General features: G+C 69.9%; 428 protein-coding genes, 3 pseudogenes and 1 riboswitch (2 of these 432 only partly in view). Of the genes and pseudogenes, 186 read left to right on the top strand and 245 right to left on the bottom strand.

Annotated features, from left to right (window positions below; translation table 11 throughout):
• The 4 genes from Q7X29_RS17155 to Q7X29_RS17170 all read right to left on the bottom strand — a co-directional run.
• Positions 1-461, bottom strand: partial view of a glycosyltransferase gene (locus Q7X29_RS17155; RefSeq protein WP_316574703.1) — the start only. 796 nt of this gene lie to the left of the window's left edge; the window shows 461 of its 1,257 coding nt (coding positions 1-461); its start codon is at positions 459-461; the stop codon falls past the left edge of the window.
• Between the two features lie 2 nt (positions 462-463).
• Entirely contained in the window at positions 464-1,891 is a 1,428-nt protein-coding gene (locus tag Q7X29_RS17160; RefSeq protein ID WP_316574704.1) for a condensation domain-containing protein, read from the bottom strand.
• A gap of 302 nt (positions 1,892-2,193) precedes the next feature.
• A complete protein-coding gene (locus Q7X29_RS17165) occupies positions 2,194-3,138 on the bottom strand; it encodes a glycoside hydrolase family protein (protein WP_316574705.1) in 945 nt (314 codons plus the stop codon).
• A gap of 56 nt (positions 3,139-3,194) precedes the next feature.
• Positions 3,195-3,881, bottom strand: a complete 687-nt coding sequence (locus Q7X29_RS17170) for a TVP38/TMEM64 family protein (protein WP_316574706.1) — start codon at positions 3,879-3,881, stop codon at positions 3,195-3,197.
• A gap of 178 nt (positions 3,882-4,059) precedes the next feature.
• Here Q7X29_RS17170 and Q7X29_RS17175 point away from each other — a divergent pair, with 178 nt between their 5' ends.
• From Q7X29_RS17175 to Q7X29_RS17195, 5 genes are all read left to right on the top strand, one after another.
• A complete protein-coding gene (locus Q7X29_RS17175; protein WP_316574707.1) occupies positions 4,060-5,931 on the top strand; it encodes a methylmalonyl-CoA mutase family protein in 1,872 nt (623 codons plus the stop codon).
• Positions 5,931-8,195: a methylmalonyl-CoA mutase gene (gene scpA, locus Q7X29_RS17180; protein ID WP_316574708.1), complete on the top strand. Its 2,265-nt coding sequence runs from the start codon at positions 5,931-5,933 to the stop codon at positions 8,193-8,195. Before Q7X29_RS17175 ends, scpA begins: the two co-directional genes overlap by 1 nt.
• Before the next feature lie 70 nt (positions 8,196-8,265).
• Complete coding sequence (gene meaB, locus Q7X29_RS17185) at positions 8,266-9,360, top strand: methylmalonyl Co-A mutase-associated GTPase MeaB (RefSeq protein WP_255588247.1); 1,095 nt, start codon at positions 8,266-8,268, stop codon at positions 9,358-9,360.
• Between the two features lie 164 nt (positions 9,361-9,524).
• Positions 9,525-9,890: an ArsR/SmtB family transcription factor gene (locus tag Q7X29_RS17190; RefSeq protein ID WP_218720010.1), complete on the top strand. Its 366-nt coding sequence runs from the start codon at positions 9,525-9,527 to the stop codon at positions 9,888-9,890.
• On the top strand, positions 9,887-10,360 hold the full coding sequence (locus Q7X29_RS17195) for an SRPBCC domain-containing protein (protein WP_218720011.1): 474 nt from the start codon (positions 9,887-9,889) through the stop codon (positions 10,358-10,360). The genes Q7X29_RS17190 and Q7X29_RS17195 overlap by 4 nt, the downstream gene beginning before the upstream one ends.
• On the opposite strand, the gene Q7X29_RS17200 is transcribed toward Q7X29_RS17195, so the two are convergent.
• Positions 10,361-11,839: a multicopper oxidase family protein gene (locus tag Q7X29_RS17200; protein WP_316574709.1), complete on the bottom strand. Its 1,479-nt coding sequence runs from the start codon at positions 11,837-11,839 to the stop codon at positions 10,361-10,363.
• A gap of 160 nt (positions 11,840-11,999) precedes the next feature.
• On the opposite strand from Q7X29_RS17200, the gene Q7X29_RS17205 reads away from it, so the two are divergent.
• From Q7X29_RS17205 to Q7X29_RS17215, 3 genes are all read left to right on the top strand, one after another.
• The gene (locus Q7X29_RS17205) at positions 12,000-13,148 is read left to right on the top strand and encodes a sensor histidine kinase (protein WP_316574710.1); all 1,149 of its coding nucleotides are present in this window, start codon (positions 12,000-12,002) and stop codon (positions 13,146-13,148) included.
• Positions 13,145-13,780 (top strand): response regulator transcription factor, encoded by a 636-nt coding sequence (locus Q7X29_RS17210; RefSeq protein WP_316574711.1) that lies wholly within the window; start codon positions 13,145-13,147, stop codon positions 13,778-13,780. Before Q7X29_RS17205 ends, Q7X29_RS17210 begins: the two co-directional genes overlap by 4 nt.
• 182 nt (positions 13,781-13,962) lie before the next feature.
• The gene (locus Q7X29_RS17215; RefSeq protein ID WP_316574712.1) at positions 13,963-15,009 is read left to right on the top strand and encodes an alpha/beta hydrolase; all 1,047 of its coding nucleotides are present in this window, start codon (positions 13,963-13,965) and stop codon (positions 15,007-15,009) included.
• Here the strand turns inward: Q7X29_RS17215 and Q7X29_RS17220 are convergent, their stop codons facing one another.
• Both Q7X29_RS17220 and Q7X29_RS17225 read right to left on the bottom strand, forming a co-directional pair.
• A complete protein-coding gene (locus Q7X29_RS17220) occupies positions 15,010-15,891 on the bottom strand; it encodes an amidohydrolase family protein (protein ID WP_316574713.1) in 882 nt (293 codons plus the stop codon).
• The gene (locus Q7X29_RS17225; protein ID WP_316574714.1) at positions 15,888-16,931 is read right to left on the bottom strand and encodes a nucleoside hydrolase; all 1,044 of its coding nucleotides are present in this window, start codon (positions 16,929-16,931) and stop codon (positions 15,888-15,890) included. The genes Q7X29_RS17220 and Q7X29_RS17225 overlap by 4 nt, the downstream gene beginning before the upstream one ends.
• A 219-nt stretch (positions 16,932-17,150) precedes the next feature.
• On the opposite strand from Q7X29_RS17225, the gene Q7X29_RS17230 reads away from it, so the two are divergent.
• Positions 17,151-18,698 (top strand): acyl-CoA carboxylase subunit beta, encoded by a 1,548-nt coding sequence (locus tag Q7X29_RS17230; protein WP_218720018.1) that lies wholly within the window; start codon positions 17,151-17,153, stop codon positions 18,696-18,698.
• Positions 18,699-18,735: 37 nt separating this feature from the next.
• Here the strand turns inward: Q7X29_RS17230 and Q7X29_RS17235 are convergent, their stop codons facing one another.
• Positions 18,736-19,950, bottom strand: coding sequence for an FAD-dependent monooxygenase (locus Q7X29_RS17235; RefSeq protein WP_316574715.1), 1,215 nt, complete (start codon positions 19,948-19,950; stop codon positions 18,736-18,738).
• 107 nt (positions 19,951-20,057) lie between these two features.
• Between Q7X29_RS17235 and Q7X29_RS33090 the strand changes: the two are divergent.
• A pseudogene (locus Q7X29_RS33090) lies at positions 20,058-20,201 on the top strand (TetR family transcriptional regulator); the annotation flags it as partial.
• Positions 20,202-20,285: 84 nt separating this feature from the next.
• Here the strand turns inward: Q7X29_RS33090 and Q7X29_RS17245 are convergent.
• Positions 20,286-22,019: a CoA transferase gene (locus Q7X29_RS17245; protein WP_394358693.1), complete on the bottom strand. Its 1,734-nt coding sequence runs from the start codon at positions 22,017-22,019 to the stop codon at positions 20,286-20,288.
• Positions 22,020-22,062: 43 nt separating this feature from the next.
• Here Q7X29_RS17245 and Q7X29_RS17250 point away from each other — a divergent pair, with 43 nt between their 5' ends.
• Positions 22,063-22,815, top strand: coding sequence for a thioesterase II family protein (locus Q7X29_RS17250; RefSeq protein ID WP_308248582.1), 753 nt, complete (start codon positions 22,063-22,065; stop codon positions 22,813-22,815).
• Here Q7X29_RS17250 and Q7X29_RS17255 read toward each other — a convergent pair.
• Positions 22,796-23,176 carry a DUF2784 domain-containing protein gene (locus Q7X29_RS17255; RefSeq protein ID WP_218720022.1) on the bottom strand — a complete coding sequence of 127 codons (381 nt, stop codon included), beginning with the start codon at positions 23,174-23,176 and terminating at the stop codon, positions 22,796-22,798. The genes Q7X29_RS17250 and Q7X29_RS17255 overlap by 20 nt on opposite strands.
• Before the next feature lie 74 nt (positions 23,177-23,250).
• The gene (locus Q7X29_RS17260; protein ID WP_316574717.1) at positions 23,251-24,681 is read right to left on the bottom strand and encodes an SDR family NAD(P)-dependent oxidoreductase; all 1,431 of its coding nucleotides are present in this window, start codon (positions 24,679-24,681) and stop codon (positions 23,251-23,253) included.
• Positions 24,682-24,820: 139 nt separating this feature from the next.
• Between Q7X29_RS17260 and Q7X29_RS17265 the strand changes: the two genes are divergently transcribed.
• Complete coding sequence (locus Q7X29_RS17265; RefSeq protein WP_316575377.1) at positions 24,821-25,468, top strand: TetR/AcrR family transcriptional regulator; 648 nt, start codon at positions 24,821-24,823, stop codon at positions 25,466-25,468.
• On the opposite strand, the gene Q7X29_RS17270 is transcribed toward Q7X29_RS17265, so the two are convergent.
• Positions 25,465-25,824: a hypothetical protein gene (locus Q7X29_RS17270; RefSeq protein WP_218720025.1), complete on the bottom strand. Its 360-nt coding sequence runs from the start codon at positions 25,822-25,824 to the stop codon at positions 25,465-25,467. The two genes, Q7X29_RS17265 and Q7X29_RS17270, sit on opposite strands and share 4 nt — an antisense overlap.
• 257 nt (positions 25,825-26,081) lie before the next feature.
• On the opposite strand from Q7X29_RS17270, the gene Q7X29_RS17275 reads away from it, so the two are divergent.
• A complete protein-coding gene (locus Q7X29_RS17275) occupies positions 26,082-26,783 on the top strand; it encodes a hypothetical protein (protein WP_316574718.1) in 702 nt (233 codons plus the stop codon).
• A 4-nt stretch (positions 26,784-26,787) separates the two neighbouring features.
• On the opposite strand, the gene ligD is transcribed toward Q7X29_RS17275, so the two are convergent.
• From ligD to Q7X29_RS17290, 3 genes are all read right to left on the bottom strand, one after another.
• Positions 26,788-27,789 (bottom strand): non-homologous end-joining DNA ligase, encoded by a 1,002-nt coding sequence (gene ligD, locus Q7X29_RS17280; protein WP_316574719.1) that lies wholly within the window; start codon positions 27,787-27,789, stop codon positions 26,788-26,790.
• On the bottom strand, positions 27,786-28,865 hold the full coding sequence (locus tag Q7X29_RS17285; RefSeq protein ID WP_218720028.1) for an ATP-dependent DNA ligase: 1,080 nt from the start codon (positions 28,863-28,865) through the stop codon (positions 27,786-27,788). The genes ligD and Q7X29_RS17285 overlap by 4 nt, the downstream gene beginning before the upstream one ends.
• A gap of 259 nt (positions 28,866-29,124) precedes the next feature.
• Positions 29,125-29,514 (bottom strand): cold-shock protein, encoded by a 390-nt coding sequence (locus tag Q7X29_RS17290; protein ID WP_308248583.1) that lies wholly within the window; start codon positions 29,512-29,514, stop codon positions 29,125-29,127.
• Positions 29,515-29,768: 254 nt separating this feature from the next.
• Between Q7X29_RS17290 and Q7X29_RS17295 the strand changes: the two genes are divergently transcribed.
• A complete protein-coding gene (locus tag Q7X29_RS17295; RefSeq protein WP_308248584.1) occupies positions 29,769-31,256 on the top strand; it encodes a condensation domain-containing protein in 1,488 nt (495 codons plus the stop codon).
• Here Q7X29_RS17295 and Q7X29_RS17300 read toward each other — a convergent pair whose 3' ends face one another.
• The 6 genes from Q7X29_RS17300 to Q7X29_RS17325 all read right to left on the bottom strand — a co-directional run bounded on the left by Q7X29_RS17300 (position 31,257) and on the right by Q7X29_RS17325 (position 37,363).
• Positions 31,257-32,576 carry a pyridoxal-phosphate dependent enzyme gene (locus Q7X29_RS17300; RefSeq protein ID WP_218720031.1) on the bottom strand — a complete coding sequence of 440 codons (1,320 nt, stop codon included), beginning with the start codon at positions 32,574-32,576 and terminating at the stop codon, positions 31,257-31,259.
• The gene (locus Q7X29_RS17305; protein WP_316575378.1) at positions 32,576-33,937 is read right to left on the bottom strand and encodes a type III PLP-dependent enzyme domain-containing protein; all 1,362 of its coding nucleotides are present in this window, start codon (positions 33,935-33,937) and stop codon (positions 32,576-32,578) included. Before Q7X29_RS17305 ends, Q7X29_RS17300 begins: the two co-directional genes overlap by 1 nt.
• Complete coding sequence (locus tag Q7X29_RS17310; RefSeq protein WP_316574720.1) at positions 33,838-35,223, bottom strand: heavy-metal-associated domain-containing protein; 1,386 nt, start codon at positions 35,221-35,223, stop codon at positions 33,838-33,840. Before Q7X29_RS17310 ends, Q7X29_RS17305 begins: the two co-directional genes overlap by 100 nt.
• A gap of 31 nt (positions 35,224-35,254) precedes the next feature.
• Positions 35,255-36,532 carry an aminotransferase class V-fold PLP-dependent enzyme gene (locus tag Q7X29_RS17315; RefSeq protein WP_316574721.1) on the bottom strand — a complete coding sequence of 426 codons (1,278 nt, stop codon included), beginning with the start codon at positions 36,530-36,532 and terminating at the stop codon, positions 35,255-35,257.
• Between the two features lie 73 nt (positions 36,533-36,605).
• Positions 36,606-37,040, bottom strand: a complete 435-nt coding sequence (locus Q7X29_RS17320; protein ID WP_316574722.1) for a CBS domain-containing protein — start codon at positions 37,038-37,040, stop codon at positions 36,606-36,608.
• Positions 37,041-37,129: 89 nt separating this feature from the next.
• Positions 37,130-37,363, bottom strand: a complete 234-nt coding sequence (locus Q7X29_RS17325) for a hypothetical protein (protein WP_218720035.1) — start codon at positions 37,361-37,363, stop codon at positions 37,130-37,132.
• Between the two features lie 324 nt (positions 37,364-37,687).
• Between Q7X29_RS17325 and Q7X29_RS17330 the strand changes: the two genes are divergently transcribed.
• Positions 37,688-37,951, top strand: coding sequence for a DUF397 domain-containing protein (locus tag Q7X29_RS17330; protein ID WP_387161932.1), 264 nt, complete (start codon positions 37,688-37,690; stop codon positions 37,949-37,951).
• Positions 37,952-37,969: 18 nt separating this feature from the next.
• On the top strand, positions 37,970-38,854 hold the full coding sequence (locus Q7X29_RS17335; protein ID WP_218720036.1) for a helix-turn-helix domain-containing protein: 885 nt from the start codon (positions 37,970-37,972) through the stop codon (positions 38,852-38,854).
• Between the two features lie 53 nt (positions 38,855-38,907).
• Here the strand turns inward: Q7X29_RS17335 and Q7X29_RS17340 are convergent, their stop codons facing one another.
• The 4 genes from Q7X29_RS17340 to Q7X29_RS17355 all read right to left on the bottom strand — a co-directional run bounded on the left by Q7X29_RS17340 (position 38,908) and on the right by Q7X29_RS17355 (position 41,035).
• Positions 38,908-39,162, bottom strand: a complete 255-nt coding sequence (locus tag Q7X29_RS17340) for a hypothetical protein (RefSeq protein WP_218720037.1) — start codon at positions 39,160-39,162, stop codon at positions 38,908-38,910.
• Positions 39,163-39,511: 349 nt separating this feature from the next.
• Positions 39,512-40,168: an SDR family oxidoreductase gene (locus Q7X29_RS17345; protein ID WP_316574723.1), complete on the bottom strand. Its 657-nt coding sequence runs from the start codon at positions 40,166-40,168 to the stop codon at positions 39,512-39,514.
• Positions 40,169-40,200: 32 nt separating this feature from the next.
• On the bottom strand, positions 40,201-40,695 hold the full coding sequence (locus tag Q7X29_RS17350; protein WP_316574724.1) for a DUF2599 domain-containing protein: 495 nt from the start codon (positions 40,693-40,695) through the stop codon (positions 40,201-40,203).
• Positions 40,696-40,783: 88 nt separating this feature from the next.
• On the bottom strand, positions 40,784-41,035 hold the full coding sequence (locus Q7X29_RS17355) for a hypothetical protein (protein WP_218720039.1): 252 nt from the start codon (positions 41,033-41,035) through the stop codon (positions 40,784-40,786).
• Positions 41,036-41,315: 280 nt separating this feature from the next.
• On the opposite strand from Q7X29_RS17355, the gene Q7X29_RS17360 reads away from it, so the two are divergent.
• From Q7X29_RS17360 to Q7X29_RS17370, 3 genes are all read left to right on the top strand, one after another.
• The gene (locus Q7X29_RS17360) at positions 41,316-42,545 is read left to right on the top strand and encodes a lipase family protein (RefSeq protein ID WP_218720040.1); all 1,230 of its coding nucleotides are present in this window, start codon (positions 41,316-41,318) and stop codon (positions 42,543-42,545) included.
• Positions 42,546-42,781: 236 nt separating this feature from the next.
• On the top strand, positions 42,782-44,143 hold the full coding sequence (locus tag Q7X29_RS17365; protein ID WP_316574725.1) for a lipase family protein: 1,362 nt from the start codon (positions 42,782-42,784) through the stop codon (positions 44,141-44,143).
• Between the two features lie 318 nt (positions 44,144-44,461).
• Positions 44,462-45,649: an esterase/lipase family protein gene (locus Q7X29_RS17370; RefSeq protein WP_316574726.1), complete on the top strand. Its 1,188-nt coding sequence runs from the start codon at positions 44,462-44,464 to the stop codon at positions 45,647-45,649.
• A gap of 60 nt (positions 45,650-45,709) precedes the next feature.
• Here Q7X29_RS17370 and Q7X29_RS17375 read toward each other — a convergent pair whose 3' ends face one another.
• Positions 45,710-46,933, bottom strand: a complete 1,224-nt coding sequence (locus Q7X29_RS17375) for a PucR family transcriptional regulator (RefSeq protein WP_218720043.1) — start codon at positions 46,931-46,933, stop codon at positions 45,710-45,712.
• A gap of 207 nt (positions 46,934-47,140) precedes the next feature.
• On the opposite strand from Q7X29_RS17375, the gene Q7X29_RS17380 reads away from it, so the two are divergent.
• Entirely contained in the window at positions 47,141-47,617 is a 477-nt protein-coding gene (locus tag Q7X29_RS17380) for an HAD-IIIC family phosphatase (protein WP_218720044.1), read from the top strand.
• Positions 47,618-47,719: 102 nt separating this feature from the next.
• Here Q7X29_RS17380 and Q7X29_RS17385 read toward each other — a convergent pair whose 3' ends face one another.
• Complete coding sequence (locus Q7X29_RS17385; protein ID WP_218720045.1) at positions 47,720-48,601, bottom strand: sigma-70 family RNA polymerase sigma factor; 882 nt, start codon at positions 48,599-48,601, stop codon at positions 47,720-47,722.
• Positions 48,602-48,681: 80 nt separating this feature from the next.
• On the opposite strand from Q7X29_RS17385, the gene Q7X29_RS17390 reads away from it, so the two are divergent.
• Positions 48,682-49,026 carry a DoxX family protein gene (locus Q7X29_RS17390; RefSeq protein WP_218720046.1) on the top strand — a complete coding sequence of 115 codons (345 nt, stop codon included), beginning with the start codon at positions 48,682-48,684 and terminating at the stop codon, positions 49,024-49,026.
• A 43-nt stretch (positions 49,027-49,069) separates the two neighbouring features.
• Here the strand turns inward: Q7X29_RS17390 and Q7X29_RS17395 are convergent, their stop codons facing one another.
• Complete coding sequence (locus Q7X29_RS17395) at positions 49,070-50,659, bottom strand: GMC family oxidoreductase (protein ID WP_316574727.1); 1,590 nt, start codon at positions 50,657-50,659, stop codon at positions 49,070-49,072.
• A 154-nt stretch (positions 50,660-50,813) separates the two neighbouring features.
• Entirely contained in the window at positions 50,814-52,304 is a 1,491-nt protein-coding gene (locus tag Q7X29_RS17400; RefSeq protein WP_218720048.1) for an FAD-dependent oxidoreductase, read from the bottom strand.
• 161 nt (positions 52,305-52,465) lie between these two features.
• Here Q7X29_RS17400 and Q7X29_RS17405 point away from each other — a divergent pair, with 161 nt between their 5' ends.
• From Q7X29_RS17405 to Q7X29_RS17420, 4 genes are all read left to right on the top strand, one after another.
• Positions 52,466-52,960, top strand: a complete 495-nt coding sequence (locus Q7X29_RS17405; protein WP_308248586.1) for a glutathione peroxidase — start codon at positions 52,466-52,468, stop codon at positions 52,958-52,960.
• Between the two features lie 544 nt (positions 52,961-53,504).
• Positions 53,505-54,245, top strand: a complete 741-nt coding sequence (locus Q7X29_RS17410; protein ID WP_316574728.1) for an SDR family oxidoreductase — start codon at positions 53,505-53,507, stop codon at positions 54,243-54,245.
• Positions 54,246-54,333: 88 nt separating this feature from the next.
• On the top strand, positions 54,334-55,164 hold the full coding sequence (locus Q7X29_RS17415; protein WP_316574729.1) for an SAM-dependent methyltransferase: 831 nt from the start codon (positions 54,334-54,336) through the stop codon (positions 55,162-55,164).
• Between the two features lie 38 nt (positions 55,165-55,202).
• Positions 55,203-56,024 (top strand): class II glutamine amidotransferase, encoded by an 822-nt coding sequence (locus tag Q7X29_RS17420; protein ID WP_316574730.1) that lies wholly within the window; start codon positions 55,203-55,205, stop codon positions 56,022-56,024.
• 3 nt (positions 56,025-56,027) lie between these two features.
• Here Q7X29_RS17420 and Q7X29_RS17425 read toward each other — a convergent pair whose 3' ends face one another.
• Together Q7X29_RS17425 and Q7X29_RS17430 are read right to left on the bottom strand one after the other, a co-directional pair.
• Positions 56,028-56,351, bottom strand: a complete 324-nt coding sequence (locus tag Q7X29_RS17425; RefSeq protein ID WP_316574731.1) for an amphi-Trp domain-containing protein — start codon at positions 56,349-56,351, stop codon at positions 56,028-56,030.
• A gap of 36 nt (positions 56,352-56,387) precedes the next feature.
• Positions 56,388-57,329, bottom strand: coding sequence for an SDR family oxidoreductase (locus Q7X29_RS17430; RefSeq protein ID WP_218720053.1), 942 nt, complete (start codon positions 57,327-57,329; stop codon positions 56,388-56,390).
• A gap of 142 nt (positions 57,330-57,471) precedes the next feature.
• Between Q7X29_RS17430 and Q7X29_RS17435 the strand changes: the two genes are divergently transcribed.
• Positions 57,472-58,323 carry a helix-turn-helix transcriptional regulator gene (locus tag Q7X29_RS17435; protein ID WP_316574732.1) on the top strand — a complete coding sequence of 284 codons (852 nt, stop codon included), beginning with the start codon at positions 57,472-57,474 and terminating at the stop codon, positions 58,321-58,323.
• A 632-nt stretch (positions 58,324-58,955) separates the two neighbouring features.
• On the opposite strand, the gene proS is transcribed toward Q7X29_RS17435, so the two are convergent.
• Complete coding sequence (gene proS, locus Q7X29_RS17440; RefSeq protein ID WP_316574733.1) at positions 58,956-60,395, bottom strand: proline--tRNA ligase; 1,440 nt, start codon at positions 60,393-60,395, stop codon at positions 58,956-58,958.
• 366 nt (positions 60,396-60,761) lie between these two features.
• Positions 60,762-61,430: an alpha/beta hydrolase gene (locus Q7X29_RS17445; RefSeq protein WP_316574734.1), complete on the bottom strand. Its 669-nt coding sequence runs from the start codon at positions 61,428-61,430 to the stop codon at positions 60,762-60,764.
• Between the two features lie 383 nt (positions 61,431-61,813).
• Here Q7X29_RS17445 and Q7X29_RS17450 point away from each other — a divergent pair, with 383 nt between their 5' ends.
• The 4 genes from Q7X29_RS17450 to Q7X29_RS17465 all read left to right on the top strand — a co-directional run bounded on the left by Q7X29_RS17450 (position 61,814) and on the right by Q7X29_RS17465 (position 67,430).
• On the top strand, positions 61,814-62,626 hold the full coding sequence (locus Q7X29_RS17450) for an LppX_LprAFG lipoprotein (protein WP_255588254.1): 813 nt from the start codon (positions 61,814-61,816) through the stop codon (positions 62,624-62,626).
• A gap of 251 nt (positions 62,627-62,877) precedes the next feature.
• Positions 62,878-64,344: a fatty acid desaturase gene (locus tag Q7X29_RS17455; protein WP_218720058.1), complete on the top strand. Its 1,467-nt coding sequence runs from the start codon at positions 62,878-62,880 to the stop codon at positions 64,342-64,344.
• Between the two features lie 48 nt (positions 64,345-64,392).
• Positions 64,393-65,562, top strand: a complete 1,170-nt coding sequence (locus Q7X29_RS17460) for a type III polyketide synthase (protein WP_218720059.1) — start codon at positions 64,393-64,395, stop codon at positions 65,560-65,562.
• 11 nt (positions 65,563-65,573) lie between these two features.
• Complete coding sequence (locus Q7X29_RS17465) at positions 65,574-67,430, top strand: ATP-binding cassette domain-containing protein (protein ID WP_316574735.1); 1,857 nt, start codon at positions 65,574-65,576, stop codon at positions 67,428-67,430.
• Between the two features lie 54 nt (positions 67,431-67,484).
• Here the strand turns inward: Q7X29_RS17465 and Q7X29_RS17470 are convergent, their stop codons facing one another.
• On the bottom strand, positions 67,485-68,366 hold the full coding sequence (locus Q7X29_RS17470) for a glucosyl-3-phosphoglycerate synthase (protein ID WP_218720061.1): 882 nt from the start codon (positions 68,364-68,366) through the stop codon (positions 67,485-67,487).
• A gap of 204 nt (positions 68,367-68,570) precedes the next feature.
• Here Q7X29_RS17470 and Q7X29_RS17475 point away from each other — a divergent pair, with 204 nt between their 5' ends.
• A complete protein-coding gene (locus Q7X29_RS17475; protein WP_316574736.1) occupies positions 68,571-69,926 on the top strand; it encodes a TerD family protein in 1,356 nt (451 codons plus the stop codon).
• On the opposite strand, the gene Q7X29_RS17480 is transcribed toward Q7X29_RS17475, so the two are convergent.
• Complete coding sequence (locus tag Q7X29_RS17480) at positions 69,896-70,840, bottom strand: LysR family transcriptional regulator (RefSeq protein ID WP_449411943.1); 945 nt, start codon at positions 70,838-70,840, stop codon at positions 69,896-69,898. The genes Q7X29_RS17475 and Q7X29_RS17480 overlap by 31 nt on opposite strands.
• Before the next feature lie 135 nt (positions 70,841-70,975).
• On the opposite strand from Q7X29_RS17480, the gene Q7X29_RS17485 reads away from it, so the two are divergent.
• From Q7X29_RS17485 to Q7X29_RS17505, 5 genes are all read left to right on the top strand, one after another.
• Positions 70,976-72,370, top strand: coding sequence for an MFS transporter (locus tag Q7X29_RS17485; RefSeq protein ID WP_316574737.1), 1,395 nt, complete (start codon positions 70,976-70,978; stop codon positions 72,368-72,370).
• Complete coding sequence (locus Q7X29_RS17490) at positions 72,367-73,113, top strand: 3-hydroxybutyrate dehydrogenase (RefSeq protein WP_218720065.1); 747 nt, start codon at positions 72,367-72,369, stop codon at positions 73,111-73,113. The genes Q7X29_RS17485 and Q7X29_RS17490 overlap by 4 nt, the downstream gene beginning before the upstream one ends.
• Positions 73,110-75,092, top strand: coding sequence for an acetoacetate--CoA ligase (locus Q7X29_RS17495; protein WP_316574738.1), 1,983 nt, complete (start codon positions 73,110-73,112; stop codon positions 75,090-75,092). Before Q7X29_RS17490 ends, Q7X29_RS17495 begins: the two co-directional genes overlap by 4 nt.
• A 201-nt stretch (positions 75,093-75,293) precedes the next feature.
• Complete coding sequence (locus Q7X29_RS17500) at positions 75,294-76,268, top strand: hypothetical protein (protein WP_316574739.1); 975 nt, start codon at positions 75,294-75,296, stop codon at positions 76,266-76,268.
• 131 nt (positions 76,269-76,399) lie between these two features.
• The gene (locus Q7X29_RS17505; protein WP_316574740.1) at positions 76,400-78,181 is read left to right on the top strand and encodes an exonuclease domain-containing protein; all 1,782 of its coding nucleotides are present in this window, start codon (positions 76,400-76,402) and stop codon (positions 78,179-78,181) included.
• Positions 78,182-78,189: 8 nt separating this feature from the next.
• Here the strand turns inward: Q7X29_RS17505 and Q7X29_RS17510 are convergent, their stop codons facing one another.
• From Q7X29_RS17510 to cysD, 5 genes are read right to left on the bottom strand one after another with little or no spacing between them, the layout of a single operon-like run.
• Complete coding sequence (locus Q7X29_RS17510) at positions 78,190-79,323, bottom strand: sulfotransferase family protein (RefSeq protein ID WP_218720069.1); 1,134 nt, start codon at positions 79,321-79,323, stop codon at positions 78,190-78,192.
• A 17-nt stretch (positions 79,324-79,340) separates the two neighbouring features.
• The gene (locus Q7X29_RS17515) at positions 79,341-80,126 is read right to left on the bottom strand and encodes an SDR family oxidoreductase (protein ID WP_316574741.1); all 786 of its coding nucleotides are present in this window, start codon (positions 80,124-80,126) and stop codon (positions 79,341-79,343) included.
• The gene (locus tag Q7X29_RS17520; protein ID WP_316574742.1) at positions 80,123-81,340 is read right to left on the bottom strand and encodes a hypothetical protein; all 1,218 of its coding nucleotides are present in this window, start codon (positions 81,338-81,340) and stop codon (positions 80,123-80,125) included. Before Q7X29_RS17520 ends, Q7X29_RS17515 begins: the two co-directional genes overlap by 4 nt.
• A complete protein-coding gene (gene cysC / locus Q7X29_RS17525) occupies positions 81,337-83,190 on the bottom strand; it encodes an adenylyl-sulfate kinase (protein WP_218720072.1) in 1,854 nt (617 codons plus the stop codon). The genes Q7X29_RS17520 and cysC overlap by 4 nt, the downstream gene beginning before the upstream one ends.
• Positions 83,190-84,095, bottom strand: coding sequence for a sulfate adenylyltransferase subunit CysD (gene cysD / locus Q7X29_RS17530; protein ID WP_218720073.1), 906 nt, complete (start codon positions 84,093-84,095; stop codon positions 83,190-83,192). The genes cysC and cysD overlap by 1 nt, the downstream gene beginning before the upstream one ends.
• Before the next feature lie 87 nt (positions 84,096-84,182).
• On the opposite strand from cysD, the gene Q7X29_RS17535 reads away from it, so the two are divergent.
• The 6 genes and pseudogenes from Q7X29_RS17535 to Q7X29_RS17560 all read left to right on the top strand — a co-directional run bounded on the left by Q7X29_RS17535 (position 84,183) and on the right by Q7X29_RS17560 (position 90,603).
• Positions 84,183-85,115, top strand: coding sequence for an IclR family transcriptional regulator (locus Q7X29_RS17535; RefSeq protein ID WP_316574743.1), 933 nt, complete (start codon positions 84,183-84,185; stop codon positions 85,113-85,115).
• Positions 85,116-85,215: 100 nt separating this feature from the next.
• Positions 85,216-86,166: a chromosomal replication initiator protein DnaA gene (locus Q7X29_RS17540; RefSeq protein ID WP_316574744.1), complete on the top strand. Its 951-nt coding sequence runs from the start codon at positions 85,216-85,218 to the stop codon at positions 86,164-86,166.
• A gap of 41 nt (positions 86,167-86,207) precedes the next feature.
• A complete protein-coding gene (locus Q7X29_RS17545) occupies positions 86,208-86,879 on the top strand; it encodes a GntR family transcriptional regulator (RefSeq protein ID WP_218720076.1) in 672 nt (223 codons plus the stop codon).
• Positions 86,880-86,936: 57 nt separating this feature from the next.
• Positions 86,937-88,322 carry an allophanate hydrolase gene (locus Q7X29_RS17550; protein WP_316574745.1) on the top strand — a complete coding sequence of 462 codons (1,386 nt, stop codon included), beginning with the start codon at positions 86,937-86,939 and terminating at the stop codon, positions 88,320-88,322.
• Positions 88,319-89,009 (top strand): annotated as a pseudogene (locus tag Q7X29_RS17555) (cysteine hydrolase family protein). Before Q7X29_RS17550 ends, Q7X29_RS17555 begins: the two are co-directional and overlap by 4 nt.
• Before the next feature lie 16 nt (positions 89,010-89,025).
• Positions 89,026-90,603, top strand: coding sequence for a regulator (locus Q7X29_RS17560; RefSeq protein ID WP_316574746.1), 1,578 nt, complete (start codon positions 89,026-89,028; stop codon positions 90,601-90,603).
• A 7-nt stretch (positions 90,604-90,610) separates the two neighbouring features.
• On the opposite strand, the gene Q7X29_RS17565 is transcribed toward Q7X29_RS17560, so the two are convergent.
• The gene (locus tag Q7X29_RS17565; RefSeq protein ID WP_308248587.1) at positions 90,611-91,141 is read right to left on the bottom strand and encodes a MarR family winged helix-turn-helix transcriptional regulator; all 531 of its coding nucleotides are present in this window, start codon (positions 91,139-91,141) and stop codon (positions 90,611-90,613) included.
• Positions 91,142-91,339: 198 nt separating this feature from the next.
• Between Q7X29_RS17565 and Q7X29_RS17570 the strand changes: the two genes are divergently transcribed.
• A complete protein-coding gene (locus Q7X29_RS17570; RefSeq protein WP_316575379.1) occupies positions 91,340-93,331 on the top strand; it encodes an MMPL family transporter in 1,992 nt (663 codons plus the stop codon).
• Between the two features lie 16 nt (positions 93,332-93,347).
• On the opposite strand, the gene Q7X29_RS17575 is transcribed toward Q7X29_RS17570, so the two are convergent.
• Positions 93,348-94,196 carry an NAD(P)H-binding protein gene (locus Q7X29_RS17575; RefSeq protein ID WP_218720081.1) on the bottom strand — a complete coding sequence of 283 codons (849 nt, stop codon included), beginning with the start codon at positions 94,194-94,196 and terminating at the stop codon, positions 93,348-93,350.
• 96 nt (positions 94,197-94,292) lie between these two features.
• On the opposite strand from Q7X29_RS17575, the gene Q7X29_RS17580 reads away from it, so the two are divergent.
• Positions 94,293-95,183 carry a DUF5995 family protein gene (locus tag Q7X29_RS17580; protein ID WP_316574747.1) on the top strand — a complete coding sequence of 297 codons (891 nt, stop codon included), beginning with the start codon at positions 94,293-94,295 and terminating at the stop codon, positions 95,181-95,183.
• 118 nt (positions 95,184-95,301) lie between these two features.
• On the opposite strand, the gene Q7X29_RS17585 is transcribed toward Q7X29_RS17580, so the two are convergent.
• Positions 95,302-96,198 carry an NAD-dependent epimerase/dehydratase family protein gene (locus tag Q7X29_RS17585; protein WP_316574748.1) on the bottom strand — a complete coding sequence of 299 codons (897 nt, stop codon included), beginning with the start codon at positions 96,196-96,198 and terminating at the stop codon, positions 95,302-95,304.
• Positions 96,195-96,872: a TetR/AcrR family transcriptional regulator gene (locus Q7X29_RS17590; RefSeq protein WP_316574749.1), complete on the bottom strand. Its 678-nt coding sequence runs from the start codon at positions 96,870-96,872 to the stop codon at positions 96,195-96,197. The genes Q7X29_RS17585 and Q7X29_RS17590 overlap by 4 nt, the downstream gene beginning before the upstream one ends.
• Positions 96,873-96,950: 78 nt before the next feature.
• On the opposite strand from Q7X29_RS17590, the gene Q7X29_RS17595 reads away from it, so the two are divergent.
• Together Q7X29_RS17595 and Q7X29_RS17600 are read left to right on the top strand one after the other, a co-directional pair.
• Positions 96,951-98,393 carry an MFS transporter gene (locus Q7X29_RS17595; protein ID WP_316574750.1) on the top strand — a complete coding sequence of 481 codons (1,443 nt, stop codon included), beginning with the start codon at positions 96,951-96,953 and terminating at the stop codon, positions 98,391-98,393.
• 13 nt (positions 98,394-98,406) lie between these two features.
• Positions 98,407-99,318, top strand: coding sequence for an oxygenase MpaB family protein (locus Q7X29_RS17600; RefSeq protein ID WP_316574751.1), 912 nt, complete (start codon positions 98,407-98,409; stop codon positions 99,316-99,318).
• A gap of 105 nt (positions 99,319-99,423) precedes the next feature.
• On the opposite strand, the gene Q7X29_RS17605 is transcribed toward Q7X29_RS17600, so the two are convergent.
• From Q7X29_RS17605 to Q7X29_RS17615, 3 genes are all read right to left on the bottom strand, one after another.
• The gene (locus Q7X29_RS17605; RefSeq protein WP_316574752.1) at positions 99,424-99,966 is read right to left on the bottom strand and encodes a hypothetical protein; all 543 of its coding nucleotides are present in this window, start codon (positions 99,964-99,966) and stop codon (positions 99,424-99,426) included.
• Positions 99,956-100,408 (bottom strand): MarR family winged helix-turn-helix transcriptional regulator, encoded by a 453-nt coding sequence (locus tag Q7X29_RS17610; protein WP_316574753.1) that lies wholly within the window; start codon positions 100,406-100,408, stop codon positions 99,956-99,958. The genes Q7X29_RS17605 and Q7X29_RS17610 overlap by 11 nt, the downstream gene beginning before the upstream one ends.
• Before the next feature lie 175 nt (positions 100,409-100,583).
• On the bottom strand, positions 100,584-102,311 hold the full coding sequence (locus Q7X29_RS17615; protein WP_316574754.1) for a GMC family oxidoreductase: 1,728 nt from the start codon (positions 102,309-102,311) through the stop codon (positions 100,584-100,586).
• 99 nt (positions 102,312-102,410) lie between these two features.
• On the opposite strand from Q7X29_RS17615, the gene Q7X29_RS17620 reads away from it, so the two are divergent.
• From Q7X29_RS17620 to Q7X29_RS17635, 4 genes are all read left to right on the top strand, one after another.
• Complete coding sequence (locus tag Q7X29_RS17620; protein ID WP_218720090.1) at positions 102,411-103,142, top strand: MerR family transcriptional regulator; 732 nt, start codon at positions 102,411-102,413, stop codon at positions 103,140-103,142.
• 7 nt (positions 103,143-103,149) lie between these two features.
• Positions 103,150-103,869, top strand: a complete 720-nt coding sequence (locus Q7X29_RS17625) for a TetR/AcrR family transcriptional regulator (RefSeq protein ID WP_218720091.1) — start codon at positions 103,150-103,152, stop codon at positions 103,867-103,869.
• 139 nt (positions 103,870-104,008) lie between these two features.
• Entirely contained in the window at positions 104,009-104,602 is a 594-nt protein-coding gene (locus tag Q7X29_RS17630; protein ID WP_316574755.1) for a hypothetical protein, read from the top strand.
• A 129-nt stretch (positions 104,603-104,731) separates the two neighbouring features.
• A complete protein-coding gene (locus tag Q7X29_RS17635; protein WP_218720093.1) occupies positions 104,732-105,730 on the top strand; it encodes an AurF N-oxygenase family protein in 999 nt (332 codons plus the stop codon).
• A 7-nt stretch (positions 105,731-105,737) separates the two neighbouring features.
• Here the strand turns inward: Q7X29_RS17635 and Q7X29_RS17640 are convergent, their stop codons facing one another.
• Both Q7X29_RS17640 and Q7X29_RS17645 read right to left on the bottom strand, forming a co-directional pair.
• Positions 105,738-106,457: a TetR/AcrR family transcriptional regulator gene (locus tag Q7X29_RS17640; protein ID WP_316574756.1), complete on the bottom strand. Its 720-nt coding sequence runs from the start codon at positions 106,455-106,457 to the stop codon at positions 105,738-105,740.
• Between the two features lie 38 nt (positions 106,458-106,495).
• On the bottom strand, positions 106,496-107,818 hold the full coding sequence (locus tag Q7X29_RS17645) for a family 1 glycosylhydrolase (protein ID WP_316574757.1): 1,323 nt from the start codon (positions 107,816-107,818) through the stop codon (positions 106,496-106,498).
• A gap of 345 nt (positions 107,819-108,163) precedes the next feature.
• Here Q7X29_RS17645 and Q7X29_RS17650 point away from each other — a divergent pair, with 345 nt between their 5' ends.
• A complete protein-coding gene (locus Q7X29_RS17650) occupies positions 108,164-108,649 on the top strand; it encodes a nitroreductase family deazaflavin-dependent oxidoreductase (RefSeq protein WP_218720095.1) in 486 nt (161 codons plus the stop codon).
• A gap of 30 nt (positions 108,650-108,679) precedes the next feature.
• Here Q7X29_RS17650 and Q7X29_RS17655 read toward each other — a convergent pair whose 3' ends face one another.
• From Q7X29_RS17655 to Q7X29_RS17665, 3 genes are all read right to left on the bottom strand, one after another.
• Positions 108,680-109,888: a site-specific integrase gene (locus Q7X29_RS17655; RefSeq protein WP_316574758.1), complete on the bottom strand. Its 1,209-nt coding sequence runs from the start codon at positions 109,886-109,888 to the stop codon at positions 108,680-108,682.
• Positions 109,889-109,961: 73 nt separating this feature from the next.
• Positions 109,962-110,153, bottom strand: coding sequence for a hypothetical protein (locus Q7X29_RS17660; protein WP_218720097.1), 192 nt, complete (start codon positions 110,151-110,153; stop codon positions 109,962-109,964).
• Positions 110,154-110,260: 107 nt separating this feature from the next.
• Positions 110,261-111,319 carry an FAD-dependent monooxygenase gene (locus tag Q7X29_RS17665; protein WP_316574759.1) on the bottom strand — a complete coding sequence of 353 codons (1,059 nt, stop codon included), beginning with the start codon at positions 111,317-111,319 and terminating at the stop codon, positions 110,261-110,263.
• Between the two features lie 201 nt (positions 111,320-111,520).
• Between Q7X29_RS17665 and Q7X29_RS17670 the strand changes: the two genes are divergently transcribed.
• Entirely contained in the window at positions 111,521-112,159 is a 639-nt protein-coding gene (locus tag Q7X29_RS17670) for a pyridoxine/pyridoxamine 5'-phosphate oxidase (protein WP_218720099.1), read from the top strand.
• Positions 112,160-112,171: 12 nt separating this feature from the next.
• Here Q7X29_RS17670 and Q7X29_RS17675 read toward each other — a convergent pair whose 3' ends face one another.
• Entirely contained in the window at positions 112,172-112,873 is a 702-nt protein-coding gene (locus Q7X29_RS17675; protein ID WP_218720100.1) for a winged helix-turn-helix transcriptional regulator, read from the bottom strand.
• Positions 112,874-112,963: 90 nt separating this feature from the next.
• On the opposite strand from Q7X29_RS17675, the gene Q7X29_RS17680 reads away from it, so the two are divergent.
• On the top strand, positions 112,964-114,085 hold the full coding sequence (locus tag Q7X29_RS17680) for an acyl-CoA dehydrogenase family protein (protein WP_316574760.1): 1,122 nt from the start codon (positions 112,964-112,966) through the stop codon (positions 114,083-114,085).
• A 227-nt stretch (positions 114,086-114,312) separates the two neighbouring features.
• On the opposite strand, the gene Q7X29_RS17685 is transcribed toward Q7X29_RS17680, so the two are convergent.
• Both Q7X29_RS17685 and Q7X29_RS17690 read right to left on the bottom strand, forming a co-directional pair.
• On the bottom strand, positions 114,313-115,440 hold the full coding sequence (locus Q7X29_RS17685; protein WP_218720102.1) for an acyl-CoA dehydrogenase family protein: 1,128 nt from the start codon (positions 115,438-115,440) through the stop codon (positions 114,313-114,315).
• Between the two features lie 9 nt (positions 115,441-115,449).
• A complete protein-coding gene (locus Q7X29_RS17690; protein WP_316574761.1) occupies positions 115,450-116,613 on the bottom strand; it encodes an acyl-CoA dehydrogenase family protein in 1,164 nt (387 codons plus the stop codon).
• A 71-nt stretch (positions 116,614-116,684) separates the two neighbouring features.
• Between Q7X29_RS17690 and Q7X29_RS17695 the strand changes: the two genes are divergently transcribed.
• The 4 genes from Q7X29_RS17695 (at position 116,685) to Q7X29_RS17710 (ending at position 119,575) form a co-directional block, all read left to right on the top strand.
• Positions 116,685-117,269 carry a QsdR family transcriptional regulator gene (locus Q7X29_RS17695; RefSeq protein WP_316574762.1) on the top strand — a complete coding sequence of 195 codons (585 nt, stop codon included), beginning with the start codon at positions 116,685-116,687 and terminating at the stop codon, positions 117,267-117,269.
• A gap of 142 nt (positions 117,270-117,411) precedes the next feature.
• Positions 117,412-118,167 carry a sigma 54 modulation/S30EA ribosomal C-terminal domain-containing protein gene (locus tag Q7X29_RS17700; RefSeq protein WP_218720105.1) on the top strand — a complete coding sequence of 252 codons (756 nt, stop codon included), beginning with the start codon at positions 117,412-117,414 and terminating at the stop codon, positions 118,165-118,167.
• Positions 118,164-118,619, top strand: a complete 456-nt coding sequence (locus Q7X29_RS17705) for a pyridoxamine 5'-phosphate oxidase family protein (protein ID WP_308248590.1) — start codon at positions 118,164-118,166, stop codon at positions 118,617-118,619. The genes Q7X29_RS17700 and Q7X29_RS17705 overlap by 4 nt, the downstream gene beginning before the upstream one ends.
• Positions 118,616-119,575 (top strand): acyl-ACP desaturase, encoded by a 960-nt coding sequence (locus Q7X29_RS17710; protein WP_218720106.1) that lies wholly within the window; start codon positions 118,616-118,618, stop codon positions 119,573-119,575. Before Q7X29_RS17705 ends, Q7X29_RS17710 begins: the two co-directional genes overlap by 4 nt.
• 10 nt (positions 119,576-119,585) lie before the next feature.
• On the opposite strand, the gene Q7X29_RS17715 is transcribed toward Q7X29_RS17710, so the two are convergent.
• The gene (locus Q7X29_RS17715) at positions 119,586-120,440 is read right to left on the bottom strand and encodes a universal stress protein (protein ID WP_218720107.1); all 855 of its coding nucleotides are present in this window, start codon (positions 120,438-120,440) and stop codon (positions 119,586-119,588) included.
• Between the two features lie 193 nt (positions 120,441-120,633).
• On the opposite strand from Q7X29_RS17715, the gene Q7X29_RS17720 reads away from it, so the two are divergent.
• On the top strand, positions 120,634-121,632 hold the full coding sequence (locus Q7X29_RS17720) for a zinc-binding alcohol dehydrogenase family protein (RefSeq protein ID WP_316575380.1): 999 nt from the start codon (positions 120,634-120,636) through the stop codon (positions 121,630-121,632).
• A 25-nt stretch (positions 121,633-121,657) separates the two neighbouring features.
• Here the strand turns inward: Q7X29_RS17720 and Q7X29_RS17725 are convergent, their stop codons facing one another.
• Positions 121,658-122,533 (bottom strand): universal stress protein, encoded by an 876-nt coding sequence (locus Q7X29_RS17725; protein WP_218720108.1) that lies wholly within the window; start codon positions 122,531-122,533, stop codon positions 121,658-121,660.
• Between the two features lie 203 nt (positions 122,534-122,736).
• On the opposite strand from Q7X29_RS17725, the gene Q7X29_RS17730 reads away from it, so the two are divergent.
• Positions 122,737-123,687 (top strand): CHAD domain-containing protein, encoded by a 951-nt coding sequence (locus tag Q7X29_RS17730; protein ID WP_218720109.1) that lies wholly within the window; start codon positions 122,737-122,739, stop codon positions 123,685-123,687.
• 4 nt (positions 123,688-123,691) lie between these two features.
• Here the strand turns inward: Q7X29_RS17730 and Q7X29_RS17735 are convergent, their stop codons facing one another.
• The 3 genes from Q7X29_RS17735 to Q7X29_RS17745 form a co-directional block, all read right to left on the bottom strand.
• A complete protein-coding gene (locus Q7X29_RS17735; RefSeq protein WP_316574763.1) occupies positions 123,692-125,428 on the bottom strand; it encodes a GAF domain-containing sensor histidine kinase in 1,737 nt (578 codons plus the stop codon).
• A 40-nt stretch (positions 125,429-125,468) separates the two neighbouring features.
• Positions 125,469-126,113: a response regulator gene (locus Q7X29_RS17740; protein WP_218720111.1), complete on the bottom strand. Its 645-nt coding sequence runs from the start codon at positions 126,111-126,113 to the stop codon at positions 125,469-125,471.
• A 102-nt stretch (positions 126,114-126,215) separates the two neighbouring features.
• Positions 126,216-126,635, bottom strand: a complete 420-nt coding sequence (locus tag Q7X29_RS17745) for a hypothetical protein (protein WP_316574764.1) — start codon at positions 126,633-126,635, stop codon at positions 126,216-126,218.
• Positions 126,636-126,871: 236 nt separating this feature from the next.
• On the opposite strand from Q7X29_RS17745, the gene Q7X29_RS17750 reads away from it, so the two are divergent.
• Positions 126,872-127,777: a universal stress protein gene (locus Q7X29_RS17750; protein WP_218720113.1), complete on the top strand. Its 906-nt coding sequence runs from the start codon at positions 126,872-126,874 to the stop codon at positions 127,775-127,777.
• 70 nt (positions 127,778-127,847) lie between these two features.
• On the opposite strand, the gene Q7X29_RS17755 is transcribed toward Q7X29_RS17750, so the two are convergent.
• The 7 genes from Q7X29_RS17755 to Q7X29_RS17785 form a co-directional block, all read right to left on the bottom strand.
• A complete protein-coding gene (locus Q7X29_RS17755) occupies positions 127,848-128,837 on the bottom strand; it encodes an Acg family FMN-binding oxidoreductase (protein WP_316574765.1) in 990 nt (329 codons plus the stop codon).
• A gap of 82 nt (positions 128,838-128,919) precedes the next feature.
• Positions 128,920-129,828 (bottom strand): universal stress protein, encoded by a 909-nt coding sequence (locus tag Q7X29_RS17760; protein WP_316574766.1) that lies wholly within the window; start codon positions 129,826-129,828, stop codon positions 128,920-128,922.
• Positions 129,829-129,855: 27 nt separating this feature from the next.
• Positions 129,856-131,346: a bifunctional aminoglycoside phosphotransferase/ATP-binding protein gene (locus Q7X29_RS17765; RefSeq protein WP_316574767.1), complete on the bottom strand. Its 1,491-nt coding sequence runs from the start codon at positions 131,344-131,346 to the stop codon at positions 129,856-129,858.
• Between the two features lie 9 nt (positions 131,347-131,355).
• Positions 131,356-132,099, bottom strand: a complete 744-nt coding sequence (locus tag Q7X29_RS17770; RefSeq protein ID WP_218720117.1) for an SDR family NAD(P)-dependent oxidoreductase — start codon at positions 132,097-132,099, stop codon at positions 131,356-131,358.
• A gap of 41 nt (positions 132,100-132,140) precedes the next feature.
• On the bottom strand, positions 132,141-134,417 hold the full coding sequence (gene ppsA / locus Q7X29_RS17775; RefSeq protein ID WP_316574768.1) for a phosphoenolpyruvate synthase: 2,277 nt from the start codon (positions 134,415-134,417) through the stop codon (positions 132,141-132,143).
• Positions 134,418-134,773: 356 nt separating this feature from the next.
• On the bottom strand, positions 134,774-137,320 hold the full coding sequence (locus tag Q7X29_RS17780) for a cation-translocating P-type ATPase (protein ID WP_316574769.1): 2,547 nt from the start codon (positions 137,318-137,320) through the stop codon (positions 134,774-134,776).
• 209 nt (positions 137,321-137,529) lie between these two features.
• Positions 137,530-140,763, bottom strand: a complete 3,234-nt coding sequence (locus tag Q7X29_RS17785; RefSeq protein WP_316575381.1) for a beta-phosphoglucomutase family hydrolase — start codon at positions 140,761-140,763, stop codon at positions 137,530-137,532.
• Between the two features lie 210 nt (positions 140,764-140,973).
• On the opposite strand from Q7X29_RS17785, the gene Q7X29_RS17790 reads away from it, so the two are divergent.
• Positions 140,974-141,954: an Acg family FMN-binding oxidoreductase gene (locus Q7X29_RS17790; protein ID WP_316574770.1), complete on the top strand. Its 981-nt coding sequence runs from the start codon at positions 140,974-140,976 to the stop codon at positions 141,952-141,954.
• Positions 141,951-142,919 (top strand): Acg family FMN-binding oxidoreductase, encoded by a 969-nt coding sequence (locus Q7X29_RS17795; RefSeq protein ID WP_218720121.1) that lies wholly within the window; start codon positions 141,951-141,953, stop codon positions 142,917-142,919. Before Q7X29_RS17790 ends, Q7X29_RS17795 begins: the two co-directional genes overlap by 4 nt.
• 30 nt (positions 142,920-142,949) lie before the next feature.
• Here the strand turns inward: Q7X29_RS17795 and Q7X29_RS17800 are convergent, their stop codons facing one another.
• Positions 142,950-143,222: a hypothetical protein gene (locus Q7X29_RS17800; RefSeq protein WP_218720122.1), complete on the bottom strand. Its 273-nt coding sequence runs from the start codon at positions 143,220-143,222 to the stop codon at positions 142,950-142,952.
• 251 nt (positions 143,223-143,473) lie between these two features.
• Entirely contained in the window at positions 143,474-144,031 is a 558-nt protein-coding gene (locus Q7X29_RS17805) for a flavodoxin domain-containing protein (protein ID WP_218720123.1), read from the bottom strand.
• A gap of 155 nt (positions 144,032-144,186) precedes the next feature.
• Between Q7X29_RS17805 and Q7X29_RS17810 the strand changes: the two genes are divergently transcribed.
• The 3 genes from Q7X29_RS17810 to Q7X29_RS17820 all read left to right on the top strand — a co-directional run bounded on the left by Q7X29_RS17810 (position 144,187) and on the right by Q7X29_RS17820 (position 147,358).
• On the top strand, positions 144,187-145,107 hold the full coding sequence (locus Q7X29_RS17810) for an ABC transporter ATP-binding protein (protein ID WP_218720124.1): 921 nt from the start codon (positions 144,187-144,189) through the stop codon (positions 145,105-145,107).
• The gene (locus Q7X29_RS17815) at positions 145,104-146,717 is read left to right on the top strand and encodes an ABC transporter permease (protein ID WP_218720125.1); all 1,614 of its coding nucleotides are present in this window, start codon (positions 145,104-145,106) and stop codon (positions 146,715-146,717) included. The genes Q7X29_RS17810 and Q7X29_RS17815 overlap by 4 nt, the downstream gene beginning before the upstream one ends.
• A 62-nt stretch (positions 146,718-146,779) precedes the next feature.
• Positions 146,780-147,358, top strand: coding sequence for an Rv1733c family protein (locus Q7X29_RS17820; RefSeq protein ID WP_218720126.1), 579 nt, complete (start codon positions 146,780-146,782; stop codon positions 147,356-147,358).
• Between the two features lie 25 nt (positions 147,359-147,383).
• Here Q7X29_RS17820 and Q7X29_RS17825 read toward each other — a convergent pair whose 3' ends face one another.
• The 4 genes from Q7X29_RS17825 to Q7X29_RS17840 form a co-directional block, all read right to left on the bottom strand.
• Positions 147,384-148,115, bottom strand: coding sequence for a dienelactone hydrolase family protein (locus tag Q7X29_RS17825; protein ID WP_316574771.1), 732 nt, complete (start codon positions 148,113-148,115; stop codon positions 147,384-147,386).
• 194 nt (positions 148,116-148,309) lie between these two features.
• A complete protein-coding gene (locus tag Q7X29_RS17830) occupies positions 148,310-148,849 on the bottom strand; it encodes a TerD family protein (RefSeq protein WP_316574772.1) in 540 nt (179 codons plus the stop codon).
• A gap of 155 nt (positions 148,850-149,004) precedes the next feature.
• On the bottom strand, positions 149,005-149,346 hold the full coding sequence (locus Q7X29_RS17835; protein ID WP_316574773.1) for a hypothetical protein: 342 nt from the start codon (positions 149,344-149,346) through the stop codon (positions 149,005-149,007).
• 57 nt (positions 149,347-149,403) lie between these two features.
• Positions 149,404-150,198: a CPBP family glutamic-type intramembrane protease gene (locus Q7X29_RS17840; protein WP_316574774.1), complete on the bottom strand. Its 795-nt coding sequence runs from the start codon at positions 150,196-150,198 to the stop codon at positions 149,404-149,406.
• An 842-nt stretch (positions 150,199-151,040) separates the two neighbouring features.
• Between Q7X29_RS17840 and Q7X29_RS17845 the strand changes: the two genes are divergently transcribed.
• Together Q7X29_RS17845 and Q7X29_RS17850 are read left to right on the top strand one after the other, a co-directional pair.
• Positions 151,041-152,000: a coiled-coil domain-containing protein gene (locus Q7X29_RS17845; RefSeq protein WP_316574775.1), complete on the top strand. Its 960-nt coding sequence runs from the start codon at positions 151,041-151,043 to the stop codon at positions 151,998-152,000.
• A gap of 10 nt (positions 152,001-152,010) precedes the next feature.
• On the top strand, positions 152,011-152,199 hold the full coding sequence (locus tag Q7X29_RS17850) for a hypothetical protein (protein WP_316574776.1): 189 nt from the start codon (positions 152,011-152,013) through the stop codon (positions 152,197-152,199).
• Between the two features lie 2 nt (positions 152,200-152,201).
• Here Q7X29_RS17850 and Q7X29_RS17855 read toward each other — a convergent pair whose 3' ends face one another.
• Entirely contained in the window at positions 152,202-153,911 is a 1,710-nt protein-coding gene (locus Q7X29_RS17855; protein WP_316574777.1) for a glycoside hydrolase domain-containing protein, read from the bottom strand.
• 365 nt (positions 153,912-154,276) lie between these two features.
• Between Q7X29_RS17855 and Q7X29_RS17860 the strand changes: the two genes are divergently transcribed.
• The 8 genes from Q7X29_RS17860 (at position 154,277) to Q7X29_RS17895 (ending at position 164,970) form a co-directional block, all read left to right on the top strand.
• The gene (locus tag Q7X29_RS17860) at positions 154,277-155,728 is read left to right on the top strand and encodes a S8 family serine peptidase (protein WP_316574778.1); all 1,452 of its coding nucleotides are present in this window, start codon (positions 154,277-154,279) and stop codon (positions 155,726-155,728) included.
• 8 nt (positions 155,729-155,736) lie between these two features.
• On the top strand, positions 155,737-156,363 hold the full coding sequence (locus Q7X29_RS17865; RefSeq protein ID WP_316574779.1) for a maltokinase N-terminal cap-like domain-containing protein: 627 nt from the start codon (positions 155,737-155,739) through the stop codon (positions 156,361-156,363).
• Positions 156,364-156,413: 50 nt separating this feature from the next.
• A complete protein-coding gene (locus Q7X29_RS17870) occupies positions 156,414-157,619 on the top strand; it encodes a GNAT family N-acetyltransferase (RefSeq protein WP_218720134.1) in 1,206 nt (401 codons plus the stop codon).
• A gap of 43 nt (positions 157,620-157,662) precedes the next feature.
• Positions 157,663-160,050 (top strand): excinuclease ABC subunit UvrA, encoded by a 2,388-nt coding sequence (locus tag Q7X29_RS17875; RefSeq protein ID WP_316574780.1) that lies wholly within the window; start codon positions 157,663-157,665, stop codon positions 160,048-160,050.
• Between the two features lie 73 nt (positions 160,051-160,123).
• Positions 160,124-160,732: an HdeD family acid-resistance protein gene (locus Q7X29_RS17880; RefSeq protein ID WP_316574781.1), complete on the top strand. Its 609-nt coding sequence runs from the start codon at positions 160,124-160,126 to the stop codon at positions 160,730-160,732.
• A gap of 223 nt (positions 160,733-160,955) precedes the next feature.
• Positions 160,956-162,392, top strand: coding sequence for a three-helix bundle dimerization domain-containing protein (locus Q7X29_RS17885; protein ID WP_316574782.1), 1,437 nt, complete (start codon positions 160,956-160,958; stop codon positions 162,390-162,392).
• A 275-nt stretch (positions 162,393-162,667) separates the two neighbouring features.
• A complete protein-coding gene (locus tag Q7X29_RS17890) occupies positions 162,668-164,035 on the top strand; it encodes an MFS transporter (RefSeq protein ID WP_316574783.1) in 1,368 nt (455 codons plus the stop codon).
• 107 nt (positions 164,036-164,142) lie between these two features.
• Positions 164,143-164,970, top strand: coding sequence for an alpha/beta fold hydrolase (locus Q7X29_RS17895; protein WP_316574784.1), 828 nt, complete (start codon positions 164,143-164,145; stop codon positions 164,968-164,970).
• 30 nt (positions 164,971-165,000) lie between these two features.
• Here Q7X29_RS17895 and Q7X29_RS17900 read toward each other — a convergent pair whose 3' ends face one another.
• Complete coding sequence (locus Q7X29_RS17900) at positions 165,001-165,966, bottom strand: helix-turn-helix transcriptional regulator (RefSeq protein WP_218720138.1); 966 nt, start codon at positions 165,964-165,966, stop codon at positions 165,001-165,003.
• Positions 165,967-166,028: 62 nt separating this feature from the next.
• On the opposite strand from Q7X29_RS17900, the gene Q7X29_RS17905 reads away from it, so the two are divergent.
• Positions 166,029-167,165, top strand: coding sequence for an epoxide hydrolase family protein (locus Q7X29_RS17905; RefSeq protein WP_218720139.1), 1,137 nt, complete (start codon positions 166,029-166,031; stop codon positions 167,163-167,165).
• A 23-nt stretch (positions 167,166-167,188) separates the two neighbouring features.
• Positions 167,189-167,389 (top strand): hotdog family protein, encoded by a 201-nt coding sequence (locus Q7X29_RS17910; protein ID WP_316574785.1) that lies wholly within the window; start codon positions 167,189-167,191, stop codon positions 167,387-167,389.
• Positions 167,390-167,395: 6 nt separating this feature from the next.
• On the opposite strand, the gene Q7X29_RS17915 is transcribed toward Q7X29_RS17910, so the two are convergent.
• Complete coding sequence (locus Q7X29_RS17915) at positions 167,396-168,397, bottom strand: Rossmann-fold NAD(P)-binding domain-containing protein (RefSeq protein WP_316574786.1); 1,002 nt, start codon at positions 168,395-168,397, stop codon at positions 167,396-167,398.
• Positions 168,398-168,460: 63 nt separating this feature from the next.
• On the opposite strand from Q7X29_RS17915, the gene Q7X29_RS17920 reads away from it, so the two are divergent.
• Positions 168,461-169,054, top strand: coding sequence for a TetR/AcrR family transcriptional regulator (locus tag Q7X29_RS17920; RefSeq protein ID WP_255588258.1), 594 nt, complete (start codon positions 168,461-168,463; stop codon positions 169,052-169,054).
• 46 nt (positions 169,055-169,100) lie between these two features.
• On the top strand, positions 169,101-169,436 hold the full coding sequence (locus Q7X29_RS17925; RefSeq protein WP_316574787.1) for a hypothetical protein: 336 nt from the start codon (positions 169,101-169,103) through the stop codon (positions 169,434-169,436).
• 363 nt (positions 169,437-169,799) lie between these two features.
• Here the strand turns inward: Q7X29_RS17925 and Q7X29_RS17930 are convergent, their stop codons facing one another.
• The 6 genes from Q7X29_RS17930 to Q7X29_RS17955 form a co-directional block, all read right to left on the bottom strand.
• Positions 169,800-170,210 carry an arsenate reductase ArsC gene (locus tag Q7X29_RS17930; protein ID WP_218720142.1) on the bottom strand — a complete coding sequence of 137 codons (411 nt, stop codon included), beginning with the start codon at positions 170,208-170,210 and terminating at the stop codon, positions 169,800-169,802.
• Positions 170,211-170,225: 15 nt separating this feature from the next.
• Positions 170,226-170,894, bottom strand: coding sequence for an arsenate reductase ArsC (locus Q7X29_RS17935; RefSeq protein ID WP_316574788.1), 669 nt, complete (start codon positions 170,892-170,894; stop codon positions 170,226-170,228).
• A complete protein-coding gene (locus Q7X29_RS17940; protein WP_316574789.1) occupies positions 170,891-171,325 on the bottom strand; it encodes an arsenate-mycothiol transferase ArsC in 435 nt (144 codons plus the stop codon). The genes Q7X29_RS17935 and Q7X29_RS17940 overlap by 4 nt, the downstream gene beginning before the upstream one ends.
• Positions 171,322-172,410, bottom strand: a complete 1,089-nt coding sequence (gene arsB, locus Q7X29_RS17945; protein WP_316574790.1) for an ACR3 family arsenite efflux transporter — start codon at positions 172,408-172,410, stop codon at positions 171,322-171,324. The genes Q7X29_RS17940 and arsB overlap by 4 nt, the downstream gene beginning before the upstream one ends.
• A complete protein-coding gene (locus tag Q7X29_RS17950; protein WP_218720145.1) occupies positions 172,407-172,781 on the bottom strand; it encodes an ArsR/SmtB family transcription factor in 375 nt (124 codons plus the stop codon). Before Q7X29_RS17950 ends, arsB begins: the two co-directional genes overlap by 4 nt.
• Positions 172,782-172,859: 78 nt before the next feature.
• Positions 172,860-173,378, bottom strand: coding sequence for an ArsI/CadI family heavy metal resistance metalloenzyme (locus tag Q7X29_RS17955; RefSeq protein WP_316574791.1), 519 nt, complete (start codon positions 173,376-173,378; stop codon positions 172,860-172,862).
• Positions 173,379-173,476: 98 nt separating this feature from the next.
• On the opposite strand from Q7X29_RS17955, the gene Q7X29_RS17960 reads away from it, so the two are divergent.
• Positions 173,477-173,836: an Rv2640c family ArsR-like transcriptional regulator gene (locus tag Q7X29_RS17960; protein ID WP_218720147.1), complete on the top strand. Its 360-nt coding sequence runs from the start codon at positions 173,477-173,479 to the stop codon at positions 173,834-173,836.
• A 273-nt stretch (positions 173,837-174,109) separates the two neighbouring features.
• Here the strand turns inward: Q7X29_RS17960 and Q7X29_RS17965 are convergent, their stop codons facing one another.
• From Q7X29_RS17965 to Q7X29_RS18050, 18 genes and pseudogenes are all read right to left on the bottom strand, one after another.
• The gene (locus tag Q7X29_RS17965; protein WP_316574792.1) at positions 174,110-174,748 is read right to left on the bottom strand and encodes a class I SAM-dependent methyltransferase; all 639 of its coding nucleotides are present in this window, start codon (positions 174,746-174,748) and stop codon (positions 174,110-174,112) included.
• 2 nt (positions 174,749-174,750) lie between these two features.
• A complete protein-coding gene (nuoN, locus tag Q7X29_RS17970; protein WP_218720148.1) occupies positions 174,751-176,373 on the bottom strand; it encodes an NADH-quinone oxidoreductase subunit NuoN in 1,623 nt (540 codons plus the stop codon).
• Positions 176,370-177,992, bottom strand: coding sequence for an NADH-quinone oxidoreductase subunit M (locus Q7X29_RS17975; RefSeq protein ID WP_218720149.1), 1,623 nt, complete (start codon positions 177,990-177,992; stop codon positions 176,370-176,372). The genes nuoN and Q7X29_RS17975 overlap by 4 nt, the downstream gene beginning before the upstream one ends.
• The gene (nuoL, locus tag Q7X29_RS17980; protein ID WP_218720150.1) at positions 177,989-179,875 is read right to left on the bottom strand and encodes an NADH-quinone oxidoreductase subunit L; all 1,887 of its coding nucleotides are present in this window, start codon (positions 179,873-179,875) and stop codon (positions 177,989-177,991) included. Before nuoL ends, Q7X29_RS17975 begins: the two co-directional genes overlap by 4 nt.
• A 1-nt stretch (position 179,876) precedes the next feature.
• A complete protein-coding gene (nuoK, locus tag Q7X29_RS17985) occupies positions 179,877-180,176 on the bottom strand; it encodes an NADH-quinone oxidoreductase subunit NuoK (RefSeq protein WP_218720151.1) in 300 nt (99 codons plus the stop codon).
• The gene (locus Q7X29_RS17990) at positions 180,173-180,991 is read right to left on the bottom strand and encodes an NADH-quinone oxidoreductase subunit J (RefSeq protein WP_218720152.1); all 819 of its coding nucleotides are present in this window, start codon (positions 180,989-180,991) and stop codon (positions 180,173-180,175) included. Before Q7X29_RS17990 ends, nuoK begins: the two co-directional genes overlap by 4 nt.
• On the bottom strand, positions 180,988-181,548 hold the full coding sequence (gene nuoI / locus Q7X29_RS33180; protein WP_316575382.1) for an NADH-quinone oxidoreductase subunit NuoI: 561 nt from the start codon (positions 181,546-181,548) through the stop codon (positions 180,988-180,990). The genes Q7X29_RS17990 and nuoI overlap by 4 nt, the downstream gene beginning before the upstream one ends.
• Positions 181,543-182,772: pseudogene (gene nuoH / locus Q7X29_RS18000) on the bottom strand (NADH-quinone oxidoreductase subunit NuoH); the annotation flags it as partial. The pseudogene nuoH and the gene nuoI, both read right to left, overlap by 6 nt.
• Positions 182,765-185,224 (bottom strand): NADH-quinone oxidoreductase subunit G, encoded by a 2,460-nt coding sequence (locus Q7X29_RS18005; RefSeq protein ID WP_316574793.1) that lies wholly within the window; start codon positions 185,222-185,224, stop codon positions 182,765-182,767. The pseudogene nuoH and the gene Q7X29_RS18005, both read right to left, overlap by 8 nt.
• Positions 185,221-186,546, bottom strand: coding sequence for an NADH-quinone oxidoreductase subunit NuoF (gene nuoF / locus Q7X29_RS18010; protein WP_218720155.1), 1,326 nt, complete (start codon positions 186,544-186,546; stop codon positions 185,221-185,223). The genes Q7X29_RS18005 and nuoF overlap by 4 nt, the downstream gene beginning before the upstream one ends.
• 1 nt (position 186,547) lies before the next feature.
• Positions 186,548-187,249, bottom strand: coding sequence for an NADH-quinone oxidoreductase subunit NuoE (gene nuoE / locus Q7X29_RS18015; RefSeq protein WP_316574794.1), 702 nt, complete (start codon positions 187,247-187,249; stop codon positions 186,548-186,550).
• A complete protein-coding gene (nuoD, locus tag Q7X29_RS18020; protein ID WP_316574795.1) occupies positions 187,246-188,559 on the bottom strand; it encodes an NADH dehydrogenase (quinone) subunit D in 1,314 nt (437 codons plus the stop codon). Before nuoD ends, nuoE begins: the two co-directional genes overlap by 4 nt.
• The gene (locus Q7X29_RS18025) at positions 188,559-189,314 is read right to left on the bottom strand and encodes an NADH-quinone oxidoreductase subunit C (RefSeq protein WP_316574796.1); all 756 of its coding nucleotides are present in this window, start codon (positions 189,312-189,314) and stop codon (positions 188,559-188,561) included. Before Q7X29_RS18025 ends, nuoD begins: the two co-directional genes overlap by 1 nt.
• The gene (locus Q7X29_RS18030; RefSeq protein WP_218720158.1) at positions 189,311-189,865 is read right to left on the bottom strand and encodes a NuoB/complex I 20 kDa subunit family protein; all 555 of its coding nucleotides are present in this window, start codon (positions 189,863-189,865) and stop codon (positions 189,311-189,313) included. Before Q7X29_RS18030 ends, Q7X29_RS18025 begins: the two co-directional genes overlap by 4 nt.
• Before the next feature lie 10 nt (positions 189,866-189,875).
• Positions 189,876-190,256 carry an NADH-quinone oxidoreductase subunit A gene (locus Q7X29_RS18035; protein ID WP_189028737.1) on the bottom strand — a complete coding sequence of 127 codons (381 nt, stop codon included), beginning with the start codon at positions 190,254-190,256 and terminating at the stop codon, positions 189,876-189,878.
• Between the two features lie 370 nt (positions 190,257-190,626).
• Positions 190,627-191,028 (bottom strand): Rv3143 family two-component system response regulator, encoded by a 402-nt coding sequence (locus Q7X29_RS18040; RefSeq protein WP_218720160.1) that lies wholly within the window; start codon positions 191,026-191,028, stop codon positions 190,627-190,629.
• Between the two features lie 88 nt (positions 191,029-191,116).
• The gene (locus tag Q7X29_RS18045) at positions 191,117-192,202 is read right to left on the bottom strand and encodes a hypothetical protein (protein ID WP_316574797.1); all 1,086 of its coding nucleotides are present in this window, start codon (positions 192,200-192,202) and stop codon (positions 191,117-191,119) included.
• Positions 192,203-192,381: 179 nt separating this feature from the next.
• Positions 192,382-192,690: a hypothetical protein gene (locus Q7X29_RS18050; RefSeq protein ID WP_316574798.1), complete on the bottom strand. Its 309-nt coding sequence runs from the start codon at positions 192,688-192,690 to the stop codon at positions 192,382-192,384.
• A 34-nt stretch (positions 192,691-192,724) separates the two neighbouring features.
• Between Q7X29_RS18050 and Q7X29_RS18055 the strand changes: the two genes are divergently transcribed.
• Positions 192,725-192,901, top strand: coding sequence for a hypothetical protein (locus Q7X29_RS18055; RefSeq protein WP_316574799.1), 177 nt, complete (start codon positions 192,725-192,727; stop codon positions 192,899-192,901).
• A 17-nt stretch (positions 192,902-192,918) separates the two neighbouring features.
• On the opposite strand, the gene Q7X29_RS18060 is transcribed toward Q7X29_RS18055, so the two are convergent.
• Positions 192,919-193,800 (bottom strand): LysR family transcriptional regulator, encoded by an 882-nt coding sequence (locus Q7X29_RS18060; RefSeq protein WP_255588260.1) that lies wholly within the window; start codon positions 193,798-193,800, stop codon positions 192,919-192,921.
• Positions 193,801-193,924: 124 nt separating this feature from the next.
• Here Q7X29_RS18060 and Q7X29_RS18065 point away from each other — a divergent pair, with 124 nt between their 5' ends.
• From Q7X29_RS18065 to Q7X29_RS18085, 5 genes are read left to right on the top strand one after another with little or no spacing between them, the layout of a single operon-like run.
• Positions 193,925-195,367: a form I ribulose bisphosphate carboxylase large subunit gene (locus Q7X29_RS18065; RefSeq protein ID WP_218720165.1), complete on the top strand. Its 1,443-nt coding sequence runs from the start codon at positions 193,925-193,927 to the stop codon at positions 195,365-195,367.
• Positions 195,368-195,375: 8 nt separating this feature from the next.
• The gene (locus tag Q7X29_RS18070) at positions 195,376-195,798 is read left to right on the top strand and encodes a ribulose bisphosphate carboxylase small subunit (RefSeq protein WP_218720166.1); all 423 of its coding nucleotides are present in this window, start codon (positions 195,376-195,378) and stop codon (positions 195,796-195,798) included.
• On the top strand, positions 195,788-196,807 hold the full coding sequence (locus tag Q7X29_RS18075) for an AAA family ATPase (RefSeq protein ID WP_316574800.1): 1,020 nt from the start codon (positions 195,788-195,790) through the stop codon (positions 196,805-196,807). Before Q7X29_RS18070 ends, Q7X29_RS18075 begins: the two co-directional genes overlap by 11 nt.
• Positions 196,792-197,880, top strand: a complete 1,089-nt coding sequence (locus tag Q7X29_RS18080) for a class 1 fructose-bisphosphatase (protein WP_218720168.1) — start codon at positions 196,792-196,794, stop codon at positions 197,878-197,880. Before Q7X29_RS18075 ends, Q7X29_RS18080 begins: the two co-directional genes overlap by 16 nt.
• A 9-nt stretch (positions 197,881-197,889) precedes the next feature.
• On the top strand, positions 197,890-198,768 hold the full coding sequence (locus tag Q7X29_RS18085; protein WP_218720169.1) for a phosphoribulokinase: 879 nt from the start codon (positions 197,890-197,892) through the stop codon (positions 198,766-198,768).
• Positions 198,769-198,780: 12 nt separating this feature from the next.
• Here Q7X29_RS18085 and Q7X29_RS18090 read toward each other — a convergent pair whose 3' ends face one another.
• Positions 198,781-199,809, bottom strand: coding sequence for a hypothetical protein (locus Q7X29_RS18090; RefSeq protein WP_316574801.1), 1,029 nt, complete (start codon positions 199,807-199,809; stop codon positions 198,781-198,783).
• Positions 199,810-199,920: 111 nt separating this feature from the next.
• On the opposite strand from Q7X29_RS18090, the gene Q7X29_RS18095 reads away from it, so the two are divergent.
• Positions 199,921-200,511, top strand: coding sequence for a TetR/AcrR family transcriptional regulator (locus Q7X29_RS18095; RefSeq protein ID WP_316574802.1), 591 nt, complete (start codon positions 199,921-199,923; stop codon positions 200,509-200,511).
• A gap of 6 nt (positions 200,512-200,517) precedes the next feature.
• Here the strand turns inward: Q7X29_RS18095 and dinB are convergent, their stop codons facing one another.
• Positions 200,518-201,753 carry a DNA polymerase IV gene (gene dinB / locus Q7X29_RS18100; RefSeq protein WP_316574803.1) on the bottom strand — a complete coding sequence of 412 codons (1,236 nt, stop codon included), beginning with the start codon at positions 201,751-201,753 and terminating at the stop codon, positions 200,518-200,520.
• A 118-nt stretch (positions 201,754-201,871) separates the two neighbouring features.
• Here dinB and Q7X29_RS18105 point away from each other — a divergent pair, with 118 nt between their 5' ends.
• From Q7X29_RS18105 to Q7X29_RS18130, 6 genes are read left to right on the top strand one after another with little or no spacing between them, the layout of a single operon-like run.
• Positions 201,872-202,249 (top strand): BlaI/MecI/CopY family transcriptional regulator, encoded by a 378-nt coding sequence (locus Q7X29_RS18105; protein ID WP_308248596.1) that lies wholly within the window; start codon positions 201,872-201,874, stop codon positions 202,247-202,249.
• Positions 202,249-203,328 carry a winged helix DNA-binding domain-containing protein gene (locus Q7X29_RS18110; protein ID WP_316574804.1) on the top strand — a complete coding sequence of 360 codons (1,080 nt, stop codon included), beginning with the start codon at positions 202,249-202,251 and terminating at the stop codon, positions 203,326-203,328. Before Q7X29_RS18105 ends, Q7X29_RS18110 begins: the two co-directional genes overlap by 1 nt.
• Positions 203,329-203,387: 59 nt before the next feature.
• The gene (locus Q7X29_RS18115) at positions 203,388-204,467 is read left to right on the top strand and encodes an NAD(P)H-dependent amine dehydrogenase family protein (RefSeq protein ID WP_316574805.1); all 1,080 of its coding nucleotides are present in this window, start codon (positions 203,388-203,390) and stop codon (positions 204,465-204,467) included.
• A complete protein-coding gene (locus Q7X29_RS18120) occupies positions 204,464-204,943 on the top strand; it encodes a carboxymuconolactone decarboxylase family protein (protein ID WP_218720174.1) in 480 nt (159 codons plus the stop codon). The genes Q7X29_RS18115 and Q7X29_RS18120 overlap by 4 nt, the downstream gene beginning before the upstream one ends.
• A 24-nt stretch (positions 204,944-204,967) precedes the next feature.
• Positions 204,968-205,381 carry an NUDIX hydrolase gene (locus Q7X29_RS18125; protein ID WP_218720175.1) on the top strand — a complete coding sequence of 138 codons (414 nt, stop codon included), beginning with the start codon at positions 204,968-204,970 and terminating at the stop codon, positions 205,379-205,381.
• Complete coding sequence (locus Q7X29_RS18130) at positions 205,378-205,866, top strand: hypothetical protein (RefSeq protein WP_218720176.1); 489 nt, start codon at positions 205,378-205,380, stop codon at positions 205,864-205,866. The genes Q7X29_RS18125 and Q7X29_RS18130 overlap by 4 nt, the downstream gene beginning before the upstream one ends.
• A 6-nt stretch (positions 205,867-205,872) precedes the next feature.
• On the opposite strand, the gene Q7X29_RS18135 is transcribed toward Q7X29_RS18130, so the two are convergent.
• From Q7X29_RS18135 to Q7X29_RS18145, 3 genes are all read right to left on the bottom strand, one after another.
• Positions 205,873-206,055 carry a hypothetical protein gene (locus Q7X29_RS18135; protein ID WP_316574806.1) on the bottom strand — a complete coding sequence of 61 codons (183 nt, stop codon included), beginning with the start codon at positions 206,053-206,055 and terminating at the stop codon, positions 205,873-205,875.
• Positions 206,056-206,130: 75 nt separating this feature from the next.
• Positions 206,131-207,555, bottom strand: a complete 1,425-nt coding sequence (locus Q7X29_RS18140) for an MFS transporter (RefSeq protein ID WP_316574807.1) — start codon at positions 207,553-207,555, stop codon at positions 206,131-206,133.
• Positions 207,556-207,569: 14 nt separating this feature from the next.
• Complete coding sequence (locus Q7X29_RS18145; RefSeq protein WP_316574808.1) at positions 207,570-208,373, bottom strand: acyl-CoA thioesterase; 804 nt, start codon at positions 208,371-208,373, stop codon at positions 207,570-207,572.
• A gap of 53 nt (positions 208,374-208,426) precedes the next feature.
• Here Q7X29_RS18145 and Q7X29_RS18150 point away from each other — a divergent pair, with 53 nt between their 5' ends.
• Positions 208,427-208,900 carry a winged helix-turn-helix transcriptional regulator gene (locus tag Q7X29_RS18150; RefSeq protein ID WP_218720180.1) on the top strand — a complete coding sequence of 158 codons (474 nt, stop codon included), beginning with the start codon at positions 208,427-208,429 and terminating at the stop codon, positions 208,898-208,900.
• A 145-nt stretch (positions 208,901-209,045) separates the two neighbouring features.
• Positions 209,046-210,086 carry a fused (3R)-hydroxyacyl-ACP dehydratase subunits HadA/HadB gene (locus Q7X29_RS18155; RefSeq protein WP_316574809.1) on the top strand — a complete coding sequence of 347 codons (1,041 nt, stop codon included), beginning with the start codon at positions 209,046-209,048 and terminating at the stop codon, positions 210,084-210,086.
• A 47-nt stretch (positions 210,087-210,133) separates the two neighbouring features.
• Here Q7X29_RS18155 and Q7X29_RS18160 read toward each other — a convergent pair whose 3' ends face one another.
• A complete protein-coding gene (locus Q7X29_RS18160; protein ID WP_316574810.1) occupies positions 210,134-212,329 on the bottom strand; it encodes a molybdopterin oxidoreductase family protein in 2,196 nt (731 codons plus the stop codon).
• A gap of 188 nt (positions 212,330-212,517) precedes the next feature.
• Between Q7X29_RS18160 and Q7X29_RS18165 the strand changes: the two genes are divergently transcribed.
• Positions 212,518-213,408 carry a ribonuclease Z gene (locus Q7X29_RS18165; RefSeq protein ID WP_218720183.1) on the top strand — a complete coding sequence of 297 codons (891 nt, stop codon included), beginning with the start codon at positions 212,518-212,520 and terminating at the stop codon, positions 213,406-213,408.
• A gap of 4 nt (positions 213,409-213,412) precedes the next feature.
• Here the strand turns inward: Q7X29_RS18165 and fdxA are convergent, their stop codons facing one another.
• Both fdxA and Q7X29_RS18175 read right to left on the bottom strand, forming a co-directional pair.
• Complete coding sequence (fdxA, locus tag Q7X29_RS18170) at positions 213,413-213,748, bottom strand: ferredoxin (protein WP_316574811.1); 336 nt, start codon at positions 213,746-213,748, stop codon at positions 213,413-213,415.
• Positions 213,749-213,870: 122 nt separating this feature from the next.
• Entirely contained in the window at positions 213,871-230,070 is a 16,200-nt protein-coding gene (locus tag Q7X29_RS18175) for a non-ribosomal peptide synthetase (RefSeq protein ID WP_316574812.1), read from the bottom strand.
• Positions 230,071-230,338: 268 nt separating this feature from the next.
• Here Q7X29_RS18175 and Q7X29_RS18180 point away from each other — a divergent pair, with 268 nt between their 5' ends.
• Together Q7X29_RS18180 and Q7X29_RS18185 are read left to right on the top strand one after the other, a co-directional pair.
• Positions 230,339-231,577, top strand: a complete 1,239-nt coding sequence (locus Q7X29_RS18180) for a PucR family transcriptional regulator (RefSeq protein ID WP_316574813.1) — start codon at positions 230,339-230,341, stop codon at positions 231,575-231,577.
• 170 nt (positions 231,578-231,747) lie between these two features.
• A complete protein-coding gene (locus tag Q7X29_RS18185; protein ID WP_218720186.1) occupies positions 231,748-232,101 on the top strand; it encodes a hypothetical protein in 354 nt (117 codons plus the stop codon).
• A 426-nt stretch (positions 232,102-232,527) separates the two neighbouring features.
• Here the strand turns inward: Q7X29_RS18185 and Q7X29_RS18190 are convergent, their stop codons facing one another.
• Together Q7X29_RS18190 and Q7X29_RS18195 are read right to left on the bottom strand one after the other, a co-directional pair.
• Positions 232,528-234,321, bottom strand: a complete 1,794-nt coding sequence (locus tag Q7X29_RS18190; protein ID WP_218720187.1) for an AMP-dependent synthetase/ligase — start codon at positions 234,319-234,321, stop codon at positions 232,528-232,530.
• Positions 234,322-234,361: 40 nt separating this feature from the next.
• On the bottom strand, positions 234,362-235,669 hold the full coding sequence (locus Q7X29_RS18195; RefSeq protein WP_316574814.1) for a YhgE/Pip domain-containing protein: 1,308 nt from the start codon (positions 235,667-235,669) through the stop codon (positions 234,362-234,364).
• A gap of 78 nt (positions 235,670-235,747) precedes the next feature.
• Here Q7X29_RS18195 and Q7X29_RS18200 point away from each other — a divergent pair, with 78 nt between their 5' ends.
• Positions 235,748-236,338: a TetR/AcrR family transcriptional regulator gene (locus Q7X29_RS18200; protein WP_316574815.1), complete on the top strand. Its 591-nt coding sequence runs from the start codon at positions 235,748-235,750 to the stop codon at positions 236,336-236,338.
• A 9-nt stretch (positions 236,339-236,347) separates the two neighbouring features.
• On the opposite strand, the gene Q7X29_RS18205 is transcribed toward Q7X29_RS18200, so the two are convergent.
• The 9 genes from Q7X29_RS18205 to Q7X29_RS18245 form a co-directional block, all read right to left on the bottom strand.
• Positions 236,348-237,130, bottom strand: a complete 783-nt coding sequence (locus Q7X29_RS18205; protein WP_218720189.1) for a carbonic anhydrase — start codon at positions 237,128-237,130, stop codon at positions 236,348-236,350.
• A 303-nt stretch (positions 237,131-237,433) separates the two neighbouring features.
• A complete protein-coding gene (locus Q7X29_RS18210) occupies positions 237,434-239,818 on the bottom strand; it encodes an excinuclease ABC subunit UvrA (protein ID WP_316574816.1) in 2,385 nt (794 codons plus the stop codon).
• Positions 239,819-239,875: 57 nt separating this feature from the next.
• Positions 239,876-240,286, bottom strand: a complete 411-nt coding sequence (locus Q7X29_RS18215) for a VOC family protein (RefSeq protein ID WP_218720191.1) — start codon at positions 240,284-240,286, stop codon at positions 239,876-239,878.
• 10 nt (positions 240,287-240,296) lie between these two features.
• A complete protein-coding gene (locus Q7X29_RS18220) occupies positions 240,297-240,737 on the bottom strand; it encodes a helix-turn-helix transcriptional regulator (protein ID WP_218720192.1) in 441 nt (146 codons plus the stop codon).
• A gap of 13 nt (positions 240,738-240,750) precedes the next feature.
• The gene (locus tag Q7X29_RS18225) at positions 240,751-241,191 is read right to left on the bottom strand and encodes a MerR family transcriptional regulator (RefSeq protein WP_218720193.1); all 441 of its coding nucleotides are present in this window, start codon (positions 241,189-241,191) and stop codon (positions 240,751-240,753) included.
• A gap of 9 nt (positions 241,192-241,200) precedes the next feature.
• Positions 241,201-241,746, bottom strand: a complete 546-nt coding sequence (locus Q7X29_RS18230) for a class I SAM-dependent methyltransferase (RefSeq protein ID WP_316574817.1) — start codon at positions 241,744-241,746, stop codon at positions 241,201-241,203.
• A 17-nt stretch (positions 241,747-241,763) separates the two neighbouring features.
• Positions 241,764-242,321, bottom strand: coding sequence for a cysteine hydrolase family protein (locus Q7X29_RS18235; protein ID WP_316574818.1), 558 nt, complete (start codon positions 242,319-242,321; stop codon positions 241,764-241,766).
• A 28-nt stretch (positions 242,322-242,349) separates the two neighbouring features.
• Complete coding sequence (locus Q7X29_RS18240) at positions 242,350-243,135, bottom strand: N-acetylmuramoyl-L-alanine amidase-like domain-containing protein (RefSeq protein ID WP_218720196.1); 786 nt, start codon at positions 243,133-243,135, stop codon at positions 242,350-242,352.
• Between the two features lie 71 nt (positions 243,136-243,206).
• Positions 243,207-244,247, bottom strand: coding sequence for an NAD(P)-dependent alcohol dehydrogenase (locus Q7X29_RS18245; protein ID WP_316574819.1), 1,041 nt, complete (start codon positions 244,245-244,247; stop codon positions 243,207-243,209).
• A gap of 213 nt (positions 244,248-244,460) precedes the next feature.
• Here Q7X29_RS18245 and Q7X29_RS18250 point away from each other — a divergent pair, with 213 nt between their 5' ends.
• Positions 244,461-245,510: a glucose 1-dehydrogenase gene (locus Q7X29_RS18250; protein WP_316574820.1), complete on the top strand. Its 1,050-nt coding sequence runs from the start codon at positions 244,461-244,463 to the stop codon at positions 245,508-245,510.
• 4 nt (positions 245,511-245,514) lie between these two features.
• On the opposite strand, the gene Q7X29_RS18255 is transcribed toward Q7X29_RS18250, so the two are convergent.
• A complete protein-coding gene (locus Q7X29_RS18255; protein ID WP_218720199.1) occupies positions 245,515-246,228 on the bottom strand; it encodes a DsbA family oxidoreductase in 714 nt (237 codons plus the stop codon).
• Positions 246,229-246,425: 197 nt separating this feature from the next.
• Here Q7X29_RS18255 and Q7X29_RS18260 point away from each other — a divergent pair, with 197 nt between their 5' ends.
• Positions 246,426-247,130, top strand: coding sequence for a histidine phosphatase family protein (locus Q7X29_RS18260; RefSeq protein ID WP_316574821.1), 705 nt, complete (start codon positions 246,426-246,428; stop codon positions 247,128-247,130).
• Positions 247,131-247,178: 48 nt separating this feature from the next.
• On the top strand, positions 247,179-249,044 hold the full coding sequence (locus Q7X29_RS18265; protein WP_316574822.1) for a Na+/H+ antiporter: 1,866 nt from the start codon (positions 247,179-247,181) through the stop codon (positions 249,042-249,044).
• Here Q7X29_RS18265 and Q7X29_RS18270 read toward each other — a convergent pair.
• Entirely contained in the window at positions 249,020-249,586 is a 567-nt protein-coding gene (locus Q7X29_RS18270) for a TetR/AcrR family transcriptional regulator (RefSeq protein ID WP_218720202.1), read from the bottom strand. The genes Q7X29_RS18265 and Q7X29_RS18270 overlap by 25 nt on opposite strands.
• Before the next feature lie 214 nt (positions 249,587-249,800).
• On the opposite strand from Q7X29_RS18270, the gene Q7X29_RS18275 reads away from it, so the two are divergent.
• The gene (locus tag Q7X29_RS18275) at positions 249,801-250,409 is read left to right on the top strand and encodes a TetR family transcriptional regulator (RefSeq protein ID WP_316574823.1); all 609 of its coding nucleotides are present in this window, start codon (positions 249,801-249,803) and stop codon (positions 250,407-250,409) included.
• Positions 250,410-250,423: 14 nt separating this feature from the next.
• A complete protein-coding gene (locus Q7X29_RS18280; protein ID WP_218720204.1) occupies positions 250,424-251,080 on the top strand; it encodes an enoyl-CoA hydratase-related protein in 657 nt (218 codons plus the stop codon).
• A 6-nt stretch (positions 251,081-251,086) separates the two neighbouring features.
• Here Q7X29_RS18280 and Q7X29_RS18285 read toward each other — a convergent pair whose 3' ends face one another.
• The 6 genes from Q7X29_RS18285 to mshC all read right to left on the bottom strand — a co-directional run bounded on the left by Q7X29_RS18285 (position 251,087) and on the right by mshC (position 258,815).
• Complete coding sequence (locus Q7X29_RS18285; protein WP_218720205.1) at positions 251,087-251,929, bottom strand: Abi-alpha family protein; 843 nt, start codon at positions 251,927-251,929, stop codon at positions 251,087-251,089.
• Between the two features lies 1 nt (position 251,930).
• Positions 251,931-253,349, bottom strand: a complete 1,419-nt coding sequence (locus tag Q7X29_RS18290) for a hypothetical protein (protein WP_218720206.1) — start codon at positions 253,347-253,349, stop codon at positions 251,931-251,933.
• A 115-nt stretch (positions 253,350-253,464) separates the two neighbouring features.
• Positions 253,465-254,250 carry a universal stress protein gene (locus Q7X29_RS18295; protein WP_316574824.1) on the bottom strand — a complete coding sequence of 262 codons (786 nt, stop codon included), beginning with the start codon at positions 254,248-254,250 and terminating at the stop codon, positions 253,465-253,467.
• Between the two features lie 84 nt (positions 254,251-254,334).
• A complete protein-coding gene (locus Q7X29_RS18300; RefSeq protein ID WP_218720208.1) occupies positions 254,335-255,033 on the bottom strand; it encodes a dienelactone hydrolase family protein in 699 nt (232 codons plus the stop codon).
• Positions 255,034-255,080: 47 nt separating this feature from the next.
• Positions 255,081-257,459 (bottom strand): heavy metal translocating P-type ATPase, encoded by a 2,379-nt coding sequence (locus tag Q7X29_RS18305; RefSeq protein ID WP_316574825.1) that lies wholly within the window; start codon positions 257,457-257,459, stop codon positions 255,081-255,083.
• A 117-nt stretch (positions 257,460-257,576) separates the two neighbouring features.
• Positions 257,577-258,815, bottom strand: a complete 1,239-nt coding sequence (gene mshC, locus Q7X29_RS18310) for a cysteine--1-D-myo-inosityl 2-amino-2-deoxy-alpha-D-glucopyranoside ligase (RefSeq protein WP_218720210.1) — start codon at positions 258,813-258,815, stop codon at positions 257,577-257,579.
• Between the two features lie 268 nt (positions 258,816-259,083).
• Between mshC and Q7X29_RS18315 the strand changes: the two genes are divergently transcribed.
• On the top strand, positions 259,084-259,416 hold the full coding sequence (locus tag Q7X29_RS18315) for a hypothetical protein (protein WP_316574826.1): 333 nt from the start codon (positions 259,084-259,086) through the stop codon (positions 259,414-259,416).
• Here Q7X29_RS18315 and Q7X29_RS18320 read toward each other — a convergent pair.
• The 6 genes from Q7X29_RS18320 to Q7X29_RS18345 all read right to left on the bottom strand — a co-directional run bounded on the left by Q7X29_RS18320 (position 259,401) and on the right by Q7X29_RS18345 (position 263,924).
• Positions 259,401-259,670, bottom strand: coding sequence for a hypothetical protein (locus Q7X29_RS18320; RefSeq protein WP_218720212.1), 270 nt, complete (start codon positions 259,668-259,670; stop codon positions 259,401-259,403). The genes Q7X29_RS18315 and Q7X29_RS18320 overlap by 16 nt on opposite strands.
• A gap of 93 nt (positions 259,671-259,763) precedes the next feature.
• Positions 259,764-260,741 carry an aldo/keto reductase gene (locus Q7X29_RS18325; RefSeq protein WP_218720214.1) on the bottom strand — a complete coding sequence of 326 codons (978 nt, stop codon included), beginning with the start codon at positions 260,739-260,741 and terminating at the stop codon, positions 259,764-259,766.
• Between the two features lie 59 nt (positions 260,742-260,800).
• A complete protein-coding gene (locus tag Q7X29_RS18330) occupies positions 260,801-261,598 on the bottom strand; it encodes an SCO1664 family protein (protein ID WP_218720216.1) in 798 nt (265 codons plus the stop codon).
• 4 nt (positions 261,599-261,602) lie between these two features.
• Entirely contained in the window at positions 261,603-262,190 is a 588-nt protein-coding gene (locus tag Q7X29_RS18335; protein ID WP_218720218.1) for a DUF3090 domain-containing protein, read from the bottom strand.
• Between the two features lie 50 nt (positions 262,191-262,240).
• The gene (locus Q7X29_RS18340; protein ID WP_218720219.1) at positions 262,241-262,951 is read right to left on the bottom strand and encodes a histidine phosphatase family protein; all 711 of its coding nucleotides are present in this window, start codon (positions 262,949-262,951) and stop codon (positions 262,241-262,243) included.
• 31 nt (positions 262,952-262,982) lie between these two features.
• Positions 262,983-263,924 (bottom strand): undecaprenyl-diphosphate phosphatase, encoded by a 942-nt coding sequence (locus Q7X29_RS18345; protein ID WP_218720221.1) that lies wholly within the window; start codon positions 263,922-263,924, stop codon positions 262,983-262,985.
• 229 nt (positions 263,925-264,153) lie between these two features.
• Between Q7X29_RS18345 and Q7X29_RS18350 the strand changes: the two genes are divergently transcribed.
• The 6 genes from Q7X29_RS18350 (at position 264,154) to Q7X29_RS18375 (ending at position 269,668) form a co-directional block, all read left to right on the top strand.
• Positions 264,154-265,131: an aldo/keto reductase gene (locus Q7X29_RS18350; RefSeq protein ID WP_218720222.1), complete on the top strand. Its 978-nt coding sequence runs from the start codon at positions 264,154-264,156 to the stop codon at positions 265,129-265,131.
• Between the two features lie 17 nt (positions 265,132-265,148).
• Positions 265,149-266,162 carry a heme/hemin ABC transporter substrate-binding protein gene (locus Q7X29_RS18355; RefSeq protein WP_316574827.1) on the top strand — a complete coding sequence of 338 codons (1,014 nt, stop codon included), beginning with the start codon at positions 265,149-265,151 and terminating at the stop codon, positions 266,160-266,162.
• Positions 266,159-267,280 (top strand): FecCD family ABC transporter permease, encoded by a 1,122-nt coding sequence (locus tag Q7X29_RS18360; RefSeq protein WP_218720225.1) that lies wholly within the window; start codon positions 266,159-266,161, stop codon positions 267,278-267,280. Before Q7X29_RS18355 ends, Q7X29_RS18360 begins: the two co-directional genes overlap by 4 nt.
• Positions 267,277-268,176 (top strand): heme ABC transporter ATP-binding protein, encoded by a 900-nt coding sequence (locus Q7X29_RS18365; protein ID WP_218720227.1) that lies wholly within the window; start codon positions 267,277-267,279, stop codon positions 268,174-268,176. Before Q7X29_RS18360 ends, Q7X29_RS18365 begins: the two co-directional genes overlap by 4 nt.
• Positions 268,177-268,232: 56 nt before the next feature.
• Entirely contained in the window at positions 268,233-268,808 is a 576-nt protein-coding gene (locus Q7X29_RS18370) for a TetR/AcrR family transcriptional regulator (protein ID WP_218720228.1), read from the top strand.
• A gap of 71 nt (positions 268,809-268,879) precedes the next feature.
• The gene (locus tag Q7X29_RS18375) at positions 268,880-269,668 is read left to right on the top strand and encodes an oxidoreductase (RefSeq protein ID WP_316574828.1); all 789 of its coding nucleotides are present in this window, start codon (positions 268,880-268,882) and stop codon (positions 269,666-269,668) included.
• 52 nt (positions 269,669-269,720) lie between these two features.
• Here the strand turns inward: Q7X29_RS18375 and Q7X29_RS18380 are convergent, their stop codons facing one another.
• Positions 269,721-270,341 carry an alpha/beta hydrolase gene (locus Q7X29_RS18380; RefSeq protein WP_316574829.1) on the bottom strand — a complete coding sequence of 207 codons (621 nt, stop codon included), beginning with the start codon at positions 270,339-270,341 and terminating at the stop codon, positions 269,721-269,723.
• Positions 270,342-270,523: 182 nt separating this feature from the next.
• Between Q7X29_RS18380 and Q7X29_RS18385 the strand changes: the two genes are divergently transcribed.
• A complete protein-coding gene (locus Q7X29_RS18385; RefSeq protein WP_316574830.1) occupies positions 270,524-271,102 on the top strand; it encodes a hypothetical protein in 579 nt (192 codons plus the stop codon).
• 209 nt (positions 271,103-271,311) lie between these two features.
• On the opposite strand, the gene Q7X29_RS18390 is transcribed toward Q7X29_RS18385, so the two are convergent.
• Genes Q7X29_RS18390 through Q7X29_RS18400 form a run of 3 tightly spaced genes read right to left on the bottom strand, consistent with a single transcriptional unit; the run spans position 271,312 to position 274,307 of the window.
• The gene (locus Q7X29_RS18390; protein ID WP_316574831.1) at positions 271,312-273,408 is read right to left on the bottom strand and encodes an MMPL family transporter; all 2,097 of its coding nucleotides are present in this window, start codon (positions 273,406-273,408) and stop codon (positions 271,312-271,314) included.
• Positions 273,409-273,410: 2 nt separating this feature from the next.
• On the bottom strand, positions 273,411-273,944 hold the full coding sequence (locus Q7X29_RS18395) for a hypothetical protein (RefSeq protein ID WP_316574832.1): 534 nt from the start codon (positions 273,942-273,944) through the stop codon (positions 273,411-273,413).
• Positions 273,945-273,950: 6 nt separating this feature from the next.
• A complete protein-coding gene (locus Q7X29_RS18400; RefSeq protein ID WP_218720236.1) occupies positions 273,951-274,307 on the bottom strand; it encodes a hypothetical protein in 357 nt (118 codons plus the stop codon).
• Positions 274,308-274,469: 162 nt separating this feature from the next.
• Between Q7X29_RS18400 and Q7X29_RS18405 the strand changes: the two genes are divergently transcribed.
• The 3 genes from Q7X29_RS18405 to Q7X29_RS18415 are packed head-to-tail and all read left to right on the top strand — an operon-like array spanning position 274,470 to position 276,822.
• Positions 274,470-275,480, top strand: coding sequence for a YncE family protein (locus Q7X29_RS18405; protein ID WP_218720238.1), 1,011 nt, complete (start codon positions 274,470-274,472; stop codon positions 275,478-275,480).
• A complete protein-coding gene (locus Q7X29_RS18410; RefSeq protein ID WP_218720240.1) occupies positions 275,480-275,734 on the top strand; it encodes a DUF5703 family protein in 255 nt (84 codons plus the stop codon). Before Q7X29_RS18405 ends, Q7X29_RS18410 begins: the two co-directional genes overlap by 1 nt.
• A gap of 8 nt (positions 275,735-275,742) precedes the next feature.
• Positions 275,743-276,822, top strand: coding sequence for a quinone-dependent dihydroorotate dehydrogenase (locus tag Q7X29_RS18415; RefSeq protein ID WP_218720242.1), 1,080 nt, complete (start codon positions 275,743-275,745; stop codon positions 276,820-276,822).
• Between the two features lie 4 nt (positions 276,823-276,826).
• Here Q7X29_RS18415 and Q7X29_RS18420 read toward each other — a convergent pair whose 3' ends face one another.
• Positions 276,827-277,222 carry a hypothetical protein gene (locus Q7X29_RS18420; protein ID WP_218720244.1) on the bottom strand — a complete coding sequence of 132 codons (396 nt, stop codon included), beginning with the start codon at positions 277,220-277,222 and terminating at the stop codon, positions 276,827-276,829.
• A 225-nt stretch (positions 277,223-277,447) separates the two neighbouring features.
• On the opposite strand from Q7X29_RS18420, the gene Q7X29_RS18425 reads away from it, so the two are divergent.
• From Q7X29_RS18425 to Q7X29_RS18435, 3 genes are all read left to right on the top strand, one after another.
• On the top strand, positions 277,448-278,941 hold the full coding sequence (locus tag Q7X29_RS18425; protein ID WP_218720246.1) for a PfkB family carbohydrate kinase: 1,494 nt from the start codon (positions 277,448-277,450) through the stop codon (positions 278,939-278,941).
• Between the two features lie 73 nt (positions 278,942-279,014).
• Positions 279,015-279,701: a GTP cyclohydrolase II RibA gene (gene ribA / locus Q7X29_RS18430; protein ID WP_218720248.1), complete on the top strand. Its 687-nt coding sequence runs from the start codon at positions 279,015-279,017 to the stop codon at positions 279,699-279,701.
• Positions 279,702-279,833: 132 nt separating this feature from the next.
• Positions 279,834-281,660 carry an AMP-dependent synthetase/ligase gene (locus Q7X29_RS18435; RefSeq protein ID WP_218720249.1) on the top strand — a complete coding sequence of 609 codons (1,827 nt, stop codon included), beginning with the start codon at positions 279,834-279,836 and terminating at the stop codon, positions 281,658-281,660.
• Positions 281,661-281,717: 57 nt separating this feature from the next.
• Here the strand turns inward: Q7X29_RS18435 and Q7X29_RS18440 are convergent, their stop codons facing one another.
• Entirely contained in the window at positions 281,718-282,245 is a 528-nt protein-coding gene (locus Q7X29_RS18440; RefSeq protein ID WP_316574833.1) for a YbhB/YbcL family Raf kinase inhibitor-like protein, read from the bottom strand.
• Between the two features lie 27 nt (positions 282,246-282,272).
• Positions 282,273-283,634: a M20/M25/M40 family metallo-hydrolase gene (locus Q7X29_RS18445; protein WP_218720252.1), complete on the bottom strand. Its 1,362-nt coding sequence runs from the start codon at positions 283,632-283,634 to the stop codon at positions 282,273-282,275.
• A gap of 145 nt (positions 283,635-283,779) precedes the next feature.
• On the opposite strand from Q7X29_RS18445, the gene Q7X29_RS18450 reads away from it, so the two are divergent.
• Complete coding sequence (locus Q7X29_RS18450) at positions 283,780-284,730, top strand: endonuclease/exonuclease/phosphatase family protein (protein ID WP_218720254.1); 951 nt, start codon at positions 283,780-283,782, stop codon at positions 284,728-284,730.
• A gap of 9 nt (positions 284,731-284,739) precedes the next feature.
• On the opposite strand, the gene Q7X29_RS18455 is transcribed toward Q7X29_RS18450, so the two are convergent.
• The gene (locus Q7X29_RS18455) at positions 284,740-285,345 is read right to left on the bottom strand and encodes a TetR/AcrR family transcriptional regulator (RefSeq protein ID WP_316574834.1); all 606 of its coding nucleotides are present in this window, start codon (positions 285,343-285,345) and stop codon (positions 284,740-284,742) included.
• A gap of 55 nt (positions 285,346-285,400) precedes the next feature.
• Here Q7X29_RS18455 and Q7X29_RS18460 point away from each other — a divergent pair, with 55 nt between their 5' ends.
• On the top strand, positions 285,401-286,255 hold the full coding sequence (locus Q7X29_RS18460) for an alpha/beta fold hydrolase (RefSeq protein WP_316574835.1): 855 nt from the start codon (positions 285,401-285,403) through the stop codon (positions 286,253-286,255).
• Between the two features lie 6 nt (positions 286,256-286,261).
• Here Q7X29_RS18460 and Q7X29_RS18465 read toward each other — a convergent pair whose 3' ends face one another.
• Positions 286,262-287,281 (bottom strand): DUF6745 domain-containing protein, encoded by a 1,020-nt coding sequence (locus tag Q7X29_RS18465; RefSeq protein ID WP_316574836.1) that lies wholly within the window; start codon positions 287,279-287,281, stop codon positions 286,262-286,264.
• A complete protein-coding gene (locus Q7X29_RS18470) occupies positions 287,281-287,607 on the bottom strand; it encodes a hypothetical protein (protein WP_218720261.1) in 327 nt (108 codons plus the stop codon). Before Q7X29_RS18470 ends, Q7X29_RS18465 begins: the two co-directional genes overlap by 1 nt.
• A 155-nt stretch (positions 287,608-287,762) precedes the next feature.
• Here Q7X29_RS18470 and Q7X29_RS18475 point away from each other — a divergent pair, with 155 nt between their 5' ends.
• The 5 genes from Q7X29_RS18475 to Q7X29_RS18495 are packed head-to-tail and all read left to right on the top strand — an operon-like array spanning position 287,763 to position 292,916.
• On the top strand, positions 287,763-288,743 hold the full coding sequence (locus tag Q7X29_RS18475) for an STM4015 family protein (protein ID WP_218720262.1): 981 nt from the start codon (positions 287,763-287,765) through the stop codon (positions 288,741-288,743).
• 6 nt (positions 288,744-288,749) lie between these two features.
• Positions 288,750-289,814, top strand: coding sequence for an STM4014 family protein (locus Q7X29_RS18480; RefSeq protein ID WP_316574837.1), 1,065 nt, complete (start codon positions 288,750-288,752; stop codon positions 289,812-289,814).
• Positions 289,811-290,647 carry an STM4013/SEN3800 family hydrolase gene (locus Q7X29_RS18485; protein WP_255588264.1) on the top strand — a complete coding sequence of 279 codons (837 nt, stop codon included), beginning with the start codon at positions 289,811-289,813 and terminating at the stop codon, positions 290,645-290,647. Before Q7X29_RS18480 ends, Q7X29_RS18485 begins: the two co-directional genes overlap by 4 nt.
• Entirely contained in the window at positions 290,644-291,981 is a 1,338-nt protein-coding gene (locus Q7X29_RS18490) for an STM4012 family radical SAM protein (protein ID WP_316574838.1), read from the top strand. Before Q7X29_RS18485 ends, Q7X29_RS18490 begins: the two co-directional genes overlap by 4 nt.
• A 2-nt stretch (positions 291,982-291,983) precedes the next feature.
• A complete protein-coding gene (locus tag Q7X29_RS18495; RefSeq protein WP_316574839.1) occupies positions 291,984-292,916 on the top strand; it encodes an STM4011 family radical SAM protein in 933 nt (310 codons plus the stop codon).
• On the opposite strand, the gene Q7X29_RS18500 is transcribed toward Q7X29_RS18495, so the two are convergent.
• From Q7X29_RS18500 to Q7X29_RS18550, 11 genes are all read right to left on the bottom strand, one after another.
• A complete protein-coding gene (locus Q7X29_RS18500; RefSeq protein ID WP_218720269.1) occupies positions 292,820-293,332 on the bottom strand; it encodes an OsmC family protein in 513 nt (170 codons plus the stop codon). The two genes, Q7X29_RS18495 and Q7X29_RS18500, sit on opposite strands and share 97 nt — an antisense overlap.
• Before the next feature lie 55 nt (positions 293,333-293,387).
• Complete coding sequence (locus Q7X29_RS18505; RefSeq protein ID WP_316574840.1) at positions 293,388-294,140, bottom strand: hypothetical protein; 753 nt, start codon at positions 294,138-294,140, stop codon at positions 293,388-293,390.
• A 43-nt stretch (positions 294,141-294,183) separates the two neighbouring features.
• The gene (locus Q7X29_RS18510) at positions 294,184-294,795 is read right to left on the bottom strand and encodes a class I SAM-dependent methyltransferase (protein ID WP_316574841.1); all 612 of its coding nucleotides are present in this window, start codon (positions 294,793-294,795) and stop codon (positions 294,184-294,186) included.
• A gap of 77 nt (positions 294,796-294,872) precedes the next feature.
• Positions 294,873-295,556 (bottom strand): hypothetical protein, encoded by a 684-nt coding sequence (locus Q7X29_RS18515; protein ID WP_394358702.1) that lies wholly within the window; start codon positions 295,554-295,556, stop codon positions 294,873-294,875.
• Positions 295,557-295,574: 18 nt separating this feature from the next.
• The gene (locus Q7X29_RS18520; RefSeq protein ID WP_308248597.1) at positions 295,575-296,219 is read right to left on the bottom strand and encodes a 3-oxoacid CoA-transferase subunit B; all 645 of its coding nucleotides are present in this window, start codon (positions 296,217-296,219) and stop codon (positions 295,575-295,577) included.
• Positions 296,216-296,959, bottom strand: coding sequence for a CoA transferase subunit A (locus Q7X29_RS18525; protein ID WP_316574843.1), 744 nt, complete (start codon positions 296,957-296,959; stop codon positions 296,216-296,218). Before Q7X29_RS18525 ends, Q7X29_RS18520 begins: the two co-directional genes overlap by 4 nt.
• Positions 296,956-297,546 (bottom strand): RBBP9/YdeN family alpha/beta hydrolase, encoded by a 591-nt coding sequence (locus tag Q7X29_RS18530; protein WP_394358703.1) that lies wholly within the window; start codon positions 297,544-297,546, stop codon positions 296,956-296,958. The genes Q7X29_RS18525 and Q7X29_RS18530 overlap by 4 nt, the downstream gene beginning before the upstream one ends.
• Before the next feature lie 27 nt (positions 297,547-297,573).
• Positions 297,574-298,866 (bottom strand): MFS transporter, encoded by a 1,293-nt coding sequence (locus Q7X29_RS18535; RefSeq protein WP_316574845.1) that lies wholly within the window; start codon positions 298,864-298,866, stop codon positions 297,574-297,576.
• Positions 298,867-298,949: 83 nt separating this feature from the next.
• Entirely contained in the window at positions 298,950-300,002 is a 1,053-nt protein-coding gene (locus Q7X29_RS18540) for a BKACE family enzyme (RefSeq protein WP_218720279.1), read from the bottom strand.
• Between the two features lie 52 nt (positions 300,003-300,054).
• Positions 300,055-300,921 (bottom strand): TauD/TfdA dioxygenase family protein, encoded by an 867-nt coding sequence (locus tag Q7X29_RS18545; protein WP_316574846.1) that lies wholly within the window; start codon positions 300,919-300,921, stop codon positions 300,055-300,057.
• 25 nt (positions 300,922-300,946) lie between these two features.
• Positions 300,947-301,921, bottom strand: a complete 975-nt coding sequence (locus Q7X29_RS18550) for a quinone oxidoreductase family protein (RefSeq protein WP_218720282.1) — start codon at positions 301,919-301,921, stop codon at positions 300,947-300,949.
• 108 nt (positions 301,922-302,029) lie between these two features.
• Here Q7X29_RS18550 and Q7X29_RS18555 point away from each other — a divergent pair, with 108 nt between their 5' ends.
• Positions 302,030-303,034 carry an AraC family transcriptional regulator gene (locus Q7X29_RS18555; RefSeq protein WP_316574847.1) on the top strand — a complete coding sequence of 335 codons (1,005 nt, stop codon included), beginning with the start codon at positions 302,030-302,032 and terminating at the stop codon, positions 303,032-303,034.
• Positions 303,035-303,044: 10 nt separating this feature from the next.
• Here Q7X29_RS18555 and Q7X29_RS18560 read toward each other — a convergent pair whose 3' ends face one another.
• Entirely contained in the window at positions 303,045-304,136 is a 1,092-nt protein-coding gene (locus Q7X29_RS18560) for a metallophosphoesterase (RefSeq protein ID WP_316574848.1), read from the bottom strand.
• A gap of 37 nt (positions 304,137-304,173) precedes the next feature.
• Positions 304,174-305,400 carry a hypothetical protein gene (locus tag Q7X29_RS18565; RefSeq protein WP_255588266.1) on the bottom strand — a complete coding sequence of 409 codons (1,227 nt, stop codon included), beginning with the start codon at positions 305,398-305,400 and terminating at the stop codon, positions 304,174-304,176.
• A 335-nt stretch (positions 305,401-305,735) separates the two neighbouring features.
• Here Q7X29_RS18565 and Q7X29_RS18570 point away from each other — a divergent pair, with 335 nt between their 5' ends.
• Positions 305,736-306,680: an AraC family transcriptional regulator gene (locus Q7X29_RS18570; RefSeq protein WP_316574849.1), complete on the top strand. Its 945-nt coding sequence runs from the start codon at positions 305,736-305,738 to the stop codon at positions 306,678-306,680.
• A 3-nt stretch (positions 306,681-306,683) separates the two neighbouring features.
• Here the strand turns inward: Q7X29_RS18570 and Q7X29_RS18575 are convergent, their stop codons facing one another.
• Complete coding sequence (locus Q7X29_RS18575) at positions 306,684-308,162, bottom strand: sugar porter family MFS transporter (protein WP_218720288.1); 1,479 nt, start codon at positions 308,160-308,162, stop codon at positions 306,684-306,686.
• A 204-nt stretch (positions 308,163-308,366) separates the two neighbouring features.
• Between Q7X29_RS18575 and ppk2 the strand changes: the two genes are divergently transcribed.
• Positions 308,367-309,302 (top strand): polyphosphate kinase 2, encoded by a 936-nt coding sequence (gene ppk2, locus Q7X29_RS18580; protein ID WP_218720290.1) that lies wholly within the window; start codon positions 308,367-308,369, stop codon positions 309,300-309,302.
• Here the strand turns inward: ppk2 and Q7X29_RS18585 are convergent.
• The gene (locus Q7X29_RS18585; RefSeq protein WP_218720292.1) at positions 309,299-310,036 is read right to left on the bottom strand and encodes an SCO6745 family protein; all 738 of its coding nucleotides are present in this window, start codon (positions 310,034-310,036) and stop codon (positions 309,299-309,301) included. The genes ppk2 and Q7X29_RS18585 overlap by 4 nt on opposite strands.
• 126 nt (positions 310,037-310,162) lie before the next feature.
• Between Q7X29_RS18585 and Q7X29_RS18590 the strand changes: the two genes are divergently transcribed.
• Together Q7X29_RS18590 and Q7X29_RS18595 are read left to right on the top strand one after the other, a co-directional pair.
• Entirely contained in the window at positions 310,163-310,888 is a 726-nt protein-coding gene (locus Q7X29_RS18590; protein ID WP_255588267.1) for an SIR2 family NAD-dependent protein deacylase, read from the top strand.
• A gap of 138 nt (positions 310,889-311,026) precedes the next feature.
• Positions 311,027-312,130, top strand: coding sequence for a glycosyltransferase (locus Q7X29_RS18595; protein WP_316574850.1), 1,104 nt, complete (start codon positions 311,027-311,029; stop codon positions 312,128-312,130).
• 4 nt (positions 312,131-312,134) lie between these two features.
• On the opposite strand, the gene Q7X29_RS18600 is transcribed toward Q7X29_RS18595, so the two are convergent.
• On the bottom strand, positions 312,135-313,010 hold the full coding sequence (locus Q7X29_RS18600; RefSeq protein WP_316574851.1) for an NAD(P)-dependent oxidoreductase: 876 nt from the start codon (positions 313,008-313,010) through the stop codon (positions 312,135-312,137).
• Between the two features lie 50 nt (positions 313,011-313,060).
• Here Q7X29_RS18600 and Q7X29_RS18605 point away from each other — a divergent pair, with 50 nt between their 5' ends.
• On the top strand, positions 313,061-313,450 hold the full coding sequence (locus Q7X29_RS18605) for a MerR family transcriptional regulator (protein ID WP_218720296.1): 390 nt from the start codon (positions 313,061-313,063) through the stop codon (positions 313,448-313,450).
• Between the two features lie 124 nt (positions 313,451-313,574).
• Here Q7X29_RS18605 and Q7X29_RS18610 read toward each other — a convergent pair whose 3' ends face one another.
• From Q7X29_RS18610 to Q7X29_RS18625, 4 genes are all read right to left on the bottom strand, one after another.
• Complete coding sequence (locus Q7X29_RS18610) at positions 313,575-315,044, bottom strand: hypothetical protein (RefSeq protein ID WP_316574852.1); 1,470 nt, start codon at positions 315,042-315,044, stop codon at positions 313,575-313,577.
• An 84-nt stretch (positions 315,045-315,128) separates the two neighbouring features.
• The gene (locus Q7X29_RS18615) at positions 315,129-315,311 is read right to left on the bottom strand and encodes a hypothetical protein (protein WP_316574853.1); all 183 of its coding nucleotides are present in this window, start codon (positions 315,309-315,311) and stop codon (positions 315,129-315,131) included.
• A gap of 25 nt (positions 315,312-315,336) precedes the next feature.
• Positions 315,337-316,593 (bottom strand): MFS transporter, encoded by a 1,257-nt coding sequence (locus Q7X29_RS18620; RefSeq protein ID WP_218720300.1) that lies wholly within the window; start codon positions 316,591-316,593, stop codon positions 315,337-315,339.
• A gap of 94 nt (positions 316,594-316,687) precedes the next feature.
• Positions 316,688-317,059 (bottom strand): nitroreductase family deazaflavin-dependent oxidoreductase, encoded by a 372-nt coding sequence (locus tag Q7X29_RS18625; protein ID WP_316574854.1) that lies wholly within the window; start codon positions 317,057-317,059, stop codon positions 316,688-316,690.
• 97 nt (positions 317,060-317,156) lie between these two features.
• Between Q7X29_RS18625 and Q7X29_RS18630 the strand changes: the two genes are divergently transcribed.
• Entirely contained in the window at positions 317,157-317,801 is a 645-nt protein-coding gene (locus Q7X29_RS18630; RefSeq protein WP_316574855.1) for a TetR/AcrR family transcriptional regulator, read from the top strand.
• A gap of 57 nt (positions 317,802-317,858) precedes the next feature.
• On the opposite strand, the gene Q7X29_RS18635 is transcribed toward Q7X29_RS18630, so the two are convergent.
• The 5 genes from Q7X29_RS18635 to Q7X29_RS18655 all read right to left on the bottom strand — a co-directional run bounded on the left by Q7X29_RS18635 (position 317,859) and on the right by Q7X29_RS18655 (position 322,721).
• Positions 317,859-318,182 (bottom strand): NfeD family protein, encoded by a 324-nt coding sequence (locus Q7X29_RS18635; protein WP_218720304.1) that lies wholly within the window; start codon positions 318,180-318,182, stop codon positions 317,859-317,861.
• Positions 318,183-318,260: 78 nt separating this feature from the next.
• Positions 318,261-318,794: a DUF4334 domain-containing protein gene (locus tag Q7X29_RS18640; RefSeq protein ID WP_218720555.1), complete on the bottom strand. Its 534-nt coding sequence runs from the start codon at positions 318,792-318,794 to the stop codon at positions 318,261-318,263.
• 20 nt (positions 318,795-318,814) lie between these two features.
• Complete coding sequence (locus Q7X29_RS18645) at positions 318,815-320,479, bottom strand: GMC family oxidoreductase (RefSeq protein ID WP_316574856.1); 1,665 nt, start codon at positions 320,477-320,479, stop codon at positions 318,815-318,817.
• Positions 320,476-321,924: a flavin-containing monooxygenase gene (locus tag Q7X29_RS18650; protein WP_218720307.1), complete on the bottom strand. Its 1,449-nt coding sequence runs from the start codon at positions 321,922-321,924 to the stop codon at positions 320,476-320,478. The genes Q7X29_RS18645 and Q7X29_RS18650 overlap by 4 nt, the downstream gene beginning before the upstream one ends.
• Positions 321,921-322,721: an alpha/beta fold hydrolase gene (locus Q7X29_RS18655; RefSeq protein WP_316574857.1), complete on the bottom strand. Its 801-nt coding sequence runs from the start codon at positions 322,719-322,721 to the stop codon at positions 321,921-321,923. The genes Q7X29_RS18650 and Q7X29_RS18655 overlap by 4 nt, the downstream gene beginning before the upstream one ends.
• A gap of 142 nt (positions 322,722-322,863) precedes the next feature.
• Between Q7X29_RS18655 and Q7X29_RS18660 the strand changes: the two genes are divergently transcribed.
• On the top strand, positions 322,864-323,523 hold the full coding sequence (locus tag Q7X29_RS18660; RefSeq protein WP_218720310.1) for a TetR/AcrR family transcriptional regulator: 660 nt from the start codon (positions 322,864-322,866) through the stop codon (positions 323,521-323,523).
• Positions 323,524-323,536: 13 nt separating this feature from the next.
• On the opposite strand, the gene Q7X29_RS18665 is transcribed toward Q7X29_RS18660, so the two are convergent.
• Genes Q7X29_RS18665 through Q7X29_RS18675 form a run of 3 tightly spaced genes read right to left on the bottom strand, consistent with a single transcriptional unit; the run spans position 323,537 to position 325,762 of the window.
• The gene (locus Q7X29_RS18665) at positions 323,537-324,175 is read right to left on the bottom strand and encodes a TetR/AcrR family transcriptional regulator (protein ID WP_218720312.1); all 639 of its coding nucleotides are present in this window, start codon (positions 324,173-324,175) and stop codon (positions 323,537-323,539) included.
• 28 nt (positions 324,176-324,203) lie between these two features.
• Positions 324,204-325,292 (bottom strand): NAD(P)-dependent alcohol dehydrogenase, encoded by a 1,089-nt coding sequence (locus Q7X29_RS18670; protein ID WP_218720313.1) that lies wholly within the window; start codon positions 325,290-325,292, stop codon positions 324,204-324,206.
• On the bottom strand, positions 325,292-325,762 hold the full coding sequence (locus Q7X29_RS18675; RefSeq protein ID WP_218720315.1) for a DUF4334 domain-containing protein: 471 nt from the start codon (positions 325,760-325,762) through the stop codon (positions 325,292-325,294). Before Q7X29_RS18675 ends, Q7X29_RS18670 begins: the two co-directional genes overlap by 1 nt.
• Before the next feature lie 94 nt (positions 325,763-325,856).
• Here Q7X29_RS18675 and Q7X29_RS18680 point away from each other — a divergent pair, with 94 nt between their 5' ends.
• From Q7X29_RS18680 to Q7X29_RS18690, 3 genes are read left to right on the top strand one after another with little or no spacing between them, the layout of a single operon-like run.
• Positions 325,857-326,420 carry a TetR/AcrR family transcriptional regulator gene (locus Q7X29_RS18680; RefSeq protein ID WP_218720317.1) on the top strand — a complete coding sequence of 188 codons (564 nt, stop codon included), beginning with the start codon at positions 325,857-325,859 and terminating at the stop codon, positions 326,418-326,420.
• Positions 326,421-326,442: 22 nt separating this feature from the next.
• On the top strand, positions 326,443-327,021 hold the full coding sequence (locus Q7X29_RS18685; protein ID WP_218720318.1) for a VanZ family protein: 579 nt from the start codon (positions 326,443-326,445) through the stop codon (positions 327,019-327,021).
• Positions 327,022-327,065: 44 nt separating this feature from the next.
• A complete protein-coding gene (locus Q7X29_RS18690) occupies positions 327,066-327,674 on the top strand; it encodes a GDSL-type esterase/lipase family protein (RefSeq protein ID WP_316574858.1) in 609 nt (202 codons plus the stop codon).
• 2 nt (positions 327,675-327,676) lie between these two features.
• Here Q7X29_RS18690 and Q7X29_RS18695 read toward each other — a convergent pair whose 3' ends face one another.
• Positions 327,677-328,348, bottom strand: coding sequence for a TetR/AcrR family transcriptional regulator (locus Q7X29_RS18695; protein ID WP_218720322.1), 672 nt, complete (start codon positions 328,346-328,348; stop codon positions 327,677-327,679).
• Positions 328,349-328,468: 120 nt separating this feature from the next.
• Here Q7X29_RS18695 and Q7X29_RS18700 point away from each other — a divergent pair, with 120 nt between their 5' ends.
• Complete coding sequence (locus Q7X29_RS18700; protein ID WP_316574859.1) at positions 328,469-329,392, top strand: oxygenase MpaB family protein; 924 nt, start codon at positions 328,469-328,471, stop codon at positions 329,390-329,392.
• Between the two features lie 13 nt (positions 329,393-329,405).
• Here the strand turns inward: Q7X29_RS18700 and Q7X29_RS18705 are convergent, their stop codons facing one another.
• Positions 329,406-330,044 carry a TetR/AcrR family transcriptional regulator gene (locus Q7X29_RS18705; RefSeq protein ID WP_218720326.1) on the bottom strand — a complete coding sequence of 213 codons (639 nt, stop codon included), beginning with the start codon at positions 330,042-330,044 and terminating at the stop codon, positions 329,406-329,408.
• Between the two features lie 199 nt (positions 330,045-330,243).
• Between Q7X29_RS18705 and Q7X29_RS18710 the strand changes: the two genes are divergently transcribed.
• Complete coding sequence (locus tag Q7X29_RS18710) at positions 330,244-331,662, top strand: NAD(P)/FAD-dependent oxidoreductase (protein WP_316574860.1); 1,419 nt, start codon at positions 330,244-330,246, stop codon at positions 331,660-331,662.
• A 14-nt stretch (positions 331,663-331,676) separates the two neighbouring features.
• On the opposite strand, the gene car is transcribed toward Q7X29_RS18710, so the two are convergent.
• Both car and Q7X29_RS18720 read right to left on the bottom strand, forming a co-directional pair.
• The gene (gene car, locus Q7X29_RS18715; RefSeq protein ID WP_316574861.1) at positions 331,677-335,177 is read right to left on the bottom strand and encodes a carboxylic acid reductase; all 3,501 of its coding nucleotides are present in this window, start codon (positions 335,175-335,177) and stop codon (positions 331,677-331,679) included.
• A complete protein-coding gene (locus Q7X29_RS18720) occupies positions 335,174-336,700 on the bottom strand; it encodes a carboxylesterase/lipase family protein (protein ID WP_316574862.1) in 1,527 nt (508 codons plus the stop codon). Before Q7X29_RS18720 ends, car begins: the two co-directional genes overlap by 4 nt.
• An 80-nt stretch (positions 336,701-336,780) precedes the next feature.
• On the opposite strand from Q7X29_RS18720, the gene Q7X29_RS18725 reads away from it, so the two are divergent.
• Positions 336,781-337,554: a uracil-DNA glycosylase gene (locus Q7X29_RS18725; protein WP_316574863.1), complete on the top strand. Its 774-nt coding sequence runs from the start codon at positions 336,781-336,783 to the stop codon at positions 337,552-337,554.
• A 254-nt stretch (positions 337,555-337,808) separates the two neighbouring features.
• Here Q7X29_RS18725 and Q7X29_RS18730 read toward each other — a convergent pair whose 3' ends face one another.
• The 10 genes from Q7X29_RS18730 to Q7X29_RS18775 all read right to left on the bottom strand — a co-directional run bounded on the left by Q7X29_RS18730 (position 337,809) and on the right by Q7X29_RS18775 (position 348,670).
• Positions 337,809-338,540 carry a hypothetical protein gene (locus Q7X29_RS18730; RefSeq protein WP_316574864.1) on the bottom strand — a complete coding sequence of 244 codons (732 nt, stop codon included), beginning with the start codon at positions 338,538-338,540 and terminating at the stop codon, positions 337,809-337,811.
• A 105-nt stretch (positions 338,541-338,645) separates the two neighbouring features.
• Positions 338,646-339,143 carry an SRPBCC family protein gene (locus tag Q7X29_RS18735; protein ID WP_218720337.1) on the bottom strand — a complete coding sequence of 166 codons (498 nt, stop codon included), beginning with the start codon at positions 339,141-339,143 and terminating at the stop codon, positions 338,646-338,648.
• 39 nt (positions 339,144-339,182) lie between these two features.
• On the bottom strand, positions 339,183-339,875 hold the full coding sequence (locus Q7X29_RS18740; protein WP_218720339.1) for a TetR/AcrR family transcriptional regulator: 693 nt from the start codon (positions 339,873-339,875) through the stop codon (positions 339,183-339,185).
• A 5-nt stretch (positions 339,876-339,880) separates the two neighbouring features.
• Complete coding sequence (locus Q7X29_RS18745) at positions 339,881-342,046, bottom strand: 3-hydroxyacyl-CoA dehydrogenase NAD-binding domain-containing protein (protein ID WP_316574865.1); 2,166 nt, start codon at positions 342,044-342,046, stop codon at positions 339,881-339,883.
• Positions 342,047-342,048: 2 nt separating this feature from the next.
• Positions 342,049-343,260: an acetyl-CoA C-acetyltransferase gene (locus Q7X29_RS18750; protein ID WP_218720342.1), complete on the bottom strand. Its 1,212-nt coding sequence runs from the start codon at positions 343,258-343,260 to the stop codon at positions 342,049-342,051.
• Positions 343,261-343,291: 31 nt separating this feature from the next.
• A complete protein-coding gene (locus Q7X29_RS18755; protein ID WP_316574866.1) occupies positions 343,292-344,068 on the bottom strand; it encodes an enoyl-CoA hydratase in 777 nt (258 codons plus the stop codon).
• Entirely contained in the window at positions 344,065-344,961 is an 897-nt protein-coding gene (gene mmsB / locus Q7X29_RS18760; RefSeq protein WP_316574867.1) for a 3-hydroxyisobutyrate dehydrogenase, read from the bottom strand. Before mmsB ends, Q7X29_RS18755 begins: the two co-directional genes overlap by 4 nt.
• On the bottom strand, positions 344,958-346,028 hold the full coding sequence (locus Q7X29_RS18765; RefSeq protein WP_316574868.1) for an enoyl-CoA hydratase/isomerase family protein: 1,071 nt from the start codon (positions 346,026-346,028) through the stop codon (positions 344,958-344,960). The genes mmsB and Q7X29_RS18765 overlap by 4 nt, the downstream gene beginning before the upstream one ends.
• Positions 346,025-347,164 (bottom strand): acyl-CoA dehydrogenase family protein, encoded by a 1,140-nt coding sequence (locus tag Q7X29_RS18770; protein ID WP_218720348.1) that lies wholly within the window; start codon positions 347,162-347,164, stop codon positions 346,025-346,027. The genes Q7X29_RS18765 and Q7X29_RS18770 overlap by 4 nt, the downstream gene beginning before the upstream one ends.
• A 6-nt stretch (positions 347,165-347,170) precedes the next feature.
• The gene (locus Q7X29_RS18775) at positions 347,171-348,670 is read right to left on the bottom strand and encodes a CoA-acylating methylmalonate-semialdehyde dehydrogenase (RefSeq protein WP_218720349.1); all 1,500 of its coding nucleotides are present in this window, start codon (positions 348,668-348,670) and stop codon (positions 347,171-347,173) included.
• Positions 348,671-348,857: 187 nt separating this feature from the next.
• On the opposite strand from Q7X29_RS18775, the gene Q7X29_RS18780 reads away from it, so the two are divergent.
• The 4 genes from Q7X29_RS18780 (at position 348,858) to Q7X29_RS18795 (ending at position 353,572) form a co-directional block, all read left to right on the top strand.
• Positions 348,858-350,015: an acyl-CoA dehydrogenase family protein gene (locus tag Q7X29_RS18780; protein ID WP_316574869.1), complete on the top strand. Its 1,158-nt coding sequence runs from the start codon at positions 348,858-348,860 to the stop codon at positions 350,013-350,015.
• A gap of 70 nt (positions 350,016-350,085) precedes the next feature.
• Positions 350,086-352,563 (top strand): aminopeptidase N, encoded by a 2,478-nt coding sequence (gene pepN / locus Q7X29_RS18785; RefSeq protein ID WP_316574870.1) that lies wholly within the window; start codon positions 350,086-350,088, stop codon positions 352,561-352,563.
• 93 nt (positions 352,564-352,656) lie between these two features.
• Positions 352,657-353,343, top strand: a complete 687-nt coding sequence (locus Q7X29_RS18790) for a DNA alkylation repair protein (RefSeq protein WP_316574871.1) — start codon at positions 352,657-352,659, stop codon at positions 353,341-353,343.
• 49 nt (positions 353,344-353,392) lie between these two features.
• Positions 353,393-353,572, top strand: a complete 180-nt coding sequence (locus Q7X29_RS18795; protein WP_316574872.1) for a hypothetical protein — start codon at positions 353,393-353,395, stop codon at positions 353,570-353,572.
• A 22-nt stretch (positions 353,573-353,594) separates the two neighbouring features.
• On the opposite strand, the gene Q7X29_RS18800 is transcribed toward Q7X29_RS18795, so the two are convergent.
• On the bottom strand, positions 353,595-354,221 hold the full coding sequence (locus Q7X29_RS18800; RefSeq protein WP_218720356.1) for a TetR/AcrR family transcriptional regulator: 627 nt from the start codon (positions 354,219-354,221) through the stop codon (positions 353,595-353,597).
• Between the two features lie 84 nt (positions 354,222-354,305).
• On the opposite strand from Q7X29_RS18800, the gene Q7X29_RS18805 reads away from it, so the two are divergent.
• On the top strand, positions 354,306-355,973 hold the full coding sequence (locus Q7X29_RS18805) for an FAD-binding dehydrogenase (RefSeq protein ID WP_218720358.1): 1,668 nt from the start codon (positions 354,306-354,308) through the stop codon (positions 355,971-355,973).
• Positions 355,974-356,035: 62 nt separating this feature from the next.
• On the opposite strand, the gene Q7X29_RS18810 is transcribed toward Q7X29_RS18805, so the two are convergent.
• Positions 356,036-356,482: a hypothetical protein gene (locus Q7X29_RS18810; RefSeq protein WP_218720359.1), complete on the bottom strand. Its 447-nt coding sequence runs from the start codon at positions 356,480-356,482 to the stop codon at positions 356,036-356,038.
• Positions 356,483-356,669: 187 nt separating this feature from the next.
• A complete protein-coding gene (locus tag Q7X29_RS18815; RefSeq protein WP_316574873.1) occupies positions 356,670-357,296 on the bottom strand; it encodes a TetR/AcrR family transcriptional regulator in 627 nt (208 codons plus the stop codon).
• A 155-nt stretch (positions 357,297-357,451) separates the two neighbouring features.
• On the opposite strand from Q7X29_RS18815, the gene Q7X29_RS18820 reads away from it, so the two are divergent.
• Genes Q7X29_RS18820 through Q7X29_RS18830 form a run of 3 tightly spaced genes read left to right on the top strand, consistent with a single transcriptional unit; the run spans position 357,452 to position 359,353 of the window.
• Positions 357,452-358,123: a HemK2/MTQ2 family protein methyltransferase gene (locus Q7X29_RS18820; RefSeq protein ID WP_316574874.1), complete on the top strand. Its 672-nt coding sequence runs from the start codon at positions 357,452-357,454 to the stop codon at positions 358,121-358,123.
• A complete protein-coding gene (locus tag Q7X29_RS18825; RefSeq protein ID WP_218720364.1) occupies positions 358,110-358,322 on the top strand; it encodes a CDGSH iron-sulfur domain-containing protein in 213 nt (70 codons plus the stop codon). The genes Q7X29_RS18820 and Q7X29_RS18825 overlap by 14 nt, the downstream gene beginning before the upstream one ends.
• Positions 358,319-359,353, top strand: a complete 1,035-nt coding sequence (locus tag Q7X29_RS18830; protein ID WP_316574875.1) for an iron-containing redox enzyme family protein — start codon at positions 358,319-358,321, stop codon at positions 359,351-359,353. Before Q7X29_RS18825 ends, Q7X29_RS18830 begins: the two co-directional genes overlap by 4 nt.
• On the opposite strand, the gene Q7X29_RS18835 is transcribed toward Q7X29_RS18830, so the two are convergent.
• The 3 genes from Q7X29_RS18835 to Q7X29_RS18845 form a co-directional block, all read right to left on the bottom strand.
• The gene (locus Q7X29_RS18835) at positions 359,311-359,724 is read right to left on the bottom strand and encodes an STAS domain-containing protein (RefSeq protein WP_316574876.1); all 414 of its coding nucleotides are present in this window, start codon (positions 359,722-359,724) and stop codon (positions 359,311-359,313) included. The two genes, Q7X29_RS18830 and Q7X29_RS18835, sit on opposite strands and share 43 nt — an antisense overlap.
• 109 nt (positions 359,725-359,833) lie before the next feature.
• Entirely contained in the window at positions 359,834-360,670 is an 837-nt protein-coding gene (locus Q7X29_RS18840) for an RNA polymerase sigma factor SigF (RefSeq protein ID WP_255588271.1), read from the bottom strand.
• A 76-nt stretch (positions 360,671-360,746) separates the two neighbouring features.
• Positions 360,747-361,184 (bottom strand): anti-sigma factor, encoded by a 438-nt coding sequence (locus Q7X29_RS18845; RefSeq protein ID WP_218720369.1) that lies wholly within the window; start codon positions 361,182-361,184, stop codon positions 360,747-360,749.
• Between the two features lie 397 nt (positions 361,185-361,581).
• Between Q7X29_RS18845 and Q7X29_RS18850 the strand changes: the two genes are divergently transcribed.
• A complete protein-coding gene (locus tag Q7X29_RS18850; RefSeq protein WP_218720370.1) occupies positions 361,582-361,914 on the top strand; it encodes a plasmid stabilization protein in 333 nt (110 codons plus the stop codon).
• Between the two features lie 9 nt (positions 361,915-361,923).
• Here Q7X29_RS18850 and Q7X29_RS18855 read toward each other — a convergent pair whose 3' ends face one another.
• Together Q7X29_RS18855 and Q7X29_RS18860 are read right to left on the bottom strand one after the other, a co-directional pair.
• The gene (locus Q7X29_RS18855) at positions 361,924-363,525 is read right to left on the bottom strand and encodes an FAD-binding protein (RefSeq protein ID WP_316574877.1); all 1,602 of its coding nucleotides are present in this window, start codon (positions 363,523-363,525) and stop codon (positions 361,924-361,926) included.
• Positions 363,526-363,618: 93 nt separating this feature from the next.
• A complete protein-coding gene (locus Q7X29_RS18860) occupies positions 363,619-364,221 on the bottom strand; it encodes a hypothetical protein (protein ID WP_316574878.1) in 603 nt (200 codons plus the stop codon).
• Between the two features lie 224 nt (positions 364,222-364,445).
• Between Q7X29_RS18860 and Q7X29_RS18865 the strand changes: the two genes are divergently transcribed.
• Positions 364,446-365,990: an acyl-CoA carboxylase subunit beta gene (locus Q7X29_RS18865; protein WP_218720374.1), complete on the top strand. Its 1,545-nt coding sequence runs from the start codon at positions 364,446-364,448 to the stop codon at positions 365,988-365,990.
• Positions 365,991-366,019: 29 nt separating this feature from the next.
• Here the strand turns inward: Q7X29_RS18865 and Q7X29_RS18870 are convergent, their stop codons facing one another.
• Positions 366,020-367,648 carry an alpha/beta hydrolase gene (locus Q7X29_RS18870; protein ID WP_316574879.1) on the bottom strand — a complete coding sequence of 543 codons (1,629 nt, stop codon included), beginning with the start codon at positions 367,646-367,648 and terminating at the stop codon, positions 366,020-366,022.
• 250 nt (positions 367,649-367,898) lie between these two features.
• Between Q7X29_RS18870 and Q7X29_RS18875 the strand changes: the two genes are divergently transcribed.
• On the top strand, positions 367,899-368,225 hold the full coding sequence (locus Q7X29_RS18875) for a hypothetical protein (protein ID WP_316574880.1): 327 nt from the start codon (positions 367,899-367,901) through the stop codon (positions 368,223-368,225).
• A 104-nt stretch (positions 368,226-368,329) separates the two neighbouring features.
• On the opposite strand, the gene Q7X29_RS18880 is transcribed toward Q7X29_RS18875, so the two are convergent.
• Positions 368,330-368,974 (bottom strand): hypothetical protein, encoded by a 645-nt coding sequence (locus Q7X29_RS18880; RefSeq protein WP_316574881.1) that lies wholly within the window; start codon positions 368,972-368,974, stop codon positions 368,330-368,332.
• Positions 368,975-369,118: 144 nt separating this feature from the next.
• Here Q7X29_RS18880 and Q7X29_RS18885 point away from each other — a divergent pair, with 144 nt between their 5' ends.
• The 6 genes from Q7X29_RS18885 to Q7X29_RS18910 all read left to right on the top strand — a co-directional run bounded on the left by Q7X29_RS18885 (position 369,119) and on the right by Q7X29_RS18910 (position 373,445).
• A complete protein-coding gene (locus tag Q7X29_RS18885; RefSeq protein WP_316574882.1) occupies positions 369,119-370,285 on the top strand; it encodes an AI-2E family transporter in 1,167 nt (388 codons plus the stop codon).
• A gap of 22 nt (positions 370,286-370,307) precedes the next feature.
• Positions 370,308-370,649 carry a hypothetical protein gene (locus tag Q7X29_RS18890; RefSeq protein ID WP_316574883.1) on the top strand — a complete coding sequence of 114 codons (342 nt, stop codon included), beginning with the start codon at positions 370,308-370,310 and terminating at the stop codon, positions 370,647-370,649.
• 43 nt (positions 370,650-370,692) lie between these two features.
• Positions 370,693-371,097 (top strand): 2Fe-2S iron-sulfur cluster-binding protein, encoded by a 405-nt coding sequence (locus Q7X29_RS18895; RefSeq protein WP_316574884.1) that lies wholly within the window; start codon positions 370,693-370,695, stop codon positions 371,095-371,097.
• Between the two features lie 128 nt (positions 371,098-371,225).
• Positions 371,226-372,023 (top strand): SAM-dependent methyltransferase, encoded by a 798-nt coding sequence (locus tag Q7X29_RS18900; RefSeq protein WP_218720382.1) that lies wholly within the window; start codon positions 371,226-371,228, stop codon positions 372,021-372,023.
• 82 nt (positions 372,024-372,105) lie between these two features.
• A complete protein-coding gene (locus tag Q7X29_RS18905) occupies positions 372,106-372,360 on the top strand; it encodes a TetR-like C-terminal domain-containing protein (protein WP_316574885.1) in 255 nt (84 codons plus the stop codon).
• Between the two features lie 230 nt (positions 372,361-372,590).
• Positions 372,591-373,445 (top strand): acyl-CoA thioesterase domain-containing protein, encoded by an 855-nt coding sequence (locus Q7X29_RS18910; protein WP_218720386.1) that lies wholly within the window; start codon positions 372,591-372,593, stop codon positions 373,443-373,445.
• Positions 373,446-373,454: 9 nt separating this feature from the next.
• Here Q7X29_RS18910 and Q7X29_RS18915 read toward each other — a convergent pair whose 3' ends face one another.
• From Q7X29_RS18915 to Q7X29_RS33095, 3 genes are all read right to left on the bottom strand, one after another.
• Positions 373,455-374,990 carry an AMP-binding protein gene (locus Q7X29_RS18915; protein ID WP_218720388.1) on the bottom strand — a complete coding sequence of 512 codons (1,536 nt, stop codon included), beginning with the start codon at positions 374,988-374,990 and terminating at the stop codon, positions 373,455-373,457.
• 66 nt (positions 374,991-375,056) lie between these two features.
• Positions 375,057-375,602 carry a nitroreductase/quinone reductase family protein gene (locus Q7X29_RS18920; RefSeq protein WP_316574886.1) on the bottom strand — a complete coding sequence of 182 codons (546 nt, stop codon included), beginning with the start codon at positions 375,600-375,602 and terminating at the stop codon, positions 375,057-375,059.
• Between the two features lie 47 nt (positions 375,603-375,649).
• Entirely contained in the window at positions 375,650-375,985 is a 336-nt protein-coding gene (locus tag Q7X29_RS33095) for a helix-turn-helix domain-containing protein (protein ID WP_394358722.1), read from the bottom strand.
• Positions 375,986-376,643: 658 nt separating this feature from the next.
• On the opposite strand from Q7X29_RS33095, the gene Q7X29_RS18930 reads away from it, so the two are divergent.
• The 5 genes from Q7X29_RS18930 (at position 376,644) to Q7X29_RS18950 (ending at position 380,308) form a co-directional block, all read left to right on the top strand.
• Entirely contained in the window at positions 376,644-377,630 is a 987-nt protein-coding gene (locus tag Q7X29_RS18930) for an SMP-30/gluconolactonase/LRE family protein (RefSeq protein ID WP_316574888.1), read from the top strand.
• A 47-nt stretch (positions 377,631-377,677) separates the two neighbouring features.
• Positions 377,678-378,001: a hypothetical protein gene (locus tag Q7X29_RS18935; RefSeq protein ID WP_316574889.1), complete on the top strand. Its 324-nt coding sequence runs from the start codon at positions 377,678-377,680 to the stop codon at positions 377,999-378,001.
• An 81-nt stretch (positions 378,002-378,082) separates the two neighbouring features.
• The gene (locus Q7X29_RS18940; RefSeq protein WP_255588274.1) at positions 378,083-378,265 is read left to right on the top strand and encodes a phosphotransferase; all 183 of its coding nucleotides are present in this window, start codon (positions 378,083-378,085) and stop codon (positions 378,263-378,265) included.
• Positions 378,266-378,328: 63 nt separating this feature from the next.
• Positions 378,329-378,565: a hypothetical protein gene (locus tag Q7X29_RS18945; RefSeq protein WP_255588275.1), complete on the top strand. Its 237-nt coding sequence runs from the start codon at positions 378,329-378,331 to the stop codon at positions 378,563-378,565.
• A 99-nt stretch (positions 378,566-378,664) separates the two neighbouring features.
• Complete coding sequence (locus tag Q7X29_RS18950) at positions 378,665-380,308, top strand: FAD-dependent monooxygenase (protein WP_316574890.1); 1,644 nt, start codon at positions 378,665-378,667, stop codon at positions 380,306-380,308.
• Between the two features lie 7 nt (positions 380,309-380,315).
• On the opposite strand, the gene Q7X29_RS18955 is transcribed toward Q7X29_RS18950, so the two are convergent.
• The gene (locus Q7X29_RS18955) at positions 380,316-380,702 is read right to left on the bottom strand and encodes a VOC family protein (protein ID WP_218720392.1); all 387 of its coding nucleotides are present in this window, start codon (positions 380,700-380,702) and stop codon (positions 380,316-380,318) included.
• Positions 380,703-380,805: 103 nt separating this feature from the next.
• Here Q7X29_RS18955 and Q7X29_RS18960 point away from each other — a divergent pair, with 103 nt between their 5' ends.
• Positions 380,806-381,432, top strand: a complete 627-nt coding sequence (locus Q7X29_RS18960) for a TetR/AcrR family transcriptional regulator (RefSeq protein WP_316574891.1) — start codon at positions 380,806-380,808, stop codon at positions 381,430-381,432.
• A gap of 7 nt (positions 381,433-381,439) precedes the next feature.
• Here Q7X29_RS18960 and Q7X29_RS18965 read toward each other — a convergent pair whose 3' ends face one another.
• From Q7X29_RS18965 to Q7X29_RS19000, 8 genes are all read right to left on the bottom strand, one after another.
• Positions 381,440-382,501 (bottom strand): lipocalin-like domain-containing protein, encoded by a 1,062-nt coding sequence (locus tag Q7X29_RS18965; protein WP_316574892.1) that lies wholly within the window; start codon positions 382,499-382,501, stop codon positions 381,440-381,442.
• Between the two features lie 17 nt (positions 382,502-382,518).
• The gene (locus Q7X29_RS18970; protein WP_218720561.1) at positions 382,519-383,757 is read right to left on the bottom strand and encodes an oxygenase MpaB family protein; all 1,239 of its coding nucleotides are present in this window, start codon (positions 383,755-383,757) and stop codon (positions 382,519-382,521) included.
• A gap of 164 nt (positions 383,758-383,921) precedes the next feature.
• Positions 383,922-385,724 (bottom strand): multicopper oxidase family protein, encoded by a 1,803-nt coding sequence (locus tag Q7X29_RS18975; protein ID WP_316574893.1) that lies wholly within the window; start codon positions 385,722-385,724, stop codon positions 383,922-383,924.
• 284 nt (positions 385,725-386,008) lie between these two features.
• Entirely contained in the window at positions 386,009-386,986 is a 978-nt protein-coding gene (locus Q7X29_RS18980; RefSeq protein ID WP_316574894.1) for a glycine betaine ABC transporter substrate-binding protein, read from the bottom strand.
• Positions 386,983-387,720: an ABC transporter permease gene (locus tag Q7X29_RS18985; RefSeq protein WP_316574895.1), complete on the bottom strand. Its 738-nt coding sequence runs from the start codon at positions 387,718-387,720 to the stop codon at positions 386,983-386,985. The genes Q7X29_RS18980 and Q7X29_RS18985 overlap by 4 nt, the downstream gene beginning before the upstream one ends.
• A complete protein-coding gene (locus Q7X29_RS18990; RefSeq protein WP_218720401.1) occupies positions 387,717-388,997 on the bottom strand; it encodes an ABC transporter ATP-binding protein in 1,281 nt (426 codons plus the stop codon). The genes Q7X29_RS18985 and Q7X29_RS18990 overlap by 4 nt, the downstream gene beginning before the upstream one ends.
• Positions 388,994-389,638, bottom strand: a complete 645-nt coding sequence (locus Q7X29_RS18995; protein WP_316574896.1) for an ABC transporter permease — start codon at positions 389,636-389,638, stop codon at positions 388,994-388,996. Before Q7X29_RS18995 ends, Q7X29_RS18990 begins: the two co-directional genes overlap by 4 nt.
• Before the next feature lie 140 nt (positions 389,639-389,778).
• Complete coding sequence (locus Q7X29_RS19000; RefSeq protein WP_316574897.1) at positions 389,779-390,714, bottom strand: TauD/TfdA dioxygenase family protein; 936 nt, start codon at positions 390,712-390,714, stop codon at positions 389,779-389,781.
• 190 nt (positions 390,715-390,904) lie between these two features.
• Between Q7X29_RS19000 and Q7X29_RS19005 the strand changes: the two genes are divergently transcribed.
• Positions 390,905-392,407: an aldehyde dehydrogenase family protein gene (locus Q7X29_RS19005; protein ID WP_316574898.1), complete on the top strand. Its 1,503-nt coding sequence runs from the start codon at positions 390,905-390,907 to the stop codon at positions 392,405-392,407.
• A 12-nt stretch (positions 392,408-392,419) separates the two neighbouring features.
• Here the strand turns inward: Q7X29_RS19005 and Q7X29_RS19010 are convergent, their stop codons facing one another.
• The 3 genes from Q7X29_RS19010 to Q7X29_RS19020 all read right to left on the bottom strand — a co-directional run bounded on the left by Q7X29_RS19010 (position 392,420) and on the right by Q7X29_RS19020 (position 397,318).
• Complete coding sequence (locus Q7X29_RS19010) at positions 392,420-394,081, bottom strand: bifunctional 3'-5' exonuclease/DNA polymerase (protein WP_316574899.1); 1,662 nt, start codon at positions 394,079-394,081, stop codon at positions 392,420-392,422.
• A gap of 36 nt (positions 394,082-394,117) precedes the next feature.
• Entirely contained in the window at positions 394,118-395,323 is a 1,206-nt protein-coding gene (locus Q7X29_RS19015) for a glycoside hydrolase family 76 protein (protein ID WP_218720410.1), read from the bottom strand.
• Positions 395,324-395,491: 168 nt separating this feature from the next.
• Entirely contained in the window at positions 395,492-397,318 is a 1,827-nt protein-coding gene (locus tag Q7X29_RS19020; protein ID WP_316574900.1) for an NAD(P)/FAD-dependent oxidoreductase, read from the bottom strand.
• 109 nt (positions 397,319-397,427) lie between these two features.
• Between Q7X29_RS19020 and Q7X29_RS19025 the strand changes: the two genes are divergently transcribed.
• Positions 397,428-398,711, top strand: coding sequence for a sigma-54-dependent transcriptional regulator family protein (locus Q7X29_RS19025; RefSeq protein ID WP_316574901.1), 1,284 nt, complete (start codon positions 397,428-397,430; stop codon positions 398,709-398,711).
• On the opposite strand, the gene Q7X29_RS19030 is transcribed toward Q7X29_RS19025, so the two are convergent.
• From Q7X29_RS19030 to Q7X29_RS19050, 5 genes are all read right to left on the bottom strand, one after another.
• A complete protein-coding gene (locus Q7X29_RS19030; RefSeq protein ID WP_316574902.1) occupies positions 398,702-399,727 on the bottom strand; it encodes a crotonase/enoyl-CoA hydratase family protein in 1,026 nt (341 codons plus the stop codon). The genes Q7X29_RS19025 and Q7X29_RS19030 overlap by 10 nt on opposite strands.
• Before the next feature lie 77 nt (positions 399,728-399,804).
• Positions 399,805-400,854, bottom strand: a complete 1,050-nt coding sequence (locus tag Q7X29_RS19035; protein WP_316574903.1) for an ABC transporter ATP-binding protein — start codon at positions 400,852-400,854, stop codon at positions 399,805-399,807.
• Positions 400,851-401,660, bottom strand: a complete 810-nt coding sequence (gene modB, locus Q7X29_RS19040) for a molybdate ABC transporter permease subunit (RefSeq protein WP_218720562.1) — start codon at positions 401,658-401,660, stop codon at positions 400,851-400,853. The genes Q7X29_RS19035 and modB overlap by 4 nt, the downstream gene beginning before the upstream one ends.
• On the bottom strand, positions 401,660-402,427 hold the full coding sequence (modA, locus tag Q7X29_RS19045) for a molybdate ABC transporter substrate-binding protein (RefSeq protein ID WP_316574904.1): 768 nt from the start codon (positions 402,425-402,427) through the stop codon (positions 401,660-401,662). The genes modB and modA overlap by 1 nt, the downstream gene beginning before the upstream one ends.
• Before the next feature lie 11 nt (positions 402,428-402,438).
• Positions 402,439-402,837, bottom strand: a complete 399-nt coding sequence (locus Q7X29_RS19050) for a TOBE domain-containing protein (RefSeq protein ID WP_218720419.1) — start codon at positions 402,835-402,837, stop codon at positions 402,439-402,441.
• Between the two features lie 153 nt (positions 402,838-402,990).
• Here Q7X29_RS19050 and Q7X29_RS19055 point away from each other — a divergent pair, with 153 nt between their 5' ends.
• Positions 402,991-403,407: a hypothetical protein gene (locus Q7X29_RS19055; RefSeq protein ID WP_218720420.1), complete on the top strand. Its 417-nt coding sequence runs from the start codon at positions 402,991-402,993 to the stop codon at positions 403,405-403,407.
• Positions 403,408-403,456: 49 nt separating this feature from the next.
• Here the strand turns inward: Q7X29_RS19055 and Q7X29_RS19060 are convergent, their stop codons facing one another.
• The 3 genes from Q7X29_RS19060 to Q7X29_RS19070 are packed head-to-tail and all read right to left on the bottom strand — an operon-like array spanning position 403,457 to position 407,547.
• Complete coding sequence (locus Q7X29_RS19060) at positions 403,457-404,842, bottom strand: styrene monooxygenase/indole monooxygenase family protein (RefSeq protein ID WP_316574905.1); 1,386 nt, start codon at positions 404,840-404,842, stop codon at positions 403,457-403,459.
• A 45-nt stretch (positions 404,843-404,887) separates the two neighbouring features.
• Positions 404,888-406,327: an LLM class flavin-dependent oxidoreductase gene (locus tag Q7X29_RS19065; RefSeq protein WP_218720424.1), complete on the bottom strand. Its 1,440-nt coding sequence runs from the start codon at positions 406,325-406,327 to the stop codon at positions 404,888-404,890.
• Positions 406,324-407,547, bottom strand: a complete 1,224-nt coding sequence (locus Q7X29_RS19070; protein WP_218720426.1) for an acyl-CoA dehydrogenase family protein — start codon at positions 407,545-407,547, stop codon at positions 406,324-406,326. Before Q7X29_RS19070 ends, Q7X29_RS19065 begins: the two co-directional genes overlap by 4 nt.
• 134 nt (positions 407,548-407,681) lie before the next feature.
• Here Q7X29_RS19070 and Q7X29_RS19075 point away from each other — a divergent pair, with 134 nt between their 5' ends.
• The 4 genes from Q7X29_RS19075 (at position 407,682) to rph (ending at position 413,406) form a co-directional block, all read left to right on the top strand.
• Positions 407,682-408,977, top strand: coding sequence for an MFS transporter (locus tag Q7X29_RS19075; protein ID WP_218720427.1), 1,296 nt, complete (start codon positions 407,682-407,684; stop codon positions 408,975-408,977).
• Positions 408,974-409,984: a glutathione S-transferase family protein gene (locus Q7X29_RS19080; RefSeq protein ID WP_316574906.1), complete on the top strand. Its 1,011-nt coding sequence runs from the start codon at positions 408,974-408,976 to the stop codon at positions 409,982-409,984. The genes Q7X29_RS19075 and Q7X29_RS19080 overlap by 4 nt, the downstream gene beginning before the upstream one ends.
• Before the next feature lie 46 nt (positions 409,985-410,030).
• Positions 410,031-410,618 (top strand): GNAT family N-acetyltransferase, encoded by a 588-nt coding sequence (locus Q7X29_RS19085; protein ID WP_316574907.1) that lies wholly within the window; start codon positions 410,031-410,033, stop codon positions 410,616-410,618.
• A 157-nt stretch (positions 410,619-410,775) separates the two neighbouring features.
• Complete coding sequence (gene rph, locus Q7X29_RS19090) at positions 410,776-413,406, top strand: rifamycin-inactivating phosphotransferase (protein WP_316574908.1); 2,631 nt, start codon at positions 410,776-410,778, stop codon at positions 413,404-413,406.
• 58 nt (positions 413,407-413,464) lie between these two features.
• Here rph and ligA read toward each other — a convergent pair whose 3' ends face one another.
• Entirely contained in the window at positions 413,465-415,456 is a 1,992-nt protein-coding gene (ligA, locus tag Q7X29_RS19095; protein WP_316574909.1) for an NAD-dependent DNA ligase LigA, read from the bottom strand.
• A 299-nt stretch (positions 415,457-415,755) separates the two neighbouring features.
• Complete coding sequence (locus Q7X29_RS19100) at positions 415,756-416,643, bottom strand: M48 family metalloprotease (protein WP_218720435.1); 888 nt, start codon at positions 416,641-416,643, stop codon at positions 415,756-415,758.
• Positions 416,644-416,733: 90 nt separating this feature from the next.
• A riboswitch (guanidine-III (ykkC-III) riboswitch) is annotated at positions 416,734-416,800 on the top strand.
• A 10-nt stretch (positions 416,801-416,810) separates the two neighbouring features.
• Between Q7X29_RS19100 and Q7X29_RS19105 the strand changes: the two genes are divergently transcribed.
• From Q7X29_RS19105 to Q7X29_RS19120, 4 genes are all read left to right on the top strand, one after another.
• Complete coding sequence (locus tag Q7X29_RS19105; RefSeq protein ID WP_218720436.1) at positions 416,811-417,125, top strand: DMT family transporter; 315 nt, start codon at positions 416,811-416,813, stop codon at positions 417,123-417,125.
• 347 nt (positions 417,126-417,472) lie between these two features.
• The gene (locus tag Q7X29_RS19110) at positions 417,473-418,723 is read left to right on the top strand and encodes a PE-PPE domain-containing protein (RefSeq protein WP_316574910.1); all 1,251 of its coding nucleotides are present in this window, start codon (positions 417,473-417,475) and stop codon (positions 418,721-418,723) included.
• Positions 418,724-418,817: 94 nt separating this feature from the next.
• On the top strand, positions 418,818-419,603 hold the full coding sequence (locus Q7X29_RS19115) for a methyltransferase domain-containing protein (RefSeq protein WP_316574911.1): 786 nt from the start codon (positions 418,818-418,820) through the stop codon (positions 419,601-419,603).
• Positions 419,604-419,812: 209 nt separating this feature from the next.
• Positions 419,813-420,859: an alpha/beta fold hydrolase gene (locus Q7X29_RS19120; protein WP_316574912.1), complete on the top strand. Its 1,047-nt coding sequence runs from the start codon at positions 419,813-419,815 to the stop codon at positions 420,857-420,859.
• 29 nt (positions 420,860-420,888) lie between these two features.
• On the opposite strand, the gene Q7X29_RS19125 is transcribed toward Q7X29_RS19120, so the two are convergent.
• Positions 420,889-421,500, bottom strand: coding sequence for a hypothetical protein (locus tag Q7X29_RS19125; protein ID WP_218720444.1), 612 nt, complete (start codon positions 421,498-421,500; stop codon positions 420,889-420,891).
• A gap of 128 nt (positions 421,501-421,628) precedes the next feature.
• Positions 421,629-422,390 (bottom strand): 3-hydroxyacyl-CoA dehydrogenase, encoded by a 762-nt coding sequence (locus Q7X29_RS19130; protein ID WP_218720446.1) that lies wholly within the window; start codon positions 422,388-422,390, stop codon positions 421,629-421,631.
• A gap of 81 nt (positions 422,391-422,471) precedes the next feature.
• Between Q7X29_RS19130 and Q7X29_RS19135 the strand changes: the two genes are divergently transcribed.
• Complete coding sequence (locus Q7X29_RS19135; RefSeq protein ID WP_316574913.1) at positions 422,472-423,116, top strand: TetR/AcrR family transcriptional regulator; 645 nt, start codon at positions 422,472-422,474, stop codon at positions 423,114-423,116.
• On the opposite strand, the gene Q7X29_RS19140 is transcribed toward Q7X29_RS19135, so the two are convergent.
• The 6 genes from Q7X29_RS19140 to Q7X29_RS19165 all read right to left on the bottom strand — a co-directional run bounded on the left by Q7X29_RS19140 (position 423,050) and on the right by Q7X29_RS19165 (position 427,302).
• On the bottom strand, positions 423,050-423,928 hold the full coding sequence (locus Q7X29_RS19140; protein ID WP_316574914.1) for a TIGR03619 family F420-dependent LLM class oxidoreductase: 879 nt from the start codon (positions 423,926-423,928) through the stop codon (positions 423,050-423,052). The two genes, Q7X29_RS19135 and Q7X29_RS19140, sit on opposite strands and share 67 nt — an antisense overlap.
• Positions 423,925-424,734 (bottom strand): SDR family NAD(P)-dependent oxidoreductase, encoded by an 810-nt coding sequence (locus Q7X29_RS19145; protein WP_316574915.1) that lies wholly within the window; start codon positions 424,732-424,734, stop codon positions 423,925-423,927. The genes Q7X29_RS19140 and Q7X29_RS19145 overlap by 4 nt, the downstream gene beginning before the upstream one ends.
• A gap of 5 nt (positions 424,735-424,739) precedes the next feature.
• The gene (locus Q7X29_RS19150) at positions 424,740-425,246 is read right to left on the bottom strand and encodes a nuclear transport factor 2 family protein (RefSeq protein ID WP_218720454.1); all 507 of its coding nucleotides are present in this window, start codon (positions 425,244-425,246) and stop codon (positions 424,740-424,742) included.
• On the bottom strand, positions 425,243-425,794 hold the full coding sequence (locus Q7X29_RS19155) for a VOC family protein (protein WP_218720456.1): 552 nt from the start codon (positions 425,792-425,794) through the stop codon (positions 425,243-425,245). The genes Q7X29_RS19150 and Q7X29_RS19155 overlap by 4 nt, the downstream gene beginning before the upstream one ends.
• Before the next feature lie 188 nt (positions 425,795-425,982).
• Positions 425,983-426,300, bottom strand: a complete 318-nt coding sequence (locus Q7X29_RS19160) for a hypothetical protein (protein WP_218720458.1) — start codon at positions 426,298-426,300, stop codon at positions 425,983-425,985.
• Between the two features lie 123 nt (positions 426,301-426,423).
• Positions 426,424-427,302, bottom strand: coding sequence for a helix-turn-helix domain-containing protein (locus Q7X29_RS19165; RefSeq protein ID WP_316574916.1), 879 nt, complete (start codon positions 427,300-427,302; stop codon positions 426,424-426,426).
• Positions 427,303-427,393: 91 nt separating this feature from the next.
• Here Q7X29_RS19165 and Q7X29_RS19170 point away from each other — a divergent pair, with 91 nt between their 5' ends.
• On the top strand, positions 427,394-428,185 hold the full coding sequence (locus Q7X29_RS19170) for an SDR family oxidoreductase (RefSeq protein WP_316574917.1): 792 nt from the start codon (positions 427,394-427,396) through the stop codon (positions 428,183-428,185).
• A gap of 10 nt (positions 428,186-428,195) precedes the next feature.
• Positions 428,196-429,281, top strand: coding sequence for an NAD(P)H-dependent amine dehydrogenase family protein (locus Q7X29_RS19175; RefSeq protein ID WP_316574918.1), 1,086 nt, complete (start codon positions 428,196-428,198; stop codon positions 429,279-429,281).
• Between the two features lie 36 nt (positions 429,282-429,317).
• Here the strand turns inward: Q7X29_RS19175 and Q7X29_RS19180 are convergent, their stop codons facing one another.
• Complete coding sequence (locus Q7X29_RS19180) at positions 429,318-429,464, bottom strand: hypothetical protein (RefSeq protein ID WP_316574919.1); 147 nt, start codon at positions 429,462-429,464, stop codon at positions 429,318-429,320.
• Positions 429,465-429,593: 129 nt separating this feature from the next.
• Here Q7X29_RS19180 and Q7X29_RS19185 point away from each other — a divergent pair, with 129 nt between their 5' ends.
• Positions 429,594-430,250, top strand: coding sequence for a cyclase family protein (locus tag Q7X29_RS19185; RefSeq protein ID WP_218720467.1), 657 nt, complete (start codon positions 429,594-429,596; stop codon positions 430,248-430,250).
• A 43-nt stretch (positions 430,251-430,293) separates the two neighbouring features.
• On the opposite strand, the gene Q7X29_RS19190 is transcribed toward Q7X29_RS19185, so the two are convergent.
• From Q7X29_RS19190 to Q7X29_RS19210, 5 genes are all read right to left on the bottom strand, one after another.
• Positions 430,294-430,785 (bottom strand): DinB family protein, encoded by a 492-nt coding sequence (locus Q7X29_RS19190; RefSeq protein WP_218720469.1) that lies wholly within the window; start codon positions 430,783-430,785, stop codon positions 430,294-430,296.
• A 173-nt stretch (positions 430,786-430,958) separates the two neighbouring features.
• A complete protein-coding gene (locus tag Q7X29_RS19195; protein WP_218720471.1) occupies positions 430,959-431,132 on the bottom strand; it encodes a CsbD family protein in 174 nt (57 codons plus the stop codon).
• 117 nt (positions 431,133-431,249) lie between these two features.
• On the bottom strand, positions 431,250-432,356 hold the full coding sequence (locus Q7X29_RS19200) for a glutamate--cysteine ligase (RefSeq protein ID WP_316574920.1): 1,107 nt from the start codon (positions 432,354-432,356) through the stop codon (positions 431,250-431,252).
• A gap of 196 nt (positions 432,357-432,552) precedes the next feature.
• Complete coding sequence (locus Q7X29_RS19205; RefSeq protein ID WP_316574921.1) at positions 432,553-433,728, bottom strand: AI-2E family transporter; 1,176 nt, start codon at positions 433,726-433,728, stop codon at positions 432,553-432,555.
• A gap of 437 nt (positions 433,729-434,165) precedes the next feature.
• The gene (locus tag Q7X29_RS19210; RefSeq protein WP_316574922.1) at positions 434,166-435,650 is read right to left on the bottom strand and encodes a flavin-containing monooxygenase; all 1,485 of its coding nucleotides are present in this window, start codon (positions 435,648-435,650) and stop codon (positions 434,166-434,168) included.
• 108 nt (positions 435,651-435,758) lie between these two features.
• On the opposite strand from Q7X29_RS19210, the gene Q7X29_RS19215 reads away from it, so the two are divergent.
• The gene (locus Q7X29_RS19215; RefSeq protein ID WP_316574923.1) at positions 435,759-436,814 is read left to right on the top strand and encodes an AraC family transcriptional regulator; all 1,056 of its coding nucleotides are present in this window, start codon (positions 435,759-435,761) and stop codon (positions 436,812-436,814) included.
• Between the two features lie 62 nt (positions 436,815-436,876).
• Here the strand turns inward: Q7X29_RS19215 and Q7X29_RS19220 are convergent, their stop codons facing one another.
• A complete protein-coding gene (locus Q7X29_RS19220; protein ID WP_316574924.1) occupies positions 436,877-437,500 on the bottom strand; it encodes a TetR/AcrR family transcriptional regulator in 624 nt (207 codons plus the stop codon).
• 75 nt (positions 437,501-437,575) lie between these two features.
• Between Q7X29_RS19220 and Q7X29_RS19225 the strand changes: the two genes are divergently transcribed.
• Positions 437,576-438,787 (top strand): oxygenase MpaB family protein, encoded by a 1,212-nt coding sequence (locus Q7X29_RS19225; RefSeq protein WP_316574925.1) that lies wholly within the window; start codon positions 437,576-437,578, stop codon positions 438,785-438,787.
• A gap of 21 nt (positions 438,788-438,808) precedes the next feature.
• Here Q7X29_RS19225 and Q7X29_RS19230 read toward each other — a convergent pair whose 3' ends face one another.
• From Q7X29_RS19230 to Q7X29_RS19260, 7 genes are all read right to left on the bottom strand, one after another.
• Complete coding sequence (locus Q7X29_RS19230) at positions 438,809-440,080, bottom strand: PucR family transcriptional regulator (protein WP_316574926.1); 1,272 nt, start codon at positions 440,078-440,080, stop codon at positions 438,809-438,811.
• Between the two features lie 233 nt (positions 440,081-440,313).
• Positions 440,314-440,481, bottom strand: coding sequence for a hypothetical protein (locus Q7X29_RS19235; protein ID WP_218720483.1), 168 nt, complete (start codon positions 440,479-440,481; stop codon positions 440,314-440,316).
• 163 nt (positions 440,482-440,644) lie between these two features.
• Positions 440,645-441,229, bottom strand: coding sequence for a TetR/AcrR family transcriptional regulator (locus Q7X29_RS19240; RefSeq protein ID WP_218720484.1), 585 nt, complete (start codon positions 441,227-441,229; stop codon positions 440,645-440,647).
• Positions 441,230-441,293: 64 nt separating this feature from the next.
• Positions 441,294-441,665: a carboxymuconolactone decarboxylase family protein gene (locus Q7X29_RS19245; protein WP_218720485.1), complete on the bottom strand. Its 372-nt coding sequence runs from the start codon at positions 441,663-441,665 to the stop codon at positions 441,294-441,296.
• Positions 441,662-442,549, bottom strand: coding sequence for an NAD(P)-dependent oxidoreductase (locus tag Q7X29_RS19250; RefSeq protein ID WP_316574927.1), 888 nt, complete (start codon positions 442,547-442,549; stop codon positions 441,662-441,664). Before Q7X29_RS19250 ends, Q7X29_RS19245 begins: the two co-directional genes overlap by 4 nt.
• Positions 442,546-443,295, bottom strand: a complete 750-nt coding sequence (locus Q7X29_RS19255) for an SDR family oxidoreductase (RefSeq protein ID WP_316574928.1) — start codon at positions 443,293-443,295, stop codon at positions 442,546-442,548. The genes Q7X29_RS19250 and Q7X29_RS19255 overlap by 4 nt, the downstream gene beginning before the upstream one ends.
• A 33-nt stretch (positions 443,296-443,328) precedes the next feature.
• Positions 443,329-444,798, bottom strand: a complete 1,470-nt coding sequence (locus tag Q7X29_RS19260) for an aldehyde dehydrogenase (protein WP_218720488.1) — start codon at positions 444,796-444,798, stop codon at positions 443,329-443,331.
• Between the two features lie 117 nt (positions 444,799-444,915).
• On the opposite strand from Q7X29_RS19260, the gene Q7X29_RS19265 reads away from it, so the two are divergent.
• From Q7X29_RS19265 to Q7X29_RS19290, 6 genes are all read left to right on the top strand, one after another.
• Complete coding sequence (locus tag Q7X29_RS19265; RefSeq protein WP_218720489.1) at positions 444,916-445,509, top strand: TetR/AcrR family transcriptional regulator; 594 nt, start codon at positions 444,916-444,918, stop codon at positions 445,507-445,509.
• 90 nt (positions 445,510-445,599) lie between these two features.
• Complete coding sequence (locus Q7X29_RS19270) at positions 445,600-446,952, top strand: cytochrome P450 (RefSeq protein WP_316574929.1); 1,353 nt, start codon at positions 445,600-445,602, stop codon at positions 446,950-446,952.
• Between the two features lie 41 nt (positions 446,953-446,993).
• A complete protein-coding gene (locus tag Q7X29_RS19275; RefSeq protein ID WP_316574930.1) occupies positions 446,994-448,250 on the top strand; it encodes a cytochrome P450 in 1,257 nt (418 codons plus the stop codon).
• Entirely contained in the window at positions 448,250-449,506 is a 1,257-nt protein-coding gene (locus tag Q7X29_RS19280) for a glycosyltransferase family 4 protein (protein WP_316574931.1), read from the top strand. Before Q7X29_RS19275 ends, Q7X29_RS19280 begins: the two co-directional genes overlap by 1 nt.
• Positions 449,500-450,222: a class I SAM-dependent methyltransferase gene (locus tag Q7X29_RS19285; RefSeq protein ID WP_218720493.1), complete on the top strand. Its 723-nt coding sequence runs from the start codon at positions 449,500-449,502 to the stop codon at positions 450,220-450,222. The genes Q7X29_RS19280 and Q7X29_RS19285 overlap by 7 nt, the downstream gene beginning before the upstream one ends.
• On the top strand, positions 450,219-451,241 hold the full coding sequence (locus Q7X29_RS19290) for a prenyltransferase/squalene oxidase repeat-containing protein (RefSeq protein WP_316574932.1): 1,023 nt from the start codon (positions 450,219-450,221) through the stop codon (positions 451,239-451,241). The genes Q7X29_RS19285 and Q7X29_RS19290 overlap by 4 nt, the downstream gene beginning before the upstream one ends.
• Before the next feature lie 7 nt (positions 451,242-451,248).
• Here the strand turns inward: Q7X29_RS19290 and Q7X29_RS19295 are convergent, their stop codons facing one another.
• Positions 451,249-451,905, bottom strand: a complete 657-nt coding sequence (locus Q7X29_RS19295) for a class I SAM-dependent methyltransferase (RefSeq protein ID WP_316574933.1) — start codon at positions 451,903-451,905, stop codon at positions 451,249-451,251.
• A gap of 86 nt (positions 451,906-451,991) precedes the next feature.
• On the opposite strand from Q7X29_RS19295, the gene Q7X29_RS19300 reads away from it, so the two are divergent.
• On the top strand, positions 451,992-452,138 hold the full coding sequence (locus Q7X29_RS19300; protein ID WP_218720563.1) for a DUF1059 domain-containing protein: 147 nt from the start codon (positions 451,992-451,994) through the stop codon (positions 452,136-452,138).
• A gap of 5 nt (positions 452,139-452,143) precedes the next feature.
• Here Q7X29_RS19300 and Q7X29_RS19305 read toward each other — a convergent pair whose 3' ends face one another.
• Positions 452,144-452,462: the 3' portion of a hypothetical protein gene (locus Q7X29_RS19305; RefSeq protein WP_316574934.1), read on the bottom strand. 257 nt of this gene lie beyond the right edge of the window; the window shows 319 of its 576 coding nt (coding positions 258-576); the start codon falls outside the window, past its right edge; the stop codon is at positions 452,144-452,146.

Here is a 452,462-nt window from a genome sequence, read left to right on the forward strand (position 1 = left end):
GGAATCCTGGCTCCCCACGCGGTGGGTACCACGGGCACCGAGCGATTCGGGTGGATGGGGAAGAAGTGCACCGCGGCCAGCGGCAAGCCGACCCGCCGGGCGGCCTTCTCGGCCGCCTCCTCGCCCGCCATGCCCGTCACCAGCACGTCGTGGCCCGGCGCGAGCGCGAGCAGGTCACGGACCGCTTCGGCCACGCCGCGGCGCTGCAGATCCAGCACGGCCCGCAGCCGCTGACGCGGGCTGGGGCTGCGGAAACGCCGGTCGGCGTGCTGGGTGCGCAGCAGTTCGGCGCTGTCGCGACCGAAGCCGACCGCGGGAATGCCGTGCGCGGTGGCGAAGTCGACGAGGTTGGGGGACAGGGCGAGCGTCACCGAGTGCCCGCGAGCCTGGAGCTCGCGGGCCAGCAGGATGCCCGGTTGGGCATCGCCGCGGCTGCCGGTGAAGGCCAGCAGTGCGCGCATCGTCAGCCCGCGCTCAGCGCTGCCGACGCGGAGTCGGCGATCGGGGCGTTCGTGACGGGCGCCGCGAGAGTGGTGACCGCGTAGATGGCCCTGGCGAATTCGGTGAGGAACCGGTCCATCACCTCGGCGGGCAGCCCGGCCGGGTAGCGGGTGGACACGTAGAGCCCCTCCGGACCGCGCACGACCCAGAAGTACACCTCGTCGGTGGAGTACGACACCGCCCGCAGCGTGCGTCCGCGCAGGTCGGCGACCAGCTCGTAGTCCGGCAGCATCCGGATGTCGAGGAATGACGCGCCGAAGGTCGGGCCCTCGAGCGCACCCGCCATCGCCAGCGACCGGCCCCAGGAGGCGTCATTGCAGATGTGGGCGCGCTTGAGGGCGGCCCGGGTGATCTCGAGCGCGGCGCCCATGTCGGCGCCGGCGGGCAGGGTGATGTCGACCGGGACGACATTGACGAACCAGCCCATCGACTCGAGCCAGGTCAGGTCCGGGCGGGTCGCGATCGGCATGATGGTGCGGAAACGGTCGTCGCCGAACACTTCTCGCGAAGCGGCGGCGAGCGCGGCGAACACTGTGACCGAGAGCCGGTGCTTGAGCCGGTCGAGCGCCCCTTCGACCTCCTCGAGCTGGTCGAGGGTCAGCAGCGTGCGCGAGACACTGGGCTGGGCGTGCTCGCCGTCGAGCGCGGCCACCATGCCCTCGGCGAAGCGGGGCATCGGCGAGCCGGGGGTGCCGACGAAGTCGCGCCACACGGCGACGGCGGGGGAGTCGAGGGTCAGTTCCTCGGCGGCGGCGCGTTCGACGGCGGCGAAGTCGGCCGCACTGCCGAAGGTGGCCGAATCACGGATCTCCCCGCCGTCGCGCACCGCGGTGTAGAGGGTGCGCAGCTCGAGGATCAGCACGGCCTGGGAATAGGCGTCGAGCACCGAGTGATCGGCGGCGACCAGGACCGTGAAGTCGTCGGTGTCGTGGGCGACGGTGGCCACCAGCAGATGCGGCCAGACCAGCGGCGAGAGGCGCAGTTCCAGCTCGTCGCACAGGAATTCGTTGATCAGCTCGCCGTCGGTGAGCTCGGGCACCGGTGCCGAGGTGACCCGCACGGTGCCGGGAGCGGTGGTGACCCGGTGGTAGTCGCCGTCGCCGGTGGGGGCGACGGTGGTGCGGAAACCCTCGTGGCGGTCGTGCCACAGTTCCAGGGTCCTGGCCCACACCTGCGCGTCCAGCGGCGCGTCCATCTCGAAGATGGTGCCGATCCAGCGGCCGCGACCGGGGGTGGGATCCTCCGGATCGAGGAAGCCGAGGTACTGGGAGTGAACGCTGGCGAGGGGGCGTTCGTCGTCATACCACGAGTCGGCGGTGGCCAGTTCCGGTGTCCAGATGGACAGGGCGCCGGAGCGAATCGTGAATTCGGACAGATGGGTGTATTCCATGCGGGGTCACCTCGAGGTGCAGTGCATGCCGAAGACGGCGCGAACGGGGATATCGGTGACCGCGGTCGCGTCACCGGATGTTGCTCTGGATCCCGCACCGGATGTAGCTGGCGAACCCTGGGCTATCCCGAGTCTATAACTCTGAGAGTTTTCTGAAATACGCGTTAGTCACAACTGGTCTATGTGAAGAAGCTCACTTTCAAATTGTCCCGGATCCCCAGCGTAACCCGGTGCCCCTGAAGTAAGGGGGTTTCAGTTCAGAAAGTCCACGACCGAACCGGTGAATCGGCTATGACCTGCGCTTATGTCGTGAAAGTCGGGCCGAACTCGGCGAGCACGGTGCCGTGCCGGACCACGCCGGAGAGTCCGGGGAGCTCGATCGGGGGCGTCCAGGAGCGGAATCCGTCATAGCTGTCGCTGACGACATAGCGGCCGTCGGTGTAGGCATCGAGGTAGATCCGGTGCCCGCCGTCGGGCAGCCGGACCACCGACTGACCCTCGCTCGGACCACCCCAGCCGGCCCAGTCGCCGGTCGCCACGAAGGTATAGGGCCCGACCGGACGGTCGGCCACGGCCAGTTCGATCAGTTTGGTGTCCTCGTTCTTGACGAAGGCGAACAACCGTCCGTCCCACCGGACCAGGGTGGTGTCGATATGGCCGAGGGAACCCGGTCGGGCGGGGCCGAGCCCGAGCAGCGGCACCGGCGGCGCCCAGGTCGTGAGGCCGGCGTCGAGCGGGATCAGCAGATGCGGGGTGAACCCGTGGCCCCAGGTGAGCGAGACGATGATGGCGACGCGGCCGGCGGCGTCGGCGTACCACTCCGGCGCCCACGCGCCTTCGAGCCTGCCCGGCACCAGCATCGGCGCGGGCGCCATGGGCGTCCAGGTGATGCGGTCGAGGCTGTGGGCCAGGCCGATCGCGGTGGCGTCACCGGCCATCGTGTAGGTGAGGTAATAGCGGCCGTCGGTGTGACGCAGGATGCTCGGATCGCGGACCAGTCCGGTGGGCGGGGTATACGCGTGCTCGCTGACCGGGGTGAACTCGGTGCCGTCGACCGACTCGTACACCGCCAGCGTCGTATCGCTGTCGGCGCGGAACGCGGTCATCGTGTAACGGGTGGGGGTGCGCTCGGGGTCGATCCCGACACCGGGCCCCAGCGCCGATTGCGCCCGCGCGGTTCCCATTGCGAGCAGCGGCACCCCGGCCAGCAGCGCGAGTGCGGATCGTCGGCCCACTGTCATCGCCATGACCTGGGATTATCCGAGGGGAAACCGCCCCGGCGACGCAGACGCGCCGCACGGGTTCAGCCGCGCGCCGCCACCGGCTCGGTCTCCGAGGCCGTCGGCGGAGCCGTGACCGGCATCTTCGCGTCGAGGGCCAGCCCGAGCAGGCCCAGCGACAGGCAGACCGCCGAGACGGTGACCGCGATCGGATCGGTAGGGCCGGCCAGGGATCCGGCGAGCACGACCGTCGAGATCGTGCCCGGCGCCGACCCGACGAGCGTGGCCGCCAGATAGGGCAGCACCCGCACCGAGGACAAGCCGCAGCAGTAGTTGACGATCGAGAACGGCGCGAGCGGGATCATCCGCAGCGCTGCCACCGCGAGCCACCCGCGCTGGGCCAGCCGGTCATCGATCGCGCGGACCGCCGGATGGTGCAGATGCTCGGCGACCCGGTCGCGGCCGACCGCGCGCACGCCCAGCAGCGCCAGCGTCGCGCTGATCGCGGTGGCGCCCAGCGCGACGGTCGACCCCAGTACGGGACCGAACAGGACACCGCTGGTCACCGTCAGCACCGTGCGCGGCACCGGCGCCACCGCGACGAGCGCGTAGAAGAGGAAGAACAGCAGCGGCAGCAGCGGACCCGCGCCGCCTGCCCACTCCCTGATCTGCTGCGGGCCGGGCAGCGGAACCATCATCGCCACCACGAACAGCACGGCGATCCCGGCCAGAGCCATGAGCAGGCGCGGGGAGCGGATCAGTCGGGACACCGGATAAGCGTACCGGCCGGTAGGGGATGGCCGGAGCGAGTGGACAGGGTGTCACAGTTAGCATCATGTAAGAACCGGACACATCCTGGTTCGCCGCAGTATTCCGCTGCTGGGCTGATGCTGCCGGATCGGCAGTACACCGGGATGCGGTCGTCGAATGGAAGAGAGAACAGCAGCTATGCCGATTGGTTCAGAGTCCGGGGCGGGACTCGCACCGGATCCGGTGCCCGAGTACGCCGCGTGGCGCAAGGGTGTGGCGGGCGTGCTGGCGAAAGCGCGACGGGTCGAGGCTGCCGAGCTCCCGGCGGAGCCCGAGCATCTGCTCGACGAGACCACCTATGACGGGCTGACCATCGCCCCGCTCTACACCCGCCGCGACGAACTGCCCGAGCAGCCGCTGCCGGGCGCTTTCCCGTTCGTCCGCGGTGGCAGCGCCACCCGCGACCCGCAGCGCGGCTGGTTCGTCGCCGCCTTCGCCGGCTCGGCCGATGCCGCGGCCACCAACCGGACGATTCTCAGCTGGCTGGAGAACGGCGTGAGCGCCGTGTCGCTCGGCGTGGGCGCCGAGGGCATCGCGACCGCCGACATTCCCACCGCCCTGACCGGCCTGCTCTTCGAGCTGGCCCCGCTGACCCTGGTGGCGGGCGCCGACGTCGACGCCGCCGCCGCGCAGGTCTTCACGGTGCTCGACGGCTACCAGCTCGCCGAGCGGGCGCAGATCCAGGTCGGCCTGGGCGCCGCGCCGCTGACGAGTGCTTTCGCCGGCGCCGCCGACATCGACATCGATCAGGCCGTCGCCCTGGCCACCCGCGCGATCGCCCGTCCGGAGACCGTGCGCGCGATCACCGTGGACGGCACCGCCTTCCACAACGCCGGCGCCGCCGACGCTCAGGAACTGGGCGCGTCCGTCGCGGCCGGTCTGGCGTACCTACGCGCGCTGACCGCCGCCGGCGTCGACATCGCCGACGCGTTCGGTCAGCTCGAGTTCCGCTTCGCGGCCACCGACGACCAGTTCGCCACGATCGCGAAGTTCCGCGCGGCCCGGCGTCTCTGGGCCCGCGTCGCGCAGGTGTGCGGCGCGCCCGCTTTCGGTGCCGCCCCGCAGCACGCGGTGACCTCGGCCGCCATGATGACCCAGCGCGACCCCTGGGTGAACCTGCTGCGCACGACCCTGGCCGCCTTCGGCGCCGGTGTCGGTGGTGCCGACTCGGTCACCGTGGCCCCGTTCGACTCCGCTCTGCCCCCGGGCGAACTCGGCGTCTCGCAGTCGTTCTCGGAGCGCATGGCCCGCAATATCCAGCTGCTGCTGCTCGAGGAGTCGCGTCTCGGGCACGTCCAGGACCCGGCCGCCGGTTCCTGGTACGTCGACTCGCTGACCGACGAACTCGCCGCCAAGGCCTGGGAGTTCATGCAGGAGATCGAGGCCGCCGGTGGCTATCCCGCCGCGCTGGCCGCGGGCTTGGTCGCCGAGCGCATCGCCGAGACGGCCGCCACCCGCGCCGCCGACATCGCGCACCGCAAGGCCGCGGTCACCGGCGTCAACGAATTCCCCAACCTGGCCGAGACCCCGCTCTCGGAGCAGGCCCGCACCGCGGACTCGGTCGCGCGCTACGGCGCGGCGTTCGAGTCGCTGCGCAACCGTTCCGACGCCTACCTCGCGGCCAACGGTGCCCGGCCGCAGGCGCTGATCGTGCCGCTCGGCCCGGTCGCCGAACACAACGCCCGCACGATCTTCACCGCGAACGTGCTGGCCTCCGGCGGTATCGAGTCGGTCAACCCCGGCCCGCTGACCGTCGACGGAATCGCCGCGGCCGCCACCGCGTCCGGTGCGCCGATCGCGGTGCTGTGCGGTGCCGACAAGCGCTACGGCGAGGAAGCCGGCGCCGCGGTCGAGGCCCTGCGTGCCGCGGGCATCGACACGGTCCTGCTGGCCGGACCGGAGAAGTCGGTCGCGCAGTACAGCGGTACACAGCGTCCCGACGGGTACCTGACCCTGCGCATCGACGCGGTCGCGGTCCTGTCGCAGCTGCTGGAGAAGGTGGGAGCCTGATGACGACATCCGATATCGAGCACCTGGTCGGTAGTTTCGCCGAGGTGCCGCTGACCGAGCACGCGCCGACGGCCGCCGAGGTCGACGACGCGCAGGTCAAGGAGTTCGTGGCCGAGGCCGCCGCGGCCAACCACACCACCGCCGACCAGCTCACCTGGGCCACGCCCGAGGGCATCGACGTGCCGCCGGTGTTCACCAAGGCCGACCGCGATGCCGTTGTCGCGCAGGGTTATCCGCTCGACACGGTGCCCGGCGTGGCGCCGTTCCTGCGCGGTCCCTACCCGACCATGTACGTCAACCAGCCGTGGACCATTCGCCAGTACGCGGGCTTCTCCACCGCCGCCGACTCCAACGCCTTCTACCGCCGCAACCTGCAGGCCGGTCAGAAGGGCCTGTCGGTCGCCTTCGACCTCGCCACCCACCGCGGCTACGACTCCGACCACCCGCGCGTGCAGGGCGACGTGGGCATGGCCGGCGTCGCGATCGACTCGATCCTGGACATGCGCCAGCTCTTCGACCAGATCCCGCTGGACCAGGTGTCGGTGTCGATGACCATGAACGGCGCGGTGCTGCCGATCCTGGCGCTCTACGTCGTCGCCGCCGAAGAGCAGGGAGTCGGGCCCGAGCAGCTGGCCGGAACCATTCAGAACGACATTCTGAAAGAGTTCATGGTCCGCAACACCTACATCTACCCGCCCAAGCCCTCGATGCGGATCATCTCCGACATCTTCGCCTTCACCAGCGCCAAGATGCCGAAGTTCAACTCGATCTCCATCTCGGGCTATCACATCCAAGAGGCGGGTGCCACAGCCGATCTGGAGTTGGCCTACACCCTGGCCGACGGCGTGGAGTACATCCGGGCCGGAATCGCGGCGGGCATGGACGTCGACAAGTTCGCTCCGCGCCTGTCGTTCTTCTGGGCCATCGGCATGAACTTCTTCATGGAGGTCGCCAAGCTGCGCGCGGGTCGCCTGCTGTGGAGTGAGCTGGTCTCGAAGTTCGAGCCCAAGAGTGCGAAATCGCTGTCGCTGCGGACGCATTCGCAGACTTCCGGTTGGTCGCTCACCGCCCAGGACGCCTACAACAATGTGGCGCGCACCTGCATCGAGGCGATGGCCGCGACCCAGGGCCACACCCAGTCGCTGCACACCAACGCCCTCGACGAGGCGCTCGCGCTGCCGACGGACTTCTCCGCCCGCATCGCCCGCAATACCCAGCTGCTGATCCAGCAGGAGTCCAACACCACCCGTCCGATCGACCCGTGGGGTGGCTCGTACTACGTGGAGTGGCTCACCCACCAGCTCGCCGAGCGCGCCCGCGCGCACATCGCCGAGGTGGAGGCGCACGGCGGTATGGCGCAGGCGATCTCGGAAGGCATTCCGAAGCTGCGCATCGAAGAGGCCGCTGCCCGCACCCAGGCGCGCATCGACACCGGCCAGCAGCCGGTGATCGGCGTCAACAAGTACCAGGTCGAAGAGGATCAGCAGGTCGAGGTCCTCAAGGTCGAGAACTCGCGCGTGCGCGCCGAGCAGATCGAGAAGCTGGAACGGCTGCGCGCCGAACGTGATTCGGACGCCGTCGAGGCCGCGCTGGCCAACCTCACCCGCGCCGCGGCCTCCGCCGAGGGCGGCATGGACAACAACCTGCTGGCCCTGGCCATCGACGCCGCGCGCGCCAAGGCCACCGTCGGTGAGATCTCCGACGCACTGGAGAAGGTCTACGGCCGCCATCAGGCCGAGATCCGTACGCTCTCCGGTGTGTACCGTGACGAAGCAGGCAAGGCCTCCAACATCGGCGCGGCCATCGCGCTCGTCGAGGAGTTCGCCGAGGCCGAGGGTCGCCGCCCGCGCATCCTGGTCGCCAAGATGGGCCAGGACGGCCACGACCGCGGCCAGAAGGTGATCGCGACCGCGTTCGCCGACCTGGGCATGGACGTCGACGTGGGCCCGCTGTTCCAGACCCCCGAAGAGGTGGCGCGCCAGGCGGCCGACAACGACGTGCACATCGTCGGTGTCTCCTCGCTGGCCGCGGGTCACCTCACGCTGGTGCCCGCCCTGCGGCAGGCGCTGGCCGATGTCGGTCGCCCCGACATCATGGTCATCGTCGGCGGTGTCATCCCGCCCGGTGACTTCGACGAGCTGTACGAGGCGGGCGCCGCGGCGATCTTCCCGCCCGGCACGGTCATCGCCGACGCGGCCATCGACCTGCTGAAGAAGCTGGGTGCCTCGCTCGGGCACGAGATCGGTGGCGGCGCACCGGCATGATCGGTCAGCGTCCGGACGCGATAGCCGGCGTCATCACAGTGGGTGCGCGAGCGTGCTGTGGGGGAGCCGTATGAGCGACGCCGTAGAGCGGGCCGGGGGTACGGCAGCGCACCCCCGGCTCGGCACCACCGCGGGCGTCGGGGCTCCACGCAACGAAGGCCGGTCGGTCGCTCGGGCCGCGCGCACGATCGACATCGACGAGCTGGCCGACGGGATCCGGGCGGGTCAGCGTGCCCCGCTGGCGCGGGCGATCACGCTGGTCGAATCGACCCGTGCCGATCACCGGGAGCTGGCGCAGCAGTTGCTGCTGCGGCTGGGCACCGAGCCGGGCACGGTCGTGTCGAACCGGGTCGGCATCACCGGCGTTCCCGGCGTGGGCAAGTCGACGTTCATCGACGCCCTCGGCATGTACCTGCTGGGCAAGGGCCATCGCGTGGCGGTGCTGGCGGTGGACCCGTCCTCGACCCGCACCGGCGGCTCGATCCTCGGGGACAAGACCCGGATGGCGCGGCTGTCGCTGGAAGCCGACGCGTTCATCCGGCCCTCGCCGACCGCGGGCACTCTCGGCGGCGTGGCCAAGGCCACCCGCGAGACCATCGTGCTGCTCGAAGCCGCCGGCTACGACGTGATCCTGGTGGAGACCGTCGGTGTCGGTCAATCCGAGGTGACCGTCGCCAATATGGTCGACGTGTTCTGCTTCCTCACCCTGGCCCGCACCGGTGACCAGCTCCAGGGCATCAAGAAGGGCGTGCTGGAACTGGCCGAGCTGGTCGCGGTCAACAAGGCCGACGGCAAGCACGAGATCGAGGCCAAAGCCGCGGCGCGCGAGCTGTCCGGGGCCCTGCGCCTGATCCACCCGCACGACGCGCTCTGGCGTCCGCCCGTGCTCACCATGAGCGGGCTCGAAGGCGTCGGCCTCGACAAGTTCTGGGACACCGTCCTGGAACACCGTCGCGTCCTCACCGAGGCGGGCGAATTCGCCGAGAAGCGCCGTCGTCAGCAGGTCGACTGGACCTGGACCATGGTGCACGACCAGATCCTGCGCCGTCTCGCCGACAACCCCGCCGTGAAATCCGCACGCCCCCAGATCGAATCCGCCGTCCGCGACGGCACTCTCACCCCGGCCCTGGCCGCCGAACAGATCCTGCGCGCCTTCGACGCCTGAGCCGGATTCCGGGGCTGTCACGAATCGCGGCTCGGCGATTCGACGGGATTCACCAGGGCGACACCGAGGGTGATCACGGTCAGTCGCTGTCATTTTCCTCGTCGCTGGACGTCGTTTGCCCGCAGGGGTTGCGCGGAGGACCGCCGATGTGAATACTTAGGCATGTGCCTAAGTATTCGGGTGGTGAGTCGGACGGGGGACTGGACAGTGTCTTCCGGGCGCTGGCCGATCCGACGCGGCGGGCGATCGTCGAGCGGCTCGCTCGGGGACCTGCCTCGGTGTCGGATCTCGCGGCGCCGTTCGAGGTCGCGTTGCCGACGATCGTGCAGCACCTGAAGGCGCTCGAGGCCGGGCGGATCGTCAGCTCGGCCAAGATCGGGCGCGTGCGGACCTATCAGCTGGCTCCGGGGGCCTTCGGGTCCGCGATCGACTGGCTGCGGCAGCAACGACCACCGGCCGAGCGGCAACTCGACCGGCTCACGGCACTACTCATGGAATCAGTGAACAACGCAGAGGGAGAACAACAATGAACGACACCGCGACCCGCACCATCAACCACGCCCAGTTCACCATCGAGCGCGAGGTGCCCGTGACGCCCGCGGTCGCGTTCCAGGCGTTCGCCGATCCCGCCGTCAAGAGCAAGTGGTTCGGCGGCGAGGAGGGCTGGGAGCTGACCGAGGCCTCCGTCGACTTCCGCGTCGGCGGCATCGAGATCAACGAGGGCATCTTCCAGGAGTCGGTGACCTCGCGCTTCGTCGCCACCTACACCGACATCATCGACAACGAACGCCTCGTCTACACCTACGACATGTGGCTCGACGGCGCCCACATCTCCACCTCGGTCGCGACCTGGGAATTCGAACCGACCAGCACCGGCACCAAGCTCACCCTCGTCGAATTCGGCGCCCACCTCGACGGCCACGACACCGGCGCCCAGCGCGAGGAAGGCACCCGCGAGCTGGTCGACACGCTGGCGAAGTACCTCGAATCCGTCGCCTGATCACCCGTGGTCCATGTCCATCCGCATCGGGGCCGGCTGCTGCCCCGGCGCGAGGACCAGGAACTGGCCCATCATGCCCTGGTCCTCGTGATGGAGCAGGTGACAGTGGTACATGTACGGGAAGGTCGGGTCGGTGTGATCGGCGAAGTGCATGGCCAGGGTGTAGGTGACGCCCGGCGCCGTGTACACCGTGTCCTTCCAGCCGGAAAGTGCTGGGGGAGGCGGGTTTCCGTCGACCGCGAGGATCTGGAACTGGACGTCGTGGATGTGGAAGTTGTGTGGCCAGTTGTCCTCGTTGCGAACCGACCAGACCTCGGTGGTGTCGACCGGGATGGTCATGTCGATGCGGTTCATGTCCATCCGCCGGTTGTTGATCATGAACCAGCGCAGCTCGACGCTGCGGGTCGGCGCGGTGGTCGCCGCGGCGAGGGGTCGGAGGGGCACCAGCGCCGCGGGCACGGCCGCCGCGGGGCGCAGGGTGTCGGCGGCCCGCAGGTCCAGGATGGCGAAGGTGTCGTCGAAACCGAACTCGCCGGCGCGATCGATCCCGGCGCGGTCGCCGATCGGCAGCGACCGTAACGTGACGTTCTCGCCCGCGCGAACGGTGACCACGATCTCCGCCCGTTCCCCGGGGCTGAGCTGGATTCGCGACAGTGCCACGGGTTCCGGGAGCAGGCCGCCATCGGTGGCGATCAGCTGGAACGACCGGCCGTCGCCGAGCGCCAGGTGGTACAGGCGGCCCGCGGATCCGTTGAGCACGCGCAGCCGCACCCGCTCGGTGGTGACGTCGAGATGGGCGCCCGCGATGCCGTTGGTGACGATGGTGTCGCCCAGCAGGCCCACATCGGTGGCGTCGGATTCGTCGATGGCGCCGTCGGCGGTGAACCGGCGGTCCTGGATCACCAGCGGAATATCGTCCACGCCATAGTCTTTCGGTAGATCCAGCGCGTCGGCGGGATCGTCGTCGACGAGGAAGAACCCGGCCAGCCCGCGCTGGACGTGCCGTTCGGTAGCGCCGTGGGGGTGCGGGTGGTACCAGAGTGTCGCGGCCTGCTGCGCCACCGTCCAGCTCGGCGTCCACACCGCACCGGGAGTGATCATCTGATGCGGTCCGCCGTCGGCGGCGGCGGGCACGTGCATGCCGTGCCAGTGCACCGACGTCGGTTCGGGCAGGTCGTTGGTCACCGTGACCGCGACCCGCTCACCGCGCCGGGCCCGCAGGGTCGGGCCGAGCACCGACCCGTCGTAGCCCCAGGTCGCGGTGCGGACACCACGCAGCATCTCGGTGTAGCCCGCCTGCGCGCGCAAGGTGAACCGGCGGACACCGTCGACGCCCACCGTCGACGGCGCCGGTGGCGGGATCGGGAGCGGGCGCGTGGCCGACGACGGCATGGGCGCGGCGGTGCGGAACGAACAACCGGCGGCATAGGCGACCGGAGCGAGGGCGAGTCCGGTGAGGAATCCTCGGCGCGAGACCACGTGGCGTACTCCTTGTCTGTGCGGAGTCTCCAGCTTCGATCGGTTCGGGCCCCGGCCACTCCACCCCGGAGCCGGAGAGCGGGCCGCTGATTCCGGCCGCGCGGCTGTTGCGGACGCGCCGATCGCGTGCTACCCCCGGTGCGTCGCCTACCGTGGGTGCGTGATCGACACCAGCGCACGCCGCGACCCGCGGCCGCTCCTGCGGTGGCTGCCGCTGGCGCTGATCCCGGTCCTGCTGCTGGCCAGCACCTACCCGGGCCAGTACCGGGTGCCGCCGCACTACTGGCTGCTCGCGATGACGGCCGGCCTGGTCTTCCTCGCCGGGGCGCGGTGGCCGCTGGCGGTGTCGCTGATCTTGTCGGCGCTGGCCGTGCCGCTGCTGCGGACACCGGCGTGGGGCGTGTCCGGCCTGGTGCCCTACCTCGGCGCGGTGGCGCTGGTCGACGTGATCGCGCGCACCCGTCGGCGTTCGACGGTGTGGGTGGCGACCGCGGCCTGGGCCGCCGCGGTGGTGCTCGGGCGCGTCGGCCTGCACGACACCTCCATCGGGCGGGCCTCGACCGTGGTCGAGGCGGTCGCCTATGTCGGGCTGCCACTGCTGCTCGGGCTGTACCTGCGTGGCCAGCGCGAGCTCGCCGACAGTCTCCGGATGCGCGCGGCCGACGCCGAAGCGCGCACCCGCCTCGACGAGCGCGCGGCGATGGCCAGGGAACTGCACGATGTGGTCGCCCACCACATGGCCTCGATCATCCTGCGCGTGTCCGTCGCCGGACGGGTGGTGCGCGACGCCGATCCCCGGGTGGTCGCGGTCCTCGACGACGTCCGCGCGACCGCGACCGACGCGCTGTCCGACATCCGCCGATTCCTCGCCGCGCTGCGTGATCCCGCCCTGGGCGCCGTGTCCCTGGTCGAAGCGGACGCGGTCGGCACCGAGATCGCCGCCGCCCTCACCCGCGCGCGGGCCGCCGGCTTCACCATCGACGCCGAGCTCGAGGCCGACCTCGGCGCGCTGGACGCGATGAGCAGGCTGACCCTGCTGCGGTTGGTCCAGGAATCGCTGACCAATGTCATGAAGCACGCGGATCGCGATGCGCCCGTGCGGATCCGGATCGCCCGGCGCGACAGCGGCATCGACCTCGAGGTGCGCAGTGGCCGTGCCGGAACCGCCGCGCCGCCGGGTCACGGTCTCGTCGGGATGCGGGAACGCGCCGCCGTGGCGGGCGGCACGCTCACCGCCGCGGCCGACGGTGGGCACTGGGTCGTCCGGGCCCGGCTGCCCGATGTCGCGAAGGGAACCGATCCGGCATGATCACGGTATTGCTGGCCGACGATCAGCGCCTGGTGCGCGCGGGCCTGCGCATGCTCATCGAGGACACCACCGATCTCGCCGTCGTCGGCGAAGCGGCCGACGGGATGGCGGCTGTCCGCCAGTTCGCCGAGCTCGCGCCCGATCTGGTGGTGATGGATCTGCGGATGCCCGGTCTGGACGGTGTCGCGGCCACCCGGCAGATCCTCGCGTCGGCGCCCCGGGCGAAAGTGCTGGTGCTCACGACCTTCGACGACGACGAACACCTGTTCCCGGCGCTGGCCGCCGGCGCGTCCGGCTATTTCGTCAAGGACACCGATCCCGAGGTCCTGCTCGACGCCATCCGCCGGACGGTGGACGGCGACCTGCTTTTCTCGCCCGCGCTCCTGCGCCGACTGGTCGACCGGGCGCTCGCCGCTCAGCCCGCGCCCACGGTCGCCGGGCCGGAGCTGAGTCCTCGTGAACGCGAGGTGCTGCTTCTGGTCGGGCAGGGGTACGGCAACCAGGAGATCGCCGATCGGCTGCACCTGGGGGTGAGCACCGTGAAGACCCACCTCGCGAACCTGTTCGAGAAGACCGGCACCGACAACCGTGTCCGCCTGGCGGTGTACGCCTCCAAGCTGTCTCAACGGTGAGAGCCGTCATGGCAATGCCCGACGCCTCGGCGACGTCGCTGCACGGTTGCTGCTTCATCATTCGCGAGTGCTCCCATTGTCTTTGGTGACGAATCGGTAAGAAGCCGGTAACGGTGCCGTGATCGAGCCCGATACTGAACCGACCGCACTGAGCGGTCTGTTTTCGGTAGGAGGTTCGATCGATGCGATGCCGCAGCGCCCTCTCGGCGGTGGCGGCGGTGTTCCTCGCCGCCGGTTCGATGGTCGGCGGTGGTGCTCCCGCCCTGGCGGAGGTTCCGGAAGCCGGTGTGGCGGTGGCGAATCGGGCCGTGGCGATCGACGGCTCGCGTGCCGAGGTGACCTCGATCGACGGTCGGCAGGTGACCGTCCGGATCTACTCGGCGGCGATGGCGCGCGAGGTCTCGGTGAAGGTGCAGCGACCGGCCGACACCTCGGTCCCGCGCCCCTCGCTGTATCTGGTCAACGGCGCGGGCGGCGGCGAGGACACCGCCACCTGGGAGCAGAACACCGATGTGGTGGACTTCCTGGCGGCCAAGGACGTCAACGTCGTGATGCCGGTGGGTGGCGCGTGGAGCTACTACACCGACTGGCGCAGTACGGATCCGCGACTCGGCGTGAACAAGTGGCGCACCTTCTTCCTCGACGAACTCCCCGCCCTCGTCGACACGATGTTCGATACGACCGGCCGCAACGCCATCGCCGCGAACTCGATGACCGTCACCTCGGTACTGCAACTCGCGATCGCCAAGCCGGGCCTGTTCCGTTCGGTCGCGGCCTACAGCGGCTGCGCGCAGATCAGCGATCCGGTGGGCAGGCAGTTCGTCAACGTCGTGGTCGGCACCGGCGGCGGGGACGCCTCGAACATGTACGGACCGCCTGGTGACCCCGAGTGGGTCGCCAACGATCCGGTCGTCAATGCCGAAGGATTGCGCGGCACCAAGCTCTACATCTCCAACGGCAACGGCCTGCCGGGCGAACACGACCAGCTCGGCGACCCGCACCTGATCACCTGGGGTCCGGTGGGGCTCGCCAACCAGATCGTCGTCGGCGGCGTGATCGAGGCCGCGACCAGCTGGTGCACCGAGAACCTGCGGGAACGGCTCGCCGAGCTCGACATTCCCGCCACCTTCGACGTGGACACCCAGGGCACCCACTCGTGGGGCTACTGGCAGAAGGCGTTCAAGAACTCCTGGCCGCTGCTGGCCGAGGGGATGGAGATCCCCGCCTGATCAGCGCAGCTCGAACAGCGCGACCGCGTTGTCGTGACACACCTTGCGCAGCCAGTCCGGCCCGAGCTCGAGGCGCTCGAGCGCCTGGACGGCCTCGGCGTACGGGTACGGGATGTTGGGGAAGTCGCTACCGAACAGGATCCGATTCCCGAAGCGGCGCAGGCGGTCCCGCTCGGCAGGCGGGAACGGCGCGCCTGCCTCGCTGAAATCGGTCCACACCATGGTGGTGTCGAGGTACAGGCGCGGGTACTGCTCGGCCAGGTCGAGGAACTCGCTGTACTCGGGGGTGCCCATGTGCGCGATGATCAGGCACAGATCCGGAAACCGCCGCAGCAGTTCGGCGATCGGCGCCGGCCCGGTGAATTCGCCCGGGGCCGGACCGGATCCGCAGTGGATGAGCACGGGCACTCCCGCCTCGGCGAGGATCGCCCACACCGGGTCGAGCTGCGGATCGAGCGGGGAGAACGCGCCGACCTGGATGTGCACCTTGAAGACCCGGGCGCCGCTGTCGATCGCCGCGCGGACGTAGTCGGGCGCCGACGGTTCCGGGTAGAAGGTGGCGGTGTGCAGGCAGTCGGGGGTGCGGGCCGCGAACTCGGCGGTCCAGTCGTTGAGCCAGGCCGCCATCTGCGGCTTGTGCGGGTACACCAGCGAGGTGAACGCGCGGACGCCGAAGTCGCGCAGCGTCTTCAGTCGCACCTGCTCGTCGTCGCGGTAGGTGATCGGCCACGTCCGCCCGGTCAGCGGGCCGACCTGGTCGAAGTACGCCCACACCTTGCGCATCACCTGGTCGGGCATGAAATGGGTGTGCACGTCGACGATCGCGGGCAGCCCGAGGCGGGCGCGGAAGTCGGCGAGATAGGCGGCGGTATCGACGGTCACGAGGGCGGCTCCGGGTACAGGCGACGGGCCAGCGCGCCGACGCGGGTGACGAGACGTTCGAAGAAGACGGCGGGATCGGTGCCGACCACGATGTCGGCGTTGGGTTCGCGGCCCCACATGCCCGCCCAGTCGGCGACGGTGGTGGCCCGGGTGAGGGTGCCGGTCAGCTCGACGTCGACGGTCGCGGGCCTGGTCCGCGCCAGCGCGGGGTCCAGCGCCACGGCGGCGGCGAAGGGATCGTGCATGTGCGCGAGATAGCCCAGGTCGTAGCCGTCGTGGAAATCGAAGTAGAAGCGCACCGCGTCGACCAGGTACCGGATGACCGGATTGCCGGCCGCCGAGCGCCAGTCGGCCGCATCGCCTGCGGCCACCCGCTCGAGCGGCGCGCTGTGCGCGACCTCGGCCAGCCGGACCAGGTGCTCGGGCCGCATCTCGATGGACTCGGTGATGTCGAGGGCACACACCAGGGGCCTGCGGTCCGGCGGGGCGGCCGAGAAGGCGTCGAAGACCTCCTTGGCGGCCTCGGGGTCGACGTGGATGTTCCACTCGTTCGTCGGCGTCGTGTTCCCGGGGTGGTTGAACGCGCCACCCATGACGACCAGGCGGTCCAGCAACAGGGGCAGCTCGGGTTCCATCCGCAGGGCCAGTGCCAGGTTGGTCAGCGGGCCGGTGCACAGGCCGATCGCGGAGCCGGGGTGCGCGCGGGCCAGCTCCACCCACATCCGCGCGGCGGACCGATCGGAGAGTGGCCGGGGCGAGGCGGGGAGTTCGGCGTAGCCGAGGCCCTGCGAGCCGTGGGTGTCCTCGGTGGTACGCAGCGGCACCACCAGCGGGCCGTGCGCGCCCGCCGCCACCTCGACGCTGCCCGCCCGCGCGAGATCCAGCAGGGCGAGGGTGTTCGCGGCGACCTGGGCGGTCGGCACATTGCCCGCGGTCGCGGCGATCCCGAGGAGCTCGGCCTCGGGAGAGGCCAGCAGATACAGCAGCGCCAGCGAATCGTCGATTCCGGTATCGACATCGAGGATGATCTTGCGCGCCACAGGTCGAGGGTAACCGCGGGCGTTTCGCGCGCCGCCGCCGACCGTGCCGTAGCCGGACCGTTCGCCGCTGGTCATGGCGTTTTCGCCGCGTGACGGGCCGATCCCGGGTCGGCGAATGTCGCGCCGACGACGACGAAAGAGCTGTGACGGCGGCGTTTTCGGCTACTCTGCCTCAAGATTGCGGACCGATAGCTCCTGACTGGCGAGGGTAGGTGCATCTTGAAGGCGACGACCGCTGCGAAACTGGAAGAGTTGCGGAAGAATCTGGCAGCCGCGCAGGAGCCTGCGGGGGACGTGGGGGTCGCCAAACGGGCCGCCAAGGGGATTCCGAGTCCGCGGGAACGGATCGGCATGCTGCTGGATCCGGGGAGTTTCGTCGAGATCGGGGCGCTGGTGAAGCAACCCGGCGTCGCCAACAGTCTCTACGGCGACGGCGTGGTGACCGGCCACGGCACGGTCGACGGCCGCCCGGTGGTGGTGATCGCCCACGATCAGACGGTGTTCGGCGGCTCGGTCGGGGAGATGTTCGGGCGCAAGGTCGCCAAGGCGATGGACCTCGCGGCCGAGATCGGCTGCCCGTTCGTGGCGATCAACGACTCCGGCGGGGCGCGCGTGCAGGACGCGGTCACCTCGCTGGCCTGGTACGCGGCCATGAGCAGACGGCAGCTGAATCTGTCGGGCGTAGTGCCCCAGGTGTCGATCATGCTGGGCAAGTGCGCGGCGGGCGCGGTCTACGCCCCGATCAACACCGACGTGCTGATCGCGACCGAGAACGCCTACATGTTCGTCACCGGACCGGAGATCATCCGCGAGACCACCGGTGAGGAAGTGACGCTCGAGGAACTCGGCGGCGCGTACAACCAGGCGCAGAACGGGACGATCCATCACGTGGCCGTCGACGAGCGGGCCGCGTTCGATTGGGCCCGAACATATTTGAGCTTCATGCCGTCGAACTGCTTCGACAGCGCCCCGGTGGTCAACCCGGGACTGGAACCCGAGATCACCGCGACCGACCGGGAACTCGACACGCTGATCCCCGATTCCGACCGCGCCGGCTACGACATGTACGACGTGCTGCTGCGGATCTTCGACGACGGCGAGTTCCACGAGGTCGGAGGCAGCGCCGCGCGCAACATGATCACCGGATTCGCGCGAGTCGACGGCCGCAGTGTCGGTGTCGTCGCCAATCAGCCGCAGGTGTTCAGCGGGGCGATCGATGCCCGCTGCTCGGACAAGGCGGCGCATTTCATCCGGCTCTGCGACGCGTTCGGGCTGCCGCTGATCTTCGTGGTCGACACTCCGGGGGTGCTGCCCGGCGTCGAGGAGGAGAAGATCGGCGTCATCAAGCGGGGCGGGCGGTTCTTCTACGCCGTGGTCGAGGCGACCGTGCCGATCGTGACCGTGGTCGTGCGCAAGGCCTACGGCGGCGGCTACGCGGTGATGGGCTGCAAGCAGCTCGGCGCCGATGTGAATCTGGCCTGGCCGACCGCGCGCATCGCGGTCATGGGCGCCGAGGCCGCGATCGGGCTCACCCAGCGCAGGCAACTCGCCGCGGTGCCCGAGGCCGAGCGGGCGGGAGTCCGTCAACAGATGGTCGACTACTACAACACCGCGGTCGCCACGCCGTGGATCGCGGCCGAGCGCGGCTACATCGACGCGGTGATCGAGCCGTCCACCACCCGGCTGGAGATCCGCAAGGCCCTGCATCTGCTGCGGGACAAGCGCGTCGAGCAGCGGCCGCGCAAGCATCTGCTGATTCCGCTGTGAGCCCGGCGCCCGTGTCGCGGCGGCCGGGCCGGGCGGATCAGTAGCTCGGCAGGGCGAACTCCTCGGTGTGGCCGAAGAAGATCTTCTTGGTGATCGGCCGCATCGGACGCGACATCATGACGCGCACATTGGTCTTGGCCAGTCGTGTCATCAGCGGGGTCTTGGGGATCATCATCGCGATGCCGCCGCCGGGGATCTCCTTGGCCTTGGCCAGGAACGGCGTGATCTTGTCCTGGTAGCGCTGCTGCGCGCCGGCCGGATCGTCCGGGGTGGCGGCGATCTCGGCGGCCAGCACGTAGGCGCCGACGATCGCCATCGCGGTGCCCATGCCGGTCATGGGGGAGCCGCAGTAGCCCGCATCGCCGACGAGGGTGACCCGGCCGACCGACAGCTCGGGCACGTCCACCCGGGCGAGTTCGTCGAAGTAGAAGTCGGTCGTGGTCTCCATCGCCGCCAGGACCTCGGGGGCGTGCCAGCCCGCGTCGGCGATCCTCCGGCGGATGAGCGCGCGCTGGGCGTCGCCGTCGCGGCGCAGGGCCGGGTCGACCTCGGTGCGCAGGGTGATGATCGCCTTCGCGGTAGCCGGGTCGCCGTCGGGGCGGATCCCGAGCATGGCGCCGGGCACCAGGCGCATGCCGAACCAGCCGGGCTCGATATCGGCGGGCGAGGGCATGGTGAAGAACGCGCCGTAGCCGCCGAGGTTGGTGCTGAACTGCTCCTCGGGGCCGAAGACCAGCCGCCGGGTCGCCGAGTGCACGCCGTCGGCGCCGATCACCAGGTCGAAGCGCTCGGTGGTACCGGAGGCGAAGGTGACCTCGACGCCGGTGGCGTCCTGCTCGATCCGGTCGATCCACTCGCCGTAGCGGTAGTCCAGCTCGCCGGTCTCGACGGTGGCGATCGCGTCGAGCAGGACCTGGTTCAGATCGCCACGGGTGATCTCGATTTCGGCGACGGCGCCCTGGCCGTCGAAATCCTCCATCGCCATGCGGGCGTAGATCTTGCCGTCGCCGTCGACGTAGGACATGCCGCGCTCGTCGAGCTGGTACTGCGCGATGCCCGCCATCAGCCCCATCCGCTCGGCGGCTTCCTTGCTCGGTCCGCGCAGGTCGACCGCCTGGCCGCCCGGGCGGGGGACCTCGGCCCGCTCGACCACCGTCGTGCGAATGCCGTTGCGCAGCAACTGGAGTGCGACCGCGTTGCCCGCGATCCCGCCGCCGGAGACCAGAACGTGCAGGGGGTTGGTGGTGGTCATAGTGTGTCCCGTCTGGAGAAGAACGAATGTCTTAGACATATGTCTAACACAGGGCTGGTACGAATGTCTAGAACAAATGTCTAAGACAGTCCGGTAGGGTGGTGACCATGGGAAACAGAGAAGACCTGCTCGCGGGAGCGCGGAAGGTGATCCTGGAGCGCGGCGTCGCGAAGGCGACCGCGCGCGACATCGCCGCCGCGGCCGGGGTGAGCCTGGCCGCGATCGGCTATCACTTCGGATCGAAGGACCGGCTGGTCACCGAGGCGCTGGCCGAGGCGCTCGGCAACGCGATCGGCGATGCGATGGAGGCGCTCATCGCCGACGGTGCCGGCTCGTCACCGCTGGCCGGGTTCACCGGTCTGTGGAACGCGATGCCCGCGGTGTTCGCCGACAACCACGAGGCCATGCTGGCCAGCCTGGAGAACATCGTGCGCATCGTGCGCTCCGACGACGCGCGCGCTCAGCTCGGTGACCAGCTCTCCCACGCGTTCGCCGACCTCGCGGCCACCGTCCGGGCGGCGCACCCCGAACTCGACGCGGCACAGGCCGACGCCATCGGGCGGCTGTATTTCGCGCTGGTGCAGGGATTGGGCGTGCTGTGGCTGCTGAACCCGGGCGGGGCGGTGGCCGACGGTGACCAGCTGGCGACCGCGATCCGGGCGCTGGCGGGGAAGTGACCGCGAGCCGCCCCGCGGTCGATCAGTCGCGGTGGAAGTGGTCGGGTGCTTCGATCCAGAACGGCTGGGCCGAGCCGTACGGCGGGGCGGGCCAGCGTAGTCGTCGTAGTCGGCGAAAGCCGGTGCGGCCGTGACGATATCGCCGTGGCGGTTCGTCGCCGCCGGGTCGGGCGGCAGCGGCGCGGGGTGGTCGGGGTGGCGGTCGGCCGCGCGGAGCCAGGAGCCGGTGCGGGCCAGCGAGACCCGGACGTCGCGGCCTGCGCCGTCCTCGGCCCGGGCACGCAGCGCGTCCATGACGCCCGCGGCGAGGAGATAGCCCGAGCCGTGGTCGAGGGCCTGGGCGGGCAGCGCGCCGGGGCTGTCGGCGTCGCCTTCGAGCAGGGCGATGCCGGAGGCGGCCTGGACGATGCTGTCGAAGCCGCGCCGACCGCCCCATGGCCCGGTCGTTCCCCACGCCGAGACCGACGCCTCGATCAGACCCGGCCGGGCCGCGGCGCGCACCCCGGCCGCGGCGAGCGCGCCCGGGCGATAGCCCGTCACCAGGACATCGGCGGCGGCCAGCAGGTCCTCGAAGGTCGCGAGGTCGGAGCGCAGATCGAGCAGCGTCGAGCGCTTGCCCTGGCAGGTGTCGCTGAACTGCCAGTCGATCTCGGGCAGGTGCGGCGGGTCGACGCGCAGCACATCGGCGCCGAGCAGCGCCAGGGTCCTGGTGGCGACCGGACCCGCGAGGACCCGGGTGAGGTCGAGCACGCGGACATCGGCCAGCGGACGATCGATCGTCGGCGCGGCCGCGCCGGGGCGTGTGGATTCCGTGGGTGGACGGTCCGTGCGTGAGTCGACGGCCACCAGCGGTCCGGCCGCGGCGGCCCGGCCCATCGGGGAGGCCGACCACTCGGCCTCGGTGCGGACCCGCACCGCGATCGCGCCCACCACGGCGGCGACGTCCTCGATCTCGGCACCCTTCCTCGTGGCGACCGCGGCGGCGAGCCGGGTGCGGTCGGTGTCGGCGGGCAGGTCGAGCGCCCGCAGCAGCCGCGCACGGTGGTGCGGGTAGTTGGCGTGGGTGCGCACCCAGCCGTCGGCGCTGCGGAAGAACCCGGACAGCTCGGCGAAGGCCGACGGTGCCGACTCGCCCTGCCGGAACAGTCGCTCGCTCGCGAAGGCCGCGGCGATGCGGGCCGGGTCCAGGCGCGTCGGCCGGGTGGCCAGCCCGAGCGCGGCGCGGTACCGATTCGCCGATCCGGCCGCCGCGGCCACCGATCCCGCGGCCAGCGCCCACACCGGTAGCGTGGCTGCCAGCCGAGCACCGGGCGCCGGCTCGTCGTCGAGTGCCGACGGCTCGAGTCCCAGCCCGGTCTCATAGGCGTGCACGAGGTGCTGCGCGGTGGTCACGCCGCTCAGCCTAGCCACGACGAGGACAGGTGAGGAGCGTGATGTGGCCGTGAATACAGCGGCGACGGAATGGATTCGGGTGCTGCGGGCGGACCCGGCGGCCCGGCGGCGACTGGTGTGTTTCCCGCCCGGCGGGGGATCGGCCTCCGCCTACCGTGAACTCGCCGAGCACCTCGGTCCCGGCACGGAGGTGACGGCCGTGCAGTATCCCGGCCGCCAGGATCGCCTCGCGGACGCCGTGATCACCGAGATGCGTGCGCTCGCCGACCGCATCGCCGAGGACGTCCTGCGCCGCCCCGGACCGCCGCGCGTGCTGTTCGGGCACAGCATGGGCGCGACAGTGGCCTACGAGACCGCGCGCAGGCTGGCCGCCGCGGGCGAACCACCGGCGGCGTTGATCGTGTCCGGCCGTCCCGCACCGGCTTTCGTCGAGACCGGTCGCCTGCATCTCGGCTCCGACGCGGCCCTGATCGACGATCTGGAGCGCCTCGCCGCCGACCCCGTCCCGGTGCGGCTGCTGCGCACCGAACCCGGCCTGGCCGAGCTGGTCCTGCCCGCTGTCCGGGCCGACTACCAGGCCGTCGAGACCTACCGTCACGAGCCGGGACCCGCGCTGAGCTGCCCGGTCGTGGCCTTGGTCAGCACCGAGGACCCGACCACCACGGTGGAGCAGGCCGAGCAGTGGCGCACCGTCACCGATGGGGTGTTCGCGTTGCGGACCTTCCCCGGCGGGCACTTCTACCTCGACGAGGACCCGGCCGCGGTGGCGCGGGAGATCACGCGGCACCTGAGCTGAGTCCGCGGTGGCGCAGCTGCAGGCGCACGTACCCGGCCCACGACACCAGCACCGCCACCGCGGCCACCAGCCGCACCGACCCGAGCGCGCTGTCGGGGTAGATCACGCCGGTCAGGTAGTGGTCGATGAACCCGGCCTGCGGCAGTTCGGCCACCCCGGCGTGCCTGCGCGCCCAGTTCTCGGCGTAGGTCAGCGGGCAGTCGAAGCCGATCAGGATGGTGCCGAATCCCCACGAGGCCGCCAGCAGGTGCAGCCCGATGGTGCGGGGCCATCGCCACGCGAGGAAACCACCGGCGACCACGTACGCGATGAACGCGACGTGGGTGACGGCGATCAGATCGGCCAACACCCGGAACGGCACGTATTCAGATTAGGCGGCGACCGGCCGATACGGAATCATGATCAACATTCCGGTTCGGCATCGCTTGGATGCCGTCACCAGGGCGAGGGCTGGTAGTCCTTGAGGAAGCAGCCGTAGAGGTCGACGCCGTTCTCGCCCTGCACGATCGGGTCGTAGACGCGGGCGGCGCCGTCGACCAGGTCGAGCGGCGCGTGGAAGCCTTCCTCGGCCAGGCGCACCTTCGTGTAGTGCGGACGCTCGTCGGTGATCCAGCCGGTGTCGACCGCGGTCATCAGGATCGAGTCGGCCTCGAACATCTCCAGCGCGCTGGTGCGGGTCAGCATGTTCAGCGCGGCCTTGGCCATGTTCGTGTGCGGATGGCCCGGACCCTTGTAGCCGCGGCTGAACTGGCCCTCCATCGCCGAGACGTTGACGACGTACTTGCGCCGCCCCGCCGACGCGGCCATCGCCGGGCGCAGGCGCGAGACCAGGATGAACGGCGCGACGGAGTTGCACAGCTGCACCTCGAGCAGCTCGGTGGCGTCCACCTCGGCGACCGTTTGCACCCAGCTGTTGGTGTGCGCGAGATCGGGCACCAGCCCGCCGGCGTCGATCGCCACGCCCGCCGCGATCCGCTCCGGGGTCGCCGATCCCGCGACCAGCGCCAGCTCGGCGACATCGGTGGCCGACAGCGACGGCGTCAGCGAGGCGGTGAGCGCGGTCGGATGCGCCTGCATGGTCTTGCCGAAGGTGACCATCTCGGGCAGCACACCCGCGGGCAGCGGCGCGGTCTCGGCGTCGACCAGGGCACTGTAGGCGCCCGCCGAACGGCGCACGGTCTGGGCGGCGTTGTTGATCAGGATGTCGAGTGGACCCTGGGCGGCGACGTCGTCGGCCAGGGCCACCACCTGTGCCGGGTCACGCAGGTCGATGCCGACGATGCGCAGGCGGTGCAGCCAGTCGGCGCTGTCCTCCATCGCGGCGAAGCGGCGGATCGCGTCGTTGGGGAAGCGGGTGGTGATGGTGGTGTGCGCGCCATCGCGCAGCAGCCGCAGCGCGATGTACATGCCGATCTTGGCGCGGCCACCGGTCAGCAGGGCGCGCTTGCCGGTCAGGTCGGTGCGGGCGTCGCGCTTGCTGTGGCTGGCGGCGGCGCACTCGGGGCAGAGCTGGTGGTAGAACGCGTCGACCTGGGTGTAGCGCTGCTTGCAGATGTAGCAGGGCCGCGGCCGCAGCAGGGTGCCCGCGCTCGCGCCGGTCGTGGCCGAGCTGATCGGAATGCCCGCGGTCTCGTCGTCGATGCGCTGCGGCGAGCCGGTGGCCGTCGCCGCGATGACCGCGCGGTCGGCCGAGGCGACCTGCTCCCTGGCCTCGATGCGCCTGCGCTGCTTGAGCTTCTTGAACATGTGCCCCACCGCGCGCTGGACCGCGATCGAATCGGGGTGTTCCTTCTCCAGTTGCCCGGCCTGTTCGAGCACCCGCAGACAGGTCGCCAACTCGTCCGGATCGATCATGTTCGCGGTCATCGGGGAGTGCGGCATTCCTTCGTGCGGGAGCGGGGGACGACACTCATTGTCGCATTGGCCGCTCGACGGACCCGCTGGGTATCGTGGTGCACCGTCGCCGCAACAGCGCGGCGACCCTCGAACCCGACGGAGCAGCCCGATTTCCCCGCTCGACACCGATACCGCAGACGCGCCGCGCAGGCGCAGGCTCGAACCCGACGAGCGACGCGCGCAGATCCTGGCCTGTGCCATCGACATGTTCGGTGAGCGGCCCTACGCGGCGGTGTCCACCGCGGAACTCGCGCAGCGCGCCGGTGTCGCCCGTGGGCTGATCAACCACTATTTCGGCAACAAGCGCGACCTGTATCTGGCCGTCGTGCGCCGGATGGTGACGCTGCCGCGGCCGGACAAGGTGTCGATTCCCGACGGTACCCCGGTCGAGCGGGTCGACGCGATCGTCACCTGGCTGCTCGACACCATCGCCGAGCACGGCACCACCTGGGTGAAGGTGACCAGCCACGAGGGCGTCGGCGACGACCCCGAGGTGCAGCAGATCCTCGACCAGGCCGACGACGCCGCCGCCGAACGCATGCTGGTGATGATCGGCCGGTCCGATCTGGCAGACAATGCAACATTGCGCGCGCTGGTCCTGGCCTACGCGGGTCTGGTGAAGGTGGCGGGCCGGGAGTGGATCACCCGCGGCACGCTCACCCGCGAGCAGGTGCACCGGCTGCTCGCCGACACCCTGATCACGGTGATCACCGAGACCATCCCGAGCGTGGAACCCCAGCCGGGCGTGCTCGGCTAGGACCTCAGCCCGCGCCGGGTGGGGTTCGGCAGCGGAATGTCGCGGGCGCTGTAGCGCTGCGGGCCGACATGGCCGGGCGCGTGTCCGCTGCGCCCGTAGACGTGTTCGATCCGTTCTTCGCGGTGATGCTCGAACAGCAGCGCGCCCGCGCCGCCGAGAAGGAAGATCGCGGTGACGACCCCGGCGACCGCTGCCCACCCGTAGTACTCCGACCCCGCGGCCACCAGCGTGCAGGCCAAGCCGACGACGCCGATCGCGCACGCGATGATGCCGGGCACGTTGTAATCGTCGGCGAGCAGATCGCCGGCCTGGGCGTGCCAGCGTTGCTCGTCTGCCGGAGTGGTGCTGCCTGGCATGGGGTCCTCCTCGCGGACCGGGGCTGCGCGCTGTCGTTCACCTGATGACCAGCATGGACCCGTCGATGGTGGGGAGGCAAAGGTGTTTGCCGGTTCGTTACCCGTGTCGATGCCCCTGGATTCGGGGGCGAACCGCAGGTACGCGCATTTGTCGTTTGCGCTGACCGACCGCGTCGGAGTCCCTATTCTCGTCGCGTAACCCGGCGCCGCAAGTGGTTCGATTCCGCGCCGGGGGGATCGAGAGGGACCCGGGGTTGATGGCACGGTACGACGAATGGGACGACGACCCCGAGGAGGACGTGAACGATCGGCGCTGGAACGGCCAGCGCTGGCCGCACGCGACACCGGAGGACGGTGGGGCGGGCGCGGGCCGCGCCGACCAGCCACGGGTGAATCCGTACGCGATGATCGCGCTCGCCGCCGCGCTGGTCTTGCTGTTCCCGATCGCGATCGTGTTCGGGCTGCTGTCGTTCGGGCATCCACGGGGGCGCGGAATGGCGGTGTTCGCGCTGCTGCTCGGCATCACCGAGGTCGCGGCCCTGGCGACGGTGGGACTGGTGCTGTTCGGTGGGCTGGATCTCGACGTGCCCACGCTCGCCCAGGAGACGACGGTGACCTCGGTGTCGACGACGGTGCCCTCGCACGGCGCGCCGAGCGCCACCCCGACCGGGACCGTGCCCGTGCTGAGCCCGGCGGGCACCGTCGTCGAGAAGGGCACACCCTGTTCGGCGGATCGGGCCGGGCTGTTGGGCGTCGCGGCGGACGGTGCGACCCTGCTGTGCCTGCGCGCTGATGGCGCCTACACCTGGTCGGGCCCGTTCCGGGTGTCCGGGTCGTACTACACCGAGGGCACGCGCTGCGACCCCACGGTGGACAAGTCGGGGCGCACCTCCGACAACCACGCCCTGGTGTGCGAGGGCAAGGCGGGGGCGGGCAGCTGGGTGCCCTGGACCGAATAGGTCCTCAGTCGGCTTTCTTGGCCCGGCTCGGCTGCACCCGCGGCGGTTCGTTCGGCATCTTCGGGTACTGCGGCGGCCACGGCGCGTCCATCAGACCCGCTGCCATATCGCGTTCCGACATCTCCAGCAGCGGTGCGATGGACTGCGGCACGCGGGCGGCCCACGGGTCACCGAGTTCGGCCAGCCGGGCGGGGACGGTGGCGAGGGTGAGGTCGTCGGGCACGACGGTGTCGAGGTCGGCCCACGCGATCGGCGTGGACACCTGACCGCCGACCTTCGGCCGCACCGACCACGCGCCGAACACCGTCTTGTGCGGTGCGTTCTGGTTGAAATCGACGAAGACCCGCGACCCGCGCTCCTCCTTCCACCAGTGCGCGGTGATCTCCTCGGGGTGGCGGCGCTCCAGTTCCCTGGCCAGCGCCACGGCGGCGGCGCGCACCTGGTAGCCGTCCCAGCGCGGTTCCAGCAGGGCGTAGATATGCAGCCCCCGCGAGCCGGAGGTCTTGATCCAGCTCTCGATGCCGAGCTCGGTCAGCAGTTCCCTGGTGCGCACCGCCGCCCGGCGCAGATCGTCGAAGCCGATCCCGGGCGAGGGGTCGAGGTCGATTCGCAGCTCGTCGGCGATCCGCAGGTCGGGCACATGATTGGGCCATACGTGGAAGCCGAGGCACCCCTGGTTCACTGCCCACAGCAGGTGGGCGAGGTCGTGGGCGACGAGCGCGTCGCTGGTCGTACCGTTCGGTGTCGACACCTCGACGGTCCGCAACCAGTCCGGCGCCGACTTGGGCACCCGCTTCTGGAACCACGACTTGCCCGACGCGCCGTCGGGATAGCGCTCCAGCAACACCGGCCGGTCACCGATGACGCCCAGCAGCGGTTCGGCGACGGCCTGGTAATAGCGGACCAGGTCGAGTTTGGTGTCGCCGCGCTTGCTGAAGTAGATCTTGTCCGGGTTGCTGATCGCCAGGACGCGCCCGTCGACCTCGATCTCCACGGCCGCGCTCATCGCGCACCGCCGAAGATCGCGTCGAGCTCGGCCGGGGCGACCTCGTCGAGCTGGGCGTAGGTGCACGACTCCGGGGTGCGGTCGGCCCGGAAGCGCACCAGCCGCCCGCCGTGGCGGAACCTCCCCGACTGCACGTGCTCGTAGCGGACCTCGGCGACCAGTTCCGGGCGCAGTGGTTCCCAGGACAGGTCCTTGCCGCCGGTCCACCGGCTCACCCCGCCGGGCATCTTGCCGTCGGCGTCGGCTTGGGCGACCGCGTCGGCCCAGTTGCGCCACGGATGGTTGTCGAGCGCGTTCTCGCGCAACGGCGCCAGCTCACCGAGCAGTTCGCGGCGCCGGGCCGCGGTGAAACTCGACGCGACACCGACGTGATGCAGGTTGCCGTCGTCGTCGAACAGGCCGAGCAGCAGCGAGCCGACACCTACGCCGTCCTTGTGCATCCGGTAGCCGGCCACCACGCAGTCGGCGGTGCGTTCGTGCTTGATCTTGAGCATCACGCGTTTGTCCTGCAGATAGGGCAGATCGTCGGCTTTGGCCATCACCCCGTCGAAGCCCGCGCCCTCGAACCGGGTGAACCAGTCCAGGGCGACGTCGGGGTCCTGGGTGATCGGGGTCAGATGGATCCGGCCCGGTGCGGCCTCGAGCAGCGATTCCAGCGCGCGCCTGCGCTCGGTGAACGGTTCGGCGGTCAGATCACGATCACCCAGGGCGAGCAGATCGAAGGCGACGAAACTGGCCGGGGTCTCGGCGGCCAGCTTGTTCACCCGCGAGGCCGCCGGATGCAGCCGCTGCTGGAGCGTGTCGAAGTCCAGGCCCTGATCGGTGACGACGACGATCTCTCCGTCGACGACACAGCGGTCCGGCAGTGCGGCCGCGAGCAGCTCGGCCAGTTCGGGGAAGTACCGGGTGAGCGGGCGGTCGTTGCGGGAGCCGAGCTCGATCTCGTCGCCGTCGCGGAACACGATGCACCGGAACCCGTCCCATTTGGGTTCGTAGCTGAGCCCGGGCTCCCGGGGCAACGACGGGGTCGACTTGGCCAGCATGGGGCGCACTGGCGGCATCACCGGTAGATCCATCCGATCCTCCTCGCGGGTGGGTTCACCCGTGTCGACGGCGCGAGCGTGCCCGATTCATCGGTGCGGCTTCGATCGTAGGGCCGTCCACCGACACCGGCGCGGACATCGCCCGGCCCGGTGTCGCGCTCAGCTGTCGACGCGGCCCGCGCGGCGGTGGCCGCGATACACGCTGGTAGTCGAGGGGGAGTAGCGGTCGTCGCGGCACCGCAGCGACCGGATCAGCCGGGCGTCCGGGCGCCGCGACCGCGCGGGCGCGAGGTCAGCTGTCGAGCCAGCCGTGATCGTCGGCGAACGTGGTGAACCGCTCACGAATGGTGAGGATCTCGGCCGCGGTCAGCGCGGGGGAGGCGTCCAGCAGCAGCTCGGTGATCTGGCGGCGCAGCTCGTCGGGACCGAGCCGGTCACCGCCGGTGCGCTCCTTGCGCGACTTCGGCGCGGGCGCGGTGTGACCCGCGGCGGTCAGGTTGATCGCCTTGGGGCCGCGATCACCTTCGGTGACATCGAATTCGAACAGCCTGCCCTGGCGCAACTCGTCCTCGTCGAGGCCGATGTCGTTGACGTGGACGAAGACATCGGGCCCGCCGTCGTCGGGCCGGATGAACCCGAAACCCCGTGACCCGTCGAACGACACCAATTTCCCGATGGACACCGACCAGCTCCTCGCTCCGCTTCCCGACGCCACTGTAACGCGGCTTTTGGGCGTTTTTCCGGGAAAGTGGACAGACAGCGACATCGCGGAGACGCCGCACCGCCGGGCCGACCGGACGTGGTCACAATCCGGTAACTGTTCGTTCACATCCTCTCGTTAGCGTTCCGAATCTGTTGGTACGGGTGTGGAGGTTGTGACGAGTGTTCGACCCCGGTCGGGGGATGAGGTCGGGGGGATACGACGCCGGTCGCGGGGTGCTGACAGCACCTCGGGCGGGATCGGAGACGGTGTGTTTCCGGCCGCCGGCGCCGCCGGTCGTCCTGCTCGGGCCACGCCCGCGCCCGGCGCATGTGCCGTTGGCGCCCGCGCAGGAGCGCATGTGGCATGCCGCTCGGCTCGGCCGCTCGGCGGACTGGAATGTCGCGCGGGCGCTGCGGCTGCGCGGCGCCGAGGTGGACCCGGCCGCGCTGCGGTCGGCGCTGGAATGCGTTGTCGCCCGGCACGAACCGCTGCGCACGATCTACCCGGCGACCGAGCACGGTCCCGCCCAGCACGTCGTCGACGCGGCGGAGACCGCTCTCGATATCGCCGAATGTGCCGTCACCGAGAGTGAACTCGCGGTCGCGGTCGCCGCGCTGTCGGCGCGGGCCTTCGATCTCACGCGAGAGCTGCCGGTGCGGGCCCGACTGTTCGTCGTCGGCCCCGGCGACGTGGTGCTCGCCCTGGTCGTGCACCACATCTCGGTCGACGGGCGCTCGCTGGGCCCGCTGATCCGGGATCTGGTCACCGCCTATCTCGCCTGCCGCGCCGGGAGCGCCCCCGAGTGGGCGCCGCTGCCGGTGAGTTACACCGACTACACCCTGTGGAAGCACGCCCAGCTCGGCGAGTTCACCGACGAATGGAGCCGCGCGACCCACCAACTGCGCTACTGGGCCAACGCGCTGGCCGGTCGGCCCGCCCTGCTGGATCTGCCCGCCCGTGAACCCCTGTCACCGCCGGTCGACCCGGCCGCCGGTGCGCTGCTACCGATCTCGTTCGACGCGCGGACCCACGCCGGGCTGCTGCGGCTGGCACAGGACGGACGGGCGAGCCTGTTCATGGTCCTGCAGGCCGCGTTTGCGGTGGCCGTCGGCGCGTTCGCCCGCAGCGCCGACGTCACTGTGGCGACCGCGGTCTCGGGGCGCGACCACCGCCTCCTCGACGACCTGGTCGGCAACTTCTCCGACGACGTCCTCCTGCGCGTGCGCCTGGACCGCGCCGCCGACGTCGACGAGCTCATCGACCAGGTGCGCCGGGTCGCGCTGGCCGCCTACGCCCATCCCGACACCCCCAATCCCCGGCTCAAGCGCTGCCTGCTCCAGGACGCGGCGCTGCCGCTGTTCCAGGCCACACTGATCCTGCAGCGAGCCGACGCGCGCCGCAGCGCCACCGAACTCGGTGCGGCTCCGGGTTTCTCGATCACCGAGGTGCCGACCGGGGTGGTGCGGGCCAAACACGATCTCGAGTTCGGGCTGACCGATCACTACGATCCGTTCGGCGCGCCCGTCGGCATCGACGGCTCGTTCCTGTATCCGCTCGCCCGGTTCGACGAGGAGACCGCCGAGCGATTCGTCGCCCGGTTCCGGGCGGTCGTCGGACTGCTGGCCGACGGCTACCGTGGCCCACTGGGCGCCCTGCTGGCGGCCACGGGCAGCCGCCGCTCCCTCGCGGGGGTCCGCCGGGCGGCGCGGGTGCTGGTCTGATCACCCGCCGCGTTCGAGCGGATGACCGGCGTCGCGCCAGGCGACGATGCCCCCGGCCAGGCTGTAGGCGTCATAGCCCGCGCGGTGGGCGAGGGCGGCGAAGCGCAGCGAGGTCTCGCCGACGGGGCATACGAACACGACCGGGCGCGAGCGCGGGAACGGCATGCCCTGGGCGAGCATCTCGTCGAGCTGATCGTCACGGATGTTGAGCGCGCCGGGCACGTGCCCCACCCGGTAGGCCATCGCGCCCCGGGTGTCGACGACGGTCGGTCTGCCGGTGCGGTCCAACTCGGCCAGCGTGGCGGGCGTGAGCGTCGGTGCGGCGGCGGTGTCCTCGGGGCCGGGCGCGCCCGCGCCCGCGGCCTTGCCGAACAGCTCGGGCCTGCGCTTGGCGATATAGGACAGGTACGGCTCGAGCCGGTCGCACACGATGAGCACCGCGACCAGCGGCCGATCCTCGGGGCGCGGCGCCGTGGCCAGGGCACGCAGGGCCGCCGCGTAGCCCGCGCCGCTGGTGGGTCCGGCGAGCACTCCGTAGCCGTGGATCAGGGCCAGGGTGGCGTCGATGGCGGCGGCCGAGTCGACGGTGACGATGTCGTCGTAGAAGTCGGGCCGGAACAGTCCGACATCCCACATCTCGCGTTCGGAGCGGATGCCGGGGATGAAGTCGAACCGGTCCGAGACCACGCCGATGGTGCGCAGCGCCGGATGCCGGGCCAGCAGCGCGGTCGCGGTGCCGCGCGTGGAACCGGTGGTGCCGAGTCCGCCGATCAGATAGTCGAGATGATCGATGCCCGCCTCGGCGAGGTCGGTGGCGATCTCGGTGCCGGTGCCGTCGTGATGGGCGTCGATATTGCGCTCGTTGGTGTACTGCGAGGGATGGAACCACCGTTCGGGCGCCTGACCGGTGGTCTGGGCGATCACCGCCGAGACATCGTCGGCCGCCTGCGGATCCGGGCATTCGGACAGGCCTGGCAGTTCCACGATCTCGGTGCCGAGCAGTTGTAGCAGCTGCCGTACCTCGCCCACCCTGATCCGGTTGGTCACCGCCCGCAGCGGGATGCCGTGCAGCGCGCCGAGCACCCGCAGCGCCTTGGCGGTGTTGCCGCTGGAGGCCTCGATGAACGACTGCCCGCCCGCGGCGACGCGGTCCACCTCCGCGCGGATCATCGCCCAGGCGACCCGGTCCTTGACCGAGCCGAACGGATTGTGCGACTCCAGTTTCGCGTACAGCTCGACTCCGGCCAGCCCGTGCACCGCGGGATCGAGGCGAAGCAGGGGAGTGTTGCCGATGAGCTCGGTGATGTGGTTGTAGACCATCACGGCACCCGGTAATCCGCGTCGGGGCAGAGCGTGAATCCGCTGTCACTTTGTCGCACAGCGACTTTCGGCACCACCGGGTGCATGCTGGCCTGCGCGGCGGACAGATCCATGTGATACGCGCCGGTATTGGCGAACAGCACCGGATCGCCCGGCGCGGGCACCCCGGCCACCCGCACCTGCCGCTGGGTCACCAGATCCCGCTCCAGACACAGATGTCCCGCGAAGAAGACCCCGACGGGTTCGGCGACGGCGGGTTCGGCGAGCACCACGGGGTCGATGAGCACCTCCTGGTCGGCGGCGGTGACCGTATCGCGACTCAGGTCCAGATGCACCAGGGTCGCGCCGTTGCCCGCGGTTTTGACGAATTCCACACTGGCGAGGGTGACCCCGGCCTGATCGACGAGCGCCTTGCCGGGCTCGAGCCACAGTTCGAGCAGATTGTCGGCCAGCACCTGCCCCAGCGCGCGGCCGCTGTGCCCGGGCAGCGGGGTGGCGAGCAGATCGGCGAGGATGGCGGCGGCCGGTTCGATGTTGGCGTACTTGTGGAACACCGGTCCACCGTGGACCGCGCCGCCGGCGACGTGATAGCCGAAGGTGCTACTGCCCCAGTGCAGCGCCTCGCCCCGCCCGAGCAGACCCGCGCGCAGCGCGTCGTCGTAGGCGTCGTAGCGCGCGGCGTCGGCGGTGAAGACCTGGCGCAACCCGCCGCCGATGTCGAGCACGGTCGGCGTCAGATCGTGTCCGTAGGCGCGCTCGACGAGCTCCAGGCACGCCGCGACCGCCCGGACGCGTTCGGCGGTGGCGGCGGTGTCGAGGTGGAAGGCGAAACCCAGCAACCGCAGCCGATCCCGGTGCCGGGTGAGCACGTCGAACGCGGTATCGGCGGCCGCGAGGTCGATGCCGAAGCGGCTCGGGGCGCTGCCGGGAAATCCCGAGATGCGCAGCAGGACCGGCACCGGCGCGTCCGCCAGCTCGGCCAGCGTGGACAGTTCCCACAGATTGTCGACATTGACCGTCACCCCCGCCGCGAGCGCCGCGCGCAGCAGAGACACCCCTTTGGGGCCGGTCGCCTCGATCCGGTCGCCCGGAAATCCCGCGGCCAGCGCGGCCGACAATTCCCCCGCCGAGGCCACGTCGACGGAGATCCCCGCCGCCGCGGCGGTCCTGGCGAAGGCCGCCGAGCGGTTCACCTTGTGCGCGTAGCAGATCCGGTACGGGCCGGCTCCCGCGTCGAGGACCGCGCGCACGGTGGCCAGGTTCACCGCGTACACCTGCGGGAACAGCAGGTGCAGCGGCGAGCCGTAATGGTCCAGCGCCGCGCGCACGGCCGCCCCGTCGGCGAGGAAGTCGGCGACCAGCGGGGGGAGCGCGGCGGGAACGGCGGGCGGGGKCATCCCACCGCCGCGCCGGGCGCCGGGGCGGGCACGTCGTCGACCGGGTTGTAGCCGCCGTCACGCAGCGCCTCGAACACCCGGAACCGGTGGCGCGGGCTGCGGATCCGGGCGATGACCCGCTTGGACTCCAGGTCGACCTCGGCCACCGGGATCTCCATCGATTCGAGCAGCGCGGTGATGGTGCGGACGCAATGCTTGCAGCTCATATCGGGGACGTAGAAGACGCCGTCGTCGCCGGGCGGCGCACCGTCGAACACCTGCTCGGCGGTGTCTCGCACGACGACGACGCTGTCCGCCAGCGCGGCGAAGGTCTCGACGAACCGGTCGACCACGGTGGCCAGCACGTGCACCGCCGCGCCGTCGACCGCCTGCGGTGCCGCCGCCAGGCAGGCGGGCCTGGCGCCGGCGGGCAGCAGGGCGTACTGGCGGGAGATCAGGTCCAGCTCGTCGTGATATCTGGCGACCGCGGCCTCGGTGTCGAGCCCCTCCTCGGTGACCGCACGCCGCATCACCGCGTGCGCGTCGGCGATGGTGGCGTCCTTCATGGCGCGCAGCAGCGCGAGGGAATCGGCGGTGTAGCGCACGCTCCCGTCGGGCTGGACGGCCAGGCGCACCGGGATCATCCCGCGCCGGAACGTCGAGGCCTGCAGCTCCCAGAACCAGCGGGTCGCGACGGCGGCGAAGATCCCGGAATCGCGCATGCCCCTGGCGAAGCCGACGATATCCCGATAGGGGGTATCGGCCGCGATGAGCCCGTGCTGGACGAGTGCGCGCCCGGTGGCCTCCACCCCGACGCGGAAGATCTCGTGCGGGTCGTGATCGGTGGTGGTGCCCGTGAGCACCGCGAGATCGGGCTCGCTCAGCGCCGCCGAGCGCGCCACCAGACCGGACCCGGCCAGCTCGCGCCACAGCGTCAGCACGGTCTCCCTGGCCACCACGGCCAGGTCGGGACCGGCGCCCCCGGTGTGGAAGTAGCCGGTATTGGGCACACCCGCGCTGTCGGTCCAGGTGATGCGGTGGGTCGCGCTCGTGACCTGGTCGGGGCGGCACGGCCGCATGAACCGCTCCAGATACATCCGCTGCGACTGCGTCAGCGCGCTGCCGGGCTCGGGGCGTAACTCGGTGGCGCGGAAGGTGATCCGGGTCGGCGACGGTGGCTCGGCGGCCGCGAACAGACCGGGCGCGGCCAGCTCGGCCAGTACCCGGGACGCGGACCGTCGATCGTAGTGCTGCGCGGGGTGCGTGCCCATGGGTTCCTCCTCGGCTCGGGACAGGAAAGGGTCAGCGCCCGTGCCCGGCGAGGCCGGCCACGCAGGCGACGAAACGATCGATCTCGTCCAGGATGTTGTAGAGGTGGGTGCTCACTCGCACCGAACCCGCGCCGGGCTCGGTGCCCGGCACGCAGTGCGCACCGGTGCGGACCAGGAAACCGGCCTCGGCCAGCACGAAACCGAGATCGGTCGCGCTGATCCCGTCGAGGGTGAACGAGACGATCCCGTACCCCACCGCGCAGCCCGCGTACGCGGGCCCCGGCAGGAACTCCAGGCCGGGCACCGGCCGCAACCCCTCGATCAGCCGCAGCGTGAGTTGCCGGTTGTGCGCGGCGATCGCGATCGGGTCCAGCTCGTCGAGCAGATCGAACGCCGGTGCGAGGGAGAGGATTCCGGGAATATTGTAGGTTCCCCCCTCGAGCAGCTCCGGCATCCCGGAGCCGGTCAGCCCGGATTCGCCGATCGTCACCCCGGTGTGGCCGCCGGGCAGGAACGGCCGCAGCCGCTCGTGGACCCGCCGTCGGCAGTACAGCAGTCCGATCCCGGGCGCGCCGAACATCTTGTGCCCGGCGAACACCGCGAAGTCGGCGCCGAGGTCGAGCACGTCGACCGGCAGGTGCCCGCCACTCTGCGAGCAGTCGAAGCACAGCAGGATCTCCGGATCGATCCGGCCGCGCAATTCCTCGAGCGTGGTCAGCCCGCCGTAGACGTGGTGCAGGTGGCTGGTGGTGATCAGCCGGGTGCGCGGGCCCACCTTAGCCAGGATGTCGTCGATGTCGGCCTCGCCCGCCGCGGTGCTGCGGTAGGGCCGCAGGACGATCCGGCGCCCGAACCGGGCCAAGGTGTCGCGCAGGTGGTGCCAGGGCAGCACATTGGACGCGTGATCGGCGGGGTTGTAGAGGATCTCGTCCCCGTCGTCGAGGACGGCCAGCCCCCAGCTGTAGGCGACGGCGCCCAGTGCGGCGGTCGCGCCAGCGGTGAACACGATCTCGTCGGGGTGCTCGGCGCCGACGAACGCCGCGGCCCGGGAACGGACGGCCGCGATCCGCGCGGACAGCGACGTCGCCCAGCCGTAGGTGCCGCGCCCGGCGTTGGCCGTGTGCTCGGCGTGATAACCGGTGACCGCGGCGATCACGGTGTCCGGCTTCTGGGTCGTGGCGGCGCTGTCGAGATACACCACGGCCGGATCGGCCAGTGCGGGAAAGCGGCCGCGGATCGTGGCGGGCACCGGGGTGGGCGCGTGCCGCAGCACCGGAACGGCGGTGAGCTCGGGCCGGAGGGGGTGCACGAGATCAACGATACGCACTTTTCTGGTACGGCTGACGAAGAATTCTCGCGGGCAACGCTTTTCGGGCGCGGGCTCAGTACTTGCCCTGCAGGTAGTCGACCAGGTGTCCGCGTTCGGCGGCCAGTTCGGTGATCTCGCTCTTCACCACGTCGCCGATGCTGACGATGCCGATCAGCCGGTCCGCCTCGACGACGGGCATGTGCCGGACGCGATGCTCGGTCATGACCTCACGCAACGAGGAGACGTGGTCGTCTGGTCCGCAGGTGCGCACCCGGTCGGTCATGATCTCGGCGACCGGCCGGTCGAGCAGGGCGGCGCCGTGGCGGTCCAGGTGGCGGACCACGTCGCGCTCGGAGACGATTCCGCTGATGGTCGCGCCGTCGGGGGAGACCACCACCGCGCCGATATTGTGCTCGGCCAGCACAGTGAGCAGGGCGCGCACCGTGGTCTGCGGCCCCACCGTGGCCACCGTCGTGCCCTTGTTGCGCAGAATCTCCGCTATCCGCATATGCCGCTCACCCGTGTCGAGCCCGATCGTTCCCCTTCAGGATGCCTCGGGTGACACGGCTGTGACCAGCACGAAGACGTTACAACCGGCTATTCGTCGTCCAAGCCGGCGGAGAGATAGGCCGCGGCGGCCAGCCATTGCCTGCACTGCGGACCGTGCACGTCGTGCTGGCGCAGCATCTCGCGGGCCTGGCGGTAGGTGAGCCCGAGCGGCTCGTCGCTACACGATCCGGAGGACGCGCCCGCCGTGCCGAGGTATCGCGGGATCTCGAGGCCGGTGCTTCCGGCCGAGACCCGGCGGGGTGTTCGAAACGGCGTACTCATCCGAGTCCCCTCGCATCCGGCAGCGGAGGGCCCATCCGGCTGGTGCTGCCGACGTCCCTTCCGGTGATCTTGAGGCCTGAGTCTACGGGGGTGTTGTTTGCAGATGCAAGAACATCTGCACTGTCGATTCGGACGTGTCGGGCAGCTGATCGGGTTGTCGCGCTTGCGAATTCAGGGGACTGGACGTCACCGATCGAGCGTGCGCCCAGGTCGTGTCGTCGGGTAAGTACCGACCGGTGCGGCCGCATGTGAACCGTGTTAGTGTCCCGATCGCAATGTGCAGATGCAAGAACGTTTGCACGTGCATCTGCAACTTTCGCACTGATGGCATCAATCGAGAACGAGGAGTGTGACGTGTCCGGTATGCACCATGATCAGCGGGAACGCCCGGGCGTCGGCGACTGGCGCAAGAGCACGTTCAGCAACCCCAGCGGCAACTGTGTCGAGGTGGCCGAGGCGACGGACGGTTCGGTCGCCGTGCGCAACTCGCGCGACCCGCACGGCTCGGTGATCTTCTACACTCGGCCGGAAATCGACGCTTTCATCCGCGGCGCGAAGGCCGGAGAGTTCGACTACTTGACCCGGTGATCGGTAATATCGGCAGCCATGACGGCTGAACCCGACGAGATCGGTCGCGTGCAACCCGTTGTCGATCGCGGCCCCACCGTGCTGCGCATCGCCCTCGGTGGCCAGTTGCGCAAACTGCGCGAGAGCAAAGGCATCACCCGCGAGGCGGCTGGTGACGCGATCCGTGGCTCACACGCCAAGATCAGCCGGCTCGAACTGGGACGCACCGGATTCAAAGAACGCGACATCAGGGACCTGCTCACGCTCTACGGTGTCCACGACACCCGCGAGCGTGAGTCCTTCTTCGAACTGGCCAGGCAGGCAAGTGAACCCGGCTGGTGGCATCGCTACAGCGATCTGCTGCCTTCCTGGTTCAGTACCTACCTCGGGCTCGAGCAGGCGGCCAGTCAGATCCGCACCTACGAGGCCCAGCTGGTGCCCGGCCTGCTGCAGACGCCGGAGTACACGCGCGCCATCGTGACTCTCGGGTTCGACGACGCCGATACCGAGCGACGGGTGCAGGTCCGTCAGCTCCGCCAGGACGTGCTGCGCCGGGTCGACCCACCGGTGGTGTGGGCGGTCATCGACGAGGCCGTCCTGCACCGCCCGATCGGCGGGCACGAGGTGCATCGCGCGCAGCTGCGCTACCTGGCCGAGCTGTCCGCGCTGCCGAACGTGACCGTGCAGGTGCTGCCGTACTCCGCGGGCGGGCACGCCGCGGCGGGCAGTTCCTTCAGTATTCTGCGGTTCGCCGAGCCCGAGCTGCCCGACATCGTCTACCTCGAGCAGCTCACCAGTGCGCTGTACCTCGAGCGGCGGCAGGACCTGGCGCTGTATCTGTCGGTGATGGACCAGCTCAGCGTGCAGGCCGCCCGGCCCGATCGCTCGCGCCAGATCCTGCTCGACTACGCCGATCGCGCCTGAGGCCGGACACCGCTACCGGGCGCCGCTGACGGCGCCCGGTCCGGGTCGGTGATTCAGTAGCGGATGCAGCCCGCGGCGATCCGCCAGAAGGTGTCGGGGGTCAGCGTCTGCAGATCCCAGTCGTCGGCCAATTCGTGCGCGGTGGTCACGATCCGGTCGATATCGAAATCATTGCGTGTCGCCGCGCCGGTGGATTCCACGGCATCGATGACATAGGCGACCGCTGTTTCCCTGGAGCACCCTGCGGTGACGGGGTGGGTCGTCGCTGCGCGATCAGCGAGGCCGAATCGGCCGTTGGTGTTGTTCATGGTGAACGCCCCTGTGTTTAGGCAGTGGCAAACCCAAGGCAAACATAGCCCCAGGTGTGCCGCTCGCGGCCTCCCCTGACTATCCCCTGAATTGTGTTGCGGCCCTGAGTTTAGGACGGGGCAAGTTTCGAATGCAAGCACATCTGCACGATCGATTCCGTCTCGATGCAGCGCATTTCTCGGCTTCTGAGCGGCGAATCCGCGGGTGCGCCACCGTGTTCACGACAAACGACGGGTGGATAACGGCGTGACCGGCGGCTGGTCCCTCCCGCGGCGTGATGCGGGGACTGCCGCCGGTCGGCGAGAATCGACCCTACGGCCGAATATTGTTGCGATAGTTAATTTTCGGCTACCGAATTGCCGACACGGCCGCCGCGATCGGCGCCGTTCCGGAGACCACTTCCAGCGTGCGCCCAAAAGTGTTGTCCGCGACCAAGATCGACGCGAGCGTCGCGGCGACGTCGGCGCGGGGGATCGGACCCCGCGAAATCGGCGGTGGTCCGAGCGTGACCAGACCGTTGCCTGCCGTGTCGGTGAGCATGCCGGGGCGCAGGATGGTCCAGTCCAGGGCGCGCGACCGCAGATCGTCCTCCGCGCGGGTCTTGGCGTCGACGTAGGCGGCCCAGACCTCGTCGGTGCCCGGTGCGGGCGGCGCGCCGGCGCCCATAGTCGAGATCTGCACGAAGCGCCGGACGCCGGTCCGCTCGGCGGCGTCGGCGAGCTGCACCGAGCCGTTGAGATCGACGGTGTATTTGCGCGCGGCACCGCTGCCCGGGCCCGCGCCGGCGGCGAAGACCACCGCGTCCGAGCCGGCGACCGCGGCGGCCAAATCGTCGGGGGTATCGCGTTCCATATCGAAGATGACCGGAACGCCGCCGGTCGCGACGATATCGGCGGCCTGGTCGGGGCGGCGGATGAGCGCGTGGACCTGGTCACCGCGGCGGGTGAGCAGCGAGGCCAGCAGCAGGGCGATCTTGCCGTGCCCACCGGCGACGACGATACGCATGCGAGTGCTCCTTTCGAGCGGAGAGCGGACAGTCAGCGTTCCGGGCCGCCGGGATTGCAGTTCGCCGACACCGTGGCCGAATAGCCGACGGCCGGTCGCCACGGTTCGAGGTTCCAGCTCGGTTTGTCGGGCGCCACCATCCTCGCCCACACCCAGTGGCAGAGGAACTGGTCCCGCATCCCCGGCGCGTCGGCGTCGGCGTCCAGGGCGAGGACCTCCTGCCAGGCGAGTTCGTCGGTGCCCGGCGCGGCGGTGCGTCGGCCCGCGACGGTCGGCACGACGAGCAGGCGAGGGCCGTCGGCGGTGTCGGTCCAGGTGAGGTGGTCGATCAGCGGCAGTCCGGCATACGGATCGACCGTCGGTGTCGGCGCGGCGAGGGTGACCGGAGGCTTGCTGGTCGAGCGGGGCGGCGTGGTGGTCGTCGACGGAGTCGCCGTCGCCGGCTCCTCGGCGGCGGTCGAGCCGCAGCCGGTGAGGCCGAGCATCGCGACGGCGGCGAGTGCGGCCGACAACTGCCACCGAATCACGCGTCGCCCCTCCTTGTCGTCCAGGCGCGCGGCCGGGACGCGGCCGCCCGGCCAGCCTAGTGCGGTCGGCCCGGCGGTGCCGGTGGGCTCAGTGCCAGAGCGAGCGGCAGGGGAGTCGGCGCAGGTCGGGACCCACCTGCCCGTCGACGGTGACCAGCAATCCGGCGTGCACCGCCGCGGTGGTGAACTCCCACGCCTCGGCAGGGGTCGCCGCGTACTCGAGAATCAGCGCGTCCTGCGGTGTCGCGCCGTCGAAGTAGACCGTGATCCGCCGGGTCGGTATCTCGGTGCGGTCGGCGCGGTGGGAGGTGGCGGCGATGTTCTCGTCGATGGGAATCATGGCGTGCTCCTTATGCCCCGGCGCTGGTGGGCGCCTTCCTACTCGACGGTAGGGCCCGGGCCGTCGAGTGGAACATGTTCTGGAATTCACTGGAGATCTCACAGCCCTCCGGCGCCGCGGCGTGACGGTGGCAGACGAGAATCGCCGTCGACTTGCATCCGGTCACAACCCGCATTCCTGCCGGTTGTGAGCTCCGCCGATCTCGGTCCGAAAGGGTACCGACGAGCCACGCTACCGGCAAGTATCGGTCTCGACGGCAGCGACACGGGAGGACGGCCGGATGATCTGGGTTGCCGCGGCACAACGGGCTCGGCCCCGCCGCGCCCTGCTGGCCGTGGCGGCGGCGCTCGTGCTGGCCGTGGTCTGCGCCGCCCCCACACACAGTTCACCGCTCTATCCGAGCGCCGATCCCGACCCCTTCTACGCCCAGCCCGCCGACCTGTCGGCGTCGCGGCCGGGCGACGTACTGGACGTGCGGCCGATGCCGCCCCTGGCGATGTTCCCCGACACCAGGATCACCCTGGTCAAGTTCCGCTCGACCAACTCGGCGGGCGAACCGATCGCGGCGACCACGACCGTGCTGCAACCGGCGGGCCACCGCCGGGACGCGCCGGTGCTGTCCTACCAGCACATCATCAACGGACTCGGCGTGCGCTGTTCGGTCTCCAAGGTGCTCTACACCGACGACCCGAACCTGATGGTTCGCGAGGCGGTGTTCTGGAATCTCGCCCTGCGGCGCGGCTGGACGATGGCGCTGCCCGACCATCTCGGGCCCAACTTCGCCTACGGCGCCGCCAAATTGGGCGGGCAGGTGACCCTGGACGGCATCCGGGCGATCCGGAAGGTCGCCGACCTGCAGGTCGGGGGGAGCCGGGTCGCGATGGCGGGCTACTCCGGCGGTGGCATGGCGACGGCCTGGGCAGCGGCGCTGCAACCCAGCTACGCGCCCGACGTCGCGGTCGCCGGCGCGGCGCTGGGCGGGGTGCCGATGAACCTGGTGTCGATGCTCGAGGGTCTCGGCTTCGGCTCGCACCCGGTGTTCGGCCTGGCACTGGCGGCGGGGATCGGGCTGGAACGGGAGTATCCGCAACGGTTTCCGATCAGCGAGCAGATGAACGCGCGCGGCCTGGCCGCCCGCGCCGCGATCGCCGACGCGTGCACCAACGACATCCTCGGCGCGGGCGCGGGCCGCGGCATCCTCGACTTCGCCGCGACGACTTCGATGGTCGACGACCCGCACGCCCGCGCCGTCGTGGAGGAGAACAGCCTCGAGCTCTACCCAGGAACGCCGACGATGCCTGTCTTCGAATGGCATTCGCCCATCGACGGCCTGATCCCGGTCGAGGCGATCACCGCCACCACACACCGCTGGTGCGCGGCGGGCACCCCGCTGGTCACCGAATCGACCCCGACCCCGGACCACCTGACCGCAGCTGTGCTCGGACTGCCTTCCGCGCTGAGATGGCTCGACGCGCGGCTGCAGGGGGAACCGGCGCCCAGCACCTGCTGAGCCCGGTTTCGATCGGCCCGGATCCGCACGCCCCGAAGCGGATTCGGGCCGATTGTTGTTGCGATCGTGCCGCATTGCGTCACGACTCGGGCACGACGCCGATCCGGCGGGGTGGTTCCGGCGTACCTTCAGTGGACTGACGAGGGTGCGCTGGGGGAAGTTCGACGGGAGACGAAGCACCGCATCGCCGCACGTCAGCGACGAATCCGACGTTGCCACCCGAAGGCGTGTGTGCCATGCGATCTGTGCGTGTGTTGGTCTGCTCGATCCTGCTGCTGTGTTCGTTGTCCGTCGGCAGTGCCGCCGCCGAACCCACCCCGGAATTCCCGGTGCCGCAACCGGGTACGCCGGGGTTCCTGCCCGACCTGCAACGCTGGATCGATCAGGTACTGCCGTCACCGATCCAACCGGCGGCCGGTGCCGATCCCGATGCCGAGCTCGCCGCGCTGCGGGCCGCGGTCCTGCCGTCGGCCGTGGGCGACGCGATGTTCGACCATTGGCCCGACGGGCTGGCCGATTACACGCCGGGACAGATCATCGCCACCCGCGACATCCTCGCCACCGCGGGTCCGCTGACCCTGGTGCCGCTGCGCTCGGCCACCCTGCTCAAATACCGCACCGATGATTCGCAAGGTCGCCCGTCCTTCGCCACGGCGACGCTGCTCGTGCCCGCCACCGACTGGACCGGACCCGGCGATCGGCCGGTCCTGGTCAACAACCTGCCGATCGACGCGCTGGGGCGCGACTGCACGCCGGGATACACCCTCGCGCACGGCCTCACGCTGCACTCGAGCTCGACCGAATTCATCCCGCCGACCACGCAATTGGCGGCACTGCGTGGATACGCCGTGCTGGTGCCCGATCACGAGGGCCCGTGGATGGCCTACGCGGAGCCGTATGTCGCCGGGCACGCGGTGCTCGACGGAATCCGGGCCGTGCGCGGCCTCGACCCGGCGGTGTTCGGCGCGAGCCGGTTCGCGATGACCGGCTACTCCGGCGGTGCCATCGCCACCCACGGCGCGGCCAAGCTGATCGACTCCTACGCGCCGGAACTCGCCGACGTGATCGTCGGGGCGGTGCTGGGCGGTGTGCCCGCCGATTTCGAGATCCTCTCGCGCAGTATGAACGCCAATCTCGCCTCCGGGATCTTCATGGCGGCCACCTTCGCGATCGGCCGGGAACGTCCCGAGATCCTGGCCGCGATGAACAACCTCGCGCGCTGGGTCGCCACCTCGGTGATGAAGGACCAGTGCGTGAGCGTGTTCGCCGTCCCCGGCGTCCTGCACCTGCCGATCGATGTCGGCGCGAACATCCCCGACCCGCTGCGCTCGGACCTGGCCACCCGGATCTACGAGATCACCCGGATGGCCGGAATGCGCTCGGCCACACCGCTCTACATCTACAACGGCGAGCAGGAGTTCTGGATCCCCGCCGCCGGCGCGCGGAATCTGTACAACGAGCAATGCTCGCTCGGCGCGAACGCGGTGTACCGCAGCGTGTTCGGTGAGCACGTGATCGGTGCGGTCACCGGATATCCGGAGGCGATGCTCTGGCTCGACGAGCGATTGCAGGGTGTCGCGGCACGCAGTGAATGCTGACCGGCGGAAGTGGGAATTCTCTTCGATCTTCGCGGGCGGCTGCTGTGAAAGGTCAGCGGGCCGCGGAATTCCCGGGTGGTGTGGGCGATGACGGCCGGTCAGTGCTGGTGAGACGGCGATGAAGGGGATCCGGTCCGCGGTGCGGTCCGGATTGCCGAAGAATTCCTGTGCCCCCTCATGGGGGTTTTCGATGAGCCGTGGTGACCTGTCCAGAAACCCGGAAACGGCCGAATTGCGGGGATTTTCGGGACTTATGTTCGGTGCGGTTTCGACAAAGCCATTCGTATTTCTCGAATCGCACAGGAAGATACGCCAACGATGAAATCTCCCAGTCGCAGACGGACGCTACACACGGCGGTGCTCACCGGCGTCGGCGCGCTCGCCGTCGCGCTCACCGGTCCGGGGGCCGCCGCGTCTCCCGACCCCGCGCCCTCCGAGCAGGCCCTCGCCGACATCATCACCTCCGGCCGCGAAGTGGCCGGGCCGGGTAGCGGTTCGGCCTGCACCTCCGGCAGCGGCGCCGGATCGGGGAACGGCTCGGGCAACTGCTACGGCGGTTCGGGCTCCAGTTCGGGCTCCTCCGGTGGAAAGTCCACCGACACCATCGGTTACGGTCCCGCGCAGACCGCTTTCCTGGCCGCGTTCGCCTACGGCCTCGGCAACGGCGACGCCGCCCCGCCCGGCGCCAACGACTGGAACTGCAAGCCGACCGCCGAACATCCGCGTCCGGTGGTGCTGTTGCACGGCACCTGGATGAACGCCTACAACGGCTACGCCTTCATGGGTCAGCCGATCAAGGACGCGGGGTACTGCACCTTCACCTTCAACTACGGCCGCTCGGGCCTGGTCGAAGGCGGCGGCCTCGGCTCGCTGCTGCCCGGCGTCATGGGCACCGGCTACATCCAGGACTCGTCCAAGCAGGTCGCCACCTTCGTCGACCGTGTGCTGGCGGCCACCGGCACCGACGAGGTCGACATCATCGCTCACTCCCAGGGCGGCGCGCTGGCCAACTGGTACACCAAGTACGACGGCGGCGCGGCCAAGGTGAAGAACCTCGTCACCTACGGTGCCACCCACCACGGCACCAGCCTCGACGGCATCGGTGCCCTGGGCCGGATGATCAACAACGCCGGTATCGACATCCTGGGTCTGATCGAGATCTTCGTCGGGCATGCCGGCATCCAGCAGACGATCGGTTCGGACTTCGTCAACCAGCTCAACGCCAACGGTGACACCGTCCCCGGCGTCGACTACACCGTCGTCGGCACCCGCTACGACGAGGTCACCAACCCCTACGACCTGACCTTCCTGAAGCCCGGTCCCGGCGCCACGGTCGACAACATCACCCTGCAGGAGGGCTGCGAACAGGACGTTTCCGACCACCTGACGATGATGTACTCCCCGCGCGCGCTGTCGATCGCGCTGCGGGCCCTCGATCCGGCGAGCAGCCCGAACCTGGTCTGCGAGTTCAACCCCTGGCTGGTCGGGGGTGGTGGCTCCCTGTGAGACGAGGCGAAGGCGCTGTCCGCGATCGCGGACAGCGCCTTCGGCGTCGCGGGGGTGGGATCAGGCCGCGGAACGGTAGCTGCGGGCGACCAGCGCCGAGCGCAGATACCACAGACCCGAGGGCTGGGTCGGGTCGAAACCGGTGAGCTGGCCGATCCGCTTGAGCCGGTAGTCGACGGTGTTGGTGTGCACGTGCAGCACCCGGGCGGTGCGCTGGCGGTTGAGATTGTTCGCGATGTGGCGCTGCAGGGTCTCGAGCAGTTCGGGGTACTGATCCAGCGGATCGAGCAGCGAACCGAGGAACTCCCGGCCGGGGCCAGGGCGGGTCAGCTGGTACTCGAGAGCCAACTCGTCGAAGCGGTACAGCCCGGAGGTGACCTCGAGCCGCTGCACCATGTCGAGCAACTCGTGGGCCTGGTCGGCGGCATCGGGCACGCCGGTCGTGCTGGTCTCCACCAGCGCCGCGGTGATACCGACCTGGGCCGCCTGCGAGAGCTGGGCCACGAGGGCGGCGAGGCCGTCGCGATCGAAGGTGCCCGCGGGGATGAGCACCGTGCCGCCGTCGACACTGAGTAGCGACAGCGCCGAATCGCCGCAGCGCTTGGCCAGCTCGGCCTGCACCCGGCGCAGCTTGCGGCGCGCGACCACCTGGGCGTCGAGGGCCGGGTTGGCCTCCTCGCGGTGCGGCGGGATCGCCAGGGCCAGAACGGCATAGGTCTCGGCGATGGCGATGCCGCACTCGCGGGCCATCGTCGAGGTGCTGTGGCCGCCGAGCAGCGCCGAGGTGAGGGTGTGCACGGCGGTGTGGTGCTCGCTGACCACGCCGCGCAACTCCCGCACGTAGGCCAGCGACACCTGGGCGGTGATGGTGTCGAGCATCTCCATCACCATCTTGACGCCGTCGACGAGATTGTCGTAGTCCTTCACCGACGCGTTCGCGACCACCAGGTCGAGGCCGATCTTGAACCCTTCGGCGATCGAGTGGTGGATGGTGTCGATCGGCACGCCCTCGCGGGCCCAGCCGCTGGCCGCGTCCTGCAGGCGCTGCAGCTTGTTCGGGATGTCGCGGCCGTCGAGCATGCTGACGGCGAATTCGAGGCAGATCCGGGTGATGGTGGTGACGTCGCCGGTGATCGCGTCGCCCGGCAGCGTGCCGCAGGGGACGACATTGGCGACGAAGTGGCCGACCATCTGCCGAGACAGGGCGCGCACGTCCTTCAACGGCGACGACATCGGCTGACCGGAGATGGTCAGCGATTGCCGGGGTGGATTCTCAACGGACATCTGTGTTCCCTTCGCCCATCTTGCGGCTCTGCCCCCGCTGTCCAGCGTGTTCACCCTAGCCAACCCGCGGCGATGCCGGAATGGAACGTCAGGTTATGGGTCGTGGACCCATGCTTGCTTGCCTGCTTGGTGAGCGGTCACAAGTCTGGTCCATCGCTATGAGTGGTTGTAGAGTTCTCCGCGCCGGAACGAACCGATAGGGGCACCATGCGACCTGCCGTCCGTTGTCTGGTCTGGGAACTGGACGAAACCCTGTGGGACGGCGTGGTCCACGACTCGACCAGCACCACGCTGCGCCCGCAGGCACTGCGTACGCTCACCAAGCTGAGCGAACGGGGAGTGCTGCATGCCGTCGCGGCACGTGGTGATCGTTCGCGCACCCTGCGCACGCTCTATCGGCACGGCCTCTACGAGATGTTCTCGGCGGTCGAGGTGGGCTGGGGCCGCAAGTCGGCCTCGATCGTGCGGATCGCCGACACCCTGGGCCTCGGGCTGGACGGGATGGCGTTCCTCGACGCCGAGCCGGTCGAGCGCGCCGAGGTCTCGCGTGCGCTGCCGATGGTGCGCTGCTATGCCGCCCGCAACGTGGACATGCTGCCGCTGTTGCCGGACTTCCGGCACGACCTGCGTTCGGGCCCGGTCCCGACGCCGCCGCTGGGGTTCGCGCGCGTCCCGGCCCTGTGACGGCCCGGATTCGGCTGCGCGCGCTGCCTTCTCGCACGCGATGCGGCACCGCATCGCGTGCGATCTTGCACAGCGTGCCGAAATCGACCGGGTGGCAGCGTCTCAGGACTGATCCGGCAGCAGCGACAAGGTGAGACCGGCCAGCCTGACCGGGTCGGCGACCACGTCGTAGGCCGCGATCCGCGTTGCCCGGATGGTGAAGGTGAGCACGAACAGCGGCCTGCCCGCCCGGACAACGACGAGCCCCGGCCGACCGTCGACGAGGACCAGGACCGCTTCCCGCGAGCGCTGCCGCAGCACGACCGCGCCTTCGGCGACGGCGGCCGCGCCCCGGACCAGGGCGGCCATGCCGGGCGGGAGCGCCGCCGGATCGGCCGAGCGCACGACATCGGGGGCGAGCACCGCCAGCAATTCGTCCAGGTCGCCCTCGCGCGCGGCCTTCAGGAACGCCGCCACCGCGGTCCGCTGCGCGGTCAGTTCCGCGGGCTCGATCCGGGCCGGCGCGTGGACGCGCTGCCTGGCCCGGCTGGCCAGCTTCTTGGTGGTGGCCGGTGTCCGCCCGAGCATCGGGGCGATCTCGGCGAACGGCACGGCGAACAGGTCGTGCAGCACGAACGCGACCCGCTCCTGCGGGCCGAGCACATCGAGCACGACCAGCAGCGCGCGGCCGACCGCGTCGGCGAGCAGCGCGTCGTCCTCGGGGTCGGCGCCCGGACCGGTGGCCCGCGTATCGGCGAGGTCCGGCGCCGTGGTCTCGGCGCGCTGGGCGCGGGCGCGCAGCAGATCCAGGCAGATCCGGGAGACGACCGTGGTCAGCCAGCCGTCGAGATTGCCGATCTCGGCCACGGCGACGCGATCCAGACGCAGCCAGGCCTCCTGCACGACGTCGTCGGCCTCGGCGGCGGTGCCCAGCATCCGGTAGGCGATTCCGCGCAGCCGGTCACGGCGCTGTTCGAAGGCGAGCGCGAGCGCATCCGTCTGCATCGGTCACCTTTCGGCCGGCCCGTTCGTCATCGGATCGACGGCGGTCGCCGTCGCTCACCGTAGACCGGAGGAACCCACTCATGCACACGAGCTTCGTCGTCGTCACCGTGCTCGCCGCCTCGGCCGCGCTGATCGCCGCGGCGATCGACGTCGTCCGCGCCGACTGGATCCGCGCGAACATGCGCCGCTACGGGGTCGCACCGTGGACGCTCACGCCGCTGGCGGTGATCAAGGCGGTGGGCGGTCTCGCGCTGCTGGCCGGGCTGGCCTGGCGGCCGCTGGCGATCGCCGCCGCGGCCGGGCTCGTGGTGTATTTCCTGTGCGCGGAGCTGACCGTCCTGCGTGCCCGCGCCTACGCCGACCTCGGCTACCCGTTGCCGTATCTGCTGCTCGCGGGCGCCTCGCTGACGCTGGCCGCGGTGTGAGGCGGTGGTGGCGCGCCCGGTCGGACGCGCCACCACGCCCGGGTCAGGACTCGGCCAGGATGAAGTCCGCCGCCTGTTCACCGATGAAGATGGCCGGGGCGTTGGTGTGCCCGCGGATGATCAGCGGCATCACCGAGGTGTCGGCGACGCGCAGGCCCTCGACACCGCGCACCTTCAGGTCCGGGGTGACCACGCTGGCCGCGTCGGTACCCATTCGGCAGGTGCCGACCGGGTGGTACAGGGTGTGCGAGAACTTCTCGAGCGTCAGCGCCATGGTCGCCTCGAGATCGTCGGGCGCCTCCGGCGGGTAGATCAGCTCGCCCAGCGCGCTCTTGAGCGCGGGCTGCTGGACCAGGCTCGCGCACACCCGCAGTCCGGCGATCAGCGCCGCGCGGTCGGCGCCGTCGGGATCGGACAGGTACCGCGGGTCGATGACCGGCTTGGCGGTCGGATCGGCCGACGCGAGACCGATCCGGCCCCGGCTGCGCGGGCGCAGCAGGATCGCGCCGAGGACGACGCCGTGCTCGGTCGCCTCGACCAGGCCCTCGTGATAGAACGGCGCCGGCGCGTAGATCAGTTCCAGATCGGGGTGCTCGAGATCGGGCTCGCTGCGCACGAACCCGTACGCCTCACCGACATTGGAGGTGAGCATGCCGCGATGGCGGACCAGGTAGTTGATCAGCTCCAGCGGTTTCTCCGCCGCGAACAGCGAGTCGCCCTCGACGCTGTAGCCCAGGGCCGCGATCAGATGGTCCTGCAGGTTCGCACCGACCTCGGGGGAGTGCGCGACCACCTCGATGCCGTGCTGCTTCAGCTCGTCCTGGTCGCCGATGCCCGAGAGCTGCAGCAGCTGCGGGCTGTTCACCGCGCCACCGCACAGGATGACCTCGCGATTCGCGGTCACGGTGTGGGTCTGCCCGGCGTGCAGGTACTCCACGCCGGTGGCCTTGGTACCGTCGAAGAGCACCCGGGTGGCCAGCGCTTCGGCGCGCACGGTCAGGTTGGCGCGCTTCATCGCCGGGCGCAGGTACGCGTCGGCGGTGCTCCAGCGCCTGCCGTCGCGCTGGGTCACCATCGTCTGCGAGAAGCCCTGCGGCGCGGGCCGGTTCGGCGACTCGAGCTCGTGGCCCGCCTGACGCACGGCCTCGAGGAAGGCGTGCGTCGAAGCGCGCGGGCTGCGCTGGCGCTGCACGTGCAGTGGGCCGCGCGACCCCTCGTCCGGGTACTGCGCGTCCTGGACGTTCTCGATCTTGCGGAACTGCTCGACCGCCGCCGCGAAGTTCCACTCCTTGCCGGCCAGGAGCCCCCACTCCTCGTAGTCGGCGCGGAAACCACGCACCCACATCATCGCGTTCATCGACGACGAGCCGCCGAAGGTCTTGCCGCGCGGCCAATAGATCTGCCGGTCGCCGAGGCCGGGCTGCGGCTCGGTCAGGTAGTCCCAGTCACGCTCGGTGCGGAACAGCTTCGAGAACGCCGCCGGAATATGGGCGAACTTGTCGTCGTCGGCCGGACCGGCCTCCAACAGCACGACCGTGGTGCCCGGGTCGGCGCTGAGCCGATTCGCGAGCACCGCCCCCGCCGACCCCGAGCCGACGATCACGTAATCCGCGGACGTCCCACCTGCTTGCACTGTCCAACTCCGATCCTGCACTGCATCTGTCGTAGCCAACTGGACGCGCCCGCTCGCGGGTCCGAAAAGCCCGCGAGCGCAGCCGGACTCGTCGTCCGGCGGCGGCGCTGCAAGCAGCGTACTGACAGTGGCGGTCCGGTGGGTGCCGCCTGACTCAGTCCGAGCCTGCCGCTGCCGCGGCCTTGCCCGCGCGACGGCCGTAGAAGCTGCCGTCACCGAGTGACGCACCGCTGACATAACCGTACGCGCACAGCCCTGACGTGCAACGACCCGCGGCGTAGAGCCCGGCGATCGGTTCGCCGCTGACGTGCAGCACCCGTGAGTCGAGGTCGGTGCGCAGGCCGCCCAGGGTGAATCCGGCGGTGAAACCGCGCAGATCGAAACCGGCCAGCGGGGTCGAGATCGGGCGCACCCACTCGGGCTTCTTGCCCAGCAGCGGGTCGTTGCCGTTCTCGGCGTGACGGTTGTAGGTGGCGATCGTGGTCTGCAGCGTCTGCTCCGGCAGCCCCATGTCCGCTTCGAGCTCGGCCACCGTCTCGGCGACCCACTTGGGCGGGAACCGGAAGAACGGGGTGGCCGACTCGGTCGTCAGCGCTTCCTCGAGCGAGGCCTCGTCGATGACGAGGAAGGCCTGGTTGTCGTTCTGCAGCAGGGTCGCCTGTCCGATGCGGCCCGGGTAGGTGTCCTCGGTGACGTAGCGCTGGCCGCGCCCGTTGACGAGGATGCCACGCGCCATCATCTGCGGATCGCCGAAGATGGCGACCTCGCTGGCGTCCATGTGCGCGAGCTCGGCGCCCAGCGCCTGGGCGAGCCGGATGCCGATGCCGTCGTGCTCCTCGATCGCCGCGCCGGGCCTGCCGCTCAAGCGCGGGGTGTAGCGGTCGATCATCTCGGTGTCGTAGGCGAAGCTGCCCGTCGCCAGGACGACGCCGCGCGCGGCCCGCACGGTGACCGGCTTGCCGTAGGTGGTCGCCAGGACGCCGACCACGCGATCGTCGTCGTCGACGATCAGCCGGCGGATGCGGGTGTCGTACTCGACGTCGATGTCGAGCGTGGCGACGGTGTCGGCCAGCGGCTTCATCAGCATGTAGCCGCCGCTGCGCTCACCGATCTTCTTGCCCGCCAGCTCGGGAACGTGACCGCGCGGCGCGGGCTCGGCGATGTCGAGGAAGGGCGCGGAGTTCTCGCCGCCGGAGTACATCAGGCCCTCGTCGTGCGGCGGCTCCCAGCCGGGCTCGCCCCAGAACGACTCCTTGAACGGCACACCGCAGTCGACGAGCCAGTTGTAGTGCTCGACGCTGCCCGCGCAGTAGTCGTCGATCTTGGCCTCGTCGACGCCGGGACCGAGCGCCGCCTTGAGGAAGGCGGCCATGTTCTCCGGGGTGTCGTCGAAGCCGAGCGCCCGCTGCAGCGGGGTGCCGCCGCCGAGGTAGACGAACCCGCCCGCCAGCGCCGCCGCGCCGCCCCAGCCGCCGGTCCGTTCCAGGATGAGCACCTTCGCGCCCGCTCTGGCGGCCTCGATCGCGGCGCACACACCGGCGATGCCGTATCCGGCCACCACCACGTCGGCCTCGAAATCCCAGTGCTCCACGGCGTTCGCGCGCAGCGGGCGGACGGTGTCGATCCGATGGGGCTGTTCGGTCACGGGCTTCCTCCGCTGCTCGGGTACGTACCGAAATGGTGCCGCCAACCGCGCGACAAAACAAGAACGTGTTACAAAACCTCCCGCCCAGCGGGACGCTTGCGCCCCGGTCGGGCTCCGGTACGGTGGCGATCGAACCGACGTAGACGAGATCTGGTGGTGTTGTGGTGAGCGCGAACATTCGAGACATTGCGGTGCAGACCCTGACCGGGACCGACACGACGCTGGGCGAGCTGGCGGGGGACCGGGCGGTGTTGCTGGTGAACGTGGCCTCCAAGTGTGGCCTGACCCCGCAGTACACCGGCCTGGTCGAGTTGCAGAAGACCTATGGTGAGCGGGGCTTCACGGTGATCGGCTTCCCCTGCAACCAGTTCATGGGGCAGGAGCCCGGCACCGCCGAGGAGATCCAGGAGTTCTGCTCGGTCACCTACGGCGTCGACTTCCCGCTGCTGGCCAAGGCCGACGTCAACGGCGAGGACCGGCACCCGCTCTACACCGCTCTGGTCGAGACCCCCGCCGCCGACGGCAGCGCGGGCGATATCCAGTGGAACTTCGAGAAGTTCCTGATCGGCCGCGACGGCACTGTCGCGGGCCGCTTCCGCCCGACCGTCACCCCGGACGCCGGCGAGGTCGTCGCCGCGATCGAAGCGCAGCTCTGATCGCGGGCTCGGCAGCATCGCTGTCGAGCCCCTGCGCCGACAGCGGGCAGGCTGTCGGCGCGCCAGTAGTGCCGCGGGTCAGCGTCGCGCGCACCAGCCCGCACGCGTCCTGAACGGCCGCACCGATGCCTGCGTCCTCGCGCGACAGCGGGGCCGGCCAACCCGGCGCCGCCGCCCCGAGGCCGAGCGGGGTCGATGCCCGCATGCCATCGCTGCGGGATCCGCTCAGTGCAGTTCGGCGGCCGCGAACGTGATGCCCCTCGGCAGGCAGTGCATGCCTGGCATGCACTGCACTGTCACCGAGTTCGCTCCGCAGATGAATCGCGAACAACCGGCCACCGGAACTCGCCATGATCGGCAGCAGCGTGGCGGCGGTGAACAACAGGCCTGGCGTCGCCTGCACACGCGGTGAGAGCAGCGGCTCCCCGTCGCACGCGGCCAGCCGTCCGTCGACCCGGGTATCGCCGCTGCCCGGCTGATGTCACACTGCGCGACCGCATGTCGTCATCTCGTCGACAGGTTCACCGGCGAAGGAGAAACCCCCATGCGGATCGCAGTGATCGGCGCGAGCGGACGGATCGGCCGTGAGGTCGTCGACGTGCTGAACAACCAGGGGGAGGAGGTCGTCGAGATCACCCGCTCGGCCGGGATCGACGTGGTGACCGGGCACGGGCTGGCCGAGGCGCTGGCCGGAGCCGATCTGGTTGTCGACGCGATCAACGCCGAGACCACCGACACCGCCGCGGTCACCACCTTCTTCGACACGGTCGCGCGGACCGTCGGCAGGGCCGCGGCGGCAGCGGGGGTGCGGCGGATCGCGGTGGTCTCGATCATCGGCATCGACGACTTCACCAACGGACACTACGCGGGAAAACTGGCCCAGGAGCGCGCCTACCAGGCGGGCCCGGTCCCGGTGCGCATCCTGCGCGCCGCCCAGTTCCACGAGTTCACCGAGATGATGCTCGACTGGACCACCGTCGGTGATCGCGCCGAGGTGCCCGAGTACCGGGCGCGTCTGGTCGCCGCGCGCACGGTCGCCGAGCATCTGGCCGATCTCGTCCGTACCGACGGCCCGATGATGGTCGAGATCGCCGGGCCCGAGGAATGGCGCCTGGCCGACGCCGTCGCCCGGGTCGCGGCCCGCCGCGGCGCACCGGCGCAGGTTGTCGAAGTGCGGAACACCGCCGACCCGGACCGCCGGTTGCAGGCCGAGGGGGCCCTGTTGCCCGGACCCACGGCGATCATCGCGGGCCCGACGTTCGCGCAGTGGCTCGACCGGCGGTGACATCGGCCTCGGGATAGCTTCCGTGCCAACGGAACCGATGCTCTAGGCTGAATTCGTACAGTCGGTCCGATGCCCACGGAGGCGCCCGATGTCGCACTCTCCTGCCGCCTACCCCAGCGCCGTTCCGGTCGGGGTGGACACGACCCGCGCGAGCATCGCGCGGGTCTACGATGCCGCGCTCAACGGCAAGGACAACTACGAGGTGGACCGGGCGGTGCTCGAGCAGGTCCGCACCGTCGCGCCGCAGGTCAACGATTTGGCGTGGGCCAACCGCGATTTCCTGATCCGCGCGTGCCGATTCCTGGCCAAGGCCGGGATCGATCAGTTCCTCGATCTCGGCTCCGGCCTGCCTACCGCGGAGAACACCCACCAGGTGGTCCAGCGCGTCGACCCGCAGTCGCGGGTGGTCTATGTCGACAACGACCCGTCGGTCCTCGTGCACGCCCAGGCGCTGCTGGCCAGCAACAGCCGCACCCGCATCGCCGAAGCCGACATCTTCCGTCCGCTCGAGGTGCTCGGCAACGAGACGGTTCGCGGCACGCTCGACTTCACCCGGCCGCTGGCGCTGTTCCACATCGGCACCCTGCACCACTACCTCGGTGAGGACGGGCCCGCGCTGATGCAGACCTATATCGACGCCCTGCCCTCGGGATCGTTCGTCGCGATCGCCCACTTCCACGACCCGCAGACACCGGAATACAGCGAGCTGGCCCGCAAGATGGAAGAGAAGTTCATCCACAGCCCGATGGGCAGCGGCCGCTTCCGGACCAGGGACGAGATCCAGGCCATGTTCGGCGACCTGGAGATGGTCGAGCCCGGCCTCGTCCGGTGCGACGACTGGTGGCCCGACGGTCCCCACCTCACCCCGCTCAACGCGGTCCGCCATTGCATCGTCGGTGGTATCGGCCGCAAACGGTAGGCCGACATTTCTGCTTGAATGGAAGTATGTGCCGGTGGATGGCGTACTCGGGTGAGCCGATCCTCGCCGAGGATCTGCTGTTCCGCCCTGAGCACTCCCTGATCGACCAGAGCCTGCACTCGCGCCTCGGCGTGACCACCACCAACGGGGACGGCTTCGGCATCGGCTGGTACGGCCTCGGCGCCGAGCCCGCGGTGTACAAGAGCATCGAGCCCGCCTGGAACGACCGCAATCTGCGCGAGATCGCGAGTCAGGTGCGCACGCCGATGATGCTCGCGCACGTGCGGGCCTCGACCGGGACGCCGGTGCAACGCAGCAACTGCCATCCGTTCCGGCACGGGCGATGGCTGTGGGTGCACAACGGCGCCCTGCGCGGCTTCCACGAGACCCGGCGCGATCTGCTCACCGCCGTCGAACCAGCGCTCTTCGCCGACATCGAGGGGTCGACGGACAGCGAAACCCTGTTCTACCTGGCTTTGACCTTCGGTCTCGCCGACGATCCGTTCGGTGCGGTCGCCCGCGCGGTCGGTTTCGTCGAAGACGTCGGGCACGCGCACGGCGTCGAGTATCCGGTGCAGATGACCGTCGCGACCACGGACGGAGAATTCCTCTGGGTGTTCCGCTATTCGAGCGAGCGAGAATCACGGTCGCTGTTCTTCTCGACCGAACTGGCCGCGTTGCGGGCACTGCACCCGGAGGTCGAGATCCTGCGCGAACTCGGCTCCGAGACGCGATTCGTGGTCTCGGAGCCGCTGCGCGACCTGTCGGGGGCGTGGAACGAAGTGCCGGAATCCTCGGCGGGGGTGGTGGGTGCCGGCGCCGATTCGATCCGGTCCTTCGAGCCGATCGCACCCGGCTGAGGATCAGCCGGCGGGATGCTTCCGGGCACGCGCGCGGCGCGGCGTCTTGGCCGGCGCGGCCGCTCTGGACGGTGGCGGTGCGGCGGGCGCCGATTCGACCGGCTCGTCACGCCATTTGATTTCGATTTCGATTTCGGTCTCGGTACCGTCGACCTCGATTTCGAATTCCCAACTGACCCGGTCGGCGACTTCGACCTCGATGGAATCGCCGTCCGAACCGAATTCCACCTCCGATTCGCCCGCCAGAGCCTTGCCAATCGCGATCAGGCGCTCGGACGCCTCTTTACGAGAGAGTTCGGACTTCCTCTTGATCTCCAACTTCGGCATATCGACTCCAGCTGTCGGGTCTCGTGAATTGGATAACTACACCGTAGCCGACAGGTGGGTGAGGTCCTCGGAGATCTGCCAGAGGCGTGCGGCGTCGTCCGCGCTGCGCAGCCGGGAGTAGACGGCCTGCTCGGCGGGTGCGCCGGACAGGTGCCCGAGACCACTCGGACCGTACAGTCGGGCGCCGCGGGCGTCGGGCGAGGTGGCGGCCAGCAGCGCGGGCAGCAGCGCTGTCTCGACCGTCCCGACGAGGATGCCGCGCCGCGACAGCGCGTGAATGAGGCGCCTGCCGAGCGTGTCTCGTGTTCGGCCGAGTTCGGGCCGCGCCGCCAGGAGACTGGTGGGTGCGACCCCGGGGTGGGCGAGATTGCTGGTGATGCCCCAGCCCGCCGCCCGGCTGCGCCGATCCAGTTCGAGCCCGAACAGGCCGAGAGCGATCTTCGACTGGCTGTACGCGCGTTGGCCGTCGTAGGACCGTTCCCAGTTCAGGTCGTCCCAGTGCATGGCGTGCCGATTCGCGGCGATGCTGATCTGCGAGGTCACCCGCGCCCGCCCGGCGCGCAGCAGCGGCAGCAGCTGGGCGACGAGCGCGAAGTGCCCCAGATGGTTGGTGCCGAACTGCAACTCGAACCCGTCGGCGGTGGTCTGCCGCTGTGGCGGGGTCATCACGCCGGCGTTGTTGACGAGCAGGTGGATCGGCCGGTTCTCCTCGCGCAAGGCCGCACCGAGTGCGGCGACCGAGTCCAGCGACGACAGATCCAGCTCGCGCACCGACAGCACCGCCCGAGGGTGCTGGTGCCTGATCTTCGCGACCGCCGCCTCGCCCTTGCGCCGGTTGCGCACGGGCAGGACGACCTCCGCGCCGGCGGCGGCCAGCCGGGTCGCCAGGCCCAGCCCGACGCCGTCACTGGCGCCGGTGACGACGGCGAGTTTCCCGGTGAGGTCGGCCACGATGAGGTCCGGCCGTGTGTGTGCCATGCGTTGCTCCTGGGTCGCTGGACGGGGGACGTGGTTTCAGGCTGCGCCCCGGACGCGCGGATATCCACGGTCTGTCGATCCCAGGCAACCCCACGCCGCCGAGGGCAGACTGGGGACAGAACCGTGAGGGAGGATGCAGCCGATGATCGACCGAGCGGGGCTCGCCGAATTCCTGCGACGCCGCCGAGAAGCACTGCAACCCGAAGACGTCGGGCTCCCGCGCGGGGAACGCCGCCGAACGGCCGGACTGCGTCGCGAAGAGGTCGCCACGCTGTGTCACCTCTCCGCCGACTACTACAGCCGGCTCGAACGCGAGCGGGGCCCGCACCCGTCCGAGCAGATGATCGCCTCGATCGCGCAGGGGCTGCACCTGACGCTCGACGAACGCGACCACCTGTTCCGCCTGGCCGGACACAACCCACCCGCGCGTGGCTCGACCAGCGAGCACGTCAGCCCGGGCCTGCTGCGCATCTTCGATCGCCTGACCGATACCCCCGCCGAGATCGTCACCGAACTCGGCGAGACCTTGCGCCAGACCCCACTGGGTGTCGCCCTCACCGGCGACACCACCCGCTACACCGGCCCGGCCCGCTCCCTCGGCTATCGGTGGTTCACCGACCCTGCCACCCGGTCGATGTACCACCCCGACGACCACGCTCTGCACTCGCGCGTGTTCGCCTCGGGATTGCGCGCGATGGTCACGCTGCGCGGCCCCGATTCACGCGCGGCGCACCTGCTGGAGCTGCTGCTCGACCGCAGCGAAGAATTCCGCACCCGCTGGAAAGAGCACGAAATCGGCGTTCACTACACCGGCGTGAAACGCTATGTGCACCCCGAGGTCGGTGCTTTGGACCTGACCTGTCAGACACTTCTCGACCCCGACCAATCGCATCTCCTGCTGGTCTACACCGCCGTCCCCGGCAGCGAGAGCTACGACAAACTCCAGCTCCTGTCCGTCATCGGAGCACTCCCACCGGCATCTCCGACCGCGTGAATCAACAGCGCGCCCGTGGAGTTCGTCACCGCACCGGGAACGAGTTGTCCCCCGCAACAATGGGCCTCCGGCTGTCGCCATCGCGTCGGCCTGCCCAGTGACGTCGCTGCGCACGCGCAGACGCCGATGACCGGACCGGGATTCGACTGCCTGAACATGTGGGGGGAGCCCGCGAGGGGCATGTTGATACTCACATATGCGCATCAGAGCATGTAAATCCTGGCGGCACGCAGCCGACGTCACCCACCGCGTCGGTAGCAAGGAGCGGAACCGACACGGGTAAGTGCGCATCTCGGTACCAGCAGCGGAATCCACGACGCTGGTCCGATGAGTGAAGTCGTCGGTGTCGGTACGGCTCGCGGGACCATGCGCCAGTGCTGGAAGCGGTTTCGCGGACATTGCGGCTCGATCCGGCGAAGAAGGCCATGTCCAACGGCTGGCCGATGTGCCGACGGTGACGCGCGTGGCGGTCGCCGAGGCCACAATGCCGCCGGGCGTGCCGGTTGCGATGAGCGACGAACAGCGTCGCGCCCCCTGGGTCACACTGCGCGGTGGCACGGCGTCCGCTGACAGCGATGGGGAAGGGCGCTCGTCGTGTGGGTCGGCCTGCCGCACGGCCGACCCGCACGCGGTCAGTAGGCGCGGGAGAAGATCACGCGCTTGCCGTAGGCGCTCGGCACGGCACAGCGAACGCAGGGGCTGCTGGTCGCTTCGCCTGCCAAGGGAACGCAGCGCGGCGTCGCGGTGGTGATCGCTGCGATCTCGTTCTCGCAGCTGGGCCGCCCACAGTGGTGCGCGAGCGCCCACCCGGTCGATACCGCGACCTCGAAGGCCGCCCAGTCGTCGACGGTGCTGGTGTTCTCGTCGCGGAACGCGGTGGCGCGCGCCAGCAGGTACGCCTGGAAGTCGTCGAGGATGCCGGGCATCGTGTCGGGCAGGCTCGCCAGCTCCACGACCTGTTTGCCGTCGTCGCCGAGACGGCGGACCAGCACCGCGGTGCCCGCGGCGAGGTCGCGCGGGCCGAGTTCCAGCCGGACCGGCGCACCCCGCATCTCCCACTCGTTGAATTTCCAGCCCGGCGTGTGGTCACGGTCGTCGACGTGGACTCGGACACCGGCCGCGCGGAGCCTTCCGGCGAGTTCGCCGGCCGCGGCCAGGACAGCGGTCGCGGTGTCGCCGCGCAGGATCGGCACGATCACCACCTGGTGGGGTGCCAGCCGGGGCGGGAGTACCAGGCCGCGGTCGTCGCCGTGGGTCATGACGATGCCACCGAGCATGCGGGTGCTCATGCCCCATGAGGTCGTGTGGCACAGCGTGTCCCGACCGTCCGCGGCCGCGTAGCTGATGCCGAAGGCTTGCGCGAAGTTGGTGCCCAGGTAGTGGGACGTGCCTGCTTGCAGGGCTTTGCCGTCCCGCATCATGGACTCGATGGTGATCGTCTCGACCGCTCCGGCGAACCGCTCACCGGGAGTCTTCTCGCCGGGGACGACAGGCATCGCCGCCAGGTCCCTGGCGACGGTGGCGTAGATATCCAGGGCCAGCGCGGTCTCCGCGCGCGCCTCGGCCTCGTCGGCGTGGGCGGTGTGGCCCTCCTGCCACAGGAATTCGGTGGTCCGCAGCAACATGCGCGGGCGCATCTCCCAGCGCACGACATTGGCCCACTGATTGAGCAACAGGGGCAGATCACGGTGCGAGTCGATCCATTCGGCCATCATCTCGCCGATGATCGTCTCGCTGGTGGGTCGCACGACGAGGGGTTCTTCGAGCTCTTTCCCGCCCGCGTGGGTGACAACGGCGACTTCGGGGGCGAACCCCTCGACGTGTTCGGCTTCGCGTGCGAGATGGGACCGGGGGATCAGGAGGGGGAAGTAGGCGTTCTCGTGACCGGTGTCCTTGATGCGGCGATCGAGCTCGGCCTGCAAGAGTTCCCAGATCCGGTACCCGTACGGTCGGATGACCATGGTGCCCTTGGCCGGTCCGCGGTCGACGAGCGCCGCCCGCAGGACGACCTCGTTGTACCAGGTGGAGAAGTCGGCGCTCTGGGCGGTGATTCCGCGCTCATCCCGTGCCATGGCACGAGGGTATCGCCGTGGTCTACCGATTTTTCGGGCCAGGATGTGTGGTCCAGGAGGTGCCCGAGGCCTGCTGTTTCGGCACTCGGAGACCGGGGTAGTACCCGGTCGGGTCGGTGATCCATACGGGGTCGGGACCCATACCGCGGGAGACGGGATGACGGCTCTCCCGGACCAGCGGTCCGGCGGTTGCCGGGCGACGAAGGTGGCCCCCGGTGGTCAGGGCGCCGAGGGACTCGCTCGGCAACCGTCGATCCATGGTCGAATCCGCTCGACCCGACGACCCGAATCCGACCTCGCCGCCACCGAGGGGCCGGTGCGGGCCACCGGTGTCCCGGTGGCCCGCACTGGGTCTGTCGATTCTGATCAGCTCAGGTGCTTCCCGAAGAACGGCACCAGGTTCTCCAGCGCTTCCCCGGTCGGGCCGGGCTGGTCGTAGAGGTCGTAGTGCGAGGCGCCCTCGACCACCACGAGCTGCTTGTCCTTCGACGCGGCACGACCATAGAGCTCCATGCTCAACCGCTGCGAGGCGAACGCGCCCGGCTTGTCACCGATCACCACGCACAGCGGCTGGGTCAGGAAGACCTCGACACGGTCGTAGGCGTCCCAATCGGCCAGCGCGGCCTGACGAGCGAAGTTGAAGCTCGTCTTGCCGCCGGGGGCCTGACCGCGATCGGTCTTGTAGTAGTCGGTGGCCTCGAGGACATCGATATCGGTGACCCCGGCCTGCTTGGCCGCCTCCACCGACGGCGGCAGCAAATCGTTGATCACCTGGGCCTGGCCACGGGCCTCGGCGGTGCGCTGCGCGGCGATCGCCTCGAGCATGCCCATCGGGTTGTACTCGGAGAAACCCTCCCGCATCAACCGGCCGACATTGCTGCCGACCACGGTGCCCAGTGCCTTGATCCGCCGGTCGATCTTGGTGGCCGCCACGGCGTAACCCGCGCCACCGCAGATCGCGAGCACCCCGATGGTGTCGGAGGTCTGCGCTTTGCGGCTGCCGGTGGGGTGGGCCGAGACGATGGTGGGATTCACCTTCGACTGTCGATGCCCGGCGGGAAGTAGATGTCGGTCGCGATGTCCCAGGCCCAGCCCTTGACGGCCACTGTTTCGATGTTGTCTGCCGTGACCTTCTTCTCTCTCGTCGGCTAGCTATTCATCGGCTACGACACCAAGCTATGCCGATTTCGGCAGAACGAGAAGGTCAGAAGGGTTCCTGGGAACGATCCTTCCCAGGCAGGGCGGAAACCAGCATCCGAAAACTCCACTGCGCGCTTGCAAGTCGCAATCTGCGAAGCTCGGGTACTATCGCCGTCGGGGGAGCGCGAGATGTCCGATGGTCTGCTTAGTATGTCGCAGGCACCGGCAGCTTCGGCTGCCTCATCAACGCCATACACGACATCTCCAGGGGATGAAACTTGATCGACACGACACCGCACCCCACCCCCCGGAGCCGCTTCGCGCGGCGCTCCGGCATCACTTCGATCGTCGCGGCCGCTGCTCTCTGCGCCGCGCTCGTCACCGGCTGCACCAAGGACGACGCCACCACCACGGCGGCGCCGCCGACCGGTCAGCTGCCCGACGGCGCGCAGATCGTGAAGGAGTCGGCGAAGACCACGCAGACCCTGCACACCGTGCACCTGAAGATCGACGTGAAGAACCTGCCGAACCTGCCCGTGGAGACCGTCTCGGCCGACGTCACCAACGAGACCCAGGGTTCCGGCGCCGCGATGGGCGAGGCGAAGGTCAAGCTCAAGCCGGAGGCCGACTTCACCGAGTCGAAGTTCCTCGTGGTGGACAAGGTCCTCTACACCCAGGCCGGCGGCCGCTACGTGCCCGCAGGCCCGGCGGAGAAGGTCTACGATCCGGGCGTCATCCTGGACAAGGACAAGGGCATCGCGAACGTGATCGCCAACGTCCAGAACCCGAAGACCGAGGGCCGCGAAGTCATCGACGGCATCAACACCGTCAAGGTCACCGGCACCATCGATGCCGCCGTGATCGACCCGATCGTGCCTCGCGTCGGCGAGAACGCCGGCACCATGCCGATCACCCTGTGGATCCAGGACACCGCTCCGCCTGCCTCGGATTCGACCAAGCCGTCGGACGCCGCGTCCACCGGTGAGGGCCCGAATCTCGTTCGCGCCGTAGTGAAGAAGGACCAGGGCGAGGTCACCGTCGGCCTGTCCAACTGGGCCAAGCCGGTCAACATCGTCAAGCCGGCCGGCTGATCCGAGCCGACCGAACCGGATAGTCACCCACCGGTCCGGGGACCGCGGAGCCTGGCACGCAGTGCCGTCCGCAGCCCCGGGCCGGTGTGTCGTCTGGGTGTCGCCTGCGGCAACCGGCGCTTCGAGCCGCGGACGCGGCACCAATAAGAGAATGTTCAGCGAGATGCAAGGCGCCACAAGGACTATACGTGTCGGGACGCTGGTCGGCAGGCAACACGCATCGAACGCCGATCGACACGGAGGAAGAACAAATGACGATCGATGATCGACCTGATGAAGAGGAGCGCGAGCTCCCGCCACCGCCCGGCCCTGGGGGTCGGCCTCCCGTCAACAACGTATGGGTCTTTAACGGCAGAGCCTACGACCTGAGTGACTGGATCTCCAAGCATCCAGGCGGTGAATTCTTCATCGGCCGGACGAAGAACCGCGATATCACCTCGATCATCGGTTCCTACCACCGTGATCCGGAAAAAATCGCGCGGATGATCGAGCGTTACAGCCTCGGTCGCGATGCCACCCCTGAAGACATCCACCCGAAGAACAACGCGCCCGACTTCCTGTTCAAGGAAGGCTTCAACAGCTGGGACGACACGCCGAAATACAAGTTCGACAACAAGAGCGACCTCCTGCATCAGGTCAAGGCCCGGATCAAGGAACCCGAGCTGGCGGCCCGCCTGAAGCGGATGGACCGCGCGTTCGACATCGTCGTCGCCGTGTTGATCTTCCTGTATTTCGCCGTGCAGGGCCTGCGCCTGTGGGACACCAGCTGGATGCCGTTGCCGGTCTTCGTGATCGCGATGGTGCTGCTGCGCAGCTCGCTGGCCGGATTCGGCCACTACGCGATCCACCGGGCGCAGAAGGGGCTCAACAAGTACGCGGTGAACGCGTTCGACATGAACTATGTCGCACTGTCTTTCGTCACCGCCGACGGCCACGCCCTGCTGCACCACCCGCACACGCAGAGTGAAGTCGACATCAAGAAGAACGTCTTCACGATGATGATGCAGGTGCCGCGCCTGTACCGGGTGCCCGTGCACACCGTGCACAAGTTCGGACATCTGCTGACGGGCATGATCATTCGCCTGCTCGATGTCTGCCGGCTCACCCGCAAGGTGGGCATCAAGGACATGTACGGCACCTGGCGCGGCGCGCTGCCGCACTTCATCGGTTCGTTCGGCGTGCGGTTCCTGCTGGTGGCCGAGGTCGTCGTCTTCACCCTCGCGGGTGACTTCTGGGCCTGGGCGCTGCAATTCGTGATCACTCTGTGGATCAGCACGTTCATGGTGGTGGCCAGCCACGACTTCGAGGTGCCGACCGAGGAACTGCACACCGAGACCGAGGACTGGGCGGTCAACCAGCTCGAGCAGGCCTACGACCTGACCGTGGTCGGCAACAAGTACGTCGACTGCTTCCTCTCCGCCGGTCTGAGCTCGCACCGGGTGCATCACGTACTTCCGTTCCAGCGCAGCGGCTTCGCCAATATCGCCACCGAGGACGTGGTGCGCGAGGAGGCCGCGAAGTTCGGCGTGGAGTGGCTGCCCGCGAAGAGCTTCTTCGGAGATCGTTTCCCCAAGCTGTGCCGGACCTACCTGCTCGCGCCCTCGCGTGAGGCCGAGGAGAACCGGTGGGGATTCGTGCGCGAGCACTGCGCACCCACAGCGCTGAAGACCTGTGTGACCTACACGGTGCAGGGCTTCACCGGCATCGGAACCGTCTGAACCGATTCCGCTGCCACGTTCAATTCTGTTTCGAAAGGATTTGTGCCCGTGTCTGTTTCCTTTGACCTGCTCCGCACGGCCGACGTCGAGCGCGGGCACGACCTGCTACCGCCCGCCCCGCCGACCACCGTCGGCGTGATCGAAGCGGTCGCCACCGGATCGCCCGAACTCGTGGTCGACCAGACCGTGAATGCGGGCCGGGTCGCCGAGCTGTTCTCCGATCCCGCACAGCGCCAGCGTATTCCGCGGATCTACCAGAAGACCCGGATCGACACCCGGCACCTGGCGATCGACCCGCTCGATCCGGAGTTCCTCGCGTTCAGCCGTCGCCCCGGCACTATCCGGGACCGGATGAACCTGTTCTTCGAGCACGCGGTGCCGCTCGCGGTCGACGTGGCCAGGCGGGCCGTCGCCGGCCTGGAGAACCCCGCCGACGACATCGGTCAGCTGATCTTCGTGACCAGCACCGGCTTCATCGCCCCCGGCGTCGACGTCGCGGTGGTCAAGCAGCTGGGGCTGTCGCCGACGGTGGGCCGCATGGTCATCAACTTCATGGGCTGTGCCGCCGCGATGAACGGCATCCGCGCCGCCACCGACTATGTCCGGGCGCACCCGGACAAGAAGGCGATGGTGCTGTGCATCGAGCTGAGCTCGGTGAACGCGGTGTTCGACGACGACGTCAACGACGTCATCACCCACAGCCTCTTCGGTGACGGGTGCGGCGCGGTGGTGATCGGCGCCAACCAGGTGCACCAGCCGCTGGCGGCGGGCAGCATCGTGATCCGCGACAGCTTCAGCCACCTGTTCGACGACGCGGAGGACGGCATCGTGCTCGGCGTGAAGGACGCGGGCATCACCTGCGAGCTGGCGACCAGCCTGCCCGACTACATCTACCGCGGGGTGGATCCGGTGGTGACCGAGGTGCTCGCGCGCAACGGCCTGGGCAAGGACGACATCGATCTGTGGGCGATCCACCCCGGCGGGCCCCGCATCATCGAGGAGTCGGCGCACTCGCTGGGGATCCCGGCCGAGGCGGCGGCGCCGAGCTGGGAGGTGCTCGCCGAGCACGGCAACATGCTGAGTGTCTCGCTGATCTTCGTGTTGGAGCGGATGATCCGCGACGCGCGTTCGGCGGCACCGATTTCCACCGGGGTGGCGTTCTCGTTCGCGCCCGGTGTCACCCTCGAGGGCATCGTGTTCGATGTCATCCGCAGCTGAGAGCACCCGCTATGCATCTTCTCCGTTTTCTCGCCGCGCTCTCGCCGGCCAGGATCGCGGCCGTGGTGGCCGCGGGCCTGATCTGCGGTGTGGCCAACACCTACCTGGTGACGCTGATCAACGCGGTCGTCTCACCGAAGCCACAGCCCGACCATCTGCTGCTGCGTTTCGGGCTGACCGGCTTGGTGATCCTGGTCAGCGGGGTGGCGTCGCAGGTGCTGCTGATCCGGCTGTCGCAGGACGCGATCTTCCGGCTGCGCAGTGACCTGAGCTCCGGGATCGTCTCGGCGCCACTGGAACACCTGGAACGGCTCGGTATGCACCGCCTGATGGCGACACTCACCGAGGACGTGCGGTCGCTGTCGCAGGCCGTGACCGCCATTCCGTCGATCTGCGTCGACGTGGCGACCATCATCGGCTGCTTCGTGTTCCTGGCCATCGTGTCGGGGCCGATCTTCGCGGTGACGGTGGCGGGCACCTTGGTCGGCATCGCGTGTGTCGAACTGGTACTCAAGCGGGTGCGCGGGATCTACCGCGAGGCCCGCGAGAACGAGGACGCGCTGCTGCGTTCGTTCCAGGCCGTCACGCTCGGCATCAAGGAACTGAAGCTGCACCGTGGCCGGCGCCGGGACTTCATGGATCGGCATCTGCTCGGATCGGCGGGCACGCTGCGTGATCAGAACACCGACGCGGGCTCGAAGTTCTCCTACGCGCAGGGTTTCGGCCAGGCGCTGCAGCTGGCGACGATGGCGCTGATCCTGTTCGTCGTCGCGGCGGCCCTGGAGCTGCCACGTGACACGATGGTCGGCTACGTGCTGGTCACCACGTTCCTGGCGATGCCGATGCAGAACTTCATGCACCGCATCCCGGACCTGCTGCGTGGCGATGTCGCGCTGGCCAAGATCCGGGCGATGAACCTGTCGATGGAGACCCTGCACGACGAGGAGCTCCTGCCGTACACCGAGCGTCCAGTGGCAGGGGAGGCCAAACTGGAACTGACCAATGTCAGCTACGTGTACCGCGCCGAGGCTCCGTCGCCCGTGCCACCGCCGCCGGGAGCGCATCCGGCCGGACCGCCCGAGCGTGGGGGACATCCGCCGCGTCCGGGAATGCCGCCGCGCGACGGCAACGGCAGGCCGGGCCACGGCGGGCCGCATCCCGCCCATCCCGGTGCGCATCCGGGTGCCGGGCAGCCGGATGTCAACGGTAAGAACTGGATCGACCACGGTGGCACCGATGTGCGACCGCTGGCGCCGCCGCCCGGACTCGACGAGTCCGAGGACGCCGGCTTCCGGCTCGGTCCGATCGATCTGGTTTTCGAACCGGGGCAGATCACGTTCATCGTCGGTGGCAACGGCAGCGGGAAGTCGACGCTGGCCAAGCTCATCACCGGTCTGTACGTGCCACGCTCGGGGTCGTTGTCGCTCAACGGGGAGAGGATCGACCACGACAACATCGAGTGGTACCGGCAGAATTCGTCGGCGGTGTTCACCGATTTCCATCTGTTCGAGGACTACCTGGGCTTCGACCGTCCCGGTATCGACGCCGAGGTCCAGCGGTATCTCGAGGAGCTGCAGATCGCGCACAAGGTGAAGGTGCGCGACGGTCGGCTCTCGACCGTCGACCTGTCGCAAGGGCAGCGCAAGCGGCTGGCATTGCTCACCGCGCTGCTCGAGGACCGGCAGATCTACGTCTTCGACGAATGGGCCGCCGATCAGGAGCCGCGCTTCCGCGAGGTCTTCTATCGCGAGATCCTCACGGATCTGAAGCGGCGCGGCAAGACGGTCATCGTGATCACCCACGACGACCGCTACTTCGACTGCGCCGACCAGTTGGTGAAGCTGGACTTCGGTCTGGTCGCGGCGTAGGCAGGGTCGTCGGACGCCGGTCCGGTCCTTGGGACCGGGCCGGCGTTCGTCGTGTCAGGCGATCTCGCGCTGGGCCGCGATCAGCTCGGTCATCGGTGGGCGGTCGGTCAGGCTGACCTCGGACGGCAGGCGCTGCCAGCCTGTTTCGCCCGGCAGGAATTGCACGAGCCCGATGCCGGAGTCGCGGATACCGAGGCGATCGAGCAGGGTCGCCACCACCTGCCTACTCATCACGGCCAATTCGTGCGTGGGCCGGTTGCGGTGGCGCCGGACGCCGAGATCGACCTGGGCGATCGACGACAGCCCGTGCCGCTGCCAGCAGTCGATGAGGATCCCGATCTCCGCGCCGTATCCGCTGGCGACGGAGATCCCGCCGAGAAATGCTCGGGTGGAGGCGTATTCGCCACCCAGCGGTTGCACGATCTCGGCCAGTGCCGGCGCGAGCGCGGTGAGCAGCGGGCGGGCGACGAGCTGGGTCACCCGGCCGCCGCCGTCGGCGTCCACGCTCGGGCCGCTCGGCATCGGCCTGCGGTAGTAGCCCTTCACCAGGGCGAGCCCGGGATCGTCGAGCAACGGCGCGACCAGGATCGGGACGAAATCCGGATCCGGTGCGACCAGATCGGCGTCGAGGAAGACCAGCAGATCACCGGTGCTCACCGCCAGCGACCGCCACAGCACCTCGCCCTTGCCCGGCCGGGGCGCCACCTCGGGCAGCGCCTCCTCGCGGGTGTAGACCGTGGCGCCTGCCGCGCGTGCCCGCGCGATGGTGCGATCGGTCGAGCCCGCGTCGATGACGAGCAGTTCGTCGACCAGCCCGCCGAGCCAGGGCCGGACGGCGGCGATCACCCCGGCGACGGTGTCCTCGTCGTCGAGCGCGGGCAGCACCACCGAGACCCGGCGACCCAGCTTGCGGTCGATCAGTGCACGGACGTCCATGGCGACCAGTGAACGACACCGGCCGCCGCGGGCGCCACCGATCCGGGCGAATCCTGTGAACGACGCCAACGGTCCGCCCGACCCGCTATCGAGACCGACAGTCCGGGTACCCGCTGCGCGAGCTCGCGCGATGCCGGGCCGCACGCACGGGGCGCGGGTACCGTGGGGTCGCGATGAGGGCAACGACCGGTGGAGGGCGGCGTCATGACAGGGAACGCAACGGTGGTCGAGGTTTCGAAGGGGTCCAAGACCGATCTGGTCGACGGGCGCTACACGGTGCGCATCGACCTGGACGGTCCGGCCGGCGCGGTCGACGTGTCGGCCGTGCTGGTGACCGCGGACGGCCGGGTCCGCTCCGACGCCGATTTCGTGTTCTTCAACAATCCGTCGGCCCCGGGCGTGCGGCTGGAATCCGACGCCGTGGTGTCGGTGGACCTGGCCGCCGTCCCCGCCGAGATCGAGCGGGTGGTGATCGCGGCAAGCACCGAGGCGCAGGGTATCCGGTTCGGGCAGGTCAGCGGGCTTCGGGTAGCGGTGGCCGGACCCGGGCAAGTGCTGACTTTCGTTCCGCCGGGCCTGGATTCGGAGACGGTGCTGCAAGCGGTCGCGCTGTATCGGCGGGGCAGCGGGTGGCGGCTGGACGCGATCGGGCAGGGTTACAGCGCGGGACTGGCGGCCTTCGCGACCGAGTACGGGATCGTGGTCGACGAGGAGGAGCCTGCCGGGATCGTCGCGCCTGCCGGTGCGCCGTCGCATCCCGCCGAATCCGTCGGCGTGCTGCCGCAGCCCGTCGCGCTGCGACCACATCCGGCTGCGGCGATCGACCTCCGCAAGGTCGACGTCGTCCTCACCAAGGACTCGCCCGACCGGCGCGCCAGCATCGACCTGCGCAAGGGCGACCCGGGCTACGTCCTGACCGTCGGCCTCGAATGGGACGGCCGCGGCGCGCACTACGACACCGACGGGCGCGTGAGGAAGTACGGCAAGGGCGATCTGGACGTGTACTTCTTCTGCCGCAACGAGATCACCGGCGACTACGTCGTGATCAGCGGCGAGAAGGGGCACCAGGGCGACCTGGCCGAGTGGCCGTTCCTGCACCACCAGGGCGACAGTCGCGGCCCCGGGGCGAAGAACCTGCCCGCTACCGAGCAGGTGATCGTGCGCCCGACCGAGAACGGCGACCTGCTGCTCAACGTGTATCAATCCGTCGACAACGGCGCGGGCGCGATCGATACCTTCGGCAGACCTCGCGTGCGAGTCCGCTACGGCCGTGCCGGTCGCGACGGGCTCCCCGGTCCCGACGCCGATCAGATCACCGTCATGATCGGCAACGGCAAGAACTCGTTCTGGGCTACCGTCGCCCACATCGATGTCCGCGACGGCATCCTCACCGTCGACGGCACCACCCGCTACAGCCGTGCGTTCAGCGAACGGATGCCCGTCCTCGACACCAGGGGCACCTGGCTGCGATCGGCCAAGAACGGTCCGGTCGGGCGCAGCAAGAGCAGCAACGGCCTCGGCTTGAGCCACTACGCCGGACGCTGCCCCGACCCACGCTGAGTTCCGAGGAGTTCCGCACGCCGTTCCTCGACCGTGGCACGCAGGGCGTCGACGACTGCGGCGACCTCGGGCCGCCGCAGCGTTTCGCGACGGGTCACGAGCCAGTAGGTGAGCTGTACGCGCACCTGTGGTCCGAGCACCCGGACGAGATCGTCGTGCCGGTCGGCCATGAAGCACGGCAGCAGGCCGATCCCGGCCGCGGCGCGGGTGGCCTCGACATGGACGAAAACATTGGTGGACGAGACGGATCGGCGCATGTCGGGCGCGAATCTGGTGGCCAGGTCGAGATCGTCGACCTGCAGGATGGATTCGATGAAGTAGATCAGCGGATAGTGGCGCAAATCCTCGACGGCGGCCGGTGTGCCGTGCTCGGCGAGGTAGTCACGCGCGGCGTAGAGGCCGAGGCTGTAGTCGCCGAGCCGGATCGCCTCGGCGCGATGGACCTGGGGTTGTCCGACCACCACTTCGATATCGAGCCCGCTGCGCTGGGTGGACGCGCGCCGGGTGGTGGCGATGATGTCCACCGCCACCCGAGGATGCGTGCGCTGCACCCGCGCGGCGGCGGGTGCGGCCAGGTAGGCGCTGAATCCGTCGGTGGCCGAAAGCCGCACCACTCCTTCGAGTTCCCGCGCCCCGCCGGCGGAGCCGAGTGAGCGCACCGCGGTCTCGATGGTCTCGGCGGCGGCCAGGGCCGATCGTCCGAGATCGGTCAGTTCCCAGCCGCCGGTGACGCGGGTCAGCACCCGGCCACCGACCGCGCGTTCGAGCGCGGCGATCCGCCGCGAGATCGTCGTGTGGTTGATGCCCAGTTCCTCGGCGGCGGTGACATAGCGGCCCGATCGGCCGACCGCCAGCAGCACCAGCAGGTCGTCGGCGCTGGGCCGCCGCCCTGGATCAGTCGAGGTCCCGCTCATATCTGCATCTTTGCAGATCCTCGGTGCGAACTTGGCCATTGCGACGGAATTCGATCTGCACGAATACTCTTCGCATTGCTAGTGGGCCACATCACACTGTCGGCGTGATGTGGCCCCGATCACCAAGGAGCAGTGATGAGCGTCCGCAATGCGACCCCGGCGGCCGGCGAGGACCGCGCCCCGAGCGGTCTGCGCCGAGTGGTAGCCGCCTCGATGGCAGGCACCGTCGTCGAATGGTACGAGTTCTTCCTCTACGGCACCGCCGCCACCCTCGTCTTCAGCAAGGTGTTCTTCGCCAAAGGCACCAGCGATCTGGACGCGATCCTGGCCGCGTTCGTCACCTACGCCGTCGGCTTCGCCGCGCGCCCGCTCGGCGGCATCGTCTTCGGCTACTTCGGTGACCGCTACGGCCGCAAGAAGCTGCTGCAGTTGAGCCTGGTCCTGGTCGGTGGCGCGACCTTCCTGATGGGCTGTCTGCCCACCTTCGCCCAGATCGGTTACTGGGCCCCGGCGCTGCTGGTGACCTTGCGCTTCATCCAGGGCTTCGCGATCGGCGGCGAATGGGGCGGCGCCGTCTTGCTGGTGGCCGAACACAGTCCCAGCCGCAGTCGCGCGTTCTGGTCGAGCTGGCCGCAGGCCGGTGTGCCCGCGGGCAATCTGCTCGCCACGGTGGTGCTGCTCGTGCTCACCTCGACGCTGTCCGATGCCGCGTTCCTGAGCTGGGGCTGGCGCGTCGCCTTCTGGCTGTCGGCGGTGGTGGTGCTGGTCGGCTACTACGTGCGGACGAAGGTCACCGACGCCCCGATCTTCGTCGAGGCGCAGCAGCAGATGGAGCACGCCAAGGCGACGTCGTTCAGCGTGTTCGAGGTGCTGCGCCGGTACCCGCGCGGCGTCTTCACCGCCATGGGGCTGCGTTTCGGCGAGAACATCATGTACTACCTGGTCGTCACCTTCTCGATCACCTACCTGAAGGTGCACGTGCACGCCGACACCACGACGATCCTGTGGTGGTTGCTGGCCGCGCACGCCGTGCACATGGCGGTGATCCCGCTGGCGGGTCATCTCGGTGACCGGTTCGGCCGCAGGCCCGTCTATCTCGCCGGCGCGCTGGCCGCGGCGACGTGGGGCTTCTTCGCCTTCCCGCTGATGGACTCCGGCCACAGCCTGCTGATCCTGACCGCGATCATCATCGGCCTGGTCTTCCACGGCCTCATGTACGCCGGTCAGCCCGCCATCATGGCCGAGATGTTCCCGACCCGGATGCGGTATTCCGGTGTGTCCCTGGGGTATCAGGTCACCTCGATCGTGGCGGGCTCGCTCGCCCCGATCATCGCGGTCAAGCTGCTCGATTCCTACGGCTCCTCGGTCCCGATCGCGGTGTACCTCGCGGTGGCGGCGGCGATCACGGTGATCGCGGTGCTGTGCGCGAAAGAGACCAAGGGCATCGACCTGGAATCGCTGGATGCCGCGGACGTGGCCGAGACGGCGAGCGCCCCGGCGGTCGTGTCGACGAAGGTCGTCGCGGCATGAGCGACCTGATCGGACGCACGGCGCTGGTCACCGGCGCGGCCGGCGGCATCGGCGCGGCCTGCGCCCACGAGCTGGCCGCGCGGGGCGCGGAGGTGACGGTCGCCGACGTGAACGAGCTGGGCGCCAAGACCGTGGCCGCCGAGATCGGCGGGCACGCCTGGGCCGTCGACCTGCTCGACGTCGACGCGCTCACCGAACTGAGCCTGTCGGTGGACATCCTGGTCAACAACGCGGGCGTGCAGACCGTCAGCCCGCTCGAGGACTTCCCGCCCGCCCGGTTCCGCCTGATCCAGACGCTCATGGTGGAAGCGCCGTTCCTGCTGATCCGCGCGGCGCTGCCACATATGTACGCCCAGGGGTTCGGCCGCATCGTGAACGTGTCCTCGGTGCACGGCCTGCGCGCCTCGCCCTACAAGGTCGCCTACGTCACGGCCAAGCATGCGCTGGAAGGACTGTCGAAGGTGACCGCGCTCGAGGGCGGCCCGCGCGGCGTCACCAGCAATTGCGTCAATCCCGGGTATGTGCGCACTCCGCTGGTGGACAAGCAGATCGCCGAACAGGCCGCCGCGCACGGCATTCCCGCGCGGGAAGTGGTGGAGAAGGTGTTGCTCACCGAGAGTGCGATCAAGCGGCTGATCGAGCCCGAGGAGGTGGCGGCGCTGGTCGGATGGCTGGCCTCCGACCAGGCGGGCATGGTCACCGGATCCTCGTATGTCATGGACGGTGGGTGGAGCGCGCGATGACCAGCGTGACAGCGGCGCCGCAGTGGGTGCCGGGAGAGCAGGACATCGCGCGGGCGCGGATCACCGATTTCGCGCGGTTCGTGGCCGCTCGGCACGGGGTCGAGGTCCCGGATTACCGGGCACTGTGGCAGTGGTCGATCGACGACCTGGCCGGGTTCTGGGGGGCGGTCTGGGACTACTTCGAGCTGGGCGAGCGGTCCGCGCAAGTCCTGGCCGACACCGGAATGCCCGGCGCGCGCTGGTTTCCGGGCACGCGGGTGAACTACGTCGATCAGGTGATCCGGCAGGCGCGCACGGATCGGCCCGCGATCGTCACCGTCGACGAGGACGATGCGATGTCGGAACTGTCGTGGGCCGAGATGCTCAGCCGCGCCGCCGGATTCGCCGCTACTCTCCGCGGGATCGGAGTCGGGCCCGGGGACCGAGTAGTCGGCTACCTGCCGAACATCGCCGAGGCGGTGATCGCGTTCCTGGCGACGGCGAGTATCGGCGCGATCTGGAGTGCGTGCGGGCAGGACTACACGGCGAAGGCCGCACTGGACCGGCTGGGCCAGCTCGCGCCGAAGGTGCTCGTGACCTGCGATGGATATCGCTTCGGCGGCAAGGAACACCGCAAACTCGCCGAGATCGCGGCACTGCGTGCCGCACTGCCCGAGCTGCGCGCGACCGTGCTGGTGTCCCGGCTCGGCGACGCGGTCGAGGGCACGCTCGGCTGGGACGAGGCGACCGGATCGGCGGGCACGGCACCGGAGACCGCGCAGGTCGGCTTCGATCATCCCCTGTGGGTCCTGTACTCCTCCGGCACCACGGGGTTGCCCAAAGGCATCGTGCACGGCCACGGCGGTGTCCTGCTCGAACATCTCAAAGCGCTGGCCCTGCAGTCCGATCTCGGCCGCGACGACACCTACTTCTGGTACACCAGCCCGAGCTGGATGATGTGGAACTACCAGGTCGCCGGGCTGTTGGTCGGCGCGACCATCGTCTGCTATCCGGGGAGCCCGACCGCGCCCGCCCCGGATGCGCTGTGGAACATCGCCGCTCGGGTGCGCGCGACCGTGGTCGGGACCAGCCCCGGCTACGTCCTCGCGTGCGCGAAGGCGCAAGCCGTGCCGCGACGCGACCACGACCTGGCCGCGTTGCGTCTGATCGGGGTCACCGGCTCGGCGCTGCCCGCGTCGTCGTCGCTGTGGTTGCGCGACAATGTGGGCGACCACATCCCGGTGTCCTCGATCAGTGGCGGCACCGACATCGTGTCGGCCTTCGCGGGTGGGGTGCGCACCGTCCCGGTGTGGCCCGGGGAGTTGTCCGCCCCCTACCTCGGTGTCGCGTTGGCGGCATGGGACGACGCGGGCCGACCCGTGCACGACGCCGTCGGCGAGTTGGTCGTCACCGCGGCGATGCCGTCCATGCCGCTGCGCTTCTGGCACGACCCCGACGGATCGCGGTACCGCGCCGCCTATTTCGAGACCTACCCGGGCGTCTGGCGGCACGGCGACTGGATCACCGTCACCGAGCATCACAGTGTCGTCGTCCACGGCCGCTCCGACTCCACCCTCAACCGGCACGGCATCCGGATGGGCAGCGCCGATATCTACCAGGCCGTCGAACAGCTTCCCGAGATCGTCGACTCCCTGGTCATCGGCGCCGAACAGCCCGACGGCGGCTACTGGATGCCCCTGTTCGTCGTCCTCCCGGCCGGTGCCACCCTCACCGAGGCGCTGCGGACCCGGATCGCCGCCACCATCCGCACCGACGTCTCGCCCCGCCACGTCCCCGACGACATCCTGGCAGCGCCGGGCGTGCCCCGCACCCGCACCGGCAAGAAGCTGGAGGTCCCCGTCAAGCGAATCCTGCAGGGCGCGGATCCCTCGGACGTTCTCGACCCGACCACCGTCGATCACCCGGCTCTGCTCGACTGGTACGCCCAGATCCGCCGTCGACGTCTGCGCCCGGCCGGCGACCCTGCCGGGCGGCCATGACACGATCGCTGGGAACCCGCGACCTGCCCGAACGGCAGCCCGCGGGATCCGAGGCGGATCAGGGCTGGTCCGCGGGCGTGCGCGACGGTCGTCCGGCGCGGCGGACGGCACGAGACGTAACGTGCCGGCCGTCGGCGGCGACCGCAATGGTGTGGGCTGGACCAGTGAGGACGGGAGGGCGGGCGCGTGACGGTCGGTCGGATGAGACGAACAGTCGTGGTGGCCGGGACCGCCGGTGTCCTCGGTCTGCTCGGATACGGCGGGGTCGCGGGCGCCGAGCCGGGTCTGGTCGCCAGTGCGGCGATCGGCATCGCGGGAGCACCCGCCGGGAACGGTTTCACGACGAGTGCGGATCCCTGGTTGGTTGCCGGCCCGGGCGACCACGGCAACGGGGGCGGCAATCACGGCAATGGCAACCAGGGTAACGGCGGCGGCAACAGCGGCAACCAGAACCCCGGCAGCGGAAACGGCAACCAGGGAAAGGGGAAAGGCAACCAGGGCAACAACGGGAATTCCGGCAACAACGGGAATCAGAACCCGGGCAGCGGCAACGGGAATCAGGGCAACGGCGGCGGCAACCAGGGCAACAACGGGAATTCCGGCAGCAACGGGAATCAGAACCCGGGCAGCGGCAACGGGAATCAGGGCAGCGGCGGCGGCAACCAGGGCGGCAACCCGAATCCGGGCAACGATCCCGAGCCGCAAGCGCCGGCCCAGCAAGCCGCTCCCGAAGGCCCGGCTCCCGAAGCTCCGTCGGCACCAGCCCAGCCCGACCCCGAGCCCGCCGCACCCGGGGACGCCGAACCGGATGCCGCCGAACCGGGCGGGTCGGCACCGGCGAGTCCACCCGGCGGAGGTGCCCCGCCCGCGGGATCGGGGCCGGGTGGTGCGGCTGCCGGAGCACCGGCGCCCGGGGGAGCGGCAGCGCCCGGGGCAGTAGGAAATCCCCCCGCGGCGCAGAGCCCAGGCGGCGGCGGGGCGGCTCCCGCGCATGATGTGCGGCCGACCAGCGACACCGGCCTCCTGCCCGAACCGGACCTGCTCTCGGTGATCGGCGGACTTCTCGCGCTGGGGCTGGCCGGCGGCGGATCGGCCGCGGTGAGCTTTCAAGGCGCCGCCCAAGCACAGGCACGCATCGACGCCGCCCGCGCCGAGTTCTTCGGCCCGCGGACGTGATGCGAGTGCTGTCCGCGGCCACCCGCTGACAGGTGTCGACCGGCGCTCGTGCAGCGGGCGACAACCTTTGTCGCACGATCGTTCTCGAGTTCGAGTGCAACATTTCCGAACTCGTCTACGATGCGATGCTCATGCAGGGGATGACACGGGTCGACGTGCAGCAGCAGGCCTCCGGATTCGGTGAGTTCACCGTGGTCGATGTCGAAACCTCCGGACTCCGACCGCACCGGCACCGGGTCCTGTCGGTCGCCGCGCTGACCTTGGACAGCACCGGACAGGTGACGCGCGAGTTCCACACCTTGCTCGACCCCGAATGCGACCCGGGCCCGGTGCATGTGCACGGGCTCACCGCCGAAGTGCTGCGTGGCTCACCGCGATTCGCGCATGTGCACGAGCAGCTGGCCGCGATGCTGGCCGGGCGGGTCCTGGTCGCGCACAACGCGATGTTCGACTTCGGGTTTCTGGCCAGTGAGTTCGAACGGGCAGGTGGAGTGCTTCCGGTCCGTCGTCGGCTGTGCACGCTGGCGCTCGCTCGCCGCGTCGCGCTACCGACCCCGGACTACAAGCTGGCGACCCTGGCCACCTATTACGGTGTGCCACAGCGGAAAGCGCACGATGCGCTCGACGACACCCGGGTTCTCGTGAACGTGCTGCGCGCACTGGTGGCCGACGCGGCTCGCCTGGGCATCGCGCCGCCGTTGCTCTCCTGCGAGCCGACAGCGGACAGGCGCGCGGATTCTGTGTGGCCTGTCGAGCGAAGCGGCCCCAAGCCGCCGTGCGCGTACGCCTACCCGGGACGCTGGGAGCCGTCGGCGCCACTGCGTCAAGGGATGAAGGTCGCGTTCACCGGCGAAACCCGGATCGACCGCGAAGAGCTGGTGTCGCGCGCCGAGACTGCCGGGCTCGACGTGACCAGCGTGGTGAGCGGTCGCACGAGTGTGCTCGTCACCAACGCGCCGGATTCCGGGACCGGCAAGGCACGCAGGGCGATCCAGCACCGGACTCCGGTCATCGACGAGCCGCGCTTCATCGAACTGCTCGCGACGATCGAACCAGGGCAGCCCAGGACTGCCCGGACCGCGGCGCCGGTCTCGCGTCGTCGGGTCGCCGTGCCGTCGGGGCCGCTGTCCGGGCACCGCGTTCTGGTGCTCGGCGGTACGCACGAGGAAGCCGCGCGGACCAGGACCCGGGTCGTGGAGCTCGGGGGATCCGCGGCCGTCAACTTGTCGGCCACCGTGACGGATCTGCTGCTCCTGCCCGGCGGCGACGCGGATCGCCGGGTGCGGAAGGCGACCGACCTCGGGCTCGCGCTGCACGGGCTGGAACTGCTCACCCGGTCGCCGGCGGCGGAATCCGAGCCGGCGGCGGGAGTCCCGGAACCGACGGCCCCCGAGCCGACCGTGTTGGCGCGCGGCCAGGTGATCGATCTGCCGATCGACTCGGACTCCTGGACCCTGCGCGCCACCTGGAACCAGCTCGGCGCCGCCGCCGTCGACCTGGTCGCCTTCCTCGTCGATACCGAGGAAAAGGTCGCCGGTCCGGCCGATTTCGTGTTCTACAACCAGCCGATCGCCGCGGGAGCCAGGCTCGCCGAGGAAGGGCCGACCGAGCAGTCGATCGCGGTCCTCCTCGACGAGCTTCCCGAGCATTGCTCTCGCGTGGTCTTCGCGGCGGCCCTCGATGCGCCCGGCGTGACCTTCGGCGACGTCGGCGCCGTCGAGGTCGATGTCGCGACCGGCCCAGAATCGAGCGCGGTGATCCGCTCGACGATGGACGCGGCCACGGTCGAACGGACCCTACTGCTCGCCGAACTGTATCTGCGGGGCGAGACCTGGCGGTTCCGCGCCGTCGGACAGGGCTACGAGTCCGACCTCGCCGCGTTGGCCCGTGGGTACGGGGTCGAGGTCGAATAGCGCGTCCCTCAGCCGCCGAAGCGTTCGGCGACCATCTCCTCGGTCAGGCCGTAGTCGGCGAGGGAGTAGTGGTGGGTGGGTTTGCGGTCGCCGGTGCGGCTCTCGTTGTCGAGGGCGGTGATGGCGGTGCGGGCCTCCTCGGTGAAGTCGGTGCCGATGCGGGTGTAGATCCGTTCGACCACGCCGAACGGATCGGCGCGCAGGTCGTCGAAGTCGACGTCGATGAAGGTGGCGTCGGTGTGCCGGGCGCGCGCGGCGGTGAATGCGGCGAGACCGCGGGCCCACAGGTCGAGCTGGGTGCGGCCGATGGTCTCGCCGGTGAAGGTGGTCGACCAGCCGCGCGTGGCGTGTTCGTTGAGGCTGCACACCGACGGGATGATGGTGGCCGGATCGCGGTGGGTCTGGATGACGATCGCGTCCGGGTAGACCGCCAGCAGCGCATCCAGACAGAACAGGTGACTGGGGTTCTTGAGCACCCAGCGCCTGCTGTCGTTCATGCCGATCAGCTGCAGATTGCGACGATGCCGCGTGTAGGCGGGCGTCCAGTCCTGGGCGGCCAGCCACCGCGAGTAGCTCGGCACATAGGCCAGGCATTCGTAGGAATGCGAGGTGCCCGACTGCCGCAGCAGCTGCCAGCATTCCTCCACATCGGAGGCGCTCATGTAGTGCAGACCCATGAACTCCGGATTCTGCACCTGGTGCTGACGCAGACCGGCGTCGATCTGCTGGTAGGCCGGATTCTCCGACCAGGTCTCGCGCGGCGGACGCGGCTGCGGGAAATCGGTCAGCCACATCTCCAGCCCCTGGTTGGCCGGATCGGCCGCCAGCAGCCGGTGCAGCGCGGTGGTGCCGGTGCGGGGCAGACCCGTGACGAAGATCGGCCGGGTGACCGGGGTGTCGACATAGCCGGGGTTGGCCGCCCACGCGGCCTCGCTGAGCGCGCGGGCCACGAGCGTGCCGCGCAGGAAGAACCGCGACATCTTGCTGCCGAGCTCGGTGAGCCCGGCCTCGTCACGGTAGGAGTCGAGCAGCACCTGCAGCGCCTCGGTGTAGTCGTCGGCCCCGAAATCGGTGAGACCGGTGAGTTTGGTGGCGGAGGCGTGCAGGTCGGCCACGGTGCCGACATCGGTGCGCACGGTCATCGAAGGGAGCTCCTTGCTCAGTTGTGGTATTCGCCGCAGTTGACGTCGAGGGTCTGGCCGGTGATCGCCGAGGACCAGTCGGATGCGAGAAACACCACGGCGCGGGCGATCTCGTCGGGTTCGGGCAGCCGCTTCAGGTCGGACTTCGAGGCGGTCTGCTCGTACACCTGCTCGACGGTGATGCCGTACTTCTCGGCGACCTGCCCGAAATACCACTTCAGCTGGTCGGTCCAGATGTAGCCGGGCAGCACGCTGTTGACCCGCACACCCTTGCCGCCGAGTTCGGTGGCCAGCGTCTGCGACATGGCCAGCAGTGCCGCCTTGGTCAGTTTGTAGCTGCCGTAGCGCGGTTCGGAATGCCGCACGACCATCGAGTTGATCATCACCACGGCGCCCTTGGCCTCGGCGAGGGCGGGCGTGAACGCCTGCGTCATGCGCAGGCCGCCCAGCACCGTCATGTCCAGGCTGGAGCGGATGTGGTCGAAATCGGTGCGGTCCAGCGGCTTCATCGACGGCACCGAGAACGCGTTGTTGACCAGCGCGTCGACCCGGCCGAACGTCTCGACGGTCCGCGACACCAGGTTCCGCACCGCGGCGTCGTCGGTGATGTCGGTGGGCACGCTCAGGGTCGCGCCCCCGGCGGCCTCGATCTCGGCGGCTACCTCGAGCAGCCGCGATTCGGTCCGTGCCGCCAGCACCACCGTGGCACCCGCGGCGGCCGCCTCCAGGCAGATCGATCGTCCGAGTCCGGGACCGACCCCGGACACGACGACGACCTTGCCATCCAACAGTGCCCCGCTCATCCGAGCATCCTCTCTGCGAAAGCCCGCTGCCGGGCGGCGATCCGGTCGCGCCAGCCGGCGGCGTCGATCCGGTTGTCTGTGTAATGGGGAAGGTGCTGGGCGACCTCGGCGACCGGGACCACCGTGACCGTCGGGCCGTCGGCTTCGGTCATCGGCCGGTCGGTGCGCTGCCAGCGGAACTGCAGAATGCCCCGGGTGCGGCCGGTGGTCTCGATCCAGTTCGCGATGCCGGGATCCTGCTTGCTCACCACCATTCGAATCAGGCCGTCCGGATCCACTTGGGCCTGGGCGTGATTGAGGCTGGTCTGGTGGTTGACGTAGTCGAGCGAGATGTACCAGAGGCTGCCGAGCTGGAAACCCTGATACGGTGCGTCGGATTTCGGCACGGTGATCACCAGCGCCTGATCGTCGGCCAGGTCGAAATGGCCCACCGAGGAGTACTGGGTACTCAGGCCACCCGGGGTGAGCCGGGGCGCGGTGAGCGTGTTCGCCGGCAGGTCGAGGTAGAACCATTTCGGGAAGTTGAACCAGGTGTGCACCCTGGTCAGCAGCATCTTCGCCGCCGCGCCGTAGCGCTTGCGCATCCGGGCGAGATCCGGCTCCACCGGGGCGGTACCGATCGTGTCGACGCGCTCGATCCGGATCGAGCCCTTGCGCTCGGTCCAGTCGCTGTAGACCTCGCGCACCGCCAGCATCGACGCGCCCTCACCGAGGGCGAAGTAGCCCGGACCGGCGTCCGGCTTGGCGGGGCCGAACCGGATCGAGAAGCTGCCGTCGGCGGCGATGGGGATCCGCCGGTCGTCGAAGGCGTCCGCACCGCCGGGGACGTCGGTCGCGGTGTAATCGCCTTTGAGTACTTGGAAACTGAGGTCGACGGTGCTGCCGCGCACACCGCTCACCACGTACTCGGCGTCGGGTTCGATGTTCGCGTGGTAGTAGAGGGTGTCCGGATTGTCCAGGCCCATCTTGGCGTAGGGCCCGGTCGAGGACACGAAGTACGGATGACTGGTGCCGTGCGCACCGGACAGGCGCAGGCAGGCGGCGACGCTCGCGGCGAGGTAGTCGTAGCCCTCGGCCAGGTCGGCGTCACTGCGCACGAATTCGGCGCCGGCGATGAGCTTTTCGGCCTGGGCGACCGCGGCGGTGAACGGCGCGGTCAGCGGCTCCGGTGGCGCGGTGCTCCCGGCTTCGGTGGCGGTGCTGGAGTGGGTCAACGGTCTGCGATTCCTAGCTCTCGGAGGATATGGGCGGCGATCTCGGCGGGGGAGCCGAGATCGGGGGTGATGACGAGATCGGCGTCGGTGGGTCGCTCGTAGGGCGAACCGACACCGGTGAAGCCGGGCAGCTCGCCCGCGCGGGCCTTGGCGTAGAGGCCCTTGGGGTCGCGGCGTTCGCATTCGGGCAGCGGCGTATCGACGAACACCTCGTGGAACGGCAGCTCGCGCTCGGCGTGGGTGGTGCGCGCCTTGGCCCGCTGCGCGGCGAACGGGCTGATCACCGACACGATCGCGATCGCGCCGGAATCGGCGAACAGCGCGGCGACCTCGGCGACCCGGCGCACGTTCTCGTCCCGGTCGGCCGCGGAGAAGCCCAGGCCGGCGTTGAGTCCGTGCCGCAGGTTGTCACCGTCGAGCAGGTAGGCGGCCCGGCCCGCCGTGACCAGCTGACGCTCCACCTCCACGGCGATGGTCGACTTCCCGGAGCCGGACAGGCCGGTCAGCCAGATCGTGGCCCCGGCATGGGCGCGATCGTCGCGTCCGACCGCCGAGCGATGCCAGACCACCGTCGCCGGTGCGGCGTGCGCGCCGGTGTCGCGTCCGGTGACCATGCCCGCGGCGACGGTCTGGTCGGTGACCGGGTCGATCAGGATGAAACTGCCGGTGCGGCGGTTCTCCCGGTACGGGTCGAACAGCAGCGGCTGGCGGCTGCGCAGGCGCACCCGGGCGATGTCGTTGAGCGACAACGCTTCCACGTCCTCGAGCCGGTGCAGGGTGTTGACGTCGAGCTGGTAGTCGATGGCGGTCACCTCGGCGGGCGAGGTCTGCGCCGCGGTGCGCACCAGATACCGTCCGCCCGCGCGCAACTGGGCGGTCTCGGAGAACCAGCACACCATCGCGTCCAGATCGGCGCCCTGCTGGGGGCGATTGCCCGGCCGGGCCAGCAGATCGCCACGGCCGATGTCGATCTCGTCGTCGAGGGTCAGCGAGATCGCCATGCCGGTGAACGCCTCGTCGACCTTGCCGCCGCCGGGCCCCCAGATCTCGCGCACCCGGGAGGTGTGCCCGGCGGGCAGCACCACCACTTCGTCGCCGGGCTTGAAGATGCCGCCCGCGACGGTACCGGCGTAGCTGCGGTGATCGAGGCCCTGCTGAGCCCGGATGACGTACTGGATCGGCAACCGCGCGTCGATGAGATTGCGGTCCGAGGCGATGTGCACGTCCTCGAGGTGGCGCAGCAGCGGCGGCCCCGGATACCAGTCCATGTGCTCGGAACCCTCGACGACATTGTCGCCGAGCAGCGCCGAGACCGGCACGAAGCTGAGGTCGCCGACGGTCAACTTCGCGGCGAACGCGGCGAATTCGGCCCTGATCTCCTCGAATCGCTCCTGCGACCAGTCGACCAGGTCCATCTTGTTCACGCACACCACCAGGTGCGGTACGCCCAGCAGGGTGGCCAGGAAGGCGTGCCTGCGGGTCTGCTCGGACACCCCGGCGCGGGCGTCGACCAGGATCAGCGCCAGATCGGCGGTGGACGCGCCGGTGACCATGTTGCGGGTGTACTGCACGTGACCCGGCGTGTCGGCGATGACGAACTTGCGGCGCGGTGTCGTCACATACCGGTAGGCGACATCGATGGTGATGCCCTGCTCGCGCTCGGCGCGCAGCCCGTCGGTCACCAGCGCGAGGTCGGCCGCGTCGCCGCCGCGTTCGGTGCTGACCCGTTCGATCGCGGCCAGCTGGTCGTCGAACAGCGACTTGGAGTCGTAGAGCAGTCTGCCGATGAGGGTCGACTTGCCGTCGTCGACGCTGCCGGCGGTCGCCAGGCGTAACAGGTTGCGGCTCATCAGAAGTAGCCCTCTCGCTTGCGGTCTTCCATGCCGGTCTCGGAGATCCGGTCGTCGGCGCGGGTGGCGCCGCGCTCGGTGAGCCGGGTGGCGGCGGTCTCGGCGATCACCTTCGCCGCGGTGTCGGCCTCGCTCTCGACACAGCCGGTGCAGGTGGCGTCGCCGACGGTCCGGAAACGGACGGTGGCGTCGAAGGTGCGCTCGCCCGGTTGCGGGGTGATGAATCGGCCCGCCGACAACAGCATGCCGTCGCGTTCGACGACGCGGCGCCGGTGCGCGTAGTACAGCGTCGGGAGCTCGACCGCTTCGCGATCGATGTACTCCCAGATATCGAGCTCGGTCCAGTTCGACAGCGGGAACACGCGGATGTGCTCGCCCTGCTGGTGCCGTCCGTTGTAGAGGTTCCATACCTCGGGACGCTGTGCGCGCGGATCCCATTCGCCGAACCTGTTGCGGAAGCTGAACACCCGCTCCTTGGCCCGCGCTTTCTCCTCGTCGCGGCGTGCCCCGCCGAACACGGCGTCGAAGCGATGTTCGCCGATCGCCCGCAGCAAGGTGGTGGTCTGGAGCGGGTTGCGGGTGCCGCCGGGGCGTTCCACCGCGCGGCCGGCGTCGATGTCGTCCTGCACCGAGGCGACCAGCAGGCGCGCGCCGGTGCGGTCGGCGGTCCGATCACGGAACTCGATGACCTCGTCGAAATTGTGCCCCGTGTCCACATGCAACAGCGGGAACGGCAGGGGCGCCGGCCAGAACGCCCGCCGTGCCAGATGCAACAGCACCGCCGAGTCCTTGCCACCCGAGAACAGCAGTCCCGGTCGCTCGAAGGTGGCCGCCACCTCCCGGAAGATATGCACCGACTCGGCCTCCAAGGCCGCCAGGTGCGACAGCTCGTACCCCGTCTGCACTCGTTCACCCACTTCGCTGTGTGCGCCGCCGGCGGATCCGATCCGCCGAGTTGCGTTGTCGAATATTCGACGCTATTGTTCGATATTGTGACACCGACGATAAGCCGGGCCGAGCGCGCCGGTCAAGAGGTGACCCCTGACCCGGTGCCTGCGATGAGCGCGGCCGAGGTGGCGTCGCCGCCGACCCAGCGGGTCGTGAAGGTGCTCGAGCTGCTGTCGCGGCATCCGCGGGACCGGCTGTCGCTGGCGCGCATCGTGCGGGAGGCTGGGCTGTCCAGGGCGACCGCGCACGCGGTGCTCACCCAGCTCACCGCCGACGGCTGGACCGTCCGCGACGACGACGGGTGCTACGGCATCGGCCTGCGCCTGCTCACCGTCGCACGGCGCGCCGAAGCGGCGTTTCCGCTGCGCCGCACCGCGGCGCCCCACCTGCGCGCACTGTGCGAACGCACCGGCGATCCGGTGTTCCTCGCCGAACGCGACGGCGACAGCATCGTGGTCACCGAGGTGGTCGGCGACCCGTCCGCGGACTGGATCCGCGCGGGACGCAGGCTCCCGATCGCGCCGCCGGTCTGCCGGGAGTTCGTCGCCTGGGCGCCCGAACCTGTCCGGGCCGCGTGGCTGGCAGCCGCCGACCCGGCCCACCGCGATCGCCTGACCCGCGTACTCGCCGAGATCCGGGAGCGCGGCTACTCCGTCGAACGGCTCGTCGACGACTCCACGCCCATGCTCGAGGTACTCGCCGGACTGCGCGATACGCCGATCACCGCCGCGCTGCGCGCCCAACTCGGCTCGGTCATCACCGAGCTGATCACCATCGACTACCTGCCCGACGAACTGGGTCAGGAGAACGCGGTCGTGACCCTCGCCGCGCCCGTGCGCGACGCGAGCGGCGCGGTGGTGGCGGCGGTGGTCAGTTGCCCCGACACCCGCCTGTCGGCCGCCGCGCTGAACGAGCTCGGCGCGGCGACTGTCGCTGCCGCGGAACGGATCGGCGCGCACGCGATCCATCCGGCCTGACCCACCGGCCGGACCACCCGAGCCCGGCCGTTCGCCGTTACGCTGACGGGGAGAGCCTGACCGCCGGATGGTCGCGGCAGGTGGCAGGAGAGGACTCGACGTGGCGGACGACAGCGATCGCTGGTGGGAGGCGCCGGGCCTGGCGGGGCAGCAGCCGCAGACCGGTCCGGAACCGTACGCGCAGCCCGCGCCCCAGCAGCCCTACGGATACCCCCAGCCGCACCAGGGTCAATATCCGCCACCCCAGTACGGTGCGCCGCCGCAGGGCTACGGGCAGCCACCGTACGGTCAGCAGCCGTACGGTTATGTGCCACAGCCCTCTCCGGGTCCGCCGCGCCGTGGTGGTGGCGGTGCGGGCGTGATCATCGCCGTGGTGGTCGTGGCGGTGCTGGTCGTCGTCGTGGGCATCGTGGCCGTCGTGCTCGGAACGCGCTCGTCCGACGACACCACCGCGTCCCCGACATCGGTCACCTCCGCGGCGGTGCCGACCGGGTCGCTGTCGGGCACCACCACGGCCCCGGTGACCCCCGGTGCGAAGGGCGTGCTCATTCCCACCTATCGGGTCGCCTACGACGTGCCGTCGACCTGGTCGGTCGCCCCCTCCTACGACACGATGAGCTTCACCACCGCGAGCGGTTCCATCGACGGCCGCGGCCAGTCGACCGAGGGCGAGAAGTACTGCCCCGGCTCCGCCTATCGGGCGATGGCCGCGGTCACCACGAGCACGGAGTCCGATCCGGCCGCCGCGGCGAAGACGGTCGCGAAAATCGCTGCCGAGGGCGGGTATTCGGATCCCAGTGGCGGCAAGCTCACCACGCCGAGGTCGTTGACCACCCGGAGCGGCGTCGCCGGACAGTTCGTGGAGAGCACGGGACCGTGGAAGCCCCAGCTGTCCGGCTGCACGGCCGATGCCTACTCGGTCTACACCTTCGCCTTCCGCAATGCCGCAGGCACCCTGCTCGTGCTGACCCTCCTCGTCGACCGCAACACGAGCGGGGAATTGAGCGCCGAGGAGGCCGAGAAGCTGGTCACCAGTCTGCGCCTGGTCTAGCGGCGGAGGCCGCGCGGCCGCGGTGTTCGTAGACTCGACCTATGACGGCAGCGGCATCCGATTCGACTGTGCTACCGGCGAGTCTGGTGGAGATGACGGCGCGGCACGTGCGGGCCGAGGTGCTCAGCGGCGCACTGGCCCCGGGCGCGCGGGTGGGGGAGGAGGCGCTGTGCGCGCGGTTGGGGATCAGCCGGGCGCCGGTCCGCGAGGCGCTGCGTCGCCTCGCCGAACAGGGCTTGATCGAGCACCTGCCGCGACGGGGCTACCGGGTGGTGGTGTGGTCGGCGTCCGACATCGTCGAATTGTTCGAAGTACGCCGGGCGTTGGAGCGCCATGCCTTGACCACCGCGCTGCCCCACGCCGACCTGGACCGTGGGCTCGGGGGAGTGCGCGCGGCTCTCGACGAGCTGACCGAGGCCGACCGGCGCGGCGACTGGGTCGCCCGAGACGACGCGCACCGCCGTTTCCACGCGGAGATTGTGGCGCTGGCGGGTAATCGGCAGCTCGACCAGGTGTACGGCCAGATCCTGGTGAAGCTGCAATTGGCGATGGCCCGCAATCTGCGACAGGAGACCGAGGTGGCCGCGCGCCGCGAGGGTGTGCGCCGCCACCAGGAGTTGCTGGCCGCGGTGGCCTCGAACGACCCGGCGACCGCGGAGGCCGCGCTGAGACAGCACGGCGAGCAAACATACCTGAAACTCGGTATCTGCTAACACATCCGATACAGACGGCGCCTTCGGTCGTCACACATTTTGTCGACAATCGACAACATGATCGGTTCGGCAGGCCCCACGGTCACGGAAATCCTCGCCCAGCACCAGGACGGCAACGGTTCGCCGACCAGAACGGCCGCGCGGGTCGCCGACGCCGTCGCGGCGCGCGGCGACGACGGCACCTGGATCACCCCGGTGCCGCGCGCCGCGTTGCTCGCCGCCGCGGCGGAGATCGAGCGTAGGCCGGGGGCGCGGGCGCTGCCGTTGTACGGCGTCCCGTTCGGGGTGAAGGACAGCATCGATGTCGCCGGCTACCCGACCACGCTGGCCTGCCCGGACTACGGCTACACCGCGACCCGCACCGCGCCCGCGGTTCAGCGGCTGCTCGACGCGGGCGCGTTGTTCGTCGGCAAGACCAACCTCGATCAATTCGCGACCGGGCTCAACGGCACCAGGACGCCGTATCCGGTGCCGCGCAGCGTGTTCGGTGGCGATCTCATCTCCGGTGGCTCGAGCTCCGGGTCGGCGCTGGCGGTCGCGCTCGGGCAGGTGCCGTTCTGCGTCGCCACCGACACCGCGGGCTCGGGCCGAGTGCCCGCCGCGCTCAACGGGATCGTCGGCTGGAAGCCGTCGCGCGGGTTGATCAGCACCGTCGGGCTGGTGCCCGCCTGTCGATCGCTGGACTGCCTGACCTTGATGGCCACCACGGTCGAGGACCTCGACCTGGTCTTCGACATCATCGCCGGGATCGACCACGACGATCCGTGGACGCGGGCGCGCGGGCCGCGCTATCGCGGCGCACCGATCCGGGTCGGCCTGCCCGCCGCGACCGAGCTCGAGTTCTTCGGCGACGAGGCGATGCGCGTCGCCCACCTGGCGGCCCGGGATCGCCTGCCGCGCTCCGGCTTCGACTGCGTGCAGACCACGTTGACGCCGTTCCTGGACGCCGGCGCCCTGCTCTACCAGGGCCCGTGGGTCGCCGAGCGACTCGTCGAGTTCGAGACCTTCCTCGCCGAGCGGCCCGACTCGATGCTGCCGGTGATCCGCGAGATCCTCACCGGCGGGCAGCGATTCACCGCGGTCGAGGTGTTCCGCGCGCAGCAGCGGTTGCAGGAGCTGCGGGCCGGGGTCGGCCGGCTGTGGGCGGACTTCGACGTGGTGATCGTCCCGACGATCGGCACCACCTTCACCGTCGAGCAGGTCCTGGCCGACCCGATCGCGACCAACACCGTCCTCGGGCACTACACCCACTTCGGCAACCTGCTCGACCTCACCGCGGTCGCCGTGCCCGCGGGCACCACCCGCGACGGCAGGCCGGTCTCGCTCATGGTGTTCGGGCCCGCCCTGGCCGACGATGTCGTCCTCGCGGCCGCCGCCCGCCTGCTCGACGAACCCCGCGCTGTCACTCCGTCACCCGCCACCGTCCTCGAGGACCACCGATGACCGAGATCCCCGCCACCCCGGCACCGTTCCCCTTCGACCCGGCCACGACCGCGCTGCTCGTGATCGACATGCAGCGCGACTTCCTGCTCCCCGGCGGCTTCGGCGAGAGTCTCGGCAACGATGTCGCGCTGCTGCGGACGGTCATCGACCCCGCTGGCCGGGCTGCTCGCCGCCGCGCGCGCCACCGGCATACCGGTGATCCACACCAGGGAGGGGCACCTGCCCGATCTCTCGGACTGCCCGCCCGCGAAATTGCGGCGCGGCACCCCGTCCCAGCGGATCGGCGACCCGGGCGCGTTCGGCCGGATCCTGATCCGCGGCGAGTACGGACACGACATCGTCGACGAACTCGCGCCCATCGAGGGCGAGGTGGTGATCGACAAACCGGGCAAAGGCGCGTTCTACGCGACCGAGCTCGGCGAGGTACTGCACCGGCTGGCGATCACCTCGCTGCTCGTCACCGGCGTCACCACCGAGGTATGCGTGCACACGACCGTCCGCGAGGCCAACGATCGCGGCTACGAGTGCCTGGTCGTCGCCGACTGCGTCGGCTCCTACTTCCCCGAGTTCCAGCGCGTCGGGCTGGCGATGATCGCCGCCCAGGGCGGGATCTTCGGGTGGGTCGCCGACTCGACCGCTGTCGTCACCGCGCTGACGGCCACCACCGCTTCACCAGTCACGGCCTAGCGAACAGGAACAGCCCATGTCCGTCGACACGACCACCACCAGCAAAGCCCCCGAACCTCCTGCGCCCCTGGTGCTTCCGTGGTGGACACGCGGTGACACCAATGCCTTCTTCGGTCTGGCGTTCAACATCCTGGTCAACGTCTTGACCCTCACCACGCTCACCATCGCCGTGGTGCGGATCCCCAGCGGTGATGTCCTGGGCACCGTGCTGCCCGCGCTCGGGGTCGCGCTGGTGCTAGGCAATCTCTACTACATGGTCCTCGCGCGGCGGCTGGCCCGGCGGGAGAATCGCGGCGACGTCACCGCACTGCCGTACGGACCGAGTGTGCCGCACATGTTCATCGTCGTGTTCGTGGTGATGCTGCCGATCTACCTGACGACCGGAGATCCGTTGCGGGCGTGGGCGGCCGGGCTGGCCTGGGCGTTCATGATCGGGGTGATCGTGATGATCGGCGCCTTCGTCGGGCCCGCCATCCGCCGGGTCACCCCGCGCGCCGCGATGCTGGGCACCCTCGCCGGCATCTCGATCACCTTCATCGCGATGCGGCCCGCCGCGCAGATGTGGGAGGTGGCCTGGATCGGTCTGCCCGTGCTGGCCATCATCCTGATCGGCTTCTTCACCGATGTGAAGCTGCCGGGCAATATCCCGGTCGGGCTGGTGGCGCTGCTGGTGGGCACGGCGATCGGCTGGATCGGCGGCTACATGTCCGCACCCGATGTGGCGCAGGCGGCGAGCGATATCGCGCTGGGCCTGCCGGATCTGCGCCTGGATCTGCTGTTCGACGGATTGAGCAACCTCGCGCCGCTGCTGGCCACCGCCATTCCGCTCGGCATCTACAACTTCACCGAGGCGATGAGCAATGTCGAGAGCGCCGCGGCGGCCGGGGACAACTACAACCTGCGCAGCGTCCTGCTGGCCGACGGCTTCGGCGCGATCATCGGGGCAGGCTTCGGCTCCCCGTTCCCGCCCGCGGTCTACATCGGCCACCCGGGCTGGAAGGACGCCGGCGGGCGCACCGGATACTCGCTGGCCAGCGGCCTGACCATCGGCGTCATGTGCCTGCTCGGCCTGTTCGGAGTGCTGGCGACGCTGCTGCCGATTCCGGCGATCGTGCCGATCCTGCTCTACATCGGCCTGCTGATCGGCGCCCAAGCCTTCCAAGCGGTGCCACGACTGCACGCGGTGGCCGTCGTCGCCGCCCTGCTGCCCAATCTCGCGGAGTGGGCGGTGACCCAGATCGACAACGCGTTGTCGGCGGCGGGCACCTCGGCCGACAAGGTCGGGTCGGCGGCGCTGGGCCAGGCCGGTGTGGTGTACGACGGGCTGAAGACATTCGGCTCCGGGGCGGTGCTGGCCGGTCTCGTGCTCGGCGCGATCGTCACCTTCGTTCTCGACAAGCGTTTCCGCGCAGCGGGACTGGCCGCGCTCATCGGCGCGGTACTGAGCTGGATCGGTCTCATCCACGCCCACGCGGTCGAGTGGGCGGCCGCGCCGCAAGTGGCCCTCGGGTACGCGTTCTTCGCGATCGTCTGCCTGGCCTACTCACTGGTGCCCTCGGCCGCGACCGAACCGGCGGCGGTCGACGAGACCTGATCGCCGCTCAGCCGGTGCCGTGCTGGTCCGCGGACTGTCCGGGCTCCGGGAGTTCGGTGTAGAACTCGCGCAGCGCCGCCGTCACTCCGACCAGCACGCGGTGGGCCGCCGCCAGATCGCTGTCCGGCAGATCCGCCAGCGCCGCCCGGACGCGCGCGCTGAGCGGGCCGAAGAATCCGGCCGCCACGGCCATGCCGTCCTCGGTATAGCCGAGATGGACGCGCCGCCGATCGGTGGCATCGGGTACTCGCGCGAGATGGCCGGATTCGATCATCCGCTCGACCAGATAGGTCACCGCGGGCGCGGACACGCCCATGAGTTTGCTCAGCTGGCCTGCGGTGACCGGCGCGCCCTCGGCGTCGGCGGTCGCCACGTGCATCAGGGCGCGGAAGTCGTTCGGGCGCAGATTGTTCGACCGTGCGAAGACGTGGCCGATCTGTTCCGAGATCGCGGTCAGCGCGCGCAGATCCCGGGCGATCTCGGTCTGCAGCTCCGTCCGGTCGACGGCCGGATCGGGCTCCGCGATGTCCTCGCCCACGCACTGTCTCCTCTCACTGTCCGGCTGCGAGCTTAGCGTCCGGATCCTGCGACATTGCCTATTAGTTAAGTTTCTGAAATAGTCTCCCTCGTGACGGGAGACAGCGACGGAAATGGCTGGGACCGGTTCGCCCGACTGGTCACCGGAAGGCGATCGTGGGCGGTGCTGCTGGTAGTGCTCGCTGCCGCGGTCGCCGTGATGGCGCTGGCCGGCGGCAACGACAGTGCGGGTCAGGCGCCGGTGTCGCTGCCCGGGTCGGCGGAATCGGCACGGGCGGCCGAAGCCGTCGAGCAGTTTCCCGACGCGGGGACCGCCACCGCGATCATGGTGGCCACGCGCGTCGACGACGGCGTGCTGACCCCGCCGGACCTCGCGGCGGTGGACGCCGCGCTCACCCGGGCCGGGGTGCCCGCGCCCGAGGGACCGCGGGTCGTTCCCGCGCCCGACGGCCGCGCCGTCCTCGCGCAGATCCCGGTGTCGGCGGAGCTGAACGGTTTCGCGCTCACCGATCGGATCGCCGAGTTGCGCGTCGGGCTCACCGCCGAGCTGCCGGATTCGTTGCGCGTGCAGGTGACCGGCGGTCCCGCCTTCGGCGCGGATATCGCCGACTCGTTCTCCGGCGCGAACACCCTGCTGTTGCTGGTCACCGCGCTCGTGGTGATGGTGCTGCTGATCGTCACCTATCGCTCGCCGGTGCTGTGGTTGGTCCCGTTGACCGTCGTCGGCCTGGCCGACCGCGTCGCCACGAGCGTGGGCACCGCGCTGGCCCAGGTCACCGGGCTGACCTTCGACGGGTCGACCTCCGGGATCACCAGCGTGCTGGTCTTCGGCGCCGGAACCAACTACGCCCTGCTGCTGGTGTCGCGCTACCGCGACGAACTGCACCGGCACGACGATCATCGGATGGCCCTGCGCGCGGCGGTGCGGCATGCCGCACCCGCCATCGTCGCCAGCAACGTCACGGTGGTGCTGGCGCTGCTGACGCTGTTGCTGGCCCTGCTGCCCAACACCCGCAGCCTGGGCGCGTTCGCCGCGGCGGGCCTCGTCGTCGCCCTGATCTTCGTCCTCGCGGCCCTGCCGCCCGCACTGGCGCTGTGCGGACGAAGGGTGTTCTGGCCGTTCGTGCCACCCGCGGACGGTCGCGATACCGCCGCGCACGGCGTCTGGTCGGCCGTGGCCACGCGCGTGGTGCGGCGGCCCGCGATGGTGGCCGGTGTCGCGTCGGCGGTCCTGGTGGTGCTCGCCACCGGGCTGGCCACCACCGACATCGGACTCTCGCGCACCGAACAGTTCCGGGTCGACGCCGAATCGGTCGACGGGCTCGAGACCATGGCCGAGCACTTCCCGTCCGGCTCCTCGGACCCCGCCGTGGTGATCGCCCGGACGAGCGCCGATGCCGCCGTGCGCCCTGCACTCGAAGGCGTGCGGGGTGTTTCGCGGGCCACGGTGTCCGGTGTCTCCGAGGTCGGCACCACCCGCTGGTCGGTCGTGCTGGACGCGGCACCCGGCTCGGCGGAGGCATTCACCACCATCGAAGCGGTCCGCTCGGCCGTCGGCGCGGTTTCGGGCGCCGAGGCGCTCGTCGGCGGATCCGATGCCGAGGCGCTCGACATCCGCGATGCCGCCCGCCGGGATCAGGCGCTGGTCATCCCGCTGATCCTGGCCGTCGTGCTGCTGGTGCTGCTGGCGCTGTTGCGGGCCGTTCCGGCGGCGGTGCTGCTCGTCGGAGTGACCGTGCTCAGCGCGCTGGCGGCGCTCGGCGCGGGCAGCTGGATCAGCGGCACGGTGTTCGGGTTCCCGGCCCTGGACACCAATGTGCCGCTGTTCGGCTTCCTGTTCCTGGTGGCCCTGGGCGTGGACTACACGATCTTCCTGGTGACCAGGGCCCGCGAGGAGGCCGGAACGTACGGCACCACACAGGGAATGGTGCGTGCCGTCGCCTCGACGGGGGCGGTGATCACCAGCGCGGGTGTCGTTCTCGCCGCGGTGTTCTGTGTGCTGGGCGTTCTGCCGTTGATCACGCTGACCCAGCTGGGCATCGTCGTCGGTATCGGCATCCTGCTCGACACCTTCGTGGTGCGGACCCTGGTCGTCCCGGCGCTGTTCGCGTTGCTGGGCGACCGGGTCTGGTGGCCGTCGTCGCCCGCGAGCACCGAGGACGCGGGCGCCGAGCCGGTCCACGCGTCGTGAGGACGGGGCCTGGCGATCAGGCGTCGTGCGGCAAGGACGCCAGGTAGTCCCGGAAGTCGGTGGCCTGGTGTCCGGTGAGGGCGGGCACCGCGTCGGAGACCTGGGCGAGATCGCCCTGGGCGATGGCGGTGTAGGTGCTCACCCAGCCGTCGACCTCCCACTGCGGCGCGTGGTAGCCGGCGCGCGTGGCGTAGGCCTCCTCGACGGTCTGATCGACGAAACGGTAGGGGCGGCCGAGGATTTCGGTCATGTCGGCCGCGGCGGTCGGCAACGTGAAGGCGCGCGGGCCGGTGAGATCGAAGGTCTCGCCGGTGTAGGTGGTCGAGGCCAGTACGGCGGCGGCGCAGTCGGCGACGTCGGCGCGGGTCACCGCGGCCACCTTGCCGTCACCGGCCGGGCCCGCGATGACGCCGTCGGCATCGGCGAAGTGCGGGATGATGTCCTGATACTGGTTGTCGCGCAGGAACGTGAAGTCCAGACCGGACTGGCGGATGGCCTGCTCGGTGTACCAGTGGTCGCGGCCGAAGGTGAAGGTGCAGTCCGGTGCCGCGCCGACGAACGACAGATACACGATGCGCCGGACACCCGCGCTCCGAGCGGCGTGCACCACTGTGGCCTGCTGCGCGGCGCGGTCGGCGCTCTCCGTGGCCGAGACGAAGAAGAAGGTCTGCACACCTTCCAGCGCGGGTGCCACCGTCGCCGGATCGGCGAAATCGAGGACCGCCCGGCTCGCGCCCGCGATGGCCGGCAGGCGGTCGAGGCGCCGGCCGAGCAACCGCAACGGTGCGCTCGAGTCCGCGAGCAGCCGGGCGACCCGCCCGCCGATCTGTCCACTGGCCCCTGAAATCGCAATGGTTTCCGGCATCCGCCCAGGCTATTGCACGCGAGGTGCGTGGCAGTGGACGCGCCGGTCGCCGTGTCGCGCGCTGCGGTTCGGCCGTGCGAATGATGAAATCTGCGGGTGCATGTTTCGAGCGGGATCGCCGCCTTCGCCGCGGCCGTGATCATGACCTTGCCCGCGCTAGTCGCGGCACCGGCGAGCGCGGCGGTGCGTGACACCGCCTGCGGGTCGACACTGTCCGCCGCCGACATCGCCGAGATCGTGCGGCTTTCCGACACCTCGACGATCACCGGCGCCGACGGTCTCGCCCGCCTCGAGGACGCCGTCGCCCGGCATCATCGGATCACCGAGATCCTCGTCGACCACCGAGATCTGCGCGGCTTGTTCGCAATCGGGCTCGACGGCGTCGAATACGCCGCCGTCATGCCGTTGCAGCGCGACCCCGGCGCGTTCGTCGACCGCGAGTACGCGCACGCGATCAGTACCGAACTGCTGCGACGCTTCCTCGACAACCTGTACGCCGAGTTCACCGGCGGCGTCGCCGAGCCGCAGTGGGCCCACTACTTCGCGCTCGCGCAGGACTGCGGCGCTTCGCGCGCCCGCACCGCGATGGCGGGCTACAACGCCCACCTGACCGTGGACCTGACGTATTCGGTTGCGGCCGTGGGCAGCCGGCCGGAGAACGCGCCGGACTATTTCGAGATCGTCGCCGGTATCGCCGCCGCCGGCGATCTGATCGTCGAGCGCACCAAGGCCGTCTACGGGGCCGACCTCGGCCCGCTGTGGCGGTTCTACTTCGTCGGCGAAGGACTCGACCAGCTCTTCGGCGCGGGAGTAGCGACCGAACAGCTGCTCATCGCCGCTGATCTCGGCGCCAACGTCGTCATCTTCACCAACGGCCTAGCCCTCCAGGACCCCGCCCTCGCTCCCACCGTCCGAACCGAGATCACCGCCCTGTGGCAGGCCGCGGACCTGGCATTCGAGGCGCTGGCCCGGATCAACGCCCTCTGAGATCGGGAGGACGAAGCTACCGGCGAGGACAGTCTCCGAGTCGGCGGGCGAGCTGATCCGCGCCGCGGGGAGGACAAGGCGAAGCGATTGTCAGAACCTGACACCGATCGCTGATAGATCATGCCGAAGCAGCTCGATCTCGAGAAGTTCGTGAATCCATGTCGGCGCGGTTATGCGGTGGCGCGCCATCTCCCGGACTGTGGTGGCGGCGACCACGGCAGTGGCCAGCGATTGTCCACGGCCGCTGGCCCAGCGTGAGGACCCATCGAAGGCTCGCACGAGCACAACCCATCTGTCGCCGCCGGGCATTCGATGCGGAACCACCGCCCGTAGTGCGGGTGCCCAGGTGAGTGCTGCCAGCCCGGCGGTGGCGAGGCGGGAGTCCAGTCTCAGGTAGCTGCGGACTGGTACTGCGAATTCGCGGGTGAGTCGGTGCTGGTCGACGAAGTCGGCGCGCAGCGCGGGAAACGGCCGGTATCCCCGTGTATTCGGGAATGGTGAATTGCGCGGGTTCGGTGAAGTTGCGGACGCTGGTGCCGTCGGGGTCGGGGAAGTGTTGTCCCATCAGCCGGTCGTTCCAGGCGGTGGCGGCGGCGCCGTGGTGTTCCCCGGAACCGAGACCGACCATGATGTCGACGGGGCCGGGGTCGCGTGAGAGCACGTCGACGGCGAGCAGGGTCGTCAGGCCGGGCGCCAATCCGACCCCCAGCACGACAGGCCCCTCGACGCGCTCCAATGCCTGCACGTAGCCGGAGGTCGCGGAAATCTCGAGGAAGGCGATCCCGCGGCAGGCGCACGCCTCCGCGAGCCCAATGTCCTCGACGCCTGCGCAATTCACCACGATCGAGACTCCGTCGAGAGCGGAGACGACACTGTCTACCAGGGCGACGTCGAGCACGCGGTCCGCGCGTGCCGCATCGCGTCCGGCCGCGAGCACCGGTACACCTCGTGCGCGCAGTAGCCGTACCAGATGGCCTCCGACGGCTCCGTATCCGCCCAGGACCAGCACACTCACCGGGTCTCCTCGGGCGCGAGCGCTTCGACGGAGTCGCCGCGGAGTCGTGCTGAGGGGAGCAGTTGCCGTGTGAGCGCGTCGGTGGCCCACGACGCCCACTCGGCATCCGTCCAGCCGCGTTGGTGGACGAGTAGGCGGTAGGTCTCGGGGGCCAGTGTGGCAAGAGCGATGTCGGCGGCGCGGGCAGCGGTGATGCCACCACGCAGCGTCGTCTTGCCGGCGAGGGCCTCGGCCAGACGAAGTTGGACCAGGTGACGTTGGGCGACGTTGGTTTCCCAGATCTCGGCGAGTTCCGGGTCGGTCGCCGCGGCCGACCGAATCACCTCGAGCAACGGGCTGACCCGAGCGAAAATCGTTGCCGCCGCGGCGACTTGAAGCCGGATCTGCTCGGCGGGCGCCGCTGCGAGGGCCTCGGTGAACCAGAGACGGTCCATGGTGGCGACCGGTTCGGTGTCGCCGGCGATCTCGACGTCGAGTAGTTCGGACAGGATCGCGCGCTTGGTGGCGAAGGTGAAGTACAGCGTCTGCACCGCCATGCCGGCCTGATCGGCGATGGCCTTCATCGTGGTCGGTGTGTAGCCGCGGGTGGTGAACAGTTCCCGTGCCGCTGCCAGCATCTTTTCTCGGTTGGCCGTTGTCCTGGCTGCTCGCACACCGGTGTTCTTGCCTGTCATGCCTCGCATACTACTTGACTAGAGCATGACTCTAGTGAAATCTGACTAGAGTTACGCTCTAGCGAAAGGGTTGTGCTCATGCCGAGCAAGGTTGTACTCGCGCCGAAGGACCGGCTGGTCCTGCTGTTGATCACGATGGTCGAGCTGGTGGTCTTCCTGGACACGACCGTGCTGAATGTGGCGCTGCCCAGCATCGGCGCGGACCTCGGGCTCGACGAAGCGGGATTGGGCTGGGTGACCAACGCCTACCTCCTCGCCTTCGGCGGATTCATGCTGCTCGGCGGGCGCGCCGCCGATCTGCTCGGACCACGCCGGGTGTTCGCGGGCGGGCTCGCCGTCTTCACGGTGGCGTCCGCGCTGGCCGGATTCGCGCCGACCCCGGCGGTCCTCATCGCGGCCCGGGCATTGCAGGGCCTCGGCGCGGCCGTGGTCATCCCCGCGCAACTGGCACTGCTCACCCTGACGTTCACCGAACCCGCGGCACGCAACCGCGCCTTCGGCGTGTGGAGTGCGATGGGGGCGGCGGGCGCGGCCATCGGCACCGCGGTCGGCGGACCACTCACCGATCTGTTCGGCTGGCCGTCGATCTTCCTGATCAACCTGCCCGTGGGTGTGCTGGCGCTGGCCTACGTCCGAGTGCTCCCGCCGGATCCGGCGCCATCCGTCCGGGCGCTGCGTCGGCTCGACGTGCCGGGTGCGATCACCGGCACGGTGGGGCTGTTGATCACCGGATATGCCCTCGGCGCCCTCGGCGACGAGTCGACGCGCACCGCGGCGTCGGGTCTGCTGGTGACCGGGCTCGCGCTGCTCGCGGGCTTCGTACTCCTCGAGGCGCGGAGCGCGCATCCGCTGATGCCGTTGCGGCTGTTCGCCGTTCGCCAGGTGAGCGGGTCGGCCGTAGTCAACGCGCTGGTCGGTGCGGCGCACGTGCCCACCTTCGCCCTGCTGGCGCTGTACCTGCAGAACACTCAGCACTACAGTCCGACCGTCTCCGGCCTCGCGGTGCTACCGGTGGCCGTGGTGAACGTGGTGGTCTCCCGGACGCTGATCCCGTACGCGCTGGATCGGCTGGGTGCCTGGCGGGTGCTGGCTGCGGGCCTCGGGCTACAGGCGCTGGCCATGGCCTGGTTCGCTCGTCTGCCCGAGCATGGCAACTACCTGATCGACGTGCTGCCCGGTGCGGTACTGCTCGGCGTCGGCCTGCCCGCCGCGTTCGTCGGCGTCACCGTCCCCGCGGTCACCTCCGTTTCCAAGAGCGACGCCGGGATCGCGGCGGGCATCGTCAACACCGCACAGCGTGTCGGATCGGGGGTCGGAGTCACGGCTGTTCTGCTGCTCGCCGATGTGGTGGCTCGGCAGTCCCCGGCAGTCGACGCCTACCGGACGGGCCTGAACGTCGCCTTCGCGGGCGCCGCCGCGCTGGCCGCGATCGGCGCCGTGCTGACCATCGCCTTGCTGCGCACGAGTCCGGCCACGGACGCGGAGCCGAAGTCCGAAACCCCCGCCGTAGTGAACGATTGACAGGAGTACCCCGATGGCAAACGACAAGCGTGGCTTCCACTGGATTCGCACCGAGATCGAACGACTCGATCCGGAGGTGGACAGCGAACGGATCGTGAGATTGACCAGCTGCCAGCTCCTCCCGAAGAGCCTGCTCGCGGTGCACCTGTTCTATACCGTCGGATTCGTCCGTTTCGCCGGTCCGCCGGTCTCGGCGGAATCGGTGGACCGCAACGGCACCGGGATGCTCTACGGCCACGGAATCCGGCGCGCCGACGAAACCATGTTCCACCTCTTCTCCTGGGTCGACGACGGCGTATCCAGCCCCACCAGCGTCGAAAGCCTCGGCTACGTACGGAACTGGCACTCCGGCGTTGCCCGCAACTGGCCGATGCCCATGCATACCTTCCAGCACAGCGCCGCCGTCTTCACCCTCATCTACGAGCGCCTGCTGCGACAGGTCGTCGGAGCTCCCGGACTGAGCGAGAACGAGCGCCGCGCCCAGCTGATCCACTGGCGCGGCGTGTCCGAACACCTCGGTGTGACCGATATCCCGGGTACCTGGCGGGACATGGAACAGTTCCTCGAATCCTACGAATACGGTGCAGAGTTCGCGTATTCGCCGGCCGGCCGACGACTGGCGGAAGCACTCGTCGACCAGTTCGCGACCCGTTGGTTCCCGCGGCCACTGCGCTGGTTCGGGCGCTGGCTGGTGTTGGCGTTCTCCGAAGAACACGTCCTCGACACCCTCCGAATCCCGCGCCCGCCCGCCGCGTTCAGTTGCGCGGTACGCCGCCTGGCCCGATTTGCCGTGTTCGCGAAACGCCACCTGCTGCCGGATCCGCGTGCGGTGTTCCGGCTCAGCGACATCATCGCCGAGCACAAGTACTCGGCACTGGTCACACCATCCATCCCGGCGTCGGGAACCACACAGAGCGAACGCTGAGGCGGTGTCGGTTTCCGGCGCGATACGCGGGTGCCGCCGATGTCGAACCTCTGGTTGAGCGTCCGCCCGTTTGCTGGTCGGCCGGAGGGAAACGAACAGGCCGGCTCAACGGAGACCGACATCGGTGCTGTGGTGATCGGTACCGTGATCGCTGGATTGGGCTTCGAACCATCGGTGCAGTGCGTCGACCAGTGTGGGGTCGGCCGAGGAGTAGTGCAGGGCCGCACCGGCGGTCAGTTCCTCGTAGCGAACGGTGATGCGACCCGCGCCTGCCCGGAGTTCGGCCAGTCCGGGCATCTGGTCGCCGTGAATTCTTGCGGGATCGGTGAAATCGCCCGCGGCGAACTTCGCTGCCTCTGCGGTGAGGTGTTCGCGGATCAGCCGGGTCTGCTCTGTCCCGGCGAGGTCGTTGGCGGTGACGGTTTGCTGTCCGCCGTCGGGGGTGGGCACGAAGGAGTGGGTGGTCTCGGTCAGATCGAACGGCATGACGGCGGCGCCTCGGTCGGCGACCTCGGCCCGCCGTTCCACCAGGCCTGACGGGGAGACTTCCCGTGTCGACGCCCACCACAGTCCGCCGGCGGCGACGATGAGCGCGAGGAAGACCGATACCACGGCACGGGTACGGCCGGACATGTTGTCAATGTTCATCTGCTGCCTCTGTCAGGGTCGAAAGTGCTTGCAGCACAGCGTCTCGCTGCGCTGTCGGGATGCGGCCGAGGAAGGTCTCCATTCGCGTGCGCCGGGCGGCCGAGATGTCCGCGGCCACCCGCTCACCGCTGTCGGTGAGCCGCAGTAGGACCATGCGTCCATCGGCCGCGCCGCCGCGGACTCGCTCGATCCAGCCGCGCCCTTCCATCAGCCCGACCATCCGGCTGACCGTGCTTTTGGTCAGTCGCAGGATCATGCCGAGTTCGGACTGGTTGATCGGTTGCCGTGCGGCGAGTTCGGTCAGTGCATGCGCTTGGGATATCGGGATCGTCTGCCCGCACGGCGTCGTGTCGGGTTGGTGCAACCCGAACGCTCGCACGAAGGCGACAACGCCGCTTTGCAGACGATCGACGTCCGGGTTCGCGGCAGGTTCGTTCGACATAGTTCGACCGTACAACCAATTAGTTCGATCGCACAACTACATGTCGGCAGGAGACTCGTCTGCGCTGGCGTCACCCGCCCGGGTCGCAATCCCGGGCCGAGCTGCCGTGACCAGAAACAAAACAGCCCCGGGCAACGGGTGAACCGTTGTCCGGGGCCGATTTTCGGGACGGGGGTCAGCCCGCGGTCTGCTCCTTGCTGCGGATCTCGATGATCGGCAGGACCAGGGCGGCGGGGGCGCCTGCCGGGACGGCGGGCTGGTGCGGGGCGACCGGGTCGATGCGGGTGTAGCCGGCGCTCTGGTCGGGGCGGGTGTCGACCTCGCCCTTGTTCGGCCAGTAGGCGGCCGCGCGCTCGGCCTGGGCGGTGATGGTCAGCGACGGGTTCACGCCCAGGTTGGCCGAGACGGCGGCGCCGTCGACGACGCTGAGGGTGGGGTAGCCGAAGACGCGGTGGTAGGCGTCGATCACGCCGTGGTCGCGGTCGGCGCCGATCGCGGCACCGCCGAGGAAGTGCGCGGTGAGCGGGACGTTGAAGACCTCACCCCAGGTGCCGCCCGCGACGCCGCCGATCTTCTCCGCGACGCGACGGGTGACATCGTTGCCCGCCGGGATCCAGGTCGGATTCGGTTCGCCGTGGCCCTGCTTGGAGGTCAGCTTGCGTCCACCGAACAGCCCGCGCTTGGTGTAGGTGGTGATCGAGTTGTCCAGGTGCTGCATCACCAGCGAGATGATGGTGCGCTCGCTCCAGTTCTTCACGCTCAGGAAGCGCAGCAGCAGTAACGGATGCAGGAGTGCGACACCGAGGAAGCGCAGCCAGCGCGGGACCTTGCCGCCGCCGTCGACCATCAGGGTCTGCAGCAGGCCCATCGAGTTGGAGCCCTTGCCGTAGCGCACCGGCTCCACGTGGGTGTCGGGCGTCGGGTGGATCGAGGACGTGATCGCGACGCCCTTGGTGAAATCCTGACCGGGCGCGAGCGTCTTGGTCGCCGCGCCGACGATGGACTCGGAGTTGGTGCGGGTCAGCAGGCCGAGCTTGTCCGACAGGTTCGGCAGCACGCCCTGATCGCGCATCGAGTGCAGCAGCTTCTGCGTGCCGAGCGTGCCCGCGGCCAGCACGACGTGCTCGGCGGTGAAGGTCTTGGGGTCCTTGCGGACCCAGGCGCCGGTGCGCTCGGTCGCGACGTCCCAGGTGCCGTCGGGCAGCGGACGCAGGGCAGTCACGGTCGTCATCGGAATGATCTGCGCCCCGGCCTTTTCCGCGAGGTACAGGTAGTTCTTGACGAGGGTGTTCTTGGCCCCGAACTTGCAGCCGACCATGCAGTCGCCGCATTCCACGCACCCGGTGCGCTCGGGGCCCGCGCCACCGAAGTACGGGTCGGCCACGGTCTTGCCCGGCTCACCGAAGAAGACGCCGACGGGGGTCTGCACGAAGGTGTCGCCGACGCCCATGTCCTCGGCGACGGCCTTGAAGATCTCGTCGGCGGGGGTCATGTGCGGGTTGCGCACCACACCGAGCATCTTCTGGGCCCGCTCGTAGTACGGGGTGAGCTCGGCGCGCCAGTCGGTGATGTCGCGCCACTGGGCGTCCTGGAAGAACGGCTCCGGCGGCACGTAGAGGGTGTTGGCGTAGTTCAGCGAACCACCGCCGACTCCGGCGCCACCGAGGATCAGGACGTCGCGCAGGGGGTGGATGCGCTGGATGCCGAAGCAGCCGAGCTTGGGTGCCCACAGGAATTTGCGCAGGTCCCAGCTGGTCTTGGGCAGTTCGTCATCGGCGAACCGGCGACCCGCCTCGAGAATGCCGACCTTGTAGCCCTTCTCGACCAGGCGCAGCGCGGTGACACTGCCACCGAAGCCGGAGCCGACGATCAAGACGTCGAAGTCGGTGGTGCGATCGGACATACGAGGGCTCCTCGATCGGTGTCGACAGTGACCTCGGTAACGCTAACGTCGACAGCCAGAGCTGTCAAAGTCCGGCGCGGGCGGCCCTATGCTGGTCGGGTGCCCCGATATACCCGAGCGGAACTCGCCGACGTCAGCGGCGTCGCGGCGCGCACCATCCGCTACTACCACTCGCTCGGCGTGCTGCCGAAACCCGGCCGCGCGGGCAAGGAGGTCGTCTACTCCGACGCGCACCTGGACCGGTTGCGCGACATCGTCGCGATGCAGGCCCGCGGGCTGCGCCTGGACGCCATCCGCGAGGTGTTCGACGCCGAGCCGTCGCCCGGTGCGGGCGATTGGCGCACGCTGTTCGATCCGCGCGCCGTGCAGGCGGGGGAACGGGCGGTGATCGTCGACGACGCCGAGCTGATCGAGCTGCTCGGTGACCGCGGCACCGACGTCCTCGCCGAGCTCATCGGAGCGGGCTATCTCGAACGTCGCGACGACGCCTGGTTCGTGCCCGACCGTCCGATGCTCAAGGGCGCGCTCGTGCTCTACGACGTCGGCACCGACATCACGCTCAGCGGCGTCCTGCGCACGCTGATCCGGGAGCGGATCGCCGATCTGGCCGACGACGTGGTGCGCACGGTGCGCGCCGCCGCGGGCACCGGCTACGGCGGCGAGGACATCGGTGTCGACCTGAGCCGGTTCCGCGAGCAGTTCCTGGCCATGGCCTGGGAGGTCGGCGGCGCGACCTTCGCCGCGGAGATCGAACGCGCGGCCGGGGTCGTCGAGCCGGCCGACGACACAGCCCAGCGGCGGCGACTGGACCGGGCCGCGGGTGCGCGATGATCGGGGGATGAGTACCGATCGACCGGGGCCGCGGGCACTGGCGCGCGCCCAGACCCTCGCCGACATCAAGCGGATCGGCCGCGAGCACCTGGCGTCGCAGGGTGCGGCCGCGCTGTCGCTGCGCGCCGTCGCCCGTGATCTGGGGGTCGTGTCGTCGGCGGTGTACCGGTACGTGCGCAGCCGCGACGAATTGCTGACGATGCTCGTCGTCGACGGCTACAACGCGCTCGGCGACGCGGTCGACGCGGCACTGGCCGACGCGCCCGACGACCCGGCGACGCGGTTCCGGGTGGTCGCCCGGACGGTGCGGACCTGGGCGCTGGCCGAGCCCGCCTGGTACGGATTGCTGTTCGGCACGCCGGTGCCGGGCTACGCCGCCCCCGCCGAGGACACCGAGACCCCCGGAATCCGGGTGATCGCGACGCTGCTCGGCATCATCGACAGCGCCTTCCGCGCCGGACAGCTCGGCGCTCCCGCCGTCGAGCCGGTCGTGTCGACCGCCACGTCGGCCGACTTCACCGCAATCCGGGAGCAATTCGGCATGACCGCCCCGGACTGGTTGATCGTGGGCGGCCTCACCGCCTGGACGACCCTGTTCGGCGCCGTGAACTTCGATGTCTTCGACATGTACGGCCGCGACACCTTCGCCGATCGGGCCGAGGTGTTCGACCTCCAGATCGACCAGATGCTGCGAATGCTCGGGTTCGGTCGAGTAGCCGTGAACTAGCCATTCGGTCCGGTGTGGCGGACCGCCTACTGTGGACCGGTCGGTACCGTAGCGAACGAGGTGATTCCCACGGTATGTGGAAAGAGAGATGTGTGTACGGCGATGTCCACCGGCGTCGCCAACGAACGGGAGTGCCCGAGTGAATTCTCGCGAGGAGATGTTGCGTCGCGTCCGTGACGGGCTGCTGGACCTACCCGACGACGAGCGCCGAGTCCCTCTGCGCCGGACCTCACGGCACGGCGACGATGTCGATCCCGCCGAGCGTGCCGCGGTCCTGGCCGAGTTCGCCGAACGGTTGCGCGACCACGGCTCGCTCGTTCGTACCGTCGACCTCGCCGGCCTCCCGGCCGCGGTCGCCGACGTCCTGTACGGCATGAGCGTGCGCTCGGTCCAGGCCGCGGTCGAACCGGGCCCGGCCTGGCTCGATCACTGGGCGAGCGCGCCCGGGCACGAGGTCGTGCACCGCGGCTCGGGTGCGGCGGACTCCGGCGACGCCGTCGTCCGCGACGCGGTGGCGGGCGACGCCTCGACCGGCTCTCTCGCTCTCGACGTCGACGGCGGTCCCGACGTCTCCGAAGTGGTTCCTCAGGTCTGTGTCCTGCGCGCCGAGCGTGTCTTCGGCTCCCTGCCCGACGCCCTCGACCGCCTCGACCCCCGCCGCCCCCTGGTCTGGCTGGGCGGTCCCGGCGATGCCGATCTCGCGCGCCGGCTGGTCGTGCTTCTCGTCGAATAGCGGTTCGCGGTCGGCGGTCACAAGTCGGTGTGGCGGGTTGTGTGGGACTGTGGGTCTCAGTTATTCTCGGATCAACCGGTGTGACGACGCTTACAGCGCCGACGCCGGACGCGAACCGAGGAGGCACCGATGACGCTGACCGAATCGAGCCGTGGCGGACTCATCACCGAGGAGTACCGAGATGCGCTGGCGACCCTCTCGCAGGGGTCGGTCGACCGGCATTTCGATCCCTACCTCGATATCGACTGGGATTCGCCGGAGCTCGCCCTTGACCCGGACGACGTGCGCTGGGTTCTCTCGCCCGACGTCGACCCGCTGGGTGCCACGCAGTGGTATCGCGACCAGCCGCTGGATCGGCAGATCGCGATCGGGAAATGGCGAATCGCGAACACGATCAAGGTGGGCGCGGCCTTCGAGAGCATCCTGATCCGCGGAATGATGCAGTACATCATGAAGCTGCCGAACGGCTCGCCCGAGTTCCGGTACTGCTTGCACGAGATGACCGAAGAGTGCAACCACATCCAGATGTTCCAGGAGCTGGTGAATCGCATCGGGGTGGACGTGCCCGGTATGCGCCCGATGTTCAAGGCGCTGTCGCCGCTGATCGGTGTCGCGGGCGGCTACGCCCACACGATCCTGTTCATCGGCATCCTCGGCGGCGAGGAACCGATCGATCACTATCAGAAGGCGGTCATCCGCGAGGGTGCGTCCATGCCGCCGATGGTGTTGCGCACCATGGAGATCCACATCGCGGAGGAAGCGCGGCACATCTCCTTCGCCGGTGAGTTCCTGGCCGCGCACATCAGCCGGATGGGCAAATTCAACCGGGGCGCGTGTTCGGTGGCGTTCCCGATCGCCATGCGCTGGCTGGCCGGAGAGATCATGGCGCCACCGCGGTCGTTCGAGCGCGAATTCGGCATTCCCCACGAGGTGATCGAGCAGGCGTTCTGGAAGTCGGAGCACTCGCGCAAGATCCTGTCGGGCTACTTCGGTGACATGCGCAAGCTCGCCGACGACCTCGGCCTGATGAATCCGATCGCCCGGCGGTTGTGGCGCACGCTCGGTGTCGACGGCCCGGCCTCGCGCTACCGCAGCGAGCCCGAGCGCGGACATCGCCGGGTCGCCTGACGGCGGATCATCTCGTGGCGAGTCGGGTGATGATCTCGACCAGCTGCTGATCGGGATCAAGGGTCAGGCCGTGGCGGCGGGCGACACCGTCGACCACGTGCCAGGCGTAGGAGGCGACCTCCTCGATCAACTGGTCCCTGGTCAGCACCGGCTGCGGGTCGTTGGCCCAGCGGGTGACGGTGGCCTCGGTCATCGACACGATGGCGAAGGTCATCGTGTCGGCCGAGCCGTCGTCGCTCACGCCGACGACACCGGCGAGGCCGGTGACCAGCGCCCGGGTCGACGCCGCGATGGTGCCGATCAGCGCGCTCATCGCGTCGATCTCGGAGTCGTCGTCCGACGGACCCGTCCGCAGGAACTCGTGCAGCCGGGGGTGGTCCTCGATCCAGGTGACCACGGCACCGACCGTGCGCACGAGAATGCTGTTGATGGATCCGTCCGCGATGTCGAGCGCGTCTTCGATGTCGGCGACGAAGCGGTCGGCGATCTCGCTCCTGATCCGCCGGTCGAGTTCGTCGCGGCCCGCGAACTGCCGGTACACCACCGATTTCGCGAGGCCGGCGTGCTCGGCGATCTGGACGATCGGCACCTCGACCCCGGCGGGCGCCTGCTCGAGCAATTCGACCGCCGACAGCACGATCCGCTCCCGGCGGCTGTCGTTGTGCGGTTGCCATCGGGCTTGTCTGCCGCTCACGGCGCTGGAGGGGCGTGACGTTGCGCTCGACACCCGCCCGAGTGTAGAGCACCCGGCACGCGCGGAAACCGCTACCGAGGGACCGACACGGGATCGGTGCAGCTCGTCGCCGCGTCGACCAGCGAGCACGGGACCGGTGCGCGGGTCGGGCGGTAGTCGGCGGGGACGCCGCCGCCCGCGGTGATCGCGCGGTAGGCCGCGACAGCGTCGGTCGGGGTACGGGTCAGCGTCGGGTCGGTCAGCACATCGACCGTGTACAGCCCGAAACGTGGTGTGTAGGAACCCCATTCGTAGTTGTCGGTCAGGCTCCAGTAGTTGTAGCCAATCAGCGGGATCCCGTCGGCGACCGCGCGCTGCAGCCAGTAGACGGTGTCGCGCAGGGAGTCGGCGCGGGTGTAGCCGTCCGCGCGTGGGAGGCCGTTCTCCGTGGGGATGCCGTTCTCGACGATGTAGAGCGGCTTGCCGGGGAATCGGCGGGCGTAGTGGTCGAGGGCGTAGTAGATGCCTTCGGATTGCAGGGGCAGTGTCCAGAGTCGGTCGAAGTCGGGGACGGTGAGCTGGGTGGGGGAGACGCCGTAGTAGTAGTCGATGCCGATGTAGTCGAGACGGGCCGCGATGCGGTCGAGCAGTGGCCCGCTGACCGCGTCGTCGACGCCGGGAATGAAGGCGATATTGCTGGTGACCCGCGCTCCGGGCTGCACGGAGTGGATGTAGTCGTAGATGTTGTTGTGCGCCTGGGCGATTCGGTCGGTCATGGCAGGGGCGTCGGCCACGCCGATCCCGCCCTTGCGCACTTCGTTGACCAGGTAGAACGTCGGCTCGTTGAAGGTCACCCACAGGGGGTCGACGCCGGCGAAACGGTCGACCACCGCCCGCGCGTTGGCGAGCCAGTTCGACACGATCTCGGGATCGCGCCAGCCACCACGGTCGGCGGTCCAACCCGGGTACACCCAGTGGTCGAGGGTGAGCATCGGGCGCATCCCCGCGTCGGTGATCGCGCGCACGACGTCGTCGTAGAAGGCGAGTGCGCTCTCGTCCCAGACGCCGGGTTGTGGTTGCACCCGCGCCCACTCGATGCCGATGCGGTACACGCGCACACCGAGATCCGCGGCGAGGGCGATGTCGGAGCGGTACCGGGTGCGGAAGTCCGCCGAGTTCAGATAGGGGTCCTGGGTGGCGCCCGAGGCCGCGTAACGGCGCCAATTGCTGTCCGGCGCATCGCCTTCGGCCTGGAATCCGGAAGCGGCTACGCCCCAAAGGAATTCGGGGCCGAGTGACGCGAGGTGAGTCGGCGCCGGTGGACGGGCGATGGCAGGGGAGGGGCTGGCTGCCAGGAGTGCCGTGGCGGCCATGGCGACGGCGGCGAGGAATCGGCGACCGCTGGGGGAGGGCATGGCACTCGCTCCTGAGAGGAAAGGTGGGGGAGTGGTCCAGTGTGCGTCATCGGGACCACGGATTCCGGGAATCGCGTCGGTGCGGCGCCCGAAGAGCGGCGAACTCGCTTTTGAGACATGATGTTACGTAGATATGCGCATCTATCTATTAAAGCCCACCTACCCCATTCAACCCACTCACGTTCTCGACATGTCCTCATGCCATCACCGCTCACTCGCATGGACGAGGGAGCGGGCGGCAGCGCTCCGCATGTCGCCCCCGGCACTCCGGGAAGGTGAGTGAGTTGCCTCTCAGCGGCCGGTCCCGAGTCGAGGTATCCGTTCCGCTCGAGACAGGATTCGAGGATGGCGTGGAATCCCTTACCTGCCCTCGCACGTGAATTCGCGGCACAGCCCTGGGTGATGCGCGGCGCGGGCATCGTGCTGCCGACCGAACGACTGCTCCGCAAGCTCAGTGGCGGCCGGTGGGGAGTTCTGGATCTGGCCGGCCTGCCGTCGATCGAGGTCACCGTGGTCGGGCGCAAGTCCGGGCAGCCGCGCACGACCTCGCTACTGTGCGTCCCCGACGGCGACGGCTTCTATCTGGTCGGGTCCAACTGGGGTAAGCCCGAGCACCCGGCGTGGTCGGCGAACCTGCGTGCGGCGCGCACGGCCTCGGTCCGTTACAACAGCAGCTCCGCGTTCCCGGTGACGGTCGCCGAGATCACCGGCGTCGAGCGCAAGCGTGTATGGGACCAGGCCGTCGAGTTCTGGCCCGGCTACGAGATGGAGTTCGAACGCTCCGGTGGTCGCGAGTTCCGCATCTTCCGCCTGGACCGCATCGCTGACTGACACGACGCTACCCACCGTGCCAGCGGGGTGTCAGAGGCCGAGTTTGGTGACGGCGTTGTCCTCGAGGGGGTTCGCGGTGCGGATGTAGCCGTGGACGGTACGGGGGTTGGACCAGCGGCCCTGGCGCATGATCTCGCGGTCACTGGCGCCGCCGAGGGCGGCCTGGGTGGCGAATCCGGCGCGGAGGGAGTGACCGGAGAACAGGTCCGGGTCGAGGCCGGCGCGGGCGGCGTAGCGTTTGACGAGTTCAGCGACGGCTCGGCCGGACAAGGGGGACGCGCCGATGGAGCCGTGGCGGTTGATGGTCGGAAACAGTGGTCGCTCGGTGTCGGTCGCCAGGGGCGTGCCGGTGAAGCCGTGGCAGCGGTGAATCGTGGTATCGGGGACGGGGTGATCGGCGGTCCAGGAACGGGTGCCGAGGTCGCCCGCTGCCGCGTGCACTTCCAGGAGGCGCACCCAGTCGGCGAAGGCGCAGATCGGGCAGGTGCGGGGATGCTTGCCGCGCGGCAGGGCGATGCGCTGTTCGGCGACGCCGGTCGGGTCGGTCTTCGTGGTCGGCAGATGGACGACGAGCAGTGGTTCGCCGGTGGAGTGGTCGGTGCGCACATGGACGTCGCTGACGCGCAGGCCCGCGAGTTCGCTGCGGCGCAGAGCGCCGGCGAAACCGACCAGCAGGGCGAGGGCGTCGCGGCGGCGGGCGGGTTCGGTGGGCCAGCCGGCGTCGGGGAGTTCGGCGAGCAGCTGGTCGAGGGTGTGCAGCAGGACGGGTCGTTTGCGAGTCGGTGGGGTGCGGCGGGTGCGCCGGATGCCGCGCAGGGTCAGCCGGACGACGTCGGAGCGGGTCGGCGAGGGTAATCCGTTGGCGGCGTGCACGGCGGCGATGGCGGCCGACTTGCGGTCCAGCGTCGCGGGGCTGAAGGCCCAGGAGCCGTTGTCGCGCCGGGCGTCGGCGGCCGCGGCCAGGTATACCGCGACGTCGAGGGGGTCGGCGGGCAGCGCCTGCCGGTGCTCGGCCGCGCACCAGCCCGCCCAGGCGATCCAGTCGGTACGGTAGGCGCGCAGGGTGTTCGCGGACTGGGAGGCTTCGAGGTAGCGGCGCAGGGCGGCGGCTTGGCCGTCGTCGAATCGTTCGCGGACCAGGCGCAGCGCGGCCGTGTCGACCAGGACGCTGCGCACGCCGCGCCGCAGTTCGGTCCGGACCTGTTCGGGAAGGACGACCGCTGCGTCGCTGCCGCTCACCTCGCCACTCCTCGCGTGAATCAGTCCGCCGCCGATGACTCCTGGCGTTCGAGCCTAGGTCATCGGCGGGCGTTCACGGCATTTCGGCGAGCTCGGCGAGCTTGGTGTGGATGAAGGCGGCGAGGCGGTGCCGGGCCGCGGTGGTGAGGAAACTGGTGTCGCCGAGTCGTGGGAAATGGTCGTCAGCGGGGTCCGACGGGGTTTCGGGGGTGTCGACGAGTTCGAGGCGTGCCGGATGTTGCTGGGGGAGAGGAACATTCGGCACGTCCGAGTCGGTGTGTGCTGCTCCGTGACGTACCATGCCTGAACCCTAACGTTTTGATTACGACCGTTGCCAACACGGTGGGGCCGGTAGTGATAACCGCCACGTTTTCAGAGTACGTGGATGATCGGCGCCCGCCAGCGGAACAGCCGCGACGTCGCGGAGAGGGCCACGACATCGGGCACGACCCGGGCGGTGGCGTCGCGGATGGCCGCGCTTCGCGGGGAATCGGGCATGTTGTTGCCGGTGGCCTGGCGCGACAGCCACGACACCGTCCGTACCCGCCGCCGTCGCGCCTTCGAATACGCGCGCAGGTCGGGTGCGTGGGCGGCGAGGGTCACCGCGTCTTCGAGTGCCATGGCCGCGCCCTGCCCGAGTTCCGGGCGCATCGCGTGCGCCGAGTCGCCCACCAACGCGACCTTGCCGAGGGTGAGGGTGCGCGGCACCGGCACCTCCAGGAACTCGTCGCGCAGGATGCGCGCCGGGTCGGCCGCGGCGAGGATGTCGGGCACAGGCGCGGCCCAGTCGGCGAAGTGGTCGAGGCTGTCGATGCCGGGCTGGGCGGCGGCGAAGAAGTAGGTGCGGGCTCCCGGCATCGGCAGTACGCCGAACTCCGCGCGCACGCCGACCATGCCGCCGACGAAGTCGGGAGCGGGAGTGTCGAGGACTCCTCGCCACGCGGTGATTCCGGTGTGCCGGACGGCGGTGTCGCCGGGCCACAGGCGCTGCCGGATCGCGCTGTGCACTCCGTCGGCCGCCACGATCAGGTCGTGGCGCACGGTCTCTCCGTCGACGCGCAGTGTTCCGTCCGGGTCGACGTCGTCGATCGTGCTCCCCGGCCGCAGGCTTTCGTCCGGCAGTGCGCGCAGGAGCAGTGCGATGAGTTCCGCGCGGTGCGGCACGGCGAAACCGCCCGGCAGTGGTTTCGCCCAGCGGGTGAACAGGGCGCGGCCTGCGGAATTGCGGATCGCGCCGGGAACGGCACCGACTCCTGCGGCGCGGATCTCGGCGCCGATGCCGAGTGCGTCGAGTGCGGTGAGCGCGTTGGGGAACAGTGAGATTCCCGCGCCCGCTTCGGTGAACCCGGGCGACCGCTCGTAGACGGTCACCTGCCAGCCCGCCTTGCGCAGTGCGATCGCGGCGGCGAGGCCGCCGATGCCACCTCCCACGATTCCGGCACTGCGTCCCTGTGCTGTGGAATTCGGCATGCTCAACCCCCGTCGGCGTTTCGGTGCGACCACCCCGCACCCAAGTTACTCGAAAGTAACAACGGGTCGATTGTGTTGTCCAGAGCTGAAATCGGAGCTCGTCCACGCGAATCCCCGCGGTGGCGGTATCGGTCGAACGGTCGATGGCCGTACGGTCGGGGCATGGTTTCCTTGCGTGGCTGGGCGTCCTTTCCCGACGACCTGCCGGACTTCGACCCGGACTCGGCACCGTCGACACCGCAGGAGCTGTTCCTCGACTGGCTGCACGAGGCCGGCGAACACGTGCTGGCCCCACACGCGGTGACGCTGTCGACCGTGGACGCCGAGGGCGCTCCGGACGCGCGCGTGGTGATCCTGAAGGACGTCGGCCGCGCGGGATGGGCGATCGCTACCAGCTCGGAAAGCCCGAAGGGCCTGCAGCTGAGCAAGACTCCGCAGGCGGCGCTGACGTTCTTCTGGCCCGGTCGCGGCCGTCAGGTCCGGCTGCGCGGCCCGGTCACACCCGCGGCGCCGGACGTCTCCGCCGAGGACTTCCTCGCCCGACCGCCGGCCTCGCGGGTCGAGGCGTTCATCGGACGACAGTCGCAGGTGCTCGACGATCCGGCGCAGCTGTCGCGGGCCGCCCGCGACGCCGAGCGCTGGGTCGCCGAGAATCCCGACGTGGCGCCGGAGACCTGGACGCGGTACCTGGTCGCGCCGGTCGAGGTCGAGTTCTGGCAGGCGAGTCACGACCGTCGACACCTGCGCTTGCGCTACCGCGACACAGGCGAGGCCTGGGTGCGGGAACGTCTGTGGCCGTGAGGTCGGCCGAGCTCAGGACGCGCGGGCGGTGGCGTTCTCGGTGAGGGTCGCTTCGCTGACATAGCCCGCGACCGGGCTCAGCTGGAGCACGGTGGGCATGCGGCGGGTCAGAGCGGCGGGACCGGCGAAACTGACGCGGCCGGTGCGCTGGGCGTGGGTCAACGGCATCCGGCCGAGCCAGACCTCGTAGAGGGCGGCCACATCGGCGATGATGGCGACGTCGACGGGGTAGCCGGGGTCGGTCTCGCAGACCGAGGGCGTGGAACCCTCGACGACGATCCAGAATCGGCGGACGTCGTCGGTGAACCGGACCTGCAGGACATGGCGTCTGCCCGGGAATCCGGACGTGTCGACGCGGGTGTGCATCCACCACACCAACAGTGCGGCGTCGAGTTCCTCGTGCTGGGGGGCACCGAAGGTCCATCGGGCGCCCCATTCGCCCAGGCCGAACAGGATCGGTTCGAGCTGGGTGCCCGCTTCGGTGAGCAGGTGGTCGGCGCCGATCTTGTCGAGCAGCCCGGCGCGTTCGAACTGGCGCAGCCGTTTGGCGAGCAGGCTGCGCGACAGTCCGGGCAGGCCGCGGGCCAGGTCGTTGAAGCGGGTCGTGCCCAGGTAGAGGTCGCGCAGGATGAGCAGCGACCAGCGCTCGCCGAGCACGTCGAGCGCACGGGAGATCGGGCAGTACTGGCCGTAGCCTGCGGTCGTATCAGTCATGGTCACCTCGCCGACGGGGTCCAGTTTCTGGACCGGGGGAGTCCACTTTCTGGACTATCCGGTTATCGCGGTGGTTCCTACCTTCGAAACATGACTTCCACATTTCCCGACACCACGTCCCGCACCGACCGCGTCGCTCTGGCTCGCCTGCTCGGTGAATCCCTGCGTTCGGAGGTCCCCGAGCGGGACCGCACCGGCGAGATCTCCGTCGCCGCCTTCGACCGGCTCCGTGCCGACGGCCTCTCGGCCGCGCTCGTTCCCGTCGAGTTCGGCGGTGGCGGTGCCACCCATCAGGAGATGGGGGAGGTCCTGCGTGAACTCGGTCGCCATGATCCGTCGACCGCGGTCGCGTTCGCCATGCATTCGCATCTGGTGGCCGCGCAGGTGTGGCGGCACAAGCACGGTGTCGACGCCTCCGCGGTCTTCGCGAAGGTCGCGGCGGGCGCGATCCTGGTCAGCACGGGGGCGTCGGACTGGGTCGACTCCAACGGCACGGCCGTGCGCGTCGAGGGCGGCTATCTGGTCAGTGCCAGGAAGGCGCCCGCGAGTGGGTGCGAGGTCGGGGACGTGCTGGTGACCAGCGTCCGTTTCGAGGATCAGGTCGTGCACTGCGCGGTGCCGATGACCGCGCCCGGCGTGAGCATCGACAAGACCTGGGACGCGTTCGGGCTGCGCGCCAGTGGATCGCACACGGTCGTTCTCGACGAGGTGTTCGTGCCCGACGCCGCGGTCTCGCTGATCCGTCCGGCCGGTGCCTGGCCGCCGGTGCTGAATGTGGTGATCGGCGCGGCGCTGCCATTGGTGTTGGCGGCCTACCTCGGTGTCGCCGATACCGCCGTCGAGCTGACCGCCCGTATGCTCGAGGGCCGCACCGAGTTCCACACGGTGCAGTCGGCGGGGGAGATGCTCAACGCCTACACGACCGCGGCGGATCTGATCACCGCCATGTTCGCCGACTCCGAGGACCTGACCTTCGCCAACACCGACGCCTACGCGGCCCGCGCCCTGAGCCGTAAGACCGTCGCCGCCGACGCGCTCATCACCACGGTCCGCCTGGCCATCGAAACCACCGGCGGCGCGGGCTATTCCCGCGCCTGCGACCTCGAACGCCTCTACCGCGACATCCACGGCTGCCAGTTCCATCCCCTGCCCCGCGCCAAGCAGACCCGCTTCAGTGGCCGGGTCCTGTTGGGCCACAGCCCGATCGACTGACCGCCGCCGTTCTCGCATGGCCCGCTCAGATGGTCGCGCGACAGCTCGAGCGGTGCCGGACGTTGTAGTCGGCGCCGCGGCATTCGGTCCCGACCGCTGCGGCGTGGTGGCGTCACGGTCTGCGTGGTGACAGTTGTCGGCGAGGTAGGTCACGCGGGGTCGTCGGTCACCGGTCGTTGCTCGACATCGCCGCACGTGTTGACCTGCGGCGATGTCGAGCAGGGTGTTCAGATTTCGGCGAGTTGGTGGTCGGCGACGTGACCGGCCAGGTAGCGCAGGTGGTCGCCGGAGTCACCGAGGGTGTGCTCGATGGCGGTCAGGCGCGCGGTGTAGTGGCCGACCGGGTATTCGGCGGTCATCCCGATGCCGCCGTGCATCTGGATCGCTTCCTGTCCGATGTGCCTGCCGGAGCGTCCGATGCGCAGTTTGGCGCGGGCCGCGACGACGGGGTCGGCGACGCCGTCGGCCAGTGACATCGACGCGTACAGGCTCATGCTCCGGGCCAGTTCCAGTGATACGTACATGTCGGCGGCGCGCTGGGTGAGCGTCTGGAAGCTGCGCAGCGGGACACCGAATTGCTTGCGGGTCGAGAGGTATTCGGTGGTGAGTCGCAACGCTTGCGACATCGCGCCGATCGCCTCGGCGCCGAGCGCGGCCTGGGCGGTGACGATGATGTCGGCGATGGCGTCGCCGGCGTCGACCGCGGCGCCGAGGGGAACCGCGGTGGCGCGGTCGAAGGTGAGGTCGGCGCCGCGTCTGCCGTCGTGGGTGCGGTAGCCGGCGACGGTCACCCCGGAATCGGTGGGCTCGATCAGGAACAGTCCGGTGCCGCCGTCGGGCAGCGCCGCGCTGACGATGAGCTGGTCGGCGCAATCACCCCAGGCCACGGGATGTTTGCGTCCGCTGACCTGCCAGCCGTCGCCCACCAGCGTCGCCTGGGTCGTGACCTGGGCCGTCACCGGGCGCAGACCGGGCTCACCGTGCGCGAACACGATGCGGCGTTCGCCCGAGGCGACCTCGGGCAGGATCTGCTTGCGCTGGAGCTGTGACCCGGCCCTGGAGATGAGCGCGCCCGGCAGCAGCGCGCAATCCAGCACCGGTTCGGGTGCCAGGACGCGGCCGAGTTCCTCGAGCACGAGCATCGTTTCGATGGGGCCGGCGCCCATCCCGCCGTCCTCGGCGGAGATGGTGAGCCCGAGCAAGCCGATCTCGGCGAAGGTCGACCAGACCTGCGGGTCCCAGCCCGGATCGGTGCCGATGACCTGGGCGCGATGTTCGTGGGTGTAGTGGCGGGCCAGCACGCTGCGCACGGTGTCACGCAGCATGGTCTGTTCGGTGGTGAGTTCGAAATCCATGACGGTGTCTCACAATCCGAGGATCGTCGAAGCGATGATGCTGCGCTGCACCTCGTTGGATCCTCCGTAGATCGATGTCTTGCGGTAGTTGAGGTAGGTGGCGGTGCTGCGGCGAGCCCAGTCGCCGGTATCGCCTTCGCGGGCCAGGGAGTCGGGTCCGGCGATGTCGACGAGCAGTTCGGTGACCGCCTGCTGGAGTTCGGTACCGCGCAGCTTGAGAATCGACGACACCGGGTTCGGGGCGCCGTCGGCCGAGCCGGCCACGACCCGCATCTGTACGAGTTCCAGTGCGAGCAGCTCGTTTTCGAGCTCGGCGATGCGGGCGGCGAAGACCGGGTCGTCGAGCAGGGTGCCGGTGTCGAGTGGGGTCTGCTTGGCGTATTCCTTGGCGAGCCACAGCCGCACCTTGGTCTGGCCGACGGCGGCGATGCCGGTGCGTTCGTTGCCGAGCAGGAACTTCGCGTAGGTCCAGCCGTGGTTCTCCGTGCCGACGAGCTGGTCGGCGGGGACGCGCACGTTCTCCAGGAATACCTCGTTGACCTCGAATCCGCCGTCGATGAGCTCGATCGGGCGGACCGTCACGCCAGGGGTGTCGAGGGGGAACAGCAGCATCGAGATGCCTGCCTGCTTCTTGGGCGCGTCCGGGTCGGTGCGGGCCAGGCAGAACATCCAGTCCGCGCTCTGGGCGGCGGTGGTCCAGGTCTTCTGGCCGTTGATCACGTAGTGGTCGCTGTCGCGGACGGCCACGGTGCGCAGCGAGGCCAGGTCCGAACCGGCATCGGGTTCGGAGAAGCCCTGGCACCACCAGATGTCGAGGTTGGCGGTGGCGGGCAGGAAGCGCTGCTTCATCTCCGGTGACCCGAAGTGGGCGATCACCGGACCGATCATGTTGGTGTTGAAGGTCAGTGGCTCGGGCACCGAGGCGAGCTGCATCTCGTCGTGCCAGAGATGGCGCTGGATGGGGGTCCAGTCGCGCCCGCCCCACTCGACCGGCCAGTGCGGCACCGCGAGTCCGTGCGCGTGCAGGATGCGCTGGGTCGTGACGATGTCGTCCTTGCTCAGTTCGGCCATGTGCCTGGCCCGATTGCGGATGTCGGCGGGGATTTCGCGCCGGAAGAAGGCCCGGAGCTCGTCGCGGAAGGCGAGCTCGTCCTCGGTCAGTGCCAATTGCATGGTCGAGTATGTTACACAGCATGTCGTATGTTTCAAATGGTGGTCACGGGGGAGCCCTTATGCTGTGCGATGTGACGCGAGCCGACGGGACACGAGCACCGGGACGCCCCGCCGCGGCCAGCCGTGAGGACGTGCTGCGCACTGCGATCGAGGTGTTCCTGTCCGGCAACCGCATCGACGTCAACGCCATCGCCGCCCACCTCGGCCTCGGCCGGACCAGCATCTACCGCTGGTTCGGCTCCCGCGACGGCCTGCTCGGCGCCGCCATCGCCGGCCAGCTCGAGCGGATGGTCGCCTACGCCGACCGCACCAGCGAGGCGACCGGCGCCGAACGCCTCAACGAGATCCTCGATCGCTGCATCCACTGGCTGGTCCAGGACGATTCGCTGCGCACCTACTTCGACAACGAGTCCACCGCCGCCCTGCGCCTGATCACGCGCAGCGACGGGCCCGTCCACCAGGCCGCGGTCGCCGTCGTCGAAGGACTCATCGCCCGCGCCGAAGACGAGGGCTACCGCCCCCCGATCGAGCGCGCCACCCTGGCCTACGCGCTGGTGCGGCTCTGGGAAGCCTTCCTCTACAACGACGCCGTCGCCGGTTTCCGCGGCGACGTCGAGCGTCTGCGCCAAGTCCAGGCCGCCCTCCTGCGCGCCTGATCCGAACGGGTCACTCGCCTTTCGGGCCGATGGTCACCCGGCGGCGGGACCTTGGCCCCTAAACGCCGGACCGCGCGGGTGGTGCTATTGCCCGGAGCCTCTTGCGGGACGGGATCAAGCAGCGGAAAGCAGGTCGGATTACGTGAGTTCTCCCCGACTACGGTGGACCGGTTCAGAGATCGCGGTGGTGACCGCCGGTGCGGTCGACGCGGTCGATGTCGCGCGAACGGCGCGTGCGGTCGAGGCGGTGCTGCGCAGCCGCCGGGTCGACGGACCGGTCCGGATCCGGTTGTCCGCCGTGCCTGCTGGATCGGTGCTGGCGCAGGTGAACGCGGGGCAGGGGCCCGCCATGCTGCGGGTGCAGGTAGCGGGTCCCGCCGGATTCGTCGCGCGGATCGTCTCCGAGCGGCTCGACCGGGAGATCTCGCGGTCGGCACCGGCGGGGCCGCCGAGAATCTGGCCCGACCCGGCGCGGCCGCCGCTGGCTTCGGTGAGCGAGGTCCGGCCGATCGTGCGCCGTAAGCGTTGCGCGCTGCTGCGCACCGACCCGGCTTCGGCCACCCGGGTGATGGACGGGCTGGACTACGACGCGCACCTGTTCATCGACGGCGAGACCGGTGAGGACGCGCTCGTCTACTGGGCGGGACCGCTGGGCGCGCGACTGGCACGACAACACCACACCCGCCCGCCCGGCGTCGGGACAACGATGGCGCTGACAGTGAACCCGCATCCGGCGCCACAGCTCACCGAGTCCGAAGCCGCGAGCCGGCTGTGCCGATTCGGGCTGCCGCACGTGTTCTTCACCGATCCGGGCAGTGGACGTGGCCGACTCGTGTACCGCCGCTACGACGGCGACTTGGCGCTGGTGTGTGCGGCGGACCACGAGGCGCGGTCGTGATCGAACTGGCCGGTGACGGCCGGGAACCGTGCGATGTCGTCGAACTCGAACGGGCCGAGGCGATGCGGCTGGTGGCAGCGGCGCCGTTCGGCCGGGTGCTGTTCACCCGCGACGCGCTGCCGGCGATCCGCCCGGTCAACCACCTCGTCGACGAGGACGACGTGATCGTCGTCCGCACCCGGCTCACCTCGCGGTTGACCGGTGCGGTGCAAGCCAACGCGCCCGTGGTGGTGGCCTACCAGGTCGACGACATCGACGCGGTGCGGCGCACCGGGTGGTCGGTCATGGTCACCGGATTGGCGCGCACCGTCACCGATCCGGCGCGGGTGGCGCGTTACGAACAGCTGTTGCGGCCGTGGGTCGGCCGGGTGATGGACACCGTCGTGGCCATCGAACCCGAGATCGTCACCGGCATCCGACTCCTCGAACAGAAGGGCAGGCACCCCCGTTGACCCGCGATCTGACACAGCGCGAGATTCTCACCGAACTCGAGCCGACGGCCGAGGACTGCGTGCACCGCCACCTGGCGCTGGCCAAGGACTGGCATCCGCACGACTACGTCCCGTGGGACGAAGGGCGAAACTTCGCGGCGTTGGGTGGAACCGACTGGGAGAGTGATCAATCCAAGCTCGGCGAGGTCGCCAGGGCGGCGATGATCACCAACCTGCTCACCGAGGACAACCTGCCCTCCTATCACCGTGAGATCGCCGAGAACTTCTCCCGCGACGGTGCGTGGGGCACGTGGGTGGGCCGATGGACCGCGGAGGAGATGCGGCACAGCATCGTGCTGCGCGACTATCTGGTGGTGACCCGCGGGGTCGATCCGGTGGCGCTCGAGAACGCCAGGATGGTCCACATGACCAATGGCTTCGCCTCCGGGGCCACGGCAGCCGACATCGACAGTGGCTCGGCGTTCCTGCACTCGGTGGCCTATGTCAGCTTTCAGGAACTGGCGACCCGCGTCACCCACCGCAACACCGGGCGGGTGTGTGACGACGAGATCGCCGACCGGATGCTGCAACGCATCGCCGCCGACGAGAACCTGCACATGATCTTCTATCGCACCGTGTGCGCGGCGGCGCTGGATCTGGTGCCGGATCAGGCGATCGAGGCGATCGCCGACATCGTGGAGAACTTCCGCATGCCCGGCGCGGGAATGCCGAACTTCCGTCGTCACGGCGTGCTGATGGCCAAGCACGGTGTCTACGACCTGCGACAGCACCTCGAGGAGGTCCTGCAGCCGGTGCTGCGGCAGTGGAACATCTTCGGCCGCAACGATTTCGGTGCGCGCGGCGAGCAGGTGCGCGAGCGGCTGGCCGGATTCCTCGACGACCTGGCCCAGGTGCGGATTCCGCGTTTCGAAGAACAACGCGACCGCGCCCTGGCCAGGGAACGCGCCAGGGCGTAGGGCGCCGGTGTCAACGGTGCCCGGCCAGCACGAGCGGGATCTCGGTGGCGTACGCGACGGTTCGGCTCACCGACCCGAAACCGTCGTGGGCGCCGCGCCGATGACTGCCGAGCACGAGCAGTTGGGCACCGGCCGACTCGCGCAGCAATCGGCGCGCCGGATCGTCGTCGGTGACGATCCGGGTGATCGGCACATCGGGATACTTCTCGCCGTAGCCGACCAGGCTGTCGGCCAGCAGGCGATGGGTGTGCTCGGTCATCCGGGAGTCGTGTACGCCGGGGGCCGGTGTCGTCCACGCGCGCAGCGCGACGAGGCCGACACCGCGCAGCGACGCCTCCTCGATCGCGAAGTCGAGGGCGCGGTCGCTGCCCGGGGAACCGTCGAGACCGACCAGTACGGGTCGACGGTCGGGCGCGGGATCGAACGAGGCGGGGACGATCGCGAGCGGACACACGGGGCGGCGCGCCAGCGCGCTGCTGACGGAACCGAGCAGTGCCCGTTCGAAGGCACCGAGGCCGCGGGTGCCGACCGCGAGGAGCTGGGCATGGCGGGCGCTACGGCGCAGCGCCGACACCGGGGCCGGGCTCACCACCGATGTTCGCATCTCGAGGTGATCGGGTGCGGTCTCGGCCAGGGCGACCGTGGTCGCGCTCGCCAGCGCGGCCCGGCCGTCGTCGTGGAAGTGCTGATTGTGTATCGACACCGTGCCGACGCGGCCCAGATCCCAGCCCGAGCTCATCGCGTGCACCGCGTGCAGCGATGTGTCGCGCAGGACCGCGGCCCTGGCGGCCCAGCGAACGGCGGTGAGGGCGGAATCGGAGCCGTCGACGCCGACGACGACGGGGCGGGTGGTCGGTGTTGACATCGGTACTGCCTCACTGCTCGGACAGGGAACGTGCGCAGCCGATTCTCGCCCGACGCGGCGGCGGTGGAAGAGGGCCGAAGTGCTCTGCTGTCGAGGACTTCGGTGGACTGGCCCTCGGCCTCCGGCCCTACACCGGGCGGGCGTGTCAGGGTGGCATCGGCACAGCGGGGGCGAACAGAGGAGCGATGACATGATGCGCGCGTGGCGAGTGGAACATCCCGGTCCGGTCGGCTCGGCGCCGCTGCGGCTCGGACACGAACCGGTCCCGGAACCCGGCCCCGGCGAGCTCCTGGTGCGGGTACTGGCGTGCGGAGTGTGCCGGACCGATCTGCACGTCGTCGAAGGCGATCTGCCCGTGCACCGCAAGCATGTGACTCCGGGCCACGAGGTGGTCGCCGAGGTCGTGTCGGTTCCGGACGGCTGCGTGAGCGTGACGGTCGGCGATCGGGTCGGCATCCCGTGGCTGCGGTACACGTGTGGACAGTGCCGGTACTGTCTGCGCGGGGCGGAGAACCTGTGTCCGCGCTCGCGCTACACGGGCTGGGACACCGACGGTGGGTATGCCGAGTTCACCACTGTGCCGGTCGATTTCGCGGTGGCATTGCCGAGCGGCTACCGCGACGACGAGCTGGCACCGCTGCTGTGCGCCGGCATCATCGGCTATCACGCGCTCGTGCGGGCCGAGGTGCCCGACGGTGGGGTGCTCGGCATCTACGGCTTCGGCGGCAGTGCTCATCTCACCGCGCAGGTCGCTCTCGCCCGGGGCGCGCGCGTGCACGTGATGACCAGGGACGCGGCGGCCAGGGAGCTGGCCCTGGCCTTGGGCGCGGATTCGGTGCAGGGCGCCGCCGACGCGCCGCCGGAACCGCTGGATTCGGCGATCCTGTTCGCTCCCGTCGGCGCCCTGGTCCTGCCGGCGATGGCGGCGCTGGACGCCGGGGGGACGCTGGCGGTGGCCGGTATCCACCTCACCGACGTGCCGCCACTGAACTATCAACGACATCTGTTCCGGGAGCGCCAGATCCGCAGCGTCACCTCGAACACGCGGGCGCAGGCCAAGGAGTTCCTCGAACTCGCGCAGCAGCGTCGGCTCACGGTCTCGACCCACCGCTACCCGCTCGATCACGCGGATCGCGCGTTGAGCGATCTGTCCCTCGGCCGCTTCGACGGTGCGGCGGTCCTGGTGCCGTGACCGGCCGCACCGTCGATCGTGGCGATCAGCGGCTCGTGGTCGGCCGGGCGATGATCAGCGGAGCCTCGGCGCCGTGCAGGACGGTCTGAGCGACCGAACCCAAGGTCATGCCGGCGAACCCGCCGCGCCCGTGACTGCCGACGACGATCAGCTGGGCATCGGACGCGGCCGCGAGGACCGCTCTGGCCGGGCGGTCTTCGACGACGACCCGTTCGACGGTGACCTCGGGATACTTCTCGGCGTAGCCGGCGAGGCTTTCCGCGAGCACCGCCTCGGCTTCGGTCTGCATCGTCGAGCGGGCCTCGTAGCGGTAGAACTCCGACCAGGCGTGGATCGCGATCAGGCGGGTATCGCGGCGGGCGGCTTCGTCGAAGGCGATGGCGACCGCCTCGACGCTGCACGGTGAACCGTCGACCCCGACCACCACCGGGCCGTCGGCCGGTGCCTCCGACTCCGGGATCACAGCGACCGGGCACGCGGCATGTCGGGCGATCGCGGTGCTGACCGAGCCGAGCAGGGTGCGGCGGAAAGCCCCGAGCCCCCGGCTGCCGACGACCAGCAGGCGCGCCGATTCGCTGCGTTGACGCAGTACCGCGACCGCGGAGCCGAGGACGGCGTCGGTCGAGACGGTGATATCGGCGATCGGCGTGGTGAGCTCGGTTGCCACCACGGCGGCGGCGGCGACCACGGACTCGCCGTGTTTGCGCAGCGCTTCGAGGTCGTAGAGGGGACCAGCCAGGCCCGGCCCGTAGTCGACCGGGACGTCGGCGGCGTAGACGAGCTGCAGCGGTACCCGGTGGTGCGCGGCGAAGTCCGCGGCCCAGCGCAGCGCTCGGCGCGACTGGTCCGATCCGTCGACACCGACGACGACCGGCTGCTTCGGGTTTCCGGGTGTGGTCATGATGTCTTCCTTTCCGTTTCTGTCACTGTGCGCCGGTTCCCGGGACGAGCGGCAGGGTCTCAGGGCCCGCACCGGTGGGCCCTTCGTCGTGGGCGTCGGTGGCCGCGATCGAGGACTCGGCGGGGCCAACGGCACTGGGGAGCCGGAGCGGGACGGAGCAGGGTGAAGGGACAGACACACCCCCTACCGAGGCAGGTTCGGCGATGAGCATCCAGATCCAGACGACCGGCGACGCGTCGACCGCGTCGGAGCCGCAGCGGGTGAGTGTCCTGCTGGCTCGTTATCTGCACACCCAACGAGAAACGATCATGGACGGTCAGATCGCGGCCGGCCACGATGACCCGGATGCGGTCGTCGAGATGGTGATCGCCGCGCGCCGTGCTCGCAGCGCGCTGTCTGCGCACCGGCCCGCGATCGGCAGGCAGACCGAGATCCGACGGCTGATCGAGGAACTGCGCTGGTTCGGTATCAGTCTGGGCGCGGCCCAGGAACTGCGTACGCAGTCCGCGCGCCTGCACGCCGCGATGGATGTGCTGCGCCCGCGCTACCTACGGGGTCCGGTGCGGGCCCGGACGTCGAAGTACTTCGACGCGCGGGTGCGACCGGCCTGGACCGCCGCGCGTGATCTGCTGGCCTCGCCGCGGTTTCCGGCCATGATCGAGGATCTGATGGCCGAGGAACGGTTGTTGCGCAGCGGTGTGGTGCCCGGGATCGATGAGCCGGACAACGCCGTGGTGCTCGATGCGTTGCTGGCGCGGGTGCGGCGGCGGATGCGCGCGATCGAGTCGGCCAGGGACGAGGACGCCACCGACGCGGCGATGCACGCGCTGCGCAAGGCGATCCGGCGCACCCGCTACTACCTGGAGTCGGTGCACGACCTGGATCCCGCGCGCAGCGATCAGGCCGCCGAGGGCCTGATCGCCCTGCAGGACCTGCTCGGTGATCACCAGGACGCGGTGGTGGCCAAGCATCACCTGATCCAGCTGACCAGAGAAGCGGAGAACGCGGGGGAGTCGACGTTCACCTACGGGCTGTTGCTGCAGCGCGAGATCGATCGCACCGCCGAATGCGCGGCGGCACTGCCCGCGATGTACTGGCGGTCGTTGCGCACGGTGCGCGTGATGGCCGACGTCCACCCCTCGACCACCGGCTGACGGGCTAAGGCAGCGGGGCCGACCAGCGCAGGACGGTGCCGCCGCCGTCACGGGGGCGGACGGTGAAAGTGCCGCCTGACTCTTCGGCGCGGGCGGCCAGATTCGCCAGGCCGCTGCGCCGGGTGATGTCGGGGTCGAGGCCGGTGCCGTCGTCGGCGACCTCGATGGTCACCTCGTCGCGCACCACCAGTTCGATCGAGATGGTCGTGGCTTTCGCGTGTCGTACGGCGTTGCTGAGCGCTTCTCGCAACACGGCTTCGACGTGGTCGGACAGCGGAGGTTCCAGCACCGTGACAGGTCCGGCGAGGCGCACCGTGGTGCGCAGCCCGGTATCGGTGGTCATCTCGGTGATGATGTTGTGCAGACGCTTGCGATAGGACGAGGAATCGGTGGCGGTATTGGACTGCAGGTCGAAGATCGAATGCCGGATGTCCTGCACGATCGCCTGGACATCGTCGATGGTCTCGTCGAGCCGGGTGCGCACTTCGGCGGTTTTGGTCCGCTGCATCGTGCTCTGCAGCGACAAGCCGACCGCGAACAGCCGCTGGATGACGTGGTCGTGCAGGCCGCGGGCGATCCGGTCGCGGTCGGCGTACACATCGAGCTCACGCATCCGGCGCTGGGTCGCGGCCAGCTGCAAGGCCACCGCCGCTTGATCGGCGTACGCGGCCATCAGCGTTTGATCCGTGGCGCCGAGTTGCTGCGAGCCGGCGGGAAACACGGTGGTGAGTACGCCGGTGACGGTGCCGTTCGCGCGCAGCGGCAAGGTGAGGACCGGCCCGAACTTGTCGACGGAATCGAAGATCGGGTTGTGCGCCGGGGAGTCGGCGGTGACCTTGTGTCCGGTGCGGAACGCCTCGGCCGAATGCGAATCGGTGACCGGGATGTGCTTGCCGACCAGCACACCGGCGTCGGCGCCGGCCGCCGCGACCACCACCAGCTCGGTGACCTCGTCGTGTGGGATGTCGGGGTCCTCGGGCAGCGCCAGGAACGTACACGCCGCATTCGTCAGCAGCAGGCCACGTTCGGCGACCAGCCCGAGTACCTCCTCGGACGGACTGCCCGCCAGCAGCTCGGTGGCCACGTCCCGCATCGCCTCTAGCCACTGCTGGCGCACCCGCGACTGCTCGTACAACCGGGCGTTCTCGATCGCGATGCCCGCGGCGGCGGCCAGCGCCAGTACCACCACCTCGTCGTCCTCGGTGAACTCGAAGCCACCGGCCTTCTCTGTGAGATAGAGGTTGCCGAACACCTCGCCGCGCACCTGCACCGGAACACCCAGGAACGTCCGCATCGGCGGATGATTGTCCGGAAACCCGACCGACGACGGATGATCGGAAAGGTTGGTCAGCCGAATCGGTTTCGGCTCGGCGATCAACAACCCGAGAACCCCGTGCCCGCGCGGCAGATCACCGATCAGCACCCGCGTGCGGTCGTCGATGCCCTCGTAGACGAACTCGGCGAGCTGATTGCTGGTCTTGTCGGTCTCGCGCACCCCCAACGCGCCGTAACGGGCATCGACCAGTTCGATCGCGGTATGCACGATCGTGCGCAACGTGTTGTCCAGATCCAGGCCCGCCGTCACAACGAGCATGGCCTCCATCAACCGATCCATCCGGTCGCGGACATCGACGATCTGGGCGATCCGGTCCTGCACCTCGGCCAGCAGCTCACGCAACCGCAACTGAGACAGGGTCTCGGTCACCGGCGGCCGCGCGCCACCTACCGACTCGTCGTCCATGACCTGCATTCTTCCACGCCACGACGGGGAGGCCGGGACATCATCGTCGCTGCGGCCGGTCCAGATCGGCGGCCATCACCGCGGCCTGCGTGCGCCGTTCGACACCCAGTTTGGTCAGCAACCGGGACACGTAGTTCTTGACGGTCTTCTCGGCCAGGAACATGCGCGCCGCGATCTGACGGTTGGTCAGGCCTTCTCCCAGCAGCGACAGCAGCGTGCGCTCCTGCTCGGTCAGTGTCGCCAGCGGGCCGGTGTCCTCCTGCGCCTCCGAGCGCAGCTTGGCCATCAGGGCGGCCGCGGCCCGGTTGTCCAGCAGCGACTTGCCCTCGCCGACCTCACGGACGGCATGGATGAGCTCCAGGCTGCGGATGTCCTTGACGACATATCCGCTGGCACCGGCCAGGATCGCGTCGAGCATGGCCTGCTCGTCGGTGAACGAGGTCAGGATCAGACAGCGTAGGCCCAGGTCGGCCGAGAGCAGCTCGCGGCACAGCTCGATGCCGTTGCCATCGGGCAGGCGGACGTCGAGCACGACGACATCGGGACGCAAAGCGGGAATCCGGGCCAGCGCCTGGGCGACAGTGCCCGCCTCACCGATGACCTCGAGGTCCGGTTCCAGGGCGATCAGATCGCCCACCCCGCGCCGGACGATCTCGTGGTCGTCGACCAGAAATACCGTGGTCATGGAAGGCTCTCTCTCGCGTGGGGGAACGTCGCCCTTCATTGTCCGCCAACTCGGCGGCACAGGGAGCGAGGTGATGCTCTCGGTACTCGGCGATGATCACGTTCAGCGCCGGAGAGTGGGCTGGTGCCCGAGTGGGGGTGCGCCGAGGGCGGCCACGGTCACCGCCAGGATCACGCAGACCGGCTGCGACCAGCTGAACTCACGCAGGATCAGCAATTGTGCCAGGACCCAGCCGATCAGCAGGTACGCCGCGGCCAGGGTCGTCTGAGCGGTCGCCGGATCATCGTCGTGGGTGACGGTGAGGGCGACGACGGTCATCGGCAGGCCGACGACCAGCGCGAGCAGCACGCCGGCGAGGATGGGGCTGTGCCACGGCAGGCGGGACTCGGTGACGGGACCGAGGGACAGTGCGCCGGTGATGAGGCCGAGGGATCCGGCGAAGGCCCAGATCGCCAGCAGCCCGGAGAACACGCACAGCGTGGCCCTTCGGGGATCGAGCCGCCGGAAGTACGTGGTGATCATCTGCACAGCCTCGCGCGCCGGAGGTGTGGACAGGCAGGGCCGAAGGTCCCGGAAGCCGGGGACCGGTGGCCTGACCTGCCGCAAGCGCGGCCGCCGGGCACGGACCACGGCGAATTCGAGGTCGATCGGCCCGCCCCCGCGATGACTTTGTCCCCTGCCGAGGGTCCATCGGCCGCGACGATGCTCGAAGGTGAACCGGCGTTGGTCTGGTTGACCCGACGAGGAAAGGTACCCCGATGACCGACAAGAAGGCACGGCCCACCGAACATCGTCCCCGGCCGGTGCTGGCCGCGGTCGACGGGTCGGCGAACTCCTACCAGGCCGCCGCATGGGCCGCGGCTGAGGCGGCGCTGCACCACCTGCCCCTGCACATCCTGACCTCGGGGGCGTTGCAGACCGGGTTCGGTCCCGGCATGTCCCTGGGGGAGGCGGACCTGGAATGGCTGCGCGTCGATGCCGAGCGGGTGGTGGGCGAGGCCGAACGGGTCGCCCGCGCCGCGGTACCGGACGAGGACCTCACGATCACGACCGAGGTCGCGTTCGAAATGGCGGCGCCGCTGCTGATCGAGCGCTCGACGACGGCGGAGATCCTCGTCGTGGGCAGTCGTGGCCTCGGCGCCTTCCAGCGTGGCCTGCTCGGGTCGGTCAGCCGTGCGGCGGCTCAGCACGCGCACTGCCCGGTGGCCGTGATCCACGGCATCGCGGCGATCGACCCGGTCTCGGCGGCCCTGCCGGTGCTGGTCGGTGTCGACGGCACCGCCAACAGTGTGCCCGCGGTCGAGCTCGCGTTCGACGAGGCATCGCGGCGCAAGGTCGAACTGGTCGCGCTGCACGCGTTCAGCGACTCCAGCGCACTGGATCTGCCCGCGTTCGGGTGGGAGATGGGCAGGCAGTCGGCCGAGGCCGACCTCGCCGAAACCCTCGCCGGCTACGCCGAGCGCTACCCGGATGTGCCGGTGCGCCGGATCGTGGTCGCCGACCGGCCCGTGCGCTCGCTGGTCGACGAAGCGGCCTCGGCGCAGCTGGTCGTGGTGGGCAGCCACGGCCGCGGTGGCTTCTCGAGCATGCTGCTCGGCTCGACCAGCAACGCGCTGCTGCATTCGGTGGAGATCCCGACGATCGTCGTCCGCAGCAGAAAGTAGTGACGCTGCTCGAACAGAGCGAGGCGGCCACCGGATTCCGGTGGCCGCCTCGCTGTGGTGCCTGGCGCGCTCATGTCGTCGTGGTGAGGACATCGCTCAGCGGCCTGCGCGGGGTGGGCGGCGGTCGCCGATCGTCGGGCGCGACACCGATCCGCAGCACGACCTGAGGGACGCCGGGGTGGCCGATGAGGCTGCTCAATAGTCGCCGCCCCGCGGCCAGTTCGGTGATGTGGGTCAGCGCGCAGGTCGACAAGCCGGACGCGGTGCATTCGAGCAGGGCCGCCGACAGCGCCTCGCCGGTATGCAGCCAGGACAGTGGTGTCTCGCTCGTGGCGGTGAGGACGGCCAGGCGCGCGTGGTCGCGCAGCTCACCGCGGCGGGCGCCGGGTCCCGGCGACGGGAACGTGCGGGCGACGCCGACGCGGGCGGCTTCGGACTCCGAGACCAGCGACGCGGGCGGCACTCCCTCGGGCATATCGGGATGACCTGCCCACCAATGGATTTCGGATTGGTACTCCATGTCGTAGCGGCGCAGCGCGCCGGATTGTTCCGAAGCCACCGACAGTCGGGCGCGCGCGTCTTCGTCGAGCACGTCGAGGGTGAGTTCGTGTGCGCTGACCAGGTCCTCGAGCTCCGCCCTGACCGACGCCCAGCCGCTGGGCTCCGCCATCGGCAGTCGGTCGGTGTAGCGGTATTCGATCGCCTCGGCCCGCCGGAACACCGCGGTGGGCGGATCGGGCCACGGCCGGAACTCGAGGGTGGCCAGCAGGTCGGGCCGACCGAGGTCGGGCAGGCGGGCGACATCGGTACGCCAGCAGAAGGAGGCGAAGGCGGTGCGGACGTGGTGCAGCGCCGCGCCGCAGCTCATCACGGCTTGGCGACCGTGCGGGTCGGCCGCGGTGAGTTGCCGGTCGGCGTCGCGGAACAGGTGCAGTCGGGTGCCGTCGAAGACCCACCGCCACGGCTGGGTGTTGTGGACCGACGGCGCCCGGCATCCGAGACCGACAGCGGCTCGGAGGGTCGGAGGGTCAGGGACTCGGGGAACTGGTTGTTCGCTCATACCTCGAGTCTGGTCGGTAAGGGGGTTCGCCGAGACGGCCATTGCGCCTGTTCAGCGGGGACCAAATGCCTTCGTCGCCGGCTCAGTCGGGGTGCACGACCAGCACGGGGCAGTCGGCGTGCTGCACCAGCCAGTTGCTGGTCGAGCCGAGGAGCAGGCCGCGGAACCCACCGCGGCCGCGACTGCCGACGACGATCAGGCTCGCGGTCCGCGACCACCGCGCCAGCCGTTCGCGCGGATCGTAGAGCTCGATCTCACGGCGGACGACGACCTCGGGGTATTGCTCGGTCCAGCCGGCCAGCCGTTCGGCCAACAGCGCCTCTTCGGCGGTGTCGAAGTCGGGGATCGGCAGCTCGAGATAGCTCGAGCCCGCGAATCCGCCGCGGGACAGATCGCTCCAGGCATGGACGGCGACCAGGTCGCTGCCGCGTTCGGCGGCTTCGGCGAACGCGGCGGCGATGGCGGGCTCGCCGACGGTGCTGCCGTCGACACCGACGACGACCGGTCCGGTCCGGGTGTCCGGGTCGGACCCGCGCACCACCACGACGCAGCCGCGGGCATGGGAGGTCACCGCGAGCAGAGTGGAGCCGAGATGGGCCATCGAGCCCGTCGAGGCGGTCGCGCCGAGCACCACCAGATGTGCCTGTGCGGACCGTTCCACGAGGGCCCGCGCGGCGTTGCCGTCGGTGAGTTCGGTGCTGACCGCCAGCTCGGGTGCGACGACCAGAGCGTCGTCGAGTGCACCGGCGAGGACCCGTTCGGCGCGGAGCCGGATGTCCTGCATCGTGAAGGCGACGAACGCGTCGTAGAGGCCCCGAGGTGTGGCCGTGGTGACGGGGTCGATGCTGTGCACGATCCGCAGCCTGCGGTTGCGGGCGACGGCGACGCGGGCCGCCCAGCGCACCGCGATTGCCGAGCCGGTCGATCCGTCGGCGCCGACGACGACCTCGGCGCCGACGGATCGGTGGGGATTGTCGGGGTGGTCGGTCATCGTCGGGCCTTTCCGAGGGACTCCGGTTCAGGACGAGGTCGTGACGGGAACGGGCGGGGTGCGGGTGCGCCAGGCGTGCAGGGCGGTGGCGACGGAGTCGGCGAGCGCTGTGCTGGTGTCGACGGTGACCGCGTCGGGCCATGGCGCCGCGGTCACGGCCATCGCGTCGGCGATCGCGGTCGTCGCGTCGGATTCGTGGCCGTGGCGGCCCTCGATGCGGCGATGCGCGAGGTCGGTCGGGCAGACACAGTGCAGGAGAACGAGATCGGTGCAGGCTTCGGCGGCGGTGGCCGTGGCGCGCTGTCGATCCTCGGCGGAGGTCCAGCTGGCGTCGAGGATCACCGAGACGCCGCCGGCGAGCAGCACTCTGGCCCGCCACAGGAGTTCGTCGTAGACGCGGGCCCGGTTGGCGTCGGAGTAGCGGCCCGCGCCGAACTGCCCGAGGTGCCCCGGCACTGCGTCGACTCGGGCCAGTTCTTTGCGGATGTGGTCGCTGGCGAGCACGACCGCGCCGGTCTCGGCGGCGAGTTCGGCGGCCACAGTGGACTTCCCGGTGCCCGGAAGACCGCCGACCAGGGTGAGCCGCACCGCGCCGCGGGTCAGACGGTCCGCGGCGATGCGCAGGTGGGCGCGCAGTCGCTCGCCCGCGGCCGGGTCGCCCTGGTCGGCGCGCAGGGCATCCACTTTCGCGCGCACGGTCGCCCGGTAGGCGATGTAGTGGTCGCGCAGTGACGTGGGCGCGGTGTCCCCGCTCATCCGCTGGTAGTCCGCGACGAGCCGGTCACCGAGCGCGCCGTGACCGAGGAACTCGAAGTCCATCGCCAGGAACGCGATGTCGTCGAGCCGGTCGACATAGCGCAGACGGTCGTCGAAATCGAGGCAGTCGAGGACCCGGAACCCGTCCGGGAGTTCGAAGATGTCCTCGGCCAGTAGATCGCCGTGACCGTCGACGAGGTAGCCGTCGGCGATCCGGCTGTCGAACAGGGCGGCCCGGCCGTCGAGGAAGCGCATCGCGGCTCGGTCGACGCGGGCACACAGGTCGGGGTCGACGAGGTCGGCGGGCGCGGCACGCAGCGGGTCGAGCAGGGACCGCCACCGGGCGCGCACGGCGGTGACGGTGCCTTCGTGGTCGATCTCGGGGCCGCGTGCGGCCGCGTCGTGGAATCGCACCAGCAAACGGACCAGGGCAGCCGAGGCCGCCGGGGTCAGGCCCTGACTGTCGGTGAGCAGTTCGGACAACCGGCGCGACTCGGGCATCCGGCGCATGATCAGCACCGGCTCGGCCGGACCGCCCGCCGGGTCGCTGAGGTGGGCGACCCCGACGTAGACGTCCGGCGCCAGCCTGCGGTTGAGTTCGAGTTCGCGCGCGCACGCGCGTTCGCGCAGGGCCGGGGTGCTGAAGTCGAGGAAGTCGGTGCGCAGCGACTTCTTGACCTTGTACGCGCGGTCGCCGTAGAGCAGGACGACTCCGGTGTGCGTTTCGTGCACCTGTGCCGGTGCCGAAGCCGAGGTGAACATCGGGTCTCCTCAGGAGGGGGTGAGCAGCGCCGCGCCCGCGGTGGCGCCGCCGTCGAGCACGAACTCCGAACCGGTGGAGAAAGTCGCGTCGGTGACGATGAAGCCGACCATGGCGGCGACCTCTTCCGGTTCGCCGAAGCGTGGCAGCGGCTGCGCCGCGGCGATACCCGGATCCATGCCGGCGGTCATCGCGGTGTGGATCGGTCCCGGATGCACCGAACAGACGCGGATTCCGGCACCGCCGAGCTCGATCGCGGCCGCTTTGGTCAGGCCGCGCAGGCCCCACTTGGCGGCGACGTAGCCAGAGATGCCCGAGTAGCCGATCAAGCCCGCGGTCGAGGAGACGTTGACGATGACGCCGTCGCCCGCGGCCCGCAGCCGGGGCGCGGCCAGATGCATACCCAGCCAGGAGCCGACGAGATCGACGTCGAGCACATGGCGGAACTGGGTGGGCGATTCGGCTTCGACGCCGCCGAAGTCGACGATGCCCGCGTTGTTCACCAGGACCGCGAGCGGCCCGAACGTCGCTTCGGCGTCGTCGAGCACCCGCCGCCACTCGTCCTCGTCGGTGACGTCGAGATGCCGGAAGATCGCCTGGGAGCCCAGGGATTCGGCGACGGCTTTGCCGTCGTGCTCGAGCAGGTCGGCGACGACGATCCCGGCGCCGGACTTGGCGAGGGTGCGCACGACGGCCGCGCCGATGCCGCGGGCGGCGCCGGTGACGACGACGCTGCGGCCATGAAGATCGGACATGATCGAACCTTTCGTTGCGGATGGACGGAAGTTGTAGGAGGTCACTGTGTTTCCGTGCTGGCTGCGGTGAGCGCGTGATCGAGCAGCACTCGCCGTTCGGCGGCGGCGACGGCGTTGCGGGTGGCGGTGACGGCGTCCGGCGTCACCGAGACCGACGTGATGCCCATCCGGACGAGGTGTTCGGCGAAGGCGGGACGATTCGACGGCGCCTGTCCGCACAGCGAGGAGGTGATGCCGAGCCGGCGCGCGGTACCGATGATCCGGGAGATCGCGTCCAGTACGGCGGGATCGGATTCGTCGAACAGTTCCGCGCACTGTTCGGAGTCGCGGTCGACACCGAGCATGAGCTGGGTGAGGTCGTTGCTGCCGATCGAGACGCCGTCGACTCCCAGACCCACGTATTCGGGCAGCCAGTAGGCCACCGACGGCACTTCGGCCATCACCCACCGGTGCAGCCCGCGTTGGCGGCCCAGCGGGCTCGCGTCGATCAGTTCGAGGCAGGCCTCGAGCTCCCAGCGGGTGCGCACGAACGGGACCATCACGTGCAGATTGGGGTGACGTTCGCGGGCCGCGGCCAGGGCGGCCAGCTCGGCGGCGAACAGGTCGGGTTCGCGGATATAGCGGTAGCAGCCGCGGTAGCCGATCATCGGATTGTGCTCGACGGGCTCGTACTGCTCGCCGCCGCGCAGTGCGCGGAACTCGTTGGTCCGGAAGTCGGTGGTGCGATAGACGACCGGTCGCGTCCCGAATGGTTCGGCGATGCGGTGCAGCGATTCACTCATGCGATCGAGGAAGAGCCGCTGCTCACCGGCGGCGATGACCTCGCGGGGGTGGCGGCCGTCCAGGGCGGCGGTCAGCAGGGTCTCGGCGCGGAGCAGCCCGACACCGTCGACGTCGCCCGCGGCGACCTGGGCAGCGCGCTCCGGGGTCGCGAGGTTGACATAGATCTTGGTGGCGGTGGGTGCGGCCGCCGACGGCGGCGGTGCGGCCGCGACGGTGATCCGATCGGCGACGCTGCGGCCTGCGGTGACCTCGCCGGTCGATCCGTCGACGGTGACCAGGGTGGCGTCGGCGAGGGCGGTCGTGGCGGTGCGTGCGCCAACGATGCACGGAATGCCCAGTTCACGGGCCACGATCGCGGCATGACAGGTCATGCCGCCGCTGTCGGTGACCACCGCGGCGGCGCGGCTCAGCGTCGGCAGCCAATCCGGGTTGGTCATCGGCGCGACCAGCACCTCACCGTCGCGCAGCTGGGCGCCTTCGTCGGGACCGGCCAGTACCCGGGTGCGGCCGGTGGCGGTGCCGGGCGCGGCGCCGACCCCGCGGATGAGTACGTTGTGGCCCGGCCCGGCGGCATCGGATCCGGTCGGTGTGGTGATGGGCCGGGCCTGCACGATCCACAGGCCGGCGTGGTCGAATGCCCACTCGATGTCCTGTGGGATGCCGTGGTGATGGGCCTGGACCGCCAGGGCCAGTTCGGCGACCGCGCGTGCCCGGTCCTCGGTGAGCACCGGGGTGGCGGCCTCGTCGTCGGTGACCGCGACCCGCCGGTCGCCGTCGGGTCCGGCCACGACGGCCCATCGCTGCCGGCCGACCCGGGTGTGCAGCAGGGTGGGGCCCGCGGCGTCGAACAGGTAGGTGTCGGGCTCGGCCTCGCCGGACACCACGACTTCGCCTTGGCCGCGGGCCGCTTCGACGACCACCCGGTCGCGGCGCCCGGTCGTCGGGTCGGCGGTGAACGCGACACCGGAGCATTCGGCGGCCACCATCGTCTGCACCACGACAGCCATCACCGGTCGCCCGCGCATGCCGCGCCGCGCCCGGTAGGTCACCACCCGAGGGGTGAACAGCGAGGCCCAGCAGTCGACGACGGCGTGTAGCAGCGCTGTGTCGCCACGGACGTTGGTGCGCGTGACGTTCATCCCGGCGAAGGAGGCGCTCGCGCTGTCCTCGCCGATCGCCGAGGAGCGCACCGCCACGGCCACGTCGTCGCCGAGGGCGCGGTAGGCCGCCAGCACCGGCGCGCGCACCACATCGTCGAGCTCCGCGGACCGGACCAGCGCCGCCATCCGGTCGCAGAGGGCGCCCACCGCGGCGGGTTCGGTGCTCGCGGCCACGGCCCGGCTGTGCAGTCGATCGAGTTCGGCGCCCGCGGCCCCCTCGGTGAGGACGTGTTCGTAGGACGCGGCCAGGATGACGAAACCGGACGGGACAGGCGACCCGGCCGCGACGAGTTCGCCGAGGTTGGCGCCCTTGCCGCCGGCACGATCGGCGTCGGTCAGCCGCAGGTCGTTGAACTCGGTGACGAATTCGCCCATATCGATTCCCTCGTTTTCCGGGTGGTCGTCGGTGTGTCTCCAGCGTCGCCGGTGGCCGGGTCCGGTCGATACGGCCGAAGGTCCCGGCCGAGCGCTGGCATTGGTCCCCGATGGTCCCCGCCGGTGGCGCCTCGGCGTCGGCGCGAATGTCGTTGTCGCGGGCCACGGAGTCCTCCCGAACGAGGCACCATGGCCACGTCGACCGTGTCGTTCGGATCTGCCGACGAGTGGGAGCCGGGCCGATGATGGAGACATGAGCACGACCTCCACGTGGTCGACAACGACGTCGGACACGTAGCTCGCACCGACACAACGAGGTGACGTTGCGGCTCGTGCGGTAGCTCCACCCCGGACGGTCAGGGGCGCCGACCGACCCGGCGCCGGTGCCGACGACCGCGCCACGACTTGTGCGCGGTGTCGGACGCCAGCAACGCGGGTATCGCGCAGGCCGCCAGTCCCCAGCCCAAGGCGCTCGGCGGCGCGCCCCCGAGCAGGCGGGGCAGCGGCGGCACCCACAGGAACACGACGAGCAAACCGATCTCGACCCCGACCGTGGCCAGCAGCAGCGGATTCCCGCGCCAGCCCACCGCTCCCACCCACCGTGACTCGCTGCGGCAGGCGAACGCGTTCGACAGTTGTCCGAACACGATCGCGACGAACAGCGCCCCCGACGCCGAGGCCAGCACCCTTGCATCCACCTGCTCGCCGGGCCGCCAGCCCGCGACGGCGAGCACGGTCAGGAACGTGATCATGCCGACGGTCGCCTCGGTGGCGCCGAGCACGCCGAAGACCCGGCGCAGCAGCGTTCGATCGATGAGGGTGCCGACCGCGGGCCGTCCCGCCATGGTCCGGGGATTCGGTGGTTCGGCGCCGAGCGCGAGGGCGGGCAGCATGTCGGTGCCGATGTCGAGCGCGAGCACCTGCAAGACCGTGAAGCCCAGCGGGATGGTGCCGCCGCTGGCTGCCCAGAGCGCGAACGGCGCGAGCTCGGCGACGTTGTCGGTGAGGTGGTAGGTCAGGAACCTGCGGATGTTGGCGAAGGTCGCGCGGCCGAGCCGGATCGCGGCGACGATGGTGCCGAAGTGGTCGTCGAGCAGGACCAGATCGGCGGCCTCCCGCGCGACATCGGTGCCGGAGGCCCCCATGGCGATGCCGATATCGGCCGTGCGCAGAGCCGGGCCGTCGTTCACGCCGTCGCCGGTCATCGCGACGACATGCCCGCGCTGTTGCAGCGCGGCCGCGATCCGCAGCTTCTGTTCGGGCGCGACCCGCGCGATCACGACCCCGCCGCGTTCGAGCAGGGTCGCCAGTTCCGCGTCGTCGGCGGGGAGGTCGGCGCCCGAGACGACGACACGGTCCGGACCGAACAGGCCGACCTGGTCGGCGATGGCCGTGGCCGTTCCGGGGTGGTCACCGGTCACCATGGCGACCTCGATGCCCGCGCCGCGACAGGCCGCGATCGCCGCGGCGACATCGGGTCGGGGCGGATCCTCGAGTCCGATGACGCCGAGCAGACGCGGGGCGGTGCCCGGCTCGCGGGCCCTGGCCACGGCGATGACGCGAAGTCCACGCGCGGTCATGTCGACGACCCGCTCCGTCGCGTCCGCCGGTGCGGAATCGCAGAGCGCGACAACGGCTTCCGGTGCGCCGGTGATGTGTTCGCCGTCGGCGTCGACCACCGACGCGAGACGGGTGTGGGTGTCGAACGGGGTACGGTGCCGGGGTGCCGGTGGGGCCGTGGCGCCGGTGCGCGCGGCGAGGACGTGCACGGCCACTTCCATCGGGTCACCGATCGGCACCCACTTGTCGTGCACCAGCTGGGCGCGCGCGTCCGGTGAACAGCGGGCGGCGGAGTCGGCGACCGCGCGCGTGGCCGCGAGCGCGCCCTCGCCGCCGCGCAGAGTCGCGGCGGGACCGTAGCCGGTGCCGTCGACGTCGACTTGTCCGTCCGGGGTCCACACCTCGACGACCTGCATCTCGTTGCGGGTCAGGGTGCCGGTCTTGTCCGTGCAGATGAAGGTGGTCGCGCCGAGCGTCTCGACCGCTTCGAGCCTGCGGACCAGGGCGTTCTCGGCGGCCATGCGCTGTCCGGCGCGAGCGAGCGACAGGGTGACGGTGGGCAGCAGTCCTTCGGGGACGAGGGCGACGGTGACGCCGATCGAGAACAGCAGGCTCTCGGTGAGGTCGCGGCCGAGCACGGCGAAGGCGCCGAAGGACGTCACGCCGACCAGCAGCGCGATCAGCGCGACCAGTCGCACGACGCGGTGCAGCTGGCGGGTCAGCGGGCTGGGCGGTCTGGTCGCACCGGCGGTGACGGCGGCCAGGGTGGCCAGGCGGGTGTCCGCTGCGATGGCGCTCACCTCGGCCTCGCCCTGTCCGGCGACGACGTAGGTGCCTGCCAGGACCGGCTCGTTCGCGCCACGCGGCACCGGTTCCGCCTCGCCGGTGAGCATCGACTCGTCGACGGCGAGGTGTCGCGCGTCGCGCATCGTCGCGTCGGCGCAGACCCGATCGCCGGCTTCGAGTACGAGCAGGTCGCCGACCACGAGCATGCTCGACTCGACGGTGACGACACGTCCGTCGCGCCGGACCCGGGCCCGGACCGGCAGCAGGTCGCGCAGGCGCTGCGCCGCCCGGTCGGCGCGGAACTCCTGCACGAACGCGAACACGCCGTTGAGGATCACGACGCAGGCGATGGCCAGGGCGAGCGCGGGCATTCCGGCGACGAGCGCCAGCGCGGCGGCGATCCACAACATCGCGGCGAAGAAGTGGGACAACTGCGCGGCGAACTGCGCGATCCGATTCGGTGGGGGCGGTTCGGGCAAGGTGTTGGCCCCGTCGCGGCGGTGGCGCAGGACGGCTTCGGCGTCGGTGAGTCCCCGGTGCTCGACCGTCGTCTCCATGGCGGCCCCTTTCCGCTGCTCCGATGGCTACCTGATCCAGTCTTTCGAGTCAGCGCAGGCCCGGATACGGCCGAAGTGCCTCACGGAGGGGACGGAATGGCACCATCCCGCCCAGGGATTCGGCATCCTCGCCGATATCGACATGCGCGACCATGAAGGCCGAACCGGGCCAGGAGATGGATGACTGCCGCGTGCCGCCGGCGACGACTTCAGCGCGCGCTGATCGCGACGGTACCGGTGCTCGACGTGAGCGGGACCTCCCAGCACCCGCCCGCGTCGAGGACGCGTTCGATGCCCTCGACACTGACCCGGATCGGATCGGCGGTGCTCGGTGGCAGATCGAGTCGCACCCGGGCGTGGGTCACGTTCACGATGACCGGCTGCCCGCGATAGGAGATGGTGAACTCGGCCTCCCGCAACTCGGCGGGCAGAACCGGGTGCAGCCGGAGCAGATCGTGCCGTGTCTCGATACCGCAATAGCAGCGCAGCACCATGTCGGCCGTGCCCGCCATGGCTCCGATATGAACGCCCTCTCTGGTCGTCCCGCCCTGGGTGTCGGCCAGATCGGCATCGAGGGCCCGGGTGAACAGCGACCACGACGCCTTGCGATCGGTGCGGGCCAGCACCCAGGCATGGGCGAGGCGGCTCAGCGTCGACCCGTGACTGGTGCGGGCCAGGTAGTACTCGACGGTGCGGGGGATGATCTGTGGCGGTAGCGAATAGCCGAGCCGTTCGAGGATGTGACGCAGCTCCTCGGCGGAGAAGAGGTAGAACAGCATCAACACATCGGCCTGTTTGGACAGCTTGTAGCGATTGGTCGTGTCGCCCTCGGCGTGCAGGATCAGATCGAGCCGCTCGATGTTCCCGTAGCGCGCACGGTAGGCCTCCCAATCGAATTCGGCCAGATCCTCGTACCCCTCGAACTGGCTGATGATGCCGTCACGATGGAACGGCACGCGCAACCGCCTGCTGACCCGGTCCCAGCGGATCGGTTCGTCGGCGCGCAGCCGCAGCCGTTCCCACAGCGGCGCGCAGTCGCGGCCGTCGAGCAGCCGGACCACATCGCGGGCGCGCGCCAGCGTCCAGGCGGCGAGCACGTTGGTGTAGGCGTTGTTGCGCAACCCGCATCCGGGTGACTCCGGTCCGCCGTCGTGGTATTCGTCGGGTCCCATCACGCCCTCGATGTCGTATCGGTCGTCGGCCGCGTCGTAGGCGGCCATCGTGGCGAAGGAGCGAGCCACCTCGACCACGATCTCGGCGCCCACGTCGACGAGGAACCGTTCGTCGCCGGTGGCCTGGTAGTACTGCCAGATGCTGTAGGCCACGGCCAGGCCCACGTGGCGCTGCCGAGACGAATGGTCCGGCATCCACTGACCGTTTCGCACATTGAACAGCTCCGCCGGAGCCTCCTCCCGGCCGTCGCTGCCGCTCTGCCAGGGGAACAGCGCGCCGTCGAGCCCGGCCGCGCGGGCAGCGGCCCTGGCCCGGGGCAGGCGCTCGTAGCGGTAGTGCAGCAGCGCCCTGGTCAGCTCGGGCTGTCGCAGCGTGAGCATCGGGTAGACGAACAACTCGTCCCAGAAGACGTGCCCGCGGTAGCCCTCACCGTGCAGGCCACGCGCTGGTACACCGATGTCGAGGTCGGTGCCGGTCACGTGCACCGCCTGCAGGACATGGAATACGTGCAGGTTCAGCGCCAGGTTGTGCTCGTGGCGATCGCCCAGCCGGATCGCGAACCGATCCCACAACCGCGCCCACGCCGCGACATGGGCGTCGCGCAGGCCGGCGGCGTCGGCGAGTATCCCGATGCGATCGGCGGCGGCGAGCGCGGCGGTGGAGATGCCGCGGTCGCGCGAGGTGCTGACCACGGCGACCTTCTCGATGTGGACCGGGGTTCGACGACCGATCCGGATCGTGGCGACCACACCCGGCCGCGAGCGTTCGTCGAGGAACGCGCGGTCGGCGAGCGCGCCGTCGACGCGCGTACGCACCGCGGTGGCGATCGTGAGCCCGGACTGGCGGGTGGTGGTCTCGTACAGCACGGTGTCGTCGTCGACCCGGTGGTGGGTGCCCGGATCGAGGTGCTCGGCGGTCAGTGCCCGGTCCGCGGCGACATTGCGGTTGCGCACCCGGCCCTCGATCACGGACTCGACGATGATCTCGCCGTCCCAGTTGTGGGCGAGCACGGACATTTCCAGAACGGCGACATGAGGATCGGCCATCGAATGGAACCGCCGGGTCGTCACCGTCGTCTGCCTGCCCGCGGCGTCCTCGTATCGGTCGAGGCAGGTGAGCACGCCCGCGCGTAGATTCAGATCCTGGTGATGGCCGACCATCTCGGGGGCGCCGGGCCGGAGGACCGTCCCGTCGGTGTGCCGGACCACGACCGACGTCCAGTCGGGGGCGTTCACCAGGTGTTCGGTCTCGACGACGCGCTCGCCGACGGACGAGACGCACCGGTCGTAGATGCCGGCCAGGTAGGTGCCGGGGTAGTGGATGCCGTCGGGCACGGTGCCCGGGGCGGCGGCGCGGCTGGCCCAGTACCCGTTGCCGGTGGCGCACAGTGCTTCCCGCGTGCCCTCCTGGGCCGGATCGACATCGTCGTAGATCAGATTCCAGCCACCCGAACTCGCGGTGACAGCGCCACCGCACCACCGAGCCGCCGCGGGGATCGGGTCCTCCTCGGCGGATGTCAGCGCCAGGTCCGACAGGTCGGTGACGATGTTGTCGGCGCCCACGGCCGCGAGGCGGGCGCCGGAACCGGTGCGATCGACACCGACGACGAGTCCGAACCTGCCCTCGACGGCCGCCTGCACCCCCGACGTGGCGTCTTCGAGGACGACGGCATCGATCGGCTCGATTCGCAGCCTGCGGGCTGCCTCGAGGAACATCGCCGGATCGGGTTTGCCCGGCAATCCGTAGCGGCGGGCGTCGTTTCCGTCGACACGGGCCGTGAACGCCTCGGTCAGCCCAGCCGCGGTCAGCACCGCGGCGCTGTTGGCGCTGGCGGTCACCAGTGCGGTCGGCACCCGGGCGGCGCGCAGTCGGCGCAGCAGCGCGGCGGCGTCGGGGAATACGCGCACTCCGGATGCGGCGAGTTCGGCGGTGAACAGCTGTTGTTTGCGAGCGCTGATCCCCGCCACAGTCAGCCGATCCGGTGTGTCGTCGGGACAACCCTCGTCGAGGGTGATGCCCCGGGCGGCCAGGAAGGTCCGGACGCCATCGGCGCGGTCACGGCCGTCGACGAAACGCCGGTAGTCCTCGTCGCTGTCGAATGGGGTCACGGTGGGGTCTGCCAGCCGGGGCAGGACCTCGTCGAAGAGCTGTTTCCACGCGATGGCATGGACGGCCGCGGTGTCGGTGACGACGCCGTCCATGTCGAACAGCACCGCGCCGAAGCCGTTCGCGGTGCGGCCCGCCGCGACCGGGAGGTTCGCCAGGCGCATCACCACCATGCCCTCCACACGGGCGGAGCCGGGAGAAGCCGTTCACTGTCCACGAACTTCATCCTGCCGAGCGCGGACCGGCGGGGGAAGGGCGCGGGGGTACGCCGACGGATACCCGAAGTCCTTCCGAATGGGGACGTCGGGCCCTTATCCCGGCCGCCGGGCTGCTGGGACGGTGAACACAACCCACTGCGACGAAGGACGGACATCATGAGACACGGACTGCCCGACGACACCACCGTCAAGGCGGCACTCACCCTCGCCGGCCGCGCGCCGTCCGTGCACAACGTGCAGCCGTGGCGCTGGCGCATCGCCGACCGCAGCATCCACCTCTACCTCGACACGCGACGCGCGCTACCCGCCACCGACCCCGATCATCGCGACATCGTGCTCAGCTGTGGAGCGGCCCTGCATCACCTCACGGTGGCGTTGACGGCGATGGGCTGGGCGCCGGTGATCCACCGCATCCCCGACCCGGCCGAACCGGACCATCTGGCCGCGCTGACCCTGGTACCGCATCGGCCAACCGCGCTCGATGTCTCGCTCAGCGCTGCCATCACCCAGCGACGTACCGACCGTCGCCACTACACCTCCTGGCCCGTACCACCGGGCTATCTCGGCCTGCTCACCGAGCGCGCCGCCGTGCTCGGCGCGGTGGTGCGCCGGATCGACGACCGGGAACGGGTCAAGGCCGCGGCCCGGACCGCGAGCCGGGTACACGCCGACGACGAAACCTACCGGTTCGAGCTCGCGATGTGGTCGGGCAGGCATGGCAGCGCCGACGGCGTACCCGCACGCAACACGCCTGCGCCGCGACCGGACGACGACTTCCCGCCCCGGGAGTTCGCGGCGCCGGAATTCCTCGACCCGGCGAGTCGCCCCGACCATGCCGAACTCCTGGTGGTCGGCACCTCGGCCGACGATCGCGCCTCGCGACTCCGCGCCGGCGAGGCGATCAGCAGCGTGCTGCTGACCGCGACCGGGATCGGCCTCGCGACCTGCCTGCTCACCGAACCACTCGAGATCGCGCACGAACGCGCGCGGCTGCGGGAGCGGCTGCTGCACGATTCCGCCTATCCGCAGGCGATCGTGCGGGTCGGCTGGGCGCCGACGAGCGCCGACGCCCCGCCGCCGACGCCGCGTCGGACCCTCGAGGAACTGCTGATCACCGAGAACGAGGGACTTCCATGAGCGGGGCAGTCGGTCCCGATCTCGGCACCGTCCGTGCGGTTCTCGGGCGTGCTTCGCGGGCACCCTCGCTGCACAACGCGCAGCCGTGGCGGTGGCGCTGGGACGGCGCCACCGCGGCACTGTCGATGGACCCGCAGCGGCTCCTGCCCGCCACCGACATGTTCAACCGGGAAGGAGTGCTCGGCTGCGGGGTGATGCTGCACCACGCCGAGACCGCCTGGTCCGCCGCGGGCTGGGAGACCGCCGTGGACCGGTTCCCCGAGCCGTCCGTGCGCGCGCATGTCGCCTCGCTGCGGCCGAGGCGGCAGAGCGAGCCCACCGAGTCGCAACGGTTGCTCGGCGAGGCGATCGACGTGCGCTACAGCGACCGGATGCCGATGGATCCGCCCCCGGACTGGCCGGTGACGCGCGAGATCCTGGAGTTCCTCTGCGCTCGCACCGGCACCACGGTGAGCTTCCTTGATCCGACTGAATCCGTTGCACTGCAACATATCTCGGCGGTAGCCGCACGACTGCGCCACTACGATCCGAAGTACCAGGCCGAACTCACCTGGTGGACCGCGGGTCCGGACACGGACGGTACCGGTGTGCCCGCGACCACGCTGCCGTCGATCTCCGATCGCCCTCGCGTTCCGGTCGGTCGTGAGTTCCCTTCGGGCAGTGCCGAAGGCGCGGGCGAGGCAGACGACGAAGCGATGGTCGCGGTGCTGTCCACCGATGGTGATGCGGCGGCCGACCTGCTCGACGGCGGTAGCGCGCTCTCGGCGGTGCTGCTCGAGTGTACGGTCCACGGCCTGTCCACCTGCACCGTCTCCCACGTCGTCGAGATCCCGGCGGCCCGCGCCGCCGTCGCCGACCTCGTGGCCCACCGGCACCCCCAGGTCCTGATCCGGATCGGTGCCGCCAGGTGCGAACCACCGCCACGGACGCCCCGGCGTCCGGTCGACAGCTTCCTGGAGATCTGAATTCCTTTGATTTCCCTATTCGGGGAATTCTCAGACCGGACGGTGCCGGAAACGGAGTGCCAGCACGCAGACAGAGATCCCGAGGACGCCGAAAATCGGCTGTAGCCAGTGGAACCGTCCGATGATCAACGGCTGGATCGTGACCCAGCCGACCAAGAGCACACCGGCGGCGAACGCGAGGTCGGCGGCATACCGGTCCGTCCGCAGGGTCGCGGCCGCCGTGGCCGCCATCGGCAGACCGACGACGAGAGCGAGCAGGCAACCTGCCAACAGCGGACTGTCGAACGGCAGCCGGCTCGTCACGTCGGCGCCCAGAGCGAATTCGCGCTCGGGACTTGCCTTTCGGCCGCAGGCGCGCGACCTCGAGGCGCACGTCGATGGTGAAGGTGGTGGCGACGGAAATCGTCTGCGGCGCGGGAAGCGCAGCAGCTACCGATCGTTCCTGCGCGCCGCGACATAGGCGGCGACGACAGCGGCCAGCACGACGATCTCCGCGCCGAGCACCAGGGTGAGCGGCCAGTTCATGATGTCCTTCCGGCGTGGGAACCCGTCGGTCAGGGATGGATGGTGCTGGCGGGCGCCCGTGGCAGGTCGAGCACGCGCGCGATCCTGCTCGACCAGGCGCGCACGGCCTGCCAGTCGCGCAGATCGCCATAGCGGGCGCCCCCGAGGAGCCGGTACATGGCGCGGGCCTGCCACGAGACGCCGGCACGTTCGTACTTCCCGGCGAAGGCGGTGTAGTTGCGGGGGCGCACGGCGTGGACGATGTCGGCGATCTTGCGGGGGATCCGGCGCCCGATCCTGCGACCGATCGGCCCGCGCAGCGCGGGGCCCAAGCCCACACTGAACAGCCAGACATCCTTGTCCGTCAGTGTGTTCAGGTTGTGGCGGATATACGCCGAGGCTTCGGGCAGCAGATCCATGTCGTGGATCGCGCTGCCGAGGACGACGGTGTCGAAACCGGTCAGCTCGGGTGCGTGTGCGATGTCGTGGAGTTCGGTGTGGGCGCCACGGGCGAGCAGGTCGTCGGCGATGAACTCGGCGATGTCGCGGGTCGAGCCCTGCGCGGTGGCGTACAGAACGGCGATGCGGTGGGAAGGGTTCGAAGTCATGGTCTCAGCGTCGCTCGAGCCGTGGCGGGTGGAGCAGAGCCGAGATACCCGCACCTCGGGGACCAAAGACACCGCAGCCGCGCAGGTGACCATCGCTGGTCGCGCCGGGACTTTCGGCTCTGCATTCCACATCCGCCACGATCGACGATTGAGCTATGACCAGTGATAACGTCTCCGCCATCGTCGTCGCGGGCCTGACGAAACGTTTCGGCCGCACCATCGCGCTGGACCAGCTGGACCTGACCGTGCGGACGGGCGAAGTCCATGGCTTCCTCGGCCCCAACGGCGCGGGCAAGACCACGGCGATCCGCGTCCTGCTCGGGCTGTTGCGCGCCGACGCGGGCACGGTGCGCCTGCTGGGCGCGGACCCGTGGTCGGATGCGGTCGCGGTGCACGCCAGGCTGGCCTATGTTCCGGGCGAGGTCACCCTCTGGCCTGGCCTGACCGGGGGCGAGACGATCGATCTGCTCGGCACGCTGCGCGGCGGCATCGACCGGCGTCGCCGCGCCGAGCTGCTGGAGCGGTTCGATCTCGACCCGACGGTGAAGGGTCGCGCCTACTCCAAGGGCAACCGGCAAAAGGTGGCGCTGGTCGCCGCGCTGGCCTCCGACGCCGAACTGTTCCTGTTCGACGAGCCGACCGTCGGCCTCGATCCGCTCAAGGAGGTCGAATTCCAGCGGTGTGTGCGTGAGCTCGTCGACGACGGCCGCACCGTGCTGTTGTCGAGCCATATCCTCGCCGAAGTGGAGGCCCTGTGTGACCGGGTGAGCATCATCCGGCACGGCCGCGCGGTGGACAGCGGCACGCTCGCCGAACTGCGACAGTTGCGCGCAACCACGATCAGTGTCGAAACCGCGCGCCCGGCCGACGGGCTCGCCGCGGTACCCGGCGTACACAATCTGACCATCGAAGGTCGTCGGGCCAGGTTCGACATCGAGACCGACCGCTTCGACGAGGTACTGCGTGCGATGTCGGGCCTGGGTGTGGTCGAGATGACCAGTACCAGACCGACCTTGGAAGACATCTTCCTGCGTCACTATGCGAGCGGGCCGGTGTCGGTGGCGGTGGGATCATGACCACCGGGACCGACACTCCGACCGACACCGGCGTAGCGGGTGCCGCGACGCTGGTGCGCTTCGCGATCCGCCGCGAACGCTGGACCGTGCCGTGGTGGCTGCTCGGCATCGGCACCCTGATGGCGGTGCAGTCGGTCAGCAGCCAGGGTTTCTACGACTCGCCCGCGAAGCTGGCCCAGCTGCGTGCCACCATGAGTGCCAATGCCGCGGCGGTCGCGATGGGCGGACCCACCAGGCTGCTCGATACGATCGGCGGCGAGATCGTCTTCGAGATCTTCGCCTATCTCGCGATCGTCGCCGCGCTGATGAACATGTTCCTGATCGGCCGCAATACCCGGTCCGACGAGGAATCCGGGCGCGCGGAGCTGATCAGGTCCGCCCGCGTCGGACGGCGCGCGCCGCTGGCCGCCGCGCTGGGCACCGCGCTGATCGCCGATGTCGTCGTCGCGGTCGTCGCCGGCGGCGCGGCGGCGGTCACCGGCCTTCCGGTCGGGGGGTCGATCCTGCTCGGCGTCGCGATCGGCGGCGTCGGGTTCACCTTCGCCGCCGTGACGGCGGTCGCCGCGCAGGTGTTCGAGAATCCGCGCACGGTCTACGGTTCGGTCACCGCGCTCGTCGCGCTGGCTTACATCCTGCGCGCTGTCGGCGATGTCGGACCCGAGTACGTGTCGTGGCTGTCGCCCATCGGGTGGGGGCAGCGGACCTTTCCCTATGTCGACGATCGGTGGTGGCCGATCGTGCTGTACGTGGCAGCGGCGGCGTCGCTGATCGCGGTGGCGTTCGTGCTCGCCGAACACCGAGACTTCGGGGCAGGCCTGCTGCGGTACCGCGCCGGGCGGGCCACGGCGTCGCGGCTGCTCGCCTCACCCCTCGGACTCATCTGGCGGCTGCAACGAGCCTCCGTGCTGGCTTGGTGCGTCGGGGTTTTCGTGCTCGGCGTCGCCTACGGCTCCTTCGCCGACAGCATCGAGCAATACCTTCGCGACAATCCCGAGATCGCGGCGTACCTGGCCGGGAACGCGCAGGACGCGGTGAATTCCTATCTGGCACTGACTCTGTCGATCCTGGCGCTGCCGACCGCGGCCTACGGGACCGCCGCGGTACTGCGGGCCAGGGCCGAGGAATCGGCGGGCCGGACTTCGGTGATCCTGGCCCAACCCGTCGGCCGGGCGCGATGGCTGCTCGGCTATCTGGTGGTGGCGATGACCGGCAGCGCGCTGGTGCTGATCGCCGGAGGGTTCGGCGAAGGCCTGGCTTACGGGGTGACCGTGCACGATCTGGCCCAAGCGCCGCGGATGGCGCTCGCCGCCGCCGCGTACGTGCCCGCCGTCTGGGTGATGGTGGCGGTCGGGGCCGCCGCCGTCGGTTGGTGGCCGGGGGTGGCCACGACGGTGGCCTGGGTCTACTTCGGCTACGTCGTGGTGGCGACGATCTTCGCCGACGCGTTCGACCTGCCCGACTGGTTCGGTGCGGCGTCGCCGTTGCGCCACAGCCCGTTGGTGCCGCTCGACGCGGTCGATCCGCGTGCCCTGGCCGCCACCCTGGCCGCCGCCGCGGTGATCGCGACGATCGGCGTCGCCGGATTCCGCCGCCGCGACATCGGGGGCTGACCATGCGTTCCGCCCCGCCTGACGAAACGCCCCCAGCCGGTGCACCGAGGAGAGTGATCACCATGACCGCGACCACGTTTCATATCGACGCCGTGGCGACGCGCACGGCGCGGCTGTGGCGATGCCGGCCGTGGAACACCAACCCGCTCATGCGCTGGCCCGACCGGCTGCTGGCGGTGGCCCGAGTGTGCGCGGTCGCGCTGCTGCTGGCGGCTGTGCCGGTAGCCGGCGCGGTCGGGACCATCACCTATTCCGATGACGTCGCCGACATCCAGGCCGAACGTGCCGGCGTCGACGTCGTGCAGGGGCTGGTACTGGACCGTCCAGAACGGACCTCGGGCCACCTCTATCAGGCACGGGTGAGCTGGCCCGGCACCTCCGGGCCGGTCGTCGCGACGGTGACCGTCTCCCGCAAAACCACCGAGGGCCAGGTGATTCCGGTATGGCTGAACGACGCCGGTGTCCCGGTCCGCGAACCCAGGACCACCGACGCGGCCGTGGTGAACGGTATCGGTGCCGCGGTGGTGATCCTGGTGACCGCCGGGCTCGTCGCCTGGGCCATGACCTACGGCACCGCGTTCGTCGTCGCCCGCCGTCGTTCCGCGGCGTGGGATCACCACCTCTCGGCCCTGAACGGCTGACGAGCCCGGTCGGACTACGACCAGCTCACGTCAGGTGACGGGCGAAGAAATGATTCCCGGCGTCTGCCTCGAATCGCGGTACTCCGGTGTGCCCACCCATGTTCGCGTGCAGCGTCTTCTGTTCGGACCCGAACGCGTCGAACAGGTCGAGGGCCTGCTGCCGGTCGTTGCCCTCGTCGTCCCATTGCAGCAGGACCTGCAGCGGAATGGTGAGCTGTCGGGCTTCCTCGAACATGGTGCGGGGCACGAAACTACCGGCGAACAGCAGCGCGGCGGCGATGCGGGGCTCGACGAGCGCCAGCCGGATGCCGAGGGAGATCACCCCGCCCGAATAGCCGACCGGGCCGCCGAGTTCGGGCAGCGCGAGGAGAGCGTCCAGGGCGGTCCGCCATTCCGGGACCGCCTTGTCGACCAGCGGGAGGACGAGCCGGTCGACGATGTCGTCATCGACCGGCTCACCGGCATCCAGTGCCCTGCGCAGGTCGACGCGTGCTTGCTCGGTGACAGCGCAGCGGGGACGTTCACCGCCGCCGGGGAGTTCGATGGTGGCCGAGGCGAAGCCCGCCGCCGCGGCGTGCTGGGCACGGGCCGCCAATCGGGGGTACATCCCGGGCAGTCCGCCCGGGTGGCCGACCAGGATCAACGGTGCCGGTGCGGATACGGATGCGGGTGTCCACAGGATGCCGGGGATCTCGTCGAGGGTGAAGTGTCGTTCGAGGACGCCGTCGTCGAGGCGGCGTGCGGAGGTGACGTGCATGGTCGTGCCTTTCGGGAGTGCTCGTGCGGCGCTCCCGGACGACCTATCGCCCGACCGTGACCCCGAAGGGGAGCACCCGTATCGATACTGCGTTCACAGGTACCACCTCCTCGTTGTCTCACACGGTCTCCGGAAAGGTAGCAGCGGCCGCCATGGTCCGCCAACAGGTTTTCTCGCGAGGGCTGCCGCGCGGTTCAGCGCAGGTAGGCCGTGAGGTGGGGGACCGCGTCGGCGACGTGCTGGGCAGTGAGCGGTTCGGCGATGTAGGTGAAGGTCCATTCGTGGTCGATCCGGCGGAGGACGCCCAGGACGAGGCCGGTGTGGGAGTGCGCGGAGGCCAGGTCGATGCGGGCGATCTCGGTGCCGGTGACGCTGTCGAGGAGTCGGCAGAAGCCGTTCTCGATCCGGTCGAAGGGCTGACCGGTATAGCAGGTGATGAGGAAGACGACGGTGGTGACGGCGGGGTTCAGCCGGGTCAGGTCGGTGACGATGAGTTCGTCGTCACCGTCACCGACGCCGTCGACACTGTCGCCGAGGTGCCGGATGGCGCCGTCGCGCGAGGTCAGCTGTTCGTGATAGGCGATGTCGACGAAGTCGGTTCCGCTGAACGCCAACGCGGCCGCGTTCAGGTCGATGTCCTTGGCGCGCCGCCGGAACTTGCCCGAGCGCGCAGGATCCCAGCCCAGTCCCAGGGTGACGTGAGTGAGGGTGGTGCGGGGGACTGCTCCGGGCATAAGACGCTCCTGGTCGATTGGCTTCGGCCGGTTGCCGTTCGGATCCCCCGGCGCGATTCCCCGCAAACATGCCCCACGGATCCGGCCCCCGCAATCCAGGCGACGGATGCGGTGGCCGGGAGGCGATGCGCGACAGAGCGACTCGTCCCGCCCGGTCACCTCGACCGGGAACTGCGCCTCGGTGGCCGGGCGACCAGCGCGCAGACGGGTGACCTCCGAGCGGGCGAACTCGACCCGCGGCGTCTCGGCGCCGCGCTCCGCGGCCAGCGCGTCGGCCAGGTCGAAGATCGCTTCGAGGACACGGTGGTCGCGGGCGCGTCCGGCCCGGCCGGTGCCGGTCTTGCGGAATGCCCCACGCCGCCGTGCAACGCGATCACATCACCCGCGACGGTGACGTCCTTCTCCGGGATCGCCGCATTGACCTGCGGCAGCAGTACCCCTTGCACGAAGGCCAGGGCGAACACGATCAGCGCGGGCACGATGGTGCGCGTGTCCATGCCGAGCCACCGGCGGTCCACCGGGACACAGCGGTCGCTCGGTCTGCGGCGAGAGGGTCAGGCAGCGGGAGCGGTCGCGGGCTCGATGCTGTGCCGCTTGACGAGCAGCACGATCGCCAGCACCGGGTAGACCAGGATCGGCAGCAGGGTGCCCGGGTAGATGGCCTGATCGGCCAGGATGACGGTGCCGGTGAGCAGGGTGAAGTCGAACAGCCCATGCAGGACGGAGTTGACCGTGTTGCCGCGGCTGACCCGGCGGGTCAGGTAGAAGAAGTAGCCGGCCAGGCTGACGACGACGGCCTGCGGCAGCGCGCTGACGCCGTGCGTTATTCCGTTGGTCAAGTGCACAGCGCCGAACACGATGCTCGACCACAACGCGACCCGGCCCTCGGTCAGCCCATGATCCCGCAACACCAGCACACCGATGCCGCGGAACATGCCCTCCTCACCCCAGCCCACGAACTGGGTGGCGATCAACAGCACCAGCACATAGAGCAGGCCCTTGTCGGCCAACGCGCTGTAGTTGATACCGAAGACGATCGCGACGACGAAAACGATCGGCACGATCCGGACCCAGGACCGGGTGGGCCGGTCGTCGTGCAGGACCGGCCGCAACCAGCCCAGGTAGGTGATCACGCCGTAGGTGAAGGCCAAGGCCACACCCAGCGGGATGATCATGCCGAAGAACACCGCGCGCGTGGACAGGAAGTCGTCGGAGTCGGTGAGGGCCGCCATCAGCAGACCGCCGAGCTGGATGATCGCCAGGTAGACGATCACGATCAGCGCGAACATCGGATAGCTCAGGCGGCGACCGGGCCGCGTGACCGGCAACGCGGATTCTGGCGTGCTCATGTCGGTCAAGATATCGGTTCGGGTCCGGGCATGGTGCCGCTGGAAGGATTCCCGGCACGCCGGTGTCGATCGCCGTGGCGATCAGCCAGCTAATCGGGGGACAGCGGGCGCCTTCGGCGGGCCGAGTCCGATGTCGGCGACCGGTGCGGTGATGAAAGTTCCCGCTCGACAGCATTGTTCGCCAGCACGTACCGATTCGCATCATGTCCGTGAGGCTTCGCGACGAAGTGATCGAGCCAGTGCCTTTCCGGGGTGGGCAACATCTGGCGCTTCCGGCCGATACCCAACCGCAACCCAGCCCGGGTGAGCGACTCCCTAGGGGAGCGGACCCACCGGCTCCGGCGACGAGCCCCATCAGCACGGGCACGGCTACGGCCAACAATTCCGGCCAGGCAGCACGAACGGTACGGATGTACCACTGCCCCTAGTTTTCGAGAGGTTCTGTCGCAGTTACGTTACGTTGGCTGCGACCAAACGGAAACGGAAATACTCCGAGGTGTTCAGCCGAGAGGAGCGGCACTGACCCCCGATAATGTTCACTTATCGGCGGTCAGATGTGCGGTAAGCGGATCTGAGCCCTGAAGGGGCGACACGGTTTTCGTTTCGTCTAATTCGTAAAGAATTGACGAAACCAACGTTACGATTCTCCCGTGTCGAGCGTCTGCAACTATCCCGGCTGTGCCCGTCCCATCACCCGCGGCGGCGGTCCGGGTCGTCCCTCCGAATACTGCGACCACCCGGACCACACCCGATGGCGGGCATGGCGGGAAAGGCAACGCCTACAGCAGGAGTCGGAGGGTGAGGTCGAAAACGTCACTGTGACGACTCAAGGTCCGGTGACCGTGGCGAGGCTGCGTGCGGATGAGCTGCTCGGCCAGTTTCGGGGACTGGCCGAGCAATTGGGCACGACGCTGAACGCCGCCGTCGCGGAGTTGTCGACGCTGGGCGACCCCTCGGTGGCCGAGGCCCAGGTCCAGGCCGTGCAGGCCGATGCCGCCCGACGGATCGCGGAAGCAGACATGAAGGCGGTCGCCGCCGAACAGGCCCGCCGGGAGGCGGAGGAAGCCCGGGCCAACGCCGAATCGGCGGCCGAGGACGCCGCAGGCGCTGCCGAGGACGCCGAGCAGCTGATCGCTGCCGCGCACGCGGCGCGCGACGAGGCCTTGGCCGAGGTCGAGCGCCTGACGAAACAGGCCGCCGACGAGGTGTTCGCGGCGCGCAGCGCGGCCGAGGCCGAAGTCCGTGCCGCGCAACGAGACGCTGCCGAGGAGATCGAACGGATCCGGCAGGAAGCCGCCGACCAGACCGCGCGCGCCGAACAGCGCGCCGACACCGAGATCGCCCAGGTCCGTCGCGAGGCCGAAGCCAGGGTCAACGCGGCACAGGCCGAACGTGACCTGGCGGTGCAGCGGGCCGCCGACGCCGACCGGGCGACCGAACGAGCCGAGGCCGCGGCCGCCGAACGAGTGGAAGCCGCCAGCGAAGCGCGCGAGGAATGGCGCAGGGCCCGAAGCGAACTGGAGGCGACCCGGACCGAACTCGATCGCACGCGCGCCGAACTCGCCGACCTGCGCCGCACCGCCATCACCGACGCCGAAACCTGGCGCACCGAATCGGCCGCCGCGCTGGAACGGGTCAGGGCCGAGACCTCCGAACGGCTCGCCGCGCTCGACGATGCCCGCACCCAGACCCTCGCCCGTGCCGAACGCGCCGAACGCCAACTCGACGAACTGCTGGCCGCGACCCGATCACCCGCCGAGGCGAACGCGCTAACCGGCGCGGCGCGCGGCGCACTGGACTAGCGTCAGCGCCATGACCGACCAGCCCGGACCACTGGAGTCCACACGCGAGTTCGCCGCCGTCGACCTCGCCGCGATGCTGCACGAGGACGAGGACACCTACACGGGTCCCTCGCCGAAGGTCCGGCTGATCGCGATCCTGGTGGTGGCGGCGCTGGTCCTCGGTGCGGGCGCCACCACCCTCGCGATCCTGCTGTCCTGACCCTAGGCCGGGCGGGCGAGCGGCGTGTCGGGGTCGCCGGAGTTGCGCAGCGCGACGATCTGGTCGGGAACCCAGTAGATGCGGCCGAACTCGAACTCCTGGTACCTGCCGTCGTCGTGGGTGATCTCGTCGGAGGCCGGCCAGCCCAGCTGACCGTTCTCGAATCCGGACGCCGACCAGCGCGCGCCTATCGCGCCGTGCACGCGATAGGCGGGCTGACCGGCCCGCCGATAGACGGTGCCGCCCTGGAAGGCCTGGGCGAGGCCGGGGCCCGTGCCGCGCGGGTCGGGCAACTCGGCGTGCTCGGCGATCGGGTAGCCCAGGGGACCTGCCTCCCAGCCGAGTTCGGCGTACTTGGTCATGATCGCGGTGGGGATGGCGTGGGCGTCGGTGGCCGGGTGCCAGTAGACATAGCCGTGCTCGAACTCGGCGAAGCGGCCCACTCCATCCGGGGTGGCGATCTCGCCGATGGTGCGGCGCGCGCCCAGCCACGGCGACGCCGCGGCGCGGTCGTCGATGGCGTTCGGCGCGGTGCCGGCGAATTCGGCGACCTGCGCGGCGAAGACGTCCCACGGAAAGTTCGGGCCGACATCGGTGTGACTGCCGATGCCGAGCGCCCTGGTCACGTAGTTGTGGTCGGTGATGCCGTCGGCGACGTGATAGTCGGGGGCGATGACCTCGGTCGGGTACCCGTGTCGATGTGCGCTGCGGACCGCGACATAGGCGGCGATGCGCAAATCCTCGTCGATGGACAGCCAGTCCTGGCGTGACCAGGCGACCCGGCTGCCCGCGAAGCACAGATTGACGGTGAACGGGTTGGCCGACAGCACCGACCAGGAGGCGAGTTCTTCGGGCACGACCCGCACCAGCACCGCGTCGCGCAGCGTGTAGTGGTAGGAGACGCCGTTGGCCGGATTGTTCAGGTAGGCCGCCAACGATTCCGCGGTGCCGTTTCCCTCCTGGGTGTGCAGGATGAAGTTGGTGACCCGGGCGCCGTCGCGGGAGGAGTGCGAGGGACCGAGCCGGTCGAGTTCGGTGAACGCGGGGATCACCACGGAGCGGTCGATGCTCCACTGACCGAAGTCGGGGGCCAGGATGTCGTTCACATCGACGTGCGTGCCGTCGATGACGGGCCCCGGGTTGCTCGGTGTGTCGATCACCCGCTGGTAGAGCACGGCGCGTGGTTCGCGCTCGGTGCCCGACCAGGCGCGGGTCTGCCAGACCCAGCTGAATCCGCCGCGACCACCGACCACACCATCCTCGATCGCCCAGGCGCACACCCGGGAATGCCCGTAGATGCCGGTCCATTCGGTGCCGAGGACGGCGTTCACGCCGCGGAAGAACTCGACTGCGGTGCTGTTCCACTGGGACAGGGAGATGTCCTCGTCGACGGCGAAGAAGATCGGTGCCCGGCGCGGTGCGCCGAGACTCAGATGGGTGGCCAGTGCCTGTTCGGCCATGCGCCTGCCGCCGTCGAACCCGGTGGTCCAATCCGATGGGGTGGGATCGCCGGGTTTGCCGAACTGCCAGATCGACACGATGTCCAGGCCGGCGGACTCCAGCGCGCGGGCATAGTCGACGGTGATCGGTTTGGCACCGAAGTTCGCGCCGGGCCTGCTGGGAGAGACATAGGCGAGCACCGCCGAGTGCCCTGCCGCGGCGATGGCGGCCGGATCGATGAGACGGGCGGCGAAATCGACAGCTGTGGACATGGTTGACCCCCTGCATGACTACATATCCGATGGCATGGCTCACGCTCGTACCCCGCGCGTCGGCTGCAGGGTTACGCTGGCACCCAAGAATCGGTACCGGGGTGCCCGAGGATCTCACCCTGCACCCATTCTAAGCGAAACACTCAGTACGGCACCGGGATTCGCTGACGATCGGGACAGTACCCGACCGCGCCGACCGGCAAACGCGGGCGGAATCGGGCCGTACGCGGGGGCGGTGCGGAACAGCGGTTTTCGATGCGACTCGCGCGGGCTCGGCGCGTTGCGGCGCACCGGCGCGGCGTGTCGCGAATCGGGTTGCGGCGCAATGGTAGCGGCCCGGCGGCGCGGGCTGTTCACTGGTAGCCATGGCTTCCACCGCTCGACCCAGCAGGCAGCGCCGACCAGGGGTGCCCGGCCCCGCGGTGGCCCCTGTCGAACTGGTCGTTCTCACCACGGCCACCGGTACCGAGATCACGCCGATCGCGCTGCGGGAGAGCCGGTCCGTGCGGGCCCGGGTCGACGAACTGCTGCCCGCCGACACCCACCTGGTGCCGATCTTCGGACCGGATAATCGGCTGGCCGCGCGTTTGGCCGATACCTCGCAAGCATCGGTGGCGGGGGAGTACCTGCGCTACTACACGGTGCGCGGGCAGGTCGGCGACCTGGCCGCGCTCGCGGATCGACTGCGGCGAGACGACACCGTCGCCGCGGCCTACGTGAAACCGGCCGCCGAGCCGCCACTCGCACCGCTGGCGCACAACACCGTCGCGCCGGACGCGCCCGCGGTCACTCCCGACTTCCGGACCAGACAGGGCTATCTCGACGCCGCGCCGGCCGGGATCGACGCGGCCTGGGCGCACACCCGGCCGGGTGGGCTCGGGACCGGCGTGCGGGTGATCGATGTGGAGGGCGCCTGGCGATTCACCCACGAGGACCTGCGGCAGAACCAGGGCGGAGTCATCGGCGGCACGTCCTCGGCCGAACTCGGGTGGCGCAATCACGGCACCGCCGTCGCCGGGGAGATCAGCGGCGATCTCAATGCCTACGGTGTCACCGGCATCGCGCCCGAGGCGCACATCCGGGCGATCTCGATCTTCGGGGTCGGCTCGGCCGCCGCGATCCGGTCCGCGGCCGACGCGCTCGACCCCGGTGACGTCCTGCTCATCGAATTGCATCGTCCCGGACCTCGATTCGACTATCGCGGCCAGCCCGACCAGCGCGGCTACATCGCCGTCGAATGGTGGCCCGACGACTTCGCCGCCATCCGCTACGCCGTCGGGCGCGGCATCGTCGTGGTGGAGGCCGCGGGCAACGGCAACGAGAACCTCGACGACCCCGTCTACGACGCGCGCCCCGGCGACTTCCCCACCGGCTGGCACAACCCGTTCCGCGGTGGCGACGCCGATTCCGGCGCCGTTCTGGTCGGCGCGGGCGCGCCGCCGCCCGGGCTGCACGGCCGCGACCACGGCCCCGCGCGTTCCCGGCTCCCGTTCTCCAACTACGGCGTCCGCCTCGATGCCCAGGGCTGGGGCCGCGAGGTCACCACCACCGGCTACGGCGACCTCCAGGGCGGCGCCGACGAAGACTTCTGGTATACCGACGAATTCAGCGGCACGTCGAGCGCGTCCCCGATCGTCGTGGGCGCCGTCGCCGCGTACCAGGGCATGCGCGCCATCGGTCCGGGCCGGGCGACCCCGGATCAGGTCCGGGCACTGCTGCGTGCCACCGGCTCACCCCAAACCGATGCGCCGGGCCGGCCGGTGACCCAGCGCATCGGCGCCCTGCCGGACCTGCGAGCGATGACGGCACACGGGTAGCCTGCGGCATGGCTGTCATCCACCGCACCACGCTGGTTCCCAGCAAGCTCGCGTTGATCGAGACGATGTTGCCCCGGCGACCGTGGTACCGGGGCCGGGTGCCGCGCCTGCGCAAGGTCGGTGGGTTTCGGATCGACGATCCCGCGGGGGCGGTCGGCATCGAATTCGTGCTGGTCGTCGACGATTCCGCCGCACGTCCGGTGGTGTACAACGTGCCACTGACCTATCGCGGCGCCGCACTGGCCGATGCCGAGAGCGCGCTCTTGGGAACCGCCGAGCACGGGGTGCTCGGTCGACGGTGGATCTACGACGGCGCCGCCGATCCGATCGCCGTCGCCGCGATACTGGAACTGCTGAGCGGGCGAGTGGCGGCGCAGGCACAGAATCGCAGCGACACACCCGACCCGTCGGTGTCGGTCGTGCCGACCGGGACCATCACGGCGCAAGCCCACATCGGTACCGCTGTCGACGGCGACACGGCGACCGAGGTACCGATCGGGACCGCGGGCATCCTGCGATTTCACCGTTCACCCGCGGGGCGACCCTCCGGTGCGCCGGGAACCCTCGCCGCGCCCTACGAGCTGGACGGGCCAACTCGCCATCCGGTCGAACTGGTGAGCTTGCTTTCGCGGTAGCCCTGGAAAATGAGATGTGCGGTGCCGTGCCGCCGTGGGAGGGTACGGAGATGGCATCGGCGAAGAGCATCACCGTGCGGTCGGCTACCAGCGCGGACGCGGACGCGATCACCGGATTGCAGGAGACCGGATTCGGGATGCGGTACGGGTCCGACGAACTCCCGTACCGGTGGGAACTGTTTCCGGTCGAGCGGTCACTGGTCGCGGTCGACGGTGACCGGGTCGTCGGGCACACCGTCGACCGGACGATGACGGTGACCGTGCCGGGGGCACGGCAGGTCCAGGCCTGTGGTGTCTCGGGCGTCGCGGTCGCGCCGACGCATCGGCGGCGTGGCATCCTGCGTGAGCTGTACACCGCTCAGCACGAGCGCACCGAAGCCGACGGGCTGCCGCTGACGATCTTCACCGCCAGCGAGGCCACGATCTACGGCCGGTTCGGCTACGACCCGGCGATCCTGTCGACCACGATCTCCATCGACCGCCGTCGAGCCGAGTTCCGCTCGACCACGCCCGATCCCGGCGGCGTGGAGCTGGCCACCCTGGCCGAGGCGGCGCCGCACATCCGGGCGATCTACGAGCGCTGGCAGCCGACGGTGCCGGGCGCGCAGGTGCGGCCCGACGCCAAATGGGATCTGTTCTTCGCCGACGTGGAACGCCACCGCGACGGCGCCACGACGCTGTTCGCCCTGGTCCACCCCGACGGTTACGCCCTGTATCGGCGGCGTTGGCGCGACGGACATTCCACCGCGTCGGTATGGGAGTACCGGGCGCTCACCCCGGACGCGCACGCCGCGCTGTGGCGGGTGCTGCTCGGGCTGGATCTGGTCGAGACGATCGACGTCGAGATCGCCGACGACGATCCGCTGCCGTACCTGCTCACCGATTCCCGGGCGGCCCGCGTGCTCGATCGCGGTGACTCGCTGTGGGCGCGGCTGATGGATGTGCCCACCGCGCTCACCGCCCGCGGCTACCGGCACGACCTCGACACGGTCCTGGCTGTGCACGACCCGTTCCGTTCCGCCGGTGGCACCTTCGCGCTGCGCGTGCGCGACGGCGTCGCCGAATGCGCACCCACCACCCGAACCGCCGCGCTCGGTCTGGATATCAATGTGCTGGGCGCGTTGTATTTCGGTGCGCACCGCGCCCGGGGCCTGGCCGCCGCGCACCGAATCCGGGTCGACGACGCGGCCGCGCTGCGCGATCTCGACGCGGCCTTCACCGCTGAGCGCGCGCCGGAGCTGGGCTGGTTCTTCTAGCGCATACCCGGATTCCCGGACCGGTCGCGTAGTCTGGGTAGCTGTGGATTCGCACGAGGTCGATCCTTCGGTTCGGGTGCGCGGCGCTCGGGTCCACAATCTGCGTGACGTCGACGCGGACATGCCACGAAACGCCCTGGTCGCGTTTACCGGGGTCTCGGGTTCGGGCAAGTCGTCGCTGGCCTTCGGCACGTTGTACGCGGAGTCGCAACGCCGCTACCTGGAGTCGGTGGCGCCGTATGCCAGACGATTGCTGCATCAGGTGGAGGCGCCCGACGTCGACGAGGTGACCGGTCTACCGCCGACGGTGGCGCTGGCGCAACGACGATCCTCGCCCTCGTCGCGGTCGACGGTCGGGACGGTCACCGCCATCTCGAACTCGCTGCGGCTGCTCATGTCGCGCGAAGGCGACTATCCGACGGGCCCGGCCCGCACGGGACCCGGTCACTATCCGGCGGGCACGAATCGGCTGTACTCGGACGCGTTCTCGCCCAACACCGTCGAGGGCGCGTGCCCCCGCTGCCACGGTCAGGGCGTCGTCCACGAGGCGACCGAGGCATCGATGGTGCCCGACCCGTCGCTGAGCATTCGCGACGGCGCGATCGCGTCCTGGCCCGGCGCGTGGCAGGGCAAGAACCTGCGCGACGTGCTGGCCGCGCTCGGCTACGACATCGATCGGCCGTGGCGGCAACTGTCGCCGCAGGCGCGCGAATGGATCCTGTTCACCGACGAGAAGCCGGTGGTCACCGTGGAACCCGAGCGCGAAGCCCACCGGATCCATCGCCCGTATCAGGGCACCTACACCAGCGCCGAACGGCTGCTGCTGCGCGCGCACGCCGAGTCCAAGAGCGAGGCCACCCGCAAGCGTGCGGCGGAGTACCTGCACACGGCGACCTGCCCGCTGTGCGACGGGCGCAGGCTCAAACCCGAAGCGCTGGCGGTGACGTTCGCGGGCCACAACATCACCGAACTGGCCGACATGCCGCTCAGCGACCTGGTCGCGGTGCTGCGCCCGCACACCGAAGGCACGGGTGCGGCCGCCGTGCTCACCCAGGACCTGATCTCCCGCATCGAGGTCCTCATCGAGCTCGGTCTCGGCTACCTCAGCGTCGACCGGGAGAGCCCGACCCTGTCCGGCGGCGAGTTGCAGCGGCTGCGGCTGGCGGGTCAGTTGCGCTCGGGACTGTTCGGCGTCGTCTACATTCTCGACGAGCCCTCGGCGGGGTTGCACCCGGCCGACACCGCCGCACTGACAACGGTGCTGGGCCGGCTCAAGCGATCCGGCAACAGTGTGTTCCTCGTCGAGCACGACCTCGACGTCGTGCGCCACGCCGACTGGTTGATCGATATCGGCCCCGGCGCCGGAGTACACGGCGGGCGCGTCCTCTACTGCGGTGAGGTCGACGGGCTGCGAACCGTCACCGAGTCGGTCACCCGCCCCTACCTGTTCGACGAGGTCACTCGCGCGCCACGCGCCGACCGCACCCCCAACGGCACCCTCGACCTGCGCGCGATCACCAGCCACAACCTGCGCGAGCTCGACGCCGACATCCCGCTCGGGGTGTTCACCGCGATCACCGGCGTCTCCGGTTCGGGGAAATCGAGCCTGCTGCACGCGATCTCGACCACCGCCACCGCCGACCCGAAGATCGTGCGGGTGGTCGAGGTCGATCAGGCGCCGATCGGGCGGACGCCGCGCTCCAATCTGGCCACCTACACCGGCCTGTTCGACACCGTCCGCAAGCTGTTCGCCGACACCGACGACGCGCGGGCCCGCGGCTACGGCGTCGGCCGCTTCTCGTTCAATGTCGCCGAAGGCCGGTGTCCCGCCTGCCAGGGCGAGGGGTACATCACGGTGGAGCTGCTGTTCTTGCCCAGCACCTACACCCCGTGCCCGGATTGCCATGGTGCCCGCTACAACCCGCGCACCCTCGAGATCCGCTACCGCGACGCCACCATCGCCGAGGTGCTGGAGATGTCGGTGGATCGGGCCGCACGATTCCTCGCCGACGTCCCGGTGGTCGCGCGGGCGCTGCGGGCCCTGACCGAGGTGGGGCTAGGTTACCTGCGGTTGGGTCAGCCCGCCACCGAACTGTCCGGCGGCGAGGCACAACGGGTGAAACTGGCCACCGAACTGCAACGGGCCCGGCGCGCGGGCACCGTCTACCTGCTCGACGAGCCCACGACCGGGCTGCACCCCGCCGACACCGACATCCTGCTGACCCAGCTGAATTCACTCGTCGACTCCGGCGCCGGGGTGATCGTGGTCGAGCACGACATGACCGTGGTCGCGCAGGCCGATCACGTCATCGACATGGGGCCGGGCGGCGGGGCACAAGGGGGACGGATCGTGGCGCAGGGGACACCGGAGCAGGTCGCGGCAGACCCGGTCAGCCGGACCGCGCCCTACCTGCGGGAGCGGTTGACATGACCGCGGCGACGACGATCGCGGCGCGCCCGGGCAAATCTACGGCTATCGGTCGGCGAGGGCCTATCGTGGGGCAATGCCCGTGACTGACGGGGAGGGGAATCCGGCGCAGGACCGAACCCGGCAGGCGATGCTGATCGCCGGCGGGTGCTCGTTCGTTCTCGGCGTCGCGACACTGGTGTGGCCCGGCCGCAGCGACGCCACGCTGGCTCTGCTGTTCGGCGTCGCGCTGCTGCTGAGTGCCGGAATCCAGGCCTATCTCGCGGTGGCGGCGCACATGGCGTTTCCGCTGCGGGTGCTGGTGCTGGTGAGCGCGGTGCTGACCGTCATCCTGGCGGCGCTGGCTTTCAGCGGCGGCAATATCGAGCTGCTGGCCCTGTGGATCGGGATCGGGTGGTCGGTGCGCGGCATCGTGCAGGCGCTGGTCGCGGCCTGGGACGACGGCGTCGTCGACGGCTGGCTGCACGAGATCTGCGGACTGTGCACCACCGCGATGGGGATCACCGTCATCGCGATGAAATTCGAGACCGTCACGGGGCTGGCGACGGTCGCCGGCAGTGCGCTGGTGGTGATCGGCGTGCTGGAACAGCTCGCGGGTGGGATGCTGCGTACGGTACTGCGCGGTGCGCGGCGCTCGCAGCCGGACCCCACCACCGTCCGCGGATCGGCCGCCGCCGGGCAATAGTAGTGAATCCCACACTCGCAGAGCGTGTTTCGATGTTTACGCGAACACCCGGACAACGCGACATTGCGGGCAGCGGAGCGAGTGCTGAACACTGCGTGCCCGGCCGCTCACCGCTGGGGTAACTGTGCTGCGCGCCGGTAGCGTGGCCCGCGGCGTGCGCACGGGAGGGCCCGGTCGACGCGCGCCGTCGTCCGCAGCCCGATGTGAGCCCAGGAGAAATGTGGTGTCGCGCGTAACCCCCGGCGAAGCCGCCGATACCGTCCAGCGTGAAGAGCTGGCCATGCGGCGCATGACCGAGAGTCTGGTCGAAGACCTGTCCGAGAACGTCCCCGCAGACCAGGTGACCTCGGCGGTGGGCGCCGCGCACCATCGTTTCGCGGGCAAGCCGATCCGGGAGTTCGTGCCCATTCTGGTCGAGCGGATCGTGCGCACCGAACTGGCCGACCCCGACCCGACCGTGCGGGTGCCCGCTCCGGCGGCCGCCGGCCGTGCCGTCGCCCCCGAACCGGTTCGCGCCGCCGAGGACGAGAGTTCGACCGCCGAACGGGCCCGGCACCTGGTGAGCAGGCGCGGCGTATTGCCCCTGTCGATCGGTGCGGTCACCGTCGTCGCCGCCGTCGCGGCCGCGGTGATCCTGCTCCCCGGCGGTGGCGAGAGCCCGGCCGCGGCACCGACCGGGGCGCCGGTGACCGTCGTGCGTGGTGTCGTCGGGTCCGAGAAGGTGTCGTTCTTCCAGGACGAGCAGGTCGTGCGGGTGCTCGCCGACAACGGAATCCGGGTGGAGGTCGAGCCGGCCGGGTCACGGCAGATCGCGACCACCGTCGACCTGGACCGCTACGACTTCGCGTTCCCGTCCAGCAGTCCCGCCGCCGAACGGATCCAGCGCCAGCGCAATGTCACCGCGAAATACACACCGTTCGCCTCGCCGATCGCCATCGCCACCTATCGGCCGATCGCGGATCTGCTCACCACGGCGGGCGTGATCAAGCCGGGCCCGGTCGCGACCTTCGACATGAACCGGTACCTGGAGCTGGCCGGTACCGGCGTCCAATGGGACGACCTACCCGACAACACCACCTACCCCGTCGAGAAGAACATCTTGGTCTCGACCACCGATCCGCGCAGCTCCAACTCCGCGGCCATGTACCTGTCGATCGCGAGCTACGTCGCCAACGACCACACCATCGTGCGCGGCGCCACCGCCGAACAGCACGTGCTGCCCGCGCTGTCGAAACTGTTCCTCGCCCAGGGCTACACCGACAACAGCAGCGAAGGCCCGTTCACGCAGTACCTGACCAACGGCATGGGCCCGACCCCGCTGGTGTGCATCTACGAGGCGCAGTTCGTCGAGGCGGCGGGCAAGGGCAAGATCAAGCCGGACATGGTGCTGACCTACCCGACCCCGACCGTCCTGTCCAGCCACACCCTGGTCCCGCTGACCGGCACCGGCGACAAGGTCGGCAAGCTGCTCACCGAGAACCCGGAACTGCGTCGCCTCGCAGCCCTGCACGGGTTCCGCACCGGCGACAACGCCCAGTTCACCGCCGTCGCCGCCGAGCGTGACGTGCCGGTGCCCGCCGACCTGATCGATGTCGTCGACGCCCCCGCCTACGACACCCTCGAGCACCTGCTCGACGGTGTCGCGAAGTCCTACAACTGACCTCGTCATCACCGCGAGTGCCGTGCAGCCGGGCCGCTGCGCGGCACTCGCGCGCTGTGATCGGGCCGAACGCGTCGAGCCGAGCACCGCGTTCCGCCCCGAACGCACCTGCCTGAATGCGTCGCCGGTTCGCCGCGATCGAATGGCGGTGGGCGAAGGCGCGTGGTCGAGGTCGCAGCATCGTCCGACGGTCGGATTTGCCGTTCCAGCAAGGAATCTGGTCATCCTCTCGCCGTGGTGGTGATACTCGGGCGCTGCACCGAGGAGGCTGATTCATGCTGGACAATCCCATCCGCACCCACGTCACGGCCGGTGTCGTCCGCCCATGGACCGTACTGGCCGTGTGTTCGCTGAGCCTGTTCGCCGTCGGGCTCGATGCCACCATCGTCACCGTGGCACTGCCGTCGATCGGGGCCGGTGTACAGGTCGGCACGCAGGGACTGGAGTGGATCGTCGACGCCTACACGCTGGCGTTGGCGAGCTTCCTCATCACCTCCGGCGCGCTCGCCGACCGGTTCGGCAGGCGGCGGGTGTTCCGGCTCGGGCTCGTCGTTTTCGGAGTCGCGTCGGCGGTGTGCGCGGTCGCGCCCACGGTCGAGGTGCTGATTCTCGCGCGGGTCGCGCAGGGGATCGGCGGGTCGATGCTCAGTCCGGTGGCGTTGGCGATCGTGGTCGCCGCGATCACCGATGCCCGGCAGCGGGCCAGGGCGATCGGAGTGTGGGCGGCGGTGTTCGGGCTGAGCATGGCGGTCGGGCCGACGCTCGGTGGCGCGCTGGTGGATTGGTTCGGGTGGCGGTCGGTGTTCTGGATCGCGGTGCCGGTGGTGGTCGTGGCGCTGGGGTTGACAGGGCTGTTCGTGCCGGAGTCGCAGGGGCGGCCGCGTCGGATCGACCTCGTGGGTCAGGTACTGCTGGTCGTCGTGGTCGGTGGGGTGATCGCGGTGATGATCGAGGGCCAGCGGATCGGGTGGACCTCGCCCCTCGCGGTCTCGGCTTACCTCGGAATCACGCTCGCCGTCGTCGGATTCGTCCGGGTCGAGGGCCGGGTGGCCGCGCCGCTGATGGACCTGCGACTGTTCCGGCGGCCGCCGTTCACCGCCGCCGTCTCCGGGGCTGTCGTGGTGTTCGTCGCCTTGACGACGACGCTGCTGCTCAGTACCTGGCATCTGCAACACGAACGGGGGATGAGCGCGGTCGCCGCCGGTGCGTTCACACTGCCACTGGCTGCCGGCGCGACACTGTGCGCGCCGCTGTCGGGAGTGCTGGTCGGGCGGATCGGGGCCAGGGCGCCGCTGCTGTTGGCCGGTGGCTTCCTCGCCGTCGGCGGCCTGGCCCTCGTGGTCGCCGGGGCCGAGGCGGAGACCACGGTGCTGCTGATCGCGTTCGCGTCGATCGGCATCGGGTTCGGTTTCGCCAACGCGCCGATCACGAATACCGCGGTGAGCGGGCTGCCCGCCGACCGCGCCGGTGTCGCGGGCGGTATCGCCTCCACCGCCCGGCAGGTGGGCGCGGCGGTCGGGATCGCCGTCGCCGGTGGGCTGATCGCCGGTGACCATCCGGCGCGGATCGGGTGGTCGGTGGTGTGCGGCTGCGGCCTGCTGGTGTTGGCCTCGGCCCGGTTCGCGCCGACGAAACCATCCTGACCTGCGGGAGGATCTGGCGCGAAAAAGATTTCGGGCGCAGCGATGAGTTCGCCGGCTCGGCCCCGTCTCAACGAGTGCTACCTGTAGCCGAGATCCGGGAGGGTCGTATGACCGCCAGTTCCGCCGTCGCCACCGGCACCCTTGTGGTGCCCGACGCCCGCCTGTACTACGAGGTCCGCGGGTCGGGGCCACTGCTCGTGCTCGTCGGCGCGCCGATGAACGCCGCCTCGTTCGCGCCCGCGGCCGAACAGCTCGCCGCCACCAATACCGTGCTCACCACCGACCCACGCGGCCATTTCGCCAGCCCCCTCGACGATCCGCGCCAGGACTCGACCGTCTCGGCCCGCGCCGACGACCTCGCCCGGCTGATCGCCCACCTCGACGCCGGTCCCGCCGTGGTCTTCGGCTCCAGCGGCGGCGCGGTCAGTGCGTTGGCCCTCGCTCAGACCAATCCCGATCGGGTCACCACTGTCGTCGCCCACGAACCGCCCCTGCGGGAACTGCTGCCCGACGCCGCCGAGCAGCGGGCCGTCACCGAGGAGATCATCGCCACCTACGATCGCGGTGACGTGGTCGGCGCGTGGCGGAAGTTCTTCGCCCAGGCCGCTCTGCCGATCCCGGACGAGATGGTCGAGCACCTGTTCGGCGGCGAGCGCGACCCCCAGCAGGTCGCCAGTGAACGCCACTGGTTCGACCACGAACTGCGCGCCACCACCGGGTGGGTTCCCGACCCGCCCTTGCTGCGCGCCGTGCCCACCCGGGTGATGGTCGGCATCGGCGCCGACTCGGCAGGCCAGTTCTGCGACCGGACCGCGCGCGCCCTGGCCGCCGAGCTGCGGACGGAGCCGGTGCTGTTCCCCGGCGATCACACCGGATTCGTCGGCGATCCCGCGGCTTTCGCGCTCCGGCTGCAGGAAGTCATCGACGAGCCGTGACCCGAGCCATCGATTCGGCAGTCGATGCAACTACGCATCAGGTGCGGCGGGAAGGGCGTCGCGGCAGCGCGCGCTCACACGCTCCAACGCAGCGAGGAGTTCGGGTGGGCCGGTGACGGTGAAATCGGTGTCGAGGCCGGTGATCATCCACGCCAGTGAAGCGGGGGAGTCGGCGCCCAGGTGTAGCAGACAGCTGACGTCGTCGACCGCTTCGAGAACCCCGGTGCCCGGCCAGAGCCGCTCGGCGACCACAGTGGCCGAACAGTGCAGGGTGACCACCGTGCGCCATGGCCATGAGGCCACCGACAGCCTGCGCGAGAGGTATGCGGCCGCGTCACCGTCGGGCGGCGGGCGCGGAGTGAAGCGCGGACCGGTCGGGACGCGCGGAACCAGCCGGTCGACCCGGAACGAGCGCCAATCCGCGCGATCGACATCCCAGGCCACCAGATACCAATGCCTGCTGACATTGACCAGCGAATCGGGTTCGGCAGCACGGCGCGAGACACGACCCGCGTGATCGGTGTAGTCGAAGCGCAGACGCTCGTGCCGGCGGCACGCCTCCGCGATCGCCAGCAGCGTCGCGGGACTCACCCGGGGCGCCTCGGCGGCGACCCGCACCATCGCCTGTTGCAAGGTGGTCAGCCGGTGCCGCAGCCGGGAGGGCAGCACCTGGTCCAGCTTGGCCAGCGCGCGCAGCGACGCGTCCTCGATCCCGGTGACCGTGCCACCCGAGGTGGTCCGCAGACCGACCGCCACAGCGACCGCCTCCTCGTCGTCGAGCAGCAGGGGCGGCATCGATGCGCCCGCACCCAGCCGGTATCCCGCCGCCCCCTGCAGCGCCTGCACCGGATAGCCCAGGCCGCGCAGTCGCTCGATGTCGCGCCGTACCGTGCGCGCGGTGACGTCGAGCTCGGCGGCGAGTTCGGCACCGGACCACGAGCGATGGGTCTGCAACAGCGACAGCAGCCGGAGCAAGCGGGCAGAGGTCTCGGACATGCCTCCAGAATGCCCGCGACTTAGGACCGATTTCGACCTAAGCGCTTCGTAGCGTGGTGGACATGAACGACATCCACCCCTTCCGGATCGACATTCCGCAGTCCGACCTCGACGATCTGCACGAGCGTCTCGCCCGCACCCGCTGGACCGACGATCTACCAGGCACCGGCTGGACCTATGGCCTGCCCACCGCCTACCTGCACGGTCTGGCCGACTATTGGCGCACCGGCTTCGACTGGCGCGCCGCCGAAGCCGCACGCAACGCACGACCGCAGTTCGTCACCGAACTCGACGGTCAACGCCTGCATTTCACCCACGTGCGTTCGCCGGAACCCGGCGCGCTGCCGCTGGTGCTGGTCCACGGGTGGCCGTTCACCGACTTCGGTGCCACCCTCGGACCCCTGACGGATCCCGCCGCCCACGGCGGCGACCCGCGCGACGCATTCGACGTGGTCGTCCCGAGCCTGCCCGGCTTCGGCTTCTCCGGTCCCACCCGGGAGGCCGGCCAGGCCGCGACCGAACAGTCCGCCGTCCTGATCGCCGAACTGATGCGCCGCCTCGGCTACCAGCGCTACGGCGCCCAAGGGGGTGACGCGGGCTCGTTCATCGCCCCGCACCTGGGCCGGATCGACACCGAGCGGGTCGCCGGCGTCCACCTCAACGCCGCCATCACCATTCCCGCCTGGGACGACGACGGCGCGGGCTACTCCGCGCGGGACCAGGAGAAGCTGGCCGCTCTGCAGGACTGGAACAGCAACCAGACCTCCTCGTACGCGAGTGTGCACAGCACTCGCCCCCAGAGCTTGGCCCACGCGCTCACCGACTCACCCGCGGGTCTGCTCGGCTGGGTCGTCGACGTCGTCAACACCTACAAGGATCCCGCCGCCGCGCTGCCCGAGGACTCCCTCGACCGCGACGCGCTGCTCGCCGAGATCGCCGTCCTCTGGTTCACCCGCACCGCGGGCTCCTCGATGCGCCTGTACAAGGAGTCCCAGCAGTGGGGCGCCGAGTTGCCCAGCTCCGGGGTCCCGACCGGTATCGCGGTCTTCCCCGGCGACACCACGATTCGCGGCATCGCCGAGAAGCAGAACAACCTCGTGCGCTGGACCGAATTCGACCGGGGCGGGCACTTCGCGGCGATGGAGACACCCGACCTGCTCGTCGACGATCTCCGGGAGTTCTTCCGGCCGCTGCGCTGACGGCGGCCCGGATCGCGGACCGTGTGTCGCCCGACGTGGTGCGCAGCAGGCCGGCCCGGGACGAGTCCCTCTGCACGATCGGTGGCGCGCTGCACTGCGGCGTGCTGATGTCGCTGGCCGACGCCACCGGCGCGGTCTGCGCCTTCCTCGATGTGGAGACCGAGATCCACGACGACGCGGGCGAACTCGTCGGCAAGACCACCCGGACGCAGGCCGTGCTGTAGGCCGGTCTACGCGTCGACGAACACGGCGCCGACCTCGGTCATCCGCTGTGCGGCGTAGCCGGGGTCGATCAAGGCCTCCGGGGTGTAGGTGCCCGGGCCGACCGGCTCGCCGCGCAGACCCAGCAGCCGCTCGACGCCGAGGACGATTCCGAGGGCGGTGAGCGGTCGCTGACCCGCGGGATGGACCAGGTGGCGGCTGCGGCGCAGCGTCGCGCCCGCAACGTCGACACCGTCGAGGTCGATGCCGATCTCGATCGAGGCCGCCACACCCCGGCGCCGGCCAGGCGACTCGCCGACCGCGAGATCCACCCGCACATCCGGTGCTCCGGTCGCCAGCGCCAGGCTCGCCACGTCGAGGATGGGAATGCTCTGCCCAGGCAGCCGGGTGCCGTCGACAGCGCGCACCTCGGCCTGCGCGTTCTCGGCGGCCACCCAGGTGAAGACGCCGTCGCGTCGCACCAGACCCGCCGAGGTCACCGCCGACCACCGTTCCAGATCGGCGATCCCGGCGGGGCCACCGGTGTCCGTCTCGTCCAGGATCGCCCCGAGCCGGACGCTGTCGACCCGGGCGAACTCGCGCGCGGTCGCCAGCGCCGCGAGCGTGGCGAGTCCGGCCAGGAAATGACTCGCCACCAGAATCGGTGCGGCGCTGGCCCGCCGGGCGCCCGCGACGACCTCGGGCCCGATATCGAGCAGCCCGCTCGAGATGCTCAGATACGGCACCGCGTGATCCTGGGCGTAGTGGAGTCCGTGGAGCCGGTCGTCCCAGAGGGTGGCGACCACCGCCGAGAAGACGACGCCGTCGGGCAGGCCGAGATCGCGGCGGCGCAGGTCGATCGTGATCGCGGTGGCCGTGCCGAGGCTGTCGGCGACTCGCTGCGCTCGGTCGAGGTCGCGGCCCGCGATCGTCAGCGGCAGGGTCGGATACCAGCGGCGCAGCAGGGCCGCCGTGTCGGAGCCTGCCTGGCCGGAACCGCCCAGGATCAGGACGGATGGTGTGTGGGCCATGGTCGTTCCTCTCGCCAGCTAAGCTACAGTTTGTAACCTACTCTTTGTAGCTAAACTGGTGACATGACGCAAGGCAGGACGGCCCGCATGCCCAAGGCGGCCCGGCGCGAGCAGCTGCTCGACACCGCGCTGGCGATGGTGCGTGACCACGGCACCGACGGGCTCACGCTCGTCACTCTCGCCGAGGCCGCGGGCGTGAGCAGGCCGATCGTCTACGACCATTTCGGCACGCGCCCCGATCTGCTGCTGGCCCTGTACCGGCGCCTCGACGAACGGCATCGGCTCGCCGCCGAGCAGGCCGTCCGTGCGGCCGTGCCGACCGCGACGGAGATCGCGCACGTGATGAGTGCCGCCTACTTCGCCTGCGCCACCGACATGCCCGAATTCGACGCGATCTCGGCCGCGCTGAAGGGCAATCCCGAGGTCCTGGCGATCCAGCAGCGGATGCTCGACAGCTATCGCGACTGGATGGCCGCCACCCTGCTACCGTTCTCCGATCTCGGAGCGGCCGCGCTGCGGCTGCGCTGCGTCGCCGTCCTCGGCGCCGCGGAAACCCTGGGTGCCGAACTGAATCGAGGAACCATCGACGCGGGGGAGGCGGTCGAGGCACTCGCCGATCTCATCGTCGGCAGCATCGGTGCCGAGCGTCGGCGGTGACCGTGGGGCGGCCGTTGGCGCCGCGCCGCTCGGTAGGATGCGGCGCGTGCCAGATACTTCCGACATAGCTCGCCTCTTCGACCGGCGACCGCGCCAGTGGGGTTCACCCGCGGATCCGATCGTGTGGGACGCAGTGCGGGACAAGGTATGTGCGGCCACGGTGCCGGCCACCGCGACGGACTTCGCGGCGTTGCTGCGGCGCGAGTTCGCCCTCGTGACCGGCGTCGACATCGACGATGCTGACGCGACCGCCCAGCCGTCCTTCGTCGTCGAGGGCCGTGCCGAGGCGGTGCACCTGCCGACCTGGCGCACCATCCTGCTGCCCCTGCTGACCACCCGTGCCCGCCAGCTCTACGGCGAGATACCCACCGAACGCCCCTGATCGGGGGTCGGGGAACATCGGCGGGTTCGGCAGGCGAGACGGGTCGGGATGCTGCCGCGGCCGGTCACCGGTGTGCGGAACGAGTGCCGTGGCATCTGCTCGACGAATCCTCCACTCGCGCCGAGGAAGTGCTGCTGCTCGACGTTCCCGACCTCGTCACCACCGACCGGTGCGCGGTGGGGTGACCCGCAGGGGCGGTGCCCGCGAGCTCATCGCATGGCAGACCGGCACGGCCCGGTTGCCGTCCAGGGTACTGGCCGGCCGCAAGTCCGGACCGGTGCTCGTTCCCTACACCGCCGGTAGTGGAATGGACTTCCGCCTCGGCGACCGGCCGACGTGCGCGGCCCCCGGGGCGGGCACGTCTCAGGCGTGGGTCGGCAGGAGTTCGGCGAGCAGGGCTTGCACGCGGACCTTGATCTCGTCGCGGATCGGACGGACGGACTCGACGCCCTTGCCCGCCGGGTCTTCCAGCACCCAGTCGCGGTAGCTGACACCGGGGAACGACGGGCAGGTGTCGCCACAGCCCATCGTGATGACCACGTCGGAGGTTTCCACGGCGTCGTAGGTGAGGATCTTCGGGGTCTGATCGGAGATGTCGATGCCGAGCTCGGCCATCGCCGCGACCGCGGCGGGGTTGATCTGATCGGCCGGAGCGCTGCCCGCGGAGCGGACCTCGATCGCGTCGCCGGCGAAATGGGTGAGGAATCCGGCGGCCATCTGGGAACGTCCGGCGTTGTGGACGCAGACGAACAGCACGCTGGGCTTGGAAGTCATGGGGCGTAGTGCCTTTCAGTGGGCGGGCAGGTCGAGTTCGGCGAGCAGGTGGCGAACGCGGGTTTCGATCTCGTCGCGGATCGGTCGGATCGCGGCCACGTCGAGGTGAGCGGGGTCGTCGAGGTCCCATTCTTCGTAGCGGCGCCCCGGATAGAGCGGGCAGGCGTCGCCGCAGCCCATGGTGATGACCACGTCGGCGGCCTGGATGATCTCCTCGGTCCAGGGCTTGGGGAACTCGGCGGTGATGTCGATACCGACCTCGGCCATCGCCGCGATCGTGGCGGGGTTGATCGCGTCGCCGGGTTCGCTGCCACCGGACCACGCCACCGCGCGGTCACCGGCGAGGTGGGTGAAGAACCCGAGCGCCATCTGGGAGCGACCTGCGTTGTGGGTGCACAGGAACAGCACGGTCGGAGTGCCGGTGTGGGCCTTGCCCTCGACGCGGGCCAGCGCGTGCAGCCGTTGGCGGGCGAAGCGTTCGGCCAGCAGCGGCAGGAAGTTGATCACTGTCGCGCGGCCGGCGAACCGGTCGTAGGAGGAGTGCAGGAACCGTTCGATCGTCTCGACTCCGAAGGTGCCGTCGAACTCGCGTTGCAAATGCGTCGCCGCGGCCGCGAGCGCGAGTTGCTGGTCGATGGTCAGGTCGTGGCGGGTGTAAGTGGGCGCGAGGGGGCTGTCGCTCATGAGGGTTTCCGTTGCTCGGCGGGTGTGGTGAGCTCGGTGAGCAGGTCGTTCACGCGGGCGGCGATGTCGTCGCGGACCAGGCGCATGCGCTCGATGCCGTCGATGCCGCGCTCGGATGGTTCGTCGGTGTCCCAGTTGATGATTCGCATCCCGGCGACGGGCTCGATGTAGGCTTCACGGCCGAGGGTGACGACCAGGCCGACGTCACTGAGCAGGGCGGGGTCGATCGGCTTCGGGGTCTCGGCGCTGATGTCGATGCCGAGTTCGCGCAGCGATTCGGCAGACAGGGCGTTGATCGCGGTACCCGGCCGGGTGCCTGCGGAGTGGACCTGCACGCGGTCGCCGGCGGCGGCGCGCATCAGACCGGCCGCCAGCTGGGATTTGCCGCCGTTCCTCACGCATACGAACAGCACCGATGGCGTCGTGCTCACCGCGCTGCCACCCCTTCGGAGGCCGTGGCCGCGGTGAACCGCTTGCGCAGGGCCAGCGATACGTACACCAGCGCGACCAGGACGGGGACCTCGATCAGCGGGCCGACAACACCGGCCAGTGCCTGGCCGGAGGTGGCGCCATAGGTGGCGATGGCCACGGCGATGGCGAGTTCGAAGTTGTTGCCCGCCGCGGTGAACGCCAGCGTGGTCGTACGCTCATAGCCCAGGCCGAGCAGCGCACCGAGGGCGTAACCGCCACCCCACATGATCGCGAAGTAGGCCAGCAGCGGGATCGCGATCCGGACCACGTCGAGCGGGTGAGAAGTGATCTGCTCGCCTTGCAGAGCGAACAGGATCACGATGGTGAACAGCAGCCCGTAGAGCGCCCACGGCCCGATCCGGGGCAGGAACGTCGTCTCGTACCAGTTGCGGCCTTTGGCACGTTCACCGAAGCGGCGGGTGAGGAACCCCGCGAGGAGGGGAATGCCGAGGAAGATCAGTACCGACTTGGCGATCTGCCACGGCGAGGTATCGATGGTGGTCTGTTCCAGGCCGAGCCAGCCGGGCAGGACCGAGAGGTAGAACCAGCCCAGGACGGCGAACATGATCACCTGGAACAGCGAGTTCAGGGCGACCAGCACGGCGGCGGCTTCGCGGTCGCCGCAGGCGAGGTCGTTCCAGATGATGACCATCGCGATGCAGCGGGCCAGGCCCACGATGATCAGCCCGGTCCGGTACTCGGGCAGGTCCGGCAGTAGCAGCCACGCCAGCGCGAACATCAACGCGGGCCCCAGGACCCAGTTCAGGACCAGGGAGCTGAGAAGGAGTTTGCGGTCGCCGGTGACGGTGTCGAGTCGGTCGTAGCGGACCTTGGCCAGCACCGGGTACATCATGATCAGCAGCCCGATCGCGATCGGCAGCGAGATGCCGTCGATCTCCACGGCCGACAATGCGTCGCCGAGGCCGGGGATCATGCGCCCGAGTAGCAGTCCCGCGGCCATCGCCACGCCGATCCAGACCGGCAGGAACCGGTCCAGCGTCGAAAGCTTGCCCACCACCGCCGGGGCTTCGGTCGTGGCGCTCACGCGGTCACCACCGCTCCGGCCTCGATCGCGAGAACATCCGACAGGCGCGCCAGCGCCTGCGGGACGACTCGGTAGTACACCCAGGACGCCCGGCGTTCGCTGGTCAGCAACCCGGCCTCACGCAGCACCTTGAGATGGTGGGAGATGGTCGGCTGAGTGACCTCGATACCGGTCGACAGGTCGCACACGCACGCCTCGCCGTCGGCGCGTGAGGCGATCGTCGAGAGCAGCCGCAACCGGACCGGGTCGGCCAAGGCCTTGAACAGCACGGCCAACTCCGCCGCGCTCTCGGCGTTCATCGGCGGGCGCGTGCGCGGCGTGGCCTCACACGAGGGTGCGGCCACGCTCAACGGCAACTCTTGATTCGACATATGTCGATATTGACCGATGTCTAATCAAGAAGGCAAGCGAACAACGGGTGAACTCGTCCGCAACCGGGTCGGGCCGGTTCAGCCGCAGCAGCTCGCCCCGGAGGCGACGGCCTTCTCCTTGGCCTCGGCGCCACAGCACGCACCCTCGGCCTCGGCTTCGGCGGCCGTGCCGCAGCACACGCTGGTGCCCTCGGCGTTCACGAGCCCGAGGTCCGGTGCGGTACCGAAGGTCTCGCTGTCGGCCAGCACGGTGTAAACCTCCCACCGCTCGCCGCCGGGACCGGTCACCCACACCTTGTCCTGGGTGGCGAAGCAACACGTGGTCGCGATCTGTTCCTCGGTGAACAGACCCGCCTCCGACAGGCGCGCGATTTCGCCGTGGACCTGGTCGGAGGACTCGACCTCGACACCGAGGTGGTTGATCGAGCCGCCCTGGCCGGCGTTCTCGATCAGCACCAGCTTCAGCGGCGGCTGGGTGATCGCGAAGTTGGCGTAGCCGGGCTTGCGCTTGGCCGGCTCGGTGTTGAACAGGGTTGAGTAGAACGCCACGGCGGTGTCGAGGTCGTCGACATTGAGGGCAAGCTGGACGCGGGACATGGTGAACCTCCACTTGTGAGACATATATCGAAGATGTGCTGTCGCCGAGTCTGCTCACCTTTTCGACATATGTCAATACCGCGCGTAGAGTCGGTGATATGCCCAAGGCGCTACCCGTGATCGACATGTCCGCCCCCGTCTGCTGCGCGCCCGTCGCGGCAGGTCCGGTCGACGACGACGCCGCACTCGAGGTGGCCTTGCGACTCAAGGCCATCGCCGACCCGGTCCGGGTGAAACTGATGTCGCTGCTGCTGACCACCCCGCTCGGCGAACAGAACGGCGGTGAACTCGCCGCCGCGGTCGGCCTCAGCGAGTCCACGGTCTCCCATCACCTCGGCCAGCTGCGCAACGCCGGTCTGGTCGAGTCGCAGCGGCGCGGGATGAACACCTTCCACAGCGCCCGCCGTGACGCGCTCTCGGCTCTGTGTACGGTCCTGGACCCCAACTGCTGCACCTGAAACCGAAAGCCCGTCCGCGTCCGAGCAGGTCGGTGGGCGAAATCGGTGGCCGCCCGGCGCGCGACGGTCCATCGGCTCGGCGCGACATCGACGGCTTCCATCGACAGCGAGACATCCAGGACGAACACCGCCATCGCGGGACAGATCTCACCGGCCACCGGCTGTGGGTTTCCCTGGAACGAAGCGCCCGCAGGTCGCGGCGAGGACACCGACGCCGATCAGCAAGGCGGCCGAGGCGATTCGAATCGTGGGGCGTCGCGGCGCGCCGTCACGCTACCTGCGGTGGACGGTGGCCAGCCGAGCGGGAATCGACTCGCTGAAGCGGGTGCGCAGACTCTCCTGGTCGATGGCGGCGATGTCCCACTCGACCGGATCGAAGGCCGCGGTCAGTGCCGCTCGGCTGACCGGGTGCGGACCGGGATCGTCGCCGAAGTCACCGAAGCACAGGATGTACAGGGTTCCACCCTGGGCGACGACCGCGCCCAGACTCACCGCGTAGACGGCCTGTTCGGCGTGGTCGAAGGTGTGGAACAGGCCGCTGTCGAGCACCGTCCGGAACCGGCGCTCCAGCCGTTCGAGGTGCAGGGCGTCGGCGACCCCGAAAGTGGCTGTCAGACCACGGTTCTCGGCACGCTCGCGCGCTGTGGCCACGGCTGTCTCGGCCACGTCCACACCGTGCACCGGGAACCCGAGCGAGGCCAGATACAGCGCGTTGTCGCCGGTGCCGCACCCCGCGTCGAGGACGTCGCCGACGAAACCGCCCGCCTCGGCCAGCCGCACCACGGCCGGTTGCGGCTGGCCGATGTCCCACGGGGCGGGGCCGTCGCGGTAGGACGCGTCCCACGGCTGACCGGACCGCTGCTCGTGGCTGGTGGGTGGCCGATCGCGGAGCGGCTCGTCGGCGGGCGGCACGGTCAGCGGATGAACGTGGCCGCGCGCTCGGCCAGGTCGAGGAGCGGCTGGGGGAAGACACCGAGGATGAGCGTGGCGCCCGCGCTGAACGCCACCACCAGGGTCGTCGCGAACGGGGCGGTGACGGTCGGGGCGTCGGCGGGCGGGTCGGTGAAGAACATCAGCACGATCACCCGGATGTAGAAGAACGCCGCGATCGCGCTGCAGATCACGCCGACGATGACCAGGAACGTGTAACCCGCGCCCGAGGCTGCGGCGAACACCGCGAACTTGCTGACGAAACCACTGGTCAGCGGCAGGCCGGCGAACGAGAGCAGCAGCAGCGCGAAAACCGAGGCCAGCCACGGGGATCGGCGGCCCAACCCCGCCCACTGCGGCAGCGCGGTCGCCTCGTCACCGGAGGAATCCCGCACCAGGCTGACGACCGCGAACGCGCCGACCGTCCCGAGCCCGTAGGCCAGCAGATAGAACAGGACCGCGGCCACACCGGCATCATCGGCGGCGACGAGCCCGACCAGCAGGAAACCGGCGTGCGCGATCGAGGAGTACGCCAGCATTCGCTTCACATCGGTCTGGGTGATCGCCATGACCGCGCCGACGACCATCGTCGCGACCGCGATCGCGGCCAGGACCGGACGCCAATCGTCGCGCAGCGCACCGACGGCCACCATCAGCACCCGCATGGTCGCGCCGACCGCGGCGATCTTGGTGGCCGCGGCCATGAACGCGGTGATCGGCGTCGGGGCGCCCTGATAGACATCGGGCACCCAGGCCTGGAACGGCACCGCGCCGACCTTGAACAGCAGGCCGACGGCCAGCATCCCGATACCGAGCAGGGCCAGCGTCGCGTTCTCGGGCTGCTTGTCCAGCGCCGCACCGATTCCTGGCAGCGACACGGTCCCGGTCTGCCCGTACAGCAGGGCGACGCCGTAGAGGAAGAACGCGGAGGAGAACGCGCCGAGCAGGAAGTACTTGAGCGCCGCCTCCTGCGAGAGCAGGCGCCTGCGCCGCGCCAGCCCGCACAGCAGATACAGCGGCAGCGACAGCACTTCCAGCGCGACGAACATCGTCAGCAGATCGTTGGACGCGGGGAACAGCAGCAGACCACCGAGCGCGAGCATGGTCAGCGGGAACACCTCGGTGGTCGACACCCCCGACCGCACGGCGGCGAGCTCGTGCGCACTGCCCGGCACCGCGGAGGCCTGCGGGGTGAACGCGTCGACGCCGCGATCGAGCACCGCGGCCGCCCGGCTCCAGGTGCCCGGTCCGCTGCGTGCCCGGGGCACCGCGCCCCGTTCGGCGATCAGCAGCAGACCCAGCAGCGCGACCGACAGAATCGTGCCCTGCAGGAACAGCGTCACCCCGTCGACGGCCACCGCGCCGACCACGGCCGTGCCCGTCGTGCCCGCGAGCCCGACGACCGCGACCAACGCGCCGACCACGCCGCCGATCCCGAGAATCAGCTGCGTGAGGTACCGATACGGCCGTGGCACGAACGCCTCGACCAGCACCCCGACGACGCCGACCGCGAACACGATCAGCATCGGTGCGAGCAGGTGGTATTCGATGCTCGGTGCGGGCAGGGTGGCCGCGAGCTCGTTGATGGTCACGGAGTCCGTCCTCATTTGTGTCCGCCGGCGGGCGGGGTGGCCGAACCTGCTTCGGGAGCGGGAACCGTCGGAGCGGGGTCGTGCTTACCGATCGTCGAGAGGGTGTGCCCGACGGCGGGATCCACCAGATCGAGGATCGGTTTCGGATAGAAGCCGAGCACCAGCAGCGCGGCCAGCAGCGGGACCACCACCGCGAGCTCACGCGGCACCAGGTCGCGCAGGTGCTCGTTGCCCTGCTTCACCGGACCGGTCATCATCCGCTGGTACAGCCACAGCACATAGAGCGCGGCCAGCACCAGCGCACCGGTCGCGACGACCGCCGCCACCTTGTACTTGCCGAAAGTGCCGACGAGGACGAGGAATTCGCTGACGAATGGCGCGAGGCCGGGCAGCGACAGCGTGGCCAGACCGGCGATGAAGAAGGTACCGGCCAGGATCGGCGCGACCTTCTGCACGCCGCCGAACTCCGCGATCATCCTGGTGCCGCGCCGCGAGACGAGGAATCCGGCGATGAGGAACAGCGCGGCCGTGGACAGTCCGTGATTGACCATGTAGAGCGTCGCCCCGGATTGCGCCTGGGTGGTCATCGCGAAGATGCCGAGGATGATGAACCCGAAGTGCGAGATCGAGGTGTAGGCGATCAGCCGCATCACATCGGTTTGACCGATGGCGAGTAGCGCACCGTAGAGGATGCCGATCACCGCGAGGGTGATCACCAACGGCGCGAACGTGTCGGAAGCCAGCGGGAACAGCAGCAGGCAGTATCGGAGCATGCCGAACGTGCCGACCTTGTCGACCACCGCCATCATCAGCACCGCGCTCGAGGGGGTGGCCGAGACCGCGGCGTCGGGCAGCCAGGTGTGCAGCGGCCACAGTGGCGCCTTCACCGCGAAGGCGAACATGAACCCGAGGAACAGCGCGTTGACGACCGCGGTGCTGCCGCCGAGCTGCCCGTTGTTGGCTGCGGCGACGACGGTCCGCAGATCGAAGGTGCCCGCGGTGCCCTCGCCCAGCCCCGCCTGCGCGGTGAGCACGTACAGCCCGATGACCGCCGCCAGCATGATCAGGCCGCCGAACAGGTTGTACAGCAGGAACTTCACCGCCGCCCGCGAGCGCTGGGCGCGTAGGGCGGCGTCGCTGGTGCGTGGTCCGAAGCCGCCGATGAGGAAGTACATCGGAATGAGCATGGCCTCGAAGAACACGTAGAACAGCAGGATGTCGAGGGCGAGGAAGGAGATCAGCACCATCGACTCGACCAACAGCATCAACGCCATGTAGATGTGCGCGGTCTTGCGGCCGTCACCGGCCGCGGAGTCGTCGTGCCAGCCGGCCAGGATCAGCAGCGGCATCAGCACCGCGGTCAACAGCACGAGCACGGTGGCGATGCCGTCGAGGCCGAGGGTGTAACCGACGCCGAACGCCGGAATCCACTCGTGCGCTTCGACGAACTGGTACTGGTCCCCGCTGGGACGGAACCGCAGCGCCAGGCTCACCGCCAGCGCGAGCACACCGATCGACACCGCGAACGCCAGTGCGCGCGCCACATTCCGGCGCGCGGCGGGCACGGCGAGCACCACCGCCGCGCCGACCGCGGGGGCGAGCCAGAGCGTCGTCAGCCAGGGAAACGAGTTCACCAGTACCTCACCGCCAGCAGGGCAGCGGCCACCAGGGCCGCGCCGGTGAACATGGACAGGGCGTAGGAGCGCACGAAGCCGGTCTGGATCCGCCGGACCCGCGCCGAGAGACCGCCGATCCCGGCCGCCGTGCCGTTGACGATCCCGTCGACACCACGCGCGTCGAGGAACACCAGCGCGCGGGTGAGGTGACGACCTGGCCGCTCGAAGGCGGCCTCGTTGATCGCGTCGCCGTAGAGGTCCTTGCGCGCGGCTGTCGTGAACACCGTGACCGGCTCGGGCGCGGTCTCGGGGACCGGACTCTCGGCGTACTTGCGGTAGGCGATCGCGACACCGATGGCGACCGAGGTCAGGGCCAGTCCGGTGACCACGCCCGCGGGCACGACGGGTTCGCCGTGATGGGAGCCGACGACCGGGGCGAGCCAGTTCTGCAGCGCCGAACCCCACACGAACAGGCCGCCCGCGAACACCGAGCCGAACGCGAGCAGGATCATCGGCCCGGTCATCACCGCGGGAGCTTCGTGCGGGTGGGTGTCGGGCTTCCAGCGGCGTTCACCGAAGAACGTCATCAGCATGACGCGGGTCATGTAGAACGCGGTGAGTCCGGCACCGACCAGAGTGACCACCCCGAGCAGGATTCCCGTCGTCCCCCCGTGGTCGAACGCCGCCTCGATGATCTTGTCCTTGGAGAAGAACCCCGAGAACGGTGGCACCCCGATGATGGCGAGATAGCCGAGACCGAAGGTGGCGAAGGTGATCGGCAGCAGGGTGCGCAGACCGCCGTAGCGGCGCATGTCGGTCTCGTCGTCCATCGCGTGCATCACCGAACCGGCGCCGAGGAACAGCCCGGCCTTGAAGAACCCGTGGGTGAGCAGGTGCATGATCGCGATCGCGTAGCCGGCCGGCCCGAGCCCGACGGCCAGGATCATGTAGCCGATCTGGCTCATCGTCGAGGCGGCGAGCGCCTTCTTGATGTCGTCCTTGGCACAGCCGACGATCGCGCCGAACAGCAGTGTCACCGCGCCGACGGCGATCACCGCGGTTCGCGCGTCGGGGGCGAGATCGTAGATGGGGTTGGAGCGGGCGATCAGGTAGACGCCCGCGGTGACCATGGTGGCCGCGTGGATCAGTGCCGAGACCGGGGTGGGGCCCTCCATCGCGTCACCGAGCCAGGACTGCAGCGGTACCTGGGCCGACTTGCCGCACGCGGCCAGCAACAACAGCAGGCCGATCGCGGTGAGCGTGCCCTCGCTCGCACCCGGCGTCGCCGCGAACACCGTGCGGAAATCGAAGGAGCCGAAGGCGGCGAACATCGTCATCATGGCGATGGCCAGGCCCATGTCACCGACCCGGTTGACGAGGAATGCCTTCTTGGCCGCCGTTGCGGCCGAGGGCTTCTCGTACCAGAACCCGATCAGCAGGTAGGACGCCAGGCCGACGCCTTCCCAACCGAGGTAGAGCACCAGGTAGTTGTCGGCCAGGACCAGCACCAGCATGGCGGCCAGAAACAGGTTGAGGTAGCCGAAGAATCGGCGTTTGCCCGGATCGTGGCTCATGTAGCCGATCGAGTAGACGTGGATCAGCGAGCCGACGCCGGTGATGAGCAGCGCGAAGCACACCGAGAGCTGATCGAGTTGCAGCCCGAACCCGACCCGCAGGTCACCCACCGCCACCCACTCGAACAGCTGCTCGTGGATGGCGCGGTCGGCGTCGGAGCGGCCGAGCATGCCGAAGAAGGCGACCACGGCGACGACGAACGAGGCCACCGCGGCGCCGGTGCCCAGGTAGATACCCCACCGGTCGGCGAACCGGCCGAGCAGGAGCAGCAGGATCGCGCCGGCGAGCGGGAAGGCGGGCAGCAGCCACAACGTTGCGGTGCCCATGTCAGAACTTCAGCAGGTTGGCGGCGTCGACCGAGGTCGACCGGCGGGCACGGAAGATCGTCATGATGATGGCCAGACCGACGACGACCTCGGCGGCGGCCACGACCATGGTGAAGAACGCGATCACCTGGCCGTCGAGATTGCCGTGCAGGCGGGCGAAGGTGACGAAGGCCAGGTTCACCGCGTTGAGCATCAGTTCGATGCACATGAACACCACGATGGCGTTGCGGCGCAACAGCACTCCCGCGGCGCCGATGGTGAACAGCAGGGCGGACAGGAACAGGTAGTTCTGGGGGTTCACCGGTTGCCTTCCTCGTCGGCCGTCGGGGTGACGTCGCTGCCGGCGCCGACCGAGAGCGCGGCGGCCTCGGTGTGCGCGCGGGTGCGGCGGTGACGCAGGATCGTGCTCACCGAGAGTTCGGCGAAGCTGCCGTCGGGGAGTTGGGCCGGGCTGTCCACGGCGTTGTGCCTGGCGTAGACGCCCGGAGTCGGGAGCGGAGTGGCGCGTTCGCCCGCGGTGCGGAAGCGGTCGCGCGACATCTCACGCTGCCCCCGCCGTGGCGTGAAGTGTTCGCGATGCGCGAGCACCATCGCGCCGATGGTCGCCGTGATCAGCAGCGCGCCGGTCAGCTCGAACGCCCACACGTAGCGCAGGAAGATCAGCTCGGCCAGTTCGGCGATCACGTCGCGACCACCGAAACCGCGGCCGGGGAAGGTGATTCCGCTGCCGCGCAGCGCCGCGCCGATCCCGCCGATCAGCAGGAACCCGAACCCGACGCCGACGACGGCGGCCGCGATCCGCTGGCCGCGCAAGGTCTCCCGCAGGGACTCGGCCGAGTCGACGCCGACGAGCATGAGCACGAACAGGAACAGCATCATCACCGCGCCGGTGTAGACCACGATCTGCACGACGCCGAGGAACAGCGCGCCCTGGGCGATGTAGAACACCGCCAGCGCGATCATGGTGGCGGCCAGGCACAGTGCCGAGTGCACGGCCTTGGCCGCGGTCACCATGCCGAGCGCGCCGAGCACCGCGATCGGGGCGAGCACCCAGAACAGCACCGCCTCCCCGGTGGAGGTGGACGCGACTTCGGCGGCCAGGAGTGCGGTGGTCATCGCAGTACCTCTTCCGACGTGGTGGGACGGACCCGGCCCAGGTAGTAGTCGGCCTCGTCGGTGCCGGGCACCATGGCGTGCGGCGGGGCGACCATGCCGTCCTGCAGCGGCGCCAGCAGGCGGTCCTTCTCGTAGATGAGGTCGGCGCGATTGTCGTCGGTGAGTTCGTACTCGTTGGTCATCGTCAAGGCGCGGGTCGGACACGCCTCGATGCACAGTCCGCAGCCGATGCAGCGCAGGTAGTTGATCTGGTAGACGCGGCCGTAGCGTTCCCCGGGGGAGAAGCGTTCGTCCTCGGTGTTGTCGGCGCCTTCGACGTAGATGGCGTCGGCGGGGCAGGCCCAGGCGCACAGTTCGCAGCCGATGCACTTCTCCAAGCCGTCGTCGTACCGGTTGAGCTGGTGGCGGCCGTGGTAGCGCGGCGCGGTCGGCACCTTCTGCTCGGGATAGGACTCGGTATTGGGCTTCTTGAACATCGTCGCCGCGGTGACCGCGAACCCGGCGAGCGGCTCGAACAGGCCGATCTCGGGCTGATCACCGGCGGGGCGCGGTGGCATCGGCGGAACCGGAAAGCCGAGGAACACCGGCGATTTCGCGGGCTCCTCGGGCAGCGGCGGCAGGCCTTCGGCGCGGCCGGCCCGCAGGAACATCGCGATCATCGCGGCGGTGATGACGAGGCCGACGGTCACCAGGATCGGGGTCTGACCGGTGACGCCCTCGAGGTCGAGGACCCGGGCGGTCGCCACGATCATCACCCACACCAGCGAGGTCGGGATGAGCAGCTTCCAGCCGAGGTTCATGAACTGGTCGTAGCGCAGACGCGGCAGGGTGCCTCGCAGCCAGACGAAGACGAACAGGAACGTCCACACCTTGAGGGTGAACCACAGCAGCGGCCACCAGCCGGAGTTCGCGCCCTCCCAGAGGCTGATCGGGAACGGAGCCCGCCAGCCACCGAGGAACAGCGTGGTCGCCAGCGCCGACACCGTGGCCATGTTGACGTACTCGGCGAGCATGAACATGGCGAACTTGAGCGAGGAGTACTCGGTGTGGAAGCCACCGACGAGCTCGCCTTCGGCTTCGGGCAGGTCGAACGGCGCGCGGTTGGTCTCGCCGACCATGGACACGCAGTAGATGAGGAACGAGGGCAGCAGCAGGAAGACGTACCAGGTGCCCTCCTGCGCGGTGACGATCCCGGAGGTGGCCATGGTGCCCGAGAGCAGGAACACCGTCGCGAAGGTCAGCGCCATCGCGATCTCGTAGGAGATCACCTGCGCGGTCGAGCGCAGGCCGCCGAGCAGCGGATACGTCGAGCCCGACGACCAGCCGGCGAGCACGATGCCGTAGACGCCGATGGAGGTGATGGCCAGGATGTAGAGAACACCGACGGGCATATCGGTCAGCTGCAGGGCGGTGCGCTGGCCGAAGATCGACACCTCGGGGCCGAACGGGATCACGGCGAACGCCATGAACGCCGGGATGACCGAGATGATCGGGGCGAGCACGAAGATCGGCTTGTCCACGATGGCCGGGATGATGTCTTCCTTGAGCGCCATCTTCACGCCGTCGGCGATGGACTGGAACATGCCGCCGGGACCGATCCGGTTGGGGCCGACGCGCATCTGCATCCACGCGACGACTTTGCGTTCGGCGTAGACCGCGATGAGCGGCACCAGCATCAGGTAGACGAACACACCCAGTGCCTTGACGAGCACCAGCCAGAGCGGGTCGGTGCCGAAGACAGGTGCGGCGTCTGCTGCCAGGTGCAGCACGGGATCACTCATGACGGTGTTCCTTCATCCTGTCGTCGGCGCGGCGCAGGCGCACCACGGCGCCGGGTGTCACGCCGAGCGTGGCGGCGACCGTCGAGCCGGGGGAGTGCAGCGGCAGCCACACCACCCGGTCGGGCAGGTCGGTGATCATCAGCGGCACGGTGATCTCACCGCGATCGGTGTAGACGATGACGTGATCGGCCTCGGCCGCTTCGATCTCGGCGGCCGTCGCCGCCGAGAGCCGCGCGACCGGCGGGCGGGCGACGCCGGCGAGGTTCGCTTCCCCGTCCTGCATCCGGCCCGCGTCGAGCAGCATCCGCCAGCCGGCCAGGACCGCGGTGCCGACGCCGGGCGCCGGGCGGGTCTGGCTGGTCAGCTCCGGCGCGGAGATCGGTGTTCCGTTCCAGGTGCCCAGGACGTCGAGTTCGCGACGCGCGGAAGCGATGTCGGGCAGGTTGATCGGCGTGCCCATCTCGGCGGCGAGCGAGTGCAGCACCCGCAGGTCCGACAGCGGTGCGGCGACGCGACGGGTGGTGTCCAGCGGCGCGGCGGCGAACGGGCGCGGCCTGCCCTCCCAAGTGCGGAAGGTGCCGGACTTTTCCATGACGGGCGCGATCGGGAAGACCACGTCGGCGCGCTCGGTGACGGCGCTGTGCCGCAACTCCAGGCTGACGACGAACCGCGCGGCATCGATGGCGGCCAGCGCGGCCGCCGGGTCGGGCAGGTCGTCGGGGTCCACACCACCGACGACCAGCGCACCGAGCTGTGCCGCGCTCGCCAGGATGCCAGCGGTGTCGCGGCCGAGCGTGACGGGCAATTCCTCGGCCTGCCAGCGGTGTCGAACCTGTTGCCGCGCGGCGGGATCGACCACCGGTCTGCCGCCCGGCAGCAAGCTGGGCAGGGCGCCCGCTTCGAGCGCACCGCGTTCCCCGGCCCGGCGCGGCACCCAGGCGAGTCCGGCGCCGGTGGCATCGACGAGGCGGACCACGGCCGAGAGCGCGCCGGGGCTGCCCGCCAGCCGTTCACCCGCCAGCACGACCGCGCCCGGGCTGCGCAGCAGCGCCATCAGCTCGGCCGCGTCCGCCGACGTCTCGGCGGCGATCGCGTCGAGGACATCGGCTTCACCGCACGGCGGGGTCGGGATCAGTGCGCCCGACATCCGTTCGAGCCCGCGCGAGGCGAACGGCGCCAGCGACACCACGCGCAGCCCACGGGTCCTGGCGGCCTTGCGCAGCCGCAGGTAGACGATCGGGGATTCCTCTTCGGGTTCGAATCCCACCAGCAGCACGACCGGTGCGGCGGCCAGCGCCGCGTAGTCGACAGTCACGCCGTGCCCGGCGACGCGGGCGGCGAGGAAGCGCTCCTCCTCCTCGGAATGCACGCGGCTACGGAAGTCGATGTCGTTGGTGGCGAGCACCATCCGCGCGAACTTGCTGTAGGCGTAGGCGTCCTCCTCGGTGACCCGGCCGCCGACGAGCACGCCCGCGTTGCCGATCGCCGCTCGCAGCCCCGTGGCCGCGGCGGCCAGCGCCTCGGACCAGGAGGCCGGGGCCAGCACACCGTCCCAGCCACGAACCAACGGCGTGGTGAGGCGGTCGCGTTCGGTCGCGTAGGTGAAGGCCCAGCGGCCCTTGTCGCAGTTCCATTCCTCGTTGACCTGCGGATCGTCACCGGCCAAGCGGCGCAGCACCTTTCCGCGGCGGTGGTCGGTGCGCTGGGCACACCCGGAGGCACAGTGCTCGCACACGCTCGGGGTGGACACCAAGTCGAACGGGCGGGCCCGGAAGCGGTAGGAGGTGCCGGTGAGCGCGCCCACCGGGCAGATCTGCACAGTGTTGCCGGAGAAATAGGAGTCCAGCGGTTCGGCCTGGGCGATGCCGACCTGTTGCAGGGCACCGCGATCCATCAGTTCGATGAACGGGTCACCGGCGACCTGCTGGGAGAATCGCGTGCACCGCGCGCACAGTACGCAGCGTTCGCGGTCCAGCAGCACCGCCGCGGACAGCGGGATCGGCTTGGGATAGGTGCGCTTGTCGCCGTCGAAGCGGGATTCGGCGCTGCCGGTGGACATCGCCTGGTTCTGTAGCGGGCACTCGCCGCCCTTGTCGCAGACCGGGCAGTCCAGGGGATGGTTGATCAGCAGCAGTTCCATCACCCCGCGCTGTGCCTTCTCGGCGACCGGCGAGCTGAGCTGGGTGCGCACGATCATGCCGTCGGTGACCGGAATCGTGCAGGAAGCCACGGGCTTGCGCTGCCCCTCCACCTCGACCAGGCACTGCCGGCACGCGCCGACCGGGTCGAGGAGCGGGTGATCGCAGAAGCGGGGGATCTGCACGCCGATGAGTTCGGCGGCGCGGATCAGCAGTGTGCCCGCGGGTACCTGGACGGTGGTGTCGTCGATGGTGACGCTCACCAGATCCGCGGGGACCAGGCCACTGCTGTTGCCTGGTGCGATGGCTGTCATCGGTCCTCATTCCCTGCCGAGGCCCACACCGTGGCGCGGGCCGGATCGAACGGGCAGCCGCCGCGGCGCTGATGCTCGAGGTACTCGTCGCGGAAGTACTTCAGCGAGGAGAAGATCGGGCTGGCCGCGCCGTCACCGAGCGCGCAGAACGATTTGCCGTTGATGTTGTCGGCGATGTCGGCGAGTTTGTCCAGGTCGGCTTCGGTGCCCTGGCCCGCTTCGAGTCTGCGCAACAACTGCACGAGCCAGTAGGTGCCCTCGCGGCACGGTGTGCACTTGCCGCAGGACTCGTGGGCGTAGAACTCGGTCCAGCGCAGGACCGCCCGTACGACGCAGGTCGTGTCGTCGAAGATCTGCAAGGCCTTGGTGCCCAACATGGACCCGGCGGCGGCGACGCCCTCGTAGTCCAGGGGGACGTCGAGGTGCTCGGCGGTGAACAGCGGCGTCGAGGACCCGCCCGGAGTCCAGAATTTCAGCGTGTGGCCTGCGCGCACGCCGCCGGCGTAGCCGAGCAGCTCCCGCAGCGTGATGCCCAGTGGCGCCTCGTACTGGCCGGGCCTGGCGACATGTCCCGACAGCGAGTACAGGGTGAACCCGGGCGACTTCTCGCTGCCCATCGACCGGAACCATTCGGTGCCCTTGCGCAGGATCGACGGCACGCTGGCGATGGATTCGACATTGTTGACGACTGTCGGGCACGCGTAGAGCCCGGCCACGGCCGGGAACGGCGGCCGCAATCGCGGCTGACCCCGCCGGCCTTCGAGCGAATCGAGTAGCGCGGTTTCCTCGCCGCAGATGTAGGCGCCCGCACCGGCGTGCACGATCAGTTCCAGGTCGAAGCCGGAGCCCAGGATGTCGCGGCCGAGATAGCCCGCGGCGTAGGCCTCCGCGACGGCGGCCTGGAGTCTGCGCAGGACCGGCACCACTTCGCCGCGCACGTAGATGAAGGCGGTGGCCGCGCGGATCGCGTAGGCGGCGATCACGACCCCTTCGATCAGGGTGTGCGGGGTGGCCAGCATCAGCGGGATGTCTTTGCAGGTGCCGGGTTCGGACTCGTCGGCGTTGACGACGAGATAGTGCGGCTTGGTCGTGCCGTCGGGACCGGGGCCCTGCGGGATGAACGACCATTTCATGCCGGTCGGGAAGCCCGCGCCGCCGCGTCCGCGCAGGCCGGCGTCCTTGACCGTCAGGATCACGTCGTCGGGTGCCATCCGCAGGGCGGCACGCAGTCCCTCGTAACCGCCGGTGGCCTGATAGCTGTCGAGGGTCCAGGACCGCGGACGGTCCCAGTGTTCGCTGAGAACCGGGGTGAGAGTCGTCATCTCATTCCCCTTGTCCGACGGAATCAACCTCTGCGGCACCGGTTTCCGCGGCCCGCAAGCCTGCCAGCGTGGCGGCGCCCGGAGCGCCGTCGAGCGCGCCGGGACGTTCGTCGGGGAATCCGGCCAGGATGCGGGCGGTCTCCCGGAAGGTGCACAGCGGCGCGCCCCGGGTGGGACGCACCTGGTGCCCCGCGCGCAGCGCGTCGGTGATCGCGCGCGCCGATTCGGGGGTCTGGTTGTCGAAGAACTCCCAGTTCACCATCATCACCGGGGCGTAGTCGCAGGCGGCGTTGCACTCGACGTGCTCGAGGGTGATGGCGCCGTCGGCGGTGGTCTCGCCGTGGCCGACACCCAGATGCTGTTGCAGCGCTTCGTAGATGGCATCCCCACCGAGGACCGCGCACAGCGTGTTGGTGCACACGCCGACGTGGTAGTCCCCGGTCGGGGTACGCCGGTACATGGAGTAGAAGGTGGCCACCGCCGTCACTTCGGCGCCGGTGAGACCGAGATGGTCGGCGCAGAAGTCGATCCCGGTGCCGGTCACGTAACCCTCCTCGGCCTGCACCAGGTGCAGCAGCGGCAGCAGCGCCGAGCGGGGATGCGGGTACCGGGCGATGATCTCCTTGGCGTCTACTTCGAGTCGCTGCCGCACATGCGGCGGATACGGTTCCGGCCTGGCGGTGAGGTTCAGTTCGATCTTCATCGGTCCACTCCGCCCATGACAGGGTCGATGCTGGCGACCGAGGCGATGACGTCGGCGACCATGCCGCCCTCGCACATCGCGGCCACCGCTTGCAGATTGGTGAACGAGGGATCGCGGTAGTGCACCCGGTACGGACGGGTGCTGCCGTCGCTGACCATGTGCACTCCGAGCTCGCCGCGCGGCGACTCCACCGCCGCGTACACCTGGCCCGCGGGCACCCGCATGCCCTCGGTGACGAGCTTGAAGTGGTGGATCAGCGACTCCATCGAGGTGCCCATGATCTTGCCGATGTGCTGGGGCGAGTTGCCCAGTCCGTCGGGACCCAGTTGCAGATCGGCGGGCCAGGCGATCTTCTTGTCGTCGACCATGACCGGGCCGGGCCGCAGCCGGTCCAGACACTGTTCGACGATCTTGAGCGACTCGCGCATCTCGGTGACGCGGATCAGGTAGCGGCCGTAGCAGTCGCAGCCGGTGGTCGTCGGGATGTCGAATTCGTAGTTCTCGTAGCCACAGTACGGTGCCGATTTGCGCAGGTCGTGGGGCAGACCGGTGGCGCGCAGGACCGGGCCGGTGATGCCGAGGGCCATGCAGCCGGTCAGGTCCAGGTAGCCGATGTCCTGGGTGCGCTTCTTCCAGATCGGGTTGGCGCTGAGCAGATGCTCCATGTCGCGCAAACGTCCCGGCATGATCTCCAGGAGTTCGCGCACCTTGGTGACGCCGTCGTCGGGCAGGTCCTGGGCCAGGCCGCCGGGCCGGATGAACGCGTGGTTCATCCGCAGGCCGGTGATGGTCTCGAACACGTCCAGGATCAGTTCGCGTTCGCGGAAGCCGAACAGCATCGGGGTGAGCGCGCCCAGTTCCATGCCGCCGGTCGCCAGAGCGACCAGATGCGAGGAGATCCGGTTGAGCTCCATCAGCAAAACGCGCACGACGGTGGCGCGTTCGGGGATCTGCTCGGTGATGTCGAGCAGCTTCTCCACGCCGAGGCAGTAGGCGGTCTCGTTGAAGAACGGAGACAGGTAGTCCATCCGGGTGACGAAGGTGACGCCCTGGGTCCAGGTGCGGAACTCCAGGTTCTTCTCGATGCCGGTGTGCAGGTAGCCGATGCCGCAGCGGGCTTCGGTGACGGTCTCGCCTTCGATCTCGAGGATCAGGCGCAGCACCCCGTGTGTGGACGGGTGCTGCGGCCCCATGTTGACGACGATGCGTTCCTCGCCGCCGCCCTCGATCACTTCGCTGACCTGGTCCCAGTCCTGGCCTGCGACGGTGACGACCTGCGGCTCGTCGCGGCGGAAATCGGTGTCGGTCATCAGCTGTAGGTCCTCCGCTCGTCGGGCGGCGGTATCCGCGCGCCCTTGTACTCCACCGGGATCCCGCCGAGCGGGTAGTCCTTGCGCTGCGGATGGCCGCGCCAGTCGTCGGGCATGGTGATGCGGGTGAGGGAGGGGTGCCCGTCGAAGAGGATGCCGAAGAAGTCGTAGGTCTCGCGTTCGTGCCAGTCGGTGGTCGGGTAGACCGCGAACAGCGAGGGGACGTGCGGATCGGGGTCGGGGACAGAGACTTCCAGCCTGATCCGCCGGTTGTGTGTGATCGACATCAGGTGATAGACCGCGTGTAGTTCCCGACCCTCGTCGTCGGGGTAGTGCACGCCGTTGACGCCCAGGCACAGTTCGAAGCGCAGCGAGGTGTCGTCGCGCAGCGCGCTCGCGACGGCGACCAGGTGTTCGCGCCGCACGTGCAGGGTGATCTCGTCGCGGAAGACGACGATCTTCTCGATCGCGGTATCGAACGCGATCACCCGGTGGGTCAGCGCGGCGCGCAGGGTGCCGACGAACGCGTCGAACCAGCCACCGTAGGGCGGTGGAGTGCCCGCTGGCAGGGCGACGGGGGTGACCAGGCCGCCGTAGCCGGAGGTGTCGCCGGTGCCCGTGACACCGAACATGCCGCGACGGGTGCCGATCACCTCGTCCTCGGGTGCCGCGGGCGGGCGCGGGGCGGCCGGGGTCTCGTCCGGAATATCCTGTCCCGCTGTGCTGTCGGCGTTGTCGGGAGCGTCGAAGGTCATCGCAGCAGGCCCTCCATCCGGATGGTCGGCGTGCTGGCCAGCGCGGCCTGTTCGGCAGCGCGGATCGCTTCCTCGCGGTTGACACCCATCGGTGTCTCGGCGATCTTCGCGTGCAGCGCGAGGATCGCGTTGAGCAGCATCTCCGGGCGCGGCGGACAGCCCGGCAGGTAGATGTCGACCGGCACGATGTGGTCGACGCCCTGCACGATCGCGTAGTTGTTGAACATGCCGCCCGAGGAGGCGCACACGCCCATGGCGAGCACCCATTTCGGCTCGGTCATCTGGTCGTAGACCTGACGCAGGACCGGGGCCATCTTCTGGCTCACCCGGCCCGCCACGATCATCAGATCGGCCTGGCGCGGAGAGGCGCGGAACGCCTCCATACCGAAGCGGGCGATGTCGAATCGCCCCGCGCCGGTGGCCATCATCTCGATCGCGCAGCAGGCCAGGCCGAACGTCGCGGGCCAGACCGAGCCCTTACGCAGGTAGCCGGCGAAATCTTCGACGGTGCTCAGCAGGAACCCGCTGGGCAGTTTCTCTTCGAGACCCATTATTTCCCACTCATTCCCAGCTGAGGCCGCCGCGCCGCCACTCGTAGGCGTAGGCGACCGACACATTGACGATGAACAGCGCCATCGCGGCGAGCCCGAACAGACCCAGCGCATCGAAGTGCACGGCCCACGGGTAGAGGAACACGATCTCGATGTCGAAGATGATGAACAACATCGCGGTGAGGTAGTACTTCACCGGAAAGCGCTGTCCCGTGGCGTTTCCGGGGCCGCCCGCGATGGCGTGCGGGGTCGGCTCGATGCCGCATTCGTAGGGTTCCAGCTTGGCCCTGTTGTATCGCTTCGGGCCGATCAGCGCCGCCATGATGACGGAGAACACCGCGAACGCGGCGGCGATGGCGCCGAGAACGAGCGCGGGCACCTCGATATTCACGACTGCTTCCCCTCCTCGCTGGAGCAGGTCGAGCCGTGTGGCCCGGCCGCGGACGGCAGCTTTGGCGAGACGGGGCCGACAACGTTGTCCGCCGATACGGGGCTCGCGCAAGGCTGTGCAGCGATGGCGGAGCGTTATACAGGAGCCCGCGCTCGTGTGAGCTAGAGCACAGAGTACCGCCGTTCCGAGGGTGCGCCGCGCGTTTCCGGGACGGGGTTTGATCGATTTCGATACACGGATTCATGAGCGATCCGGGGGTAATCCCGGATCGGCGCACGCCACGGAACCACTGGTGTTACCAGTGGTGATAGGCAGAACTGTGGGGCACGGGACTATCCGAAGGGGCGGGACGATGTCCGGCCGTCGCCGATCAGCGGGCGAGCAGGATGCTGGTCACCGCGTGCGTGAGCTGCATGGGATCGATCGGGTGCGAGACCGCGGCCTCGGCGCGCGACCAGTTCGCCAGCCAGGCGTCGTCGGGCCTGCCGGTCAGCACGACCACCGGCGGGCACTCGTCGATCTCGTCCTTGAGCTGCTTGGCGATGCCGAGCCCGCCCGCTGGCGCGGACTCCCCGTCCAGGATCGCCAGATCGATCCCGCCGGCATCCATCTGCTCGATGACCACGGGCGCCGTGGCGACCTCGAAGAAATCGAGCTCGGGCAGATCGGGGCGCGGCCTACGGCCCAGCGCCAGGATCACCTGTTGCCTGGTGTCGGCGTCGTTGCTGTAGACCAGCACACGCAGCGGGGTGGAACCATTCGATTCGGCCACGCTCGGATCGTACGTCCGCGCGGGCGCGCGGCGTGGCAGGTTCGCCGGATCGGCCGGTTGGCCTGCGGGGCAAGCGAGTCCGGCGCGGCTACCAGTCCCCGTCCTGGACCTTCTTGCCGCCCAGCGGGATCACCGGAAGTGGTTGTTCGATAGGCGGATTGGGCTGCTCGTCGGCCAGCCAGTCGCCGGTGGGCTTCACCTCGGCGAGCTCGGAGGACGGCGCCAGGTCGTCGGCGTCGGCGGCGTAGTAGTCGAACCACGGCAGATTGTGCTGGGCGTAGGCCTGGGCGGTGATCGGCGTCGGCGGCGCTGGTTCGCCGGTGATCTGCTGCCATTCGGCGGCGGAGGCGAGGTGGACGAAGACGCGACCGTCGGCCTCGGTGCGATAGTCCTCGATCGGCCTGCGGTCGGCGAAGATCTCCTGCCGCATGGTGCCGCCCGCGCCGAGTCCCATCTTCCGCGCCGCGCCACGCATCCGGGCGGCGCTGGTGGGGGCCGCGGGCGGGGCCGAGCCCGGTGCCGGTCCGGAGTACATCGCGCCGGGCGGCGGCGCACTGACCGGCATCGGCGCGCCGTAGACCGGCCCCCCGGACTGCCAGGGCGGGGTGGGCATCGCGCGCAGCGCACGCTGTCGCGCCTCCGCGGCGGCGAGCCAGGCGGCGTGCGCGGTGTCGGTGAGCCCGTGGACGGCGAGCTGGACGCCACCCCACTGCTCGACGCCGGTCACCTGACCTTCGACGGTCGCGCCGAGCCCGAGCGGTACGGCGACGAACTGCCGGACGGTGCCGTCGCCGGAGTTGATGCCGTCCATCCACGGCTGTTCGGGCAGCGCGAGATAGTTCTGCGGGTCCTGGCCGAGGGCGTCGCTCCACGGCTTCCCGGAGACCGCGCAGACCTTGCCGACGCCGACCTTCAGCGCCGCGGGCACGGTCGCGGAGAACCGCAACCACATCGCCTCACGCTGGTACACCGGCAGCATCACCCCGCCGCGTCGGCGCCACTCCTCAGGCACGGTATCGGGGTAGTCGGCGACTCGGCGCAGTGGAAAGCTGCCGAGGCCCGGTGGCAACGGATAGGTGCCGGTCTCCGGCAGCCGCAAGGTGCGCACGAACGTCACCCGCACCCCGCCCGGCAGTTCGAGCGCGTCTCCCGACAGCGTCACTTCCGTTGCCATGTCCCACCCCTTCGTTCGTGGGTGCGTACCCGATGGACCCGCCCCTGTCGACGACCGTACCCGCGGTGACCGGGACCGTCCACGATGTCGTCCTCAGCGCCGGGGCGGTAACCCGAACTCGGCGCGGATGCCCGCGAACAGGACCTGGACCCGGTCGCCGAAGGTGATGGCGGCTTCGTTCAGCGCCGCGAGCGCGCCCTGGAGCGGATCGGCCAGGCGCGCGTGGAACAGGGTGTTGACGGCGAAGCGCGGGCACCGGAGCGCAGGGCGGCGAGCGCGGGCCGGACCCACGGACGGTCGGCGAGTCCGGCGTACTTGTAGGCCCGTTCGGCGCAGTACACACTCAACGCACGGAGCTGGTCGACCTCCAATGCGGCGATCGACTCGGCCAGGGCCCGGTCGTATCGGGCGAGTTCGCGGGCGCAGTAGATGTCGGCCAGTGCGGCGATCGGTTCGCCGCCCCATTCCTCGTGCTCCCGCTGCCGCACCTGTTCGGCCGACGTGGAGTCGTCGGAGGTTCCGGTGATCCGCGACGATCGGGGCGAGCTGGCCGAGCCCTTTCCGGTCACCTCCCTGACCTCGCCCGCGCCCAACGCCGGCGAACTGGCGCGCCGGGCCGATACCGTCGACCTGCCGGTGCCGCCGGCCGAGCGGGCCGAGCGCGCGGCCTTCGAAGCGCGCTTCGGGGTCACGCGCTAGCGACCGAGAATGGCCCGCTACGGCCCGATCGCGGCGTGAAAAGCGTCGGTTCCGGTCTCGAGCGGGTCGATCAGGTGCGCCAGGAACAAGCGGGTCGCGGGGGTGGGCGTCGGTGTCGTGACCGCGTGCCAGGCCCGATCCAGCGGGGTGCCCGGCACGTCGATCGTGTGCAGCGCACCGGATTCCAGGTGCTCGCCGACGGCATCGGAATGGATGAGGGTGATGCCGAGGCCTTCGCGGGCGGCGGCGATGACCGCGCCGTGCGACCCCAGCGTCAGGGTGGGCGGGTCGATCTGGAGACGGTCGATCAGCGCGAGAGTCGCTTCGCGGGTGCCGGAACCGTTGCCGCGCAGTAGCCAGGTGTCGTGGCGCGGGTCGTGAGCGTCGTTCGCGCCGACGACGACGAGGGTGCTCGGCCGCCGCGCCTGGATGACCAGGTTGGCCTCGTGCGGGGGCCGACCGGCGATGACGAGATCGGTCTCGTGGTGCTGCAATTCGAGAAACAGCACGTCACGGGGCTGGATCGACAGACTCAGTTCCACATCGGGGTAGCGGTGCCGAAACGACGCCAGCGGACGCAGCACCACCGATTCGCCCGCCGTGGCGACGACGCCGATCCGGAGCCGGCCCGCCTCGGCCTGGCGGACCGCGGCGTGGGCTTCCTTCATCAAGCCCAGGATCCCGCGGCAGTACTCGGCGTAGACCCGCCCCGCCTCGGTGAGCGCGATCCCGCGCCCCGCGCGGGTGATGAGTTTGGCGCCGAGCTGCTTCTCGACATGGGCGACCGCGGCGGAGACGGCCGCTTCGGTGACGTGCAGCTGGGCGGCCGCGCGGCGGATGCTGCCCAGCCGGGCGACCGCGAGGAAGGTTTCCATCCGCCCCGCGCTCACCCTGCCCATTACCCGACGGTAGCAAACTCAACGTTTCGGTTGAGCGTTCCCTGAAACATTCACATTGTTTGCCGCCCGGCCGGGCCTCATCCTGGAATTCGCAAGGCGTACACCGGATTCCACAGGAGGAACGATGGCGGAAGAAACCGAACGGGATCGTTGGGATCCGGGCGTACAGTCCTACGCGTCGATGGGATATTACGCGCCGGACTACGTGCCCGCCGATACCGATGTGCTCGCGGTGTTCCGGGTGACTCCGCAGCGGGGCGTCGATCCGATCGAGGCGGCGGCCGCTGTCGCCGGTGAATCCTCCACTGCGACTTGGACTGTCGTGTGGACCGACCGGCTCACCGCCCACTCGAAGTATCAGGCGAAGTGTTACCGGATCGACGAGGTGCCGGGCAGGCCCGGCGAGTACTTCGCCTACATCGCCTACGATCTGGATCTTTTCGAGGAAGGGTCGATCACCAACCTCACCTCCTCGATCATCGGTAATGTGTTCGGATTCAAACCGCTGCTCGCGCTGCGGCTCGAGGACATGCGTATTCCGGTGGCCTATGTCAAGACCTTCCAGGGCCCGCCGCACGGCACGGTGATGGAGCGCGAATATCTCAACAAATACGGCAGACCGCTGCTGGGCGCGACGGTGAAACCGAAACTCGGTTTGTCCGCCCGGAATTACGGCCGGGTGATCTACGAGGCCTGCAAGGGGGGTCTCGACTTCACCAAGGACGACGAGAACATCAACTCCCAGCCGTTCATGCGCTGGCGCGACCGGTACCTGTTCGCGATGGAGGGCGTGAACCGGGCGATGGCCGAGACCGGCGAGATCAAGGGCCACTACCTCAATGTCACCGCTGCCTCCATGGAGGACATGTACGAGCGGGCCGAGTTCGCCAAGGAACTCGGGTCGGTGGTCATCATGATGGACCTCACCGTCGGCTACACCGCCATGCAGTCGATGTCGAAGTGGGCGCGGCGCAACGGGGTGCTGCTGCACCTGCACCGGGCGGGACACTCGACGTTCACCCGGCAGAAGACGCACGGCGTGAGCTTCCGCGTGCTGGCGAAGTGGTGCCGGCTGATCGGTGTGGACCATGTGCACGCCGGCACCGTGGTGGGCAAATTGGAAGGCGATCCGGCGACCACCCGCGGTTTCTACGACACGTTGCGGGAGAACCACATTCCGACCGACCTCGGCAACGGCATCTTCTTCGATCAGGACTGGGCGAGCCTGCCCGGTGTGATGCCGGTGGCCTCGGGTGGTATCCACGCCGGCCAGATGCATCAGCTGCTCGATCTGTTCGGTGACGACGTCATCCTGCAGTTCGGTGGCGGCACCATCGGCCATCCGCTCGGCATCGCGGCGGGCGCCGAGGCCAACCGGGTCGCGTTGGAAGCGGTCGTCAAGGCCCGCAACGAGGGTCGCGATCTGCTCAAGGAAGGCCCCGACGTGCTGCGCACGGCGGCCTCGACCTGTCGTCCGCTGGAGGTCGCGCTGTCGACCTGGGGTGATGTCACCTTCGATTACACGTCCACCGACGCACCCGACGCGGTGCCGACACCGAGCCTGTAGGGAGCACCATGTATCTGCGACACGGGACGTTCTCGTATCTGCCCGAGCTCACCGACGCCGAGATCGCGGCCCAGGTGCGCTACGCGCTGCTCAACAACTGGCCGGTCTCGATCGAGTACACCGACGACCCGCACCCACGCAACACCTATTGGGAGATGTGGGGGCTGCCACTGTTCGACCTCGACGAACCCGATGGGGTCATGGCCGAGATCAACGCCTGCCGGGCCACGTTCCCCCGGCACTACGTGCGGGTCACCGCCTACGACGCGACCTACACGAAACAGACGACGGCGCTGAGCTTTCTGGTGCAGCGCCCCGCGGAGGAGCCCGGTTTCGAGCTGGCGCGCACCGAGGGGCCGGATCGGCGCCAGATCTACAGCGTGCGGTCCTACGCCACCGGTCGTCCGCAGGGACAGCGGTATGGCGGCTGACGGGTCCGTTTCGGGATTCCGGTTGCCGCGGCCGGGCGTCGGTGACGCCCGGCCGTCGCGCCCGCCCGCCGAGGGCGCCACCGCGACCGAGGAACTGCTGAGCGAGGACGCGCTGTTGGATCTTTCCCTCGACCTGGCCGGGCACGACGTGGCCGAAACACTGGCCGCGCTCGACGCCGAGCTGATCGGCCTGGCGAATGTGAAGGAGCGGGTGCGCGAGATCGCCGCACTGCTGATGATCGACCGGGCGCGGCGGCGCTTCGGGCTCGAATCCTCGCGCCCGACCATGCACATGAGCTTCACCGGCGGGCCCGGCACCGGCAAGACGACGGTGGCGTTGCGGATGGCCCAGATGCTGCACGCGCTGGGCTACATCCGCAAACCCAAGGTGCACACGGTGACCCGCGACGACCTGGTCGGCCAGTTCATCGGCCACACCGCGCCCAAGACCAAGGAGGCGATCGCCAAGGCCGCGGGTGGGGTGCTGTTCATCGACGAGGCCTACTACCTGTTCCGGCCGGAGAACGAGCGCGACTACGGGCAGGAGGTCATCGAGATCCTGCTGCAGGAAATGGAGAGCGAGCGGGCGAACCTGGTCGTCATCTTCGCCGGCTACCCGGACCGGATGGACCGGTTCTTCTCCGCCAACCCGGGCCTGTCTTCGCGGGTGGCCCACCACCTGGAGTTCGCCGACTACACCCACGGTGAACTGATGGGCATCGCCGAACTGATGGTGGCGGGGGAGAACTTCCGGTTCGACGCGGCGGCCCACGTCGCGTTCGCGGAGTACCTGACCGTGCGGATGACCAAACCGCGATTCTCCAACGCGCGCAGCGTGCGCAACGCGATCGACCGGTGCCGGCTGCGGCAGGCCAAGCGGCTGGTCGAGGCGGCGCGACCGCTGTCGAGGACCGACCTGATCACACTGTGCGACCGGGACGTCTATGGCAGCAGCGTGTTCGACGAGACGGTGCAGGAGGTGGCCACGACGCCATGCCCAACGGATTGAAGACCCTCACCCGCTACACGATCGAGGAGGAACACCGTCATCCCGGTTCGTCGGGGGAGTTCTCGGCGCTGGTCAACGTGGTGGCCACGGCGACGAAGATCATCGCCAATCAGGTGACGCGCGGCGCGATCATCAGCTCGACCAGCGACGCGGAACCGTTGTCGGTCAGTGCCCGCCTCGACGTGCTGACCGATGAGATCATGGTGGCGCAGACCCAGTGGACGGGGCATCTGTCGGGGTTGCTGTCCGAGCAGCGCGCCACCGCGCTGCCGGTGCCGGCGACACAGCGGCGCGGGAAGTATCTGCTGGCCTACGACGCGCTGGACGGGTCGAGCAATATCGACGTGAATCTGCCTGTCGGTTCGATCTTCAGCATTCTGCGCGCGCCGCAGGCGGTGCTCGACGGGACGGCCGAACCGGTCGACGCCGATTTCCTGCAGCCGGGGGTGCGGCAGGTCTGTGCGGGGTTCACCCTGTACGGGCCCGCGACGATGCTGGTGCTCACCACCGGCAGCGGCGTGGACGGGTTCACCCTGGACCGTGAGATCGGCGCGTTCGTGCTGACCCATCCGCGCATGCGGATTCCCGAGGACACTTCGGGTTTCGCGATCAACGCCGCCAACGAGCGGTTCTGGGAGCGGCCGGTGCGCCGCTACGTGCAGGAGTGCCTGCAGGGGCTGGACGGGCCGCGGGGGCGTGATTTCAATATGCGCTGGGTCGCGTCGCTGGTGGCCGACACCTTCCACATCCTGACCAGGGGCGGGGTGTACCTCTATCCGCGAGACACCCGCAATCCGGCGCGGCCGGGGCGGGTGTCACTGCTGTACGGGGCGAATCCGATCGCCTTCATCGTCGAGCAGGCGGGCGGGGCGGCGACCACCGGGCACGACCGGGTGATGCTCGTGCCGCCGGCGGAGGTGCATCAGCGGGTGCCGTTCATCTTCGGCTCCCGCACCGAGGTTCTGCGCATCGAGCGCTATCACTCCGAGCCGGACGCGGGCCCGAGCTTCGACAGTTCGCTGTTCGGCACGCGGTCACTGTTCCGTCCGGCCAAGCACGACCAGCGCACTTAGGAGTCGCCCATGTCGGTCAAGCATCCCGTTGTCGCGATCACCGGGTCCTCCGGCGCGGGAACGACGAGTGTCACCCGTACGTTCGAGGAGATCTTCCGCCGCGAGGGGATCAGCGCGGTGGTGGTGGAAGGTGATTCGTTCCACCGGTTCGACCGCGCGGAAATGAAGATCGCGATGGCCGAGGCCGAGCAGCAACGCAATACGACGTTCTCCCATTTCGGCGAGGACGCCAATCTGCTGCCCGAATTGGAAGCGCTGTTCCGGGAATACGGCGAATCCGGCGTCGGGCAGGTCCGCAAATATCTGCACGACGACGAGGAGGCGAAACCGTACGGGCAGCCCGCGGGTACCTTCACCCCGTGGGAGGATCTGGCGCCCGGCAGTGACCTGCTGTTCTACGAGGGATTGCACGGAGCGGCGGTCACCGACGCCGTCGACGTCGCCCAATACACCGATCTGCTGGTGGGGGTGGTGCCGATCATCAATCTCGAGTGGATTCAGAAGGTGTACCGGGACAAGACCCATCGCGGGTATTCCAGTGAGGCGGTGATCGACACGATCTTGCGGCGGATGCCCGATTACGTGAAATACATCTGTCCGCAGTTCTCGCGGACCTATGTGAACTTCCAGCGGGTGCCGACCGTCGACACGTCGAATCCGTTCATCGCGCGCAGTATTCCGACTGCCGACGAGAGTTTCGTGGTGATCCGGTTCGCCGATCCGAAGGTGATCGACTTCCCGTATCTGCTGTCGATGCTGCACGATTCGTTCATGTCGCGGCCGAATTGCATCGTGGTGCCCGGCGGCAAGATGGAACTGGCCATGCAGCTGATCTTCACCCCGCTGATCCTGCGGCTGATGGACAAACGGCCCAAACGGCTCGTGTGAGGGCGGCCGCCGTCACCGGATGGCTACCGGGCTGTGGCGGTGGTACTCGGCGACAGCGGTGAAGGCGGCTTTGGGCTCCCAGTGCAGGTTCGGGTAGGTCCGGCCCGGGTGGTCGAGGACGGCGACGATGCCATAGCTGGCGAGGTCGAGGTCGTCGCGGGGGTCGCCGTCCGCGCGGTGCGGCATGTCGTAGAGAGCGAAGAGGAACACGAACGTCGTGTCGATGCCGCTGTCGTCGAACAACTCCAGCAGCTCGGCGAGGTAGGCGGCCTGGCCTGCTTCGTCGCGGTCGACATCGGCGGTGAGGCGGATCGGGCCGGGGTTGTACTCGACGATGTCGAGGCCGTTGGCGCCGACATCGCCGGCGCCGCGGAAGGTAGCGGCGCCGAATTCGGTGACGGCCACCGGCTTTCCCTGGGCGACGATGTCGCGGATGCCGTCGGCGAAGCGCTCGGCGACCTCGGCGGAGCGATAGAGGTCCAGGGAGACCATATCGAACAGGTCCCAATCGACGCGCTCGAGCGGGATCGCGGCATAGGTCAACGTGCCGCCGAACCGCCGGCGGATCAGCGGCACCGCGGTGTGGAAGAAGTCGTTGAGCCGGGTGCCGACCTGCAGTACCACCTTCGGGAGCGCGTCGGACGCGGTGAGGCCGGCGACTCGCTCGCGCACGGTGGCGCCGGCGAGGAAGCCGATGTTCATGATGCTGATCTCGGCGCCGATGACGAAGACGACCTCGGCTCCGCGACGCCGGAGTCGCTCCGCGCGGTCGGCGCAGTCGAGCAGGAGCGCCACCATCTCCTCGGCGGTCTGTTCCAGCGGATAGGGCGAGAACCACACCTCCAGACCGAGGTCGGCGGCCAAGCCCGCAGCGACCTCGAGGCGGTCGGCGTCGCCGCCCACGAGCCGGACCGCGGTGCAGTGCAGGTCGTCGCGGATGATCCGCAGCTCCGCGCGCACGACGTCGGGATCGAAGTCGGTGCGGGAGGACAGGCCGTCTCGGAGGAAGCCGGTGTCGTAGGTGATGCCCTGGGCTCGCATGGTGTCGCCTTTCGCCAGATATACGGTACGCGACGTACCCTAATGGCGGGGTGAGCTGCAGGCAAGGCGTATTTGGGAAGGTACGATGCCCGGGAGCTGAGGAGGTCGCCGGTGGCGGACAAGGTCACGCGCAGACGCGGGACGGAACTCGAGGACGCGATCCTGCGTGCCGCGGCGGCGGAGCTGAGCGAGGGCGGCTACGCCCGGCTGACCATGGACAAGGTCGCCCAGCGCGCGGGGACCAACAAGAACGCCCTCTACCGCCGCTGGCCGAATCGGCTCGCCCTCGGCATTGCGGCCTACCGGCTCCTGACGACCACCGTCGACATCCCCGACACCGGCGACCTGCGCGCCGACGCGCTGGAACTGCTGCGCCGAGCCAATCGGCACTGGAGTTCGGCACTCGGTGCGATCATGCGCGAACTACTCGCGGCGGCGGGCGGCGCCGCCGAACTGCTCGCCCAGCTGCCCGAACAGTCGGTCGACGCGACGGCGGCCACCTGGCTGACCGTGCTGGGCCGCGCGGTGGCGCGCGGTGAGGCGGCCCCGGAATGTCTGCATCCGCGAGTCGCCACCGTGGCGATCGTGCTGCTGCGCAACGAGTTCGTGCTGCGAGGCGTGCCGACCGCGCCCGACGACGTCCTCGTCGAGATCATCGACGAGGTGTATCTGCCGCTGGTCCGCCGGCGCGGTCGCGGGTGAGCGCGGTCAGTCGGGGAGCAGTGGAACCGACAGGCCTTCCCCGGTGGTGAGCAGTGTGGCGCGGGTGACGGCGGCCGAGCCGAACCGGCGGCGCAGATCGTCGAGGGTCGCGTCGAGCGTGTTCTCGGCGCGGGGTTCCAGCGGGAGGGTCAACTGCATGGTGTCGGCGTCGTCGAGATTGGTCAGCGACAATCCGATGAGTGTGATTCCGCGTTCGGCGATCAGCGGCTGCGCGGTGTCGAGCAGCAGGCGGGCGGCGTGGCGCAGCGACACGGTGGCGTCGGTGGCCTCGACCAGGGTGTGTGAGCGGGTCGCGCGGGTGAAGTCGTCGAAGCGCAGTTGCAGGATGACGGTGCGGCACACGCGATCCGCGGCGCGCAGCCGTCGGCCCAGCCGGTCGGTGAGACCGTCGAGGTAGGCCGCGATCTCCTCCGGGGTGCGGTGGCGGCGGCCCAGCGCGCGCTGCGCACCGATCGAGCGCCTGCGCTTGCCGGTCTCCACCCGTCGCGGATCGCGGCCCCACGACAGCGCGAACAGATGCCGTGCCGCGCCCGGCCCGAGGATGGCGCGCAGATGCGGTTCCCCGAGTTCGGCGAGCTGCCCGACCCGGGTGATGTTGTTCTCGTGCAGGGTCGCGGCGGTCACCGCGCCGACGCCCCAGAGTCGTTCCACCGGCAGCGGGTGCAGGAAGTCGAGCTCGCGGCCCGGCTCCACCAGCCGCAGCCCGTCGGGTTTGGCCACCGCGGAGGCGACTTTGGCGAGGAACTTGTTGCGGGCGATGCCGACGGAGATCGGCAGCCCGACCTCGCTGCTGATCCGGGCGCGCAGAGCACGGGCGATCTCGATCGGCTCGCCGCTGATTCGCCGCAACCCGCCCACGTCGAGGAAGGCTTCGTCGATCGAGATGCCCTCCACGATCGGGGTGGTGTCGTGGAAGACCGCGAACACCGCCTTGCTCGCCGCGGCATAGGCCGACATCCGCGGCGGCACCACCACCGCGTGCGGACACAGGCGCAGTGCCTGTCCGGCGTTCATCGGTGTCCGGATGCCGAACGCCTTGGCCTCGTAGCTCGCGGCGAGCACCACCCCGCCGCCCACGATGACGGGCTTGCCCCGCAACCACGGCTGATCGCGTTGCTCGACCGAGGCGTAGAACGAATCCAGATCGGCGTGCAGGATCGACGCCTCGGCGCGGGTCTGGATGCGCTGGCGGCGGGGCGTAGCGGAGTCGGACACGAACATATGTTCGCATCGGGGTCCGACAGGTGGGGTTGCCGCGCGATAGCGGTCTCACCGAGCCCCACCCGGTAATGTGAAGCCGGTTTCGGCGAGTCGGCGATGATGAGGGAGACGGTAGGCGGTGCGTGGTTTCGGTGATCTCGAGGCGGTGCTGATGGACCGCCTCTGGGATCGCGATGTGGACTCGACCACCGTGCGCGAACTGTTCGACGAACTCGCCGCCGAACGCGATATCGCCTACACCACGGTCATGTCGACCATGGACAACCTGCATCGCAAGGGATGGCTGGCCAGGGAACGCGACGGTCGCGCCTACCGGTACTGGCCGACGATGACCCGCGAGGAACACAGCGCCCAGCTCATGCACGAGGCGCTCGGGATCGGCGGCCGGTCCGATCTCGTGCTGAGTCATTTCGTCGACCGGATCAGTGACGACGAATTCGCCGGATTGCGGGCCGCGTTACGCCGGGTCGCCACCCGGCGCGCGGAGGAGAACTAATGCTCGAAGTCGGGTGGGACCAGGTTTTCGCCTGGCGGTTGCGCAGGCAGTTCGTCGCCGAGCCCAGCACAAGCGGGGTCGAGGCGATCGCTGCCCGGCTGGCCGGGGTGCAGGCGCAGGTCGCCTCGGCGGCGGAGACGGCCGTCGCGATCCGCAGCGGTGACGCGGCGCCGACCGCGGTGGCCGACGCGCTCGGCGCGGGCACGCTCGTCAAGACCTGGGCGATGCGCGGCACCCTGCACGCGATGGTCCCCGACCAGGCCGCGGCAGCGCTGTCGCTGATCGGCGCGGCGCGCACGTGGGAGAAGCCCTCGTGGCAGAAGACCTTCGGCGCCACCCCCGAGCAGGTGGCGGCGCTGGTGGAGGTGGTCTCCGCGGTCCTGGCCGACCGGGTCCTCACCCGCGAGGAACTCGTCGACGCCGTGCTCGCCGAGCCCGGCTTCGCCCACCTCGGCGAGCAGCTGCGCTCCGGCTGGGGCGCGGTGCTCAAGCCGCTGGCCTGGCAGGGTGCGCTGTGCCATGGTCCCGCGCGCGGTACGAAGATCACCTTCACCAGTCCCGGGCATCTGGTCCCCGGTTGGACCGGCGTTCCCGACCCCGAACTCGCCGCGCCGACCCTGATCAGTGCCTACCTCGGCGCGTACGGTCCGGCGACGCCGGAGGTCTTCGACGCCTGGCTCAGCCGCAACAGCCTGCGCAAGACCGTGGTCCGCGGTTGGTTCGCCGCGCTGGGCGACGCGCTGACAGAGGTCGACGTCGAGGGCCGCCGCGGCTGGATCCCGACCGAACTCGCCGACGAACTGGCCGATGCGCGCCTCGACGGCGCCGTTCACCTGCTCGGGCCTTTCGATCAGTACGTCCTGGGTCCCGGCACCGCCGATACCGCGCTGCTGCCGGCCGAGCATCGGGCGAAGGTCAGTCGCACGGCCGGTTGGATCTCGCCGCTGGTCGTGGTCGACGGGCGGATCGCGGGGACCTGGGATCGCGTCGACGGCGAGGTCGTGGTGTCGATGTTCGACGGTGGACAGCTGCCCGCGCGGGCGCTGTCGTCGGCGGTGGCGGCGGTGCGAGAGGGCTGATCAGAGGCCGGATTTCGGATAATCCGGACACCGAACCAAGCGCTTGCTACGCTCGCGCGATGATCCCCACGATCGTCTGGGGCACCGGCAACGTAGGCCGAGCGGCCCTGCGTGCCGTGGCTGCCCACCCGGCGCTGGAACTCACGGGGGTGCTGGTGCACAACCCCGACAAGGTCGGGCGTGACGCCGGTACGCTCGCCGGACTCGACTACGGGCTGGGGGTGGCGGCCACCCACGACATCGACGCGCTGCTGGCCACCGGGCCGCGCGCGGTCGTCTACGCCGCCTCCGGCGATATCCGTCCCGACGAGGCCCTCGCCGACATCGTGCGCGCGATCCGCGCCGGTGCCGTCGTCGTCACGCCGGCCCTCTATGCCCTCTACGACCCGCGCAACGCACCCGCGGAGCTGCGTGACCCGGTGCTGGCCGCGATCGCCGAGGGTGGCGGTTCGCTGTTCGTCTCCGGCGTCGATCCCGGCTGGGGCAACGATGTGCTGCCGCTGTTGATCAGCGGGCTCTCGAGCACCGTCGAGGTGGTGCGCTGCCAGGAGATCTTCGACTACTCCACCTACGACCAGCCCGACTCGGTGCGTTATCTGGTCGGCATGGGACAGCCGATGGACTACCAGCCGCCGATGCTGCTGCCCTCGGTGCCCACCATGGTCTGGGGCGGGCAGGTCCGGCTCATGGCCAGGGCGCTGGGCGTGGAACTCGACGAGATCCGCGAGACGCTGGACCGGCGTGCACTCGATGCGACGGTGCAGACCGTGCAGATGGGTGACTTCGATGCGGGCACCCAGGGCGCGGTGCGCTTCGAAGTGCAGGGCATCGTCGACGGGGAGCCACGCATCGTCATCGAGCACGTCACCCGGATCCATCCCAGCTGCGCACCGGATTGGCCCACACCGCCCGACGGCGTCGGCGCGCACCGCGTGATCATCGAGGGCACGCCCCGCATCGAGGTCAGCGTCGAAGCCGCCGACGAGGGCGGCAACCGATCGGCGGGCGGTAACGCCACGGCGGTGGGCCGCTTGGTGAACGCCATCGACTGGCTGGTCGAGGCCGAACCCGGCCTCTACGACGCACTCGATGTGCCGCTGCGGGCAGCGGTCGGCAAACTCGGAAGGAAAACACCATGATCATCGACATTCCCGAAGGCAAGGACCCGATCGGCTACGTCTGGGGCGAGATGGTTCCCGGGATCGGTGTCGCCGCCGCCGCGTTCTCGCTGTCGGTCTACGAGCACTCGACCCTGGGGCTGCGCGAGTTCGAGGCGGCCAGGCTGCGGATCGCGCAGATCAACGGGTGCCTGTTCTGTCAGGACTGGCGCACCGAACGCGACGGGCAGAAGGTCGAGGCCGAGTTCGCCGACGCCGTCACGAACTGGCGCACCACCGAACTGTTCGACGAGCGCGCTCGGCTCGCCGCCGAATACGCCGAGCGCTACGCCACCGACCACCATAGCCTCGACGACGAGTTCTGGGCCAGGATGTTCGAGCACTACACCCAGACCGAGGTGGTCGAGCTCAGCATGAGCATCGGGTCGTGGCTGGCCTTCGGCCGACTCAACCGGGTTCTCGGCCTGGACACCGTCTGCGTGCTGCCCGGCCACTGACCGAGGCGCAGTAGGCTGCGGGCCGTGGTGGACTCTCCGGTACAGCAGCTGATCGACACCGTGGCCTGGGTACTGATCGAGGACGGGCGCATCCTGTGCGCGCGCCCCCGGGGCAAGGACGTCTTCTTCATCCCCGGTGGGAAACGCGAGGGCGCCGAAACCGATGTGGAGACGCTGGTGCGTGAGGTCGCCGAGGAGCTGAGCGTGGATCTGGCGCCGGAGAGCGCGGCCCATGTCGGCACCTACGAGGCCGCGATCTCCGATGGTCATCCCACCGTCGTGCGGATGGCTTGTTACACCGCCGACTATCGCGGTGTTCTCACCGCCAGCAGCGAGATCGAGGCACTGGCGTGGTTCGGCTATCGTGATCGTGACCTGGTGCCGCCGGTCGACCAATTGCTCTTCGACGACTTGGCGGCAGCGGGTTCGCTACGGTGAGCGCGCTCGGGCGGACGATCATCTACGCGCTGCTCGCGCTGCCCCTGGCCGTGTCACCGGTGCGGACCCGGCTCCGGGTGCCGCGCCTGCTCCTGCACGAACCCGTTTCCGCCCGGCGGGTCTCAGCGCTGCGCTGTGTGGTCCACTCCGTCCTGTCTGCAGGGGCCGGCGTGGTCGCCTGGTTTCTCACCCTGCTCGCCGGTCTGGTCCTGGTCCGCGGCCTCGCCTACCCGCTGGTCGCCGCGAACGCCTACGAAACCTCGTGGGGCGGGCCCACACTCGCCGGAGCCTGGGCCGTGCACGCCGCACTCGGCCTGCTGCTGGCTCCGGCCTTCCTCGGTGTCGTGGCTCTGCTCGGCCGCCTCGAATTACGGCTGACCCGCACCGTCCTCGGCCGCGACGGAACCTGGTGGACCATCCCGATCAGCCTCGCCCTCACCGCCGCGGGCGCGGTGTTCTTCGTCGCCTGGACCCACCAGATCTGATCGCGCTCAGGCGAATTCGCGGTCTCGTGGTGCGTCCTCGGGCATCATCACCGGATAGCGCACCAGCCGAAACCCGGTGACCGTGAGCCGCATCGGCCGCACCCGCCGGCGCACTTCGCCCAGTTCGTCGGCGGTCGCCGGGCGCCTGGCGCCGCCGATCGCGAGGTTGCCGCGTCTCGGTGCGGGCACCAGGATCGGGTATCGCGCCGCTGCGCGGAGCCGCGACCCCGTTCTCGGTTCGACCTCGACCGGGAGCCGGTCCGCCTATCCGTGCGGTGCCGGTTCCAGCTCGGTGTCCTGCTTGGTCTCGGTCGGGTTCGTGGTGGGGCGGATGCCGAGGCCGATCAGGCCGGCCAGGACCGCGACTGCCGCGGTCACGTACCAGGCGCGGTGGAAGGCGTCGAGTGTGGCGGCGGGTGTCTCGGGAGCGCCGAGCAAGGCGACCAGGAGGGCGACGCCGACCGCGAGGCCGAGCTGGCGGGACATGCTCAGGACGGCCGACCCCGTCGCGAAGCGATGCGGGGCGAGGGTTCCCGCGCCCGCGGCGAAGGCGGTGGGCAGGGTGAGGCCGACGCCCAGGCCGGTCAGCAGCATTCCGCCGAGCAGTCCGGACGGGTAGTCCGGTGTCAGCTCGGCTGCCCGCGCCCACCACAGCAGTCCGCCGCCGAAGGCCAGCCCGCCGGCGGCGATCACCGGGCCCGCACCGACGCGGCCGATGATCCGGCCCGCCGCGATCGCGACGAACGGGACGAGCAGCGGCCCCGGCGCGATCGCGAGCCCGGTCCGCAGTGCCGACCAGCCCCACACGTTCTGCGCCCACAGTGTCACCGACAGCAACATGCCCGCGAACGCGATCTGGAACACGAGTGAATTGGCGCTCGCCAGCGTGAAATTCGGAGCGCGCAGCAGTGCCGGGTCCACCACCGGACTGTGGTGCCGCGCCGAGGACACGGCGAATACCCCACCGAGGACGATCGCCACCGCGAACGCGGCCAGCACTCCCGTCGACGTCCACCCCCACTCCGGGCCCTGCACCACGGCCAGGATGAACGACCCGACGGCGCCGATCAGCGCCACCGCGCCCAGCAGATCGGGCAGCGGGCCGCGCTCGGCGGCCGGGCGCGGCAGCGTGCGCGCACCGACCGCCAGGGCGGCCAGCCCGATCGGCACGTTCACCAGAAACACCCAGCGCCAATCGAGTTCGACGAGCAACCCACCGATCACCGGCCCCAGCGCGGCACCGAGACCACCGAACGCGACCCACAACCGCACCGCGCCCGCGCGCCGCTCGGGTGGTGTCGCGGCCAGCACCAGGGCCAGCGAAGACGGTGTCAGCAGCGCGCACCCGACGGCCTGGACGACGCGGAACCCGACGAGCGAGCCCACATCCCAGGCCACCGCGCACAGCGCCGAACCCGCGACGAAGACCGCGAGGCCGATCAGGAAGGTCGCGCGATTGCCGTTGCGGTCGCCGAGGCGGCCTGCGGGCACGAGCAGCGCGGCGAAGACGATCGCGTAGAGGTTGAGCACCCAGGACAGCCCGGTGAGCCCGGCGCCGAAATCGGTGGCCATGGCGGGCAGGGCGACATTGACGATGAACAGGTCCAGGCTCGACAGCAGGACGCCGGTGGAGACGACGGCGAGCACCACCCGGGGATCGGTGGGGCGCGCGGTGGCAACGGAATTCATGCGGAAGCTCTCGATCAGCCGAGGACGCGGCGGGTTTGGCGGGCGGTGGCGAGCAGGACTCCGTCGCGGTCCCAGATGTCGGTGTCGTCGACCGTCCAGCCGTCGCCGGCGCTGACCGCGGCGGCACGCACCAGTACGGGAGCCTCGGCGCGGCGGGCGGTGTCGGTGTGCAGTTGCAGCGACAGGGTGACGGTGGGCACCGCCACCGGGGCGGTGAGCAGTGGGAACAGTCCGGGCGGGAGCGCGTCGGCGAGCACGGCCAGGCTCGGCGCGTCCAGCGGCAGGGCGGGATCGAGCGCGATCCAGGCGCACATCATCGCCTCGTCGGCGCCGCTGAGCGGTAGCGGGCCCGCGGCGGGCCGGATGACGAAATGCGCACCGACCGGGACGATCTGCGGCGGCAACGGGAACAGCGCGCACTCCTGCGGGGCCGCGACGGTGGGTGCGGGCCGGGCGGAGTGGGCGGCGATCGCGGTCGTGCTCGCCGCGCCGAGGGTGATCGAGGCCGCGGCGACGGCCACGCCGTTCTGCTCGGCGACCACGTCGAGGATCGTCGTGCTGCGCCCGACGACGTGCTCGGTCGTGCGCAGGGTGAACGCGCCGGTCGCGGGCCTGCCGAGGAAGCGGATCTCGGCGGCGCGCACGGGCTGGTCGCGGGTGCTCGCGCGCTGGGCGGTCTCGATCAGCAGTCCGGCGAGCGCGCCACCGTGCGGGCCGGTCCAGCCCCGCCAGGAATCGTCGACGACGGCGTGCCAACGCCCCGATTCGGCGGCGGTGAGGGCGAATTCCGCACCCAACCGCCCAGTGAGTTTCATCATGAAACTTACGGTAGATGGGTGAGTTCTTTGACGCAACCCACTAGACTCGGGGTATGCGCCGCACCAGTTTCGAGGACATGAACTGCTCCCTGGCCCAATGCCTGGAGGTGGTCGGGGAGTGGTGGACGCTGCTGATCGTGCGTGACGCCCTGTTCGGGGTGACCCGTTTCGACGAGTTCCGCGACCGGCTCGGTATCGCCCGCAACGTGCTCACCCAACGCCTCGACGGCCTGGTCGAACACGGGATCATGACCAAGGAGCCCTATCAGGACAACCCGGTCCGCTACGACTACCTGCTCACCCCCAAGGGGCGCTCGCTGTGGCAGGTCGTCACCGCGATGCGGCAGTGGGGCGACGAATGGGCCGCGCCCGACGGCGCGCCGGTCGTGGCCGTGCATCGCGCCTGCGGTCACGTCGCCACCGTCGAACCGGTGTGCTCGCACTGCGGCGAGCGGGTGATCGGCCGGGATCTGACGCCGATCGACGGGCCCGGAGCCGGTCCGGTGTCGCTGCTGCCGACGCGCTGACCACGCCGGGGTGGGTTCGGCCGCGGCCCGCGGAGCGCGTGCGTACCGGGCGACGCCACTGTGAAGTGTGCCAAGGTGTGCGCGGTGTGGCGAGGAGTCCGCTAGCCTGCCGGGTGTCCGTTCCCCGAACGAAGGTGATCGAAAAGTGACTTCCGTGGTCGATGCCCCTGATATCGCGTCGAAGGTTGGGCATTACTACCGGGTCGACGACGTCTACGAGGTCGGCCGCGAGAAGATCCGCGAATATGCCCGCGCGGTACAGGATTTCCACCCCGCGCACTGGGACGAGGACGCGGCGCTCGCGCTGGGCTATCCGGGCCTGGTCGCGCCGCTGACCTTCGTCTCCATCCCGGCCATGGCCGCCAACCGACCGCTGTTCGAGTCGGTCGTCGTCGGCTACGACATGTTCGTGCAGACCGAGCAGGTCTTCGAACAGCACAAGCCGATCGTCGCCGGTGACCGGCTGGTCGTCGACGTCGAACTGTCGTCGGTACGCCGGATCGCGGGCAAGGACCTGATCACCGTCACCAACACCTTCGCCGACGAATCCGGCGAGACGGTGCACATCATGCACACCACGGTCGTCGGCATCACCGGCGAGGGCGTCGATCCCGAGATCACCAGCGCGGTGGAGAACGTGATGGTCCACGGCGTCAAGGTGTTCGGCAACAGCGACACCTCGGCCCAGGAGCCGGTCGAGACCACCCTGCGGCCGGAAGGCGAGCTCCGGCTCTCGGTCGCCGGCGCGGCCCGCGTCCCCAGCACGACACTGGCGTTCGAGGAACTCACCGTCGGTGCCGAGCTGCCGCTGCGCGACGCGCACCTCTCGCGCGGTGACCTCGTCAACTACGCGGGCGTCTCCGGCGACAACAACCCGATCCACTGGGACGAGAGCATCGCCCGCCTCGCCGGCCTGCCCAACGTGATCGCACACGGCATGCTCACCATGGGTCTGGGCGCCGGTTTCGTCTCGACCTGGTCCGGCGATCCGGGCGCGGTGACCCGCTACGGCGTGCGGCTGTCGAACTACACCATCGTCGACTTCCAGAGCGGCGGCGGGGTGGAGTTCACCGGCCGGGTGAAGTCGCTCGACGCCGACACCAAGACCGCGGTGATCGCGATCGTCGCCAAGTCCGGTGGCCGCAAGATCTTCGGCCTGGCCACCACCACCCTGCGCTTCCGCTGATCCGATCGTGGTGAACCCGGACGGCCGGGTTCACCACGACGGGCGCATCAGCCGGACACGCCGATCCGGGCGTCCGCGGGGTCGGCCACGTCCTGCTCGACCACGACCGGGCCGACCCGCACCCAGGTGTTGTTGACCGCCGCGGTCCCGGTCAGCGGGTCGGCGCGGGACGGATCGTGCAGCAGATTGACGTTGACGCCCGGCTGCGCGGCGGCCACCTGCCAGCCGACGCCGGGTTCCTGATGGCCCCAGCCGTGCGGGATGGCGACCACGCCGGGGCGGATGTCGTCACTGACCTCCACGGGCACGACGATCGTCCCGACCGGCGACTCGACGCGCGCCGGATCACCGTCGCGCAGACCACGGGCGGTGGCGTCGTCGGGGTGGACCAACACGGTGCACCGGTCGCGGCCCTTCACCATGGACGGGATGTTGTGCAGCCAGGAGTTGTTGCTGCGCAGGTGGCGTCGGCCGATCAGTTGCAGGTCGTAGCCGTCGGTCGCCGCGGTGACGGTCTCGTCGAGAACGGTGCGGAGCGCGGCGAGGAAATCCGGCGGCGTCAGGTGCACTTTGCGGTCCTCGGTTCCGATCAGCTCGCGCAAGCGCGGCACCAACGGCCCCAGATCGACACCGCCCGCGGCGGCACGAATCCTGTTGACCGTCAATCCCTTCCGGCCCTTGCGCAGGATGCCGTGCGGTCCGGTGGCGATGGCGGCGGCGCTCAATCGCAGTGGGCTGAGCTGTTCGAGCACGGCGGTGAGCGCGCGGCCGGTGACCCGCCGTGCGGGCAGCGGCACCACCTCGGCGAGCAGGCGGGCCAGGATCTGCCAGTCCTCGAGTCCGTCGGCGGGCGGCTCGAACACGTGGGCGTCGAAGCGCGCGTTGTTGCGGACACTGAACACCGGGAACAGCAGGTTGAGATCCTCGCGTTCCAGCGGCGAGACCGGCGGCAGGATGATGTCGGCGTGGCGGGTGGTCTCGGTGATGTACATGTCGACGGCGACATAGAAGTCCAGTGAGTCCAGGGCCTCGTCGAGGCGGCCGCCCTGGGGTGTGGACAGCACCGGGTTGCCCGCGTAGGTGATCATCGCCCGGATCCGGTCCGGGCCGTCGGCGAGGATGTCCTCGGCCAGCACCGACACCGGCAGCTCGCCGCGGAAGGATTTCCGGGTGCCGGAGCGGTCGGTCCACGCGCCGTAGCCCATCGGCAGGTATTTGCCGTAGCGGGCGACGTCGACCGGCGGGGTCGCGAACATCTGCCCGCCCGCGCGATCGAGATTGCCGGTGACGGCGTTGATCGTGTTCACCAGCCAATGGGTCAGCGCGCCGGTGGTCTGCAAGCAGACACCGATGCGCGCGTACAGCACCGCCGAGGGTGCCGCGGCGTGGTCGCGGGCCAGCCGCCGGATGGTGTCGGCGTCGACGCCCGCGTGCGGTGCCATCCGGTCCGGGGTCGTGTCCGCGACCAGGTCGGTGAGCTGGTCCCAGCCCGCGCACTGCGCGCGGACCACCCGCTCGTCACACAGCCCCTCGGTGACCAGCACGTGCAGCATCCCCAGCAGCAGGTAGAGGTCGCCGCCGGGCCGCACCGCGACGTGCTCGTCGGCCAGCCGGGCGGTCTCGGTGCGTCGCGGGTCGATGACCACGACGGTGCCGCCGCGTTTGCGCACATCCCGGATGCGCAGCTTCGCGCCGGGCATGGTGGTGATCGACCCGTTGGACACCGCCGGGTTGGCACCGAGCACCACCAGCCGGTCGGTGCGGTCGATATCGGCGATCGGCATCAGCACATTGGCGCCGAACATCCGCCAGGCGACGAATTCCTGCGGGAACTGGTCGATGGAGGACGCGGAGAAGAAGTTGCGGGTCGCCAGCGCGGCCCGCAACGCGATGCCGTAGATCACCGAGGAGCTGTGGGCGGCGGGATTGCCCATGTACATCCCGATCGCGCTGGGACCGTGAGCCGCGCGCACCGCCCGCAAGCGCTGTCCGATCTCGCGGAACGCCTCGTCCCAGCCGATCGGTTCGAAGGTGCCGCCGACGCGCCGGACGGGGGTGCGCAATCGGTCGGGATCGTGGTGCAGGCCGCCCATGGCGGTCGCCTTGGGACAGATGTAGCCCTTCGACAGCACGTCGTCGGGATTGCCCTCGATCCGCGTGACCTGCTCGTCTCGCACCGTCACCAGAATTCCGCAGTGTGCCTCGCACAGTGTGCACTGCCGCGCGATGGTCTTGCCGTTCACAGCTTCCCCGCCTTTCGCCGAACCGCTCGATCCACGCTAACCCGGCCGCAGCCCCCGCAGATCCGTCTACGGGCGGAAATTTCCGAGCGGTCACAGGTGGGCGGGCGTCGGCCTCGTGCGTTCGACTCGAATCACGGTGCTCGATCCGCCTGCTCGACACGGTTGGCCGCGCCCGCGAGGATAGGTCGATGTCGACACGCGAACTGGTCGTGCTCGGGACGGCGGGGGCTGTGCCGACGCGACGTCGTAACCACAACGGGTACCTCCTGCGCTGGGACGGCCGGGGCGTGCTGTTCGATCCCGGTGAGGGTACGCAGCGGCAGATGTCGCAGGCGGGTGCGTCGGCGACGGAACTGCGCTGGCTGTGCGTCACCCACTTCCACGGCGATCACTGCCTCGGGGTGCCCGGCATCGTGCAGCGGTTGGGGCGGGACGGCGTCCCGCATGACGTGCACGCGGTGTTTCCCGCCGACGGCGCCGACTACTGGGAGCGGCTGAAGTACGCGACGAGCTACTACGACGAGCCGCATCTGGTGGAACATCCGCTCAGCGGGCCCGGTGCAACGCTGCAGGGCGACGGTTTCACCCTCACCGCGCTGCCGCTCGACCACAGCATCACCACCTACGGCTATCGGCTCGCCGAGCCCGACAGCCGGACGTTTCTGCCCGAACGTCTACGCGCGCACGGGATTTCCGGTGCGGCGGTCCGGGAACTGTCCGGGCCGCTGCTCGAGGAGTGCACGGTGCCCAGGCCGGGCCAGAAGGTGGCGTTCGTGATGGATACCCGCCTGTGCGACAACGTCTACGCGCTGGCCGAGGGCGTGGACATGCTCATCATCGAGTCCACGTTCCTGGACTCCGAGACCGACCAGGCCAGGGAACGCGGCCACCTCACCGCGCGGCAGGCGGGTGAGGTGGCCCGGTCGTGTGGGGTGCGAACTCTGGTCCTGACCCACTTCTCGGAACGCTACGGTGAAGGCGACGACCCGCTGTTCCTCGCGCAGGCCGATTTCCCCGAGGCCGTGCTCGCGCACGATCTGGACCGGATCCCGTTGCCGGCCCGGCGGCCGGCTCGCTGAACCGTTACCGCTGGTAGTCCCGCACGAACGGCGTGTCCACGCCCAACGGCCCGAGCGCGGTCGCACCACCGGGCTCCCCCAGCGGTGCGTCCCGCCCGGACAGCGGTTCGGTGAAGAAGCGGGCGTTCTCGGCGCGGAACTGTTCCTGGCCTGCCGGGAGGTCGTCTTCGTAGTGGATCGCCTCGACCGGACAGACCGGTTCGCACGCCCCGCAGTCGATGCACTCGACGGGCTGGATGTAGGCCATCCGGTCACCGACGAAGATGCAGTCGATCGGGCACTCCTCGACACAGGCCCGATCCAGGACGTCGACGCAGTCGGCGCCGATCACGAACGTCACAGTGGTCTCCTCCGATACTGACCCGCGGTACGGGACCCCTCTGATCCTCGTGTGCGGTCGGCTCGGCGGGTAGTGGGCCCGTGCCTATCACCCCATCAGCGCCACTGATGGGTTCGTGATCGTCACAGCCACTCCCGCAACACCTTGGCGATCGACTCGAGCGCGCGGCTCTCGGTCATCCGCCAGTGCGTCGCGTCCACGAGATGGTTGCGCACCGGGCGGCTGGCGGCCTCGGTCCAGGACGCGGCGCCGGTGGAGCCGGTCGGATCGTCCTGGGCGGCGGTGAAATAGGTGATGGCGCCGTCGAATCGGCGTGGCCGGTAGGCCGCGTCGAGTGCCGCCGAAGCGATCGCCGCGTCGACGACGCGCTCGATCCGGGCGGAGTCCAGCGATGCCAGCGGTGCGGCCAGCCGGCCGAGGACCTCGGCCAGACCCTGCGCGTCGGCCACCTCGTCGAAGGTGCCGTCGGCAGCGAGGTCACCGGCGAACCCGCCGAGCAGATCGGCTGCCGTGACCGGGCTCGCCGTAGCCTGCGACGCGGCGCTGAGCGTGCTGTCCAGCATGCCCAACAGCGCGACCTCCTCACCGTCTTCCTGCAGTTGCACCGCCATGGCGTGCGCGAGCACTCCGCCCAGTGACCAGCCGAGCAGGTGGTAGGGCCCTTCGGCTTGGATCTGGCGAATCTGCTTGAGATAGAGCAGCGCCCATTCCTCGATCGAATCCGGCAGCGGCTCGGCCGAGCTCAGCGCCGGCGACTGCAGACCGTAGATCGGCCGGTCGGGATGCAGGTGCGCGGCGAGCCCACCGAACGACCAGGCGACACCGCTGATCGGGTGCACGCAGAACAGCGGCTCGCGGGTGCCGCCGGTCCGCAACGGCAACAAGACATCGAACGCCACGTCGGCGCCGGTGCTGTCGGCTCCGTCGGCACGCAGCGCGGCGAGGATCCCCGCGGGCGTCGGGGTGGTGAACAGCCACGTCACCGGGATGGTCGCGGCCACCGCGGCACCGAGTTGGGTCGCCAGACGGGTAGCACTGAGGGAGGTGCCACCCAGTTCGAAGAAGTGGTCGTCCATGCCGACCCGGTCCAACCGCAGGACATCGGCGAAGATCTCGCACACCGTCTGCTCGATCGCGGTGCCGGGGGCACGGTAGGCGCGGGTCGCGACTTCGGGTGCGGGCAGCGCGGCGCGGTCGAGTTTGCCGACCGAGGTGAGCGGCACCTCGTCGATGACCATGATCGTGGCGGGCACCATGTGCGAGGGCAGCGACCGCGACGCCCACTCGCGCAGATCCTCGACGACGACCATCCGATCCGGCGCGGCGACCACATACGACACCAGCACCGTCGCGCCGGTCTGGTTCTCCCGGCCCATCGTGACCGCGTAGCCGACATCGGCGTGCGCGGCGAGCACCGCGTCGATCTCCTCCAGCTCGATGCGGAAGCCGCGGATCTTCAGCTGGAAATCGGTGCGCCCGCGATACTCCAAGGCCCCGTCGGCATTCCACGCCGCCAGGTCACCGGTGCGATACAACCGGGTGCCGGCGTGGAAGGGATTCGCCACGAAGCGTTCGGCGGTCAGGTCGGGCCTGCCGAGGTAGCCGCCTGCCAGCTGGGCGCCGGCCAGATACAGCTCACCCGGCACACCGACCGGCACCGGCCGCAGACGGGCATCGAGCACGTAGACCTGACTGTTCCACACCGGCTTGCCGATCGGGACCGTCGCGGTGTCCGCGGCGCGGACCTGGTGGCTGGTGATCGAGACCGCCGCCTCGGTCGGTCCGTACACGTTGAACAGCGCGGCCTGCGGTGCCGCGGATTCGACTCGACGGGCCAACGCCACGGGCAGCGCCTCGCCGATCACCAGGACCCGGCGCAGCGAGGCGGGCAGCCCATCGGCGGGCAGCGCGTCGAGCATCGATGGCACCGCGTGCAAGGTGGTGACAGCCTCGCGGCGCATCAGCTCGGCGAGGTAGGCCGGATCGCGGTGACCGTCGGGTGCGGCGATGACCAGGCGACCGCCCGAGACCGCCGTCGACCAGAACTCCCACACCGACAGGTCGAAGGTCGCCGCCGTCTTCAACAGCACGACGTCCTCGGCGGTGAGGCCGAATCTCTCGGCCTTCCACCGCAACTGGTTGACCACGGCCGCGTGCGAGACCACCACACCCTTCGGACGCCCCGTCGAGCCCGACGTGAAGATCACATAGGCGGTATTGGCCGCCCGCAGCGGAGCGCGCCGGTCGCGATCGGTGAGCGGGGCGGCACTCAGCGCCGACAGCTCGAGCTGGTCGACCCGCACGACCCGGGTCCCGGCTGCCGCGAACCCGGTGTCGGTGTCGGTGAGCACCAGCATCGGCAACGCCGTGTCCAGGATGTACTCGGTACGCGCGAGCGGCTGATCGGGATCGATCGGCACATAGGCGCCACCGGCGGTGGCGACCGCGTACATCGCGATCACCAGCTCGACCGAGCGCCGCATAGCCAGCGCCACCCGGGTCTCCGGACCGACCCCCGCGGCGACGAGATACCGGGCCAGCCGGTTCACCCGGGCGTCGAGCTCGGCGAAGGTCCACCGTCGGTCCTCGGCCACGAGCGCCACCGCATGCGGGTCCGCGGCCACGGTCTCGTCCAGCAGCGACACCAGGGTCGCGGCCGGATCGGTCTGGCGCGCGGTGCGATTCCACCGTTCGACAATGCGGGTCCGCTCCGCCGGAGCGAGCAGATCGATCGTGTGCAGCGGTGCGCCGGGCGCGGCGACCACCGCGGCGATGATCCGGGTGAAGCGCTCCAGGAATCCGCGCACTGTCACGGCGTCGAACAGATCGGTGGCGAAAGTGCAGTAACCGCCGATCCCGGCGGCCGCGCCGTCGCCGGTGTAGCGATCGGCCAGAATGAAATGCAGGTCGAACTGCGAGAGCTCGCGGTCGGTCTCCACCGAGGACACGCTGATGCCGGGCAGGTCCATCCGTACTTCGGCGAGGTTCTGGAACGACAGGCCCACCTGGAACAGCGGATGCCGAGCCGTGGAGCGGACCGGATTGAGCACTTCCACGAGCCGCTCGAACGGGACGTCGCTGTGCGCGAACGCCTGCAGGTCGATCTCGCGCTGGCGGGCGAGCAGTTCGGCGAAACTCTCGTCGCCGTCGACCTCGGTGCGGAACACCAACGTGTTGACGAACATGCCGATCAGATCGTCCAGCTCGGCCTCGCCGCGTCCGGCGACCGGGGTGCCGATGGCGATGTCGGTGGTGCCCGACAGTCCCGCGAGCAGGACGGCCAGCGCGGTGTGCACGGCCATGAACAGCGTCGCGCCTTGCGTGCGGGCCAATTCGGTGAGCGCGGCGTGGGTGGCGGCGTCCACGGTGAACGGCACCCGGCCACCGGCATAGGACTGCACCGCCGGGCGGGGACGGTCGCGGGGCAGGTCGAGCTGGTCGGGCAAATCGGCCAGCGCCCGGCGCCAATAGGCGATCTGTTCGGCGCCCACCGAGGTCGGATCGGTGTCCTCGCCCAACAGCGTCTGCTGCCACACCGCGTAGTCGGCGTACTGCACGGCCAGCGGAGTCCACGTCGGGGCACGCCCGTCGACGCGGGCGCCGTAGGCGGTCACCAGGTCGCGGGTGAGCGGGCCACCGGAGAAGCCGTCACCGGCGATGTGGTGGATCGCCATGGCCAGCACGAAGTCCTCGGGTCCGGCCTCGAACAGCGTCGCCCGCAGCGGCACCTCCGCGGTGACGTCGAAGACCGTCGACACCAGTTGCAGCACAGCGGGTTCCACCTCGGCGGTGGAGCGCACAGCCAACCGGGGCAGATCCCGATGGCCGACGGGCAGGACAACCTGCACCGGCGCGTGATCCACGACCGGATACACGGTGCGCAGGATCTCGTGCCGGGCCACCACATCACCGAACGCCGCCCGCAAGGCCGCGACATCGAGCGCACCGCCCAAGCGCAACACCACCGGAATCGTGTAAGCGGAGGTCCGGGTATCGAAACGGTTGAGGAACCACATGCGCTGCTGGGCGGGCGAGAGCGGGAGCCGCTCGGGCCGAGCCTGGGCGCGCAGCGCGGGACGGCGGCCCGCCCGGGTCAGCCGGGAGACCTCCGCGGCGCACTCGGCGACCGTCGGTGCCGCGAACAGCACCCGCACCGGGACCCGGACCGCCACGGCCGCGCTCAACCGGGCGGACAGCCGGGTCGCCAGCAGCGAGTTGCCGCCACGCTCGAAGAAGTTGTCGTCGGCGCCGACCTGTTCGATGCCCAGCACCTCCGCGAACACCCCGGCGACGGTGCGTTCGAGCCCGTTCGCCGGCCGCCGGTAGGGGCGGGCCGTGAAGACGGGCGCGGGCAACGCCTGCCGGTCGAGTTTGCCGGCGGAGGTCAACGGGATCTCGTCCAGCACCATCACGGCCGCCGGAACCATGTGCGCGGGCAGCATCGACGACGACCACCGCACCACCGCACCGGGATCGATGTCACGGCCGGTCACATACGACACCACCGTCGTCTCGCCCGCCGGATTCTGCGCGCCGACGGTGACCGCGAAGGTGACCTGCGGATGCCGGGCCAGCACGGCGTCGATCTCGCCCAGCTCGATCCGGAAGCCCCGGATCTTGACCTGGAAATCGGTGCGGCCCAGGTACTCCAGCTCGTCGGCGGCCTCCGCGCCACGCACCCAGCGCACGAGATCGCCGGTGCGGTACATGCGTTCGCCCGGCGCACCCCACGGGCAGGCGACGAACCGGTCGGCGGTCACGGCACCACGCCGGTGATAGCCGCGGGCCAAGGCCGGACCGGCCAGATACAGCTCACCGGTGACACCGACGGGCACCGGATGCAACCGCTGGTCGAGCACCATCGCGCGCAACCCCGGCACCGGACGGCCGATCGTGACCCGGTCACCGGCGCGCAACCGCGCGTAGGTCGCGCCGATCGTGGCCTCGGTCGGTCCGTAGCCGTTGAGGAAGCGGCGCCCGCGCTGCCAGGCGGTCAGCAGCTCGGCGGTGGTCGCCTCACCGCCCGCCGAGACACAGCTCAGCTCGGGCAGCCCGGCCGGGTCGAGGGTGCCCAGCAGGGCGGGGGTGATGATCGTGTGGGTCACGCGTTCCCGGCGCAGCAGCTCGTCGAGTTCGACACCGCCGACGGTGCCCGGGGGCGCGATCACCAGGGTGGCGCCGCGATGGAAAGCGGTGCCGATCTCCTCGATCGACTGGTCGAAGCTGGGCGAGCAGACGTGCAGCATCCGGTGGTCGTGCCGCAGGCCCATGATGGTGGCCGAGTGCGCGATCAGCGCGCCGAGGCCCGCGTGGGTGACGGTGACACCCTTGGGCCGCCCGGTGGAGCCGGAGGTGTAGATCACGTAGGCGGCGTGGTCGCGCCGCAGCGGAGCCGTCCGGTCCCGGTCCCGCACCGCGGTGGCGGGGTGGGTGGCGATGCGGGCGCGCACGGCGGGATCGTCGAGTACCAGCCAGCGCGCCGACTCGCCGAGTGCCGCGGCGTGACCGGCGACGGTGACGCCCCTCGTGGCGCCGGAATCGTCGAGCATGTGCCGGACCCGGTCCGCGGGGTAGTTCGGATCGACCGGCAGATACACGCCACCGGCCTTCGCGATCGCCCAGAACGCCAGGATCGACTGGTAACCCCGCGGGATCGCCGAGGCGACCACGGTTTCCGGTCCGACGCCGTCGGCGATCAACAGCCGGGCCAGACGTGAGGAGTCGGCGTCCAGGTCACCGTAGGTGTGGCCGCGGCCGTTGTCGCGCACCGCGATCCGGTGCTGGCCGTAGTCGGTGCCGCGCACCAGCAGGTGCGGCAGGGTCGCGGCGGTCGAGGGTGTGCCACCGTCGCCGATCCGGGTCAGGAAGGCGTCCTCGTCGCGATCCGACAGGGGCAGGTCGCCGACCGGTGTGCCCGGTCGCTGGGCGAGCGCGGTCAGGATCCGCACCAGGCGCCGGCCGAACGCGAGCGCTTCGTCGTCGTCGAACACTGTTCGTGCGAAAGACATTTCGATGATCGAACCCGCGTCGTGTTCGACCACGGCCAGGGCCAGTTCACCGGCGCCGGGACCGTCGAACCCCAGCGACACCTGGTCCAGGTGATCGGCACCGACCAAGGCGGCCAGGTCCGCCGACGGAACTCCCGCGTGCGCGAGCGCCTGGGCCTCACTGCGCTGGGCCCGGGCCAGCAGCGCGAGGAAGGGCTGGCCGAGGTCGACCCGGGTGCGGACCACCATGGTCTGCTCGGGCGCGGCGAGGACGATGTCGTCGGTCCCGGTCAGCCGAGCCAGCAGCACGGCGACAGCGCTGCGGATCAGCGCCGACCAGCCGACTCCGGCCGCATCGGCGAGCGCACGCAGTTCCTGCTGCACCGCGGCCGGAATCGGCAGCCGGGTCTGTCCCCGCCCGCCCCCGCTCTCGCGAGTCGCCGTGGGCAGCGTGAGCCGACCGGGCGGATCGGCCAGCGTCTCCCGCCAGAAGCGGGCACGCGCGATCGGATCGCCGGGTGCGGTCGCGAGCCGCTGCGCGATCGCGCCCGCCGTGGTGTCCGGGCCGGCGGTGATCACGGCGGTCAGGGCGGTGCGCAGCCGGTCGGTCACCGCCTGCGCGGTGGCCTCGGCGACGAGATCACGCCGGTACTTGATCTGCACCTGGGTGCGCGCCCCCAGGAACACCAGGATGGTGAGCGGATAGTGCGTGTAGTCGGCCCCGCGCAGACCATCGATTCGCAGGTTGTCGAGCGCACCGCCCGCCTGCTGGAGCCCTTCGGCGTCGACCGGATAGGACTCGAAGGCCAGCATCGTGTCGAACAATTCACCGCGCCCAGCCACCCGCTGGATCGCACCGAGACCGAGATGATGGTGATCGAGCACCGAGGCCTGCTCGGCCTGCACCGCACGCACGAGATCGGTGACGGTGCCAGTCGGGTCGAGCCGGACCCGCACCGGCACCGCGTCGACGAACAAACCGATCATGTCGCCGACACCGTCCAGTTGCGGCGGACGGCCGGAGACCGTGGCGCCGAAGACGATGTCGTCGCGCCCGCTGGTCCCCGCGACGACCAGACCCCACGCCGCCTGGAAGACGGTGTTCGCGGTGACCTCGGTGCGGGCGGCGAACGCTGCCAGCTCGGCGGTGCGGTCGGCATCGATGTCGAACTCGCACAGGCCGAATCCGGTGCCGGTGGCCGGCGGCCACGTCAGCTCCGGTGACAGCATGCTCGGCTCCACCCCGGCCAGCACCGTCGACCACGCGTGCTCGGCGACCCCGCGATCCTGCCGGCTCAGCCAGCGCAGATAGTCACGGTAGGGGCGCACCGGCGGCAGGGGCGCCGCGTCACCGTGCGTGGCGTACAGGACCAGCAGTTCCTTCATCAACAGCGGCATCGACCAGCCGTCGAGCAGGATGTGATGACCTGTCAGCACGAGATGGCTGCGTCCGGAACCGCTGGTGTAGACGGTGAATCGCAGCAGCGGCGCGACCGCCGGATCGAAACCGGCCTCCTGATCGGCGGCCAGCAGCTCGGACAGGTCGGCGTCGTCGACATCGCCGACGACCCGCAACGGCGCCTCGATCGCGTCGGCCACCACCTGCACCGGCGTGCCGTCCGCGGCGGTGACGAACGCCGAGCGCAGGTTCGCGTGCCGGTCCAGCACGGTGGCGGCCGCCCGGCGCAGCCGCTCGGTGTCGAGATCGCCGGAAAGTTCGGCGACGAGCTGGATGACATAGGCGTGCACCGAGTCGTCCAGGAGTTCACCCAGTGCCAGCAGCGACTGCTGCAGCGGGGACAGCGGCAACACCTCCGTCAGCCCGGGGTGGGTGCGGCGCCACAGGTCCAGATCCGCCTGCGACACCCGCACCAACGCGACATCGGACGGAGTCAGACCGCCCGCGTCCGGATGCCGGGTGTGCTCGGCGAGCGCGGCCAGCTGCCCGCGCCACTCGTCGGCCAGCTCCAGCACCTCGTCGGCATCGAGGATGCCGGTGGCGTAACGGAAATCGGCGCGCAGCTGGAGACCGGCGTCGGTGGGCACGGCGATCACGTTGATGTCCACGACGGTGTGCGCCGGCAGCGCGGGGTCGTAGTCGACATCGATGTCGCCGAGATCGGCGGCGGGCAGCCAGGCCGCGTCCGCGGCGGGGTCGTTACCGGTCGTCGCACGGCCCAGATAGTTGAAGCCGACCTGGCCAAGGCCGCCGGTGAGCTGATGCGCCGGGTCCAGGCGCAGCACCCCGAACCCGATGCCGTTGTCCGGCACCGCCAGTAGCTGTTCCTTCACCGACCGCACCGCGGTCGCGAGCGCGGCGTCGTCGACGCGCTCCGGAACCGCGGACAGGTCGAGCACGACCGGGTGGACGCTGGTGAACCAGCCGACGGTCCGGGTCAGATCCGCGCCGGGGACGACGTCTTCGGCACGCCCGTGTCCCTCCAGCCTGATCCGCAGGGTGTCGGCGTCCACGCCACGACGCGCCCGCCATGCGCGCACAGCCAGCGCGAGCGCCGCGAGCAGAGCGTGGTCGGCGCCGGCCCGGTACTGCGCGGGCAGCGTGGTGAGCAGCGGCTCGGTGACCACGGCCGGAACCTGCACCGTGATCGACCGCATCGTCGACTCGGTGTCGACCGCACTGTCGATGGCCCGCGTCCCCAGCAGCGGATCCGGGGTGGACAGCAGCTGCCGCCAGTAGTCGAGCTCGCCGGTGCGGTCGGCCGCGACCAGCCCGTGGGCCCACCGGCGGAACGAGGTACCGACCGGCGGCAGAACGATCTCCTGCCCGGCGTCGTACTGCGCCCACGCGACGACCAGATCGGGCAGCAGGATCCGCCACGACACACCGTCGATCGCGTAGTGGTGAGCCGCCACCACGAGCAGGTCCCTGGCCTCGCTCCGGCGCACCCAGGTGAACGCGATCATCCGGCCGTATCCCGGGTCGAGCGCCGACAGCGCCGAATCCATGGCGGCACTACCGATCCGGGTCAGCTCCTCGCCGTCGGCAGCCGCCGCGTCGACCTCGCAGACCAGCGCGTCCGCCGACACCGACTCGGGAGCCAAAACCTCGAACCGCCACCGCAGGCCATCGTGACGCAACCGCGAACGCAGCATGTCGTGACGGCGCAGCACCGCGGACACAGTCGCGACCAGACCGGCGCGATCGATACCGTCCGGCAGCGCCAGAACCATCGTCTGCGCGAAGCGATCACTCGAGCCGGTGGCCAGGAACTCGGCCAGCACCGGCGTCAGCGCGACCTCGCCGACCCCGCCACCGGGCAGTTCGGCCAGAGTCACGGCAGGACTGTCGACAGCGGCGACCTCGGCCAGCTTCGCCACGGTGCGGTGTTCGAACACCTGCCTGGTCGTGAACACGATGCCCGCCGCGCGGGCCAGCGAGACCAGCTGGATCGATAGAATGCTGTCGCCACCGACGGCGAAGAACGAATCGTCGACCCCCACCGACTCGACCCCGAGCACCCGGGCGAACAACCCAGCCAGCACGGTCTCCCTCGGCGTCGACGGCGCCCGGACGACCGCCGACGCGGCCACCGGCTCCGGGAGCGCGGCACGATCGAGTTTGCCGTTGGAGGTCAGCGGCAGCGCGTCGAGCACGACGATCGCCGAGGGCACCAGATACGACGGCAAGCGTTGCGCGGCGTACTCGGAGAGCGCCGCCGGATCGGCGATCCGGCCCTGCGCGGCAACGACATAGCTGACCAGGACAGTCGACCCCGATGCCGCCGACCGGCCCACGGTCACCGCCACCTCGACCTCGGCGCGACCGGTGAGCACCGCGTCGACCTCGCCCGGCTCGATCCGGAACCCGCGCACCTTCAGCTGGGTGTCCGCACGACCCACATAGTGCAGTTGCGCATCGCGCACGCGCACGAGGTCACCGGTGCGATACATCCGCGCACCCGGGGCACCCCAAGGATCGGGGACGAACCGGGTCGAGGTCGTACCCGGCTGATTACGGTAGCCGCGCGCCACCCCGCGACCGGCCAGATAGAGCTCACCGGTGACCCCCGCCGGCACCGGATGCAACCGCGCGTCCAGGACCATCGCGTACGTGCCGGGCACCGGCGCACCGATCGTGACCGGGCGGCCCGCGGTGAGTTCGGCGTAGGCCGAGATGATCGTGGTCTCGGTGGGACCGTACCCGTTGAGATAGCGGCGACCCGGCTGCCATCTCGCCAGCAGCTCCGGTGTCGTCACATCACCGCCGACCGACAACAGCTCCAGCGCGTCCAGACCCCCGGGATCGAGAGTGCCGAGCACAGCGGGAGTGATGATGGCGTGGGTGACGGCTTCGGCGGCCAGCAGATCGCTCAGCTCGACACCGCCGAGGATCTCCGACGGCGCGACGACCAGCGTCGCCCCCGTCGTGAAGGCACACAGCCATTCCAGGACCGACGGATCGAACCACGGCGCGCAGATGTGCAGGAACCGGTGGTCCCCGGTGAGGCCGTAGCGGCGGACCGCCTCCTCGACCAGCAGACTCAGGCCCGCATGGGTCACGGTGACGCCCTTGGGGACGCCGGTCGACCCGGAGGTGTAGATGACATACGCGGGATGCTCCGCCCGCACCGGCGCACGCCGATCCGCATCCGTGACCGGCGTCGCGGCAGCCGACCCCACCGCCTCGTCGAGAGTCAGCCAATCCACACCGACCGGCACCCGATCGAGATACTCCGGCGCGGTGAGACCCAGGGCGGCCCCCGCATCGGCGACCACGTGAGCGAGACGCGGCGCGGGCTGGTCCGGGTCCAGCGGCACGAACAGCCCGCCCGCCTTCGCGACCGACAAGGCGGCGACGACCATCTCCACCGACCGTGGGAAGGCCACCGCGACAGCCACTTCGGGTCCCACGCCCCGCGCGATCAGGGCACGCGCCACCCGGGAAATCCGCGCGTCGAGTTCGCCATAGGTGACCGAGCGACCCCGGTACCGGATCGCCACTCGATCGGGACCGAGCGCGACACCACGGGAGACGAGATCCGGCAACAGCACCGGGGGAGCGTCGAGCTCGGCCGGACGCTCCGTGAGCTGCTCAGCCGCGTCGAGAAGGGGCAGGTCACCGATCGCGGACTGCGGATGTTCGACGATCGCGGTCAGCAACCGGACGAGTCGTTCAGCGAACACCGAGACGGTCTCCCGGTCGAACAGGGCACTGGTGAAACCGAATTCGGCGCGGACCGGCTCCGCCGATTCGGTGGGGACGGTCAGCGCCAGGTCGAACCCGGTGACGTCCGGTCGCGGGCCCGTCAGCAGCGCGATCCGCGCAGCCGAACGTTCGGCGACACCCAGGGCCGCCGACTCCGCCGCCGACAACTCCGGGAACACGCAGGCCTGCCGCGCCAGCGCGGCCGCATCGGACAGCAGCGCGTCGACGGTCCGGCCGCCAGGCACCGATAGTCGCAGCAGCACCGCCGGATCCCGCGGGGCGAACACGTCCATCGCGATGTCCGCACTGCCGGACAGCCGCGCCAGCAACACCGCGTACGCGACATGGACAACCGTGCGCACCGAAGTCCGCCGCGCCTGCGCGACTTCCCGCATGCGCCCGAACAAGTCAGCCGGGATCTCGAACCGCACGTGATCGTCGATAGCCACCGGCCCGGCGGACCGGAGACGATCCGCCGGAAGGTTCAGCTCCGCGGGCAGATCGGCGAGTACCGCACGCCAATAGGCGAATCGGGCCACCGGATCATCGTGCCGGGAGAGCTCCGCGAGCACCGCACCCACCGGGCGATCCGGCGTATCGCGGAGCGCGTCGAGAACCACACGCAGCCGGTGCGTCAGCGCTTCGGCGATATCGGCGCCGACCACCTCGAGCCGGTACTGCAGGCCGACCCGGATACCGTCGCCCACCTCGACCCCGACCGCCACCGGATAGTGCGTCGCATTGGCCGCCTCGACATCGACGATCTCGAGACCGTCGAGGGAACCATGCGCGCGCCGCATCCCCTCGGTATCCACCGGATACGACTCGTAGGCCATCAGCGTGTCGAACAACTCGCCCGCGCCGGCGGCCCGCTGGATATCGGCCAGCCCCAGGTAATGCCCGTCGAGCAGCGCGACCTGCTCGGACTGCACCCGCGACAACACCGCGCGCAGCGACGCGGCAGCGTCGAGCCGCACCCGCACCGGAATGGTGTTCGCGAAAAGACCCACCATGGCGTCGACCCCGTCCAGCTGCGGCGGCCGCCCCGACACCACCGCACCGAACACGACGTCGGCCCGGCCGACGACACCGGCCAGCACCACCCCCCACGCCGCCTGGAACAGGGTGTTCAGGGTGACCTCGTGCGCCGCGGCGGCCGCCGACAAAGCCTCCGCCTCGGTCGCCGACAAGTCGAGCGCGCACATCCCGTAACCTGCCACCGCATCCGCGGGCGGTGCGACAGCCGCCGTGAGCAGGGTCGGCTCGTGCCCGGACAGCGCCGCGCGCCAATCGTCCAGCGCCGCCGAACGATCCCGGCCGGCCAACCACGCGAGATAGTCCCGATAACCCCGCACCCGCGGCAACATCGACGGGCCGCCGTCGGTGCCGTAGGAAACCAGCAGTTCGCGCATCAGCAACGGCATCGACCAGCCGTCCACCAGCAGATGATGCGCGGTCAGCACCAGATGCAGATCACCGGAACCGCGGCGGTACACCGTGAACCGCAGCAGCGGCGCCGTCGACAGATCGAAACCGACCCGCGCCTCGGCCGCCAGGAACTCCCGCGGATCGCTGCTCGCGGTGTCGACGATCCGCCACGGCACCGCCACACCCTCGGCCACGAAACCGACCGGCGTACCCGACGCCGCCGACCCGAACGAGGTACGCAGAATGGCGTGCCGATCGAGCACCACCTGCGCGGCCCGCCGCAGTCGCTCGAGATCCACCGCACCCGCCAACTCGACGGCCAACTGGACCAGATACGGATCCGCGTCGGGGGAGACCTGCGCCAGATACAGCAAGCCGAGCTGCAACGGCGCCAACGGCACCACATCGCTGAGCCCGGGCAGCTCGCGATGCCAGGCATCCAATTCGTCCTGGGAAACCCGCACCAGCGCCACATCGGCGGGGGAGAGACCACCGGCCGCCGGGTCACGAAGATGATCGGCGAGCAGCGCCAACGCGTCGGTCCAGCACTCGGCGAGCGCACGCACCGACGTCTCGTCGATGACCCCCGAGGCGTAGGAGAACGACGCCCGCAGCACCACACCATCCGCCGAACCGGCCGCCAGCGCGTTGACATCGACCACCGCGGCCGCCGGCAACGCCGGATCCTGGTCGGCGACAGGCTCACCCCACGCATCGGTAGGCAGCCAACCGTGATCGGCCAGCGAATCGGGCACGTCGCCGGCGGACACCCGACCCAGATAGTTGAATCCCACCTGGCCCAACACACCCGTGAGCAGCGGACCCGACTCGAGGTCCAGATGCCGGAGCATGCCGAAACCGATGCCCTTGTGCGGCACCGCGAGCAGCTGCTCCTTGACCGCCTTCACCAGCGACGCCGTCGCCGCACCACCACGCCACGCGGCCTCGGTGTCGATCCCGCCCAGCTCGAGCGCCACGGGATACATGCTGGTGAACCACCCGACCGTCCGGGTCAGATCGGCGCCCGCGAGGGCCGATTCCGCACGACCGTGGCCCTCCAGACGGATCCGCGTCGCCGAGGCATCCACGCCACGGCGAGCCCGCCACGTCCGCACCGCCAGCGCCAGCGCGGCGAGCAGACCGTCCTCGGCGCCCGCACGATACCTCGTCGGCAGGTCGGTCAGCACCGCCCGAGTGACGTCGGCGGGCACCGTGACAGTAAAAGTCCGCACGGTCGACGCGGTATCGACCGAGCGGTCGAGCGCACGCGTACCCAGCAACGGGTCCGGCACCGCCAGCACCCGCCGCCAATGATCGAGTTCGTCCCGGCGGCCGGCCGCCGCCTCGGTCAGGCCGTGCGACCACCGGCGAAACGACGTCCCGACCGGGGGTAAGCTCACCCGCTGCCCGGCCGTGTACTGCCCCCAGGCGGTCACCAAGTCCGACAACAGGATGCGCCAGGACACCCCGTCGATCACCGCGTGATTGGCCGCCACGATCAGACCGTCCGGACCGTCCTCACGGCACAACCACACGAACGCGACCATCCGCGATGCCGCTGGGTCCAGCGACGCCAGCGCGGAATCCAGCGCCGCACTCGCAATCTCGGCGAGTTCCCGCTCGGTCCGGCCCGCCGCGACATCGACCCGGGTGAGCAGTTGGTGCGCCGCCACCGAGCCCGGCGGCAGCGCGTTCAGCTCCCAGCGACCGTCCACCTCCCGCACGCAGGCACGCAGCATGTCGTGGTGATTCAGTATCGCGGACAGGGTGTCCACCAACCCGATCCGATCGATACCGGCGGGCAGCGCCAACACCATCTGCTGGCTGAAACGGCCGAACACCCGGCCGCCCGACAGCGAGGCCGCCAGCACCGGCGTCAGCGGCATCGTCCCCACACCACCACCGGGAAGTTCGGCCAACGTCGGCACCGACTGCCCACCGACCACCGCGACCCGGGCCAGCCCCGCCACGGTCCGCTGCTCGAACACCTGCTGCGGAGTGAACGAGATGCCCGCCGACCGCGCCCGCGAGACCAACTGGATGGACAGAATGCTGTCTCCACCCGAGGCGAAGAACGAATCCTCCGCACCGATCTCGCGCACCCCCAGAACCTGGGTGAACAGCTCGGCGATCGCGACCTCCACCGGACCCTCCGGCGCGCGCGAACCGGCCGCGCCGAAGACCGGCGCGGGCAGCGCCCGGCGGTCCAATTTGCCGTTGGGCGTCAGCGGGATCTCGTCCAGCACGATGAGCACCGACGGGACCATGTGCCCCGGCAACGACGTACCGACGAAACGCCTCACCTGCTCGGTGTCGACCGGAACACCTCGGCGGGGCAGGACATAGGAGACCAGCACCGTCGCCCCCGAGTCGGCCTTCACCCCCATCGTCACCGCGTACTCGAGGTCCGGATGAGCCGTCAGCGCGGCGTCGATCTCTCCGAGCTCGACGCGGAAACCCCGGATCTTCACCTGGAAGTCCGAGCGGCCGAGATACTCGAAGTCACCCTCGGCCGTACGGCGGACCAGATCACCGGTCCGGTACATCCGCGCACCCGCGGCCCCCGCGAACGGCGCGGCGACGAACCGCTCCGAGGTGAGCCCGGGCCTGCCCAGATAACTCTGAGCAAGCGCGGGACCCGACAGATACAGCTCACCGGCCACACCCGCCGGAACCGGCCGCAACCGCGCGTCCAACACCACCGCCCCGACACCAGGAAACGCCGAACCGATCGTGATCGGCGCGCCCGGCCGCAGACCGGCGCTGCCCGTGGCGAGAATCGTGGCCTCGGTCGGGCCGTACCCGTTGAAGAACGCACGCTCGCCGACCGCCCAACGATCGACCAGCGCCGGGCCGAACGCGTCACCGGCCACCACGACCACCCGCAGCTCGTCGAGCCCCTCGGCGTCGACCGACTCGAGCGCGGCAGGCGTGATCAACAGATGGGTCACCCGCTCCCGGCGCACCACCGCCGCCAGCTCGGGGCCACCGAACACCGTCGGCGGCGACACCACCAATGTCGCACCCGCGTGGAAGGCCACCAGCAGCTCGAGCACCGAGACGTCGAAGTTCGGCGAGCACACGTGCAGCACCCGGTCGCCCGCGTGCACCCCATACCGGTCCCGCGCGGCCGTGACCAGCGCGCCCAGACCGGTGTGCGTGACCACGACGCCCTTGGGCCGCCCGGTCGACCCCGAGGTGTAGATGACATAGGCCGGATGCTGATCGGTGAGCGGACGCACCCGATCGAGATAGGAGATCGGATGCGACGGCCACGCCGCGATCCGGTCCCGGTGCCGGGGCGCGTCGACCTCGATCCACGCGAGCGCCTCGCCCAGGGCGCTCCGGTACGCCGCCGCGGTGAGCCCGAGCACCGCACCCGAGTCCGCCACCAGGTACGCGATCCGTTCCGCCGGCAGGCCGGGATCGACCGGAACATAGGCCGCGCCGGTCTTGGCGACCGCCCACACGGCCAGCACCGACTCGATCGAACGCGTGAATCCGAGCGCGACCACATCACCGGGCCCGATCCCGCGATCCAGCAGCTCCCTGGCCAGCCGCGACGACGACTCGTCGAGCTGGGTGTAGGTGAGTTCGATCCGGTCGCCGTCGGCGGGGGAGAAGGACAGGGCGATCGCCTCGCCCGCCGTGTCGACCGCCGCCGTCAGCAGCTGCGCGAAGAGGGGAGTGCTCGCCTTGCGATTGCCTCGACCTCGCGCCGCGCGACGAACCTCACCCATCCTTGTACAACATCCTTCCTCCGTCCGGCCCACAGCTCTGCGATGACCCACGAACCCTGTCGGATTCTGGGCCTACCGGGCGGCGGACCAGTGTCGAACAAGCAAGAAGGAGTCGATATCGGGGCGTTCGGCGACCATGACACCACACGTCACGCTGTCACGACCACACAAACGGCCCGGACAACCACGTCCAGCACCTTGCCCAGCCAGAATTTGTGCGCATGGCACAATATCGGCGGCGGCTTTTGTACAACGGACGGAGCGGGCGGTGGCAGAGTACGGATCCCTCGTCTGGGTCGGTCAGGCGCTGGGCCCACTCACCGACGCGATCACCGAGGATCTGATTCGCGTCACCGAGCAGATGATCCCGGTGACCGACATCGCCTTCGATCTGGCGGACCTGCGCGCCGCCAGCATCGCGGAGAACATCGCCGTCGTGCAGTACGTCCTGGCCAACAACATCGACCCGGCCACCGTCAGCCCGCCGGCGGGCGCCGCCGCCTACGCCCAGCGGCTGGCCCGGCGCGGCGTGCCGCTGACGGTCCTGCTGCGTGCGTACGGCCTGGGCCAGTATCGCCTCCTCGACGCGGCCATCGGGCTGATCCTCGCCGTTCCCGGCCCCGACCAGGCCGCCAGAATCGCCGAGTTGCTCCGCTTCGCCGGCACCTACCTGGACCGCCTCAACTCCTCCATGGGCCGCATCTACGAAGCCGAACGCGACCGCTGGCTCAGCAGCCGCCAAGCCGCCCGGCAGCAGTGGATCGCCCGCCTCCTCGACAGCGACGACGTCGACGTCCCGGCTGCCGAAGAAGCACTCGACTACCGTCTCGACCGCCGCCACCTCGCCGCGGAGGCCTGGACTCCACCGGACACCCCGGGCGCGGACGCGGCACGCGCGCTCGACCAGACCCGCCAACTCCTGTCCACGGCGATGGGCGCCAGGGGAGCCGAACTGGCGGCGGCCACCGGGGAACGCGCGCTGCGCATCTGGTTCCCGGTCACCGAGGACCACCGCACAGCGCCCGACGACATCGGCGACCGAATCGCGGCGTCCGGCCTGCCCGTCAAGGTCGCTCTCGGCACCGTCGGCGCGGGACTGCCGGGATTCCGGACCTCCGCCCGCAGCGCGGCCCGCGCCAAGAACCTCGCCGTCACCGCCGGGCCGGACGCGCCGCCGGTGGTGGACTTCGACACCGTCGCCCCGTTCGCGCTCCTGTCCGACGAACCCGACGAGCTCGCCGGACTGGTCCGTCGCGTTCTCGGCCCCCTCGCCGCCGACGGCACCAAGATGGCCATGCTCCGCCACACCCTGGATGTCTTCCTCGCCGAGGGCGGTAGCTACTCGAGCACCGCCCGCCTCCTCGACGTCCACCGCAACACCGTGCAGTACCGCATCCAGCAGATCACCGGCCGCTACGGAATCACGTTGGACGCGGACAACTTCCGATTACGGTTCGCCCTCGGTGTCTGCCGCTGGTATCGTCACGTGCTTTTTCGGACATTCTGACTCCCGGTGGTTTGTGCCCGTCGCACAGTCCCGAAGAGCGAGACAGGTGCGGCGACGCCGTGAACTTCCGAACCCGGGGGAGTGCCGGCTCGGTATCGACGCCGTGTTCGCGCACCTTCGACCGGAGTCGGCGGGGGTAGAGTTGGTTACCCGGGTGACAGGAGTTGACGATGTCCACACACGCCACACCATCAATGATCCGGACCGCTGTGATCGCGGTGGCCGTGGGCGCCGCGTCACTCGTCGCCACGGCCGGTCCAGCGTCGGCCGACGTCGAACCCGGCAACTACACGTCGACGACATTGTCGGCGGGCATCGTGCTCCTGCAACGTGACGCGCGCGTCGAAGGCGGGGAGCTGGTCTTGATCGGGCGTTACCCGATTCAGCCGACACCCGACGGTGGTTACGTCGACATCTTTCCCGGCCACCGCGTCGTACTGATCAGTGACGGACGCGGCGGGTACACGGGTCCGGCGTATTTCGGTGGAGTGGAGATCGGCAGCATCACCCTGACGCCCCGATAAGGGTGACCGGGGAGAAGATCCCGATACCGCCGTCGGGTCTAGTTGACATAATGTGCATTATCGGCGTTTGAACGGCGCCGGTCGGGCGGGTGTTTTGCATTATTGATGCACTACGTGCCGTGTTGCGTTGCGTGCCGATTCGTCGGCGTTCCACCACCGCGGCGACTGACACCGCGCCGTCGAATCGCGCGCAACAACTCGCGATGTCCATGTCGACGTTTTGCGATGTGACGCGGAATTCGGCGTTTTCCACCTGGTGGCCCATTCATGACCACTCGCGATGAATGCCTGCATCTGCAGCATGCGGCCCCATATGTGGCGAAATGAAGAATTCGTGGGCCTCGGGGTGAACAGGTTCGCACTCCCCCTCCACTTCCCCAGTGCCCTTATTTCGTCACAGTGACGAAATAAGGGCACTGGGGAAACTCAGGAATACATCGCATCGACGTCGGCGGCGTACTTCTTCATGACCTCCGCACGCCTCAGGGACATCTTCGGAGTCAGCTCACCGGTCGCTTCGGTCCACTCGCACGGCAGAATGCGAACCTTCTTGATGCCCTCGGCGTGCGACACGTGAGTATTGGTGGCGGCGACCGCCGCATCGATCTCGGAGACGAGGTCGGGATCGTCGATGAGCGTTTCTACCGAAGTGTCGGCGGGAAGATTGTGGCGGAGTCGCCAATCCGGAAGAACGTCCGGGTCGAGGGTGATCAGGGCGCCGACAAAAGGTCGGCCGTCACCGACGACCATCGCTTGACCGATCAACGAATGCGAACGAAGAGAATCTTCCAGCAGGCCCGGCGAGACGTTCTTACCGCCGGCCGTGACGATGATTTCCTTCTTGCGGCCGGTGATGGTCAGGTAGCCGTCACGGTCGATGGCACCCAGGTCACCCGTGCGGAACCAGCCGTCGGTGAATGCCTCGGCGGTCGCGTCGGGGTTGCCCCAGTACTCGCGGAACACCACCGGGCCACGCAGCAGGAGCTCACCGTCGTCGGCGATCTTGATTCCGTGGCCGTCGGTCGGGCGGCCCACGGTGCCGACCCGGGTGTTTCGTGGGGTGTTCACGGTGATCGCGGCAGTGGTCTCGGTGAGCCCGTAGCCCTCGTAGATGGGAATGCCCACACCGCGGAAGAAGTGGCCGAGGCGGGCGCCGAGCGGTCCGCCACCGGACACCGCCGCACCGCAGCGGCCGCCGAGCGCGCCACGCAGCTGCCGGTACACCAGCTTGTCGAACAGGGCGTGCTCGAGCTTGCGCAGGAGTCCCGGTCCGCCACTGTCCAGCGATTCGCTCCAGGCGATGGCGGTCTCGGTGGCGCGGTCGAAGATCCGGCCCCTGCCGCCGGCGTGTGCCTTCTGCTGGGCACCGTTGAAGACCTTCTCGAATACGCGCGGCACCGCCAGGATGAAGTCCGGCCGGAAACTGCCGAATTGGTCGACGAGCGTGGACCAATCGGAGCTGAACGCCACGATCACTTTGGCGTCGAGGGCGGCCAGGGTGACCGCGCGGGCGAAGACGTGCGCGAGCGGCAGGAACATCAGCGACCGGTTGCCTTCGGTGACGAACTCCGCCAAGGCGATCCGGTCGGACTTCGACTCCGCGTAGAGGTTCGCGTGGGACAGCAGCACGCCCTTGGGGCGTCCTGTGGTGCCCGAGGTGTAGATCAGGGTGGCCGGGGAGCTGGCGTAGACCTGGGCTCGACGGGTGTGGACCGCCTCGTCGTCGAGGTCGGCGCCGCGCGCTGTCAGCTCCGCGACGGCGCCCTGGTCGATCTGCAGGATTTCGGTCAGCTCGGGGAGAGCGGCGCGGTCGATCTGGTCGATGACCCGGCGGTGCTTGTCGCTGTCGACCACCAGCAGCTGGGTCGCGGAGTCCTGCAGGATCCACTTGGCCTGCTCGGCGGCGGAGCTGTCGTAGATGGCGACGGTGCAGCCGCCCGCGGCCCAGATGGCGTGGTCGAGGACCACCCACTCGTAGCGGGTGGGTGCCATGATGGCGACTCGGTCGCCGAGTCCGACGCCGGAGGCGATGAGGCCCTTGGCGACATCGGTGACGGTGCGGGCGAATGCCGCGGCGGTGACGTCGGTGAGTCCGCCGTCGCCGGTGTCGACGTTGAACAGCACCGTGTCCGGCGAGTGCTCGGCGTGCCGGAACACGCTGTCGGAGTTGTTCGCGTGTTCTGGAACGGTGTAGGAAGCCGGGGCTTCGAACTCGCGCATCGGGTGCCTTCCGCGTGGGGGTATCGATTCGAGGTGTGCGCTACTGCGCGGTGGCCGGTTCCTGGCGCTGGTCGAGGCCGAGGCGATGCAGGCCGCGCAGGTCGTAGGTGTGGGTGGCGACGGCGCCGAGGATCAGTCCGATCGCGAGGCCGACGAGGGTCATCCACAGGCCCTGGCTCATGCCTGCTTCGAGGTGGCCGTCGAAGAACAGGATGGCGCGCACGGCGAGGTAGATCTGATGCATGGGTTCGAAGGCGGCCAGGTCGGCGATCCAGCGCGGGGTGGCCTCGAGCGGGATGGTGCCCGAGGACGACGGGATGCCCAGGACGACGAAGACGATGAGGTTGATCATCAGGCCGGCGGTGCCGAAGGCGGCCATGACCGACAGTCCGGTGACGGCGATGGCGGTGATGGCCAGGGTGCCGTAGAGGAACAGCATCAGCGGTCGTTCGATGGTCATGTCGAGCAGGGCGCCGACGCCGAGGAACACGCCGGAGGCCAGGGGTGCGCTGATGGCGGCGATCCCCCATTTGATGAGCAGGGTGCGCCAGCGGCTGATCTGGGCCCGGGCGGTTCGCTTGTGCCAGGGGCCGTATTCGGCGGGGACGAAGCCGAGGGAGCCGTCGACGAGGGAGTTGATCATCATCGCGCCGCTGAAGCCGACGATCAGCAGGACGAGGGTGTAGAAGAACGCCGCGAGTCCTTGGCCGGTGCCTTCGGGCAGGGGGTGGTACGGGGTGACGACGACGTCGACGGGCTGGGTGAGCTGCAGCTGGGCGGCGCCGCTGAGCGGTGCGGTGCCGATGGCGCCGCGGACCTGGTCGGTGAGCTGGGTGCCGACGGTGGTGTTGACCTGGGTCATGGCCTGGTCGGCGATCGTTTCCATGATCTGGGCGGCGAGGGTGCCCGCGCGGGGGTTGGTCAGGACCGAGATGATCGGCTGTTCGACGGTGCCGGGAACGATCGATGCCGTGCCGAGGATGGCGACGCGTTTGGTGAAGTCGCCGGGGATGACGATGGCGCCATATACCTCGCCGTTGCGCAGCTGTCGTTGTGCTTCGTTGAGGCCGACGGCGCGCAGGTCGATCTTGTCGGCGGGGATGTTCTCCCCCAGTGCCGTGCTGATCTGGGCGCCGAGGTTGGTGGGCTGGCCGGCGAGGGTGTCGCCGACGTCCTGGTTGACGACGGCGATCGGGAAGTCGTGCAGGTGCTTCTGGGGGTCGGCGGTGTAGCCGAGGTACATGGTGCCCAGGAGCGCGGCCAGCACGGTGACCAGCGTGATCGGTGCCAACCACTCGCGGATCGGCATGCTGCTCGGTGGGCGCGTCGGCGCGGTGTTGTCAGTCATGGCACCCGTCAATGTAGTCAGCGACTACAAAGTAGTCAATGCAAACATTCGGCGCGTGTCGGATATCCTGCCACCACCATGTCCTTGCATTCGCGCTACCACCACGGAGACCTCCGGGCCGCACTGCTGCAGCACGCCGAGGCGGCGCTGCGCACGGTCGGCGCGGACGGCTTGTCGCTGCGTCAGCTCGCCCGCGACACCGGTGTAAGCCACGCGGCCCCGAGCCGGCATTTCCGCGACAAGCAGGCACTGCTCGACGCACTGGCCGTCAGCGGCCTGGAACGGCTCGGCGACTGCTTCGAACAGGCCGTGACCGCCGGGCCGATCACCACGCGGCTCCAGACCTTCGCCCGGGCCTATCTGCGGTTCGCGCTGGACAATCCGGAGTTGCTGCCGCTGATGTTCGCGCGCAGGCACAGCTCCACCGACACCGAGATCCAGGCGGCCGCGGAGCGTGCCTTCGCCATCCCGATCGCGCTCATCGCCGAAGGTCAGGCCGCCGGGGAGATCGTGCCCGGTGACCCGAAACGTCTCGGTGTCACCGCGCTCGCGGCCGTGCAGGGCCTGGCGACCTTCGTCGGGTCGGGCTATACCGCCGACTACGACTCCGAGCAGCTCCTCGACGATCTGGTCCGGCACATGACCCTGGGGCTACTCCCCCGGTCGTGACGAGACCTTCTATTCGGTGCCCGCGAGGATGACAGGGCGGCCGTTGCGCGGCTGCGTGGGCCGGTTGCTGTGCGGGAACAGGGCGCGATACCGGTCGACGTCGGCCACCGCGACAGGACTCGGCGTGCGCAGCACGATCCACGCCACGCCCTCGGTGCACGGCGGCGTGGTGAGTGAGCCTTCGTAGCGGAACTGGGCGAGCTCCGCGGGCAGGAACGTGCGGGGGTCGACGTTGCTGAGCGTGCGGGTGGCGCCGACGCGATCGGGTGCGACGGTGAGGACCCGACTCACCGCCGCCGGTGCCTGCTGGGCGCGCAACATGATCGCGAGCACGGCCAGCCGCCCGGCCCGGTCGGTGTGCACGAGGTGCAGTTCCATGGCGGTCTCGGCGCCGACGACGGTGTGTTCACTGGGCAGATGGAAGTGGTACTGGGTCAGCGAGAACGGGGTGCCGTCGACGATGATGCGGTTGCCCGAGTCGGCGGGCACGGCGGTCTGGATGGTGTGGCCGGTGTTGGTGATGGTGGCCGTGGGGGTGGGCCCGTAGACGATCTCGATGTGGTCGGCGGGGTGCGTCTCGGCGGCGTCGGGGAGATCGATCGGTGACTGGGCGTGGCCGTTGCGGCAGGTGGCGAAGTGCTTGTCGAGGTCGGCCCAGTGGTCGGGACCTTCGGCGTCGTAGTCCCAGTGTGGCGCGGTGGCGGTGGTGTCGGCGGCGCCGCACCCGGCGGTCGCGAGCAATGCCAGGGCGGCGAACGCCTTGCGGCGGTTCAGGACGACTCGATGTGTCACCGGCGCGACTCCTTGCCACGATTCGGACGCCGGTCCGGTGCCGGGAAGTCGGCGCGTCCGCAGCGGCGCAACGATCAGAGCGCACGCGGAGATCGGCGCATCATCGAAGGCCGCCGGAATGTCCGATTGGTACCGAATATCCCTCTGGTGCAGGTGATTTCGCGCGTGCAACGGACTCTCAGGCTAGGCCGGTGGGTACGGTGCGGACCAGAACGCGCGGCGGCGAGATACGTCACATCGGACGGGGTGCCGACGGGGTGGTCCTCCCCCAGGACCGTTGCCCTGAGGGAGGATTCAGGCGAATCAGGCGCCGACGTAGTCGGCGAGGTGCTCGCCGGTGAGGGTGGATCGGGCGGCGACGAGATCGGCGGGCGTGCCTTCGAAGACGATCCGGCCACCGTCGTGACCGGCGCCGGGGCCCAGGTCGATGATCCAGTCGGAGTGGGCCATCACGGCCTGGTGGTGCTCGACGACGATGACCGACTTGCCCGCGTCGACGAGCCGGTCCAGCAGGCCGAGCAGCTGCTCGACATCGGCCAGGTGCAGGCCGGTGGTCGGCTCGTCGAGGATGTAGACGCCGCCCTTGTCGGACATGTGGGTGGCGAGCTTCAGGCGCTGTCGTTCACCGCCGGACAGCGTGGTGAGCGGCTGGCCGATGGTGAGGTAGCCGAGGCCGACCTCGGTGAGGTGGGTGAGGATCTTGTGGGCGGCGGGGGTCTTGGCCTCCCCCTCGCCGAAGAACTCGCGAGCCTCGTCGACGGGCATCGACAGCACCTCGCTGATGTTCTTGCCCGCGAAGGTGTACTCGAGCACCTCGGCCATGAACCGCTTGCCCTCGCACACCTCACACACGGTGGACACCCCGGCCATCATGGCCAGGTCGGTGTAGACGACGCCGGCGCCGTTGCAGTTCGGGCACGCGCCTTCGGAGTTGGCGCTGAACAGGGCAGGCTTGGCGCCGGTGGCCTTGGCGAAGGCCTTGCGGATGTGGTCGAGCAGGCCGGTGTAGGTGGCGGGGTTGCTGCGCCGGGAGCCCTTGATGGGTGCCTGGTCGATGGAGATGACACCCTCGTCGATCGGGATGGAGCCGTGCACGAGCGAGCTCTTGCCCGAACCCGCGACCCCGGTGATCGCGACCAGTACGCCGAGCGGGATGTCGACATCGACCTCGCGCAGGTTGTTGGCCGTCGCGCCGCGGATCTGCAACGCGCCGGTGGCGGTGCGGACTGTGTCCTTGACGGCGGCCCGGTCGTCGAAATGGCGGCCGGTGACGGTCTTGCTGGCGCGCAGGCCGTCGACGCTGCCTTCGAAGCAGATGGTGCCGCCCTTGGAGCCCGCGGCGGGACCGAGGTCGACGATGTGGTCGGCGATGGCGATGGTCTCGGGCTTGTGCTCGACGACCAGGACGGTGTTGCCCTTGTCGCGCAGGCGCAGCAGCAGGTCGTTCATGCGCTGGATGTCGTGCGGGTGCAGGCCGGCGGTGGGCTCGTCGAAGACGTAGGTGACGTCGGTGAGCGAGGAGCCGAGGTGCCGGATCATCTTGACGCGCTGGGCTTCACCGCCGGAGAGGGTGCCCGAGGGCCGCGACAGCGACAGGTAGCCGAGGCCGATCTCGACGAACGAGTCGAGGGTCTGGCGCAGCGATTCCAGCAGCGGGGCGACCGAGGGGTCTTCGATGCTCTTGACCCATTCGGCGAGATCGGTGATCTGCATCGCGCAGGCGTCGGCGATGCTGACGCCGTCGATCTTGGACGAGCGGGCTTCGGCGGACAGGCGGGTGCCGTCGCAGTCGGGGCAGGTGCCGAAGGTGACGGCGCGTTCGACGAAGGCGCGCACGTGCGGTTGCAGTGCTTCGACGTCCTTGGACAGCATGGACTTGCGGATCTTGGGGATCAGGCCCTCGTAGGTGAGGTTGATGCCGTCGACCTTGATCTTGGTCGGTTCCTTGTAGAGCAGGTCGGCGAGCTGCTTCTTGGTGTACTTCTTGATCGGCTTGGCGGGGTCGAAGAAGCCGCTGCCCTTGAAGATCCGGCCCATCCAGCCGTCCATGCTGTAGCCGGGGATGGTGAGGGCGCCCTCGTCGAGGGATTTGTTCTCGTCGTAGAGCTGGGTCAGGTCGATGTCGTTGACGGTGCCCTTGCCCTCGCAGGTGGGACACATGCCGCCGGTGATGGTGAAGCTGCGGCGTTCCTTGACGGTGACGCCGTGCTTCTCCACGGCGACCGCGCCGGAGCCGCTGATCGAGGCGACATTGAAGGAGAAGGCCTGCGAGGAGCCGATGTGCGGGTCGCCGAGGCGGCTGAACAGGATGCGCAGCATGGCGTTGGCGTCGGTGACGGTGCCGACGGTGGAGCGCGGGTCGGCGCCGAGGCGGGACTGGTCGACCAGGATGGCGGTGGTGAGGCCCTCGAGGACGTCGACATCGGGGCGCGACTGGCTGGGCATGAAGCCCTGCACGAAGGCGCTGTAGGTCTCGTTGATGAGGCGCTGGGATTCGGCGGCGATGGTGCCGAAGACGAGCGAGCTCTTGCCGGAGCCGGAGACGCCGGTGAAGACCGTGAGCCTGCGCTTGGGGATCTCGACGCTGATGTCGCGCAGGTTGTTCACGCGGGCGCCGTGCACCCGGATCAGGTCGTGGGCGTCGGCCGGCTCCACGGTCGCGGTGCTGGACTTCTTGGCCGTGCTCATGGATCTCCCTCAGGTCGGTCGGCGTCGCCGGTTTCTCGAATCTACCGGCGGGGGTGCTTACTTGGTCTGCTGGATGCGGACCATGTTGCCCGCGGGATCGCGGAAGGCGCAGTCGCGGATGCCATAGGGCTGATCGGTGGGCTCCTGTACGACTTCGACGTCGCCCGCTTGGAGCTTCTCGAACAGGCCGTCGAGGTCGTCGGTGGCGAGGTTGATGCCGGCGTAGGTGCCTTTGGCCATCATCTCGGTGATGACGCGGCGTTCCTCGTCGGTGATGCCGGGGTCGGCGGCGGGCGGGTGCAGCACGATGGAGGTGCTGGGCTGGTCCGCCGGGCCGACGGTGATCCAGCGCATGCCGTTGTAGCCGACGTCGTTGCGGACTTCGAAGCCGAGCGCGTCGCGGTAGAAGGCGAGGGCGGCGTCGGGGTCGTCCTGGGGCAGGTAGCTCTGGTGAATGGTGATGTTCATGGCGACCACGCTAATTGTCGCGGGAGACCGGCGCTTCTCGATTCCTGATCGGTCTGGTCACCTTCTTGACCACGCACGACGGCATGCCCTGGGTCGCCAGCGCCTCCTGCCGGTAGACGCTCGGCGGGACGCCGACGAGTTCGGTGAAGCGGGTGCTGAAGGTGCCCAGTGACGACGATCCGACGGCGAAGCAGACCTCGGTGACGCTCAGGTCGCCGCGGCGCAGCAAGGCCATGGCGCGTTCGATGCGGCGGGTCATCAGGTACGAGTAGGGCGATTCGCCGTAGGCGAGGCGGAACTGGCGGCTGAGGTGCCCGGCGGACATGTGCACGCCGCGCGCGAGCGCCTCGACATCGAGCGGTTGCGCGTATTCGCGGTCGATGCGGTCGCGGACCCGGCGCAGCAGGGCCAGGTCCCGCAGGTGCTGGGGCCGCTCCGGCGTGCTGGTCACATGCGCGATCGTCTCATGTCGGGGCAGGGTTGCCCAGCAGGGCCGGGTGCGCCGCCCTCGGCGATCGGACGGCGGCGACCTGGTCGCGGAAGTGCGGGCAGGTGCGGAAGTCCTCGGCGTCGCAGTCGAGGACGTGGGTGACGGCGTCGAGGGCGGCGCGGGTGCGAGCCAGCTGGTCGGCGAGGCGGGCCCGGTGGGCGTGCAGTACCTGCCTGCGGGTAACCCGGTCGGGTGCCTGGGTGAACAGGAGGGCCAGGTCGTCCAGGGACAGTCCGGCCTTCTTGCCCAGGACGATCATGGCGATGGTGTCGAGGTCGGTGTCGCGGTAGCGGCGTCGGCCCGCCGAGTCGCGGCCCGGGGTGAGCAACCCGCGGTCCTCCCAGTGCCGGAGGACGTGGGTGGCGAGTCCGAACCGGGCCGCGGCCGTGCCGATCGTGGTGTGCTCGCCCGTCATCCGTCGAGCCTAGGCGGTGGCGAGGTAGCGGGTGACGACGGCGACGGGATGCCAGGGCAGGCGGATCGCGGTGGACTCGACGGTGCCGAATCGTGCGCGCAGCGAGTCCTGGACGGCCGCGGTACGGGCGAATCGGAAGTCGTAGACGGCGAGGGTGGCGCCGGGGCGCAGGATGCGGTGCAGCTCGGCGGCGGCGGGGTCGAGATCGGGCCATTCGTGCATGCTCAGGCTGGATACGGCGAGGTCGATGCTCGTGTCGGGATACGGGAGATCGGTGACGTCGGCGACGGCCAGCTCGACGGTGTGAGCGGACAGGTGCCGGCGGGCGATCTCGATCATGTGTGGGGACAGGTCGATGCCGTGCAGGCGCAGGTCGGGGCGTCGGGTCGCCAAGCAGGACAGCAGCTTTCCCGGGCCGGTGCCGATGTCGGCGACGGTGGCGCCGGGCGTGGTGGCGGCGTCGATGTCGGTGGCGATGCGCCGGTAGAGGCTGCCGAGCAGGCGGGTGGCGCGGCGGTCGTAGCCGAGGCTGCGGGCGTGGTCGAAGGTGGTCATGGGACCACCGTGCCGGTTCAGGTCGACCTGAAGTCAAGCTCCGCGGTCGGGCGGACGGCGGCGGTGCGCCCGGGCGCCCGCTGGTACTGCCAGTAGAGGTTGGTGTGGGCGATGACCTCGGCGGGTTGCGGTGCGCCCCAGGGGGTCTTGTCGAAGGTGGTGTGGGCGTCGGCGACGAGGGTGACGTCGTAGCCGCGCACGAACGCGCCGTGGATGGTGGAGCGGACGCACGCGTCGGACTCGGCGCCGGTGACGACGAGGTGCCCGGCACCGGCCGCGGCGAGCAGCTCTTCGAGGGGCGTGTCCTCGAAGGAGTCGCCGTAGCGCTTGGGGACGAGGGGTTCGTCGTCGCGGCGGGTCAGTTCGGGGACGTACTGCCAGGCCTCGGTCCCGGTGACCAGATCTTCGGCGGAGTGCTGGATCCAGATCACCGGCACCGAGGCGGTGCGAGCCCGGTCGACGAGTGCGGCGATGTTGGCGACCACCTCGTCGCGGCGGATCGCCGCTTCGACGACGCCGTTCTGGACGTCGACGACGAGCAGGGCGGTGCCGGGGCGGTCGGGCAGCGTGGTCACGGCGGATTCCTCGGTGACGGTGGGGTGTTCAGAGCGGACGCAGGACGACGATGCCCGGCGTGGTCCGGACGTAGTCGGCCAGCGGGGTGTCGACGACCTGGTAGGCGGCCAGCGAGGAGGCGTTGCGGAACATCGGGCCGTCGGCGGTCTGGACGATGATGCCGACGTGGGTGACGTCGAGGCCGGCGTCGGGGGTGTAGGCGCCGACGAAGTCACCGGTGCGCAGTGCGGCCATCACTGCCCCGTCGACGGCGGCCGCGGGAATGTGGGTGATCGCGCGGTCGACGACGGGCAGGCCCGGCAGGTAGGTGCCGCCGTCGGCGGTGGCATTGAGGTGCTTGGTGACGGTGACCGCGGCGGGACTCAGACCGGCGGTGATATCGGTGGCGGCGATGCGCCCGGTGCTCGCCCAGTCGGTGAAGAAGTGCTTGCGCTGGGTGAACTCGACGCGGCTGTCGACGTAGCGGGTGGCGACGAGGTTGGCGACGAACTGGTCGCGATCGGCCGAGCGGGACGCGGCGTCGAGATAGTCGAGGTAGGTGAAGCAGTCGACGCGGCGCAGGTCGATGACGAGTTGTTCGGGCTCGGTGGCCGATCCGATGAGCATGTTCGGGCCGTAGGGGGTGCCGAGCAGGTGGCCGGAGAGCCGGGCGAGCAGCTCGGCTCGGCTGATCGCGCCCGCTTCGGCGCGCACGGCGAGCAGTTCGTCGATCTTGCGGCCGGTGGTGTCGTCGATGGCCGGGGTGGCCAGGGCGGGCGCGGCGGCGCAGACCAGGGCGGCGAGCACGAGCAGGATCCGGACGATGATGCGCAAGACGCCTCCCAGCAGCCAAACGGTCGATCGGTGCGAGCGGTCTCCACCGTAGCCGACCCGGTGTCGTCGTCTCAGGCGTCGGGAACGATGACCGCGCGTCCGGTGATCTGTCCCGCGTGCAGGCGCTCATAGGCCAGCGGGGCTTCGTCGAGGGTGAAGGTCTCCACGTGGACCGACACCTCGCCACGGCGGGCGATCTCGAGGACTTCGATGAGTTCGGTGCGGGTGCCCCAATACGGTGAGCGCACGGTCGTCTCGTAGGGCGGGGAGCCGAAGCCGACGGCGACCGTACCGCCCCCGAGCCCGACGACGGTGATGTCGGCGGCGATGCCCGCCGCGGCGGCGGCGGTGGCGGTCGTGGCCGGCGCCCCGACGAAGTCGAGGACGACCTGGGCGCCTTCGCCGTCGGTGAGGGCGCGGATCTTCTCGGCGGCCGAGGCGTCGGACAGGACGGTGTCGTGGGCGCCGACCCGGCGGGCGAGGTCGAGCCGGTCCTCGGAGACATCGAGGGCGATGACGCGGGTGGCGGTCATGGCCCGCAGTAGCTGGATGGCGACGTGGCCGAGGCCGCCGGCGCCGATGACGACGGTGGTGCTGCCGGGCACGAGCTTGGGCAGCGACAACGTGATCGCGTGGTAGGGGGTGAGTCCGGCGTCGGTGAGCGAGACGTTCTGGACGGGATCGAGCTCGCCCATCGGCACGAGGTGGCGGGCGTCGTCGATGATCAGGTACTCGGCCATCGCGCCGGGGGCCCCGAGGCCGGGCGGGAAGATGCCGAGTTCCGCGGCGCGCAGGCAGTAGTTCTCGGCGCCGCGGGTGCACATGCGGCACCGTCCGCATCCCCACGGCCCGTACACCGCCATCATGGCGCCGATCTCGACACCTTCCACGCCGGCGCCGACCGCGGCGACGGTGCCCGCGCCTTCGTGGCCGAGGGTCAGTGGCAGCGGGAAGCCGAGGTGGTCGGCGGGCAGGCTCATGACGGCGATGTCGGAGTGGCACACCCCGGCGGCGGCGACTTTCAGCAGGATCTGGCCTGGCCCGGTTTCGGGGTCGGGCACGGTGACGACTTCGGGGGCTGCGCCCGGGGTTCGGTACTGCACGGCTCGCACGGTGACCTCCCACGTCGACGGGGCTGCTCTCGTCGATCGTCGCAGCAGGTCCGGGGAGATTGCAAGCGATTCGCGATCATCGCGCTACTGCGGGAGATGAACCGCTTCCCGTACCGTTGGCGCAGGTAGTGCGTATTCTCCGCGGGTTCGCGAACGAGTTGCTCGTGCAAGTTTGTCGACAGCATCGCCCGGTGCGGCGGAAGGGAAAGCGACATGCGTGCTTTGACCGTTGTTCCAGATCAGCCCGGTTCGCTGAGCGTGCAGGATGTGCCGGATCCGGTGGCCGGGCCGAACGAGTTGCTGGTGGACGGGGTTTCGCTGGGCATCTGCGGCACCGATCGCGAAATCGCGTCGGGAGTGTACGGATGGGCGCCGCCGGGTCGGGAACGGTTGATCCTCGGACACGAGTCGCTGGGCAAGGTACGGACCGCGCCGGCCGGAAGTGATTTCGCGCCGGGCGATCTCGTCGTCGGGATCGTGCGCAGGCCGGACCCGCAACCGTGCGGGGCGTGTGCGCGTGGGGAATTCGACATGTGCCGCAACGGCCAGTACGTGGAACGCGGGATCAAGCAGATCGACGGGTACGGCTCCACCGCGTGGGTCGTCGACGCCGACTACACGGTGAAGCTGGATCCGTCGCTGGCCGAGGTCGGGGTGCTGATGGAGCCGACGACGGTGGTGGCCAAGGCGTGGGATCAGATCGAGCGGATCAACAACCGGGCCTGGTTCGAACCGAAGACGGTGATGGTCACCGGCGCGGGGCCGATCGGCCTGTTGGCGGCGATGCTCGGCGCGCAGCGGGGGCTGGATGTGCATGTGCTCGACCGATCGACCGAAGGGCCGAAGCCCGGGCTGGTGGCCGATCTCGGGGGCACGTTCCATACCGGGCCCGCCGGGGAGGTCGCCGAGAAGATCAATCCGGACGTGGTGATCGAGGCGACGGGCGCGGCGGCGGTCACTTTGCAGTTGATGCAGCTCAACACTCCGGGCTCGATCGTCTGCCTGACCGGGGTGACGGCGGCGGGCAAGGATTCCCCGGTCGACGTGGGTGCGCTCAACCGCAATATCGTGCTCGACAACGCCGTCGTGTTCGGTTCGGTCAACGCCAACCGGCACCACTACCAGCTGGCCGCGGAGTCGCTGGCGAAGGCCGATCCGGCGTGGCTGGCCCGGTTGATCACCCGGCGGCTGCCGTTGGAGCGCGCGCTCGAGGCGTTCGATCCGGGTGATCACACCGATATCAAGGTCGTCATCGACCTGTAGTCCGTCAGATCGCGCAGCCGTCCGGGCCGCAGGTGTCGCCGTCGGCGTCGGTGGCCGGCACCAGCGGTGCCGGACGGTCGTTCCAAGCGGTGGTCAGGGCCTGGGTGAAGACCTCGGTGGGCTGGGCGCCGGAGACGGCGTACTTGTTGTCGAAGACGAAGAACGGCACGCCGGTGGCGCCGAGCTGGGCGGCTTCGCGTTCGTCTTGGCGGACGGCGTCGGCGTAGGCCCGCGGGTCGGCCAGGACCTCGCGCACGGCCGTCTCGGCGAGGCCGGCGCGGACCGCAAGGGTGACGAGGCGCTCGGTGTCGGCGAAGACCGGCTCGGCTTCGGCGAAGTTGGCGGCGTACAGGGCGTCGAGCAGCGCGTCCTGCTTGCCCTGGTCGAGGGCGAAGTGCAGCAGCCGGTGCATGTCGAAGCTGTTGCCGTAGTCGCGACCGGAGGTCTGGTAGGGCAGGCCGAGCTGGGCGGCCTGGGCGCCGATGTTGCGCTCGTTGGCGGCGGCCTGGTCGACGCTGATGCCGTACTTGGCGGCGATGCGCGGGATCACCGGTCCGGTCTCGTCGGCGGGCAGGGCGGGATCGAGTTCGAAGGACCGGTGCACGACCTCGACGTCGTCGCGATGGTCGAACTCGGCCAGCGCCTGCTCGAAGCGCGCCTTCCCGAGGTAGCAGAACGGGCAGTTGATGTCGGTCCAGATCTCTACTCTGGTGGTCAAGCGGGCCTCCTCCGGCACACGAAATCCGGCGGCGATCCGCCGAAAATATCTGGACAGGCGTTCAAATTCTCGGGGTGCAACGTCGGCGACGAAGCCGCTATTCCCTGGCGCGTCCGGGCACGACAGGACGAGCACGAAGGACATCGATGGGGTTCGAACAGCGGAGGGGGTGGGTGCAGGTGCCCGAAGGATTGACGATGCCGCGCGCGCTGGCAGGACTGTGGGCCGTGCGGCACGCCCAGAGCGTGGCCAACGCCTGGTACGCCGACCCGGCGACCGAATTGCGTCCGATGCGCGGCACCGACGCCGAAGTCGAGCTGACCGAGCTGGGGCACTGGCAGGCACAGTGCCTGGGCGAGTGGCTGGCCGGTCTGGCCGGTGTGCAGCGGCCCGACCTGGTGGTCTGCTCCCCCTATCTGCGGACCCGGCTCACCTGGGCGGTGATGGCCGAGGCCGCCGTCACCCGCAATCGGCATCTGCGCCCCATCCGCACCCTGGTCGACGAGCGGCTGCGCGATCGCGAGATGGGGGTGTTCGAACTGCATCCGTACAAGGCGATCCGGCGCCGCTCCCCCGAGGAAGCGGCCCGGCGCGCCCGGGTCGGCAACTGGGTCTACCGGCCGCCCGGTGGTGAGTCGCTGGCCGATGTCGCCCTGCGGGTGCGCAGTTTTCTCGACGAGCTGGACGTGGTCGCGGCGGGCGAGCAGGTGCTGGTGGTCACCCACGACGCGGTGGTGATGTCGATGCGCTACATCCTCGAGGGCATGGGTACCCCGGTGCCGGACACCCTCGAGCCGGTCCCGAACGCGTCGGTGTCGCAGTGGCGCCGGGAGGGCACTCGGCTGAGCCTGCGGGTGTGGGGCGAGGTCGCCCATCTCGGGGGTGCCGAGCAGGTCGGCTGAGTCCGGCCGTGGCGCCGCGGCCGTCGCCGGTGTGGCCGCGATGGAAGAATGCTGGTCGTGCATGTGGCGATCGGTCTGGTAGTACTCGTCGGCTCGGCGACCGCGCTCGCGGCGCTGGCGCGGCGGTTCGGGGTGTCCGAACCCCTCGTGCTGACGGTCGCCGGCGTCGCCGCGTCCTATCTGCCGATGGTGCCGCAGGTGCATCTCGAGCCCGAGGTGGTGCTGCTGGGGCTGCTGCCGCCGCTGCTCTACACCGCGGCGCTGCGGACCTCGCTGGTCGACTTCAAGGACAATTTGCGCACCATCGCATCGCTGTCGGTCGGGTTGGTGCTGTTCAGTACGTTCGCGGTGGCGCTGGTGGCCTGGTGGCTGCTGCCGATCCCGTTCGCGGCCGCGGTCGCGCTCGGCGCGGTGGTCGCGCCCCCGGACGCCGTGGCCGCCACGGCGATCGCCCGCCGCACCGGCATGCCGCGCAGCATCGTGACCGTCCTCGAGGACGAATCGCTGTTCAACGACGCGACGGCGCTGGTGTCGCTGCGCGGCGCGATCGCCGCGATGGCGGGCGCAGTGACGGTGTGGCAGATCGGCGGCGACTTCCTGCTCGCCGCCGTCGGTGGCGGTGTGGTCGGCGGGATCGTCGCGGCGGCACTGGTGCTGCTGCGCAAGCGGATCACGGACCCCGTACTCGACACCTCGGTGTCGCTGCTCGCGCCGTTCGTGGCGTATCTGCCCGCCGAACACTTCCACGCCTCGGGCGTGATCGCGGTGGTGACGTGCGGGATGATCCTCGGCCACGGCGCGCAACGCTGGCAGGGCGCGGCCTCGCGCGTCGCCGAGTCGACGAATTGGCGGACCATCCAGTTCATCCTGGAGAGCGCGGTCTTCCTGATCATCGGCCTGCAGGTGCGCTGGATCGTCGAGGCTGCCTGGCACAGCGGTCTCGACCGTCGCACGCTGCTGATCGCGGCGGTGGCGGTGCTGGCCGCGGTGATGCTGGCTCGTCCGCTCTGGGTGTTCACGCCGGTGCTGGTGGCGCGGTTGTTCGGGCGCGCGACCGAGCCGCTGAGCCACGCCGCGGTGGTGTCCTGGGCGGGCATGCGCGGGGTGGTGACCCTGGCCGCGGTGCTGCTGCTGCCCGAATCGACCCCGCAGCTGCCGGTGCTGGAACTGCTGGCGCTGGTGGTCGTGGGCGGCACTCTGCTGGTGCAGGGCACATCCCTGCCGTGGCTGGTGCGCCTGCTGCGGCTGCGGGGGCCCAGCCGCGCCGAGGACGCGCTCGCCAAAGCCGATCTGCTGCAACAGGCGTCGAGTGCGGGGCTGGCCGAGCTGGACAAGCGGATCGGCCCGAACACCCCGGAACCGGTGATCGAATCGCTGCGGCAGCGGCTGATCTGGCGCACCAACGCGGCGTGGGAACGTCTGGGCAGGCCCGAGGCCGAACTGGTGACGCCCACGGCGGAGTACCGGCGGCTACGGCTGGCGATGCTGGCCGCCGAACGCGACGCGGTGCTGGCCGTCCGCGACGCCGGTTCGGTGGATTACGAAGTGCTGCAGCATGTTCTCGCGCGCCTGGATCTCGAGGAATCGATGATCGACCGCTTCGACGAGGCCGACGAGGAGCCGGGCACCGAACCGCTGTCCGGGGCCGCGCCCGCCGACGGCTGTACCCATCTCGAACACGCGCCGCTGCTGCGGGAGCCGGTCGGTGACCTGGTGTGCCGGGAGTGCGTCGCCGAAGGTCTGCGCTGGGTGCATCTGCGGATGTGCACCGACTGCGGCAATATCGCCTGCTGCGAGTCGTCGCTGGGCAACCACGCGAGCGCGCATTTCCAGTCCTCGGCGCATCCGGTGATGCGCAGCGTCGAGCCCGGCGAGGTGTGGCGCTGGTGCTACGTCGACGAGTTGCTCGGCTGAGGCCGGTGCGAGTAGATCAGCCGCGCGTACTCGGCGAGCAGCTGGTCGAGTTCGGTGGGTTCGCCGGTGGCGGCGAGTTGCTGGTAGCCGATCAGCATCGCCATGCCGAATTCGGTGACCACCGTGGCGGTGGCCGGGTCGCCGACGACACTGTCGATCACGCGATGCACGGTGCGGCGGCGGGATTCGTCGACGCGCTTGACCGTCACGTGGACCGACTCGTCGTTGGCCGCCCAGGCGCGCAGCGCCGCCTCGGCGCCGTGTTCGAGGCCGCCGGCCAGCGCCGACATGGCGCGCACATCGGCGTCGGGATCGCCGTGGCCGACATCGAGCGCGCGTAGCTCGATCATCTGCCGGTTCTCCCAGTGCTCGAGCAGGGTGTCGACGAAGCCCTGCCACGATCCGAAGTGGTGGTAGAACGAGCCGCTGGTGACACCGAGGCGACGGCACAGCACACCGATGTTGAGACCTTTGAAGCCGAACTCGGCGAGCACCGCCACGGCGGTGTCGAAGTACTGCTCCTTGGTGACGACTCGGGACATCGCGATGCCGATCTGTTCGTGCGGACAGGACCGAAGAATGCGAACAGTACCCGATCGTAACGAGGGCTCGCGCGAGCGTAACGAAGTCTATGCTGTGGCGGAATCGTCGAAAATGAGATCGAAATATCAAGCGCTGGAACAAAATCCGTGCACTACCAGGTGACAAGTGCACCCGAATGGAATAACAGAGCAGACGCTCTGTAAACTATTGTTCATGCCGAGACCGCGAACTCACGACCCGGAGACCGTGCTGGACGCCGCCGAGAACCTCGCCGCGCGCGCCGGTTCCGCCGCGGTGACCGTGCGCGCCGTCGCTGCCGCGACCGGTGTGTCCAACGGCGCGCTGTACCACACCTTCGGTTCTCGCCAGGAAGTGCTGGCGCGCACCTGGTTACGCGCCGCTCGCCGCTTCCTGGCACTGCAGGCCACCGACATCGACCGCGCCGTCGCGGCCACCGACCCGGGCGCGCGGATCGACGCGGTCGTCGACGCCGCCGAGACACCGGCCCGCCTGGCCGACGTCCACCCCGACTCGGCCCGGCTGCTGCTGCTCGTCGACCGGGCCGAACTCCTCGACGGCGACCTGCCCGCCGAGCTGGCCCGCGAGATCGCCGACACCGAGAAAGCGCTGCTGACCGCGCTGTCACGGGTCGCGCGAGCACTGTGGGGCCGCGCCGACCGGCGCGGCGTCGCCACCGTCACCACCTGCCTGGTCGACCTGCCGACCGCGCTGCTGCTGCGGCGTGACCGGCTCACCGATCCCGTGGCCCGCAGACACCTGCGCGCCGCTGTCCGTGCCGTGCTCGAACTCGGCCCCCGCTGAAAGGAACCCCCTCCATGCCCACACTGCGCCACCACGACGCGATCGCGATCCTCGACCTCGGCGACGGGGAGAACCGCTTCTCCCCCGACTTCATCACCGAGGTCCACGCCCATCTCGACACTGTCGTCACCGAGGGCGCCGCGGCGCTGGTGACCACCGCGACCGGCAAGATCTACTCCAACGGGCTTGACCTGGACTGGTTGTCGGCCAACGGCGATCGCGCCGCCGAATACGTCGAAGCCGTGCACACCCTGTTCGGCCGGATGCTCACCCTGCCGATGCCGACCGCCGCCGCCATTGGCGGCCATGCCTTCGGGGCGGGTGCCATGCTCGCCGTCGCCCACGACTACCGCGTCATGCGCGCCGATCGCGGCTTCTTCTGCTTCCCCGAGGCCGACATCCGCATCCCGTTCACCAACGGCATGGCCGCGCTGATCCAGGCCAAGGTCCCGCCCAGGACCGCGATCGCCGCCATGACCACCGGGCGCCGCTTCGGCGGCACCGACGCGCTGGCCTACGACCTGGTCGACGCGGCCGTCGGTGAGCACGAGGTCCTCGACACCGCCCTGGCGACCGTCGCCCCGTTCGGCGGCAAGGACCAGCCGACGCTGACCGCGATCAAATCGGTGATGTTCGCCGGCGTGCTGGACGCGTTGCGCGGCAAGGACTGACGCGGTTCACGGCAGCCGGGGGCCCTTGCCCAGATAGACGTCACCGCGATCGTCGCTGGCCCAGCCGCCCCCGGTGTAGTCGCCGAGCACGAAACACGCGTCGCAGAACTGCTTGCCGAACACCGTCAGGTAGATGCTGCGGTAGGAGCTGATCGCCCGCATCTTCACCGACTTGTAGGCGGCCTGCGCGCTGGGCTGGGCTTCCAGGAACGCGTACCGGCGGAAGTCGGCGACCGGCTCGGTGGAGAACCGCACCAACCCCAGCCTGCTGAGATTGCCCAGATAGTGGTGATCGCGTTCGGGCAGCGCGCACCCGGCCATGGAGGCGATCATGTTGATGCCGTCGGCCAGGCGCTGCGAGCCGATCCCGAACGGCGCCTTGGTGCGGATGTCGATCGCCGGTTGCGGACCGGCGACGGCCAGGAACCGCAGGATGCGGGCTTCGTCGGGCGTCAGGTCGTGCAGGATCGGCACGAACGAGGGATGCAGGTCGCGGGGCTGCTGCGCCGAATCCCAGCCCTCGGTGATCATCGCGTCGCCCATGGCCTTGAGATCCTCGGCGCCGACACCGGATTCGACGTGCCCGTACACGCCGGCGGCGGTGCTGGTGAGACCGAGCGCGCTCAGCGCGATCTTGCGCAGCGAGTCGATCCGTTCGTCGATGATCTGCGACATCGGCTCACCGGCACGGATGTCGTCGGCGAGATCGGTGGCGGTGTGCAGCGCTCCCCTGGTGACCGCGCCGACGATGTGGCGCAACGACAGTCCCGCGATGCGCGCCAACCCGACCAGGTCGGTGGGGATCCCGGGCTCGGGCGTCGGTTCGGGGAGGTTCTCGCGCTCGTCCATCTCACACTCCGAAGACCAGTAGGTGCAGGGCCCCGACGATCACACCGAGCGCGCCGCCGTGCGCGTAGAGCAGCCACGCATCCTGTTCGATGGCGGTGTAGAGCATTTCGACGAACTCCTCCGGCGGCAGTTCGCGCAGTTTCTCGGTGGCGAGGCGATCCACGCTGGCGGCGGTGGTCTGCGAGAACTCGACGTCGTCGACCAGCCACGGCTTCATCTCCGTCGCCAGGCTCGCGCCCGCGGTGGCCTGGATGGCGTCGAACTGCCGCGGCCCCACCGCCAGCCGGGTCACCGAGCGCAGCGGCCCGAGCACCCGGTCGATCTCGGCTTTGAGGAAGTGCGCGATGACCGCGCGGGTCTTGTCACCGCTGGGCCCGTCGAGGAGCTGTTCGGCGACGACGTCGAGGGTGACGATCTGATACCCGATCGCGTGCCCCAGGTCGGCCGCGGCCTGATGCTGGCGTTTGGCGAATTTCGCGACACGCCACGGATATTTGTAGCGCGGTTGCGGGGTGGCCGGCTCGAAGACCACCTTGATGGCGATGATGTTGACCAGCACGCCCACCACGGCGCCGCCGAGGAGCACCCACGCCCACGCGGGCAGGAAATGGAGGATGTCGTAGAGCCAGCCGGGCAGCGAGATCAGCGCCGGGGTGTCACCATGTGGGGTGCTGTAGTGCAGCAGCGACAACCACAGCGCGACGACGACGCCGAACGGGAACCCGATCACCCCGCTGCGGGTCATGAACCGCAGCTCCGGTGCGCCCAGCCCGTAGATGACGTCCTTGAGCAGTTCCGGGCGCCGCCGCAGATAGCCCACGACCATCAGCTTCACATCGAGCAGCTGATCGATGTTGGCACCGATGAAGTCGAAGGCACGGTCGGTGATCGCCGGCAGTTCCGCCTCCACCCGCGAGTACACGACTTCGCGTGCGCGCGGCGGCATGTCGGCCCACAGCTGCGGATGCTCGGTGTCCATGATCGAGTCGACCATCGACCGCACGTTCGGCAGCGCCACCTGGGCGACCTGCGCGGAGATCTTGCGCGGATCCATCTGATCGAAGAAGTCCTTGGCCGTACCGATCTTGGCGACGGCGTTATCGACCATCAGGCTCGCCATCTTCTCGGCGCGAGCCGGGATGAAACCCTGGAAGCCGAGGATGCCGCCGGGGGCGAAGGTCGGCAGGATCTGCACCTTGCGCGGCAGCAGTGGGAAGATCGTCTTCAGCCCCGGCACATAGAACCCGGTGAACCGCACCGGCGCGAACAGCATGATCACGCCCGTCCAGTTGGTGATCAGACCCGCCATCGCGCTGAAGATCGGAATGCTGATCATATCGACCCAGAACTTGCTCAGGCCGGTCGTCTTCTCCCAGTCGAGCAGGCCGAAGAAGCCCGCCGCTTCGATCCCAGCATTCATCCGGCGTCCACTCCGTCGTGTTCCGAACCTCGCGCGTTCGGGTCATCATAAGTGACCGACCAGGTGGTTTCGGGCAGCTTTCGCGGTTACCCGCTAAACCGGAGCAAACTCGAAATCAGGCGTGGGTGGTGTTGACCAGCAGCAGGTTGGTGTCGATGTCGTGGGTGACCTTGTTGGCGACCGAGCCCAACAGCCGTGCGGGACCGCTCATTCCGCGATTGCCGATCACGACGAGGTCGTACTTCCAGGCCGCGTTGCAGATCGCCTCGGCCGCGGGGACTCCGGTGAGGACGTCGCGACCGAACAGCTCCGGATCCTCGACGTGGACCTGGCCCTCCACCTCGATCAGGGTGACGGCGCCGTCGTCGTCGGTCTTGGCGGCGGTCACCAGGAACGGGCGCGCGCCGAGCGCGACGGCGACCTCGTAGCCACGGCGCACCGCGGTGATCGAGCTCGCCGACCCGTCGGTGGTGAGCCCGACCGTGGTCCACCGCTTCGGGATCTTGTGGGTGAACACCACATCGGATTCGCTGTGGTGGGACACGTGATTGGCGGTCGACCCGAGCAGGCGCGCCTTCGAACTGCCCAGCCCACCACCGCCGACGACCAGCAGCGTGCCGGGTTCGGCGGCGGCGACCTCGAGCAGGACCGCGCCCGCCGTGCCGGGCAGTTCCCTGCGGCGCACCTCGGTCACCCCCGCCTCGACGAGAAAGGCGGCCGCCGCCGCGGTGATCTCCGCGGCCCAGGCGGCATCGGTCCCCGCCTTCAGCGTGGCTTCCTTCCAGACGCTCACGACGGTGACCCCGACACCGAGCTTGACCGCCAGTTCCCCCGCGACGACGACCGCCGTCTGTCCGGACTCCGAGCCGTTGGTCCCCACCACGATGCGCTGGTACCCCATGTGACGCTCTCCGATCGACGGCAGGTCAGCTGCGCTTGGCCACAGTATAAACGCCGCACACTCCCGGCAACCGTGGTGCGCGGCTCACGCGCCGGTGCGCAGGTGCCGGTCGAAGAAGGCGAAGATGCGCTGCCAGGCGTCGTCGGTGGCGGCCGCGTCGTAGCCGATGCCGATGCGTTCGAGCACCGCGTTTCCCGGCAGGACATTGGCGAAGCTGTGGGTGGCGTTCGGATAGGTCTTGATGTCGTGGTCGACTCCGCCCGCCGTCAGCGCCGTCTCGAGCTTGTGCGCGGCACCCGGCAGCGCCGGATCGAGTCGTCCGTAGCTGGCAACCACCGGGCACGCGCCGTCGAGCAGGGTCCGGTAGTCGCCGTAGAGGCTGCCGTAGAACGGTGCCGAGGCGTGGAACCCCTGGGGCGCGGTGAGCAGTGCGAAACCACCGCCCAGGCAGAAGCCGAGCACGGCGATCCGGCCGGTGCAGTCGGGGTCTTCGGCGAGCCGGTCGCGGGCGGCGAGGATCTCCCCCACCGCGGGCCCCTTCCCGGTGAACGCGACCGCGCGGAACGCCTGCTGGATGCAGCGGACCCGGCCGCGCGCGAACAGATTCGGCGCGATCGCCAGGTAGCCCGCGTCGGCGACGATGTCGAGCTGGTGGCGCAGGTCGGCGTTGATGCCGAGGGCGTCGTGGAGGACGACCACGCCTGGCCACGGGCCTTCGCCCTGCGGGCGCGCGATCAGCGCGTCGATTCGGCCGGTGGGAGTATCGATCTCGATCGATTCCATCGTTCGAATGTAGATGTTCGGCGCGCGGTTCGCGGCCGGTCGGCCGGTTACCCGGCGGTGCGTCGCCGGTCCGGCGAGTCGGGCAGCGGCAGGCGTTTGAGGTGCAGCGCGTTGAGGGCGACGATCAAGCTCGATCCCGACATGGCCATGGCCGCGATCTCGGGGCGCATGGTCAGGCCCCACGGGGCGAACACCCCGGCGGCGATGGGCAGCGCGATGCCGTTGTAGCCGATCGCCCAGGCCAGGTTCTGGTGTTCCTTGCCAACGGTGCCGCGACCGATGCGCAGCGCGGTCGACACGGTGAACGGGTCCGAGCGCATGAGCACGACGTCGGCGGTCTGAATGGCCACGTCGGTGCCCGCGCCGATGGCGATGCCCAGATCGGCCCGCGCGAGGGCGGGCGCGTCGTTGACGCCGTCGCCGACCATCGCGACCTTCTTGCCCGCCCGCTGCAGCTCGGCGATCCGGTCGGCCTTGTCGCCGGGCAGGACGTCGGCGATCACGGTGTCGATGCCGAGGTCGGTGGCGATGCGCTGGGCGGTCGCCTGGTTGTCGCCGGTCAGCATGACCACGTCCACGCCGAGCTCGTGCAGGGCGGCGACCGCGGCGACGGAGGTGGGCCGCGGGGCGTCGGCGAGGGCGATGACCGCGACCGCGGCGCCGTCGACGGCGACCAGGACGGCGGTGTGGCCCGAGGCCGCCAGGTCCTCGCGCCGGGTCGCCAGCTCGCCCAGGGCGATGTGTTCCCGGTCGAGCAGCCCGCGATTGCCGACGACGACGCGGTGACCGTCGACGGTGGCGATCGCCCCGCGCCCCGGCACATTCCGGAACTCGGTCGCCGACAGTGCCAGGGCGCCCTGGTCTTTCGCGTACTCGACGATCGCCTCGGCCAGCGGATGCTCGGACTCGCGTTCCACCGCCGCGGCCACCGCGAGCATCCGATCGGTGTCGACGCCGGGTGCGGGCACCACGTCGGTGACCTCCGGTGTTCCCTTGGTGAGGGTGCCCGTCTTGTCCATCACCACCACGTCGATGCGGGCCGCGTCCTCGAGCGCCGTCGCGTTCTTGAACAGCACACCGCGTTTCGCGCCGAGCCCGGTGCCGACCAGGATCGCCGTCGGTGTCGCCAGGCCCAGTGCGTCGGGGCAGGTCACGACGACCACGGTGATCGCGAACAACAGCGCCCGGCTCAGCGAGGCACCGGCGAGCAGCCACACCGCCAGCGTGGTCACACTGCCGATCAACGCCACCAGGGTCAGCCAGAACGCCGCCCGGTCGGCGAGCCGTTGACCCGGCGCCTTCGAATTCTGCGCCTGCTGGACTAGGTCGACGATCTGGGCGAGCGCGGTGTCGGAGCCGACTTTGGTGGCCCGCACCCGCAGACTGCCGGTGGTGTTGATGGTCGCGCCGATGACCGGCGAACCGGGTTCCTTGTGCACCGGCAGGCTCTCGCCGGTGACCATGGATTCGTCGACCTCGCTGGATCCGTCGAGCACGGTGCCGTCGACGGCGATCTTGGCACCGGGGCGCACCAGCAGCACGTCACCGACAGCGACGTCGGCGGTGGGGATCTCGACCTCGCTCCCGTCGCGCAGCACCACCGCTTTCGGCGGCGACAGGTCCAGCAGCGTGGAGACCGCGTCGTTGGCGCCGCCGCGCGCTCGCATCTCGAACCAGTGCCCGAGCAACACGAATGTCGCCAGCATGGTGGAGGCCTCGTAGAACACCTCGCCGCCGCCGGTGAGCGTCACGTACAGCGAATACAGCCAGCCGGTGCCGATGCCGACCGAGACCAGCACCATCATGTCGAGGGTGTGCGCCCGCAGCGCCTGCCACGCGCCCGTGAAGAAGATCGTCGACGAGTAGCAGATCACCGGCAGGCTCAGGATCAGCATCCACACGTCGGCGCGCAGGCCGAACGGGACCGCCAGGTGCAGACCCAGCATGTGGGTGGCCATCGGCGACCACAGCATGACCAGGGTGGAGAAGACCAGCGCGACCAGGAAGCGGTTGCGCATGTCGCGGGCCATGTCGTCCATGGACATGGCCGCGTCGCCGCCGTGATGGTGGCCTGCCATCGCCGTGTCGTGGTCGGCGGTACGGCCGTCGGGTGGGGTGGTGGCCGCCGGGGTGTGCTCCACGGCGGAGGGTTCGCTCGCCGGATCGCAGAGGTGGGTGGGCACCGAGCGGCCCGCGCAGTGGTAGCCGCAGTCGCGGATCCAGGTGCGCAGATCGGTGACCGAGGTCACACCCGGGTCGTAGGTGACGGTGGCGGTCTGCGTGAGCGGGTTGGCCTCGACCGCGAGAACTCCGGGCCGATGTCGCAGCGCGGCGGCCAGGGTCTGCCGGGAGCCGGCGCGATGCAGGCCGCCGACGTGCAGGACCGTGGTCGCCGAGGCGGTGACGGGGTGGTGCGTGTCAGGCATCGCCGCTCCTGTCGCCGGTCGAGCGCACGACGCGACAGCGCGCCGCGCCTCACTTGCCGGCGACAGTACCCGGTGCGGGTCACGAGACGACCAATGTCGCCGGGTGACCCGCGATTGTCAGAGCGTGATACCCAGCAGCGCGTCCACGGCGTCACGTACCAGCGCGGGCGCGGCCGGATCGGCCCCACCGTAGGTGAGTGCCTGCTCGACCCAGTTGTCGACGGCGTCGAGCGCCTTCGGGGTGTCCAGGTCGTCGGCCAGGTGCTGGCGCAGCCGGGCGACGGTGTCGGCGGCGGACGGGCCGGTGGCCAGGGCGGCGGCTTCGCGCCAGCGGGCCAGGCGGGCCTGGGCCGCGGTGAGGACGTCGTCGGTCCACATCCGGTCCTCGCGGTAGTGCCCGGCGAGCAGGCCGAGGCGGATCGCGGCCGGGTCGACGCCGGAGCGGCGCAGCTTCGACACCAGCACCAGGTTGCCCTTGGACTTCGACATCTTCTCGCCGTCGAGGCCGATCAGCCCGGCGTGCACGTAGTGGCGGGCGAAGCGGCGCGCGCCGGTGATCGCCTCGGCGTGCGCGGCGGAGTATTCGTGGTGCGGGTAGATCAGGTCCGAGCCGCCGCCTTGGACGTCGAACTCGGTGCCGATGCGGTTGAGCGCGATCGCCGCACATTCGATGTGCCAGCCGGGGCGGCCCGCGCCGAACGGGGCCTGCCAGGACGGTTCGCCCGGGCGCTCGGCCCGCCACAGCAGCGCGTCGATGACGTCGCGCTTGCCGGGACGGTCGGGGTCACCGCCGCGCTCGGCGAACAGCTGCTCCATGGTGGCCCGGTCGTAGCCGGACTCGTAGCCGAACTGCTCGGTGGCGTCGGTACGGAAGTAGATGTCCGGGAACTCGGCGTCGTCGACGATGTAGGCGGCGCCTGCGGCGAGCAGCTTCTGCACCAGCTCCACCACCTCCTCGACGGACTCGATCGCGCCGATGTAGTGCTTCGGGGGCAGCACCTGCAGGGCGGTCATGTCCTCGCGGAACAGCTCGATCTCCGAGCTGCCGAGGTCACGCCAGTCGACGCCGTCGCGGGCGGCGCGCTCGAACAGCGGATCATCGACGTCGGTGACGTTCTGCACGTAGTGCACGTCGTGGCCCGCGTCGCGCCACAGCCGGTTGATCAGGTCGAACGTGAGGTAGGTGGCGGCGTGGCCGAGGTGGGTGGCGTCGTAGGGAGTGATGCCGCAGACGTACATCTTCGCGGTCGCGCCGGGGGTGACCGGGCGGACCTGGCGGTCGGCGGTGTCGAACAACCGCAACGGCGGCCCTGCTCCGGGGACGGTCGGTAGGGCGATATCGGACCAGGACTGCATGATTCGAGGGTAGAGCCCCCGTTGTGGCGCCCGGCCCGCGGGCCGGTCACGCGGTTGCCCGCGGTGTCGCCGGAGCGGCCCGCTACCTGCACACAAACGTGTTCCGGGGGTTGCGTCAAGGGTTGTGCTCAGGCAGATCCGCTGGTCACGGCGGTGGCGGGCGACCTACCGGCCCGGACCCACCCCACCTGGGCAGATGGTTGCCGATGCGGATGCTCCGCGATCATTCTCACACGTCGGACGCTGCTGAATCCCGGACGTCCTCGAGGTGGAGTCGACCTTCCGGCGCTTCTCGCCGTGCACCGACCGGCTACCGTTCTCCGCCGACGTGGACCTGCGCGCGATGGACGTGCCGGCGCTGGGCGTCCGCGACGTGCTCGTCGATTCGGCGCGCGGTGCCGAGCGGGCGCGGGCTTGCTTCGCGTGGGGCGAGGTGCGTGCGCTGCCCGAGGTGGGTCACGCGGTGCTGGGGCAGTCCGCGGCCATCGAGCGGCTCCTCAGCGCGCACTCCGGCTGGGCCGGGGGCTGGGCGACGGCCCGGTGTCGCCGCGCGTCGGGAGCGGCGACACCGAACTCATCGTTCGATCACGCCTGCAGGTAGCACTGCACGTTCGCGCCGTCGACGTCCGGGCCGAACTGCGGCAGCGCGTAGAACGAGGCACCGACCTGATCGGCGGCCTGCACGGTGACGTCGGGCAGCGGAGCACCGGTGTTGCGGTCGGTAGCCTTGCACACGTAGGTCTTCTCGGCCCACCAGCCGCTGGGGAAGGCCTGCGCGGGCGCGGCCACGGCGGCGACGGCGCCGGTGAGCAGCAGCGCGGCGGCGGAGGTGGTGACGATCGATCGGGTCGACATAGATTTCCTCTGATCTTGCGTGGAATGACGAAAGTGCTTGGAGCACACTAGCACCGGCCCCGACCCGGAAAAGCAGCCTCAAGATACCCGACGTCAGCGGATCCGTGGGCCGGAATCGTCGACATCGACGCGGTCCACCGCGGCGCCGTAAACCATCGGGCTCGCATCGCATTCGGCGACGAAATCGGCCGGGAAGCCCCGGTCGAACGGCACCGCGTCGTCGAGCACTCGGACCGCGTCGGCGGGCAGGCGCAGTCGCGCCGCCGCCAGATTGCCCGCGAGTTGCTCGGCGGTGCGTACCCCGAGGATCGGCAGCACCGCGCGACTGCGCTGCCGTGTCCAGGCCAAAGCCACCTGCTCGGCCGCGACGCCCAGTCCCGAGGCCACGTGTGTCACTGCCGCGACCGCGGCCAGTTCCGAGGGCGTCGTGGCCCGGCCCGCCCCTGGCGAGAGAGCGCCCCCGGCCAGCGGTGACCACGCGGTGACGGTGAGCCCGAAGGCTTCGGCCATCGGCAGCAGTTCCCGTTCGATGCCACGTTCGAGCAGGTTGTAGGGCACCTGGACGGCGGCGAACGGGGTCCGATCGCGGGACTGCGCGAGCGTGTTGGCGCGGGCGATGACCCAGGCGGGTGCGTCGGAGATGCCGATGGCCAGCGCTTTTCCAGCCCGCACCACGTCGTCGAGGGCGCGCATCGTCTCCTCGATCGGCGTGTGCCGGTCCCACACGTGCACCCAGTACACGTCGACGTAGTCGGTGCGCAGCCTGCGCAGGCTCTGTTCCAGTGACAGCACCAGGTTCTTGCGGTGGTTGCCCGCCGCGTTGGGGTCGGTGGCGTCACGGCTGAGGGTGTACTTGGTGCCGAGCACGAAGCGGTCCCGCGCGCGCAGCACCCGGCCGAGGATCGCCTCGCTCTCACCGTAGGCGGAGGCGGTGTCGAGGAAGTTGCCGCCCACCTCGGCATAGGTGTCGATGATCCTGGCGGCCTCGACGGGGTCGTCGAAACGCATGGTGCCCAGAGCGAACTCGGAGACGCGCAGGCCGGTATGGCCGAGCAGGCGGTAGCGGAGCATACGGTCAGTCTGGCGGGGAATCGCCGACGCAGGCAGACCGTGACAGGGCCACCCTGGGATCAGAACGCGGGCCAGGGAATCGGGCGCGACGAGTTGGGCAGCGGCATCACCGGATCCTCGAGCAGCGCCTTCGTGCGTTCGGTCAGCGCGGTGATCTCGGCGTCGGTGATGTGCTCGGCCAGCGAATCGGCCACGGCGCCGGGCAGATTCGCGGCGAACGCGGTGATGTCGGTGATCAGTGATTCGTGCACTGGGCGCCCGGCCCAGCCCCACAGCACCGTGCGCAGTTTCGGCTCGGCGTGCAGGCAGATGCCGTGATCGACGCCATAGACCTGCCCGTCGACGCCTTCGAGCGCGTGCCCGCCCTTGCGGTCGGCGTTGTTGAGCAGCAGGTCGAGCACCGCCATCCGCTGTAGGCGTGGATCGTCGGCGTGAATCAGTGACACCTCGTTGCCCTCACCGTCGAGAGCGCGCAGGACTTCGCAGAAACCGTCGGGCACCGTGCCCGGTCGGCACAGGTCGACCAGATCCAGGCGCGGCTTCGTCTCGGTGTGGTGGTCGACCGAGGTCACCCACCGCTGCACCATGCCGGGCCCGAACGGCCCGTCGCGCAACACCGTCTCCGGGATGACACCCCAGCCCAGCTGTTCGGAGATCAGGTAGGAGGCGACTTCCCGGCCGGCGAGGGTGCCGTCCGGGAAGTCCCACAGCGGACGCTCCCCGCGCACCGGCTTGTACACCACGCGCAGCGGTGCGCCGTCGGGCTCGGGCGCGGCGATCTCGCACACCAGCGTCAGGTTGCTGGCGACGCCGACACGGCCGACGATGTCCAGCTCGCCTTCGGTGAGTGCGGTCACCGGATCACTCCTCGTCGATCTCGGCCGCGCCGAAGATCTCGCCGCGCTTGTAGCCGTTGGTGCGCACGCACATGTGACCACGCGCGGACAGCGGTTCACCGCACAGCGGACACGGCGGCCTACCTGCCGCGATCACCCGCGCCGAGCGCAACGCGAATTCACGGGCCTGGATAGGGGTCAGGAAGACCCGCACGGCGTCGGGGCCTTCCTCGGTGTCGTCGAGCACCACCGATTCGTCGACCTCGGTCTCGGTGATCGCCAGCAGTTCCACCACCACGGCGCCCGCGTCGGCGTCCCAGCCCAGACCCATGGTGCCCACCCGGAACTCGGTATCGATCGGGGTCACCAGCGGCGCGACATCGCGGACGTCCTCGCCCTCCGGCGGCACCTCGGCGCCGAAGCGACGGGCCACCTCGTCGAGCAGCAGTCCCATCCGGTCGGCGAGCACCTTCACCTGCTGCTTCTCCAGCAGCACGCTGACCACGCGCGGTTCCTGCACAGCCTGCAGGTAGAACGAACGATCGCCCGGCTCACCGACGGTACCGGCGACGAAACGATCGGGGGTGCGAAATACATGGATTGCGCGTGACACATGCACCTCCTGCTACGTGACCCTGTTCGACACTCACGAACACCCTCCCTCTAAGGAGAATCGCGGTGTCCCGCATTCCCATTATCCGCGCCCGCGGCATTCGTCACCTCTCCACCGGGAGTCGGCGACGCGGTGACGGCGAGGGCGGACAGGTCGGCGCCGGTGTCGTTGAACTTCCACACCGACGGCCCGACCGGGCTGTACCGGACGACGCTGATCGAGGCGGGTTCCACCGCGATCCGCTGGAAACTGTCCAGATGCAGGCCGAGTGCGTCGGCCAGGATCGATTTGATGATGTCGCCGTGCGCGCAGGCGACCCACAGCACGTCACGGCCCGCCTGCTCGGACAAGCGGCGTTCGGTGTCGCGGACCGCGGCGACCGCACGCTGCTGGACCTGAGCCAGGCCCTCCCCACCGGGGAACACCGCACCGGAGGCGTGCCGCTGCACGACCTTCCACAGCGGTTCGGTGAGCAGTTCGGCCAGCGGGCGGCCGGTCCAGTCGCCGTAGTCGACCTCGATGAGCCGTTCGTCGTGCTCGGGTTCGAGGCCGAGTTTCTCGGCGAGCGGGGCGACCGTGCGCTGACAACGCAACAACGGTGAGCTGGCGATGTGTTCGATCGGCAGCGTCGCCAGCCGGTCGGCGACCGCGGCGGCCTGCTCGGTACCGCGGTCGGTGAGTTCGACACCGGGAGTGCGGCCGGCCAGGGTCCGCGCGGTGTTCGACGTGGACACTCCGTGCCGGAGCAGGATCACCGTCATGGGACCAGCCTAACCATCAGTGCCCGGCGGCTCAGGTCGCCGAGACGACGCCCGCGGCGAGCAGGCCCATCACGACCAGGCCGAGGATGATCCGGTAACCGACGAACCAGTAGAACGAATGCTTGCCGACGAACTTGAGCAGCCACGCGACCGAGGCGTAGCCGACGACGAAGGCGATGATCGTCGCGACCAGCAGCTGCGGACCGCTGGCGTTGAGGCCTTCACCGGCGGGTTCGAAGGCGTCCGGCAGGCTGAACAGGCCCGAGGCGGTGACCGCGGGAATCGCGAGCAGGAACGAGAAGCGGACGGCCGCTTCGCGCTGCAGGCCGAGGAACAGACCCGCGGTGGAGGTGGCGCCGGAGCGCGAGACGCCGGGAACCAGCGCCAGACACTGCGCCAGGCCCATGATCAGGCCGTCGCGGGTGGTCAGCTGCTCGATCGGACGGGTCTTGCTGCCGAAGTGCTCACCGGCGGCGATCACCAGCGCGAACGCGACCAGCATGAACGACACCAGCCACAGGTTCCGGGCGCCGGTGCGGATCTCGTCCTTGAACAGGAACCCGAGCACGCCGATCGGGATGGTGGCGATGATCACGTACCAACCGATGCGGTAGTCGAGTTCGCGCTGGGTGTCGCGCTCGTAGGCGTCGCGAGCGCTGCGATCCATCACCGGCAGTTTGGTGGTGACCCGGTCGGCGACCGCGACTTCGCGCTGGGATCGTTCGCGCAGCCGCATACCGAGGGTGGTGAACCAGGCGACGATGATTCGCCAGATGTCCTTGGCGAAGTACACCAGGACGGCGGCCTCGGTACCGAGCTGGGTGACGGCGGTGAACGAGGCGCCGGCGTCGTCGCCGAAGAACACGCCCGAGACGATGCGCAGGTGCGCCGAAGAGGAGACCGGCAGGAACTCGGTAAGTCCTTGCACAAGCCCGAGTACCAATGCCTGTATCCAGGTCATCGACTCGCCCACCGCGTCCTCCTGCTATCTCGTGCCCGAAAGACCGCGTCCTCCTGGGCTTTTGCTTCACGTGCGGCCGGGTGGGGCCGCGATCCCGCAGCGACCCTACCCGCCCGGCTGCGCCGGTGCCGCCCGCCCACCTTGGGATCTGCTGAGAGTGCGCGACGCCACGGGTCGTCGGCGAAGGCGGCCGAGGGCGGCCCATTAGGCTGGTCGCCGTGACGAAAACGCGGGCGCGGTGATGGAACAGCGAACGGTGGGACGCAGCGGCCTTCGGGTGTCGCGAATCGGGTTGGCGACCCATACCTGGGGGACCCATACCGACGCCGACGAGGCGTCGGTGCAGTTGGCGGCGTTCACCGAGGCCGGTGGCACTCTCGTCGATCTCTCCCCCGTCTACGGCAACGGCGCGGCGCAGCGGATCCTGGCCGATCTGCTCGGCGATCTGGTCGCCCGCGACGAGCTGGTGCTCAGCGGCAGCGCGGGTGTCGTGCTGCACGCGCCCGGCGCCGGTGTCGGCGATTCGGTGCCGGCCCCCGCGGCGACGGGCCCGGTGGTCGACGCCTCGCGACGGACGCTGCTCGCCCAGCTCGACCGCACGCTGCGTGAGCTCGGCACCGACCATCTCGATATCTGGAGCATCGCCGCCTGGGATCCCTACACCCCGCTCGACGAGGTCGCCGCGACCTTGGAGACCGCGGTCAGGACCGGCCGGACCCGCTACGCGGGCGTGCGCGGATTCGCGGCCTGGCAGCTGGCCAGTCTGGCCGCGATCGCGCCGATCACCGTGGCGCAGACGCCGTATTCGCTGCTCGCGCGGGGCACCGAGTCCGATGTGATCCCGGCCGCCCGGCACCACGGGGTCGGCATCATCGCCTCGGCGCCGCTGGCCGGAGGCATTCTCACCGGCAAGTACCGCGACGGCGTGCCCGCCGATTCGCGGGGTGCCGACGAGGCGACGGCCGCCGAGATCCGGCGCAGGCTCGACGACGAGCGGGCGACGCGGGTGGTGGACGCGTTGGTCACCGCGGCTGATGGCCTCGGCACCTCACCGCTGGCGGTCGCGCTGGCCTGGATCCGGGACCGGCCCGGCATCGCGAGCATGATTGTCGGTGCCCGTGACATCGGTCAGCTCACCGGCGTGCTGGCCGCCGAGACCCTCGAGTTGCCGCGCGCGATCGCGGCGGCCCTGGACGATGTGAGCGCCCGTTCCGAATGATGGCTAGCCTTACCTGCATGAGACTGCGTGGTGTGCTGACGGCGATGCTCGCGGCGACGGTGCTGACCGGCGCCGTCGCCTGCACGGGAAGCAACCCCGCATCGACTGCCACCACCGGCGGCCCGGTGACCGCACAGCTGACCGACCTCGACCCGGTCCCGATCGGTGCCGCGCCCACTCCGCAACTGCCCGTGACCGCACGGTCCTTCGACGGCACCGAGGTGACCGTCACCGACACCTCGCGGATCATCGCCGTCGACCGCTACGGCACCCTGGCCCAGACCGTGTACGCCCTCGGGCTCGGCGCGAACCTCGTCGGCCGCAGCACCTCTGCCTCTTTCCCCGCCGTCGCGAACGTGCCGAACGTGGCCGGCGGCAACGGCAGCCTGAGCGTCGAAGCGGTGCTCGCGCTGCGCCCGTCGGTGTTCCTCACCGATACCACCAGTGCCGCACCCGCCGTGCGTGAACAACTGCGGGCGGCGGGCGTCACCGTCGTCTACTTCGACCCGCAGCGCACCATGGACGGCGTCGTCCCGCAGATCGAGGCCGTCGCCGGCGCACTCGGTGTGCCGGAGGCGGGCACCCGGCTGGGCCGGCGCACCCGCGACGAGATCGCCGCCGCCACGGCCCGCGTGCCGAAGCAGGACCCGCAGCCCACCATCGCCTTCCTGTACTTGCGCAGCAGCGCGATCACCATGATCGCGGGCCCCGGCTCGGGCGCGGACTCGCTGATCACCGCCATCGGCGCCGTCGACGCGGGCACCGCGTCCGGGGTCGGCGAACCGTTCACCGCGATCACCAGCGAGGCGATGATCGCCGCGGCGCCCGATGTGCTGCTGGTGATGTCGGACGGGCTGAAGTCCGTCGGCGGGGTCGACGGCCTGGTGAAGGTGCCCGGCATCGCCCAGACTCCCGCCGGTCGCAATCATCGGGTCGTGGACATGGCCGACGCGGTGGTGCTCAGCTTCGGCCCCAACACCGGCCGCGTCATCACCGCCCTGGCCGACGCCGTCTACGGCAAGCCGGCATGAGCGATGCCCCCGACCTGACGAAGTCCGCGGACGCCCCGCGGATCGACGACGCGACGCCGGACCCGTTACCGCACCCTCGGCACCGGACCGCCCGGGTCGCTGTCGTCTTCGCCGTCGCGCTGCTCGCGCTGGTCGCGCTGGCGCTGGTGTCGTCGGTGCTGGGTCAGGTGCCGACCACCGCGGCCGAGGTGCTGGGCAGCGTCGCCCACCGGATCGGGCTCGATCTCGGCCCCCTGCCCGCCCATCCGGCGGGCGAGGTGACGCTGTGGGAGGTGCGATTCCCCCGGGTGGCCCTCGCGATCCTGGTCGGCGCCGCGCTGGCGACGGCGGGAGCGTTGCTGCAGGGCGTGTTCGCCAACCCGCTCGCCGAACCCGGCGTGATCGGTGTGTCGGCGGGCGCCGCGGTCGGCGCGGGCACGGTCATCGTGGTCGGTGGCGCGTTCGTCGCGGCCTGGTCGGTGGCCGCCGCGGCGTTCGTCGCGGGCCTGCTCACCACAGTGCTCGTGTACCTGCTGTCCCGGTCGGGTGGGCGGACCGAGGTGGTGACGCTGATCCTGACCGGTGTCGCGATCAACGCGTTCGCGGGCGGTCTGATCGCCCTGCTGCTGTTCGTGGCCACTCCCGCCGCGCGCGATCAGATCGTGTTCTGGCAGCTGGGCAGCCTCAACGGCGCCACCTGGCAGGCCGTGGCGATCGTGGCCGTACTCACCGCGGCAGGGGTGCTCGCCGCCGTCCTGATCGCGCCACGCCTGGATCTGCTCGCCCTCGGCGACTCCGCCGCCCGGCACCTCGGTGTCGATGTCGAGCGGTTGCGCAGGCAGGTCATCGTGGTGGTGGCCGTGCTGACCGCCGCAGGTGTGGCGTTCAGCGGCATCATCCTGTTCGTCGGGCTCATCGTGCCGCACGTGGTCCGGATGCTGGTCGGGCCGGGCCATCGAGTGCTGGTGCCGCTGAGCGCGATCGTCGGCGCGGTGGTGCTGCTCGGGGCCGACGTCCTCGCGCGCACCCTGGTCGACAATGCCGACCTGCCCCTGGGCATGTTGACCTCGCTCATCGGCGGCCCGTTCTTCTTCTGGCTGCTGCGCCGCACCCGGGCCCGCGCGGGAGGCTGGGGATGACCGACATCCGACCCCACGATCCGGCGGTGGCCACACCGGTGACGCCCCCGCGCCGCGCCCGGTCCTGGCGCAGCCTGTTCGCCCGGACACCCGATGTGCCGCACCGGCCCGCACCCGGCACGGTGACCCTGCGCGCGGCCGGACTGACCGTTCGGCGGGGTAGCCGGACCGTACTCGAGAACATCGACTTCCAGGTGGCGGCGGGCGAGATCGTCGCCCTGGTCGGCCCGAACGGGGCAGGCAAGTCGAGCCTGCTCGCCGCGCTGGCCGGGGAACTCGAACCCGATTCCGGCGCCGTGCGGCTCGAAGGGCACGCGCTGTCCCACTGGACCCCTGCCGACATGGCTCGCCGCCGCGCGGTGCTGCCGCAGTCGCACGCGGTCGGATTCCCGTTCACCGCACGCGAAGTCGTCGCGATGGGCCGCGCACCGTGGCTGCACACCCCCGCCGCCGACCACGACGACGAACTCATCGCCGCCGCGCTGGCCGCCACCGACGTCACCCACCTGGCCGAGCGGATCTTCCCGTCGCTGTCCGGCGGCGAACGCGCCAGGGTCGCGCTGGCGCGAGTTCTCGCCCAGGACACCGCCACCCTCTTGCTCGACGAACCCACCGCCGCTCTCGATCTCGGCCACCAGGAGGCCGTGCTGCGCTTGGCCGCGACCCGCGCGACCGAGGGCGCGGCCGTGGTGGTCGTCGTCCACGATCTCGGGGTCGCCGCCGCTTACGCCGACCGGGTCACGGTGCTGGATGCCGGTCGGGTCGCCGCAGACGGCCCACCGCGCACGGTCCTGACCCCCGCACTCCTCACCGAGGTCTACCGTCACCCCGTCGACGTCTTCGATCACCCGGTCACCGGCGCCCAACTCGTCCTGCCCGAGCGTGGTCAGCACTGATCGCGAATTCGGGTCGAGTTATTGACCCAGAGGTATAGAACCTCTACGGTGACACCATGGCCAGGCCACGCAACTTCGACGCCGACACGGTGATCGATCGCGCCATGGACCAGTTCTGGTCCTACGGCTACGCCAACACCTCCCCCGCGCAACTCGCCGACGCCACCGGCATCGGCAAAGGCAGTCTCTACAACACCTTCGGCAGCAAGCGCGCGCTGTTCGATCAGGCGCTCGAACGCTACGGGCACAACGGCGTCGCCATGGCCGAGGACTACATGTCGCGCCCCGGCACCACCCGCGACTGTCTGCGTGCCTACCTGCGCGCCGCCGTGGATCTCGACTTCACCACACCGGTCCGGCGCGGCTGCCTGGCGGTCAATACCGCCGCCGAGTTCGGTGGCCAGGACCCGGCGATCACCGAGACCCTGCGTGGCATCGAGCGCCGCATCGTCGCGACACTGGCCGCCCGGATCGACCGAGGTCGCCGCGACGGCGATGTCGACGCCGCCGTCGATCCGGGCGCGGTCGCCGCCCTCCTGTTCACCACCAGCGCCGGCTTGCGCATCATGGCCAAGACCAACGACGCCCCCGAGCTCTACCGTCTCGTCGATGTCGCGCTGACCGTCCTCTGATCTCCCACTCGGCCATCGAGTGGCTTCCGCCTGTCCGAATATTTGACCTGTAGTTCAAGAAAGGTAGTTTCATGGATCTCGCACTCACCGGCAAGACCGCGGTCGTCACCGGGGCCTCCCGTGGCATCGGCTTGGCCGTCGCCGAAGCCTTCGCCGAGGCAGGCGTCCGCGTCGTCGGCGCGGCCCGCACCATCACCCCCGAACTCGAGAAGGTCTCGGCCGCTACGGTTTCCGCCGACCTCAGCACCCGGGACGGTGCGGTCACGGTCATCGACACCGCGCTCGAGGAACTCGGCGGCATCGACATCCTGGTCAACAACGTCGGCGGCGGCGACCCGGAATGGCTCGACCTGGACGGGTTCCTCCACAGCACCGACGACCAATGGCGCCACTACCTCGACCTCAACCTCTTCAGCGCGATCTGGGCCACCCGAGCCGCCCTGCCCAGCCTCCTCGACCGGCGGGGCGTCATCGTCAACGTGTCCTCGATCAACGCCCACGTCCCCGGCTCCGGTCCGGTCGGCTACAGCGAGGCCAAGGCCGCCCTGGCGTCGTTCGGCAAGCGTCTCAGCGAAGAGTTCGGTCCGCGAGGGGTGCGGGTCAACACGGTCTCCCCCGGCCCGGTCGGGACCCGGATCTGGCGCGACGAGCATCGCATCGGCGCCAAACTGGCCTCCGCCCAAGGAGTATCGCAGGAACAGTTCCTCGACGCGCTGCCCGCACAGTTCGACATCGCCTCCCGCCGCATCACCGAACCCGAGGAGGTCGCCGCCCTGATCACGTTCCTCGCCTCCGGCAGAGCCGCCAACATCGTCGGCGCCGACTTCGTCATCGACGGCGGCATCATCAAGACCACCTGATCCCCACCCGGCGGCTGGCCCGTACTCACGCGTCCGCCGCCCGGGTTCAGCCTCACAGCTCGCATGTGCGCCACCACTCGTGCGCAATGGCGATGTCCGCTGAGGTCACGGCGTGACCGACGGATAGCACACGATGGGTCACCGGCGCACCCGCACGACGCAGCCGTCCGGCCAATCGCCGACCGTCGCCAGCTGACCTGCGGTCGTCGTTCGCGCCGTCGACGATCAGCACCGGCGTGCGATCCGACCGGTAGCGATCGTCGTCGGCGAACGGCGACAGTGGCCGGAACAGAATCGCCCCCGCCAGCAACTCGGGGCGGGCCATCAGCAACGCCGCGGCCATGATCGCACCGTTGGAGAACCCGATCACGACCGGCAGGCGGGTGAGATGGAGTCGGGAGCACGACGTTTCGATGAACTCGGCCAGCACCGGCACCCGGGCGTCCAGGTCCGTTTCGTCCACCCGGCGATCCGGAAAGCGACGGAAGAAAGCGTACCCGCCATCCGTGACGACGGTTCCACGGATACCAAGTCGCGCCGCTCCCGGCGCGATGTCCTCGGCCCACGGCAGCAGGTCGGATTCGGTGCCGTCCGAGCCGTGTAGCAGAACGAGCGGAGCACGAGCGGTGTCGATACCGGAGAGGAATCGGTAGGCATGCGACAGTTTCGGCACGGAACCATCCAACACCTCGGTGCCGGCGAGACCCTGGTCAGCGCCGGATGATCTCGAGCAACGCCGGGTGCGGACCGTGCTGGGGTGTGCCCGTGGAGGGGAGGCTCTTTCGGCACCGAGGTCTGTGACAAACGGCCCTGCCTTCGCCAGCGACGCGGGGAGTGTAGTTGGAGGCATCCACGGTGAAGAGAAACACTCGCGGCGGCGTCGGCAGGGCCGGTTCGCATGATCATCGCGTCGTTGCGGTCATGCAGAGGGAGGTGGGTGCGATCAAGACGGTGACAGGGCTCCTGCCGCTGGCGGTCGTTCTCTTAGTGGTGGTCGTCCTGGTCTGGTGGTTGCTGGACCGCGACAGTCCCATGGGTGCGTGGTTGGTCGCGGCGATCCTGTTCGCACACGGCTGGGTGCATCTGGTCTTTCTGTTTCGGGCACCCCCGCGCGGGTCCGCTGACACGGATGCGGACAACTCGTTCGATACGGATCACTCGTGGTTGATCGGTCGGGGAATCGACAGCCGACTCGTGTACTCGGCGGGTCCGGTGCTGGCCGTGGTCACGTTCGTAGCACTGGCCGCGGCCGCGCTGGCGGTGCTCGGATGGCTGGTCCCGGACACCTGGTGGACCGGTCTCACATCGGCCGGAGTCGCCGGTTCCACAGTGTTGCTCGTGTTGTTCTTCGCGCCCACCCTCGTACTCGGGTTCATCATCAACGCCGGCCTGATTGCCTTGGCGTTCCAGACAGCCTGGGTGGTGCCGCGGTGACATCGACCCGCACGCCGCGATGTTGTCTGGAACGGCACCCGCAGCGGCGGGACTCGTCGCGATAGCCGCGCGATTTGTGGGCACGAAACCCGTCGGTGCATCGGCGAAGATTTTCCGGCCCGAGGAATCGGTAGGCATGCGACGGTTTCGGCACGGGGACATTCAACCGGCACGGGCTCGCCGGCAGGAAGATGCCGGCGAGCCTGCGATCAGCGCCAGATGATCTTGAGCAGGGCCGGGGTGAGGACCATGCGGATGATGGTCGCGTCGATGATGAGGGCCACGATCATGCCGTAGGCGATGTACTTCATCAGGACCAGATCGGAGAAGCCGAACGCACCGGTCACCACGATGAGGATCGCCGCGGCCGAGGTGATCACGCCGCCGGTGTGGGCGACGCCGTAGCGGATGGATTCGGTGGCGTCGGCGCCCGATGCCCGTTTCTCCGCGATCCGCGACAGCAGGAACACCTCGTAGTCGGTCGACAACCCGAAGATCACGGTGACGATCAACGCCACCACCGCGAACATCAGCGGGCCTGGCGTGAACTGGAAGGTCCCGGCGCCATGGCCTTCCACGAAGATCCAGGTGAGCACGCCCAGCGTCGAGACCAGGCTCAGCGCGCTCATCGCGACGGCCTTCACGGCCAGGATCACCGACCGGAACGCGATCACCATCATCGCCAGCGCCGCCGCCATCAGAATCGCCAGCAGCAGTGGCAAGCCGTCGATGAGGCCGTTGATACTGTCGCGTTCCAGCGCCGGGATACCGGCGACCATGATCCGCACGCCCGGTGGTTCGGGCAGGGCCCGCAGGGTGTCGATCACCCGGTCGGCGTCGCGCTTGTCGCCCAGCCCGGCCGAGAGCACGTTGACCCCGTCCTTCGTCGGCGCCGCGGGTTCGAACCGCCCGGTCAGCCCGGGCACCTGATTGGCCTCGTACCGGATGTCGCTGAGCTGCTGCGGCGTCGCGTTCACCACGACCAGCTTCAGCGGTTCGGTGCGGAACCCGGGAAACAGATGGTCGAAGTCCTCCTGCGCCACGCGCGCCGGATTGTCCGCGGCCAGGTACTTCTCGCTGATCCCGCCGAACTCGATATGGCGCAGCGGGATGCTCAACGCCAGCAGGCCGAGCACGATCGGGATGACGACCGCCCACGGCCGCCGCATCGCCCACTGCGCCAGCCGGGAGAAGAACCCGGCATCGATCTCGGCCTCGGTCTTGCTGCGGGAGAACCGCTTCCAGCCCAGCCAGTCGATGCGGCGGCCCGCGATGCTCAACGCGGCGGGCAGTGCGGTCACCGACAGCAGCGCCGCCAGCATCACCGCGGAGATGCCGCCGTAGGGCACCGACCGCAGCACGCCGTTGGGGAAGATGAACAACGCGCCGAGACTGATCGCGATGATCGCGGCGGAGAACAACACGGTGCGGCCCGCGGTCGCGACGGTGCGCGCGGTCGCTTCCTCCACGCTGCGCCCCGCCGCCAGCTCCTCCCGGAACCGGGTGACCGTGAAGAGCCCGTAGTCGATCGCCAAGCCGAGGCTGACCAGCGTCATCACCGCGCTGGCGAACACGTTGACCTCGATATGGGCGGTGAGGAACCGCAGGATGCCGGAGGTGCCGAGGACGGTGAGCCCGCCGATCATCACCGGCAGCAACGCCCCGATGACGCCGCCGAACACGAAGTACAGCAGGATCGCCACGATCGGCAGCGCGATGATCTCCGCCCGTCGGATGTCGTGCTGCATACCGATATTGATGCCCTCGACCACCGGCTGGAGCCCGGCCAGCTGCACGGTCGTGCCGCCCGGTCCCGCTCCGGCAACATCGGCGTTCAGATGCGGTTTGAGGGCCAGGTAGTTGTTGACCGTCGCCGTTCCGCCGCCACCGGCCAGACCGATACTGGCGAAGGCGTGCTGCTTGGTGGGGTCGGAAGCGTTCGCCGAGAAGGGACTGTCCCAGTAGCTGTCGATCTTGTGGATGCGCTCGCCGTAGCGTGCGCGCAGGTCCGCCAGCGCGGCGACGACGGGGCCACGCACCCCGGGATCGTCGACGGTGGTGCCCGGTGGCGCGGTGTAGATGACGATCAGGTCGCCGTCGGTGTCGCGGCCGAAGATGTCGTCGGCCAGCTTCGAGGCCGCCACCGACTCGCTGGACTCGTCGAACCAGCCCTCCTGGGTGTAGCGGCCGGCCATATCGCGGCCGAACCAGCCCGAGATCAGCACCGTCAGGACGAACACGCCGAGCACGAGGTAGCGGTGGCGGTGGACGAATCGGCCCCACCGCATCGCGCGCGATTCCCGCATCGTCAGCCGCAGGCGGCGGTGCGGTAGTCGGCCGAGCGCAGGATGCCGCACAGATCGGTGCGCGAGATCTTCCACTTCCCGTCGAGCAGCACGAAATGCACGATAGTGGTGCGGATGTTGGTGCCCGAACCGTCCTTGTCCAGGCGCATGGTGGCGGTCAGGGTGCCGTCACGATTGTCGAAGACCGGGTCGACGACGCCGTACACCGCGTGCGGGTTGTCGCGCAGCGCTTTGTACATATCGGGGATGGCGTCCTTGAACGCGGCGCCGTCCTCGATCAGGTCGGTGCGTTCGACATCGGGCAGGTTCGGGTCGAGCGCGCGCTTGATCTGCGCGTCGAGTTCCGCGGCGGTCGGCAGCGGCACATTGGCCTTGCTCGACGACACCGCGATGGAGGCGGACAGGGAAGCGTTGGCCGAAGACCGTGCGGCGTCGACCGAGGCCTCGTCGGTGCCTCCACCGCATGCGGTGAGAGCGACGAGGGCCGTGAGGCAGGCGGTGGCCGCAGCGGCCCTGGCGAAAAATGTGGAAGACATCACCATCTACATACCATCAATGACGGCACTGATCCGGCCCAGGATGCTCCGCACGGTCGTGGTGTCCCGCGGCGCGGCCCTCGGGACCGGGATCGCGTCGTGGATCAGATCGCGGACGAACGCGGTGACACTGCGCTCGTCCCCGAGGTCGATATCGGTGACCGGTGCCTGCGCGGTGGCGACCACATCGTCGGCGCCGGGCACGGCTTCACCCAGGTCGGGGCGGTAGATCTGCAGCGTGAGGGTGGCGCGGCGGGTGCGGAAGGCGAACAGGCGGCCGTCGTCGGTGGTGCCGAAGCCGTGGGCGAACGGGCCCACGGTGATGTCATCGATGCCGAACCCCGCGGTTGTCCGGTCGGTCATCGCGATGATCTCCTGCCGTTCGCCGGTAACGGATTGTCGACACGTCAACAGTAACCCCCGTCACCGACAGGCCCGACGTGCGCCACCCGGTCGGAGCTACCGGTGAGTCATCATGGTCAGATGGTGATCAGCGGTCACCTCGTGAGATTAGGAGTTCGGTGCATGCGCCCTCGCGGCTCGGTCGCCTCAGCGCTGGTCGGCGCGGCGGCACTGGTATTGCTGACCGGATGCGCCGGTGAGGACGGCGCCCCGGACGTACCGACCAGAGAACCCGCCACCGCGGCCGTCTCCCCCGCCACCGCTACCGCCCCGGCGGGGCAGGTCGTCCCCGCCGCCGCCACGAAAGCCTTGCTGGCCGAACGCGAGACCGGCCGTCTTGCCGCGCTCGACACCGCGGGCACCACACTGTCGCTGATCGACCCGGCCGCGCCCACCGCCGCGCGGACCGTCACCCTGCCCGCCGCGGGCGCCGCCCTCGCCCAGGGCAAGCCGGGCGAAGTCCTCGTCGCCGCGCCGAACCGCGTGCTGCGGGTGGACGCGAGCGCGGGCACCGTCACCGAGGTCGCCGTCGACGGTGACGTGCACAGCGTGCAAACACGCACCGACGGCAACCTCGTGGTCGGCACGGCCGATGGCACGATCGTCGAACTACGCCCCGACGGCAGCGTCGCGCGCACCGTCACCGGCCTCGTCTCGGCCGACGCGATCGCGCTGACCGGCGAGCACATCACCGTCCTCGACCGCAAGCAGACCGCCGTCGTCAGCGTTCGCGACGACGCCCTCGGCCTGATGCTGCGCGCGGGCGACGGCGCCGCCAACGCGATCGCCGACCCGGAGGGACGGATCATCGTCACCGACACCGCGGGCGGCGAACTGCTGGTCTACTCGGCCGGTCCGCTCGTCCTGCGGCAGCGTTTCCCGGTAGCATCATCGCCTTACGCGCTCGCCTACGATCCGCGGTCCAGCACGGTGTGGGTGACCTGCACGCAGAGCAACGAGGTGGTCGGATACGACTTGTCGACCGGGATCGGCGTCGAGGTGGGGCGGTTCCCCACTCTGCGACAGCCCGACGCGGTGACCGTCGACCCCCGCACCGGCGACCTGTTCGTGGCCTCGGCCACGGGCGACGGTCTGCAGCGGATCGGCGCGGATGAGCGGAAGAGAGGGCAGTGATGGCCGCCAGATCTCACGGTTCGCGCTCGGCGGTACCGCCGAGCTGGGAAACCAGCAACGACGACTACGAATACGTCCCCCTGCGTCTGCCACCGGAGGTCACCCGGGTCACCGCCTCGATGCGGTTGGCCATTCAGGCCGAGTTCGGTGGCTGGGAGTTGTCGCGCGTGCGCGCCTACACCGACGGCAGCCGCCGGGTGTTGTTGCGCCGCCGCAAGAATGCCGTCCTGCCTGTGCCCGAGCCCGGAATGTGAGCCGACCCATGTACGCCCTGCTACTACGCCTGATGTTCCTGATCCCGCCGGAGCGGGTGCACCACCTGGTGTTCTCCGCCCTGCGGTTCGCCACCTGGTTCCCGCCGACCCGCTGGCTCGCGCGCAAGTTGACTGTCGTCGACGATCCGATCCTGGCCACCACGGCCTTCGGTGTCGACTTCCCCGCCCCGCTGGGACTGGCCGCCGGTTTCGACAAGAACGCCGACGGCGCGAACACCTGGGGCTCGCTCGGATTCGGTTTCGCCGAGATCGGCACCGTCACCGCGCACGCGCAGCCGGGTAACCCGGCCCCGCGCCTGTTCCGGCTGCCCGCCGACCACGGTCTGATCAACCGGATGGGTTTCAACAACCACGGTGCCGCGGCCGCCGCCGCCCGCCTGCACGGCGCGCACCCCACGGTCCCGATCGGCGCGAACATCGGCAAGACGAAGGTCACCGAACCCGAGGCCGCGGCCGGCGATTACGCCACCAGCGCCCGGTTGCTCGGCCCGCTCGCCGATTTCGTGGTCGTCAACGTCTCGTCCCCGAACACGCCCGGTCTGCGTGACCTGCAGGCGGTCGAGTCGCTGCGCCCGATCCTGCAGGCCGTGCTGGACAGCGTCAGCGTCCCGGTGTTGGTGAAGATCGCCCCCGACCTGTCCGACGACGACATCGACGCGGTCGCCGACCTGGCCGTCGAGCTGGGTCTGGCCGGCATCGTCGCCACCAACACCACCATCCGCCGCGACGGTCTGGCCACACCTGCCGCCGAGGTGGAGGCGATGGGCGCGGGCGGCCTGTCCGGTGCGCCGGTCGCCGAGCGCTCCCTGGAAGTCCTGCGCCGCCTCTACGCCCGTGTCGGCGACCGGCTGGTCCTGATCTCGGTCGGCGGCATCGAAACCCCCGAGCAGGCCTGGGCCCGTATCCTCGCCGGCGCCACCCTGCTGCAGGGCTACACCGGCTTCATCTACGGCGGCCCGTTCTGGACCACCCGGATCCACCGCGGCATCGCCGCCAACCTGCGGGCGGGTGGTTTCCGTTCGCTGGCCGACGCGGTCGGCGCCGAGCACCGCGCCCCCTCGGCCTGAGGGTCTATCCGTAGTACGCCCGGGGTGCCCGGTCGTCGCTTCCCAGCAGCCGCGTCGGCCGCAGCCTGCTCGGGAAGTGGGCGGGCGCCGGTGGGTCGTGCACGGAATCGCCGGCCGCTCGGGATCGCTCGTCGACACGTTTGGCGAGCTTGATCAGCGCCTGCTGCCAGATGATGCCGAGCACGTCCGCGCGGGCGCTGATCTCGGCGTGCGCGAGGCGATCGTGGGCGGCCGCGAGGTCGCTGACGAGTTCGTCGAGTTCCATCCCCGCCCACGCCTGTTCTCGGGTGACGGTGAACTCGGGCAGCCAGCTCAACCGCCAGGTATCGGGTCCGATGCGTTGTGCGAATTCCGGCGTGCGGTCGCTGCGCAGCGTGTCGTCGGTGCTGTGAATAGTCATCGCGGACCTGCCTTCCCCGGCGGGGAGTCACACCCTCCGAGAGTCTGGCGGGGCATGCGCTCCCCGTATCCCAGTGTGGCATTTGCCTTTTGTTGCGGTCAATTGCCATTGTAGAGAGGTAATTGCCGCAAACCGGGCGCGGCAAACCCGGCATTGTGGCGATCGCAGTACGGCGTCCGCCGCCTCACCGGGGCGCGGGGCCGCCGTCAGGTCATGGGAGGCAGCATGCCGATGGTCCCTCAGGATGCTCGCGTCGCCGCCATTCGCAGCATCCTGACCAGGCTGGGCAAGTACTCGGGCCTGAGCGCAGAACGGCTGCGGCACACCGAGATCGACGCCGCGCCCCTGCTCGAGCTGCTGTCGGTGCGTCGACACGCGCGGCGAACCGGGGCCGGTCCCGAGGAGTCGATCCTGCCGGTGGTGCGTGAGGTCGCGCAGTGGCTGCCCCCGACCGACCGGCTGATCGTGGACGCCGCGCTCTCGCTCGGCCTGTTCCGTGACCGTCCCGGCGTCGGTATCGATGTCGAACGCCTCTATGCGGACAACCTCGGCGAACGTCGAGAGGCCTTGACCGAGCAGTGGGTCGCCCTGCACACCCAGCTCGACGTGGACCCGGTTCCCGAGGCGCCGACCGTCAAACGCCTGCGCACGGTGTCCGAGCACGGCGCCTTCACCGCGCTGGCCGGCCTGCTGGCCACCGACTCCGGCTATCCGATGGCCGGACCGGTCACCGGTCAGCCCGCGGAGGCGGTGTCGGCGCCGCGTGGTGTCGTCACCGTGCTCGGCGACGCGGTCATCGACCACCTCTACCGGGTGGATGCCTTCCCCGCCGCCGACGGCGCGGCCAACGGCAGTTTCACCGGGCATCCCGGCGGCAAGGGCCTCAACCGGGCCGTCGCCGCCGCCCGCCTCGGTATCGACGTGCATCTGGTGGCCGCGGTCGGCGGCGACGAGTACGGGCGCCGAATCCTGGAGTTCATCGAGGCCGAACGGGTCCGGCTGGACCTGATCAAGGTGGTGCCGTTCGCGCCGTCGCTGGTGACCGCGGTGGTGCTGACACCCAACGGCGAGTCCCGCATGATCGGCTGCCGCGACAGCCGGGTCCAGCTCCAGGACGAGGACGTACACCGGCCCGAACTGCGGTCCGCACTGGAAGCCTCCGACGTGGTGATCCTGAGCTTCGAGCCGCCGACGGCGATCATCGAGCAGGTGCTGTCGGTGGTGGCGCAGATCCATCCCAAGCCGCCGGTCATCGTGTGCCCGACGCCGTCGATGGCGGTGCCGCAGAGCCTCTATCAGTACCTGGGCGTGGTCGACTATCTGGTCGGCACCGCGGGTCAGCTCGCGGCGATGCTGCCCGACGTTCCCGCCGAGTCCGCCGACGACATCGCCCGGCTGCTGCGCGGCCTCGGCGTCGGCACCGTGTGCACGGTCGAGAACTTCCGCTGCGCCGTCTCCTCCGACACGGTCGAGACCGTCGTCGACCACTTTCCGCAGGTGCTCAAAGCCTCGGTGGGTGCCGCGGCGGCGTTCACCGCCGCCCTCGCCTACCGGCTCGTCAACGCCCGAACCCCGCTGGTCGCAGCCGATTACGTGTGGACGACGGCGGCGATGATCCCGACGCAGAAACTGGGCGCGGTGGCGGTATCGATGCCCAGTGTCGACGAGATCGACCGCATCGTCCGGCTGTACGCGGCCCCGGGACCGGACCAGGGGTAAAGTCGCGGCGTTCATCTCGCACGCCCAGTCCGACGACGGCGGTCGCGCCGCCCTGTCCCCGCACGGAGGATCGTTGACCATACTGTCGTTCGGCAGTGCCAGAACCGGGCGTGCCGGTGCCGACACCGCGCACCGACTGAGTCGCCGGGGCAGCGACCTCCCGGTCCGGGTCATCGAGATCGCCGATCCCACCGACGGCGGCTATCTGCTCGTCTTCGGCGAACCACGCGACGGCTGCCTCGTGCGGGTGCATTCGCGCTGCCTCTACGGCGAAGGCCTGGGCTCCGACGACTGCGATTGCGGTGCGGAACTGGCGACCTCGATGGACCGGATCCAGGCCGAGGGCGCCGGTGTCCTCGCCTATCTCGAGCAGGAGGGTCGCGGCGCGGGCCTGCTGTGGAAGGCCCGCGGATATCGCGAGAGCGAACGCACCGGCGCCGACACCTTCGACAGCTATCAGCGCTTGGGTCTCGACCCCGACACCCGGCGCTACGACGCCGCCGCGACCGCGGTACGCGAACTCGGGCTCACTCGAGTCCGGCTGCTGACCAACAACCCCGACAAGTGTCGTGCCCTGGACCGCGCGGGCATCGCCGTCGACCCCGTGGCCCTGACCATCACCTTGCATACGGCCCGGGGCAGGCAATACCTGCAGGCCAAGCGCCGACATCGCGCCCACACCATCCCGGCCGATCCGCTCGCCGAGGCGGCACCGAACGCCGCGTCCCCGTCTCGGTGGTGGCCACGTCGTCGGCGGTAACCGCCGCCACAATCCCGTATGTCCGGTTACGATGAGTGAGCTGTGCCACTGTGATGCCCATCGCTCGAGATGATGAGAGGGATTCACTCGCATTGGCTCGGCATCCGGAACGGCCTATTCGGGAACAGGGATATGACAGACATCGGTTTCGCGCACGCCTCGGGCGTCACGGTGCACACCGTGCCCGCCGCCTTCCAGCAGACCGCCGCGTTGCGGCCCGACCAGATCGCCTTGCGCACGGTCGGCGGCACCCAGCAGATCACCTGGGCGGAGTACGCGACACGGGTGCGGGCGCTGGCCGCCGGCCTGGCGAAACTCGGTGTGCGCCACGGTGACGCGGTCGGCATCATGCTCACCAACCGCCCCGAGTTCAATCTGATCGACACCGCGGCCCTGCACCTGGGCGCGACGCCGTTCTCGGTGTACAACACCAGCTCCCCCGAGCAGATCGCGCACGTGTTCGCCAACGCGGGCAACAAGGTGGTGGTCACCGAGCAGGCCTTCCTCGACGTCATCCGGGAATCCGGCGCCGAGGTCGAGCACACCGTGCTGGTCGACGGCACTGCCGAAGGCACCCTCGGCCTGGCCCAGCTGGAATCCGATCCGGAGCCCGACTTCGACTTCGACGCCGCGTGGCAGGCCGTGCAGCCGGGCGATCTGGCCACCCTGATCTACACCTCCGGCACGACCGGCCCGTCCAAGGGCGTCGAGCTCACCCAGAGCAATGTGATCGCGCAGGTCGTCGGCCTGGTGTCCGGTCCGCTGCCGGTCGGTTTCGACGACCGCGCGGTGTCGTACCTGCCCGCCGCGCACGTCGCCGACCGCATCTCCGCGCACGCGATGAGCCTGCTCACCGGCATCCAGATCACCACCGTGCCCGACCCGCGCGAGATCGCCGCCGCGCTGCCCGACGCCCGTCCCACCGTGTTCTTCGGTGTGCCGCGGGTGTGGCAGAAGATCAAGGCGGGCATCGAGAACAAGCTCGCGGTCGAGCCGAGCCCGGTGAAGAAGGCGCTGGCCAACTGGGCGATCGGGGTCGGTGTCGCGCAGGCCAAGGCCAAGCTGTCCGGTGAGGGCGGCTCGCTGCTGCTCGGCGTGCAGCACAAGGCCGCCGACGCCCTGGTGCTGTCCAAGCTGCGCGAGGCGCTCGGTTTCGGTGAGCTGAAGGTCGCCGCGTCCGGTGCCGCCCCGGTGCCCGCGGAGACCCTGGAGTACTTCCTGGGCCTCGGATTCGCGGTCAGCGAGGTGTGGGGCATGTCCGAGACCACCGGCGTCGGTACCTTCACCGATCTGGACAAGCCGCGTCCCGGCTCGGTCGGTCGCGTCATGGACGGTGTCGAGCTGCGGCTCGACGCCGACGGTGAGGTACTGATCCGCGGACCGATCGTCACCCCCGGCTACCGCAACATGCCCGACAAGACCGCCGAGGCGATCGACGACGCCGGCTGGCTGCACACCGGCGACATCGGCACCCTCGACGCCGACGGGTACCTGCGCATCGTCGACCGCAAGAAGGAACTGATCATCAGCGAGGCGGGCAAGAACATCGCCCCCTCCAACATCGAGAACGCGATGAAGGCCGCGTCCTCGATGATCGGTCAGGCCGTCGCGATCGGCGAGGCCCGCCCCTACATCACCGCGCTGATCATGCTCGATCCCGATGTCGCGGCATTGCGTGCCAAGGAGTTCGGTGCCACCGACGCGACCCACGCCGAGCTCGCCCGGCGCAGCGAGATCGTCGAGGAGGTCAAGGCCGCGGTGTCGGCGGGCAACCGCAAGCTGTCCCGGGTGGAGCAGATCAAGCGCTTCGTGATCGTGGAAACCCTGTGGGAGCCGGGCGGTGACGAACTGACCCCGAAGATGTCGCTCAAGCGCACCCCGATCGCGGCCAAGTACGCCGAGCACATCGAGCAGCTGTACGCCGCGACGCCGGCCGAACACGTCGTCAATGTGAAGTAGCACGAGAACGGCCGTGGCCCCGGGAATTCCGACTCCCGGGGCCACCGCCGTATGTGCTCAGTTCTGCTCGTAGGTCCCGATCAGAGTGGCCCGGCCGAGCGTGTGGAAGAACAGGTTGAACCCGAGGTAGGCCGGCGTCGCGTCCGGCCCGACTTCCAGCTCGGGCACGTCGACGGCGTGCACCACCACGAAGTACCGGTGCGGGCCGTGGCCCTGCGGCGGCGCGGCGCCGACGAAGCCCGGGAAACCGCCGTCGTTGCGCAGCGTGACCGCGCCCGCGGGCAGGGTGCCGCCTTCACTGCCCGCGCCGGCGTCGAGTTCGGTGACCGAGGCGGGGATGTTGGCCACCGCCCAATGCCAGAAGCCCGAGGCGGTCGGCGCGTCCGGGTCGTAGACGGTGACCGCGAAGCTCTGTGTGCCCTCGGGGAAACCGGACCAGCTCAGCTGGGGCGAGACGTCTTTGCCGCCCGCGCCGAACACGCCGGACACCTGGTCGTTGGCCAGCGGCTGACCATCGGTGATGTCGGCGGAGGTGACGGTGAACGACGGAACCTGCGGCAGTGCGTCATACGGGTTGTAGCTCATGGGGTCTCCGATTCGTGGCGTCGGTGCTCAGCTGTGCAGGAGGAAGTGTTCCAGGACCCGGGTGCCGAATTCCAGTGACCGCACCGGGACCCGCTCGTCCACCCCGTGGAACAGGGCGGTGAAGTCCAGTTCCGGCGGCAGCTGCAGCGGCGCGAAGCCGAAGCAGCGAATACCCAACCGCGCGAACGCTTTCGCGTCGGTGCCGCCGGAGAGCATGTAGGGCACGGTGCGCCCGTCGGCGTCGTGGGCCAGCACCGCGTCGTTCATGGCGTCGACGAGGTGGCCGTCGAAGGTGGTCTCGTAGGAGTCGAGCTTGGTGATCCACTCGCGTTCGACGTCCGGGCCGATGAGCTCGTCGACCTCGCGTTCGAACGCGGCCTGCCGCCCCGGCACCACGCGACAGTCCACCACGGCCTCCGCGGTCTGCGGGATGACATTGGCCTTGTAGCCCGCCTGCAGCATCGTCGGATTGGCGGTATCGCGCAGGGTGGCGCCGATGATGCGGGAGATGGTGCCGAGCTTGGCGAGCTGACCCTCGATATCGGGGCCCTCCGGGTCGAACTGCAACCCGCTCTCCTCGCTGACCGCGGCGAGGAACTCGGCCACCGAGTCCGACAGCACCACCGGGAAGGTGTGCCTGCCCAGCCGCGCGACGGCCTCGGCGAGGATGGTGACGGCATTGTCGTCGTGCAGGAACGAACCGTGCCCGGCGCGGGCCTTGGCCCGCAACCGCATCCAGCCCAGACCCTTCTCGGCGGTCTCCACCAGATAGAGCCTGCGTTCGGTGCCGTCGGGGCGTGGCACGGTCAGCGAGAAGCCGCCGACCTCGCCGACCGCCTCGGTGACCCCGTCGAACAGGTCGGGCCGGTTGTCCACCAGCCACTGCGACCCCCATTTGCCGCCGTTCTCCTCGTCGGCGAGGAAGGCGAACACCAGGTCGCGCGGCGGGACGGTGCCCTCGGCCTTGAACTGGCGGGCCAGGGCCAGCGTCATGCCGACCATGTCCTTCATGTCGATCGCGCCGCGGCCCCACACGTAGCCGTCGCGGACCGCGCCGGAGAACGGGTGCACGCTCCAGTCGGCGGCCTCGGCGGGCACGACGTCGAGGTGTCCGTGGATCATCAGCGCGCCCCGGCTGGAGTCGGCCCCCTTCAATCGCGCGAAGACGTTGCCGCGACCGGGCGCGCCCGACTCGACGTACTCGGTCTCGTAGCCGACCTCCTGCAATTGCGCGGCCACCCACTCTGCGCACTCGCGTTCGCCTTTGGTGGTCGCCAGCTCACCGGTGTTGGAGGTGTCGAACCGGATCAGCGCACTGACCAGCTCCACCACCTCGTCCACCGCGCGGGACCGTTCGTTCGAACCAGAACTCTCGCCAGATGCCGACACGTCCCCTTTCCTACCACCCCGGCGGTGTCCCCCGCGCCGACTCCCCTGGCTCACGCGGATTCCGCCGCTGCTGGCGACTACTGCTCGTGCTGAGCCGAATTCCCCGGATTCGCGTGTCCGCTGCCCGGCGTGTTTGGCTGTGGCGATGAGATCGCAGGTCGTTCGGGTCGGGACGCTGCTGCTGGCGGGCGCCGCGACGGCGGCGGGTGCGCTGGGTGTGGTGTTGCGTTACCTCGACTGGTCGGCGGAACCGCTGGTGCTCGCCGCGTCCGGCGCGCCCTACCTGATGGGCGGGGCGATTCTGGGCGCGGTGGGGTTCGCGGTGACCCGGCAGTGGGTCGCGACCGGCGCCGCGGTCGTGGTCGCCGGACTCGGTGTGGCGACGCAGGCGCCGTTGTACTTCGCCGACGGCGGGGGCGAGGGGCCGGCGATCACGGTGATGCAGGCGAATCTGCTGTTCGACGGCGCCGACCCGGGCGCGCTGGTGGCGCAGGTGCGCTCGCGCGATGTCGCGGTGCTCACCGTCAACGAACTCACGCGTACCGCCGTGACCGAACTGGGGCGCGCGGGCCTGGACGAGGTGTTGCCGTACCACTATCTCGCCCCGGGGCAGACCGCGAGCGGGACCGGGATCTGGAGTCGATTCCCGTTGTCGGACACCGTCGAATACGACGGGTATGTCCTCAATCAGATCTCGGCGACCGCCATGATTCCGCAGGTCGGGCCGGTCTCGGTCTACGCAGTGCATCCGGTCCCGCCGGTCTACGACACCGGAGTGTGGGCCGACGAATTGTCCCGGCTCGGCGAGGTCCTACGCCGGTCCCCGGCCGATCGCCCGGTGATCGTGGGCGGGGATTTCAACGCCACCTACGACCACGCGCGGTTCCGGGCGCTGGCATCGGGCCGGTTCGCCGATGCCGCCGCGCAGGCCGGTGCCGGGCACCTGGTCACCTACCCGACGGATAAACGTCTGCCGCCACTGATCGGCATCGACCACGTGCTGCTCGCCGGGGCGCACGCCACCGCGGTGGCGACCGTCGCGCTGCCCGGCGCCGATCACAAAGCGCTGGTGGCTCGCGTCGTGCTCGTCCGCTAGCGGGATCGCTCAGCCCGCGGCATGGTCGCGGGCCGCGAGGAGTGCGTCGATCCGTGCTCCGACCGCACGGCCGGCCGCGTGCAGCGGTTCGGCCGAGCGCATGGTTCTGGCCAGCACGAACGCGCCTTCCAGGGAGCTGAGCAGGCCGAGGACGAGGTCGCGGGCGTCGGCGGTGTCCAGACCACGGCGCACGAAATAGGCGGTGCCCTGGTCGATCCAGTCCGCGACGACCCCAGCGGCGATGGCCCGCAGCTCCGGTTCGCTGTCGGCGATCTCCCCGGCGACCGTGCCGACCGGGCACATGTTGATCCACCCCGACTCGGCCATCGTGCGCGCGGCATCGTCGAACGCCGCGGGCACCGCGATCCGCAGATCGGGGTGTGGGTCCATCAGCAGGGGCAGCAGCTGGATGTAGGCGGCGCCGGAGCTGCGCAGCGCCTCCGCCGCGATCTGCACCTTGCCGTGCGGAAAGTGGTGGTAGAGCGACCCCATCGGCGCCTGTGCGGCGGCGGTGATCTGTTTGACGGTGATCGCGCTGTAGCCGTGCGTGCGCATCAGCTCGGCGACCGCGACGACCAGCCGATCCCGGGTAGCCGTTGACATCTTCTCGCTCACCACACCAGACTAGAGCAAACACACTAGAGCGAACACTCTAACGCTGGAGGGTCTCATGCCGACCGTCGATCTGCCCGCGGGCCGCATCCACTTCCACGAACGCGGCGAGGGCCCACCGGTCGTGCTGCTGCACGGTCTGCTGATGAACCACACCGTGTGGGATCACATCCTGGACCTGCTCCCGACCGGCTTCCGCTATGTACTGCCCGATCTGCCGCTGGGCGCGCATCCGGAACCGTTGCGGCCCGGCACCGACCTGAGCCTGCGCGGCCTCAACCAGCTCGTCGCCGACTTCCTCGCCGCCCTCGACCTGCGCGAGGTGACCCTCGTGCACTCCGACTGGGGCGGCGCCCTGTTTCTCACCGCCTACGATCTCGACGAGCGCGTCGGCCGGCTGATCGTCTTCCCTAGCGAGGCGTTCGACAACTTCCCGCCCGGCCTGCCCGGCAAGACCGCGACACTGGCCGCCTACCTGCCCGGCGGTGTCACCCTGGCACTGCGCCAGCTCCGCATCCGATGGTTGCGTGACAGTCCGCTGATGTTCGGCTGGATGGCGAAATACCCCCTGCCCGACGATCTCGTCCACGGCTGGACCGAACCGGGTCTGCGCGATCGGGGCATCCGCGCCGACGTGCTCGCCTACATGCGGTCGGGCTTGCGCAAGCCCGACCTCGTCACCGCAACCGAGGCGCTGCGCCGCTTCCGGGGCGAGGCCCTGATCTTGTGGTCGTCGGCGGGCAAGGTCATGCCGCGCGAGCACGGCCGTCGCCTGGCCGACCTCATCCCGCGCGCCCGGCTGGTCGAGATCGACGACGCCTACGTCCTGTCGATGCTCGACCAGCCCACCGCGGTCGCCGCCGCCGTCACGGAGTTCCTCGCCACCACCTCGGCGCAGCCGACCGAGCGCTGAGGTCGCTCAGGTCTGCTGCACCGGGTCGTAGGCGTCGGCGCCGAGCCCGAACGTCCACGCGACGCCTTCGCGGGCAGTGCGGGTGGTCGGCGGGACGCGCAGCCAGTACACGCGATGCGTACCGTCGGGCTCCGGCGTCGAATTCACCACCTCGACCATGACCACGTCCTCGTCGCCGACGAGATCGATGCGCCACAGAACGCCGGTCTCGTCGCGGTGCACGGGCCGAGCGTCGGATTCGGTCAGGTACCGGTCGTAGCCGTAGTGCTCGAGCATGACCCGGCGCAGTTCGGCGTTCTCTTCGTCGCGGATGCGCTGCGGCGTCAGCGAGTTCAGGCTGTCCAGGAACTCGGCGGGCACCGGCATGCCGCGCCACGCGTGCAAGGCGAAGCCGTCGGCGTAGGCCAGGGCGGGTCCGTCAGCGCGGTCGAGTCGCCCGGCCTCGTCGCGATGCAGCGCGATCGGGCGTTCGGAGATCACCGCGATCTTCGCGTAGGGCCACCACCAGCCCGCGTGCCGCGCCACCTCGGCCACGCCGTCGAGCGGGTGCCCGGGCGCGGTGTCGTAGGCGCTGAGCCAGGCCGCCTCGTGCTGACCGAGCACGGCATCGAGCAGCAGCACACGAATCCGCCGCTCCTGCGTGCGATCACCGCCGGCCGCCTCGACGACGCCGGCGCGGATCCGGTCGATCACCATGGCGGTGACCTCCCACAGGTCGGCGCCGGTGGCCCGCCAGTGCGCGCTGTAACCGGGCGCGCCCAGTTCGGCGTGCAACCGGGCGCGTTCGGCCGCCCACGGTCCGCTGCGCACGGCCTCCCGTACCGGTGCGCCCGGATCGATCCCCGAGGTGAGGATGCGCACGGCTTCCAGCGGCGAACGCGCCCAGCGGATCTGCTCGGGTTCGGGCAGGCCCGCACGCGAATAGGCCAGGCGCACGCCCGCTTCGGCGGCCGCCCGGTCGCCGGGTCCGGTCGCGGCGGCGATCGCCCGCCAGTGGTCGTCCGTCCTCGTGGGCTCCCCGCTCATCAGTCGGCCACCACCCGAACGGAGCCGGGGAGGTACTCACGCTGGCGCACCACCCGGTACCAGCCCTTGGGCAGGCCGATGGGCGCGTGCTCCTCGTGCACCACCCGTCCGCCTTCGGGCAGGTGCAGCAGCATCGGGCCGAAAGCCCCTGCCTCCCTGATCAACCGACCGGGCGCGGCGATCGCATGCGCGTGCCCGGTCACCTCCCCGAGCGCCAGCACGAGCCTGCCCCGCCCGTCGCGGTGCTCGCCCCGCGCCGCCAGAGCACCGGCGGGGACCGCCGTCTCGGCCAGCGGCACGATCAGGACATCGCCTTGTCGATACATGAATTTCCTCCCGTCACGGCCCGCGACCGCAGCCGTGGCGAGGACGGTAGCGCCAGGTGCCGACAACTCGGCCCGCCGCGCGGATTGTCGGTGCCGCTTGGTAGAAACGCAGCAGTCACCACGGGGTCACTACGCCAGAAGGGGCGGGAACAGCTATGTCCATCGGAGAACATCTGCGCGGGTGGGGCGGTCTGCCTGCCTATCCGTTCCCGGACCCGGAGAAGGACGACGAAGCGCGGGAGACGGCGGTGCGGCTGCTGCCCGCCGCAGACGGTGTGGCGTGGCGGATCGGTGTCGATTCCTATGAGGCCGCGGAGACCTGGCCGGAGGCTTTCGCCAGGTTCCTCGACACGGTCGATACGGCGCGGGTGCGCGCGATCGTCGTCGGCTCGTGGGCCGACGCCTACGACAATCGCCCCGATGATGTGATCGACGCGATCATCGCCGCCCGCGCGCGGCTACCGATGCTGCGGGCGCTGTTCATCGGCGACATCATCGGCGAGGAGTGCGAGATCTCCTGGATCAATCAGGGCGAGGTCACCCGGCTGCTCGACGCGTTCCCGCGGCTCGAGGAGTTCGGCGTGCGCGGTGGCGAGCAGCTGGAATTCCCGGCGGTCCGCCACGAGCACCTGCGCAAGCTGAAGGTGCAGGCCGGTGGTCTGCCGGTGGCCGTCGTCCGCGGCATCGCCGCCAGCGACCTGCCCGCACTGCACGACCTGGAACTGTGGCTGGGGACGTCCGAGTACGGCGGCGACGCCGATGTCAGCGACCTCGCGCCGATCCTGTCCGGCGACCGGCTGCCCAACCTCAAGCGGCTGGCCTTGCGCAACAGCGAGATCCAGGACGCGGTCTGCGCCGCGGTGGCCTCGGCGCCGGTGGTCGCCCGGCTCGAGGTGCTCGACCTGTCGATGGGTGTGCTCACCGACGACGGCGCCGCCGCGCTGCTCGGCGGTCAGCCGCTGACCCACCTGACCTCACTGGATCTGCACTACAACTACGTGAGCAAGGAGATCGGCGCCCGCCTCGCCGACACCCTCACCCCGGCGGGCGTGGCACTGAATCTGGACACCGACGACGCCGAATCCGACGAGGACGACGACGGTTCGGTGTGGCGGTTCGTCGCGGTCGGCGAGTGATCCGACGTGCGCTGGGTGGTGGTCGGCAACGCCGAGAACCGGCGGGTCCGGCTGTGCACCGACGCGGCCCGCGCGGCCGGGTTTCCGGCACCGCGGGTGGTGGAATGGCTGTCGGCGCTGACCGAGGGCGGCCATGATTTCGCCGCCGACGAGCTCGTCCGGCTGGATTCCCCCGGTGAGAATCTTGCAGTCGATGCACTGTTGCGTGGGGTGAATGATCCGACCCGCGTGGAGGGTTCGGCCCGGTGGTACGCGGGCTTTCTCGCGGCGGTGGGGTCGCTGCGCGGCGGGCACCGGCTCGACGATCCGGCCGACCTCGCGGTGTTGTTCGACAAACGGCGCTGCCATGCCCACCTCACCGCGGCCGGGGTGCCGGTCCCGCCGTCACCGGTCACGGGCCCGCTCCACGGCTGGGTCGACGTGCGAGCGCAGATGCGGGCGGCGGGCATGGCGCGGGTGTTCGTGAAGCTCGCGCACGGTTCGTCGGCGTCGGGGGTGCTGGCGATCGAATCCACCGCGTCGGGTCGCTGGCAGGCGACGACCTCGGTCGAAATCAGCGCCGAAGGCACCCTGCACAACTCCTTGCGGGTGCGCCGGTACCGCGACGAACGCGAGATCGCCGCGATCGTCGACCGGCTCGCGCCCGACGGCCTGCATGTCGAACGCTGGATCCCCAAGGCCACCACCGGTGGCCGCTGCGCGGACCTGCGGGTCGTGGTGATCGCGGGCCGGGCGACCCACGTCGTCGTCCGCACCAGCCGTGGCCCCCTGACCAACCTGCACCTCGGCGGTGCGCGCGGGGATCTGGCCCACGTCCGTGCAGCGATGGGTGACCGGTGGGCCGAGGCGATGGACATCTGTGAACGCGCCGCCGCCTGCTTCCCGGCGACCCTGTGCGTCGGTGTCGATCTCCTGCCCGGCGCGCACTGGCGACGGTTCACCGTCGGCGAGGTCAACGCCTTCGGTGACCTGCTCCCCGGGCTGACCGGCCTGCCGGGAACCCCGGCCGAGGGATTGGACACCTACACCGCACAGCTCACCGCCGCGGCCGCGATCGGAGCCTCCCGATGACTTTCTCGACCGGGTCACGTCCCGATATGACCGAGGTCGTCGGCCGCGACGACCTGTTGCTGCTCACGCTCGACACGCTGCGCTACGACGTCGCGACCGAACTCGCGGCCGCGGGCAGACTGCCCACCCTGGCCGCACACCTGCCGCAGGGCCGCTGGGAAAAGCGCCACGCGCCGGGCAGTTTCACCTACGCCTCGCACCACGCGATGTTCGCCGGCTTCCTGCCGACCCCGGCCGCGCCGGGTCCGCATCCGCGCCTGTTCGCGGCTCGGTTCGCGGGGAGCGAGACCACCGCCGAGGGCACCTTCGTCTTCGAGGAGCCCGATCTGGTGACGGCTCTGACGGCGCGCGGCTACCACACCGTGTGCATCGGTGGTGTCGGCTTCTTCAACAAGCAGGGGGCGCTGGGCAGCGTGCTGCCCGGGCTGTTCACCGAAAGCCATTGGGCGCCGGAGTTCTCGGTGGCGTCGCCGACCTCGTTCGAGGCGCAGGTGGCCTGCGCCGAACGTGTCGTCGCGGCCGTGCCCGCCGACCAGCGGCTGTTCCTGTTCCTCAACGCCTCGGCCCTGCACCAGCCCAACTGGTTCCACCTGCCGGGCGCGACCCGCGCGGCGGGAGACAGCCGCGACACCCACGCGGCGGCACTGGAATACATCGACGCCCATGTCGGCAGGCTGTTCGACGCGATGCGGTCGCGCCGACGGTGTTTCGCGATCGTGTGCTCCGATCACGGCACCGCCTACGGCGACGACGGGTACACCGGCCACCGGCTCGGCCACGAATCGGTGTGGACGGTCCCCTACAGCCACTTCTTCCTGGAGCCCGACGCATGATCGATACCGCGCTACCGCGCCCCTACCAGAACTACGTCTACGCCTACCCGCACAAGACGGCCTATCGGCCGCTGCCGGACCGGCCACCGCTGGCGCGGGTGTGGGCCGGTGAAGCCCGGTCGGCGCTGTCGCTGTATCTGCACATCCCGTTCTGTGAGGTGCGCTGCGGTTTCTGCAATCTGTTCACGCGGGTCGGCGCACCGGAGGGTCTCACCGGCCGCTATCTCGACGCGCTCGCCCGCCAGGCGAGCGCGGTCCGGGACGGTCTCGGCGATGCCGAACGACCGCGCTTCGCCAACGCGGCCTTCGGCGGCGGCACCCCGACCTTCCTCACCGCCGACGAGCTGACCAGACTCTGCGATATCGCCGAGGCGATCATGGGCGCCGACCTGCGCGCGATCCCGCTGTCGGTGGAGGCCTCGCCGTCCACCGCCACCGCCGACCGGCTGTCGGTGCTGGCCGAGCGCGGGGCGACCCGATTGAGTCTGGGCGTGCAGAGCTTTCTCGACGACGAGGCCAAGGCGGCGGTGCGGCCACAACGTCGCGCCGAGGTCGAAGCGGCCCTGGGCCGGATCCGGGACGCGGGCATCCCCGTGCTCAATATCGACCTGATCTACGGCATCGACGGCCAGACCGCCGCGAGCTGGCGCGTCTCGCTGGACGCGGCCCTGGCCTGGCGGCCAGAAGAGATCTACCTCTACCCGCTGTATGTGCGGCCGCTGACCGGTCTGGCCAGGCACGCCGATCCCGCTGTCGCCGAACAGGACTGGGACCGCGATCGCCTCGCGCTGTACGCGTACGGGCGCGACCATCTGCTCGCCGCCGGCTACGAGCAGGTGTCGATGCGGATGTTCCGCCGCGCCGACGCCCCACCCCAGGGCCCCGACGACTACGCCTGCCAGACCGACGGCATGATCGGGCTCGGCTGCGGCGCCCGCTCCTACACGAGCACGCTGCACTACTCGTTCGACTACGCCGTCGACCTGCGCGAGGTACGCGGCATCATCGACACCTACATCGCGACCACAGATTTCACGTCGGCCCTGCACGGCCGGGTGATCGACGCCGACGAAGCCGCCCGCAGGCACCTGCTCCAGTCGCTGTTGCAAGCCGACGGACTTCTCCTCACCGACTACCGCGCCCGCTTCGGCACCGATCCCTGGGACGACTTCGGCGCCGAACTGCACACCTTGGCCGAGCGCGGCTGGCTGGCCGACACCGGCACCGATCTGCTGCGTCTGTCGCCGCAGGGCCTGGCGTACTCCGACGCGATCGGCCCCGAGTTCTTCTCCCCCGCCGTGCGCGCCGCCATGGCCGCCTACGAGCTGCGCTGACCATGGACCTGACCCTGCTGTATCGGGGGCCGCTGGCCTCCTGCGACTACGACTGCCCGTACTGCCCGTTCGCCAAGCGCCGCGACTCCACCGACCAGTTGCGCACCGACCGAGCCGCACTGCGCCGCTTCACCGACTGGGCGCACGCCCAGACCGAGGACCGGCTGTCGGTGCTGTTCACGCCATGGGGGGAGGGCCTGGTGCGGTCGTGGTACCGGACGGCACTGATCGAGTTGTCGCACCGCCCGCACCTCGATCGGGTCGCCATCCAGACCAACCTGAGTGGCCGGATCGACTGGACCGCCGACGCGGACCGCGACACCCTCGCCCTCTGGTGCACCTACCATCCCGGCCAGACGCCGTATCGCCGATTCCTCGACAAGGTTGAACGGCTGGCCGAGGCAGGCATTCGGTTCAGCGTCGGCATCGTCGGCCTGCCCGACCATCTCGACCACGCCCGCAGGCTGCGCGCCGACCTGCCCGACCACGTGTACCTGTGGATCAACGCCGCCGAGGGCCACACCTACACCGACGACGAGGCCGCGTGCTGGACCGCGATCGACGCGCTGTTCCCCTTCAGCAGGCACCCGCACCGCTCGGCCGGAGCACCGTGCCGCACCGGGGCGTCGGTGATCTCGGTCGACGGTGACGGCGAGGTCCGCCGCTGCCACTTCGTGCGCACGCCGCTGGGCAACCTCTACGACGGCTCCTACCGTGCGGCGCTGACCCCGCGCCCCTGCCCGCTGTCGGTGTGCGACTGCCACATCGGCTACGTCCACCTGGAGACGCTGCCGCTCTACGACGTGTTCGCCGGTGGTGTGCTGGAACGGATTCCCGCTCAGCCGACGTCGAGTGTGGTGCTCACCGGGGTGGCACCGGTCGACAGGTCGAGCACCGGGCAGTGCGCGTCGACGGCCTGCTGCAGTTCCGCGTAGCGCTGCGCGGACTCGGGTCCGGTGATCCGCACGTTCACCCGCACCGCCTGGAAGCCGGGGCGCACGGTGTCGTCGATGCCGAAGAAGCCGCGCACGTCCAGATCGCCCTCGGCGGTGATCGCGAGGTCGTCGACGGTGATGCCGAGCCGTTGCGCCCAGAATCGGTAGGTGACCACCTGGCAGGAGATCAGGGCCGCGAGATACACCTCGACCGGATTGGCGGCGGCATCGGCGCCACCGAGGGCGGGTGGTTCGTCGACGGCCACGCGGTGCGAGCGTGCGGTGACGACACTGCCCACCGTGCCCTCGGTGGTGCCTGCCGCCCGGAAGACGAAGCGCGCGTTGGCCGGATCGGCCGCCACCGCCTGCGCGGTCGTGTCGGAGATCTCGTTGAGCGTGGTGAGCTGACTGGTCATGCCGGGACGCTATCGCCGCGACGGCGGTCCGCCCACCCATGTATTCGGGCTGATTTCAACCGGCCTCGGGGCGACCGCCGAACAGGATCTGGACGGCTCGCCGCTGCGCTTCCTCGGGTGCGAGTGGCTCACTACCGGGCGGATAGATCGGCTCCGGGCGATCACCGAGCAGGTAGTCGCGGAAGGCGCACAGGTATTCGTCGAGATCGCGCTGATCGGCGAACCTGGTCCCAGTCGGATCGAACCACTCGTCGGGAGTCGGGCGCCAGGCGATCATGTAATCGAGAGATCGACGCAGCAGTTCGCCGTAGGTCGGGTCCCTGACGCAAGCGGCCCGCAGTGTGGGGACGCTGCCACGCATGCCGCGGCGGTATTCGGCGCTGTGCAGCGTCAGCAGCGGCCACGTCAGGCCGTCGATGTGCGGGATCTCGTCCCACCAGGTGCCCTTCGTGGGCGGGTTCGCACCCGCTCGCACCCGGCGTGAGTCGGTGACGGGTGCCGGATAGTCGGTGGGCGCGCCGCGGCGGTCGATGCTGCGGGTCGGCCCGATTCCGAGATTCACCGGTGGGTACCACACCCCGCGCCACACCGGGACTCCGAGACAGCGATTCAGCCGCATCGGCTCGGCCAGGGAGATGTCGGCCGTGATGCGGCGGATCGGGGGCAGCGGACCGTCCGCGACCTGCTCCGCCACCATCGACAGACAGTCCGGGACGTCGAATCCGGTCACGCCGACGCCCTCCCGGAGTCGTGTGTACGCAGACTCGTGCCGGTCGAATTCGATCCAGAACCGTCGCGGTGTGCTCACGCGAGATCGTCCTTCTGCTGCATCGTGCCGAGGTCTTGCGGGGTCAGCGCGCGATACCCAGCGACAAGGCGGCGAAGGCTTTCGGGGCGCCCGGCTGGTAGAAGCGATCGAGTTCGACGGTCTCGAATCCGGCGTCGGTGAGCAAGGCGGGGATGTCGCGCACGAGGTGGCAGCCGCCGGCGATCCGCTGCTGGATCGGGTCGAGCCGGTGCTGCCAGGCCCGCACCGAGGCATCGGGGGCGAGCCCGTGCTCGACGAAGTGCAGTGTGCCGCCGGGTTTGAGCACCCGGCGGATCTCGGCCAGCGCGGCGCCGACGTCGGGAATCGTGCACAGCGTGAAGGTCGAGAGCGCGGTATCGAAGGTGGCGTCCGGGAACGGCAGTGCCTGTCCGTCCAGTCCGGCCCGCTCGATCGGCACCCGGCTCGCCGCCACCCGCTTCGCCGCGATCTTCCACGCGGTGTCGGCGGGTTCCACCCCGCTGACGCGCTCCACCGCCGCCGGATAGAACCCGACATTGGTCCCCGACCCGAATCCGACTTCGAGCACGGTCCCGTGCAGACCCGCGCAGGTGCGCCTGCGCAGAGGATCGTTGTTGGCCACCCCGCACACCGTGTCGACGATGTGCGGCAGGATCCGCTCGCTGTAGAAGCCCATGCCTCGATCATCCCCCGCTGTCCGGCCGCGCGCCGCCGAACGCACGACCGCCGGGTCCCGGCGGCCGTGCGGGGTCCCTACTTGCCGGGGAACGGCGCGGTGATCGTGGTGAAGTACTGGATCGCGGCCCCGATCGCGACGGGCGCGGTCACCAGCAACTGACCCGCCACCGTGCCGAGCGCACCGACCGCGAGTACGCCGCCGAGGCACCCTACGGCGGCCGCGGGCAGGAACGGACCGAACAGCCCGATGATGGTCGCCGCGGCCACCGTCGCGCCGACGACCCCGCCGAGGACACAGCCCACGGCGGCACCGCCGAGACCACCGATCAGGGTGCCGACCGCGGCGCCGGTGGAGATGGTCGTGGTCATGCGCGCCCACGCGGCCTGTTCGCGGTCGTATTCGGACTTCCACGGCGCCTTGTCCTCGAACGGCAGCGCGACGGGCCGGTAGACCGCCTTGTCCATGGTCAGCTCCGGCGTCAGGGTCGCGGTGCGGCCGTCGATGTGCGCGGCGATCGGGAAGACGAAGTCGTCGACGGCGAAGTGCAGCGGGGTCGCGGCGACGACGGTGCCCGTGTCGGTCCTGGCGGTCAACGTGCCGTTCTCGACGGTGAGGGTGCCGGAATCGATCGCGATGATCGAGGCCGAATCGGTGGCGTGGGCGGTGAATCCGAGCGGTGCGGGGTCGGCGCGCTCCGCGTGCGCGGTGCCGCTCGCGGCGAGCACCGTGAGTGCGGCGGCGGCCAGGGTCTTGCTCATCATGGTGTTCCTCGTTCTTCAGTGCAGGGGTGCCGCGGTGACGGCGCGGACGTGGTCTTCGCTGACACCGGGCGCGCATTCGCGCAGCACCAGCCCGCAGGGTTCGATGTCGACGACGGCGAGTTCGGTGATCACCCGGTGCACGACGCCGACGCCGGTGAGCGGCAGGGTGCAGCGCGGCACGAGCTTCGACGCACCCGACTTGTCGGTGTGGGTCATCAGCACGATCACCCGGCGGGCACCGTGGACCAGGTCCATCGCGCCGCCCATGCCCTTCACCATCTGTCCAGGCACCATCCAGTTGGCGAGGTCGCCGGTGGCCGAGACCTGCATGCCGCCCAGGACGGCGGTGTCGATGTGGCCGCCGCGGATCATGCCGAAGCTCAGCGCGGAGTCGAAGAAGGCGGCGCCGTCGGTGACGGTGACCGTCTCCTTGCCCGCGTTGATCAGGTCGGCGTCGATATCGTCGGCGTGCGGGTAGGGGCCGGTGCCGAGGATGCCGTTCTCCGAGTGCAATGTCACCGCCACACCGGCGGGGAGCTGGTTCGGGATCAGCGTGGGCAGGCCGATACCCAGGTTGACGTACTCGCCGGGTCGCAGTTCGCGGGCGGCGCGGGCGGCCATCTGGGTCCGCGTCCACCCGGCGGTCACGGTCGGGTTCACGAGACGGTCCGCCTTTCGATCGGTTTGGTCTGCGGGCCGGTGTGCACGATGCGGTCGACGAAGACCCCGGGCAGGTGCACCTGCGCCGGATCGAGCGTGCCGGCGGGGACGAGGTTCTCGACCTGGGCGATGCATACCTTCCCCGCCATCGCGGCGAGCGGGTTGAAGTTGCGGGCCGCCTTGTTGAACACCAGATTTCCCGCGGTGTCCCCGACCAGGGCGTGCACCAGGGCGTAGTCGGCGGTGATCGATTCCTCGAGCACGAATCGGCGCCCGGCGAAGGTCCGGACCTCCTTGCGCGGCGAGGCGACCGCCACCGAGCCGTCGGGGTGATACCGCCACGGCAGTCCACCCTCCGACAGTGGCGTGCCTACCCCCGCGGCGGTGAAGAAGGCCGGAATCCCGGTTCCGCCCGCCCGCAGTTTCTCCGCCAGCGTGCCCTGGGGCGTCAGTTCGACTTCGAGTTCCCCGGCCAGATACTGGCGCGCGAACTCGGCGTTCTCGCCCACATAGGACGCGGTGACCCGGCGGATACGCTTCTGCGCCAGCAGGATTCCCAGGCCGTGCGCGTCGGTGCCGCAGTTGTTGGAGAAGATCTCCAGGTCGGCGGCATTGCCCGCCGCCAGCGCGTGGATCAGTGCGTCGGGGATGCCGCACACTCCGAATCCGCCGACGGCCAGCGAGGCGCCGGAGCCGATATCGGCGACCGCCTCGGCGGCAGTGGCGAACACCGTCGTCATCGGGCGAGCTCCGCGCTCTCGGTCATGGCGAGCAGGTCGTCGAGCAGTTCCTGCGCGCGCGGCCACGGACCGTAGCCCGCCGCCGGATTCAGGTGCCCGACGTCGCCGAGGTCGACCAGGCTGCTGCCCCACGCCTCGGCCATCCCGGCGACCCGGCGGCTGGTGGCCAGGGGGTCGGTGCTGCTCGCGGCGACGATGGTCGGGAACGGCAGCCGACGGCGCGGCACCGGGGTCCAGCCGTGCGCGGCGAGGTCGGCGGCGCTGGGATACCCGGGTGGCAGCGGTGTTTCGAAGTCGGGCGGTGTCGCCAGCAGCGCGCCGCGCACGGCCCGGGTGGACTGCTGGGCCCAGTGCACGGTGATCATCACGCCCGCGCTGTGCGCGACCAGCACGACGGGCCCCTCGATGTCGGCGAGGACGGCGTCCAGGACGGCGATCCGCGCGGGCAGGCTGAGTCCGTCGCGTTCCAGCGGCGGCACGACGGCCACCTTGTCCAGGGTCGCGGCCAGCAGGCTCTGCCAGTGGTCGGCGACGTGATCACGCAGGCCGGGCACGATCACGACGGTCGGGGTGGGAAGGGAATTCATCGGTGCGGTCATCCTTTTCGACGAGATTCAGTGCGGGGCCGCGGCGTGCACCGCGGCGAGTGCGCGCAGCCCCCGGGGGTAGACGCGCCTGCCAAGGAGCAGGGCGGCGACGGCGAGTACCGACACCACCGGTGTCACGCGCAGCGCGTCCCACAGGCCGAGGTGGTCGGCGAGCACCCCGACGACGAACGGACCGAGGGCCAGGCCGAGCAGACTGTTGGCCAGGGTGAGGGTGCCGAACGCCGAGGCGCGTACGGAGGCATGGGTGAGATTGGCGACCATCGCCACGGTCGGGCCCGCCGAGCCGCCGGAGAAGAACGCGCCGATGCCGAGCAGAACCAGTTGCGGCACACCGGTGTCCAGGCCGAAACCGAGCCCGAGACTGACGAGCGAGATCAGGCAGAACACGATCGCGGTGAGCCATTTGCGGCTCATATCGGCGCGACCGACCCGGTCGGTGATCACCCCGCACACCACCATGCCGGTGCCGACAAGGGTCACGATGACCGCCGCCAGTCCCGCCGCCCGATCGGGCGCCAGCCCGTAGTAGCGGTTGAAGAAGCTCGGCATCCACGACAGCAGCACAGCGGCGGTGAACATCTGCAGGCCGCTGCCGACGTACGCGCACAGCACCGCCGGGTTGGTGAACAGGGTCGAAATGGGGGCGCGGTAGGCGATCTCGGGTGCGGGATCGGTGGTGTGGCGGGCGGKGCGCTCCTCGGTGACCACCGACCGGAACGCCACCGCCAGCACCAGCCCGAAGATCGCCATGGTCGCGAACGACCACCGCCAGCCCAGGTGCACCGCGATGACGCCGCCCGCGGCGACCCCGAACACCGAGCCGAACGAGCCGCCCGCCATGAACGCCCCGCTCAGCGCCGCATGCCTGCGCGCGGCGAACACGCTGAGCACCAGCGCGATACCGACGCTGCCGTAGGCGGCCTCGCCGACGCCGACGAAGAAGCGGGCGGCCAGCATCTGCGGGTAGTTGTCGGCGAGCGCGCACACCAGGGTCGCCGCGCTCCACACCAGGGCCATCAGCACCAGGCTCTTGACCCGGCCCCACCGGTCGGCCAGCACCGACAGCGGGAGCGTGAGCAGTCCGACCATCAGGGCGACGACGCTGCTCAACGACGCCAGCTGCGAATCCGACAGCGCCCATTCGGCTTTCAGGAACGGGAAGACCGCGCTCAGCACCTGGCGCGACATGTAGTCGGCCAGTAGCAGGCCGAAGGCCAGCGCGAACACCAGCCACGGATAGGTTCGGGAGACGGACGGTGTTCGATGCGGCGCCGCGACGGCGGTCGTGGTGTGGTCCATGGGTGCTCCTGCGAACCGGTGGACGTCGTCGCTGACGTCCACCGGGTTGTCGAGACCGGGGAGGCTGATTCCCCGGGAAGGGGTCAGGCGTGGTGGGTGAACCCGACCTGGCCCGGCTTGCGGTTCGGGGCGAACCCGATCTTGGCCAGCGTCTCGTCGGCGTCGGCGTAGCGCTCGTCGAGCTTGTAGATCTCGCGCGCTTCCTTGCCGGTGGCGACTTCGCGACCGAGTTCACCGGCGATCCGGACCAGCTGCCGGATCTGCTGGACGGAGGTCATCTTCTCGCCCTTGCGGCCCCACAAGGTGTCCTCGTTGCCGCAGCGGGCGTGCAGGCCCATCGCGATGGCCATCGTGTTCACCGGCAAGACACTGCGCATCAGCGTCTCCAGGGTGAGCACGGCCCCGTCGGGGGTGCGGCGGATGAACTCCATCATGTTGTAGGGGTTGGGGCCGTCGAAGCCGCCGCCGATGCCGACCCAGGTCAGCATGAGCGGGCCGGTGTAGACGCCGCGCCGGATCAGCCGCTCGACGGTCTCCAGCTGCGGGATGCTCGACAGCTGGAAGTGCGGTTGGATGCCGTTGGCCTGCAAGCGCTTCAGATGCTCGGCGACCCAGCTCGGGCCCGCGGGCACGTACATCTCCCGGTAGGCCTCGTACACCTCGGGCCGTTCGAAGGAGGTGCCCGCGATGTCGTCCTCGGTCATCAGCTCGACGATGTTCATCTGGCTGGTGTTGATCGCGATGGTGACCTGGTCGGGCTTGGGGTCGAGTTCGGCCAGCATGTGCCGGGCGTCGTCGGGCAGCCACAGCGCGTCGGCGCCCTCACCTTCGGGCGAGAACGAGATCGACCCGCCCACCTGCAGGATCATGTCCGGCACGGCCTCGCGCAGGCGGCCGAGCAGTTCGTTGAACTTCGACAGGCGCTTGGAGCCCTTGCCGTCGAGTTCCCGCACGTGGATGTGCAGCACGGTGGCGCCGGCCTCGTAGCAGTCGACGGCCTGCTGGACGTGTTCGTCCATCGTCAGCGGAAGGTCTTCGCGGAAATCATCGAGTTCCCATTCCGGGCCGTACGGCGCGGCGGTGATGACCAGCTTCTCCTGGTTCTCGGGGAACAATGCGTCGTCGTGAAAATGCATGGGGGTACTCCGATCGGAATTGCGCGGATGAAAAGGAAAAGGGAGTTAGGCGTCAGAAGGGACGGTCGCCGACGATGCCCGCCCGCTCCATCTTGCGGACCGCGGGCCAGTAGTCCTGGACGGCGTAGTGCTGGGTGGACCGGTTGTCCCAGATCGCGAAGCTGTTCTCGGTCCAGCGCCAGCGGACCTGATATTCCGGAATGCTCGCCTGGCGCATCAGATAGTTCAGCAATTCACTCGCGCCGGGCGCGTAATCGGCGCCGAATCGCACATTTTCCGGCGTATGGAAATTCACCAGATGAGTGGTGAAGGAATTGACGAACAGGATCTCCTCACCGGTTTCCGGGTGAATACGCACCACCGGATGTTCGGCGTCGGGGAATCGGTCGTGCAGTGCGAGCCGGTCCTCATCGAGCATGGCCGCACCGAAACTCGCCTCGATGCTGTGCCGGGCCCGCAGATGCGCGATCCGCGAGCGCACCGACTGCGGCAGCCGCCGGTAGGCCTCGACCATGTTCACCCAGATAGTGTCGCCGCCGACCGGCGGCGTCTCCACACATCGCAGTACGGCACCCATCGGCGGATTCACCCGCCAGGTGGCATCGCAGTGGTAGGCGTTCTCGTAGTGCTCGGGTCGGCTGTCGAGGTCCTTGTAGATGCGGACCAGGCCCGGATGATCGGGGTCGCCCGCGGCGACCGGGTGATCCTCGAGCGGGCCGAAACGTTCGGCGAGCGCGACGTGTTCGGCCCGGGTGATGTCCTGGTCACGGACGAACAGCACCTTGTGGCGCAGCAGCAGGGTGCGCAGTTCGGCGAACAGGGCGTCGTCGGCGGCGACCTCGGCGAGGTTCACCCCGTGCAGTTCGGCACCGATGGTCGCGGTCAGCGGCACCGCGTGCAGGGCGGTACGGACGGTCATGGCTGGTTCCTTTCCGGTGGACGCGTCAGAGCGTGAACACCGACGCGCCGACGCTGCGGCCGGCTTCGAGGTCGCGGTGGGCCCGCACGGCGTCGGCGAGCTCGTAGCGCTGGTTGATCTCGACGCGCAGGCGGCCCGCGGTGAGGTGGTCGAAGAGTTCGCCGGCGAGTTCGGCGCGTTCGGCCGGGTCGGCGATGTAGTCGGCCAGGGCGGGCCGGGTGACGAACAGCGAGCCCTTCACGGCGAGCTGCATCGCCTCGATCGGCGGCACCGGGCCCGACGCGGTGCCGAAGCACACCAGCAGGCCACGCCGGGCCAGCGAGTCCAGCGAGGACTGGTAGGTGGTCTTGCCGATGCTGTCGTAGACCACGGGAACGCCCGCGCCGTCGGTGATCTCGCGCACCCGGGTCGCGACGTCTTCCCTGGTGTAGATCACCACGTGCGCGCAGCCGTTGGCGCGGGCGACGGCCGCCTTCTCCTCGCTGGAGACGGTGCCGATCACCTGGACGCCGAGCAGCGTGGCCCACTGGGTGAACAGCTGGCCGACTCCGCCCGCAGCGGCGTGCAGCAGGACGGTGTCGCCCGCCCGCAACGGATGGATCCGCCGCAGCAGGTAGGCCGTGGTGAGCCCGCGCATGGTGGTGGCGGCCGCGGTGTCGAAGGCGATGCCGTCGGGCAGCGCGATCAGGTGCTCGGCGGGCATGACCCGGGCGGTGCTGTAGGCGCCGAGCGGGCTGCCGGTGTAGGTGACCCGGTCCCCCGGCGCGAACCCGGCGACTCCGGGGCCGACCGCCTCGATGACGCCGGCGGCCTCGACCCCGAGTCCGGCGGGCAGGGCGGCGGGGTACAGCCCGGTGCGGAAGTAGGTGTCGGCGAAGTTGAGTCCCACCGCCTCGTGGCGGAGCCGGACCTCGCCGGGCCCCGGATCGCCGACCTCGGTGGTCTCCCACCGCATGACGTCGGGGCCGCCGATCTCGGCGAAACGAATTGCGTGTGCCACTGCATCTCCTTCGGTGTGATGGACATAACAGTAGGGACGCCCGGCTCTCAATGCTTATCCTGACGGGACAGAAAACTATTCATCTCGGGACTTGGAGGAGGTGGTCCGGTGAAGCCGTTGTCCCGGTACGCGTCGTTGAACGACTACGTCGAACTGGCGCGATCGCTCGGGCTGGAGCCCGCGCGGCTGATCCGCGACTGCGGCCTCGACCCGGCCGGTTTCGGCACCCAGGATCGCTGGGTGCCGGCCGAGGCCGTGGCCGAACTGCTGGAACGCTCGGCCGCCGAATCCGGTCGGGAAGACTTCGGCCTGCGGTTGGCGCAGCTGCGGCGCTTCGCCAACCTCGGCCCGCTGAGCCTGGTCATCCGCGAGGAGCCCGATGTGCGCAGCGCGCTGCGGCTGCTCTCGCGCCACGAGCACATGTACAACGAGGCGCTGCACACCGAGATCATCGAGGCCAACGGCGTAGCCACGCTGCGGGTCTCGGTCGATGTAGGCAGGCAGGTGCCCGTGCGCCAAGCCGTCGAGCTCACGACCGGGGTGTTGCACGGACTGCTGCGCGGCTTCGCCGGGCCCACGTGGCGGCCGATACAGGTCTGCTTTTCCCACCCCGCGCCGCGCGATCGCGCCACCTACGTCAAGATGTTCGGTCCGCACGTGGAGTTCGATCAGGATTTCGACGGAATCCTCACCTACAGCACCGATCTCGACGCCCCGAACGCCATGGCCGATCCGCTGCTGCGCACCTACACCCAGCAGCTGGTGGGCACGCTGACCCCGACGCGGGAGGCCACCGTCACCGACCGGGTCCGCGAACTCGTGGAACTGCTGCTACCGACGGGACGCTGCACCGTCGATCAGGTGGCCCGCAGTCTGGGTGTCGACCGGCGCACCGTGCACCGCAGGCTCGCCCAGGACGACACCACGTTCACCGCGATCGTCGACGAGACCCGCGCCGCGCTGGCCGAACGCCTGGTCACCACCCGCCGCCACTCCCTCACCGCAGTCGCCGACCTGCTCGGCTTCTCCTCGGTGAGCAACTTCTCGCGCTGGTTCCGCGGCCACTACGGCACCAGCCCCCGGCAGTGGCGCGAGCAACGCCCACGCCACTGACCGGCCGCGCTCAGGCCAGGCGACGGTCGAACACCTGGGTGCCGACACCGGAGGCGGCATCGACGGTGACCACGCGCAGCGTCACCTTCTCGGGGCTCAGGTCCATCACCATGAAGCCCAGTTCGTGCTGGGTCTCGTAGAGCGCGGGATGCGCGGAATCCTTGGGCGTCGCCGGACGACCGGCGGCCGTCTTGCCCGCCGCGCCCGAGACGATCTGGCGGGTGCCCTTCGACGCGGCGGTCGGTTCGAGCACCTGGAGAGTGTGGTCGTGCCCGGACAGCAGGAACGAGACCTTGCCCAGCACATGGTCTTCGAAGAATCGCTTGGCGTGCACGCCGTTGATCGGCTCGATCGGCAGACCCTCGTAGTTGCCCGCGTCGCCGTGTGGTCCGTTGCTGAGGTAGGGGTGGTGGGTGCAGGCGATCTTCCACGGCGCGGTCGATTCCGCGAGCGCCCGGTCCAGCCAGGCACGCTGCTCGTTCATGTACTGACCGTCCACCGACCAGTACGGGTCGAGCAGCGGCGGGATGTAGGCCGCGAGCGGGTTGACGTCGAGCACGAAGAACTCCACCACCGGGTTCTCCTCGGGCACCCGCACCGAGTAATAGCGGCTCGGCATCCACCAGCGACGCGATCTGGCGTGGTATTCGACCTCGTGGTTGCCGCGCAGCAGCCAGCCGCCGTCGCCGGGGAACACCGCGGAGGTGTCGTGGTTGCCCAGGACCATGGCCCACGGAAAGTCCAGTCCCGCATTGGGATCCTCGAACTTCGTGGCGAATTGCACGTCGTCGGGTCCGTCGGGACCGGACTCGTAGATGTTGTCGCCGAGGCCGACCGCCATCGTGAACGGTTCGCGCGCGTGGAAGGCGCGGGCCGCGTCGGCGACCGCCCACTGGGTGCGGCTGCCGGTGCCCGCGTCGCCGGTGATCAGGATCCGGGCGGTGCGCCCGGCGCCCGGCGCGAACTTGGGCACCTCGGCCGGGACCGCCGCCGCGGGCGTGAGCCCGACGAGGGTGATGCCGGCGACGACGCCCGCGGCGCCGGCCAGAACTTCGCGTCGGCCGATACCGGCCGGGGTGGAGCCCGGGATGGAGTGCGACACGTGGATGCTCACCTTCTGGTCTGGGATCGCTGGAAACTTACACCGCGCACATCGACTGGATGACGCCGCGCACGATCGGTGCGCCGTAGTCGGTCGGCGCGAAGGCCAGCTTCTGCACGATCGACAGGGGCGTGAGGACCGCGTCGGCGACCCCCGCGTACCCGGCGAGGGAGGTGCCGGCCGAGAACAGCAGGCTGGTGATGTCGAGGGTCAGGGTGGCCAGGTCGAAGGCGTTCTCCACCTGCACCTGGGCCAGCGGCACGGTGTCGAGGGCCGTGCCCGCGGCGACGTCGGCGCCGAGGTTGGCCAGGAAGGTCAGCGGACCCAGGTCGAGGGCTTCCACCAGCGGCCCGAGCTCGTCGGAACGGCGCATCAGCATCACCTCGGCCACCCGATTGCTCGCCAGGAACACCTGCAGGTCCGCGGCGGCCTGGTCGACCGCGGTCTTGTCGACCTGTACGGCGCCGCTGGTCAGGAATGTTCGCGAGCGTTCGACGACAGCCGCGATGGTCAGGTCGGCGATCGGAGTACAGGTGCCGTCGGCGGTCATGACCAGGGCGGCCAGGTCCTCGATCGGTCGCGGTACGTCGACGGGTTCGATCGCGACCGAGGCCGGGTCCAGCGGCGGGTAGACGTTCGGGGCCACGCAGCCCGCGTCGATCGAATTCTGTACCGCCCGGGCCAGGGCCTTGGTGCCGGTGAAGGCGGCGCCGACGATCGGTTTCAGGAAGATCCCCACTGTGGGGACCATCCCGGCGGCGAGCTTGGCCGGGATCTTCACGATGCCGGTCGCGAGGATGAACACTTCGATCGCGTCGTCGACGGTCAGCTGCGAGACCGACATCGTCTGGTCGATCCGGCCGGTGCGCACCGCGTCGAGTCCGTTGACCAGGTAGGTGACGATCGGGTCGTCGAGCTCGGCGAGTCGGGTGCCCACCCGCTCCGGCCGCATCGGCAGCCCGTCCCGATGTACTCGCACAGCGGCGATTTCGGCACGGAATCCGGCGACCTGCTGGTCGTAGGCGGCCAGCTGCGCGGGTCCGACCATGCCGCGCAGGACCGACGCGGCCGCGGTGACCACATCGTCGAATGTCGGCGCGCCCGTGGTGCACAGCGCCGCCGCGTCACCGATCGGGGTAGCCGCGAGGGTGTCCTCGGTGCTCGCCCGTGCGGTGCCGGGCGCGAGCAGAATGCCGGCGGCCACGGTGAGCGCGGTGAGGGAACCGACGCAGGGCGCGGTGACGCGGGACAGGGACAGAGGCATGCGCTGTGATCTCCGGCTGGGCGGGCGCTCGGCGCACCGCCGAGGGCATCGGGTGAGGGTGCGACACGAACCTAGGCCGCACAGTTTCCGAAACAGTGCTGTTTACATGAACAATCAGCCAACTTGGACAAACGTTCAGTTAATCTGCACTCACCAAAAAGGGCGTTCGCCACGATGTAGCGGCCCGAGTGCAGGCCATCGTGAGGGCGAGCCCGCGTGGCCGCCGAGCATAGGCGAGCCTGGTCGCGGAGGTGGTCGCCGAACCGGCACGCTCGCGGTCGTGGCCGTCGTCGACATCCGAGGACAACCTGGGTTGCCCGATGGATACTGGGTCGATGCCCGACCGGTTGTCCCCCCTGGTGCTCAGCACCGAGAGCGTCTCCCCCAGGGAGGCTTTCGACTTCTGGCGCGACAGCGTGTGCGCGATGTATTTCCGTATGCAGGTCGACCCGATGACCACCGCCGACTACCACGCGCGCATCGAGTACGCCACTTTGGAGAACGCCGTCGGCCTGTCCCGTGTCCGCGCCGACGCGCAGCGGGCGCGCCGTCGCCACGTCGACCTGAGCGCCGACACCGAGGACTGTGTGCTGGGCGTGATCACCCTCGACGGGAGCGCCGTGCTCGAACAGGACGGCCGCACCGTCGCAGCCGAGCCCGGCACTCTGGTTTTCCTCGACAGCACCCGCCCCTATTCCGCGACCTGGACCTCCACCTTCGAGGAACTGGTCGTGCAGGTACCGACGCGGCGGATCTCGGTCGCCGACACCCGCTCGCTCACCGCCAGGGCCTACGGGCCCGGCACCGTCGCCCCGACTGTCATCTCCTGCTTCACCGCCCTGTTCGACCTCGTCGCCGCCGATCCGGCGCAGGCGGCGCCGCTGGTCCCGCACGCGCTCGGACTGTTCGGTGCCGCCGTGGCGACCGCGGCCCGCCGCAAGAGCGAGCCCGAGGAGATCACCGCGGTGCTGCGGCAGCAGGTCTTCGACTTCCTGCGCGCCAACGCCTGCGATCCCGAACTCAGCGCCGACACGGTCGCCTCGGCGTGCGGGGTCTCACGGCGCACGCTCTACCGCCTCGTCGGTGGCGGCGGGATCGCCCACCACATCAAGGTGATCCGCATCGATCGCGCCAAGAAACTGCTGCAGCGCGAGCGGTACCAGTCGATGGGCGCGATCGCCGCCGCCTGCGGATTCGGCAGCGAATCCGGATTCCATCGCGCGTTCCGGGAGACGGTCGGCGCGACACCGGCCGACTACCGGCAGATGGTGCGGCCCTAGCGATCAGCCCGCCGACGCGGGCCGTCCGACACCGGTCGCGGCATCCATGTCCTCGAGCGACATCCCCTTGGTCTCGGGCACGAACCGCGCCACGAACACCAACGACAGCAGCGCGAACGCCGCGTACATGCCGTAGGCGAAGCCGAGCGAGAAACTCTTCAGACTCGGGAAGGACACGGTGATCGCCCAGTTCGCGGCCCACTGCCCCGCCGCCGCCAGCGACAGTGCGGCGCCACGGATCCGGTTCGGGAACATCTCCCCGAGCAGCACCCACACCACCGGGCCCCAGCTCATGCCGAAGAACACCACGAACAGGTTCGCCGCGACCAGCGCGATCGGCCCGCTCGCCCCGGTCAGCTGCGGCTCCAGGGTGCCCTCGGAGTTGGGCACCTGGTCGGCGGTGCCGAAGCACACCGCCATCGTCGCCAGGGTGACCGTCATGCCGATCGAACCGACCAGCAGCAGCGGCCTGCGCCCGATCCGATCGATGAGCATGATCGCGACGATGGTGGTGGCGATGTTGACCACCGAGGTGAACACGCTGATCTGGAACGACTGGGACTCTTCGAATCCCACGGCCTCCCACAGCACGTTGGAGTAGTAGAAGATCACGTTGATGCCGACCGCCTGCTGGAACACCGACAGCAGCAGACCGACCCAGACGATCGGATAGATCCCGCCCGCCGGGCGGCGCAGGTCCTTCCACGACGGCTTCACATCGCCCTTGAGGCTGTCCTCGATCCGGCCGATGGTCAGTTCGAGGTTCTTCTCACCGAACAGCAACGCCAGCACCTTGCGCGCCTCGGGGATGCGATGGGTGGCCACCAGATACCGCGGGGACTCCGGAATCGTCGAGGCCAGCACGCCGTAGACGACCGCGGGCACCATCATCGACAGGAACATCCACCGCCAGGCCTCGAGACCCAGCCACAGCGTCTCACTCGCACCGCCGGCGATCTCGGCGAGCACATAGTCCACGAGCAGGGCCAGGAAGATGCCGAGCACGATTGCGAGCTGCTGCAGTGAGCCGAGCCTGCCGCGGATGCGGGCCGGTGAGGTCTCGGCGATGTAGGCGGGGGCGATGACCGAGGCGACGCCGACCCCGAGGCCGCCGATGATGCGCCCGATCACCAGGAGCCACACGCTGGGCGCGAGCGCGGTGAGGACCGCGCTGAGGAAGAACAGCACGGCCGCGATCTTCATGACCTTGATCCGGCCGATCCGGTCGGCGATGCGGCCCGCCGTCATCGCGCCCGCGGCGGCACCGAGCAGCGCCGAGGCCACGGCGAAGCCGAGAACGGCGTCGTCGACACCGAATTCGTCCTGGATCGCCGCCACCGCGCCGTTGATCACCGCGCTGTCGAAACCGAACAGCAAACCACCCAGCGCCGCGACGGAAGCGATCCGGATGATGTGGCTGCCCGGCGCGCTCTCGTCGTCGGGAGCGGCGGACTGGTCGGTGAAAGAACCTCCGTCGGACATCGGCGTCGTCCTCTCCGCGGCGCGGCATCCCTGCCACGCTGGTCGCTGTGTGGTCTGGTCGCAGTATGCCCCGACCCGCGGGTCGCTCCGTCCAGGACACGCTCACCACCGACGCGGGCCGAAGGCCCGGCCACGACCCGGTGCGCCGCGGTCCCACACCGCACGTTCACCTCGCCGTCACGCTCGTGGCTTAGCGTCCGCGAGATGACCGATGTCGAGACGCGTCAGATCCCCCGCGAGGTCAGCGAGATCGCCGATCTCGCCACCGCTGTGAACCTCGCCGACACCACGGCGTTCACCGTCGACGACAGCGACGACGACGATCCCGTGCTGCTCACCGCGCCCGGGGGGCTGATCGTCGACACCTGGCGCGAGGGCTACCCCTACGATGAACGCCTGTCGCGCACCGAGTACGAGCTGGACAAGCGGCTGCTGCAGATCGAGCTGCTGAAACTGCAGAACTGGATCAAGGCGACCGGGCGGCGCATCGTCATCGTCTTCGAGGGCCGTGACGCCGCGGGCAAGGGCGGCACCATCAAGCGGTTCATGGAGCATCTGAATCCGCGCGGCGCGCGGGTGGTGGCGCTGGAGAAGCCCTCGGCCCGCGAATCCACCCAGTGGTATTTCCAGCGGTATGTCGAGCACCTGCCCGCGGCGGGGGAAATCGTGCTGTTCGACCGGTCCTGGTACAACCGGGCCGGTGTGGAGCGGGTGATGGGCTTCTGCACGCCCGAACAGCATCGGCGGTTCCTTGGCCAGGCCCCGCTGTTCGAGAAGATGCTCGTCGACGACGGCATCGACCTGGTGAAGTTCTGGTTCTCGGTGTCGCCGCTGGAACAGCGCACCCGCTTCGCCATCCGCCAGGTCGACCCCGTCCGGCAGTGGAAGCTGTCCCCGATGGACCTGGCCTCGCTCGACAAGTGGGAGCAGTACACGGCGGCCAAGGAAGAGAACTTCGAGCACACCGACACCGACCACGCGCCGTGGATCGTGGTCAAGAGCAACGACAAGAAGCGGGCCCGGCTCAACGCGATGCGGTACGTGCTCAACCGCTTCGAGTACGACACCAAGGACGCGGAGATCGTCGCGACCGCGGACCCGCTGATCGTGGGCCGCGGTCGCGACGTGATCGGTTCCTAACGGACCAAGGCGGCGGTGTGCGCGGCCGACATCAACGCGGCCAGTTCGTCGCGTTCGGCCGCGTCGAGGGCGTCGAAGCAGGGTGCGACGAGTTCGTCGGTCAAGGTCTCCGCGGCATCCCAGCGGGCCCGGTGCTCGTCGGTGATCGGCTCGAACGGTTCGGACCAGCCGAGCATGCGCGCGTGAGTCGGACCGTCCGACACCGGGGATCCCGCGATCAGGATCGCCTGCAACGGGGTGAGCCCCTGGGCCAGCACCGCGATCAGGTGCAGGCCGCCGCGCAGTTCCCGCAGCACATGGGTCAATTGCAGGGCGGCGGCGCGGCCGTCGGTGGGCAGCGGCATCGCGCGCCAGCCGGCGAACAGCGGCAGCCCGGTCGACGGCGCCGCGGCGACGACGCGGCCGAGCAGCTCGGCGAGCCGGTCGGCGTCGTCGTAGGCGGCCAGCTTGCGCCGACCGAAGTCGTGACAGGCCGCGAGGTAGGCCGCGGCCGCGTCGGCGGCGGGCAGCGGCACGGATTCCCAAGCGGCCCGGACGCATCCGGGCTCGAAGAAGCCGAAGGCCGCGGCGACGACATCGGCGTCGACGTCACCGAGGACGCCGCCGCGTCCGCGGGTGTAGGCGCCGTGGAAGCCGGGGACCCCGACCGCCTGCCCGAATTCCCTGGCCTCACGCGAGATCATGAATGCTCCACCGAGTTCGAGCACCTGCTGCTTCACTGCTGTCGACGACATCGTCCACCTTCCGCTGTGTACATCCAGGCAGACTTTAGCGTGCAATAGCCAGATTCGGCACCCCTCATCGAGATCGGCGGGAAATTCTCGTCGACCACGCCGACCGACCGACCTACGCTGAACCGCATGACCAGCCGACCTCTCGTGGCGATCCTGTCCGGCGCCGGTGTCTCCACCGACAGCGGGATCCCCGACTATCGCGGCCCGCAGGGCCTGTGGCAGCGCGATCCCGACGCCCAGAAGCTGGTCACCTACGACTATTACATGCGCGATCCCGACATCCGTCGCCGCTCCTGGCTCATGCGCGGCGAACACCCGGCCTGGCGGGCCGAGCCGAATGCCGCCCACCACGCCGTAACCGCGCTGGCGGCGAGCGGGGTGGCGGTGCGAGTGATCACCCAGAACGTCGACGGCCTGCACCAGCTCGCCGGCCTGCCCGACCGCAAGGTCGTCGAACTGCACGGCAACGCCCGCACGGCGGTGTGCACCGAGTGCGGTGACCGCACGACCACCGAGTCCGCCCTCGAACGGATCGCGGCGGGCGAGGACGATCCGGCCTGCCTGCGCTGCGGCGGCATTCTCAAGACGGCCACCGTCATGTTCGGCCAGGCCCTCGATCCCGGGGTGCTCGCGCAGGCGATGACGATCGCCCAGGCGTGCACCGTGTTCATCGCGGTCGGCACGAGCTTGCAGGTCCAGCCCGCCGCGTCGCTGGCCGGGGTGGCCGCCGAGCACGGCGCCCGGCTGATCATCGTCAACGCCGAACCCACGCCCTACGACGACCTCGCCGACGAGGTGATCCGCGAGCCCATCGGCACCGCCCTGCCCGCCCTCCTGGCCACCCTCGGCTGATGCGGCCCGGCGCGAGGGCGGCCACCCGGCTGGTGCCGGGTCATGACCGTCGACACCGACACCGAATGAACCCGCCGCGCAGCTGTTTCGTAGCACTCGAACGGCCGACGACGCGGCCACGGCAGCGACGGAGGCCTGATGCGAGTGATGTTCGTGGCCATGCCACTACTCGGGCACCTGTTTCCGATGATGCCGCTGGCCGCCCGCCTGCAGCGGCGCGGACATCGGGTCATGATCGCCACGGGAGGCGCCGCCACCGCGGCCGTGCGCACGCAGCTTCCGGTCGCCGAGGTCGCTCCCCCGATCGACTACGTCCGTTCGGCGGTGCGCGGGCTCGGGGCCCATCCTCTGCTGGCCGTGCGGTCGGCGCGGGGGATGGCCGATGCGCAGGGTGGCGCACGGGTCTTCGCCGTCACCAATCGGCCGATGCTCGCGCCCTTGCTCGCGGCGGCCCGTGAGTTCCGGCCGGAGCTGATCGTGCACGAACCGTTCGCCTCGGCCGCCGCGATCGTGGCCGCCCAGCTGGGTGTTCCCACGCTCCTGCACAACATCGCCCTCGACGACGGCACCGTCATCCGCCGGGAACTGCTGCGGCTGCTCACCGACGCCGATCTCCCCGCGCCCGTGCGAACCCTGTCGATCGCGCCACCGAGCATCGTCGAGGTCAGCGGGCGTCCGCTGCGCTACACCCCGTACGCCCCGCCCCAGGCCCGCACCCCTCCGTTCCTGCGCGAACCGTCCACGCGCGCCCGCATTCTGGTCACGCGCAGCACGATGCTCGGCGACGGCCCCGACGCGATGGTGCGTGCGATCGTGCGCGCGGCCCCCGAGGTCGACGCCGAGATCGTCATCGTCCGGCCCGATCGAAAGATCCAGCGCGCCACCGCACTTCCGGCTGGTGTCACGACGACGGGCTGGATCGCCCTGCACGAAGCCCTGCCGCACTGCACGGCCATGGTGAACCACGCGGGCGCGGGTTCGGTCTTCGCCGCCCTCCAGGCGGGTGTCCCGCAGCTGGCCACCCCCGCTCCCGGCGATCGGGCCTGGAACGCGACCGCGGTGCGACGCCGCGGCGCCGGGATCGCGGTGGCCGCCCGCTCGATCACGGCCGCGCACCTCACGAGCCTGATCGATGACCGCGACCTCGCGACCGCCGCCGCATCGGTCGCGAGCGAGATCGCCGCGATGCCCGGCGTCGACGAGGTCGCCGACGAGGTGGTCGCGCTCCTGGCCGCGCGTTGAGCGATCAGTGGTGCGGCTTGCCGAACTCCTCGATCAGCACCGGATACTGTTCGCCGCCGTGCCCGGCGGCGATCGCGCGATCGGCCATCGCCTTGATCAATACCGGCAGCTCGGCGTTGACACCCAGCGCCTGGCACTCCTCGATCAGATGCGCCATCGACCGCACGTCGGTCTCCAGGGCGGCGACCTCGGCGGGGTAGGCGCCCCGGTCGATCTGGGCGGCATAGCCGGGCAGCCACGTCGCGACACCGGTGGCGATCTGCTGGGCGAACGGGGCATAGGTGGCCGCGTCGACCCCGGCGGTCCGCAGCATCGCCGTGCCTTGGAGCCAGGCGTTGAGCACGCTCCACATCATCGCCAGACCGGCCACGTCGTAGAGGGACGCCAGGCCGTGGTCGGCACCGAGATGGCTGACGGTGCCGAGTGCTTCCAGCGTCGATCGGTGCGTGGTGACGTCCTCGGCTGCTCCGCTGACCAGGATCACCGCCTCGGCGGTGCCGATGGTCGAGGGGATCGCCATGATGGCGCCGTCGAGGTAGCGGACACCGTGCTGTGCGGCCCAGCGGGCGGTGTCCCTGGCTTGGGCCGAGTCACCCGACGTCAGGTTGAGCAGTGTCGTGCCGGTGGGCGCGACATCGTCGAACAGGGCGCGCACGGCCCGGTAGTCGGTGACGCAGACGATCGTGAGGGGTCCGGCGGCGACGGCCTCGCCGACGGTCGCGGCGCGGTGTGCGCCGCGGGCGACGAGCTGCTCGGTCTTGGCGCTCGTGCGGTTCCAGACGGTGACGGGATGGCCGGCGTCGAGGAACGCACCGGCGAGTGCGCGGCCCATCAGGCCGAGTCCGAGAACGGTGACGGGTGTGGCGGTGGTGTTGTCCATGGCAGCATCGTCGACGTTCATACCGGTGTGAAGGTCAAGTGAGGATGCGGATGCGGATCGGGGAACTGAGCCATCGGACGGGTGTCAACGCCCATCAGCTGCGCTATTACGAGGCGCAGGGTCTGCTGCCTGCCGAGCGGAGCCCGAACGGCTATCGCGTCTACGACGAGGGTTCGGTGCTGCGGGTCCAGCAGATCCGGCATCTGCTGGGCGCGGGACTGTCCTCCGAGGACATCGCGTTCCTGCTGCCGTGCGCGCAGGGCGAGGTTCCCGAGTTGCCCGGCTGCCCGGAGCTGCTGGGCGCCATGCGATCACGGATGCGCCGGATCACCGAGCAGATCGATCGGCTCACCCGGTCCCGGGACGCGCTCGCCGACTACATCGCGGCCGCCGAGCGTACCGGTGGCGACAGCTATCCGCCGCTGGATGTGCCCGCCTGAGGCTCGAAGGCCTGGCGGGCGCACAGTGGGGTGCAGCGGCGGCCCCGGCCGGTTGCTTCACGAGCCGGGCACCGGGTTCCAGCCATGCGGATCTGCACCCCCCCATTCGCGCCGACGACCGAGCTCACGGCTGAAACGTGGTCTCCGCGATGCGCAGCAACGACCACACCAGCAGGGCGCCCGCGCCGATCGTGAAGAACACGAGCATCGGAATGTCGCCGTCGTCACGGGCTTTCGTGAGGATCTTGATCGCGCCGGCTTCGAGGAACAAGGTCAGCACGAGCAGGGCGAGGACCGCGACCGCCGCCCACATGGCGCCGGGCTGATACGCCCAGTAGCTCGCGATCCAGCCGAACAGCAGCGTGACAGGCAGACCGAACAGCATCCAGCCGAACCCGAGCACGACCAGGTTCTCACCGTGTGTCTTCGCCTGGGTCTCGTTCTCGGCGGCACCGACGGGCAGCACCCGGGCGATCTGCACGACCGCGTGCCCGACACACGCCACCACACAGGCGATGATCAGCGCGAAGTATCCTTCCGCCGGGCCCAGCGATGGTGTGCGCGCCCAGCGGAACGGCAGCCAGCCCGCGCACACCACGAGCCCGACAGCCCCGACCACGATGGGCCGGGCCCGCAACCGGGTCCGCACATAGCCCGCGGGAAACAGGTCACCGCGCCGCCCGTAGAGCCAGCCGACACACATCGGCGCCACCGCACCGACGATCACCGTCAGCCAGCGCCAGTGCGCGGGTGCCAGGAACATCGAGACGAACGCGAGCAGCCACGTCGTGACCACGAGGGCCTGCGCCGGTCGCGCGAGGGCGGTCCACAGCCGGTCGGCCAAGGCCCTGGCCTCGGCTCGCGGATCGAGCTCTGGCGCCGGCTCTGCTTGCACGACAACGATTTCCGGCTCCCCTCTTGCCGCCTCGACGCTGGGCGGGGCGGGCCACTCCCCCTCGAACGCCGAACCCGGACACAGCACGAGGCTGTCGTCGGCGCGGTAGTCGTAGTCGAGGTCGACCTCGCCGTAGTGACGCATCAGCTCCATCTGCCGGGTGATGGCCAGCCCGTGCCAGGATTCGCCGCAGTAGGGGTTCGGGCAGTCCGGGTAGGTCGGGTCGTCGTAGTCGTAGCCGACCCGGGGTTCGCCGTCGCGCATGCTCGCGTCCACGAGCTGGTCGATCTCGTCGAGCAACCGCTGCACAGGCTCGGATTCGGCGCTCAGCGTGGACCCGGCGGGCTCGGCCGCGACGGCGCCTGCGCCGGCCACCGGGTATTCGGTGGCCACCACGTCGACATCGCCGACCACGGGCGGGCTCGCGAACCATCGCCGCCGCACCGCGATCGCGTGGGCGGTGCCGCCCACCATCAGCAGGAACAGACACAGGTCGAAGATGGTGTCGCGCACCGGGTCCGGCTCGCTCGCCCACACCTCCACCGCGAACAGACCCAGGTATCCGAGGGCGGCACCGGCCAGCGGCCACGACCGTGCCCGGACTGCCAGGACGGCGAACAGCGGCCAGGTCAGCAGGCCGAGCGAGAACAGGGGGACGAACGAGACCACCCAGCTGGCACCGCTGCGTACGGCTGACACGACCTACCCCCACTGCCCGGAAACGATCCGACGATCCTAGGGTCGCCGGATCGTCCGGTCCACACGATTGCCGCCTGTGCCCGGCTACTCCGAGGTGGAGCCGGCAGCGGGCCGTCGACGCTCGCGCACCACCAGGACCACCGCCGCCAGCGACCAGATGACGGCGTAGGCGACCGCACGCATCGGGCTCCAGTTGGTGAGCAGCAGGATCACAGCGACGCCACCGAGGAGGCCGAGGATGCGGGTGGTGCTGGCCGGGCCGGTCATCCGGCGATCATCGCATGATCACCGCTCACCCGTCGACGCGGGCGTCGAGCGCCGGCGCCTGCGCGTCGGCGCGGGGCCTGCGGCTGCTCCAGGCCAGCGCCGGGACGATGAGCAGGGCGATCGCCGCACCGAGCAGGGCCAGGCCGGGGTAGTCGGCCGCCGCGACGATCAGTCCCGAGCCCAGTCCGCCGCCCGCCCCGGCGACGGCGATCCCGACGTCGACGGTGCCCTGCGTGCGGGCACGGGTCGCGACGGGGGTGGCGTCGGCGATCATCGTGGTGCCCGCGACCAGCCCGAGGTTCCAGCCGAGCCCCAGCAGGCCGAGGGCGGCGGCCAGCGCGAGGACCGAACTCGGCGGGGCCAGCGCCGCGGCCAGACCGGCCGCGACCAGGGTCCCCGCGGCGGCGACGGCGACCAGCCCCGCGCCGATCCGGTCGACGAGCAGACCCGACAGCAGCGAGGGCAGATACATTCCCGCCACGTGCACCGCGATCACCACGCCCGCCGCACCGACACCGTGGCCGTGGTGCTGCATGTGGATCGGGGTCATGGTCATCACCGCCGCCATCACCAGCTGGGTCACCACCATCACGGTCGCGCCCGCCACGATCGGCGCCGACCAGGTCTTGCCTGCGGCGAGCTCGGCCGCCGCCGTGGGTTCGTCGGTGCGGACGAGTTCGCGGGCCAGCACGAGCGGATCCGGCCGCAGCAGCACCCACAGCACCAGACCGGCGAGCAGATAGGCCGCACCGGAGAGTACGAACGGCCCCGACAGCGGCGGGATTCCCCAGGCGGTGGCCAGACTCGCCATGGGATGCAACAGATTCGGCCCGACCACGGCGCCCACCGTCGTCGCGACCAGCACCGTGCTGATCGCGCGGGCCCGATGCGCGGGTGTGGCGAGGTCGGCGCCCGCGTACCTGGCCTGCAAGCTGGTCGCGGTACCGGCGCCGTAGACGATCAGCGAGGCGAACAACAGCCCGAGACTCCCGGTGACCGCCGCGGCGACGACACCGAAACTGCCCAGCGCTCCGACCAGGTAGCCGACGGTGAGACCGGCCCGGCGCCCGGCGCGCTGCGAGATCCGGCCGACACCGACCGCGGCGGCCGCCGACCCGACGGTGAACATGGCGCTGGGCAGTCCGGCCAATCCGGTCGACCCGAGCATGTCCTGCGCCAGCAGCGCGCCGACCGTGATACCCGCGGCGAGTCCCGCTCCGCTGAAGATCTGGGCCGCCACGAGCACGGCGAGAGTGCGCCGCTGGGCGGGATGTTCGCTCATGGTCGTCAACAGTGCGGCAAAGGTGGACGTCCGTCCAATCGTTTCCTTCGCGCACGATCGGCTCGTGTCCAGCGTTTCACTCGGCGTGCGCGAATCAGGCCACCAGATCCATCCGCAGGAACTCGGTGATGCGCAGCAGCTTCGGCGGCCGCGCCACATTCTCGGGCAGCGCCCGGAATGCCTCGTCCTCGCCCACGACGACCGGTGCGGTCAGTTCCAGCTCCCGCCCGTCGACCCGCAGTCGGGCCCGGCCCGCGGCCAGCACGTTGCGCGCCCAGTCGCAGCGCGCGCCGTAGACGAGGACGAACACATAGCCCCCGTCGACGGGATAGGCGTCCAGGGGCGTGCAATACGTCGTCCCCGACCGTCGGCCGACATGGATGAGCACCGGCCATTTCCCGCCCTCGATCGCGCGCGGATTGAACACGCGCTTGTTGATCTGACCCCACCACCGCGGCATCGGCATCGGGTTCTCCTCCCTGCGACCATCCCGGATGGACTTACATATGTAAGGCTGTCTTACGTCTGTAAGCTTGTCAACACTTCCGAGCCCAGGAGCTGCCGTGACCCGACCACCCCTCAGCCGCGAACGCGTCCTCGACGCCGCCATCCGCGTCGCGGACCGCGCCGGCGCCGAAGCGATCACGATGCGGCGGGTGGCCCAGGAACTCGGGGTGGAGGCGATGTCGCTGTATCACCACGTGCCGAACAAGGACGCGATCCTCGACGGCGTGGTCGACACGGTGTTCGCCGCCATCGACCTACCCCCCACCGACCGCGACGACTGGCGCGAGGCGATCCGTGCCCGCGCGGCCTCCGCGCACCGGGTCCTGTCCCAGCACACCTGGGCACTGGGACTCATGGACTCCCGTCGCCACCCCGGCCCGGCGACGCTGCGCCACCACGACGCCGTCCTCGGGGTGCTGCGCACCGCCGGATTCAGCCTGCCCATGGCGGCGCACGCCATCTCACTCATCGACAGCTACGTCGGCGGCTACGTCCTACAGGAAGCGAACCTGCCCGTGAGGACGCCCGGTGAGGTCGCCGAGGTCGCCACCGACATCCTCGCGACCCTGCCCGCCGAGGACTTGCCGTATCTCACCGAACTGATCGTCGAGCACGCCCTGCGCCCGGGCTACGACCACACCGCCGAGTTCGCCTATGGGCTCGATCTGATCCTGGACGCGCTCGAACTACGCCGCGCCTGACACGACGACCATCACCGGGCGGGTGGGCACCCGCCCGGACGTGGACTACCGCCGCACTCAGTGACCGGCGGGATCGGTCAGGTGCAGTCCCTCGCCGACCTTGATCCGGCGATGTTCGGCCAGCACGATCGCCACTCCCGACAGCAGGCACACACCGCAGATCAGCCCTGCGATCACTGCCCACCCGGCGAAGCCGGAACCCGCGGCCGTCAAGGTCGCGGCGAGAAAGACGATGCCGACACCGATGAGGAACAAACCGGGCCAGTTGAGGGAGTCCTGGATGGACTCCCCCGCGTGGGAGCGGAAGGTGCGTTCGGTATCAGGGAACCTGTGTACGTGCGGATCGCGGTGCGAAGCCCACGGATCGGGGTGTGTAGCCATGGCCTGCCGTCCTTTCGACGAGCGTCCCGTATCCCATGCCTACCCCTGATCGCGCCGAACTACCAGCGGAGTTGTGCGTCAGTCCCGACCGAGAACGAAGAAATAGGGATCGGGGAGGTCACGGAAGTCCATCAGACCGAACACGGTGTCCTCGTCGACCCGGCGGAACACGTCGATGATCGCCAGGTGGTCGTAGACCATCGCCGCCGTCACGACCCCGCGATGTTGCACCGAACGCAACCTGGCCCGGTACCGACGAGTGCGCAAGACCGGCTTCAGCACTCCGAGCAGTCCGCGGCCGCGCCGCACCAGCGAGTGCGGCACCTTGTCGGCCACCCCCAGCGGCACCTTCTTCGGGTCGACGGCGAAGATCTCGCCCGCGGGATCGCAGAACAGCAGCGGGTGCACACTGTCGAGGCCGTCGAACTGCTTGCCGTACCAGCCCGAGGCCTCGAGCAACCCGTCGAGCCCGTGCCCGGTGGCCAGCTCGCGCCCGTGCCATCGGCCGGTCAGCTCGGCAGGCGAGACAGCCGGGAGGCTGTCGAACAGGGCCAGCGCGTCCGCCCTGTCGCAGGCGGAGCCGAGCGCGGCGAGGTGATCGGTGGCGGTCATGGAGTCCTCTCCGGAACGGCTCATGCGGGCAACCGCAGCGCACCCGGCGCCGAGGCGGGCACGACGGGATGGGCGGGGGCGACGGGCGCGACCCGCTGATAGGCGGCACCCAGGGCCGGGCGCGGATCGGCCTCGCCCTTGTTGGGCCAGTACGCCATCGCGCGTTCGGCCTGCGCGGTGATGGTCAGCGACGGGTTGACCCCGAGGTTCGCGGTGATCGCGCTGCCGTCGGCGATGTGCAGGCCGGGGTAGCCGTAGATCCGCTGGTAGGGGTCGATCACGCCGGTATCGCTCGAGTCACCGATCGTGCAGCCGCCGATGTAGTGCGCGGTGGCGGGAATGTTGAAGATGTCGGTGGCGATATTGCCGCTGACACCGTCGCATTCGTCGGCGTACTTGCGGGCGATCTCGTGCGCGAGCGGAATCCACTCGGGATTCGGTTCGCCGCTGCCCTGTTTGGTGACCAGCCTGCGTCCCTTGAGATACGAGGTCAGCGAGTTGTCCAGCGACTGCATGACCAGCAGGATCACCGACCGGTTCGAGGCGCCGTGCGCGTTCTGCGACCGCAGGAACTGGATCGGGTGCAGCAGGATCGTCAGCAGCAGGCGCAGGAACCGGAACGCGCCACCGTCGACCATCGGCACCGTCTGCAGGAACAGCGCGTTCTGCCCGGTGCCGTAGGTGCACACCTCGACGTGGGTCTGCGGCTCCGGGTGGATGGAGGAGGTGATGGCCACGCCCTGGGAGAAGTCCTTGCGGGACTTGCTGGTGACGCCGATGATCGCCTCGGAGTTGCTGCGCGTCAGCTCCCCGACCCGGGGCGAGAGCTGGGGCAGCGTGCCGTCGGCGCGCAGCTTGTGCAGCAGCTTCTGGGTGCCCAGCGCCGCGGCCGCGAACACCACCTGCTGGGCGGTGAACGTGCGCCGCTGCTTGCGCAGCCACCCGTTCGAGGCGACGGTCTCGACCCGGTAGCCGCCGGCACCGTCGGGCGCCACCGAGGTCACCGTGGTCAGCGGATGCACCTGCGCGCCCCGGCTTTCCGCCAGATGCAGGTAGTTGACCGTGGTGGTGTTCTTCGCGTTGTGCTTGCAGCCGGTGAAGCAGTCCGAACAGTGGATGCAGCCCGCCCGCCGCGGACCGGCGCCGCCGAAGTAGGGGTCGTCGACCTCGACGCCTTCCTCGCCCTCGTTGAAGAACACCCCGACCTGGGTGCGATGGAAGGTGTCGGCGACGTTCATGCCGCGCGCGACCTGCAGCAGCACTTCGTCCTTCGGGCCGATCCGCGGATTCTCCACGACACCCAGCATCCGCTTGGCCTGGTCGTAGTAGGGCGCGAGTTCGCTCTTCCAGTCGGTGATGTGCGACCACGCGCGGTCCTGGTAGAACTCCGGCAGCGGCTCGTAGAGGGTGTTGCCGTAGATCAGCGAGCCACCGCCGACGCCGGAGCCGCTGAACACCAGGCATTTGCCGAGCACGCTGATGCGCTGCGGTCCGGTCAGACCCAGCCGCGGCGCCCAGATGGCCTTGGGAATGTTCCAGTTCGTCTTCGGGTAGTCCTCGGCGTTCCAGCGCCTGCCGGATTCGAGAACACCGACCCGGTAGCCCTTCTCGGTCAGGCGCAGCGCGGTCACGCTGCCACCGAATCCGGAGCCGACGACGATCACGTCGTAGTCGTAGTCAGTCATGCGGAGATCACCTCGTAGTCGGCGGCGTCGAATCGCGCCTGCTTCTTGTATTGGATGCCGAGCAGCGGCCAGTTCGTGGTGATGCGGCCGTCGGCCTGCCGATACCACGACGAGCACCGGCTCCACACGCTGTCGGTGAGCTGAGCCTGGATACGCGTGTCGTAGGCCTGTTCGACCTCGGGCCGCACGGTCAGCGGTTTGCCGGTGGCGGCCAGATGGGCCACGTAGTCACCGAGGTACTCGGCCTGGGTCTCGAGGAAGTAGATGATCGAGCCACCACCGGTATTGGTGTTGGGCCCGTACATGATGAACAGGTTCGGGAACCGCGGCACCGTCATGCCGTAGTAGGCGTGCGCGCCGGTGCGCCATTCCTGGTCGAGCGCGAGCCCGCCCGCGCCGGTGATCGACATCGGCGCGAGGAACTCGGTCGACTTGAACCCGGTCCCCCAGATGATGACGTCGACCTCGTGTTCGCGGCCGTCGGCGGTGCACACCCCGGTCGGGGTGATCCCGGTGATCTTGTCGGTGCTCACCTCGACATTCGGCTGGGTCAGCGCGGGCAGGTAGTTGTCGGAGAACAGCATCCGCTTGCAGCCGATGGGATAGTCGGGCCACACCTGCTCGAACAGGCCCGGTTTGGCCGCGGTCTGCCTGCGCATGTGCCACTTGGAGATCGCCCGGATGGCGGCGGCCAGCGGCTTGGCGTAGACCCAGGCCAGGCTGAGCCCTTCGACCACGCTGTACCAGGTGCCGCGCTCGGCCAGCTCGGTCACCGGCAACTTCTCGAACACCCGGTGGTGCAGGGAACCGAATTCACGGTCCGGGCGCGGGACGATGTAGGGCGCGGTGCGCTGGAACAGGGTCAGCTTCGCCACGCGCGGCTGGATCTCGGGCACGAACTGGACCGCACTGGCCCCCGTGCCGATCACCGCGACGCGCTTGCCCGTCAGATCGATGTCGTGGTTCCACTCCGCGGAGTGGAAAGTGGTGCCCGCGAAGCTTTCCCGGCCCTCGATGGCGGGCAGCGCGGGACGTGAGAGCTGGCCGACCGCGGGCACGACGACATCGACCCGGACCTGTTCGCCCGAGTCCAGGCGCACGGTCCACCGACCCGTCGCGTCGTCGAACTCGGCCCCGGTGACCTCGGTGCCGAAGCGGATGTGGCGGCGCACGTCGTACTTGTCGGCGACGTCACGGATGTAGTCCAGAATCGCCGGTTGCCGCGAGAAGCGGTGCGGCCACCGCGGATTCGGCTCGAAGGAATACGAGTAGAACGGCGAGGGCACATCGCAGGCCGCGCCGGGGTAGGTGTTCTCGCGCCACACGCCGCCGACGTCGTCGGCCTTCTCGAAGACGATGATGTCGTCGAAGCCCCGTTTCTTCAACGCGATCACGGCGGCCAGGCCACCGAATCCGCTGCCGATGACCGCGATCGAAGGTTTCATGGAGCACTCCGGTTGTCGAGGATGGTCCGAACACACAGCTCAGGGGCGTCGCTGAACGGCAGGTGGCCGCAGCCGGGCAGGTCGGTGTGGCGGGCGAACGGCAGTACCGCTCGCGCGCGGGCGCTCTGGGTGCGGTGGGTGAGCACGACATCGCGGGTGCCCCAGGCGATCGTCACCGGGATCGTGGTCAGCGCGCCGGGGTCGTCACCGGTGTCCAGGACATAGGTGGCGAAATCGTCGCGGGCGGCGCCGAAGGCGGTCGCGCCCGCCAGCCCGGCCAGGTCGATTCGCGCGGCGTCGGGCCTCACCTGGGTCGGCTGCCCGAACATCACCGCCAGCAGCGCCGCCCGCCCGGCGCGGTACTCGACCGCCTTGTCCAGGGCCGGACCGGCGACGCGGGCGACCGCGCGCATGGCGGTCAGCGATCCCTGGACCCAGCGCAGGCCGGGGCCGCCGTAGAAGCCGACCGGGGAGAACGCGGTGACGGCGGCGGCGACCCCGGTGCGGCCCAGCTCGAGGGCGATGCCGCCGCCCATGGAGCTGCCGACGACGTGCGGGTGCCGGATGTCGTTGTCACCGAGCCACCGCGCCAGCCAGTCGGCGTACCCGCGCGGGCCGGGCAGCACACCGGGCAGTTCCGGCGACGCACCGAATCCCGGCAGGTCGAGCGCGATCACCTCGTGCCGCTCGGCCAGGAGATCGATCACCGGCGCGAAGATCTGCCAGCGGCTGCCGAGACCGTGCACCAGCACGATCGGCGAGCCGGTGCCCCGGCGAATATGAGAGATCTGCGTCATCGCAGCCCTTCGCTCAGAAGAAACAGTTACTGCGTACGGTTTCTCGATTGCACCAGGTCACTGGCGCTGCGTCAATAGGCAATCGGGGGAAGATTCGCCCGGCGTTCGCTCATACTTACCGTCAGCGCGTACGATTTGTCGGGTGACCCTGCAACAACCGCGCCGCACCCAGGCCGAACGCCGGGCCTCGACCAGGGCCCTGATCCTCGACTGCACGGCGCAATGCCTGCTCGAACGCGGCTACGCCGCGACCACCGTCAGCGCCGTCCAGGAACGCGCCGGACTGGCCCGCGGCACCGTGCAGCACCACTTCCCCACCCGCGCCGAACTGCTCATCGCGGCCACCACCCGCGTCGTGGATCTGCGGCTCGAGCAGTTCCAGCGCGAAGCCGAACTCCTGCCACCCGGACGCGATCGGCTGCAATCGGTCGTCGACCTGGCCTGGCGCGACCTGAACAGCCCCGCCTTCTTCACCGCGCTGGACCTGTGGGTCGCCGCCCGCACCGACGCCGAGCTCCGCGAACGTCTCGTGCACGAGGAGCGCCGCGTCTTCACCGAGATGCGCAGGCTCTACCTCGAGGTCGTCGGCGAACCGTACGCCGCGGACCCCCGCGCGGAGATCCTCGTCGAATTCACCATCGATCTGCTGACCGGCCTGTCGATGACGGCCATGCTCACCGGCACCCTCGGCGAACGCGAGGCGGTCGTGCGCCGCTGGAAACGCGCCTTGGCCGTGCTCATCGGCCGGCTACCCAGCGACGAACTCCTCGACGGCAGTCCCCTGCCCGCCGTCACCGACTGAGACCGCAATCGGGTCAGCCGATTCCGGCCAGCCCGTTCCAGCACAGCGCGACCGTCGTCTCCACCGCGTCCCGCTTGGGAATCGGCTTGCCCGTGTCCAGCCACTGCCGCGCCGCCAGATGACTGGCGCCGACCACACCGAACGCGCAGGTGAAGGCCCGCGCGTCGTCCATCCCGGCCGCACGCAACTCCGCACTCACCAGTACCGCGCACTCACCGAAGGCGTGCCGGGCCCGCCACCGCACACTCGGCTCGCTGGGCACCGGCGACTCGAAGATCAGCACATGCCCGTCCGGGTCCTCGTCGACGAAGTCGAAATAGGCCAGCACCGCGCGCCGGACCTTGTCTTCCTGCCCGGTCGCCCCGGCCAGCGCGCTGCGGATCCCGCCGACCATCCGATCCAGATGATGCTGCAGCACCGCCAGATACAGATCGAGCTTGTTCGCGTACAGCGTGTACAGCACGGGCTTGCTCATGCCCGCCCGCAGGCCGATCTGATCCATGCTCGCGCCGTGATAGCCGTGTGCGACGAAGACCTCGCGGGCCGCGTTCAACGCCGCGAGCAGCCGTTCGGCGCGGGCGGCGACGGTCGTCGAATTCGGCGGGGTGTCCTCGTCTTCGGTGCCGAGGATGTCGCTGTGCAGGATCGTCATGTGCGGGACCGTTCGCCGGGTTCGTCGTTCACCATGTCAGCACCGGTTTGACCACGCGCCCGGCCCGCTGGTCGGCGAGCGCGGTGTCGATCTCGGTGTGCGGGTAGCGGCCGATGAGCCGGTCCACCGGGAACCGGCCCTCGGCGTACAGCGAGAGCAGATGCGGCAGGAACGTCGACGGCACGCTGTCGCCCTCGAGGCACCCGCGAATCGTCTTGCCGCGCAACACGATATCGCTGACATCTACCGGCGGCGTCCCCGCGCCGAGCCCGACGGCCACCACGGTCGCCCCGGTGGTCAGCGCGGCGACCGCGTCACCGAGCACCGCGGGCACACCGGTGGTGTCGATCGCGTGGGTAACGCCGCCGCCGGTGAGTTCGCGCAGTCGCGGCACCGTCGGCCCCTCGGCCGGATCCAGCGCGGCCTCGGCACCGAGCGCGAGCGCCGATTCCCGCCGCGCCGCCGAGGTTTCCACGACGACCACCCGCACGCCCGCGACCGTGCGCGCCGCGAGCAACGCCGCCATCCCGACCGCGCCGGCACCGTACACCGCCAGCCAGGCACCCGCGGTGGGCCGCAGCACGTTCAGGACCGCGCCGGCCCCCGTCTGGAAACCACAGCCGAACGGCGCGGCCACAGCCAGATCCAGCGCCGGGTCGACGACGATCGTGTTGTCCTCGGTGGTCAGGGCGTATCCGGCGAAACTCGACTGGCCGAAGAATCCGTCCAGCACCGGGGCACCGTCGAGCAGCACCCGTGGCGCGTCGTGCGCGCGGCGACCGAACTGGTTGAGCGCGACCGAACGCTGACAGTAGGCCGGGCGCCCGTCCACGCAGGCCGAGCACCGACCGCAGTGCCGGAAGGTCAGCACGACATGGTCGCCGGGCCGCACCGTCGCCACCTCGGGCCCGACCGCGGCCACGACACCGGCGCCCTCGTGCCCGAGCAGGATCGGCCGATCCGCCGCGCCCGCGCGCCGAGTCACCAGGTCGGTGTGACAGATGCCCGCCGCGGTGACGCGCACCAGGATCTCCCCGGCGCGCGGCTCGTCGACCTCGATGTCCTCGACCGAGAACGCCGCGGCCGGGTCTCGCGACAGGACCGCCGTGGTGCGCATCAGGACACCCGTTCCAGCAGGAAGTAGAAGTGTTCGCCACGGGACAGCACCAGTTCCGCCCGACCGTTCATGATGCCCATCAGTGTGTTCTCGTCGAGCCACTTGAAATGGTCGAACACCGCGCGGCCGTCGTAGACCATCGTCGCGGTCACCTCGCCGCGGAACTCGATGTTCCACAGGGTCGCCTCGCCCTGTCCCAGTTCGACATCGGAGAACAGGGTGCCGTCCTCGGCGCGACAGATCAGCGGCTTGGCGTCGTCGACCGCGAGGAAGGTCTTGCCGTACCAGCGGCTCGCGGGCAGCGCCCGGCACAGCGGGTGGCCGGTCTGGAAGGCATCGCCGCGCCACTCACCGAGGATGTCGTCGGTGCGGGCCGGGCGTAGCCGGGTCCACAGCGCGTCCAGTTCGGCGGTGGAGACGCCCTCGGTCTGCTCCCGGAGTTGCTGCCAGCGTGGCTTGTCCGCGCCCATGGTGTCCTCGTCTCGCCGATTCCAGAACCATCTGGTTCCGAACGGACCATAGTTCCGAACCAGATGGTTCGGCAAGGGGGGTAGGCTTCCGGCCATGCGTGCGGCAGGCGAGGCAACCAGAGAGCGAATACTCGCTGCCGCGAAGGCGGAGTTCGCCGAATTCGGCATCGCGGGCGCCCGGATCAACCGCATCGCCGACGCCGCCCACGCCAGCAAGGACCGCCTCTACGCCTACTTTCCCGGCAAGAACGAGCTCTACGCGGCCGTCACCGAGCGCTGGACCACCGAAACGGCCGAGGAGACCGCGCTCAGCGCCGACGACGTGCCCGCCTACGTCGGCCGCCTGTTCGACCACTTCGTCGCCCACCCCGACAACGCGCGTCTGCAGGCCTGGTCGGACCTGGAACCCGAAGGCGCCCACATCGGCCCGCTGCTGCGCCGCACCATCGACGCCAAACTCGCCGAACTGCGCCGCGGTCAGCGCGAGGGCCTGCTCACCGACGCCGTGCCGCCGGTGATCCTGCTGCGCATGCTCTCCGACCTGACCCGCACCAACGCGATGCAGGCCCGCTTCGCCGCCGAGCGGGGCGACATCGAGCAACTCTCGACCCGCCGCGCCGCGACCGTCTTCGCCGCCGCCCGCATCGTCGCCCCCTGACAGCGCCACTATCGTGGGGCCGATGGGGAGCGTGTGGACGTCGTGGGGGCATGTCCTGATCGCCTGGACGGTGGCGGTGCCGGTGTTAACGGCCGCTACCGCGCTGCTCGTCACTCGTCGGCTCCACGCGGGGCTGCCGCGTCGCCTCGCGCTGCGGCGGTCGATCGCCGAAGTCGGCATCGTCGGCGCGACGCTGCCGTGGGTGTGGATGATCCTCACGCCCGCCACCGGAACACGGGCGGTGAGCTTGATGCCGCTGCGGGACCTCCTCGACACGCTCGGCGCGGCGCCGGGCACCGCGTTCGTCCAGGTGGGCGCCAATCTGATGGTGTTCCTGCCGCTGGGTTTCCTGCTCCCGCTGCGGTTTCCGCGAATGTCGGGCGTCGCGCGAATGACAGCGGTCGGCGCGGTCGTCTCGACCGCGCTGGAGATCCTGCAGTACATCCTCGATCTGGGGCGGGTGACCTCGGTCGACGACGTCCTGCTCAACGCCGTCGGCGCCGGACTCGGCGCGTGGTCGGCGGCCGTCCACGTCGCGCGCCGGGAATCCGGGGCGTCGCGCAGTGACCGGGTGTTGGTCCGGCTCGGCTGGGCGAGCTGAGGCCGTCGCGCGCGGCGCCCACACGCGCTCGTACTGTCGTCCCGGTGAGCGCAGATCTTCGTATCTTCTTTTTCGGCGATTCCTTCGTCCAGGGGATCGGTGACCCCGAGTACCGCGGCTGGGTGGGGCGCGTCCTCGCGGCCACCGGCGTCGGCACGACCGCGTTCAATCTCGGAATCCGGCGCAACACTTCCGAGGATGTGCTGCGCCGCTGCTGGACCGAGATCGAACCGCGCGGGATGAGCGGGGCCGACCAGCGACTGGTGCTGTCCTTCGGCGCCAACGACGCGATCGAGGAGAACGGCGCGGTCCGAGTCGATCCGGCTCGCAGCCTGGACAATCTCGCCACGATCCTCGACGGTGCCCGCCGGCGCGGGATCGCACCGCTGGTCGTGGGTCCGCCGCCGGTGATCGAAGCGGGCGAACCGCATCTGCGCCGCGTCACCACGCTGGCCGAACAGATGTCCGCCCTCTGCCACGCGCGCGACGTGCCGTTCATCGACATCACCGCGGCCGTGGCCGAGGACCCGGTCTGGCGCGCGGAGGTGCTGGCAGGCGACGGTGCGCATCCGGGCAGCGGCGGCTATCGCCGGCTGGCCGACCTCGTGCTCGACGGCGGCTGGCGCGAGTGGATCGCCGTGCCACGCCGCTGACGTCAGCCGGCGGGGGTCGTGCGGGGGCTGCCGGCGAATCTGATCTGCAGTAGCTGGCGGGCGATGACGTCGGTGAGATGTGCCTGGGTGGTGTCGAATTCGCCGCGCATCCACGCCGCGACCAGCTCGAGCGCGCCACTGACCACCGCGTAGGCGGCCATGTCGGAGTCGAGTTCGTCGTCGGCCGACTCCGGGACGAGCTCGCGGCCGACCGCCGCCATGGCGCGGGCGATCGAGTGCTGGGTGGACAGGCGCGCGGCCTGCAGCGCCTCGGTGCTGTGCGCGGTCAGCAGCAGGGCGTGGCGGCGCGGGTCGGCGACCAGGAAGCCCAGCGCGGCGTCGGCGGCGGCGTGGACCTGACTGTCGAGGTCGGGGCCGGCAGTGTGGGTGGCGGTGACCACGACGGCGATGCCCTCGGTCGTGAGGTCGTCGACCAACGCCGACAACAGAGCGTCGCGATCGGCGAACTGCTCGTAGAAGTAGCGGTCGTTCAGGCGGGCCCTGGTACACACCGCGCGCTTGGTGACCGCGGGCGCGCCACCCTCGGCGAGCAGATCCAGCGCCGCCTCGAACAGGGCGGCGCGGCGGCGGGACCGACGCTCGTCGGCTGCCACCCCCGCGTAGGCACGCGGCGCGGCCGTGTTCGCGGAATCCTCACCCATGCTCTTGACCATCCCACCATTCTGGTGCACTCTGACACCACACGAGTTTCTGGAGTCGCGCGACACCAGAATAGCGCCCTAAGTGTCGCCCGGGCCGGTGGTCCACGACACCGGAACAAAGGAGTTCCCCCGATGTCCTGCCCCGTGCCCCACCTCGCGACCACGGCAACGCCCGAGCAGGTCTCCGACGCTGTCGCCCGCTTCGAGCGGGTAGGCGGCTCGGTCCTGTTCAGCCTGTTCGGCGTCGGCCTGTTCGACCAGCCGATGCTGCCGCCCGTCTCCGCCGCACTCGAAGCCACCGGACGGTCCCGCAACCAGCCCTGGGCGCGCGCGGTCCGCACCGCGGCCGCCGACCAGCTGATCTACCACGGCGAGGACACCGACCGCGAGACCGAAGCACAGCGCCTGATGGTCCTGCACCGCGACGTCAAGGGGATCGGACCGGACGGGGAACGGTACTCCGCGCTCAACCCCCAATCATGGAACTGGATCCTCTACTCCACCTTCTTCGTCCAGCGCGGCGCCTACATCGCCCTCACCGGCACCGAACCGACCCTCGCCGAGAACCAGGCCATCTGGGACCACTACCGGCACAAGACCCTCGGCCTGCACCTGCCCGGCAAGTCGCGACCGATCGAGGACTACACCGAACTCGTCACCCACTACACGCACATGGCAGTTACCGAACTCCGGTCCACGCCCGCCCTCGACGCCGCCGTCGCCTCGGTCCGCCACGCCCCGCGCCCGTACTTCCTGCCCGCGGCCACCGGCCCGCTGTGGCGGTTGAGCTCGCCCGCGCTCGGCCACCTCCTGATGGTGCTCGGCTGCGGCATCATGCATCCCGACGTCCGCGCCCGCATGCCCTACCCCTGGACCCGCCGCCACGAGCGCGAATTCCAGGCGATCACCAAAGCCCTGCGGATCGCGTTCGACCGCCTGCCCGCCTCGGTGACCGACTCCCCCATGGCCCGCAACCGGCGCAAGTACCAGAAACTCGTCACCAAGTACCGCGACGTCGGACTCACCTCCTTCGCTCCCGACGCCGCACTCCGCTGACCGACACCACCGCTCACGGCGCGTCGCCGTAGACCACCAACCAGATGGCGCGCCCGAGCGCCGTGGCCAGCTCCCCGTCATCGACCCCGATGTCACCGGAGCAGGCCACGGCCATCGTGCGCTCGACCATCGAGGTCAAGATCAACGCGGTGGCCCGCGGATCCAGCCGCGCGCTGACCCGGCCCGCCGCACGATCCGCCGCCAGACGCGCCGCCACCAGCTCAGTGAACGCGGCGACCCGCGCCCGCCAGAACGCACCCACCTCGCGGTCGTAGGCGGCGACCTCGCTCAAAGCCAACAGCAGATAGCGGTGCGCGCGGACACCGTCGATCATCGCCGCGGCTGCCACCACCACACCGGCCTGCCGATCGGTGTGCTCGGCACTCCACCACCGCTCCGCCGCCGCGAACAAATCGGCGGTCGCCAACTCGCCCAGCCGGACCAACAGCCTGCTCTTGTCCGGAAAATACCGGTAGAACGTCGATCTGGCCGACCCGGACGCCGCGGCGATCCGCTGCACGGCCAGCTCGGTGAACGGCGTGCCGTCGGCCAGCAGATCCTCCACCGCGCGTAACACCCGCGGCTCGAACTCGGTCCGCCGATCGTCGGACGGTTTGCGGGCCGATCGCGGAACACGGGTCAGCGAGGGCATCGGCGGCTCCTCGACTGCTCGGCCGCGAGCGCACATGCGTCGACCATGCGCCCATTGTGCTCCTCCACTCCGCCCAGGGATCGGCAACGGGCGAGCGGGCGCGAATCCGTTGCGTCCGTGTGCTGTTGACAGTGGTCGCCGCCGACCGGATCATCGTCTCGGACACACTGTCCGAGACTCGATGACCGAGGCGGTACCCATGCTCGATTCCCCCGTCACCTCGGCCGAGTCGGCCGACGTCGTCATCGTCGGCGCGCGCTGCGCCGGCTCGGCGACCGCAGTGACGTTGGCGCGAGCCGGCCGCAGAGTCGTCGTCCTGGATTCCGCCGCCCTGCCCTCGGACACCCTGTCCACCCACCTGCTCTGGCCCGCCGGGCTGGCCGAGCTCCAGCGACTGGGCGTACTCACCGAAGTCGAGGCACTCGGCGCCCCGCGACTGACCCAGGCCTACGCCGAAGGCGCCGGATACGGCATCACCTCCACCTTCCCCACCGTCGACGGTATCGACTACGCCATGTGCGTGCGCCGCACCGGCCTCGACGGCGTCCTCGTCCGCGCCGCCGTCGCCGCGGGCGCCGACGTCCGCCAGCGCTGCCGGGTCACCTCGGTGATCTGGGCCGACAATCGCTGCGCCGGCGTCCGATACACCGACCGCTCCGGCGCCGTCGTCGAGATCCGCGCCGCCCTGGTCGTCGGCGCCGACGGCAGACACAGCACCATCGCCCGCGCCGTCGGCGCCGACGACCCGTTCCTCACCGTCCCCAGCGGACGCGACTGCTACTACGCCTACTGGCGCGACACCGACGACACCCCGCGAGACACCGCCGCGCAATGGCGCGCCGGCGCCGATCTCGGCACCGCCTTCCCCTGCGACGACGGCCTGATCCTGAGCCTGGTCCAACCACCCGCCACCCGCGAACGCTCCGGCCCCGGCGAAGCCGAACGCCGCTACACCGAAGCCGTCGAACGCATTCCCGCCCTCGCGGCCCGGCTCCAGGGCTGCCACCGCGTCGGACGCGTACGCACCGCCACCGGCATCTCCTCCTACTTCCGCCGATCCACCGGCCCCGGCTGGGCACTGCCCGGCGACGCCGGGCACTTCAAAGACCCGGTGACCGCCCAGGGCATCCGCGACGCCCTGCACTACGGCCGACTACTCGCCGAAACCGTCGCCGCCACCCTCGACAACCCCGCCACCCTCGACCGCGCCCTCCGCGACTGGGAACGCCGCCGCATCATCGAATGCCGCGCCATCTTCCACTGGACCAACCGGCTGGCGCGCGGAGAAGCCATGCGCCCCTTGGAGACCGAGCTCTACCGCCGCGCCACCGACGACCCCGAACTGGCCCGGATCACCACCGGCATCTTCTCCCGCACCCGGCCACCGGCGGACCTGCACACTCCCGTCCTGGCGCTGCGGCTGGTCGCCGGCGCGCTGCGCCATCAGCGCAACATACCGGCCGTCCTCGCCGACCTCGCCCGCGAGATCCGGGTGGCCGCACGCAACGCCCTGATCACCCGAACCACGCTGCGCGGCACCCCCTCCCGGTCGACACCGCCCCCGGCTCCCAGCACACCGTTGCTGACGGCGGCCCACGGCGAGTCCCGCCCCGACTGACCACGGGCCGCCGGCTACTCCTCCCCCGGCCCATCCAGCAGATCGAGGCCGACCAGATCACTGACGTACTTGCCGATCAGCGCGCGACCCAGATGCGGGATATCCCGCTCGGTGCCGATCCCCGCCCCGCGCACCGCCGCCCGGAACCCGTCCGCGGGCAGCGCCGACCCGGGCAGCGGGCGCCCAGGACGACGGTGCGCCTGCAACAACGGCAACAACGTGTGCTTGCGCTGCCCCTCCGGCAACGCGCGCAGCGCGGTCTCGAAGCGCGCGAACCAGTCCGCGTAGTCCTCGATCCGATCGATCCGATGCCCCGCCTCGATCAGCCAATCGACGAAACTGTCGAGCGAGATGCCGTCGTCGTGCGGATTGACGACGTCGTAGGTCCGATACCCCGCGACCGCCCCCGCACCCAGCGCAGTGACCGCCGCCGCGACGAAATCGGCGGGCAGCCCGTCGTAGTGCGCGCGCTGCCGCCGCCCCTGAGCGTCGGTCAGATAGAACGACACCGGCGCGAGACCGGTCACCAGCACGCTCAACAGCAGCCGGGTGAACACGTCGGGCACATTGAGCTGACCGCGATAGGTGCTGTGCGCCAGAATCATGTCCGACCGGAACACCGCCACCGGCAGCCCGAACCGATCCGACGCCTCCCGCAACAACACCTCACCCGCCCACTTGCTGTTGCCGTACCCATTGGCATAGCTCGAGTCCAGCCGCCGGACCGGACTCATCACCCGCACATCACCGCCCTCGGCGAAGGACTCCCCCTGCGCCGCCACCGCCACGGTCGACAGATAACTCACCGGCTTCCGGGTCGCCGTCAACGCCAGCCGGATCACCTCCGCCGTACCGACCACATTCGGGCCGAACAACTGCCCATACGGCAGTACATGATTCACCAGCGCCGCCGAGTGCACGATCAGCTCCGTCTCCTCGGCCAGACGCTGCCACGTCGAGGCGGACAGACCGAGATTCGGTTCACCGATATCCCCCGCCAGCACCTCGAGCGCGTCGTCGGCGAGCGCGCGGAAATGCTCGCGCAGCACCGGATCGGTGTCGAACGCGGCGTCCAGGCGCGCGCGAGCGGCGGCCGCGTCACCACCGCGCACCACACAGATCACCCGGCCACCCCGCGGGGCCAGCCGTTCCAGCCAGGTCAGCAGGAGAAACCGGCCCAGGTAGCCGTTCGCGCCGGTGATCAGGACCGTAGACGGCGAGACCGCGGCGGGCGGCAGCTGCGGGGCCCGCTCCAGCGTCGCCGCGTCCAGGAACTCCGCCAACCTCAGATCGGACGCCCGGATCTCGGTCGCCCCGGCACCGTGCACCGTCTCGGCATCGATCCTGCGGGCACCGAGCGCACGCTCCCGACCGACATACTCCGCGATCCGGGCCAGATCACTGTCCGGCCCGAGCAACACGTTCACCGGCACCTCGACCTCGAGCAGTTCCCGCAGCAACGTCGAATACGACAGCGCCGCCAGCGAATCCCCACCCAGATCACCGAACCGCGCCTCGGGCCGCAACTGCGCGGCCGAGCACCCCAGCACCGCCCGCGCCGCCCCGGCCACCGTGTCGAACACCGGCAGACCGGGCGCGTCCCGGCGCAACCGCCGCAACTGCGCCTCCTGGTCGCGCGCGACATCGTCGTACAGCGCTTCCAGCCGCTCCCCGTACCGCTGCTTCAGCTTGGGCCGCAACAACTTCCCGACCCCCGACAGCAGGCCGTCGGCGATCGAGAACGGCTCGGTCTCGATCAGGAAGTCGCGCGGGATCTCGTACGGCTCTAGTTCGGCCGCCACCGCCACCCGATGCAACGACGCACTCACCGCCGCCCGCACGTCCCCGGCGGACCCGGCCAGGGCCGCCTCCGTCGGCACCACCACCGCGAGCAGATACGCCCGCTCGCTACTGCCGTACACGAAGATCTGACGCACCAGATCCGCCCCCGCGAACACCGCCTCCAGCCGCGACACCGTCACGAACTCGCCCTGCGACAGCTTCAGCACATTGTTGCGGCGATCCACATACGCCAGCCGGTCCGGCGCCAGCTCGGCGACCACATCACCGGTGCGGCAGAAACCGTCCTCGTCGAACACCTCCGCGGTGACATCAGGGCGCCGGTAGTAGCCCGAGATCATCGTGGTCGTCTTGAGCAGCAGCTCACCCCGCGGATACGGCTTGTCGGTAGCGAAATAGCCGAGCTCCGGCACATCGACCAGCTTGTAGTCCAGCACCGGCGGGCGCATCACCTTCGTATCGAAGATGACACCGCCCCCGGTCTCGGTCGACCCGTAGCCGTCGTGCAACCGCAACCGCAACACCGACTCCACGAACTCCCGCAGATCCGGCGCGATCGGCGCGCTCCCACACAGCACCGTCATCAACCGGCCACCCAGGAACTGTTCCCGCAGTTCGGTGCGCACCTCCTCGGCCAGCGCCCCCGCGTCGACGCCCGGCCCCGACCGCCGATCCACCTCCTGCCGAAAACGCTGCAGAATCATGTCGCACACTCGCGGCACCAGGAAGATCTCCGTCGGCCGCACCAGCGCGATGTCCTCGAACAGCGTCGACATATCCGGCGCCGCCGCGAAATACGCGGTCCCGCCGCGCGCGAGCACACCGGTCAAGGTCAACCGCGCCGCGATATGGCTCATCGGCAGGAAGTTCACATTCAGCACCGCCACCGGACGGGCAGGCTGCCAGCCCGCCGCCACCAGGCGATGGGTGTACATCGCGCCCTTCGGCGTGCCCGTGCTGCCCGAGGTATAGATCAACATCGCCAGCGGATCCTCGCCCGGGGCAGGCACCGTCAGCGGCGCGGGATCGGCGCGACGACCGCGGGCGATCGCCTCGTCGATCGTGTGCAGCGCGACCGTCGACCCCGCCGCGGTCAGCCGGGCGCGGGCGGCGGCCAGTGCGTCGCGGTGATCGTCGTCGTCCGCGTGATGATCGAACACCAGCAGCGAGTCCGGCGCCGTGCCCGCCAGCACCGTCTCGACCGCCGCCGCCAGATGCGCGGTGTCGACGGCGAACACCCGCGGCTCGGTCTCGTCCAGGATCGAACGCAGTTGCGTCAGACCGGCTCCCGACTGCAACGGCACCGCGACCCCACCCAGATGGATCGTCGCCAGATCCAGCACCGTGTAGTCGGCACCGGTGAACCCGAGCGTCGCGACGAAATCCCCCGCCCCGACACCCGCGCCGTGCCACGCGGCGGCCAGCGCGCGAGCCCGCTCCCACACCACGCCGTAGGTCACCAGCTCGAATTCCGGCAGCAGACGGCGCGTCACGCGGCCGCCGTCGACGACCGGTTCGGTGCGACGGACACCCAGGGCTGGCCGATCCGAGTACGCGGTCATCACCGTCGAGACGATGTGTGCCAGTGGCAATCCCGGCGTCGTGACCGTCGCATGGACATCCTCCAGCGGCGTCGCCGCCCGGATCTGCTCGTCCTCGGCGTAGAGCGCCCGGATGCGCTCCGCCAGCCGGCCCGCGTCCAGCTCGACCGTCATGCCCCGTTCCGATCGACCGGACCACCCAGCGCGGAGATCCGGACGTCGCGCCAGGCTTCCCGCCGCGCCGCCTCGGGATCGATCAGCACCCGGGGCGGATGGTCGATGATGCAGGTCGCCCTGCGCTCGGCCGTGTACGGCGACCACGCGGGCAGCGGCGCGCCGGTCCGGGCGAAAGTCAGCCAGTTGTCCTGCATATGATCCTGCACCGCGAGAAAGGCCCGCCGACCGCCCGCGGCCGTCATCGCCCGGCCGACCGGACTGTCGACCCAGCCGAACACCGGCACCAGATCCAGCGCGTGCGTCGCACCGAACCCGGCCAGGCGCACCGCCCGGGGCGCGTAGTCGAACCGGTAGGCGTAGGTCGGCGCATACCGGCTGTGACCTTCCAGTACGGCCAGGGTCGGTCGCAGGAACATGAAGTCACCGCCGATCCGCACCGCGGTCCGCGCGGCCGGGTACCCGGGGTAACTGCGGACCACTCGCTGCTCCGCACCTGGAGCGCAGCGTCCGAACGTGGACGTGAGCTGGGCGGGCGTGTGCGGCACCGACTTCATGAACCGCTGGAACAACGTCGCCTCGTCGCGATTGGTGCCGATGATCAGCGGCACGCGATGCGCACGACCCGCCGCGATCGCATCGATCGGCGCCTCCGGCAGGAACTTCCCGTCGACCACCGGGCTGTAGGGAAAACTGCCCGGACGTTCCCGCAGGGTCCGGTACAGCGCGCGATCGGCCGCCCGGCACAGCTCACTCGCCGGCGCCGTCGCCAGCACCGAGGCCGCGTCGGCGGGATCGGCGCCCAGCCGTTCCAGGCAGCTGCGCGCGAACTCGCGCGCTTCGGCAGGCTCGGATGTCCAATCCGCCGGCGCGCTCTGCGCGATCGCCTGATGGAACAAGCCCGCCGCGGCGGGTGTCGCCAGCAGCGAGATCACCGCGTGCGCACCCGCCGACTCCCCGAAGATGGTCACATTTCCGGGGTCGCCACCGAACGCGGCGATATTGCGCCGCACCCAGTCGAGCGCGGCGACCTGATCCCGCAGACCCAGGTTCGACTCGAAAGGCCTTTCCGGCGTGGAGAACTCGCTGAAATCGACATAGCCCATCGCGCCGAGCCGGTATGTCACCGACACCACGACCACATCGCCGCGCACCGCCAACCGTGCACCCGAGTACATGCTGGCCGCGCCGATCACATACCCGCCGCCGTGGATGAACACCATCACCGGCCGCGGACTCTCCGACGGCGTCAGCGGGGCGGTCACATTCAGGGTCAGACAGTCCTCCCCCGTCGGCTGCCACGTGCGGGCCCCGGTGCGAGCACCGTTGGGGTGCTGCATGGCCGCGAACCCGTACTCGGTCGCCGAGCGCACCCCCGTCCAGGGTTGCACGGGTTGGGGGGCGCGGAACCGTAGTTCTCCGACGGGCGCGGCCGCATAGGGAAGGGCTCGCCAGCTGACAACTCGACGGCCCGCACGACCGCGCACGACTCCGTCGGCGGTCACGATCTCTGTGGACACCATGCGCCCCACAGTACGTGGTACCAGCGGTACCGCGCAGGTGGTTCGGCCGTCTGCCGAACCCCGCCGACTAGACTGGGCCGATGGCCGGCGACGCCCCGGAAACCGCACCGCTCGCGGCAGAAGATGCCCGGAGCGTCGCCGACCTCGACAGCCTGATCTGCACCTGCCGCGCCTGTCCCCGCCTCGTCGCCTGGCGCGAGGAAGTGGCCCGCGTCAAACGCGCCGCCTACCGCGACGAGGACTACTGGGCCCGCCCCGTCCCCGGCTTCGGCCCCGACGACGCCGAGATCCTCGTCGTCGGCCTGGCGCCTGCCGCCAACGGCGGCAACCGCACCGGCCGCATGTTCACCGGCGACCGCAGCGGCGACGTTCTCTTCGCCGCGCTGCACGCCGTCGGCCTGGCGACCGGTGCGCAGCCGGTCAGCGTGGACGACGGCATCGAACTCCTGAACACGCGCTTGACCGCACCCGTGCACTGCGCACCCCCGGAGAACAAGCCGACCAGCGAGGAACGCCACCGGTGCGCCCCCTTCCTCAGCAGAGAACTGGAACTGCTCGCGCCGACGGTGAAAGTCATCGTCGTCCTGGGCGCCTTCGGCTGGCAGGCGCTGTTCACCGTGCTCACCGGCGGCGGCTGGACCGTCCCCCGCCCACGACCACGCTTCGGCCACGGCGCCGAAGTCACCCTCGCCCATCCGGACGGCCGCACGATCACCATCCTCGGCTGCTACCACGTCAGCCCGCACAACACCTTCACCGGCCGACTCACCCCGGCCATGATCGAAGACGTCTTCCGCACCGCCCAGTTGATCGCCGAGTCCGGACCCACTGCTGACCAACCCCTCCTGTCCTGAGCTTCTTTTGAAAGGGTGCGTGACGTGGTCGGGCGAGGTATCCGACAGGGATGACATTCATTGTTAGATGCGCATATCTACGTCTCCTAATGTTCAAACTGGGTTCAGGGAAGCAGGCCAAGACCCGGATCCGGGCGATCGTTCCCGAGCGCGCCGCCGACACTCCCCTCGCCTGCCGTCGGTGGCTCGCACTCGCTCCGCTCCCCCACCGTCTTGTCGACTCACCGGCGACCCCTCCCCGCCCCCGCATTCGGTCAACCGCGATCGAGCACCGCATGGATCTCCGAGAGAAGCTCCAGAGTCTTCGGATCGTCGGCGCGCTCGAAGGCCGCGACAACGGCACCGAGCGCCGCACCACCGTTGAGCCAGTCGACCAGCTCGCCGTACTCCCCCGCCCCCTTGTCCCAGTAGGCATTCGAGGGAACCGTGACATCACCTTTCCTCCGGCAGTGCTGCGAGACGAATTCGTGCAGCCGCTGCACCCACGCACGGCCCGCAAGTTCGCCCCACTCGATCAACCGAGCCGCGACAGTGCCCCGTGCCGACCCGAGCGCACACAGCACAGTGCCGATCGACACCTCCGGCCTGCCATCGGTGAACTGGTCCCGCCACAGCGCATCCATCACCGCGGTGATCGCTTCCGCTTCCGGCCAGCTCTGCCAGCCCGCTCGGCCCAATTTCCCGTAGACCACTTCCAGGTCCGGCATCGCCGCGTCGCGCGTATGCGAGAGCTGCAGGATTCTCCCTGCCAGGTACCGAAAGTCCGTCGCCGAGCCCACCGTCGTCAGAGCGCGGTAGGTGTAGGCGCCCAGATCCGATCCCGTCAGGTCACGGCGCCGACGACGCAGCAGGATCGCGTAGTCGCCGGAATGACGGCAACACGGACACGCCGCGATCGACGCGGGCGCAGGTACCCGGGCGAACGCCTCGTCGAGGGCCGACAACGTGGTGGCCGGCGACTGTGCCTCGTTTTCCCCGTCGATCACCGCGACGACGTTACGTCGGGCACACGCGGTTTCGCACGAGGAATTCGAAGCCACTCCGGCTGCCGCCCCTCCGTCGGCGAGATGCGGGCAGCCGGAGCAACGAAGTCAGTGCACCTGGGCTTCGACCTTCCCGACGATGCCCCGGGCGATGGACCCCGTGAGGCGGGTCGTGATCGGGCCGGACAGGCGCAGCAGCGGGCGCAGGGCGGGGCCGCCTTCGAGAGCGAAAGTCCAGGTCAGCCTGGTACCGGTGGCGGTGGGGGTGAGCTGGATGTCCTCGGCGAAGCGGCGGAGGCCGGGGATGGAGGCCGCGTCGACGGTGAATGTCATCCGGCGCTCGTCGTCCCAGCGGTAGAAACGTTCGGTCAGCGCCGCGGCGCCGGCGAGGGTGACGACCCGGGTGGACCCGACACCGAAGGGCGGCGGGGAGATCCAACGCATCCCGGTGACCGCCGCCGACCACGACACCAGCGCGTCGTCGGCGGTCAGCGCGCGCCAGACGGCGCTGGGCGGCGCCGCGATGTCGACCACGTGCACGTAGCGGTCGGTGGCCGTCGCGAGGAAGGTGTCGTCGGATTCGTGCAGGGCAAAGGACGGTGACATAGCTGTTCGATCCGTTCAGTCGGTGGCGACGGTGATCGCTCACGCCGATCGCTTGTCGTAGTGGGTGTTCGCCCGGTCGAGCCTGCGCTCGTACCCGGCCAATCCGGTCCAGCACAGGGCGGCGGCGACCTCGACGGCGTCCTGTTTGGGTATCGGCCTGCCCGCGTCGAGCCAGTGGCGGGCAGCCAGATGGCTGGAGCCCACCAGGCTCCAGGCGTACATATCGGCCGGTGCGGCGCCGACCCCGACCGCGCGGAGTTCGGCGGCGACGAGATCGGCGCACGCGCGCATCGCGCTGCGCACCCGCCACTCGATACTCGGTTCGCTCGGCACCGGTGACTCGAAGACCAGCACGTGGCCGCCGGGATCCTCGTCGACGAAGTCGAAGTACGCCGACACGGCCACCCGCACCCGGGCGCGCGGTGTGGTCTCGGCCGCGACCGCGGCGCGGACCCCGTCGACCATCCGGTCCAGATACTGTTGCAGCACCGCCAGATACAGGTCCAGCTTGTTCGCGAAGTGGTCGTAGAGCACCGGTTTGCTGATCCCGGCGCGCGCACCGATCTCCGCCATGCGCGCGCCGTGATAGCCGTTGGTGACGAACACGTCCCGAGCCGCGGCGACAACCGCGCGCCTGCGGTGCGCGCGTCTGCCGTCGCCGCGCACCCCGCGCGCGGAGGTCACCCCCGCGCCCGGCAGCACCGGAGGCCGGGAAGTCGTGTCCGTCGTCATGACGCTCAGCCGAGCGTTTCCCCGGCGGCGGCCTTGGTCCGCAACGACTCCGGCACCTCGAACCGATCGCCGTAGGCGGCCCGCAACTCGTCGGCACGGGCGACGAACCCGGCGAGCCCACCCTCGTACTGGTTGATGTACTGGACGACGCCGCCGGTCCACGCCGGGAACCCGATGCCGAAGATGGAGCCGATGTTCGCGTCCGGCACCGTGCGCAGCACGCCTTCGTCGAAACACCGCACGGTGTCGAGGGATTCGGCGAACAGCATCCGTTCCTGCATGTCGACGAACGGGATGCCGTGATCGTCGCGGGTGTACTTCTCGACCAGGCCCGGCCACAAACCCAGCTTTTTGCCCTCGGCGTCGTAGTCGTAGAAGCCGCGACCCTCGAGCCGGCCGGGCCGGTCGAAGTCGTCGACCATGGCGTCGACCAGCGGATACGCCCTGGAATCGGTCCAGCGCTTGCCCTCGGCGAGCAGGTTCTCCTCGAGGCTGCGCCGGATCTTCTGCGCCAGTTTCATATTGATCTCGTCGGCCAGCGCCAGCGCGCCCACCGGATAACCGGCCTGGGTGGCGGCCTGTTCCACCGACGCCGGGTGCACGCCTTCGGCGACCAGCGCGATTGCCTCGTCCATGAACTGGCCGATGACCCGGCTGGTGAAGAAGCCGCGGCTGTCGTTCACCACGATCGGGGTCTTCTTGATCGCCAGGGTGTAGTCGATGGCCCTGGCGATCGCCTCGTCGCTGGTCTGCTCGCCGACGACGATCTCGACCAGCGGCATCTTGTCCACCGGCGAGAAGAAGTGCAGACCGATGAAGTCCTGCTGCCGCTGCACGCCGGTGGCCAGATCGGTGATCGGCAGCGTGGAGGTGTTGGAGCCGAGCAGGGCGTCCGGGTTCACCAGCGCTTCGATCTCGCCGAACACCTTCTGCTTCAGGCCCGGATCCTCGAACACGGCCTCGACGACGAAGTCGCAGCCCGCGGCGTCGGCCGGGTCGGCACTCGGGTGGATGCGGCCGAGGATCCGGTCGTACTCGTCCTGGCTGATCGCGCCCCTGCGCAGCGCCTTGTCGAGCAGCTTGCGCGAGTAGTCCTTACCGCGCTCGGCCGCCTCGATCGTGACGTCCTTCAGCACGACCTGCATGCCGGCGCGGGCCTGCACATAGGCGATGCCCGCGCCCATCATGCCCGCGCCGAGCACGAGGACCTTCTCCGGCGTGCGCACGGGGAAGCCTTCGGGGCGGCTGCCGCCCTTGTTGATCGTCCCCAGGTCGAAGAACAGGGACTTGATCATGTTGGTCGAGATCTGGCCGCAGATCAGGTTGGTGCAGTAGCGGGTCTCGATCGCGAACGCGGTATCGATATCGACCTGCGCGCCCTCGACGGCCGTGGCCAGCACCGCGATCGGCGCCGGCATCGGGGCGCCCTTGAGCTGCTTGCGGACGTTGGCCGGGAACGCGGGCAGGTTGGCCGCCAGCGCCGGGCTCGACGGGGTGCCGCCGGGGAGCTTGTAGCCCTTCACATCCCACGGTTGCGCCGCCTCGGGGTTGGCCGCGATCCAGGCGCGGGCCTTGTCGAACATCTCCGCGCGGGTGGCGGCGATCTCGTGGATGATCCCGACCTGCAGGGCCTTCGCGGGCTTCATCCGCTGGCCCTGGCCGACGACGTTGAGCACCGCGTCGGTGATGCCGAGCAGTCGCACGGTCCGGGTGACGCCACCCGCGCCGGGCAGCAGCCCGAAGGTGACCTCGGGCAGGCCGAGCAGACTGCCTTTGGCGTCGAGCGCGATGCGGTGGTGGGTGGCCAGGGCGACTTCGAAGCCGCCGCCGAGCGCGGTGCCGTTGATCGCGGCGACCACCGGCTTGCCCAGCGTCTCGAGCCGGCGGAACGCGGCCTTGTAGGTGTCGAGGCCGAGGGCTATGTCGGGCGCGGTCGCCGGCGTGGCGTTCATCAGCAGGTTCAGGTCACCACCGGCGAAGAAGGTGTCCTTGCCGGAGGTGAGGATCACGCCGTCGTAGGTGTCCTTCTCGGCCTCGAGCCGGTCGACCGTGGCGGTGAGGTCACGCGCGAACGCCTCGGTCATGGTGTTGGTCGACTGGTTCGGGTCGTCGATGGTGAGCACGAGCACCCGGTCGGCGCCGAGGTCCCAGGCGATCATGGTGTCGGTCATGGTCAGATCCTCTCGATGATGGTGGCGATGCCCATGCCGCCGCCGATGCACAGCGTGATCAGCGCGCGGCGGGCTCCCCGCCGCTCGAGCTCGTCGACCATGGTTCCGGTGATCATCGCGCCGGTGGCGCCCAGCGGGTGGCCCATGGCGATGGCGCCACCGTTGACGTTGAGCTTCTCGTCCGGGATGGCCAGCTTCTTCTGATAGTTGAGCACCACCGACGCGAAGGCCTCGTTGAGCTCGAACAGGTCGATGTCGTCGACCGTGAGTCCGGCCAGGGCCAGCACCTTCTCGGTCGCCGGGACCGGGCCGGTCAGCATGATCGTCGAGTCGCTCCCGCTGACGGCCGACGCGACGACCCGGGCGCGCGGCGTGAGACCGGCTGCGGCACCGGCGGCCTCGCTGCCGATGAGCACCAGTGCCGACCCGTCGACGATGCCCGAGGAGTTGCCCGCGTGATGGACGTGATCGATCTTCTCGACCTGGTGGTACCGCTGCAGGGCGACGGCGTCGAATCCGCCCATCTCCCCCATCGCCGCGAACGACGGGGTCAGCCCGGCCAGGCTCTCGACCGTGGTGTCCGGGCGCATGAGCTCGTCGTGGTCGAGCAGGACGGCGCCGTTGATGTCCCGCACGGGCACGACGGACTTGGCGAAGTAGCCGCCGGACCAGGCAGCGGCCGCTTTCTGCTGCGACCGCACCGCGAACGCGTCGACATCCTCGCGGGTGAAGCCCTCGATGGTGGCGATCAGGTCCGCGCTGACACCCTGCGGCACGAAGTAGGTGCTGTAGTTGGTGACCGGGTCCATCGCCCACGCGCCGCCGTCGGAGCCCAGCGGAATCCGCGACATCGATTCCACGCCACCGGCGATCACCAGCTGTTCCCAGCCCGAGCGCACCTTCTGCGCCGCGGTGTTGACCGCCTCGAGACCCGAACCGCAGAATCGGTTGAGCTGCACGCCGGCGACCGTGTCGGGCAGTCCGGCCGCGAGCGCGGCCGTCTTGGCGATATCGGCGCCCTGATCGCCGACCGGGGAGACCACGCCGAGGACGATGTCATCGATCGCTGCCGGATCCAGCCCGGGGTACCGGACTTTCAGCTCCTCGATGAGCCCGACCACCAGGTCGAGCGGTTTGACGCCGTGCAGGGCGCCGTTCTTCTTGCCGCGACCGCGCGGGGTGCGGATCGCGTCGTAGATGAATGCCTCGGTCATGGTTCCTCGAAACTGTGTCGTCGTTGACAGGTCAGCGATGGGTGAACTGTGCGGTGCGCTTGTCGACGAAGGCGTTCATGCCTTCCTTCTGGTCCTCGATCGCGAACAGCGAATGGAAGACGCGGCGCTCGAAGCGGATCCCCTCGGCGAGGGTGGTCTCGAAGGACCGGTTCACCGCCTCCTTGGCGATCATGGCGACCGGCAGCGACTTGGCCGCGATGGTCTCGGCGACCTCCGCGGCGACCCCGAGCAGGTCGTCGGCGGGCACGATGCGTGACACGAGTCCGGCCCGTTCGGCCTCCTCGGCGCCCATGTTCCGACCGGTCAACACCAGGTCCATCGCCTTGGCCTTGCCGACCGCCCTGGTGAGGCGCTGCGAACCACCGATGCCGGGGATCACGCCCAGCTTGATCTCGGGCTGCCCGAACTGCGCGGTGTCGGCGGCGATCAAAATGTCGCAGAGCATGGCCAGCTCGCAGCCGCCGCCGAGGGCGTACCCCGCAACTGCGGCGACGGTGGGCTTGCGGAACTGGGCCAGCCGGTCCCAGCGGGCGAAGAAGTCGTCCATGAACATGTCCATGTAGGACTTGGGCTGCATCTCCTTGATGTCGGCGCCCGCGGCGAACGCCTTGGCCGAGCCGGTGATCACCACCGCGCCGATCTCGTCGTCGCGTTCGAGCTCGTCCAGGGCGGCGACGATGTCGTCGAGGACCTGGGTGTTGAGCGCGTTGAGGGCCTTGGGCCGGTTCAGGGTGATCCAGCCGACCCGGTTCTTGCGCTCGAGCAGGATCGTCTCGTACGTGGTCATTCGGTGCCCTCCCCGGAACGCTCCCGGATGTCGGTGACGATCGCCGAGAAGTCCCGGCGCGCGTCGGTCTGGTTGAACCGCTCGTAGATGGCGGCGGCGAGCTCGCCGAGTTGTCCGTCGATACCGTTGGCGCGCAGAGCGTTCGCGGCCAGGGTGAGGTCCTTCGACATCAGCGCGGTCGCGAAACCGGGCTGATAGTCGTTGTTGGCCGGGCTCGCGGGAACCGGGCCGGGGACCGGGCAGTAGCTGGTCAGCGCCCAGCTCTGGCCCGACGCCGTGGAGACCACGTCGAAGAACGACTGATGGCTCAGGCCGAGCCGTTCACCGAGCACCAGCGCCTCGGACAGCCCGATCATCGAGATGCCGAGCAGCATGTTGTTGCAGATCTTCGCGGCTTGGCCGACACCGGCGTCACCGCAGTGCACGACCTTGCCGCCCATCACGTCGAGAACCTCGCGCGCCTCGGCGAAGTCGGCGGCCGCACCGCCCACCATGAAGGTCAGCGTGCCCGCCGTCGCGCCGGCCACACCACCGGAGACCGGGGCGTCCAACGGCCGGTGACCGGCCGCCACCGCCTGCGCGGCAGCGGCTTTCGCGTCGGCGACGTCGATGGTCGAACAGTCGATGAACAGCGTGCCCGGCGCCGCGACCGCCAGTAGTTCCGCGTACACGTCGAGCACGAGCTTGCCGTTGGGCAGCATGGTGATCACCACGTCCCGGTCGACGGCCGCGTCGGCGGCGCGCTCGACCACGGTCGCGCCGTCGGCGCGCGCCTGGTCCTGCGCGGCGGGCACCGGATCGAAGGCGAGCACGTCGTGTCCGGCGCGCACCAGGTTCGCCGCCATCGGCGCGCCCATGTGGCCGAGTCCGAGAAAACCGATCTTCTTGCTCATCGCCGTGCCTCCTGCGTGGTCGCGCCGAGTTCCTTGTCGCCCAGTTCGGCGAAGTACGCCGCGACCTGCGCGTCGTCGACCTCGGCCAGGGTCGCGGGCAGCCACCGCGGGTTGCGGTCCTTGTCGATGACCTGGGCGCGGATCCCCTCGACCAGGTCGTGCGAGCGCAGCGAGGCGATCGAGACCCGGTACTCCTGATCGAGCACCGCCTCGAGGCTCGGCAGATCCCGCGCCGCCCGCAGCGAGCGCAGCGTGACCTTCAGCGAGACCGGCGATTTGGCCAGCATCTCCTCGGCGGCCTTGGTCGCCTCGGGTGAGTCGGCGGTCTGCAGGCGGGCCGCGATCTCCTCGACGGTGTCGGCGCTGTAGCAGGCGTCGATCCAGCTCCGCTGGGCGAGCAGCTCCGACGACGGCGCCGGTTCGGCGAACTTCTCGATCGCGGCGTCGACATCGGTCGTGCGCAACGCGTCGAGCAGCGCCGGGAGGGCGCCGGACGGGACGTAGTGGTCGGCGAAGCCGGCCGCGATCGCATCGCCCGCGCTCATCCGCGCGGTGGTCAGCGCGACATGCGTGCCGATCTCGCCCGGTGCTCGCGAGAGCAGGTAGGTACCGCCGACATCGGGGACGAAACCGATCCCGACCTCGGGCATGCCGATTCGGGACCGCTCAGTGACGATACGGTGGCTGCCGTGGCCGGACAGGCCGACACCGCCACCCATCACGATGCCGTCCATGATCACCACGTACGGCTTGGCATAGCGGCCGATCAGCGCGTTGAGGTGGTATTCGTCGCGCCAGAACACCCCGGTCGGTGAATCGGCATTCGCCGCACCGCCTTGCGCGTCGGCGTGGATGGCGACGATGTCGCCGCCCGCGCACAGACCGCGCTCACCGGCGCCGGTGACGACGACCGCGCGCACCGCGTCGTCGTCGGCCCATGCCCGCAGGGCGTCCGTGATGGCCAGTGCCATCGGATGATTCAGCGCGTTGATGGCCTTGGGCCGGTTCAGGGTGATGAGGCCGAGGCCGTCGGCGACGGCGATCAGCACTTCGGGTTCGTCGGTCATGCCGCTCCTGTCAGGGTGCGGGCGACGACCACCCGCATGATTTCGTTGGTGCCCTCGAGGATCTGATGCACCCGCAGGTCGCGGACGATCTTCTCCAGACCGTATTCGTGCAGGTAGCCGTAGCCGCCGTGCAACTGCAGCGCCTTGTTGGCGACCTCGAAGCCGGCGTCGGTGGCGAAACGCTTGGCCATCGCGCACAGTTCGACCTTGTCCGGCGCCCCGGCGTCGAGCGCGGCCGCGGCCCGCCACAGCAGAGTCCGTGCCGCTTCGAGCTCGGTGCGCATGTCGGCCAGGTCGAACTGCAGGGCCTCGTTGCGCGCCAGCGGCTTGCCGAAGGCGTGCCGTTCGGCGAGGTAGGGCACGGTCTTGTCGAGCGCCGCCTGCGCGCCGCCGATCGAGCAGGCGGCGATATTGAGCCTGCCGCCGTTGAGCCCGTTCATCGCGATCGCGAAGCCGTCGCCCTCGGCGCCGAGCCGGTTGGCCACCGGCACGCGGGCGTCCTCCAGGATCACCTGGCGGGTCGGCTGGGCGTTCCAGCCCATCTTGCGCTCGTTCGGCCCCACTGTCAGGCCGGGGGTGTCGGCCGGGACGATCAGCGCCGAGATGCCGCGCGCGCCCGCGCCGCCGGTACGCACCATCATCACGTACACGTCGTTGGCGCCGGCACCCGAGATGAACTGCTTGGCACCGTTGAGGACGTAGTCGTCGCCGTCGCGCACGGCCCTGGTGCTCAGGGCCGCCGCGTCGGATCCGACCCCCGGTTCGGTGAGGGCGTAGCTGCCGAGCAGCTCCATCGACGCCATACCCGGCACCCAGCGGTGCCGCTGTTCGTCGGTGCCGTAGGCGTCGATCATCCAGGTCGCCATGTTGTGGATCGAGATGTAGGCCGCCACCGCGGGGCACCCGGTGGCCAGTTCCTCGAAGATCCGCACGGCGTCGAGCCTGCGCAGGTGCGAACCACCGACGTCCTCGCGCACATAGATGCCGCCCAGGCCGACCGGGCCCGCTTTGCGGAGCACGTCGACCGGGAAGTGTTTGCGCTCATCCCATTCCAGCGCGTTCGGCGCGAGGAACTCGTCGGCGAACTGCCGCGCGGTCTCGCCGATCGCGCGTTCGTCGTCGTTGAGAGTGAACACGGCCGCTCAGTCCATCGTCGGGATGACGAAGGCGTTGGACTCCTTCAGCCCCGCGGGCCAGCGCTGAGTCACCGTCTTGGTCTTGGTGTAGAAGCGGATCGAGTCCGGGCCGTGCTGGTTGAGATCGCCGAAGCCCGACCGCTTCCAGCCACCGAAGGTGTAGTAGGCGATCGGCACCGGGATCGGCACGTTGATGCCGACCATGCCGACCTGCACGCGCGCGGCGAAGTCGCGGGCGGTGTCGCCGTCGCGGGTGAAGATGGCCACGCCGTTGCCGTACTCGTGCTCGTTGGCCAGGCGCAGACCCTCCTCGTAGTCCTCGGCGCGGACCACGGTCACCACGGGACCGAAGATCTCCTCCCGGTAGATCCGCATGTCGGCGGTGACCCTGTCGAACAGGCTCGCGCCGACGAAGTAGCCGTCCTCGGCGCCTTCGACGACTAGGCCGCGGCCGTCGACGACCAGCTCGGCGCCCTCGTCGACACCGATCTGGACGTAATTGTTCACCCGGTCCACGCCGTCGCGCCCCACCAGCGGGCCGAAGTCGGCGCCCGGGTCGTCGGAGCGGCCGACGTTGAGCTTGTGCACCCGCTCGGTCAGCTTCGCGACCAGCCGATCGGCGGTCTCCTCCCCCACCGGCACGGCCACCGAGATCGCCATGCAGCGCTCGCCCGCCGAGCCGTAACCCGCGCCGATCAGCTGGTCGGCGACATCGTCGAGGTCGGCGTCGGGCATGACGATCGCGTGGTTCTTGGCGCCGCCGAAGCACTGGGCACGCTTGCCGTTGGCGGTCGCGGTCTCGTAGATGTACTGCGCGATCGGGGTCGAGCCGACGAAGCCGACGGCCTTGATCCGCGGATCGTGCAGGATCGTGTCGACGGCTTCCTTGCCGCCGTTGACCACGTTGAACACCCCCGGCGGCAGACCCGCCTCGAGGAACAACTCGGCCAGGCGCAGCGGCACCGACGGGTCGCGCTCGGAGGGCTTGAGCACGAACGCGTTGCCACAGGCCAGCGCCGGACCGGCCTTCCACAGCGGAATCATGGCCGGGAAGTTGAACGGGGTGATGCCGGCGACGACGCCGAGCGGCTGCCGCATCGAGTACACGTCGATGCCGGTGCCCGCGCTCTCGGTGTACTCGCCCTTGAGCAGGTGCGGGATGCCGACGGCGAACTCGATGACCTCGAGGCCACGCTGGATGTCGCCCTTGGCGTCGGCGATGGTCTTGCCGTGCTCGGACGACAGCAGGGCCGCCAGGCTGTCGATCTCGTCGTTGACCAGGGTCAGGAACTTCATCAGCACCCTGGCGCGCTTCTGCGGGTTGAACGCCGCCCACCCGGGCTGCGCGGCGGCCGCGTTGGCGATCACCGCCTCGACCTCGGCGGTGTTCGCCAGCGGAACCGTGGCCTGCACTTGCCCGGTGTTCGGATCGAACACCTCACCGAACGCGCCCGAGGCGCCCTTGACGTGCTGTCCGTCGATGAAGTGGGTGAGTTCGCGAACCATGCCAGTCCTTGTCGTGGGTCGGTGCGCCGGGGCGCAGGTGAAAGGAGCTCCAATAGTTGGATGTCCAATCAATTGATACCATGGCAGCACTATTGGCGGTTTGTCAACATCTGATCGTTCTATTGACAGAACGCCAACAACTGCTCACTCTGGTGCGCAGCCCATCGACATCAGGGAGAGGAACCCGATGACCACCGCCGAAACCGACCGCGGCACCGACGCCGAGTCGGAGCTGCAAGGCCTGTCCGAACTGGCCCGCGCCTTCTTCGCGAACACCGTCGCGCCGCATCGTGAGGAGTTCGCCGCGCAGGGCTTCCCGAGCCGGGAGGTCTACCGGCAGGCCGGCGAACTCGGGCTGCTGTGCATGTCGATTCCCGAGGAATACGGCGGCGGCGGTGGCACTTTCGCCCACGAGGCCGTGCTGTTCACCGAGCAGGTCAGGGGCGGCGATTCCGCCATGCAGCTCGGCGTGCACACCGGCATCGTGCCGCACTACATCCTCGCCTACGCCTCGGAGGAGAACAAGAAGCGCTGGCTGCCCAAGCTCGCCTCCGGCGAGTGGATCGGCGCCATCGCCATGACCGAGCCCGGCACCGGCTCCGACCTGCAGAACATCGCCACCAAGGCGGTCAAGGACGGCGACGACTACGTCATCACCGGCGCCAAGACGTTCATCTCCAACGGCCGCAACTGCGACCTGCTGATCATCGCCGTCAAGACCGACCCGACCCAGGGCGCCAAGGGCGTGTCCCTGGTGGTCGCCGAGGTCGCCGACGATACCCCCGGCTTCGAGCGCGGCAGGCTGCTCAAGAAGATCGGCCAGAAGGGCCAGGACACCACCGAGCTGTTCTTCGACGGGCTGCGCGTGCCGCAGGCCAACCTGCTCGGCGCCGAGGGCGAGGGCTTCATCCAGCTCATGCAGCAGTTGCCCCAGGAGCGGCTGATCTGCGGCGTCGCGGCCGCCGCGGCGATCGAGGCCGCCGTCGCCGAGACGCTGGCCTATGTCAAGCAGCGCAACGCTTTCGGCAAGCCGCTGTTCGCCATGCAGAACACCCGCTTCGAGCTGGCCGAGTGCGCGACGATCGCCGAGGTGGTGCGCACCTTCGTCGACGCCGCGGTCGAGAAGCACTTGCGCGGCGCGCTGGACGTCAAGACCGCCGCGATGGTCAAGTACTGGACCACCGATCAGCAAACCCAGGTGATCGACCGTTGCGTCCAGCTTCACGGTGGCTACGGCTACATGGAGGAGTACCCGATCGCCCGGATGTGGGCCGACGGCCGCATCTCGCGCATCTACGCCGGCGCCAACGAGGTCATGAAAGACCTCATCGCCCGCTTCCTCTGACACCCGGAGCTGATCGAGCCCGTGACACCGACCGGCGGCGTCACGGGCCTCGGGCTGGCAGGATCGACGCGTGACTACCGCGAACCTGACCCGTTCCGAGACCGCCGCGCGATCGGCCGCGGTCACCGTCCGCGACTACCGCGTCGACCTCGACCTGTCCGGCGCCACCGACCACGCCGGGGACACCTTCGCCACCACGACCACCGTCGAGTTCGACGCGACCGTGGACGCAACCTGGCTCGACTTCCTCGGCGCCTCGGTCGAATCGGTGACGGTGAACGGGCAGGACGCAGCCGTCGACTACGACGGGGCCCGGCTCGTGATCGGCCATCTCGCCGAGACGAATACGGTCGTCGTGCGCGCCACGGGCCGGTACAGCCGCTCCGGAGAGGGCCTGCACCGATTCCTGGACCCGGCCGACGGCGCGACCTACCTCTACACCCAGTACGAGCCCGCCGACGCGCGTCGCGTGTTCGCGTGCTTCGAACAGCCGGACATGAAGGCGCCCTTCACCTTCGTGGTGACAGCGCCCGCCGGCTGGGAAGTGGTGTCGAACCGGCCGATCGCCGCGACCGAGGACGGCGAGTCCTGGCAATGGGTCGAGTTCTCCCCCACCCTGCCGATCTCCACCTACATCACCGCGATCGCGGCCGGTCCGTATCACCGCGTCGAATCCTCGTGGACGCGAAACGAACTCACGATCCCGCTCGGCGTCCTCTGCCGCGCCTCCCTGGCAGGCCACCTCGACGCCGACACGATCCTCGAGGTGACCGAGCAGGGCTTGGACTTCTTCGCCGAACACTTCGGCTACCCGTACCCCTGGGGCAAGTACGACCAGATCTTCGTGCCCGAATACAACCTCGGCGCCATGGAGAACCCCGGCCTGGTCACCTTCACCGAGGCCTACGTCTTCCGCGGCGCGGCCACCGCCGCCCAGTACGAGGGCCGGGCCAACACGATCCTGCACGAGATGGCGCACATGTGGTTCGGCGATCTCGTGACGATGGTGTGGTGGGACGACCTGTGGCTCAAGGAGTCCTTCGCCGACTACATGGGCGCGCTCGCCAGTGCCGAGGCCACCGAGTGGACCGACGCCTGGGTGGCCTTCGCCAATCGCCGGAAAGCGTGGGCGTATTCGCAGGACCAGCTCCCGACGACGCACCCGATCGTCGCCGATATCGGCGACCTCGAGGCCGCCAAACTCAACTTCGACGGCATCACCTACGCCAAGGGCGCCAGCGTACTCAAGCAGCTGGTCGCCTATGTCGGCCGCGAGGAGTTCTTCACCGGCGTGCGCCGGTACTTCCGCACGCACGCGTTCGGCAATACGACGTTGGCCGAGCTGCTGACCGAACTGTCCGCGGATTCGGGTCGCGATCTGGCCGGCTGGGCCCGGGCCTGGCTGCAGACGACCGGGATGTCGACGCTGACGCTCGACGGCGGCGAGATCGTGCAGACCGACCCGCGTCCGCATCGGCTCGCCGTCGGACTCTACGACTTCGACGTCGCCGGCGATCTGGTGCGCCGCGATCGGGTGGAGCTCGACATCGTCGCCGACCGGACGCCGCTCACCCTCGATCCCGCGCCGCTGCGCCTGCTCAACGACGGCGATCTCACCTACGCCAAGGTCCGTCTCGACGCCGAATCGCTGGCCACCGTGGAACGGTCACTGGACCGGGTCATCGACCCGCTGGCCCGCGGATTGATCTGGTCGGCACTGTGGAACGCCGCGCGCGACGGCGAGCTCGAGGTCGAGCGGTATCTGCGGATGGCCCGCGATTTCGCGCCCGCCGAGTCGAACACCGCACTGCTCGCCGCGGTGCTGGCGAACGCGTCCTTCGCCATCGGCCACTACCTGCCCGCGGCGGACCGCGACCGATGGCGCGGTGACTGGCTCGAATCCTGCTGGGCCACCCTGCATTCGGCGGCACCGGGTTCCGGTGACCAGCTGGCCTGGGCGCGGGCCACCGCCACCGCCGCCACCGTCGACGGGCGCCGTGCCGCCGACATCCGGGGCATCCTCCTCGGGGCGACGCCCGCACCGGACGGTCTGGCCCTCGATCCCGACCTGCGCTGGCTGCTGTGGACCGCACTCGCCACCACGGGCGACGCCACCGAGGCCGACCTGGACACCGAACTCGCGAGCGACGGCACCGCCTCGGGCCGGACCGCGCACCGCCGGGCCCTGGCCGCCCGCCCGGAACCGGAGGTGAAGGCCGCCGACTGGGCCGCGGCGCTCGGCGACACCACGCTGACCAACGATCACCTCGACGCCGTCATCGACGGGTTCCGCGCGGGGCAGCGCCGTGATCTCATCGCCCGCTACGACGCCGAGTACTTCGCGGTGCTGCGGGAGGTCTGGGAGCAGCGCAGCATCGAGATCGCGCGGCGCATCGTACTCGGCCTGTTCCCGGCCACCGACTCTCTCGACCAGGTCGACGCCTGGCTGGCCGCGAACGCCGGCGCGCCGGGTGCGTTGCGCCGTTTGGTGGTCGAACAGCGCGACCATCTCGCGCGCGATCTGCGAGTGCGCGCGGGCGGCCGGTAACTCACGGCCCCGACCTCGCACACCGAGGTCGGGACCGCCGCCGCCCGACGTACGCTGGGTGCGCGGACGGACCGACCAGCGGAGGAGACAGGTGTGACGACGAGTTCGGCGCCCCGGACCACGGTGGACGAGGTGCTGGCCGAGCTGGCCACCTTGGCCGACGCGAAGATCCTCGCGGTCAACGAACGGCACGGCGACGATCATGCGGTCAACCTGACCAAGCTGCGCGCGGTGGCGAAGGCGCTCAAAACCCGGCACGAGCTAGCCGGTGACCTCTGGGCGACCGGCGACACCGCGGCCCGGCTCGTCGCGATCCTGATCAGCCGCCCCAAGGCCTACACCGCGGCCGAGCTCGACGCCATGCTGCGCGACGCCCGCGTCCCGAAGGTGCGCGATTGGCTCGTCAACTACATCGTGAAGAAGAATCCTCACGTCGAGGAACTGCGCACCCGCTGGTTCGCGGACCCCGACCCTGTCGTCGCCGCCGCGGGCTGGGCGCTGACCAGCGACCGCGTCGCGAAAACCCCCGACGGACTCGACCTCCCGCACCTGCTCGACCTCATCGAGCAGCAGATGAAGGACGCCCCGGACCGCCTCCAGTGGGCCATGAACGAATGTCTGGCGACCATCGGCATCCACCACCCCGACCTGCGCCCTCGCGCCATCACCATCGGCGAAACCCTCCGCGTCCTCGAGGACTACCCCACCCCGCCCCACTGCACCTCCCCCTACGCCCCGATCTGGATCACCGAAATGGTCCGCCGCCGCGCCCAGACCTAGTCGCGGGCAAACCCCACCAGAACTGGAATCACCCTGGTTCACTTAAGGCGTGATCCATCGCCACCTCAGCGCCACCCTGATCCTCGCCGCCGCCGTCGTGACCGCCCTCGGCGCCCCGGCCGCCGCCCAGACGCCCTCCTCGGGCAGCGCCACCGGCTCGAGCGACCTACTGAACTCCGTCACCTGCCTGATCCTGAAGCCCACCTGGCCCTACGCCAACTGCCCCTGATCGTCGCAACCCGCCGGTCACCTCACCCGGCGGAGTCCCGGCCTGTCACGCCGAGACGAATGATCAAGCGGGACAGCCAGTCCCGGGCGGCGGGCTGGTCGTTGTCGAGCAGGAGCTGGACGGTGACGCCGTCGTAGGCGGCGACGACCGAGTGGGCGAGTTCGGCGATCGAGCCGAGTTCCGGGGGCACGGTGAATCCGCTCGCGGCGAGTTTGTCGGCGATGGCCGCGCGCAGCTGGGCGCGGTGGGTGATCAGCCGGGCGGCGATCTCAGGACGGCGGGCGGCGTGCGTGAGGAAATCGGTCTTCACCAGGAGCCAGTCGCGGTCGAGGAGCAGGGTGGCCGCGAGGCGGTCGACGAACCCGCGCACGTCGGCGGGATCGTCGACCGCGGCCAGCGCGGCGCGCACCTGCTCGGTGATCAAGGTGGCGCGCTGGTCGTAGAGGACGAAGAACAGCTCCTCGAGGCTGTCGAACTGGGAGTAGAACGCACCCCGGGTGTATCCCGCCGCACCGCACACGTCCTCGATGCGGACCAGCCCGAAACCCTTCTCGGCGAACACGGCGAATGCGGCCTCGAGCAGGCGCGCTCTGGTCTCGGCCCGGCGCCGGGTCACGCGGGGTGGCTTGGCCGTCTCGGTCGTGTTCACGGATTGACGATACCTCTCCTCATTCGATGCATTAGCGTATCGGATACAGCAGTGAAGCTTTTGCGGAGAGTGGAGGTAGTCCGGATGGATGCCGATGTCATCGTGGTCGGTGCGGGCCTGGCCGGTCTGGTCGCGACCCACGAGCTGACGCGCCGGGGCAAGCGCGTCCTGGTGGTCGACCAGGAGAACGCGGCCAACCTCGGCGGGCAGGCATTCTGGTCCTTCGGCGGGATCTTCCTGGTCGACAGTCCCGAGCAGCGCCGATTGGGCATCCGGGACTCGCTGGAGCTGGCCTGGAACGACTGGTCCGGCAGCGCCGGATTCGACCGGCTCGACGACGAGGACAGCTGGGCCGCCCGCTGGGCCCGCGCCTACGTCGAGTTCGCCGCGGGCGAGAAGCGTTCGTACCTCACCGATCTCGGTATCGGGTTCGTGCCGTCGGTCGGCTGGGCCGAGCGCGGCGATCTGCGCGCCGACGGCCACGGCAACTCGGTCCCCCGCTTCCACGTGGCCTGGGGCACCGGTACCGGCGTGGTCGGGCCGTTCACCGAGTCCGCGCTGCGCGCCGCGGACCAGGGACTGGTGACCTTCCGGCATCGGCACCGCGTCGACGATCTGGTGTGCACCGACGGCGCGGTCACCGGCGTGCGCGGGGCGATCCTGGCCGACGACGACGCCGACCGCGGCGCACCGTCCAACCGCGACGTGATCGGCGAGTTCGAATTCCGCGCCGCCGCGGTCGTGCTCGCCACGGGCGGCATCGGCGGCAACCACGAGACCGTCCGGCGACACTGGCCCACGCGCCTCGGCGCGCCGCCGGCGACCATGATCACGGGCGTGCCCGCCTATGTCGACGGGCGCATGCTCGACATCGCCGCCGACGCCGGTGTCCGGCTGGTCAACCGGGATCGCATGTGGCACTACACCGAAGGCATCCGCAACTGGAACCCGGTCTGGCCCGAGCACGCGATCCGGATCCTGCCCGGTCCGTCGTCGTTGTGGTTCGACGCGCTGGGCCGGCGCCTGCCCGCTCCCTACCTGCCCGGCTACGACACCCTGGGCACGCTGCGCTACCTGCGCACCACCCCCGACCTGGCCGCGCACGACCATTCCTGGTTCGTCACCACGCAGCGGATCGTCGCCAAGGAGTTCGCGCTGTCGGGGTCGGAGCAGAATCCCGACATCACCGCGAAGAACCGGGTCGGCATGATCCGGGAGCGCGTCTTCAGCAAGGGTGCGCCCGCGCCGGTGGAGGCGTTCAAGGAGCACGGCGCGGACTGGGTGGTCGCCGACACTCTCGACGAGCTGGTCGCGAAGATGAACACGCTCACCGCGCAGCCCCTGCTCGACCCGAACCGACTCCGGGAGCAGATCGTCGCCCGGGATCTGCAGGTCGACAACGCCTTCAGCAAAGACGCCCAGATCCAAGGCATCCACAACTCGCGCCGCTACCTCGGCGACCGGATCACCCGCACCACCGCACCGCACCGCATCCTCGATCCGGCGGCCGGGCCGCTGATCGGCGTGAAACTCCATGTCCTGACGCGCAAGTCGCTCGGCGGCATCCAGACCGACCTCCACTCGCGGGCACTCGGCGCCGACGGCACCCCGATCCCCGGCCTGTTCGCGGCGGGTGAGGCCGCGGGCTTCGGCGGTGGCGGCGTGCACGGCTACAACGCCCTCGAGGGCACCTTCCTCGGCGGGTGCATCTTCTCCGGGCGGTCGGCGGGCCGGGCGGCCGCCGACGCCTGACAGCGAAACAGGCACGGCGCCTCCGAATTCCGGAGGCGCCGTGCCGCTACCGCGTCGGCCGATCAGGCGTCGCGCACCGCCGTGACGATCGCGACCACCGCCGCGGACAGCGCGGCGATCACGACTCCGGCGAGGACGACCGCCGCGCCGAAGATCGCGAACTGCGCCCAGCCCACCATGAGGGCGGCCACACCCAGGATCACCACGGCCGCGTCGACGACCACCGCGGCCAGCACGAGATCATCGCGGTCCAGCAGGCGCGGGGTCAGCGCGACGGTGGCCAGGCCCAGCAGGACCGATACCAGCCCGGCCGCGACGAAGACCGGAACGGCCATTCCGGTGCCGACGTCGGCTCCCAGGATCAGCGCGGCGAAGAGGACGATGCCGTACAGGACGCGAATCGCGCCCACTCCGCGCAGCGTCCACGAGGGCACATCGACGGGGGCTCCCCCGGTGGTGGAGGTCTGGGTCGCGTACGCCATGCGCACGGTTGCCACCTGGCTGGTCATATCCGCTCCTTCGACATTTTCACACCTGCGTGCAATTGCACGCTATTGTGAAAATACGCCCGGTGCACAAGCGTGTGCAAGCGGTCGTGGGGGGACTCACAGACCCCCGGCTGCGTGCCCGACGGCACACCCGGATCTCCTCGCGGACAGCGTGTTTCGAGGTGCGATCGCTGCCGCGAGACCGCGGTCAGTGCCGCGCGGCGACGTGCGCGATCTCGGCGGCCGCGCGGCGATCGACGCCCGTCGCGAGCAGGCACGCCAGGGCCGCGTCCCGCGCGGCGTCCGCATCGACCCACTCACCGTCGCTGTGCGCGTTCAGCAAGGCGAGCACCAGCGCCGTGAGTACCCTGGACACCGCCGCGGGCGGAAGGTGATCGGCGAAGGTTCCGTCGGCTTGACCAGCGGCTATCAAGGTGACCAGGCGGGCGCGAACGGGCGCGAGCCGGTCGGTCATCCGCGCCCGCGACCCGGCTTCCTCCAGGCGGAGCAGCAGCTGGAACCCGTCGCCGACGGCCCACAGCGCGACCGCCATATCGGCGATCGCCCTGGCGGGCGGTTGCGCGGTGTCGATACTGTCCAGCGCCCGATCGACCTGCTCGAAGGCTTCGTCGAGCATGCCGTCGATCAACGCTTCCCTGGTGGGGAAATGACCGTAGAGGGTGCGCCGGACCATGCCCGCGGCGGCGGCGATGTCTTCCATGCTCGCCAGTGGATTACGCAACAACTCGTCCCCGGCCACAGCGATGATCCGTCGCCGGTTGGCCAGTGCGCGCGGCCCGAGGCCTGCGGTGGTCGAGTGCGTCGTCGCAGTCACGTACGTCCTTTCACCCACCACCCTCCCACACCTGCGCAAAGGTGTGCAAAATTGCGGCGGCAGCGGACCGAGCCGTCCTGTGCTGATTGCCCCGGCACTCTCGGGGCATTCGGTCCACATGACCCGAATTCGCCGACCCGTCGCGGAGCGCTGACGTGCTGGTTGTGCGCGCTCCGCGCGTGTACCGCCCGCAGGCCGACACCTGGTTGCTGTGCCGAGCGCTGCGCGAGCTGTCACCGGTGGGCGGTGGACGCGTGCTGGACGTCTGCGCCGGCACCGGCGTGCTGAGCCTGGCCGCCGCCGCGGCGGGGGCGCACAGTGTCACAGCGGTCGACCTGTCCTGGCCCGCGCTGATGTCGACCTGGCTGAACTGTCGCCTCCGTGGCGTCACGGTGCAACTGCTGCACGGCGATTTCACCGCCGCACTGCGGCTGGCGCGATTCGACCTCGTGCTGGCCAACCCGCCGTATGTCCCCTCCGCGGCGCACACCGCCCGCGGCGCCGCGCTCGCCTGGGACGCGGGACCCGACGGCAGGAATGTGCTCGACCGGTTGTGCGCGACGCTGCCCGATCTGCTCACCGAACGCGGCGTCGGGTTGATCGTGCACTCGGCGATGAGCGATACCGACCGCAGTCTGGCGCAGCTGCGCGATCGCGGTGTCGATGCCAGGGTGGTCACCTCCGACACCATCTCGTTCGGGCCGGTCCTGCGCTCGCGCGCCGGTTGGCTGGCCGCGCAGGGCCATCTCGCGCCCGGACAGCGTCACGAGGAATTGGTGGTGATCCGTGTCGACCGAACATCGTGTCCCGTCGGTGACCACTCCTGAGCCGAGGCGCGTCGTCCTCGTCGACAGCGGCCCCGCGTTGATCGACGGTCCGGTCGATCTGGTCACCCCCGACGGCAGCGTGCTGCACTGCGATCGGTTCCGGGTCGCGCTGTGCCTGTGCAAGCGCTCCTCGATCTACCCGCTGTGCGACACCAGCCATCGCCTGCGCCGTCGGCGCGAACAGGCGGACTCGGCGTGAGGACCGTCGACGTCGCGCCCCACCGCCAGTTGCCCGCACCGCGCGGTGACCTTTCCGCCGGGGTCGTCGAATTGCTGACACTCCCACCGGGTTCCACCGCGCCGACCGGCGCCGGGCACGACCCCTACGGCGACGATCTGCTGCTGGCCCTGCACACCTGCTATGAACTGCACTATCACGGCTTCGCCGGCGTCGACGACGACTGGGAGTGGGATCCGGGCCTGCTGCGCTTGCGCACGACCCTGGAGGCGGACCTGCTCGCGGCCCTGCGCGCCGATGTTCCCGGCGGCGCCGATGTCACCGGCGAACTCGACCGCCTCCTGGAACCGTCACCCGAGGGCGTCGGCATCGCCGGATTCCTCGCCGAGCAGGGCACCGCCGATCACCTGCGCGAGTACTTCGTCCACCGCTCGATCTACCACCACATCGAAGCCGACCCCTACGCCTGGGTGATCCCGCGGCTGCGCGGGACGGCGAAGGCGGCGCTGGTCGCGGTGGAGTTCGACGAGTTCGGCGGCGGCCGAGGCGAGCGCGTCCACGCGCGGCTCTACGCCGACCTGCTCGCCGGCGCCGGGCTCGATCCCCGCTATCTGCACTACCTGGATGTGGTGCCCGCGCCGATGCTGGCACTGGTCGACATGATGTCGCTGTTCGGACTGCATCGTGGCCTGCGGGCCGCCTCGATCGGGCATTTCGCGACCGCCGAGATCACCTCGTCGCCGGCCTCGCGCCGCTTCGCCGAGCTCGCCCGCACCCTGCTGCCGGACCCCGCGTGCGCGCACTTCTACGCCGAGCATGTCGAAGCCGACGCCGTGCACGAGCAGGTGATGCGCCACGACGTCATCGGCGCGCTGCTCGATGCCGAACCCGACGCCGCCGCCGCCGTCGTGTTCGGCATCCAGGCGACCTCGCTGCTCGAGGACCGCTTCGCCGACCACGTGCTGAGCTGCTGGGCGGCGGAGCGGACATCGCTGATCGCGGGGCGGGATCAGTCGATCGGCGGCCTGACCGCGTCGTCGACGCAGGTGTAGTAGCGAAACAGCTGGCGGACACCGACCAGTTCCAGTGCGCGCTCGGCCGCCGCGCCGCCGGTGACCAGGCGCAGTTCGATCCCGTGCCGCCAGGCGTCGGCTTTGATCTCGGCGAGCGAGGCGGCGACGCGAATGCTCAGGAATTCGGTCTCGCGCAGATCGAGGACCATCACCCGGGTTCCGGAACTTCGCGTGCGATCCAGCAGTGCCCGCAGTTGGGGTCGATGGGCGGCATCGAGCTCAGGACCGGCGAACAGGACCCAGCAGCCGGGCCGACCGGCACGTCGCAATCGCCGCGCCACCCACCCACGCGACGATCCGAGGTACCAGCGCAACCGGCTCGCATGCCGACGACCAGCGACGACAGCCATGGGGCCTCCCGCTCGAGAGGGCGTTGCGGACCGCCGCGGGGCACCGCGACGGACCGGGGTGGCTGGACGTCTCAACCTGGATTGATTCTGGCACGCGCGTGCACCGCTGTCACTGCGCGGGCATCGGCTCCTCGCCGAGGGCCTGCTCGCGCAGCGACCCCAAGGTGCGCGCGAGGATTCGCGAGACCTGCATCTGGGAGACCCCCAGGCGCCGCGCGATCTCGCTCTGCGTCAGATTCTCGTAGAACCGCATCACCAGCACGCGGCGCTCCTCGCTCGGCAGCGCGGCGATCAGCGGGCGGACCGCGATCGCGTCCTCGGTCAGCTGATAGCACGGCTCGTCGGCACCGAGGGTGTCGGTGATCGGCTGGGCGGAGTTGTCACGATCGTCCTGGGTGAACCCGTCGATCGAGTTGGTCTGGTACCCGTTGCTCGCGACGAGCGCCCTGGTGACCTCGACGAGGTCGACATCGAGTTCGGCGGCGAGCTCCTGGGCGTTGGGGACGCGGCCCAGGCGCTGGGACAGGTCCTCGGTGGCCGGGCCGATCAGCTGCTGGATCTCCTTGAGCCTGCGCGGGACGTGCACGGCCCAGGTGCGGTCCCGGAAATGCCTGCGGACCTCCCCCATGATCGTGGGGATCGCGAAGGACAGGAAGGTATAGCCGCGGGTGACGTCGAACCGGTCAACAGCCAGCAGGAGTCCGACCCGAGCGGTCTGCTCCAGATCGTCGAACTGCTCCCCGCGGCCGGTGAATTTCCGGGCGATGTGATCGGCCAGCGGCAGACACAGGCGGATGACTTCGGCCCGGACGGCCGCGTAGTTCTCGTCACCGGGCGGCAGTGCTCGCATCTTCTCGAACCAGGGTTCGATGTTGTCGTAGCTGTCACCACGCGAATGGGATCGCTGGGCGGTCGAGTGTTCGGCTGTGGGGGCTTCCAATGTCATCGCCAGTTGCCTCGCTTCCGGGCGGTGTTCTCGGATATCTCCGGTATACCCCTTCCGGCGGGAAACTATGCGTGGATCAGGACGCCGCTGGTCCGCGCACCCGGCGGATCCAGCCGAATTCGACGGCGGTCGGGTAGCCGTTGCCGCGCGGATCGAAGTCTTCGTAGTGGGTGCTCAGCGCGTCGGTCAGGGTGGCGACGACGTGCCAGCCGAAGGCGTTCTCGTCGATCGCCACCGGGGTGCGGGCGTGGGTGGCGATGCGGGCACCGAGCGCGCCGTCGCCGCCGGTCAGCGTGCATTCGATGACGGCCGCCGGCGCGGCGACCAACACCAGGGCGGTGACCACCTCGTCCACCGCCAGCAGCAGATCGGTGATCTCGTCGAGGGCGAAACCCTCGACGAGCAGAACGGTCTCGGCCAGCGCGTGCGCCATGGTCAATTGATCGAGTTCGGCCTGGACCTGGAATCCGACCGTTCTCGATCGCGGCGTCGTCTCACGATCTTCGTCTCGCACGCGCCGCCTCCCTCGCACACCTCCACCGAATGGTCGCAGACTACCCCGCGTCCGCTGTCCTTCTCGCACAGGACAATCCGGGCATCACTTCGGGTCGTTCCCGGTCGACTCCGGTTCGTCGGGCCGCTTCGGGGACCGTCTTCGGTTCAGCAGAACTACCGCGACGACGACTACGAGCGCAATGATCAGCAGGACCTCCATACGGCGCGCGTACCCACCACCGCCGACCTCAATCGCGATGGATCACGCGAAGTACTTCGCCGGGGTCACGAAGGCATCGATGACCCGAGCACGGGAGTCCCGCGCGGGAATCCGTGGCCACGCGCTGTTTCCCCCTCCCGACGCCGGGTACGGCCACGATGAACGAGATCGGACCTCACCGCAGGAGGGAGCGGTCATGCCGCAGCAGGCGTGGAGCGACAAGCGCGAACGCCAGTACCAGCACATCAAGCAATCCCAGCGCGACCGTGGCGTCGGCGAGGACAGGGCAGAGGAGGTCGCCGCCCGCACCGTCAACAAGGAGCGCGCCCGCGCGGGGGAATCGAAGACGTCGAGCAGACTGTCCCGGACGGATATGTCCTCCGGGCGACGCGGTGGTCAGCGTGCGCACCGGAAGGGACCGCGCGGGCTCACCCGCGATCAGCTCTACGAGGAAGCCCGGAACCGCAATATCGAGGGCCGCTCGAAGATGAACAAGAAGCAGCTGGCCCACGCGCTGGGCCGGGACTGACCCCTCGCGTCAGCTCCCCCGCAGGGCCACGCTGTGCACGCCCGCGCGGCGACCGGAGAAGACGCAGTCGGCCAGCGACAGTCCGCTGACATAGGAGTTCGAACAGATGCCGACCGCGGCGCGTCCCGCCGCGAACAGGCCCGGCACGATTCCGCCCGCCTCGGCCCGGACCGCGCCGGTGTCCTCGTCGACCAGCAGGCCGCCGAGGGTGAGCATCGGCATCGGGTAGGTCAGCCGGGCGCTGAACGAGATGTCGAGCAGGGTGAAGGGTCCGGTGCGGAGCGGGCGGCGGATGTCGTCGGGCTTCCCGAGGGGATCGGGCAGATCGTGGTCGATAGCGCGGTTGTGGGCGTCCACCGTCTCGCGCAGCGCGGCCGCGTCGACGCCCGCGCGGGTGGCCGCCTCTTCGACGGTCCGGCCGCGGGCGCGCCCCATCCGCAGCAATCGCTCGGTCTGCATGCGCTGGAACCACACCGACTGCGGTCCGATCTGGGCGCGCGCCTCGGCTTCGAGTTCCGCGTCGACCAGCAGCCATGCCCGGTGGCCGGGACTCGTGGCCACGGCCGCGCCGAGCGCGGCGCCGTAGCGGGATTCGTCGATCATGCGCTGACCCAGCGCATTCACGGCGATCGCGCCGAACAGGGCGCTGGGTGGGGCGATGAAGCGCCAGGTCGACAGCGCGTCCATCTTGCCGCTGGCGGCGCCGATCGCCTGGGCCATGGTGATGCCGCTGCCGTCGTCGCCCGCGGTGCCCAGCGGCAGGCCCTGCGACCACGGGTAGTCGGGGGCGTGCTGGGCGACCATCGCGCCGTTGGCGATGAATCCGCCCGTGGTGAGCACGACGCCGGACTTCGCCTGGATCCGCACCGGCGTGCCGTGTTTGCGTTCGATCCGGGCCAGCAGCGCTTCCATCGCGTTGCGCAGACCCGGGTGGTACACGCCGGGTTTCGCCGAGATCCGGGCCAGGGCGGCGAAGCGGCGGCGCACGGCCGCGGGCGCACCGTCGAGGGTGACCGCCTCGATGCCGGTCACCTGGCCGTCCTCGACGACGAGCCGGGTCGCCCGGGTTCTGGTCCGGACGCGCACACCGTGCCTGGCCGCCGAGGCGGCCAGCGGCCCGAACAACGCCTTGCCCGACACACCGGGACCGTGAGCGCGGTGACCACGCTGACGTGGTTTCGCGAGATCCCGGTATCCGCCGGAGTTCTCGCTGCCGGAGTAGTACAGGTAGTAGTCGTCGGACGGGTAGGAGGTCTTGAAGGGACACAGCGACGCCTGGAAGGGCACGCCGTGCCCGGTCAGCCAGTCGATCATCGCCGGCGATTGCTCGCAGAAGCGGCGCAGGGTCGCGGCGCTCACCGCGTCCCCGACCTCGGCTTCCAGGTAGGCGAGCATGGTGTCGACGTCGTCATCGATGCCGGCGTCGCGTTGCACCCAGGTCCCGCCACCGGCGTAGACGATGCCGCCGGACAGCGCCGTCGCCCCACCGCCGAGATACCGGTCGATCGCCAGTACGTCGGCGCCCGCTTCCCGCGCGGTCAGCGCCGCGGCCACCCCTGCCCCGCCGTACCCGACGACCACGACATCGGCCGCACAGTCCCAAGCCCGCACCAGTCCACCTTCCGAGCCGACGCCGACCCCGTCGTCACCGTCCGACCCAACTATAACGTGTTCTAGAAATCCGGCCGGGTGGGTTCCCCGCACCTATCCGTGGACGCGCACCCGCCCGCCGGTCAGTCGCGCGGCGACATGGTCGATCGCCGCCACCGGCTGATCGAGAATGCGCACGGCGGTCCGCCATCCCCGCGTGCCGGCGACCTTCTTGCGCAGCATGCGCTGCACATCGGGGTGGTCGAGCCCGCGGACTCCCACGGTCTGCGGCCCCACTCCCGGGAACAGATCGACCACGAGCAGGTCGTGACCCAGCCGACGGCGCAGGCGCAATCCCTGGACGGTGTCCCACGGCAAGAAGACCGAATCCGCCGCGGCGTCGATGCTCAATCGCAGTCCGGCGGGTGAGAGCCGCATCGATGTCGATGGCACCCCCTGGGCCTGCCAAGTCGTCCGCATCTCGCGCAGGCGACGCAGTCTGCGCACCCCGTCGACACCGAAGATCAGCACGACGGGCAACTCCATCAGACCGATCGGCCCCGCCAGCCAGACCAGCAGTGCGGTCATGCCCGCGACGAATACCGCGACCGCCACCTCCACCCAGGCCGACACCGCGGACAGCGTCAGCATCGATGCGCGCGACCGTTGGACAGCGGCGACATCCACCCCGACGACGAACTCCCCCACCGTTTCCATCTCCGGCACGCTACCCGTCTCGACGGCGCAATGTCCTTGCACGGAGTGCATGAGTGCAGACACTGCCACGAAGGCCACGGCGGCTCGCGTACCCAACGGTCGGAGGGCATTTCGTGGTCGATCACAAACCCGGACACCACCGGTGCGTGGTGGGCACCGGTACTGTGACTAGCGCCCACCGGACGCGGTGCCGGCGTTCCACTGCGACAACCTGGATGTAATCGATGAGTGCTACTGCCGAAAAGCTTGCCGACCTGCGAGAGAAGCTGGAGCTCGCGCAGGAACCGGCCGGAGAGGCGGGAGCCGCCAAGAGAGCGCGCAAGGGCATACCTTCGGCCCGCGACCGCATCAACATGCTCATGGACCCGGGCACCTTCGTCGAGATCGGCGCCCTCGTGCGCAACCCCACCGACAAGAACGCCCTCTACGGTGACGGCGTGGTGACCGGACACGGTCTGGTCGACGGCAGGCCGGTGGCGGTGTTCTCGCACGACCAGACCGTCTACGGCGGCACCATCGGCGAGATGTTCGGCCGCAAGGTCGCCGCCATCATGGGCCTCGCGGGCAAGATGGGCTGTCCCCTCGTCGGCATCAACGACTCCGGCGGCGCGCGGGTGCAGGAGGCGGTGTCCTCGCTGCGCTGGTACGGCGAGCTGGCGACCATGATGGAACCGCTGTCGGGCGCGGTGCCGATGGTCTCGCTCATCCTGGGCAACTGTGCCGCGGGCGCGGTGTATCAGCCGATCTGCACCGATGTCGTGGTCGCGACCGAGAGCGCGCACATGTTCGTCACCGGTCCCAAGATCATCGAGGACGCCATCGGCGAGAAGGTCGACATGGAGGAGCTGGGCGGTGTCTACAACCAGGCCGCCTACGGCAATATCCACCACATCGCCAAGGACGAACCCGCCGCGTTCGAGTGGGTGCGCAACTACCTGAGCTACCTGCCGTCGAGCTCCACCGAGCTCCCGCCGATCGTCAATCCCGGCCTCGAGCCGGACATCACCGAGTCCGACCTCATGCTGGACAAGCTGGTCCCCGACTCCGACAACATGGTCTACGACATGCACGATGTGCTGCTGCGGATCTTCGACGACGGCGAGTTCCACGAGATCGGCGCGGCCGCCACCGAGAACATCATCACCGGCTTCGCCCGCGTCGACGGCAGGCCCGTCGGTGTGGTCGCCAACCAGCCGACCGTGCTGGCCGGCGCGCTCGACGCCAAGGCCAGTGACAAGGCCTCGCACTTCATCCACATCTGCAACGCCTTCGAGATCCCGTTGGTGCTCGTCGTCGACACCCCCGGCTTCCTGCCCGGCGTGGAGCAGGAGAAGGCGGGCGTGATCAAGCGCGGTGGCCGGTTCCTGTTCGCCTACGTCGAGGCCACCGTGCCCAAGGTGACCGTGGTGATCCGCAAGGCCTACGGCGGCGGCTGGGCCGTGATGGGCGCCAAGGCCCTGGGCTGTGACGCCTACCTGGCGTGGCCGACCGCGCGGATTGCGGTAATGGGCGCGGAGAGCGCTGTCGGCCTGACCCAGCGCAAGGTGCTCGAGGCGACGCCCGAGGAGCAGCGCGGCGCGATCCGTCAGCAGATGATCGACTTCTACAACGCGACGATCGCGACGCCGTGGATCGCGGCCGAGCGTGGCTACATCGACCGCGTGATCGAGCCGTCGACCACCCGCCTCGAGATCCGTCGCGCCCTGCACCTGCTGCGGGACAAGAAGGTCGTGCGCTACCCGCGCAAGCACCACCTGCTGCCGCTGTGACCCGGTGCGGGCGGCTGCCCGCCCGCACCTCACTTCCCGTCGCGCAGGACGGACCGCAGCCGCTCGGTGTCGGCCGCGGTCCAGCCGGGCGGTGCCAGGATCGCCGCCCAGGCGTTGGCGATGTCGGCCTGGAAGGTGTGCCCGTGCCCGTCGGGCACGTCGGTCGAGACCGCCATGTCGGCCGAGACCTGTAGGAATGTCACCACCGGAAGCCACCGGGTGCTGGGCAGGACATCGGGTCCGCGCGGCTCGCGCAGCCAATCCGGTTGCCGGAACAGCAGTGTCGGCGTCCACCAGGTGATCGGGTCGGAGGCGTGCTGCAGGTAGACCACCCGCGCGGACGGCCACGGCGCGTCGGGGCGAGTCAGATCGGGCGCGCTCGCGACGAAGCGCGCGGTGTGGCCGTCGCGGTAGACCGGCAGCCATTCCGGCGAGCCGGGGTCACGGCGCATCGTGGCGTCACGCCAGACCGGGTTGGTGGCGGTCGGTCCGACGAACAGCACGCCGTCGGTGCGGGCGGCCATGTCCTGCACGCTGGAGAACGCCGCTTCACCGCCGAAGGATCCGAGGCTCTCGCCGAAGACCACCAGCTTCGGCCGCCGCTGCGGCGGCAGCGTGTCCCACACCGCGTGCACCGCTTCGAACAGGGCTTGTCCGGCATGGCGGGCCCGTTCCTGGTCGACGATGAACGAGAGCCAGCTGGGCAGGAACGAGTACTGCATGCTGACCAGCGCGCTGTCGCCGTTGGCGAGGTACTCCAGGGCCGAGGCGGTGGATTCGTTGATCCACCCGGTGCCCGTCGTAGTCGCGACCCCGAGCACGGCCCGCTCGAAGCCGCCGGCCCGCCGCAGCTCGGCGACCGCGAGTTCGGCTTCGGCCTCGACGGTTTCAGCGGAATCGAGCCCCGTGTAGACCCGGATCGGTGGCCGCGCGGGCCGGCCGTTGAACGCGGTCAGGTCGGCCTCGGTCGGGCCGTTGGACACGAAGATCCGGCCCTGCCTGCCGAGCGAATCCCAGCTCACCAGTGAGCCGGGTCCGCCGGACCGCTCCGGCGACGCGGGCTCGGGTGTGTCCGCGGACGTCTCGTCGTTGACCGCCTCGAACGTCGCGTTCAGCATCGACATCGACGCGCTCGCCACCACACCGTTGAGCAGCGCGATCACCACCGCCACGACGACGATTCCGCCCAGCAGCGCGGCCACCCGCGCCGGCAGGACCCGGCCGAGCAGACCACCGGCCCAGCCCACCAGCGCCCGGCCCCCACGCACGACCCCCAGCAGCACCCCGAAGACGAGCACCCCGATCACCGCCATGATCGGATAGGCCGACCACGACAACCCCGCCACACCCATCAGGTCGCGCAGCTCCCGCTGCCAGTCCGCGTACCAGATCAGTGCCACCACGGTGCCCGCGAGCGCCACGATCCCCAGACCCCAGCGCAGCGGGCCCGGCATCGGTGCCGGTTCGCGTTCGAGCACCCACCACAGCAGCGCGGCGAGCGCGACGCCGAGCCCGTAACCGAGCGCGGCCGCCGCGCCGGACACGACGCCTTGGAACAGCGGCCCGCGCGGCAACAACGACGGGGTCAACGACAGCCACACCAGGATCAGCGCACCGGTCAGCCCACCGAAACCGTGTCCTCGTGGCGCGGAATTCATCTGTGTCCCCTACGGTTCGATCAGCGACCACCGGCTAGCGCAGGTGCTACACGTTCACCGGAACGCAGGACCAGCCGGTCCCCGCACGGACACCTGAAACTGTACGACCGGCGACGGCACCGCCGCCGGATCCGCTGCGACGCTGCTCCGAATCGTGATCCGGTCCCGATCCGGGCCGCCGACGGCGCGGAGAGCCGGGTGTGGCGCGTCGTAGCCGGGAGTTCGCTGTCCGGCGCGCACACTGGAGGTCATGGGATCGTTGTGGATTCTGCTCGGGTCGGGTGCGATTCGCGCCGACGAGGTGTCCGAGATCGCGGTCGTGAAGACCGGCCGCGTGGTGGGCGGCCGGGTCGGCCGGGAACAGTACGCGGTCGTCGTGCGCTCGTTCCGCGGCTCCCCGACCGCCGGGCGCGCGCTGTCGCGCACCGTCTGGAGCACCGCGCAGGAGTCCCGGGCCGACACGGTCGCCCGCGCGCTGCTCGATCAGTTGATCGCCAGGGCCGACACCGCGGGCACACTGACTGTCGACGCCGCGGGCGCGGTCGAATTCGCGGGTCCGTCCGCCGGATCATCGTGACCGCCCGCCCGACGCCGCGCCGCTCGCTTCGCGCAGCACTACCTAGCCTTGCGGCGCACTGTCCTCCGCCTCCGCCGCCGCGCCACACGGATAACCGAGGTCGATCAGAAGGGATACTCCACGCACAGTTCGCCCGCGAACCTGCGCGTGGCGTGCTCGCGCATGCGCCGGCCGTAGACCGGGTCGGCGGCCAGGTCGGTGTAGGTCTCGAACGCACACCGCACCACACCCGCCGCCTCGGCCGCGTAGACGTCGAATCCCGGGAACATCAGCCCGGCGTAGGGCCTGTCGTCCACGTCGAGGGCCAGCACCGGGTATTCGCCCACCGAATCCGGCTCACCCACCGCCAGCACGCGCCGGGAATCCGAGCCGCCGGGCAGCAGGAAACACTCCGGGAACTGCCCGGCCAGCGGCTCGTAGAGCTCTCCCCACGGTGGTCCCAGTTCGTCGTCGACCAGCTGGTCCAGACCGCGCGGGGCGAAGCCGCCGTCGGCCGCGAACCACCCGTGCCGCTCGAACAGGCCGCGGTCGAAGGCCAGCCAGGCCCGCAGGCTCGGTGACAGCGGACGTCCCGACGGGAACACCGTGGCCGCCACCGCGTCCGCCGACATCGGTCGAGGCGCACCGTCGACCCACGGCGTGTGACCGACCCACGCGACCGGCTCGAACATCGACCGGCCCGGATCCGACCGCACCACGTCGAGGACCCGTCGCGTCAGACCGACACCGTGTTCGACCTCTACTCTCATGGCGCGCAACGTAACAGGCCACCCCGACAGCCGCTAGAACGCCGATGCCGGTATCACCCCGGTGCAGTGGGCGGCCGGAGCCGGACACGAGTCGGGCCGCGTCGGTGCCGAACTGTGGGCACCTGCGGGGCGACACTGGGATCCGTGGACACCGACTCCCCGGGAACTGCCGCGCCGTCGACCGCACGGGCCAGAATGCCCGAGTGGCTACCGCGGGCGATGGTGCTGGCCTTCGTCCTGTTCGGGTTGTTCCTGCTCGCCGACTGGGCGTTTCGCCGGCTGCTCGGACTGCTGATCGTCCTGCTGGTCGCGTTCTTCGTCTCGCTGGCGATGGAACCGGCCGTCGGCGCGCTGGCCCGGCGGGGTGTGCCACGAGGCCTGGCCACCGCGCTGGTCTTCCTCGGCACCTTCGCGTGCGTGCTGGCCTTCCTCGCGGCGCTGGTGACCCTGCTCGTGGAAACCACGACCAACCTGGCCCACGAAACCCCCCGGCTGCTCGACGAGGGCATCGATCGGGTCAACCGGACCTTCGGCCAGCACTTCACGATGCACGATCTGAGCCAGCGGCTCCTGCGCGAGTCCGACCTGATCGAGGGCTACGCCCGCACCGCCGCCGACAATGTCTGGGGCGTGTCGACCACCGTGCTGGGCGGGCTCGTCCAGCTCCTCACCATCGCGCTGTTCAGCATCTACCTCACCGCGGGCGGACCGCGGGTCCGGCGGACCGTGTGCTCGCTGCTGCCACCGTCGCGCCAGCAGACCTTCCTGCACGCCTGGGATCTCGCCATCGACAAGACCGGCGGCTACCTGTATTCGCGGGTGCTGCTGGCCATCGTCTCGGCGATCGCGCACGGGGTCTTCCTGGCCGTCCTCGGTATCCCGAATCCGATCGCCCTCGGCGTGTGGTTCGGCGTGATCTCCGCGTTCATCCCGACCATCGGCACCTACATCGCCGCGATCCTCCCGGTGCTCGTCGCCCTGACGGTGGACCCGCTCGACGCGGTCTGGATCATCGTGTTCGCGGTGCTGTACCAGTGGTTCCAGGACTATCTGCTCCAGCCCCGGATCACCGCGCGCACCGTCGATGTGAACGCCGCGATCGCGCTGCTGGCGGTCCTGGCCGGTGGTGCGCTGCTCGGCGCGGTGGGGGCGCTGCTGGCGATCCCGGCCACCGCGACGGTACAGGCTTTCCTGTCCGAATACGTCAAACACTATGCGGTGACCGAGGATCCGCGCATCGAGCAGACGGCCTCGCGCCGGAAACGGGCGCCGAAGGCGCCGGCGCCGACCGCCGACGAGGACACCGAGTAGGGCCGCTCTCAGGGACATCCCGATGCGCAGACGGCGGCCACGCGGCGCGGCCGCGGCACCGGGCGAGCACAAATCCGCCACCGCGACGACCGCCGAGCTCCTCGACCGGACGGTGCTGGTCTACTCGGCCAACACCGCGGCGTTCAACGGTCTCCTGCTGGCCGCGGTGACGTCGTGGGGGTACTTTTACCGCTGGTGGTTCTGCATGAAATTCGTTCTCTCGATCGGACAGCTGTATCTGGGCATCTTCGTGCAGTCGAGCGCCATGCACGAGACCGTCCGCGCCACGCGCGACGGGACCGACGGACCGGCCACCACCCTGGCGTGGACGGCGGCGCTGATGGCGGGCGTGCCGGCCTTCTAAGTCTGGGTGTCGGTAGCCAAACTCTGGGGCCGCACGCCGATCGGTGCGCGAGCCGCACGTCGCCCGGCGCCCGCGCCGACGTGGGGTCTACTGCTGCGGTCCGGCGAGCCTGGCCGAGGCCATGGCCGAACAGGCCGGACCCGCACTGCATCTCGAACGTTTCACCCCGCCCGAACGCCACGACGCACCCGCCACCGAGTTCGACCTGTACCTGACGCGCACCCGTCGCCTGGTCCACGTCCCCGCCACGACGAGCGCCCGCGACGCCCTGCGCACGGCAGTTCCCTCGGCTTCCGGATCGTGCGAGAACGGGCTGTGTGGCAGCTGTGTTCTCCGCGTCGAGGCCGGGTGCCCCGACCACCGCACCGACGTCGCGGCGAACGCCGCGGGGATCTTCCACCCCTGCGTGTCGCGCTCCCGCGACCCGCTCCTGGTGGTCGATGCCTGATCTCGGCCGTAGGAGGCCACCGACCGGAGTGAATCTTGTACTGTCACAACAGATCAGCAGCTGCCCGCTGCCAGCACCGCTCGCCCCGGGTAGCTGACGCCGTAGAACTCTGCTGAGGAGCCAGGTTCATGACCGAAACCGACACCCCGGTGATCCGGACCGATATCCCCCACTCGGCCCGGATCTGGAACTACTGGATGGGTGGCCAGGACAACTACGAAATCGACCAGATCGCCGGTGACGCCGGGCTGGCCGTCGACCCCGACATCTCCACGATGGCCGTGCAATCGCGCCAGTTCCTGATCCGCGCCGTGGGCTTCCTCGCCCGCGAACGCGGCATCCGGCAGTTCCTCGACATCGGCACCGGCCTGCCGACCATGCAGAACACCCACGAGGTCGCCCAGAGCATCACCGCCGACGCGCGCATCGTCTACGTCGACAACGACCCGCTGGTGCTCACCCACGCTCGCGCCCTGCTGCGCAGCACCACCCCCGAAGGCGTCACCACCTACATCGACGCCGACTTCCACAACCCCGAGCAGATCGTCGCCGACGCGCGCAACGTCCTCAACTTCAACGAGCCGATCGCGGTGATGTTCATGGGCGTGCTCGGCCATGCCCGCACCTACGAGGACCTGCTCCGGATCGTGCGCACCGTGGTCGGCGAGGTGCCCTCGGGCAGCTACCTGATCATGTGGGACGGCACCGACGACAGCCAGGCCTACGTCACGCTGTGCGAGAACTACACCGGTACCGGCGGCACCCCGTACATCCCGCGCCCGCAGGCGCAGATCCGCGCCGTGTTCGACGGCCTGGAACTGGTCGACCCCGGCTTCGTGTCGATCACCCAGTGGCGCCCCGACACCGTCGAGGTGGGCGAGGTGCTGCCGATCTCGGCCTACGGCGCCGTAGCGCGCAAACCCTGATCACTCCCCCGCCGCACCGGCAGAGCGACACGCCGCACCAGCCACTCTGCCGGTCGGGACGGGGATAGTCTCGACCGGATGGATGCCGCACAGCCGGTCCCCCGGCGGCGGCGTCCTGCGCGCCGTGCTGAGCGAGACCCACCGCCGTCCCGCCCTCCTGGCGGCCCTGCGCGAGTCGCTCTTCGATCCCCGCGCCGCCGAACTGCGCACACTGGTGCGCGCCGCGGCCGCGGGCGAGATCCGGGCCGAGGCCGTCGCGACCCCGGCCGCCACCCTCGGCCCGGAACTGGTGATGTTCCGCTTCCTGACCGGGGCAGCCCGGTCGCCGACACCATGATCACCGAGATCGTCGACGACGTCGTCCTGCCGCTGCTCACCCGCATCCCGACCGAATAGTGTTTCGGCACAGAAACATTCACGTGACATCCGAGAGCCGCGGTAGCGAACGCCGCGTGCCGGACGCGAAGATGAGGAGACCGCCGACTCGCCCACCGGGACGGTCCGGGAGTCGAGCGCCACCGACGCCGCGCTGGAGCGAGATCACTTATGCCGCAAGGGAGTTCGCCGGTGAGCCGAGCATTCTTTCACACGACAGTCGATCCACGAACGCAGACCGAGATCCTGCTGCCGCAGCCCGAGGCGGTCGCCGGTTGGGAGGGCGGCCAATTGCGCGGGATGGCCGTCGGCGCGGCGCTGGCACGCGCGGTGGAACGCGAGGTCGCCGCCGCCGGCCGGGCCGACCTGCGCCCGGTCCGGTGGACCCTCGACATGTTCCGCCCGGTCTTTCTGCGCCCCTGCCGGATTCGCGTCACCGTGGTGCGCGACGGGCGCAGGCTCGCGCTCTTCGACGCCGTCCTGATCCAGGACGATCGACCGGTCGCCCGCGCAGGCGCGCTGTACCTCCGTCCCGGCGCCGATCCGGCGGGCGTCTGCTGGTCGCCCGGCACCACCGCCGATCCCCCGCCGATCGACCGGCTCCCGGAACCCGGTCGCGATCGGGTGTACTTCAGTGAAGACGCGGGCTGGGGGCCGGACCCGCGCACTCACCACAACGTGGGCCGCACGGGGATCTGGCATCATCCGATCGCGGTCGTCGCCGACGAGGAACCGACGCCGTTCCAGTTCGTCGCTGGACTGGCCGACGTGACCAATGTGATCGCCCATCTCGGCAGCAACGGCCTCGAGTACATCAACGCCGACGCCACCCTCACGCTGACCCGCCTGCCGGAGGGCAACGAGGCCGGGCTGATCTGTCTGGATCGGCTGGCCGAGGACGGCATCGCGATCGGCACGGCCGCCGTCTACGACCGCAAGGGGGTGTTCGGCACCACGACGGTCAGCTCGCTGGCCAATGCGCGAGGCGCCGCCGATCTGAGTGTCATCGGGACCCTGGCGCGGGTGGGCGCCGCCCAGGCGGGCTGATCCGGTCGATCACGGCGCGGCGCGCAGTTCCCGCCTGTACAGCTTGCCGGAGTCGTCGCGCGGAAGCTCGGCCACGATGCTGATCCGCGAGGGCAGTTTGTAGGCGGCGAGTTGCTCGGCCAGCGCGGCCGCGACCTGATCGGGAGCGAGCTCGTGGCGGGGCCGGGCGACGAGATAGAGCTCGAGTGCCTCGCCGAGGTCGTCGCCGGAGGGCACGCCGATCGCGGCGGCGTCCTCCACCCCGGGCAGCGCCATCGCCGCGTTCTCGATCTCGGCCGGGTAGATGTTCACTCCGCCGCGGATCACCACCTCGCTCGATCGCCCGGTCAGGAACAGGTACCCGTCGGCATCGAGGTAGCCGGTGTCGCCGACCCACAGCAGATCGCCGCGGGTGACCGCCGAGCCCGCCCGGTGCAGGTACTCGAAGCGCGGCCAGTAGTCGGCTCCCCGGACGAACACCCGCCCGGGCTGCCCGGCGGGCAATTCCGCGCCGTCCTCGTCCAGGATCGCGACCGCGGACCCGTCGGCCGGGCGCCCGACGCTGCCGGGCCGCGCCAGCCATTCCGTGGCGCCGATCCAGGTGATGGTGCCGGTCTCGGTACTGCCGAAGTACTCGATCACCGCGTCGCCGAACCAGTCGATCGCCGCTCGTTTGATCGCGGGCGGGCACGGCGCCGCCGAATGGATCAAATGGGTCAGGCTGCCGGTGTCGTAGCGCTCGCGCACCTCGGCGGGCAGCGACAGCAGCCGCGACAGCATCGTCGGCACGATCTTGGCCTGCTGGATCCGGTGCTGATGCACCAGTCGCAGGAACCGTTCACTGTCCCAGCGCGGCATGATGGTGATGTCGGTGCCCATCCGCAGCGCCAGCACCGCCACCGCGTTCGGCGAGGTGTGATACATCGGCCCGGCCACCAGCATCCGCCCACCGGGCGCCAACCCCATCCGCCGCGCGATACCGCCCGCGATGGACAGCAGTTGATGTGGCGTCATCCGTTCCCGCAGTACGCCTTTGGGAGTCCCGGTGGTGCCGGAGGTGTAGATCAGTCCCATCGAATCGGCCACCGCGCCTTCGAGATAGCCGACCGGCTCGTCTTGGTCGGCGATCCATTCCTCGAGGAGCGGATGCCGCCCCGTGGGCACGGACAGGGCCTGGTCGAGCCCGGCCTCGACGAGTGTCGGCGCGGGCATGGCGATCTCGACGATCCGGGCTGAGCTGCCCGCGCGGTCGCGGGCATCCTCGACGGTGGCGACGAACTCGGTGTGCGCGAAGATCACGCGCGGCGCGCAATCGGCAAGCACATGGGCGATCTCCCCCGCGCGCCAGCGGGTGTTGATCGGTACCGGGTTCGCCCCTGCCGAGGCGATGGCCAGTGAGACCTCGAGGAATTCGATGTCGTTGCGGGCCAGGACCGCGACGCGGTCGCCGCGCCCGACGCCGGCGGCGAGCAGGGCCGAGGCGAGGCGGCCCGCGCGGTCGTGCGCATCGGTGTGGGCGCGCACCCGTTCGCCGCAGCGGATGATCGGAGTCGGGGAGTCGGCCATCGCTACCTTCGGTCGGGAGTCGGTGCCCCTCAGCGTATGCGGCACCGCGCGCCTCGGCCGAGCTGCTCAGATGTCCAGGTCGACCGCGACGGCCCGCCCCGTGCGGAACCAGTAGTCGTGCAGGGCACGGATCTTCGCGCGGGAGGGCACCCCGCGCAGGTGGATCGCGCACTCACCGAAATCGACCGGGACGACGGTGTCGCACAGCAGCGCGCGGGCGACGGCGAGTTCCGCCGGATCGGTGATCTCGCTGGCCGTCCCGTGCAACGCCCCGTCGCGCAGTTCCAGGGTGACGCGCGGATCGGCCCGGATATTGCGCAGCCACGCGTTGACCGCCTGCGGCTGGTCGAGGGTGATCTGCGGCGGCATCAACTGCACCAGATAGGCCCGGTCACCCGCCCGCATCACCCGCACGCACTTCGGGCGCGGCAGACCGGTCTTGCGCCCGGTGGTGGTGAGGATGCCGTAGCCGCGCGGAACACGCAGCCGGAACCACGGCAGCATCGCCGCGCTGAGCCACTTGCCGTCGCGCCGGCGGCGGATCAGCCGACCGTGTCTGCCGACCTCGGCCTGCGCCGCCGCGCGCCGGGCCCGCTGGTCTGCGTCGTCCATCTGTCCATGATGCGCCCGTCGGCACCGGACCGTCGCCGCTTCGCAGGTCAGCGTGACGGCGGCGAGTCACGGTGCAGGAGCCACCACGCGACGATGAGATCGTCGGTTCGGCCGAGATCGAGGCCGGTGAGCTCACCGAAGCGCGTGAGCCGATTGCGGACGGTATTGCGGTGCAGAACCAGCGTGGCCGCCGTGTCGTCGATGCGCTGGTCGCAATCGCGGTAGGTCGCGACGGTGCCGAGGATCTCCTCGGCGCCGCTGTGGCTGCGCAGCGGCGCCAGGTGCCTGTCGGCGAGCAGTCGCGCAATGTCCTCGGCCTCCGCGAGCAGCGGCAGCGGACCCAGCGACCCGAGATCGACCAGGCCCGATCTGCCGTGGCGAATCGCGAGATCGAACGCGCCTGCCGATACGACGCCGCGGCGTCACCGAGCAGCATCGCCGATCCCACGGCGACCACGCTGCCCGTGGGCAGCGCGTCCGGGGTGCGTGGCAGCAGGGCGACCAGATGCTGGTCAACGACCGTGTCGACGACCGGCAGCCTTGCTGTCGATCCCCGGGTGCGCAGCGCGGCGAGCAGGTCGGTCGCGACGGCGGTGCCGTTCCACGCGGCGCAGGCGATCCGGTAGCGATGCTCGGGGTCGAGCCCGTGGTTGCGGGCCTCTGCGCGCAGGACGGCGGGCGCGACTGTGCCGTCGACGAGACTGCGCAGGAAGTCGGCGCGGTGCGCGGCCCCCGCCATCGCCCGCTCCTGCAGCACTCGGTGGACCGCGGTAGCGGACGCGGTCGCCCATTCCCAGGTGAGGTCCTGCATCTCGTCGATCTCGCCGGCGCTGACCCCGTGCGCGGCGGCGCGGCGGCGGATCAGCTCGAGCGCGGGCACCGGCCTGCTGGTGTGCATGCGCACAGTCAACTCGGTTGGCGCTCCCATTTAAACGCCGCCGACCGGGCAGCAGAATGGCATGTGCACAGGAAGCGCTGCAGTGAGCGGCGCTCGATCGCTGGGAGGTACGCATGGTCGTCGGTGGTCGGTCCGGTCCCCGGATGACGCCGGTTCGCTGGTCACCGCCGACGGCGACACCGCGCGCCGGGCAACGCCGCAGCACCCCGCCGATGCCCGCGGTACGGCGGATCGAACTGCCCGGCGTCGGTCCCGAGGACGTGGTTATCGGCGCCGACGGCCTCGTCTACACCGGGATCGCCGATGGCCGGATCCTGCGGGTCGACATCGCCACCGGGGCCGTCGAAACGGTCGCGAATACCGGCGGCCGCCCACTGGGTCTGTGCGCGGGCGCCGACGGTTCGCTGCTCGTCTGCGACGCCCATCGCGGCCTGCTGCGCTGGTCCGGAACCGACGTCGAGGTCCTGGTGGATGCCGTCGACGACGGACCCCTGAACATGGCCAGCAATGTCGTCGAGGATCCGCGCGACGGCACCGTCTACTTCACGGCCTCGTCGCGTCGCTGGCCCCTGGACCTGTGGATGGGCGATCTGCTCGAGCACTCCGGTACCGGTCGGCTGTTCCGGTACTCCCATGACGGCCGAACCGAGTCCCTGCTGGATGGCCTCCAGTACGCCAACGGTGTCGCGTTCGCGCCCGATCAGGCATCACTGATCGTCGCCGAGACGGCCGCGTACCGGCTCAACCGCTACTGGTTGCATGGCCCGAAGGCCGGCACGTGCGAAGTGCTGATCGACAATCTGCCCGGCTTCCCCGACAACCTCGCCCTCGGCTCCGACGGACTGATCTGGGTCACGCTGGCCTCGCCCCGCAATCCCCTGCTCGATCTGTTGCTCCCCACGCCGACTCTCGCGCGAAAGCTGTTGTGGCGGATACCCGATCGGCTCAAGCCGCGCCCCGTCCGCACCGCCTGGGTGCTCGCCGTCGACGACCACGGGACCGTCGTCCACGATCTACAGCGCGACGGCGCGGACTACGCGATGGTCACCGGCGTCGCCGAGGCGCACGGCACCCTGGTGCTGGGCAGCCTCGACGAATCCGCGATCGCACTCACCCACCTCCCGTCCTGAACCCGGCTATCGCCTGCCGCCGTCACCCTTCCACCGAAAGCACAGCCATGGACTTCGCTCCCAGCGCCCGCGCCACCGATCTCGTCGCCCGAGTGCGCACCTTCGTCGCCGAGGAGATCGCCCCGATCGAGGCTGACTACCACCGCAGCGTGGCCACGCTGCGCGAGACCGGCGGCGATCCGTGGGATTCCCTGCCCGTGCTCGGTGAGCTGCGTGCGAAGGCACGCGCGGCGGCCATCGGGCCGACGGCGCACACGACATGGCCCGCGAGTACCGCGTGCAATCCGCCCTCGGCCCGGTATTCGACTACGCGCCGTCGACGGTGGCGTTGTGCGAGGACTAGACGGTCCTCGGTTCGCCGTTCTATCTGATGGAACGGCTCGACGGAACAATCCCCCGCAAGGAACTCCCACCCGAATCCTGCTGGACACCACCGCGCGTGCGAGCCCATCATGTCCTGGCCGGCCGCCCACCAGCCGCCCGATCGCCCAGCGGTACTGATCCACAACGATTTCCGCTTCGACAACATCGTGCTCGACCCCACCGACCCCACCCGGCCGATCGGTTTGCTCGACTGGGAGATGGCCACCATCGGCGACCCACTCATGGATCTCGGCGCCGCCCTCGCCTACTGAGTCCAGGCCGACGACAACCTCGCCGTCAAGTTCTTCCGGCGCCAGCCGACGCACGCCCCAGGCATGCTGACCCGCGACGACGTGGTCGAATACTATTGCCGCCATGCCGGAATCGGTCTCACCGGCCGCGAATGGGCGTTCTACGAAGTCTTCGGCCTGTTCCGTCTGGCGGTGATCTGCCAGCAGATCTACTACCGCTACTCTCACCGCCAGACCACCAACCCGGCCTTCCGCTCCTTCGGCCTGGCCGTCCGGCTCTTGGAATGGCGCTGCCGGGCTGTCATCCGCGGCATCGGGTAGGCACGCCGGGTTCCAGCCGCCGGCGATTCAGCTTTTCGACGCCCGGGCGTACGATCAGCAAACACACTGAGGCGGGGTAGTCCAACGAGGTGATGTCGCATGGTCGAGACGGATGTCCTGGTCGTGGGCGCCGGTCCGGTGGGCACGGCGGCCGCGGTCGAACTGGTCCGGCGCGGGGTCCGCTGCCGGATCGTCGATTCGCAGGCCCACCCGCCGCGCTATGCGAAAGCGGTCGGCATCCAGCCTCGCACGCTGGAGCTGTTCGAGCAGATGGGCATTCTCCGCGACGTTCTCGACGCCTCGATCCTGATGCGCGGCCAGCTCGTCTTCGTCAACGGTGTCGAGTCGGGCCGGCTCGATCTCACGCTGCCCCCCGAGGTGCCGTTCGGGTTCGTCGGGCTCCCCCAGTACGAGACCGAGCGCATCCTGTGGACCCGCCTGGCATCGCTGGGCACGCACGTCGAACGCGGGGTCACGGTGACCGGGTTCACCCAGGACGACGACGGGGTCGACGCGGTGCTCGCCGGACCGGACGGGGAAGACACCGTGCGGGCGCGATATCTCGTCGGCTGCGACGGCGCGCACAGCATCGTCCGTAAGACCCTCGGGCTGACCTTCGAGGGCGCGGCCTTCACCGACCAGTACATGCTCGGCGATGTCGAACTGGATTGGTCACAGCCGCGCGGGTACGCCATCCGGGCGATGCACCAGACCGACGGCGTCACCGACGACACGCTGGCGTGCATCCCGCTGCCCGGCCGTCATCGGTACCGCGTCTCCATGCGGGTGCCGCCGGAGCTCGAGATAGGCACGGGCGGCGACGGCGTGGCACACGGCTTCGGCAGTGGTCCGGCCCCCGAATTGGCGCACCTCCAGGCGGTGCTGGACCGGTTGTCGCCGGAGCCGACGACGGCCTCGCACCTGCGCTGGTCCTCGGTGTTCCGGATCAGCCACCGCATCGTCGACGCCTATGGGCGCGGGCGGGTCTTCGTCGCCGGCGATGCGGCCCATATCCACCCGCCCACCGGCGCGCAAGGCATGAACACCGGCATCCAGGACGCCCACAACCTGGCCTGGAAACTGGCCCTGGCGGTCGCCGGGCTGGCCGCCTCGCCACTGCTGGCCAGCTACGACGCCGAGCGCCGACCCGTCGGCGAAGAGGTCGTCGGCCGCACCGTGCGTCATGCCCGAGACGGGATCGGCGCCGGTGACCCCGACCCCGAACGGGCACTGCTGCGCGAAGCCCAGTTGCTCATCGACTATCGGGACAGTCCCCTGGTGTTCGCTTCTCCCGCCGGTTCCCCCGCGCCGACCGCGGGCAGTCGCGCTCCGGACGCGACCGGCCTGACCCGCGACGCGGTGGCCTCACCCTTCCGACTGTTCCCGCTGCTCGCGGGCCCGGACCACACGCTGCTGTGCTACGCGGACAGCACCTGCGACGCCGCGACGCTCGACGAGATCGAGAGCCGCGTCGACCTGCTCCGGGAACTGAGCGACGACCGGCTCGACGCCTACCTCGTCGCCGCGCCCGGCGCCGCGATCGGACCGACCGTGCTGCCGGTGATCCACGACCGCGACGGCGACTTCGCCCGGCAGTACCGTCCCGGCCCCGGCGCGGTGTATGTCGTGCGGCCCGACGGCTATCTCGGGTATGCCGCGTCTCCGGCGTCGTCGCACGATCTCGCCCGCTACTTCGGCGCGATCTTCGCCACCGCGCCGGAGGGCGTGGCCGGGACCGCCTGAGCGCGCGTCAGCTCCGCGCGGCCTCGATGCGGCGGCGCAGCAGGCAGAATTCGTTCCCTTCGGGATCGGCCAGGACATGCCAGGACTCCTCGCCGGTCTGCCCGATCTCGACCGGACGCGCTCCCGCGGCGAGCAGCCTGCGCAGTTCCGCGTCCTGATCGCGGTCGGTCGGATTGACGTCCAGGTGCAGGCGCAACTTCTCGCGTTTCGGTTCCGTGCTGCGGCTCAACAACAGGGTGGGCTGGGGTCCGCCGAATACTGTTCCGGGAGCGCCGATCTGGATATCGCCCTCGTCTCGGTCGAGTTCGACGAAGCCGAGCACCTCGCACCAGAAGTCCGCCAGCAGTTGCGGATCGGCGCAGTCGAGGACGAGTTCGGTGATCCGGCAGGCCATGCCTGCGACCCTACGCGCGCGCCGCGGGCACAACCAGGGACGACGCCCGATCCGCGGCCGACGAGACGATAAGCTGACGCGTGCAGGCGACAGGAAGGCGACCATGACCCCCAGGGCCGAGGACCCGCGACCGACCGCGCCGGTGTCCAAGCGCAAAGCGGCGGCGGCCGGGCGCGCGGCACGCAGGCTCGGGGTCGAGGACTGGACGAACGCGGCGCTCGGCGTGCTCTTGCGCGACGGGGTCGCCGGCATCACGATCGCCAAGCTGTGCGAGGAACTCGGGGTCACCAAGGGCAGCTTCTACTGGCATTTCGACGGCATCGATCAGCTGCTGGAGACGACGGCGCAATTCTGGTGCGCCGATCAGAACGACGCGGCACGCGGGTTCCAGGGCCTCGAGGAATTGCCGCCCCGGGAGCGGCTGGCGCGGATGGGCGAGCTGCTCACCGCGGAGCGGGTGTGGCAGATCGAGCTCGCGGTGCGGGACTGGGCGCGCACCAACGCCAAGGTGGCCGAGGCGGTCAAGGCGCTGGATCAGCGGATCTTCCACGCGCTGTCCGACACCCTCGTCGACATGGGATTCTCCGCCGATCAGGCCGAGATGCGCGCGGGCCTGATGTGTTTCGCCGGCATCGGCTTCGTGCACGGCAACCAGAATCTCCCGGTGCCGACCGAGGATCAGCGCCGGGAGTTCTTCCGATTCGTCACCAGTAGGGAGTCCGGCGACTGAGGCCGGGTCAGGTCAGCGCGACCAGTTCGTGCAGGGTCGTCCCGCTGCGGCGCTGCGTTCCCGACGGGGTACGCACGGTCAGCGCGAAGGTGGACTCGAACCGGAAGTAGCCCGGGTGCCCGACCAGCCGGTGCACGAGCGGTTTGATCAGCCGTGAGCGCGCCACCGGCACATCGTCGAGCAGGTCGTGGGCGTGGATGACGCGCACGACGTCCAGGCGCAGGTCGAGGCTGCCCGGCACGGTCAGCTCCACCCACTCGGGGTAGGTCCGGCCCGCGGTGGCGTCGAAGCGCGCAGGTCCCTCGGTGAGGACGGTTTCGCCGGTGGACAGCACGATCTGGTCGTGGTGGGCGAGCATCAGCGGGCTGATCTCGTGGCCGCCCCGGCGCTGCTGGGTCAGGACCGAGGCGAACAGCAGGGAGTAGTCCTCGACGTAGAGCCGTCCCCAGTGCCAGCGCTCGATGATCTTCTTCATGTCGCCGACGCCCCAGTTGTGGTCGTGGTAGCCACGTCCGGTGACCTCGTGACGCACGCCGTCGAGCTCGATCGCCCCGCTCACCCGTGCGCGTGGGGCGCCGACCATCCAGCCGAAGGAATCCCGGGCGCCGAAGCGGGTTTCGCCCTTGCCCGGCATCCAGCTGGGCACTTCGTTGTGGAACCGCAGGTCGAAGACGATGCCGTCCTCGGCCATCCACAGGTGATGGATCGGCAGTCCGTCGGCACCGGCTTCGGTGCGCGCGGTGTTGTGGCCGACACGCACGTCGCAGGCGTCGGCCGAGAACGACGTCGCGGAGCGCGGATAGCGCCGCGACACCTGGCGGCGGGTGCCGTCGGGGGCGTAGACCATCATCTCCACCCACGGGCGTGCGGTCGGCAGGTCCTCGGGCCTGCGTTTGGTGAGGAAGCCGATCACCACGTGCCCGGTGTCGAGGTGGGCGTCGAAGTACCAGTGTTCGAAGGCGAGCCTGCTGGACGAGGGATGTAATCCGTTGTGCCGCGGTTCGACCGGTGTCAGGACGCCGTCGCGGCGTCCCGGTCCGTTCCACACTTCGACGATGTCGGTACTCATGGCTGCTCTCGGTCGGTTCATCGGCGCAGAGCGCCGCTGGCGTCGAAGGCCGCTTCCCGGCCCTGCATCTGGGCGCGATACCAGTTCTCGCGATGCCACAACATCAGCTTCTCGTGCGCCCGCGCGAACGGGGGGCAGAGGCGGCGCGCGAGTTCCATGACGGTGATCAGCGGGAACCGGACGATCGGAATGGCGATCCACGGGAACGCCGGCGGCATCGTGTAACGACGGCGGGTGCCGGGCGCCATGTACATCGCGGAGTACACGGAATTGATCCGGTAGTTGTACCTTTCGCGCAGCCGGGTCAGACCGCGATGACCATCGCGCGGGGCGAAGGCCGCCGGATAGGACTCGATCAATTCCGTTCCGTGCTGCCCCGCGTCGTAGGACCGCGAGGCGATCGTCATGGCCAGCACCCGCAGCGCGTCCCGCACGGTCTCCGGGTACCAGCGCAATCGCACGCCCAGCAGGTGGCCCATGTACTTCTGGAAGTGCAGCAGCGCACGGATTTCCGACGGAGTCGTCTGGTAGCCCAGCGCCCACAGTCCCAGGCCGGGAGTCACGCTGCCGGCCAGCAGGGTCAGCAGCTGGTAGGTCTGACTGATCGGCAGACCCCACCGCTCGGTGTCCCATTCGGGGTGCGCGGCGACCTTCGCCCGCACCGAGACGTGCATGACCCGCACCTTCAGCGCGGTCGCGCGGCCCGCCGAGCCCGGGGTCAGCAGCGCGTCGCGGGCCGAGACATCCATCCAGAAGCGGGTGGTCTCCAGGAACCGGCGCAGGGCGCTGTCGCCGGCGTAGCCGCCCGCGAGCGACAGCGGGGTCGCGACCGCCGCCTCGGTGTACATCTCGAGCGTCTCGGCGCCGGCGAAGCTGAACAGCATGGTGCCCCAGCGCCGCCAGATCGCCGCGCCCTGTTCCACCAGCTCGGGTACCACCCAGTCGGGCACCGTCTCGAACTCGGCGAACAGCGCGCGCATGGAGTCCGGGGCATCGGGCACCGCGTCGATACCCTCGGCCAGCGCCTGCTCCAGCATGCGGCGCCCGGCCTTCGCCCCGATCTCGCCGTGCATCACCTCGGCGACGAACCGTTCGGCCACCGGGTCTCCGGCGAACAGGTCCGCGCACAGCGCCGCGGCCTGTTCGTCACTGGGAAACAGCGACTGTCGGGTCACCGTGGTGAACAGACGCTCGATCCGGCGCACCGTCGCGGTGCCGCGCGCCTCCCAGTAGCGGAAGGCGGTGGGGCACCGCACCGGTGGCTGCTCGGCCGACCGGGACGCGTCGGGCCGGACCCGACTTTCGACGAATTCGGCCAATGCCGGTCTCCTGACGTGAAACTCGCTCACCGTGTGTCGTGACAGGCCGACCATACTACGAAGAACATTATTCCGTACCCGAAAGTATGGAAAGCGGGGCGTCACGGCACGATGCGGTATTTGAGCATCATGTCGTGGTCCTCGTGATCGAGCAGGTGGCAGTGCCACACGTAGCCCTGCAACTCCGCCGACGAGCGGCCCGCGTGGTCACCGGTGCGGTGCCCGCCGTGGGAATCCGCGCCGCGCAACTCGGTCGCGATCCGGCGGGGGAAGGTCGCGTCGGGATCGAAGCCGAGTTCCGCCGCGGTCGGGAATCGGACGATGATGCTGGTCACGGTGCCGCCGTCGACCCGCACGATGTCCTTCCAGCCCGCCTCCCACGGCTGGGGCGGCACCATCGGACCCGCCAGGAACCCGTCGGCCGCCGGCGCCCACCGCTGCCCGATCGGCGGCTGGGGATGCGCCAGCTGATAGTCGACCGTGCGCAGCGGTGCGCGTCCGAGAATCCGGAAGGTCACCAGGTGCAGGTGGATCGGGTGCGGGTCGGGCGTGATGTTGATGATGTTCCACTGCTCGACGGTGCCCTGCCGCGGACGCTCGATCTCCGGGCTGGCGAAGGTGAGGTTGTTGAGCGACATGATCGCGGGCGGCACCCGCAGCTCGTAGGGCTGACTCACCGTGACATCGCGGCGCACGGTCGGTGTGGCGAGCGGCGGCAGCACCGGTGACCGAGCGGGGCCGCCGCGCAACCGTTCCGGCACGCCGCCCGTGAAGCCGGGCCGATCCTGCACGCGGAACTGACAGAACACCGGCATCGCGACCTCGCCGAGGATCGCCGCCTGGAAGACCGGCGCCTCGTCGTTGCGCAGTTCGACGGTCTCCCCCGGCGCGAGCCCGGCGAAGTCGACCAGCACGTCCACCCGTTCACCGGGTGCCAGGCGCAGCTCGTGCACCGTGACCGGCGCGTCCAGCAGTCCGTGATCGTTCCCGATCACCCAGAACCGCATCCGGTTGCCGAAGAACAGATTCCACACACTGAACGACGCCGCGTTGAGCAGCCGGAAGCGGTAGAGACCGCGGCCGACCGGCAGGTGGGGCCAGATCTTGCCGTTGACCACCCCGACGTCCCCGACCGCCCCACCTTCCCAGGCCCCCTGCGGGACGACCGGCGTCGACCGGACCGACTGGCGCCCCTCGGCGGTGAACAGCTTCTCCTGCAATACCAGCGGCACCTCGAACTCCCCGGCGGGCAGGCCCAGCGGGTTCCCGGGCGCACCGGTGTCGAATTCATCTCGGAGCAGCAGCAATCCGGCCAGTCCGGCGTAGACGTTGATACGGGTGATGCCCATCGCGTGGTCGTGATACCAGAGGTGTCCGGCGTCCTGGGCCAGCGGGAAATCGTGGTCGAGGTCGCCACCGGGATGGACCAGCTGCTCCGGATGCCCGTCGCTGTCGGGCGGGGTCACCCCACCGTGTAGGTGCAGCGAGGACGGCGGCGAGGTCCGGAAGCTCTCGTCGACGCCGTGCAGGGTGGTGTCCATGTCGGCGGCCAGCGGATGGGTCGTCATCCGGTTCGCGAACCGCAGGCGCAGCGGCGTGCCCGCCCGGTGTTCGACAGTCGGCCCCAGATAGGTCATCCCGTTGTAGCCCAGCGCCGGTGACGGCGGCAGATCGCGATGGAAGCGATGGATGGTGGTCGAGGCGACGACGTCGAGCCGCTCACCACGCACCACCGGCAACCGGGGCAGCTCGTCCACGAACGGCTCGACCGCCGGGGACGCGAAGAGCAGCGGACCACGCGCCGGCGCCGGGGTCGCGGCGGCGGAGGTCTCGAACAGCGCCGCGCCGAGCAGTCCCGCCCCGGCGGCACGCAGGAACCCACGACGTTCGATCGGATATCCCATGGCCGAGCCCTTTCCGGGCTGCACCGTCGCACGCACCGCCGGGCGACCATACCATTAGGTACAGTTGTCAGTACCTCGTCGAATGTCACCCAGCGCCCACCGACCGCCGCGTCGCCGGGCAGGACACCGGGCCGATCGACCGCCCCGCGGCCTCGGGCACATCAGCGTGCCGCCGTACGGAATCGTTCTTGTCGCATCGAATGCCGGTGCGCGCACCAGGACACACGACAGGGCGTCGACCTGCCGCTCGCGCGAGAGTCCACCCGCCGGTCTCGGCGACTGCGCTACTCGATCAGGCGCTCGCTCTTCAACCAGTCGTAGGCCACATCGGCCGGGTCCTCGCCGTCGATGTCGACGCGACCGTTGAGCTCCTGCATCAGCTCGTCGGTGAGGCGCTCGGAGACGGTGCCGAGCAGGGCGCGGAGTTCGGGATGGTTCTCGATGACCACGCCCCGGACCACGGCCGTGCCGCTGTAGGGCAGGAAGAACTTCTTGTCGTCGTCGAGGACGGTCAGCTTCAGGTTCTTGACGCGGCCGTCGGTTGTGTAGACCATCCCGAAATTGCAGGGCTGACTCTTGGCGGTCGCGGTGTAGACGACGCCGGCGTCCATCCTGGTGACATTGCCCGAGGGCACGCCGTTCGGATCGTTGTAGGGGATCCCGTATTTCTGCAGCATCGGCAGGAAACCGTCGGAGCGGCTGAAGAATTCGTCGTCGACACAGAAGGTGCGCTCGGCCACGGGCAGGGCGGCGACGTCGCTCAGCGACCGCACACCCAGGCGCTGGGCGGTCGGCGCGGACGCGGCGAAGGCGTAGGTGTCGTTGAAGTTGGCCGGGGCCAGCCATTCGAGGTCGTAGTCGCGCTTCTCGATGTCGTGGACGCGCTGCCACAGCTCCTGCGGGTCGGCGATCGTCTCGGTCTGGTTGTGGTAGTTCACCCAGCCGGTGCCCGTGTACTCCCAGAGCACATCGGCGTCACCGTTGAGCTGGGCCTGACGCGACGAGGCCGACCCCGGCGCGCCGGTCAGGTCGGTGACCGAGGCGCCCGCCGCGGCCAGGTAGGTCGCGGTGATCTTGCCGAGCAGGACCCCTTCGGTGAAGCTCTTCGACGTCACCACGATGGCGGCGCCGTCGAGCGGGCGTTCGCCGCCGGGCAGACTGGCGTCGTGGAAGGTGCCCGAGGAGCTCACCAGCCCACATCCGCCGAGCAGGGCCAACGTCGCGACGAGCGCGGACACCATCGGGACCAGCCGTCGCCTCATGAGATACCTCGCGGGGTCGCGGCCAGTTCGACGAGCCGGCCGAGCCAATCGATGATCAGCGCCAGCAGCCCGACCAGGATCGCGCCGGAGATCAGCAGCTTGGGCAGGAACAGGGTGACACCGGTGGTGATCAGGGTGCCCAGGCTGGTCGCGCCGATGAACGTCGACAGCGTCGCGGTGCCGACCAGGATGACCAGCGCGGTGCGCACGCCGTTGAGGATCACCGGCACCGCGAGCGGCAGCTCGACCTGGACCAGCGTGCGCGCCGCGGACAAGCCGATGCCGCGCGCCGCTTCGATCGTGCGTTGGTCCACCTGCCGCAGACCGACGATCGTGTTCTGCAGGATCGGCAGCACCGCGTACACCACCAAACCCACGATCGCCGTGCGGAACCCGGTGCCGAGCCAGAACGTGAACAGCACGAGCAGGCCGACGGCGGGCGCGGCCTGACCGATATTGGCGATATTGACCGCGATCGGCTCGAAGCGCATCAGCGCCGGCCTGGTCAGCGCGATGCCGAGCGGTATCGCCACCACCACCACGATCACCGTGGCGACCATGGTCAGCCGGATGTGTGCACCGATGGTGCTCTGCAGATTGGACCAGCCGAGCGAGGCCTGCTCGGTGGCGGTGAAGGTCGTCGACCGGTACCAGAGCAGATAGCCGACGCCGATCACCACGATGATGATCGGTTCGAACCACACGTCGATCGGCACGCGGCGCAGCCGGCTCATGACGGTTCGGCCGTCGCGGTGTCGTCGGCGGCGGCGACGACCGGCGTCGGTGTCGGGTCGGACCCGTCGACATAGGTCTCGTAGGACGGCGCGGCCTCCGCGGCGTGGTTCTCGGCCAGCTTGGTCTGGATCACGTCGGTCACCGACCCGATGCTCAGCGACCCGACGACCGCGCCACGACCGTCGGTGACGAGCGTGGCGCCCTGACTGGCGGCCAGCATCGCGTCGAGCGCGTCGTTGAGGGTGGAGGACTGCGCGACCACCGGCAGTCTGCGATCCAGATAGTCGGAGACCTCGGGCTTGCTGGCCACCTCGGTGAGCGAGGGCCACGAGCGCGGGCGCCCCGCCGCGTCGACGACCACGACCCAGGTGTGCCCGGCCGCCTTCGCCCGCTCGATCACCGTCTGCGCCGGTTCGCCGATCCGTGCCGTGGTGACCGGGTCGTAGTCGACATCACGCACCCGCGAGACCGTCAGATACGCCAGCTTCGCGCCGGATCCGACGAACTCCTCCACGAACGGCGTCGCCGGATCGGTGAGGATCTCCTCCGGGCGCGCGTACTGCTCGACGTGCCCGCCCTCGGACAGGATGAGCACCTTGTCGCCGAGTTTGGTGGCTTCCTCGAAATCGTGGGTGACGATCACGATGGTCTTGCCGAGTTCGTGCTGGATCGCGATCAGGCTGTCCTGCAAGCGAACCCGGGTGATCGGGTCGACCGCGCCGAACGGTTCGTCCATCAGCAGCACCGGCGGATCGGCGGCCAGGGCACGGGCCACACCGACACGCTGCTGCTGACCGCCGGACATGTCCTTGGGCAGCCGGTCGGCGAAGGTGGCGGGGTCGAGACCGACCAGATCCAGCAGGTACTCGGTGCGTTCGGCGATGCGCTTCTTATCCCAGCCGAGCACCCGGGGAATGGCGCCGATGTTCTTGGCCACCGACCAGTGCGGGAACAGGCCACCGGACTGGATCACGTAGCCGATCGACTGGCGCAGCTTGTCGGGGTCTTCCCTGGTGACGTCGCGGCCGCCGATGAAGATCCGGCCCTCGGTCGGCTCGATCAGCCGGTTGATCATCTTCAGCGTCGTGGTCTTGCCGCAGCCCGAGGGCCCGACGAACGCCACGATCTCGCCGGCGTCGATCTCCAGATCGAGCCGCTGCACCGCGGCCTTGTCCTGCCCCTTGTATCGCTTGACGACCCCGTCGAGCGTGATCGACGCCCCGGTCACATTGCGCTCAGGCGTCACCGGGGCGGGCTGGCTGGTCACATCGGTCATGTCAGTCCTTTGGCGATCGTGAGCCGTCCGAGCAGGACGAGGAGCGCGTCGAACACCAACGCGATCGCGACGATGAGCAGGGTGCCGGTCAGTGCCATCTCCAGGGCATTGGCCCCGCCGAGCCGCGAGAGGCCGTTGAAGATGAGCGAGCCGAGCCCCGGGCCGAGCACGTAGGCGACGATGGCCGCGACGCCGACGATCATCTGGGTCGAGACCCGGATGCCGGTGAGGATCACCGGCCAGGCGATCGGGAATTCGACGGTCAGCAGGATCCGCCAGCGCGACAACCCGATTCCGCGCGCGGATTCGATCACCGAGGGGGGTACCGACCGCAGGCCGACGATGGCGTTGCCGATCACCGGCAGCGCCGCGAAGAACGCCAGCATGATGAACGACGGCACGACCCCGAGCCCGAACGGCACCAGCAGCAGCGCCAGCAGGGCCAGCGAGGGAATCGTCAGCGCGACCCGGCTCGAGGTGAGGGTGAGCGCCGAGGCCAGCGGAAGGCGATAGACGGCCACCGCCACGAGGATGGCGACGACCGTACCGACCAGCACGGTCTGGAAGGCCAGTGAGGCGTGCTGGTAGGTGAGGAAGGTCAGCACCTCCCCCCGCCCCCGGACATAACTCCACAGGTTCACGGGAATCCCATCGTCGGGCCGGGCCGGTCAGGGCCTGTGCGCGCGTGATCACCGGACGTACGTGCCGTCGAAGGGTAATCCATGACCTGCGTTCGGCCGGGGACCCGCAGCTCTGGAGGTGTTGCGGTGGCGGCCAATTCCTAGGCCGCGCGCTTCGGCGGGGCACTCGCGTAGTCGGCGGCGTCGCCCGCGATCACCGTGCTGGTCGTGCCGTCGACACCCACCGGGACCGCGCCGGCCAGGGTGATGCGGGTGAGCCTGCGATGCTCGCTGCCGTCGTAGTCGTCGACCGCGTAGTGCTGGGTGGCGCGGTTGTCCCAGATGGCGACGTCGCCGAGCGACCAGTCCCAGCGGGTGGTGTGTTCGAGGCGGGTGACCCGATCCTGGAACATCCGCAACAGCGCCCGCGATTCGGAGCTCGACAGCCCGGCGATCTCCTTCACGAAGCAGCCGAGCAGCAGAGCGCGTTCGCCGGTCTCGGGGTGGACCTCCACGACCGGATGCTCGGTCTCGAAGTAGGTCGACTCGAACTCGCTGCGGTAGGTGCGATCCCGGTCGTCGGGCCGGTCCTCGATGTCGGCGGCGTAGTCGTACCGATTGGTGTGCCGCGCGCGCAGGTTCTCGGCCAGCAGCTTGAGTGGCGCGGGCAGCGCGTCGTAGGCGGCGACGGTCGAGGCCCAGGTGGTCGAGCCGCCATAGCTGGGCAGCGCGACGGCACGCAGGATCGAGGCGCTGGGCACCCGGTCGACGAAGGTGACATCGGTGTGCCAGACGTTGGAACGGGTCTGATGTGAGTCGATGGCCAGGCTCTTCGCGCCCGCCGAGGTGACGGTGGGGTGCGGCGTGGTCGGGGTGCCGAGCAGCTGCGCGAACTCGTACTGCCCGTCCTCGGTGAGGTGGTGCTGACCGCGGAAGAAGATCACCTTGTGCTCGTGCAGCGCGGCACGCACGGTCCCGACGGTCCTGGCGTCGAGCTCGCCACCGAGCCGCACGCCCTCGATCCGTGCCCCCAGGTGCGCACCGAGCTTGACCACCCGCACCCCGGTCGCGGGGACGGCTGCGTCATCGACGGACATACGGAGGCCTTTCGCTCGAACCGGGATGTTCCGGATCACACGAAACCATCCGCGCACCGGCGCGACCAGGATTGAACTCAGCCCGAGCAGAACCCGTATCGCTCGCCCACAGCCCGTGGACGTGGCTCTTTCCGGCGTCGCGTACCTTGGTCCGCGCACCCCGGCTCGAGCGAGAGGCAAGACTCCCCGAATGGTCCTCACCGACGAGCCGCTCCTGCGCTCCCCCGGCCTCTACCTGGACGGGCGCTGGGCGCGGCCGGTCCACGGCGGCACGAGGGCCGTCCACGATCCGGCCGACGGCGGCGTGCTCACCATCGTCGACGAAGCGGGCCCCGAGGACGTGGCGGCGGCGATCGCGGCGGCCCGCGCCGCCTTCGCGACCGGCGAGTGGCCCGCGACCCCGAAAGCCGAGCGCTCCGCGCTGCTGGTGCGCGTCGCCGAACTGCTCGACGCCAATCGCGACGACCTGGCCCGGATCGAGACGGCCGACACCGGCAAGACCCTGCGCGAGAGCTACCTCGACATCGACGACGTGATCGCGGTGTTCCGCTACTACGCGCACCTGGTCACCACCGACACCGACCGTCTCGTCGACACCGGGAACCCGGCGGTGATCAGCCGCGTCGTGCACGAGCCGGTCGGGGTGTGCGCGCTCATCGCGCCATGGAACTATCCGCTGCTGCAGCTGTCGTGGAAGATCGCGCCCGCGCTGGCGGCCGGCTGCACCGTGGTGGTCAAGCCCAGCGAGGTCACCCCGCTGTCGACGATCGCGCTGGTGCGCTTGCTCGACCGGGCCGGGGTACCCGCCGGCGTGGTGAATCTCGTGCTGGGCAGCGGCGATGTGGTGGGCGCCGCGCTCACCGACAGCCAGGACGTCGACCTGATCTCGTTCACCGGCGGCGCGAGCACGGGGGCGGGGATCGCGAGCCGGGCGGCCCGGCACATCACGCGCGTCGCGCTGGAGCTCGGTGGCAAGAACCCGCACCTCGTCTTCGCCGACGCCGAATTCGACAGCGCCGTCGACGCGGTACTCACCGGTGCCTTCCTGCACTCCGGTCAGGTGTGTTCGGCGGGCACGCGGCTCATCGTGCACGCGTCGATCGCCGACGAGTTCGTGGCCGAGCTCGCCCGGCGCGCGTCCGCGATCCGGGTGGGTCCCGGCAGGGATCCGTCGTCGCAGACCGGCCCGCTGGTCTCCCCCGAGCATCGTGCGAAGGTGGAAGCGTATGTCGCGCTGGGCCTCTCGGAGGGCGCGCGGCTGATCGCCGGTGGCCGGCGCCCGGACGATCCCGCGCTGGCCGCGGGCAGTTACTACCTGCCCACCATTTTCGACGACTGCGATCGGTCGATGCGCATCGTCCGGGAGGAGACCTTCGGGCCCATTCTCACCGTGGAGCGCTTCACCACCGAGGCCCAGGCCGTCGCCCTCGGCAACGACACCGCCTACGGATTGGCCGCCGGTGTCCGCACCGCCGATCCGGCCCGTGGCGAACGGGTGGTCCGTGCCCTGCGGCACGGCACGGTGTGGCTCAACGATTTCGGTGTCTACACCCCGGCCGCGGAGTGGGGCGGCTTCGGCCGCTCCGGCATCGGCCGCGAACTCGGGCCCACCGGCCTGGCCGAATACCAGGAGACCAAACACCTCTGGCACAACACCGCACCGGCGGTCGGCGGGTGGTTCTCGGCGGGGTGAGCGCGCGATGTCCTACTTGGCGTCGCCATAGCACTGCACCACCGCTGTGGTGAAGGGGAAGCGCACCGGCGTCGGGCCGAAGGCCAGTCGGCCCGCGGTGTCGGCGGCCGCGGCGATCGCGGCGACGATCGTCGCGGACTCCTCCTCCGGACAGTGCACGATCACCTCGTCGTGCTGGAAGAAGACCATCTCGGCGCGCAGCCCGGCCTGCGCGATCGTCTGGCGGATGGCGGCCAGGACCAGCAGGGCCCAGTCGGCGGCGCTGCCCTGGACCACGAAGTTGCGGGTGAACCGGCCGCGTGCTCGCGCCGCGGGCGTCCCCGCGAAGCCCGCGCCGTTCTCGGCGAAATCCGGGGCGGTGGCCTCGACCGGCGGGCAGGTGCGGCCCAGCCAGGTGCGCACCAGACGACCTTCCTCCCCGGCGTGCGCCGCGTCGTCGACGTAGGCGACCGCGGCGGGATACTGCCGGCGCAGCGCCGCCATGTGTGTGAGGGCATCGCCGGAGGTCTGACCGTAGATGGCGCCCAACAGCGCGAGTTTGGCCTGGGCGCGGTCACCGCCGAAGCCGCGGGCCGCCAGATCGGCGTACAGGTCCTCGCCGCGACCGGCCACCTCCATCAGGGCCGGGTCGCGCGAGATCGCGGCCAGGATGCGCGGTTCCATCTGATCGGCGTCGGCGACGACCAGCGACCAGCCCGGGTCGGCGCGGATCGCCTGCCGGATCACCTTCGGGATCTGCAGGGCGCCACCACCATTGGTCGTCCAGCGGCCCGAGACCGTGCCGCCGGGCAGATACTCGGGCCGGAAGCGGCCACCGTGCACCCACTGCTCGAGCCAGGACCAGCCGTGCGCGGTGTGCACGCGGTACAGCGACTTGTAGGCCAGCAGCGGCGCGACGGCGGGATGGTCGATCTGCTGCAGTTCCCACTTCCGGGTGGAGGACACCAGGATGCCGGCCCGGGAAAACGCCTTGATGATGTCGTTGGGCAGATCGGGCCGCACCCGGACTCCGCCGCCGAAGGCTCGCGAGACCTCGTCGGCCAGTTCCGCCATCCGGCGGGGTTCGAGCGTGCCCGGAAACCGTTCGCCCAGCATCGTGTCCAGCAGCGCCCGATGGATGTCGGCCCGCCACGGAATCCCGGACCGGCCCATCTCCGCGGCGACGAGCATGCCCGCCGACTCGGCCGCCAGCAGCAGCCGCATCCGATCCGGGTGCTCGGAGCGCGCGGTCCGGGCGACCTGTCGCTCGTAGACCGCCACCAGCGCCGCGAACTCGTCGGTGCCGGGCGGCAGCGGCACCGGGCCCGAATCGAACAGCGACGGCTGGGTTTCGGCGGCCCGCACGGGAGCGTCCGGCGGGACGGCCAGCCCGTGCAGACGGGCCCACGCCGCCGCCAGCGACCGGGCCTGCCCGACCTGACCCTCCTCGTGCCCGATCAGCAGCGCCTCGGCGGCCTCCACGTCGTAACAGCGCTCGACCCGCACCCCGGCGGCGAGCAGGGGCCGGTAGATCTCGGCGGTCGATCGCCACACCCACCGCTCGACGTCCGGGCGCGAGCGCACGGCCTCGATCAACGAGGGTTCGTCGACGATCGGTCCCGCGGGTCTGCCGTCGGCGTCCAGCGGACACAGACGCGCGCCACCCTCACCCGTCTCCGCCACTGCCCATCGCACGTGCCGAGTCTCGCATCGGGGTCCGACACAGCGCGGTCACCGTCCGGCGGCGGTGAGCTGGTGGTCGGCCTCGAGCAGCATCCACGCGCTCAGCTGCACCGACAGATCGCGGCTCAGGTTCGCCGCCGACGCGGTCTCGGGCCCTTCGAGATGCAGCAGCGAGCTCGGATACCGCACCTCGGCGATCGGGCGGGTCCAGTCCATGCCGAACAGCGGCAGCCCGTCGACCTCGGCGCGGTGTTCCCAGGCCGCCCGCGCCGACGCGTGCACGATGGCCGCGGCGGTGGTATCGCCCAGGGCGAGCGCGGTTTCGGCGAGGTAGCGCGCGAGGACACCCATGAACAACCCGGAATCGTTCGCGGCGGCCGCGAGGATCACGCCTCCGTCCGTCAGCTCGGTGCCGGTGGCCGCGACCAGTGCCGCCGCGCGGTCCCGGTGCGCGGCGTCGCCGGTGCGCACCGCCAATTCGGTTTCCAGCCCGATCGCCACGCCCTGGCAGTAGGTGTGGACGGTCCGGTCGACCCGTCCGTCGGGCTCGTGGACGCCGTCGAGGGTCACGCCGCTGACGGGATCGCGCAGGCGGGTGTGCAGGAAGTCGGCGAGCCGGCGCGCGCGGGTGAGATCGCCCAGCCGGGCCAGCGCGATCCCGGCGGGGCCGACCGCCGGGGTGTTGTAGTAGCCGTCGCCCGCTCGCCACGGGATCGCGCCGAGCTCGGCGTTCCAGCCGTCGAGCAGGGCGGATCGCAGGTCGTCGACCGCGTGGCCGAACCGGATGTCGAGCAGCCGGTCGGCGCGCTCGAGTGCCAGCGCCAGCCACGCCATGTCGTCGTAGTACCGGTTGGTCCAGCCGGTGACATTGCGGGTGCGGATCCCGAGCGCGAGGGCCGCGACCCGGTCCTTGCGGGCCGGCGTCGGATCACGGTGGGCGGCGTCGATCGCGCAGTCGACCAGGTGCGCCTGCCACCAGTAGCACCAGCGTCCGAACGACTGTTCCACCGGCGACGCGGGCCACACCAGCGCGCCCAGGCTCCGCCGCGGCACCCCCCACAGCGAGCGCACGTGCCGCGCCACGATCGCCCGTTCCGCCAGCTCCGCCCGCTGCCCGGCCCCGACCGCACCGACGGTCGCGGGACGCCGGATCGTGCCCGCCCGCGGCGGTTGACCCAGCACCCCGACACCGATCGCGGCGCCCGCCGCGATCAGCGCACCGCGCCGGCTGATGCCCTCGTTCCGGCGAACCATCCGCTCGGATTCTCCTTCCGCACGACGACGTCCGAGCCGGGAACCGTACCGCTGGGGCCTCGGTCCGCGGTGGCCGGAACTTGAACTGTTCCGGTGTACCGCGAGAACGTTCGGCGGAGCCGGAGGCTGCCCGGCCGGGTGTCGGCCGAGCAGTCCCGGCGGGGTCGATCAGCTCAGATGGTGAACCTCCTGCTTTCCGTACACCGGTGTCGGGATCTGCTCGAAGCGGGCCTTCAACTGGAGCGCCAGATACAGCGAGTAGTGCCGGGACTGGTGCAGGTTGCCGCCATGGAACCACAGGCCCTGCTGCTGGGTCGGCTTCCACATATTGCGCAGCTCCCCTTCCCATGGTCCGGGATCCTTGGCCGTACCGGAACCGTATCCCCAGCATTTGCCGACGGCGTCGGCGACATCCTGGCCGATCAGATCGGCGGCCCAGCCGTTCATCGAGCCGTAGCCCGTGGCGTAGACGACCAGGTCGGCGGGCAGTTCGGTGCCGTCGTCGAGGATCACCGCGTCCTCGGTGAGTTCCCTGACCTGGCCGTGGGCCAAGCCGATCTCGCCGTCGGCGACGAGTTCGGCGGCGCCGACGTCGATGTAGTAGCCGGAGCCGCGCCGCAGGTACTTCATGAACAGCCCGGAGCCGTCGTCGCCCCAGTCGAGGTCGAACCCCGCGCGTTCCAGCCGCGCGTAGAAGTCGGCGTCGCGTTCGCGGATGGCGTCGTAGACCGGGATCTGGAACTCGGGCATGATCCGGTACGGCAGCGAGGCGAAGGTGAGATCGGCCTTGTGCGTCGTCATCCCGGCCGCCAGCGCCCGCTCGGAGTACAGGTCGCCCAATCCGAGTTCCATCAGCGAATCCGACTTCACGATGTGGGTGGACGATCGTTGCACCATGGTGACCTCGGCGCCGGCCTCCCACAGCGCCGCGCAGATGTCGTGCGCCGAATTGTTGGCGCCGATCACCACCGCGCGCTTGCCCGCGTACCGGTCCGGTCCGGGATGCCCGCTCGAGTGGTGCTGGTCGCCGCGGAAGCGTTCCCTGCCGGGGAAATCCGGGATGTTCGGCTTGCCCGACATGCCCGTGGCCAGCACCAGGTGCCGCGGGCGCAACACCACCGGTTCGCCGTCCCGCTCGAGCTCGACCGTCCAGGCGCCCGAGGCGTCGTCGTAGCGCGCCGAGGTGCAGGTGGTCTTGGTCCAGTAGGGCACCTCCATCACCTTCGTGTACATCTCGAGCCAGTCGCCGACCTTGTCCTTGGGCGCGAACACCGGCCAGTTGTCGGGGAACGGCAGATACGGCAGGTGGTCGTACCAGACCGGATCGTGCAGGCACAGCGACTTGTAGCGCTTGCGCCACTGGTCACCGGGCCGGTCGTGCTTGTCGACGACGAGCGCGGGAACGCCGAGCTGGCGCATCCGCGCGCCGAGCGCGATGCCGCCCTGTCCACCGCCGACGATCAGGACATACGGCTGCCGGGTGTAGCCGAGTTCCCGCTCTTCGCGTTCGCGCTGCTCGGACCAGGTCACCCGCTCCCGGTCGGCGCCGTGGCGCACGCCCTTGGGCCTGCGGGTCCCCTTGCCCTCCTCGTGGCCCTTCAGCTCCTGCAACGCGGTCAGCATCGTCCACGCGCCCGCGTCGGTGAGTCGCAGATGACCGACGCCGCGGCCAGCGCCGGTCTCGAAACCGATCCACGCGCTGATCACCCCGTCGGCCTCGGTGGGCGGTTCGGTGGTGTGGAATCCGGACGGATCGGTATCGGCGAGCTGGGCCCGCAGCAGGTCGGCCACGCCGGCGCGGCCCTCGACGGTCTTGATGTTCCAGGTGAACGCGACCAGGTCGCGCCAGAAGCTGTCGATGGCGAACATGCTTGCCGCCGTATCGATATCGCGTGCGGCCAGCGCCGCCTCGAACGCCGTCAGCCAGGCGTCCACCCGCTGCCGCGGATCTGCCGCGTCCGATCCGCACACCGCGGGATCGAGTGTCTGGGTCATCGAATCCTCCTCCACATTCTGTGACCTAGAGCACACGCCACCGGGGGCTGGTGGCACAATCGTTGCAGTGCGTTGCACCGCCGCTCGACCGGATGAAGGGGTGAGAATCGTGAGCGATTTCGGCGCGGTCGAACCCGGCACCGATCTGTCGGGCTACGCGCGCGATCTCATCCGGATGCACGAGGCCGTCATCGGCGGCGGCCGCTCGCCGTTGCGGCCGCGGCCACTGGTCGCGCGCTCGTGGTCGCGGGTACTGGCGGCCGGTCTCGTGCCCGATCGGCCCCGGGCCCGCACGATGCTCGGCGTGGACGACGTCGAACGGCGGCGCCGCGCATCCTCGCTCACCACGGTGATCTCGGAGCTGACGCAGACGGTGTCGTGCCTGGCCGAGGCCAGCTCGCAGCTGATGCTCGTCGTCACCGACGCCGAGGGCGTGGTGCTGTGGCGGCACGGTTCGGCGAAGGTCCGCCATCGCGCGGATTCGCTGGGGTTCCGCGAGGGCGCACGCTGGACCGAGGAGGCGGTCGGCACCAACGCGATCGGCACGGCGCTCACCGAAGCCGCTCCGGTGCAACTGTTCTCGGGCGAACACTTCGAGCAGTTCCAGCACCCCTGGTACTGCACCGCGGCACCGATCCACGACCCGCGCACCGGTGAACTCCTCGGCATCGTCGACATCAGCGGCCCCGCCCTGACCCTGCATCCGGCCGTCACCGCCCTGGTCGCCACCGGCGTGCGGCTCGCGGAGGCACAGCTGTGGCGTCATCACGAGGACCGGCTCGCCCGGCTGCGCGCCGCCGCCGCGCCCGCCCTGGTCGCCCTCACCGGGCCCGCCGTGTTGGTCGACGAGCACGGCTGGGTCGCCCAGGCGATCGGCGTCACCGCCACCCGCCGGGTCGCGGCACCGCACGCCGAGCGCGCGATCACCGTCCCTGGGCTCGGCCCAGCCGTCGCCGAACAGCTCGCCGACGGCTGGCTGATCCGGCCGGACTCCGGCGCCCGCAGCACCCGGCTCGAACTCGATCTGTCCGGGCCGCCGACGATCAGCGTGCACGGCGGCGAATCCGGGTGGCGCAGTGCGCTCTCGGCCCGCCACGCCGAGATCCTGCTACTCCTGCACCTGTCCGGCCGACACGGGATGACGGTGCTCCAGCTGAGCAACGCGCTGTTCGGCGATCCGGACCACGCGGTCGCGGTCCGGGCGGAGGTCTCCCGGTTGCGGCGGGTGCTCGGCGCCGTGCTGACCAGTCGCCCCTACCGATTCACCGAATCCGTCGAGCTGACCGTCGAGCTGGGCAACGCCGAGCACTTGGCGGACTGCGACTTCGTTCGCCACACCGCGGGCCCGGCGTTGCGCGCCCTGTGTGATCCCCGGTCCGCGGCTCAGTCCTGATGCCCGGGCGTGCCTCGCTTGTGGTCGCCGAAGGGCTCGTCGCGTTCCCGCACGGCCTCTCGGAATCCGACAGTGGCCGAACGGAGTTGGAAGGCGTAGCCCTCGCGGGTGTGCCGGGAGATGCCGTCGAAGACGGTGCTGACCATGCCGGAGGTGGCGACGCCCTGGGCCAGCAGACTGGAGTTGAGGGCCAGCTTGGCCATCATCAACTGGTTGACCGGCATTCGCGCGATCCGCTCCACCAGTTCCTCGGTGCGCGCGTCGAGTTGGTCGGCGGGCCAGGACTCCACCGCCAGGCCCCATTCGGCGGCCTGCTTGCCGGTCAGGCAGTCGCCGGTGAACAGCAGGCGCTTGGCGCGCTGGTCGCCGAGGCGGTGCGCCCACATGCCCGCGGCCGGGATGCCCCAGACCCGGGTGGGCGGGTAGCCGATCTTGGTGTCGTCGGCGCAGATGATCTGGTCACTGTAGAGGGCGATATCGGTTCCGCCTGCCACCGCGAAGCCGTGCAGCTTGGCCACCGTGGGTTTGTTCGCGTGCAGCAGGCTGGCGAAGCCGCGATTGAACCGGCTCATCATGGCGTAGTCGAGCATCGGGTCCCAGGTGCCCCACGGATTGTGGTTGACCGCCTGCGCGACCGGATCGATCGCGGTGCCGGTGACCTCGTCGGAACCGCCGGCACTCGCGAAACCCTGTTCGGCGAACATATCCAGGTCGTATCCGCCGCAGAAACCCTTGCCGCGGCCGGAGACCAGGATGACGTGCACGCGGGGATCGAGATCGGCCCGCTCGACGGCGTGCGCGAGATCCACCGGCGTATCCGGGGTGATCGCGTTGCCCTTGTCGGGCCGGTCGAAGGTGATGCGCGCGATGCGGCCGTCCCGCTCGTAGGTCAGCGTGCGGTACTCCCGCTCGGCACCGGGGTCGGGCCGGTCTCGCCACGGGGAATCGGGGCCCTCGGTCCAGTTCTCGTACCATGCCGCGGGGCGCTGACCCGCGTGGGATTCGTAGTCGGGCACGGTGACCTCCTGAGGACGCGGAACGTGACGGCCAGCCCGATGCTATCGGCAGGCCGACGCGGGCCCGGCGGGATCGGCTAGGCCGGGTAGGTGCGGATCTCGGTCGCCTTGACCGAGGCCCACAGCGTCGTCCCGCCGTGCAGGCGCAATTCGGCGACCGTCGCGGGGGTGACCTCGGCCAGCACCGGGGGCGCGCCGTCGAGCCGCACCCTGGTGAGGTGCGCGTGCTGTTCGATCCCGGTCACCGTGGTCTGCCAGGTGTTGCGCGGACTGCCGACGGGCGGCTCGGGGTACAGGCTCACCGCGTGCGGGGCGAACGCGAGATGGACTGCGCCCGAAGCGGGTTCGGCGATCGTGAGCGCACCGCCGCCGTCGAGCCGGACCGTCGTGCCGTCGGCGGTGCCGCGATAGAGGTTCAGCCCCACCAGCTGGGCGACGTAGTCGGTGCGTGGTCGCTGGGCGACCTCGCGCGGCACGCCTTCCTGCACGACGCGGCCGTTCTCGATGATGACCAGGCGGTCGGCCAGGATCATCGCGTCCAGCGGGTCGTGGGTCACCAGGACGGTGTGGCCGGTGAATTCGCCGAGATGACGGGCGAGTTCGGCGCGCACCTGGAGCCGGGTGGCGGCGTCGAGCGCGGCCAGGGGTTCGTCGAGCAGCAGCAGCGCGGGCTCGGTGGCCAGCGCGCGGGCCAGCGCGACGCGTTGGGCCTGGCCGCCCGAGAGCGAGCGGGGTTTGGCCGCCAGCTGCTCGCCCAGGCCGACGCGCTCGAGCCAGCGCGCGGCACGCTCGTTCGCGGTCCGGCGCGGCGCGCCGCGCGCCCGCAGCCCGAACGCGACATTGTCCAGCGCGCTCATGGTCGCGAACAGCAGGTAGTCCTGGAACACCACACCGACCGCGCGCTGTTCGGCGGGCACGAATCGGCTCGGCGGGATATCCCAGACGTGATCGCCCAGCCGGATGAAACCGTCGTCGAGCGGGGCCAGCCCGGCCAGCGCGCGCAGCGCCGTGGTCTTGCCCGCGCCGTTGGGTCCGAGCAGCGCCACGACCTCCCCGGCAGCGACCTCGAACGCGATGTCGAGGGTGAAGCGCGATCGGCGCACCCGCAGCGCGACATCCAGGGTCACAGTGGTCCTCGCGTCCATCGATCGCGCAGGGCGGCCAGCACGGCCACCGAGACGGCGAGCAGTACCAGGCTGAGCACGATGGCGTCCTCGGGGTCGGTTTCGAGCGCGAGGTAGACCGCCAGCGGCATCGTCGTGGTGGTGCCGGGGAAACTGCCCGCGAAGGTGATCGTGGCACCGAACTCCCCCAGTGCCCTGGCCCAGCACAGCACCGCACCGGCGATCACGCCGGGCATGACCGAAGGCAGCGTCACCCGGCGGAAGGTCAGCCACCGCGACGCGCCCAGCGTCGCGGCGGCTTCCTCGTAGCGCGGGTCGGCCGCCCGCAGCGCGCCTTCGACGGAGATCACCAGGAACGGCATGGCGACGAAGGCCTCCGCGACGATGACACCGGCGGTGGTGAACGGCAGGGAGAACCCGAACCACTCGTAGAGATAGCGCCCGAGGACCCCGCGCCGGCCGAGCACCAGCAGCAGCGCGACACCGCCGACGACCGGCGGCAGCACCAGCGGGACGGTCACCAGGGCCCGGATGATGCCCAGCCCCCGCACCTCACCCCGGGCCAGCAGCCAGGCCAGCGGAATACCGAACACCACGCACACGACGGTCGCCGAGGTGGCGCACACCAGCGACAGCCGCAACGCCTGGCCGACCTCGGCACTCGTCAGCCGCTCGGGCAGGGTGCGCCAGGGCGCGCGCAGGAGCAGCCCGATCATCGGCAGTACCAGGAAGGCCAGCGCGCACACGGCGGGCACGACCAGGATCAGCGGTCGCCGTCCCCGGACCGCCCGTCGTCGCGTCGCCCCGATCACGGCGTGTCGAACCCCGCTCCGGCGAAGACGGCCTGCGCCTGGTCGGACCCGATGAACTCGACGAACGCCGCCGCGGCCGCGGCGTTGGGCGCCTTCGCCAGCGCGGCGATCGGATAGTCGTTGATCGCCGTGGTCGACTCCGGGAAGTCCAGCCCCTGCACCTTGTCGCCGGCGGCCAGCACATCGGTGCGGTACACCAGCGCGGCGTCGACCTCGCCCAGCGTGACCTTGGTCAGCACCGCCTTGACGTCGGCTTCGCGGGTATCGGGCTGCGGGGTGATCCCGGCGGCCTCGAACACCGTCTTGGCCGCCGCACCGCAGGGCACCTGCTCGGCGCACAGGGCGATCTTCTCCTCCGGCTTCGCGAAGTCGGCCAATCCGGTGACCCGGCCCGGGTTGCCCTGCGGCACGGCGATCTCGAGGCGGTTGCGCACGAAGGTCACCGGCTTCGCGGTGATCTCGCCCGCGTCCACCACCTGCTGCATGTTCTTCGGCGCCGCCGAGGCGAACACGTCGACGGGGGCGCCCTGTTTGATCTGCTCGGCCAGCGCGGAGCTGGCGCCGAAACCGAAGACCACCTTCGTCCCGGGATGGGCCGCCTCGAACTGCTTGCCGAGCTCGGTGAACGTCCCGGTCAGCGACGCCGCGGCGAAGACGGTGACCGTGCCGCCCTGCGCCTGGTCGGCGGCGGTGTCGGTGCCGCAGCCGACCGCGGTCAGGGCCACCGCGCCGACCGTCAGTGCCACGCCGATACTGCGCATCATCGTCGACCTCGTCAACTTTCCGGGATTTCTACCACGACATGGGTGGACTTCACCGAGGCGACGGTGATGCTGCCGACGTCGAGCCCGAGCTCGTCGACGGACTCCCGGCTCATCAGCGACACCAGCCGGAACGGTCCCGCCTGGATCTCGACCTGCGCCATCACGGTGTCCTTGACGATGCGGGTGACGATCCCGCGCATCCGGTTGCGGGCCGAGGTGGCGACGGTGGTGCCCGGCGGGGCCGGTTCGCTGTTCTGCTGCAGGAACTCGGCGAGCTCGCGCCCATCGATGCCCTTGCGGCCGCTGTCGAGCTGGATCGCGGTGAGCCTGCCCTGATCGATGTGCCGGCGGACGGTGTCATCACTGACACCCATCAACGCCGCTACTTCACTGATCCGCAGATTCGACACGAAGGGAGTGTATTCGACGCATCTACGGTGCGCATAGCGGAACTGTTCCGAACTTCCGGAATAATGGGAGTTTCCTCGTCGCGCTAGGGTCGAATCGCGGGGTCGCCCAGACCTCGCCCGGGTTCTCAGCCAACCGACACGAAGAGGCTTGCCATGCATCTCGGCGGTACGACCATTCGGGCCCTCATCGCGGCGGCCGTCGTCGCGGCACCGCTGTGCGCGTTCGCGCCGGTGGCCACGGCCGATCGCGGCTTGCTCGACGACGCGATCACCCTCACCAGCGGTGGTCTGTGCGTCGGGCACATCCATTTCGCGACGGTCTTCGGACCGAACACGCCCTACTTCGGCCTGATCAGCGCCCTGCACGGGATCGGCCCGTGCGCGGTGGAGGTCACCGTCGACTGGCGCAATCTCGACACCGGGGCCACCGGCACCGTGCGGCAACTGGTCGCCGGGACCGGCGGTACCCAGATCTCGTTCGATCCCGGACCGGGGCGGATCACCGGCACGCTCACCACCAACGCACCGCACAAGCCGGGCACCTTCGAATTCGTGCGCACAGCGCAGTAGTCCGCCGCGGCCGGCAGGATCGGCCGCGGCGGACGGGGGTGGTGGCAGCTCAGGCGCGGGTGAGCGCGCCCGCGTACTCCGACCGGGCGAATCTGCCCGCCGGCTGGAACCGGGCGAGCACCTCGGTCGCGGGCACGCCGGTGATCTCCTCGATGTAGGCGCCCGCCTGTTCGACGGTGTCGATCCCGAGGAACGGCTGCGGATGGTGCAGCAGGCCGACCAGCGCGCTCGCGAACCGCGGCTCCACCGCGGCGGCGGCGAAGAACTGCCCGCCGATGTCGGCGAACTCCGGATCGCTGAGGAACAACCGGGTCACCTTGGCGGCGGCATCGCTGCGCGCGGCGAGGAACTCCCCGTAGCGCGCGGCGATCCAGGCCTCGTCGAAGGCGCCGTCGTGGACGGCGGCCGCGGCGACCAGGCGCTGCGCCTGGATCAGCCCGCTCTGCGCGCCCTGCCCGGCGATCGGGTCGTAGGCGACGGAGGTGTCGCCCAGCGAGGCCACCGGGTGCCCGCTCGCGGTCCGGCCGACACCGGCGCGAACCACCGGTCGCACGGCGCCCTCGAGCCACGAGTGCGGATCGTCCTCGATCACCTGGGTGGCCAGGACCTCCGGCAGATCCCAGTCGATGTAGTCGCGGTAGAGCTCGGTGACGATCCGGTGCGCCGACGCGGCCGAATCGGCCGCGCCGAACCGCGCCGCCCAGTCGCTGCCCGGCCGCGCCCAGCCCAGGAACGCCCAGCTCGGACCGGCGTCCTTGTGCAGATAGGGCCCCCACCAGCCCTCGCCCTGATCGGCGAAGATGGAGAACCCGCTGTGGCCGCCGCCCGCCGGACTGCGATGGGCGAACACACCGGGGTCGTGGCCGAGACCGGTGACGGTGACCGTGAGCAGCGAGCGCTGGGGCGCGTCGTAGACGGTGCGCTCGGGGTCGACGGGGAACAGCTCCGACAGGCCACCGCGACCGGTCGCGACCAGGGTCAGGTCGTGCTGGGCGGCGATCCCGTCGAGGGATTCCGGGGTGACCTGCTCGACGACGAACCGACCACCGCGCTCGCGGAACGCGGTGAGTCGCTCGTCGGCCTTGAGCCTGGTGTCGACCGCGACGCCGACGTAGCCGTCGAACTCGCCGTCGAAGGCGATCAGCTCGTTGCGGTCGGGGTCGGCGATGCGGACGCTGAGTCCGGTGTGGCGGGGCGCCCTGGCGGTGTAGGTGTCCAGACCCAGGGCCAGCTCGGCCTGTTGGGTCACCCCGAATTCCAGGGCGGTGCCGGTGGCGGGAACGTCGTTGCGGAGGGTCTGTTGGTCTCGGTCGCTGTAGAGCGTGACCTCGAAGCCGGCGTCGAGCAGACCTAGCGCCGCGGTGACGCCGGTCTGTCCGGCGCCGACGATCGCGGCCGAACGCGTGGAACGTGAAGCGGGATTCTGCGATGTCATATCGGCTATGGTGCTGGATTCCGTTCCGCCGCAGCAGGGTTGCGATCAGCGAGAATCGATGGCCGCGACGATCGAGCCCGGCCTCGACTCCGCGTCCGGCAGGACGGTCGAATTCCGGCCGCCCACCCGGTAGCTCGCGCCGCGATGGTCGTCCGGGAGCCGGTCGCCCGCGCCGAACAGCGCGTGCCGCAGGGTGCCGGGCTCGTACTCGGCGGCATAGACACCGCGGGCGGTCAGCACCGGAACCACGTAACGCACGATGTCCTCGAACGAGCCGGGGGTGATCGCGTAGGCCAGGTTGAACCCGTCCAGATCGGTCTCGGCGACCCAGTCCTGGAGCTGGTCGGCGACGGTCTGTCCCGACCCGACGAACACCGGGCCCATGCCGCCGATGCCGGCCCAGCGGCCGATGTCGCGCACGGTCCATTCGCGGCCGTCGTCGTCGAACTCCTGGAACGCGGCGACCGCCGACTGGATGGCATTGCTCTGCACGTCGCCGATGGGGTCGTCGAGGTCGTAGCGCGACAGGTCGATCCCCATCCAGCCGGACATGAACACCAGCCCGCCCTCCACGCTCGCGTAGGACAGGTACTCCTCGTGCTTGGCGTGGGCGGCCGCGTCGGTGGCATCGGTGACGATGGTGGCCAGCGCGTAGATCCGGGCCGCGTACCGGTCACGACCCGCCGCCTCGAGCGCGTCCCTGACCCGCGACACCGTCTGGGTGAGTACGCGTTTCGACGGCGCTGCCACGAACACGGCCTCGGCGTTCTCCGCGGCGAAGCGCACGCCGCGCGGGGAGGCGCCCGCCTGGTAGATCACCGGGGTGCGCTGCGGCGAGGGCTCGGACAGATGGATGCCCGGCACGGTGAAATGCCGTCCCCGATGGCCGATGTGGTGCACCTTCGCCGGGTCGACGTAGATGCCACGATCCACATCGCGCACCACCGCGTCGTCTTCCCAGGAGCCCTCCCAGAGCTTGTAGAGCACCTCGAGGTATTCATCGGCCTGGTCGTAGCGGTCGTCGTGGTCGAGCTGATCGTCGGCGCCGAGATTGCGAGCCGCCGAGGGCAGGTAGCCGGTCACGACGTTCCAGCCGACCCGGCCGCCGGTGAGATGATCCAGCGTGGACAGCCGCCGGGCGAACGGGAAGGGGTGCTCGAAGCCGGTGCCCGTGGTGATGCCGAAGCCGAGGTGCTCGGTGACGGCGGCCATCGCCGTCACCAGCAGCAGCGGATCGGCCACCGGCACCTGCGCGCCCTCCCGCAGGGCGGCGAGATCGTTGCCGCCGTAGACGTCGTAGATGCCCAGGACATCGGCGATGAAGATGCCGTCGAAGCGGCCGCGTTCGAGCAGCTGGGCGAGCTCGGTCCAGTAACTCAGTTCCTTGTAGCGGTGCGACTGGTCGTCGGGGTGGCGCCACAGGCCGGGCGACTGGTGCGCCACACAGTTCATGTCGAAGGCGTTGAACCGGATCCGGCGGGTCATCGGGTGGGCCCGTCGGCCGCGACGCGTTCCCCGGCACTCCAGCCGAACGGCAGGTCGGTGCCGTTGAGCAGGTGATCGCCTACCGCTCTGGCCTTCTGGATGGCGGGGTTGTGCACCGAGATGGTGCGCGCGTTGCGCCAGTGCCGGTCCAGGCGCAGCCCTTCGGACACGATGGACGCGCCGCCCACCTCGAACAGCAGGCTGGTCGCGGGCAGCACGGTGTCGATCACCGCGAGCTGGGCCTGCGCGGCGGCGAGTTCGACAGCGGTGAGCGCCTTTTCATCGGTCGCGCCCGCGGCGAGGACCTCGTCGAGCAGGTCGGCCACGGCGAGGACGTTCGCGCGCGCGGAGAACGCGGCCGCCGACAGCTGGCCGATCACCTGCTGCACCAGCGGATCGTGGCGGGGCAGGTCGGCGGCGGAATGGGTGTAGCCGCGCGTTCGCCGCGAGACCCATTCCCGCACATCGCTTTCCGCGCGCTGGGCGATGCCTGCGAGCACCGCGAGCTGGACCAGCTGCAGGTAGGAGGTCGCGTAGGTGGGGCCGGGCACGCCGTAGCCGGGGCCGAGGATCTGTTCCTCGGTGACCCGCACCGCCGTGAATTCCGTGGTGCCGCTGGCGGTGAGCCGCTGCCCGAAACCGTCCCAGTCGTCGTGCTGACGCACCCCGTCGGCGTGGGCGCCGACCAGCACACCCACCCGTTCGCCGTCCCGGTCGGCGGCGACGAGGATGTGGTCGGCGTAGAGGGAGCCGGTGCTGTAGAACTTGGTGCCGTCGAGCCGCCAGTGTTCGCCGTCGCGAGTGAGCCGGGTCCGATACCGGTCGACCGCGCCGACCCCGGGCTCGGTGATGGCGTTGCCGACCAGGGTGCCCTCGGTCACCGCGCGCAGCCACCGCTCGCGTGCAGGCCCCGCGGCCGCCAGCAACTGGTCCTCGACGAAGGAGAAGTGCACACGCAACGCCTGCGGCAGGTTCGATTCGGCGGCGGCGAGGTCGATGAGCAGCCGGAACAGCTGGCGCACGCTCGCGCCGTAGCCGCCGAACTCCACCGGCACCCGCAGCGCGCCGAAGCGGGCCGCGCGCAGGGCGGCGATCTCGGCGTGTGCCAGTTCGCGGTCGGTTTCGCGGGCGACAGCGCCCTCGGCGATGCGATCGAAGAGGGGACGGAAGACGTCGTCCAGTTCGGAATCGGCCGCGCGTTTCGTCTCTGTGGAAGTCATTCCCCCACCATGACGCCGCAAGGCCGCATGCTCACCGGTTGCGCGCAGCGGGATCGCAAAGCCCGCGGCGGCGTGTTGCGATCAAGCCGAGCCGGGGGCCTGTGGCCCGGCGGGGTCTCTGCGACGATGTCGGCATGAGCACCGCCACCCGACCGGGTGTTGTCACGACCGGCACGCTGGTTCTGCTGTCCGCGCTGTACTTCGCGCAGGGTCTGCCGTTCGGCTTCTTCACCCAGGCGCTGCCGGTAGTGCTGCGCGAATCGGGCTATTCGCTGGTGGTGATCAGCGCCTCGGGCGTGCTGTTCCTGCCGTGGGCGCTGAAGTTCCTGTGGGCGCCCTATGTCGACCGGTACGGCACCCGGCGCACCTGGCTGCTGGTGCTGCAACTGTCCGCGGCGGCGGTCGCCATGCTGCTCGCGTGCCTGGACCTGTCGTCGTCGCTGCGGTGGCTGTTCGTCGGCATCGTGGTGGTGAATCTGTTCTCGGCGACGCAGGACGTGGCGACCGACGGGCTCGCCGTGCGTCTGCTGGGTCCGCGCCAGCGCGGGCTGGGCAACGGCATCCAGGTCGGCGCGTATCGCGTCGGCATGATCGTCGGCGGCGGCGCCCTGCTGTGGCTGTTCGCCCTGGCCGGGTGGCGGATGCTGTTCCTGGCCATGGCCGTGCTGATCGTGCTGACCACGGTGCCGGTATGGCTGCTACGCGAACCCGTCGCCGACCGCCCGCCGCCGCGGCATCCGGCGCGCCTGCTCGGTACCTGGTGGACCCGGCTGCGTCGGCCGGGCATTCTCGCCTTCATCGCGCTCATCGGCGCGTTCAAGTTCGGTGACTCGATGGCGTCCGCGCTGACCGGTCCGTTCCTGTCCGACGCGGGGCTCGATCTCGGCCAGATCGCGCTGATCAAGGGAGTGCTGTCCTCGGCGGGCGCGCTCGCCGGAGCCGGCCTCGGCGGCTGGCTCGCCTACCGCTTCGGTCGCAGGCACGCACTGCTCATCGGCGGTGTCACCCAGACCGCCGGCATCGTGCTGTATCTGCTCGCCGCGCACGGGATCGGCGGATTCGAGCTGCTCGTCACCGCGAGCCTGGCCGAGCACGTCTTCGGTGGCGCCGCCACGGTCGCGGTGTTCGCGCTCATGATGGACGCCGCCGACACCGACCACGCGGGCAGCGACTACACGCTGCTCGCCTGCGCCGTCGTCGTCGTCCAGGGTGTGGCGGGCATGGCGGCCGGGGTGGTCGGTGATCTGGCGGGCTATTCGGCCCTGTTCGCGACGAGCCTGGTGCTGTCCGGACTCGGCTGTGCCGCCCTGATTCTCGGGTTGTCGCGCGGGATGGGTCCGGTCGGCGTGCGCCGGGCGCTCGCGGCCGCCGACGCGCCGCATCCGGTCCCGGAACCGGCGGATGCGGAGTCTGCGAGACTGGGACGGTGAGCGATGCCGATGCGGGAACCTATGTCGAACCGGGCGAATTCCGTCGCGACACCAACTACATCACGACGCGGATCACCGCCGACGGCCGCGACGGCTACCCCGTCGAGCCCGGCCGCTACCGGCTCGTCGCGGCCAGGGCCTGCCCGTGGGCCAACCGCACGCTGATCGTGCGCCGGTTGCTCGGCCTCGAACCGGTGCTCTCGCTCGGCCTGTGCGGCCCCACCCACGACAAGCTCAGCTGGACCTTCGACCTGGACCCTGGCGGGGTCGACCCCGTGCTGGGCATCCATCATCTGCGCGACGCGTACCTGGCCCGGTTCCCGGACTATCCGCGCGGCATCACCGTGCCCGCCGTGGTCGACATCCCGACCGGTCAGGTCGCCACCAACGACTACGCCCAGATCACTCTCGACTTCGCCACCGAGTGGACCGCCTATCACCGCCCCGGCGCACCGCAGCTGTATCCGGAACCGCTGCGTGAGCAGATCGACGAGATCAACCTCGACGTCTTCCGCAACGTCAACAACGGCGTCTACCGCTGCGGTTTCGCGGGCGCTCAGGACGCCTACGACGCCGCCTACGTCCGCCTCTTCGACGCCCTGGACCGGCTGACCGAGCGGCTGCGCACCCAGCGCTACCTCGTCGGCGACACCATCACCGAAGCCGACGTGCGCCTGTTCACCACCCTCGCCCGCTTCGACCCCGTCTACCACGGCCATTTCAAGTGCAACCGCAGCAAACTCACCGAGATGCCGGTGCTGTGGGCCTACGCCCGCGACCTGTTCCAGACCTCCGGTTTCGGTGACACCATCGACTTCGGCCAGATCAAGGAGCACTACTACGTCGTGCATCGCGACATCAACCCCACCGGCATCATCCCGGCCGGCCCGGACCTGTCGAACTGGCTGACACCGCACCACCGCGAGGAACTGGGCGGGCGCCCATTCGGCGACGGCACCCCACCGCCGCCGCCCCTGCCCGCCGAGCGGGTACCGCCGATCGGGTGAGACCGACTGTCCGCCACCAGGACCGGGGCGAGCGGACAATATCGACATGCCCGAACTGCTGCCACCCGTGGTGGATGCCGACCGATTCACCGCGACACCCCAACCGACGCTTCCCGGGATCGACGGCCTGATCCTGCGCCCGTGGACCGCGGCCGACGCACCGGTCGTGTACCGGGCGTTCCAGGACCCGGCGATCAGCCGCTGGCACGTCCGCAGCGCCGAATCCGTCGGCCAGGTGCGCGAGTGGATCGAGCGCTGGCGTGGCACCTGGTCCACCGGCAACGGGCAGTGGGCCGTCACCGTGGACGGCGAGGTCGCCGGACGAATCGGCTTGCGCCGCACCGACCTCGGCGAAGGCCACACCGAACTCGCCTACTGGACGCTACCCGCCCGGCGGGGCCGGGCTGTCGCACCCCGCGCCGCCCGCGTCCTCACCCGGTGGGCGTTCCACGACATCGGCTTCGACCGCATCCAGCTCACCCACTCGGTCCACAACGCGCCGTCGTGCCGTGTCGCGGCCAAGTGCGGATTCGTTCTGGAAGGCACCCTGCGCGGCGCCGGGCGCCACCGCGACGGCTGCCACGACATGCACCTGCATGCCCGGTTACGCACCGATCGCCCGGGTGGTCGCTGAATCCTCGCCGTCGACGGGCCGTTGCCGATCGCGGCACGTTCCGACTGCTTGCCTCCCCCTTCTACTGTATACACGAATCCGGGCCCTCATGAGGCGCGGAATTGTGGTCCATAATCGCTCGCGAAATACCGAAACCACCAGGTGAGGAGTAGCGGGGATGGCCTATGTACTGGATTTCGGGGAGATCGATCGCACCCGGATCGCGATCGTCGGCGGCAAGGGCGCGAACCTCGGTGAGCTGGCGCGCATCGAGGGTGTGGACGTGCCGGACGGCTTCTGTGTGACGACCGACGCCTTCGCCCGGGCGCTGGCGGGCGCACCCGCGATCGAGGACCTGCTCGACGAACTGTCGCGCCTGGCGGCCGAGGACCGTGCGGCGATCGCCGCGGTGAGCGCCCGGGTGCGGCACGCGATCGAGGACCTGGTCGTCCCGGAGGACGTCGCGGCCGAGATCCTCGCCGCGCACGCCCGGCTCGGCGTGGACGGCGCCTACGCGGTCCGGTCCAGCGCCACCGCCGAGGACCTGCCGACCGCGTCGTTCGCGGGCCAGCAGGACACCTTCCTCAACATCGTGGGACCTTCGGCGATCCTCGAGCACGTCAGCCGGTGCTGGGCTTCGCTGTTCACCGAGCGCGCCGTCACCTACCGGCTGCGCAACGGGTTCGGCGAGAAGGTGATTCGGATGGCGGTGGTCGTGCAGCGGATGGTGTTCCCGCGTGCCTCGGGCATTCTCGTCACCGCTGATCCGGTCACCTCCGACCGGCGGATCGTCTCCATCGATGCCGGTTTCGGCCTCGGCGAGGCGCTCGTCTCCGGTCTCGTGAACGCCGACATCTACCGGGTCCGCGACGACACCGTCGTCGACCGGACGATCGCCACCAAGAAACTCGCCGTCGAGCCGGCGCCCGCGGGCGGCACACGGGTACGCGAGATCACCGAGGAGCAGCGCAACGACCCGGTGCTCACCGATGCGGAGGTGCTGCGGCTGGCCCGGCTCGGCCGCCGGATCGAAGCGCATTTCGGCAGTCCGCAGGACATCGAGTGGTGTCTGGACGGCGCGGATCCGCGGATCGTGCAGAGCAGACCGATCACCACCCTGTTCCCGATTCCGGTGGCCGCCGACGGGCAGAACCGCGTCTACGTGTCGGTCGGCCACCAGCAGATGATGACCGATGCGATGAAGCCACTGGGAATCTCGCTGTGGCAGTTGACGAGTCGCGCGCCGATGCGAGACGCGGGCGGTCGCCTGTTCGTCGACGTCACCGAGATGCTGTCCACGCCGGCGGTCCGCACCGGCCTGATCGACGGGCTCGGCAAGTCCGATCCGCTGATCGGGGACGCGCTACGGTCGGTGGTCGAGCGCGGCGACTTCCTCCGCCCGGCGACCGAGGACGCCGAGGTCCGCGCACCCGCCGGTGTCCCGACGCCCGGTGCGGCGCGCACGCCGATCGAGGCCGACCCCGACCTCGTCGCCGAGCTGGTCGCCGACATCGACTCCTCCATCGCGACGCTGCAGCGCGAGATCCCGAACTACACGGGCCCGGCGCTGATCGATTTCCTCCGCGCCGATATCCAGGAATTGCAGCGGACGGTGTTCGCGCCGCGCAGCCTGCAGGCGATCATGTCGGCGATGGAGGCCACCGAGTGGCTCAACGACCGGCTGTGGGAGTGGCTCGGCGAGAAGAACGCCGCCGACATGCTCCTGCAGTCGGTTCCGGGCAATGTGACCTCGGAGATGGGTCTGGCACTGCTCGACGTCGCCGACGCGATCCGTCCGCACCCGGATGTCGTCGCCTACCTGGAGCAGGTCGAGCAGACGGGCCCGGGGCCGGACGGCTTCCTGGTCGAGCTGGCCGACCGGTCCGGGGGTCCCGAGGCCCGTGCCGCGATCGAGGGTTTTCTCGCCCGCTACGGCATGCGCTGCGTCGGCGAGATCGACATCACCCGCCCGCGCTGGAGCGAGAGTCCCACCACGCTCGTGCCCACGATCCTGGGCAATATCGAGAACTTCGGGCCCGGTGCGGGCACGCAGCGCTTCGACGAGGGCCTGCGTGCGGCCGAACAGGCCGAGCATCAGCTCCTGGACCGCGTGCGCGCCCTGCCGGACGGGGCCGCGAAGGCCGAGGAGACCGCGGCGATGATCGACCGCCTGCGCACCTACTCCGGCTATCGGGAGTATCCGAAGTACGGCATGGTGAGCCGCTATTTCGTCTACAAGCAGGCGCTGCTCGGCGAAGCCGGGCGGCTCGTCCGCGACGGCGTCCTGCGCGCGCCGGAGGACATCTTCTACCTCCGGTTCGACGAACTCGGCGAGGTGGTCCGCACCCGCCGGGTGAGTGCCGAACTCATCGACGAGCGCAAGGACGCCTTCAACGCGTATCAGTCGCTGTCCGCACCTCGGGTGCTCACCTCCGACGGCGAGGCGCTGAGCGGGGCGTACCGGCGCGAGGATCTACCGTCCGGCGCACTGCCCGGCATGGCGGTCTCCGCAGGGATCATCGAAGGTCGCGCGCGCGTCGTGTCCGACATCGGGCAGGCCGACCTCGACCCGGGAGACATCCTGGTGACCGCCTACACCGACCCCAGCTGGACTCCGCTGTTCGTCGCGATCAGGGGCCTGGTGACCGAAGTCGGCGGCCTGATGACCCATGGCGCGGTGATCGCCCGCGAATACGGACTGCCCGCCGTCGTCGGGGTGGAGCATGCCACCTCGCTGATCCGGGACGGGCAGCGCATCCGCGTGAACGGCGCCGACGGTTACGTGGAGATCCTGACCCCGGACGAATGACGGCGACGCCGTGGCCTTCCCGACGGCCCGCTGCAGCGGGCCGCCGGGAACGGGCGGTCTAGACCACCTTGGCGCTGATCAGCATGGTCCAGATCGCGCCCTGATCGACGACCTCGACACCGAGCTTCTCCGCCTTGGCCAGCTTGCTGTCACCGACGCCGGCGCCGGTGATGAGCAGGTCGGTGTTGGCCGAGACCGAGGAGGCCGCCGTCGCGCCCGCTTGCTCGCACAGGCGCTGGAAGGTCGGTCGGGCAACCTTCTCCCCCGACCGCGGATCACTGATGGCGCCGGTGATGACGACCGTCTTGCCCGCCAGTGGCGCGCCCGCCGCGACGACCGGCGCGAGGTCCTCCTCGCGCACGTCCAGGCTGACACCGGCCGCGCGCAACCGCTCCAGCTCCGGACGTAGGCGGGTCAGGTGCGCGACCAGGGAGGCGGCGACCTTAGGGCCGATGTCCTCCACCGCGACGAGGCGTTCCTCGCCCGCGTCGGCGACCTCCTCCAGGGAGCCGAAACCCGCGCGGGCCAGTCGCGCGGCGGTGCCGTCGGAGGCCATCGGGATGGCCAGGCCGATCAGCGCGCGACGCAAGCCGACCTGGCGGCTCGCGTCGATCGACTCGATCATCCGCGCGGCCGACACCTCGCCGATGCGGTCGAATTCGAGCAGGCGCTCCTGGGTGAGGGTGTAGAAGTCCGACGGGCGTTCCAGGATGCCCGCCTCGGCGAGGCGTTCGATCCACACCTGCCCGATGGCGTCGATGTCGGCCGCCGCGCGCGAGGCCCAGTGGATCAGCCGGCGCACGGTCTGGGCCGGACAGGCCACATTGGTACAGAACAGCTCTCGGCTGTTGCCCTGCTCGGTGACCGGCTGCCCGCAGGACGGGCACGCGGTCGGCGGCACGATCTCGCGCTCCTCGCCGGTGCGCGCGGCCGCGTCGAGCACGCCCGCCACGAACGGGATCACATCGCCCGCGCGGCGCACCAGCACGGTGTCACCGATCTTGATGTCGCGGGCGCGGATCACCTCCTGGTTGGCCAGTGTCGCCTTGGTGACGGTGGTACCGCCGACGAACACCGGCTCCAGCCAGGCGACCGGCACGATCTTGCCGGTCTTGCCCACGTCCCACACGACGTCGGCCAGCAGCGTGGTCTTCTCCTCCGCGGCGAACTTGAACGCGAGCGCGCCGCGCGGCGAGTTCGAGCGGGTTCCGGCCGCCGCGTACGCATCCCGGTCGGCCAGCCGCAGCACGGCCCCATCGATGTCGTAGTCCAGGTCGTTGCGGCCCTGTTCGATTTCGGTGATCGCGGCCAGCGCCTGTGCCGCGTCGGCGCACAGCCGCATCCGCGCGCCTTCCACGCCCAGCGCGTGCAGGCCCGCGCCGAGGTCGTGCGCGGCGCTGTCATCGGAGGTGTCGAGGTCGAAGCCGAAGAACTGCAGGCGACGCTCGGCGACGGTGGCCGGGTCCTTGGCCCGCAGTGTGCCCGCCGCCGCATTGCGCGGATTGATCAGGGGTTTGTCCGGGTGCGCCGCGTTGTAGGCGGTGAAGGTCGAGCGCAGCATCACCGCCTCGCCGCGCACCTCCACCCGCCCGGGGAGCTCGATCCGGTCGGGTACACCATCGACCAGCGCGCGGACCAGCATGGTCACATCGTCACCGGTCGTGCCATCGCCCCGGGTCACGGCCCGCACCAACCGGCCGTCCTCGAAGACCAGTGCCAGCGACAAACCGTCGAGCTTCGGCATGACCACCACCGGCTGGCCGGGAAACCGCTGGAAGAACGCTTCGACCTGCTCTGGCTTGGTGGCCTTCTCGAGCGACAGCATCGGCCGCGAGTGCCGCACCGGCGCGTGCAGCACCGCGGGGGCGCCGACCTGGTCGAGCGGATTCGGCTCGGGCGTGAGCTCGGGGTGCGCCGCGATCAGCGCACGCAACTCGTCTTCGATCGTGTCGTACTCGGCATCGGCGACCAGCGGCTCGCCCTGATAGTAGGCGTCGCGCAGCGCCACGATGCGATCGGCGAGTTCTTGGATACGTTCCCCTGTTTCCACAGCACACGACGCTACCGATTCCCACCGACACCTCCGACGAGCAGGGTTGGCGGGGGGTGGGCGGCTCACGAAATCCTCACGCTGCGGACGGCAGTATCGGCAGCGATCAGGTTCCGGCCGTGTCCGGTCTCGCCGACCGAGCGCACCCGACACCCGCGGCGGCTCCTCGCGCCCCGCGGAACCGCACCGCCGAGCTGCCCTCGCGGTGCGGATCGCGCCGTGGACGCGACCGCTCCTGATCCGGCGCACCCGCCGACTGTTCCTCCGGCGGGTGCGCCCCCTTCCCACGGCGCGGGCGGTCAGGCCGCGACGGCTCGCCGAATCGCCCGCAGCCGTTCGGTTGTCGGCGGATGGGTGCCGAGCCAGCGGGCACGCGCGGCGAGCAGTGGCGATGCGGGAGTCGACTCGTGCGGCAGCCACCTGCGCAGTGCGCCGTGCAGATCGCGGCCGTACCCGAAGTCGACCGCCATCCGATCGGCGGCGAACTCCCCTCGCCGCGAGCGCGCCGCCGCGCTGAGCGGTTCCAGCACGAGCAGGGTGATCAGGACCGCGACGGTCGGTGCGCCGATGCGCGGCGTCAGCACCGTCGCCGCGCCCACCAGGAGCGCGGCCGAGATCGCCGACCGGATCAGCAGGCGGACGACACCGGGACCCCGCGCCGCGCGGACAGGGATCTTGCCGATCGCGCGGACCACGCGGGCCGGGAGCGAGGCCCAGTCGTCGAGCAGCCGCAGCCGCGGATCGAGCAGGAGGTGATGGCCGAGTTCATGGGCGAGCACGGCGGCCAATTGCCGTGGCCGCAGCGACCCGAGCGCCCAGCTCGTCACCGCGACCATCCGGGCGGGGGCGGCGAAGGCGTTCAAGGCGGCCGATTGCTGCACCCACAGCGAATAGGGCCAACCGTCGACGCCGGCCGCGCGGGTGACCTCGGACCAGGCTGACGCGAGCAGGTCCGGCTCCGCGCCGACCGGTGGACGAAATCCGTACGCCGCCGCCGCTTGTGCCCGATTCGGGTGGAACCACGACGCACTCGCCACACCGCAACCGATCACGAACCACAGCGCGAGCACGATCATCGCCGCCCAGTAACCCATACCGACCCCGACGACATACACCAGCACTCCATTGAGCGTCAGGCTCGGCAGCGTCAGCAGAAATCCACCGGCGAATTCGCGAATCCTCCCCACCGGTAGGAGTTTACGGATACTCACCGACAGGTCGGGCGGTGAGCCGAACCACCATCGCTTGCCGCCCGGTAACCGGCGTGCCATGGTGGAAGTGAGCCCGGACCTCGGGCTTCCGGACGAGGGGTGCCGTACCCGGAGTGCGACAAGACGGCCCGAGGAGGGCTCTCATGTCGTGGATTCTGCTGGTCGTGTCCGGATTTCTGGAGGCCGTCTGGGCAACGGCTCTGGGCAAATCGGAAGGCTTCACCCGGCTCGTACCCTCGGTGGTGTTCTTCGCCGCGCTCCTGGCGAGCATGGCGGGATTGGCCGTCGCGATGCGCGAACTTCCCGTGGGCACCGCGTACGCGGTCTGGGTCGGTATCGGCGCGGTCCTCACCGTCGCCTACGCCATGGCCACCGGCGAGGAACCCGTCACGGTGGCCGAGCTCGTCTTCCTGACCATGATCGTGACCGGCGTGGTCGGACTCAAACTCACCCACTGACCACCACGCTCCTTCTTTTCCCTGATGACGTCTCGATCACTCCCGATCCGCGTCGTCGGTCCGCGCACGTCCACCGATCTCCGCTTCTCCGCCGACTCCGCGCAACGCTGCCGCAACGGTGGCGTGGCCTCGATCAGCGCGCGCAATGATGCAGGGGCTGCCATTCTCTCCGCGTTGCGTCCTTGTCGCACAGCACAACCGCTGGCAGAATTGCTCCGAAATTGCCGAGGTCTCGCTCTTCCCTCCCGCTGAAGGGACAGTCCATGCCGCAGACATCGACGACGCGACGAATCGGTCGGGCGACGAAGGCGGGAGAACGGAGGCGGCGTTCGGCCGCACGCGGCAGTGTGTCCGCCGCGATTCTGACGGCACTGGGTGTGGTGTGGCTCGAGGTGCAGAGTGTCGGCGCGGTCGCTCTCGCCGCGACGACGGTGCTGGTCGTTCCCGGCACCGGCACCAGCGACCCGTCGGTGGCCCACAACTTCGAAAGCAATGCCTACCAGAACTTCGTCGCCCCCGGCGCGGATGGCTGTACGGACAACTCCTGTCCCGGTGTCGCCTTCGTTCCCGTCCCGTACGACGCGTCCCTGTGGCCGGTCATCTCGTCGAAGGGTCCCGAGGCATCCTCGGCGAAGTGGAATCCCTCGGTGGCCGACGGTGTGACGACTCTCGGCGCGCTCGCCGCCCGACAGATCGACGCTCCCGCGCACGGCGGCATCGTCGTCTTCGGCTATTCGCAGGGCGCGACGGTCGCCAGTGCGCAGAAGGCCGCCCTGGCCGGCCTGACACCCCCGGACAAGGACCGTCTGACCTTCGTCCTCATCGCGAACCCGAATCGCCCCAACGGCGGAATCATCGAGCGGCCGGTACGTTTCGGGGAGATCCCGATCGCCGACATCAGTTTCGGACCGCCCACCCCGACCGACACCGGCATCGCGACAACCGATATCGCCATGCAGTACGACGGCATTTCCGACTTCCCGGCCTATCCGCTCAATGTCGTCGCCGTCGCCAATGCCCTGTTGGGCACCCTGCTCATCCACCCCTCCTATCTGCAGCCGAAAGGCGACGGCGCGGGCAGCCACCCCAAGCCGGGCGCGGCGATCTACGGCTACCCCGATCCGGCCGACTACCTCGCACAGCAGAATTGCGACGACCATCCCGCGAACTGCCAGGTCCACGGCGACACCACCTACAAGACGATCCCCAGCCCCGAAGGCACCCTGCCCCTGCTGTATCCCCTGCGCGCGGTCGGACACCACCTGAACCGGACCGACGTCACCGAACCCGTCGCCGCCCTCCTGGAACCGGCCCTGCGCGTAGTGATCGAAACCGGATACGACCGCACCGATTACGCGGCCCCCACCCCCTTGCATGTCGATCAACCCCTCGACCCCAGCAGAACCGACACCCTCCCGGCGGACCTGTCCGTCGCGATCGACCAGGGCATCGCCGCCGCGGCCGCCGACATCGACAACCCGTCCCACACCCCGGATCGCACCCTGCCGCCCGCGGCGGCCCTGACGAATCTCGACGACCTCCTCCCGCCGAATCCGATATCACCCCTCCTCCACGATTTCCTCACCCCGGCTCCCTAGCCACAACCGCGGCGACCCCGGACCCGGCTAGGGTCGAACGGACCGGCGTACCGCGCGCCGGGAACGACCCGAGCCGAGCGAAAGCGTTGGTGCGATGGACGATTCCTCCGAAACCGTGTTCGACGCACGACTGGAGACGTTCCGGCACTGGCAGACCACTCCCTGGGGCCGACTCCGCTACACCATCGCCGCCGCGAACCTGGCCGCTTGGCTGCCGGCCGGGCCCCTGACGGTTCTCGACGTCGGCGGCGGCAACGGCCTCGATGCCATCGACCTCGCCGCACACGGCCATCACGTCACCATCGCCGACATCTCCGAACCGGCACTGGCCGCGGCGCGTGCCCTCGCCGATCAGGAGACGGTCGCCGACCGGATCAGCACCCGTCTGGTCGACGTCGACGACCTCGTCCGCGATTTCGGTCCCCGCTCGTTCGACGTGGTGCTCTGCCACAACCTGCTGCAGTACGTGCCGGACGCGCGCGATCTCCTCCGCACGCTGGCAACGCTCGTGTCGGGCGCGGGGGTCGTGTCGGTGATCGCACCCAACGCGGACGCCGATCCGCTGCTGACAGCGGTCCGGACATCGGATCTCGACGAGGCGATCCGGCAGTTGGACAGTTCGCTGCGCCACACCGTCACCTATGACACCGACACCCGCGCCTGCTATGCGGACGACGTCGCACAGGGCCTCACCGATGCCGGTTTGCGGGTGCTGGCGCACCGTGGAATTCGCAGCGTCTGCGACCTGATCGTCGACGACGAGCGCAAGACCGACCCGCACTTCTTCGCCCGACTCGAACAACTGGAACTCGCGATGTCCTCCCGCGCGCCCTACATCTACACGGCGAGGTTCTTTCACCTGATCGCCACGCCGAATTGAGGCATTGTCCGGTGCGCCCCGAATTGCCCGATGCTTAATACGAAACTAGTAGTTTCGCATGCTGACCTGGTGGCCACCCGGAGACCGGGAGGCGGGCGGCCGCGCGAGGAACCCGGCGCCCGACCGTCGGCGGCGATTTGCCTGCCGGCGATAAGTCGGACACGATGTCCAGGTAAAATGTGCGGTGGGCACGGGCGTGGAGGTATGTGATGGTCAGCTGGGACAACGCGGTGCGTAATGTGGGCGCGCTGTTCGGCCCCGGAATCGAGCCGTATGTCCCGACCCCGTCCGAGGTCGTCTACGACCAGCCGCATCGGCTGTTGCGACGCTACCGCCGCACCGGCGCGGGCACCGGCAACCCGATCCTGCTGGTGCCGCCGCTGGCGGTGACGATCTCCTGCTACGACCTGCGACCCGGCCAGAGCCTGGTCGAGTATCTCCTGGACCTGGGCCGCGACGTCTATGTCATCGACTACGGCGAGATCGGCTGGGCCGACCGGAACCTGGGATTCGAGGAATGGGTCGACGACATCGTGCCCACCGCGGTGCACCGGGTCAGCGCGGAGCACGCGCACGCCCCGGTCGACGTGATCGGCTGGTCCTTCGGTGGCACGATCAGCCTGCTCACCGCGGCCGCCGACCCCGGTCTCCCGCTCGCCTCGATCACCGCGGTCGGCACACCGTTCGACCAGCGCCGCAACGGCCCGATGGCGCTGGCGCGCTCGGTCGCCCGGCTGACCTCGGGCCGGCTGGTCACCGAACCCGTGCGACTTCTCGGCGGCATACCGAAACATGCCGTGCGCATGGGTTTCCGGGCCCAGGCGCTCGACCGCGAACTGACCAAACCGTGGTACATCGCCCGCAATGCCGGCGATGTCGAAGCGCTGGCCCGGATGCAGGCCGTCGACCGGTTCATGGACGAGATGCCGGGATATCCCGGCCGGTTCTATCGGCAGGTCTATCGCCGGCTGATCGTGCGCAACGAGATGTGGAAGGGCACAGTGCATCTGAGCCCGGCGCACGCGATCGAGCTGGCCGCGATCACCGTCCCGGTCCTGCTGATCGGTGGCCGCCGCGACAAACTCGCCTCGGCCGCCTCCGTCGCGGCCGGGACCGAAGTGCTCCTCGGCGCGCCGGTGCGCTTCGCCGAGGTCGACGGAAGCCATCTGGGCATCATCGCCGGCCCCGGTGCCCGCGATTCCAGCTGGGCGGCGATCCGCGACTTCCTCGCCGCCGACGTCGCGCACGTCGTCTGACCGGCTGGGTCTTGCTCCGCCGAGTACACCTACGTGCAGCCGCCGAGCCACCACCAACCGCCGGACAGCTCGATTTTCGGACAGATCGGGTCGCCGAATCCGTCGTACGGTCCGGGACCGGGCGCACCGCGAAAGTGCGCGTACCCCGTTGCGCCATCGGGAATTCCGACGTAGTCGGGGACGAACCGCACCGGGTGTCCACCACTGGTGCCGATGACCGCGACTCGGCAATTCGCCGAAACGAGGCACAGGTGGCTCGGTAGCGGGCTCCCGTAATAGTCGTCGGGCCTCGCCGGCACCGACGTCGCCGCCACCGCCGCGAACGCAGGCCGCTCGAGCCAGAATCGGGTGAACACCCCGACCTCCGGCTCCGCGACGAAGAGCGCGGGCCCACCTGTGCCGATCACCGCGAAGACAGCGGTGACCACGACGGGCCACCGCCGCGGGAACCGACGGGCTCGCCCGATCGCGACCGCGAAGACGACGATCACCACGACCCAGACCAGCACCAGTACCGGTAGGGCGAGCAGCCATAGCTGCGTCACCACCCAGCCACGATGCAGGCCGACCATCACTGCCACGAACATCGTCACCGCCGCGCTGATCGGCGGCAGCGCGAACCGGCGCGTCTGCTCGAACACCCTGACAACCTATCCGGCCGAGGTGCGCGACTCGCGCGGAGAATGTGGCGGACCGGCGAGCGTACCGCCGGACCCGGTCCTCCAGCCGGACATCGTGCCCGGCCGGAAGCCCTGGAGTGTCGATCAGGTCAGCGCGGCGCCATGCGGATCGCGCCGTCGAGGCGGATGGTCTCGCCGTTGAGCATCGGGTTCTCCACGATGTGGCGGGCCAGCGCGGCGAACTCGGTGGGCTGACCCAGGCGCGAGGGGTGCGGGACCTGCGCGCCGAGCGACTGCAGCGCCTCCTCGGGCAGCGTCTCGAACAGCGGGGTGCGGAACAGGCCGGGCGCGATGGTGACGACCCGGATCTTGAAGCTCGCCAGGTCACGCGCGACCGGCAGGGTCAGGCCGACGATGCCGCCCTTGGACGCGGAGTAGGCGGCCTGGCCGATCTGGCCGTCGTAGGCGGCGACCGACGCGGTGTTGACGATGACGCCGCGCTCCTCACCGACCGGCTCGGTGGCCGCCATGCGCTCGGCGGCGAGGCGGATCACGTTGAACGTGCCGACGAGGTTGACGTTGATCACCTTGGTGAAATCGGCGAGCGGGAACGCGCCCTTCTTGCCGACCGTCTTGATCGCGTTGCCGATGCCCGCGCAGTTCACGGCGATCCGCAGCGGTGCCAGCGATTCGGCGACGTCGAGGGCCGCAGCGACCGCCGATTCGTCGGTCACGTCCGCCGCCGCGAAGGCCGCGCCCTCGCCCAGCTCCTTGGCGATGGTCGCCCCGTCGGACGACGGCAGGTCGACGATGACGACCTTCGCGCCCTGGGCGTGCAGTTCCCGCACGGTCGCCAAGCCGAGACCCGACGCACCGCCGGTGACGATCGCGGACGCATTGACGAAATCCATACCCGTAACTCCTGTTCGATGAGATGACTCGTGCTCGGCCGCAATATTGACACACTTCGCCAAAACTGGTTGGCTTTCGCCGTGACGCAGCCCGCTCCCCGCCGCCCCGGCCGCCCCTCGGTGCTGGACACCCGGGCCGTGTCCGCGGGTGCGCTGCGCCTGTGGACCGACCGCGGTTTCGCCACCACCAATTGGAACGACCTCGCCGAGGCCACGGGAATCAGCACGCGAACCCTGCTGCGGCACTTCTCTTCCCGCGCCGAGATCGCGTGGCTGGGTGTCGCGCCGGCGACCGACCGCCTGCGCGACGTGCTCACCGGCGCGGCCGAGGACGCGCCGCCCGCGCTCGTCGTCCGGACGGCGATCGTCGAATCCGTGTCGCGCGATCCGCGGATCCACGAGCTGGCACCGGCTTGGCTGCGATTGATCTCCTCGGAGCCCGAACTCGCCGCGACCGCTCCCCGGATCTACCAGCCCTGGATCGATACGCTGTCGGGCTATCTGGCCCGTCGGCTACCCGGCTCCCCCGCGGCCATCTGCCGGGCACTCGCGACCGCCTATCAGTCCGCCACGTTCGCGGCCCTGATCGAGTGGGCCGAGTCCGGCGCGGGTGCGGACTGCGCCGACTCGGTCGATCGGATGCTGCGGTGGATGGATGCTCATCTGCCGGGGACCGCGTCCGCCCCGGAGTCCTCGTCGCGGATCTCGGCCAGCGCGCCCAGCTGATCGCAGTAGTGCCCGGCCGAGGTCGCCGTCAACGCGGCGCCGATCACCGTCGCGCCCGCGCGGGCCGCGGCCGCGAGCTTCGCCCTTGTCCCCGTGGGGTTTCCGAGCGGATCCAGCGAGCCGGCCGAGAGCACGACCTCGAAGCCGGCGGGCGGCTGCCGACGGGCCAGCAGCATGCCGATCTCGTCGAAGGTCAGCCCGAACGGGACCCAGCCGTCGGCCAGATCCACCGCGCGCCGCAGCGAGCGCGCCGTGCGACCACCGATCCACAGCGGCACGGACTCCTGAACGGCGTGCGGTTCGACCACCATGTCGGTGAACCGGTGATACGGACCTTCGTGGTGCGGGACACGCTGCGACAGCGCCGCGCGCAGGGCGATCAGCGCCGCGTCACCCCGCGCGCCGCGGTCGTCGAACGCGACGTCGAGGAGCTCGAATTCCTCCCGCAGTGAGCCGACACCCAGTCCCAGGATCAACCGTCCGCCGCTCACGACGTCGAGAGTGCCGTACCGTTTGGCGATCTCGAGTGGGTGGTGGTAGCCGAGCACCAGCACCTTCGTGGCCAGCCGGATCCGGTCGGTGCGCGCGGCCAGATACCCGAGGGTGGCCAGGGGATCCCAGTAGGTCGCCCCGCGCACCGCGGCGACCGCGGCCGGAACCGCGACGTGCTCGCTGCAGGTGAGATGGTGGAACCCGAGCCGGTCCGCGGCGACCGCGATCCGCGCGAGGTCGGCAATGCCTGCCGACTCCTCCCACGGGCTGTGCGCGCCCGGCACCCGTGTCACCACCGGGGTATCGATGCCGATCCTCATCCGGTCACCGTCCGGGCACCCGGCGGCGGCAGCAGTTTCCCGGCCCCGGCGCTCGCGGCCAGCAGCAGCTCGGCCCGATCGGTTCCGCTGTGCTTGGCCGCGATCGCCGCGAACTCCTCCACCACGACCACCGGGCCGTTCGCCAGGCTCGCCAGCCCCTGCGCGGCGACCTCGCGAGGTTCGGAGACCCGCAGGCCGGGCCGGTCCCACCGCAGTCCGGCCCTGGCCATCGCGGGCGTGCGGGTCACGCCGAGCACCAGGTGCACCACGTCGACCTCGTGGTCGCGCATTTCCAGCCACAGCCCTTCGGCGAAGGTGCGCAGGAACGCCTTGGCCGCCGCGTAGACGCTGATCTGCGCCGACCCCAGGTATCCGCTGAGCGAACCGACCAGCAGGATGCCACCGCGACGCCGCTCCCGCATGGGAGCGCCGAAGTGTTGCACCAGGGTCAGCTGAGCGGTGATGTTCAGGTCGATGACCGCCCGGAATCGGTCGAGGTCACCGGTCACGAACTCGTGGCCGTAGGTGTTGGCACCCGCGTTGTAGATCAGCAGGCCCACGGTCAGGTCGTCGGTGAGTACCGCGATGCGGTCGAGCGCGTCCGGGGCGAGCAGGTCGACCGACAGCGTGCGCACCTCGACGCCGTGGGCGCGACAGACCTCGGCGGTCGCCAGCAGCGGTTCTTCCTTGCGCGCCAGCAGCACCAGATGCACACCCGCCCGGGCGAGCTGCTCGGCGAACTCAGCGCCGACACCTTCGGACCCGCCCGCAATCACCGCCCAGGGGCCGTACTTGTCGATGTCCATGGGTCTCAGTCCCGCCCCTCGGATCCGGTGACGACGCCACCGAGCAGCTCACGCGCCTCGGGCCTGCCGTCCAGCAACCGGGCCACGCGGCGCCGTACCTGCCAGCGACCGCCGGTCTTCACCAGTTCCCAGCGGTTCGCGGTGATCCGGGCGACGTGGAACTGCGCTGTCGTGCCCGGAACCTTCAGCACCAGCTGCGAATGTCCGATGGCCACGGCGCGATCCCCGTCGACCTCGACGTGCGGCAGGCCGATCAGATGCGCCGAGCCGTTGGTGATGAAACCCTGATGCGGCGCGCTGCCGACCATCGCGCGCACCTCGGCGCGCCCGCGCAGCATTCCCGAATCCACGTCGTACTCACCGTCTTCGGACCACAGCGCGGCCGTGCCGTCGGCGGATCCACTGTCCACGGCGGGACCGTAGGCGGCGATCAGCTCCAGGATCTGCCACTTGTCCTCCATCAGCTCCACGCGCCGCAGCAGTGCCGCGAGATCTGCGGGTGCCGGGGTCATGAGTGCCTCCCCGCCGTTGCGGACAGCGCCGCTCGGCGCGCCGCGACGCGTGCCCACACTGCGGGGTCGGTCCGGGGACCGCCCGGGGTGTCGGCGCCGTACCGGCGGATCTGGGCATCGATGTCCAGGGGCGCGGTCAGCGAGGTGCCGGGAGCCAGGGCGTCTTCGACGTGCTCGTCGGGCACCAGCCAGCACACCTCGAACTCGATGCCGTCGGGGTCGCGGGCGTAGAGCGCCTTGGTCGACCCGTGATCGCTCGCCCCGGTCAGCGCGTGCGCGGCAGTCAGGCCGTCGCGCACCGCGGCCAGCTCGGACAACGTATCCACTTCCCACGCAACGTGATAGAGCCCGACCGAGCCCGGTCCCGCCGCGGCGGTCCTGGCCTGGAAGAGCCCGAGATCGTGGTCGTTGGCCGAACCGGGGTGGCGCAGGAACGCGCCGCCGGGAAATCCCTCGGCGAGCCGCTCGAATCCGAGCACATCCTCGTAGAACGCGATACTGCGCGGCAGATCCGCGACGAACAGGACGATGTGGTTGATTCCCCGCATGCCCGGCGACCTCCTGAGATCGATGGTTCTCGACCTCTCACAGTCCCACGGAATCACCCCGGGTCGATACCGGGTGACCGGCGAGTGGGACACGCGCCTGGGAGCTCGGCGCCGCCGGGCACGACCGGCAGCGCCGACGCTTGGACCAGCTCACCGCGCGCGAGCCGGGTGCAGCCTGTCGGCGGACCTCACTTCGGCACCAGGATCCCGGTCAGATCCGCGTCGCGGATCGGTGTGTCCGGGTTCGCCTGCGCCTCGCACATCAGGTTGACGGCGGCGACCGCCAGGTCGACCGCGTTCTGGTCCGAGGCCGTACTCTCCCGGCCCTCTTCTTCGAGCATTTTCGTCACCGTGGTGTGCTTCTTGGCGGAATCCTGGGCGACGTACTCGCTGCACCTCGTGTCACCGCCCTTGTTGACGGCCTTCTCCACTTCGGCGCAGCCCGCTGTCCCGCCCATCATGGCCAGGATCAGCGTTGTCGCCACGATCGTTGCTCGCAAATACATGATCACTCTCGTTCCTGTGGGCGTACCCGAGCCGCTAGAGCCCGACACAGGGGGCATAGCCACAATGGCGAAAGGTAATCAGCCGGTCGGGACCTGCGCCGCGGACGCGCTCCGCCGCGCTGGTCAGGCCCGCCGTCCGAGCGCGGCCGACAGCGCCGCGGCGCCGGTGCGGATCATGTCGACGTATCGCGCGCGATCGGCCTGGCCGACCGCGGAGCGCAGCAGACCGATCTGGACCTCGTAGGGCGCGCCGGCACCGGCGAGCACCGGCGCCGACAGGTAGCCCACGGGCAGCGGCTCCTCGTCCGCGAGGTCGGCTTCCCGGTAGGGACGCGCGGTCAGCCGGGCCAGCTGCCGCAGCACCCGGGCACGGAGTTCCGCCTGGACCACCTCGCCGCCGACCGCGCCGAGCAACTCCGCGAGCACCTCCACCACGCCGGCGTCGTCGGAATCGGGGCGAAAGATCGCACAGCCGTGGGTGGTGACGAACCGCAGCAGCGCCGGCGCGCTCCGCCGCGCCGGGCCGGTCGCCGTCGCCAGCCACGCCCGGCGTTCGGGCTCCCCGCGCCACGGCATCACGGCGGCGCCCGCCGGAAAGGACAGCGGAATGGACTGTCCCACAGCGAGTCCGGGCACGATGCGCGCGCCCGCCGCGTATTCCTTGGCCACCACGGTGAGCCGCCCGTCGGCGATCCGGCTCAGTGTCACACCGCAGTGCGCGGCCGCGGCCAGTTCCCGTAGCGCGGTACTCACCGCCACAGCCGGGATCTCGGGATCGGCGGGCGCGAGCGCGGCGAGCGCGGGTCCGGGGCCGAAGCGTCGATCGCGGTCGCGGCGCACCCAGCCCGCCTCGGTCAGCTCGGTCAGCACGGCGGTGATCGTGGCACGCGCCGATGAGAGCGCCGACGCGATCTCCGAGACGGTCAGCGCGCGGTCACTGCGGGTCAGCAGTTCCATCACCTCGATGACCCGACGGGTCGGCGGCGACGCGGATTCCGGCATGACACCCTCTTGTCTGCGGGTACGGCCCGCCCTACACTGCTTCGACTATTCGCCACATATTAGTCGAATATTCGACGCACGAGAGGTGCTCATGATCCTCGACCAATTCCGTCTGAACGACCGGGTAGCCATCGTCACCGGGGCGGGGCGTGGCCTCGGCGCCGCGATCGCAACCGGTTTCGCCGAGGCCGGTGCCGACGTGGTGATCGCCGCGCGCACCGAGGCCGACCTGCGGCGGGTCGCCGACCAGGTCGAGGCGGCCGGTCGGCGCGCGCACGTCGTGGTCGCCGACCTCGCCGACCCGGACGCCGTCACCGCGCTGGCCGACGCCGCGACCGCGCAGTTCGGCCGACTGGATGTCGTCGTCAACAATGTGGGCGGGGCGCTGCCGAGACCGCTGCTCGACACCTCCCCCGGCGATCTCGCCGAGGCCTTCGCCTTCAATGTCGGGACAGCGCACGCCCTGGTGCGTGCCGCGGTGCCGAGGATGCTCGACACCGCGGGCGGCGGCTCGATCATCAACATCACCTCGACGATGGGCAGACTGCCGGGACGCGCCTTCGCCGCCTACGCCACCGCCAAGGCCGCGCTGGCCCACTACACCCGTAGCGCCGCCATGGATCTCAGCCCCCGCATCCGGGTCAACGCGATCGCGCCCGGCTCGATTCTGACCTCCGCGCTCGACATCGTCGCGGGCAACGAGCAGATGCGCACGGCGATGGAGCAGGCGACGCCCTTGCAGCGCCTCGGCGAGCCCGGCGATATCGCCGCGGCCGCGCTGTTTCTCGCCTCGCCTGCGGGCGCCTTCCTCACCGGGAAGGTGCTCGAGGTCGACGGTGGGCTCATCGCGCCGAATCTGACCATTCCCCTGCCGGATCTGTGAGGACGACACCATGGTTCATCGTGTAGTGCACTGGGGCACCGGCAATGTCGGCAGGCACGCCCTGGCGGGAGTGCTGGCCGACCCCCGGTTCGAGCTGGTCGGTGTGCACGTGTCCGGGCCCGACAAGGCCGGGCGCGACGCCGCCGAACTCGCCGGAACATCCACGCCCACCGGCGTCCTCGCCACCACCGAGCTCGCCGACGTCTTGGCGCTGCGGCCCGACTGCGTGGTCTACACCGCCATGACCGACAACCGGTTGCTGGAGGCGCTCGCGGATCTGCGCGCCCTGCTCGCCGCCGGGATCAATGTGGTGGCCAGCGCCCCGGTGTTCCTCCAGTATCCGTGGCAGGTGCTGCCGACGGACCTGCTGGCGCCTGTGGAACAGGCTGCGGCGCAGGGCGATGCGTCGCTGTTCGTCAACGGCATCGACCCCGGTTTCGCCAACGATCTGCTGCCGCTGGCCCTGCTGGGCACCTGCCGCTACGTCGAGCAGGTGCGCTGTCTCGAGATCGTCGACTACTCCACCTACGACAATCCCGCGGTCATGTTCGACATCATGGGCTTCGGCAAGCCGATGGACGAGACTCCCCTGCTGCTGCAACCGGGCGTGCTGTCGCTGGCCTGGGGCAGCGTGGTGCGCCAGCTCGCCGCAGGGCTGGCGATCGAACTCGACAACGTCACCGAATGTTTCGAGCGACTGCCCGCGCCGGAGACCTTCGACATCGACTCGGGCACCATCCCCGCGGGCACGGCCGCGGCCCTGCGGTTCGAGGTCCGCGGCATGGTCGGCGACCGGGTCGTCACCGTGCTCGAGCATGTCACCCGGCTGCGCGCCGACCTCGCCCCCGACTGGCCGCAGCCCGCCCGGGCCGGCGGGTCCTACCGCGTCGAGATCACCGGTGAGCCGAACTACACCTTGGATCTGGCGATGTTCAGCGACCGCGGCGACCACAATCACGCCAGTCTGGTCGGCACGGCGATGCGGGTGGTCAATGCGATTCCGGCCGTCGTCGCCGCAGCGCCGGGCATCCGCACCACGCTCGACCTTCCGCTCGTCACCGGGTCCGGTCTGGCCGATCCCGGCCGCAAGCCGTGACAGCACAGTGAAAACGGCCGGCGCGACCTCGGCCGCTCACGTGTCCGCGCTCGGTCCGGCGATGCCGGGCTCGGATCCCCACGACGGTGGGTCCACGATGGTCGGTCGAGTCTCGGCGGGCGGCCAGGTCGTCCAGGCGGCGGCCGCCGCGTGTTCGGCGACGGATTTTCCCCAGTTCCACATCGTTTCGCTCCTCCCCAGAGCTCATCCGCGGGTCTCACCAGGCTATCGGGCAATGATGTGGCGGGCTAATGATTATTCGGCGCGCGTGCCGCGCCGGCGAAGCGCCGGACCTGTTCGTAAGCTCCCGGTGTGCGCCTGATCGACCTGACTCAGCCGATCCACACGGGGATGCCCGTGTTTCCCGGCGACCCGGAAGTCCGCCTGGAACCGGCCCTTCGGGTCGCCACCGACGGGGTCAACGTGCTGCGCGTCCACCTCGGATCGCAATCCGGAACCCATGTCGACGCGCCCGCTCATCTCGACGACAGCCTGCCCACGCTCGACGAACTCCCGCTCGAACGCTTCACCGGGCCCGCGTACATCGTCGACGCCGGATCCGTGCCCGCCCGCGGCGTGATCGGGGTCGAGCTCTTCGATATCGATCCGGTGCCGGGCGCCGTCGTCCTGATCGCCACCGGATGGTCGTCGCGCTGGGGCACCGACGCCTATCTCACCCACCCTTCTCTGGACCCCGCAGCGGCACAGATGCTGGTGGACAAGGGAATCCGCACCGTCGGCATCGACGCACCCAGCATCGATCCGTCCGAGGCCGAAGATCTCGCCCTCCCGGCGCACCGGATCCTGTGCGGCGCGCACGCGGTGATCGCCGAGAACCTCACCGGTCTCGACCGGCTGCTGGCCGCTCAGTCGGCGGGCGCCACCATCGAGGTCTCGCTGTTCCCCCTGCGTCTCAGCGCAGCGGACGGAGCGCCGGTCCGAGCGGTGGCCCGCGTGGGCGGCCGGTAGCCGTCCGGCCTCGGCGGGGGCCATCCGATCTCTGCCCGGAAGGTCAGCGGCCGGTGGTGCCGTCGATCAGTTCGCGGAGGATATCGGCGTGGCCCGCGTGCCTGCCGGTCTCCTCGATCATGTGGGTCAGCGCCCAGCGGACGCTGGGAGCGGGTCGCCCGGCCCGCGGCACCGGCGCGCCGAGATCGGTACAGCCGTCGAGGATCTCGTTCGCGCGCTCGACCGCGGCGCGGTAGCGGGCGACGACGTCGTCCACCTTGTCCTCGGCAGCGACGTGGAACGTCGCGGGCCAGTCGGTCACGGTGTCGCCGAGGAACATCGCGCGTTCGACGGAGGTCAGGTGCGCCAGCAGGCCGAGCAGATTCGTGCCCGACGGCACCGCGGGCGTGCGCGCCTGCGCGTCGGGGGCGCCGTCGACTTTCGCGGCGATCGAGGTCCGTAGATAGTCGAGGAATCCGCGCAGGACCTGTTTCTCGTCGCCACCGGTTCGCGGCGGCGGGGTGTCCCTGCGGCGGGTGCGGCGCGGCGTGGGCACGAAGGTCTCCTTTCGTCGCGAGCATCGGCCCGCGCTCTCCCAGTCTCGCCACGCCCACCACGATCTGGCACGCGAAGTTGCGGTTTCGGCAAACCGGCGATCAGCGGCGCCCACCGCGCGCCGCGGGGGCACCGGCAGTCGAGCCGGTGCCCCCGCGGGAGAGAGCAGGTGCGTCAGTTCCGGAAGGCGTCCTTCACCTTCTCGCCGGCGTCCTTCAGGTTGGACTTGGCCTGTTCCCCGCGACCTTCGTTCTCCAGGTCCCGGTCGTCGGTGGCCTTGCCGGCAGCCTCCTTGGCCTTACCCGCCAATTCCTCGGCCTTGTTCTTCGCCTTGTCCGCAAAGCTCATCGCGGCATTCCTTTCAGACGTTCGCTCGGCCACACTGTGACCGTGGGCCGTCTTGGGGACCCACTTGCCGCGATACCCGGGTCTCGTCGCGACAAACACCCGTGCGCCGGGACCTCGTCAGCATCCCTCCAGCGTCGCCCGCGCCGATGCGGCGACCACATCGGCGACGTCGCGCCGAGCGCGGAACGCCTCGAGCTGGCGCCGCGCGCCGTTGCCGCGGCCGGCCAGCGCGTCGATCGCCTCGACGACGAACTCGCGGTCCCCGCTGTCGTCCAGCGCGGTGGCGATGTGGTCGACGAGCCGATGCAGCAACTCCAGATGCGGGACCACCCGGCCCTTCGCCATATCGAGCCCGTTGCCGTCCAGGCCGGAATGCGCGGCGTTCCAGTACGCCGTCCGCAGCACCTCCCCCGACACCGCGAACGCGGGTTCATGGCGCGCGATCGACCGCAGTCCCGAGCTCACGATCCCCCGGATCAACGCCGCCAGCAGCGCGGACTCCGCCGCGGTGGCCGGGACATCGCTGACCCGGACTTCCACGGTCGGGAACGACTCCGAGGGGCGGATGTCCCAATAGACCATCTTGTTGTCCAGGATGCTGCCGCTGGCCCGCATCATCGCCACGATCGACTCGAAGTCTTCGAGCGAGGCGAAATAGGGCGGTGGGCCTGCGCTGGGCCAGCGTCGCCACAGGATGCTGCGCCAGCTCGCGTAGCCGGTCTCGGCGCCGCGATAGATCGCCGAGTTCGCGGTCGTGGCCAGCAGCACCGGCAGCCAGGGCCGCACGTAGTTACCGACGAGCACCGCGGTCTCGCGGTCGGGCACACCGACATGGACATGGCAACCACACAGCCCCTGCTCGTGGGCGATCATCCCGAACGCGTGCGCGATCCGCTGATAGCGCGGGGTGTCGGTCACCGGGAACCGGTCGGGGACGGTCGGCGGGATCGCCACCGCCAGCAGCCGCGCATCGTGCTCCACCGCGCACTCGGCGACCCGGCGCCGGGATGTGCGCAACTCCCCCAGCAATTCCCCGATGTCGGAGTGCACCCGGCTGCTGGTTTCGACCTGGCAGCGCGTCAGCTCCAGCTGCAGGTCGATCCCGGCCCGCCGCGCGGTCTCGGCGACCTGGCTGTTCTTCGCGGCCGGGGCGCCGGTGCCGGGGTCGGTCAACAGGAATTCCTCTTCGACGCCGACCGTGAGTACGTCCGCGTGCCTGCCCACCGCCCGCCTCCTTCGCAGGGATTCGACGAGGTACTTCCCACCGCGATCGCGGCACAGTCATCCGTGACGACGTCTCCACAGGCGACACCTTCACCGTAGACCAGGTGGTCGCCGTCGTGAACCCCGGCGAGCCGGTGTCGAGTCACGAACCCGGCGATCCGGCGCAGGTCCGCGCGCTGATCGCCCAGGAATCCGCTCAGGTACCCGGTTCGGGCACGGGCGCGTCGCTGTCCGTTTCGGCGGCCGCCGCCCGCGGTGATCCGGTGGCGGCGTCGATCTGCTCGCCGATGTAGCGAATGACCACGGCGACCATCGCGACGACCGGCACCGCGAGGAACGCGCCGGTGATGCCGTAGAGCGAGCCGCCCGCGGTGACCGCCAGCAGCACGATCACCGCGTGCAGCTCCATGCTGCGGCTCTGCAGGACCGGTTGCAGCACATTGCCTTCCAGCTGCTGCACCGCGATGACGATGCCGAGCACGATCACGGCGGTGGTGAACCCGTTGCCGACCAGCGCGACCAGCACCGCGAGCGCACCGGCGACGAAGGCGCCGACCATCGGTACGAAGCCACCGATGAAGGTGATCACCGACAGCACCAGCGCCAGGGGGACGTCGAGGATGAACAGCGCCGTGCCGATGCAGAGGGCGTCGACCATGCTGACGACCGCCTGGGTCCGGATGAATCCGCCCAGCGTCGCCCACACCCGCTCGAGCACAGCCTCGACATGGCGGCCGCTGCGCTGTCCGAACACCCCGTGCATCCACGGCAGCAGCCGAGGACCGTCCTTGAGGAAGAAGAACACCAGCACCAGCACCAAGAACACGGTGATCAGGAACGATGTCGCGGTGGAGACGCCGGTGAACACGCCGTTGGCGATCTGCGAGCCACTGGACTGCAGGCGCGCCACGATCGCGTCGACCGCGGAATCGAGTTGCTCGTCGCGCAGCCGCAACGGCGGTCCCTGAATCCAGTCACGGACCTGATTGACACCGGCGGTGGACTTGTCGACGAGTTCGGGCGCCTGCTCGGCCACCGACGGCACGATCAGCGCGACGACCCCGGCCACCAACCCGAGGAATCCCAGCAGGGTCGCCGTCGCGGCCAGCGCGGGCGGCCACCGGTGCCTGGTGAGCCAGCGGGTCGGTGGCCATAGGATCGTGGCCACCACGGTCGCCAGCGCGACGGGCAGGATCACCACCCACAGGCGGGCGGCGATCGAACCCAGCACCCACGCGCCCGCCGCGATCGCCACGATGCACAGCGACCACTTCGCCAGCCACAGCAGCCCGCCCCCGATCACGTCCCCGCGATCACGCGGCGACTTTCCGCTCGGTTGCGCCACACTGGGTTCTTTCACCGGCCCGCTCACGCCGTCAGTCTGACACGCGCGCTGTCCTCAGCGCTCCCGCCCGTGCAGGAACCCGACCCGACGCCGGACGACGCCACGGTTCGCCGCCGTCCACTCGACGGTCGGCGGCGCCGTGCCCGGGACCGCGAACCGCGGCCGCGCCATCGTCTGCGGGCGGGCGTACCGCGCAGGCCCTCTTGGCCGTGGATGCGCCCGATGCCCGATTCCCCGGCCCCGCCGAACGGCGGGTACACCGTGGCGGCCAGCCCGCATCGGGTGCCGTCGACAAGGTCGCCTTCACGGCTCGACCGCCACCGGCAAGAAGATCATGGCCGCGGCCGCCGACCCGCGCACGCCGGTGCTGCTGGAGAAACCTTCGGTCCCACGCGCGCCTCACCGAGGCGTTCCCCGCACCTGCTCCGGGGGTGTCGATCGGGTACTCGCCGATCGGCTGTTCGTCACTGCCTGGGGCGCTCACCCGCAGTGGGGACCACCCGGTAGTCCGACAGCGCGAAGGTGCGGGTGCGGCGGCGGTAGCTGGTCACGGTGCCCGGCCAGTTGTTGGTGACGCGCCCGGCCGCGGTGCGGTACCAGCTCGAACAGCGGGTCCACGGTGTCCGTTCCAGCCGTCGCTGCACCCGGACGTCGTATTCCTCGGCCACGTCGGGCCGCACGTCGAGCACCCGCCCGGGATGGCGGGCGATCTGCTGGACGGCCTGCCGGATGTAGCGGGCCTGGGATTCGATCATGTACACGATCGACCCCACGCCGAGATTGGTGTTCGGGCCGTAGACGAGGAACATGTTCGGGAACCCGGGCACGGACATGCCCTGGTAGGCGCGCGCGCCACCGTCCCACGCGTCCTCGAGTTCGCGGCCACCCCGGCCGACGATCCGCATCGGCCACAGGAATTCGGTGCCCTTGAACCCGGTGCCGTAGATGATCACGTCCGCGCCGTGGACGACGCCGTCGGCCGTGCGAATGCCCTCGGGCACGATCTCACTGATGGCGCTCGTCTCGACGTGCGCGTTCGGCTGGGTGAGCGCCGGAAAGTAGTTGTTGGAGAACAGCCCCCGCTTGCATCCGGCCGGATAGTCGGGCAGCAGCGCGGCCCGCAACGTCGGGTCCGGCACCTGCTTCTCCAGGTGCCGGGTGGCGATGCCGGTCACCAGCGGCCGGATCGCGGGGACATCGACGATGCCCAGCGACAGGAACTCGCACAGTGCCCAGAACGCGAATCGCTCCGCCAGCCGGACCGGGGGCACGCGCGCGAACACGGTGTGATGCCAGGGCCGGTACTCGACATCGGGCTTGGGCAGCACCCACGCGGCCGACCGCTGGAACAGCGTCAGCTGCCGCACCTTCGGCTGGATGGCGGGCACGAATTGGATGGCGCTGGCACCGGTCCCGATCACCGCGACCCGCTTGCCGGTCAGCTCGACGTCGTGATTCCACTCGGCCGAGTGGAACGACTCGCCTTGGAAGTCGTCGATCCCCGGGATCGTCGGCCAGGCCGGGCGGGACAGCTGACCCACCGCGGGAACGAGGACATCGGCGCTGATCGTCGCGCCGTCGGCGGTGCTGACCGTCCAGGTGCCTGTGACATCGTCGAACTCCGCGGCGGTGACCTCGGCGCCGAACCGGATCTTCGCCATCAGCCCCCGCTTCTCGGCCACCCCGCGCAGATACGCCTGGATGTCGGGCTGCTCGGAGAACCGCTTGGGCCAGTCGGTCCTGGGTTCGTAGGAGTAGGAGTACAGCGGCGACGGGATGTCGCACCCGGCGCCCGGGTAGGTGTTCTCCCGCCACACCCCACCGACGTCGGCCGCCCGTTCCAGCAGGGTCACGTCGTCGAACCCGGCCTTCTGCAGCTCCATGGCCATGCCGAGGCCGCCGAAGCCGGTCCCGATGATGACGATCGAAGGGGTGGTGCGCGAGCTCATGCCAGGACTCCTCTGTCGCTGATGCCACCGTCAACGCTACGACCCGCGTGAACACCGAGCACAAACAACGACGGCCAGAGAATCAATACTTTCGGCCATAATGGCCGGATGCGCACCGTCGAAGAGCCGGACATTCGGACCTGGGACTTTCCGCGCGGCATCGCCAGCATCGCGGTGATGGCGGACTTCGCCGCCGAGCACGGTGTCGACGCCGATCGTGTCCTGGCGGGCACCGGCCTCGCCCCGGCGGCCCTGACCTCTCCCGAGCTGCAGGTGCCTGCCGTGACCGAACTCGTCGTCGTGCGCAATCTCGTGCGCGAACTCGCCGACGTGCCCGCGCTGGGCGCGCAGGTCGGCCGCCGCTACCGGCTCTCCACCTTCGGCATCTTCGGCTTCGCCTGCGTCACCAGTCCGACACTGCGCGAAGCGATCTCGCTGGCCCTCCGCTACTATCAGCTGGGCTACGGATTCTGTACCCCCATCGTCGAATCCGGCGACGACGGCGTGCTGGCCTGGATCCACCACGACCTCGTTCCCGCCGACGTGGCGCGGTTCCTCGTCGAACGCGACGTGGTCGCGATGCATCGGGTGCTGGGTGATCTGCTCGGCCACGAACTCACCGTCGCGCGGATCGAGTTCGACTTCGAGGCGGGCGACGGTGCCGACCTCCTGCACGAGATCCTGGGCGTCGCACCGGAATTCGGCCGCGCGCACACGGTCTTCACCCTCGACCCCACGGTCCTGGCCCAGGCACTCCCCCAGGCGAATGCCCAGACCTGGAGCCTGTGCGTGGCGCAGTGCGCCGAGCTCCTGCAACAACGCACCGCGCGCACCGGCATCACCGCAGAGGTGCGCGCACTGATTCTGCCCGGCGGGGATACCGCGCTCATCCCGTCCCCGCCGACCATCGAGGTCGTCGCGCGCGAGTTGGGCACGAGCCCCCGCACGCTCCGACGGCGCCTCACCGCAGCGGGCACCGGCTATCGAGCGCTGGTCGACGAGGTCCGCTGCGCGCTGGCCGAGGAGATGCTCACCGGCACCCCGCTGTCGATCGACGACATCGCCGTGCGCTTGGGCTACGCCGAGGCGACGCCGTTCATCCACGCGTTCAAGCGCTGGACCGGCACCACACCCTCGGCCTACCGGCGCCAGCGCGTCCGCTGAGCGCGAGACTGTTCACCACACACGGCCCTGCGTGCCGCAACCCACGGACCGACGAACGCCGGTCAGCCCGCTCGCGTCGCCACGGCGAGGGCGAGTTCGGTACAGAGCGAGGCCAATTCGGCACTCGACTGACGCGGGTCGCGCAGCCAGGCATCGATGAGCTGATTGATCCCGCCGACGACGAACAGCGCTTCCCGGCGCCGGCTCTCCGGCGTCGCGGGGGTGTCGAGGAACTCCGCGCTGTACTGCACCACGAGATCGGTGACGATGCCGACCGAGCGCGCACGCAGTTCCTCGAGGCCGGCGGTGCCGTGGGTGTCACTGGTGAGGATGCGGTGCAGGTGCGGGTCGGCGGCGATGGCGTCGAGATAGGCTGTCAACGCGCGCGCCAGCTTGCGTTTCAGGCCACCCGGCTCGGCCTGACTGGCCGCGACCAGCGTGGTGGCCAGCTCCTCGTGCACCTGCTCGGCGACGGCGAGTACCAGCGCGTCCCTGGTGGCGAACTGCTCGTAGAAGTAGCGCGGCGTCAACCCCGACGCGGCACACACGCGGCGCACGGTGACCTCGGTCAGGCCGACTTCGCCCCACACCTGCCGACCCGCGGCCAGCAGCTTGTCGCGGCGTTCGTCTCGTCGGTTCGCCGCGCTCATCCCCCGATAGGGCCGGACCACCTCCGCACGCGCCATTGACAGCACTTTAGCAGGCGACCTACTTTGGATATCAGTTGTTATCCAGTTTCCGACGCTCAACGAGGAGTGCCGATGCGTACCGTTCCCACCCGACACCCGGACCGACCCCACCGCACCCCGGCGATCGTCGGCGGTTTCGCGGCGTCACTGGGTGTCCGGAGTCCCGACACGGACCAGTGGCGGCGCCTCGGCGAGGGACTGCTCGTCGGGGACGAACCGATGGATCGGCTGGTCGAGTGGATGGTCACCGCGGGCAGCAAGCAGTTGCGCCCGCTGTTCGACCGGGCGCTCACCCACGGCATCGCCGCGGTGCCGGATGCCCCGGAACCCTTGCGCGAGTTCTTCGCCCGGGTCGAGACGGTGCCCACGTGGGTCGATCACGACAAGCTGGTACGCGGGGCCAAGGTGCTGCTCAGCAGCGGCTCCGACGGCATGTACATCGCACGCGATGTCGCCATGCTGGGCGGCTACCAGTTCTCCGGTTTCAACAAGACCCTGCTGCGTACGGGCGCCCTGGAGAAGGGGTCCAATCAGCGCTGGGCCGAGACGATGCAGTGGGCCATGGACGTGCTGTCCGAGGACGGGTTGTCCCCGCTCGGGCTCGGCTATCGGTCCACGATCCGGGTGCGGCTCATCCACGCGTTCGTGCGTCGCCACGTCACCGCGATGCCGGACTGGCAAACCGAGGATTGGGGCCTGCCGATCAACCAGACCGACATGGCCGCCACGCTGGTCGGCGCCTTCATCGCGCCGGCGATCGGAGCGATGGGGATGGGCGTGCTGCTCACCCCGTCCGAAGCCGACGCCGTCGCACATCTCGTGCGCTACGTCGGCAGCCTGCTCGGCGTCGAGGAGCAGTGGCTGCCGCATTCGTTCCGCGACGGCGTGCGCGTGCTGGTGCACACCCTGTCGGCCTTGGCCGACCCGGACGAGTCGACCCGCCGGCTCGCGATCCCGATGTCCCGAGATCCGCTGTCGTGGAACTACGACCGGCTCCCCACCGTCCGCCGACGCCTGGCCTACGCCCAGCACCTGTCGGTCACCGGCACCTTCCTCGGTCGCCACACGATGCGCGCGCTCGGTCTCCCGACAGTGATCATCCCCTGGTACCCGGCGATCCGGATCCCCCCGAACCTCATCCGCTCGGCCACCCGCGTACTCCCCGGCGGCCTCGACCGTGCGGCCACTCGCGGCGCCCGAGAACAGGACCGATTCATGCGCACCCTGGTCGGGGACCGCCCGGCCATCGGGGCCTCCGCCAGCCGACTCACCCACGCCGCGTAGGAGCGAGCCCGCCCCGACGAATCAGCCCGCGCGGGAGCGGGTTTCGTCGTCGGGGTGGCCGTCGTCGGGCCTGTTCAGGCCGCGGTGGGCACGGATCAGCAGTGCCGCGCGCAGATAACACAGTCCCGTGACGTCGTTGAGGTCGAAGCCGGTCAGCTGGCTGATGCGCTTGAGGCGGTAGTCGACGGTATTGGTGTGGACGAACAATTCGCGCGCGGTATTCGTCCTGCGCAGATTCGACGCGATGTAGACCTCGAGCGTGCGCAGCAATTCCGGGTGCGCTTCGAGGGAATCGACGACCGAGCTCAAATAGTCGCGCGCCGCGCCTTCCCTGGTCAGCTGATATTCGAAGGCCAATTCGTGCGGGCGGTACACCTTGCTGGGCCCACCCAGTCGGTGCACTATTTCGACGAGTTCGTGCACCTGTTCGGCGGCGCGCGGGATGTCGGCCGGCGTCGCGGCTGTCGTCACCGCGCGTACGGGCACCTGGGCCGCGGCGGACAATCCGGCGACCAGGTCGTCGAGGTCCGGTTCGGAGAATTCCACGGTGGGCAGCAGGAGGGTCCCGCCGTCGACGCTGAGCAGTGACAGCACTTTGCCGACGCAGCGGTTGGCCAGCTCGGCCTGTACTCGTCGCAGCTTGCGGCGGGCGACCACATTCGCGTCCAGCGCGGGATCGAATTCCTCGGCGTGCGGCGGCAGCGCCAGGGCGATGACGTGATAGCGGTCGGCGATCTCGATGCCGCATTCCCTGGCCATCGTGGAGGTGCTCTGCCCGCCGAGCAGCGCCGAGGTCAAGGTGTGCACGGCAGTGTGGTGCTCACTGACCACGGAACGCAATTCCCGCACATAAGCCGCCGACACCGCCGAGGTGATGGTGTTCTGCACGTCGGTCAGTCGCCGGGCCACGCCGACGACCGTGGCGTGGTCGTGGTTGGTCACATTCGCGATCACCAGGTCGAACCCGAGCTTGAAACCCTCGTGTACCGCGTTGTGGATCGTGTCGATCGGAATACCCTCCCGCGCCCAGCCCGCGGCCGCGGCCTGAATCCGCTCCAGGCGTCCGGGGAGATCGCGGCCGTCGAGGACACCACCGGTCAGTTCCAGGCACACCCGCGTCACGGTGGTGACATCGCCGTCGAGGACTTCGGTGGGCAGGGTCGCGCACGGGATGACGTTCTCGATGAAATGGCCCACCATCTGGCGGGATATCGCCCGCACATCTTTCAACGGGGTCGATACCGGTCGTCCCGCGGCGGTCAAGAACGGCGTGCGGGATGCTGAGCCAGCCATAACAAATCCTTCCCACCCAGGCAACTGGGCAAGCTCCCAACTTACCGTGAAGTACAAACCACCGCTCCGGCTTCGCTTGTGATCGGCGGTAAGGGAATGCCGAAATGTTCAGGGGTTCCCCCAAAATCCGGCGAGCGCGTCCACCGTCCGATGGTGGCGGCTCCCGACGGAACCGCGCAATCCCGTTCCTCGCGGACGGTTCCACCACCATCGGCGGCACTCCGGCTAGCGGACTACAAACAGAAGCTCACCTCGAGCGGACCGAGCGGCAGGGGCAGGCACACCTCGACCGACCCCATGACCGGGGCCGGGGCGGCCGCCGTGGCGGTTCCCGCGCCCAGGGCACAGGCGGACAGCGCCAGCACGGCGACGGCGAGCGGACGGGCAGTTCTGGAATTCATACAGTCAACCTCGATTGCGTTCTTTCGACATGCCCCCATCTCGGGGACATCTCGATCAGATCACAGTCAGATCGCGGCGACGGCACTTCATGAAGGTTCTTGACTTTCTCCGGAGAAACTCGGGGAATTGTCATGGATACCTACAAGCGGATCGGATCGGCGGCTACGGAACCCGCAGGATGCGCAGGGCGGCGCGTTCGATACGGTCGGCGATCTTCTCGTAGGACTCGTAGCCCATCCCGGCGCGGACCAGAGCGCCCGCGTAGATCAGTTCGAGCCACTCGACGACCTCCTCGTCGGCGTCGGGGCCGAGTGCGCGCGAGATCCGGCCGCGGATCTCGATGCCGATGCGGGTGCGCAGATGCTCGACATCCGGGTCGCCGCCCAGCAGCGCGCTGGTGACCGCGCCGGACAGTTCCTGCTCGTCGGCCACCAGCAGAGCGATGGTGCGCAGTTCGGCGAGCACGCGGACCGACGGGTCGGGGTCGTCGCTGGCGGGTGAGGGCGAGGCGAGCAGCCGCCGCCAGAAGATCTCGGCCACCAGGTGTTCCTTGGACGAGAAATAGGTGTACGCGGTGGCCGTGCCGACGCCCGCCTCCGCCGCGACCAGCCGGATCGTCATGCCGGAAAAGCCATCTCGGGCCAGCACCCGCAGTGCCGCCTTGGTGAGCCGGTCGACCGTGTCGGCCTGCTTGTCGGTCAACCGCCGCCGGGTCGCCTCGAGGCTGATGGAATTGCTTTCGGACATGCGTCTGGATGCTACTCCGCGGGCGCGGCCCGTCCGCCGACCACGCCCGGGTGTCGGCTCCGGGCTACGTCTTGCGACGTTCCTGCGCGACCACCTTGCCGACGGCGCCGTCGAGTTTGGTCCCGGCGGGCCAGCCCACGTAATGGCAGAGGAACAGCGCGATCTCGCGCAACTGTTCCTCGGTCAGCTCACCGTTGCGCAGCGCCGCCCCGATCTGGATCTCGGCGATGTCGAGATGGCCCTGCGCGGTGAGCGCGCCGAGCAGCAGCAGCCGCCGTTCCCGCACGGTCAGCGCGGGGCGCGACCAGATCTCGCCGAACAGGTGATCCGCGGTGACCGCGAAGTAGTCACCGGGGCCGTCGGTGAAGTCCCAGCCGTAGACCTCGCTCATCTTGGCCAGGCCACGCTGCCTGAGGTCGTCGTCGGTGGTGCTCATGATGTCTCCTTGTCGAGAACGGCCCCGGCGACGCCGAGCCCGTCGGCCAGCCGGGCGATGGCCAGGTGCGCGAGCGGCAGATCGACGCCGAGCCGGTCGCCGAGCTCCAGGGCCAGCGCGAGATCCTTTTCACCGAGATCGCGCACATGGCCCAGGATCGGGAACCAGAAGTCGTCGGGGTCCAGCGGGGCGGTGGTGTCGCGCAGCATGATCGCGCCCGGCCCCCCGGTCACCGCGTCGGAGTGGCGCACCACCTTGCCGAGCGCGGTGAGACTGAGCCCGGCGGCGTCGGCCAGGCGCTGGGCTTCGGTCGCGGCGGTGAACGAGATGAAGTGCAACAGGTTGCGCGCCAACTTCATTCGGGTGCCCGCGCCGACGTCCCCGGCGTGCACGATCAGGTCGGCGAAACAGCCGAACGGCGCCCTGATCCGATCCACGGCGGCCGCGCTGCCGCCGATCATCACGGCCAGGCTGCCGTGGGTGGCCCCCGGCGCGCCACCGCTGACCGGCGCGTCGACGAACTCGACCCCGTGCTGTGCGCAGCGCGTGGCGAGTTCGTCCGCGGTCCGATCACCGATGGTCGAATGCACCGCGACGACGGTGCCGGGAACCGCGGTGCGCAGGATGCCCGCCGGACCGGTGAGCACCTCCCTCACCTGCGCGTCGTCGACGACGGTCACGCAGATGACCCGCGCCTGCGCCGCCAGCGCCGCCGGATCGGCGGCCGCCCGGGCCCCCGCCTCGACGAACGGCACGGTGGCCTCGGCGCGGACGTCACAGACGGTGAGCCCGCCCGGCCAGTCCAGCAGGCGCCGGGCCATCGGCGTGCCCATATTGCCCAGCCCGACGAATCCGACCGGCAGCTCATCCGATGCGGTCGTCATCGGATGATCTGCCCGCCGTCGACGTTCAGGATCTGCCCGGTGACCCAGCTCGCGTCGTCGGACAGCAGATACAGGCAGGCGCCGACCAGGTCCTGCGGTGTGCCCATCCGCCTGATCGGGATCCGGGACACCATGTCCTTCACCAGATTCCCCGGCGTCACGGTCTGCGTGGCCTCGGTGTCGATCGGGCCGGGCGCGATGGCGTTGACCCGGATCTTCGAGCCGCCGAGCTCGGTCGCCAGCTGCTGGGTGAGTCCGTTGATGCCGACCTTGGCCAGCCCGTAGAACCCGGAGTACAGCCAGGCCGCCGTGGAGGATTGATTGACGATGGAACCGCCGCCCGCCGCGACCATGGGCTGCCAGACCGCACGCGTCACATTGAGCGCGCCGTCGAAATTCACGCCCATGAACTTCTTGTAGTAGTCCCACGGGACGGTGAGCAGCAGGTCCAGCTTCATCTCGCCGTAGATCGCCGCGTTGTTCACCAGGTGATGGATGGCCCCGAACTCGGCGACGGTGAATTCCGCCAGCGCCGTGGCGGATTCGGGATCGGCCACATCGACCCGGTGGAACGCCGCGGTGCCGCCCTCGGCGACGATCTTCGCCGCGACCTCCGCGCCGCGCTCGGCGTTGAGATCGGCGACGACGACATTGGCGCCCTCGGCGGCGAGCGCGGCGGCGTAGACCGCGCCGATGCCCTGTGCCGCGCCGGTGACGATCGCGGTGCGACCGGTGAAACGTGCCATGGTTGTTCAGCTCCTGTGTAGGGGTCGGTGCGCTCAGGCGGGGGTGGCGACGAGCTTGGTCTCGAGGTATTCCTCGAAGCCCGCGACGCCCATCTCCCGGCCGATGCCGGACTGCTTGTAGCCGCCGAACGGTGCGTCGGCGTGGTACCAGAGCCCGCCGTTGACGCTCAGCGTCCCCGTCCGCACGCCCGCGACCACCCGCTCCACCCGCGCCGGGTCCGTGCCCCAGACCGAGCCCGACAGACCGTAGGGCGAGTCGTTGGCCAGTCGGATCGCGTCGTCGTCTCCGTCGTGCGGGATCACCACGAGCACCGGCCCGAAGATCTCCTCCTGCGCGACGGTCGCGGAATTGCCGAGGCCGGCGATGAGCGTCGGCTCGATGAAGAAGCCGCGTTCCTGGTTGGCGGGCCTGCCACCACCCACCACGATCTGTCCGCCCTCGGCCTTCGCGAGCTCGAGATAGCGCTCCACCCGCGCCCGCTGCTGCGCGGAAATCACCGGCCCGCACACGGTCGCGGCGTTCGTCGGGTCTCCCGCCGCCAGCCCCGACAGTGTCGCGGCGGCCGCGGCCACCGCGGCGTCGTAGGCCGCGCGCGGCACCAGCAACCGGGTGGTGAGGGCACAGCCCTGGCCCGCGTGCACGGCGACGGTGAACGCGGTGTAGCTCGCGGCCGCGGCGATATCGGCGTCGTCGAGCACGACCGCCGCCGACTTGCCGCCCAACTCGAGGAAGGTGCGCTTGAGCGTCGCCGAGGCGCCCGCCATCACCGAGCGGCCGGTGCGCGTAGAGCCGGTGAAGGTGATCATGTCGACGCGCGGATCGTCGACCAGCTGCGCGCCGAGGCCGTGATCGGCGGAGGTGACGATATTGAGCACGCCGGCGGGAATGTCGGTGTGTTCGGCGACGAGCGGGCCCAGCACCGCAGCGCACCACGGTGTGTCCGGCGCGGGCTTGAGCACCACGGTATTGCCCGCGGCGAGGGCGGGGCCGATTTTCGCCAGGTTGATCTGGTGCGGGAAGTTCCACGGCGTGATGGCGCCGACGACGCCCACGGCCTCGCGGCGGATCACCCGCCGGGAGGCGACCCCCATCAGGTCCCGCGTGCCCAGATCCGTTTCCCAGGTGTAGTTCTCGGCCAGCTCGGCGGCATAGGTCAGATCGGCGACCGGGCCTTCCAGCTGCGGTCCGCTGGTGAGCATGACCGGGGTGCCGACCTCGGCGATCGTGATCTCGCGCAACTCCTCGAGGTGCTCGCCCAGCACGTCGCGCAGTTGACGCAGGCAGTGGGCGCGGAACGCGGGGTCGCGGGACCACCCGGTCTCGTCGAAAGCGGCGCGGGCCGCGCCGATCGCGGCGTCCATGTCGGCGGCCGAAGCGTCGGCGGCGTGACCGAGCACCTCCTCGGTCGCCGGATTGATCGTCGCGAAGACGCCGGAGCCACCCGGGATCAGCTTGCCGCCGATCAGCAGGGGCGTGCCGCCGGCAGGGACGAGGCCGTTCATGGCAGGTCTCCGATACTTGTCTGGACAGGTGTACGGAATATAGTTCGGATTCCGGAACGGCCGCAAGGGAATGCGCGTCATTCGTCCATACACCCAGCTGTAGTAGCATCCAGACACATGTCCGAACCCGCGCCTACCGGCATCGAAGCAACTCGACGACGCTTGACGGAGAAACAGGCCGACACCGTGGACCGCCTGACCGTGGCCGCGGTCGAGGTGCTGGCCAGGGCGGGCTACTCGGGGACCACCATCCGGCTCGTCGCCGCCGCGGCCGGCGTCGGCACCGCGACCGCGTACACCTACTTCTCCTCCAAGGAACACCTGATCTCAGAGGTGTTCTGGCGACGCCTCATCGCCCTGCCGTACCTGGACGACCAGGACGCCGACCCGACGACGCGGGTAGTCGCCGTGCTGCGCCGGGTCTCGATGCTGGTGGCCGACGAGCCCGCGCTGGCCGGCGCGGTCAGCAGCGCGCTGCTCGGTGACGATCCCGATGTGCGACACCTGCGACTACGCATCGGCAAGGAGATCCGCCACCGGCTCGCGCTGGCCCTGGGCACCAAGGACCCCGAACAACTCGCGGCGCTGGAACTCCTGTATTCCGGCGCGCTGTTACAGGGCGGCATGGGACTGCTCTCCTACGCCGAGGTCGCCGACCTGCTCGAGGTCTGCGCGCGCCGCATGCTGGCCGAACCGGCACCGGGCGACTGACAGTTCCTCCTTGTCGCGCGACGGTAACCGTAGTACTGTCCAGACACATGTCCATCTGATGTCTGGACAGTATTCCGGGAAGGATTCCCCATGACGCCGGCCATTCCGCGCCGTGTGTCCGGAGGCGACGACGGCCACGGACACCTCACCGAATTCCGCACCGATCCGATCGCGCTGATGCGCCGCGTCCGCGCCGAATGCGGCGATGTCGGGACCTTCGATCTCGCGGGACGCAACGTCGTGCTGCTCTCCGGTGCCGAAGCCAACGAGTTCTTCTTCCGAGCCGCCGACGACGACCTCGATCAGGGCGCGGCCTATCCGTTCATGAAGCCGATCTTCGGGGAGGGCGTCGTCTTCGACGCGCCACCGGAGCGGCGCAAGGAGATGCTGCACAACCAGGCGCTGCGGGCCGACCACATGCGCGGTCACGCCGGCACCATCGCCCGCGAGGTCGACCGGATGATCGCGAGCTGGGACGACGAGGGCGAGATCGACCTGCTCGAATTCTTCGCCGAGCTCACCATCTACACCTCCTCGGCGTGCCTGATCGGACCGAAGTTCCGCGACCAGCTCGACGCGCGCTTCGCGCACCTCTATCACGAGCTCGAGCAGGGCACCGACGCGCTGGCCTACGTCGATCCGTACGCGCCGATCGAGAGTTTCGCCCGGCGCGACGCCGCCAGGGCCGCCCTGGTCGAGCTGGTGCAGGCGATCATGGATCAGCGCGCGGCGAATCCGCCCGCGGGCAAGGGCGACCGCGACATGCTCGACGTTCTCATGTCCGTCACCGACGAGGACGGTGCCCCGAGGTTCCCGGCGACCGAGATCACCGGCATCTTCATCTCGATGATGTTCGCCGGCCACCACACCACCTCGGGCACCGCGGCCTGGACCATCATCGAACTGCTGCGCCATCCCGAGACACTGCGCGCGGTGGTCACCGAGCTCGACGAGCTGTTCGCCGACGGCGCGGAGGTCAGTCACCATGCGCTGCGCCGGATCCCGCGGCTGGAGGCCGCGCTCAAGGAGGCCCTGCGCCTGCACCCGCCGCTGATCGTGCTCATGCGTGTGGCCCGCGGCGAGTTCGAGGTGTGCGGGCACCGGATCGCGCCGGGCGACATGGTCGCCGCCACCCCCGCGGTCTCCAACCGGATCCCGGAGGACTTCCCCGACCCGGACGCCTTCGATCCCGGCCGCTACCTCGATCCGCGCCAGGACGACATCGTCAACCGCTGGACCTGGATCCCCTTCGGCGCGGGCAGGCACCGCTGTGTCGGGGCGCCGTTCGCGCTCATGCAACTCAAGGCGATCTTCTCGATCCTGCTGCGGGACTGGGAGTTCGAACTGGCCCAGCCGTCGTCGACCTATCGCAACGACCATTCGAAGATGGTCGTTCAGCTGCAACAGCCCTGTCGCGTCCGCTACCGTCGCCGGCATCGCTGACCGCCCCGGGCCCACACCGCTGTCGGCATCCAGGAGGAACCGTGTCAGCACCGTCGCTACCCATCGGATTCGATTTCACCGATCCAGCTCTCTGGCAACACCGTAACCCCGTCCAGGAATTCGCCGAACTACGCCGGACCGCGCCCGTGTGGTGGAACGCGCAGACCGACGCGCAGTCGGGCGGGTTCCGCGACGGCGGCTACTGGGTCGTCACCAAACATGAGGACATCAAGGAGATCTCGCGCAATCCCGACCTGTTCTCGTCACAGCGCAAGGGTTCGGTCATCCGGCTGCCCGGCGAAGTGACGCCCGAGCAGATCGAGCTGACCGGCGCGCTGCTGCTGAACATGGACCCGCCCAAGCACACCAAGATCCGGCGCATCATCGCCAAGGGGTTCACCCCGCGCGCGGTCGAGGGGTTGCGCGCGGCACTGGCCGAGCGGGCGGCTGCCATCGTGCACGAGGCCGCGAAGACCGGTGGCGGTGACTTCGTCGAGCAGGTGGCGTGTGAACTACCGCTGCAGGCCATCGCGGAACTCGTCGGGGTGCCCCAGGAGGACCGCCGCAAGCTGTTCGACTGGTCGAATCAGATGCTCAACTACGACGACCCGGAATACGGTGACGCCACTACCACCGACGCCTCCTCCGCCGCCGCGACGGGCATCCTCGGCTACGCCTGGGACCTGGCCGAGCAGCGCCGGGCCGACCCGCGCGAAGACATCGTGAGCAAGCTCGTGCACGCCGACCTCGACGGTGAGGCGCTCGGCTCCGACGAGTTCGGATTCTTCGTCATCCTGCTCGCGGTGGCAGGCAACGAGACCACCCGCAACGCCATCACCCACGGTATGAAGGCCTTCGTCGACCACCCCGATCAGTGGGAGCTCTACCGGGCGCGCCGCCCGGCCACCGCGCCCGACGAGATCGTCCGGTGGGCGACACCGGTGACGGTGTTCCAGCGCACCGCCACCGCCGACACCGAGCTCGGCGGGCAGCGCATCCGGGCCGGTGACCGGGTCGGATTGTTCTACAGCTCGGCCAATTTCGACGAGGACGCCTTCGCCTCGCCGTTCACCTTCGACATCCTGCGCGACCCCAACCCGCATCTGGGCTTCGGCGGCACCGGCGCCCACTTCTGCGTCGGGGCGAATCTGGCCCGGCTCGAGATCGATCTCGTCTTCGGGGCGATCGCCGAGGTGATGCCGAAACTGACCCAGGTCGCCGAGCCGCAGCGGCTGCGGTCGGGGTGGATCAACGGCATCAAACACTGGCAGGTCGACTACGGGACCGGGGTGCGCTGATGCGGATCGCGTTGCTGTCCTACCGGAGCAAGGCCCACTGCGGCGGCCAGGGGGTCTATGTCCGATATCTCAGCCAGGGGCTCGTCGAGCTGGGGCATCAGGTCGAGGTGTTCTCCGGTCAGCCCTATCCGGAAGACCTCGACCCCCGGGTCCGGCTGACCGAGGTACCGAGCCTGGACCTCTACCGTGACGACGATCCCTTCCGCACGCCGCACCCGCGCGAGATCCGCGACCGGATCGACCTGCTCGAACTCGCCACCATGTGGACGGCCGGGTTCCCGGAACCGCGCACCTTCAGCCTGCGCGCCGCCCGACTGCTGGCGACCCGCGCAGCGGACTTCGATGTCGTGCACGACAATCAGTGCCTCGGGTACGGACTGCTCGACATCGCCCGCCTGCGGCCGCTGGTGGCGACGATCCATCATCCGATCACCCGTGATCGCGCGGTGGATCTGGCCGCGGCGCCGTGGCGGCGGCGCCCGTTCGTCCGGCGCTGGTACGGATTCCTCGGCATGCAGCAGCGGGTGGCCCGCCGGATTCCGGACCTGATCACGGTGTCGGAATCGTCGGCCGCCGATATCGCCGCCGACTTCGGCGTCGTCCCGGCACAGCTGCGCACGGTCCCCCTCGGCGTGGACACCGCGCTGTTCCGGCCGCGCGAGACGCCCCGAGTCCGTGGCCGGATCGTGGCGGTCGCCAGCGCCGACAGGCCGCTCAAGGGCATCGCGCACCTGCTGCACGCGCTGGCGCGGCTGCGCCATCACCACGAGGTCGAGCTGCGGTTGGTCGCCAAGCTGGAGCCGAACGGGCCCACCGAGAAACTCATCGCCGAACTCGGTCTCGCCGATATCGTCACCCCGGTCAGCGGACTCAGCGACGACCGGCTCGCCGCAGTGCTCGCCACGGCCGAGATCGCCTGCATTCCCTCGATGTACGAGGGGTTCTCGCTGCCCGCGGTCGAGGCCATGGCCAGCGGCACGCCCTTGGTCGCCAGCCGGGCCGGTGCGCTGCCCGAGGTGGTCGGCGACTGCGCGGAATTGATCACGCCCGGCGACATCGATGCGCTGACCCGGGTCCTGGGCGAGCTGCTCGCCGATCCGGCACGTCGGCGGCGGATGGGCGAGCGGGGTCGTCGGCGGGCCGTCGACCTGTTCAGCTGGGCCGCCGTCGCCGCGCAGACCGTCGCGGTCTACGAGCGCGCGATCGACCGCTTCCACTCCCCCGATTTCGGGCATTCGCAGGAGGATCCATGCTGACCGTCGACTTCGACCGCTTGGGCGTCGGACCCGGTTCCCGGGTGATCGATGTCGGCTGCGGAGCGGGACGGCACGCGTTCCAGGCCTACCGCCGGGGCGCCGACGTCGTGGCCTTCGACCAGAACGCGCAGGATCTGGCGCAGGTGGACGCCATGTTCGAGGCCATGGCCGCGGCGGGCGAGGCACCCGAGTACGCCAAGGCCGAGACCGTGCGTGGTGACGCGCTCGACCTGCCCTACGGCGACGGCGAATTCGACGTGGTCATCGCCTCGGAGATCCTCGAGCACGTCCCGGCCGACGATCGGGCGATCGCCGAGCTCGCCCGCATCGTCACACCCGGTGGCGCGCTTGCGGTCACGGTGCCGCGCTGGCTGCCGGAACGCCTCTGCTGGGCGCTCTCGGACGAATATCACGCCAACGAGGGCGGCCACGTGCGGATCTACCGAGCCGACGAGCTCCGCGACAAGGTCACCGCGCACGGACTGCGCTGTGTCCACCGGGAATTCGCGCACGCGCTGCATTCGCCCTACTGGTGGCTCAAATGCGCGGTGGGCGTGCGCGACGACGACAATCCGCTGGTGCGCGCGTATCACCGCCTGCTGGTGTGGGACATGATGTCGGCGCCCACGCTGACCCGCACGGCCGAACGCCTGCTGAACCCGCTCGTCGGCAAGTCCGTCGCCCTCTATTTCACGAAGCCGGCGGTGCGGCGATGACGGCGGTCCTGCCGGCCGTCGCGGGCGTCGTCTCGGCGCGCGAGCTGCGGCGCACCGCCGAGACCATCGCCGCCGCACAGGAACCCGACGGGGCGATCCCCTGGTTCACCGGCGGTCACACCGATCCGTGGGACCACGTCGAATCCGCGATGGCGCTGACCGTGGCCGGATTGTGGGACCAGGCCCGCGAGGCCTACATCTGGTCGGCCAAGACCCAGCGCACGGACGGGTCGTGGCCGATGCAGACGCGCGGTGGGGTCGTCGAGAACCACGATGCCGACGCCAACTTCTGTGCCTATCTCGCCACCGGTGTCCTGCACGCGCTGACCGTCACCGGTGACGCGGGCTTCGCCGCCGAGCTGTGGCCGACGGTCCGCGCGGGCATCGACTTCGTGCTCGGTCTGCAGCAGGGCGCCCACGGCGAGATCCATTGGTCGGCAAACGAATCGGGCACCTCCGGCGAGGCACTGCTGACCGGGTGCTCGAGCATCTATCACAGCCTGGGCTGTGCGGTGACCCTCGCCGAGCGTCTGGGTGATCCCCGCCCGGACTGGGTCCGCGCGCGCCGCAGGCTCGGCCGAGCCCTGCGCGACCATCCGGAAGTCTTCCTGGACAAGAGCCGCTACTCGATGGATTGGTACTACCCGATTCTCGGTGGCGCGCTGCGCGGTCCGGCCGCCCGGGCCCGGATCGCGCGGCACTGGGACGAATTCGTGGTCGCCGACCTCGGCATCCGCTGCGTCGCCGACGCGCCCTGGGTGACCGGTGCGGAGACCTGCGAACTGGTCCTCGCCCTCGACGCCGACGGCGACACCGCCACCGCCGCCACGCTGTTCACCGCGATGCAGCACCTGCGTGATCTCGACGGGTCCTACTGGACCGGTCTGGTGTTCACCGACGGTAAGCGCTGGCCGGAGGAACGCACCACCTGGACCGCGGCCGCCGTCGTGCTCGCCGCCGACGCCCTGAGCCGCACCACCGCCGCCAACGGCCTCTTCCGCGACGCCGTCGACTGCTGAGGCGAGCTCAGCCGCAGGCGGCGATCCGCTGGAGGATGCGCAGCGAGCCGGTCACCGAGAGCTCGCGGAACTTGCCGCTGTCGAGGGCCCGGCGGTAGATGCCGAACGGGGCCTGCCCACCGTCGGCGGGGTCGGGGAAGACGTCGTGGATCGCCAGCAGTCCACCGCCCGCGACCCAGTGCACCCAGTTGTCGTAATCGCGCTGGGCGGCTTCCTCGGTGTGGCCGCCGTCGATGAAGAGCATGCTGAGCGGGGTCCGCCAGATGCGGGCGGCCGCGGCGGAGGATCCGATGATCGCTATGACGGTGTCGGTCAGGCCGGCCCGGATCATGGTGCGCCGGAAGGCCGTCACGGTATCGAAGACGCCCGTCTCGGGGTCGACCAAACCGGTGTCGTGATACTCCCAGCCCGGCTGGTGCTCCTCCGAGCCCCGATGATGATCGACGGTGAAGACGGTCGCGCCGGTCTCGCGTGCCGCGGCGCCGAGATAGACCGCCGACTTGCCACAGTAGGTGCCGATTTCGAGAATGGTTCCCGTGCCCGCGTAGTCGCGGGCGGCGGTGTACAGCGCGCGCCCTTCGTCCGCCGGCATGAATCCGGTGGCCTGCTCGGCGAGCGCGAACAGCGCACCGGCCTCGGCGGAGAGCTCGTCTACGGGTCCCATGACTCACGCTAACACAGCGATTGGAATAGACTCCGGACTACTGTCCAGCAGATCGCCGGGCGGTGACCGGCACAGGAGAAACCGTGATGAAGACTCGCCTCAACTGCCCCTGCGGTACCCAGATCAACGCCGACAACGAGGACGACCTGGTCGCCCGGACGCAGGCGCATCTGGCCGAAAATCATCCCGACCACGACTACACGCGCGACGAGATCCTCTTCATCGCCTACTGACCGCGCTACTTCTTCGGCAAGCTGTTCTGCAACCCGCCCACTTCGGTGATCGTCCAGCCCGCGTTGCGGTCGATGGTCAGCGAGTAGGTGACGGTGGCGGCCGCGCCACCGGGATTCTGGGCGCTCGTGGAGACGACCGTGAAATAGGCGTTGACCTTGTAGATCCCCCCGGACTCCGAGACGACTGTCGCCGAGAGCGGAGTCGCGGTGGAGGTCCATTGCAGCGGCAGCAGGATCTGTTCGAGCTGCGGTGCGGTGGCGTCGAACTTCGCCGTCAGCTGCGGCGCGGTACCCGCGCGCAACCGGCCGAACCACGCCGTGACG

Origin of the sequence: Nocardia canadensis (assembly GCF_032656385.1) — a bacterium.
In the GTDB taxonomy this organism is placed as follows: domain Bacteria; phylum Actinomycetota; class Actinomycetes; order Mycobacteriales; family Mycobacteriaceae; genus Nocardia; species Nocardia canadensis.

Coding starts and splice junctions, on each gene's coding strand:
- Q7X29_RS17500 (WP_316574739.1), top strand. CDS start 75,294: ATGAGACGAACAGTCGTGGTGGCCGGGACCGCCGGTGTCCTCGGTCTG.
- Q7X29_RS18705 (WP_218720326.1), bottom strand. CDS start 330,044: ATGCCCTCGCTGACCCGTGTTCCGCGATCGGCCCGCAAACCGTCCGAC.
- Q7X29_RS18120 (WP_218720174.1), top strand. CDS start 204,464: ATGATCATCGACATTCCCGAAGGCAAGGACCCGATCGGCTACGTCTGG.
- Q7X29_RS18090 (WP_316574801.1), bottom strand. CDS start 199,809: ATGCGAGCCCAGGGCATCACCTACGACACCGGCTTCCTCCGAGACGGC.
- Q7X29_RS18370 (WP_218720228.1), top strand. CDS start 268,233: ATGGCCAGGCCACGCAACTTCGACGCCGACACGGTGATCGATCGCGCC.
- Q7X29_RS18070 (WP_218720166.1), top strand. CDS start 195,376: ATGTATCTGCGACACGGGACGTTCTCGTATCTGCCCGAGCTCACCGAC.
- Q7X29_RS17895 (WP_316574784.1), top strand. CDS start 164,143: ATGACCGCCAGTTCCGCCGTCGCCACCGGCACCCTTGTGGTGCCCGAC.
- Q7X29_RS18465 (WP_316574836.1), bottom strand. CDS start 287,281: ATGAGCGGGGAGCCCACGAGGACGGACGACCACTGGCGGGCGATCGCC.
- Q7X29_RS17735 (WP_316574763.1), bottom strand. CDS start 125,428: ATGGACGACGAGTCGGTAGGTGGCGCGCGGCCGCCGGTGACCGAGACC.
- Q7X29_RS17560 (WP_316574746.1), top strand. CDS start 89,026: ATGTCCGTCGACACGACCACCACCAGCAAAGCCCCCGAACCTCCTGCG.
- Q7X29_RS17855 (WP_316574777.1), bottom strand. CDS start 153,911: ATGTCCACAGCTGTCGATTTCGCCGCCCGTCTCATCGATCCGGCCGCC.
- Q7X29_RS18425 (WP_218720246.1), top strand. CDS start 277,448: ATGCCGATGGTCCCTCAGGATGCTCGCGTCGCCGCCATTCGCAGCATC.
- Q7X29_RS17575 (WP_218720081.1), bottom strand. CDS start 94,196: ATGCCGGAAACCATTGCGATTTCAGGGGCCAGTGGACAGATCGGCGGG.
- Q7X29_RS18725 (WP_316574863.1), top strand. CDS start 336,781: ATGGCCGGCGACGCCCCGGAAACCGCACCGCTCGCGGCAGAAGATGCC.
- Q7X29_RS18405 (WP_218720238.1), top strand. CDS start 274,470: ATGCGCCCTCGCGGCTCGGTCGCCTCAGCGCTGGTCGGCGCGGCGGCA.
- Q7X29_RS17320 (WP_316574722.1), bottom strand. CDS start 37,040: ATGCGGATAGCGGAGATTCTGCGCAACAAGGGCACGACGGTGGCCACG.
- Q7X29_RS17335 (WP_218720036.1), top strand. CDS start 37,970: ATGACGGCTGAACCCGACGAGATCGGTCGCGTGCAACCCGTTGTCGAT.
- Q7X29_RS17505 (WP_316574740.1), top strand. CDS start 76,400: ATGCAGGGGATGACACGGGTCGACGTGCAGCAGCAGGCCTCCGGATTC.
- Q7X29_RS19240 (WP_218720484.1), bottom strand. CDS start 441,229: ATGTCCGAAAGCAATTCCATCAGCCTCGAGGCGACCCGGCGGCGGTTG.
- Q7X29_RS17455 (WP_218720058.1), top strand. CDS start 62,878: ATGACGATCGATGATCGACCTGATGAAGAGGAGCGCGAGCTCCCGCCA.
- ligD (WP_316574719.1), bottom strand. CDS start 27,789: ATGAGCGCGGCCGTGGAGATCGAGGTCGACGGGCGCGTCCTGGCGATC.
- Q7X29_RS18375 (WP_316574828.1), top strand. CDS start 268,880: ATGGATCTCGCACTCACCGGCAAGACCGCGGTCGTCACCGGGGCCTCC.
- Q7X29_RS17880 (WP_316574781.1), top strand. CDS start 160,124: ATGCCCGTGACTGACGGGGAGGGGAATCCGGCGCAGGACCGAACCCGG.
- Q7X29_RS18940 (WP_255588274.1), top strand. CDS start 378,083: ATGTCCTGGCCGGCCGCCCACCAGCCGCCCGATCGCCCAGCGGTACTG.
- Q7X29_RS17380 (WP_218720044.1), top strand. CDS start 47,141: ATGCGACCTGCCGTCCGTTGTCTGGTCTGGGAACTGGACGAAACCCTG.
- Q7X29_RS17435 (WP_316574732.1), top strand. CDS start 57,472: ATGATCGACCGAGCGGGGCTCGCCGAATTCCTGCGACGCCGCCGAGAA.
- Q7X29_RS19065 (WP_218720424.1), bottom strand. CDS start 406,327: ATGACCCGCCGGATCCGGTTCAACGCCTTCGACATGAACTGTGTGGCG.
- Q7X29_RS19165 (WP_316574916.1), bottom strand. CDS start 427,302: ATGCCGGAATCCGCGTCGCCGCCGACCCGTCGGGTCATCGAGGTGATG.
- Q7X29_RS17415 (WP_316574729.1), top strand. CDS start 54,334: ATGTCGCACTCTCCTGCCGCCTACCCCAGCGCCGTTCCGGTCGGGGTG.
- Q7X29_RS17805 (WP_218720123.1), bottom strand. CDS start 144,031: ATGACTTCGAACCCTTCCCACCGCATCGCCGTTCTGTACGCCACCGCG.
- Q7X29_RS19130 (WP_218720446.1), bottom strand. CDS start 422,390: ATGGATTTCGTCAATGCGTCCGCGATCGTCACCGGCGGTGCGTCGGGT.
- Q7X29_RS18200 (WP_316574815.1), top strand. CDS start 235,748: ATGTCCTTGCATTCGCGCTACCACCACGGAGACCTCCGGGCCGCACTG.
- Q7X29_RS19000 (WP_316574897.1), bottom strand. CDS start 390,714: ATGTCCGTCGATGACGCAGCCGTCCCCGCGACCGGGGTGCGGGTGGTC.
- Q7X29_RS18395 (WP_316574832.1), bottom strand. CDS start 273,944: ATGTCTTCCACATTTTTCGCCAGGGCCGCTGCGGCCACCGCCTGCCTC.
- Q7X29_RS18740 (WP_218720339.1), bottom strand. CDS start 339,875: ATGACGACGGACACGACTTCCCGGCCTCCGGTGCTGCCGGGCGCGGGG.
- Q7X29_RS18230 (WP_316574817.1), bottom strand. CDS start 241,746: ATGACCACCTTCGACCACGCCCGCAGCCTCGGCTACGACCGCCGCGCC.
- nuoD (WP_316574795.1), bottom strand. CDS start 188,559: ATGACCGACACCGATTTCCGCCGCGACGAGCCGCAGGTCGTCACCGTC.
- Q7X29_RS17600 (WP_316574751.1), top strand. CDS start 98,407: ATGGCAAACGACAAGCGTGGCTTCCACTGGATTCGCACCGAGATCGAA.
- Q7X29_RS18735 (WP_218720337.1), bottom strand. CDS start 339,143: ATGTCACCGTCCTTTGCCCTGCACGAATCCGACGACACCTTCCTCGCG.
- nuoF (WP_218720155.1), bottom strand. CDS start 186,546: ATGACGACTCTCACCCCGGTTCTCAGCGAACACTGGGACCGTCCGCGG.
- meaB (WP_255588247.1), top strand. CDS start 8,266: ATGAGCGACGCCGTAGAGCGGGCCGGGGGTACGGCAGCGCACCCCCGG.
- Q7X29_RS17645 (WP_316574757.1), bottom strand. CDS start 107,818: ATGCCCTCCCCCAGCGGTCGCCGATTCCTCGCCGCCGTCGCCATGGCC.
- Q7X29_RS17790 (WP_316574770.1), top strand. CDS start 140,974: ATGAGACACGGACTGCCCGACGACACCACCGTCAAGGCGGCACTCACC.
- scpA (WP_316574708.1), top strand. CDS start 5,931: ATGACGACATCCGATATCGAGCACCTGGTCGGTAGTTTCGCCGAGGTG.
- Q7X29_RS18775 (WP_218720349.1), bottom strand. CDS start 348,670: ATGGTTCGCGAACTCACCCACTTCATCGACGGACAGCACGTCAAGGGC.
- Q7X29_RS17485 (WP_316574737.1), top strand. CDS start 70,976: ATGAGCGTCCGCAATGCGACCCCGGCGGCCGGCGAGGACCGCGCCCCG.
- Q7X29_RS18340 (WP_218720219.1), bottom strand. CDS start 262,951: ATGACGGTGATCCTGCTCCGGCACGGAGTGTCCACGTCGAACACCGCG.
- Q7X29_RS19105 (WP_218720436.1), top strand. CDS start 416,811: ATGTCGTGGATTCTGCTGGTCGTGTCCGGATTTCTGGAGGCCGTCTGG.
- Q7X29_RS17355 (WP_218720039.1), bottom strand. CDS start 41,035: ATGATTCCCATCGACGAGAACATCGCCGCCACCTCCCACCGCGCCGAC.
- Q7X29_RS19070 (WP_218720426.1), bottom strand. CDS start 407,547: ATGACTTCCACAGAGACGAAACGCGCGGCCGATTCCGAACTGGACGAC.
- Q7X29_RS17625 (WP_218720091.1), top strand. CDS start 103,150: ATGAGTACCGATCGACCGGGGCCGCGGGCACTGGCGCGCGCCCAGACC.
- Q7X29_RS18475 (WP_218720262.1), top strand. CDS start 287,763: ATGTCCATCGGAGAACATCTGCGCGGGTGGGGCGGTCTGCCTGCCTAT.
- Q7X29_RS18110 (WP_316574804.1), top strand. CDS start 202,249: ATGCTCGAAGTCGGGTGGGACCAGGTTTTCGCCTGGCGGTTGCGCAGG.
- Q7X29_RS18850 (WP_218720370.1), top strand. CDS start 361,582: ATGCCGCAGCAGGCGTGGAGCGACAAGCGCGAACGCCAGTACCAGCAC.
- Q7X29_RS19290 (WP_316574932.1), top strand. CDS start 450,219: ATGACGGCGGTCCTGCCGGCCGTCGCGGGCGTCGTCTCGGCGCGCGAG.
- Q7X29_RS17835 (WP_316574773.1), bottom strand. CDS start 149,346: ATGGACACGCGCACCATCGTGCCCGCGCTGATCGTGTTCGCCCTGGCC.
- Q7X29_RS18865 (WP_218720374.1), top strand. CDS start 364,446: ATGAGTGCTACTGCCGAAAAGCTTGCCGACCTGCGAGAGAAGCTGGAG.
- Q7X29_RS17905 (WP_218720139.1), top strand. CDS start 166,029: ATGAACGACATCCACCCCTTCCGGATCGACATTCCGCAGTCCGACCTC.
- Q7X29_RS18500 (WP_218720269.1), bottom strand. CDS start 293,332: ATGACCAGTCAGCTCACCACGCTCAACGAGATCTCCGACACGACCGCG.
- Q7X29_RS18645 (WP_316574856.1), bottom strand. CDS start 320,479: ATGACTGACTACGACTACGACGTGATCGTCGTCGGCTCCGGATTCGGT.
- Q7X29_RS18990 (WP_218720401.1), bottom strand. CDS start 388,997: ATGACCGATGTGACCAGCCAGCCCGCCCCGGTGACGCCTGAGCGCAAT.
- Q7X29_RS17340 (WP_218720037.1), bottom strand. CDS start 39,162: ATGAACAACACCAACGGCCGATTCGGCCTCGCTGATCGCGCAGCGACG.
- Q7X29_RS18680 (WP_218720317.1), top strand. CDS start 325,857: ATGCGTGCGGCAGGCGAGGCAACCAGAGAGCGAATACTCGCTGCCGCG.
- Q7X29_RS19215 (WP_316574923.1), top strand. CDS start 435,759: ATGCGCACCGTCGAAGAGCCGGACATTCGGACCTGGGACTTTCCGCGC.
- Q7X29_RS17635 (WP_218720093.1), top strand. CDS start 104,732: ATGACGCTGACCGAATCGAGCCGTGGCGGACTCATCACCGAGGAGTAC.
- Q7X29_RS17760 (WP_316574766.1), bottom strand. CDS start 129,828: ATGACCGACCACCCCGACAATCCCCACCGATCCGTCGGCGCCGAGGTC.
- Q7X29_RS17345 (WP_316574723.1), bottom strand. CDS start 40,168: ATGCGTATCGTCGTCGCCGGTGGGCACGGCAAGATCGCCCTGCTGCTG.
- Q7X29_RS18945 (WP_255588275.1), top strand. CDS start 378,329: ATGCTGACCCGCGACGACGTGGTCGAATACTATTGCCGCCATGCCGGA.
- Q7X29_RS18420 (WP_218720244.1), bottom strand. CDS start 277,222: ATGACTATTCACAGCACCGACGACACGCTGCGCAGCGACCGCACGCCG.
- Q7X29_RS18280 (WP_218720204.1), top strand. CDS start 250,424: ATGCCCACACTGCGCCACCACGACGCGATCGCGATCCTCGACCTCGGC.
- Q7X29_RS18065 (WP_218720165.1), top strand. CDS start 193,925: ATGGCGGAAGAAACCGAACGGGATCGTTGGGATCCGGGCGTACAGTCC.
- Q7X29_RS18270 (WP_218720202.1), bottom strand. CDS start 249,586: ATGTCCCGAGTCGTCACCAAGGAGCAGTACTTCGACACCGCCGTGGCG.
- Q7X29_RS18025 (WP_316574796.1), bottom strand. CDS start 189,314: ATGACCTTCGACGCTCCCGACAACGCCGACAGCACAGCGGGACAGGAT.
- Q7X29_RS18965 (WP_316574892.1), bottom strand. CDS start 382,501: ATGAGTACCGACATCGTCGAAGTGTGGAACGGACCGGGACGCCGCGAC.
- dinB (WP_316574803.1), bottom strand. CDS start 201,753: ATGTTCGTGTCCGACTCCGCTACGCCCCGCCGCCAGCGCATCCAGACC.
- Q7X29_RS18685 (WP_218720318.1), top strand. CDS start 326,443: ATGGGGAGCGTGTGGACGTCGTGGGGGCATGTCCTGATCGCCTGGACG.
- Q7X29_RS18075 (WP_316574800.1), top strand. CDS start 195,788: ATGGCGGCTGACGGGTCCGTTTCGGGATTCCGGTTGCCGCGGCCGGGC.
- Q7X29_RS18510 (WP_316574841.1), bottom strand. CDS start 294,795: ATGGGCTTCTACAGCGAGCGGATCCTGCCGCACATCGTCGACACGGTG.
- Q7X29_RS18390 (WP_316574831.1), bottom strand. CDS start 273,408: ATGCGGGAATCGCGCGCGATGCGGTGGGGCCGATTCGTCCACCGCCAC.
- Q7X29_RS19150 (WP_218720454.1), bottom strand. CDS start 425,246: ATGACCCCGGCACCCGCAGATCTCGCGGCACTGCTGCGGCGCGTGGAG.
- Q7X29_RS17830 (WP_316574772.1), bottom strand. CDS start 148,849: ATGCCCGGAGCAGTCCCCCGCACCACCCTCACTCACGTCACCCTGGGA.
- Q7X29_RS18875 (WP_316574880.1), top strand. CDS start 367,899: ATGGGATCGTTGTGGATTCTGCTCGGGTCGGGTGCGATTCGCGCCGAC.
- Q7X29_RS19295 (WP_316574933.1), bottom strand. CDS start 451,905: ATGGGACCCGTAGACGAGCTCTCCGCCGAGGCCGGTGCGCTGTTCGCG.
- Q7X29_RS17385 (WP_218720045.1), bottom strand. CDS start 48,601: ATGCAGACGGATGCGCTCGCGCTCGCCTTCGAACAGCGCCGTGACCGG.
- Q7X29_RS19250 (WP_316574927.1), bottom strand. CDS start 442,549: ATGACGACCGCATCGGATGAGCTGCCGGTCGGATTCGTCGGGCTGGGC.
- Q7X29_RS18920 (WP_316574886.1), bottom strand. CDS start 375,602: ATGGACGACGCAGACCAGCGGGCCCGGCGCGCGGCGGCGCAGGCCGAG.
- Q7X29_RS18745 (WP_316574865.1), bottom strand. CDS start 342,046: ATGACCGACACCATGATCGCCTGGGACCTCGGCGCCGACCGGGTGCTC.
- Q7X29_RS18400 (WP_218720236.1), bottom strand. CDS start 274,307: ATGACCGACCGGACAACCGCGGGGTTCGGCATCGATGACATCACCGTG.
- Q7X29_RS18655 (WP_316574857.1), bottom strand. CDS start 322,721: ATGACGCAGATCTCTCATATTCGCCGGGGCACCGGCTCGCCGATCGTG.
- Q7X29_RS17955 (WP_316574791.1), bottom strand. CDS start 173,378: ATGTCCCGCGTCCAGCTTGCCCTCAATGTCGACGACCTCGACACCGCC.
- Q7X29_RS17730 (WP_218720109.1), top strand. CDS start 122,737: ATGAGCATCCAGATCCAGACGACCGGCGACGCGTCGACCGCGTCGGAG.
- Q7X29_RS17465 (WP_316574735.1), top strand. CDS start 65,574: ATGCATCTTCTCCGTTTTCTCGCCGCGCTCTCGCCGGCCAGGATCGCG.
- Q7X29_RS17510 (WP_218720069.1), bottom strand. CDS start 79,323: ATGACCGTGCGCACCGATGTCGGCACCGTGGCCGACCTGCACGCCTCC.
- Q7X29_RS17430 (WP_218720053.1), bottom strand. CDS start 57,329: ATGGCACACACACGGCCGGACCTCATCGTGGCCGACCTCACCGGGAAA.
- Q7X29_RS18325 (WP_218720214.1), bottom strand. CDS start 260,741: ATGCTCCGCTACCGCCTGCTCGGCCATACCGGCCTGCGCGTCTCCGAG.
- Q7X29_RS17550 (WP_316574745.1), top strand. CDS start 86,937: ATGATCGGTTCGGCAGGCCCCACGGTCACGGAAATCCTCGCCCAGCAC.
- Q7X29_RS17490 (WP_218720065.1), top strand. CDS start 72,367: ATGAGCGACCTGATCGGACGCACGGCGCTGGTCACCGGCGCGGCCGGC.
- Q7X29_RS17770 (WP_218720117.1), bottom strand. CDS start 132,099: ATGTCCGATCTTCATGGCCGCAGCGTCGTCGTCACCGGCGCCGCCCGC.
- Q7X29_RS18080 (WP_218720168.1), top strand. CDS start 196,792: ATGCCCAACGGATTGAAGACCCTCACCCGCTACACGATCGAGGAGGAA.
- Q7X29_RS17685 (WP_218720102.1), bottom strand. CDS start 115,440: ATGGATTTCGAACTCACCACCGAACAGACCATGCTGCGTGACACCGTG.
- Q7X29_RS17610 (WP_316574753.1), bottom strand. CDS start 100,408: ATGTCGAACGAACCTGCCGCGAACCCGGACGTCGATCGTCTGCAAAGC.
- modA (WP_316574904.1), bottom strand. CDS start 402,427: ATGATGCGCAGTATCGGCGTGGCACTGACGGTCGGCGCGGTGGCCCTG.
- Q7X29_RS19075 (WP_218720427.1), top strand. CDS start 407,682: ATGAGCACCGCCACCCGACCGGGTGTTGTCACGACCGGCACGCTGGTT.
- cysC (WP_218720072.1), bottom strand. CDS start 83,190: ATGAGCCGCAACCTGTTACGCCTGGCGACCGCCGGCAGCGTCGACGAC.
- Q7X29_RS18285 (WP_218720205.1), bottom strand. CDS start 251,929: ATGGACGAGCGCGAGAACCTCCCCGAACCGACGCCCGAGCCCGGGATC.
- Q7X29_RS18145 (WP_316574808.1), bottom strand. CDS start 208,373: ATGATGAAACTCACTGGGCGGTTGGGTGCGGAATTCGCCCTCACCGCC.
- Q7X29_RS18765 (WP_316574868.1), bottom strand. CDS start 346,028: ATGACCGACGAACCCGAAGTGCTGATCGCCGTCGCCGACGGCCTCGGC.
- Q7X29_RS17915 (WP_316574786.1), bottom strand. CDS start 168,397: ATGGCCCACACACCATCCGTCCTGATCCTGGGCGGTTCCGGCCAGGCA.
- Q7X29_RS17390 (WP_218720046.1), top strand. CDS start 48,682: ATGCACACGAGCTTCGTCGTCGTCACCGTGCTCGCCGCCTCGGCCGCG.
- Q7X29_RS17795 (WP_218720121.1), top strand. CDS start 141,951: ATGAGCGGGGCAGTCGGTCCCGATCTCGGCACCGTCCGTGCGGTTCTC.
- Q7X29_RS18860 (WP_316574878.1), bottom strand. CDS start 364,221: ATGGAAACGGTGGGGGAGTTCGTCGTCGGGGTGGATGTCGCCGCTGTC.
- Q7X29_RS18300 (WP_218720208.1), bottom strand. CDS start 255,033: ATGGAATCGATCGAGATCGATACTCCCACCGGCCGAATCGACGCGCTG.
- Q7X29_RS17515 (WP_316574741.1), bottom strand. CDS start 80,126: ATGAGCGGGGCACTGTTGGATGGCAAGGTCGTCGTCGTGTCCGGGGTC.
- Q7X29_RS18115 (WP_316574805.1), top strand. CDS start 203,388: ATGATCCCCACGATCGTCTGGGGCACCGGCAACGTAGGCCGAGCGGCC.
- Q7X29_RS17420 (WP_316574730.1), top strand. CDS start 55,203: ATGGCGTACTCGGGTGAGCCGATCCTCGCCGAGGATCTGCTGTTCCGC.
- Q7X29_RS19015 (WP_218720410.1), bottom strand. CDS start 395,323: ATGGTTCGCCGGAACGAGGGCATCAGCCGGCGCGGTGCGCTGATCGCG.
- Q7X29_RS18575 (WP_218720288.1), bottom strand. CDS start 308,162: ATGTCCGACGGAGGTTCTTTCACCGACCAGTCCGCCGCTCCCGACGAC.
- ppk2 (WP_218720290.1), top strand. CDS start 308,367: ATGACCGATGTCGAGACGCGTCAGATCCCCCGCGAGGTCAGCGAGATC.
- Q7X29_RS19055 (WP_218720420.1), top strand. CDS start 402,991: ATGCATCTCGGCGGTACGACCATTCGGGCCCTCATCGCGGCGGCCGTC.
- Q7X29_RS18525 (WP_316574843.1), bottom strand. CDS start 296,959: ATGACGACGGTGTTCGCCACTGCCGCCGAGGCGGTCGCCGATATCGGC.
- Q7X29_RS17670 (WP_218720099.1), top strand. CDS start 111,521: ATGGTTTCCTTGCGTGGCTGGGCGTCCTTTCCCGACGACCTGCCGGAC.
- Q7X29_RS18185 (WP_218720186.1), top strand. CDS start 231,748: ATGTCCACACACGCCACACCATCAATGATCCGGACCGCTGTGATCGCG.
- Q7X29_RS19220 (WP_316574924.1), bottom strand. CDS start 437,500: ATGGCGCGTGCGGAGGTGGTCCGGCCCTATCGGGGGATGAGCGCGGCG.
- Q7X29_RS19020 (WP_316574900.1), bottom strand. CDS start 397,318: ATGACCCAGACACTCGATCCCGCGGTGTGCGGATCGGACGCGGCAGAT.
- Q7X29_RS17990 (WP_218720152.1), bottom strand. CDS start 180,991: ATGACCACCGCACTCCTGGCCGCCGAAGTCGCGTCCACCTCCACCGGG.
- Q7X29_RS18595 (WP_316574850.1), top strand. CDS start 311,027: ATGCGAGTGATGTTCGTGGCCATGCCACTACTCGGGCACCTGTTTCCG.
- Q7X29_RS18950 (WP_316574890.1), top strand. CDS start 378,665: ATGGTCGAGACGGATGTCCTGGTCGTGGGCGCCGGTCCGGTGGGCACG.
- Q7X29_RS18755 (WP_316574866.1), bottom strand. CDS start 344,068: ATGACCACGTACGAGACGATCCTGCTCGAGCGCAAGAACCGGGTCGGC.
- Q7X29_RS17165 (WP_316574705.1), bottom strand. CDS start 3,138: ATGGCGATGACAGTGGGCCGACGATCCGCACTCGCGCTGCTGGCCGGG.
- Q7X29_RS19060 (WP_316574905.1), bottom strand. CDS start 404,842: ATGACATCGCAGAATCCCGCTTCACGTTCCACGCGTTCGGCCGCGATC.
- Q7X29_RS17650 (WP_218720095.1), top strand. CDS start 108,164: ATGGCGTGGAATCCCTTACCTGCCCTCGCACGTGAATTCGCGGCACAG.
- Q7X29_RS17765 (WP_316574767.1), bottom strand. CDS start 131,346: ATGTTCACCTCGGCTTCGGCACCGGCACAGGTGCACGAAACGCACACC.
- Q7X29_RS18780 (WP_316574869.1), top strand. CDS start 348,858: ATGACCACCGCCGAAACCGACCGCGGCACCGACGCCGAGTCGGAGCTG.
- Q7X29_RS17195 (WP_218720011.1), top strand. CDS start 9,887: ATGAACGACACCGCGACCCGCACCATCAACCACGCCCAGTTCACCATC.
- Q7X29_RS17840 (WP_316574774.1), bottom strand. CDS start 150,198: ATGAGCACGCCAGAATCCGCGTTGCCGGTCACGCGGCCCGGTCGCCGC.
- Q7X29_RS18030 (WP_218720158.1), bottom strand. CDS start 189,865: ATGGGTCTCGAAGAGAAACTGCCCAGCGGGTTCCTGCTGAGCACCGTC.
- Q7X29_RS17545 (WP_218720076.1), top strand. CDS start 86,208: ATGACGGCAGCGGCATCCGATTCGACTGTGCTACCGGCGAGTCTGGTG.
- Q7X29_RS18975 (WP_316574893.1), bottom strand. CDS start 385,724: ATGGGATATCCGATCGAACGTCGTGGGTTCCTGCGTGCCGCCGGGGCG.
- Q7X29_RS18540 (WP_218720279.1), bottom strand. CDS start 300,002: ATGCATTTTCACGACGACGCATTGTTCCCCGAGAACCAGGAGAAGCTG.
- Q7X29_RS17275 (WP_316574718.1), top strand. CDS start 26,082: ATGGCACGGTACGACGAATGGGACGACGACCCCGAGGAGGACGTGAAC.
- Q7X29_RS18620 (WP_218720300.1), bottom strand. CDS start 316,593: ATGAGCGAACATCCCGCCCAGCGGCGCACTCTCGCCGTGCTCGTGGCG.
- Q7X29_RS19300 (WP_218720563.1), top strand. CDS start 451,992: ATGAAGACTCGCCTCAACTGCCCCTGCGGTACCCAGATCAACGCCGAC.
- Q7X29_RS18265 (WP_316574822.1), top strand. CDS start 247,179: ATGCTGGTCGTGCATGTGGCGATCGGTCTGGTAGTACTCGTCGGCTCG.
- Q7X29_RS18210 (WP_316574816.1), bottom strand. CDS start 239,818: ATGAGCACGGCCAAGAAGTCCAGCACCGCGACCGTGGAGCCGGCCGAC.
- Q7X29_RS19225 (WP_316574925.1), top strand. CDS start 437,576: ATGCGTACCGTTCCCACCCGACACCCGGACCGACCCCACCGCACCCCG.
- Q7X29_RS17890 (WP_316574783.1), top strand. CDS start 162,668: ATGCTGGACAATCCCATCCGCACCCACGTCACGGCCGGTGTCGTCCGC.
- Q7X29_RS18650 (WP_218720307.1), bottom strand. CDS start 321,924: ATGAAACCTTCGATCGCGGTCATCGGCAGCGGATTCGGTGGCCTGGCC.
- Q7X29_RS18140 (WP_316574807.1), bottom strand. CDS start 207,555: ATGAATTCCGTTGCCACCGCGCGCCCCACCGATCCCCGGGTGGTGCTC.
- Q7X29_RS18590 (WP_255588267.1), top strand. CDS start 310,163: ATGACCAGCCGACCTCTCGTGGCGATCCTGTCCGGCGCCGGTGTCTCC.
- Q7X29_RS18615 (WP_316574853.1), bottom strand. CDS start 315,311: ATGACCGGCCCGGCCAGCACCACCCGCATCCTCGGCCTCCTCGGTGGC.
- Q7X29_RS18410 (WP_218720240.1), top strand. CDS start 275,480: ATGGCCGCCAGATCTCACGGTTCGCGCTCGGCGGTACCGCCGAGCTGG.
- rph (WP_316574908.1), top strand. CDS start 410,776: ATGGCCTATGTACTGGATTTCGGGGAGATCGATCGCACCCGGATCGCG.
- Q7X29_RS18515 (WP_394358702.1), bottom strand. CDS start 295,556: ATGAGCAAGACCCTGGCCGCCGCCGCACTCACGGTGCTCGCCGCGAGC.
- Q7X29_RS17375 (WP_218720043.1), bottom strand. CDS start 46,933: ATGTCCGTTGAGAATCCACCCCGGCAATCGCTGACCATCTCCGGTCAG.
- Q7X29_RS17235 (WP_316574715.1), bottom strand. CDS start 19,950: ATGACCACCACCAACCCCCTGCACGTTCTGGTCTCCGGCGGCGGGATC.
- Q7X29_RS18915 (WP_218720388.1), bottom strand. CDS start 374,990: ATGGCCGACTCCCCGACTCCGATCATCCGCTGCGGCGAACGGGTGCGC.
- Q7X29_RS18045 (WP_316574797.1), bottom strand. CDS start 192,202: ATGGCAACGGAAGTGACGCTGTCGGGAGACGCGCTCGAACTGCCGGGC.
- Q7X29_RS17495 (WP_316574738.1), top strand. CDS start 73,110: ATGACCAGCGTGACAGCGGCGCCGCAGTGGGTGCCGGGAGAGCAGGAC.
- Q7X29_RS17865 (WP_316574779.1), top strand. CDS start 155,737: ATGGCTGTCATCCACCGCACCACGCTGGTTCCCAGCAAGCTCGCGTTG.
- nuoE (WP_316574794.1), bottom strand. CDS start 187,249: ATGAAGATCGAACTGAACCTCACCGCCAGGCCGGAACCGTATCCGCCG.
- car (WP_316574861.1), bottom strand. CDS start 335,177: ATGACGGTCGAGCTGGACGCGGGCCGGCTGGCGGAGCGCATCCGGGCG.
- Q7X29_RS19115 (WP_316574911.1), top strand. CDS start 418,818: ATGGACGATTCCTCCGAAACCGTGTTCGACGCACGACTGGAGACGTTC.
- Q7X29_RS18190 (WP_218720187.1), bottom strand. CDS start 234,321: ATGCGCGAGTTCGAAGCCCCGGCTTCCTACACCGTTCCAGAACACGCG.
- proS (WP_316574733.1), bottom strand. CDS start 60,395: ATGGCACGGGATGAGCGCGGAATCACCGCCCAGAGCGCCGACTTCTCC.
- Q7X29_RS18750 (WP_218720342.1), bottom strand. CDS start 343,260: ATGACCGAGGCATTCATCTACGACGCGATCCGCACCCCGCGCGGTCGC.
- Q7X29_RS18085 (WP_218720169.1), top strand. CDS start 197,890: ATGTCGGTCAAGCATCCCGTTGTCGCGATCACCGGGTCCTCCGGCGCG.
- Q7X29_RS19265 (WP_218720489.1), top strand. CDS start 444,916: ATGTCCGAACCCGCGCCTACCGGCATCGAAGCAACTCGACGACGCTTG.
- Q7X29_RS17270 (WP_218720025.1), bottom strand. CDS start 25,824: ATGCCAGGCAGCACCACTCCGGCAGACGAGCAACGCTGGCACGCCCAG.
- Q7X29_RS17745 (WP_316574764.1), bottom strand. CDS start 126,635: ATGATCACCACGTACTTCCGGCGGCTCGATCCCCGAAGGGCCACGCTG.
- Q7X29_RS18225 (WP_218720193.1), bottom strand. CDS start 241,191: ATGACGGGCGAGCACACCACGATCGGCACGGCCGCGGCCCGGTTCGGA.
- Q7X29_RS18675 (WP_218720315.1), bottom strand. CDS start 325,762: ATGGGCGCGGACAAGCCACGCTGGCAGCAACTCCGGGAGCAGACCGAG.
- Q7X29_RS18460 (WP_316574835.1), top strand. CDS start 285,401: ATGCCGACCGTCGATCTGCCCGCGGGCCGCATCCACTTCCACGAACGC.
- Q7X29_RS18635 (WP_218720304.1), bottom strand. CDS start 318,182: ATGGCTACACACCCCGATCCGTGGGCTTCGCACCGCGATCCGCACGTA.
- Q7X29_RS18350 (WP_218720222.1), top strand. CDS start 264,154: ATGGAACAGCGAACGGTGGGACGCAGCGGCCTTCGGGTGTCGCGAATC.
- Q7X29_RS17900 (WP_218720138.1), bottom strand. CDS start 165,966: ATGTCCGAGACCTCTGCCCGCTTGCTCCGGCTGCTGTCGCTGTTGCAG.
- Q7X29_RS18365 (WP_218720227.1), top strand. CDS start 267,277: ATGACCGACATCCGACCCCACGATCCGGCGGTGGCCACACCGGTGACG.
- Q7X29_RS17300 (WP_218720031.1), bottom strand. CDS start 32,576: ATGGTCTACAACCACATCACCGAGCTCATCGGCAACACTCCCCTGCTT.
- Q7X29_RS18060 (WP_255588260.1), bottom strand. CDS start 193,800: ATGGGCAGGGTGAGCGCGGGGCGGATGGAAACCTTCCTCGCGGTCGCC.
- Q7X29_RS18695 (WP_218720322.1), bottom strand. CDS start 328,348: ATGGTCAAGAGCATGGGTGAGGATTCCGCGAACACGGCCGCGCCGCGT.
- Q7X29_RS18810 (WP_218720359.1), bottom strand. CDS start 356,482: ATGACCAGCCAGGTGGCAACCGTGCGCATGGCGTACGCGACCCAGACC.
- Q7X29_RS18355 (WP_316574827.1), top strand. CDS start 265,149: ATGAGACTGCGTGGTGTGCTGACGGCGATGCTCGCGGCGACGGTGCTG.
- Q7X29_RS17785 (WP_316575381.1), bottom strand. CDS start 140,763: ATGCGCCTGGCGAACCTCCCGGTCGCGGCGGGCCGCACCGCGAACGGC.
- Q7X29_RS17780 (WP_316574769.1), bottom strand. CDS start 137,320: ATGGAGACGACGGTCGAGCACCGGGGACTCACCGACGCCGAAGCCGTC.
- Q7X29_RS19145 (WP_316574915.1), bottom strand. CDS start 424,734: ATGGACATCGACAAGTACGGCCCCTGGGCGGTGATTGCGGGCGGGTCC.
- Q7X29_RS18700 (WP_316574859.1), top strand. CDS start 328,469: ATGTCCTGCCCCGTGCCCCACCTCGCGACCACGGCAACGCCCGAGCAG.
- Q7X29_RS18360 (WP_218720225.1), top strand. CDS start 266,159: ATGAGCGATGCCCCCGACCTGACGAAGTCCGCGGACGCCCCGCGGATC.
- Q7X29_RS18955 (WP_218720392.1), bottom strand. CDS start 380,702: ATGGCCTGCCGGATCACCGAACTCGTCCTCGACTGCGCCGATCCGCAA.
- Q7X29_RS18275 (WP_316574823.1), top strand. CDS start 249,801: ATGCCGAGACCGCGAACTCACGACCCGGAGACCGTGCTGGACGCCGCC.
- Q7X29_RS19085 (WP_316574907.1), top strand. CDS start 410,031: ATGCCCGAACTGCTGCCACCCGTGGTGGATGCCGACCGATTCACCGCG.
- nuoN (WP_218720148.1), bottom strand. CDS start 176,373: ATGAGGACGGACTCCGTGACCATCAACGAGCTCGCGGCCACCCTGCCC.
- Q7X29_RS17480 (WP_449411943.1), bottom strand. CDS start 70,840: ATGAGCGGGACCTCGACTGATCCAGGGCGGCGGCCCAGCGCCGACGAC.
- Q7X29_RS18415 (WP_218720242.1), top strand. CDS start 275,743: ATGTACGCCCTGCTACTACGCCTGATGTTCCTGATCCCGCCGGAGCGG.
- Q7X29_RS18250 (WP_316574820.1), top strand. CDS start 244,461: ATGCGTGCTTTGACCGTTGTTCCAGATCAGCCCGGTTCGCTGAGCGTG.
- Q7X29_RS18165 (WP_218720183.1), top strand. CDS start 212,518: ATGTCGACACGCGAACTGGTCGTGCTCGGGACGGCGGGGGCTGTGCCG.
- Q7X29_RS17935 (WP_316574788.1), bottom strand. CDS start 170,894: ATGAGCGACAGCCCCCTCGCGCCCACTTACACCCGCCACGACCTGACC.
- Q7X29_RS17215 (WP_316574712.1), top strand. CDS start 13,963: ATGCGATGCCGCAGCGCCCTCTCGGCGGTGGCGGCGGTGTTCCTCGCC.
- Q7X29_RS17740 (WP_218720111.1), bottom strand. CDS start 126,113: ATGACCACGGTATTTCTGGTCGACGACCACGAGATCGTCCGGCGCGGG.
- Q7X29_RS18870 (WP_316574879.1), bottom strand. CDS start 367,648: ATGAATTCCGCGCCACGAGGACACGGTTTCGGTGGGCTGACCGGTGCG.
- Q7X29_RS17720 (WP_316575380.1), top strand. CDS start 120,634: ATGCGCGCGTGGCGAGTGGAACATCCCGGTCCGGTCGGCTCGGCGCCG.
- Q7X29_RS18545 (WP_316574846.1), bottom strand. CDS start 300,921: ATGACCGTCCGTACCGCCCTGCACGCGGTGCCGCTGACCGCGACCATC.
- Q7X29_RS18840 (WP_255588271.1), bottom strand. CDS start 360,670: ATGACATTGGAAGCCCCCACAGCCGAACACTCGACCGCCCAGCGATCC.
- Q7X29_RS17160 (WP_316574704.1), bottom strand. CDS start 1,891: ATGGAATACACCCATCTGTCCGAATTCACGATTCGCTCCGGCGCCCTG.
- Q7X29_RS17815 (WP_218720125.1), top strand. CDS start 145,104: ATGACCACCGGGACCGACACTCCGACCGACACCGGCGTAGCGGGTGCC.
- Q7X29_RS18835 (WP_316574876.1), bottom strand. CDS start 359,724: ATGGCTGTCGTCGCTGGTCGTCGGCATGCGAGCCGGTTGCGCTGGTAC.
- Q7X29_RS17715 (WP_218720107.1), bottom strand. CDS start 120,440: ATGTCAACACCGACCACCCGCCCCGTCGTCGTCGGCGTCGACGGCTCC.
- Q7X29_RS17930 (WP_218720142.1), bottom strand. CDS start 170,210: ATGACTTCCAAGCCCAGCGTGCTGTTCGTCTGCGTCCACAACGCCGGA.
- Q7X29_RS18640 (WP_218720555.1), bottom strand. CDS start 318,794: ATGACCGCCACCGATCACCTCGCCGCGCTCGGCTCCGCCTGCGACAGG.
- Q7X29_RS18570 (WP_316574849.1), top strand. CDS start 305,736: ATGCCCGACCGGTTGTCCCCCCTGGTGCTCAGCACCGAGAGCGTCTCC.
- Q7X29_RS17920 (WP_255588258.1), top strand. CDS start 168,461: ATGACGCAAGGCAGGACGGCCCGCATGCCCAAGGCGGCCCGGCGCGAG.
- Q7X29_RS18435 (WP_218720249.1), top strand. CDS start 279,834: ATGACAGACATCGGTTTCGCGCACGCCTCGGGCGTCACGGTGCACACC.
- Q7X29_RS18900 (WP_218720382.1), top strand. CDS start 371,226: ATGACCGAAACCGACACCCCGGTGATCCGGACCGATATCCCCCACTCG.
- Q7X29_RS18985 (WP_316574895.1), bottom strand. CDS start 387,720: ATGAGCCGGCTGCGCCGCGTGCCGATCGACGTGTGGTTCGAACCGATC.
- Q7X29_RS18605 (WP_218720296.1), top strand. CDS start 313,061: ATGCGGATCGGGGAACTGAGCCATCGGACGGGTGTCAACGCCCATCAG.
- Q7X29_RS18490 (WP_316574838.1), top strand. CDS start 290,644: ATGATCGATACCGCGCTACCGCGCCCCTACCAGAACTACGTCTACGCC.
- Q7X29_RS19210 (WP_316574922.1), bottom strand. CDS start 435,650: ATGAGCTCGCGCACCACCCCTTCGATCGTCATCATCGGGACCGGCTTC.
- Q7X29_RS17680 (WP_316574760.1), top strand. CDS start 112,964: ATGACTTCCACATTTCCCGACACCACGTCCCGCACCGACCGCGTCGCT.
- Q7X29_RS19235 (WP_218720483.1), bottom strand. CDS start 440,481: ATGAATTCCAGAACTGCCCGTCCGCTCGCCGTCGCCGTGCTGGCGCTG.
- Q7X29_RS18960 (WP_316574891.1), top strand. CDS start 380,806: ATGACCCCCAGGGCCGAGGACCCGCGACCGACCGCGCCGGTGTCCAAG.
- Q7X29_RS18600 (WP_316574851.1), bottom strand. CDS start 313,010: ATGGACAACACCACCGCCACACCCGTCACCGTTCTCGGACTCGGCCTG.
- Q7X29_RS19175 (WP_316574918.1), top strand. CDS start 428,196: ATGGTTCATCGTGTAGTGCACTGGGGCACCGGCAATGTCGGCAGGCAC.
- Q7X29_RS17365 (WP_316574725.1), top strand. CDS start 42,782: ATGCGATCTGTGCGTGTGTTGGTCTGCTCGATCCTGCTGCTGTGTTCG.
- Q7X29_RS18665 (WP_218720312.1), bottom strand. CDS start 324,175: ATGACGATCCTGCACAGCGACATCCTCGGCACCGAAGACGAGGACACC.
- Q7X29_RS19280 (WP_316574931.1), top strand. CDS start 448,250: ATGCGGATCGCGTTGCTGTCCTACCGGAGCAAGGCCCACTGCGGCGGC.
- Q7X29_RS17860 (WP_316574778.1), top strand. CDS start 154,277: ATGGCTTCCACCGCTCGACCCAGCAGGCAGCGCCGACCAGGGGTGCCC.
- Q7X29_RS18890 (WP_316574883.1), top strand. CDS start 370,308: ATGCGCAGACGGCGGCCACGCGGCGCGGCCGCGGCACCGGGCGAGCAC.
- Q7X29_RS17410 (WP_316574728.1), top strand. CDS start 53,505: ATGCGGATCGCAGTGATCGGCGCGAGCGGACGGATCGGCCGTGAGGTC.
- Q7X29_RS18305 (WP_316574825.1), bottom strand. CDS start 257,459: ATGCCTGACACGCACCACCCCGTCACCGCCTCGGCGACCACGGTCCTG.
- Q7X29_RS18905 (WP_316574885.1), top strand. CDS start 372,106: ATGCCGCACAGCCGGTCCCCCGGCGGCGGCGTCCTGCGCGCCGTGCTG.
- Q7X29_RS17425 (WP_316574731.1), bottom strand. CDS start 56,351: ATGCCGAAGTTGGAGATCAAGAGGAAGTCCGAACTCTCTCGTAAAGAG.
- Q7X29_RS17570 (WP_316575379.1), top strand. CDS start 91,340: ATGGCGCTGGCCGGCGGCAACGACAGTGCGGGTCAGGCGCCGGTGTCG.
- Q7X29_RS18980 (WP_316574894.1), bottom strand. CDS start 386,986: ATGAGGCGACGGCTGGTCCCGATGGTGTCCGCGCTCGTCGCGACGTTG.
- Q7X29_RS19285 (WP_218720493.1), top strand. CDS start 449,500: ATGCTGACCGTCGACTTCGACCGCTTGGGCGTCGGACCCGGTTCCCGG.
- Q7X29_RS19260 (WP_218720488.1), bottom strand. CDS start 444,798: ATGAACGGCCTCGTCCCTGCCGGCGGCACGCCCCTGCTGATCGGCGGC.
- Q7X29_RS18485 (WP_255588264.1), top strand. CDS start 289,811: ATGACTTTCTCGACCGGGTCACGTCCCGATATGACCGAGGTCGTCGGC.
- Q7X29_RS18565 (WP_255588266.1), bottom strand. CDS start 305,400: ATGCCTCTGTCCCTGTCCCGCGTCACCGCGCCCTGCGTCGGTTCCCTC.
- Q7X29_RS17475 (WP_316574736.1), top strand. CDS start 68,571: ATGACAGGGAACGCAACGGTGGTCGAGGTTTCGAAGGGGTCCAAGACC.
- Q7X29_RS19195 (WP_218720471.1), bottom strand. CDS start 431,132: ATGAGCTTTGCGGACAAGGCGAAGAACAAGGCCGAGGAATTGGCGGGT.
- Q7X29_RS18805 (WP_218720358.1), top strand. CDS start 354,306: ATGGATGCCGATGTCATCGTGGTCGGTGCGGGCCTGGCCGGTCTGGTC.
- nuoL (WP_218720150.1), bottom strand. CDS start 179,875: ATGGGCACCGCAACGTTGTGGCTGCTGCCCGCCTTCCCGCTCGCCGGC.
- Q7X29_RS19005 (WP_316574898.1), top strand. CDS start 390,905: ATGGTCCTCACCGACGAGCCGCTCCTGCGCTCCCCCGGCCTCTACCTG.
- Q7X29_RS17725 (WP_218720108.1), bottom strand. CDS start 122,533: ATGACCACACCCGGAAACCCGAAGCAGCCGGTCGTCGTCGGTGTCGAC.
- Q7X29_RS17360 (WP_218720040.1), top strand. CDS start 41,316: ATGATCTGGGTTGCCGCGGCACAACGGGCTCGGCCCCGCCGCGCCCTG.
- Q7X29_RS18260 (WP_316574821.1), top strand. CDS start 246,426: ATGCCGCGCGCGCTGGCAGGACTGTGGGCCGTGCGGCACGCCCAGAGC.
- Q7X29_RS18880 (WP_316574881.1), bottom strand. CDS start 368,974: ATGAGAGTAGAGGTCGAACACGGTGTCGGTCTGACGCGACGGGTCCTC.
- Q7X29_RS18710 (WP_316574860.1), top strand. CDS start 330,244: ATGCTCGATTCCCCCGTCACCTCGGCCGAGTCGGCCGACGTCGTCATC.
- Q7X29_RS18625 (WP_316574854.1), bottom strand. CDS start 317,059: ATGCCGATGCCGCGGTGGTGGGGTCAGATCAACAAGCGCGTGTTCAAT.
- Q7X29_RS19230 (WP_316574926.1), bottom strand. CDS start 440,080: ATGGCTGGCTCAGCATCCCGCACGCCGTTCTTGACCGCCGCGGGACGA.
- Q7X29_RS17675 (WP_218720100.1), bottom strand. CDS start 112,873: ATGACTGATACGACCGCAGGCTACGGCCAGTACTGCCCGATCTCCCGT.
- Q7X29_RS17690 (WP_316574761.1), bottom strand. CDS start 116,613: ATGCAATTGGCACTGACCGAGGACGAGCTCGCCTTCCGCGACGAGCTC.
- Q7X29_RS17615 (WP_316574754.1), bottom strand. CDS start 102,311: ATGTCCGATCGCACCACCGACTTCGACGTCTTGATCGTCGGCTCCGGC.
- Q7X29_RS18930 (WP_316574888.1), top strand. CDS start 376,644: ATGACGCCGGTTCGCTGGTCACCGCCGACGGCGACACCGCGCGCCGGG.
- Q7X29_RS19120 (WP_316574912.1), top strand. CDS start 419,813: ATGGTCAGCTGGGACAACGCGGTGCGTAATGTGGGCGCGCTGTTCGGC.
- Q7X29_RS17470 (WP_218720061.1), bottom strand. CDS start 68,366: ATGGACGTCCGTGCACTGATCGACCGCAAGCTGGGTCGCCGGGTCTCG.
- Q7X29_RS18530 (WP_394358703.1), bottom strand. CDS start 297,546: ATGAATTCCCTTCCCACCCCGACCGTCGTGATCGTGCCCGGCCTGCGT.
- Q7X29_RS17260 (WP_316574717.1), bottom strand. CDS start 24,681: ATGACCGCGAACATGATCGATCCGGACGAGTTGGCGACCTGTCTGCGG.
- Q7X29_RS19140 (WP_316574914.1), bottom strand. CDS start 423,928: ATGAGGATCGGCATCGATACCCCGGTGGTGACACGGGTGCCGGGCGCG.
- Q7X29_RS19160 (WP_218720458.1), bottom strand. CDS start 426,300: ATGTATTTGCGAGCAACGATCGTGGCGACAACGCTGATCCTGGCCATG.
- Q7X29_RS18215 (WP_218720191.1), bottom strand. CDS start 240,286: ATGAACATCACCATTCACCAGAGCTACCTGCCCCAGGACGACCCCGAC.
- Q7X29_RS19245 (WP_218720485.1), bottom strand. CDS start 441,665: ATGAGCACCACCGACGACGACCTCAGGCAGCGTGGCCTGGCCAAGATG.
- Q7X29_RS18195 (WP_316574814.1), bottom strand. CDS start 235,669: ATGACTGACAACACCGCGCCGACGCGCCCACCGAGCAGCATGCCGATC.
- Q7X29_RS19270 (WP_316574929.1), top strand. CDS start 445,600: ATGACGCCGGCCATTCCGCGCCGTGTGTCCGGAGGCGACGACGGCCAC.
- Q7X29_RS17285 (WP_218720028.1), bottom strand. CDS start 28,865: ATGGATCTACCGGTGATGCCGCCAGTGCGCCCCATGCTGGCCAAGTCG.
- Q7X29_RS17605 (WP_316574752.1), bottom strand. CDS start 99,966: ATGAACATTGACAACATGTCCGGCCGTACCCGTGCCGTGGTATCGGTC.
- Q7X29_RS18295 (WP_316574824.1), bottom strand. CDS start 254,250: ATGGGGTACCAGCGCATCGTGGTGGGGACCAACGGCTCGGAGTCCGGA.
- Q7X29_RS18450 (WP_218720254.1), top strand. CDS start 283,780: ATGAGATCGCAGGTCGTTCGGGTCGGGACGCTGCTGCTGGCGGGCGCC.
- Q7X29_RS17210 (WP_316574711.1), top strand. CDS start 13,145: ATGATCACGGTATTGCTGGCCGACGATCAGCGCCTGGTGCGCGCGGGC.
- Q7X29_RS17810 (WP_218720124.1), top strand. CDS start 144,187: ATGACCAGTGATAACGTCTCCGCCATCGTCGTCGCGGGCCTGACGAAA.
- Q7X29_RS17820 (WP_218720126.1), top strand. CDS start 146,780: ATGACCGCGACCACGTTTCATATCGACGCCGTGGCGACGCGCACGGCG.
- Q7X29_RS18470 (WP_218720261.1), bottom strand. CDS start 287,607: ATGTATCGACAAGGCGATGTCCTGATCGTGCCGCTGGCCGAGACGGCG.
- Q7X29_RS18495 (WP_316574839.1), top strand. CDS start 291,984: ATGGACCTGACCCTGCTGTATCGGGGGCCGCTGGCCTCCTGCGACTAC.
- Q7X29_RS19180 (WP_316574919.1), bottom strand. CDS start 429,464: ATGTGGAACTGGGGAAAATCCGTCGCCGAACACGCGGCGGCCGCCGCC.
- Q7X29_RS17960 (WP_218720147.1), top strand. CDS start 173,477: ATGCCCAAGGCGCTACCCGTGATCGACATGTCCGCCCCCGTCTGCTGC.
- Q7X29_RS17590 (WP_316574749.1), bottom strand. CDS start 96,872: ATGACAGGCAAGAACACCGGTGTGCGAGCAGCCAGGACAACGGCCAAC.
- Q7X29_RS18320 (WP_218720212.1), bottom strand. CDS start 259,670: ATGTCGACCCGATCGATCGTCACCACCTCCGCCGCCGCGCTGCTGCTC.
- Q7X29_RS17595 (WP_316574750.1), top strand. CDS start 96,951: ATGCCGAGCAAGGTTGTACTCGCGCCGAAGGACCGGCTGGTCCTGCTG.
- Q7X29_RS18150 (WP_218720180.1), top strand. CDS start 208,427: ATGCGCCGCACCAGTTTCGAGGACATGAACTGCTCCCTGGCCCAATGC.
- Q7X29_RS18720 (WP_316574862.1), bottom strand. CDS start 336,700: ATGGTGTCCACAGAGATCGTGACCGCCGACGGAGTCGTGCGCGGTCGT.
- Q7X29_RS17825 (WP_316574771.1), bottom strand. CDS start 148,115: ATGCACGTCACCTCCGCACGCCGCCTCGACGACGGCGTCCTCGAACGA.
- mmsB (WP_316574867.1), bottom strand. CDS start 344,961: ATGAGCAAGAAGATCGGTTTTCTCGGACTCGGCCACATGGGCGCGCCG.
- Q7X29_RS19155 (WP_218720456.1), bottom strand. CDS start 425,794: ATGCGGGGAATCAACCACATCGTCCTGTTCGTCGCGGATCTGCCGCGC.
- Q7X29_RS18290 (WP_218720206.1), bottom strand. CDS start 253,349: ATGAATGCTGGGATCGAAGCGGCGGGCTTCTTCGGCCTGCTCGACTGG.
- Q7X29_RS17175 (WP_316574707.1), top strand. CDS start 4,060: ATGCCGATTGGTTCAGAGTCCGGGGCGGGACTCGCACCGGATCCGGTG.
- Q7X29_RS18440 (WP_316574833.1), bottom strand. CDS start 282,245: ATGAGCTACAACCCGTATGACGCACTGCCGCAGGTTCCGTCGTTCACC.
- Q7X29_RS18175 (WP_316574812.1), bottom strand. CDS start 230,070: ATGGGTGAGGTTCGTCGCGCGGCGCGAGGTCGAGGCAATCGCAAGGCG.
- Q7X29_RS17330 (WP_387161932.1), top strand. CDS start 37,688: ATGGCATCAATCGAGAACGAGGAGTGTGACGTGTCCGGTATGCACCAT.
- Q7X29_RS17755 (WP_316574765.1), bottom strand. CDS start 128,837: ATGAGCGAACAACCAGTTCCCCGAGTCCCTGACCCTCCGACCCTCCGA.
- Q7X29_RS18585 (WP_218720292.1), bottom strand. CDS start 310,036: ATGTCGTCGACAGCAGTGAAGCAGCAGGTGCTCGAACTCGGTGGAGCA.
- ppsA (WP_316574768.1), bottom strand. CDS start 134,417: ATGGGCGAATTCGTCACCGAGTTCAACGACCTGCGGCTGACCGACGCC.
- Q7X29_RS17325 (WP_218720035.1), bottom strand. CDS start 37,363: ATGAGTACGCCGTTTCGAACACCCCGCCGGGTCTCGGCCGGAAGCACC.
- Q7X29_RS17850 (WP_316574776.1), top strand. CDS start 152,011: ATGACCGACCAGCCCGGACCACTGGAGTCCACACGCGAGTTCGCCGCC.
- Q7X29_RS19255 (WP_316574928.1), bottom strand. CDS start 443,295: ATGGCACGTTTCACCGGTCGCACCGCGATCGTCACCGGCGCGGCACAG.
- Q7X29_RS18005 (WP_316574793.1), bottom strand. CDS start 185,224: ATGACAGCCATCGCACCAGGCAACAGCAGTGGCCTGGTCCCCGCGGAT.
- Q7X29_RS17950 (WP_218720145.1), bottom strand. CDS start 172,781: ATGTCGAATCAAGAGTTGCCGTTGAGCGTGGCCGCACCCTCGTGTGAG.
- Q7X29_RS19170 (WP_316574917.1), top strand. CDS start 427,394: ATGATCCTCGACCAATTCCGTCTGAACGACCGGGTAGCCATCGTCACC.
- Q7X29_RS18935 (WP_316574889.1), top strand. CDS start 377,678: ATGGACTTCGCTCCCAGCGCCCGCGCCACCGATCTCGTCGCCCGAGTG.
- Q7X29_RS18670 (WP_218720313.1), bottom strand. CDS start 325,292: ATGCGCACCACGGCGGTCCTGTCGCGAGACCCGGCCGCGGCGTTCTCG.
- mshC (WP_218720210.1), bottom strand. CDS start 258,815: ATGCAGTCCTGGTCCGATATCGCCCTACCGACCGTCCCCGGAGCAGGG.
- Q7X29_RS17750 (WP_218720113.1), top strand. CDS start 126,872: ATGACCGACAAGAAGGCACGGCCCACCGAACATCGTCCCCGGCCGGTG.
- Q7X29_RS17870 (WP_218720134.1), top strand. CDS start 156,414: ATGGCATCGGCGAAGAGCATCACCGTGCGGTCGGCTACCAGCGCGGAC.
- nuoI (WP_316575382.1), bottom strand. CDS start 181,548: ATGCCACCGCGCCCCGCCGGTGATCAGCCCGAGATCGGCCTGTTCGAG.
- Q7X29_RS17370 (WP_316574726.1), top strand. CDS start 44,462: ATGAAATCTCCCAGTCGCAGACGGACGCTACACACGGCGGTGCTCACC.